The sequence below is a fragment of the Streptomyces sp. NBC_00820 genome, assembly GCF_036347055.1.
Classification (GTDB): Bacteria; Actinomycetota; Actinomycetes; order Streptomycetales; family Streptomycetaceae; genus Streptomyces.
The window spans coordinates 3537844-3990085 of record NZ_CP108882.1; the positions used below are offsets into that span (position 1 = coordinate 3537844).

402 protein-coding genes, 5 tRNA genes, 3 rRNA genes, 7 pseudogenes and 2 riboswitches (2 of these 419 running past the window's edge) are annotated in these 452242 nt (G+C 71.8%); of the genes and pseudogenes, 185 read left to right on the top strand and 232 right to left on the bottom strand.

Going from position 1 to position 452242, the window contains the following annotated elements:
• From OIB37_RS15975 to OIB37_RS16000, 6 genes are all read right to left on the bottom strand, one after another.
• Positions 1 to 405, bottom strand: the beginning of a protein-coding gene (locus tag OIB37_RS15975; protein WP_330458267.1) for a glycoside hydrolase domain-containing protein. The gene continues 423 nt to the left of window position 1, outside the view; 405 of the gene's 828 nt are visible here — the first part of the coding sequence; the start codon lies at positions 403 to 405; its stop codon lies off the left edge, out of view.
• 248 nt (positions 406 to 653) lie between these two features.
• Positions 654 to 2519, bottom strand: a complete 1866-nt coding sequence (locus tag OIB37_RS15980) for an insulinase family protein (protein ID WP_330458268.1) — start codon at positions 2517 to 2519, stop codon at positions 654 to 656.
• A complete protein-coding gene (locus OIB37_RS15985) occupies positions 2516 to 3469 on the bottom strand; it encodes a hypothetical protein (RefSeq protein ID WP_330458269.1) in 954 nt (317 codons plus the stop codon). Before OIB37_RS15985 ends, OIB37_RS15980 begins: the two co-directional genes overlap by 4 nt.
• Before the next feature lie 131 nt (positions 3470 to 3600).
• Complete coding sequence (locus OIB37_RS15990) at positions 3601 to 5094, bottom strand: serine/threonine-protein kinase (RefSeq protein WP_330461864.1); 1494 nt, start codon at positions 5092 to 5094, stop codon at positions 3601 to 3603.
• A 38-nt stretch (positions 5095 to 5132) separates the two neighbouring features.
• The gene (locus OIB37_RS15995) at positions 5133 to 5804 is read right to left on the bottom strand and encodes a hypothetical protein (RefSeq protein WP_330458270.1); all 672 of its coding nucleotides are present in this window, start codon (positions 5802 to 5804) and stop codon (positions 5133 to 5135) included.
• 149 nt (positions 5805 to 5953) lie between these two features.
• Entirely contained in the window at positions 5954 to 8092 is a 2139-nt protein-coding gene (locus tag OIB37_RS16000; RefSeq protein ID WP_330458271.1) for an N-6 DNA methylase, read from the bottom strand.
• A gap of 188 nt (positions 8093 to 8280) precedes the next feature.
• Here OIB37_RS16000 and OIB37_RS16005 point away from each other — a divergent pair, with 188 nt between their 5' ends.
• Together OIB37_RS16005 and OIB37_RS16010 are read left to right on the top strand one after the other, a co-directional pair.
• Complete coding sequence (locus tag OIB37_RS16005; protein WP_330458272.1) at positions 8281 to 8961, top strand: hypothetical protein; 681 nt, start codon at positions 8281 to 8283, stop codon at positions 8959 to 8961.
• Between the two features lie 227 nt (positions 8962 to 9188).
• Positions 9189 to 9902 (top strand): hypothetical protein, encoded by a 714-nt coding sequence (locus OIB37_RS16010; RefSeq protein WP_330458273.1) that lies wholly within the window; start codon positions 9189 to 9191, stop codon positions 9900 to 9902.
• A 150-nt stretch (positions 9903 to 10052) separates the two neighbouring features.
• Here the strand turns inward: OIB37_RS16010 and OIB37_RS16015 are convergent, their stop codons facing one another.
• Together OIB37_RS16015 and mfd are read right to left on the bottom strand one after the other, a co-directional pair.
• The gene (locus tag OIB37_RS16015) at positions 10053 to 10772 is read right to left on the bottom strand and encodes an HNH endonuclease family protein (protein ID WP_330458274.1); all 720 of its coding nucleotides are present in this window, start codon (positions 10770 to 10772) and stop codon (positions 10053 to 10055) included.
• A gap of 242 nt (positions 10773 to 11014) precedes the next feature.
• Positions 11015 to 14548: a transcription-repair coupling factor gene (mfd, locus tag OIB37_RS16020; protein WP_330458275.1), complete on the bottom strand. Its 3534-nt coding sequence runs from the start codon at positions 14546 to 14548 to the stop codon at positions 11015 to 11017.
• A gap of 187 nt (positions 14549 to 14735) precedes the next feature.
• Between mfd and OIB37_RS16025 the strand changes: the two genes are divergently transcribed.
• The gene (locus OIB37_RS16025; RefSeq protein ID WP_330458276.1) at positions 14736 to 14987 is read left to right on the top strand and encodes a type II toxin-antitoxin system Phd/YefM family antitoxin; all 252 of its coding nucleotides are present in this window, start codon (positions 14736 to 14738) and stop codon (positions 14985 to 14987) included.
• Positions 14988 to 14994: 7 nt separating this feature from the next.
• Entirely contained in the window at positions 14995 to 15369 is a 375-nt protein-coding gene (locus tag OIB37_RS16030) for a type II toxin-antitoxin system VapC family toxin (protein WP_330458277.1), read from the top strand.
• Between the two features lie 79 nt (positions 15370 to 15448).
• Here OIB37_RS16030 and OIB37_RS16035 read toward each other — a convergent pair whose 3' ends face one another.
• Together OIB37_RS16035 and OIB37_RS16040 are read right to left on the bottom strand one after the other, a co-directional pair.
• Positions 15449 to 18013: an ABC transporter permease gene (locus tag OIB37_RS16035; protein WP_330458278.1), complete on the bottom strand. Its 2565-nt coding sequence runs from the start codon at positions 18011 to 18013 to the stop codon at positions 15449 to 15451.
• The gene (locus tag OIB37_RS16040; protein WP_330458279.1) at positions 18010 to 18798 is read right to left on the bottom strand and encodes an ABC transporter ATP-binding protein; all 789 of its coding nucleotides are present in this window, start codon (positions 18796 to 18798) and stop codon (positions 18010 to 18012) included. Before OIB37_RS16040 ends, OIB37_RS16035 begins: the two co-directional genes overlap by 4 nt.
• Before the next feature lie 599 nt (positions 18799 to 19397).
• Between OIB37_RS16040 and OIB37_RS16045 the strand changes: the two genes are divergently transcribed.
• Complete coding sequence (locus OIB37_RS16045) at positions 19398 to 19868, top strand: DUF485 domain-containing protein (protein WP_330458280.1); 471 nt, start codon at positions 19398 to 19400, stop codon at positions 19866 to 19868.
• A gap of 146 nt (positions 19869 to 20014) precedes the next feature.
• Positions 20015 to 21595 carry a sodium/solute symporter gene (locus OIB37_RS16050; protein WP_330461865.1) on the top strand — a complete coding sequence of 527 codons (1581 nt, stop codon included), beginning with the start codon at positions 20015 to 20017 and terminating at the stop codon, positions 21593 to 21595.
• 165 nt (positions 21596 to 21760) lie between these two features.
• On the opposite strand, the gene OIB37_RS16055 is transcribed toward OIB37_RS16050, so the two are convergent.
• From OIB37_RS16055 to OIB37_RS16065, 3 genes are all read right to left on the bottom strand, one after another.
• Positions 21761 to 22651, bottom strand: a complete 891-nt coding sequence (locus tag OIB37_RS16055) for a cellulose-binding protein (protein ID WP_330458281.1) — start codon at positions 22649 to 22651, stop codon at positions 21761 to 21763.
• A 575-nt stretch (positions 22652 to 23226) separates the two neighbouring features.
• Positions 23227 to 26310, bottom strand: coding sequence for an SUKH-4 family immunity protein (locus OIB37_RS16060; protein ID WP_330458282.1), 3084 nt, complete (start codon positions 26308 to 26310; stop codon positions 23227 to 23229).
• A 10-nt stretch (positions 26311 to 26320) separates the two neighbouring features.
• Positions 26321 to 27316 (bottom strand): SMI1/KNR4 family protein, encoded by a 996-nt coding sequence (locus OIB37_RS16065; RefSeq protein ID WP_330458283.1) that lies wholly within the window; start codon positions 27314 to 27316, stop codon positions 26321 to 26323.
• A gap of 313 nt (positions 27317 to 27629) precedes the next feature.
• Here OIB37_RS16065 and OIB37_RS16070 point away from each other — a divergent pair, with 313 nt between their 5' ends.
• Both OIB37_RS16070 and OIB37_RS16075 read left to right on the top strand, forming a co-directional pair.
• Positions 27630 to 28145: a YwqJ-related putative deaminase gene (locus OIB37_RS16070; protein ID WP_330458284.1), complete on the top strand. Its 516-nt coding sequence runs from the start codon at positions 27630 to 27632 to the stop codon at positions 28143 to 28145.
• Between the two features lie 113 nt (positions 28146 to 28258).
• Positions 28259 to 28753: an SUKH-3 domain-containing protein gene (locus OIB37_RS16075; protein ID WP_330458285.1), complete on the top strand. Its 495-nt coding sequence runs from the start codon at positions 28259 to 28261 to the stop codon at positions 28751 to 28753.
• 192 nt (positions 28754 to 28945) lie between these two features.
• Here the strand turns inward: OIB37_RS16075 and OIB37_RS16080 are convergent, their stop codons facing one another.
• Positions 28946 to 30262: a sensor histidine kinase gene (locus OIB37_RS16080; RefSeq protein ID WP_330458286.1), complete on the bottom strand. Its 1317-nt coding sequence runs from the start codon at positions 30260 to 30262 to the stop codon at positions 28946 to 28948.
• Positions 30263 to 30428: 166 nt separating this feature from the next.
• Between OIB37_RS16080 and OIB37_RS16085 the strand changes: the two genes are divergently transcribed.
• The 7 genes from OIB37_RS16085 (at position 30429) to OIB37_RS16115 (ending at position 36130) form a co-directional block, all read left to right on the top strand.
• Entirely contained in the window at positions 30429 to 31298 is an 870-nt protein-coding gene (locus OIB37_RS16085) for a hypothetical protein (RefSeq protein ID WP_330458287.1), read from the top strand.
• A gap of 14 nt (positions 31299 to 31312) precedes the next feature.
• Positions 31313 to 31388, top strand: a tRNA-Gln gene (locus OIB37_RS16090).
• A 131-nt stretch (positions 31389 to 31519) separates the two neighbouring features.
• Entirely contained in the window at positions 31520 to 32968 is a 1449-nt protein-coding gene (glmU, locus tag OIB37_RS16095) for a bifunctional UDP-N-acetylglucosamine diphosphorylase/glucosamine-1-phosphate N-acetyltransferase GlmU (protein WP_330458288.1), read from the top strand.
• A 139-nt stretch (positions 32969 to 33107) separates the two neighbouring features.
• Positions 33108 to 34088: a ribose-phosphate diphosphokinase gene (locus tag OIB37_RS16100; protein WP_330458289.1), complete on the top strand. Its 981-nt coding sequence runs from the start codon at positions 33108 to 33110 to the stop codon at positions 34086 to 34088.
• 190 nt (positions 34089 to 34278) lie between these two features.
• Complete coding sequence (locus OIB37_RS16105; protein ID WP_330458290.1) at positions 34279 to 34875, top strand: 50S ribosomal protein L25/general stress protein Ctc; 597 nt, start codon at positions 34279 to 34281, stop codon at positions 34873 to 34875.
• A 93-nt stretch (positions 34876 to 34968) separates the two neighbouring features.
• Positions 34969 to 35571 (top strand): aminoacyl-tRNA hydrolase, encoded by a 603-nt coding sequence (pth, locus tag OIB37_RS16110; RefSeq protein ID WP_330458291.1) that lies wholly within the window; start codon positions 34969 to 34971, stop codon positions 35569 to 35571.
• Positions 35572 to 35623: 52 nt separating this feature from the next.
• On the top strand, positions 35624 to 36130 hold the full coding sequence (locus OIB37_RS16115; RefSeq protein WP_330461866.1) for a hypothetical protein: 507 nt from the start codon (positions 35624 to 35626) through the stop codon (positions 36128 to 36130).
• Positions 36131 to 36358: 228 nt separating this feature from the next.
• Here OIB37_RS16115 and ppc read toward each other — a convergent pair whose 3' ends face one another.
• Positions 36359 to 39091, bottom strand: coding sequence for a phosphoenolpyruvate carboxylase (gene ppc / locus OIB37_RS16120; protein WP_330458292.1), 2733 nt, complete (start codon positions 39089 to 39091; stop codon positions 36359 to 36361).
• A 307-nt stretch (positions 39092 to 39398) separates the two neighbouring features.
• Between ppc and OIB37_RS16125 the strand changes: the two genes are divergently transcribed.
• The 4 genes from OIB37_RS16125 to OIB37_RS16140 are packed head-to-tail and all read left to right on the top strand — an operon-like array spanning position 39399 to position 41625.
• Positions 39399 to 40394, top strand: coding sequence for an acyl-CoA desaturase (locus OIB37_RS16125; RefSeq protein ID WP_330458293.1), 996 nt, complete (start codon positions 39399 to 39401; stop codon positions 40392 to 40394).
• Positions 40391 to 41065 carry a TetR/AcrR family transcriptional regulator gene (locus OIB37_RS16130; protein WP_330458294.1) on the top strand — a complete coding sequence of 225 codons (675 nt, stop codon included), beginning with the start codon at positions 40391 to 40393 and terminating at the stop codon, positions 41063 to 41065. The genes OIB37_RS16125 and OIB37_RS16130 overlap by 4 nt, the downstream gene beginning before the upstream one ends.
• 60 nt (positions 41066 to 41125) lie before the next feature.
• Positions 41126 to 41377, top strand: coding sequence for a type II toxin-antitoxin system Phd/YefM family antitoxin (locus tag OIB37_RS16135; RefSeq protein WP_330458295.1), 252 nt, complete (start codon positions 41126 to 41128; stop codon positions 41375 to 41377).
• Positions 41374 to 41625, top strand: coding sequence for a type II toxin-antitoxin system RelE family toxin (locus tag OIB37_RS16140; protein WP_330458296.1), 252 nt, complete (start codon positions 41374 to 41376; stop codon positions 41623 to 41625). The genes OIB37_RS16135 and OIB37_RS16140 overlap by 4 nt, the downstream gene beginning before the upstream one ends.
• On the opposite strand, the gene OIB37_RS16145 is transcribed toward OIB37_RS16140, so the two are convergent.
• The gene (locus tag OIB37_RS16145) at positions 41600 to 41980 is read right to left on the bottom strand and encodes a VOC family protein (RefSeq protein WP_330458297.1); all 381 of its coding nucleotides are present in this window, start codon (positions 41978 to 41980) and stop codon (positions 41600 to 41602) included. The genes OIB37_RS16140 and OIB37_RS16145 overlap by 26 nt on opposite strands.
• A complete protein-coding gene (locus OIB37_RS16150; protein ID WP_330458298.1) occupies positions 41977 to 42843 on the bottom strand; it encodes a trans-aconitate 2-methyltransferase in 867 nt (288 codons plus the stop codon). Before OIB37_RS16150 ends, OIB37_RS16145 begins: the two co-directional genes overlap by 4 nt.
• 89 nt (positions 42844 to 42932) lie before the next feature.
• On the opposite strand from OIB37_RS16150, the gene OIB37_RS16155 reads away from it, so the two are divergent.
• Positions 42933 to 43430 carry a MarR family winged helix-turn-helix transcriptional regulator gene (locus OIB37_RS16155; protein WP_330458299.1) on the top strand — a complete coding sequence of 166 codons (498 nt, stop codon included), beginning with the start codon at positions 42933 to 42935 and terminating at the stop codon, positions 43428 to 43430.
• Here OIB37_RS16155 and OIB37_RS16160 read toward each other — a convergent pair.
• Positions 43389 to 44156 carry a response regulator transcription factor gene (locus tag OIB37_RS16160; protein WP_330458300.1) on the bottom strand — a complete coding sequence of 256 codons (768 nt, stop codon included), beginning with the start codon at positions 44154 to 44156 and terminating at the stop codon, positions 43389 to 43391. The two genes, OIB37_RS16155 and OIB37_RS16160, sit on opposite strands and share 42 nt — an antisense overlap.
• A gap of 261 nt (positions 44157 to 44417) precedes the next feature.
• Between OIB37_RS16160 and OIB37_RS16165 the strand changes: the two genes are divergently transcribed.
• Positions 44418 to 44873 carry a GNAT family N-acetyltransferase gene (locus tag OIB37_RS16165; RefSeq protein WP_330458301.1) on the top strand — a complete coding sequence of 152 codons (456 nt, stop codon included), beginning with the start codon at positions 44418 to 44420 and terminating at the stop codon, positions 44871 to 44873.
• 7 nt (positions 44874 to 44880) lie between these two features.
• Here OIB37_RS16165 and OIB37_RS16170 read toward each other — a convergent pair whose 3' ends face one another.
• From OIB37_RS16170 to galT, 4 genes are all read right to left on the bottom strand, one after another.
• The gene (locus tag OIB37_RS16170) at positions 44881 to 45378 is read right to left on the bottom strand and encodes a hypothetical protein (RefSeq protein WP_330458302.1); all 498 of its coding nucleotides are present in this window, start codon (positions 45376 to 45378) and stop codon (positions 44881 to 44883) included.
• Positions 45379 to 45631: 253 nt separating this feature from the next.
• Positions 45632 to 46789 (bottom strand): galactokinase, encoded by a 1158-nt coding sequence (gene galK, locus OIB37_RS16175; RefSeq protein WP_330458303.1) that lies wholly within the window; start codon positions 46787 to 46789, stop codon positions 45632 to 45634.
• Entirely contained in the window at positions 46789 to 47751 is a 963-nt protein-coding gene (gene galE, locus OIB37_RS16180; RefSeq protein WP_330458304.1) for a UDP-glucose 4-epimerase GalE, read from the bottom strand. Before galE ends, galK begins: the two co-directional genes overlap by 1 nt.
• Complete coding sequence (gene galT / locus OIB37_RS16185; RefSeq protein ID WP_330458305.1) at positions 47748 to 48806, bottom strand: galactose-1-phosphate uridylyltransferase; 1059 nt, start codon at positions 48804 to 48806, stop codon at positions 47748 to 47750. The genes galE and galT overlap by 4 nt, the downstream gene beginning before the upstream one ends.
• 192 nt (positions 48807 to 48998) lie before the next feature.
• Between galT and OIB37_RS16190 the strand changes: the two genes are divergently transcribed.
• Positions 48999 to 50690, top strand: a complete 1692-nt coding sequence (locus OIB37_RS16190) for a sodium:solute symporter family protein (RefSeq protein WP_330458306.1) — start codon at positions 48999 to 49001, stop codon at positions 50688 to 50690.
• Positions 50691 to 50711: 21 nt separating this feature from the next.
• Positions 50712 to 51044 (top strand): hypothetical protein, encoded by a 333-nt coding sequence (locus OIB37_RS16195; protein WP_330458307.1) that lies wholly within the window; start codon positions 50712 to 50714, stop codon positions 51042 to 51044.
• 64 nt (positions 51045 to 51108) lie between these two features.
• On the opposite strand, the gene OIB37_RS16200 is transcribed toward OIB37_RS16195, so the two are convergent.
• From OIB37_RS16200 to OIB37_RS16215, 4 genes are all read right to left on the bottom strand, one after another.
• A complete protein-coding gene (locus OIB37_RS16200) occupies positions 51109 to 51780 on the bottom strand; it encodes a helix-turn-helix transcriptional regulator (RefSeq protein ID WP_330458308.1) in 672 nt (223 codons plus the stop codon).
• Positions 51781 to 51976: 196 nt separating this feature from the next.
• Positions 51977 to 53710, bottom strand: a complete 1734-nt coding sequence (locus OIB37_RS16205) for an outer membrane protein assembly factor BamB family protein (protein ID WP_330458309.1) — start codon at positions 53708 to 53710, stop codon at positions 51977 to 51979.
• 121 nt (positions 53711 to 53831) lie between these two features.
• Positions 53832 to 55685, bottom strand: coding sequence for an outer membrane protein assembly factor BamB family protein (locus tag OIB37_RS16210; protein WP_330458310.1), 1854 nt, complete (start codon positions 55683 to 55685; stop codon positions 53832 to 53834).
• A gap of 408 nt (positions 55686 to 56093) precedes the next feature.
• On the bottom strand, positions 56094 to 57902 hold the full coding sequence (locus tag OIB37_RS16215; protein ID WP_330458311.1) for an ABC-F family ATP-binding cassette domain-containing protein: 1809 nt from the start codon (positions 57900 to 57902) through the stop codon (positions 56094 to 56096).
• A 158-nt stretch (positions 57903 to 58060) separates the two neighbouring features.
• Between OIB37_RS16215 and OIB37_RS16220 the strand changes: the two genes are divergently transcribed.
• Positions 58061 to 58678 carry a Uma2 family endonuclease gene (locus OIB37_RS16220; protein ID WP_330458312.1) on the top strand — a complete coding sequence of 206 codons (618 nt, stop codon included), beginning with the start codon at positions 58061 to 58063 and terminating at the stop codon, positions 58676 to 58678.
• 11 nt (positions 58679 to 58689) lie between these two features.
• Here the strand turns inward: OIB37_RS16220 and OIB37_RS16225 are convergent, their stop codons facing one another.
• The 6 genes from OIB37_RS16225 to rsmI all read right to left on the bottom strand — a co-directional run bounded on the left by OIB37_RS16225 (position 58690) and on the right by rsmI (position 64846).
• Positions 58690 to 59583 (bottom strand): 4-(cytidine 5'-diphospho)-2-C-methyl-D-erythritol kinase, encoded by an 894-nt coding sequence (locus OIB37_RS16225; protein ID WP_330458313.1) that lies wholly within the window; start codon positions 59581 to 59583, stop codon positions 58690 to 58692.
• Positions 59580 to 60458 carry a 16S rRNA (adenine(1518)-N(6)/adenine(1519)-N(6))-dimethyltransferase RsmA gene (gene rsmA / locus OIB37_RS16230; RefSeq protein ID WP_330458314.1) on the bottom strand — a complete coding sequence of 293 codons (879 nt, stop codon included), beginning with the start codon at positions 60456 to 60458 and terminating at the stop codon, positions 59580 to 59582. The genes OIB37_RS16225 and rsmA overlap by 4 nt, the downstream gene beginning before the upstream one ends.
• Before the next feature lie 245 nt (positions 60459 to 60703).
• The gene (locus OIB37_RS16235) at positions 60704 to 62134 is read right to left on the bottom strand and encodes a ubiquitin-like domain-containing protein (RefSeq protein ID WP_330458315.1); all 1431 of its coding nucleotides are present in this window, start codon (positions 62132 to 62134) and stop codon (positions 60704 to 60706) included.
• Between the two features lie 122 nt (positions 62135 to 62256).
• Positions 62257 to 63189: a TatD family hydrolase gene (locus OIB37_RS16240; protein WP_330458316.1), complete on the bottom strand. Its 933-nt coding sequence runs from the start codon at positions 63187 to 63189 to the stop codon at positions 62257 to 62259.
• 125 nt (positions 63190 to 63314) lie between these two features.
• Positions 63315 to 63704, bottom strand: coding sequence for a hypothetical protein (locus tag OIB37_RS16245; protein ID WP_330458317.1), 390 nt, complete (start codon positions 63702 to 63704; stop codon positions 63315 to 63317).
• Positions 63705 to 63997: 293 nt separating this feature from the next.
• Positions 63998 to 64846, bottom strand: a complete 849-nt coding sequence (gene rsmI, locus OIB37_RS16250; RefSeq protein ID WP_330458318.1) for a 16S rRNA (cytidine(1402)-2'-O)-methyltransferase — start codon at positions 64844 to 64846, stop codon at positions 63998 to 64000.
• A gap of 104 nt (positions 64847 to 64950) precedes the next feature.
• Between rsmI and OIB37_RS16255 the strand changes: the two genes are divergently transcribed.
• Positions 64951 to 66699: a dolichyl-phosphate-mannose--protein mannosyltransferase gene (locus OIB37_RS16255; RefSeq protein WP_330458319.1), complete on the top strand. Its 1749-nt coding sequence runs from the start codon at positions 64951 to 64953 to the stop codon at positions 66697 to 66699.
• A gap of 225 nt (positions 66700 to 66924) precedes the next feature.
• Positions 66925 to 68586, top strand: a complete 1662-nt coding sequence (locus OIB37_RS16260) for a penicillin-binding transpeptidase domain-containing protein (RefSeq protein WP_330458320.1) — start codon at positions 66925 to 66927, stop codon at positions 68584 to 68586.
• 97 nt (positions 68587 to 68683) lie between these two features.
• Here OIB37_RS16260 and OIB37_RS16265 read toward each other — a convergent pair whose 3' ends face one another.
• Entirely contained in the window at positions 68684 to 69034 is a 351-nt protein-coding gene (locus OIB37_RS16265) for an SsgA family sporulation/cell division regulator (protein ID WP_330458321.1), read from the bottom strand.
• A 181-nt stretch (positions 69035 to 69215) separates the two neighbouring features.
• On the opposite strand from OIB37_RS16265, the gene OIB37_RS16270 reads away from it, so the two are divergent.
• The 6 genes from OIB37_RS16270 to OIB37_RS16295 all read left to right on the top strand — a co-directional run bounded on the left by OIB37_RS16270 (position 69216) and on the right by OIB37_RS16295 (position 74262).
• Positions 69216 to 70268, top strand: coding sequence for an energy-coupling factor ABC transporter permease (locus tag OIB37_RS16270; RefSeq protein WP_330461867.1), 1053 nt, complete (start codon positions 69216 to 69218; stop codon positions 70266 to 70268).
• 1 nt (position 70269) lies between these two features.
• Positions 70270 to 71031, top strand: a complete 762-nt coding sequence (gene cbiQ, locus OIB37_RS16275; RefSeq protein WP_330458322.1) for a cobalt ECF transporter T component CbiQ — start codon at positions 70270 to 70272, stop codon at positions 71029 to 71031.
• Positions 71019 to 71783 (top strand): energy-coupling factor ABC transporter ATP-binding protein, encoded by a 765-nt coding sequence (locus tag OIB37_RS16280; protein WP_330458323.1) that lies wholly within the window; start codon positions 71019 to 71021, stop codon positions 71781 to 71783. Before cbiQ ends, OIB37_RS16280 begins: the two co-directional genes overlap by 13 nt.
• Complete coding sequence (locus tag OIB37_RS16285) at positions 71780 to 72256, top strand: MarR family winged helix-turn-helix transcriptional regulator (RefSeq protein ID WP_330458324.1); 477 nt, start codon at positions 71780 to 71782, stop codon at positions 72254 to 72256. The genes OIB37_RS16280 and OIB37_RS16285 overlap by 4 nt, the downstream gene beginning before the upstream one ends.
• Before the next feature lie 278 nt (positions 72257 to 72534).
• Positions 72535 to 72993, top strand: a complete 459-nt coding sequence (locus OIB37_RS16290; RefSeq protein ID WP_330458325.1) for an organic hydroperoxide resistance protein — start codon at positions 72535 to 72537, stop codon at positions 72991 to 72993.
• Between the two features lie 75 nt (positions 72994 to 73068).
• A complete protein-coding gene (locus OIB37_RS16295; protein WP_330458326.1) occupies positions 73069 to 74262 on the top strand; it encodes a serine hydrolase domain-containing protein in 1194 nt (397 codons plus the stop codon).
• A 136-nt stretch (positions 74263 to 74398) separates the two neighbouring features.
• On the opposite strand, the gene OIB37_RS16300 is transcribed toward OIB37_RS16295, so the two are convergent.
• From OIB37_RS16300 to OIB37_RS16325, 6 genes are all read right to left on the bottom strand, one after another.
• Positions 74399 to 74674, bottom strand: coding sequence for a DUF1876 domain-containing protein (locus tag OIB37_RS16300; RefSeq protein ID WP_330458327.1), 276 nt, complete (start codon positions 74672 to 74674; stop codon positions 74399 to 74401).
• Positions 74675 to 74836: 162 nt separating this feature from the next.
• Entirely contained in the window at positions 74837 to 75727 is an 891-nt protein-coding gene (locus tag OIB37_RS16305; protein ID WP_330458328.1) for an NAD(P)-dependent oxidoreductase, read from the bottom strand.
• Positions 75728 to 75779: 52 nt separating this feature from the next.
• Positions 75780 to 76625, bottom strand: a complete 846-nt coding sequence (locus OIB37_RS16310; protein WP_330458329.1) for an EamA family transporter — start codon at positions 76623 to 76625, stop codon at positions 75780 to 75782.
• Positions 76622 to 77173, bottom strand: a complete 552-nt coding sequence (locus OIB37_RS16315) for a YbaK/EbsC family protein (RefSeq protein WP_330458330.1) — start codon at positions 77171 to 77173, stop codon at positions 76622 to 76624. The genes OIB37_RS16310 and OIB37_RS16315 overlap by 4 nt, the downstream gene beginning before the upstream one ends.
• A gap of 123 nt (positions 77174 to 77296) precedes the next feature.
• Positions 77297 to 79507, bottom strand: a complete 2211-nt coding sequence (locus OIB37_RS16320; protein ID WP_330458331.1) for an MMPL family transporter — start codon at positions 79505 to 79507, stop codon at positions 77297 to 77299.
• Between the two features lie 143 nt (positions 79508 to 79650).
• Complete coding sequence (locus OIB37_RS16325; RefSeq protein ID WP_330458332.1) at positions 79651 to 80256, bottom strand: TetR/AcrR family transcriptional regulator; 606 nt, start codon at positions 80254 to 80256, stop codon at positions 79651 to 79653.
• 202 nt (positions 80257 to 80458) lie between these two features.
• Here OIB37_RS16325 and OIB37_RS16330 point away from each other — a divergent pair, with 202 nt between their 5' ends.
• Complete coding sequence (locus OIB37_RS16330) at positions 80459 to 83743, top strand: S41 family peptidase (RefSeq protein ID WP_330458333.1); 3285 nt, start codon at positions 80459 to 80461, stop codon at positions 83741 to 83743.
• A 162-nt stretch (positions 83744 to 83905) separates the two neighbouring features.
• Here the strand turns inward: OIB37_RS16330 and OIB37_RS16335 are convergent, their stop codons facing one another.
• The 4 genes from OIB37_RS16335 to OIB37_RS16350 all read right to left on the bottom strand — a co-directional run bounded on the left by OIB37_RS16335 (position 83906) and on the right by OIB37_RS16350 (position 87838).
• Positions 83906 to 84151 (bottom strand): hypothetical protein, encoded by a 246-nt coding sequence (locus tag OIB37_RS16335; protein WP_330458334.1) that lies wholly within the window; start codon positions 84149 to 84151, stop codon positions 83906 to 83908.
• A 92-nt stretch (positions 84152 to 84243) separates the two neighbouring features.
• A complete protein-coding gene (locus OIB37_RS16340; RefSeq protein WP_330458335.1) occupies positions 84244 to 85128 on the bottom strand; it encodes an SDR family oxidoreductase in 885 nt (294 codons plus the stop codon).
• On the bottom strand, positions 85125 to 86105 hold the full coding sequence (locus OIB37_RS16345; protein ID WP_330458336.1) for an alpha/beta fold hydrolase: 981 nt from the start codon (positions 86103 to 86105) through the stop codon (positions 85125 to 85127). The genes OIB37_RS16340 and OIB37_RS16345 overlap by 4 nt, the downstream gene beginning before the upstream one ends.
• Positions 86102 to 87838: an NAD(P)-binding domain-containing protein gene (locus OIB37_RS16350; RefSeq protein WP_330458337.1), complete on the bottom strand. Its 1737-nt coding sequence runs from the start codon at positions 87836 to 87838 to the stop codon at positions 86102 to 86104. The genes OIB37_RS16345 and OIB37_RS16350 overlap by 4 nt, the downstream gene beginning before the upstream one ends.
• Before the next feature lie 225 nt (positions 87839 to 88063).
• On the opposite strand from OIB37_RS16350, the gene OIB37_RS16355 reads away from it, so the two are divergent.
• Complete coding sequence (locus OIB37_RS16355) at positions 88064 to 88684, top strand: MerR family transcriptional regulator (protein WP_330461868.1); 621 nt, start codon at positions 88064 to 88066, stop codon at positions 88682 to 88684.
• An 86-nt stretch (positions 88685 to 88770) separates the two neighbouring features.
• Here the strand turns inward: OIB37_RS16355 and OIB37_RS16360 are convergent, their stop codons facing one another.
• Complete coding sequence (locus OIB37_RS16360; RefSeq protein WP_330458338.1) at positions 88771 to 89574, bottom strand: exodeoxyribonuclease III; 804 nt, start codon at positions 89572 to 89574, stop codon at positions 88771 to 88773.
• A gap of 69 nt (positions 89575 to 89643) precedes the next feature.
• On the opposite strand from OIB37_RS16360, the gene OIB37_RS16365 reads away from it, so the two are divergent.
• Positions 89644 to 90120 carry a GNAT family N-acetyltransferase gene (locus OIB37_RS16365; protein WP_330458339.1) on the top strand — a complete coding sequence of 159 codons (477 nt, stop codon included), beginning with the start codon at positions 89644 to 89646 and terminating at the stop codon, positions 90118 to 90120.
• Between the two features lie 49 nt (positions 90121 to 90169).
• Here OIB37_RS16365 and OIB37_RS16370 read toward each other — a convergent pair.
• From OIB37_RS16370 to galU, 7 genes are all read right to left on the bottom strand, one after another.
• A tRNA-Ala gene (locus OIB37_RS16370) sits at positions 90170 to 90243 on the bottom strand.
• 121 nt (positions 90244 to 90364) lie between these two features.
• Entirely contained in the window at positions 90365 to 91621 is a 1257-nt protein-coding gene (sepX, locus tag OIB37_RS16375) for a divisome protein SepX/GlpR (RefSeq protein ID WP_330458340.1), read from the bottom strand.
• A gap of 172 nt (positions 91622 to 91793) precedes the next feature.
• Positions 91794 to 92465, bottom strand: coding sequence for a GNAT family N-acetyltransferase (locus OIB37_RS16380; protein WP_330458341.1), 672 nt, complete (start codon positions 92463 to 92465; stop codon positions 91794 to 91796).
• 20 nt (positions 92466 to 92485) lie between these two features.
• Complete coding sequence (locus OIB37_RS16385) at positions 92486 to 93061, bottom strand: MogA/MoaB family molybdenum cofactor biosynthesis protein (RefSeq protein ID WP_330458342.1); 576 nt, start codon at positions 93059 to 93061, stop codon at positions 92486 to 92488.
• Complete coding sequence (gene moaC / locus OIB37_RS16390) at positions 93058 to 93537, bottom strand: cyclic pyranopterin monophosphate synthase MoaC (RefSeq protein WP_330458343.1); 480 nt, start codon at positions 93535 to 93537, stop codon at positions 93058 to 93060. The genes OIB37_RS16385 and moaC overlap by 4 nt, the downstream gene beginning before the upstream one ends.
• 235 nt (positions 93538 to 93772) lie before the next feature.
• Positions 93773 to 95095: a molybdotransferase-like divisome protein Glp gene (glp, locus tag OIB37_RS16395; protein WP_330458344.1), complete on the bottom strand. Its 1323-nt coding sequence runs from the start codon at positions 95093 to 95095 to the stop codon at positions 93773 to 93775.
• A complete protein-coding gene (gene galU, locus OIB37_RS16400; RefSeq protein ID WP_330458345.1) occupies positions 95092 to 96003 on the bottom strand; it encodes a UTP--glucose-1-phosphate uridylyltransferase GalU in 912 nt (303 codons plus the stop codon). Before galU ends, glp begins: the two co-directional genes overlap by 4 nt.
• 112 nt (positions 96004 to 96115) lie before the next feature.
• Between galU and OIB37_RS16405 the strand changes: the two genes are divergently transcribed.
• Entirely contained in the window at positions 96116 to 96718 is a 603-nt protein-coding gene (locus OIB37_RS16405; protein ID WP_330458346.1) for a 5-formyltetrahydrofolate cyclo-ligase, read from the top strand.
• Between the two features lie 73 nt (positions 96719 to 96791).
• Here the strand turns inward: OIB37_RS16405 and OIB37_RS16410 are convergent, their stop codons facing one another.
• Entirely contained in the window at positions 96792 to 99647 is a 2856-nt protein-coding gene (locus OIB37_RS16410; protein ID WP_330458347.1) for a penicillin acylase family protein, read from the bottom strand.
• Between the two features lie 215 nt (positions 99648 to 99862).
• On the opposite strand from OIB37_RS16410, the gene OIB37_RS16415 reads away from it, so the two are divergent.
• The 6 genes from OIB37_RS16415 to mscL all read left to right on the top strand — a co-directional run bounded on the left by OIB37_RS16415 (position 99863) and on the right by mscL (position 106233).
• Positions 99863 to 101428 (top strand): potassium/proton antiporter, encoded by a 1566-nt coding sequence (locus OIB37_RS16415; RefSeq protein WP_330458348.1) that lies wholly within the window; start codon positions 99863 to 99865, stop codon positions 101426 to 101428.
• A 368-nt stretch (positions 101429 to 101796) separates the two neighbouring features.
• Positions 101797 to 103092, top strand: coding sequence for an MFS transporter (locus OIB37_RS16420; RefSeq protein WP_330458349.1), 1296 nt, complete (start codon positions 101797 to 101799; stop codon positions 103090 to 103092).
• A gap of 67 nt (positions 103093 to 103159) precedes the next feature.
• Positions 103160 to 103495, top strand: coding sequence for an FmdB family zinc ribbon protein (locus tag OIB37_RS16425; RefSeq protein WP_330458350.1), 336 nt, complete (start codon positions 103160 to 103162; stop codon positions 103493 to 103495).
• 239 nt (positions 103496 to 103734) lie between these two features.
• On the top strand, positions 103735 to 104568 hold the full coding sequence (locus OIB37_RS16430) for an S-methyl-5'-thioadenosine phosphorylase (RefSeq protein ID WP_330458351.1): 834 nt from the start codon (positions 103735 to 103737) through the stop codon (positions 104566 to 104568).
• Between the two features lie 381 nt (positions 104569 to 104949).
• Positions 104950 to 105606: a hypothetical protein gene (locus OIB37_RS16435; RefSeq protein WP_330458352.1), complete on the top strand. Its 657-nt coding sequence runs from the start codon at positions 104950 to 104952 to the stop codon at positions 105604 to 105606.
• A gap of 138 nt (positions 105607 to 105744) precedes the next feature.
• A complete protein-coding gene (gene mscL / locus OIB37_RS16440) occupies positions 105745 to 106233 on the top strand; it encodes a large conductance mechanosensitive channel protein MscL (protein ID WP_330458353.1) in 489 nt (162 codons plus the stop codon).
• Positions 106234 to 106512: 279 nt separating this feature from the next.
• Here mscL and OIB37_RS16445 read toward each other — a convergent pair whose 3' ends face one another.
• Positions 106513 to 106689, bottom strand: a complete 177-nt coding sequence (locus OIB37_RS16445) for a hypothetical protein (protein WP_330458354.1) — start codon at positions 106687 to 106689, stop codon at positions 106513 to 106515.
• Positions 106690 to 106753: 64 nt separating this feature from the next.
• On the opposite strand from OIB37_RS16445, the gene OIB37_RS16450 reads away from it, so the two are divergent.
• From OIB37_RS16450 to OIB37_RS16465, 4 genes are all read left to right on the top strand, one after another.
• Positions 106754 to 107992: a low temperature requirement protein A gene (locus OIB37_RS16450; RefSeq protein ID WP_330458355.1), complete on the top strand. Its 1239-nt coding sequence runs from the start codon at positions 106754 to 106756 to the stop codon at positions 107990 to 107992.
• 42 nt (positions 107993 to 108034) lie between these two features.
• Complete coding sequence (locus tag OIB37_RS16455; RefSeq protein ID WP_330458356.1) at positions 108035 to 109075, top strand: P1 family peptidase; 1041 nt, start codon at positions 108035 to 108037, stop codon at positions 109073 to 109075.
• Positions 109076 to 109303: 228 nt separating this feature from the next.
• Complete coding sequence (locus tag OIB37_RS16460; RefSeq protein WP_330458357.1) at positions 109304 to 110524, top strand: L,D-transpeptidase; 1221 nt, start codon at positions 109304 to 109306, stop codon at positions 110522 to 110524.
• Positions 110525 to 110681: 157 nt separating this feature from the next.
• Complete coding sequence (locus OIB37_RS16465; RefSeq protein WP_330458358.1) at positions 110682 to 111428, top strand: DUF6227 family protein; 747 nt, start codon at positions 110682 to 110684, stop codon at positions 111426 to 111428.
• 213 nt (positions 111429 to 111641) lie between these two features.
• Here the strand turns inward: OIB37_RS16465 and OIB37_RS16470 are convergent, their stop codons facing one another.
• From OIB37_RS16470 to OIB37_RS16485, 4 genes are all read right to left on the bottom strand, one after another.
• Positions 111642 to 113765 carry a PTS fructose transporter subunit IIABC gene (locus OIB37_RS16470; protein WP_330458359.1) on the bottom strand — a complete coding sequence of 708 codons (2124 nt, stop codon included), beginning with the start codon at positions 113763 to 113765 and terminating at the stop codon, positions 111642 to 111644.
• 289 nt (positions 113766 to 114054) lie between these two features.
• Positions 114055 to 115002 carry a 1-phosphofructokinase gene (pfkB, locus tag OIB37_RS16475; RefSeq protein WP_330458360.1) on the bottom strand — a complete coding sequence of 316 codons (948 nt, stop codon included), beginning with the start codon at positions 115000 to 115002 and terminating at the stop codon, positions 114055 to 114057.
• Complete coding sequence (locus OIB37_RS16480; RefSeq protein WP_330458361.1) at positions 114999 to 115760, bottom strand: DeoR/GlpR family DNA-binding transcription regulator; 762 nt, start codon at positions 115758 to 115760, stop codon at positions 114999 to 115001. The genes pfkB and OIB37_RS16480 overlap by 4 nt, the downstream gene beginning before the upstream one ends.
• Before the next feature lie 316 nt (positions 115761 to 116076).
• Positions 116077 to 117552: an MFS transporter gene (locus tag OIB37_RS16485; RefSeq protein WP_330461869.1), complete on the bottom strand. Its 1476-nt coding sequence runs from the start codon at positions 117550 to 117552 to the stop codon at positions 116077 to 116079.
• Positions 117553 to 117782: 230 nt separating this feature from the next.
• On the opposite strand from OIB37_RS16485, the gene OIB37_RS16490 reads away from it, so the two are divergent.
• The gene (locus OIB37_RS16490; protein WP_330458362.1) at positions 117783 to 118772 is read left to right on the top strand and encodes a helix-turn-helix transcriptional regulator; all 990 of its coding nucleotides are present in this window, start codon (positions 117783 to 117785) and stop codon (positions 118770 to 118772) included.
• A 143-nt stretch (positions 118773 to 118915) separates the two neighbouring features.
• Here OIB37_RS16490 and OIB37_RS16495 read toward each other — a convergent pair whose 3' ends face one another.
• Together OIB37_RS16495 and OIB37_RS16500 are read right to left on the bottom strand one after the other, a co-directional pair.
• Positions 118916 to 119587 (bottom strand): TetR/AcrR family transcriptional regulator, encoded by a 672-nt coding sequence (locus OIB37_RS16495; protein ID WP_330461870.1) that lies wholly within the window; start codon positions 119585 to 119587, stop codon positions 118916 to 118918.
• A gap of 760 nt (positions 119588 to 120347) precedes the next feature.
• Positions 120348 to 121346 (bottom strand): sigma-70 family RNA polymerase sigma factor, encoded by a 999-nt coding sequence (locus tag OIB37_RS16500; RefSeq protein WP_330458363.1) that lies wholly within the window; start codon positions 121344 to 121346, stop codon positions 120348 to 120350.
• 229 nt (positions 121347 to 121575) lie between these two features.
• Between OIB37_RS16500 and OIB37_RS16505 the strand changes: the two genes are divergently transcribed.
• A complete protein-coding gene (locus OIB37_RS16505; RefSeq protein WP_330458364.1) occupies positions 121576 to 122112 on the top strand; it encodes a GNAT family N-acetyltransferase in 537 nt (178 codons plus the stop codon).
• Positions 122113 to 122158: 46 nt separating this feature from the next.
• Here the strand turns inward: OIB37_RS16505 and OIB37_RS16510 are convergent, their stop codons facing one another.
• Positions 122159 to 122980, bottom strand: coding sequence for a dioxygenase family protein (locus OIB37_RS16510; protein WP_443058159.1), 822 nt, complete (start codon positions 122978 to 122980; stop codon positions 122159 to 122161).
• A 126-nt stretch (positions 122981 to 123106) separates the two neighbouring features.
• On the opposite strand from OIB37_RS16510, the gene OIB37_RS16515 reads away from it, so the two are divergent.
• Positions 123107 to 123616: a MarR family winged helix-turn-helix transcriptional regulator gene (locus tag OIB37_RS16515; protein ID WP_330458365.1), complete on the top strand. Its 510-nt coding sequence runs from the start codon at positions 123107 to 123109 to the stop codon at positions 123614 to 123616.
• Between the two features lie 31 nt (positions 123617 to 123647).
• On the opposite strand, the gene OIB37_RS16520 is transcribed toward OIB37_RS16515, so the two are convergent.
• A complete protein-coding gene (locus OIB37_RS16520; RefSeq protein WP_330458366.1) occupies positions 123648 to 125195 on the bottom strand; it encodes an MFS transporter in 1548 nt (515 codons plus the stop codon).
• Between the two features lie 398 nt (positions 125196 to 125593).
• Positions 125594 to 126235, bottom strand: a complete 642-nt coding sequence (locus OIB37_RS16525) for a TetR/AcrR family transcriptional regulator (protein WP_330458367.1) — start codon at positions 126233 to 126235, stop codon at positions 125594 to 125596.
• Positions 126236 to 126643: 408 nt separating this feature from the next.
• Between OIB37_RS16525 and OIB37_RS16530 the strand changes: the two genes are divergently transcribed.
• Both OIB37_RS16530 and OIB37_RS16535 read left to right on the top strand, forming a co-directional pair.
• A complete protein-coding gene (locus OIB37_RS16530) occupies positions 126644 to 127921 on the top strand; it encodes a M6 family metalloprotease domain-containing protein (RefSeq protein ID WP_330458368.1) in 1278 nt (425 codons plus the stop codon).
• Between the two features lie 74 nt (positions 127922 to 127995).
• Positions 127996 to 128068, top strand: a tRNA-Arg gene (locus OIB37_RS16535).
• 7 nt (positions 128069 to 128075) lie between these two features.
• On the opposite strand, the gene OIB37_RS16540 is transcribed toward OIB37_RS16535, so the two are convergent.
• Positions 128076 to 128543, bottom strand: coding sequence for a tyrosine-type recombinase/integrase (locus OIB37_RS16540; protein WP_330458369.1), 468 nt, complete (start codon positions 128541 to 128543; stop codon positions 128076 to 128078).
• Between OIB37_RS16540 and OIB37_RS16545 the strand changes: the two are divergent.
• The 5 genes and pseudogenes from OIB37_RS16545 to OIB37_RS16565 all read left to right on the top strand — a co-directional run.
• Positions 128538 to 129302, top strand: a pseudogene (locus tag OIB37_RS16545) (IS3 family transposase); the annotation flags it as partial. The gene OIB37_RS16540 and the pseudogene OIB37_RS16545 sit on opposite strands and share 6 nt — an antisense overlap.
• A gap of 91 nt (positions 129303 to 129393) precedes the next feature.
• Positions 129394 to 129786: a hypothetical protein gene (locus OIB37_RS16550; RefSeq protein WP_330458370.1), complete on the top strand. Its 393-nt coding sequence runs from the start codon at positions 129394 to 129396 to the stop codon at positions 129784 to 129786.
• Positions 129787 to 129866: 80 nt separating this feature from the next.
• Positions 129867 to 130408 (top strand): annotated as a pseudogene (locus OIB37_RS16555) (helix-turn-helix domain-containing protein); the annotation flags it as partial.
• 346 nt (positions 130409 to 130754) lie between these two features.
• Complete coding sequence (locus OIB37_RS16560) at positions 130755 to 131339, top strand: flavodoxin family protein (RefSeq protein ID WP_330458372.1); 585 nt, start codon at positions 130755 to 130757, stop codon at positions 131337 to 131339.
• 6 nt (positions 131340 to 131345) lie between these two features.
• Positions 131346 to 131733 (top strand): annotated as a pseudogene (locus tag OIB37_RS16565) (transposase); the annotation flags it as partial.
• Positions 131734 to 131781: 48 nt separating this feature from the next.
• On the opposite strand, the pseudogene OIB37_RS16570 reads toward OIB37_RS16565, so the two are convergent.
• Positions 131782 to 132006 (bottom strand): annotated as a pseudogene (locus OIB37_RS16570) (DUF899 family protein); the annotation flags it as partial.
• Between the two features lie 513 nt (positions 132007 to 132519).
• A complete protein-coding gene (locus OIB37_RS16575) occupies positions 132520 to 133065 on the bottom strand; it encodes a hypothetical protein (RefSeq protein ID WP_330458373.1) in 546 nt (181 codons plus the stop codon).
• Between the two features lie 969 nt (positions 133066 to 134034).
• Between OIB37_RS16575 and OIB37_RS16580 the strand changes: the two genes are divergently transcribed.
• The 4 genes from OIB37_RS16580 to OIB37_RS16595 all read left to right on the top strand — a co-directional run bounded on the left by OIB37_RS16580 (position 134035) and on the right by OIB37_RS16595 (position 136817).
• On the top strand, positions 134035 to 134238 hold the full coding sequence (locus OIB37_RS16580; protein ID WP_004986771.1) for a cold-shock protein: 204 nt from the start codon (positions 134035 to 134037) through the stop codon (positions 134236 to 134238).
• A gap of 276 nt (positions 134239 to 134514) precedes the next feature.
• Complete coding sequence (locus OIB37_RS16585) at positions 134515 to 136008, top strand: DEAD/DEAH box helicase (RefSeq protein WP_330458374.1); 1494 nt, start codon at positions 134515 to 134517, stop codon at positions 136006 to 136008.
• Positions 136009 to 136054: 46 nt separating this feature from the next.
• Positions 136055 to 136459, top strand: coding sequence for a CBS domain-containing protein (locus OIB37_RS16590; RefSeq protein ID WP_330458375.1), 405 nt, complete (start codon positions 136055 to 136057; stop codon positions 136457 to 136459).
• 49 nt (positions 136460 to 136508) lie between these two features.
• Complete coding sequence (locus OIB37_RS16595) at positions 136509 to 136817, top strand: SCO5918 family protein (protein WP_330458376.1); 309 nt, start codon at positions 136509 to 136511, stop codon at positions 136815 to 136817.
• Positions 136818 to 137279: 462 nt separating this feature from the next.
• Here OIB37_RS16595 and OIB37_RS16600 read toward each other — a convergent pair whose 3' ends face one another.
• Positions 137280 to 137615 carry a MerR family transcriptional regulator gene (locus OIB37_RS16600; protein ID WP_330458377.1) on the bottom strand — a complete coding sequence of 112 codons (336 nt, stop codon included), beginning with the start codon at positions 137613 to 137615 and terminating at the stop codon, positions 137280 to 137282.
• A gap of 1366 nt (positions 137616 to 138981) precedes the next feature.
• On the opposite strand from OIB37_RS16600, the gene OIB37_RS16605 reads away from it, so the two are divergent.
• The gene (locus tag OIB37_RS16605; RefSeq protein WP_330458378.1) at positions 138982 to 139203 is read left to right on the top strand and encodes a hypothetical protein; all 222 of its coding nucleotides are present in this window, start codon (positions 138982 to 138984) and stop codon (positions 139201 to 139203) included.
• Positions 139204 to 139370: 167 nt separating this feature from the next.
• Here OIB37_RS16605 and OIB37_RS16610 read toward each other — a convergent pair whose 3' ends face one another.
• From OIB37_RS16610 to OIB37_RS16620, 3 genes are all read right to left on the bottom strand, one after another.
• The gene (locus tag OIB37_RS16610; RefSeq protein ID WP_330458379.1) at positions 139371 to 139787 is read right to left on the bottom strand and encodes a YeeE/YedE thiosulfate transporter family protein; all 417 of its coding nucleotides are present in this window, start codon (positions 139785 to 139787) and stop codon (positions 139371 to 139373) included.
• A complete protein-coding gene (locus OIB37_RS16615) occupies positions 139787 to 140455 on the bottom strand; it encodes a YeeE/YedE family protein (protein WP_330458380.1) in 669 nt (222 codons plus the stop codon). Before OIB37_RS16615 ends, OIB37_RS16610 begins: the two co-directional genes overlap by 1 nt.
• A gap of 1468 nt (positions 140456 to 141923) precedes the next feature.
• A complete protein-coding gene (locus OIB37_RS16620; protein WP_330458381.1) occupies positions 141924 to 142487 on the bottom strand; it encodes a DUF3592 domain-containing protein in 564 nt (187 codons plus the stop codon).
• Positions 142488 to 142619: 132 nt separating this feature from the next.
• On the opposite strand from OIB37_RS16620, the gene OIB37_RS16625 reads away from it, so the two are divergent.
• Positions 142620 to 143042 (top strand): hypothetical protein, encoded by a 423-nt coding sequence (locus OIB37_RS16625; RefSeq protein ID WP_330458382.1) that lies wholly within the window; start codon positions 142620 to 142622, stop codon positions 143040 to 143042.
• 144 nt (positions 143043 to 143186) lie between these two features.
• Here the strand turns inward: OIB37_RS16625 and OIB37_RS16630 are convergent, their stop codons facing one another.
• Positions 143187 to 143600, bottom strand: coding sequence for a TraR/DksA family transcriptional regulator (locus OIB37_RS16630; protein ID WP_330458383.1), 414 nt, complete (start codon positions 143598 to 143600; stop codon positions 143187 to 143189).
• 185 nt (positions 143601 to 143785) lie between these two features.
• Here OIB37_RS16630 and OIB37_RS16635 point away from each other — a divergent pair, with 185 nt between their 5' ends.
• Positions 143786 to 144613: a slipin family protein gene (locus OIB37_RS16635; protein WP_330458384.1), complete on the top strand. Its 828-nt coding sequence runs from the start codon at positions 143786 to 143788 to the stop codon at positions 144611 to 144613.
• Here the strand turns inward: OIB37_RS16635 and OIB37_RS16640 are convergent.
• Complete coding sequence (locus OIB37_RS16640) at positions 144558 to 145754, bottom strand: MFS transporter (RefSeq protein ID WP_330458385.1); 1197 nt, start codon at positions 145752 to 145754, stop codon at positions 144558 to 144560. The two genes, OIB37_RS16635 and OIB37_RS16640, sit on opposite strands and share 56 nt — an antisense overlap.
• A gap of 176 nt (positions 145755 to 145930) precedes the next feature.
• On the opposite strand from OIB37_RS16640, the pseudogene OIB37_RS16645 reads away from it, so the two are divergent.
• The 3 genes and pseudogenes from OIB37_RS16645 to OIB37_RS16655 all read left to right on the top strand — a co-directional run bounded on the left by OIB37_RS16645 (position 145931) and on the right by OIB37_RS16655 (position 148755).
• Positions 145931 to 146970 (top strand): annotated as a pseudogene (locus OIB37_RS16645) (ArsR/SmtB family transcription factor).
• Positions 146971 to 147298: 328 nt separating this feature from the next.
• Entirely contained in the window at positions 147299 to 147808 is a 510-nt protein-coding gene (locus OIB37_RS16650) for a glutathione peroxidase (protein ID WP_330458386.1), read from the top strand.
• 74 nt (positions 147809 to 147882) lie between these two features.
• Complete coding sequence (locus tag OIB37_RS16655) at positions 147883 to 148755, top strand: MerR family transcriptional regulator (protein WP_330458387.1); 873 nt, start codon at positions 147883 to 147885, stop codon at positions 148753 to 148755.
• Between the two features lie 171 nt (positions 148756 to 148926).
• On the opposite strand, the gene OIB37_RS16660 is transcribed toward OIB37_RS16655, so the two are convergent.
• From OIB37_RS16660 to OIB37_RS16670, 3 genes are all read right to left on the bottom strand, one after another.
• Positions 148927 to 149118, bottom strand: coding sequence for a DUF397 domain-containing protein (locus tag OIB37_RS16660; protein WP_330458388.1), 192 nt, complete (start codon positions 149116 to 149118; stop codon positions 148927 to 148929).
• Positions 149119 to 149305: 187 nt separating this feature from the next.
• Positions 149306 to 150163, bottom strand: coding sequence for a helix-turn-helix domain-containing protein (locus tag OIB37_RS16665; RefSeq protein WP_330458389.1), 858 nt, complete (start codon positions 150161 to 150163; stop codon positions 149306 to 149308).
• A gap of 301 nt (positions 150164 to 150464) precedes the next feature.
• Entirely contained in the window at positions 150465 to 151241 is a 777-nt protein-coding gene (locus OIB37_RS16670; protein ID WP_330458390.1) for a GOLPH3/VPS74 family protein, read from the bottom strand.
• A gap of 181 nt (positions 151242 to 151422) precedes the next feature.
• Between OIB37_RS16670 and OIB37_RS16675 the strand changes: the two genes are divergently transcribed.
• The 3 genes from OIB37_RS16675 (at position 151423) to OIB37_RS16685 (ending at position 157929) form a co-directional block, all read left to right on the top strand.
• On the top strand, positions 151423 to 153951 hold the full coding sequence (locus tag OIB37_RS16675; RefSeq protein ID WP_443058160.1) for a D-alanyl-D-alanine carboxypeptidase: 2529 nt from the start codon (positions 151423 to 151425) through the stop codon (positions 153949 to 153951).
• Positions 153952 to 154173: 222 nt separating this feature from the next.
• Positions 154174 to 156204 carry an MFS transporter gene (locus OIB37_RS16680; RefSeq protein WP_330458392.1) on the top strand — a complete coding sequence of 677 codons (2031 nt, stop codon included), beginning with the start codon at positions 154174 to 154176 and terminating at the stop codon, positions 156202 to 156204.
• Positions 156205 to 156360: 156 nt separating this feature from the next.
• Positions 156361 to 157929, top strand: coding sequence for a sodium:solute symporter family protein (locus OIB37_RS16685; protein WP_330458393.1), 1569 nt, complete (start codon positions 156361 to 156363; stop codon positions 157927 to 157929).
• A 424-nt stretch (positions 157930 to 158353) separates the two neighbouring features.
• Here OIB37_RS16685 and OIB37_RS16690 read toward each other — a convergent pair whose 3' ends face one another.
• Both OIB37_RS16690 and OIB37_RS16695 read right to left on the bottom strand, forming a co-directional pair.
• Positions 158354 to 159469, bottom strand: coding sequence for an ADP-ribosylglycohydrolase family protein (locus OIB37_RS16690; protein WP_330458394.1), 1116 nt, complete (start codon positions 159467 to 159469; stop codon positions 158354 to 158356).
• 434 nt (positions 159470 to 159903) lie between these two features.
• Positions 159904 to 163200: a tetratricopeptide repeat protein gene (locus OIB37_RS16695; protein WP_330458395.1), complete on the bottom strand. Its 3297-nt coding sequence runs from the start codon at positions 163198 to 163200 to the stop codon at positions 159904 to 159906.
• 107 nt (positions 163201 to 163307) lie between these two features.
• Between OIB37_RS16695 and OIB37_RS16700 the strand changes: the two genes are divergently transcribed.
• Positions 163308 to 163850 (top strand): DUF2165 domain-containing protein, encoded by a 543-nt coding sequence (locus OIB37_RS16700; protein WP_330458396.1) that lies wholly within the window; start codon positions 163308 to 163310, stop codon positions 163848 to 163850.
• 3 nt (positions 163851 to 163853) lie between these two features.
• Here the strand turns inward: OIB37_RS16700 and OIB37_RS16705 are convergent, their stop codons facing one another.
• The 3 genes from OIB37_RS16705 to OIB37_RS16715 form a co-directional block, all read right to left on the bottom strand.
• Positions 163854 to 164432, bottom strand: a complete 579-nt coding sequence (locus OIB37_RS16705; RefSeq protein ID WP_330458397.1) for a hypothetical protein — start codon at positions 164430 to 164432, stop codon at positions 163854 to 163856.
• A gap of 71 nt (positions 164433 to 164503) precedes the next feature.
• Entirely contained in the window at positions 164504 to 167089 is a 2586-nt protein-coding gene (locus OIB37_RS16710; protein ID WP_330458398.1) for a bifunctional FO biosynthesis protein CofGH, read from the bottom strand.
• A gap of 114 nt (positions 167090 to 167203) precedes the next feature.
• Positions 167204 to 168064 carry an LLM class F420-dependent oxidoreductase gene (locus OIB37_RS16715; RefSeq protein ID WP_330458399.1) on the bottom strand — a complete coding sequence of 287 codons (861 nt, stop codon included), beginning with the start codon at positions 168062 to 168064 and terminating at the stop codon, positions 167204 to 167206.
• A gap of 101 nt (positions 168065 to 168165) precedes the next feature.
• Between OIB37_RS16715 and OIB37_RS16720 the strand changes: the two genes are divergently transcribed.
• On the top strand, positions 168166 to 169653 hold the full coding sequence (locus OIB37_RS16720; protein WP_443058161.1) for a CehA/McbA family metallohydrolase: 1488 nt from the start codon (positions 168166 to 168168) through the stop codon (positions 169651 to 169653).
• A gap of 45 nt (positions 169654 to 169698) precedes the next feature.
• On the opposite strand, the gene OIB37_RS16725 is transcribed toward OIB37_RS16720, so the two are convergent.
• Genes OIB37_RS16725 through OIB37_RS16740 form a run of 4 tightly spaced genes read right to left on the bottom strand, consistent with a single transcriptional unit; the run spans position 169699 to position 172636 of the window.
• On the bottom strand, positions 169699 to 170088 hold the full coding sequence (locus tag OIB37_RS16725; RefSeq protein ID WP_330458401.1) for a hypothetical protein: 390 nt from the start codon (positions 170086 to 170088) through the stop codon (positions 169699 to 169701).
• Between the two features lie 26 nt (positions 170089 to 170114).
• Positions 170115 to 170606: a protease inhibitor I42 family protein gene (locus OIB37_RS16730; protein WP_330458402.1), complete on the bottom strand. Its 492-nt coding sequence runs from the start codon at positions 170604 to 170606 to the stop codon at positions 170115 to 170117.
• Positions 170607 to 170618: 12 nt separating this feature from the next.
• The gene (locus tag OIB37_RS16735) at positions 170619 to 172196 is read right to left on the bottom strand and encodes a peptidoglycan-binding protein (protein ID WP_330458403.1); all 1578 of its coding nucleotides are present in this window, start codon (positions 172194 to 172196) and stop codon (positions 170619 to 170621) included.
• Positions 172197 to 172207: 11 nt separating this feature from the next.
• Positions 172208 to 172636, bottom strand: coding sequence for a hypothetical protein (locus OIB37_RS16740; protein ID WP_330458404.1), 429 nt, complete (start codon positions 172634 to 172636; stop codon positions 172208 to 172210).
• 327 nt (positions 172637 to 172963) lie between these two features.
• Here OIB37_RS16740 and OIB37_RS16745 point away from each other — a divergent pair, with 327 nt between their 5' ends.
• Both OIB37_RS16745 and OIB37_RS16750 read left to right on the top strand, forming a co-directional pair.
• Complete coding sequence (locus OIB37_RS16745) at positions 172964 to 175930, top strand: AfsR/SARP family transcriptional regulator (protein WP_330458405.1); 2967 nt, start codon at positions 172964 to 172966, stop codon at positions 175928 to 175930.
• A gap of 263 nt (positions 175931 to 176193) precedes the next feature.
• Positions 176194 to 176418: a hypothetical protein gene (locus OIB37_RS16750; protein ID WP_330458406.1), complete on the top strand. Its 225-nt coding sequence runs from the start codon at positions 176194 to 176196 to the stop codon at positions 176416 to 176418.
• 138 nt (positions 176419 to 176556) lie between these two features.
• Here OIB37_RS16750 and OIB37_RS16755 read toward each other — a convergent pair whose 3' ends face one another.
• The 3 genes from OIB37_RS16755 to OIB37_RS16765 form a co-directional block, all read right to left on the bottom strand.
• On the bottom strand, positions 176557 to 177189 hold the full coding sequence (locus tag OIB37_RS16755; RefSeq protein ID WP_330458407.1) for a hypothetical protein: 633 nt from the start codon (positions 177187 to 177189) through the stop codon (positions 176557 to 176559).
• A 20-nt stretch (positions 177190 to 177209) separates the two neighbouring features.
• The gene (locus OIB37_RS16760) at positions 177210 to 179561 is read right to left on the bottom strand and encodes a serine/threonine-protein kinase (RefSeq protein ID WP_330458408.1); all 2352 of its coding nucleotides are present in this window, start codon (positions 179559 to 179561) and stop codon (positions 177210 to 177212) included.
• Positions 179562 to 179774: 213 nt separating this feature from the next.
• Entirely contained in the window at positions 179775 to 180524 is a 750-nt protein-coding gene (locus OIB37_RS16765) for a VOC family protein (protein WP_330458409.1), read from the bottom strand.
• 158 nt (positions 180525 to 180682) lie between these two features.
• Here OIB37_RS16765 and OIB37_RS16770 point away from each other — a divergent pair, with 158 nt between their 5' ends.
• Together OIB37_RS16770 and OIB37_RS16775 are read left to right on the top strand one after the other, a co-directional pair.
• Positions 180683 to 181318: a TetR family transcriptional regulator gene (locus OIB37_RS16770; protein ID WP_330461872.1), complete on the top strand. Its 636-nt coding sequence runs from the start codon at positions 180683 to 180685 to the stop codon at positions 181316 to 181318.
• Positions 181319 to 181452: 134 nt separating this feature from the next.
• The gene (locus OIB37_RS16775) at positions 181453 to 182121 is read left to right on the top strand and encodes a pyridoxine/pyridoxamine 5'-phosphate oxidase (RefSeq protein ID WP_330458410.1); all 669 of its coding nucleotides are present in this window, start codon (positions 181453 to 181455) and stop codon (positions 182119 to 182121) included.
• Between the two features lie 10 nt (positions 182122 to 182131).
• Here OIB37_RS16775 and OIB37_RS16780 read toward each other — a convergent pair whose 3' ends face one another.
• On the bottom strand, positions 182132 to 183001 hold the full coding sequence (locus tag OIB37_RS16780; RefSeq protein WP_330458411.1) for a GNAT family N-acetyltransferase: 870 nt from the start codon (positions 182999 to 183001) through the stop codon (positions 182132 to 182134).
• Positions 183002 to 183166: 165 nt separating this feature from the next.
• On the opposite strand from OIB37_RS16780, the gene OIB37_RS16785 reads away from it, so the two are divergent.
• Positions 183167 to 184363 carry a flavin-containing monooxygenase gene (locus OIB37_RS16785; protein WP_330458412.1) on the top strand — a complete coding sequence of 399 codons (1197 nt, stop codon included), beginning with the start codon at positions 183167 to 183169 and terminating at the stop codon, positions 184361 to 184363.
• 28 nt (positions 184364 to 184391) lie between these two features.
• Here the strand turns inward: OIB37_RS16785 and OIB37_RS16790 are convergent, their stop codons facing one another.
• A complete protein-coding gene (locus OIB37_RS16790) occupies positions 184392 to 185333 on the bottom strand; it encodes a hypothetical protein (protein WP_330458413.1) in 942 nt (313 codons plus the stop codon).
• A 73-nt stretch (positions 185334 to 185406) separates the two neighbouring features.
• Positions 185407 to 186750 carry an MFS transporter gene (locus OIB37_RS16795; RefSeq protein ID WP_443058162.1) on the bottom strand — a complete coding sequence of 448 codons (1344 nt, stop codon included), beginning with the start codon at positions 186748 to 186750 and terminating at the stop codon, positions 185407 to 185409.
• Between the two features lie 102 nt (positions 186751 to 186852).
• On the opposite strand from OIB37_RS16795, the gene OIB37_RS16800 reads away from it, so the two are divergent.
• Positions 186853 to 187923: a GlxA family transcriptional regulator gene (locus OIB37_RS16800; RefSeq protein WP_330458414.1), complete on the top strand. Its 1071-nt coding sequence runs from the start codon at positions 186853 to 186855 to the stop codon at positions 187921 to 187923.
• A gap of 390 nt (positions 187924 to 188313) precedes the next feature.
• On the opposite strand, the pseudogene OIB37_RS16805 reads toward OIB37_RS16800, so the two are convergent.
• The 3 genes and pseudogenes from OIB37_RS16805 to OIB37_RS16815 form a co-directional block, all read right to left on the bottom strand.
• Positions 188314 to 188571: pseudogene (locus OIB37_RS16805) on the bottom strand (ATP-binding protein); the annotation flags it as partial.
• A 276-nt stretch (positions 188572 to 188847) separates the two neighbouring features.
• Positions 188848 to 189039, bottom strand: a pseudogene (locus OIB37_RS16810) (ATP-binding protein); the annotation flags it as partial.
• Between the two features lie 614 nt (positions 189040 to 189653).
• On the bottom strand, positions 189654 to 190028 hold the full coding sequence (locus OIB37_RS16815; RefSeq protein ID WP_330458415.1) for an STAS domain-containing protein: 375 nt from the start codon (positions 190026 to 190028) through the stop codon (positions 189654 to 189656).
• A 337-nt stretch (positions 190029 to 190365) separates the two neighbouring features.
• Here OIB37_RS16815 and OIB37_RS16820 point away from each other — a divergent pair, with 337 nt between their 5' ends.
• Both OIB37_RS16820 and OIB37_RS16825 read left to right on the top strand, forming a co-directional pair.
• Positions 190366 to 190938: a sigma-70 family RNA polymerase sigma factor gene (locus OIB37_RS16820; RefSeq protein WP_330458416.1), complete on the top strand. Its 573-nt coding sequence runs from the start codon at positions 190366 to 190368 to the stop codon at positions 190936 to 190938.
• Positions 190935 to 192284 (top strand): zf-HC2 domain-containing protein, encoded by a 1350-nt coding sequence (locus tag OIB37_RS16825; protein ID WP_330458417.1) that lies wholly within the window; start codon positions 190935 to 190937, stop codon positions 192282 to 192284. Before OIB37_RS16820 ends, OIB37_RS16825 begins: the two co-directional genes overlap by 4 nt.
• 111 nt (positions 192285 to 192395) lie before the next feature.
• Here the strand turns inward: OIB37_RS16825 and purU are convergent, their stop codons facing one another.
• Together purU and OIB37_RS16835 are read right to left on the bottom strand one after the other, a co-directional pair.
• The gene (gene purU, locus OIB37_RS16830; protein ID WP_330458418.1) at positions 192396 to 193280 is read right to left on the bottom strand and encodes a formyltetrahydrofolate deformylase; all 885 of its coding nucleotides are present in this window, start codon (positions 193278 to 193280) and stop codon (positions 192396 to 192398) included.
• Between the two features lie 147 nt (positions 193281 to 193427).
• Positions 193428 to 193928, bottom strand: coding sequence for an SCO4402 family protein (locus OIB37_RS16835; RefSeq protein ID WP_330458419.1), 501 nt, complete (start codon positions 193926 to 193928; stop codon positions 193428 to 193430).
• 117 nt (positions 193929 to 194045) lie between these two features.
• Between OIB37_RS16835 and OIB37_RS16840 the strand changes: the two genes are divergently transcribed.
• The gene (locus OIB37_RS16840) at positions 194046 to 195371 is read left to right on the top strand and encodes an ABC transporter substrate-binding protein (RefSeq protein WP_330458420.1); all 1326 of its coding nucleotides are present in this window, start codon (positions 194046 to 194048) and stop codon (positions 195369 to 195371) included.
• A gap of 109 nt (positions 195372 to 195480) precedes the next feature.
• On the opposite strand, the gene OIB37_RS16845 is transcribed toward OIB37_RS16840, so the two are convergent.
• From OIB37_RS16845 to OIB37_RS16860, 4 genes are all read right to left on the bottom strand, one after another.
• Positions 195481 to 197028, bottom strand: a complete 1548-nt coding sequence (locus tag OIB37_RS16845; protein WP_330458421.1) for a hypothetical protein — start codon at positions 197026 to 197028, stop codon at positions 195481 to 195483.
• Between the two features lie 208 nt (positions 197029 to 197236).
• On the bottom strand, positions 197237 to 198694 hold the full coding sequence (gene tnpB, locus OIB37_RS16850; RefSeq protein WP_330458422.1) for an IS607 family element RNA-guided endonuclease TnpB: 1458 nt from the start codon (positions 198692 to 198694) through the stop codon (positions 197237 to 197239).
• Positions 198691 to 199275 carry an IS607 family transposase gene (locus tag OIB37_RS16855; protein ID WP_330458423.1) on the bottom strand — a complete coding sequence of 195 codons (585 nt, stop codon included), beginning with the start codon at positions 199273 to 199275 and terminating at the stop codon, positions 198691 to 198693. The genes tnpB and OIB37_RS16855 overlap by 4 nt, the downstream gene beginning before the upstream one ends.
• A 145-nt stretch (positions 199276 to 199420) precedes the next feature.
• On the bottom strand, positions 199421 to 200806 hold the full coding sequence (locus OIB37_RS16860) for a transcriptional regulator (protein ID WP_330458424.1): 1386 nt from the start codon (positions 200804 to 200806) through the stop codon (positions 199421 to 199423).
• A 274-nt stretch (positions 200807 to 201080) separates the two neighbouring features.
• On the opposite strand from OIB37_RS16860, the gene OIB37_RS16865 reads away from it, so the two are divergent.
• The 3 genes from OIB37_RS16865 (at position 201081) to OIB37_RS16875 (ending at position 204334) form a co-directional block, all read left to right on the top strand.
• The gene (locus tag OIB37_RS16865) at positions 201081 to 201734 is read left to right on the top strand and encodes a bifunctional DNA primase/polymerase (RefSeq protein WP_330458425.1); all 654 of its coding nucleotides are present in this window, start codon (positions 201081 to 201083) and stop codon (positions 201732 to 201734) included.
• Positions 201735 to 201902: 168 nt separating this feature from the next.
• On the top strand, positions 201903 to 202679 hold the full coding sequence (locus OIB37_RS16870; protein ID WP_330458426.1) for an ABC transporter ATP-binding protein: 777 nt from the start codon (positions 201903 to 201905) through the stop codon (positions 202677 to 202679).
• Positions 202676 to 204334: a transporter gene (locus OIB37_RS16875; protein ID WP_330458427.1), complete on the top strand. Its 1659-nt coding sequence runs from the start codon at positions 202676 to 202678 to the stop codon at positions 204332 to 204334. The genes OIB37_RS16870 and OIB37_RS16875 overlap by 4 nt, the downstream gene beginning before the upstream one ends.
• A gap of 288 nt (positions 204335 to 204622) precedes the next feature.
• Here OIB37_RS16875 and OIB37_RS16880 read toward each other — a convergent pair whose 3' ends face one another.
• Together OIB37_RS16880 and OIB37_RS16885 are read right to left on the bottom strand one after the other, a co-directional pair.
• On the bottom strand, positions 204623 to 205483 hold the full coding sequence (locus OIB37_RS16880; protein ID WP_330458428.1) for an alpha/beta fold hydrolase: 861 nt from the start codon (positions 205481 to 205483) through the stop codon (positions 204623 to 204625).
• A 375-nt stretch (positions 205484 to 205858) separates the two neighbouring features.
• Positions 205859 to 206551, bottom strand: a complete 693-nt coding sequence (locus OIB37_RS16885) for a metal-dependent transcriptional regulator (protein WP_330458429.1) — start codon at positions 206549 to 206551, stop codon at positions 205859 to 205861.
• 335 nt (positions 206552 to 206886) lie between these two features.
• Between OIB37_RS16885 and OIB37_RS16890 the strand changes: the two genes are divergently transcribed.
• Positions 206887 to 207642, top strand: coding sequence for an SIS domain-containing protein (locus OIB37_RS16890; RefSeq protein ID WP_330458430.1), 756 nt, complete (start codon positions 206887 to 206889; stop codon positions 207640 to 207642).
• A gap of 87 nt (positions 207643 to 207729) precedes the next feature.
• Here OIB37_RS16890 and OIB37_RS16895 read toward each other — a convergent pair whose 3' ends face one another.
• From OIB37_RS16895 to pdxH, 3 genes are all read right to left on the bottom strand, one after another.
• Entirely contained in the window at positions 207730 to 209214 is a 1485-nt protein-coding gene (locus OIB37_RS16895; protein ID WP_330458431.1) for a PAS domain-containing protein, read from the bottom strand.
• A gap of 88 nt (positions 209215 to 209302) precedes the next feature.
• Positions 209303 to 209791: a GNAT family N-acetyltransferase gene (locus tag OIB37_RS16900; RefSeq protein WP_330458432.1), complete on the bottom strand. Its 489-nt coding sequence runs from the start codon at positions 209789 to 209791 to the stop codon at positions 209303 to 209305.
• Between the two features lie 395 nt (positions 209792 to 210186).
• Positions 210187 to 210873 (bottom strand): pyridoxamine 5'-phosphate oxidase, encoded by a 687-nt coding sequence (gene pdxH, locus OIB37_RS16905; protein ID WP_330458433.1) that lies wholly within the window; start codon positions 210871 to 210873, stop codon positions 210187 to 210189.
• 164 nt (positions 210874 to 211037) lie between these two features.
• Between pdxH and OIB37_RS16910 the strand changes: the two genes are divergently transcribed.
• Complete coding sequence (locus OIB37_RS16910; protein WP_330458434.1) at positions 211038 to 212138, top strand: citrate synthase 2; 1101 nt, start codon at positions 211038 to 211040, stop codon at positions 212136 to 212138.
• A 441-nt stretch (positions 212139 to 212579) separates the two neighbouring features.
• Here OIB37_RS16910 and OIB37_RS16920 read toward each other — a convergent pair whose 3' ends face one another.
• The 9 genes from OIB37_RS16920 to OIB37_RS16960 all read right to left on the bottom strand — a co-directional run bounded on the left by OIB37_RS16920 (position 212580) and on the right by OIB37_RS16960 (position 224168).
• On the bottom strand, positions 212580 to 213659 hold the full coding sequence (locus OIB37_RS16920; RefSeq protein ID WP_443058276.1) for an isopenicillin N synthase family dioxygenase: 1080 nt from the start codon (positions 213657 to 213659) through the stop codon (positions 212580 to 212582).
• Between the two features lie 306 nt (positions 213660 to 213965).
• The gene (locus OIB37_RS16925; protein ID WP_330458436.1) at positions 213966 to 214571 is read right to left on the bottom strand and encodes a TetR/AcrR family transcriptional regulator; all 606 of its coding nucleotides are present in this window, start codon (positions 214569 to 214571) and stop codon (positions 213966 to 213968) included.
• Complete coding sequence (locus tag OIB37_RS16930; protein ID WP_330458437.1) at positions 214559 to 215296, bottom strand: enoyl-CoA hydratase family protein; 738 nt, start codon at positions 215294 to 215296, stop codon at positions 214559 to 214561. Before OIB37_RS16930 ends, OIB37_RS16925 begins: the two co-directional genes overlap by 13 nt.
• Before the next feature lie 35 nt (positions 215297 to 215331).
• Positions 215332 to 216900 (bottom strand): 4-coumarate--CoA ligase family protein, encoded by a 1569-nt coding sequence (locus OIB37_RS16935; RefSeq protein WP_330458438.1) that lies wholly within the window; start codon positions 216898 to 216900, stop codon positions 215332 to 215334.
• 39 nt (positions 216901 to 216939) lie between these two features.
• The gene (locus tag OIB37_RS16940; RefSeq protein WP_330458439.1) at positions 216940 to 218100 is read right to left on the bottom strand and encodes an acyl-CoA dehydrogenase family protein; all 1161 of its coding nucleotides are present in this window, start codon (positions 218098 to 218100) and stop codon (positions 216940 to 216942) included.
• A gap of 54 nt (positions 218101 to 218154) precedes the next feature.
• On the bottom strand, positions 218155 to 220008 hold the full coding sequence (locus OIB37_RS16945; protein ID WP_330458440.1) for an acetyl/propionyl/methylcrotonyl-CoA carboxylase subunit alpha: 1854 nt from the start codon (positions 220006 to 220008) through the stop codon (positions 218155 to 218157).
• Positions 220009 to 220013: 5 nt separating this feature from the next.
• A complete protein-coding gene (locus OIB37_RS16950) occupies positions 220014 to 221612 on the bottom strand; it encodes an acyl-CoA carboxylase subunit beta (RefSeq protein ID WP_330458441.1) in 1599 nt (532 codons plus the stop codon).
• Between the two features lie 31 nt (positions 221613 to 221643).
• Positions 221644 to 223377, bottom strand: a complete 1734-nt coding sequence (locus OIB37_RS16955; RefSeq protein ID WP_330458442.1) for an acyclic terpene utilization AtuA family protein — start codon at positions 223375 to 223377, stop codon at positions 221644 to 221646.
• Positions 223374 to 224168, bottom strand: a complete 795-nt coding sequence (locus OIB37_RS16960) for a TIGR03084 family metal-binding protein (protein ID WP_330458443.1) — start codon at positions 224166 to 224168, stop codon at positions 223374 to 223376. Before OIB37_RS16960 ends, OIB37_RS16955 begins: the two co-directional genes overlap by 4 nt.
• Positions 224169 to 224417: 249 nt before the next feature.
• Here OIB37_RS16960 and OIB37_RS16965 point away from each other — a divergent pair, with 249 nt between their 5' ends.
• Positions 224418 to 225161, top strand: coding sequence for a class I SAM-dependent DNA methyltransferase (locus tag OIB37_RS16965; protein ID WP_330458444.1), 744 nt, complete (start codon positions 224418 to 224420; stop codon positions 225159 to 225161).
• A 34-nt stretch (positions 225162 to 225195) separates the two neighbouring features.
• Here OIB37_RS16965 and OIB37_RS16970 read toward each other — a convergent pair whose 3' ends face one another.
• The 7 genes from OIB37_RS16970 to OIB37_RS17000 form a co-directional block, all read right to left on the bottom strand.
• The gene (locus OIB37_RS16970) at positions 225196 to 226188 is read right to left on the bottom strand and encodes an EamA family transporter (RefSeq protein WP_443058277.1); all 993 of its coding nucleotides are present in this window, start codon (positions 226186 to 226188) and stop codon (positions 225196 to 225198) included.
• Between the two features lie 172 nt (positions 226189 to 226360).
• On the bottom strand, positions 226361 to 227233 hold the full coding sequence (locus OIB37_RS16975) for a JmjC domain-containing protein (RefSeq protein WP_330458446.1): 873 nt from the start codon (positions 227231 to 227233) through the stop codon (positions 226361 to 226363).
• 75 nt (positions 227234 to 227308) lie between these two features.
• Complete coding sequence (locus tag OIB37_RS16980; protein WP_330458447.1) at positions 227309 to 228178, bottom strand: JmjC domain-containing protein; 870 nt, start codon at positions 228176 to 228178, stop codon at positions 227309 to 227311.
• Between the two features lie 206 nt (positions 228179 to 228384).
• Positions 228385 to 228579 (bottom strand): hypothetical protein, encoded by a 195-nt coding sequence (locus OIB37_RS16985; RefSeq protein WP_330458448.1) that lies wholly within the window; start codon positions 228577 to 228579, stop codon positions 228385 to 228387.
• Between the two features lie 106 nt (positions 228580 to 228685).
• Positions 228686 to 228880, bottom strand: a complete 195-nt coding sequence (locus OIB37_RS16990; protein ID WP_330458448.1) for a hypothetical protein — start codon at positions 228878 to 228880, stop codon at positions 228686 to 228688.
• Between the two features lie 109 nt (positions 228881 to 228989).
• Positions 228990 to 229481 carry a hypothetical protein gene (locus tag OIB37_RS16995; protein ID WP_330458449.1) on the bottom strand — a complete coding sequence of 164 codons (492 nt, stop codon included), beginning with the start codon at positions 229479 to 229481 and terminating at the stop codon, positions 228990 to 228992.
• 245 nt (positions 229482 to 229726) lie between these two features.
• On the bottom strand, positions 229727 to 230752 hold the full coding sequence (locus OIB37_RS17000) for a helix-turn-helix transcriptional regulator (RefSeq protein WP_330458450.1): 1026 nt from the start codon (positions 230750 to 230752) through the stop codon (positions 229727 to 229729).
• Between the two features lie 182 nt (positions 230753 to 230934).
• Here OIB37_RS17000 and OIB37_RS17005 point away from each other — a divergent pair, with 182 nt between their 5' ends.
• Both OIB37_RS17005 and OIB37_RS17010 read left to right on the top strand, forming a co-directional pair.
• On the top strand, positions 230935 to 231132 hold the full coding sequence (locus OIB37_RS17005) for a hypothetical protein (protein ID WP_330458451.1): 198 nt from the start codon (positions 230935 to 230937) through the stop codon (positions 231130 to 231132).
• A gap of 65 nt (positions 231133 to 231197) precedes the next feature.
• A complete protein-coding gene (locus OIB37_RS17010; protein ID WP_330458452.1) occupies positions 231198 to 231443 on the top strand; it encodes a response regulator transcription factor in 246 nt (81 codons plus the stop codon).
• Between the two features lie 28 nt (positions 231444 to 231471).
• On the opposite strand, the gene OIB37_RS17015 is transcribed toward OIB37_RS17010, so the two are convergent.
• The 3 genes from OIB37_RS17015 to OIB37_RS17025 are packed head-to-tail and all read right to left on the bottom strand — an operon-like array spanning position 231472 to position 236505.
• Positions 231472 to 232593: a lipid II:glycine glycyltransferase FemX gene (locus OIB37_RS17015; RefSeq protein WP_330458453.1), complete on the bottom strand. Its 1122-nt coding sequence runs from the start codon at positions 232591 to 232593 to the stop codon at positions 231472 to 231474.
• Between the two features lie 34 nt (positions 232594 to 232627).
• On the bottom strand, positions 232628 to 233413 hold the full coding sequence (locus OIB37_RS17020; RefSeq protein ID WP_330458454.1) for a metallophosphoesterase family protein: 786 nt from the start codon (positions 233411 to 233413) through the stop codon (positions 232628 to 232630).
• A complete protein-coding gene (locus tag OIB37_RS17025; protein WP_443058163.1) occupies positions 233410 to 236505 on the bottom strand; it encodes an FAD-binding and (Fe-S)-binding domain-containing protein in 3096 nt (1031 codons plus the stop codon). The genes OIB37_RS17020 and OIB37_RS17025 overlap by 4 nt, the downstream gene beginning before the upstream one ends.
• Positions 236506 to 236661: 156 nt before the next feature.
• Between OIB37_RS17025 and serC the strand changes: the two genes are divergently transcribed.
• Positions 236662 to 237780 carry a phosphoserine transaminase gene (serC, locus tag OIB37_RS17030; RefSeq protein WP_330458455.1) on the top strand — a complete coding sequence of 373 codons (1119 nt, stop codon included), beginning with the start codon at positions 236662 to 236664 and terminating at the stop codon, positions 237778 to 237780.
• A 123-nt stretch (positions 237781 to 237903) separates the two neighbouring features.
• Here the strand turns inward: serC and OIB37_RS17035 are convergent, their stop codons facing one another.
• Positions 237904 to 238896 carry a WD40 repeat domain-containing protein gene (locus tag OIB37_RS17035; protein WP_330458456.1) on the bottom strand — a complete coding sequence of 331 codons (993 nt, stop codon included), beginning with the start codon at positions 238894 to 238896 and terminating at the stop codon, positions 237904 to 237906.
• A gap of 97 nt (positions 238897 to 238993) precedes the next feature.
• Between OIB37_RS17035 and OIB37_RS17040 the strand changes: the two genes are divergently transcribed.
• Together OIB37_RS17040 and OIB37_RS17045 are read left to right on the top strand one after the other, a co-directional pair.
• Complete coding sequence (locus tag OIB37_RS17040) at positions 238994 to 239677, top strand: GDSL-type esterase/lipase family protein (RefSeq protein ID WP_330458457.1); 684 nt, start codon at positions 238994 to 238996, stop codon at positions 239675 to 239677.
• Positions 239678 to 239765: 88 nt separating this feature from the next.
• Positions 239766 to 240359 carry a Uma2 family endonuclease gene (locus OIB37_RS17045; protein WP_330458458.1) on the top strand — a complete coding sequence of 198 codons (594 nt, stop codon included), beginning with the start codon at positions 239766 to 239768 and terminating at the stop codon, positions 240357 to 240359.
• 36 nt (positions 240360 to 240395) lie between these two features.
• Here OIB37_RS17045 and OIB37_RS17050 read toward each other — a convergent pair whose 3' ends face one another.
• A complete protein-coding gene (locus tag OIB37_RS17050) occupies positions 240396 to 241508 on the bottom strand; it encodes a hypothetical protein (protein WP_330458459.1) in 1113 nt (370 codons plus the stop codon).
• Positions 241509 to 241615: 107 nt separating this feature from the next.
• Here OIB37_RS17050 and OIB37_RS17055 point away from each other — a divergent pair, with 107 nt between their 5' ends.
• Positions 241616 to 242611 carry an aldo/keto reductase gene (locus OIB37_RS17055; RefSeq protein WP_330458460.1) on the top strand — a complete coding sequence of 332 codons (996 nt, stop codon included), beginning with the start codon at positions 241616 to 241618 and terminating at the stop codon, positions 242609 to 242611.
• Positions 242612 to 242891: 280 nt separating this feature from the next.
• On the opposite strand, the gene thpR is transcribed toward OIB37_RS17055, so the two are convergent.
• Positions 242892 to 243464 (bottom strand): RNA 2',3'-cyclic phosphodiesterase, encoded by a 573-nt coding sequence (thpR, locus tag OIB37_RS17060; protein ID WP_330458461.1) that lies wholly within the window; start codon positions 243462 to 243464, stop codon positions 242892 to 242894.
• Between the two features lie 40 nt (positions 243465 to 243504).
• Here thpR and OIB37_RS17065 point away from each other — a divergent pair, with 40 nt between their 5' ends.
• Positions 243505 to 244020, top strand: a complete 516-nt coding sequence (locus OIB37_RS17065) for a GNAT family N-acetyltransferase (protein WP_330458462.1) — start codon at positions 243505 to 243507, stop codon at positions 244018 to 244020.
• A 153-nt stretch (positions 244021 to 244173) separates the two neighbouring features.
• Here OIB37_RS17065 and OIB37_RS17070 read toward each other — a convergent pair whose 3' ends face one another.
• Both OIB37_RS17070 and OIB37_RS17075 read right to left on the bottom strand, forming a co-directional pair.
• Positions 244174 to 245463, bottom strand: a complete 1290-nt coding sequence (locus OIB37_RS17070; protein WP_443058164.1) for an MFS transporter — start codon at positions 245461 to 245463, stop codon at positions 244174 to 244176.
• Between the two features lie 101 nt (positions 245464 to 245564).
• Complete coding sequence (locus tag OIB37_RS17075; RefSeq protein ID WP_330458463.1) at positions 245565 to 246002, bottom strand: MarR family winged helix-turn-helix transcriptional regulator; 438 nt, start codon at positions 246000 to 246002, stop codon at positions 245565 to 245567.
• A gap of 153 nt (positions 246003 to 246155) precedes the next feature.
• Between OIB37_RS17075 and OIB37_RS17080 the strand changes: the two genes are divergently transcribed.
• Positions 246156 to 246338, top strand: coding sequence for a hypothetical protein (locus tag OIB37_RS17080; protein WP_054235178.1), 183 nt, complete (start codon positions 246156 to 246158; stop codon positions 246336 to 246338).
• Between the two features lie 28 nt (positions 246339 to 246366).
• Here the strand turns inward: OIB37_RS17080 and OIB37_RS17085 are convergent, their stop codons facing one another.
• A complete protein-coding gene (locus OIB37_RS17085; RefSeq protein ID WP_330458464.1) occupies positions 246367 to 247818 on the bottom strand; it encodes an NCS2 family permease in 1452 nt (483 codons plus the stop codon).
• Positions 247819 to 248112: 294 nt separating this feature from the next.
• Here OIB37_RS17085 and OIB37_RS17090 point away from each other — a divergent pair, with 294 nt between their 5' ends.
• The 3 genes from OIB37_RS17090 to OIB37_RS17100 all read left to right on the top strand — a co-directional run bounded on the left by OIB37_RS17090 (position 248113) and on the right by OIB37_RS17100 (position 253356).
• Positions 248113 to 248391: a DUF2530 domain-containing protein gene (locus OIB37_RS17090; RefSeq protein WP_330458465.1), complete on the top strand. Its 279-nt coding sequence runs from the start codon at positions 248113 to 248115 to the stop codon at positions 248389 to 248391.
• Between the two features lie 134 nt (positions 248392 to 248525).
• Positions 248526 to 250847, top strand: a complete 2322-nt coding sequence (locus OIB37_RS17095) for a GH92 family glycosyl hydrolase (RefSeq protein ID WP_330458466.1) — start codon at positions 248526 to 248528, stop codon at positions 250845 to 250847.
• A 112-nt stretch (positions 250848 to 250959) separates the two neighbouring features.
• Positions 250960 to 253356, top strand: coding sequence for an HAD-IC family P-type ATPase (locus OIB37_RS17100; protein ID WP_330458467.1), 2397 nt, complete (start codon positions 250960 to 250962; stop codon positions 253354 to 253356).
• 146 nt (positions 253357 to 253502) lie between these two features.
• On the opposite strand, the gene OIB37_RS17105 is transcribed toward OIB37_RS17100, so the two are convergent.
• The 6 genes from OIB37_RS17105 to OIB37_RS17130 all read right to left on the bottom strand — a co-directional run bounded on the left by OIB37_RS17105 (position 253503) and on the right by OIB37_RS17130 (position 260790).
• The gene (locus OIB37_RS17105) at positions 253503 to 254426 is read right to left on the bottom strand and encodes a hypothetical protein (RefSeq protein ID WP_330458468.1); all 924 of its coding nucleotides are present in this window, start codon (positions 254424 to 254426) and stop codon (positions 253503 to 253505) included.
• 138 nt (positions 254427 to 254564) lie between these two features.
• Positions 254565 to 255344: a DUF5707 domain-containing protein gene (locus tag OIB37_RS17110; protein ID WP_330458469.1), complete on the bottom strand. Its 780-nt coding sequence runs from the start codon at positions 255342 to 255344 to the stop codon at positions 254565 to 254567.
• A 115-nt stretch (positions 255345 to 255459) separates the two neighbouring features.
• Positions 255460 to 258627, bottom strand: coding sequence for a sacsin N-terminal ATP-binding-like domain-containing protein (locus tag OIB37_RS17115; RefSeq protein ID WP_330458470.1), 3168 nt, complete (start codon positions 258625 to 258627; stop codon positions 255460 to 255462).
• Between the two features lie 61 nt (positions 258628 to 258688).
• On the bottom strand, positions 258689 to 258880 hold the full coding sequence (locus OIB37_RS17120) for a DUF397 domain-containing protein (RefSeq protein ID WP_330458471.1): 192 nt from the start codon (positions 258878 to 258880) through the stop codon (positions 258689 to 258691).
• Positions 258877 to 259752, bottom strand: a complete 876-nt coding sequence (locus OIB37_RS17125) for a helix-turn-helix domain-containing protein (RefSeq protein WP_330458472.1) — start codon at positions 259750 to 259752, stop codon at positions 258877 to 258879. Before OIB37_RS17125 ends, OIB37_RS17120 begins: the two co-directional genes overlap by 4 nt.
• A gap of 111 nt (positions 259753 to 259863) precedes the next feature.
• The gene (locus tag OIB37_RS17130) at positions 259864 to 260790 is read right to left on the bottom strand and encodes a DUF3027 domain-containing protein (protein WP_330458473.1); all 927 of its coding nucleotides are present in this window, start codon (positions 260788 to 260790) and stop codon (positions 259864 to 259866) included.
• A 515-nt stretch (positions 260791 to 261305) separates the two neighbouring features.
• Here OIB37_RS17130 and OIB37_RS17135 point away from each other — a divergent pair.
• From OIB37_RS17135 to OIB37_RS17150, 4 genes are all read left to right on the top strand, one after another.
• A complete protein-coding gene (locus tag OIB37_RS17135; protein WP_330458474.1) occupies positions 261306 to 262700 on the top strand; it encodes an MFS transporter in 1395 nt (464 codons plus the stop codon).
• Positions 262701 to 262762: 62 nt separating this feature from the next.
• Entirely contained in the window at positions 262763 to 263242 is a 480-nt protein-coding gene (locus OIB37_RS17140) for a DUF2771 domain-containing protein (protein ID WP_330458475.1), read from the top strand.
• A 17-nt stretch (positions 263243 to 263259) separates the two neighbouring features.
• The gene (locus OIB37_RS17145; protein ID WP_330458476.1) at positions 263260 to 263979 is read left to right on the top strand and encodes a futalosine hydrolase; all 720 of its coding nucleotides are present in this window, start codon (positions 263260 to 263262) and stop codon (positions 263977 to 263979) included.
• Positions 263969 to 264847: a 1,4-dihydroxy-6-naphthoate synthase gene (locus tag OIB37_RS17150; protein WP_330458477.1), complete on the top strand. Its 879-nt coding sequence runs from the start codon at positions 263969 to 263971 to the stop codon at positions 264845 to 264847. Before OIB37_RS17145 ends, OIB37_RS17150 begins: the two co-directional genes overlap by 11 nt.
• 19 nt (positions 264848 to 264866) lie before the next feature.
• Here the strand turns inward: OIB37_RS17150 and OIB37_RS17155 are convergent, their stop codons facing one another.
• Positions 264867 to 265250 (bottom strand): cold-shock protein, encoded by a 384-nt coding sequence (locus tag OIB37_RS17155; protein ID WP_330458478.1) that lies wholly within the window; start codon positions 265248 to 265250, stop codon positions 264867 to 264869.
• A 163-nt stretch (positions 265251 to 265413) separates the two neighbouring features.
• Here OIB37_RS17155 and OIB37_RS17160 point away from each other — a divergent pair, with 163 nt between their 5' ends.
• Positions 265414 to 265665: a hypothetical protein gene (locus tag OIB37_RS17160; protein ID WP_330458479.1), complete on the top strand. Its 252-nt coding sequence runs from the start codon at positions 265414 to 265416 to the stop codon at positions 265663 to 265665.
• Here the strand turns inward: OIB37_RS17160 and OIB37_RS17165 are convergent.
• Complete coding sequence (locus OIB37_RS17165) at positions 265641 to 266258, bottom strand: HAD family hydrolase (protein WP_443058165.1); 618 nt, start codon at positions 266256 to 266258, stop codon at positions 265641 to 265643. The genes OIB37_RS17160 and OIB37_RS17165 overlap by 25 nt on opposite strands.
• Before the next feature lie 547 nt (positions 266259 to 266805).
• The gene (locus OIB37_RS17170; protein ID WP_330458481.1) at positions 266806 to 267867 is read right to left on the bottom strand and encodes a hypothetical protein; all 1062 of its coding nucleotides are present in this window, start codon (positions 267865 to 267867) and stop codon (positions 266806 to 266808) included.
• A gap of 156 nt (positions 267868 to 268023) precedes the next feature.
• Here OIB37_RS17170 and OIB37_RS17175 point away from each other — a divergent pair, with 156 nt between their 5' ends.
• Both OIB37_RS17175 and OIB37_RS17180 read left to right on the top strand, forming a co-directional pair.
• A complete protein-coding gene (locus tag OIB37_RS17175; RefSeq protein WP_330458482.1) occupies positions 268024 to 270648 on the top strand; it encodes a helicase-associated domain-containing protein in 2625 nt (874 codons plus the stop codon).
• Positions 270649 to 270895: 247 nt separating this feature from the next.
• Positions 270896 to 272539 (top strand): DNA repair helicase XPB, encoded by a 1644-nt coding sequence (locus OIB37_RS17180; RefSeq protein WP_330458483.1) that lies wholly within the window; start codon positions 270896 to 270898, stop codon positions 272537 to 272539.
• 77 nt (positions 272540 to 272616) lie between these two features.
• On the opposite strand, the gene OIB37_RS17185 is transcribed toward OIB37_RS17180, so the two are convergent.
• Entirely contained in the window at positions 272617 to 272799 is a 183-nt protein-coding gene (locus tag OIB37_RS17185; RefSeq protein ID WP_330458484.1) for a hypothetical protein, read from the bottom strand.
• A gap of 367 nt (positions 272800 to 273166) precedes the next feature.
• Here OIB37_RS17185 and OIB37_RS17190 point away from each other — a divergent pair, with 367 nt between their 5' ends.
• Together OIB37_RS17190 and OIB37_RS17195 are read left to right on the top strand one after the other, a co-directional pair.
• On the top strand, positions 273167 to 275233 hold the full coding sequence (locus OIB37_RS17190) for a HelD family protein (protein ID WP_330458485.1): 2067 nt from the start codon (positions 273167 to 273169) through the stop codon (positions 275231 to 275233).
• A 132-nt stretch (positions 275234 to 275365) separates the two neighbouring features.
• A complete protein-coding gene (locus OIB37_RS17195; protein WP_330458486.1) occupies positions 275366 to 276046 on the top strand; it encodes a hypothetical protein in 681 nt (226 codons plus the stop codon).
• A 66-nt stretch (positions 276047 to 276112) separates the two neighbouring features.
• Here OIB37_RS17195 and OIB37_RS17200 read toward each other — a convergent pair whose 3' ends face one another.
• On the bottom strand, positions 276113 to 276811 hold the full coding sequence (locus OIB37_RS17200; protein ID WP_330458487.1) for a copper homeostasis protein CutC: 699 nt from the start codon (positions 276809 to 276811) through the stop codon (positions 276113 to 276115).
• Between the two features lie 117 nt (positions 276812 to 276928).
• On the opposite strand from OIB37_RS17200, the gene OIB37_RS17205 reads away from it, so the two are divergent.
• Positions 276929 to 277603 (top strand): HD domain-containing protein, encoded by a 675-nt coding sequence (locus OIB37_RS17205; protein WP_330458488.1) that lies wholly within the window; start codon positions 276929 to 276931, stop codon positions 277601 to 277603.
• 27 nt (positions 277604 to 277630) lie between these two features.
• Positions 277631 to 278734, top strand: coding sequence for a GNAT family N-acetyltransferase (locus tag OIB37_RS17210; RefSeq protein ID WP_330458489.1), 1104 nt, complete (start codon positions 277631 to 277633; stop codon positions 278732 to 278734).
• Here the strand turns inward: OIB37_RS17210 and OIB37_RS17215 are convergent.
• On the bottom strand, positions 278708 to 279055 hold the full coding sequence (locus OIB37_RS17215; protein ID WP_330458490.1) for a DUF4031 domain-containing protein: 348 nt from the start codon (positions 279053 to 279055) through the stop codon (positions 278708 to 278710). The genes OIB37_RS17210 and OIB37_RS17215 overlap by 27 nt on opposite strands.
• Before the next feature lie 7 nt (positions 279056 to 279062).
• Positions 279063 to 279446 (bottom strand): hypothetical protein, encoded by a 384-nt coding sequence (locus OIB37_RS17220; protein ID WP_330458491.1) that lies wholly within the window; start codon positions 279444 to 279446, stop codon positions 279063 to 279065.
• Between the two features lie 55 nt (positions 279447 to 279501).
• Between OIB37_RS17220 and OIB37_RS17225 the strand changes: the two genes are divergently transcribed.
• From OIB37_RS17225 to OIB37_RS17245, 5 genes are all read left to right on the top strand, one after another.
• Positions 279502 to 280407: a MurR/RpiR family transcriptional regulator gene (locus OIB37_RS17225; protein WP_330458492.1), complete on the top strand. Its 906-nt coding sequence runs from the start codon at positions 279502 to 279504 to the stop codon at positions 280405 to 280407.
• A 173-nt stretch (positions 280408 to 280580) separates the two neighbouring features.
• The gene (gene murQ / locus OIB37_RS17230; protein WP_330458493.1) at positions 280581 to 281510 is read left to right on the top strand and encodes an N-acetylmuramic acid 6-phosphate etherase; all 930 of its coding nucleotides are present in this window, start codon (positions 280581 to 280583) and stop codon (positions 281508 to 281510) included.
• A gap of 15 nt (positions 281511 to 281525) precedes the next feature.
• Positions 281526 to 283055: a PTS transporter subunit EIIC gene (locus OIB37_RS17235; protein WP_330458494.1), complete on the top strand. Its 1530-nt coding sequence runs from the start codon at positions 281526 to 281528 to the stop codon at positions 283053 to 283055.
• 30 nt (positions 283056 to 283085) lie between these two features.
• Positions 283086 to 283307: a hypothetical protein gene (locus tag OIB37_RS17240; RefSeq protein ID WP_330458495.1), complete on the top strand. Its 222-nt coding sequence runs from the start codon at positions 283086 to 283088 to the stop codon at positions 283305 to 283307.
• Between the two features lie 104 nt (positions 283308 to 283411).
• Positions 283412 to 283987 carry a hypothetical protein gene (locus OIB37_RS17245; RefSeq protein ID WP_330458496.1) on the top strand — a complete coding sequence of 192 codons (576 nt, stop codon included), beginning with the start codon at positions 283412 to 283414 and terminating at the stop codon, positions 283985 to 283987.
• Between the two features lie 96 nt (positions 283988 to 284083).
• Here OIB37_RS17245 and OIB37_RS17250 read toward each other — a convergent pair whose 3' ends face one another.
• Positions 284084 to 284479 (bottom strand): hypothetical protein, encoded by a 396-nt coding sequence (locus OIB37_RS17250; RefSeq protein ID WP_330458497.1) that lies wholly within the window; start codon positions 284477 to 284479, stop codon positions 284084 to 284086.
• A 313-nt stretch (positions 284480 to 284792) separates the two neighbouring features.
• On the opposite strand from OIB37_RS17250, the gene OIB37_RS17255 reads away from it, so the two are divergent.
• A complete protein-coding gene (locus OIB37_RS17255) occupies positions 284793 to 285674 on the top strand; it encodes a hypothetical protein (RefSeq protein WP_330458498.1) in 882 nt (293 codons plus the stop codon).
• 59 nt (positions 285675 to 285733) lie between these two features.
• Positions 285734 to 286414 carry a Uma2 family endonuclease gene (locus tag OIB37_RS17260; protein ID WP_330458499.1) on the top strand — a complete coding sequence of 227 codons (681 nt, stop codon included), beginning with the start codon at positions 285734 to 285736 and terminating at the stop codon, positions 286412 to 286414.
• Positions 286415 to 286489: 75 nt separating this feature from the next.
• Here OIB37_RS17260 and OIB37_RS17265 read toward each other — a convergent pair whose 3' ends face one another.
• From OIB37_RS17265 to thrC, 5 genes are all read right to left on the bottom strand, one after another.
• The gene (locus tag OIB37_RS17265; protein ID WP_330458500.1) at positions 286490 to 287617 is read right to left on the bottom strand and encodes an NADH:flavin oxidoreductase; all 1128 of its coding nucleotides are present in this window, start codon (positions 287615 to 287617) and stop codon (positions 286490 to 286492) included.
• A gap of 219 nt (positions 287618 to 287836) precedes the next feature.
• Entirely contained in the window at positions 287837 to 289459 is a 1623-nt protein-coding gene (groL, locus tag OIB37_RS17270; protein WP_330458501.1) for a chaperonin GroEL, read from the bottom strand.
• Positions 289460 to 289836: 377 nt separating this feature from the next.
• The gene (locus tag OIB37_RS17275; RefSeq protein ID WP_004986573.1) at positions 289837 to 290040 is read right to left on the bottom strand and encodes a cold-shock protein; all 204 of its coding nucleotides are present in this window, start codon (positions 290038 to 290040) and stop codon (positions 289837 to 289839) included.
• Between the two features lie 439 nt (positions 290041 to 290479).
• Positions 290480 to 290755 (bottom strand): MoaD/ThiS family protein, encoded by a 276-nt coding sequence (locus OIB37_RS17280; RefSeq protein WP_330458502.1) that lies wholly within the window; start codon positions 290753 to 290755, stop codon positions 290480 to 290482.
• The gene (thrC, locus tag OIB37_RS17285; RefSeq protein ID WP_330458503.1) at positions 290752 to 292035 is read right to left on the bottom strand and encodes a threonine synthase; all 1284 of its coding nucleotides are present in this window, start codon (positions 292033 to 292035) and stop codon (positions 290752 to 290754) included. The genes OIB37_RS17280 and thrC overlap by 4 nt, the downstream gene beginning before the upstream one ends.
• Before the next feature lie 17 nt (positions 292036 to 292052).
• A riboswitch (SAM riboswitch) is annotated at positions 292053 to 292197 on the bottom strand.
• Positions 292198 to 292422: 225 nt separating this feature from the next.
• Between thrC and OIB37_RS17290 the strand changes: the two genes are divergently transcribed.
• Both OIB37_RS17290 and OIB37_RS17295 read left to right on the top strand, forming a co-directional pair.
• A complete protein-coding gene (locus OIB37_RS17290) occupies positions 292423 to 293367 on the top strand; it encodes a glucosyl-3-phosphoglycerate synthase (protein ID WP_330458504.1) in 945 nt (314 codons plus the stop codon).
• 136 nt (positions 293368 to 293503) lie between these two features.
• On the top strand, positions 293504 to 294931 hold the full coding sequence (locus tag OIB37_RS17295; protein ID WP_330458505.1) for an alpha,alpha-trehalose-phosphate synthase (UDP-forming): 1428 nt from the start codon (positions 293504 to 293506) through the stop codon (positions 294929 to 294931).
• 30 nt (positions 294932 to 294961) lie between these two features.
• On the opposite strand, the gene otsB is transcribed toward OIB37_RS17295, so the two are convergent.
• Genes otsB through OIB37_RS17310 form a run of 3 tightly spaced genes read right to left on the bottom strand, consistent with a single transcriptional unit; the run spans position 294962 to position 297406 of the window.
• Entirely contained in the window at positions 294962 to 295828 is an 867-nt protein-coding gene (otsB, locus tag OIB37_RS17300) for a trehalose-phosphatase (RefSeq protein ID WP_330458506.1), read from the bottom strand.
• Between the two features lie 55 nt (positions 295829 to 295883).
• Complete coding sequence (locus OIB37_RS17305; RefSeq protein ID WP_330458507.1) at positions 295884 to 296108, bottom strand: DUF3263 domain-containing protein; 225 nt, start codon at positions 296106 to 296108, stop codon at positions 295884 to 295886.
• A 35-nt stretch (positions 296109 to 296143) separates the two neighbouring features.
• Positions 296144 to 297406 carry an ABC transporter substrate-binding protein gene (locus OIB37_RS17310; RefSeq protein ID WP_330458508.1) on the bottom strand — a complete coding sequence of 421 codons (1263 nt, stop codon included), beginning with the start codon at positions 297404 to 297406 and terminating at the stop codon, positions 296144 to 296146.
• A gap of 119 nt (positions 297407 to 297525) precedes the next feature.
• Here OIB37_RS17310 and OIB37_RS17315 point away from each other — a divergent pair, with 119 nt between their 5' ends.
• The 3 genes from OIB37_RS17315 to OIB37_RS17325 all read left to right on the top strand — a co-directional run bounded on the left by OIB37_RS17315 (position 297526) and on the right by OIB37_RS17325 (position 300655).
• A complete protein-coding gene (locus OIB37_RS17315; protein ID WP_330458509.1) occupies positions 297526 to 298467 on the top strand; it encodes an ROK family protein in 942 nt (313 codons plus the stop codon).
• Positions 298467 to 299609 (top strand): N-acetylglucosamine-6-phosphate deacetylase, encoded by a 1143-nt coding sequence (gene nagA, locus OIB37_RS17320; RefSeq protein WP_330458510.1) that lies wholly within the window; start codon positions 298467 to 298469, stop codon positions 299607 to 299609. Before OIB37_RS17315 ends, nagA begins: the two co-directional genes overlap by 1 nt.
• Positions 299610 to 299725: 116 nt before the next feature.
• Entirely contained in the window at positions 299726 to 300655 is a 930-nt protein-coding gene (locus OIB37_RS17325; protein WP_330458511.1) for a 1-phosphofructokinase family hexose kinase, read from the top strand.
• A gap of 94 nt (positions 300656 to 300749) precedes the next feature.
• Here the strand turns inward: OIB37_RS17325 and OIB37_RS17330 are convergent, their stop codons facing one another.
• Both OIB37_RS17330 and cdgB read right to left on the bottom strand, forming a co-directional pair.
• Positions 300750 to 301682 (bottom strand): CBM35 domain-containing protein, encoded by a 933-nt coding sequence (locus OIB37_RS17330; protein ID WP_330458512.1) that lies wholly within the window; start codon positions 301680 to 301682, stop codon positions 300750 to 300752.
• Positions 301683 to 301800: 118 nt separating this feature from the next.
• A complete protein-coding gene (gene cdgB, locus OIB37_RS17335) occupies positions 301801 to 303459 on the bottom strand; it encodes a diguanylate cyclase CdgB (RefSeq protein ID WP_330458513.1) in 1659 nt (552 codons plus the stop codon).
• 391 nt (positions 303460 to 303850) lie between these two features.
• Between cdgB and OIB37_RS17340 the strand changes: the two genes are divergently transcribed.
• Together OIB37_RS17340 and OIB37_RS17345 are read left to right on the top strand one after the other, a co-directional pair.
• Positions 303851 to 304342 carry a flavin reductase family protein gene (locus OIB37_RS17340; protein WP_443058278.1) on the top strand — a complete coding sequence of 164 codons (492 nt, stop codon included), beginning with the start codon at positions 303851 to 303853 and terminating at the stop codon, positions 304340 to 304342.
• 104 nt (positions 304343 to 304446) lie between these two features.
• Entirely contained in the window at positions 304447 to 304905 is a 459-nt protein-coding gene (locus OIB37_RS17345; RefSeq protein ID WP_330458515.1) for a GNAT family N-acetyltransferase, read from the top strand.
• Between the two features lie 20 nt (positions 304906 to 304925).
• On the opposite strand, the gene arfB is transcribed toward OIB37_RS17345, so the two are convergent.
• The gene (gene arfB / locus OIB37_RS17350; protein ID WP_330458516.1) at positions 304926 to 305363 is read right to left on the bottom strand and encodes an alternative ribosome rescue aminoacyl-tRNA hydrolase ArfB; all 438 of its coding nucleotides are present in this window, start codon (positions 305361 to 305363) and stop codon (positions 304926 to 304928) included.
• 163 nt (positions 305364 to 305526) lie between these two features.
• On the opposite strand from arfB, the gene OIB37_RS17355 reads away from it, so the two are divergent.
• Both OIB37_RS17355 and OIB37_RS17360 read left to right on the top strand, forming a co-directional pair.
• On the top strand, positions 305527 to 306102 hold the full coding sequence (locus OIB37_RS17355) for a TerD family protein (RefSeq protein ID WP_330458517.1): 576 nt from the start codon (positions 305527 to 305529) through the stop codon (positions 306100 to 306102).
• Positions 306103 to 306256: 154 nt separating this feature from the next.
• Positions 306257 to 306805, top strand: coding sequence for a GNAT family N-acetyltransferase (locus OIB37_RS17360; RefSeq protein WP_330458518.1), 549 nt, complete (start codon positions 306257 to 306259; stop codon positions 306803 to 306805).
• A gap of 59 nt (positions 306806 to 306864) precedes the next feature.
• Here the strand turns inward: OIB37_RS17360 and OIB37_RS17365 are convergent, their stop codons facing one another.
• Positions 306865 to 308256, bottom strand: coding sequence for a M1 family metallopeptidase (locus OIB37_RS17365; protein ID WP_330458519.1), 1392 nt, complete (start codon positions 308254 to 308256; stop codon positions 306865 to 306867).
• A gap of 55 nt (positions 308257 to 308311) precedes the next feature.
• On the opposite strand from OIB37_RS17365, the gene OIB37_RS17370 reads away from it, so the two are divergent.
• Positions 308312 to 308812 (top strand): hypothetical protein, encoded by a 501-nt coding sequence (locus tag OIB37_RS17370; protein WP_330458520.1) that lies wholly within the window; start codon positions 308312 to 308314, stop codon positions 308810 to 308812.
• An 84-nt stretch (positions 308813 to 308896) separates the two neighbouring features.
• Here OIB37_RS17370 and OIB37_RS17375 read toward each other — a convergent pair whose 3' ends face one another.
• Positions 308897 to 309673 carry a pentapeptide repeat-containing protein gene (locus OIB37_RS17375; protein ID WP_330458521.1) on the bottom strand — a complete coding sequence of 259 codons (777 nt, stop codon included), beginning with the start codon at positions 309671 to 309673 and terminating at the stop codon, positions 308897 to 308899.
• 270 nt (positions 309674 to 309943) lie between these two features.
• Here OIB37_RS17375 and OIB37_RS17380 point away from each other — a divergent pair, with 270 nt between their 5' ends.
• Entirely contained in the window at positions 309944 to 311458 is a 1515-nt protein-coding gene (locus OIB37_RS17380; RefSeq protein ID WP_330458522.1) for an MFS transporter, read from the top strand.
• Between the two features lie 93 nt (positions 311459 to 311551).
• Here OIB37_RS17380 and OIB37_RS17385 read toward each other — a convergent pair whose 3' ends face one another.
• Together OIB37_RS17385 and OIB37_RS17390 are read right to left on the bottom strand one after the other, a co-directional pair.
• Positions 311552 to 312958 carry an NAD(P)/FAD-dependent oxidoreductase gene (locus OIB37_RS17385; RefSeq protein WP_330458523.1) on the bottom strand — a complete coding sequence of 469 codons (1407 nt, stop codon included), beginning with the start codon at positions 312956 to 312958 and terminating at the stop codon, positions 311552 to 311554.
• Between the two features lie 10 nt (positions 312959 to 312968).
• Positions 312969 to 313634, bottom strand: a complete 666-nt coding sequence (locus OIB37_RS17390) for a rhomboid-like protein (RefSeq protein WP_330458524.1) — start codon at positions 313632 to 313634, stop codon at positions 312969 to 312971.
• A gap of 314 nt (positions 313635 to 313948) precedes the next feature.
• Here OIB37_RS17390 and OIB37_RS17395 point away from each other — a divergent pair, with 314 nt between their 5' ends.
• Together OIB37_RS17395 and OIB37_RS17400 are read left to right on the top strand one after the other, a co-directional pair.
• Positions 313949 to 315031 (top strand): right-handed parallel beta-helix repeat-containing protein, encoded by a 1083-nt coding sequence (locus tag OIB37_RS17395; protein ID WP_330458525.1) that lies wholly within the window; start codon positions 313949 to 313951, stop codon positions 315029 to 315031.
• 59 nt (positions 315032 to 315090) lie between these two features.
• Positions 315091 to 316119 carry a methyltransferase gene (locus OIB37_RS17400; RefSeq protein ID WP_330458526.1) on the top strand — a complete coding sequence of 343 codons (1029 nt, stop codon included), beginning with the start codon at positions 315091 to 315093 and terminating at the stop codon, positions 316117 to 316119.
• 84 nt (positions 316120 to 316203) lie between these two features.
• Here OIB37_RS17400 and OIB37_RS17405 read toward each other — a convergent pair whose 3' ends face one another.
• The 7 genes from OIB37_RS17405 to OIB37_RS17435 form a co-directional block, all read right to left on the bottom strand.
• A complete protein-coding gene (locus OIB37_RS17405) occupies positions 316204 to 316527 on the bottom strand; it encodes a TcmI family type II polyketide cyclase (RefSeq protein WP_330458527.1) in 324 nt (107 codons plus the stop codon).
• 31 nt (positions 316528 to 316558) lie between these two features.
• Complete coding sequence (locus OIB37_RS17410) at positions 316559 to 317038, bottom strand: SRPBCC family protein (protein ID WP_330458528.1); 480 nt, start codon at positions 317036 to 317038, stop codon at positions 316559 to 316561.
• A gap of 1 nt (position 317039) precedes the next feature.
• Positions 317040 to 317291 carry an acyl carrier protein gene (locus OIB37_RS17415; protein WP_330458529.1) on the bottom strand — a complete coding sequence of 84 codons (252 nt, stop codon included), beginning with the start codon at positions 317289 to 317291 and terminating at the stop codon, positions 317040 to 317042.
• Positions 317292 to 317314: 23 nt separating this feature from the next.
• Positions 317315 to 318553, bottom strand: coding sequence for a ketosynthase chain-length factor (locus OIB37_RS17420; RefSeq protein ID WP_330458530.1), 1239 nt, complete (start codon positions 318551 to 318553; stop codon positions 317315 to 317317).
• Between the two features lie 7 nt (positions 318554 to 318560).
• Positions 318561 to 319820 (bottom strand): beta-ketoacyl-[acyl-carrier-protein] synthase family protein, encoded by a 1260-nt coding sequence (locus tag OIB37_RS17425; protein ID WP_330458531.1) that lies wholly within the window; start codon positions 319818 to 319820, stop codon positions 318561 to 318563.
• A complete protein-coding gene (locus OIB37_RS17430) occupies positions 319817 to 320290 on the bottom strand; it encodes a cupin domain-containing protein (RefSeq protein ID WP_330458532.1) in 474 nt (157 codons plus the stop codon). Before OIB37_RS17430 ends, OIB37_RS17425 begins: the two co-directional genes overlap by 4 nt.
• Positions 320291 to 320363: 73 nt before the next feature.
• Positions 320364 to 321446: a SchA/CurD-like domain-containing protein gene (locus OIB37_RS17435; protein WP_330458533.1), complete on the bottom strand. Its 1083-nt coding sequence runs from the start codon at positions 321444 to 321446 to the stop codon at positions 320364 to 320366.
• Between the two features lie 198 nt (positions 321447 to 321644).
• On the opposite strand from OIB37_RS17435, the gene OIB37_RS17440 reads away from it, so the two are divergent.
• A complete protein-coding gene (locus OIB37_RS17440) occupies positions 321645 to 323303 on the top strand; it encodes an FAD-dependent oxidoreductase (RefSeq protein ID WP_330458534.1) in 1659 nt (552 codons plus the stop codon).
• A gap of 59 nt (positions 323304 to 323362) precedes the next feature.
• Here the strand turns inward: OIB37_RS17440 and OIB37_RS17445 are convergent.
• A tRNA-Thr gene (locus OIB37_RS17445) sits at positions 323363 to 323436 on the bottom strand.
• Between the two features lie 219 nt (positions 323437 to 323655).
• Between OIB37_RS17445 and OIB37_RS17450 the strand changes: the two genes are divergently transcribed.
• The 3 genes from OIB37_RS17450 (at position 323656) to OIB37_RS17460 (ending at position 326237) form a co-directional block, all read left to right on the top strand.
• Complete coding sequence (locus OIB37_RS17450; RefSeq protein ID WP_330458535.1) at positions 323656 to 324795, top strand: ABC transporter ATP-binding protein; 1140 nt, start codon at positions 323656 to 323658, stop codon at positions 324793 to 324795.
• A gap of 164 nt (positions 324796 to 324959) precedes the next feature.
• Positions 324960 to 325421 (top strand): hypothetical protein, encoded by a 462-nt coding sequence (locus tag OIB37_RS17455; RefSeq protein ID WP_330458536.1) that lies wholly within the window; start codon positions 324960 to 324962, stop codon positions 325419 to 325421.
• A gap of 84 nt (positions 325422 to 325505) precedes the next feature.
• The gene (locus OIB37_RS17460; protein WP_330458537.1) at positions 325506 to 326237 is read left to right on the top strand and encodes a nucleotidyltransferase family protein; all 732 of its coding nucleotides are present in this window, start codon (positions 325506 to 325508) and stop codon (positions 326235 to 326237) included.
• Positions 326238 to 326395: 158 nt separating this feature from the next.
• On the opposite strand, the gene OIB37_RS17465 is transcribed toward OIB37_RS17460, so the two are convergent.
• The 7 genes from OIB37_RS17465 to OIB37_RS17495 form a co-directional block, all read right to left on the bottom strand.
• Positions 326396 to 328093, bottom strand: a complete 1698-nt coding sequence (locus OIB37_RS17465; protein WP_330458538.1) for a DoxX family membrane protein — start codon at positions 328091 to 328093, stop codon at positions 326396 to 326398.
• A gap of 128 nt (positions 328094 to 328221) precedes the next feature.
• The gene (gene rlmB, locus OIB37_RS17470) at positions 328222 to 329163 is read right to left on the bottom strand and encodes a 23S rRNA (guanosine(2251)-2'-O)-methyltransferase RlmB (protein WP_330458539.1); all 942 of its coding nucleotides are present in this window, start codon (positions 329161 to 329163) and stop codon (positions 328222 to 328224) included.
• A gap of 86 nt (positions 329164 to 329249) precedes the next feature.
• Complete coding sequence (gene cysS / locus OIB37_RS17475; protein ID WP_330458540.1) at positions 329250 to 330650, bottom strand: cysteine--tRNA ligase; 1401 nt, start codon at positions 330648 to 330650, stop codon at positions 329250 to 329252.
• A 57-nt stretch (positions 330651 to 330707) separates the two neighbouring features.
• Positions 330708 to 331112 (bottom strand): PPOX class F420-dependent oxidoreductase, encoded by a 405-nt coding sequence (locus tag OIB37_RS17480; protein ID WP_330458541.1) that lies wholly within the window; start codon positions 331110 to 331112, stop codon positions 330708 to 330710.
• A 52-nt stretch (positions 331113 to 331164) separates the two neighbouring features.
• A complete protein-coding gene (ispF, locus tag OIB37_RS17485; RefSeq protein ID WP_330458542.1) occupies positions 331165 to 331707 on the bottom strand; it encodes a 2-C-methyl-D-erythritol 2,4-cyclodiphosphate synthase in 543 nt (180 codons plus the stop codon).
• On the bottom strand, positions 331697 to 332485 hold the full coding sequence (ispD, locus tag OIB37_RS17490) for a 2-C-methyl-D-erythritol 4-phosphate cytidylyltransferase (protein ID WP_330458543.1): 789 nt from the start codon (positions 332483 to 332485) through the stop codon (positions 331697 to 331699). The genes ispF and ispD overlap by 11 nt, the downstream gene beginning before the upstream one ends.
• Positions 332486 to 332871: 386 nt before the next feature.
• Positions 332872 to 333354, bottom strand: coding sequence for a CarD family transcriptional regulator (locus tag OIB37_RS17495; RefSeq protein WP_003953493.1), 483 nt, complete (start codon positions 333352 to 333354; stop codon positions 332872 to 332874).
• A gap of 710 nt (positions 333355 to 334064) precedes the next feature.
• Between OIB37_RS17495 and OIB37_RS17500 the strand changes: the two genes are divergently transcribed.
• Complete coding sequence (locus OIB37_RS17500; RefSeq protein WP_330458544.1) at positions 334065 to 334745, top strand: DUF461 domain-containing protein; 681 nt, start codon at positions 334065 to 334067, stop codon at positions 334743 to 334745.
• Positions 334746 to 334821: 76 nt separating this feature from the next.
• Here OIB37_RS17500 and OIB37_RS17505 read toward each other — a convergent pair whose 3' ends face one another.
• Positions 334822 to 335502: a response regulator transcription factor gene (locus tag OIB37_RS17505; protein WP_046419660.1), complete on the bottom strand. Its 681-nt coding sequence runs from the start codon at positions 335500 to 335502 to the stop codon at positions 334822 to 334824.
• A complete protein-coding gene (locus OIB37_RS17510) occupies positions 335499 to 336746 on the bottom strand; it encodes a sensor histidine kinase (protein WP_330458545.1) in 1248 nt (415 codons plus the stop codon). Before OIB37_RS17510 ends, OIB37_RS17505 begins: the two co-directional genes overlap by 4 nt.
• Positions 336747 to 336979: 233 nt before the next feature.
• Between OIB37_RS17510 and phoU the strand changes: the two genes are divergently transcribed.
• The gene (gene phoU / locus OIB37_RS17515) at positions 336980 to 337669 is read left to right on the top strand and encodes a phosphate signaling complex protein PhoU (RefSeq protein WP_330458546.1); all 690 of its coding nucleotides are present in this window, start codon (positions 336980 to 336982) and stop codon (positions 337667 to 337669) included.
• Positions 337670 to 338009: 340 nt separating this feature from the next.
• On the top strand, positions 338010 to 338165 hold the full coding sequence (locus OIB37_RS17520) for a hypothetical protein (RefSeq protein WP_330458547.1): 156 nt from the start codon (positions 338010 to 338012) through the stop codon (positions 338163 to 338165).
• Positions 338166 to 338248: 83 nt separating this feature from the next.
• Here the strand turns inward: OIB37_RS17520 and OIB37_RS17525 are convergent, their stop codons facing one another.
• From OIB37_RS17525 to OIB37_RS17535, 3 genes are all read right to left on the bottom strand, one after another.
• Entirely contained in the window at positions 338249 to 338821 is a 573-nt protein-coding gene (locus OIB37_RS17525; RefSeq protein ID WP_330458548.1) for a hypothetical protein, read from the bottom strand.
• Positions 338822 to 339195: 374 nt separating this feature from the next.
• On the bottom strand, positions 339196 to 339684 hold the full coding sequence (locus tag OIB37_RS17530) for a DUF4265 domain-containing protein (protein WP_330458549.1): 489 nt from the start codon (positions 339682 to 339684) through the stop codon (positions 339196 to 339198).
• Positions 339685 to 339876: 192 nt separating this feature from the next.
• Complete coding sequence (locus tag OIB37_RS17535) at positions 339877 to 340638, bottom strand: phosphoglyceromutase (protein WP_330458550.1); 762 nt, start codon at positions 340636 to 340638, stop codon at positions 339877 to 339879.
• Between the two features lie 183 nt (positions 340639 to 340821).
• Between OIB37_RS17535 and OIB37_RS17540 the strand changes: the two genes are divergently transcribed.
• Positions 340822 to 342198 carry an MDR family MFS transporter gene (locus tag OIB37_RS17540; protein WP_330458551.1) on the top strand — a complete coding sequence of 459 codons (1377 nt, stop codon included), beginning with the start codon at positions 340822 to 340824 and terminating at the stop codon, positions 342196 to 342198.
• Positions 342199 to 342244: 46 nt separating this feature from the next.
• Here the strand turns inward: OIB37_RS17540 and OIB37_RS17545 are convergent, their stop codons facing one another.
• A complete protein-coding gene (locus tag OIB37_RS17545) occupies positions 342245 to 342670 on the bottom strand; it encodes a DUF2000 domain-containing protein (protein WP_330458552.1) in 426 nt (141 codons plus the stop codon).
• On the opposite strand from OIB37_RS17545, the gene OIB37_RS17550 reads away from it, so the two are divergent.
• A complete protein-coding gene (locus OIB37_RS17550; protein ID WP_443058166.1) occupies positions 342669 to 343544 on the top strand; it encodes an AraC family transcriptional regulator in 876 nt (291 codons plus the stop codon). The two genes, OIB37_RS17545 and OIB37_RS17550, sit on opposite strands and share 2 nt — an antisense overlap.
• Here OIB37_RS17550 and OIB37_RS17555 read toward each other — a convergent pair.
• From OIB37_RS17555 to mshA, 3 genes are read right to left on the bottom strand one after another with little or no spacing between them, the layout of a single operon-like run.
• Complete coding sequence (locus OIB37_RS17555; protein WP_330458554.1) at positions 343537 to 343896, bottom strand: hypothetical protein; 360 nt, start codon at positions 343894 to 343896, stop codon at positions 343537 to 343539. The genes OIB37_RS17550 and OIB37_RS17555 overlap by 8 nt on opposite strands.
• Before the next feature lie 23 nt (positions 343897 to 343919).
• Positions 343920 to 344420: a YbjN domain-containing protein gene (locus OIB37_RS17560; protein ID WP_330458555.1), complete on the bottom strand. Its 501-nt coding sequence runs from the start codon at positions 344418 to 344420 to the stop codon at positions 343920 to 343922.
• The gene (gene mshA, locus OIB37_RS17565) at positions 344413 to 345789 is read right to left on the bottom strand and encodes a D-inositol-3-phosphate glycosyltransferase (protein ID WP_330458556.1); all 1377 of its coding nucleotides are present in this window, start codon (positions 345787 to 345789) and stop codon (positions 344413 to 344415) included. The genes OIB37_RS17560 and mshA overlap by 8 nt, the downstream gene beginning before the upstream one ends.
• Before the next feature lie 251 nt (positions 345790 to 346040).
• Here mshA and OIB37_RS17570 point away from each other — a divergent pair, with 251 nt between their 5' ends.
• From OIB37_RS17570 to OIB37_RS17580, 3 genes are all read left to right on the top strand, one after another.
• Positions 346041 to 346829, top strand: a complete 789-nt coding sequence (locus OIB37_RS17570; RefSeq protein ID WP_443058167.1) for a class I SAM-dependent methyltransferase — start codon at positions 346041 to 346043, stop codon at positions 346827 to 346829.
• A gap of 343 nt (positions 346830 to 347172) precedes the next feature.
• Positions 347173 to 348270 (top strand): C40 family peptidase, encoded by a 1098-nt coding sequence (locus tag OIB37_RS17575; protein WP_330458557.1) that lies wholly within the window; start codon positions 347173 to 347175, stop codon positions 348268 to 348270.
• A gap of 406 nt (positions 348271 to 348676) precedes the next feature.
• Positions 348677 to 349981, top strand: coding sequence for a PP2C family protein-serine/threonine phosphatase (locus OIB37_RS17580; protein WP_330458558.1), 1305 nt, complete (start codon positions 348677 to 348679; stop codon positions 349979 to 349981).
• A 94-nt stretch (positions 349982 to 350075) separates the two neighbouring features.
• Here the strand turns inward: OIB37_RS17580 and OIB37_RS17585 are convergent, their stop codons facing one another.
• The 11 genes from OIB37_RS17585 to OIB37_RS17635 all read right to left on the bottom strand — a co-directional run bounded on the left by OIB37_RS17585 (position 350076) and on the right by OIB37_RS17635 (position 361360).
• The gene (locus OIB37_RS17585; protein ID WP_330461877.1) at positions 350076 to 350432 is read right to left on the bottom strand and encodes a DUF2516 family protein; all 357 of its coding nucleotides are present in this window, start codon (positions 350430 to 350432) and stop codon (positions 350076 to 350078) included.
• A 109-nt stretch (positions 350433 to 350541) separates the two neighbouring features.
• Positions 350542 to 351141: a hypothetical protein gene (locus OIB37_RS17590; protein ID WP_330458559.1), complete on the bottom strand. Its 600-nt coding sequence runs from the start codon at positions 351139 to 351141 to the stop codon at positions 350542 to 350544.
• Positions 351142 to 351226: 85 nt separating this feature from the next.
• Positions 351227 to 351763, bottom strand: a complete 537-nt coding sequence (locus tag OIB37_RS17595) for a helix-turn-helix domain-containing protein (protein WP_330458560.1) — start codon at positions 351761 to 351763, stop codon at positions 351227 to 351229.
• Between the two features lie 178 nt (positions 351764 to 351941).
• Positions 351942 to 352817: a peptidase S1 gene (locus tag OIB37_RS17600; RefSeq protein ID WP_330458561.1), complete on the bottom strand. Its 876-nt coding sequence runs from the start codon at positions 352815 to 352817 to the stop codon at positions 351942 to 351944.
• Positions 352818 to 353206: 389 nt separating this feature from the next.
• Positions 353207 to 353701, bottom strand: coding sequence for an HAD domain-containing protein (locus OIB37_RS17605; protein WP_330458562.1), 495 nt, complete (start codon positions 353699 to 353701; stop codon positions 353207 to 353209).
• A gap of 50 nt (positions 353702 to 353751) precedes the next feature.
• The gene (locus OIB37_RS17610; protein ID WP_330458563.1) at positions 353752 to 356040 is read right to left on the bottom strand and encodes an aminoglycoside phosphotransferase family protein; all 2289 of its coding nucleotides are present in this window, start codon (positions 356038 to 356040) and stop codon (positions 353752 to 353754) included.
• A gap of 434 nt (positions 356041 to 356474) precedes the next feature.
• Positions 356475 to 357221, bottom strand: coding sequence for an HAD family hydrolase (locus tag OIB37_RS17615; protein WP_330458564.1), 747 nt, complete (start codon positions 357219 to 357221; stop codon positions 356475 to 356477).
• The gene (locus OIB37_RS17620; protein ID WP_330458565.1) at positions 357221 to 358099 is read right to left on the bottom strand and encodes a FadR/GntR family transcriptional regulator; all 879 of its coding nucleotides are present in this window, start codon (positions 358097 to 358099) and stop codon (positions 357221 to 357223) included. Before OIB37_RS17620 ends, OIB37_RS17615 begins: the two co-directional genes overlap by 1 nt.
• A gap of 92 nt (positions 358100 to 358191) precedes the next feature.
• Positions 358192 to 359106: a FadR/GntR family transcriptional regulator gene (locus OIB37_RS17625; protein WP_330458566.1), complete on the bottom strand. Its 915-nt coding sequence runs from the start codon at positions 359104 to 359106 to the stop codon at positions 358192 to 358194.
• Between the two features lie 324 nt (positions 359107 to 359430).
• Entirely contained in the window at positions 359431 to 360669 is a 1239-nt protein-coding gene (locus OIB37_RS17630; protein ID WP_330458567.1) for a GNAT family N-acetyltransferase, read from the bottom strand.
• 61 nt (positions 360670 to 360730) lie between these two features.
• Complete coding sequence (locus tag OIB37_RS17635) at positions 360731 to 361360, bottom strand: RsiG family protein (protein ID WP_330458568.1); 630 nt, start codon at positions 361358 to 361360, stop codon at positions 360731 to 360733.
• A 158-nt stretch (positions 361361 to 361518) separates the two neighbouring features.
• On the opposite strand from OIB37_RS17635, the gene dtd reads away from it, so the two are divergent.
• Positions 361519 to 361944 carry a D-aminoacyl-tRNA deacylase gene (gene dtd, locus OIB37_RS17640; protein WP_330458569.1) on the top strand — a complete coding sequence of 142 codons (426 nt, stop codon included), beginning with the start codon at positions 361519 to 361521 and terminating at the stop codon, positions 361942 to 361944.
• 77 nt (positions 361945 to 362021) lie between these two features.
• Here the strand turns inward: dtd and ygfZ are convergent, their stop codons facing one another.
• The 3 genes from ygfZ to OIB37_RS17655 form a co-directional block, all read right to left on the bottom strand.
• On the bottom strand, positions 362022 to 362987 hold the full coding sequence (gene ygfZ / locus OIB37_RS17645) for a CAF17-like 4Fe-4S cluster assembly/insertion protein YgfZ (RefSeq protein ID WP_330458570.1): 966 nt from the start codon (positions 362985 to 362987) through the stop codon (positions 362022 to 362024).
• Positions 362988 to 362997: 10 nt separating this feature from the next.
• Positions 362998 to 363435 (bottom strand): Fur family transcriptional regulator, encoded by a 438-nt coding sequence (locus OIB37_RS17650; RefSeq protein WP_330458571.1) that lies wholly within the window; start codon positions 363433 to 363435, stop codon positions 362998 to 363000.
• Between the two features lie 210 nt (positions 363436 to 363645).
• Complete coding sequence (locus OIB37_RS17655; protein ID WP_330458572.1) at positions 363646 to 364221, bottom strand: FABP family protein; 576 nt, start codon at positions 364219 to 364221, stop codon at positions 363646 to 363648.
• A 258-nt stretch (positions 364222 to 364479) separates the two neighbouring features.
• On the opposite strand from OIB37_RS17655, the gene OIB37_RS17660 reads away from it, so the two are divergent.
• A complete protein-coding gene (locus OIB37_RS17660; protein ID WP_330458573.1) occupies positions 364480 to 364842 on the top strand; it encodes a DsrE family protein in 363 nt (120 codons plus the stop codon).
• Positions 364843 to 364851: 9 nt separating this feature from the next.
• Here the strand turns inward: OIB37_RS17660 and OIB37_RS17665 are convergent, their stop codons facing one another.
• The 8 genes from OIB37_RS17665 to OIB37_RS17695 form a co-directional block, all read right to left on the bottom strand.
• Positions 364852 to 365115 carry a DUF3099 domain-containing protein gene (locus OIB37_RS17665; protein ID WP_330458574.1) on the bottom strand — a complete coding sequence of 88 codons (264 nt, stop codon included), beginning with the start codon at positions 365113 to 365115 and terminating at the stop codon, positions 364852 to 364854.
• A gap of 88 nt (positions 365116 to 365203) precedes the next feature.
• Complete coding sequence (locus tag OIB37_RS17670) at positions 365204 to 365491, bottom strand: DUF1416 domain-containing protein (RefSeq protein WP_266770873.1); 288 nt, start codon at positions 365489 to 365491, stop codon at positions 365204 to 365206.
• Positions 365492 to 365535: 44 nt separating this feature from the next.
• Entirely contained in the window at positions 365536 to 366381 is an 846-nt protein-coding gene (locus OIB37_RS17675; protein ID WP_330458575.1) for a sulfurtransferase, read from the bottom strand.
• Between the two features lie 128 nt (positions 366382 to 366509).
• A complete protein-coding gene (locus OIB37_RS36310) occupies positions 366510 to 366617 on the bottom strand; it encodes an Ms5788A family Cys-rich leader peptide (protein ID WP_356404427.1) in 108 nt (35 codons plus the stop codon).
• A 298-nt stretch (positions 366618 to 366915) separates the two neighbouring features.
• Complete coding sequence (locus OIB37_RS17680) at positions 366916 to 367653, bottom strand: LmeA family phospholipid-binding protein (protein WP_330458576.1); 738 nt, start codon at positions 367651 to 367653, stop codon at positions 366916 to 366918.
• Between the two features lie 267 nt (positions 367654 to 367920).
• Positions 367921 to 369165 (bottom strand): hypothetical protein, encoded by a 1245-nt coding sequence (locus OIB37_RS17685; RefSeq protein WP_330458577.1) that lies wholly within the window; start codon positions 369163 to 369165, stop codon positions 367921 to 367923.
• A gap of 4 nt (positions 369166 to 369169) precedes the next feature.
• Positions 369170 to 369424, bottom strand: a complete 255-nt coding sequence (locus OIB37_RS17690) for a MoaD/ThiS family protein (protein ID WP_330458578.1) — start codon at positions 369422 to 369424, stop codon at positions 369170 to 369172.
• 53 nt (positions 369425 to 369477) lie between these two features.
• Entirely contained in the window at positions 369478 to 370338 is an 861-nt protein-coding gene (locus OIB37_RS17695) for an alpha/beta hydrolase (protein WP_330458579.1), read from the bottom strand.
• 177 nt (positions 370339 to 370515) lie between these two features.
• Here OIB37_RS17695 and OIB37_RS17700 point away from each other — a divergent pair, with 177 nt between their 5' ends.
• The 6 genes from OIB37_RS17700 (at position 370516) to OIB37_RS17725 (ending at position 376207) form a co-directional block, all read left to right on the top strand.
• On the top strand, positions 370516 to 371295 hold the full coding sequence (locus OIB37_RS17700) for a response regulator transcription factor (protein WP_330458580.1): 780 nt from the start codon (positions 370516 to 370518) through the stop codon (positions 371293 to 371295).
• Positions 371296 to 371379: 84 nt separating this feature from the next.
• Positions 371380 to 372405 carry a LacI family DNA-binding transcriptional regulator gene (locus OIB37_RS17705; RefSeq protein ID WP_330458581.1) on the top strand — a complete coding sequence of 342 codons (1026 nt, stop codon included), beginning with the start codon at positions 371380 to 371382 and terminating at the stop codon, positions 372403 to 372405.
• Positions 372406 to 372662: 257 nt separating this feature from the next.
• Positions 372663 to 373610 carry a S1C family serine protease gene (locus OIB37_RS17710; RefSeq protein WP_443058168.1) on the top strand — a complete coding sequence of 316 codons (948 nt, stop codon included), beginning with the start codon at positions 372663 to 372665 and terminating at the stop codon, positions 373608 to 373610.
• Between the two features lie 91 nt (positions 373611 to 373701).
• A complete protein-coding gene (locus OIB37_RS17715) occupies positions 373702 to 373938 on the top strand; it encodes a hypothetical protein (RefSeq protein WP_330458583.1) in 237 nt (78 codons plus the stop codon).
• Positions 373939 to 374030: 92 nt separating this feature from the next.
• Positions 374031 to 374765: a response regulator transcription factor gene (locus OIB37_RS17720; RefSeq protein WP_330458584.1), complete on the top strand. Its 735-nt coding sequence runs from the start codon at positions 374031 to 374033 to the stop codon at positions 374763 to 374765.
• A gap of 50 nt (positions 374766 to 374815) precedes the next feature.
• Positions 374816 to 376207 (top strand): sensor histidine kinase, encoded by a 1392-nt coding sequence (locus tag OIB37_RS17725; protein WP_330461878.1) that lies wholly within the window; start codon positions 374816 to 374818, stop codon positions 376205 to 376207.
• 88 nt (positions 376208 to 376295) lie between these two features.
• Here OIB37_RS17725 and OIB37_RS17730 read toward each other — a convergent pair whose 3' ends face one another.
• Positions 376296 to 377504 (bottom strand): IS110 family transposase, encoded by a 1209-nt coding sequence (locus tag OIB37_RS17730; protein ID WP_330458585.1) that lies wholly within the window; start codon positions 377502 to 377504, stop codon positions 376296 to 376298.
• A 270-nt stretch (positions 377505 to 377774) separates the two neighbouring features.
• Between OIB37_RS17730 and OIB37_RS17735 the strand changes: the two genes are divergently transcribed.
• From OIB37_RS17735 to OIB37_RS17745, 3 genes are all read left to right on the top strand, one after another.
• The gene (locus tag OIB37_RS17735) at positions 377775 to 377918 is read left to right on the top strand and encodes a hypothetical protein (protein WP_330458586.1); all 144 of its coding nucleotides are present in this window, start codon (positions 377775 to 377777) and stop codon (positions 377916 to 377918) included.
• 57 nt (positions 377919 to 377975) lie between these two features.
• A complete protein-coding gene (locus OIB37_RS17740; protein WP_443058169.1) occupies positions 377976 to 378218 on the top strand; it encodes a PH domain-containing protein in 243 nt (80 codons plus the stop codon).
• 94 nt (positions 378219 to 378312) lie between these two features.
• On the top strand, positions 378313 to 379050 hold the full coding sequence (locus OIB37_RS17745) for a PH domain-containing protein (protein ID WP_330458588.1): 738 nt from the start codon (positions 378313 to 378315) through the stop codon (positions 379048 to 379050).
• A gap of 57 nt (positions 379051 to 379107) precedes the next feature.
• On the opposite strand, the gene OIB37_RS17750 is transcribed toward OIB37_RS17745, so the two are convergent.
• Entirely contained in the window at positions 379108 to 380910 is a 1803-nt protein-coding gene (locus tag OIB37_RS17750; protein ID WP_330458589.1) for a bifunctional metallophosphatase/5'-nucleotidase, read from the bottom strand.
• A 168-nt stretch (positions 380911 to 381078) separates the two neighbouring features.
• Here OIB37_RS17750 and mshD point away from each other — a divergent pair, with 168 nt between their 5' ends.
• The 7 genes from mshD (at position 381079) to OIB37_RS17785 (ending at position 390114) form a co-directional block, all read left to right on the top strand.
• Complete coding sequence (gene mshD, locus OIB37_RS17755; protein ID WP_330458590.1) at positions 381079 to 382005, top strand: mycothiol synthase; 927 nt, start codon at positions 381079 to 381081, stop codon at positions 382003 to 382005.
• A 252-nt stretch (positions 382006 to 382257) separates the two neighbouring features.
• A complete protein-coding gene (locus OIB37_RS17760) occupies positions 382258 to 384612 on the top strand; it encodes an RNA degradosome polyphosphate kinase (RefSeq protein ID WP_330458591.1) in 2355 nt (784 codons plus the stop codon).
• Positions 384593 to 385756, top strand: coding sequence for a CHAD domain-containing protein (locus OIB37_RS17765; protein ID WP_443058170.1), 1164 nt, complete (start codon positions 384593 to 384595; stop codon positions 385754 to 385756). Before OIB37_RS17760 ends, OIB37_RS17765 begins: the two co-directional genes overlap by 20 nt.
• Before the next feature lie 19 nt (positions 385757 to 385775).
• Positions 385776 to 386219 (top strand): NUDIX hydrolase, encoded by a 444-nt coding sequence (locus tag OIB37_RS17770; protein ID WP_330458592.1) that lies wholly within the window; start codon positions 385776 to 385778, stop codon positions 386217 to 386219.
• Between the two features lie 264 nt (positions 386220 to 386483).
• On the top strand, positions 386484 to 387104 hold the full coding sequence (locus tag OIB37_RS17775; RefSeq protein WP_330458593.1) for a response regulator transcription factor: 621 nt from the start codon (positions 386484 to 386486) through the stop codon (positions 387102 to 387104).
• Between the two features lie 995 nt (positions 387105 to 388099).
• Positions 388100 to 388783, top strand: coding sequence for a DUF5819 family protein (locus tag OIB37_RS17780; protein ID WP_330458594.1), 684 nt, complete (start codon positions 388100 to 388102; stop codon positions 388781 to 388783).
• Positions 388780 to 390114, top strand: coding sequence for an HTTM domain-containing protein (locus OIB37_RS17785; RefSeq protein WP_330458595.1), 1335 nt, complete (start codon positions 388780 to 388782; stop codon positions 390112 to 390114). Before OIB37_RS17780 ends, OIB37_RS17785 begins: the two co-directional genes overlap by 4 nt.
• A gap of 39 nt (positions 390115 to 390153) precedes the next feature.
• Here the strand turns inward: OIB37_RS17785 and OIB37_RS17790 are convergent, their stop codons facing one another.
• On the bottom strand, positions 390154 to 390327 hold the full coding sequence (locus OIB37_RS17790) for a hypothetical protein (protein WP_330458596.1): 174 nt from the start codon (positions 390325 to 390327) through the stop codon (positions 390154 to 390156).
• A gap of 156 nt (positions 390328 to 390483) precedes the next feature.
• On the opposite strand from OIB37_RS17790, the gene OIB37_RS17795 reads away from it, so the two are divergent.
• The gene (locus OIB37_RS17795) at positions 390484 to 391410 is read left to right on the top strand and encodes a hypothetical protein (protein ID WP_330458597.1); all 927 of its coding nucleotides are present in this window, start codon (positions 390484 to 390486) and stop codon (positions 391408 to 391410) included.
• Positions 391411 to 391520: 110 nt separating this feature from the next.
• The gene (locus OIB37_RS17800; protein WP_330462098.1) at positions 391521 to 391688 is read left to right on the top strand and encodes a hypothetical protein; all 168 of its coding nucleotides are present in this window, start codon (positions 391521 to 391523) and stop codon (positions 391686 to 391688) included.
• A gap of 65 nt (positions 391689 to 391753) precedes the next feature.
• On the opposite strand, the gene OIB37_RS17805 is transcribed toward OIB37_RS17800, so the two are convergent.
• The gene (locus tag OIB37_RS17805) at positions 391754 to 392059 is read right to left on the bottom strand and encodes a metal-sensitive transcriptional regulator (protein WP_330458598.1); all 306 of its coding nucleotides are present in this window, start codon (positions 392057 to 392059) and stop codon (positions 391754 to 391756) included.
• Positions 392060 to 392264: 205 nt separating this feature from the next.
• Between OIB37_RS17805 and OIB37_RS17810 the strand changes: the two genes are divergently transcribed.
• Together OIB37_RS17810 and OIB37_RS17815 are read left to right on the top strand one after the other, a co-directional pair.
• Complete coding sequence (locus OIB37_RS17810; RefSeq protein ID WP_330458599.1) at positions 392265 to 392885, top strand: DUF47 domain-containing protein; 621 nt, start codon at positions 392265 to 392267, stop codon at positions 392883 to 392885.
• Positions 392886 to 392892: 7 nt separating this feature from the next.
• A complete protein-coding gene (locus OIB37_RS17815) occupies positions 392893 to 393891 on the top strand; it encodes an inorganic phosphate transporter (protein WP_330458600.1) in 999 nt (332 codons plus the stop codon).
• Between the two features lie 133 nt (positions 393892 to 394024).
• Here the strand turns inward: OIB37_RS17815 and pstB are convergent, their stop codons facing one another.
• From pstB to pstS, 4 genes are all read right to left on the bottom strand, one after another.
• Positions 394025 to 394801: a phosphate ABC transporter ATP-binding protein PstB gene (pstB, locus tag OIB37_RS17820; protein WP_330458601.1), complete on the bottom strand. Its 777-nt coding sequence runs from the start codon at positions 394799 to 394801 to the stop codon at positions 394025 to 394027.
• 77 nt (positions 394802 to 394878) lie between these two features.
• Entirely contained in the window at positions 394879 to 395931 is a 1053-nt protein-coding gene (gene pstA / locus OIB37_RS17825; protein ID WP_330458602.1) for a phosphate ABC transporter permease PstA, read from the bottom strand.
• Positions 395928 to 396935 (bottom strand): phosphate ABC transporter permease subunit PstC, encoded by a 1008-nt coding sequence (pstC, locus tag OIB37_RS17830; RefSeq protein WP_330458603.1) that lies wholly within the window; start codon positions 396933 to 396935, stop codon positions 395928 to 395930. Before pstC ends, pstA begins: the two co-directional genes overlap by 4 nt.
• Positions 396936 to 397084: 149 nt before the next feature.
• On the bottom strand, positions 397085 to 398206 hold the full coding sequence (pstS, locus tag OIB37_RS17835; RefSeq protein ID WP_330461880.1) for a phosphate ABC transporter substrate-binding protein PstS: 1122 nt from the start codon (positions 398204 to 398206) through the stop codon (positions 397085 to 397087).
• A gap of 317 nt (positions 398207 to 398523) precedes the next feature.
• On the opposite strand from pstS, the gene OIB37_RS17840 reads away from it, so the two are divergent.
• Complete coding sequence (locus tag OIB37_RS17840; protein WP_330458604.1) at positions 398524 to 400119, top strand: FAD-binding oxidoreductase; 1596 nt, start codon at positions 398524 to 398526, stop codon at positions 400117 to 400119.
• Positions 400120 to 400145: 26 nt separating this feature from the next.
• Here the strand turns inward: OIB37_RS17840 and OIB37_RS17845 are convergent, their stop codons facing one another.
• From OIB37_RS17845 to OIB37_RS17860, 4 genes are all read right to left on the bottom strand, one after another.
• The gene (locus tag OIB37_RS17845) at positions 400146 to 400844 is read right to left on the bottom strand and encodes a phosphatase PAP2 family protein (RefSeq protein ID WP_330458605.1); all 699 of its coding nucleotides are present in this window, start codon (positions 400842 to 400844) and stop codon (positions 400146 to 400148) included.
• Positions 400845 to 401077: 233 nt separating this feature from the next.
• Entirely contained in the window at positions 401078 to 402085 is a 1008-nt protein-coding gene (locus tag OIB37_RS17850) for a C40 family peptidase (RefSeq protein ID WP_330458606.1), read from the bottom strand.
• 304 nt (positions 402086 to 402389) lie between these two features.
• Positions 402390 to 403166 carry a trypsin-like serine peptidase gene (locus OIB37_RS17855; protein WP_330458607.1) on the bottom strand — a complete coding sequence of 259 codons (777 nt, stop codon included), beginning with the start codon at positions 403164 to 403166 and terminating at the stop codon, positions 402390 to 402392.
• Positions 403167 to 403271: 105 nt separating this feature from the next.
• Positions 403272 to 403715: an ATP-binding protein gene (locus OIB37_RS17860; RefSeq protein ID WP_330458608.1), complete on the bottom strand. Its 444-nt coding sequence runs from the start codon at positions 403713 to 403715 to the stop codon at positions 403272 to 403274.
• A gap of 177 nt (positions 403716 to 403892) precedes the next feature.
• On the opposite strand from OIB37_RS17860, the gene OIB37_RS17865 reads away from it, so the two are divergent.
• Together OIB37_RS17865 and OIB37_RS17870 are read left to right on the top strand one after the other, a co-directional pair.
• On the top strand, positions 403893 to 404738 hold the full coding sequence (locus OIB37_RS17865; protein WP_330458609.1) for a helix-turn-helix domain-containing protein: 846 nt from the start codon (positions 403893 to 403895) through the stop codon (positions 404736 to 404738).
• A gap of 10 nt (positions 404739 to 404748) precedes the next feature.
• Entirely contained in the window at positions 404749 to 405099 is a 351-nt protein-coding gene (locus OIB37_RS17870; RefSeq protein ID WP_330458610.1) for a DUF397 domain-containing protein, read from the top strand.
• Here the strand turns inward: OIB37_RS17870 and OIB37_RS17875 are convergent.
• The 3 genes from OIB37_RS17875 to OIB37_RS17885 form a co-directional block, all read right to left on the bottom strand.
• Positions 405060 to 405845, bottom strand: a complete 786-nt coding sequence (locus OIB37_RS17875; protein WP_330458611.1) for an MBL fold metallo-hydrolase — start codon at positions 405843 to 405845, stop codon at positions 405060 to 405062. The two genes, OIB37_RS17870 and OIB37_RS17875, sit on opposite strands and share 40 nt — an antisense overlap.
• A gap of 80 nt (positions 405846 to 405925) precedes the next feature.
• Entirely contained in the window at positions 405926 to 406336 is a 411-nt protein-coding gene (locus OIB37_RS17880) for a VOC family protein (RefSeq protein WP_330458612.1), read from the bottom strand.
• Positions 406337 to 406507: 171 nt separating this feature from the next.
• Entirely contained in the window at positions 406508 to 407425 is a 918-nt protein-coding gene (locus tag OIB37_RS17885) for an oxidoreductase (RefSeq protein ID WP_330458613.1), read from the bottom strand.
• An 80-nt stretch (positions 407426 to 407505) separates the two neighbouring features.
• Here OIB37_RS17885 and OIB37_RS17890 point away from each other — a divergent pair, with 80 nt between their 5' ends.
• From OIB37_RS17890 to OIB37_RS17920, 7 genes are all read left to right on the top strand, one after another.
• On the top strand, positions 407506 to 408123 hold the full coding sequence (locus OIB37_RS17890) for a TetR/AcrR family transcriptional regulator (protein WP_330458614.1): 618 nt from the start codon (positions 407506 to 407508) through the stop codon (positions 408121 to 408123).
• A gap of 296 nt (positions 408124 to 408419) precedes the next feature.
• Complete coding sequence (locus OIB37_RS17895; RefSeq protein WP_014673544.1) at positions 408420 to 408728, top strand: hypothetical protein; 309 nt, start codon at positions 408420 to 408422, stop codon at positions 408726 to 408728.
• Between the two features lie 145 nt (positions 408729 to 408873).
• The gene (locus tag OIB37_RS17900; RefSeq protein WP_330458615.1) at positions 408874 to 409701 is read left to right on the top strand and encodes a hypothetical protein; all 828 of its coding nucleotides are present in this window, start codon (positions 408874 to 408876) and stop codon (positions 409699 to 409701) included.
• Complete coding sequence (locus OIB37_RS17905) at positions 409691 to 411031, top strand: hypothetical protein (RefSeq protein ID WP_330458616.1); 1341 nt, start codon at positions 409691 to 409693, stop codon at positions 411029 to 411031. The genes OIB37_RS17900 and OIB37_RS17905 overlap by 11 nt, the downstream gene beginning before the upstream one ends.
• Positions 411028 to 412587 (top strand): SCO6880 family protein, encoded by a 1560-nt coding sequence (locus OIB37_RS17910; RefSeq protein WP_330458617.1) that lies wholly within the window; start codon positions 411028 to 411030, stop codon positions 412585 to 412587. The genes OIB37_RS17905 and OIB37_RS17910 overlap by 4 nt, the downstream gene beginning before the upstream one ends.
• A 9-nt stretch (positions 412588 to 412596) precedes the next feature.
• Positions 412597 to 414012 carry an ATP-binding protein gene (locus tag OIB37_RS17915; protein WP_330458618.1) on the top strand — a complete coding sequence of 472 codons (1416 nt, stop codon included), beginning with the start codon at positions 412597 to 412599 and terminating at the stop codon, positions 414010 to 414012.
• Positions 414013 to 414050: 38 nt separating this feature from the next.
• Complete coding sequence (locus OIB37_RS17920; RefSeq protein ID WP_330458619.1) at positions 414051 to 415523, top strand: type IV secretory system conjugative DNA transfer family protein; 1473 nt, start codon at positions 414051 to 414053, stop codon at positions 415521 to 415523.
• Between the two features lie 60 nt (positions 415524 to 415583).
• Here the strand turns inward: OIB37_RS17920 and OIB37_RS17925 are convergent, their stop codons facing one another.
• On the bottom strand, positions 415584 to 416144 hold the full coding sequence (locus OIB37_RS17925; RefSeq protein ID WP_330458620.1) for a GNAT family N-acetyltransferase: 561 nt from the start codon (positions 416142 to 416144) through the stop codon (positions 415584 to 415586).
• 82 nt (positions 416145 to 416226) lie between these two features.
• Here OIB37_RS17925 and OIB37_RS17930 point away from each other — a divergent pair, with 82 nt between their 5' ends.
• A complete protein-coding gene (locus OIB37_RS17930) occupies positions 416227 to 416775 on the top strand; it encodes a cysteine hydrolase family protein (protein ID WP_330458621.1) in 549 nt (182 codons plus the stop codon).
• Positions 416776 to 416836: 61 nt separating this feature from the next.
• Positions 416837 to 417028, top strand: coding sequence for a hypothetical protein (locus OIB37_RS17935; protein WP_330458622.1), 192 nt, complete (start codon positions 416837 to 416839; stop codon positions 417026 to 417028).
• 100 nt (positions 417029 to 417128) lie between these two features.
• Here the strand turns inward: OIB37_RS17935 and rrf are convergent.
• The 4 genes from rrf to OIB37_RS17955 form a co-directional block, all read right to left on the bottom strand.
• Positions 417129 to 417245, bottom strand: a 5S ribosomal RNA gene (rrf, locus tag OIB37_RS17940).
• A gap of 87 nt (positions 417246 to 417332) precedes the next feature.
• Positions 417333 to 420452 (bottom strand): 23S ribosomal RNA (locus OIB37_RS17945).
• A gap of 313 nt (positions 420453 to 420765) precedes the next feature.
• Positions 420766 to 422291: ribosomal RNA gene (locus tag OIB37_RS17950) — 16S ribosomal RNA — on the bottom strand.
• The 16S, 23S and 5S rRNA genes sit together here, the layout of an rRNA operon.
• A 675-nt stretch (positions 422292 to 422966) precedes the next feature.
• Positions 422967 to 423515 carry a MarR family winged helix-turn-helix transcriptional regulator gene (locus OIB37_RS17955; RefSeq protein WP_330458623.1) on the bottom strand — a complete coding sequence of 183 codons (549 nt, stop codon included), beginning with the start codon at positions 423513 to 423515 and terminating at the stop codon, positions 422967 to 422969.
• A 134-nt stretch (positions 423516 to 423649) separates the two neighbouring features.
• On the opposite strand from OIB37_RS17955, the gene OIB37_RS17960 reads away from it, so the two are divergent.
• Positions 423650 to 424912 carry an MFS transporter gene (locus OIB37_RS17960; protein ID WP_330461881.1) on the top strand — a complete coding sequence of 421 codons (1263 nt, stop codon included), beginning with the start codon at positions 423650 to 423652 and terminating at the stop codon, positions 424910 to 424912.
• Positions 424913 to 425046: 134 nt separating this feature from the next.
• On the opposite strand, the gene OIB37_RS17965 is transcribed toward OIB37_RS17960, so the two are convergent.
• Both OIB37_RS17965 and OIB37_RS17970 read right to left on the bottom strand, forming a co-directional pair.
• Entirely contained in the window at positions 425047 to 426693 is a 1647-nt protein-coding gene (locus OIB37_RS17965) for an ATP-binding SpoIIE family protein phosphatase (RefSeq protein ID WP_330458624.1), read from the bottom strand.
• Positions 426694 to 426823: 130 nt separating this feature from the next.
• On the bottom strand, positions 426824 to 428200 hold the full coding sequence (locus OIB37_RS17970) for an NAD(P)/FAD-dependent oxidoreductase (RefSeq protein ID WP_330458625.1): 1377 nt from the start codon (positions 428198 to 428200) through the stop codon (positions 426824 to 426826).
• 389 nt (positions 428201 to 428589) lie between these two features.
• Between OIB37_RS17970 and OIB37_RS17975 the strand changes: the two genes are divergently transcribed.
• Complete coding sequence (locus OIB37_RS17975; protein WP_330458626.1) at positions 428590 to 429390, top strand: TetR/AcrR family transcriptional regulator; 801 nt, start codon at positions 428590 to 428592, stop codon at positions 429388 to 429390.
• Between the two features lie 432 nt (positions 429391 to 429822).
• Entirely contained in the window at positions 429823 to 431787 is a 1965-nt protein-coding gene (locus OIB37_RS17980) for a sigma-70 family RNA polymerase sigma factor (protein ID WP_330458627.1), read from the top strand.
• Between the two features lie 161 nt (positions 431788 to 431948).
• Here the strand turns inward: OIB37_RS17980 and OIB37_RS17985 are convergent, their stop codons facing one another.
• Positions 431949 to 435365, bottom strand: coding sequence for a BTAD domain-containing putative transcriptional regulator (locus tag OIB37_RS17985; RefSeq protein ID WP_330458628.1), 3417 nt, complete (start codon positions 435363 to 435365; stop codon positions 431949 to 431951).
• A 222-nt stretch (positions 435366 to 435587) separates the two neighbouring features.
• The gene (locus OIB37_RS17990) at positions 435588 to 437681 is read right to left on the bottom strand and encodes an asparagine synthase-related protein (protein WP_330458629.1); all 2094 of its coding nucleotides are present in this window, start codon (positions 437679 to 437681) and stop codon (positions 435588 to 435590) included.
• An 833-nt stretch (positions 437682 to 438514) separates the two neighbouring features.
• On the opposite strand from OIB37_RS17990, the gene OIB37_RS17995 reads away from it, so the two are divergent.
• The 4 genes from OIB37_RS17995 to OIB37_RS18010 all read left to right on the top strand — a co-directional run bounded on the left by OIB37_RS17995 (position 438515) and on the right by OIB37_RS18010 (position 443690).
• Complete coding sequence (locus OIB37_RS17995; protein WP_330458630.1) at positions 438515 to 439936, top strand: MFS transporter; 1422 nt, start codon at positions 438515 to 438517, stop codon at positions 439934 to 439936.
• 186 nt (positions 439937 to 440122) lie between these two features.
• Positions 440123 to 441331 (top strand): L-2-hydroxyglutarate oxidase, encoded by a 1209-nt coding sequence (gene lhgO, locus OIB37_RS18000; RefSeq protein ID WP_330458631.1) that lies wholly within the window; start codon positions 440123 to 440125, stop codon positions 441329 to 441331.
• Between the two features lie 95 nt (positions 441332 to 441426).
• Positions 441427 to 442269: a tRNA (guanosine(46)-N7)-methyltransferase TrmB gene (gene trmB / locus OIB37_RS18005; RefSeq protein ID WP_330458632.1), complete on the top strand. Its 843-nt coding sequence runs from the start codon at positions 441427 to 441429 to the stop codon at positions 442267 to 442269.
• Positions 442270 to 442310: 41 nt separating this feature from the next.
• On the top strand, positions 442311 to 443690 hold the full coding sequence (locus OIB37_RS18010) for a PrsW family intramembrane metalloprotease (RefSeq protein ID WP_330458633.1): 1380 nt from the start codon (positions 442311 to 442313) through the stop codon (positions 443688 to 443690).
• Positions 443691 to 443733: 43 nt separating this feature from the next.
• Here the strand turns inward: OIB37_RS18010 and OIB37_RS18015 are convergent, their stop codons facing one another.
• The 4 genes from OIB37_RS18015 to OIB37_RS18030 form a co-directional block, all read right to left on the bottom strand.
• Positions 443734 to 444681, bottom strand: a complete 948-nt coding sequence (locus tag OIB37_RS18015) for an aldo/keto reductase (RefSeq protein ID WP_330458634.1) — start codon at positions 444679 to 444681, stop codon at positions 443734 to 443736.
• A gap of 161 nt (positions 444682 to 444842) precedes the next feature.
• Positions 444843 to 445889, bottom strand: coding sequence for a M23 family metallopeptidase (locus OIB37_RS18020; RefSeq protein ID WP_330458635.1), 1047 nt, complete (start codon positions 445887 to 445889; stop codon positions 444843 to 444845).
• A 9-nt stretch (positions 445890 to 445898) separates the two neighbouring features.
• Positions 445899 to 446067, bottom strand: a riboswitch (cyclic di-AMP (ydaO/yuaA leader).
• Between the two features lie 313 nt (positions 446068 to 446380).
• Complete coding sequence (locus OIB37_RS18025; protein ID WP_330458636.1) at positions 446381 to 447538, bottom strand: PP2C family protein-serine/threonine phosphatase; 1158 nt, start codon at positions 447536 to 447538, stop codon at positions 446381 to 446383.
• Positions 447539 to 447734: 196 nt separating this feature from the next.
• Positions 447735 to 447808 (bottom strand) — tRNA-Met (locus tag OIB37_RS18030).
• A gap of 210 nt (positions 447809 to 448018) precedes the next feature.
• On the opposite strand from OIB37_RS18030, the gene OIB37_RS18035 reads away from it, so the two are divergent.
• Positions 448019 to 448591, top strand: coding sequence for a PH domain-containing protein (locus OIB37_RS18035; RefSeq protein WP_330458637.1), 573 nt, complete (start codon positions 448019 to 448021; stop codon positions 448589 to 448591).
• A gap of 94 nt (positions 448592 to 448685) precedes the next feature.
• Here the strand turns inward: OIB37_RS18035 and OIB37_RS18040 are convergent, their stop codons facing one another.
• Positions 448686 to 449819 carry a dihydrofolate reductase family protein gene (locus OIB37_RS18040; RefSeq protein WP_330458638.1) on the bottom strand — a complete coding sequence of 378 codons (1134 nt, stop codon included), beginning with the start codon at positions 449817 to 449819 and terminating at the stop codon, positions 448686 to 448688.
• A 64-nt stretch (positions 449820 to 449883) separates the two neighbouring features.
• Here OIB37_RS18040 and OIB37_RS18045 point away from each other — a divergent pair, with 64 nt between their 5' ends.
• The 3 genes from OIB37_RS18045 to OIB37_RS18055 form a co-directional block, all read left to right on the top strand.
• Complete coding sequence (locus OIB37_RS18045) at positions 449884 to 450417, top strand: MarR family winged helix-turn-helix transcriptional regulator (RefSeq protein ID WP_330458639.1); 534 nt, start codon at positions 449884 to 449886, stop codon at positions 450415 to 450417.
• Between the two features lie 255 nt (positions 450418 to 450672).
• Complete coding sequence (locus tag OIB37_RS18050) at positions 450673 to 451320, top strand: GTP cyclohydrolase II (protein WP_330458640.1); 648 nt, start codon at positions 450673 to 450675, stop codon at positions 451318 to 451320.
• 129 nt (positions 451321 to 451449) lie between these two features.
• Positions 451450 to 452242 carry the 5' portion of an acyltransferase family protein gene (locus OIB37_RS18055; protein WP_330458641.1) on the top strand. It continues 443 nt past the right edge of the window, so only the first 793 of its 1236 coding nucleotides appear in the window; its start codon is at positions 451450 to 451452; the stop codon falls past the right edge of the window.

Sequence of the window (452242 nt, forward strand, 5' to 3'; positions counted from 1 at the left end):
GTCCGCGGCGCCGAGGGAGGCCGCGGTGGCGGCGGTCAGCTTCTCCGGGTTGGCTCCGGACTGGCAGGGCGGCTGCGCGCCGACGTAGATCGGGATGAGCTTCCAGCCGAGCGAGCTGACCGACTTCACCCAGGAGGCGGTGAGGTTGGGCTGGCCGCAGCCGCGGTTCTTGCCGCCCACGTAGACGGCGGCGGCACCGTAGAAGCCGGTGTGCCAGGCCTTCATCGCGGACAGGGACGGCGCCGTGCAGGTGTCGAACGCGCGCCCGGTGAAGGTCTTCTGCGCGGGCCATGTGGTGGCGGCCATGGATGCCGTGGCCGCCACACCGGCTCCCGCCACGACGGCCGCGCCTGCCGCCGTCCACGCGATGTATCTGAACTTCTTCGACTGCCGGTGACCGGCCATCCCCACCCCTGTGCAGAAAAGGGGCGGACGCGTCGGCGTCCGCCCGGAACATCCCCGAGGCCTGTGCGGGCGGCCCGGTCCGGCGCGGCGGCACGCTTCGTGAAACGTGCGCGTGCGCGCGGGACTTGGGCCGCCCGAGGCTTGTGCACCGTAACCGATGACACCCCTGGACGGGGACCGGGACGGGTACGGGGACCAGGACGGGTACGGGGACGGGGACGGGTACGGGGACGGGGACGGGAGAACCGTCACCTCCGCCGTGTGGTGCGGCTGATGCGCACGGCGGGCCACACCAGCAGCCCGGTGACGCCCCACAGGAAGAGCGAGAGGACGGCCCACCCGGCCACGCCGAGCTCCGGGTCCTTGGCCTCGAACACCGTGACGGCGAGTGCCGGGAGGCCGAAGAGGACGGCGAGGACGCTCAGCACGACCAGCCCGATGGACTGCATGACCGTCCGCCGCGCGGGAGTGCGGGCGCCGGCGGCCTCCGGGGCCGCCGAGGACACCGGCTTCTTCGGCGGCTGCTGCCGGGGCGGCAGCCACACCAGGGCGTGCGGCGGCACGGCGGCGTCGATGGTGGCCAGCGTGTGCGCGTCGATGTCGTACAGGCCCGGCTCGACCTCGACGATCAGGCCGTCGGTCCCGATGAGCCGCCGCCCGCCGTCGGGCCAGCACAGCATGGCGGCACAGGCGCGGTAGGCAACGGTCGCCGCGTGCTCGGTGCCGTCCGGCTCCTGCGCCGTCACGCTGACGCCGTCGGCGCCGACCACCAGCGCCGCGCCGCGCTCGCGCGCCGAGCGGAACTTGCGCCCGGTCACCACGTACGACGACTCCGTGGGGGCCGCGGCGTATCCGGCCCAGTCGGCGCTGTGCCCGGCCGGCACCTGCATCAGGGCCGTCGCGGCGGCCTCCCGCGCCACCGCGTGCACCTGCTCCGGGGTCACCGTCCGCAGCTCGGCCCGCAGCTCGTCCGGGCTGCTGACCGGGCGTCCGGCGAGGAGGTCCTCCGCGCTCCCGGGCAGCCGCTTCGCGGCCGCGTCGGGCGCGGCCAGGGCGGAGTCGAGGCGGCTGCGCACCGCCTCCAGGTCCGGCTGCCCGATCCGGCCGGCCTGGAGCCCGGCGAGGACGTCGACGAAGCCGCCGAGCACCGCGTCCTGCTTGTCGGGGAGGGCGTCGGCGAACGCCGTCACGACGGCCATGCCGTCGCGGCGGGCGGTGTGGTCGGTGGCCGCCGTGTAGGAGTAGCCGCCCTCCTGGCGCAGGGAGCGGGACAGTTCGCGCTCCAGGACGCCCGCGTACAGCCGGGCGGCCGCGGTGTCGGCGACGACGGCGTCGAGCAGGACACCGCCCTTGCCGTCGGAGAAGCAGGCCGGGGTCTCCGGGAGCGCGGAGGTGACGGCCGGCATGGGGTGGCGTCCGCCGGCGGGCAGTTTCAGCGACAGTCCGGCCGGCATCCGCTCGCCCGCGACCCACAGCACGGCGTTGCCCTGCGTGAACCAGGTCTGCGCCCAGTGCCGCACGTCCTCGGGGCGCAGGTTCCGCACACCCCACTCCGGGTAGCTGACCAGGCCGTACCCCTGGGCGCCGTAGCGCCACAGCGGGAGCTGGGCCGAGCCGCGCCGGGCCTCCTCGGTGCGCAGGATCTCCTTCTCGGTCTCCAGGCGCTCCATGGGCAGGTCGCACAGGGAGGCGCAGACACCCTGGAGGTAGGCGACGACCTCGTGTTCCGCGCCTTCCATGTAGAAGTGCGTGAACGCGGCCTTGGTCTCGCCGTTGAAGTGGTAGTCGGCCAGGCCCTGGCGGTGCAGGGCGAGGTGCTCGACGAGGTGGGTGATCCCGGCCCGGGACAGCGTCTCGTCGGCGACTCCGACGCGGAAGACGAGCCCGGCGCGCATCGGTCCGGGGGCGTACGCGAAGAGGGTGGGTATGCCGTCGACCTGGGTCGAGTGGATGGCAGCCTGGGGGTTCATCTCCGGCCTCTGTTCGGCGGGTTCGACGTTCTGCGGGTGCGGTTCGGGTGGGCGGCCCGGCTCGTAGCGTGCGGGCGCGCGGACGGACTTGTACGGTGCGGGCGCGCGGCCGGGCTCGTGCCGGCCGGGTGCGTCGGCGCTCACCCCTTCGCGAGGGCGGCGTCGCGGTGCTTGACGAACGCCGCGGCGGGGTCGCCCAGGTAGCTCCACGGGTACTTGGAGGCGAAGGGGCCGAGCGCGCGGAAGCAGGCGGCGGCCCGGGCCAGGTCGCCCACGAGGGAGAACATCGCCGCGAAGGCGCTCTGCGCGATGACCCAGCCGTAGTCGCGCCGGAAGTGCGGGTGGAGCACGGACCTCTCGGCGGCCTCGGCGAGTTCGGCGTGCACGTGCGCCTGACGCAGGTAGGCGTCGCGTTCCTGTCCGCGCAGGGCGAGCCGGTGTTCCATGTGGACCTCGGCCACCATCGCGCCGTTCACCGCCCCCTCGGGGGAGTTGAGCAGGCATTCCCGGGCGAACCCGTGGGCCGCTTCCCAGCTCCCGCCCCACTTGGGGCACAGCTGCTGCAACAGCCGTCCCTGTCCGTTGAAGTGGTGCGGGTGATGCGCGGCCAGCCGGTCGTAGCGCCGCCGCGCCTCGTTCTGCCCGAGCTCCAGCCCCTTCGCCGTGGTGAGCCGCTCGGCCCAGGCCGCGTCGGACGACGGGTCGAGCGCGGTGGCCCGGATGAGCCGCTGCTCGGCCTGGCGCAGGTGCGCGTGGAGCCCGGCGAACTGCTCGCGGCTGACGTCCTTCGCGGACGCCGAGGTCCGGATCTCCCAGCCGATGACCACTTCGCGGGCGCCGAGGACGGTGAGCGCGAGCACGTCGTCGGGTGTGGCGGCGAGGATCTCGCGCATCCACCCCTCGATGCCGGGCACCGCGTCCAGCACCCCGACGGCGAAGCTGCGACTGACCTCGCGCGGCAGGCCGTCGACGTACTGACGGATCGACGCCCAGTCACGTGCGGCGGCGGCCTGCCGAAGCCACGCGGCCTCGGGGAAGACGGAGGCGACCTCGAAGTCGGGTGGCGGCAGCGCGGAACCGGAAGCGAACGACATGCGGCGGATACTAGGCCAGACCAGTGACAGCGCCGTTCATCGGGATCTTCCGGAACGATCCCGTACAACCATCGCCGTCCTCCGGGAGTCTTGTGTGCGCCGGAGGTCTGCCCGCAGGGGCGGCGGGTGTGTCAGCCCCGCACCTGTCCCAGCCACTGCAGGGTCCGGCGGATCTCCACCGCCAGCGGGTCACCGGGGCCCTGGACGCGTTCCACGTCCATCAGCAACCGGACGAGCGTGTCGTGGGCGGCCGGGCGGTCGCCGAGGGCGAGCAGCAGGTGGCCGATGCGGCGGCGCAGGTCGAGGGCGAGCTGGGGGTCGCCGGAGACGTACTGGTTCTCGTAGTACGGCAGCAGCGCGCGGTACTCGGCGAGCGCCGCGGTCGGTTCGCCGAGCTGCTCCAGGCACTGGGCGGCCTCGTAGCGGAAGCGCAGGGACTGGGGGTCGGACTGGCCGCCCTCGGTGGCGCGTTCGTCGGCGAGGCGGCGCAGTTCGGGCAGGGCGCGCCGGTACTGGCCGTCGTCCATGAGGGTGGCCGCGTACTGCTTGCGCAGGGTGCGGACGACCGGGGAGTGCTCGCCGTGCTGTTCGGCGGCGGCGGGCAGGATCGCGCCGAGGATGTCCACGGCCTGGGTGATGCGGCCCTCCCCGAGCAGGCGCTTGACCTCGTCGACGGCGGCGGCGACGTCCGGCTTCCCGGCCGCCGGAGGGGTGGGGGCGGCCGGGGCGGGCTGGGGCGCGGGCGTGCGCGCGCGGTCCGGCCACGGGGCGTGCGGGCGCAGGAAGGGGCGAGTGGGGTCCAGCGGCGCTCCGGTGGGCGTGCCGCGCGGGGGCAGGAGCAGCGCCAGGTGCTCGTACACCTCCTGCGCGGAGGCGGGGCGGGCTTGCGGGTCCTTGGCGAGCAGGCGCAGGACCAGCGTCTCCAGCGCCTCGGGCACCTCGGGGCGGATCCGGCGCACCGGCAGCGGGGGTTCGTACAGGTGCCGGTGCAGCACGCCGAGGGCGGTGGAGCCGACGAACGGCACGTCACCGCTGAGCAGTTCGTGTATCAGCACGCCGAGCGCGTACAGGTCGGTGTACGGGCCGACCGCGCCGCCCATCGCCTGCTCGGGCGCCATGTAGGCGGGCGAGCCGATGGGGGAGCCGGTGTGGGTGAGGCGGGTGGTGTCGGTGTCCATGACCGAGGCGACACCCAGGTCGAGGACGGTGACCGTGCCGTCCTGCTTCACCATCACGTTGCGCGGCTTGAGGTCGCGGTGCACGATCGGCACGGCGTGCACCGCGCTCAGCACGGCGCACAGCTGCGCGGCCACCGCGACCGCCCACTGCCACGGGTACGGGTCGTGCTCGGCGAGGTGGTCGGAGAGGTCGGCGCCGTCGACGTACTGCATGACGAGGAACAGCTCCTCGCCCTCACTGCCGGCGTCGTGCACGGTGACCAGGCCGGGGTGGTCGACCTGCGCGGTCACCCGGCACTCACGCACGAAGCGGCGGCGCAGCTCGTCCGCCTCCTGCCCGGCCACCTTGTCCGGGCGCAGCAGCTTCACGGCCACACGCCGGTCGAGCCGCTGGTCGTAGGCCGTCCACACCTGACCCATGCCGCCCTGTCCGATGAGCGTGGACAGTTCGTACCGGCCGGCGACGACACGTCCCTGCGTCACGGTCACCTACCGCCCTCGTGGTCGTCGTGCTTGCGCAGGTAGTCGCTGAGTTCGTCGAGTTCGGCGCGTACCTGGTCGATCCGGGCGGGGGCGGGGCGCTGCGGCGGTGGCGTGTGCGGCATGGGCGGCGGTGTGTGGGGCGTGCTCAGCGGTGTGTGGGGCGTGCTCGGTACCGCCGGCGGCGGAGGCGACGGAAGGAGCGGGGCGACCGGAGCGGCGAAGCCCGCGGGCCCGGCCGGCGCGCTCTGCACGGTCGTCGCGGTGAACGGGGTCACGGGGCCCGGGTAGCCGTACGCCCCGGCACCGTGCTGCGCCCGGTAGGCCCGGCGCCGCATGTGGAAGTGGCTGATCTCCGCCACCAGGTAGTAGACGGACGCGCAGGCCAGGTTGCCCAGCAGCAGAGAGCCGCCCAGGTAACCGCCCGGGGTGTGGAGCTCGTCCTCACCGGGTTCGGAGCCCACCAGCACGAAGCCTGCGATGCCGGCCACCAGCGATATGGCGAACAGGCACCAGTCGAGCGGCTTGCGCGTGACGGCCGCCAGCCGCAGGAGCGTCACCGCGGCCAGGGTCCCGATGGTGCCGACGCTCACCGCCACGAGCAGCACACGCAGGATGACCAGCCACGCGGTGTGCGGCGGCTGCTTCACCGGCTGTGCGTAGCCGTGGCCTTGCATGGCTGCTCCTGATCCCTGAAATGGGCGTACTCGTACGCCCGGTGGTGTCCGGACCGGGCACCACCGGTCGCACGATGGTCGCTCCGAGCATATGGCCCGGCGCGGACAACGGGTCCGGGTTGTACCGAACCGTTGTCCGAGCGTCGTGGTCAGTCCGGCGCGACGGTCCCGTCCGTCAGCCCGTCGTACATCCCGCGCACGAGCTGCTCCCCGAGCCGGCTCGCGTGGCGCAGCGCCCGCTCGAACTCGTCCAGGGCGCGGAACCGGGCGCCGTAGCGCCGCTGTTCGTCCAGCGGCAGCCGGGGCAGTTGCAGGCGGCGCACGTCCAGCCGGGTGGCGGTGGACGCGTAGCTGCTGGCCTGCCGGTTGTTGGCGGTGCCACGCAGGAACCCGGTGAGGAACCAGGGGTCGAGCGCGGCGGGATCGGGGCGCAGGAGCACGAGGTTGCGCCCGAGGGCGGCACCCGCCGTCTCCGCGTCGATCACCCGCGCCACCGAACCGCCGCCGAGCACCGGTACGACGATGTCGCCCGGCTCGGTCAGCACCGCCTCCTCGTCGCTCTCCGGGAGCGTCCCCGAGGGCGCTGTTCCGGCGAGGACGTCGTGGTCGGTCAGGACGGGCACGCGCGCGGGGCCGCCGTTTCCGCCGGTGCGCATCACCAGCGCGCCGCCGCGCGCGAGTTCACCGACGGTGGTGAGCGGCCAGCGCGCGGGCAGCGCCGGGGCGGCGGGGGGCGGGGTGAGGTCGGCGGTCAGACGCAGGGTCGTGCCCAGGCGCTCGCGCACCGCCGTGAGCTGTTCGGCGCCGTCGGCCTCGGCGGCGGGTGGCAGATGGCGGGCGGGGGCCAGGTCCACGTCGTCGTCGAGGAGTTCGATGACCGGCACGGAACGCGCCACCCCCGGCCGCTCGGTCAGCCGGCCGTCCCGGGCGAAGGCGCGCCAGGCGTCCAGGACGGCGTCCCGTACCGCCTGCCAGTCCGGGCCGCCGCGTGCCTCGCCGGCGAACCGCCCGGTGTCCAGGAGCAGCACCTCGGGCGCAACAGGCGTCCGGTCCGGGCGGCGCAGCACCCACAGGTGGAGCGGGATGTTGTACGGCGGTGCCGCCCCGACCGGCAGCGCGACCACCGCGCGCAGTGCGCCGCGGCGCAGCAGGTCGGCGCGGATGCGGCGGCCGGAGCGGCGTGAGGCGGCGGCCGGCGGCATGAGCAGCACGGCGGTGCCGCCGTCGGCCAGCCGGGCGAGCGCGTGCTGCACCCAGGCCAGCTCGGACTCGGTGCGGGCAGGGAAGCCGTACTCCCAGCGGGGGTCGTAGGCGAGTTCGTCGTGGCCCCAGTTGCGTTCGTTGAACGGCGGGTGGCACAGGACGGCGTCGGCGCGCAGCTCCGGGAAGGCGTCGGCGCGCAGGGTGTCGCCGGCGGCGGCGCGCACGGCCGCGCGGGCGTGCAGGGCGAGCCTGAGCGCGGTGAGCGCGGCGAGTTCGGGGGCGCCGTCCTGGGCGTACAGCTCCTGGCCTGGGCGGCTTTCCACGGCGCGCAGCAGGGCGCCGGTGCCGCAGGCCGGGTCCAGGACGCTGCGGGCGGGTCCGGCGAGGTCGGCCATGAGGCGGGCGAGTTCCGCCGGGGTGAGCGTGTACTGGCGGGGGTTGGCGTCCAGGTGCCGGCCCAGCAGGAACTCGAAGGCCTGCCGTGCCCCGGTTTCGGCGGCCAGCTCGGCGGCGCCGCGCAGGAGCGGTGCGGAGGGCAGGAGTTGGGAGCCGGTGGGGGTGTGCACCACGGAACCGGTGCGCGCGGACGGCGGGGCGTTCACGGCGTCGGGCGTCTGGGCGTCGGGTGTACGGGTGCCGGGCGTACGAGCGTCAGGCGCACGGGAGCCAGGCGTCCGGGCGTCGGACACCGTGCCGAAGCGCGGGCCGAGCACCTGCTCCAGCGCGCCGGGGAGCGCCGCGGTCAGGCGCTCGTCGGAGCCCGCGCTGATGTCCAGCCAGACGGTGGGGCGTTCGTGGATGAGCAGCAGGACGCAGCCGACGTGCACCAGGGCGGTGACGGGACCGTCGGGATGGCCGGCGAGCTGCTGCCAGACGCGTTCGCGCAGCGGCACCTCGGCGAGCTTGCCCTGCTTGCGCAGCCAGCCCTCGACCTCGCCGAGGGCGAAGGACGGGCTGGTCTCCGTCCCTCCGACGGGCTTGGGGAAATCGGCGTGCCTGCGGCGCCAGTTGCTCACGGCGGCCCGGCCCACTCCGGCGAGCCGCGCGATACCGGCGGCGGTCACCTCTGTCGCGTTGTCCTGCACCGGCCCCGCTCCCCTCGTCCCGTGTGTGCATCGAGCATACCGACGTACACAGCATCCATGCATTCACGTGCGTGTACAGACCGAGTTACGTGAACCGTGTTGACTCGGTTCACAAGCTCTGCTGTTATTGACCCAGCGAACGAGCGGCCAGCCGAGGGGGCGGTCGCCGCATCGGGAGGGAGCCCGTCATGGGCATGAAGGGCAAGATCGCGCTGGGCGCTGTCGCGGGCTTCGTGGTCATCGGTGTCGTGTCGGCGAACGCCGGCAGCGACGGCAAGGACGGTGGCGGCAAGGACACTTCGGCCACCGCCGACCGCAAGTCCGGCGGCGGCAAGTCCGCGGGGGGCGCCAAGGCCGCCGAGAAGAAGAAGGCCGCCTTCGACGGGGACGGTGAATTCACCGTCGGCTCCGACGTCAAGCCCGGTACCTATCGCACCACCGGCAACACCGACGACATGTGTTACTGGGAGCGCGACAAGGACGCCTCGGGCGAGATGGACTCCACGCTCGCCAACGACAATGTCAGCGGCGCCAGTTACGTGACCATCAAGGCCACCGACAAGCTCTTCAAGTCCACCGGCTGCAAGGACTGGGAAACCGTCGACCCGAAGGCGAAGGGCACGCCCGCCTCGTCCATGGCCGGCAACGGGGGCATGTTCAAGGTCGGCACGGACATCGCGCCGGGCACCTACAAGTCGACCGGGAACGCCGACGACTCCTGCTACTGGGAGCGCACCAAGGACGCCGAGCACGGACTCGACTCGATCATCGCGAACAACAACGTGACCGGGAACGCCGTCGTCACCATCCGCTCCACGGACGCCTACTTCAAGACGACCGGCTGCGGGAACTGGAAGAAGACCGCCTGACCAGGCCTCCGTCCCGCACCACCCGCACGAACCGCACCGCCCCGCACCACCCCGCGTGACCCGCTCCACCCGCACGCGCCGCACCGTCGGCGCGGGACTCCTGGAAACGTCCCGCGCCGCGCCGCTCCCGCCGGCCCCGCCCACCGCCCGAGGCCCCCTCGGACCCGGACGAACCGGCTCTCGCAGCACCACAGTTCATCTTTGATCAACTCCACCGAGGAATTCCCATGCGTCTTTCGTCCCGCCTCGTCCAGGTGTTCGCCGTCGCGGCGCTCCCCCTGGCCCTCGCCGCCTGCTCCACCGGCACGGACGCCACGGCCACGACCACGAAGGCCAAGGCCAAGGACCCCAACGCCGGCCTGCTGACGGGCACCCAGCTGAAGAAGGCCCTGGCGCCGGCGTCGGTCGTCCCGTCCTACCTCGCCCCCGTCGCGGGCGGTTCCCCCGACAGCGGCAGCCAGTTCATGGACCCGTCCGCCCGGAGCACGGGGAAGCCGAAGTGCTCCGACTTCGAGAGCAACGCCTGGCTGAGCGTGAGCGGCTTCAAGGGCGGCGTTTCGTTCGCGCAGGGCGACTACGTGAACAAGGCCCAGACCGAGGAGATCGCCGAGGAGATCGACGCGTTCCAGGGAACGACCGCGAAGTCGGTGATGAAGTACGTACGGGAAGCCGCCGCCGCGTGCCCCACGTTCACGGACACCGACGCCCACGCCGAGGTCAAGCTCGTCGGCCACGCCGCGCCCGGACTCGGTGACGAGGCCTACACCATTCGGCTCACCAGCCCCCGCTTCGAGAACGGTTCCACCCTGGTGGCCGCCCGCGTGGGCAACTCGGTCGTCACGGTGCTGTCCTCGGCCGGCAACGACGACGGTGCCGCCACCGCCGGCACGGTGGTCACCCACATCGTGGACGCGCTGAAGGCCAAGGCCGCCAAGTCCTGATCACCGGGGCCGACGGGTGGACCACCTGTCGGCCCCTTCTTCAGGCCTCCTCCTGGCTTCCTCCCGGCCTTCCCCGGCCTTCCCCGGCCTTCGCCCGGCCTCCTCCTGGCCTCCTCCTGGCCTCCCGCCGGCCTTCTCCTCGCCCGCGGCTCAGCGCGCGTGGAAACGCGCCGGCGCCTCGGTCGGGTTGCCCCCGGACGGCAGCTTCTGGCCCGGGCAGGCGGCGAGGACCTTCTTCATCGCGGCCTTCTCCCCCGAGGTGACCCACAGGCCGTACTTCTTCTTCACGGCGACCTGCGCGGCGACGTAGTCGCAGCGATAGGTCTTGTTCGGCGGCACCCAGGTGGCCGTGTCGCCGTCCCCCTTGCCGCGGTTGGTGCTCGCGTCGACCGCGAGCAGGTTGAGGGGATCGTTGGCCAGCGCTATGCGCTTGCTGGGGTCCCAGTACTTGGCGCCCTTCTGCCAGGCGTCGGACAGGGCCACGACGTGGTCGATGTCGACCAGGCTGCGGCCACGCCGGTAGGTGACGTCCTTGCCGGAGTAGGGGTCCGGATCCAGCAGCCCGTAGGTGACCTTGCAGGTGCCGCCGGTGAACTTCACCGACTTCAGGTCGCGCTTGAGGATGTCGTCGCGGGTGTCGCAGGAGTTGGAGTCGGTGTCGGCCCAGGCGGTGCCGAACCTCGTCCGGGAGTAACCCGTCTTCGGGGCGCGCCCCTTGACGGGCAGCGAGTCGGCGGCGGTCAGAGCGGCTCCCCCGCCCCCCTGCCCGCCGGGCCCGGAGGCCCCCTTGGCGTGATCATCGGCCTTGCAGCCGGCCACGGCCATCAGTACGGCCAGCGCGATGACCGCCCCGCCCCTCAGACGCGCCACGTGCGTCCCCCCTCGCTCACCCTGGTCCGCCCTGGTCCGTCTTGGCCCACCCGCAGATGCGGGGCGGATCGTTCCGCCTTCCACCGTAACGGCCGTACCGCTTCCAGCAGACAGTGCCTAAAGGGGCATACGGGGGCAATCCGTGGGCGCATGGGGGCATGTGGCGCCGTACGGGGGGGGAGCGGAACGGGTGCCCTCGTGCGCCCCGCTCCCCGGTGCCGTACGACCCGCGGTCTACGGCCTCACGACCCCAGGATCGATGCCAGGAACTCCCCGACCCAGCCCAGCAGTTCCCGTCCGACCAGCGGCTTGCCGCCGATCTTGGCCGTCTTCGGGCGCGGGACCAGCACCTGGTGCGCGGCCGGCTTGATGACCGTGCCCGGGTAGAGGCGCTTGAGGCGCAGCTCCTGGGACTCGCGCAACTCCACCGGCGCGAAGCGGATGTTGGTGCCCTGGAGGACGATCTCGCCGACGCCGCACGCGCGCGCGAGCATCCGCAGCCCGGCCACCAGCAGCAGGTTCTCCACCGGCTCGGGCAGCTTGCCGTAGCGGTCGGTGAGCTCCTCGCGGACGGCCTTGACGTCCTCCTCGGAGTTGGCGGAGGCGATGGACCGGTAGGCCTGCAGGCGCAGCCGCTCGCCGGGGGCGTAGTCGTGCGGGACGTGCGCGTCGACGGGCAGCTCGATCTTGACCTCGAGCGGCGCCTCCTCCTCGATCTCACCGGTCTCCAGCTGACGCCGGTAGTCGGCGACGGCCTCGCCGACCATGCGGATGTACAGGTCGAAGCCGACACCCGCGATGTGGCCGGACTGCTCGCCGCCGAGCAGGTTGCCCGCGCCTCGGATCTCCAGGTCCTTCATGGCGACGTACATGCCCGCACCCATCTCGGTGTGCTGGGCGATGGTCGCGAGCCGCTCGTGCGCGGTCTCCGTGAGCGGCTTCTCCGGCGGGTAGAGGAAGTAGGCGTAGCCGCGCTCGCGGCTTCGGCCGACGCGTCCGCGCAGCTGGTGCAGCTGGGAGAGGCCGAAGGTGTCGCCTCGTTCGACGATCAGCGTGTTGGCGTTGGAGATGTCGATGCCGGACTCGACGATCGTCGTCGACACCAGGACGTCGAACTTGTTCTCCCAGAAGTCCACGACGACCTGCTCGAGCGCCTGCTCCGACATCTGGCCGTGGGCGGTGGCGATGCGCGCCTCGGGGACGATCTCGCGCAGCCGGGCGGCCGCGCGGTCGATGGACTCGACGCGGTTGTGGATGTAGAAGACCTGGCCCTCGCGCAGCAGTTCGCGGCGGATGGCCGCGCCGATCTGCTTCTCCTCGTACGGTCCGACGAAGGTCAGGACCGGGTGGCGCTCCTCCGGCGGGGTGGTGATCGTGGACATCTCGCGGATGCCGGTGACCGCCATCTCCAGGGTGCGCGGGATCGGGGTGGCCGACATGGTCAGCACGTCGACGTTGGCGCGGAGCTTCTTCAGCTGCTCCTTGTGCTCCACGCCGAAGCGCTGCTCCTCGTCGACGATGACCAGGCCCAGGTCCTTGAACTTGGTCTCGGAGGAGAACAGGCGGTGGGTGCCGATGACGACGTCCACCGATCCCTCCTTCAGCCCCTCCAGGACGGCCTTCGCCTCGGTGTCGGTCTGGAAGCGGGACAGGGCCCGCACGTTCACCGGGAACTGCGAGTACCGCTCGGAGAACGTGCCGAAGTGCTGCTGCACCAGCAGGGTGGTGGGCACCAGGACGGCGACCTGCTTGCCGTCCTGTACGGCCTTGAAGGCGGCGCGCACCGCGATCTCGGTCTTGCCGTAGCCGACGTCGCCGCAGATCAGGCGGTCCATGGGGACGGACTTCTCCATGTCCTCCTTGACCTCGGCGATGGTGGTGAGCTGGTCGGGGGTCTCCGCGTAGGGGAACGCGTCCTCCAGCTCGCGCTGCCAGGGGGTGTCGGCGCCGAAGGTGTGGCCGGGAGCGGCCATACGGGCGCTGTAGAGCTTGATCAGGTCGGCGGCGATCTCCTTGACGGCCTTCTTCGCGCGCGCCTTGGTCTTCGTCCAGTCCGCGCCGCCGAGGCGGTGCAGGGTGGGGGACTCGCCGCCGACGTACTTGGTGATCTGCTCCAGCTGGTCGGTGGGGATGTACAGGCGGTCGCCGGGCTGGCCGCGCTTGGCGGGGGCGTACTCCACGACCAGGTACTCGCGGGTGGCGCCCTGGACGGTGCGCTGCACCATCTCGATGTAGCGGCCCACGCCGTGCTGTTCGTGGACGATGTAGTCGCCCTGTTCCAGGGTGAGCGGGTCGATGGTCTTGCGGCGGCGGGCCGGCATGCGGGCGCCGTCGCGGCCGGCGGCCTTCTGGCCGGACAGGTCGGTCTCGGTGAGGACGGCGAGCTTGAGGCCGGGGTCGATGAAGCCGTAGTCGATCGAGCCGCAGGAGACGTGCACCAGCGACGGGCTCAGTTCGCCGAGGTCGGCGTCCAGGCGGGCCGCGATGCCCTCGCTGCCGAGGACCTCGGTGGTGCGGGCCGCCGGGCCGTGGCCCTCGGTGACGTAGACGGTGCGCCAGCCCTCGGCGAGCCAGCCCTTGGTGTCGGCGAGGGCTCTGGCGGTGTCGCCCCGGTACATCTCGGTGGCGTGCATGCCGAGCTTCAGCGTGTCGGCGTCGAGCTCCTCGTCGGCGGCGAACGGCGAGACGGACCACCACATCATGTCCAGCTCGCGCGCGCGGTCGCGGACGTCGGCGATGGACCACAGGGAGGCGGCGCCGACGTCGATGGGGGCTTCGCCGCCGCCCGCGGTGGCCGCCCAGGACGCCTGGAGGAACTCCTGCGAGGTGGCCACGAGGTCCGACGCGCGCGTGCGCACCCGCTCGGGGTCGCACACGACGGTCATGGCGCCCTTGGGCAGCACGTCCAGCAGCAGTTCCATGTCGTCCACCAGCACCGGGGCCAGGGACTCCATGCCCTCGACGGCGATGCCCTCGGCGATCCTGCCGAGCAGTTCGCCCAGTTCGGGGTGCTGTTCGGCGAGGACGCGCGCGCGTTCGCGGACGTCGTCGGTGAGCAGCAGTTCGCGGCAGGGCGCCGCCCACAGGCCGTGCTCGGCGACTTCGAGGGAGCGCTGGTCGGCGACCTTGAAGTAGCGGATCTCCTCGACGTCGTCGCCCCAGAACTCGATGCGCAGGGGGTGTTCCTCGGTGGGCGGGAACACGTCCAGGATGCCGCCGCGCACGGCGAACTCGCCGCGCTTCTCCACCAGCTCCACGCGCGCGTAGGCGGCGGCCGCGAGGGCTTCCACGATCTCGTTCAGGTCGGCGGTCTGGCCGGTCCTCAAGGACACCGGTTCCAGGTCGCCGAGGCCCTTGACCTGGGGCTGGAGCACGGAACGGATGGGGGCCACGACCACGGAGACCGGGCCGGTGTCGGGGTCGTCGGGGCGGGGGTGGGCCAGGCGGCGCAGGACGGCGAGGCGGCGGCCGACGGTGTCGCTGCGCGGGCTGAGGCGTTCGTGCGGGAGGGTCTCCCAGGAGGGGTACTCCACGACACCCTCGGAGGGCAGCAGCGAGCGCAGGGCCGCCGCGAGGTCCTCGGCCTCGCGGCCCGTCGCGGTGACCGCGAGGACCGTACGGGCGGAGTCGCGGGCCAGGGCGGCGATCGCCAGGGGGCGGGCCGCCGGGGGTCCGACCAGGTCGACATGCATGCGGTTGCCGTCCGTGGCCGCCGTGATCGCTTCCGCGAGAGCAGCGTCCTCGACGACGGCATCGAGCAGACCGTGCAGGCTCATGTAGGGCTTCCCGTCCGGGGTGGGCAACGCGAACCGCCCGACACGCGTGGCGGGCCGGGGGTTCCAGGGTACGTCGCCGGGGAGCGCGTCACCTGGTGGAGTGAATGCGCTGGCCCGGGCGGGGGACGGCGGCTACCGTGGAGGCGGGCCTAGTCCGGCCCCTGGTCCACTCAGCCGGGAGACCTTCATGGACACGCAGCACACCCAGCGGCGGTACAACGTCCACGAGGCCAAGACCCACTTCTCCCGGATACTGCAACTGGTGGAGACAGGGGAAGAGGTCATCATCAGCAGGGCGGGTGAGCCGGTGGCGAAGGTGGTGCCGCTGCGGGCCAAGGTCAGCCGCACGGACTACGGGGCACTCCGGGGCCAGGTCCACGTCCCGGACGACTTCGACGAACTGCCCGACGACGTCGCAGACGCGTTCGGGATGCGGTGACGGCCCGATGGCCTATCTGCTCGACACCCACGCCGTGCTCTGGTGGATGGACGCGTCGCCGGAGTTGTCCGGCGAGCTCAAGGAACTGCTTCGCACCGAGCCCGAGGTCTACGTCAGTGCGGTGACCCCCTGGGAGATCGCGCTCAAGCAGTCACTGGGCAAGCTGCCAGGCCCTCCGGAACTGGCCGAACGCGCGCGCGACCTGCAGTTCAGACATCTCCCGATCACCGCCGATCACGGTGTGCGCACCGGCCGTCTGCCCTGGCACCACCGCGACCCCTTCGACCGCATCCTCGTGGCCCAGGCCCAGCTCGAAGACCTCACGATCATCACCCGCGACACCTGGATCCCGAAGTACGACGTCCGGGTCCTGCCCGCCTGACACGGCAGAAGAAAGGGCCCGGTGCCGGCGAGTCCCCAAGGCTCTCCGGCACCGCACCCCTCCCCGTGGCGCGCGCCCGCTAATCCGTCGCGATCGCGTTCAGGACGTTCATCCGGCCCGCCCGGAAGGCCGGGATCAGGGCGGCGAAGAGGCCCACGAAGGCCGAGGCGACGAAGACACCGATGATGGTCGGCCAGGGGATCTCCAGGATCTTCAGGCCCTCCAGGGCGAGGAGCTTCTGGGCGGTGGCACCCCAGCCCATGCCGAGGCCGAGACCGAGCAGGGCTCCGAAGAGGGCGATCACCACGGACTCCAGGCGGATCATGCGGCGCAGCTGGCGGCGGGAGAGGCCGATGGCCCGCATGAGGCCGATCTCCCGGGTCCGCTCGACGACCGAGAGCGCCAGAGTGTTCACCACGCCGAGGATCGCCACCACGATCGCGAGGCCGAGCAGGCCGTAGACCATGTTCAGGAGCTGGCCGACCTGGTCCTTGAGCTCCTGCTTGTAGTCGGTCTGGTCGCGCACCTGGTACTGCGGGTACGGCGCCATGGCCTTCTTCAGGGCCGCGTACGCCTGCTCCTCCTGACCCTCCTTGGCCTTGGCGAACATGATCTCGTTCGGCGGGACCTTGCTCGCGGGCACGTACTTCTTCATCGTCGCGATGCTGGTGTAGCGGGCGCCCTGGTCGATGGCGACGTCGTCGTCCGTGATGGCCGCGATCTTGAGCTTGGCCGTGGAGCCGCCGTCGAAGGCGACGCTCAGGGTGTCGCCGACCCGCACGTGGTGCTTCTTGGCGTAGTCCGAGCCGACCGACATGGCGTCCTTGCCGTACGCCGCCGACAGCTCACCGGCGGTCGTCTCGCGCCGCAGGTCCTGGGCGTAGGTCGGGTCGGCCGCGGTGATCTCGTAGGCGTCGACCTTGCCGTCCGGCGAGGTCATCTTCGCCGCGAGGTCCTTGTAGCGGGTGACGTGGTCGAGGCCCGGGGTCTGCTCCATGGCCTTCTCGGCCTGCGGGACGATCCGCTGCTGCCCCTGGACGATGAAGTCCGCGCCGACCGACCTGTCCAGCTCGTCGGTCGCCGAGGCCACCATGGAGGAGCCGACCACGGAGAGGCAGGCGACCAGGGCCAGGCCGATCATCAGGGCCGCGCCGGTGGCGCCGGTGCGGCGCGGGTTGCGCAGCGCGTTGCGCTCGGCGAGCCGGCCGACCGGGCCGAACATCCGCAGCAGGACCGCGCTGATCACCCGGACCACACCGCCGGCCAGCAGCGGGCCGACGATCACGAAGCCGATCAGGGTGAGGACGACGCCCGCGCCGAGTGCCGGCGAACCGTCGCTCGCCTTGTCGGCGCTGCCCGCCAGGTAGAGCGCGAACGCTCCGGCGCCGGTCAGCACCAGGCCGATCAGTGCGCGGACGAGTCCGGCCCGGCCGTCGGCCGGGGTGCCCGCGTCGCGCAGCGCGGCCATCGGGGAGACCTTGCCGGCGCGCCGGGCCGGCAGGTAGGCGGCGAGGACGGTGACGACGACGCCGAGGATCATGCCGATGACCGGGGTGGCCGTCTTGACGGTCAGGTCGCGGGTGGAGAGGTCCATGCCCATGGACGCCATGAGCTTCATCATGCCGACCGCGAGGCCGACGCCCGCGGCGACGCCGAGGACCGAGCCGATGACGCCGAGCAGCAGCGCCTCGACCAGTACTGAGCGGTTGACCTGCTTGCGGGAGGAGCCGATGGCGCGCATCAGGCCGATCTCGCGGGTGCGCTGGGCGACCAGCATCGAGAAGGTGTTGATGATCAGGAAGATGCCGACCAGGAACGCGATCCCGGCGAAGCCGAGCATGGCGTACCTGATGACGTTCATGAACTCGCCGACGCCCTCGCGGTTCTCGTCGGCGTTCTCCTTCCGCGTCTGGATCTTGTAGGACCCGTCGAGCGCGGTGGAGACGTTCCGCTTGAGGCGCGCGTCGGAGACGCCGGGCGCGGCGGTGACGTTGAGCTGCGTGAACCGGTCGGTGGCGCCGAGGAGTTCGCGCTGGGCGGTGGCGGTGTCGAAGTAGACGACGGCGGCACCGGGGTTGGTCACCTTGAAGGTGGCGATGCCGACGATCCTGGCCTTGAAGTCACCCGTGACGGCGATGGTGCGCAGTTCGTCGCCCATCTTCAGGTGGTGCTTGCCGACGGTGTCGGCGTCGACCATCACCTCGGCCGGCCCGCGCGGGGCGTGGCCGGAGGTGATCTCCATGGAACGCAGGTCGTTGTGCGTCCAGTTGCCGGCGATGGTCGGGGCGCCCGTCGTGGAGCCCATGTTCTCGTTGTCGCCGTTCACGACGGTCACGTTCATCGAACTGACCGCGCCTTCGGCGGACTTGACGCCTTCCACCCGCTTGGCCTGTGCGAGGACGGAGTCCGGCACCGACTCGGGCTTGCCGTTCTGCGGGGTGTCGTCGCTCTTCGCCGCCTTCGGCAGCACGGTCACGTCGGACGCGGTGACCGCGAAGAGCTTGTCGAACGTGGTGTTCATCGTGTCGGTGAAAACGAGAGTGCCGCAGACAAATGCCACCGACAGCAGGACCGCGACCGCCGAGAGCGCCATGCGGCCCTTGTGCGCGAAGAAGTTGCGCATCGAGGTCTTCATGACGGTCATGAGGTGCGTCCCCGGGCATCAAAGGCCTTCATGCGGTCGAGGACCTGGTCGGCGGTCGGCCGGAGCATCTCGTCCACGATGCGGCCGTCGGCGAGGTAGAGCACGCGGTCGGCGTAGGAGGCGGCGACGGGGTCGTGGGTGACCATCACGATGGTCTGGCCCAGGTCGTCGACCGAGCGGCGCAGGAAGCCTAGAACCTCCGCGCCCGCGCGGGAGTCGAGGTTTCCGGTCGGCTCGTCACCGAAGATGATCTCCGGGCGGGCGGCGAGCGCGCGGGCGACCGCGACGCGCTGCTGCTGACCGCCGGAGAGCTGGGCGGGCCGGTGCCTGAGCCGGCCGGCGAGCCCGACGGTCTCCACGACCTGGTCCAGCCACGCCTTGTCCGGCTTGCGGCCGGCGATGTCCATGGGCAGCGTGATGTTCTCGATCGCGTTCAGCGTCGGCAGCAGGTTGAACGCCTGGAAGATGAAGCCGATCCGGTCCCGGCGCAGTTGGGTGAGCTTCTTGTCCTTCAGGCCGGTGATCTCGGTCTCGTCCAGGTGGATCCGGCCGCTCGTCACCGTGTCGAGGCCGGCGAGACAGTGCATCAGGGTGGACTTGCCGGACCCCGAGGGGCCCATGATCGCGGTGAACTGGCCGCGGTGGATGTCCACGTCGACATGGTCAAGGGCGACGACACGGGTCTCTCCGGCCCCGTAGGCCTTCACGACCTGCCGCGCCCGCGCGGCAACGGCCGTAGGCCCTCCAGTGCCCCCGTGCCTGGGAATGGTCACAGCCGATGTCACGGTATGTCTCCTATGTCGTATGCCGTATGGCATGTGTCGTACGCCGTACGGCGCGTGGCGTGCGCGGTACGTCGTGTGGCGTGTGTGGCGTGTGCCGTGAGGCGGATCTGCCGAGACGTCCGGCGGCCCGGCGCCCGTTCGTCCGGGTACGTCGACGAGTCTGGCGGGAGAGGGGGGTGCCGCGCGCTGGTGCGAGGCCCCGTCCCTCGGTGGGGTAAACCCCACCACCGCCGGTTCGGTCAGCCGCCCCTCAGCGGCGTAAAGCCAGGTTAAGGACGCCCTCGGGCCCCTCTCGTCCTCCGCGGGGACGAACCCTCCCCGAGCCCTGACACGGAGATACCCCTAGGGGTGCGCCACCACCGGGTGGACCAGGTCTCAGGGTCGCCGACACCCCGAGCGTCCACCCTCACGCCGCGTCAGGGTCAACTCCGCGGCAGACGAGGGTTTCGCCGCAGTAAGCGCGTACCTGCTGTTCACTTCGGCGAAAACGCCGCGCCACACAAAACCCACGAGTAGCGTGCGTGACTCCGCTCTCCACCAACCCCCCCACCTCCCTGCGGTCCACCGCCATGGACCCGAGCCGCGCAAGGAGCACCGGGATGTCCTACGACCCCTACGACCCGCCGCACCCGCAGTCCCCACTGCCCCCGCGGTCTCCCCTGTCTCCGCAGTCCCCACTGTTCCCGCCGTCCCAGGTCACCTACCCCTGGCAGCCACCGCCCCGGCAGCCGCCCCGCGGCATGCCCCAGACGCCCCGCGAACCCCTCGGACGCCACAGCGACCTGCGCGTGCTGCGCCGTGCCTACCGCTGGCAGCGGCGCACCGCCACGCTCACCGCGCTCGGCTACTTCACGCTGTTCCTCGTCCTGTCCGCGTTCGCCCCGCACGTCATGACGGTCACGGTCGCCGACCACATCCCCGCCGGCCTGCTGCTGGCCCTGATCCAACTCCCCGTCACCTGGCTGGCGATCGCCCTGTACGAGCACACCGCGCGCCGCCACGTCGACCCGCTCGCGGACCGCATCCGCAAGGAGGCTGAAGTGAACGCACGGCGAGGAGCGGGCCGATGACCGCTCTCACCACGCTCGCGGCACTCGTCGGCGACACCGTCCCGGGCGCCGTTCCCCCGGGCGCCCCCGGCTCTCCGGGCTCCCCCGACCCGTCCGGCCCCGCCGGTCTCACCGGCTTCAGCGGGTTCAGTGGCTCGGCCCAGGCGATGTCGCTGGTCGCCTTCTCCACCGTCGCCACGCTCACCCTGCTGCTGTGCGTGATGACCGGCCCCGACCGCGACGACCTCGACGAGTTCTACACCGGATACGGCTCCCTGTCCCCGCTGCGCAACGGCCTGGCCATCGCCGGCGACTACATCTCCGCGGCCACCGTCCTCGGCACGGGCGGCGTGGTCGCCCTGTGCGGCTACGACGGGCTCGTCCTCGCCCTCAGCACCACCCTGTCGCTGATGCTGCTGATGTTCCTGCTCGCCGAACCACTGCGCAACGCCGGCCGGTTCACCATGGGCGACGCGCTGGCCCGCCGGCTCCCGGGCCGCGCCGTACGGATCGCGGCCTGCGTGGTGACGATCGCCGCGCTGCTGCCGCTGATGCTGGTCCAGCTCGCCGGCACCGGGCAGCTGATGGCGTTCGTCCTCGGCTTCTCCAACGAGTCGCTGAAGACCGGCTGCGTCGTGGGCCTCGGCGCGCTGATGATCAGTTACGCGGCGATCGGCGGCATGAAGGGCACCGCGCTCATCCAGATCCTGAAGATCGTGATGCTCTTCGGCTCGGGCGGTGTGATCGCCGTTCTGATCCTGCACCGCTTCGACTGGGACCCGGGCGCCCTCTTCACCGCGGCGGCGCAGCACAGCGGGGCCGGACCGGCCTTCCTGCACTCCGGGCTCCAGTTCGGCGGCGGCCGGTACCCCCGCCTGGACATGATCGCCTCGGAGCTGACCGTCGTCCTCGGCGGCGCCTGCCTGCCCCACGTCACCATGCGCATGTACACCGCCTCCAGCGCCCGCCAGGTACGCCGCTCGATGTCCTGGGCGGTGTCGATCGTGGCCCTGTTCGTGCTGGTCATCGCGGTGATCGGGTTCGGTGCCACGGCCCTGCTCGGCCGCCCGGCGGTCGCGGCCGCCGACCCGCAGGGCAACACCGCCTATCTGCTCGGCTCACGCGCGGCCTTCGGCGCCGACGTGTCCACGGCGGAGACCTTCCTGTTCACCCTGGTCACCACGGCGATCTTCCTGACCATGCTCGCGTCGGTCGCCGGCATGATCCTCGCCTGCGCCAACTCCCTGGCCCACGACGTCTTCGCCGCCCGCGTCCGGGAGATGCCGGCCCGTCGTGAGATGGCCCTGGCCCGCCTGTCGGCGCTCGCCGTCGGCGCGCCGACGATCCTGCTGGCCACCCTCGTCCAGCACCACAGCCTGCAGCCCCTGGTGACCTTCTCCTTCTGCGTGGGCGCCTCCGCCCTCGCACCCGCCCTGGTCTACGGCCTCTTCTGGCGCCGCTACACCCGCAGCGGGCTGATGGCCACGCTCCTCGGCGGCTCGCTGACCGTGCTGCTGCTCATGCCGGGCACCAACCTCGTCTCCGGCTCGCCCATCGCGGCCTTCCCGCAGGCCGACTTCAACTGGTTCCCGTTCACCACCACCGGCATCGTCTCCATCCCGGCCGGCTTCCTCTTCGGCTGGCTCGGCACCGTCGCCTCGGGCCGCCGCAAGGCGGAGGAACAGCGGCGCCAGTACGAGGCGGTGGAGGGCTGGATCCTGGCGGGGGCGGTACGCAGGGGGAGGTGAGGACGCGGGAGGGCGCAGACGGCGGGAGGGCGCGGGACGAGACGCGGACGCGACGGCACGCGGCGGCACGCGGGCCATGGCAAGGACGCGACGGCACGCGGGCCATGGCAAGGAAGCGGCAGCACGGGCGGCGGGACGAGGCGAGGAAGTGGCGGGGCGGCCCGCCTACTCCAGCGCCGCCGCTCTCCCCGTCAGCGCCATCAGCCTGTTGCGCACGTCGTCCATCTGCGCCTGGACCTCGTCCCACCTCTCGCCGTGCTCGCGCAGGACGCGTTCCGTCTCCCGTGCGAGGCGCTCCTCGCGCACCCGGGCCTCGGCGATGATCTCGGCGCCTCGTGCGCGCGCCTCCTCCTGGCAGCGGCGCGCGGACTCCCCGGCCTGGCCGAGCCCCCGCTCCGCCTCCGCCAGGGCGGCCTCCGCGCGGCGGACCCGCTCGGCGTGGCGGGCCTCGAACCCGGCCACGCGCGCGGCCTCCTCGCGCCCGGCCGCGGCCCACCGCTCGTCCCGCTCCCCGGAACGCTCGGCGAGCACGCCGGTGGCGCGCCGCCGCGCCTCGCGCAGCCCGGCGAGGGCCTGCCCGCGCCGTTCCCGTACCTCCCGCCGGGCGCCGACGCGCAGGTCGTCCGCCTCGGCGCGCGCGGCAAGCAGCCGCCGCGCGGCGCGCCCTTCCGCCTCCGAGCGGAGGGCGGCGGCGTCCTCCCGCGCGGCCCGCAGCGCGTCGGCGGCGCCCGCCTCGGCGTCCGCGACCCGCTGCCGCGCCGCGCACCGCGCGCGCTCGCGGACCTCTGCCGCCTCTTCCCGCGCGATCTGGAACAGCCGCTGCGCGCGCTCCCCGAGCGTCTCGTACGCCTGCGGCGCGAGCCGCGCCACGACCTCCCGCAACCGCGCCGCCTCCGCCTCCATCTCCTTGGCGAGCACGGTCAGCCGCGCGGCACGCTCCCACGCGGCGTCCCGGTCCAGCGACAGCGCCTCCGTGTACGCGTCGGCCTGGTCGGGGCGGTAGCCGCGCCCCCGGACGGTCACGAAACCGTGCGGCGTCATCGATGCGCTGCTCACCCAGGGCACCCCTCTCCGGTGGACATACACGACAGGATGATTTCGCGCATATCCTGATGGATCAGGCGTAAGGGTTCATAACGCGACACTCCGCGCGTACGTCACGGGCGGACCGGCCGGGGCGGCGGGGAACGCGACCGCCCAACGCCCGGATCGCGCCCGGTCGGCGCACCGCCGTACGGCCTCCCAGGTCCGGCGACGGGCGCGGCGACACCCCGGACCCGCCCGCGCGGCACCCGCGCGGATTCCCCCGCTCCGCCGCGCCCATCCGGGTGAGGGGCAGGGCGAGGCACCGCTCGCGGTCTCCGTCCCCGACCTGGACCAGCAGAAGGGCCTGTACGTCCGCATCGACGACGTCGACCCGGCGGAGAGCGAACCGGCCGACTTCCACTGCTCCTCCACGACGACACCGCACACGGCGATCACCGAGGAACTGTGCGGGTGGCTGATGGACCGGCTGCCCGGCCGAGCCACCGGGAGCCACCGCACGAACACCGCGCCCAGCCTCCGTACGGGGAGGCTGGGCGCGGTGCGTGCTTGCTGGTACGGCCGGTGCGGCCGGGCAGGACGTCAGATCAGAGCAGGCCGTCCCACATCTGCTCCAGCAGCACCGACCACCAGCTGTCCGGCGACCCGAGCGCCGCCGGGTCCAGCGAAGCCAGCTGCGCCTGGAAGTCGACCGTCCAGCGGCCCGCCTGCTCCTGGTTCAGACCGAACCGCAGCCGCCACATCCGGCCCAGCAGCGCCAGACAGCGCGCGAACTCCGGCAGACCGGTGTTCACGAACTGCGGCGGCACCGGAGCGCCGCCCGGCCCCGCCTCCACCGGCACCGCGACGATGTTCGCCGTCCCGTACTGCACACAGATCGCCTTGCCGAAGTCCGTACCCATCACGAGGTACGACCCCGCATCCGAGGCCGGCAGCACCCCGCGCTCGGCCGCCAGCTCCGCCAGCGTCGGCACCGGACGGCCCGGCTGCGCCTGCGCCCAGAAGAACGGGCCCAGATCCACCGGCAGTCCGGCCACCACCAGCGTGTGCGCCACGACCGGCGGCACGCCCTGCCGGGACACCGCCTGCTGCTCGAACCGGAACACCCCCGGCCCGAACACCGCCGCCAGCTCCTGCGCGATACCCTCCGGCGCAACCGGCGGCGCGGCCTGCACCGGCGTCAGCGGCGCCCGCACCGGCGCCGGCCGCGCGGGACCGTCCGCCACCTGGTGCAGCTCGCCCTGGTGCGCCAGCAACTGCTGCATGCCCTGCTGCCGGCTCGCGTGATCCGTGCCGTACGGCGCGATGCTCGCGATCCGCGCCTGCGGCCACTGCTCCCGGATCATCCGCGCGCAGTACGCGCCCGGCAGCTCACACGACTCCAACTCCGTGTGCAGCTCCAGCACCTGATCCGGCGGCACGTTCATGCCCCGCAGCTCGTGGAAGATCTGCCACTCCGGGTGCGGCGTACCCGGCGCCGAACGCCGGATCAGCTGCTGCTCCGAACCGTCCTGCGCGCGGTAGCGCAGCACGGCCTGATACCCCGGCCCGACCGTCGGCTGCCCCGGCTGCGGAAACCCGTACGCCGCGGGCTGCCCCGGCATGGACGCCCCGGGCGGCGGCATCGCGCCCGGGGGCGGCATCGCCCCGGGCGGCGGCATCGCCCCGGGGGGCATGGGCTGCGGAGCACCGGGCGGCATCCCAGGAGCACCGAGCGCGCCGGGGACGGGGGGCGGAGGAGGCATCCCCGGACCACCCACGGGAGGCGGAAGAGGTACGCCGGGTCCGCCCGCGGGGGGCGGAGGGGGCATCCCCGGACCACCCATGGGGGGCGGGGGAGGCATGCCCGGACCACCCGCAGGGGGCGGGGGCGGAGGGGGTACGCCCGGTCCGCCCGCAGGAGGCGGAAGTGGCACACCCGGACCACCCACGGGAGGCGCCGACAGCACCGTCTCCGCATGGTGCACGGCACCGTGCGGGCCGCCCGGGCCAGCGGGCACGCCAGGCGCACCCGGGAAGCCGGGAGCCTGCGGGCCCCGCGGGGCACCCGGAGGCTGGGGTGCGCCGGGAACGGGCGGCATGCCAGGAGCACCCGGGGCGCCTGGTGCACCGGGAGGCTGAGGCGCGCCGGGGACCGGCGGCATGCCGGGAGCTCCCGGCGCCTGCCCCGCGCCGGCACCCTCCGGGCCGGCGGCGGGCGCCATCAGCTGGGTCGGCACGTAACCACCCGCAGGCGCACCCGGCGTACCCGGCGTACCCGGGGCTCCGGGCGGAGGCGGCACGCTCCCCGGACGCGCGCCGGGGGCGCCGGGCGCGCCCGGCGGATGAGGCGCCGCGCCCAGACCGGCGCGCCCCTTGCGCGGCGGCGGCGCGGCCTTGCTCGTCGCGGCATCGGCGATGTCCCCGGCGTTCGGCGGCAGCGGCCGCCCCTGCGCGGCCGGACCGCCGACAGACGGCTGCGGCGCGCTCGGCGTGCCACCCGGAGCCTGCGGATAGCCGTAACCCGGAGCCCCTTGAGGACCACTCGGGACGCCCGGCGGGTAGCCGTACGTCGGAGCGCCCGGGGGCGGCGGAGGCGTGCTGCCCTGCGAAGCACCGGGAACACCGGGAACACCGGGCGCGGCAGGGTAGGCGGGCGCACCCGGCGTCTGCGGGTAAGCCTGATCCGGTCCAGCCGGCGGAGGCGGCGGCGTGCTGCCCTGCGGCGCACCCGGAACACCCGGCATACCCGGAGCGGCGAAAGCCGCCGTCCCGGCCTGGGCGCCCGGCATACCGGCGGCGTCGACGGCCGGTGCGACCGCCGTGGACGGCAGTTGACTGCCCCCCGACATCAGCGCCGTCTTCGCGTCCGGTACGGCCACCGGCGGCCTGCCGGCGCCCTCGTCCGCGTCGCTCAGCGGCGGAGCGAACACCGTCGCGGGAAGCGGCACCGAACGGTCGTCGCCCGCATCGGCGTTCGTGTCCGTACCGGCCCACGGAGTGGCCCCCACGGGCACCTCGGGCGCGCCGGACGCACTCGCGCCCGCCGCCGGCCACGACGTACCGCCCGCGGCCCCGACCGCCGCACCCGCACCGTCAGTTCCCGCAGGAGCGGAAGGCGCCGCAGGCCCGGGCACAGAAGGCCCGGAAGGCCCCGCAGGCCCCGTGCTTCCCGGTCCCCCGCCTCGCGTCTCGGCAAGCCCGCCGCCGCCGAAGGAACCCCCGCCGCCGACACCGGAATCCACACCGGCACCGGCACCGACCGGCCCCGCCCCCGGAGTTGCGGCGGCGCCGCCCTCTCCCCGCCGGTCCGGAAGCCCCAGCTTGTCCGCCGCCTCCTGCAACCACTCCGGCGGACTCAGCAGGAACGACGTCTGGTTCAGATCCACCCGGGCCGCAGCCGGCGCCGGCATCGCGTCCTCGACCTCGTCACGGCGGCCGTACGTCTCCTCGTACCGGCGGATCACCTCACCCACCGGCAACGCCGGCCACAACGTGGCCTCCCCGCTGTCCCGGGCGATCACCAGCCGCTGGCCACCCGCGTCCGCACGCGGCCCCTCGGCACGGTCCTCGCCCCACACCACGAAGCCCAGCTCGAACTCCCGCACCCGTACCTCACGGTGCTGGTACGCCGGGACGTCCCCGTTGATCCACTCCTCGGCGCGCTCCTGCGCCTGCGCAAACGTCACCATCGCCCGAACCTCACTCCCCCACCGACGCCGAGGACACCGGAACGGCACGCGCGAACCCGCCGTCCACCATCAGGTTCGCCACCGTCTCCAACTCCGGCGGATCACCGGCCAGCCGCGACAGGAACGCGTCGAAGTCATCACCGCACGGCAGCAGCAACCGCTCCACGCGCTCGGCGGGCGACCACGACGGATCCACGTCCCGCACATCGTCGTACGCGCAGAACCACACCGAACCGGCCCGCTCGCCCCGCACCTTCACCGCGAGCAGACCACCCTGCACGAACCCGACGCCCAGATAGTCCTTCGTCAGATGGTCACGCAGACACTTGTTCACATAGACGAGGTCATTGACCGCCGCCTCGTCCCGCACCGTGAAGAACGGCTGGTCCAGCAACAGCCCCAGCTCGGCGTCCAGCGCCGCACCCACCGGCGCGCACCCGCCCGCCGCCTTCAGGAACGAACGATAGGCACCCGGCAACCGGTAGCCGAGGTCCTCCTCGACACCCTGCACCTGCGACTCCGTCACCGCCACACCCGACTTCGGCAGCCCGAAGTGCGCCGGACGCGTCTCGTTCAACGGCCGCGTCCCACGCTTGGCGTGGTCCACCGCGGTCGTCGCCACTCCACCGTGATGCCGCAGCAACGCCTTCACATCGACCGGAACCAACTCCAGCCGCCGCGAACCCACCACGTGATGCCACGTCCAGCCGTGCGGCGTCGACACCGCCGGCACCGTGTCCCACAGCTCATGCCCCGTCGCAGCGAGCGCCGCGTTCGCCGACACGTAGTCCGTCAGCCGCAACTCGTCGACACCGAAACCCTCCGGCGGCTCGGCGATCTCCACCGCCGCACGCGCGTACGGCGCGAAATCGGGGTAACCGCGCTCGTCCACCCGTACCCCTCGCGGGTGACGTGCCGCCCGCACCGGATCCGGGAAGTGCACGACCTGCCCGGCATAGGCCGCGTTCGGCGGCGCGGCTTGCTGCCCGAGCCGACCTGTCGTCATGGCGGTTGCCCCCTGCGGCACTCTGTACGAGCCGACGCCGCACCCTGTACGGCACGCCACGACCCGTATCCGACTGTCTCTCCAACGTCACCGACGCGTTGACCGCGCCCGTCGCGGTGCCGACAGCCTATGCGGTACACGCACACCGGTCACCGGCCGCCGACGGCCCACCCCGCCACTTCCGTGACCAGCCGTCACCCCACCGTCACCCCCAGCCCCGCCCCCGCGTGTCGCACCGCCCCAGCTACCGCACCAGCCACGGCATTTGGCACTCTGTGTCCTTCGGGGGATGCCCGGGGAGGAAAGAACGATCATGAACACGATGCAGACCGGAGGGACCGACGTGCGCGCCGGCGACCCTCGCATCGGCTGGAGCGGCACCGAAACACCGTCCGCCCCCACCCTTCTGTACCGCCGCGACGGCATCCTGCCCACCGTCGCCGCCGCGCTCTCCGTCCGCGGCGCCACCCTCACCGGCACCGCCGCCCGCGGCGACCAGCCCCCACCTCTGCACCCCCTCGTGCAGGACTTCCTCGACACCCTCACCAGCGGCCAGCGCGACCGCTTCACCGGACGGTGCGCCGAGACCATCCTCATCTCCCGGCACATCGCCGCCGCCGACGCCACCCGCAGCAAACGCGCCGCCCGCAAACCGATGACCAACGGCGAGGCACGCCGGGTCCTCAAGCAGGCCAAACTCACCACCCGCCGCATACGCGAGGACGGCGACCCGCTCCACGGCCGCTTCGCCACCCCCTGCCGCGCCTGCACCGCCCTCAGCGCCCACTTCGGCATCTACATCGTCAGCCCGCCGACAACCGGCGCCTGACACCCCACCCGGCACCAGTCCGGCACCCGTCCGGCACCCACCCCCGCACCGGACGGACACCCGGCCCGGCGCACCCCCGGAACCACCCCGCAAGCACGACGATCGAAGGGCCGATGCACCCCGACCGCACCGCGACCACCCGCTTCGCCACCCCCGTCGACGCCACCCTGCGCGCCGCCGGCTGGCAACCCGGACGCTGGGACATAAAGCAGGCCGAGATCTGGGCCGACGCACTGCGCGAACACACCTCACCCGCGGGCCACCGGCACACCGTCTTCCCCGCCGCCGTCGAGGCCTGGGCCGAATTCGGCGGCCTGCGCGTCAACCCGCACGGCAGCGGCCGACAGATCGCCGCCGCCACCCTCCACCTCGACCCCCTGCACGGCCTCCACCTCGCCCGCACCCTCGGCGACCTCGGCCGCGCCCTCGCCACCGAGGTCAGCCCCCTCGGCGAGGAGACCGACACCGGCACCCTCCTCGCCATCGACGCCGAAGGCCGCGTCTACGCCCTCGACCACACCGGCGACTGGTACCTCGGCCCCGACATCGACCACGCCCTGGCCGCCCTCATCACCGGCCTGCAACCCACCCGCCTCACCGGGGGCTGACGACAACCGGCCCGACCCACCACGCACCTCACCCGAACAGCCCAACCACGCGAAGCAACCCGGGCAGCCCAACCACTCAGGCAACCAGGGCAGCCCAACCCACCCGAGCCACCCACGCAGCCCGAGCACCTGAGCAGCCCAAGCCACCCGAGCAGCTCGACCCGCCCAAGCCACCCGAGCCACCCAAGCCACCTACACCGCCGGAATCACCGCCGACACCCGAAAGCCCCCCGCATCCGTCGGCCCCGACACGAACACCCCACCCAGCGCCAGCACCCGCTCCCGCATCCCCAGCAGACCGTTGCCCCCCGACGGCAGCCCCGCCGCCGACGCGGACCCCGGCTCCGGCGGCGACTCGTTCTCCACCTGCATCGCGATCTCCGCCCGCCGATGCGCCAGCCGCACATACGTCTTCGCACCCGCCGCGTGCTTGTGGACGTTCGTCAACGCCTCCTGCACCACCCGGTACGCCGTCTGCTCGACCACCGCCGCGTACGACCGCGTCACCCCCTCGACCGACAGGTCCACCACCATCCCCGCCGCCGCGGACTGGCCGATCAACTCCTCCAGCTCCGACAGACACGGCCCGTCACCCGACGCCCCCGCCTCGGAGACCGCCCGCGACGCCGCCTCGGCCGCCGCCACCCCCACCGCGGCCAGCGGCCCCGGCCCCGCGGGCCGGCCCACACCGCCCTCCGCCCGCAGCACCCCGAGCATCTGCCGCAACTCGGTCAGCGCCTGCCGCCCCATGTCCCCCACCAGCGCCGCGTTCCGCACCGCCTTCTCCGGGTCCTTCCGAGCCACCGCCTGCAACGCCGCCGCGTGCACCACCATCAGACTCACCCGATGCGCGACCACGTCGTGCATCTCCCGCGCGATCCGCGTCCGCTCCTCGCCCCGCGCCCACTCGGCCCGCTCCTCCGCCCGCTCCGCGAGCAGCTGAAGCTCCCGCTCCAGACTGTCCGCCCGCTCCCGCAGGCTCTCCATCAGCCGGCGCCGGGCACCCACGTACAACCCCAGCAGCAACGGCGGAGCCGTCAGCCCCAACGACGTCGCGATCGAAGCGAACGGGACGAACCAGTCCCCCAGGGTCAGATCACCCCGCGCCATGTCCTGCCGCACCCGCACGAACGTCACGATCATCGTGCCCAGGAACGACATCCCCGCCAACGCCACGATGATCCGCCGCGGCACCTCCGCCGCCGCCAGCGTGTACAGGCCCACGATGCCCATCAGGAAACCCATCTGGGCCGGCGTGATCGCGATCGCGACCAGCACCACGGCGATCGGCCACTTCCGCCGCACCAACAGCACCGAACCGGCGATCAGCCCGAACACGATCCCCAGCGACAACGGCACACCCGCGTCCCGGGCGAACGGAATCCCCTCCGCGCCGCACTCCACGGCCGACACCAGCGCGAGACTCCCGTCGAGCACCGCACTGCGCCACCTCGCCCACCACCACGGGCCGGTCAGGGCCCGGGCATGCTCTTCCCCCGTCGTGGTCATGCCTCCAGCCTACGGGCGCAGACGGGGGCTTTTCCGGTGACTTTCGCCTACCCGCTCCCACCACACACCGCCGCGGGAAGGCCTCGAAACCCGCGGATATCCCTCGAACTGCTGAACCATCCCCGTTCGATGCCGGAACAGGTCATTCCGGTCGGACGGTATGCCCATGGCACATCCAGCAGGCACGAACGGCAGGTACGGGGACTTCGAGGGATTGCGGGAGCGAGCGATCGCACTGCGACGCGAGGGCCGCAGCCTCCGGCAGATCCGGGACGAGCTCAAGGTCTTCAACAACGACATCCTCAACCAGCTGGTGAAAGGGGAGCCACCACCGGAATGGACGAAGCGTCCGAACGCGAAGGACGACCTGCGGGAGAAGGCCCGGGAGCTGCGGCTTCAGGGCCGGACGTACGACCAGATCCAGGTGGCGCTCGGGTGCTCGAAAAGCTCGATCTCGCTGTGGGTACGGGATCTGCCGAAGCCGGAGCGTCGCGATCCCGCGGAACAGGCGAAGCTCGCCGCGCAGAAGCGATGGGAGCACGAGCTGGCCGTGCGAGAGGAACGACGGCAGTGCACCAAGGCGTCTGCGGCCCGGGAGATCGGCCACGCGTCCGACCGTGACCTCTTCATCGCCGGCGTCGCGCTGTACTGGTCCGAGGGGACGAAGGACAAGCCCCACGCCCGACGTGAGCGAGTGGTCTTCGTGAACAGCGACGCCACAATGATCCGCTTGTTCCTCGCATGGCTGGAGCTGCTCGGCGTCGAGCGTGAGCGCATCTGCTACCGGGTGATGATCCACGAGTCGGCCGACGTCACGGCAGCAGAGCACTACTGGGCGGACGTGGTCCGGTCGGACCTCAGCTCGTTCGGCAAGACGACCTTGAAGCATCACAACCCGAAGACCGTGCGCAAGAACACGGGAGATGGCTACCGCGGTTGTCTCGTGGTCACGGTGCGCCAGAGCGCCGAGCTGTACCAGCGCATCGAGGGTTGGTGGAGCGGGATAGTTGCTGGCACAGCAGCCCGTCTCCGGTAAGGTCTGAAGCGCTGTCCCCCGTGGTGTAACTGGCAGCACACTAGATTTTGGATCTAGTAGGACAAGGTTCGAATCCTTGCGGGGGAGCCACAGCACACAAGACCCAGGTTCGGGCCCTGACCGGTGACTGCACCGTCAGGGCCCGCACTCGTATCCCCCCACCCCCACCCCGGTATCCTGCGGCTGTCACCCCCACCCATCCAGAGCCGAAGGGCAACCCCGTGAGCGCCATTCGCCCGGCAGCCGTCGTCGTTCTCGCAGCGGGTGAGGGCACCCGTATGAAGTCGGCCACACCGAAGGTCCTGCACGAGATCTGCGGCCGCTCCCTGGTCGGTCATGTACTGGCGTCCGCCCGCGAGTTGGACCCCGCGAATCTGGTCGTCGTCGTGGGTCACGCCCGCGAGCAGGTGACCGAGCACCTGGCCGGGATCGACCGCGAGGTCCGTACCGCCGTGCAGGAGAAGCAGAAGGGCACCGGACACGCCGTACGGATGGCTCTGGAGGAGCTGGGCGGGGCGGTGGACGGGACGGTGGTCGTCGTCTGCGGCGACACGCCCCTGCTCACCGGTGAGACCCTCGCGCGGCTCGCCGCCACGCACCACTCCGACGGCAACGCGGTGACCGTGCTGACCGCCGAGGTGCCGGACGCGACCGGTTACGGCCGGATCGTCCGGGACGAGGCGTCCGGCGCCGTGACGGCGATCGTGGAGCACAAGGACGCCACGGAGGCCCAGCGGGCGGTCCGGGAGATCAACAGTGGTGTGTTCGCGTTCGACGGGCAGTTGCTGGCGGACGCGCTCAAGAAGGTGCGGACGAACAACAGCCAGGGCGAGGAGTATCTGACCGACGTGCTCGGGATCCTGCGGGAGGCCGGGCACCGGGTGGGTGCTTCGGTGGCCGTGGACCACCGGGAGATCGCCGGTATCAACAACCGTGTGCAGCTCGCCGAGGCGCGTCGCACGCTGAACGACCGGCTGCTGACCCGCGCGATGCTGGACGGTGTGACGGTCGTCGACCCGGCGAGCACGTGGGTGGACGTCACCGTGACCTTCGAGCAGGACGTGGTGGTGCATCCGGGGACGCAGCTGTCGGGGTCGACCCAGCTGGGCCGGGGTGCCGAGGTGGGGCCCAACAGTCGGCTGCACGACACCCGGGTGGGTGCGGGGGCCCGGGTGGACAACACCGTGGCGGAGGGCTCGCGGATCGGCGCGGAGGCGTCGGTGGGGCCGTTCGCGTATCTGCGTCCGGGTACGCGGCTCGGTGTGAAGGCGAAGATCGGTACGTACGTGGAGACGAAGAACGCGTCGATCGGTGAGGGGACGAAGGTTCCGCATCTGTCGTACGTCGGTGACGCGACGATCGGTGATCACACGAACATCGGTGCGGCGAGCGTGTTCGTGAATTACGACGGTGAGAGCAAGCATCACACCACCGTCGGGTCGCATTGCAAGACGGGTTCGGACAACATGTTTGTGGCGCCTGTCACGGTCGGGGACGGTGCGTACACCGCCGCCGGGTCCGTGATCACCAAGGATGTGCCGCCCGGTTCGCTGGCCGTGGCCCGTGGTCAGCAGCGGAATATCGAGGGCTGGGTGGCTCGTAAGCGTCCTGGGAGTGCTGCCGCGCAGGCGGCTGAGGCGGCTTCACGCCAGGGCTCGGGCGAGGACTGACCGGAAACAGGTGCGCCAAATACGGCGTACCGTGATAAGTGCACACCCGCACCCCTACCAGCCGATTCGGCCTCTCATACCCAGCCGAGAGGCCGCCGAGCGGCCGGCTGGCTGAGACACCCTCTGAGGAGACAGTGCTGTGACCGGGATCAAGACGACCGGCGAGAAGAAGATGATGTTCTTCTCCGGGCGCGCCCACCCCGAGCTTGCCGAGGAGGTCGCCCACCAGCTGGGTGTCGGGGTCGTCCCGACGAAGGCCTTCGACTTCGCCAATGGTGAGATCTACGTCCGCTACCAGGAGTCGGCTCGTGGTGCGGACTGCTTCCTGATCCAGAGCCACACGGCTCCGATCAACAAGTGGATCATGGAGCAGCTGATCATGATCGACGCGCTGAAGCGCGCGTCGGCCCGCTCCATCACGGTGATCGTGCCGTTCTACGGTTACGCGCGGCAGGACAAGAAGCACCGTGGTCGTGAACCGATCTCGGCGCGTCTGATCGCGGACCTGATGAAGACCGCGGGTGCGAACCGGATTCTGACGGTGGACCTGCACACGGACCAGATCCAGGGCTTCTTCGACGGTCCGGTGGACCATCTGTTCGCGCTGCCGCTGCTGGCGGACTACGTGGGCGACAAGGTCGACCGGAACAAGCTGACGGTCGTGTCCCCGGACGCCGGCCGGGTGCGGGTCGCGGACCGCTGGTGCGACCGGCTCGGTGCGCCGCTGGCGATCGTGCACAAGCGTCGTGACAAGGACGTGGCGAACCAGGTGACCGTCCACGAGGTCGTGGGTGAGGTCGAGGGCCGGGTGTGCGTGCTGGTCGACGACATGATCGACACGGGTGGCACGATCTGTGCCGCGGCGGACGCGCTGTTCGCGCACGGTGCGGAGGACGTCATCGTGACGGCGACGCACGGTGTGCTGTCGGGTCCGGCGGTGGACCGGCTGAAGAACTCGCGGGTGAGTGAGTTCGTGTTCACGAACACGCTGCCGACGCCGGGTGAGCTGGCGGCGGATCTGGACAAGATCAAGGTGCTGTCGATCGCTCCGACGATCGCGAACGCTGTGCGTGAGGTGTTCGAGGACGGTTCGGTGACGAGCCTGTTCGACGAGCAGTAGGCCGCCGTGGCCTGCTGAAAGATCCTTTTGGGTGTGGCCTCCCTTCCCGAGTAGACTGCTCAAGTTGCTCGGCGAGGGAGGCCGCAGTCGTTTTCGCGACTGTGGCGGTCCGTTATCGACGCGCTCTTCGTAGCAGGCCGTTCGTGGCCGGGTGACCAGTCCGTACCTAGTTCTACGAGGAGTGATCCATATGTCCGAGGTGAAGATCGCCGCCGAGACTCGCAGCGAGTTCGGCAAGGGTGCCGCCCGTCGTACCCGTCGTGACGGCAAGGTTCCCGGTGTGCTGTACGGCCACGGTTCCGAGCCGCTGCACCTGACCCTGCCGGGTCACGAGCTGCACCTGGCGCTGCGTACGCCGAACGTCCTGATCTCGCTGGACATCGACGGCAAGACCAACGAGCTGGCGATCCCGAAGGCCGTGCAGCGTGACCCGCTGAAGGGCTCCCTGGAGCACGTCGACCTGCTGCTGGTCAAGCGTGGCGAGAAGGTCATGGTCGAGATCCCGGTGCACACCGAGGGTGAGCTGGCCCCGGGTGGCAACCTGCTCGAGCACGTGCTGAACGCGCTGCCGGTCGAGGCCGAGGCCACGCACATCCCCGAGTCCGTCACGGTCTCCATCGAGGGCCTGGAGGCCGGTGCCTCCGTCCACGCCAAGGACATCACCCTGCCGTCCGGCGTCTCGCTGGCCGTCGAGGGCGACGCTGTCGTCCTGCAGGTCCTGCAGGCGCAGGCCGAGGAGGCCGCCGCTGGCGAGGCCGCCGCGGGCGACGAGGTCGCCGAGGCCTGAGCCTCGTAGTCATCATCGGGTCAGCCGCTGTTCCCTTCGGGGGGCAGCGGCTGGCGTGTATCACGGACCGCCCGTCGGGCGTATCAAGGAGAGATGAACGTGACCACTCCCGCCAACGCTCCCTGGCTCGTCGTCGGGCTGGGTAATCCCGGGCCGGAGTACGCGATGAACCGTCACAACGTCGGGTTCATGGTGGTGGATCTGCTCGCGGAGCGGATGGGCGGCAAGTTCAAGCGGGCGGGCAAGGCGCAGGCGCAGGTGCTGGAGGGGCGGATCGGTCCTGTCGGTCCGGCGAATCGCCGGGTGATCCTGGCGAAGCCCATGTCGTTCATGAACCTGTCCGGGGGGCCGGTGAACGCGCTGCGGGACTTCTACAAGGTGCCGGTGGCGAACATCGTGGCGGTCCATGACGAGCTGGACATCGATCACGGGGCGTTGCGGCTGAAGCTGGGTGGCGGGGACAACGGGCACAACGGTCTGAAGTCGATGACGAAGGCGATGGGTGCGGACTATCACCGGGTGCGGTTCGGGATCGGGCGGCCGCCGGGGCGTATGCAGGTGGCGGATTTCGTGCTGAAGGACTTCGCTTCGGCGGAGCGCAAGGAGCTGGACTATTTCGTGGACCGTGCGGCGGACGCGGTGGAGTGTCTGGTGGTGGAGGGTCTGGAGCGGGCGCAGGGGACGTACAACTCCTGACTTGCCCTGCCTTGCGGTGGGCCGGAGTTGACCGGTCGTGCGGGTATGGCCAATGATCCCGGCCATGCCTGCCTCAGCCGCCTCCACTCGCCAGGCGTCCGTGTCCGCGTTGCGGTTCGGGCGGGTCGTGACGATGGGCGCGATCACCTTGTTGATCCTGTTCGCGGGGGTGTGGGGGTCCTGGGGGACCGCGCAGCACGTGATGCTGAGCAAGGGGCGTGAGACGGGCACGGTCGAGGTGACGCGGTGTGCCGGGGAGCGGTGCTCGGGTCCGTTCAGGCCGGCGGCGGCGGGTGCTCCGGCGCATGCGCGGGTGGTGCTGGCGCGGTCGGTGGCGGTGCGTGCGGGCCGGTCGTACGAGGTGGTTCTGAAGCCCGGTACGGCGCAGGCGTTGCGTTCGGGGACGGCGGGGGTGCTGTACGCCTGGGTGCCGCTGGGGGGTGCGTTGCTGCTGGCGGCGGTGGTGGCCTCGGGTGGGCTGCGGCTCTCGCGGGTGGCGTGGGTGCTGGGTGGTTCGGGGGCGGTGTTGCTGACGGCGGCGTTCGTGGCCGTGCAGTGAGTGGCCGCGTGTGAACCGTGAAGTGACCGTACGCATGTGAACCGTGAAGTGACCGTACGCATGTGAACCGTGAAGTGACCGTACGCATGTGAACCGTGAAGTGACCGGACGCACGTGACCCGTGGAGTGACCGGACGCATGTGAACCGTGCGGTGCCGTGATGTACGTGAAGGTGCCCCCGGGGTCTGTGACTCCGGGGGCACCTTCGTGTGTGCGTGGGGCGGGGTGTCAGCCGGTGTTGCGCAGGCCTGCCGCGACGCCGTTGACGGTGAGGAGCAGGGCGCGGGCGAGGAGGGGGTCGGGGTCGGCGCCGGTGGCGGCCTCGTCGCGCTGGCGCTTGAGGAGGGCGACCTGGAGGTAGGAGATGGGGTCCAGGTAGGCGTCGCGGACGGTGAGGGTCTGCTGGAGGTCGGGGGTCGCGTCGAGGAGGGTGTCCTCACCGGTGATGCGGAGCACCTCGCGGACGGTCAGCTCGTGTTCGGCCCTGATGGTGTCGAAGACGTGCTTGAGGTCGTCGGGGACCAGGGTGTCGACGTAGTGCTGGGCGATCCTGAGGTCGGTCTTGGCGAGGGTCATCTCGACGTTGGAGATGAAGTTGCGGAAGAAGTGCCACTGCTCGTGCATCTCGTCGAGGACGGTGTCGAGGCCGGCTTCGCGCAGGGCCTTGAGGCCGGAGCCGACGCCGAACCAGCCGGGGACGATCTGCCGGGACTGGGTCCAGCCGAACACCCACGGGATGGCGCGCAGGCCGTCGAGTCCGGCGCCGGAGTCGGGCCTCCTCGACGGGCGCGAGCCGAGGTGGAGGTCGGCGAGCTGGTCGACGGGGGTGGAGGCGAAGAAGTACGCCGGGAGGTCGGGGTCCTCGACGAGGTGGCGGTAGGCGCGGTGGGCGGCGTCGGAGACGACGTCCATGGCGGCGTCCCAGCGGGCGAGGGCTTCGCCGGACTGGCGGGGGGCGGTGTGCAGGGCGGAGGCCTGGAGGGTGGCGGCGACCGTCAGTTCCAGGTTCTCCCGGGCCAGCGAGGGGATGAGGTACTTGTCGGAGATGACCTCGCCCTGTTCGGTGACCTTGATCTCGCCTTCGAGGGTGCCCCAGGGCTGGGCGAGGATCGCGTCGTGGGAGGGGCCGCCACCGCGGCCGACGGTGCCGCCGCGGCCGTGGAAGAGGCGCAGGCGGACGCCGTAGCGGTGGGCGACGTCGCGCAGCCGGCGCTGGGCGCGGTGGATCTCCCACTGGCTGGTGGTGATGCCGCCGAACTTGGAGGAGTCGGAGTAGCCGAGCATGACCTCCTGGACGTCGCCGCGCAGCGCGACCAGGCGCCGGTAGGACGGGTCGGAGAGCATGTCCTCGAGGATGGTGTCGGCGGCCTTGAGCTCGTCGGTGGTCTCCAGGAGGGGGACGATGCCGATCCGGGCCCAGCCGGCGTGCAGGTCGATGAGGCCGGCCTCGCGGGCGAGGACGGTTGCGGCGAAGACGTCGTCGGCGCCCTGGCACATGGAGATGATGTAGGACTCGACGACTTCGGGGCCGAAGGTCTTCAGGGCGCGCTTGACGGTCTGGAAGACGCCGAGGGTCTTCTCTCCGGCGGCGTCGACGGGGGCCGGGCTGGGGGCCAGCGGCCTCCTGGACCTGAGTTCCTTGGCGAGGAGCTTGGCCCGGTAGTCGCGGGGCATGTCGGCGTAGCACCAGGATTCCTCGCCGAGCCGGTCGAAGAGCTGGCCGAGGGCGTGGTGGTGGGCGTCGGCGTGCTCGCGGACGTCCATGGTGGCGAGCTGGAGGCCGAAGGCGGCGAGGGTGCGGATGGTGCGGGCCAGGCGGCCGTCGGCGAGGAGGGCGCCGCGGTGTTCGCGCAGGGAGGTCTGGATGATCCGCAGGTCGCTCAGGAGCTCGCTGGTGCCGAGGTAGTCGCGGCCGGCTTCGTGGGGGGTGCCGGTGGCGAGGCGCTGCTTGGTGTTCTCGAGCTTCTGCCGGATGCAGGTGGCCTTGAGGCGGTAGGGCTCTTCGGCGTTGAGGCGCTTGTAGCGGGGGCTGATCTCGGGCAGGCGTTCGAGGTCGGCCTGGAGGGACTCCAGGAGTTCCTCGGTGGCGCCGGTGTAGCGGATGGAGTTGGAGAGCAGGCCGCGCAGCTCGTCGATCATCTCCAGGGCGTCGTTGATGCCGTGTTCGTGCTGGAGGATGAGGACGTCCCAGGTGACCTGGGGGGTGACGTTGGGGTTGCCGTCGCGGTCGCCGCCGATCCAGGTGCCGAAGGTCAGGGGGCGGGTCTCGTCGGGGAGCCTGACGCCGACGCGCTCCAGTTCGGCGGTGAGGTCCTCAAGGACGTCGCCGACGGCGTGGGCGTGCAGCTCGTCGAGGTAGTAGATGGCGTTGCGGGCCTCGTCGGCGGGCTCGGGGCGTACGACGCGCAGCTCGTCGGTCTGCCAGACGAGGTCGATGTTCTCGGCGAGGCGGATGTCGTGGCGGCGCCGGTCGGAGGGCAGGACGGGGGTGTCCAGGAGCTCGGCGATGCGCCGGAGCTTGTTGAGGACGGACCGGCGTGCGGCCTCGGTGGGGTGTGCGGTGAACACGGGGCGGACGTTGAGGTGCTCGACGGCCTGCTGGAGGTGCTCTGGGTCGGCGTCCTTGAGGCGGTCGGCGGTGCGGGCGAGCAGGCCGCCCTCGGCGGCGCGGCGGGCGCGCAGCTCGCGGCCGCGGTGTACCTGTTCGGTGACGTTGGCGAGGTGGAAGTAGGTGGAGAAGGCGCGGACCAGCTTCGCGGCGGTCTCCAGCTCGGTGCCGCGCAGCAGCTCGGCGGCCGCCTCTCCGTCCTCGCGGGTGAGGTGGCGGACCGTCTCGACGAGTTCGAGGAGTTCGGGGCCTTCCTGCCGTACGAGCGTCTCGCCCAGGAGGTCGCCCAGGCGCCGGATGTCGGCGCGCAGCTCGCTGCTGGTCGTGGTGGTCTGGTCGTCGGCACTGCTCACAGGTGCGGCTCCTTGCGGTGTTGAAGCTCGTCTGGGAGGGAACCCGGTCATCCCATCCACCACGCGGCGAATGCCGCATAAGGGCCGGAACGTCCGGGAAGGATTGAGAGCGGACCGCGCTGTCCGACCGTTTCCAAGGATAGGTGTCCGTGCGGGCGCGCAGTCGCCTGGGCCCTTGCCGCCGGGCGACACGCTGCCATACTTACGACGCCGTAAGTTACGGAGTCGTAGGTAATACCGTTTCGACTCCCGCCGGGTCCCGGCGGCCTGGCATCTGCCTCGACCCTCGACCCCACAGGGGACGCGCATGACCTCAAGTTCCGATGTGATCGACGAAGCACAGGGCACCGGAGCCTCCGCCACGCTGGGCGGCGAGCAGAAGCGTTCGATCGAGCAGATCGCGCTGCTGGTGTTCATCGTCGTGCCGTTCGTGGCCCTGGTCGCGGCCGTGCCGCTGGCGTGGGGCTGGGGGGTGAGCTGGCTCGACATCGGGCTGCTGGTGTTCTTCTACTACCTCGGCTGTCATGGCATCACGATCGGTTTCCACCGGTACTTCACCCATGGTGCGTTCAAGGCCAGGCGGCCGCTGCGGATCGCGCTGGCGATCATGGGGTCGATGGCGGTCGAGGGTCCGCTGGTGCGCTGGGTGGCCGATCACCGCAGGCATCACAAGTTCTCCGACGCCGAGGGCGACCCGCATTCGCCGTGGCGGTTCGGGGAGACGCTTCCGGCGCTGATGAAGGGCCTGTGGTGGGCGCACATCGCCTGGATGTTCGACGAGGAGCAGACTCCGCAGGAGAAGTTCGCGCCGGACCTGGTCAAGGACCCGGCGATGCGGGCGATCTCCCGCCAGTTCGTGCTGTGGACGGTGCTGTCGCTGGCGCTGCCGGCCGTGATCGGCGGGCTGGTGACGATGTCCTGGTGGGGCGCGTTCACCGGGTTCTTCTGGGGTTCGCTCGTTCGGGTGGCTCTGCTGCATCACGTGACGTGGTCGATCAATTCGATCTGTCACGCGGTGGGCAAGCGGCCGTTCAAGTCGCGTGACCGTTCGGGCAACGTGTGGTGGCTGGCGGTGCTGTCGTGCGGGGAGTCCTGGCACAACCTGCACCACGCCGACCCGACGTCCGCGCGGCACGGTGTGGAGCGCGGGCAGATCGATTCCTCCGCGCGGATCATCCGCTGGTTCGAGCTGTGCGGCTGGGCGTACGACGTGCGCTGGCCGTCACGCTCGCGTATCGATTCGCGGCGCAACACCGGGGAAGACGACTCCCGGCGCGGGAAGAAGACCGCCGAGGCGGCATGATTGACGCCGTGGCGACCGACTCCAGCACCCCCAGCAACGACAAGCAGCGGCGGACTCGCCGGACCCGTATGACCGGCGCCGAGCGCCGTCAGCAGTTGCTGGAGATCGGTCGCACCCTCTTCGCGGCGAAGGGCTTCGAGGGCACGTCGGTGGAGGAGATCGCGGCGAAGGCCGGGGTGTCCAAACCGGTGGTGTACGAGCACTTCGGCGGCAAGGAGGGGCTGTACGCGGTGGTGGTGGACCGCGAGATGCGGCGGCTGCTGGAGATGGTGACCGGCTCGCTGACCGCCGGCCACCCGCGTGAGCTGTGCGAGCAGGCGGCCTTCGCCCTGCTGGACTACATCGAGGAGTACACGGACGGGTTCCGGATCCTGGTCCGCGACTCCCCCATCCCCCAGTCCACGGGTTCCTTCGCCTCGCTGATCTCCGACATCGCCACCCAGGTGGAGGACATCCTGGGCCGCGAGTTCAAGTCCCGCGGCTTCGACTCGAAGCTGGCTCCCCTGTACGCGCAGGCCCTGGTCGGCATGGTCGCGCTGACCGGCCAGTGGTGGCTGGACGTGCGCCGCCCGAAGAAGGCGGAGGTCGCGGCGCACCTGGTGAACCTGGCCTGGCACGGCCTGGACGGACTGGAGCAGAAGCCGCGGCTGATAGGGCACAGGAAGAGCTGACGCCACTCCAGGGAGTGACATCAATAGACCGCAAGATGCACCTTGTGGAACCATGACTGCATGACTGAGATCGCGATCAGCGCAGCCCGTTCCCAGCTCGGTGACCTGGTCCGCCGTGCGGCCCACGGCCGCGAGACCATCGCGCTCACCGATCACGGGCACGTGGCGGCGCTTCTCGTTTCCCCACAGGTGATAGAGGACTACGAAGACGCCCTGGCGCTGGCGGAGTACGAGCTGCGCAAGGAGCGCGGGACCTTGGGCCCGGGCATCCCCCACGAAGAGGTCGGCAGGATGCTGGGACTGCGTAAGTGACCTACGAGATCATCTGGGAGCCGCGCGCCACCAACGCGGCCGCGCGGTTCCTCCACGACGATCCGGCCGGACTGGCCGCGGTCTACGAGGCCGTTGACGCCTTGGCCACCCACCCTCGTCCACCCTCGTCCATTCCTTACGGCTCGCAGGATGTACGCCGCCTGCACGTGGGCGACTACCGCGTCCTCTACCTCATCAATGAAGACGTCATCCGCATCCTCGTCACTCACCTCGGCCGGACGGCGTGACCGGCTCCAGGAACTCCAGGCGGTTGCCCACCGGGTCGTGGGCGAAGAAGCGCAGGTGGCCGGGGAGGTCGTCGTCCCAGGTCACGTTGACCCCGTGGGCGGTGAGGCGGGCCGCGAAGGCCTCGATGCCGGTCACGCGCAGCCCGGGATGGGCTTTCTTCGCCGGGCTGAAGTTCCTCTCGATCCCCAGGTGGAGCTGGACCGGGCCCGTCTGGAACCAGCAGCCCCCGCGCGCGGCGAGCGCCGGCGGCTTGGGTATCTCGGTCATACCGAGGGCGCCGGCGTAGAAGGCACGCAGGTCGTCCTCGGACCCGGCGGGGGTCGCGAGCTGGACGTGGTCGATCGCGCTGATCACGCGTGACCCTCCTTCACGGCGACGGCGAAGAGCCGGCGGAAGGCCATGACCGTGCCGTACGGCGCACTCGGGTAGGCCCCCCGCAGCAGGTTCCGGTACTCGGTGACGAAGGCGTCGCGGGCCTCGGGGTCGTCGGCGAGCGCGGTGAGGACGGGGCGCAGGCCGGTGCCCTTGACCCAGTCCAGGACGGGGTCCTCGCCCTGGAGGACGTGCAGGTACGTCGTCCGCCACACGTCGGTGGCGCAGCCGAGGCGGGCGAGGCGGTCCAGGTAGGCGGCGGGGCCGTGGACGGAGTCGGTGGCGCGCAGGACGTGGGCGAGGCGGGGCTTCCAGCGGGGAGTGGCGGCCAGTTCGCGCATCAGGGTGTGCAGCGGGGCGTCGATGTTGTCCGGGACCTGGAAGGCGAAGGCGCCGCCGGGTTCGAGGGCGGCGATCCAGTCGGCGAAGCGGTCGGCGTGGCCGGGCACCCACTGGAGGGTGGCGTTGGAGACGATCAGGTCGTGCGGCTGCGCGGGGGTCCAGGTGCGGACGTCGGCGTGGGCGAAGTCGAGGAGGCCTCCTCCCCCAAGTTCTCGGCTTCGCTCGAACAGGGAGGTACCCCCAGCCGTGGGGCCCTCGTGACCGGCGCGGGCCCTGTCGAGCATGTCGGGGGAGTTGTCGTAGCCGGTGATGTGCGCGGTGGGCAGGCGTTCGGCGAGCAGGGCGGTGACGTTGCCGGGGCCGCAGCCGAGGTCGGCGACGCGGGGCCGGTGGCCTGGGCGGTCGGGGAGCGGGGGGACGCGGGCGAGGAGGTCGGCGAAGGGGCGGGCGCGGTGGCCGGCGTGGCGCAGGTACTGGGCCGGGTCCCAGGTGGGATTCGTCATGGGGCACACCTTCCCCATCCAAATATCTCGATGTCAAGACACTTGAAGTCAAGAGACTTCACGTCGACACAACCACTACACTGATCTCCATGGAGGACGAGGTCGATCGGCTGGTCGCAGCATGGCGCCGGGAGCGCCCGGACCTCGACGTGGAGCCGCTCGAGGTACTCAGCCGGGTGAGCAGGCTGGCCCGGCACCTGGACCGCGCACGTCGGCTCGCTTTCTCCGAGCACCACCTCGAACCCTGGGAGTTCGACGTGCTGACCGCGCTCAGGCGCGCGGGAACGCCGTACCAGCTCTCCCCCGGGCAACTGCTGACGCAGACCCTGGTCACCTCGGGCACGATGACCAACCGGATCGACCGGCTCGCCAAGAAGGGCCTGGTGGAACGGCTGCCCGACCCCAGCGACCGGCGGGGCGTGCTGGTCCGGCTGACCGACACCGGCCGGGACCGCGCGGACCTGGCGCTGGCGGGCCTGCTGGAGCAGGAGCGGGCGATCCTCGCCGAGCTGTCCGGCGGACAGCGTGCCGAGCTGGCCGGTCTGCTACGCCAGCTGACCGCCCCGTTCGACAACATCCCCGGTTAGGTCGGCCGGCCCCACCCCGGCCCGTCTCGCCAGGGCGACGGCGGCGAGCGTCGAGTGGACGCCCAGCTTGCCGAGGACGTTCTGCATGTGGGTGCGCACGGTGTGCGGGGACAGGAACAGCCGCTCGGCGACCGCCTTTCTGCCCAGGCCCGCGACCATGCAGCGCAGCACCTCCCGCTCCCGCGGGGTCAGCGACTGCACCAGCCGCTCGCTCTCGGTGCGGTGCTTGCGTGTCGCCGTCAGCTCCTTGAGGACGCCGGTGAGCAGGGCGGCCGGCAGATGGGTCTCGTCGCGCAGCACGCCTCGTATCACCGTCAGCAGCCGCGACAGCGAGCAGTCCTTGGCGACCCAGCCGGAGGCGCCGGCCTGGAGCGCGAGGGCCGCGCGCCGGGGGTCGTCCTTCTCGGCGAGCACGACGGTCCGCACGGCGGGGTGCGCCGCCCGCACCCCCGCGACCAGCGAGATCCCGTCGACCAGGCCGTCCTCGTCGGCGTCCCGCACGGACACCGCGGGGCGGACGCCGGACAGGCCGCCGCCGAGGTCGGTGTCGACGAGGAGGACGTCGTAACGGCGGCCCTCACCGGCCCCCCGCTCCAGACAGCGCAGCGCGGCCGGGCCGCTGCCCGCGGCGGACACGTCGACGTCGGGCTCGGCGGCCAGGGCGGCGGCCAGCGACTCGGCGAAGATGCGGTGGTCGTCGACGACCAGGACTCGGATGCGAACCACGAAACCCCCTTCCCCAGGCTCCGCGTGGAGCAGGGGACTACCAAGGTCCGGAGAGAACTACGGCCCACGCGGGTACGACACCATGGTGAACGCCGACCGCACGGCCGCCGCCGTTGCGGAGACTGCTACCCCCACCGCAGGCGCCGTACCCGCCTGTCTCGCCCCCTGATCAGCACCGGCCCCCACCGGTGCTGCTCATCAGAGTACGGATGGGATGCCCCGGCGGAAGCCGATTTACAGAACTGGCCGTCCGTCGCGTTTATGGTGTGCCGCATGTTTCGTATCGAGGCGGAAGTCGACAAAGACCGACGTGATCTGCTCCGCGCCCGGCTCCTGGAAACCAACACGGCGGCATCCCCGGTCCTCGCCGCCCTGCGCGGAACCCCCGCCGAGCGCCAAGCGCCCCTGCACGTCTGGGCCCTGGACGACTCCGGCGCCCTGGCGGGCGGACTGGTCGGCCACACCTGGGCGGGCTGGCTGCACGTCACCTACCTCTGGGTCGACGCCCCCCACCGCGGCACCGGCCTCGGCTCCCGCCTCCTCGCCGAGGCGGAACACCTCGCCCGCACCGACCACGCCTGCACGGCGGCCCGCCTGGAGACCTGGGACTTCCAGGCCCCGGACTTCTACAAGAAGCAGGGCTACGACGTGGTGTGCGTGATCCCCGACTACCCCCCGGGCCTGACGGAGTTCACACTCACGAAGCGACTGGCCTGACGGCCGGTCACTCCGCCTGCGAAGGCGGGGCGAACGGGGGCCGGGGCGGCGCGAACGGGGGCGGGGGCGGGGCGAACGGAGGCGGAGGCGGGGCGGACGCCGGCGGGTGGGACGGCCGAGGCGGGATCCGCGTCCCGGGCGGCCCCACCGGTGGCGGCGGCTGGGGCTCCATCGAGCGCCGGGGCCGGGGCGCCGGCGGCCGGAAGTCGAGTGGCGGAGCCGGGGCCGGAGGCGGAGGAGGAGGCAGCGGCGGCTCGTCCTCCACCAGCACCGGACCCCCCGCCAGCAGTCTCTCGACGGTCCGCTCGGCCCGGCGCCGGGCCCGGGGATCGTCGTCGCGCCGGAACACGAGCAGGTACACCCCCCGCCTGACCCGGTGGCCCGACAGCAGCTCGTACCCCAGCACATGACCGATCGCCTCGGCCCGCGCCCTCACCGAACCGCGCAGCCGTATCTCCACCATCCCCCGCCCGTCGAAACGGGACCGCATCTCGTCGTCCTTCATCAGCGGCCCTCGTAGCGCGGCAGTTCCTCCGGCTGTTCCCACTCCTGCCATGCCATGTGTGGTCTCCCCCGTGTCATCCGTGCACCCGTGTCCCCCGTCGCACGGCGGACACCGCGGCAACAGCCTTGCACATCGGTGTTCTTTGCCAAGTGGCTGATGCGCCATATCGGTTCGGGGGCCGGGGCGGACGGGGCCGGCCTCGCCGTCCGGGGTTCGGGGGCGAGGCCGGTGGGGAACGGGGGGTGGGGCGGGGTCAGTTCAGGTGGTGGGCGCCTGCGGACGGGACCGCTTCGAAGACTCGGGGGGTCGTGAAGGCGGCCGCGGCGAAGGCCTCCTCGATCGCCTTGGTGACCGTGTCGACCTCGGTCGCCTCCGTCAGGACGATCGCCGAGCCGCCGAAGCCGCCGCCGGTCATGCGGGCGCCGAGGGCGCCAAAGGCCAGCGCGGTGTCGACGACCAAGTCCAGTTCGGGGCACGAGATGCGGAAGTCGTCGCGCAGGGAGGCGTGGCCCTCGGAGAGGACCGGGCCGATGGCGCGGGTGTCGCCGGCGTGCAGGAGGGACACCACGCGCTCCACGCGGTGGTTCTCGGTGACGATGTGGCGGACCAGGCGGACGACCTCCTCGTCGCCGAGCCGGGCCAGGGCCTCGTCCAGGTCGGCGTGGGCGATGTCGCGCAGGGCGTCGACGCCGAGCAGGGCGGCGCCCTTCTCGCAGCCGGCCCGGCGCTTGCCGTACTCGCCGCCGCTGTGGGCGTGCTTGACCTGGGTGTCGACGACCAGCAGGCGCAGGCCCTCGGCGGCGAGGTCGAAGGGGATCTGCCGCTGGGACAGGTCGCGGGTGTCGAGGAACAGGGCGTGCCCGGACTCGCAGCAGGCCGAGGCGGTCTGGTCCATGATGCCGGTCGGCGCGCCGACGTAGACGTTCTCGGCTCGCTGGCACAGGCGGGCCAGTTGCCAGCGCTGGAGGCCGAGTTCGTAGAGGTCGTTCAGCGCGAGTGCGACGACGACCTCCAGGGCCGCCGAGGAGGACAGGCCGGCGCCGGTCGGGACCGTGGAGGACAGGTGGATGTCCGCGCCGGTGACCGGGTGGCCCGCCTCGCGCAGGGCCCAGACGACGCCCGCGGGGTACGCCGTCCACTGCGGGTCGCCGCCCGGGGCGAGCGCGTCCAGGGAGAGTTCCGCGACGCCGCCCTCGACGTCGGCGGAGTGCAGGCGCAGGACGCCGTCGGTGCGGCGGGAGACCGCCGCCGTGACCTGGTGCGGCAGTGCGAACGGCATGACGAAGCCGTCGTTGTAGTCGGTGTGTTCGCCGATCAGGTTGACCCGGCCCGGCGCCGCCCACACCCCCTCCGGTGCCGCTCCGTACAACTCGGCGAAGCGGCCTCGGACCTGCGCCTGCTGTGCCCCCACTACTGCTCCCTTGCGATGCTCTGCGCGAATTCCCACGCGTCCGCGACGATCCCGGCGAGGTCCGCGCGGGACGGGTTCCAGCCCAGTGTCTCGCGGGCGGTGTCCGCCGAGGCGACCAGGACCGCCGGGTCGCCGCCGCGGCGCGGGGCGGTGACTTCGGGGACGGGGTGACCGGTGACCTCGCGGACGGTCTCGACGACCTCGCGGACGGAGAAGCCGTTGCCGTTGCCGAGGTTGCAGATGAGGTGCTCGCCGGGGCGTGCGGCGGTCAGGGCCAGCAGGTGGGCCTCGGCGAGGTCGGCGACGTGGATGTAGTCGCGTACGCAGGTGCCGTCGGGGGTGGGGTAGTCGTCGCCGTAGACGGAGATCGCGTCGCGGCGGCCCTGGGCGACCTGGAGGACGAGCGGGATGAGGTGCGACTCGGGGTCGTGGCGTTCGCCGTACGCGCCGTACGCGCCCGCCACGTTGAAGTAGCGCAGGGAGACCGCGGCAAGGCCGTGGGCGCCCGCCTCGCTGGTGATCATGTGGTCGACGGCGAGCTTGGTCGCGCCGTAGGGGTTGGTGGGCCGCGTGGGGGCGCTCTCCACGATCGGGACCCGCTCGGGCTCGCCGTAGGTGGCGGCCGTGGAGGAGAACACCAGTCGGCGCACGCCCGCCTCGCGCATCGCGGTGATCAGGGCCAGGCTGCCGGCGACGTTGTTCTCCCAGTACTTCTCCGGCTTCACCACCGACTCGCCGACCTGCGAGGACGCGGCGAAGTGCAGCACGCCGTCGTAGGAGGCGTCGAGCCACTTGGCGGCGTCGCGGATGTCGCCCTCGATGAACGCGGCGCCGTCGGGCACGCTCGCGCGAAAGCCGGTGGAGAGGTTGTCGAGGACGGTGACCTCGTGGCCGGCCTCCAGCAGATGCTGGGCCACGACACTGCCGACGTAACCCGCGCCACCCGTCACCAGGTACTTCATGAACTCGCTACCTCTCGCAGTCGCTGGGCCGCGCGCTCCGGCGGCACGTCGTTGATGAACACGTTCATGCCGGACTCGGAGCCCGCGAGGAACTTCAGCTTGCCGGACGTACGGCGGATCGTGAACAGCTCCAGGTGGAGGGCGAATTCGTCCCGTACGACCCCCTCGGGCCAGGTCGCGCCGAACGGGGCCTGGTGCCAGGCGGCGATGTACGGCGTCACGGACTCCCTCTCGCCGAAGATCCGGTCGAAGCGCCTCAAGAGTTCCAGATAGACCTGGGGGAATTCTGTGCGTGCGTCCTCGTCGAGCGCGAGCAGATCGGGCACGCGGCGCCTGGGGTACAGGTGGACCTCGTACGGCCAGTGTGCGGCGTACGGGACGAAGGCGACCCAGTGTTCACCCTCAAGGACGACCCGTTCCGAGGCGAGTTCGCGTTCCAGGACGGCGTCGAAGAGGTTCTCGCCGCCGGTCTCGGCCTTGTGCGCGGCGAGCGAGCGGAGCATCAGCGCGGTGCGGGGGGTGATGAAGGGGTAGGCGTAGATCTGGCCGTGCGGGTGGCCGAGGGTCACGCCGATCTCCTCGCCCCGGTTCTCGAAACAGAACACCTGTTCCACGGAGGGGAGTTGGGACAGTTCCGCCGTGCGGTCCGTCCAGGCGTCCAGCACCAGCCGTGCGCGGTCCTCGGTGAGGTCGGCGAAGGAGGCGTCGTGGTCGGGGGTGAAGCAGACGACCTCGCAGCGGCCGGAGTCGCCGGCCAGTGAGGGGAAGCGGTTCTCGAAGACGACGACGTCGTAGGAGGAGTCGGGGATCTCGCTGAGGCGCTCGCCCCGGGTCGGGCAGAGCGGGCACTGGTCGGCGGGCGGGTGGTAGGTGCGGCCCTGGCGGTGGGAGGCGACGGCGACCGCGTCGCCGAGCAGCACGTCGTGGCGGATCTCGGACGTGGTGGCCGTGGGCTCCAGCGGGCGGTGGTCGGCCGCGTCGCGCACGGTGTCGTCGCGCAGGTCGTAGTAGATCAGCTCACGACCGTCGGCCAGCCGGGTCGAGGTCTTCTTCACAGCAACTCGCCTTCCATCTGTGCCGAGGGTCGCTCCACCCGATCGACCAACACAATCAAACATAACAGACCACAACTCGACAACGCGGGGACGATCACAATCAAACAAAGAACATCAACAGAACTGTTCAAAATCTGAATGCGGCGGCGTAGGTTCCGCTCTGGATCAGTTCGCGCAACGAAGCGAGTTCTCATGCAAACCCGCCCATACGGCCCCACCTATCTGGCGGCGGAGCTACGGCTCCCCACCAACTGGCTGGACTACACGATCCTGGCGATCTACTTCGTCGTCGTCCTCGGCATCGGCTTCGCGGCCCGCCGCTCGGTCAAGACCAGCCTCGACTTCTTCCTCTCCGGCCGCTCCCTGCCCGCCTGGATCACCGGCCTCGCCTTCATCTCGGCCAACCTGGCCGCCACCGAGATCCTCGGCATGGCGGCGAACAGCGCCCAGTACGGCGCCTACACCGTGCACTGGTACTGGATCGGCGCCATCCCCGCCATGGTCTTCCTGGGCCTGGTGATGATGCCCTTCTACTACGGAAGCAAGGTCCGCTCGGTACCCGAGTTCCTGCTGCTGCGCTTCGACAAAGCCGCTCACCTGCTCAGTTCGATCCTGTTCGCCTTCGCCGCCATCCTGATCGCGGGCGTCAACCTCTACGCCCTCGCGATCGTGGTCGAGGCCCTGCTGGGCTGGCCGCAGTGGGTGGCCATCGTGGTCGCCGGCGCCTTCGTGCTGGGGTACATCACCCTCGGCGGCCTGTCCTCGGCGATCTACAACGAGGTGCTCCAGTTCTTCGTGATCCTGGCCGCCCTCATCCCGATCACCGTCCTCGGCCTGAAGAAGGCCGGCGGCTGGGGCGGGCTGACCCACAAGCTCGACGCGGCGCACGGCCACAACTTCACCACGGCCTGGGGCGGCACCGGCATCGGCCACGCCAACCCGCTCGGCGCCAACTGGCTGACCATCGTGCTCGGCCTCGGCTTCGTGCTGTCCTTCGGCTACTGGACGACCAACTTCGCCGAGGTGCAGCGCGCGCTGTCCGCGAAGAACCTCTCCGCCTCCCGGCGCACCCCGCTGATCGCCGCCTACCCGAAGATCTTCATCGTCTTCCTGGTGATGATCCCGGGCCTGGTCGCCGCAGCCCTGGTCCCGAAGATCGGCACCCCCGGCTCCGGCCTCCAGTACAACGACGCCATCCCCTACCTGATGCAGGAGCTGCTGCCCAACGGCGTGCTCGGCATCGCGGTCACCGGTCTGCTCGCCGCGTTCATGGCCGGCATGGCGGCCAACGTGTCGTCGTTCAACACGGTGTTCACCACCGACATCTGGGCCCGCTACGTCAAGCCCGGCCAGGAGGACGCCTATTACGTCCGCTTCGGCCGCTGGATCACCGTGATCGGCGTGGCCGCCTCGGTCGGCACGGCGTTCCTGGCGTCCTCGTTCTCGAACATCATGAGCTACCTCCAGACGCTGTTCTCCTTCTTCAACGTGCCGATGTTCGTCGTCTTCATCGTCGGCATGTTCTGGAAGCGGGCCTCGGCCAAGTCCGGCTTCTGGGGTCTGCTCGCCGGCACCGCGACCGCGATGGTCAACTACTTCGTCTTCTACAAGAAGGGCATCATCTCGATCCCCACCGACCAGGGCGCCAACTTCGTCTCCGCGATCGCGGGGTTCGTCGCCGGTGCGGTCGTGATGGTCGCGGTGTCGCTGTTCACCAAGCCGAAGCCGGCAGAAGACCTCCAGGGTCTCGTCTACGGCACCCGGTCCCCCGGCATGTCCGAGCCGCCCGCCGCGGGCGACGACGCGTGGTACCGCAAGCCGGCCCTGCTGGGCTGGGGTGCCGTGATCATCGCCGCCGCCTGCTACATCCCGTTCTCGTTCTGACCGCGGGAGGATGAGGAAACCATGACCGAGCACCACGACTACTCCGAGCGGGACGTCCAGCGGGAGGTCACCGAGCTGGAGGGCAAGTCCGCGACGGCCGCCCGCATCTTCGACCTGCGCCGCATCATCGGCGGCCTGTTCGTGCTCTACGGCGTCATCGTCACGATCGCCGGGATCACCGACTCCCAGTCCGCCATCGACAAGGCGCAGGGCGTCAACATCAACCTGTGGACCGGGATCGGGATGCTGCTCCTCGGCGTCTTCTTCCTGGCGTGGCTGAAGCTGCGGCCCACTCCCCCGCCGCCGCCCGCCGCGGACGCCGAGGACGCCGAGGAGGGGGCGAAAGCACCGTAAAGGGGGCGCGGCACGTGACGGTGTTGCCGGGCGCTCCCGCCCGGCCGGCCAGGCACCGGGGGCGCTACGACTCCGCGGCCGCCCGGTCCAGCAGTCCCGTCCGTGCCGCCAGCGCCGCCGCCTCCAGGCGGGAGCCGACCCCCAGCTTCATCAGCACCCGCTGCACATGGGTGCGGGCGGTGCTGGGGGCGATGCCCATGCCGGCGGCGATGAGCCGGGTGTCCTCGCCGTCGGCGACCCGGACGAGGACCTCGACCTCGCGCGGCGTGAGCATCTCCAGCAGGCGCCGGCCCTCGTCGTCGGGCTGGGCGGCGGGGTTGAGCAGCTCGCCGAAGGCGCCCTGCAGGAGCTGCGGGGCGACCGCCGCCTCACCGGCCCTGGCCTTCATGATGGCCCGCTCGACGCCCTCGATGCGCTCGTCGTGCCGAACGTAGCCCGACGCGCCGGCCGCGAAGGCCGCCGCGATGCCGCGCGGTGAGGGCACCGGGCCCAGCACCAGCACCGCGACCTGGGGCCGCTCCCGCTTGATCCGCACCACCGGGTCGAACGCGCCCGGCTCGGCCGGAGCCGCCGTGCCCAGCAGGCACACCTCCGGTGCCCGCGTGATCACCAGCTCGGCCGCACCCGCGGCCGGCGCCGCCGCGGCGAGCACCCGGTGCCCGCGCAGTTTCAGCGCCGACGCCAACGCCTCCGCCAGCAAGCGGTGGTCGTCGACGACCATGAGCCGCACTCCCATAGAGCAACCCCCCAGTACCCCCACGGATGCCCCACTATGGACGCCCACCGGTCCCATGGACAGAGGGCCCCCCGGCGCCTCGTCCGTCATGACCCCGGAAGTTACACGCTTTGTTCGACGTCGCGCTGCCTCTATGCAGGAGAAGTGCCCCGGATCGATGAAATCCGGGGCACTTCTCCTTGATTGGGGCGTGCGGTCAGCCGCTCGTGCCGTAGGCGAGCGCCAGGTACTCCCTGCCGGAGGTGACCTTGTGCGCGTACACCGCCGACATGTACAGCCGGCCGTCGCCGTACAGGATCTCCGCGGAGTCGGGGAGCATGCCGGTCTCCGCCTCCCGCACGTTCTGCGCGGCCGGGTTCTCCAGCAGGGTGGTGGCCTTGAAGGAGGAGCCGTCGATGCTGACGACGCGGCCGCCCTTGTCGTACGGCGGGCGCTCGTAAGCCAGCAGGTTGCCGCCGTCCATGCGCAGCGGGTGGAGCGTGTAGCCCTTGCCGGACGCGGCGCGCTGACCGGTCTGCTTCCCGGTGGCCAGGTCGAAGGCGATGACCTCGTTGCTCTCCTCGAACGAGCCGCTGTCGTCGCGCTCCTGGGTCGGCACGTACAGCTTGCCCTCGCCGGCGACGACCCCCTTGCAGTCCTCGACGCGGGTGATGCCGTCGCACTGTCCGGCGTAGGTGTCGCGGGGTGCGGGGATGCGGGCGAGCAGCTTGCCCGTCCTGTCGTCGATGGAGAAGTAGTCGGAGATGCCGCTGCCGTCGCCCGCGCTGTCGCCGACGTCGGCGGCCACCACCAGGGGGTCGGTGGAGACGATGCTCGCGTACTCGATGCCCGGGTCCATCTTGTACTCGGAGACGACCCGGCCCGAGGTGGAGTCGATGGTCTGGATGTGCAGCGTGGGGTTGTCGAAGCTGCCGCACTTGCGCACCGCGACCAGCTTGGCGCCGCCACCGTAGCCGACGTCGTCGCAGTCGTCGCCGGGCTTGGGCTGCCAGAGCACCTTGCCGGAGCCGAGGTCGAACGCGGCGCCGCCGCCGAGGCCGCCGGCGGCCACGGTGTTCCGGCCGACCGTCACGTTCGAGAAGTTGACCGGGACGTCACCGGTGCGGACCGTCCGCGTCCACAGCTTGGTGCCCTTGGTGAGGTCGACGCCCGCGATCTGGCTGCATCCGGCGCCGGACTTGCCGGAGGGCTGGTAGAGGATCGCGGTCCTGCCGTCCTCGGTGGCGGTCCTGGCGGCCGCGCACACCGGGCCGGGCAGCTCGAGCGTCCACAGCGTGCTGCCCTTGGCGGGGTCGTAGCCGACGATCTGCGCGATCCCGGTCTTGGCGTACACCGTGCCGGTCAGCCAGGAGCCGACGGTGACGACGCTGTCCTTCGGCTGGGGCAGCGGGACCTGGAAGAGGACGTCGGCGGCCGGGTCGGACGGCACCTTCTCCTTGCCGCCCGAGGTGCCCCCGGAGCCGTTCCCGCCGCCGGTGCCCCCGTCGGCGCCCGCGGTGTCGTGCGTCTTGCCGTCGTCGCCGGAGGAGTGGGAGTACCAGATGCCGCCGCCGACGATCAGCGCGATCGCGGCGACCGCCGCGACGATGATGACGAGGGCGGCGCGGTTCTTCCCGCCGCCGGGCGGTACGGCCATCGGCTGCGTGGGCATGCCGGGTCCGCCCGGGTAACCGTGCCCGGGCTGCGGGCCGTACGGCGACACGGGCGGGACCGGCTGGGCGTACGGGTTCTGCTGCGCGCCGGGGTGGTGACCGGGCTGCGGCGCCGGTGCCCCCGGGTAGCCGTAGCCGGGCTGCGGCGCCGGTGCACCGGGGTAGCCGTAGCCGGGCTGGGGCTGGGGTGGCCGGGGTGCGGCCGGGGGTTGCTGCGGGGGGCCGAAACCGCCCGGCTGCGGGGGCTGGTGGGGTGGGGGCGGAGGCGGCTGGGTCATGGCTGAGGTACCTCGGTGAAGCGCTCGGGGCCGGGCGGCGCGGGAACGGCGAGAGAGGGAAACGGCAAGGGAGAGGGAGGGGAAGAGCCGACAGGGGCAGGCGAGGGCGGCGGACCGGGGCTCACTTGCCGAAGGCCATCATCAGCTTCTCCTGGGACTCGTCGTTGCCGGACAGCCGGGAGGAGGAGATGAAGAAGCGTCCGCCGGCCCACTCGACGTCCCCGTCGAAGAAGCCGTCCTCGATCTCCGCCGTGCCCGCCGGGTTCCGCAGCAGCGTGGCCGGCCGGTGCGAGCCGCCGGAAACCGGGACGGAGACGATCCGGCCGCCGCTGTCGTACGACGGCTGCACGTACGCGATGAGCTTGCCGCCCTCGGTCTTCAGCGGGGACATCGGCTCGGCCACCGGGGACTTGACCCGCCACTCCTCCTTGCCGGTGGCGAGGCTGATCGCGACGATCTCGTTGGCGCCGGTCCTGATGTCGGTGGGCAGGTAGAGCCTGCCGGAGTCGACGGCGACGCCCTGGCAGCCCTGGAGGTCGCGTTCGAGGATCGCCCAGCCGCAGCGCGGGGCGAACTTCTCGTCGACCTTGACCTCCGAGCGGAACGTGCCGTCCTTGGCGAAGGTCGTGATGTTCCAGGCCTTCTTGCTCTGGTTGGTCAGGTACACCACGAGCGGGTCGAGGGAGTAGGTCCGCGCGACCTTCCAGCCCTTCTTGACCTTCCGGGTCCACTTGACCTTGCCGGTGGAGGGGGTGAGTTCCTGGATCTCGTCGTGCTCGTCGTCGCCGCCGGCGCCGCAGGAGGCCACCTGGATCAGCCGGCCGCCGTCGCCCGCGAACGCCACCGGGAAGCAGGCGGCGCCGTACTTCTTCTTGTCGTAGAGCTTGTGGCCGCTGCCGATGTCGTAGGCCGTGCCGGACTGCGAGCGGCCGACCATCAGGGTCGTACCGCTGACGGACAGTTCCACGTTGAGGGCGCTGTCGAACAGCGCGCCGTCGGCGACCTCGGCGCTCCAGCCCTTCTTGCCGGTGTCCAGGTCGATCTGCTGGAGCTGGTTGCACTTGGCGCGGTCACTGACGCCGCTCATGTAGGCCACGACGACCTTGCCGTCCGCCGACTGCCGCGGGGTGACCGCGCAGATCTTCTGCGGGAAGGAGACGGGGTCCCAGGCGGGAGCGCCGTCGCCGACGCGGTAGCCGAAGACCTGCTTGTACGCGGCCTTCACCGCCGTGTCGCCGGTGATCCACAGGCCGGGTGCGTCGGCGCCGGAACCGGGGGCGTCGGGTGCGCTCTTGTACCAGAGCACCTTCGCCTCGCCGGGCGCGCGGCCCTCGTTGAGGTTCTCCGGGTCGGCGCCGCCGTCGCCCCTGCCGTCACCGGGGTTCACGGGAGCGTCGGAGGCGGACGGCTTGGCGTCGTCGCTCCGCTGCGCGACCGGCTTCCGCGTGCCGCCGTCGCCGTCGCCGGTGACCGCGTAGACGGTGCCGCCGATGACGAGCAGCGCGGCCACCGCGGCGCCGATGATCAGCGCTTTCTTCCGCTTGGGCGCCGTCGCCGGCTGCCCGCCGCCGTAGCCGGGCGCGCCCGGGTAGGGCGGCTGCTGCGGGTAGCCGTAGCCGGGCTGCGGGGCGTAGGGGCCGGACTGCGGGTAGCCGTAGCCGGGCTGCGGGGCGTACGGGCCCGGCTGAGGGGGGACGCCGTACGGTCCGGGGGTGTTGGGCGTGCCGTAGGGGCCGGGCTGGGCGTAGGGGCCGGGCGGCTGGGGGTGGCCGTAGCCGGGCTGCTGAGGGTGGCCGTAGCCGGGCTGGGGCGGCTGCGGAGGTGCCTGCGGTGGTGTCTGCGGCGGTACCTGTGGCGGTACTTGCGGCGGTACTTGCGGCGGTGTCTGCGAGGCACCGGATCCACCGTCGTACGGCGGCTGGTCCTGTGGTGCTCCGAAGCCGTCCTGCGGCGGCCGGCCGGGCGGCTGAGTCATCAGCGCCATCCCCCTCGTTCACTGATTTTTAGCCACACCCTGAGGTTCGTGACGGACCCAAGGTCGCTCAGACAGTTCTCAGTCGGCTCTTTCTATCACCCGCCACCGACGGTGCACGGGGGTGCGCGGGCCGCTGTTCCCAAGGGACGACCGGCCCGTGATGCCGCCGTTACCCGCCTTCACGCCCCCTTCACGCAGCGCGCGCACGAGCCTCTCGCGCGGCCGGATCACGCGGTACGCGCCGGTGGCCGGGAACGAGTCGAGGGGCGTACGCCTTCGCTGCGCACGCCCCTCTCGTCTGCCGTCACGCGTCCCCCGTCACACGTGCCCGTCGTACGTCCCCCGTCACGCGCCCACGTCCCCCCGTGACGCGCGGCCCGTTACGCGTTCCCCGTTACGCGTTCCCCGTCACGCGTCCTCCGCCAGCTCCAGCCAGCGCAGCTCCAGTTCCTCGCGCTCGTTGTCCAGGTCCCGCAGCTGGGCGTCCAGTTCGGCGACCTTGCCGAAGTCGGTGGCGTTGTCGGCGATCTGGGCGTGCAGCTTGGACTCCTTCTCGGAGAGCTTGTCCAACTGGCGCTCGATCTTCTGGAGTTCCTTCTTGGCGGCGCGCTGGTCGGCGGCGCTCACCGCCGGAGCCGCCGTCTTCGGCGCCGCGGCGGCGCCCGAGGCGGCGACCGCCTCCTCCAGGCGCTGACGGCGCTCCAGGTACTCCTCGATGCCCCGCGGCAGCATGCGCAGGGCGCGGTCGCCGAGGAGGGCGAAGACGCGGTCGGTGGTGCGCTCGACGAAGAACCGGTCGTGGGAGATGACGATCATCGATCCGGGCCAGCCGTCGAGGACGTCCTCCAGCTGGGTCAGGGTCTCGATGTCGAGGTCGTTGGTGGGCTCGTCGAGGAAAAGAACGTTGGGCTCGTCCATGAGCAGGCGCAGCAGCTGCAGGCGGCGGCGCTCACCGCCGGACAGGTCACCGACCGGCGTCCACTGCTTCTCCTTGTTGAAGCCGAACGTCTCGCACAGCTGGCCGGCGGTCATCTCGCGGCCCTTGCCGAGGTCGACGCGCTCACGGACCTGCGCCACGGCCTCCAGGACCCGCAGGTTCGGGTCGAGTTCGGCGACCTCCTGGGACAGGTAGGCGAGCTTGACGGTCTTGCCGACGGCGATGCGTCCACCGGCCGGCTGCGTCTCACCCTCGCTCCGGGCCGCCTCCGCCATCGCCCGCAGCAGGGAGGTCTTGCCGGCGCCGTTGACGCCGACCAGGCCGATGCGGTCGCCGGGGCCGAGCTGCCAGGTGACGTGCTTGAGCAGCTCCTTGGGGCCGGCGTGCACGCTGACGTTCTCGAGGTCGAAGACGGTCTTGCCGAGCCGGGAGGAGGCGAACTTCATCAGCTCGCTGCTGTCCCGGGGCGGCGGCACGTCCTTGATCAGCTCGTTGGCGGCCTCGACCCGGAAGCGCGGCTTGGAGGTACGGGCCGGGGCGCCGCGCCGCAGCCAGGCCAGCTCCTTGCGGACCAGGTTCTGCCGCTTGGTCTCCTCGGTGGCGGCGATGCGCTCGCGCTCGGCACGGGCGAAGACGTAGTCGGAGTAGCCGCCCTCGTACTCGTAGACCGCGCCGCGCTGCACGTCCCACATGCGGGTGCTGACCTGGTCCAGGAACCACCGGTCGTGGGTCACGCAGACGAGCGCCGAGCGACGGTTGCGCAGGTGCTCGGCGAGCCAGGCGATGCCCTCGACGTCGAGGTGGTTGGTGGGCTCGTCGAGGACGATCAGCTCCTGCTCCTCGATGAGCAGCTTGGCGAGCGCGATGCGGCGCCGCTCGCCACCGGAGAGGGGGCCGATGACGGTGTCGAGCCCCTTGGGGAAGCCCGGCAGGTCCAGTCCGCCGAACAGTCCGGTCAGCACGTCCCTGACCTTGGCGTTGCCGGCCCACTCGTGGTCGGCCATGTCGCCGATGACCTCGTGGCGGACGGTGGCCTCGGGGTCGAGCGAGTCGTGCTGCGTGAGCACGCCGAGCCGCAGCCCGCCGAGGTGGGTGACCCGCCCGGTGTCGGCCTCCTCCAGCTTGGCGAGCATCCGGATGAGGGTGGTCTTGCCGTCGCCGTTGCGCCCGACGACGCCGATCCGGTCCCCTTCCGACACACCGAGCGAGACGCCGTCCAGCAGGGCACGGGTGCCGTACACCTTGCTGACGTTCTCGACATTGACCAGATTGACGGCCATTTCACTCCTGTGCAGGGGGGTCGGTCAGCCTTCAAGCGTAGGGCCTGCGGCCGGCTGGGCGGGGCGGGCGGGGGTGGTCACTCATTGTGGTGACGTGATCCACGATCCACGGTTACGGTGGGAAGGCAGGCCACAGGATCCTGTCCATGGGAGGAACCATGACTGCCGAGCCGATCTCCGAGGCCGCGGAGCCCGCCTCCGAGCCGACCTCGCCTTGGCCGGTGCCTCCGGCGGACGGTTGGAGCGTGGACGACCTGTTCACCCTGCCCGACCTCCCGCCGCACACCGAGTTGATCGACGGAAGTCTGGTCTTCGTGAGCCCGCAGCGCCGTTTCCATGCCAACGTCATCGATCTGCTGGTCAACGGCCTGCGCCAGATCCTGCCAACCGAGTTCAGGGTTAGCCGCGAGATGACGGTCGTCCTCGACAAGCGCAACGGTCCCGAGCCGGACGTCAGTGTGATCAGGGCGGACGCGATCACCGGGCCCGCCCAGACGAGTTTCGAGGCCAAGGACGTGGTCCTGGCCATCGAGGTCGTCTCACCTGACTCGGAGTCCCGCGACCGCACGACCAAGCCACGGAAGTACGCGGCGGCCGGAATCGAGAACTTCTGGCGCGTCGAGGAGGACGGACACTCCGGCAGGCCCGTCGTCCACGTCTACGAACTCGACCCGGTCACCAGGACCTATGTGCACGCGGGTATGCATCGCGACGCGATCGACGTCACCAAGCCCTACCCGATCGACATCGACCTGACCGCCATCGACGCCTTCTGAGCCCGCGTGCCTCAGCACACCGTGGCCCCCGCCGCAGGTCCCGGCGCCGTACGCACCGACCGGCATGTACCGGAGGTCCGCAGGGCCGCGGCCACCTTCTCCGCCGACTCGGCATCGCGGGTGAGGAACGCCGTCGTCGGACCCGACCCCGAGACCAGCGCGGCGAGCGCACCGGCCTCGCGTCCGGCCGCCAGCGTGTCCGCCAGCTCCGGGAACAGGGACAGCGCGGCGGGCTGGAGGTCGTTCGAGACAGTGGCCGCCAGCGCCTCCGGGTCGCCCTTGGCCAGGGCGTCGAGCAGCGGCTGGGACGCCACCGGCTCCGGGATCTCCCGCCCTTCCGCCAGCCGGTCGAACTCGCGGAAGACCGCCGGGGTGGACAGGCCGCGCTCGGCCATCGCGAAGACCCAGTGGAAGGTGCCGCCGACTTCCAGGGGCGTCAGCTTCTCGCCGCGTCCGGTACCGAGGGCGGCGCCGCCGACCAGGCTGAACGGCACGTCGCTGCCCAGCTCGGCGCAGATGTCGAGGAGTTCGGCGCGGGAGGCACCGGTGCCCCACAGCGCGTCGCAGGCCACCAGGGCGCCCGCGCCGTCCGCGCTGCCGCCCGCCATGCCGCCGGCGACCGGGATGTCCTTGGCGATGTGGATGTGCACGTTCGGCTCGATGCCGCGCCGCCCGGCGAGGGCGATCGCGGCACGCGCGGCGAGGTTGGTGCGGTCCAGGGGGACCTGGGCGGCGTCCGGGCCCTCGCAGGTGACGCGCAGCTCGTCGGCGGGGGTCACCGTGACCTCGTCGTACAGGCCGACGGCGAGGAAGACGTTGGCCAGGTCGTGGAAGCCGTCGGGGCGGGCGGCGCCCACCGCGAGCTGGACGTTGACCTTGGCCGGGACTCGCACGGTGACGCTCACTTGCCGCTCTCCCCCTGCTGCTTGTGCTCGGCGATCCGCGCGAACTCCTCGACGGTCAGGGCCTCCCCGCGCGCCTGCGGCGAGATGCCCGCGGCGACCAGGGCGGCCTCGGCGGCGGGCGCGGACCCGGCCCAGCCGGCCAGCGCCGCGCGCAAGGTCTTGCGGCGCTGCGCGAAGGCGGCGTCCACGACCGCGAAGACCTCCTTCTTGGAGGCCGTCGTGTCGACCGGCTCGGTGCGCCGGACCAGGGAGACCAGGCCGCTGTCGACGTTCGGCGCGGGCCAGAAGACGTTGCGCCCGATGGCACCGGCCCGCTTCACGTGGGCGTACCAGTTGGCCTTCACGGACGGCACGCCGTACACCTTGTTGCCGGGCGCGGCGGCGAGGCGGTCGGCGACCTCGGACTGCACCATCACCAGCGTCCGCTCGATGCTCGGGAAGGTGGCGAGCATGTGCAGCAGGACGGGGACGGCGACGTTGTAGGGCAGGTTCGCGACCAGGGCCGTCGGGGGCGGCCCGGGCAGCTCGGTGACGTGCATCGCGTCGGAGTGGACCAGCGCGAAGCGGTCGGCGCGCTCCGGCATGCGGGCGGCGACGGTCGGGGGAAGCGCGGAGGCCAGCACGTCGTCGATCTCGACGGCGACGACCCGGTCGGCGGCCTCCAGCAGCCCGAGCGTCAGGGAGCCGAGCCCCGGGCCGACCTCGACGACCACGTCGTCGGGGCGGACGTCGGCGGTACGGACGATGCGCCGGACCGTGTTGGCGTCGATCACGAAGTTCTGGCCGCGCTGCTTGGTGGGACGAACACCGAGCGCTGCCGCCAGCTCACGGATGTCGGCGGGACCGAGGAGGGCGTCGGGGGTGGGGCTGCTCACGGGACAAGGGTACGGGGGCGAATCCGCCGGGGCTGCCAGGTGGCCGGTGCGGTAGCCGGACGAGGTGGGGAGCACGGCCCGGTTCTGCCGCGAAGTCGCCGTCCACGACCCGGCCGACGACACCGCGACTTCCCCAGGGGCGCGGGGAACTGCGCGACCAGCCACGACGGGTCCGCACCCCAACCCCCGCCCCCGACCACCCCGCCCACCACACGCCAGAGCGCACCCCCGCTTCCCCAGGGTCACTACGAGTGCAGCCGTGCCCCGCAGTGCGGCCACGGAGTGTCGCCGCGGTGGACGTACAGCTTCTTCGCCCGGAAGGTCTGCTCCTCCGCCGGGGCGTCCTGTGGGCGGCCGTTGCCGCCGAGGCTGTGCCAGGTGCGAGTGTCGAACTGGTAGAGGCCGCCGTAGGTGCCCGAGGGGTCGACGGCGCCGGGGCGGCTGCCGGACTCGCAGGCGGCCAGCGCGTGCCAGTTGAGGCCGTCCGCCCCGCTCACGGAGGCCGGGCGGGGCTTGGTGCCGATCTTCACCAGCTGCCGGCGTGGCTCGCGCACCACCTCGGAGCCCTCCTGGCGCGGTCTCTCCCGGACGCCGTTCACGGTGCGCACGAGGTAGGTGATCCGCCGCAGTCCGGGCCGGCCGGGCCGTTCGACGACCTCGGTGCCCTTGAAGAGCGTGGGGTCGTTCGTGCGCTCGACGCCGAACGGGATCGGCTCCTCGTGGACCTCCCGGCTGCCGGTCACCCGCAGCACGGTCACGGTCTGCCCGTCGCGCGGGAAGCCGGCGCCCGGAACGGAGGTGGTGTCCTGGCCGCGCAGGGTGACCCCGGCCTCCTCGACGACCTCGCGGACGGTGGCCGCGTTGGTGCGGACGGTCCGGGTGCGGCCGTCCGCCATGATCGTGACGGCCCGCTCGGTGCGCACGTCGAGCGCGAGGCCGGCGCGTCCGATGCCCTGGGAGCGGGAGGCCGACAGATACGCGCCCTCGGCGCGCACCCCCAGTTCCCGGAGCGCCCCGTCCACGGTGTCCGCCGTCGTCCACACCTCGCGCCGCTCGCCGTCCAGGGTGAGCCGGACGGGGCGGCCGTAGCGCACCGCGACCTCGTCGCCGCTGGCGAGCGCCTCGCCGGGGGCGGGCGCGACCATGTCGTGGGCGCCCACGCGTACGCCCTCCTCGGCGAGCAGTTCGCTCACGTCGTCGGCGAAGGTGTGCAGGGTGCGCGGCCGGCCGTCGACGCTCAGCTCGATCGCCTTGTCCTTGGCCACGAAGGCGGTGGTGCCGCCGGCGAGGAACGCGACGACCAGCGCCTGCGGCAGCAGCCGGCGCACCGCGGACTCCGGGCGCTCGACACAGCGCCCCTTGCGGCGGCGCGTGCCACGGCCGCCCTTTCGCACGGCTCCCGCAGGCTCCGCGGCCACGCCGGGCGCCCACGCCTCGAAGTCGGGAACCGTCGCCGCGGGGCCACAGGCCGCCGCGTCGAAGTCGAGGGCCGGCATCTCGGGTGCGCTCGCCGCCTGCCTCGGCAGCGGCAGTACCGGCTCGGTGACGAAGTACGCCTCGGCCTCGTAGGCGGGCCGGTAGGTGTCCTCGCACATCCCGTACGGCAGCGTCTCCGCGGTGTGTACGGAGGCGTCGTGGCCGTAGGGGTCGTACGTCTCGTACGGCGACTTGCTCACGCCGACACGCTCCAGGGGGCCAGAGGGGTCCGGATCGGGCCCCCAGAACCTAGCGGAGCGGGCGTCACTCTCCAAAGCGACGCGACTACGCACAGTCGCGCCTCGAACTGGCGCTCCGGTGCTCAGTAACCGAAGGCGCGGGCCGTGTTCGCGCCCAGGGCCGTCGCCAGCGCGTCCTCGTCGATGCCGCGCACGGCGGCCATCGCGCGCACGGTGACCGGGACCAGATAGGGGGCGTTCGGCCGTCCGCGGTAAGGCGCCGGGGTCAGGAAGGGCGCGTCGGTCTCGACGAGGACCAGCTCCAGCGGGGCCACGGCCAGCGCGTCCCGCAGGTTCTGGGCGTTCTTGAAGGTGACGTTCCCGGCGAAGGACATGTAGTAGCCCTCGCGCGCGCAGACCTCGGCCATCTCGGCGTCGCCGGAGTAGCAGTGGAAGACGGTGCGCTCGGGGGCACCCTCCTCCCGCAGCACGCGCAGGACGTCGTCGTGGGCGTCGCGGTCGTGGATGACCAGGGCCTTGCCGTGCCGCTTGGCGATCTCGATGTGGGCGCGGAAGGACGCCTCCTGCGCCTCCTTGCCCTCGGGGCCGGTGCGGAAGTGGTCCAGGCCGGTCTCGCCGACGCCCTTGACCTGCGGCAGCGCGGCGAGCCGGTCGATCTCGGCCAGGGCCTCGTCCAGCGCGGCCTGCCCGCCCGGCCCCCGCGCGCCCTGCCGGGACCAGCCGTCGGGGTCGCCGTGCACGATGCGCGGGGCCTCGTTGGGGTGCAGGGCCACGGCGGCGTGCACGTTCTCGAACGCGGCGGCCGTCTCGGCGGCCCACCGTGAGCCGTTGATGTCGCAGCCGACCTGCACGACGGTCGTCACGCCGACCGACGCCGCCTTCGCGAGGCCCTCCTCGACCGTGCCCGACTGCATGTCGAGGTGGGTGTGCGAGTCGGCGACGGGCACCCGCAGGGGCGCCGGGAGCGGCGGAGCGGCGTGCTTGTCGCGCTTGTCGTCCTTGGCGGCGTGGCCGGCATGGGCGGCGTGACCGGCGGGACCGGCGTTCGAAGGCATGACCCGATCCTACGAAAGGGCCATGCCTGATCGATTCCGCCGGACCCGCCCCTGACCTCGGGCCCCGGGCCTCGGCCCCCGGACGACACCGGACCTCGGGCCTCGGCCCCGCCCTGGCCCCCGGGTCAGCTCGCCCGGCGCTGGAACGGATGCAGGAGATCGGACAGATGCCAGTGGTGCTCTTCCCGGGCCCCGGTGACCTCGACGGCCGCCGCCGGCGTGGCGCGGTGGGCCCGTACGGCCGCGCCGCGCACCGACGAGACCTGCCCCGCGCGCATGATTCGCACGACGTGGCCGTCGCAGTTCTGGCACGCCGGCCGGCTCAGCGGGGACGGCACGACCCGGCCGTCGGCCACGTACCTGATGAACTCCTGGCCCTTGGCATCGGTGTGGTGCTCTATCGCGTACGACTGCTCCCAGCCGTGCCCGCATCGCATGCAGGCGAACGCGTACGACTCGTGGACGGTGGCGGTGCCCGTGCCGCTGAGGCCGGTCTGCCCTGCGATCTCGCTCATTCCAGCTCCTCTTGTCCGCTGGACAAGCACCCCGGTGCCGGGATTCCCCCGGAATCCCTAGGGGTGAGGGACGGTTCGTCCCTGGACCCAGTGGACGCCTTCACGAGCGCGAACGCAGCCCTCCTGTCGACTGTTGGACCCGTCTTGGGCGATCCTTGCCAGAACCCCCCTGAGCAGCGGACAAGCCCTTTGCTTTCCGCGCCCCGCCTTTGCCCGTGCATGGGGCGCACACGTGACCGTCGGCGGAGCGCGCAGCCGCTCCCGGGCGGCGCGCAGGCCACCCGGGACGCCGCCTACCGATCAGTCCGCTTGGCGGCGACCACCGCGTCGAACACGACCCTCTTGGGCAGCCCGGCCTCCACCGCGACGGCGGCGATGGCCTCCTTGCGCCGCTCGCCTGCCTCCTCGCGCACCCGCACCCGGCGCACCAGCTCCTCGGCGTCGAGTTCCTCGGGCCCGGTCTCGGGCGCGCCCTCGACGACGACGGTGATCTCGCCGCGCACGCCCTCGGCCGCCCAGGCGGCCAGCTCGCCGAGCGGCCCCCGCTTGATCTCCTCGTACGTCTTGGTCAGCTCACGGCACACGGCGGCGCGGCGGTCCGCGCCGAAGGCCTCGGCCATGGCGGCGAGGGTGTCGTCGAGCCGGTGCGGGGCCTCGAAGTAGACGAGGGTCCGCCGCTCGGCGGCGACCTCGCGCAGCCGGGACAGCCGTTCCCCCGCCTTGCGGGGCAGGAAGCCCTCGAAGCAGAAGCGGTCGACGGGCAGCCCGGACAGGGCGAGCGCGGTCAGCACGGCGGACGGTCCGGGGACCGCGGTGACCTTGATGTCCTTCTCGACGGCCGCCGCGACCAACCGGTAGCCGGGGTCGGAGACCGAGGGCATGCCGGCGTCCGTGACGAGCAGCACACGGGCGCCGCCGAGCAGCTCCTCGACCAGTTCGGGGGTGCGCGCGGACTCGTTGCCCTCGAAGTAGGACACCACGCGGCCCCTGGGCGTCACGCCGAGGGCCTGGGTCAGCCGGCGCAGCCGCCGGGTGTCCTCGGCGGCCACGAGGTCGGCGCCCGCGAGCTCTTCGGCGAGCCGGGGCGGCGCGTCAGCGACGTCGCCGATGGGTGTTCCTGCCAGGACAAGGGTTCCAGTCACGCCCCCATCCTCCCAGGGCCGCCGGGAGGGGGGAAAACGACCGTATCCCGACCGGTACCTCACATGCGCGGGACTCACACAGAACGGTTCCCTACGATGGCGCGGTGACCAGTACCGCGTCCTCCATGGACCTCCGGCAGGGCCAGGCACCGCACGACCAGCGTCCGGCCTGGCAGCAGCGGCTGCGCCGCTTCGGCCACACGCCCCCGCCGGGCGGCCCGGCGAGCGACGTCCGCGATCTGCTGGTGCCGCCGTACGCCGAGCCAGGCCCGCGGCTGTGGCAGGTGCTGGGCGTGCCGCCGGTCCTGGCCGACCGGATCACGCGCTGGTCGGGCTGGGGCGGACCGCTGCTGGTGACGCTGATGGCGGGCCTGCTGCGGTTCTGGAACCTGGGCAGTCCGCACGCGGTGATATTCGACGAGACGTACTACGCCAAGGACGCCTGGGCGCTCGTCCACCGCGGTTACGAGGTCAACTGGGACAAGAACGCCAACGACCTGGTCCTGCAGACGCACGGCCATCTGCACATCCCCGCGGACGCGGCGTATGTCGTGCACCCGCCGGTCGGCAAGTACGTGATCGGGCTCGGCGAGCTGCTCTTCGGGTTCGACCCGTTCGGCTGGCGGTTCATGACCGCGCTGCTGGGCACGCTCAGCGTGCTGCTGGTGTGCCGGATCGGGCGCCGGCTCTTCCGTTCGACGTTCCTGGGCTGTCTGGCGGGCGCGCTGATGGCGGTGGACGGCCTGCACTTCGTGATGAGCCGGACCTCGCTGCTCGACGGCGTGCTGATGTTCTTCGTGGTCGCCGCGTTCGGCTGCCTGGTCGTCGACCGGGACCGTTGCCGGGAGCGGCTGGCGGCCGCGCTGCCGGTCGGCCCGGACGGCAGGGCCCGTCCGGACGGGGACGTCGGCGACACCTTCCGCTTCGGGTGGCGCCCCTGGCGCTGGGCGGCCGGGCTGATGCTGGGCCTGGCCTTCGGCACGAAGTGGAACGGCCTGTACATCCTGGCCGCGTTCTGCGTGATGGCGCTGCTGTGGGACGTCGGCACGCGCAAGGTGGCCGGCGCCTGGCATCCGTACGTGGCGGCGCTCAAGTACGACACGGGCCTCACGTTCCTCGCGACGGTCCCGGTGGCCTTCGCCGTGTACCTGGCGTCCTGGACCGGCTGGATCCTCTCCCCGGCCGACGGCAGCGGCGGCTACTTCCGCAACTGGGCCGCGACCGACGGCAGGGGCGGCAGCTGGACCTTCCTGCCGGACTGGCTGCGCAGCCTGTGGCACTACGAGCACGAGGTCTACAACTTCCACGTCCACCTCTCGACGCCGCACACCTACCAGTCCAACCCGTGGAGCTGGCTCGTGCTGGGCCGCCCGGTGTCGTACTTCTACGAGTCCCCCATGCCCGGCACCGACGGCTGTCCGGACGACGCCGGCGAGAAGTGCGCCCGCGAGGTGCTGGCCCTCGGCACGCCGGTGCTGTGGTGGCTCGCCTGCTTCGCGATCCTGTACGTCCTGTGGCGCTGGGCCTTCCGCCGCGACTGGCGGGCCGGTGCCATCGCCTGCGCGATCGCGGCCGGCTATCTGCCGTGGTTCCAGTACCAGGAGCGGACGATCTTCCTGTTCTACGCGGACGTCTTCCTGCCCTTCCTCTGCCTGGCGGTCGCGATGCTGATCGGCGCGGTCATCGGCCCCCGGGGCTCCTCCGACACCCGCCGCGTGGTCGGCGCCTCGGCGGCCGGCGTCCTGGTCCTGCTGATCGCCTGGAACTTCATCTACTTCTGGCCCCTGTACACGGGCACGGCCATCCCGATCGACCAGTGGCGGTCGCGGATGTGGCTGGACACCTGGGTCTGAGTCGCGGTTCCGGGTTCACCGTTTCCGGGCTTACCGTTTCCGGGCCGCCTCTGGGTGGCCAAGTGGCCCGGACCTCGGGGAAGTTCGGCTGCCCCGATTGTCGCAAGCCTGCTACGGAGTGCCGGGTGGGATCACTCGTGAGGGTGAGGACTCTAGGCTGGTTGCCGTCGTTGGGGAGTGTGAGGGCTACGGGGACCCTGGGGAAGGTACGGAGGAACTGAGGCTGTGGGCAAGAGAAGGCGTGTCGCCGAGCAACGGAAGGCAAAGGCGAGACCCGCCGTACTGGGCGGGGTGATCGCGGTGGTCGTGGGCGGGGTCGGCTTCGGCGCCTACGCGCTGTACGGCGGGGCGGCGGCGGACGCGCAGGCGACCACCCGCAAGGCGGTCAAGACGGGCCCGCTGACAGCGGCGGAGGTCCGGACTGCCTCCACCCGGTTCCTGACGGCCTGGCAGCAGGGCCGGGCCGACCAGGCGTCGGCCGCGACCGACAACCCGTCCGCGGCGGCCGAGCAGCTCGGTGCCGCGCTCAAGGACGCCCACCTGAAGGACGTCACCCTCACCGCGGGCACCGCGACCGGCGCCAAGGTGCCGTTCTCCGTCAAGGCGACGGTGGCGTACCAGGACCTGAACAAGCCGCTGGCGTACGAGAACTCGCTCACCGTCGTGCGGCGCAAGACCGACGGCGCCCCGGTGGTCGGCTGGCAGGCCGCCGTGATCCAGCCCGACCTGAAGGACGGCGACATCCTCGTCGCCGGCGAGTCCGGCACCCCGCCCGTCAAGGCCCTGGACCGTGAGGGCGGCGAGCTGACGGCCGCCAAGTACCCGTCGCTGGGCTCGGTGCTGGACGGGCTGCGCGAGAAGTACGGCAAGACGGCGGGCGGCAAGGCGGGCATCGAGCTGCGCGTGGTGCGCAGCAAGGCGTCGGTGAAGGCCGGGCTGTCCGACAAGACCGTTCTGGAGCTGAGCGAGGGCACCCCGGGCACCGTGCGGACCACGCTGAGCCCGACGATGCAGGCGGCGGCCGAGGAGCAGGTCGGCAAGAGGCCGCGGGCCTCGGTGGTCGCCCTGCGGTCCTCCACGGGGGAGATCCTCGCGGTCGCCAACAGCGCGCACGGCTTCAACGTCGGCTTCCAGGGTTCGCTGGCGCCCGGCTCCACGATGAAGATCGTGACGTCGACGATGCTGTTCGAGAAGAAGCTCGTCACCCCGGACGCGTCGCACCCGTGCCCCAAGACGTACAAGCTCGCCGGGTGGACGTTCCACAACGACGCCGACTCGGAGATCAAGAAGGGCTCGTTCAAGCTGAGCTTCGGGGCCTCCTGCAACAACGCCTTCATCAACTTCGCGCCGAAGCTGTCGAACAGTGACCTGACGAAGGAGGCCCAGCAGGTCTACGGCCTCGGCATGGACAACTGGTCCATCGGTGTCCCCTCCTTCGACGGCTCCGTCCCGGTGCAGAGCGGCGCGCAGATGGGCGCCGCGCTGATCGGCCAGGGCGGCGTGCGCATGAACCCGCTGAACATGGCGTCGGTGTCGGCGACGGTACGGTCGGGCATCTTCCACCAGCCCTTCCTGGTCGCCCCCTCGGTGGACCACCGCACGCTGGCGAAGGCCCAGCGCACCATGTCGAAGAAGACGCAGGCCCAGCTGAAGGAGGTCATGCAGTTCACGGCGGCGTACGGCACGGCCGCCAAGGCGATGGCGGGCCTGGGTCCGGACTACGGCGCCAAGACGGGCTCGGCGGAGGTCGACGGGCAGAAGAAGCCGAACGGCTGGTTCACCGCCTACAAGGGCGACCTCGTCGCGGCGGGCGTGTGCGAGGCGGGCGGCCACGGCGGCGACACGGCCGGCCCGATCGTCGCGGCACTGCTGAAGCGCGGCGGCTGAGCAGCCCCGTACGGGTTCAGCCCGGCACACCTTCGGCCTCATACGGGTTCAGCCCCGTACACCTTCCGCCCCGTACGGGTTCAGCCCCCGTACGGGTTCAGCTCCGTACGGGTTCGGCCGTGTAGGTCCGGCGCAGGAATCTGACCAGCGTCTTCAGGTCGAACTGCACCACCTCCGCGCCCTGCGCGGAGTGGAACTCGACGACGGTCTGCACGCGCCCGCACGGCCACACCCGTACGTCACCGCTCTCGGCGGGCGTCCGCAGTCCCCGCTCCAGCAGTTCGCGCGGGACGGTCCACTCCTGGGGGCCGGGCAGTGCGATCCGGACCGACGAGGGGTCGGTGTCGGGGTCGTAACGCAGCACCACGGGCACGGCCGCGGGGTCCTGCTGGCCCTGGTCCGCGACCGTGACGATATGGGCGCGCGCGTACTGCTCGACTACAGACATCGGGACGCCCTCTCACGCTCGGTGACCTTTACGGAAGTAGTGCGTCTCACTCCCCCTCCAATGTCGCATATTTTCCGGTTTGTGCATGTATGAGCATTTCGCACCCTTTCCTGCGTCCGGCATCGAAGGGAGACTCCCTCTCTCTTGCAAACTGTTCGCAAGAAGGCTCTAAAATCGCATGGTGCATGTACCTGACGGATTCATCGACGCCCCCACCTCCGCGGTCACGGGAGTGGTCGCGGCCGGCGCCCTCGCGGTGAGCCTGCGCGGCGCCCGCCGCGAACTCGACGAACGGACCGCCCCGCTGGCCGGGCTGGTGGCGGCGTTCATCTTCGCCGTACAGATGCTCAACTTCCCCGTCGCGGCCGGAACAAGCGGCCACCTACTGGGCGGCGCGCTCGCCGCGATACTCGTCGGGCCCTACACGGGCGTGCTGTGCGTGTCGGTCGTGCTGCTGATGCAGGGCGTGCTGTTCGCCGACGGCGGGCTGACCGCGCTCGGCGTGAACATCACCGACATGGCACTCACCACGACGGTCGTCTCGTACGCCCTCTTCCGCCTGCTGCTCGCCGTACTGCCCCGCAAGCGGCGCTCGGTGACCGTCGCGGCCTTCGTCGCCGCGCTGCTGTCCGTCCCGGCCGCCGCCGTCGTGTTCACGCTGATCTACGCGATCGGCGGCACCACCGACGTCGCGATCGGCAAGGTGGCGACCGCGATGATCGGCGTCCACGTCCTGATCGGCATCGGCGAGGCGGTGATCACCGCGCTCACGGTGAGCGCCGTCATCGCGGTACGTCCGGACCTGGTGCACGGCGCGCGCGGACTGGGACAGCGGCTGAAGCTGCGGGTGGACGGCGAGCTGGTCGACGCCCCGGCGGCCGCGGCGCCCGTGGCGGCGCGCACGTCCCGGCGCACCCTGTGGATCACCGGCCTGCTCGCCTCCCTGGTGCTCGCCGGGTTCGTCAGTTTCTACGCCTCCGCCAGCCCCGACGGTCTGGAGAAGGTCGCGCACGACAAGGGCATCGACAAGAAGGCCGCCAAGCACGCCTCCGAGGACTCCCCGCTCGCCGGCTACGGCGTCCGGGACGTCTCCGACACCCGGCTGTCCGGCGGGCTCGCGGGCGTGATCGGCGTCGGCGTCACGATCGTGGCGGGCAGCGCGGTGTTCTGGGCGGTGCGCAGGCGCCGCGACACCGACACCTCCCCCGCCTCGACCGCCGGAACGGGCGCCTGACATGGGCGCCGGACACGCCCACCGCCTCTACCGGCACGCGCACTCCCCCGTGCACGCCCTGCCGCCGCACACCAAGCTGGCCGCGGCCTTCGCCTTCGTCGTGGTCGTGGTGTCGACCCCGCGCGAGGCGATGTGGGCGTTCGCCGCGTACGCCGTGCTGCTCGCGTGCGTCGCCCACCGGGCACGGGTGCCGGCCGCCTTCCTGCTCAAGCGGCTGCTGATCGAGGTGCCGTTCGTCGCGTTCGCGGTGCTCATGCCGTTCGTGGCGGAGGGCGAGCGCGTGCACGTCCTCGGCCTCTCGCTCAGCGTGAACGGGCTGTGGGGCGCCTGGAACGTGCTCGCCAAGGGCACCCTCGGCGTCGCCGCCTCCGTGCTGCTGGCCGCCACCACCGAGCTGCGCGAACTGCTGCTCGGGCTCCAGCGGCTGAAACTGCCACCGCTGCTCGTGCAGATCGCCTCCTTCATGATCCGCTACGGCGACGTCATCACCGACGAGATGCGCCGGATGCGGATCGCGCGGGAGTCGCGCGGCTTCGAGGCGCGCGGCGTGCGGCACTGGGGTGTCCTCGCCAAGTCCGCCGGCGCGCTGTTCATCCGCTCCTACGAGCGCGGGGAGCGCGTGCACCTGGCCATGGTGAGCCGGGGGTACGCCGGTTCGATGCCGGTCATCGACGAGGCGACCGCCTCCCGCGCCCAGTGGCGTCACGCCCTCACGCTCCCCCTCACCGCCTTCGTCGTCTGCCTGCTGGGATGGATCCTGTGACCGCACCCGCCTCTCTGGAGGTCTCCGGCCTCGCCTTCGCCTACCCCGACGGCCACCAGGCCCTGTTCGGCGTGGACTTCTCGGTCGCGCGCGGCGAACGGGTCGCGCTGCTCGGCCCGAACGGCGCCGGCAAGACCACCCTCGTCCTGCACCTGAACGGCATCCTCGGCGGCGGCACCGGCACGGTGACCGTGGCCGGACTGCCGGTCGGCAAGCGGCACATGGCCGAGATCCGCCAGAAGGTCGGCATCGTCTTCCAGGACCCGGACGACCAGCTGTTCATGCCGACCGTCCGCGAGGACGTGGCCTTCGGCCCGGCGGCCGCCGGGATCAAGGGGGCCGCGCTGGAGGAGCGGGTGCGCACCGCCCTGGAGCGGGTCGGCATGGCGGACTTCGCCGGCCGGCCCCCGCATCACCTGTCCTTCGGGCAGCGCCGCCGGGTCGCCGTCGCCACCGTGCTCGCGATGGAGCCCGAGATCCTCGTCCTGGACGAGCCGTCCTCCAACCTCGACCCGGCCTCGCGGCGCGAACTCGCCGAGATCCTGCGCTCCCTGGACGTCACGGTCCTCATGGTCACGCACGACCTGCCGTACGCCCTGGAGCTGTGCCCGCGCTCGCTGATCCTCAGCGACGGCGTGATCGCGGCGGACGGCCCGACCGGCGAGCTGCTCTCCGACGACGCCCTCATGCGGGCGAACCGCCTGGAGCTGCCCTTCGGCTTCTCGCCGAAGTCCGTGACAATGGGCGCGTGACGCGTCAAGACGAACGGGACGAGAACGAGGCCGCCGGGTCGCCGCTGCTGGACGACCAGCTGTGCTTCGCGCTGTACGCCGCCCAGCGCGCCGTGACCGCCGCCTACCGCCCGCTCCTCGACGACCTGGGGCTCACCTACCCGCAGTACCTCGTGCTGCTGGTCCTCTGGGAGCGCGGCGAGATCGGCGTGAAGGAGCTGGCGGGCGCCCTGCGCCTGGACTACGGGACCGTCTCGCCGCTGCTGAAGCGGCTGGAGGCGGCGGGCCTGGTCCGCCGGGAGCGCGCGGCGGCCGACGAGCGCTCGGTGCTCGTCACCTGCACCGGGCGCGGCGAGCAGCTCCAGGAGCGCGCGGCACGGCTGCCGGACGCCCTGCTCGCGGCGACGGGGCTCGACACGCGGGAGGTCGCGCGGCTGCGCGAGGACCTGTGGCGGCTCACCGAGCGTGTCGACGCGGCGGCGAACGGCCGCTGATCCCGGGCGGTCCCGCAATCGGCGCCGCCCCGGACCGGCCCGGACCGACCTGGGCCGACCTGGGCCGACCCCGCACTGACCTGCGGCAACTCCCTCAGGGCGCCTCCGCCCGTCCACGATCTCCTTCCGGCCCTCTTCCGGTCCGCTTCCGGTCGCTTTCGATTCGCCCTCGCCGCGGGGTTACCCACGGTTGCCACCCCTGCCGACAACCGCACCCTGACGAGCCATTACCTTGTGCACGATGTACTTGTGCACCACCTGATCTGGGGAGGCAGGCCATGACCGACGGCACCGCATCGGACACCGGTGTCGACACCCGTCCGACGAAGATCATGTACGTCGCCGAGGCCACCGCCCACGGCGGCCGGGACGGGTACGTCACCAGCCAGGACGGCCGGATCGGACTGAAGGTCACGATGCCGCCGGAGCTGGGCGGCGCCGGCGACGGCACCAACCCGGAACAGCTGTTCGCGGCCGGTTACAGCTCCTGTTTCCACAACGCGCTGATCCTCGTCGGCAACCGCGCGGGCTACGACCTGACCGGCTCCACGGTCGCCGCGAAGGTGGGCATCGGCCCGAACCGGCAGCACGGCTACGGCCTGGCGGTCGCCCTCAGCGTCTCCCTGCCGGTCCTGGACCAGGAGGTCGCGGCGCGACTGGTGGACGCGGCACACCAGGTGTGCCCGTACTCGAACGCCACCCGGGGCAACATCGACGTAACGATCGTCCTCGGCTAGCTGCACGAAGGAATCCCAGGCTTTGGGTGGGTGTTGGGCCCGCTGTCGAAGGCGAGCCGAGGGAAGTGAGCGAACGTGAAGGTCGTCGAGGGCGTCGATGGCGTCGTGAACGGCGTGGTGGCCGAGGGCTTCGAGCCGGTCGGGGAGGCCTTCGCGGCGAACTTCGCGCTGCTCGGCGAACGGGGCGCTGCCGTCACCGTGTACCGGGGCGGCCGCAAGGTCGTCGACCTCCGGGGCGGGACCAAGGACGTGGACGGCACCGCGCCCTGGGAGCCCGGCACCGCGCAGATAGTCCGCTCGGCGACCAAGGGCGTCGCCGCCACCGCGCTCCTGCTGCTGCACCAGCGCGGCGAACTGGACCTGGACGCCCCGGTGGCCGCCTACTGGCCCGAGTACAAGGCGGCCGGCAAGGAGCACACCCTCGTACGGCACCTGCTCGCGCACCGCGCCGGCGTGCCGGTGCTGGACCGGCCGCTGACTCCCGCGCAGGCGGCCGACCCGGACCTCGGCGCGGCGGCCGTCGCGGACCAGGCACCGGCCTGGGAGCCGGGCACGGACCACGGCTACCACGCGCAGACCTACAGCTGGCTGACCGGCGAGCTGATCCGGCGGATCACCGGGCGCCCGGCCGGCGAGTGGATCGCCGCCGAGATCGCCGCGCCCACCGGTGCCGGGCTGTGGCTCGGGCTGCCGGAGGCGGAGCAGGCGCGCGTGGGCCGCGTCGGCCCGGTGGAGCCGCCCGAGACGGCCGGCGCCCTGAAGACCCGGCCCAAGCGCGCGGTCGCCGAGGCCTACGCCGACCCCGGGTCACTGACCCGCCGCGCCTTCGCCGCGATCACCCCGCTCCCGGACGAGAACGCGCCCGCCTACCGCGCCGCCGCGCTGCCCGCCTCCAACGGCATCGCCACCGCCGACGGCCTGGCCCGCGTCTACGCCTCGCTGATCGGCGAAGTGGAGGCCGGCACCCGCCTGTTCACGCCGGAGACCATGGAACTGGCGCGCGGGGAGCAGTCCGCCGGACCCGACCGGGTCCTCGTGGTGGGCACCCGGTTCGGCCTCGGCTACATGCTGCACGGGGCCGCCTCCCCGCTGCTGTCCGCCGGCTCCTTCGGACACCCGGGCCGGGGCGGCGCCCTCGCGTTCGCCGACCCGGAGACGGGCATCGCCTTCGGCTATGTCACCAACGGTTTCCGCAAGAGCGTGACGGCGGACCCGAGGGCGCAGGCCCTGGTACGGGCGGTCCGCACGTCGCTCACGACGCTCGGGTAAGGGGCTACGCCCGCAGACGCGGCCCCTCTGACGACCTTCTGACGCGGGCCTTCAGACTCAGACCTTCTGACCTGGGCCTTCTGGGTCTGGGCCTTCGGGTCTGGGCCTTCGGGTCTGGGCCTTCTGACCCTGGCCTTCAGACGTGGATCGGATGCGAGATCCGTCCGGAGTCCTCGTCTATCTCCTCGTGCGCCTTGGCCAGCAGCCGCATGGCCAGTTCGTTGAGGGCGCGGGCACCCGCTATCTCCTCGCCGACCCGCGGCTGGTTCGCGTCCACGGTGTGCCGGCTGGCATGCCCGTGGGTGCGGACCTCGTTGCCGTCGGGCAACCGCAGCAGGGCGACCGCCCGCGTGTGCAGATCGTCTTCCTGGAACTCCATCTCGACGTGCCATCCCACAGGGGCGTGTGTCATGTCGACCACCTCCGGAAAAACCACCGAACCCCGGTGATTCCAGGGTGCTCCCCGGGGCGCGGAACGTCACATCGGCGACTCGCGCCCGCACCGCACCGGACGCCGTCCGCTCCCCGGATCAGTCCCCGATCAGTCCCCGATCAGCCCCCGATCAGTCCTCGATCAGTCCCCGGACTTCTCGTCGAAGCTGGCGAAGTAGGCGGCGACCATGTCCTCGTCGGCGTGTCCCTGGGCCGCGGCCCGGGCGAGGCGTTCGGCGGTCGCGGCGGCCACGTCCAGCCGTACGCCGTTGCGCTCGCCCGCCTCGACGATCAGCCGCGCGTCCTTCTCGGCGGTGGCCACGGCGAAGGAGGCCGGGCTCAGCTTGCCGTCGAGCACCAGCGCGGACTTGGCCCGCAGGTACCCCATGTCCAGCGGGCCGCCCTCGATGAGGTCGAAGAAGTCCCGCGGGTCGACGCCGAGCGCCTGGGAGAGGGCCAGCACCTCGCCGGTCGCCGCGGTGGCCGCGAGCACCCAGCTGTTGGCCACCAGCTTCAGCCGGCTCGCGCTGCCCGCGGCCCCGTCCGCTCCGGTCCACACGGTCCTGGCGCCGACCGCGTCGAAGACGGGCGTGACCGTCTCGCGGCCCTCCTCGGGCCCTGCTGCCAGTACGGTCAGCTGACCGGCCTCGGCGGGCTGACGGGTGCCGAGGACGGGGGCGTCGTAGAACACCAGCCCGTACTCGCGGGCGAAGGCGGCCAGGTCGCCGACCAGCTCGGTCCCGGCGGTGGTGCACTGCGCCCACACCAGGCCCGCGCGCAGCGCGGGGGCGGCCTCGCGCATGGCCTGGAGGACGCTGTCGCCGTCGTACAGCATGGTCAGGACGACGTCGGCGCCCTCGACGGCCTCGGCGGGCGTGCCGGTCACCCGGATCCCGTCCGCGGCCAGCGGCTCGGCCTTCGCACGGGTGCGGTTCCAGGCCCTGACGCCGAGCCCGGCCCGGGCCAGGTTGCGGGCCATGGCGGCCCCCATGATGCCGGTGCCAAGGACGGCGACGGTCGGCTTGTCGGTCATGAACTGCTCCTTGTCGAGCGGTGCGGAAGCGCTGTGATCACCTGTCATCTTCCTACCCGGCGTGCAGCATCAGCCCGATCCCGACGACCAGCAGGCCCGCCGCCGCGATACGGGGTGCCCCGAACCGCTCCTTGAAGAAGAGCGCGCCGATGGCCGCGCCGACGATGATCGAGGACTCGCGCAGGGCGGCGACGGGGGCGAGTGCGGCGCGGGTCTGGGCCCACAGGACGAGGGCGTAGGCGGCGACGGAGAGCGCCGCGCCGAGCAGGCCGAGGCCGGCGTACGGGCGCAGCAGGCGGACGGTTTCGCCGCGCAGGCGCACGTACATGTACGCGGGGATGAAGGCGCCCTGGAGAGCCATCAGCCAGGCGATGTAGCCGAGCGGGGTGTGGGCGGTGCGTACGCCCATGCCGTCGATCACCGTGTACACGGCGATCGTCAGCCCGGTCGCGAGGGCGGCGCCGATCGCGGCCCAGTTCGGCCGGTGCCCGCGCAGTCCCCACAGTCCGACGCCGCCGAGCCCGAGGCAGGACACGGCGATCCCGGCCAGCGCCCAGCCGCCGGGCACCTCGTGTGCGAACAGGGCCGCCAGGACGGTCACCACCAGCGGTGCGCTGCCGCGCGCGAGCGGGTAGGCCTGCCCGAAGTCGCCCAGCCGGAACGAGGTCATCAGCAGCGCGTAGTAGGCGACGTGGACGCAGGCGGAGGTGAGCAGGAACGGCCAGGCGGGGCCCGCCGGGAACGCCGTGAACGGCGTCAGCGCCAGCCCGATCAGCAGCCCGCCGCCGGAGATCAGCGTGAAGCCGACGAGTTTGTCGGTGATGCGGTGGGCGATCGCGTTCCAGCCGGCGTGCGTGAAGGCCGCGAGCAGTACGGCGGCCGTGACCAGCGGGGTCACTCGGCGGACTCGCGCACGTCGACCAGGGTGGCGCCCGCGTGGGCGACCAGTTCCTTCGGCCCGACCGGGAAGACGGTGTACGGCGTCCCGGCCGCCGCCCACACCAGGTCGTGCGCGAGCAGTGAGCGGTCGGCGAGGACGCGGGTGCGTGTGCGGTGCCCGAAGGGCGGTACGCCGCCGATGGCGTACCCGGTGGTCTCGCGTACGACGGCGGCGTCGGCCCGGGTGACCTTCCGCGCCCCGAGCTCCTCCCGCACCCGCTCCACGTCCACCCGCGAGGCACCGTCCATCAGCACCAGCACCGGAACTCCCTCCCCAGGCTCTCGGTCTCGATCGAGCAGGGGGGACCCCCAGGCGACGAAGATCAACGACTTGCAGATCTGGCTCAGTTCGCACCCGATCGCGGTGGCGGCCTCGGCCGCGGTGCGCGTCGCCTCGGGGAACCGGCGGGTACGGGCGAGCAGTTCGTCGAGCCCGAGGGCGCGCAGCGCCTCGGCGAATCGGGGGTGGGCTCCGGACTCTTCGGCGTCAGTGGCGGCTGTCGTCATGCGAGGCACGCTAGCGGTCACCGCGGGGGGCGGGCGAGCAGAAAAGAGCCGGTGAGGGCGCCCCGTCCCCACGGAGCCCTCACCGGCGGTCTGTTGACGAGCGGTCGTCGGACGACCGGTACGTCAGGCGCGTACGAGCTGCTTCACCTCATCGGGGTCGGACTCGGCGCGCAGACCCTCGCCCTCGACGTCGACGTTGGGCAGGACGCGGTCCAGCCACCTCGGCAGCCACCAGGCCCGCTTGCCGAGCAGTGCGAGCACCGCCGGGACGATGGCCATGCGGACGACGAACGCGTCGAAGAAGACGGCGATGGCGAGGCCGAAGCCGATCATCTTGATCATCGCCTCGCTGGAGCCGATGAAGCCGGAGAAGACGGCGATCATGATGACGGCGGCGGCGGTGACCACGCGTGCGCTGTACTTGAAGCCGGTCACGACGGCCTGCCTCGGCTTCTCGCCGTGGACGTAGGCCTCCCGCATGCGGGTCACGAGGAACACCTCGTAGTCCATGGCGAGTCCGAAGACCACGCCGACCATGAAGATCGGCATCATCGACATGACCGGGCCGGTCTCCTCGACGTTCATCAGGCCGGACAGCCAGCCCCACTGGAAGACCGCGACCACGGCGCCGAGGGCCGCCAGCACGCTGAGCAGGAAGCCGAGGGCCGCCTTCAGCGGGACGAGGACGGAGCGGAAGACCACGATCAGCAGGAGGAAGGCGAGGCCGACCACCAGGGCGAGGTAGGGCAGCAGGGCGTCGTTCAGCTTCTGCGAGACGTCGATGTTCATCGCCGTCGCACCGGTGACCAGCACCTTCGCGTCGGTCGCGGAGGTGATGCCGGCGCCCTTGCCGCGGATGGCGTGCACCAGGTCCTCGGTGGTGGCCGAGGACGGCTTGGAGTTCGGCACGACGGTGATCGTCGCGGTGTCGCCGGCCTTGTTGGGCATCGCCGGGGTGACCGTGACGACGTCCGTCAGGCCCTTGATCTCGTCGCCGACCTTGGTGAAGGCCGCCTTCGGGTCGTGGCTGTCCTTGGCGTCGACGACGACCATCAGCGGGCCGTTGAAGCCCGGGCCGAAGCCCTCGGAGAGCAGGTCGTAGGCGCGGCGCTGGGTGGTGGAGACCGGCTGGGAGCCGTCGTCGGGCAGGCCCAGCTGGAGGGAGGCGGCCGGCACCGCGGCGGCGCCGAGGCCGACCACGCCGAGCAGCAGGACGGCGACCGGGCGCCGTACGACGAAGCTCGCCCAGCGGGTACCCATGTTCGGGCGGGACCGCTTCTGCTCGCTCTTCGCGCGCCCGCCGCCGAGCAGCCTGCTCTTCTCGCCGGCCGGCTTGATCCTGCGGCCGGCGTAGCCGAGGAGCGCAGGGATCAGGGTGAGGGCGATGAGGACGGCGATGACGACGGTGCCCGCGGCGGCCACGCCCATCTTGGTCAGCATCGGGATGTTGACCACGGACAGGCCGACCAGGGCGATGACGACGGTCAGGCCCGCGAAGACCACCGCCGAGCCGGCCGTGCCGACGGCCCGTCCGGCGGCCTCCTCGCGCTCGCGGCCCTCGGCGAGTTCGGCGCGGTAGCGGGAGACGATGAACAGGGCGTAGTCGATGCCGACGGCGAGGCCGATCATCGTCGCCAGGGTGGAGGTGGTGGAGCCCAGGTCGAGGGGGTTGGCCAGCGCGGCGATCGTGGAGACGCCGATGCCGACGCCGATGATCGCGGTCAGCAGCGGGAGTCCGGCGGCCAGCAGCGAACCGAAGGTGATCACGAGGACGACGGCGGCGATCGCAATGCCGATGACCTCGCTGGAGCCGGTCTCGGGGGCGGCGCTCAGTGCGTCACCGCCGACCTCGACGGTCAGCCCGCCGTGCCGGGCGTCCTGCGCGGCCGCCTTCAGCGCGTCCCGGGAGGAGTCCTTCAGCTCCATGCCGGAGACCTTGTACTTCACCGACGCGTAGGCGATCCGGCCGTCCTTGCTGACGGCGTGCCCGGCGTAGGGGTCGGCGACGGAGGCGACCTCGGAGCCGTTGCCCAGCTCCTTGACGGTCTTCTCGACGGTCGCCTTGTTGCCGGCGTCCGTCATCTTCTCGCCGCTCGGCGCCTTGAAGACGACGCGTGCGGTCGCGCCGTCGGCGCTCATCCCGGGGAAGCGCTGTTCCAGCAGGTCGAAGGCCTTCTGCGCCTCGGTGCCGGGGATCGAGAAGGACGAGTTGCCAGGGGCCGGCGCGGAGGCCGCGCCCACTCCGGCGAGGGTCAGCAGCGCCACCCATATGAGGGCGGCGAAGTGCCGTCGCCGGAAGGCGAGCCGGCCGATTCTGTAGAGGAACGTGGCCACGAGGGCGTCTCCCGGTCAGGTCGTGGGGTTCATCAGGGCAGGAGCGATCAGCCCGACGACGTTGGGGACACCACCCATGCCCGCGGAGGCGATGGGGGAGGTGACGTCAGAGAGTGGGCTTGCTGGGGAGCGTGATCAGGCGATCACGAGGGGACGACGGCGACACCGAGGGCGGGGAGGACCACGGCGTCGATGTACGAGCGCAGGAACGCCTGCGTCGGAGGCCGGCCGTCGATGAGCGCGCGCGTGGCGAACGCGCCGATCATCATGTGCACCACGAACCGCAGCGCCGGATTGTCCGGGTCGACCTCACCTCGGTCGACGGCTCGCTGCAGCACACGGCGGAGTTCCACCGTCTCGGGTTCGACCAGCTGTTCCCGGAAGGCCTCGAGGAGGTCCGGGTTGGTGTGCGTGGCCATGGCCAGCCCCCGCATCAGGGCCTGGTTCTGTTCCATGGCGCAGTCGTCCTCGCGGGTGGCGAGGGCGTGGAAGTCGCCTCGCAGCGACCCGGTGTCGACGTCGGCGATGCTGCCCGGCTTGGTGTGCCGGATCGCCTTGGCGACCAGTTCGGCCTTGCCGCCCCACTGGCGGTAGAGGGTGGCCTTGCTGGACCGGGTGCGCGCGGCCACGGCGTCCATGGTGAGGGCGTCGTAGCCGACTTCCCGGAGCAGGTCGAGCACGGCCTCGTACAACTCGGCCTCACGCTCGGGGGTGATCCGACTGCGACGCGCGGCGGCGACCTCAGCCATCTCCCTCACCCCTTTCCCGCTCCGAACGACACTGCTTCGTACGTGACTTCGTACCCGATGAATGTATCGCACCCCCCTACGAAACGAAACAGTTTCGTACGTGTCCTGGGTCACGGGTGTCGGCTCCGCATAAGCGCCCGCACACCCCACGGAAACGGCCGCACGAGTTGCTGGGCCCCCTCGCCCGGAAAAGCATGGAAAGGTGAGCTATCTGCGCCTGCCCCACCTCAGCGGTGACATGCTGACCTTCGTGGCCGAGGACGACCTCTGGCTGGCACCCCTCGACGCCCCCGGCCGCCCCTGGCGGCTCACCGCGGACCGCACCAAGGCCGGCACGCCCCGTTTCTCGCCCGACGGCCGCCACATCGCCTACACGACCTGGCGCAGCCTCGTGCCCGAGATCCATCTCGTCGGCGTCGACGGCGGCCCCACCCGGCAGCTGACGTACTGGGGCAGCGCCGACACCCAGGTGTGCGGCTGGACCCCGCCGGACGCCGACGGCCGCAGCGACATCCTGGCCGTCTCCTCCCACGGACAACCGTTCTCCTACTTCTCCTGGGCCTACAAGGTCCCCACCGACGGCGACCCGGGCGGACGCCTGCCCTGGGGACCGGTCGCCGACCTCCAGGTCGCCGACCTCGACGGCGAGCACAAGACCCTGCTGCTCACCGGCACCCCGCCGCACGAACCGGCCGCCTGGAAGCGGTACCGGGGCGGCGCCATGGGCCGGCTCTGGCTGCACGGACAGCGGCTGCTGCCGGACATCGACGGCCAGCTGTGCGCCCCCATGTTCGTCGCCGGCCGCATCGCCTTCCTCTCCGACCACGAGGGCGTCGGCAACCTCTACTCCTGCGCCTACGACGGCACCGACCTGCGCCGCCACACCGACCACGACGCCTTCTACGCCCGCAACGCCTCCACCGACGGCGACCGGGTGGTCTACCAGTGCGCGGGCGACCTGTGGATGGTGGACGACTTCTCCCCGAACGGAGTGCCGCGCAAGCTCGACATCAAGCTCGGCGGCCCCAGCCCGGGACGCCGCCCCTACCAGGTGCCGGCCGCGCAGAACGTGGACGGCCTCTCCGTGGACGAGACCGGCCGCGCCAGCGCCGTCGTCATCCGCGGCAGCCTGTACTGGCTCACCCACCGCGACGGCCCCGCCCGTACGATCGCCGACACGCCCGGAGTGCGGGTCCGGCTCCCGGAGATGCTGGGCTCCACCGGACAGGTCGCCTACGTCACCGACGCCGAGGGCGACGACGCCGTCGAGATCGCCCAGCTCCCCCGTGCCAGCGGCGACCGCACGACGCGCCTGCTGGCCCAGGGCGAACTGGGCCACGTCCTGGAGACCGTCTCCGACCCGCAGGGCGAACGGCTCGCCGTCGCCTCCAACGACGGACGGCTGCTGCTGATCGACGTGACCGAGGGAGCGGAGGGGGAAGAGCCCACCGACGGGTCGGCAGAGGCCGCCGGCACGGTCACCGAGCTGATCCACTCCACCAACGGCCCCGTGCGCGACCTCGCCTTCTCCCCGGACGGCGCCTGGCTCACCTGGTCCCACCCGGGCATCGGCCGCTCACTGCGGCAGATCAAGCTGGCCCGCATCAAGGACCGGCTCATCGTGGACGTCACCAACGGCCGCTTCGAGGACGAGAACCCCGTCTTCACCCGCGACGGCCGCTACCTCGCCTTCCTGTCCTGGCGCGGCTTCGACCCGGTGTACGACGTGCACACCGGCGACCTGTCCTTCCCGCTCGGCTGCCGCCCGTACCTCGTCCCGCTCTCCTCCGCGACCCCCTCCCCCTTCGCCCTCAACCCCGAGGGGCGGCCCGCCGCCGGCGGACTCGACCCGCTGGAGGACGAGGAACCCGGCGACGGCACCGTGACCGTCGAGGTCGAGGGCCTGGAGAGCAGGGTCACGCCGTTCCCGGTCATCGCCTCCAAGTACTCGGCGCTGCAGCCGGTCGCGGGCGGCGGCCTGGTCTGGCTGCGCTGGCCGATCTCCGGCGCGCTCGGCGAGACCTTCGCCAACCCCGCCGACACCACGGGCCGGCCCACGCTGGAGCACTTCAACATCACCAAGGCGAAGAAGTCCGAACTGGTCAGCCACCTGGACTGGTTCGGGGTGAGCGGTGACGGGAGCCGGCTGGTGGTGGTCGACGAGGGCGAACTGCGCGCGGTGCCGTCGACCGAGCCCGGCGACAGCGACTCCACCGTGTGGATCGACCTGCGCCGCATCCTGCACGAGGTCGACCCGCCCGCCGAATGGCGCCAGGCCTACGCCGAGGCCGGACGCCTCACCCGCGACTACTTCTGGGACCCCGGCATGTGCGGCATCGACTGGGACGCGGTGCTCGAGCAGTACCGGCCGCTGGTCGAACGGGTCAGCTCCCCGGACGAGTTCGCCGACCTGCTGCGCGAGGTCCTCGGCGAACTGGGCACCTCGCACGCCTACGTCACCGCCGCCCGCCGCAACGAGGGCCCGCCCCACTACCAGCGCTGGCAGGGCCTGCTCGGCGCCGACTTCGTGCGCCGCGACGGCCAGTGGGTGGTCCGGCGCATCCTCCCCGGCGAGTCCTCCGACTCCAAGGCACGCTCCCCGCTGGCCGGCGCGGGCGTCCGCGAGGGCGCAGCCCTGACCCACGTGAACGGCACCCCCGTCGACCCGGTGACCGGCCCCTATCCGCTGCTCGCCGGCGCGGGCGGGACGACCGTGGAGCTGACGTTCATCCCGCCGGGCGGCGGTCCGGGACGCGCGCGCCGGGTCGCCGTCGTCCCGCTCATCGACGAACGGCCGCTGCGCTACCAGCACTGGGTGGCCAAACGCCGCCAGGTCACGCGGGAGTTGAGCGGCGGCAAGTGCGGCTACCTGCACATCCCCGACATGGGCGGCTCCGGCTGGGCCCAGTTCAACCGCGACCTGCGCATGGAGGTGTCCCGGCCCGCGCTGATCGTGGACGTGCGCGGCAACGCCGGCGGGCACATCAGTGAACTCGTCATCGAGAAGCTGACCCGCACGATCATGGGCTGGGACCTGACCCGGGACGCGCAACCGGTGTCGTACGCCTCCAACGCCCCCCGGGGTTCGGTCGTGGCCCTCGCGGACGAGGCGACCTCCTCCGACGGCGACATGATCACCGCCGCCTTCAAACAGCTGGGCATCGGTCCGGTGGTCGGGCAGCGCACCTGGGGCGGCGTGGTCGGCATGACCGGCCGGCACCGGCTCGGCGACGGCACGGTCATCACGGTGCCCATGAACGCCGCCTGGTTCGACGCCTACGGCTGGTCCGTCGAGAACCACGGCGTCACCCCCGACCTGGAGGCCCTGCGCACCCCCCTGGACTGGGCCGAGGGCCGCTACGCCCAGCTCGACGACGCGGTGCGGCTCGCGCTGGACCTGCTGGAGACCAACCCCGCGGCGATCCCGCCGGACTACAGCGACGTACCGGACCGCTCGCGCCCGAAGCTGCCACCGAGGTCCACCTGACGGTTCGGCCTGACGGTTCGCCCCGCGCACGCGCGCGGGGCGTGCTTTCAGGTCACGCACGACAGGCCACGCACGACAGGCCACGCACGACGGGCCACGCACGAACATGGGGTGCCCCACGAGAGGGCACCCCACGTCATCGGCCGGAGCCGGGCGCGGCGACTAGACCTCTTGGTCCCGGTCGAAGCGGTCTTCCACGTGCGTCTCCGTGTCCTTGATGTCACGGGTGTTCTGGTGGCCGCGCTCGGCCTGCTTGCCGCGCTGCGCCTGGCCCGTCTGCGGCCGGCCCGGCTGCTGACCCGTCTGCGGCTGGCCCGGCTGCATGCCACGCTGCGGCGTGCCGTGCGACTGACCGGCCTTCTGCTTGGACTGGCCCTGCTGCTGGGTCGACTTGTCCTTGATACCCATGTGGGTTCACTCCCCTTGAGGGTGAGGTGGGGGTTGGCCCCTGAGTGGGGCCTCGACCAGACTCACACGGGTGAACACGCTGCGCATGTCGATCAGTTACGGTGCGTAGCGCTCGCGGCCTCGTCCGCCTCCCCACCTGCGCCGACGAGCCGCGAGCTCATCCCCTGCAGCCGGGGCGCGAACCGCCGCATCTCACGCTGCCCGACGGCGCCGATGATCCCCGGCAGGTACCCGCGCACCCCCTGCATCCCCCGCAGCCACCACTGCCCGTACACATGCGCCGAGCGCCGCTCGATCCCGTCGACGATCCGGTCCACCGCGGGACCCAGCGGGTACGTCTTGTTCGACGGCCACGGCAGCCGCTGCCGCAGCTCCCGCATGACGTCGTCCTGGTCGGCGCCCCGCACCATGTCGGTGTCGGTCCACGACAGGTACGCGACGCCGACGCGCACGCCCTGGTAGCCGACCTCGGCGCGCAGGCTGTGCGCGTACGCCTCCACGCCCGACTTGGAGGCGCAGTACGCCGACATCATCGGCGCCGGGGTCATCGCGGCGAGCGAGGCGATCTGCAGCAGATAGCCGCGGCTCTCGATCAGCACCGGCAGGAACGCGCGGGCCGTCACCGCCGAACCGATCAGGTTCACCTCGATCACCCGCCGCCAGGCCTGCGGATCGGAGTCCACGAACGGACCGCCGGTGGCCACACCGGCGTTGGCGACCACGATGTCGACCTTCCCGAAACGCTCCTTCACCTCCCCCGCCACCCGGCTCATCGCCTCGTGGTCGGTGACGTCGGCGTACCAGTAGGCGCTCTCACTGTGCAGCCGCCCGGAGACCTCCTTCAGCGCCTCCTCCTCCAGACCGACCAGCGCCACCTTGGCGCCGCGGGCGGAGAGCTTGCGGGCGAGCAACTCGCCGACGCCGCGCGCCGCTCCGGTGACGACGGCGACCTGTCCTTCGAGGCTGACCCTGCTCATGCGCCCTCCTTGGCCTGCACGGGGGTGGAACGGGACCCGGACATACCGGGGGTGGCGGGGGTCCCTGGGGTGCTCCCCGTGACGTACGTGATGACGAGTTCCCGGATCTTCCCGGTCACCGGCCCGGGCGCCTCGACCGGGGACATGTGGCCGATGCCGGGCAGCTCGGTGAGTCCGACGCAGTGCGGCAGCGCCGCGACCAGCGCACGGGCGTGCACGGACGGCGTGAGCCGGTCGGCCGCGCCGTGCAGTACCGCGGTGGGCACGCGCAACTCCCGTACGCCGTGGTCGAGATCGAGCGCGGCCAGCACCCCGCCCCACGCGTGCCGTACGGCGCGCGGGCAGGCGTGCACGATCCGCGCGCACGCCTCCACCATGTGCGGGGCGGAACGGGCGCCCATGGTCGCGTACTTGAGGACGCGTTTCGCGACCGGCGTGACCGGCCCGAGGGGAGCGCGCGAACCGATGACGCGCCCGGTGATCCAGGTGCGCACGCGCCCGGCACCCAGCGGCACCACCCGCGCCTCCGCGACCAGCCGCGAACTGCCGGTGCTGCACAGCAGGACGGCCGCGGCGTGTTCGGCGAACCGGGGGCGCGAGGCCGCGGCCATGACGGTCATGCCGCCCATCGAGTGGCCGACGACCACGGCCTTCTCACCCGGCGCGAGCGTCCCGGCGAGCACCGCCTCCAGGTCGTCCGCCAGCGCGGTGGTGCTGCACGCGGAGCTCGCGGGACTGCTCCCGTGCCCCCTCTGGTCGTACGCGATCACCCGGTGGTCGGTGGCCAGCTCCCGGATCTGCGCCGCCCAGAAGGCGGTCGAGCAGGTCCAGCCGTGCGAGAGCACGACGGCGGGCGCACCCTCGGGCCCGTGCACCTCGACGTGCAGCCGCGCGCCGTCGGCGGAGGCTATGCGCAGGGTGCGGGCGGGGGCCGGCGGGGCGTAGGGACCGCCGGCGACGGAGGCGACGCGGCTCATACGGCGGCCTCGCTGTTCCCGGTCCCGGCCGTCTCGCTCCCGGCCTTCACCGTGCCCTTCTTCCCCACGTCCTTCTTCACCGCGTCCTTCTTCCCCACGTCCTTCTTCACCGCGTCCTTCTTCACCACGTCCCTCTCCTCCGCCTTCCCCTCGGTCTTCGTCCCGGTCTCCGCGCCGGTCTCCGCGCCGGTCTCCGCGCCGGCCTTCGTCCCGGCCTTCGTCACGGTCTTCCGGAGGACCTGGTACTCCGCGAGGTCCACCCGCCGGGTCGCGCGGCGGAACTCCGTGGTCGTACCGGGCCAGATGGTGGTGTTGCGACCGCTCGCGTCGAGATACCAGCTGGTGCAGCCGCCGGTGTTCCACACGGTCCGCTTCATGCGCTCCTGGACCCTGTCGTTCCAGGCCTCGACGGCGGCGGGCCGGGCGTCGAGCGCGGTACGGCCTCCCCCAGTGCCTTGACGGCCTGGGGGGACCCCCAGGCCGTCGAGGACGGCGAGCTGGCGCAGATAGTCGGCCATGTAGTTCAGCGCCGACTCGATCATGAGGATCATGGAGGAGTTCCCGAGGCCGGTGTTGGGCCCGATGATCGTCATCCAGTTCGGGAACCCCGCGGCCGAGGCGCCGCGCAGCGCCCGCATGCCGCCCTTCCACGCCTCGGCGAGGGTGATGCCCTCCGCGCCGACCACGCGCTCGGCGATGGGCATGTCCGTGACGTGGAAGCCCGTGCCGAAGATGATCGCGTCGACCTCGGTCTCGGTGCCGTCGGCGGCGACGACGGTCGACCCGCGGATCTCGCTGAGCCCGGCGGCGACGACGTCCACGTTGGACCGCGCCAGCGCCGGGTAGTACGTGCTGGACAGCAGGATGCGCTTGCAGCCGATGCGGTAGTCGGGGGTGAGCTTGGCGCGCAGGGCCGGGTCCTTGACGGCGCGGGCCATGTTGCGCCGGGCGAGCCGCTCGATCAGGCCGAGTTCGTCGGGGTGCTTGGTGAACGCCTGCACCTGGAGTTCCCGGATGCCCCACAGCACGCCACGCCTGAGCTGGGTGGTGAGGGGCAGCGCGCGGTGCAGCCGGCGCTCGATGCCGCTGACCTCGCGGTCCATGCGTGGCATCACCCAGGGCGGGGTGCGCTGGAAGAGGGTGAGCCGGCCGACCCGGGGCTGGATGGCGGGCACGATCTGGATGGCGGAGGCGCCGGTGCCGACCATGGCGACGCGCTTGCCGCTCAGGTCGTAGTCGTGGTCCCAGCGGGCGGAGTGGAACACCTTGCCGGGGAAGGACTCCAGTCCCGGGATCTCGGGGATCTTCGGATCGGACAGCGGCCCGGTCGCGGAGACGACGACGTCGGCGGAGAGCGGACCCCGGGCGGTCTCGATGTTCCAGCGCATCCGCTCGGCGTCCCAGCTCATCAGCTTCACCTCGGCACCGAAGCGGATGTGCGGGCGCAGCCCGAAGACGTCCGTGACGTGCTCCAGGTAGGCGCGGATGTGCTCCTGCCCGGAGAAGGTGCGCGGCCAGTCGGGGTTGGGCGCGAAGGAGAAGGAGTACAGGTGCGAGGGCACGTCGCACGCACACCCGGGGTAGCTGTTGTCCCGCCAGGTGCCGCCCACACTGTCGGCCCGTTCCAGGACGACGAAGTCGGTGATCCCTTCGCGGCGCAGCCGCACGGCGGCTCCCAGCCCGCCGAAGCCGGACCCGATCACCGCCACCCGTACATGCTCGTGCTCGGCCATCCCGGAGCCTCCACGCGTCGCCTCGGACTGCGCCAGTGAACACTGGCGCAATGGGACTGTAGAGCAGGCCCGTACTGAGCGGTAGGGGCCGGGAGGAGGACGTTCGCATCAGCGGCTGCCGCCGCGGCTACCGGCGGTACGCCTTAGGCTGCGGGCGTGGCAGACGACGGCGAACACATCGCAGGACAGGGCACCGGACGGCCCGGCGGACCGCGCGAGTACCGCATGGAGGAGCTGGCCCGCCTCGCCGGCATCACCGTGCGCACCCTGCGCTTCTACCGCGAGCGCAAGCTGATCCCGCCGCCCCGCCGCGAGGGCCGCATCGCCTGGTACGACGACCACCACCTGGCCCGCCTGCGCACGATCTCGGCGCTCCTGGAGCGCGGCCACACCCTGAACGGCATCGCGGAGCTGGCCGAGGCCCTCGACCACGGCCGGGACGTCGCCGACCTGCTCGGTGTCGCCACCCCCACCGAGGAGGAGCCGGTCCGCCTCACCCCCGAAGCACTCGCCGCCCGCTTCGAGGGCCAGGTCACCCCCGACAACCTCGCCGCGGCGATGGATCTCGGCTACCTCGGCACCGACGGCGACGAGATCGTCCACATAAGCCGCCGCCTCCTGGACGTCTCCTCCGCCCTGGTCCGCGAGGGCATACCCCTCGCGGAGGTCCTGGCGGCCGGCGCACGCGTCCGCGAACACGCCGACGCCCTGGCCGAACTCTTCGCCACCCTGGTCCTCCGCCACGGCCCCGAGGAAGACCTCCAGCGCCTGCGCCCGCTCGCCAGGAGCGTGGTGGAGGCGGAACTCTCCCTGGCACTGGACCGACGCCTGACCAAGCGGGACTGAGCGGGACCTGGCGGGACCGAGCGGGACCGAGAGGGGCCGAGCGGGGCCGAGCAGGACCGAGAGGGGCCGAGCCGCCGGCCGCAGCCCTACAGGTCGTACACCGCGGTCACCGGCGCGTGGTCCGACCACCGCTCGGTGTGTGTGGCCGCTCGCTCGACGAAGGCCTTGACCGCCTTCCCGGCGAGCCGGGGCGTGGCCATTTCGTAGTCGATCCGCCAACCTGAATCGTTGTCGAAAGCCCGCCCCCGGTACGACCACCAGGTGTACGGGCCCTCGGTGTCCGGATGCAGGGAGCGGACGACGTCGACGTAGCCGCCGTCCCCGTCGGTGAGGACGCGGGTGAGCCAGTCGCGTTCCTCGGGGAGGAAGCCGGAGTTCTTGGTGTTGCCGCGCCAGTTCTTGAGGTCGGCCTGCTGGTGGGCGATGTTCCAGTCGCCGCAGACGAGCACCTCGCGGCCGTCGGCGGCGGCGCGGGCGCGCAGGTCCTTGAGGTGGGTGAGGAAGACGTCCATGAAGCGCGTCTTCTCGTCCTGCCGCTCGGTGCCGACCTCGCCGGAGGGCAGGTAGAGGGAGGCGACGGTGACGCCGGGCAGGTCGGCCTCGACGTAGCGTCCGCTGCCGTCGAACTCGTCCGAGCCGAAGCCGACGCGCACGCGGTCGGGTTCGCGGCGGGTGTAGAGGGAGACGCCGGCGCGGCCCTTGGCGGCGGCCGGGGCGTGCACGACGTGCCAGCCGTCGGGCTGCCGCACCTCCTCGGGCAGCTGGTGCGGTTCGGCGCGTACCTCTTGCAGGCACACGACGTCCGCGGAGGTCTGGGCGAGCCACTCCACGAAGCCCTTTTTGGCGGCGGCCCGCAGCCCGTTCACGTTCACCGAGGTCACAGTCAGCACCAGGGCACGATACCGGCACACTGGTGCGAGTCCGTGTCCCGCAGTGCGCAGAGAAGTGCGATGGCCAGCATGAACATACGCCGCGTCCGTTTCGATCACCCCGACGCCGTCAAGCTCAACGACGAGGTCCAGGCCGAGTACCACGTACGGTACGGCGACGGCGGCGACGCGACCGCCCTGGACGCGACGGACTTCGACCCGCCCCGGGGCGTGTACCTGATCGCCTACGACGAGCACGGCCACCCGGTCGCCACGGGCGGCTGGCGCGGCCAGGACGGCAACGGCGAGGGCAACGAGGACGGCGACGCCGAGCTGAAGCGCATGTTCGTGGTCGACCGGATGCGTGGCCGGGGGCTGGCGCGCCGCGTTCTCGCGGCGCTGGAGGAGGACGCCCGCGCGGCGGGCCGCCTGCGCATGGTCCTGGAGACCGGCACCAAGCAGCCGGAGGCCATCGCGCTGTACACGTCGAGCGGCTACGAGCCCTGCACCAAGTTCGGCTACTACCGCCACCACGAGGAGAGCCGCTGCTACGCGAAGCAGCTGTGAACGTGCTGAAGCCCCAGTCGACTTTCGCCGACTGGGGCTTCATGCTGCGTGGACCTGAGGGGATTCGAACCCCTGACCCCCTCGATGCGAACGAGGTGCGCTACCGGACTGCGCCACAGGCCCTTGCAACGAGTGGAACTCTAGCATCCCGATCCGGGTGCTCGGAAATCCGCTCCCGGACTGGTCAGAGGCGCCGCTTCCCGTCCTGTGACCGTAGTCACCGCGGTCACCGCGGTCACCACCGTCACGCGTTGGCGGCCCGTGGGCGGCCGCCGTCCTCGTACTGGTCGAACAGGGGCGTGCGGCCGCGCTCGCGCGCGCGGCGGGCGGAGGCGGCGCGGCGGGCGTCGCTGCGGCCGTCCGCCGGCCTGTCCTCGGAGTCGGCCGCCTCCTCCGCGTGCTCCTCCGGCGCGTACCCCGCCTCCTGCTCCGGCGCGACCGTGCTGGAGCGCGCCGAGCTCCAGGTGTCGGGTGCCCCCAGGTCCACGTCGGAGGTGGCCCGGGGGGCGACGGGAGCGGTCACGTAGGTCGGCAGGGGTACCGGCACCGGGTCCCAGCTGTCGCCGTGGCCGGGGCGCCGCTGCCGCTCGCGCTGCTGGTCGACCCATTCGGCGTGGTCGGTCTGCTCGACGAGGGCGCGCCGGTCGGCGGCGAGCGCGGCGGACAGGGCGGGGTCGGTCTCGGGTCCCGGTCCCTCGTCCGGTTCACCGGCGCCGAGGTCCGCGGCCACGGCACGGCGGCGCGGCTGGCGCGCGCGCTCCCGCAGGCGCTGGGCCGCGGCCTCGGCGTGCCGGCGGTCCATCTGGTAGGCGAAGCGGCGGCGCTCCTGGATGCGCAGGTAGGCGATGTACGCGCTGAGCATGACGGCGGGTGCGGCAGGCGCCCAGAGGAAGGTGAGTCCTCCGACGGCGGCGACGACCGCACCGAACGTGAAGGCGAGGAAGAGCATCACGGTGGTGCGCCGGCGGCGCGCGAGGACCTTCGAGCGCTGGGCGCGCGCTGCTGCCGCCTGCGACGAGGGGGGCGTACGGCGCACGTCCGGTACCCGCTTCTGCGCGGGTGCGGGCGCCGGCACCGATGCCGAGCCGGACGTGTGCACGGGTGCTCCGGTGTGGTGGTGTTCGGACGTCGACGGGGACTCGGGGGCCGGCAAGGCGCTCTGGTCACGTGCCGGTTCGGTCCGCCCGGGAGCCTCCGGCTCGGCCTCCGCGCGCGCCTGACGGTGCGTCGGAGGCATGGCGAAGGCCCGGACGTCCACCGCGTCGGTGGCGGCGTCCGGGTCGCCGGCGTCCGGCTCCCCCTCCTGGGCGGAGCGCGCCCGCAGGTCCTTGGCGTACCGGCGCTCCATCCCCGCCCGTCCGGAAAGCAGCCGGATGGCGGTGCTGAAGCGTTCCGTCGGACGGGCCTCATTCAGCTCGTCCTGCCTACGGAGCCACATAGGCACCAAGTAGGCGGCCCAGGCCCCGACAATGACTGCGTAGATGAGGCCGCTGCTGCTCACGCCTCACACCGTAGAGGGGTTTGCGTGAGGCCATCCGCCAATTGGGCCGGTGTGTCGCACGATCTGGCTGATATTTCGAGCTTTTTTTGCGACCGGTGCGATCAACCGACCGCCGAAGTAGCGAAATGAATGCCCCGAGGCGGTCATCGGCCGATCAAATTCGAACACTTATTCAATTTCGGGGCTGTGCGGCATTCCCCGGGGTGTCCGGGGTGCTCCGCGGCCCCTGGGTGGCGCCCTCGGAGCGGGCCGTCCGCTCCGCGCGGGCCCGCCGCCAGCGCGAGAGCAGCCCGTCGGGGACTTCCTCGGCCGTGAGCGCGTAGACGAGGTGGTCGCGCCAGGCTCCGTCGATGTGCAGATAACGCGGCCGCAGTCCCTCCTCGCGGAATCCGAGTTTCTCCACCACCCGGCGGCTGGGCCGGTTCTCCGGGCGAATGCAGACCTCGACGCGGTGCAGCCCGACGGTGCGGAAACAGTGGTCCACCACGAGCGCGACGGCCGTAGGCATCACCCCGCGTCCGGCCACGCTCTCGTCCACCCAGTAGCCGACGTGCCCCGAGCACATCGACCCCCAGGTGATCCCGGCGACCGTCAACTGCCCGACGAGCCGCCCCTGGTACTCGATGACGAAGGGCAGCATCCGGCCCGAGCCGGCCTCGGAACGCAGGTGCCGGACCATCTGCCGGTAGGTCGGCCGGTGGGTGATCGGCCCGCTGGGCGTGGGCGGCGGGATGGTCGCCTCCCAGGGGCGCAGCCAGTCCCGGTTGCGCCGGTTCACCTCGCGCCAGGCCCGCTGGTCGCGCAGTTTTATCGGCCGGAGGACGACGTCGCCGTCCGTCAGCACGACGGGCCAGGAAGGGCTGTTCAGCTCGCACCCCCGGCGCGTCCGGGGTGCTCCCCGCCGGCCGGGGCGGAGCCCACCGCCGGAAGCGGGTGGTCGCCGCCGCGGATCTGGTCGACGGCGTGGACCAGCAGCGGTTCCAGGACGGCCAGGCCGTCCTTCACGCCGCCGCCGGACCCGGGCAGGTTGACGATCAGCGTGCCCGCCGCCACTCCGGCGAGGCCCCGCGACAGCGCGGCGGTCGGCACCTTCTCCCGGCCGAACGCCCGGATCGCCTCCGCGATGCCCGGCACCTCGTAGTCGATGACCCGGCGGGTCGCCTCGGGCGTGCGGTCGGTGGGCGAGATGCCGGTGCCTCCGGTGGTGACCACGACGTCGTACCCGGCCTCCACGGCCGCCCTCAGGGCCGCCTCCACCGGATCCCCGTCGGGCACCACCTGTGGGCCGTCCACGGCGAACCCGAAGCCTTCCAGGCCCCGTGCGACCGCGGGGCCGCCCCGGTCCTCGTAGACGCCCGCGGAGGCGCGGTTGGAGGCGGTGACGACCAGGGCGCTGTAGCGCGCCGTCAGGGCACCGCCGAGGGTCGGGCCGCCGCTCACGCCCGGCTCCAGTGGCCGGACTTGCCGCCCGTCTTCTCCTCCACCCGTACGTCCGTGATGACCGCTCCCTTGTCGACCGCCTTCACCATGTCGATCACGGTCAGCGCGGCGACGGACACCGCCGTCAGCGCCTCCATCTCGACACCCGTACGGTCCGCCGTCCTCACGGTGGCGTAGATCTCCACGGCGTCGTCCGCGACCGACAGGTCCAGTGTCACACCCGACACCGACAGCGGATGGCACAGCGGGATGAGGTCCGGGGTGCGCTTGGCACCCATGATCCCCGCGATCCGCGCGGTCGCCAGGGCGTCACCCTTGGGGACACCCTCGCCGCGCAGCAGCTCGATCACCCGGGGCGAGACGAGAACCCGGCCACTGGCACGGGCGGTACGCGCGGTCACGTCCTTCCCGGAAACGTCGACCATCCGGGCCGCGCCCGCCTCGTCGATGTGCGTCAGTCGGTCCTGCGTACTCATGCTGTGCGGCGCTCCCGGTCATGGCCCGCCGTCAGGGGATGCACGGGCCTGCTGTGCGCGACACGGTACCGCCAAGTCGGCACGGACACCGGATCAGGACCTCCGCGGCGCCTGTCCCGGGCCGCCCGCGAAGCCTGTCCCGAGCAGCCGGCGGGACGCCCGCGCGGCGCCCTGGGAGCCGTCCGAAGGCCCTCCCGCGCGGGGCGGGCCGGGTGCTCGCGCGGGAGGCGGCCGGTCAGCCCAGCAGGACGACCTCGACCTCGGAGCCGGGCTCGGCGGACTCCACGTCCTCGGGGAGGACGATCAGCGCGTCGGCGTGCGCCAGCGCGGCGATCAGGTGGGAGCCGGCGCCGCCCACGGTGCTCACCTCGCCGTCGGCGTACACCCCGCGCAGGAACTGCCGGCGGCCCTTGGGCGAGCGCAGCGCCTCGTCCGTCCGCAGGGTGGCCCGGACGCGGGGCCGGTGGACGTCCTCCAGGCCCATCAGGGTGCGGATCGCGGGGCGGACGAACAGCTCGAAGGAGACGTACGACGACACGGGGTTGCCGGGCAGGGCCAGCAGCGGGGTGTGGTCGGGGCCGATCGAGCCGAAGCCCTGGGGCTTGCCGGGCTGCATGGCGAGCTTGCGGAAGTCGACACCGCCGCCGGCCTCGTCCTCGTCGCCGACGTGCGACAGCGCCTCCTTGACGACGTCGTACGCCCCGACGCTGACTCCGCCCGTGGTCACCATCAGGTCGGCGCGGACGAGCTGGTCCTCGATGGTGGAGCGCAGGGTGTCGGCGTCGTCGGCGACGGCGCCCACGCGGTAGGCGATGGCGCCCGCGTCCCGGGCGGCCGCGGTGAGGGCGAAGCTGTTGGAGTCGTAGATCTGTCCGGGGCCCAGCGCCTCGCCGGGCTGGACGAGTTCGCTGCCGGTGGACATGACGACCACGCGCGGGCGGGGGCGCACGCGCACCGTGCCGTAGCCGATCGCGGACAACAGCCCGATCTGCGGCGGCCCGAGGACCGTGCCGGCGGCCAGGGCGCGGTCACCGGCCCGCACGTCGCCGCCCTTGTCGCGGACGTGCGCGCGTGCCTCGACGGACCGGTACACGCGCACCTGCCCCTCGGCGCCCTCGGGTGCCAGGCTGCGCGCCCGCATACCGCTCGCGGGTCCCTCGCCGAGCCCGCCGTCGGTCCACTCGACGGGGACGACGGCCTCGGCGCCGGGCGGGAGCGGGGCGCCGGTCATGATGCGCGCGGCCTGGCCGGGGCCGACCCGCACCAGGTCGGCCGCGCCCGCCGCAACGTCCCCGACGACCTCCAGGACCGCGGGGAACTCCTCACCGGCGCCCTCGACGTCCGCGACCCGCACCGCGTACCCGTCCATGGAGCTGTTGTCGAACGGGGGCAGGGTCACCGGCACCATGACGTCGTCGACCAGGACGCAGCCCTGGGCTTCGAGGAGCCGCAGCTCGATGGGTTCGAGCGGACGGACGGTGCTGAGGATGTCGTCCAGGTGCTCGTCCACCGACCACAGGTGGTCCGGTCCGGCGGGGCGGGGCGCGGCGCTGCTCAACGTTCCTGCATCTCCTCGGCTACGTACGTGCGAAGCCAGGTCCGGAAGTCCGGTCCCAGGTCTTCACGTTCGCATGCCAGTCTGACAATGGCACGCAGGTAGTCGCCGCGGTCGCCGGTGTCATAACGGCGGCCCTGGAAGACGACGCCGTGCACCGGGCCGCCGACCTTCTCGTCCTCGGCCAGCTGCTGGAGGGCGTCGGTGAGCTGGATCTCGCCGCCGCGGCCGGGCTCGGTCTGGCGGAGTATGTCGAAGATGTGCGGGTCGAGCACGTAGCGCCCGATGATCGCGTAGCTCGACGGGGCGTCCGCCGGCTCCGGCTTCTCGACCAGGCCGGTGATCTTGACGACGTCGCCGTCGGAGGTGGCCTCGACCGCCGCGCAGCCGTAGAGGTGGATCTGCTCGGGGGCGACCTCCATGAGGGCGATCACGCTGCCGCCGTGCTGCTCCTGGATCTCGATCATCCGCTTGAGCAGGGGGTCGCGGGGGTCGATCAGGTCGTCACCGAGGAGGACGGCGAAGGGCTCGCGGCCGACGTGCGGGGCGGCGCACAGCACGGCGTGGCCGAGGCCCTTGGGGTCGCCCTGGCGCACGTAGTGCATCGTGGCCAGGTCGCTGGACTCCTGCACCTTCGCGAGCCGTTCGGCGTCGCCCTTCTTCTGCAGGGCGGACTCGAGCTCGTAGTTGCGGTCGAAGTGGTCCTCAAGGGGACGCTTGTTGCGTCCGGTGATCATGAGGACGTCGTCGAGCCCCGCCGACACGGCCTCCTCGACCACGTACTGGATCGCAGGCTTGTCCACGACCGGCAGCATCTCCTTGGGAGTGGCCTTGGTGGCCGGCAGGAACCGGGTCCCGAGGCCTGCTGCGGGAATGACAGCCTTGCTGATCCTGGGGTGCGACTGAGTCATGCCCGCAACCTTATCCGGTGCCTATGCGCGGAATCGGTGGCTCCGGTTGGCTGGCTCTCATATGACCGCATTATGAAAGGTGTAAGAGAGACCCGTGGAACGCGAAGGACGCATGACCGAGTCTGACAAGCGCGTATGGCGACGGGAGTTCCTCGCGGTGAGGAACGGGTTGACGGAGGATGTCGTCCGGGAAACGGGCGCCTCTCTGGCCGAACAGGCCCTCGGGCTGCCCGAACTGGCCGGTGCGCGCACGGTGGCGGCGTACGTCTCCGTCGGGACCGAGCCCGGCACCCTCGCGCTGCTGGAAGCGCTGCGCGCGCGGGGCGTGCGCGTGCTGCTGCCCGCGCTGTTGCCCGACAACGACCTGGACTGGGGCGAGTACACCGGCCCCGACTCCCTCGTCCGGGTCCGGCACGGCGGGAAGATGGCGCTGTTCGAGCCTTCCGGTGTCCGCCTCGGACCCGGCGCCGTGACCTCCGCGGACGTCGTGCTGCTGCCCGGACTCGCGGTGGACGCGCACGGCATGCGGCTGGGCCGCGGCGGCGGGTCGTACGACCGTGTGCTCGCGCGGCTGGAACGGGCGGACGCCCGCCCCGCGCTGGTGGTGCTCCTGTACGACGCGGAGGTCGTCCCCCGCGTCCCCGCGGAGGCGCACGACCGGCCGGTGCACGCCGTGGTGACGCCGTCGGGCGTGCGGCGCTTCGGCGGCGCCTGACCTGGCCCCGGTACGCGAAACGGCCCTCCACGCACGCGTGGAGGGCCGTTTCGGTCGAACCGCCGTCAGTGGCTCACGGCTTGAGGACGAGGGTGTCGGTCGTGCTCTTGCCGACCGCCTTGTCCGAGAACGACCAGGGCAGCAGTTCGCCCTTGGTCCACTTGCCGGTCTGGTCGGTGTAGTGGGCGCTGAAGGCGTGGCCCGAGGCACCGGTCAGGTTGATCCACTTGGACTTGTCGAGGTCGGCGAGGTTGACCACCATCCGCATGGACGGCACCCAGACCACGTTGTAGCCGCCGGCGGCGTTCCAGCCGGTGGCGTCGACGGTGGCCTCGCCGCCGCCGAGCTTCCAGGGACCGCGGTTGAGGACGTACTGCAGGGCCTCGGGGCCGCCGGTGCCGAGCGTCTGGTTCTTCAGGAACAGCCGGTGCAGCCGGCCCCAGCTCCAGGTGTCGATGTCCTTGCCGAGCTTGGCGGTCAGCTCCCAGCGGGCGTCGATCATGGCCCGGGCGAACAGCTGGTCCCGGTTCTCCGCCGCCGGGCGGGTGCCGGAGCGGGAGGTCTTCCACCAGTCGCTGTCCGGCTTGTCCATCAGCGTCCGTACGACCTCGAACCAGCGGTCGCCGCCGTCCGGCTGCGCCTGGTCGGCGTCGCGCGTGCCGCACTCGCGCACCTTGGTGTCGTCGTCCACCGGACCGGTGTTGTCGGCCTTGTCGACCCACAGGCACTGGCCCTTGACGCGCAGCTCCTTGGGGAGCTTGTTGCCGAAGGCGAGCTTGAGGACGTTGCGCCAGACGGCGTTGAAGTACGCGGCCGCCGCGGAGTCGGCGTCCTGGGTGTAGTCCCAGCCCTCCAGCAGCTTCTGGGCCTCGCGGACGTGCTTGTCCTTGAGGTTGATCTTCAGCAGCGAGGGCACCAGGAGCTTGGCGATCTCGCTGCTGTTGTCCAGCTGCATCTGGCGCATGTCGTCGGTGGAGATCTTGCCGCCGTCCTTGATCTTGGACTCGATCAGGTCGGTGATGCGCTGGCTGCGGGTGCCGTAGCCCCAGTCGGTGGTCAGCGTGTACGGGTACGTGCCCTTGCCGACCACGGCCTGGTTGGCGGTGACGATGTAGCCGCGCTCGGGGTCGAACTCGTACGGCAGCTCGTTCTGCTTGATGAAGCCGGTCCAGCGGTACTTGGAGTCCCAGCCCGGGGCCGGGATGGAGCCGTCGTCCGTGGCGGAGCGCGTGGGGATCTTGCCCGGCAGCGTGTACCCGATGTGCTTGGAGTCGGCGAAGATCAGGTTCTGCGAGGGGACGTCGAACAGGGCCGCCGCCGAGCGGAAGCCGCTCCAGTCGGACGCCTTGTCGAGGGCGAAGATCGCGTCCATGGAGGTGCCCGGGTCGAGCGCCGTCCACCGCAGGGCGACGCCGTAGCCGTCGCCGCGGTCGGGCGCGGCGGTGTTGACCGTGGCCGCCTTGCCGACCTGGACGAGCTCGTCGTCACGGTCGGACAGCAGCGGCATCCCGTCGGCGGTCTGGCGCACGACGATCTTCTTGGACGGGCCGCCGGCGACCTTGATGGTCTCCTCGCGGGTCCTGAAGGGCCGGACCTTGCCGTCGTACAGGTAGCCGTCGCCGGTGAGCTTCTCCAGGTACAGGTCGGTGACGTCGACCCCGGAGTTCGTCAGGCCCCAGGCGATGTCGGCGTTGTGGCCGATGACCACACCGGGCATGCCGGCGAACGTGTAGCCGGTGACGTCGTACTGGCACGTGGCCGAGACGGTGCGGCAGTGCAGGCCCATCTGGTACCAGACGGACGGCAGCGCCGGTCCGAGGTGCGGGTCGTTGGCCAGCAGGGGCTGGCCGGTGATCGTGTGCGACCCGGCGACGACCCAGGAGTTGGAACCTATGCCCTGGCCGTTCACTCCGACGGCGGCGGGAATGTCGTCGAGGACCTTGTACAGGCCCGTCAGCTGGCCCGTGAGGCCGGAACCGGAGGTCGAGGAACCGGTGGAGCCCGTCGTGCCCGTCGACCCCTGAGGGGTGCCCGTGGCGCCGCCCTGGGTTCCGGTCGTGCCCGTCGTGCCGGTGGTGCCCGTCGTGCCGGTCGTACCGGTGGTGCCGGTCGTCGTGCTCTGGCCGCCGCCCGTGGCGCCGCTCTGCCGGAAGCTCTTGCTCAGCTCGTCGTACTGGCCCTCCTGCACGATCGGCTTGTTCCGGCCGTACGGGTACGCCGGGTACAGGTCCCGGATCTGCTGCGGGCCGAGGCGGCTCGTCATCAGGGCGCGGTCGACCTCGTCCTGCATGTTGCCGCGCAGGTCCCAGGCCATCGCCTTCAGCCAGGAGACGGAGTCGACCGGGGTCCACTGCGCGGGCTTGTAGTCGCCGGTGAGCCCCAGGGCCGCGTACTCCAGGGAGATGTCCTTGCCGTCCTTGCCCTGGAGGTAGGCGTTGACCCCCTTGGCGTAGGCCTGGAGGTACTTCTTCGTGGCGGCCGACAGCTTGGTGTCGTACTCCTGCCGGGCGACCCGGTCCCAGCCGAGGGTACGCAGGAAGGCGTCGTTCTTGACCTGGCCCTTGCCGAACATCTCCGACAGGCGGCCGGAGGTCAGATGGCGGCGTACGTCCATCTCGTAGAACCGGTCCTGCGCCTGGACGTAGCCCTGCGCCATGAACAGGTCCTCGTCGGACGAGGCGTAGACCTGCGGGATGCCGTAACCGTCCCGCTTCACGTCGACGGGCCCGGACAGGCCGTGGAGCGTGATCGATCCCTTGGTCTGCGGGAAGGACGCACGGACGGTGCTGATCGACCAGTAGGACCCGCCGGCGATGCCGCCGATGACGGCCAGGACCAGGACGATCACGACGAGTCGAGCTTTGCGTCCCTTCTTCCTGCCGGGCGTGCCGGGCTTGTCACCGGTTGCGGCGGTGGTATTGGGAGGCATCGCTGTCCTTGCTGTCCTAACGCGAGCGGCAGGTCGGGCTGTGACTTTGAATGAGCGCTGGAGCAACCATAGGGGCACGGCCCCGAGCCACTTGAAGCGGAGTCGGAATCCAGCACGCACGGGCGTTCGATCTTGCCTCGAAGAGCGTCAAGAAAGCGTCAAGAGTTAGGTAAGGTAACGAAGTACTTGGCTGCGGTGCGCCGCAGCCTCGGGTCTTGTGTACGTGTGCCCCCCGCCCTCCGCGCGCGGGCCAAGGAAGGGAACCGCCGCTGACTGTCCACCACCTCAACCAGGTCCTGCTCGCCTGCTCCCTCGTCCTCCTGGTCGCCGTGGCGGCCGTGCGGATCTCCTCGCGCAGCGGGCTCCCCAGCCTGCTCGTGTACCTGGGGATCGGCATCGTCATGGGCCAGGACGGCCTCGGGCACGTCCGCTTCGACAACGCCGAGATGACCCAGGTCATCGGGTACGCGGCCCTGGTCGTGATCCTCGCCGAGGGCGGTCTGGGCACGAAGTGGAAAGAGGTGCGGCCCGTCATCGCGCCGGCCTCCGTGCTGGCACTGGTGGGGGTCGCGGTGAGCGTCGGGGTCACGGCGGCCGGCGCGCACTACCTGGTCGGGCTGGAGTGGCGGCAGGCGCTCATCATCGGCGCGGTGGTCTCCTCGACGGACGCGGCGGCCGTCTTCTCGGTGCTGCGGAGAATCCCCCTCCCCGCGCGCGTGACGGGCATGCTCGAAGCCGAGTCCGGCTTCAACGACGCCCCGGTGGTCATCCTGGTCGTCGCCTTCAGCATGGCCGGCCCGGTCGAGCACTGGTACGTCCTGCTCGGCGAGATCGCGCTGGAGCTGGCCATCGGCGCCGCCATCGGCCTCGCGGTGGGCTGGCTCGGCTCCTGGGCGCTCAAGCGCGTCGCGCTGCCGGCCTCCGGCCTCTACCCGATCGCCGTACTGGCCATCGCCGTCACGGCGTACGCCGCCGGCGCGCTGGCGCACGGCAGCGGCTTCCTGGCCGTCTACCTGGCCTCGATGATGCTCGGCAACGCCAAGCTCCCGCACTGGCCCGCCACCCGCGGCTTCGCCGAGGGACTCGGCTGGATCGCCCAGATCGGCATGTTCGTCCTGCTCGGCCTGCTCGTCACGCCGCACGAACTGGGCGACGACATCGTGCCCGCCCTGATCATCGGGCTGGCCCTGACCATGGTCGCGCGCCCGCTGAGCGTGGTGGTCAGCCTGACGCCGTTCCGGGTGCCGTGGGCGGAACAGGCACTGATGTCGTGGGCCGGACTGCGCGGCGCCGTGCCCATCATCCTGGCGACCATCCCCATGGTGAACGGCGTCGCGGGCAGCCAGCGCATCTTCAACATCGTCTTCGTACTGGTCGTCGTCTACACCCTGGTCCAGGGCCCGACGCTGCCCTGGCTGGCGCGCACGCTGCGCCTCGGCGAGGACGGCGAGGCCGCCGACCTCGGCATCGAGTCGGCGCCCCTGGAGCATCTGCGCGGCCACCTGCTGTCGCTCTCGATCCCCGAGGACTCACGGATGCACGGTGTGGAGGTCAGCGAGCTGCGGCTGCCGCCCGGGGCCGCCGTCACCCTCGTGGTGCGCGGCGACGAATCGTTCGTCCCGCTGCCCACGACGATGCTGCGGCACGGGGACGAACTGCTCGTGGTCGCCACGGACCCGGTCCGCGACGCGGCGGAACGGCGCCTGCGCGCGGTCGCCCACGGCGGCAAGCTGGCCGGCTGGCTGGGCACGGACAGCGACCACGGCCGGCACAAGCACTGACGGCCGGGAGCACCGGCGCGGACGGGTCGGGTGCGCTGGGTACGGCAGGGCCGGGAGCACCGGGTACGGCAGGGCCGGGAGCACCGGCACCGACGGGCCGGCGGCCGCCCCTGAGGTGCTCGTCTTCACAGGGGCACACGACCACGCCCCCTGTACGATCAGTGCACCAGATCGAACCAACTCTGTCTGACGCAGAGCTGGCGCGACCGTATGGCGGCCGGAACGTCCTTGTCAGTGGCACCGGTATCTACCGCAGATCCGCGCAAGAGGACAGCTCTCGGCGACCCCGACACCGGCTTTTGGCGCCCCCTGAGGCGATCGAGCCGCGAAAAAGGGGCGCGCTACCAGGCGGAAGAAAGGCACGGGCCGTGGCATCCACGGTCACCACCGAGCCGGCCGAGAACACGCCGGCGCCGCCCCGCCCCGGATACGGACAGCTGCTGCGCACCCGTGGCGCCTGGACGTTCCTGCTCCCCGGCTTCGCGGCGCGCCAGCCGTTCGCGATGCTCACGATCTCCATCGTGCTGCTCGTGCAGCACACCACCGGCTCGTACGGCGCCGCCGGCGCCGCCGCGGCCGCCACCGGGGCGTCCATGGCGCTGTTCGCGCCCTACAGCGGCCGCCTGGCCGACCGCCACGGCCAGCGCGCCGTCCTGGTCCCCGGCGTCCTCGTGCACGCGCTGTCGGGCCTGACCCTGACCGCGCTCGCGCTGGCGCACGCCCCTCTGTGGGCGCTGTTCGCCGCGGCCGTACCGACCGGCGCCTCGGTGCCGCAGGTCGGCCCGATGGTCCGCGCCCGCTGGGGCGTGCGGCTCCAGGGCTCGCCGCTGATGTCCACCGCGGCGGCGTTCGAGTCCGTCACGGACGAGCTGACCTTCGTCGTCGGCCCGCTGCTGGCGACCGCCCTGTGCACCGCCGTCACCCCGTCCGCGGGCCTCGTCACCGAGGCCGCGCTGACCCTCGTCGGCGGCCTGCTGTTCGCCGCGCGCAAGAGCACGCAGCCGGCGGTGACCGGCGAAAGCGGGCACGCGCGCGTGGAGCACGCGTCCGCCCTGCGTATCCCGGGCGTGCGCGTGCTGGTCGTGACCTTCCTGGGCATCGGGTCGGTCTTCGGCGGCATGCAGGTCTCGCTGGCGGCGTTCACCGAGTCGATCGGCGAGCCCGGTATGAACGGCGTTCTTTACGGCGTCTTCGCCGCGGGCAACATGCTCTCCGGCATCGTGTGCGGCGCGATCGCCTGGAAGGCCGTCCCGCAGCGGCGCCTCCTCGTGGGCTACGCCGCGCTCGCGCTGACCGCCTCCGCGCTGTGGACGGCGCACTCGGCGCTGCCGCTGGCCGCGCTCGGCCTGCTCGTCGGCATGTGCATCGCGCCCGCGCTGATCACCGGCTACACACTGGTCGAGACCCTGGTCCCGGCCGGGGCCCGCACCGAGGCGTTCACCTGGCTGACCGGCGCGGTCGCGCTCGGCCAGGCGGCCGCCGTCACCGTCGCCGGACAGCTGGAGGACCGGCTGTGGGGCGGGGCCGGATTCCTGGTCCCGATGGCCGGGACCGTGCTCGCGCTGGCGACCCTGCTGGCGCTGCGTTCCCGGCTGGCCGCACCACCCCGGAACCGGACCGTCGCGCGTGGCGTCGGTCACCGCGCGCCGGTCGCGGTGGACTGATCCCCGGGAATACGTCAGTATGGACCGTCGTTAGCACTCATTGAGTGAGAGTGCCAGGAGGAAGACAGTGCCGACCTACCAGTACCAGTGCAAGGACTGCGGCGAGGGCCTTGAGGCGGTGCAGAAGTTCACCGACGACGCCCTCACCGAATGCCCCAGCTGCGGTGGCCCCCTGAAGAAGGTGTTCTCCGCCGTCGGCATTGTCTTCAAGGGCTCCGGCTTCTACCGCAACGATTCACGCGGTGCCTCGTCGAGCAGCAGCCCGGCGTCGAAGTCGAGCAGCAGCTCGGCATCGTCCGACTCGAAGTCGGCGTCGGCGTCATCGGGTTCTTCGACGTCCTCGGGCTCTTCGACGTCGTCGTCCACGACTTCGTCGTCGGGCTCCGCCAGCTCCGCCGCCTGAGATCTCGTTTCTCGCTTCCAGGACCCTGCCGTCATGCGACGGCGGGGTCCTCGGCGTTCCTGGAGCTCCTCGGCGTTCCTGGAGCTCCTCGGCGTTACTCGAAGCTCCTCGCGTTCCTGAAGCGTCCTCGGCGTTCCTGAAGCCCCTGGAGTCCCCGGCGTTCTTGGCATTTCCGGCGTTCCAGGCGTTCCCCGGAATCCGGCTCCCCCGGGTTTTGGCGGCCAGCTAGTGTGCTCGTCATGGCGAACGCAGAGATCGGCGTAATCGGCGGTTCGGGTTTCTACTCGTTCCTCGATGACGTGACCGAGGTCCAGGTGGACACCCCCTACGGCGCACCCAGCGACTCCCTCTTCCTCGGCGAGATCGCCGGCCGGCGGGTGGCCTTCCTGCCCCGGCACGGCCGCGGTCACCACCTGCCGCCGCACCGCATCAACTACCGGGCCAACCTGTGGGCCCTGCGCTCGGTCGGCGTCCGCCAGGTCCTCGGCCCGTGCGCGGTCGGCGGCCTGCGCCCCGAGTACGGCCCCGGCACCCTGCTCGTACCGGACCAGTTCGCGGACCGTACGAAGTCCCGGGCGCAGACGTACTTCGACGGGCTGCCGCTGCCCGACGGCACGGTGCCCAACGTGGTGCACGTGTCCATGGCCGACCCCTACTGCCCCGCCGGGCGGGCCGCCGCGCTGAAGGCGGCACGCGGACAGGACTGGGAGCCGGTGGACGGAGGCACGCTGGTCGTGGTCGAGGGGCCGCGCTTCTCGACCCGCGCCGAATCCCTGTGGCACCAGGCGCAGGGCTGGTCCGTGGTGGGTATGACCGGCCACCCCGAGGCGGCGCTCGCCCGCGAGCTGGAGCTCTGCTACACCTCCCTGACCCTGGTCACCGACCTCGACGCCGGCGCCGAGACCGGCGAGGGCGTCTCGCACGACGAGGTGCTCCAGGTGTTCGCGTCCAACGTGGACCGACTGCGCGGGGTCCTGTTCGACGCGGTGGCCGCGCTCCCGGAGGCGACGGACCGGGACTGCCTGTGCGTGAACGCGCTCGGCGGAATGGATCCGGGCTTCGAACTGCCGTGAGGTGCGGCCGGCTGGGGGCCGGCCTGAGGTGGTGAAACGTGCGGGCGTGAGGGGTGTGGACGTCAGGCGTGTGGGCGTCAGGCGTGTGGGCGTGAGCTGAGGCTCCGGCAGCGGGCGGAATTCCCCGTTCGGGTGGGCGAGTTGTCCACAACCGGGCCGTGGTCCACCGGCTCCGGCGGACTTCGGCGCGAGGCGTCATCGTGGGATCGCAAGCCCGTTCCCTCGTCGCAGGCGGTGATCCCGGTGCCCTTGTCCCCGTCGTCCCCCACGCCTCCCCCCTCCCGTCCTTCCCCTGCCTTCCCCACGTCGCCCCCTCCCCCTGGCCCGCCGCCGCTACGGCTCCCGGATCCGCTGGGTACCGACGCTCCCGCGACCTACGAGGTGCCCCAGTTCGCGCCCGTGCTCGTACGGGGCGGGCGGTATCGCCTGCGCCGGCTGTCACGACACCGCGGGCGGGCCCTCGCGGCCGGCCTCGCCGTCACCGCGGCCGCGCTCGTGGCGGCGGGTCCGGGCACGGGGACCGAGCCGCACCGCGCCGAGCGGCCCCGCCGGCACCCTGTCGCGGACCCCGTGCGCAGGCCCCCCGCGGGCCGGCGCGAACCGGCGGACGTGGTGCGGGCTCCGGTGCGGATCGCCGACGCCGGCACCGTACGGCTGCTGCGCCCCGGCGACCGGGTCGATGTGATCGCCGCCGAGGACCCGTCCACCGGGGGCGGCACCCGGGTGCTGGCCCGTGGAGCACGGGTGACGAGGCTGCCGGAGTTCCAGGGCGGAACAGCAGGAACAGTCGGAACGGCAGGACCAGGTGGGACAGCCGGACCAGGTGGACCAGGTGGACCAGGTGGACCGGGCGGACCGGGCGGACCGGGTGGTGGAGCGGACGGACCGGCCCGGGGGCCGACGGGCGGCGTCACCGACGGACTGTCCGACGGCGTTTCCGTGAACGGGGCGCTGGTCGTCCTGTCGGTGCCGCGTGCCACCGCGGCGCGGCTGGTCGGGGCGAGCGCCATGACCCGGCTGGCGGTGACACTGTGGTGAGCCCCGTCGGTCATTTTCTCGAAGGAGTTCCGTCAAGTCCCTCGATCGAGCGACGGGATTGGACACAATGGCCTCACCGTGCCGTAGGTTGCGGAGCGCTTTGTTCCACACCCTGTGCATGCGAGGAGAGTCCCCGAGGTGAGCGCGAAGAAGGAACCGGGTGTCCTGGACGGCTTCAAAGCCTTCCTGATGCGCGGCAACGTCGTCGATCTGGCAGTAGCGGTGGTCATCGGCGCCGCCTTCACCAATATCGTCAACGCGGTGGTGAAGGGGATCATCAACCCGATCGTCGGAGCGATCGGCACCCAGAACCTCGACCACTACAGCTCGTGCCTGAGCTCGTCGTGCGAGGGCAACGACGGCATCCGGCTGATGTGGGGCTCCGTCCTCGGCGCCACGCTCCAGTTCGTGATCACCGCGGCGGTCGTCTACTTCCTGATGGTCCTGCCCATGGCCAAGTACCTGGCCCGGGCCGCGGCCCGCAAGAAGGAGAAGGACGGCACGCCCGAGGTCGTCGAGACGCCCGAGGTGACCGAGGTCGACGTACTCAAGGAGATCCGCGACGCGCTGGTCTCGCAGCGCGGTCCCGGCCCGAACGAGCGGTACCCGAGCCACGGGGGCCGTTAGGGTCTTTCTTCCGGATCAGGCCGGCTCCGGTCTGCGGTGCCTTCTGGCCGACCCGAGCGGGGTCTGGTGCGTGCAGCTGCAAGGCGGAGGAGGGAGTCGACGCGGAGCGTCGGCAACAGACGACAACGCCGCTGGGGGTACCCCCTGCTCGCAGAGCTTGGGGGAGTGCGCACCAGACCCCGCGACCCCGGCAAGATCCGGAAGAGAGGCCCTAGAGGCACTCCCGGAGGGCCTGGCTCGGCCTGAGCGGAGCCGGGCCCCTCGGCGGAGCGAAGCCGGTCAGATGTGGTGGGGCGGCTTCTCGTCGAGGAAGCGCTTGAGGTCGGCGGCGCTGTCGGCATCCGCCCGCTCGCCCCACCCCCGGTCGGTGTCGTCCGAGGACTGCTGGTTCAGTGGGTCGTCGAAGATCAGCGCGGCCTTGGGGTCGCGCGGCTCGGGTGCGGGGGCGGTACTCATGCCTCCAGGGTACGGCCCGGCCCGCGGCAGGATTTTGTCCCGGATTTCTGCTGTCCTGGGACGCATGACGTCGAGTTCCACTCCACCGCCCGCCGCACCGGGTGCGCCGTACTCCCAGGGGCCTGTACGCCGGCTCACCGCACGCGGGCGTGACGAGGCACACCGCGTCTCCTCCCCGCTGGAGCTCTTCTTCGACCTGTGTTTCGTCGTCGCCATCGCGCAGGCGGGCGTGCAGCTCGTACAGGCCGTGGCCCACGGGCACCCGGGCGAGGGCATCCTCAACTACGCGATGGTCTTCTTCGCCATCTGGTGGGCGTGGATGAACTTCACCTGGTTCGCCTCGGCGTACGACAACGACGACGTGCTCTACCGGATCGTCACCCTCGTCCAGATCGCCGGCGTCCTGGTGCTGGCCGCCGGTGTCTCCCGGGCGTTCGACCGGCACGACTTCCTGCTCGTCTGGCTCGGCTACGTCATCATGCGGGTGGCGATGGCCTCCCAGTGGCTGAGAGCGGCGAGGTCGGCCACGGGCCCCGAGAGAACCATGGACCTGCGGTACGCCTGCGGTGTCCTGCTGTGTCAGGTCGGCTGGGTGGGGCTGGTGGTGCTGCCCGGGCCGGCGCGGCCCTGGGTGTTCGTGGTGATGGTGGTCGCGGAACTGTGCGTGCCGCTGTACGCGGAGCTGAACCACTCGACGTCCTGGCACCCGCACCACATCGCCGAGCGGTACGGCCTGTTCACGATCATCGTGCTCGGCGAGACGATCGCCGCGGCCACGGTCGCCGTGAAGTCGGGGGGCGACGAACACGACGCGCTGGGCCAGCTGTTGCCGATCGCGGCGGGCGGTCTGCTGATCGTCTTCTCCGCGTGGTGGATCTACTTCGTGGTGCCGATCCACGGTCATCTGCGCGCCGGCGGGAACCCGTTCCTGTGGGGCTACGGCCACTACTTCATCTTCGCGTCCGCGGCCGCGATCGGCGCCGGACTGGAGGTGGCCGTGGAGCAGGCGGTCGGCACGGCCCACATCTCCACGCAGGCCGCCTCGGCGTCCGTGACCCTGCCGACGGCGTTGTACCTGCTGACGGTCTGGCTCCTGCACGCGCGGCACTTCAAGGTCGGCACCGGGCAGCAGCTGGTGCTTCCGGTCACGACGCTGCTGGTGCTCTGCTGCACCTTCCTCGGCAGCTGGGCAGTGCTCGCGGCGGGGCTCGTGTCGGCGGCCGCGGTGGCCACCGGGGTGGTGCTGACGGCGGGCCCGTCCGCCCGCCGGCGGCGCCACGGCACCGCGGCTCCGACCCCCTGACCCTCCTCCTGAGGCGACCCGAAGTGGGCCAGACTGGCCCGCATGACAGTTGACGCGCTGACGGACGTCGCGGGGCTCCGGGTGGGACACGCCGCGCGCGGCGAGGCGGGCTGGCTCACCGGGACCACGGTGGTGCTCGCCCCCGAGGGCGGCGCGGTCGCCGCGGTGGACGTGCGCGGGGGCGGCCCCGGCACCAAGGAGACCGACGCCCTGGACCCGCGCAACCTGGTGCGCAAGGTCGACGCGGTCGTGCTCACCGGAGGCAGCGCGTACGGGCTCGACACGACGACGGGGGTGATGGCCTGGCTGGAGGAACAGGGGCGCGGGGTACGGGTCGGGGCGGATCCGGCGCAGGTGGTGCCGGTGGTACCCGCGGCGTGCGTCTTCGACCTGGGACGCGGCGGCGACTTCCGCGCCCGCCCGGACGCTGCGATGGGCCGGGCCGCGATCGAGGCGGCCGCGGCGACCGAGCCGGGGGCGCCGGTGGCCGAGGGGTGCGTGGGCGCCGGCACGGGCGCCGTGGCGGGCCGGATCAAGGGCGGGGTGGGGTCCGCGAGCACCGTGCTCGACTCCGGGATCACGGTCGCCGCGCTGGTGGTGGTGAACGCGGCGGGGTCCGTGCTGGCTCCGGAAACGGGCGTCCTGTACGGGGAGTTGTTCCAGGGCCGCGTGACCTGTCCGGAGGAGGGTGTGCACGAGGCCGCGCGGCGGCGTCTGGCCGAGACCACGGCGACGCACGCGCCCCCGCCGCTCAACACCACGCTCGCCGTGGTCGCGACCGACGCGGACCTCTCCAAGGCACAGGCGCAGAAGGTGGCGGGCACGGCGCACGACGGCATCGCGCGCGCCGTGCGGCCGGTTCATCTGCTGGACGACGGCGACACGGTCTTCGCGCTGGCCACCGGCGCGCGCCCGCTGGACGCCCAGGACCCGTTGGCGCTCAACGAGATCCTCGCGGCCGGTGCGGACCTGGTGACGCGCGCGATCGTGCGGGCCGTACGCGCGGCGCAGGGGGTGGACGGACCCGGCGGAGTGTGGCCGTCCTACGAGGAGTTGTACGGCGGCCGGCCCGAAGCGCACTGACACGCCGGAAGCGTGGTGACACGGCCCGAAGCGTGCTGACGCGGCCGGAGGCGGCCTGACGCGAACGGATATGTCGCGGCGTCAGGGAGTCCCGGCTGAGTGTGTTTTGTCGCGGTTCTGTCACGCGACGGCCGCCGCGGGGAACGGAGGGAACCTTTCCCGCGGCCTGATCCTCTTTCTCCACGCACTGGAACGGATCACGCACATCACACGAACCTGGAGCAGCCCGTGACAACGCCGGACATTGCAGCGCGGCGCGTACTGGGGGCCTGTGCCGCCCTGGTGGTCGGCGCCCTCACCCTCACGGGGTGCGGTGGCAACGCCAACGCCACCAACGGTGGCGGCGAGAACGGAAAGAACTCTTCCCGGACGTCGACGGCGAAGATAGCGATCTCGGCCAAGGACGGTTCGACCGGCGCGTCCATCAACGCGACCGGGGTGAAGGTCAGCGGGGGGCGGCTGACCGAGGTGAGGATGACCGCGGCGGGGTCGGGTCGGAGCGTGGCGGGCGCGATGTCGGCGGACGGCGGCAGCTGGAAGCCCAAGCAGCGGCTGGAGCGTGGGACGAAGTACGAGATAGAGGCGACCGCGAAGGACGCGGGCGGACGCACGGCCGCGGCCAACGCCATCTTCACGACGGTCACCACCTCCAACAGCTTCATCGGCACCTACACGCCGGACGACGGCACGACGGTGGGCGTGGGCATGCCGGTGTCGTTCACCTTCGACAAGTCCATCACCGACAAGAAGGCCGTGCAGTCGCACATCGCGGTCAGCTCCAGCAGCGGCCAGCAGGTCGTGGGGCACTGGTTCGGCGACCAGCGCCTGGACTTCCGCCCGGACGACTACTGGAAGGCCGGCTCCAAGGTCACGATGCGCATCGACCTGGACGGCGTCCAGGGCGCGAACGGCGTCTACGGCGTACAGAAGAGGACAGTGTCCTTCACCGTCGGGCGCTCGCAGGTCTCCACGGTGGACGCCCGCACGCAGACCATGACGGTGACACGGGACGGCAGGACCCTCAGGACGGTGCCGATCTCCGCGGGCAGCCCGCAGCACACCACGTACAACGGGAAGATGGTGATCTCCGAGAAGTTCACGCAGACCCGCATGGACGGCTCGACGGTCGGGTTCGGCGGGGAGTACGACATCTCGGACGTGCCGCACGCGATGCGCCTGACGGCGTCCGGCACCTTCGTCCACGGCAACTACTGGTACAACAAGGGCAACCCGCCCTTCGGCCGTGAGGGCACCAGTCACGGCTGCGTCGGGCTCGCGGACGTGCAGGGCGCGGGGGGCGCCACGACGGCCAAGTGGTTCTTCGACAACTCGCTCGTCGGAGACGTGGTGGTCGTGCGGAACTCCCCGGACTCCACGGTGGCACCGGACAACGGACTCAACGGCTGGAACATGGCGTGGAGCGCCTGGACCGCGGGAAGCGCGGTCTGAGCGGCGGGTTCTGACGGAATGCGGGGCCGTGCGGGAACTTCCCGCGCGGCCCGCGCGTTTTCCCGGCGTACGTTTTCTCGGATCCCGGACATGATGTCCGACCGAGGGGCTACGGTATGCACCCACTAGGTGACATGCAGCAACGCCGGGAGAAGCCTTGAGCGTTCCGTACGAGACGGCAGCGTACGAATCAGCCGAGTCGCCGGAGTCTCCGGAGGAGCACCTCGCGCGACTCCTCGGCCGTGCCCTGAACTCCTTCGAGCTGCCCGACGAGGTCATACGCAGACTCGACTGCGCGCTGGCGCACGACAGTTCGCTGCACTCCGCGCACCACAGCGCCGGGTTACACCGCGAGACGTACCGGCACACCTGGCTGCTCGCCGACGGCGACGCGGTGACCCTGTGGGAGCTGGTCCACAACACCGCGCCGGACGGTGAGGCCCAGCACGAGGTGTACACCGACGAGGAGGAGCTGCAGGCCTCCACGGCCCGGCTGGCACTGCCGGCGGACACACCCGACTTCGAACTGCCCATGCTGACGCACCTGTCGGCCATCCCCGAGCCCCGGCACGTGTACGCCCCCGACGACTCGGCGGACCACGCGCGCCGGCTGCTGCGCCGCGCGGAGAACGCGGACCGGCCGGACGCGGAGACTGCGGCCCTGCTCGCGACGGCGGCCGCGCACCAGATCACCCAGGCGTTCGGCCGCCCCGGCCGGACCGGCCGCGCGGGCCTGAGCTTCGCCCTGTACGAGCACGCGTTCCTGCTGCCGGACGGCCGGGAGATCTCCCTGTGGGAGGTCGAGCACACGGCGACGCCCGACGGACGGCACATGTGCGAGGTGTACCCGTCGGAGGACAGGGCCCGGGAGGCCATGGAGCGGCGGGCGGCGCGGCAGAGCTAGCGCGTCCCGCGGTCCGGCCTCAGTTCCGGGCCCGACCCCAGTTCCGGGCCCGGAACAAGCCCGTACCCCTGCCCCTGCCCCTGCCCCTGCCCCGGAACAAGCAAGGGATCCGTCCGGGTTCCGAGCGGGCTCATCGGGTGCCCTGTCACGCACCGCGGTCCGGGGCGTCGGCCCCGGACCGCGACGGGTACGGCTACGGCTACGGCCTGACAGTCAGGCGGCGACCGGCTGCTGGGGCTCGTGGGCGGCCGCGGTCCGGCTCGCACCGCGGTTGGCGTCCACGGCGTCCGGGGCCTGCTTGCGCGTCCCCTTGAGCAGGACCACGAGCGCGGTGGTCACGCACACGCCGGCCAGGACGGCGAGCAGGTAGAGGAACGGGTTGCCGATCAGCGGGACCACGAAGACGCCGCCGTGCGGGGCGCGCAGGGTGGCGCCGAAGGACATCGACAGCGCGCCGGTGACGGCGCCGCCCACCATGGACGAGGGGATGACCCGCAGCGGGTCGGCCGCCGCGAACGGGATCGCGCCCTCGGTGATGAAGGAGGCGCCCAGCACCCAGGCGGCCTTGCCGTTCTCGCGCTCGGTCCGGGTGAACAACCGGCCGCGCACTGTGGTGGCCAGGGCCATCGCCAGCGGCGGGACCATACCGGCCGCCATCACCGCGGCCATGATCTTCATCGCGGAGCCGGTCGGGTCGGCGACCGCGATACCGGCCGTGGCGAAGGTGTAGGCCACCTTGTTGACCGGGCCGCCCAGGTCGAAGCACATCATCAGGCCGAGCAGGGCGCCCAGCAGGACGGCGTTGGTGCCGCTGAGGCCGCCCAGCCAGTCGGTCATGGCCTTCTGCGCGGAGGCGATGGGCTTGCCGATCACCACGAACATCAGGAACCCGACGATCGCGGAGGAGATCAGCGGGATCACCACCACGGGCATGATGCCGCGTAGGGCGCCGGGAATCCGCACCCGCTGCACCGACAACACCACGGCACCGGCGATCAGACCGGCCACCAGGCCGCCGAGGAAGCCCGCGTTGATCGTGGACGCGATCATGCCGCCCACGAAACCGGGGACCAGGCCGGGCCGGTCCGCCATGCCGTAGGCGATGTAGCCGGCCAGCACGGGGACGAGGAAGCCGAAGGCCACGCCGCCGATCTGGAACAGCAGGGCGCCCCAGCTGTCGCTCTGGGTCCACACGAAGTGCTGGAGCACCGAGGGCGCCGCCTTGACCTCGTATCCGCTGATCGCGAAGCCCAGGGCGATCAGCAGGCCGCCCGCGGCGACGAACGGGACCATGTAACTCACGCCCGACATCAGCCATTTGCGGAACTTGGTGCCGTAGCCCTCGGTGGAGTCCCCCGCGCGCTCGACCGGCGTGCCACCGGACTCGGACGCGGACGCGGACGCGGACGCAGAAGCGGACACGGACGCGGGTGCGCTCGTCTCGCCGCGCTCTGCCTTCTGCCGGACCTCCGCCACCAGTTCGGCGGGGCGGTTGACGCCCGCCTTCACACCGACGTCGACGGTCGGCTTGCCGGCGAAGCGGTCCTTGTCGCGTACGGGAAGGTCGTGCGCGAAGATCACGCCGTCCGCCGCCGCGATCACCGCCGGGGCGAGCCGGGTGAAGCCCGCCGAGCCCTGTGTCTCCACGACGACCTCGACACCCGCCTCGCGGCCGGCGTTCTGCAGGGACTCGGCCGCCATGTACGTGTGCGCGATGCCGGTCGGGCAGGAGGTGACGGCGACGATCCGGAAAGGCCGCGCCTCCCCGGCCGCGGCGCCCTCGGGCCCCGCAGTCACCCGCGCCGTACTGCCCGCCGCGGCGCCGGCGGAGGCCGCCGCCGGCGTCGCGGCGGTGTCTTCGGGGGCGCTCGCGGGCTGCTCGGGAGCCGAAGGCGCCTCCTCTCCCCGGATCAGTGCCGCCGCCGTCTCCGGGTCGGCCAGGGAGCGCAGTGCCGTCGTGAACTCCGGGTTCATCAGTCGGCGGGCCAGGGCGGAGAGGATCGTGAGGTGGGCGTCGTCGGCGCCGGCCGGGGCGGCGATGAGGAAGATCAGGTCGGCCGGACCGTCCGGCGCGCCGAAGTCGATACCGGCGGCGCTGCGGCCGAAGGCGAGGGTCGGCTCGGTGACATGGGCGCTGCGGCAGTGCGGGATGCCGATGCCTCCGTCGAGGCCGGTCGGCATCTGGGCCTCGCGGGCGGCGACATCGGCGAGGAAGCCCTCCAGGTCGGTGACCCGGCCGAGGGCCGCCATGCGTACGGCGAGCGCGCGCGCCGCTGCTTCCTTGGTGCCGGCGGACAGGTCGAGGTCGACCAGGTCCGCAGTGATCAGGTCGGTCATCGCGGGCTCCAATGCACGCGTATCGCCCGGGGAGCGGAGTGGGCGGTGACGGGGACGGGGGTGGCGCTGTGGGGGTGAGCGGGCGGTGCGGGGCGCGGCGTGGGCGAGGGGAACTCCCGCCGCGTCCGGTCCTGTTCCCGAGCGGTCGTACGGGGCAGGGCTGCAGCAGTCGTACGGGGGCGGCTCGGATCGGCCGTACGGGACGAGGCCGGAGCAGTCGTACGCGGGCGGCCCGGAGTCGTCGTACCGGACGAAGCCGGAGCTGTCGTACGGGAGTGGGGCGGGCCGTTCATGACACCGGCTCCGTGAGGGCGCGGGTGGACGGCACGTCGGACGTGACGGTCACCGCGGCCGGGTCCAGGTCGGCCGGGCCCGGCATCACGCTGCCGGGCAGCCGGACGGCGGCGGCGCCGTGGGCCACGGCGGAGGCGAGGGCGTCGGGGCCGCCGCCGCCCGCGACGAGGAAGCCGGCGAGGGAGGAGTCGCCGGCGCCGACGTTGCTGCGGACGGTGTCCACGCGCGCGGTACCGAACCAGGCCCCCGCGTCGTCCACGAGCAACTGCCCGTCGGCGCCCAGGCTCGCGAGCACGGCGCGCGCGCCCATCGCGCGCAGTTCCTCGGCCGCCTTCACCGCGTCGCCCACGGTCGCCAGGGGGCGCCCCACGGCCTCCGCCAGTTCCTCGGCGTTCGGCTTCACCACGTCGGGCCGGGCGCTCAGCGCCTCCAGGAGCGCGCGCCCGGAGGTGTCCAGCGCGATACGCGCGCCCACGGCGTGCGCCTGCCTGACGACGTCGGCGTACCAGGAGGGTGCGAGTCCGCGCGGCAGGCTCCCGCAGCACGCGATCCAGTCGGCGGCGCGCGACCGCTCGCGGACGGTGTCCAGCAGGAGTTCCTGCTCGGCCGGTGACAGCTCCGGGCCGGGCGCGTTGATCTTCGTCAGGATGCCGTCGGCCTCCGCGAGGGCGATGTTGGAGCGGGTGGCTCCGGCGACCGGGACCGCTGCGACCTCGATCCCCTGCGCGTCGAGCAGATCGGCGACGAGCGCTCCCGGCGCACCGCCCAGGGGCAGCACGGCGACCGTACGGCGTCCGGCGGCGGCGACCGCGCGCGAGACGTTCACGCCCTTGCCGCCGGGGTCCATCCGCTCGCCGGAGGCACGGATGACCTCGCCCCGCTCCAGGGCGGGGACCTCGTAGGTGCGGTCGAGGGACGGGTTGGGGGTGACGGTGAGGATCACGCGCGTACCACTTCCGTGCCGCCGCGCTCGATGTCGGCGGCGTCCTCGGGGCTCAGCCCGCTGTCGGTGATCAGCAGGTCCACGTCACCGAGGGTGCCGAAGCGGGCGAAGTGCTCCTGGCCGTGCTTGGCGGAGTCGGCGAGGAGGACCACGCGGCGGGCGGCGGCGACGGCCGCTCGCTTGACCGCGGCCTCGGCGAGGTCGGGCGTGGTCAGACCGTGCCCGGCGGAGAAGCCGTTGGCGGCGACGAACGCGACGTCGGCGCGGATCTCGCCGTACGCGCGCAGCGCCCAGGCGTCCACGGCGGCGCGCGTACGGTGCCGTACCCGCCCCCCGATCAGGTGGAGCTGGATGCCCGGGTGGTCGGCGAGGCGGGCGGCGATGGGCAGGCTGTGCGTCACGACGGTGAGCGAGCTCTCCAGCGGGATCGCGGCGGCGACCCGTGCCACCGTCGTACCGGCGTCGAGGATCACCGTGCCCTCGGTGGGCAGTTCGGCGAGGGCGGCCTTGGCGATGCGGTCCTTCTCGTCCGCGGCGGTGGACTCGCGTTCGGCGAGGTCCGGCTCGAAGTCGAGGCGGCCGGCCGGAATCGCACCGCCGTGCACGCGGCGGACGAGGCCGGCGCGGTCGAGGGCCTTGAGGTCGCGGCGGATCGTCTCCGCCGTCACCTGGAACGTCTCGGCGAGCGAGAGGACGTCCACCCGGCCGGCGTCCCGGGCGAGCCGGAGGATCTCCTGCTGCCGCTCCGGTGCGTACATGTCCGCTCGCCTCCGAGTCATGCCCGAACGTGTGGGTTACGGCGGAGGCTACGCCCTGACCTCCGGGAAGTAAACAGGTTCGGACGTCATCCGGGCACATATGGACTTCCGTCGTGCCGGTCGCACACGTCGTACCCACCGTGCCGGTCGCACCCGTCACGCCCGTCACGCCCGTCACGCCCGTCACGCCTGGGACGCCTGGGACTGGCGCCGCGTCCGGGCAGCCCGAGGGCCCGGACACCTTCCGGTGCCGGGCCCTTTCGTGGCGGACGGCTGAGAGCCGACGGCAGGTCGACGGCAGAGAGCCGACGGCAGGTCAGTGGACGAGTTCGCCCGCACCCTCCGTCGCCGGAGCCGCCTCGTCCGCCGCGTCCTCCGCATCCGCCGCGCCCTCCGCATCCTCCGCGCCCTCGACGTGCTGCGCCGGGCGCTTGGGCAGCGCGAACATCAGCAGGAAGATCACGCCCATGACGGCGGCCACCCACCACAGCGCGTGCTGGAAGGCGTGCGCGAAGGCCGGGCCGACCTGCGTCCGGGCCAGCCGGTCGTCGATCACCCCGAAGAAGACGACCGACACCAGGCCGAGGCCGAGCGCGTTGCCCATCTGCTGCACGGTGTTGATCAGGCCGGACGCGGATCCGGCGTGCTCGCGCGGCACTTCGGAGAGGACCGCGTCGGTGAGCGGGGCGACGATCAGGCCCATGCCGGCGCCCATCACGACCAGCGGCAGGGTCATCTGCCAGGAGGCGATGGCGAGGCCGTAACGGTGGGCCTCCCCGATGTAGATCAGCACGCCCGCCCCCATCACCAGCGCGCCGGCCTGGAGGACCTTGCGCCCGAACCGCGGGACCAGCTTCTGCACGGACAGGCCGGCGGCCGTGGACACGGCGAGCGAGAACGGCACGCCGGTCAGTCCGGCCCGCAGCGGGCGCCAGCCGAGGCCGATCTGCATGTACAGCGTCCAGACCAGGAAGAAGATGCCGAGCGCGACACCGAAGACGGTCTGTACGGCGATGCCGGCGGCGAAGCTCTTCACCCGGAACAGGGACAGCTCGATCAGCGGGGAGCCGTCGCGGTCCGCCTTGCGGCGCTCGTACGCCACCAGCACCGCGAAGACGACGAACGCGCCCGCCATCGAGACGTACCCCCACAGCGGCCAGCCCAGCTCGCGGCCGCGGGTGAGCGGGTACAGCAGCATGAGCAGGCCCAGCGTGACCAGGGCGACGCCGACGAGGTCCAGCTTCAGCGCCTTCGGGGCGCGGGACTCGGTGATGTAGCGGCGGCCGAGGAAGAGGGCGACGAGGCCGACGGGCAGGTTGATCAGGAAGATCGGCCGCCACTCCAGGCCGAACAGGTTCCACTCCGTCAGCAGCGCGCCGAGCAGCGGTCCGGAGACCGCGCCGAGGCCGACGATCGCGCCGAACAGGCCGAACACCTTGCCGCGTTCATGGGCCGGGAAGGTGGCGTGCACGATCGACAGGACCTGCGGGACCATCATCGCCGCCATGGCGCCCTGCAGGATGCGGGAGGCGACCAGCATCTCGGGGTTCGCGGCGAAACCGCAGAGGGCGGAGGCGACGGTGAAGCCGGCGATACCCAGGAGGAACAGACGCTTGCGGCCGTGGATGTCGCCGAGCCGGCCGCCGGTGATCAGGCCCGCGGCGAAGGCGAGGGCGTAGCCGGCGGTTATCCACTGGATCTGGCTGAAGGAGGCGCCCGCGTCGTGCTCGATGGAGGGGATCGCGATGTTGACGATCGTGACGTCGACGAGGTCCATGAAGGCCGCGGTCATCACGATCGCGAGCGCGAACCAACGGCGGCGGTCGCCCTGCGCCTCGGCTTGAGCCGGTGCCTGAGCCTGGCCCTGTGCCGGGACCTGCGCCTGCACCTCGGCCCGGTCCTGGGCCTGCGCCCGGGCCTGCGCCGGCTGGGCGCCGGAGGTCTGTTCCGTGGATGTCATGTCCGCAAGCTAAGACCTCATTAGGTCAGATCGTGTCCTAGATGTACGCCATGCTGAGAGGCATGACGACGGACACCCCGGGTCGCATCCTCCAGCTCCTCTCCCTCCTGCAGACCCCGCGCGAATGGCCCGGCGGCGAGCTGGCCGAGCGGCTCGGGGTGTCCCGGCGCACGGTGCGGCGGGACGTCGACCGGCTGCGTGAGCTGGGCTATCCCGTGCAGGCCACGAAGGGCTCCGACGGCGGGTACCGGCTGGTCGCGGGCAAGGCGATGCCCCCGCTGGTGCTCGACGACGAGGAGGCCGTGGCGATCGCGGTCGGCCTGCGCGCCGGGGCCGGGCACGCGGTGGCGGGCGTCGACGAGGCGTCCGTACGGGCGCTGGCGAAGCTGGAACAGGTGCTGCCTGCGCGACTGCGGCACCGGGTGTCCACCCTCCAGGCCGCGACGACCCCGCTGGCCGGCGGGGACGGGGCGAGCATCGCGCCCGAGACCCTGACCGTCATGGCGTCGACGGTCGCGGGCCGGGAGCGGCTGCGGTTCGCCTACCGCGCCAAGGACGGCAGCGAGTCACGCCGGCTCACCGAGCCGTACCGGCTGGTGTCCACGGGGCGGCGCTGGTACCTCGTCGCGTACGACCTCGACCGCGAGGACTGGCGCACCTTCCGGGTGGACCGGGTGAGCGAACCCGCCGCCACCGGGGCGCGGTTCACTCCGCGGGAGTTGCCGGAGGGGAGCGCCGCGGAGTACCTGCGCCGCTCGATCCGGGGGCAGCAGGAGACGTACGCGTTCACCGTGCGCTTCGCCGCACCGCCGGAGGCCGTCGCCTCGCGGATTCCGGGGTGGGTCGGGACACCCGAGGCGGACGGGGCGGGCGGGTGCGTCCTGCGAGGGGAGAGCGGGGACCCGGTGGAGTGGCTGGCGGTGCGGCTGGCGATGGTGGGGTGCGAGTTCGCGGTCCTGGCACCGGATGAACTGGGCGCGTGCGTACGGGACTTGGGTGCGCGGATGAGCAGGGCCGGGGCGGCGGGGGCGGAGGTCGCGCCACCCGGGTAGGCGCCACCCGTCTCGGCGTGGCGGCGACGGCGGCCCGCACCGAAAGGACCGGCCGAGCCGGGCCGACCGACCCGACCCTCAACTCAGCCGTCAGCCCAGTCGGCCCTGTCGGCCCTGCCAATCCAGTCGGCCCAGTCGGCCGCTCAGGCCGATCCGCCCCACCCGAAGTCCCCCAGCGCCGTGAGGTTGCGCAGTGCCAGGGCGGCCGGGCCGCCGGGGCCGGTGTGCGGGGAGGTGGTGGCGGCCCATGCCTCGACCGCCACGCGGACGGCCGCGCAGGCGACCGCCGCGGCGAACCGGAGGTGCGGGGTGACGGTGGCGTCGGCGGGGAGGAGGGCGTGCGCATCGGCGTCGGCCGTGCCGGTCTCGGCAACGTTGTCCACGGAGGCGGCCGAAGCCGACGCCCCTCTCGCCGAAGCCAGGCGCACGGCCAGAACCGGGGCCAGTTCCTCCTCCGCCGCCTGGCACACCTCGGCCCACACCTTGCGGAGCGCCGGGCTCGTGTCGGCGAGGTGGATCAAGGTGCGGGCCCACTCCCAGGACGAGGCGGAGAGGCCGGAGCCGGGGGCGAGGGTCTGGTCGACCGCGTGGCGGAGCGCCTCGGGGATGGTCAGGGAGGCCGGGGCGTGGTGGACCGCCGCCGTCCAGAGCTGGGCGCCGGCCGCGTAGAGGGGGGCCACCGCCTCTTCCTTGGAGGCGAAGTACCGGTAGAACGTGCGCGGGGCGATGCCCGCCGCCTGGGCGATGTCCTCGGCCCGGGTGTTCCGCAGTCCGTGGCGCACGAAGAGCGTGGCCGCCGCCTGGGCGATCTCCATGCGGGTCTCGGCCTTGCGGCGTTCGGTGAGGGACGCCGACGGGGAGGCCGGAAAAAGCTGCCGGTGGATGGCGGTGCCGGTAAATCCGGCAGGACCGCCAGTACCAGTGGCACCGCCAGTACCAGTGGTACCGCCAGTGCCAATGACGCCGGTGATGCGGGAAGTACCGGTGATGCGGGGAGTGCCAGTGGTGCGGGAGGTGCCGGTGGTGCCGGTGGTGCGGGGGGTGCTCACGTTGGCAGGCTATGCCGATGTGGCAGAATCTGCCATCCGGCGGGCCACCCCGGGGTTCAGGTACGGGGTGGCCCGCCATTCCAGCATGTCCGTGGATGTTCCGGACGCCCGGGGTGCGCTTTCCCGAACTCGCCCACCCCCCGATCCCGGCCAGTCCCAGGCCCAAGCACAACCCCGACCCCGACCTCGGCCCCGAACCCGACCCCCGACAGGGACCGGAACTCGCCCGCCCCCACACACAAGAAAAACCGGGCCCCGGCGCCTGGGGGGGGGTAGGCGCCGGGGCCCGGCTGGGAAGGTCCCGGCGCCGGGGGGGATTGCGTCGGGACGTGGTTCAACTGGCGTGGGGGACATGGCTCAAGTGGCGCGGTGAGGGAGTGCGGCCCCCGGGCTTCGTTCCCTGGGTGCGATCCTCGGGTTCAATTCCCGGGCCCGGAAGGGTTGTTCCCTCGGACCCCGGGGTTGAAGCGACGGTACCGCGCCATGTTTGCGCCGTCTTTCGCCACCGGGCGTACGCCCCGTGATGTCACGCCGCCGCGTCGAAGCCGGTGTCGCGGGCCAGCTTCTTCAGTTCGAGCAGCGCGTGCTTCTCGATCTGCCGGATGCGTTCACGGGTCAGACCGTGCTCCTTGCCCACCTCCGTGAGGGTGCGCTCGCGGCCGTCGTCGATGCCGTACCGCATCTTGATGATGGAGGCCGTGCGCTCGTCCAGGCGGCCGATCAGGTCGTCCAGCTCCTCGCTGCGCAGCAGGCTGAGGACGGACTGCTCGGGAGAGACCGCGGAGGTGTCCTCCAGCAGGTCACCGAACTGCGTCTCACCCTGGTCGTCCACCGGCATGTTCAGCGAGACCGGGTCGCGGGACCAGTCGAGCACGTCGGTCACGCGCTCCGGCGTCGAGCCCAGCTCGGCGGCGATCTCCGCGGGCTCCGCCTCGCGCCCGTGCTCGCGGTTGAACTCGCGCTGCACGCGGCGGATGCGGCCCAGCTCCTCCACCAGGTGGACGGGGAGCCGGATGGTGCGGGACTGGTCGGCGATGGAGCGGGTGATGGCCTGGCGGATCCACCAGGTGGCGTACGTCGAGAACTTGAAGCCCTTGCGGTAGTCGAACTTCTCGACCGCGCGCACCAGACCGGCGTTGCCCTCCTGGATCAGGTCGAGGAGGGGCAGGCCCGCTCGCGGGTAGCGCCGCGCGACCGCCACGACCAGGCGGAGGTTGGAACGGATGAAGACGTCCTTGGCCCGCTCGGCGTCGACGATCAGCGCCTCCAGCTCGTCACGGGTCGCCCCGACCCTCGTCTCCTCGTGCCCGTCGAGGAGCTGCCGTGCGAACACACCCGCTTCGATGATCTGGGACAGCTCGACCTCCTTGGCGGCGTCGAGCAGCGGCGTGCGCGCGATCTCGTCGAGGTACATGCCGACCAGATCACGGTCCGCGATCTCGCCGCCGTGTGCGCGAACACTGCTTGCCGAGTCGGCCGTCTCGCCAGTGGCGGACTTACGACGGGCGACGGCACGGGTTGCCATGCGTGCTCCCTTGCGTTGGGGTCCCCCCTGCTCGGCCGAAGCCGAGAGCTCGGGGGAGGGCTGGCGGGTGGTCCTGGCGAACGCTCAGCACTCCGGGACTTCCTCTGGGACTCTCCTCGAGTGCCCTGCATCTGTGGGAAACAACGACTGGAATCCGGACAGAATTCCCAACCCGTCCCCCTATTTTTCTGATCATGCAGTACCCTGTTTCGCCACACAGGGAGGCGTGATGTCGACCGGGCGTACAGAGGTGCAGGTCAGGCCGGGAGTCGAGGCGGATCTCGATGCCCTCACGGCCCTCTACAACCACTACGTACGTGAGACGGCCATCACGTTCGACACGGCGGTCTTCACTCCGCGGGAGCGCCGTCCCTGGCTGCTCTCCCACCCGGAAGACGGCCCGCACCGCCTGATGGTTGCCACGGACACGGACTCTCAGGAGATTCTGGGGTACGCCACATCCAGCCCCTACCGGCCGAAGCCCGCCTACGCCACCTCCGTGGAGACGTCGGTGTACGTCGCCCCGGACTCCCTCAGAGGGGGCACCGCCGGCCGGCGCGGCATCGGCGGCCTCCTCTACGCCGCCCTCTTCAAGGCCCTGGCCGAGGAGGACGTACACCGCGCCTACGCCGGGATCGCGCAGCCGAACGAGGCCTCCGAGCGGCTGCACGCCCGCTTCGGCTTCCGGCACGTCGGCACGTACCGCGAGGTGGGCCGCAAGTTCGGCCACTACTGGGACGTGGCCTGGTACGAGAAGGACCTGTAGCCCCCGGCTCCCCCAGCTCCCCACCCGGCTCCCGGGCGAAGCCGGGTCAGCCGAACTGCGCCGACCTCTTCGCCAGCCCCATCCAGAACCCGTCGATCACCGACTTCTGCGTGTCGAGCTCGCCGCCCGCCTCCGCCGCGCCCATGGTGACGAAGAGCGGTGCGAAGTGCTCGGTGCGCGGATGGGCGTAGCGGCCGGCCGGGGCCTTGTTCAGGAAGTCCAGCAGGGCGTCCCAGTCCCGGGCCTCCAGGGCCCGCCTGCCCCAGTCGTCGAACTCGGAGGACCAGCTCGGCACGCCGCCCGCGTGGCGCAGGGCGGCCAGGTTGTGGGTGAAGAATCCGGAGCCGACGATCAGTACGCCCTCGTCGCGCAGCGGAGCGAGCCTGCGGCCGATGTCCATCAGGCGGACCGGGTCGAGGGTGGGCATGGAGATCTGCAGGACGGAGATGTCGGCGTCCGGGAACATCTCGACCAGGGGGACGTACGCGCCGTGGTCGAGCCCGCGGTCGGGGATGTCCTGGACGGGGGTGCCGGGGGCGCGCAGCAGCTTGCGGACGGACTCGGCGAGCTCCGGTGCGCCGGGGGCGTCGTATCGCACCTGGTAGTAGTGCTCGGGGAAGCCCCAGAAGTCGTAGACCAGTGGGACGGTGGTGACGGCGCCGAGGGCGAGCGGGGCCTCCTCCCAGTGGGCGGAGACGACGAGGATCGCCCTGGGCCGGGGCAGGGCCGCGGACCAGGCGGCGAGCTGGCCGGGCCAGACGGGATCGTCGGCGAGCGGCGGGGCGCCGTGGCTGAGGTAGAGGGCGGGCATGCGCTCACGCCCGGTGGCGGACGGCTGCGGTACGGCGTCGACGGCTGCGTCGGACATGGCGGCGGCTCCCTGCGGTCTCGGTCCACGTGGCGTTCGGCAGATGCTTTAACTCTCAAGCATTACGCGAAGAGCGTACGCCCGACTTGTTCAAGTTTCAAGGAGGTGGCTCGTACAGTGGGACCCATGAACTCGGCAACGGACTCCGCCGGCCGGCACCGCTGGCTCACCGACGAGGAACAGCGCGTCTGGCGCGCCTATCTGCACGCCACCACGCTGCTGGAGGACCACCTCGACCGCCAGCTCCAGCGCGACGCGGGGATGCCGCACATCTACTACGGCCTCCTCGTCACCCTCGCCGAGGCGCCCCGCCGCAGGCTGCGGATGACCGAGCTGGCGATGAAGGCGAAGATCACCCGCTCCCGGCTGTCGCACGCGATCGCGCGGCTGGAGCGCAACGGCTGGGTCCGCCGCGAGGACTGCCCCTCGGACAAGCGCGGCCAGTTCGCGGTGCTCACCGAGGAGGGGACCGAGGTGCTGCGCGAGACCGCCCCGGGCCATGTGACCGCCGTACGGCAGGCGCTGTTCGAGCGGCTGACCCCCGGACAGCAGAAGGCCCTCGGCGAGATCATGGAGATCGTCGCCGAGGGCCTTCAGCCCGACGAAGCGGGTGCGGACCTGCCCTGGCTCCGCTGAGTCACCGTCCGTCACGGCGCCTCGCGCTCGCTCAGTGAGCGACCACCGGCACCGGCACCTCGTCCTCCACACCGTCACCGCTGCCGGAGGCCACCGGAGTGGAGCCCGGACGGCCGGCGTTGACGAAGGTGAAGGCGATCAGCGAGGCGGCCGCCAGGATGGCGACGGCGAGCCAGATCGCCGCGGTGTAGCCGTGCACCATGCCGTCCAGCGTGACCAGCTGCGCCTGCGGCTTGGAGACCGCGGTGGCGATGTGGTCCTTGATGTACGACGCCTGCGCGGAGGCGGCGATGGTGTTCAGCAGGGCGGTGCCGATCGCGCCGCCCACCTGCTGCGAGGTGTTGACCATCGCGGAGGCGACACCGGCGTCCCGGGGCTCGACGCCCTGGGTGGCCAGGGACATGGCCGGCATGAACGCCGTACCCATGCCGAGGCCGAGCAGCACCATCGCGGGCAGCAGCAGGGCGGCGTACGAGGAGCCGACCTCCAGCTGGGTCAGCAGCAGCATGCCGACGCCGGCGACGAAGAAGCCGGGGCCCATCAGGTAGCGGGCCCGCACGCGGGTCATCAGGCGGGCGCCGATCTGGGTGGAGCCGGTGATCATGCCGGCCACCATCGGCAGGAACGCGAAGCCGGTCTTGACCGGCGAGTAGCCCTTCACGACCTGGAGGTAGTAGGTCAGGAAGAGGAACAGGCCGAACATGCCGATGATCGCGAGGCCGAGGGAGAGGTAGATGCCGCCGCGGTTGCGGTCGGTGATCACGCGCAGCGGCAGCAGCGGGGCCTTGACCTTGGACTCGACCACCACGAAGGTCGACAGCAGCACCACGGACGCGACGAACATCGAGATGGTGACGGCGTCGCTCCAGCCGTCGGACTCGGCGCGGGTGAAGCCGTACACCAGGGCGACCAGGCCGAGGGTGGACAGGATCACGCCGGGGATGTCGAGCGGGGAGCGGTTGCGGCCGCCCTCGGGCTCACGGATGACCAGGTAGGCGCCGACACCGGCGATGATGGCGAACGGGATGTTCACGAAGAACGTCCAGCGCCAGTCCAGGTACTCGGTGAGGAAGCCGCCGAGGATCAGGCCGACGGCGCCGCCGCCGCCGGCGATCGCGCCGTAGATGCCGAACGCCTTGGCGCGCTCCTTGGCGTCCGTGAACATCACGGCGAGCAGCGAGAGCGCGGCCGGGGCGAGCAGGGCACCGAAGGCACCCTGCAGCGCGCGGGCGCCGAACATCATGGCGCCGGAGGTGGCGACGCCGCCGAGCGCGGAGGCGGCGGCGAAACCGGCCAGGCCGAGGACGAAGGCGCGCTTGCGGCCCCACAGGTCGGCGATGCGGCCGCCGAAGAGCAGCAGACCGCCGAAGGCGAGGGCGTAGGCGGTGACGACCCACTGCCGGTTGCCGTCGGATATGCCGAGGTCCGTCTGCGCGGACGGCAGGGCGATGTTCACGATGGTGGCGTCGAGGACGACCATCAGCTGGGCGAGCGCGATGAAGGCGAGCGCCTTCCAGCGGTTGGCGTCGCCACCGCTCGGCGCGGCGACTCCGGGATCCTTGCTGGCTGATCGAGACATGGAGGTACCCACTTCGGGACTTCGTTGCGGAAAAGGTGTAAGGAGACGCGCGCGGGCGTGCGGGCTCGCGCGTGCCGTGCGTGCCGGTACGGACCCGCGCGTGCGCACGCGCGGGTCCGCGCGGGCGCGCGAAGGAGGAACGGCCGTCCCCGTCGACGGCCGGAAGCTGAGGGCTTGCTGGGCAGGAGGACCGGGATCCGGCCCCCGAATCACCGTCCCGGCAGACCTGGTCGGTCCAGCGGGCCCGATCGGTCGGATCGGTCGGATCGGTCAGCCCGGGTTGGTCGGTCAGCCCGGATTGGTCGTGGCGGTCCGGTCGGTCATGCCGGTCCGGCCCGGTCGGTCATGTCGGTCGTGGCGGTCCGGTCGTCGTGGCGATCCGGTCGGTCATCGGTCGGTCAGGACTGGCGCAGATCCTCCATGGTCACGGCCGTGCCCGGCAGAACGGTGCGGGCCGGAGCCCGCAGACCGTCCAGGAACAACTGCAGATGGCGGTGCACGAAGCGGTCGGCGCTGAAGCACGCCGCACCGGCCGGGGGCCGGCTCAGCTGGGCCACGGCGACCAGCAGGTCGCCGGTCCCGACGTCCGGCCGGAGCTGCCCGGCCGTCCTGGCGCGGTCCATGACCTCCCCGATCAGCTGCTCGACCCGTTGTCCCGCCGCTTCCAGGTCGGGGTGATGCTGATCGAAGGTGCTGGAGATCATCGGACACAGTGCGCTGATGCGTTCGTCCGCCGCGGTGTGCACGAAGTGCTCGAGGGCGGCGAACGCGTCACCGGTCTCCGCGAGCGCTCCCGCGGCCGCCTCGGCCGTACGGCCCATCACGGAACAGACGACCTCGCGGACGAGGGCGTCGCGGTCCGGGAAGTTCCGGTACAGCGTGGCGTTGCCGACACCGGCCCGGCGGGCGATCTCGTCGAGCGGCACGTCAGGGCCGTACTCGACGAACATCTCCCGGGCGGCGGTGACGATCCGCTCCCGGTTGCGCAGCGCGTCGGCACGGGGCCGGTGCGCCTTGCGAGCGGGGACTGCGGTCTGCACGGCGTACTCCAAGTCGGACGAATGCGGATCACCACGCGTCCCCGGGGATCACTGAGGACCTCTGGGGATCACTGGCACTGGGCTTGCTGGGCGCCTGCGGTGATCCGGGGAGGAGTTCCCCGTTTCGCGCGGACACAGGTCTAAACGGGGAGAGGATCCCCGCTTATTTCCCTCTCCCGAACCCAATCCATGTGACCTGCGCCACATGCTCCGTCCGCCCGGCGCGACGCACTTCACCCACCTCGCACCACTCGACGCGATTCACCCTACTAGACGTGATTCACACCGGGGTGCGTCGAAATAGCACGATCGGTCTCTCCCAGCGCGCGCCCTCCGCCGCGGCGACACAGGGTGAGCGCAAGGGTGCAGTCGGAGACCGGAGGCTGCCGTGGAGCGAGAGGTGCGTTCATGCAGCCTCAGTCACCCCGACGCCGCATACGCCCGCGCCGCGTGGCCACCCTCGCCTCGGTGATCGCGCTGACCTTCGCGGTCAGCACCTCGGCGGGGACCGGACATCTGGCGGCGCCCACCACCGCCGGGCCCGTCGGCCCGGCCCGCTCCTCCGCCCTCGTGCCCTGCCTGATCCGCGGCGGCGCCGACGTGCAGATGACGGAGGGCCTTCCGACACCGACCGGCTACTCCCACTCCACCGGCACCGTCCGCGCCCTGACGCTGATGGTCGACTTCTCCGACGCGCCCGGACAGGGCAGCGCCCTCGACCGCTTCCACGAGTTCTTCCCGCAGACCCAGGAATGGTTCCGCACGGCGTCGTACGGCCACCTCGACTACCGCCCCGAGACCCCCATCACCACCTGGCTGCGGATGCCCAAGTCCTTCAGGGACTACGGCATAGAGCGCGGCGCCCCCTTCGATCCCGGCTACCGGGACCTGGTCCAGGACATCGTGGCCGCCGCCGATCCCGACGTGGACTTCCGCTCGTACGACCTGCTGAACGTGCTGGTCACCCCGAACGCCGGCCCCTCCGCCCTGGACACCGTGCTCTCCGTGACCTTCGCCGGCAACGGCGAGGCCCCGGTCGCCGACGGGGTCCCCATCTCCAACGCGTCCTTCGTCTACTCCCGCCAGGACGACGGCTCCGGCACCTACACGCACACCGGGTACCGGGTGCTGCCGCACGAGAACGGCCACACCTTCGGCCTGCCCGACCTCTACACCCAGGACGGCGGGGGCACGGTCGGGCACTGGGACATCATGAGCGAGGACTGGGGCGCCAACAACGACCTGCTCGGCTGGCACAAGTGGAAACTGGGCTGGCTGGACGCCACCCAGGTCGGCTGCGTGTCGGCCAAGGGCAGCGCGGAGTACACGCTGACACCGCTCTCCAAGGCGGGCGGCGGCAAGCTGGTCATCATCCCCGTCGACGCACGCTCCTCCTACGCGCTCGAACTGCGCGCACAGGGCGGCAACGACGAGGCGATCTGCAAGCCGGGCATCCTCATCTACAGGGTCGACGCCACCGTGGACACCGGACGCGGCCCCATCACCGTCTTCGACGCCCACCGCGACAGCGGCGGCTGCACCCGCAGCCCCAACGTCCAGGCCGAACTCTCCGACGCCCCCTTCGCCCCCGGCGAGACCTTCAAGGACCCCCGCCACGGCATCACCGTCCACGTGGCGAGCGCCGACCTGGACGGCGAGTACAAGGTGCGCGTCACCCGCAGCTGACGCCCCACGCCCCCACCATTACCTCCTCACGCTGCGACCTCCTGATCCGGTACCCTGTCCACCGAGTGCAGCACGCCTTCGTAGCTCAGGGGATAGAGCACCGCTCTCCTAAAGCGGGTGTCGCAGGTTCGAATCCTGCCGGGGGCACAACACGTTAAGCCGCTGACCTGGGGTTTCTCCCCCAGGGAGGCACCCTATTCGGCCTCGGACTCCCCGTCCGGGGCCGTTTGCGTGAGCGGTGCGTGAGCGGTGCGTGAGCGGACGGGGCGCCAGACCCCGATATCTCTCCGGATGGATCAGCACCATCCAGCACGCGCTGTGCGCGCGGCACGAGCCGGGCCGCGGCCTCGGCGATCGCCAGATCCGCCTCGGGAAGCAGGCTCGTGTAGGTGTCGGCCGTGATGGTGATCGAGGAGTGGCCGAGCATCTCCTGGATGTCCTTCAGACCGGCCCCGGCCGCGTGGGCCAGCGTTGCCGCGCCGTGGCGGAGGTCGTGGAGCCGGACGGGCGGGAGACCGATCTCCTCGTACAGCTCGATGAAGCGCCGTGTGACGTTGGCGGGGTGGAGCATCTCGCCGTTCTCCCTGGTGAAGGCGCGGCCGGTCTCCACCCAGGCGCGCATGAGGACCGGCTCCTGGCCGAACGGATCCGCGAGGTCCACGGCGAGTCCGGCGGCGCCTACGGCTCTCCGCGGGTGACCGCTGAACTCCGCGCGAAGGGCCTGCGAGTCAACGAGAAGCGGATCGCCCGGGTGATGCGGACGTTCTCCATCACCGGCATCCGCCTGCGCAGACGCGTCCGCACCACTGATCCGGACCCGGCCGCCAGGTTGGTTCCGGACCTGTTCCAGCGGGACTTCACCGCGGTCGAACCCGGCCTGAAATACATGGGCGACATCACGTATCTCCCTCTCGCGGGCGGTGAGTTCCTCTACCTCGCGACAGTGCTGGACTGCTTCAGCCGCAAGGTCGTCGGCTGGTCCATCGCCGACCACATGCGCACGGATCTGGTAGCCGACGCTCTGAGGATGACGGCGGCGACCCGCGGCGGCCTGGACGGGGCGGTGTTCCACTCCGACCACGGAGCCCAATACGGCTCCAGGGCCTTCGCCGACCTCTGCATCCAGCTCGGGGTCACCCGGTCGATGGGCGCGGTCGGCACCAGCGCGGACAACGCGGCTTGCGAGAGCTTCCACGCGTCCCTCAAGCGAGAGACCCTCCAGGGCGCCCACGACTACGGCGACCCCGCCACCTGCAGAAACAGGGTCTTCGCCTGGCTGACCCGCTACAACACCCGCCGCCGGCACTCCGCCAACGGCCACCTCAGCCCCAACGAATACGAACGCCGACACCACACCGCTAAGCTCACGCTCGCCGCGTGATTAACGAAGCGTGTCCACCATCACGGGGGAAGGCCCCTGCATCTCTGTAGGCGAGTGCGGCATGATCGCCGTCATGTCTTGAGGGGGACTGATGAGTGCCTACATAGCCGCGGCCGTCTTCTTCGGCCTGCTGGGTTTGATCCCGGCCAGGAAGGCGCATGCCATCCGTCACGTCATAGCCCATGGCGAGCGCGCACGTGGCGTGTGCGACTACGTCACCTGGGACGACGGCGACGCGAGCGCCTGGTGTTCGTTCGTCACTCCGGACGGCAAGAGCAGACGGGTTGCGGTTCAGGGCTATGGTTCTCCACGATTCGAGGCTGGCGACGTGGTGGAGATCGCCTACTGGAAGGGCAGGCCGCGTACCGCGGTGGTGGTACAGGACGAGGAGAACTACCGGCGCACCCACCTCGTCGCTGCGATCGTCTGCTCCGTACTGGCCAGCGTTTTCGCGCTGGCCGCGGTCCTGGCTGCAGCGCTCTAGGAACTACGGCAGCGCGACAAGATGCCCACAGTTCTCCGAGATGATTTGCGCTCTCCTGTCTCACCTAAGTGTGAGACGTCATCCGCACCTCGGCGGGCACGGGATCCGCCATCGACCTCTGCTCCACCTGGTCCGCCAGGACCGCGGCTCCGCGGTCGCCAACGAAGTGGCCCGGCGCATGGTCGTTCCGCCGCACCGCGAGGGCGGACCGGCCCAGTACGCGCGGCCACCCCTCCGGGTGCGCAGGACGAACGACACCCTCACGCCCGTCCTGGAGCAGGCCCGCAGCCGGCTGCACGAGCAGTTGACGGTGCCGCAGCTCGCCCGCGAGGCGGGGCTGAGCGAGCGCACCTTCGCCCGCCGGTTCCGCGAGACGCTCGGCACGACGCCCCTGCAGTGGATCCTGCAGGAACGGGTCCGGCTGGCTCAGGAGTTGCTGGAGGAGACCGACGAGCCGGTGGAGAGTGTCGCGCAGCGCACCGGCTTCGGGAGCGCCGCCAATCTGCGGCACCACTTCGGCCGACTCACCGGGGTCTCTCCCCAGACGTACCGCCACGTCTTCCGTCATCGCACGGGACAGCGGCGGAACGGGGTGGCGGCGTCCGGTCCGCGCGCCGAATGAGCGGGGGAAGACTTGTTCGGCCTCGAACCTCTCGTCCCGGGCCGTTCCGGCTCGTCATTGCAGGTCGGCCGCGACAGCCGGATGTCCTGCTCGGCCAGTTCGGGTTCGCAGCCCTGGCCGACGTGGTTCTTGTCTCCGATCAGCGTGTGGCCGGACCCGGAGGCGACAAGTTCCGATTCGGCGGCGAGGAGGTCCAGCGGGGTCTCGCGTTCGTCAGCCTTGCCTGAGAGGCGTGACCGCGCTCCGCTGCCGGAATATCGGCCGATGGAGGTCGGTTGGAGACGGCGAACTCAACCGCGTTCTGGAGTACGGAAGTTGACACCCCGGACTGATTTTGGAGGGCTCCATGGCCCGTTCGTTCCTCTTTCTCCTCGGCAGCGCCCGCGCGGATGGCAACACCGAACTGCTGGCCCGCGCCGCAGCGGAGCAACTGCCGGGCGATACCGAGCAGCGGTGGCTGGACCTGGCGGAGCTCCGTCTGCCCGACTATGACGACGCGCGCCATTCAGTGGACTCATGGCCGCAGGCGGAAGGCGACGAGGCACTGTTGTGGGAGGCAACGACGGCTGCCACCGACATCGTGATCGCCTCGCCGCTGTACTGGTACTCCGTGTCGTCCTACGCCAAGCGTTACCTCGACTACTGGTCGAGGTGGCTGGCCACCCCTGACCCCGGCTTCAAGGCGAAGATGGCCGGGCGCACCCTGTGGGGCGTGACGGCCATGGCACACCGCGAGGAAGTCGTCGCCGAGCCCTTGATCCTCACCTTGCACCACACCGCGGCATTCATGGGCATGCGATTCGGCGGCGTACTCCTCGGCAATGGCTCCCGGCCCGGCCAGGTGCTCACCGACGAACGGGCGGCCTCCCGTGCCAAGACGTTCTTCGCCCAGGAAGCGCCCCTCGCCCGGCTCCCCTTCGAGGAGGAGTGACAAGGCACCGGAACGCGCGGGTTCCCGCCCTACGATCCGCGGCTGATGGTGCGCCTGCTGGTCTACGGCACACCACTGGGGTCCGCTCCTCCCGTGCGATCGAGCGCAAGTTGTGGACGATGTCGCTTTCCGGTTCCTGGCTGCCGACCAGGGCCCGGACTACCGGTCGATCGCCCGGTTCCGCCTCCATCTGGACGCCGTCGCGGAACTGTTCTCCCAGTGCCTGCACCTGGCCCGGAGGCTGGGCATGGTCAAGATGGGCCGCGTCGCCGTGGACGGCACGAAGTTGAAGGCCAACACCTCCAAGTACAAGGCGATGAGCTACGGACGGCTGACAGCGGAAGAAGAGCACGTCGAGGCCGAGATCACCGAGCTGGAAGCCAAGGCCACAGCCTTCACACTGGTCCGCGGCGGGGCGGCCGTCGTGCCACATGTGATAGGACACGAACAGCTGGGTGAGGCCCTCGAAGACGTCGACCAGGGGGACGGCTCCGTCGCCTCCGACGAGCGGAGTCGACGGGTCCACCTCGGTCATGGGCAGCCGTCGCCGTACGGCGGCGATCGCGTCGCCCTCCCGGGTGTGCGCCTTCTCCCGGCCTCGCAGAGCGTCGATTGCGGCCAGCCACTCCGTGCGGGAGGCGACCGGCGGCGTGTTCATTGCAGTCATGTCCGTACCGACCCGGCAACCCGCAAGAACTCATCGTTCGACTGTTCAAGACCGCCGAACAGAATGCGGACGCCTTCTCACTCCTACGCATATTGGGAGGCGCGCCGTTGTCGGCGGCAGATCGGCGGATGCCCCCCTGGTGCCCTGCGGAGAGCCCACACTCACATCCCTCTGTGCGTGCGCGATGCGTGAGCGGACTGTTCCGCACGAGGCGTCATGAGCCGGATCGCGTACGGAGCCGCGCGGCGCTGACCAGGCGAGACAGCACCACGCGGCAGCATCGGACATTCCCCGGCAAGGATTCGATCCCACTCCTGAAGCGGGTGTCGCAGGTTCGAATCCTGCCGGGGGCACAACGCATTAAGTCGCTGACCTGGGGTTTCTCCCCCAGGGAGACACCCTATTCGGCCTCGGACTCCCCGTCCGGGGCCGTTTGCGTGAGCGGTGCGTGAGCGGACGGGGCGCCAGCCCCCGAGATTTGGAAAGAGTGCTGGTCGCCGACCACAGATGTGTCTAGACGTGGCGAGGATCCGGGCTGAGGATGGCTGGATCCTCGGATCGCAGCCGGAACTTTGCATGGACTCCCAGGCTGTTGCGTGCGGCGATGTAGAAATCGTCACGCTTCCCCTGGAACTCCCGGAACGCCCTCATCCAATCGTCTGGCGTACCTGGACGCATGTCCCGAACGAACTGTTCCAGTACCCAGGCATGCCGCTGCAAAGACCTGGCTGCCGAGATGGTCTCCGCTTCTCCCACGAGGAGCACGGCCTCGAACGCGTAGCCACGCTCAAGCTCAGCTTCGGCCAGCAGCTCCAGGCCGGCCTCCCTGGCGAGTGGCTGCGGCAGGTCGAAGAGTCCCTTACCTGCAGCCAGACGGCCCGCCAGCGAGGTGAACCTCTTGATCGCGTCGGCATACCGGAGATAGCACTCCAGGCGGCGTTCGTCCCACCGTGTGGAAAGTTGGCGCCGCCACCGAGATCTCTCCGTCAAGGCTCCGCCGACGTAGGACGCAACCGCGCCGACGAGCACACCGATCAAGGTGAATAGCTGTCCCGACATGCCCCCGCCGATCGTGTATCTGCCAGGAGGGACCATACGGCCGGAGACTCTGATGCGTAAGGGCCTCGGGAGGCTGGTACGAGAGCTGAAGGGTCTCTCAGCGGAGCCGGGATCAACAGCCGGATGCCACTGCACCTTCAGAGCCCTCGTACAGTTGCTGTACAGCAGCGAAGTACAGCAATCCCAGCAACTGGCAGCGCCCAAGACTGCCTCTCATCGGCCTCCCGGCAGCCCTTATGACCTTCAACGTCCGATCTCTTGCGCGGACAATCGCGAGGGCCGTCAGGGACGGTGCACGGTGGTCAACAGGGGGTGCACCTGGACCGGTGGAACTGCCCCCTCGGCGCCTTGCGGACGCAGCTTGTCGAACTCCCGAGCCGCTAGCCGGTGCTCAGCGGCCTCTACAGGGCCGCGTAGACGGCCGAGGGCCTCGACCGCTGATGGGGGCGGGGCCTTTGTCGCCCCCAAAGGGTCTGCGGTGCTCACCGCTTCGCCCTTCCCAGCCGGCCTCAGCCGACTCTCCCGCCCTCGTCCCCACGGCTACATGGAGCCCTCATGGGAACGGAAGGCCAAGCAGAGACAGGGGAGGATCAGACGAGGCCGGAAGCCCCCACCCCGCTGATCGGTCCGGTCTTCGCCCTGGCGGCCGGAGCCGGGGATTTACGGACCCGCAGGGTCTGGACAACATTATATCTGCAATCGCGGGGTAAGAATTTTACGAAACGTGCGGACAGTTTCTTTGCAGTAATGAACAGAGTGGAATTATTCAACGCACACGGACCGCAACAGCGTGCTACTGTCGACCCCAGTTGCAGTCGTGGTTCCCGAATTCCAAGTTCCTCTCAGTCGACTTCTGCGTCACTGGAAGTGCTTTTTGGCACCGGTCTTTTTCCGGGCGGGGTGATCATCGCGGCGACACGGCATCCGTACAGTGCGAATGCCGACTCACTGCCCCGAAGGAGACAAGACATGGCTACTGGCACCGTGAAGTGGTTCAACGCGGAAAAGGGATTCGGCTTCATCGAGCAGGACGGTGGCGGCGCTGACGTGTTCGCCCACTACTCGAACATCGCCGCCCAGGGCTTCCGCGAGCTGCTCGAAGGCCAGAAGGTGAGCTTCGACATCGCGCAGGGGCAGAAGGGTCCGACGGCCGAGAACATCGTTCCCGCCTGACGCCGACGCGCACTTTGCAGCTGGGGCCCGCATCCTTCGGGGTGCGGGCCCCAGCTGCACGTACTTCCCGCAGCGGTTTCTCCTGCGGGACGACTGCGAGGGATCCGCAGGCTTAAGCACACGGATTCCCTTTCGAGGATGCCCACACATCTCCTCTCGACCGTATCGCAGCGCACGATTTACTTTCGCGTTCCATTCGGCCCATTCTTGCAATTCTCCACGCCGCTCCCTGCTGCGGGAATTCCTTGATATGTGCCGCATCGAGGAAGGTTCCGCATGAACCGCACACGCACGAACGACCGCTTCGCCCGCACTCGGAACGGCAGCGCCGCCCCCGGGAAGAATGGCAACCGGTTCGGCTCATCGCCCCCGAGCCGCTCCGGCGGACCGATCCGTTCCAACGGTCACAGCCGCCGCCCCGCCGCCCTCCAGGGTGAGTTCGCCCTCCCGGAGACGATCACCCCGGCGCTGCCCGCCGCGGCGAGCTTCGTCGATCTCGACATGCCCGCGGAGCTGCTGGCCGCGCTCGGCTCGCAGGGCGTGACCGTACCGTTCCCGATCCAGGCCGCGACGCTGCCGAACTCCCTCGCCGGCCGCGACGTCCTCGGCCGGGGGCGCACCGGTTCCGGCAAGACCCTCGCCTTCGGGCTGGCCCTGCTGGCCCGTACGGCTGGGCAGCGCGCCGAAGCCCGGCAGCCGCTGGGGCTGATCCTCGTACCGACGCGTGAGCTGGCACAGCAGGTCACCGACGCGCTCACGCCGTACGCCCGCTCGGTGAAGCTGCGCCTGGCCACGGTCGTGGGAGGGATGCCGATCGGCAGGCAGGCCAGCGCGCTGCGCGGCGGCGTCGAGGTCGTCGTCGCCACCCCCGGACGCCTCAAGGACCTCATCGAACGCGGCGACTGCCGGCTGGACCAGGTCTCCGTCACCGTCCTCGACGAAGCGGACCAGATGGCCGACATGGGCTTCATGCCGCAGGTCACCGCCCTGCTCGACCAGGTCCGCCCTCAAGGCCAGCGCATGCTGTTCTCCGCCACTCTCGACCGTAACGTCGATCTGCTCGTGCGCCGCTACCTGAGCGACCCCGTCGTGCACTCCGTCGATGCGTCGGCCGGTGCGGTCACGACGATGGAGCACCACGTACTCCACGTCCACGGCGCCGACAAACACGCGGCCATCACGGAGATCGCCGCACGCGACGGCCGCGTGATCATGTTCCTGGACACCAAGCACGCCGTCGACCGCCTCACCGAGCACCTCCTGAACAGCGGGGTACGGGCCGCCGCCCTGCACGGGGGCAAGTCGCAGCCGCAGCGCACCCGTACGCTGACGCAGTTCAAGAACGGGCACGTCAGCGTGCTGGTGGCGACCAACGTCGCTGCGCGCGGCATCCACGTCGACAGTCTCGACCTCGTCGTCAACGTCGACCCTCCGACCGACCACAAGGACTACCTCCACCGCGGCGGCCGCACGGCCCGCGCCGGCGAGTCCGGCAGCGTCGTCACCCTGGTCACCCCGAGCCAGCGTCGCGCCATGACCCGCCTCATGGCAACGGCCGGCATCGTCCCGCAGACCACCCAGGTCCGCGCCGGCGCGGAGGCCCTGCACCGCATCACCGGCGCCCAAGCCCCTTCCGGCATCCCGGTCGTCATCACCGCACCCGTGGTCGAACGCCCCAAGCGCAGCGCCGTCTCACGCGGCCGACGCCGCCCGGCTTCGGCGACCCGGCGCGCGCCCGCACGGCGGTCCGTCTCCGACGCGGCAGCCTAGAACCGTCCTGATCAGGAAGCTGACCCATCTCTGCAGGAGGCACCTCTTGACGCTGGTCCAGACGCACCCCCGCGCAATGAGCACCGACGCCGCGCACAGGACGGTTGCCGATGCCATGGACGCGGCCGGGCCTCAGGTCCCGGACGACATGACCGTCGAGGTGGCACTGTCCGTCATGGCCGCCGCCCGCACAGGTCATCTCCTCGTTTGTGACGAGGACGGCCAGTGCACCAACCTGGTCACCCGGGCCCGGCTCACCACCCTGCGGGACAGTTCCGGATACACGGACCGGGTCCGCCTGCGCGACATCACCGACGCCGGCGGGCCCTTCGCCTCGCCGCTGACCACGGTGGCCGAAGCCGAGCACGCGATGCGACACCGGCGGCTCGGGGCCCTGCCTGTGGTCGACGAACACGGCACCGCTCTCGGGGTCCTCGCGCTCTCCCGCTGAACCGCCTCACCACGGCCGGCCCCTCCCCTCCTTCTCCTTGTGAGGCACCATGCGTTGTGTCATCGCCCGCTTTCCGTTCGAGCTCACCAAGGGTGGAGTGCTGGAATCGATGAAGGACGTCAAGCCCGAGCCGGTCACTGGCGACTCCGTGATCGTCGGGCGCCGCCACTACCCCGCCAAGCAGGTCGGCCAGGTCATCACCCGCCAGGACCGCCGCGATTTCAGCGGCGGCGAAGTCCTCAGGGCCATGACCCAGCTCGGCTTCACCTGCCGCACCGTCCCCAAGGTCGCGGCCGCGAGGATCGTCGACCCGCTCCAGCGGGCTTCCGCGGCGCTTGGCGCCCCCATGCCCATCTGACCGACGGGACAGGCGCGAGCCGGCACCAGGACAACAGTGAGGGCCCGAGCCGGCTTGTTTCCCCGACCTCGTCAGCCGGTCGAGCAGGTTGGCGTGATCTCTTACAGCCGGGGCATCGGCTCTGCGGTGCAGCCTGCGAACAGACTTGATGGCGTAAGCGCCCCGATGAGGCCCTTACGCACAAGCGAACACGTCACGGAGCGCTGGGCGGCAAATGTGTGGGGGCTACCTGCTGCCCACCGAGCCGGGGCGGCCGACAGCACATCGTGGCACCCAATGCCTTCGTCGTCGTACTGACCCCGGAGATCCACCGGTGGGACTCGATTGCCGGTCCGAATGTCGACACAGCAGCCCGGCCACTCGTCTCCTCGGGCTGCCGTCCCAGGCCGGACCGCGACGCCCGGCCTGATCGGCTGCCGGCTACGAGCCTGGTGGGGCTACCGTCCGATGTGAGAGCGCAGGTCAGGCGCCCGCCTCGGGGGACCCGACATCACCGCGTCGCAGTTCGTCGTTGATGCGCCGGGCCTCTTCGAGTTGGTCTTCCAGAATGATGATGCGGCAAGCCGCCTCGATGGAGGTGCCCTGGTCAACCATCTCGCGGGCACGGGCGGCGATACGCAGCTGATAGCGGGAGTAGCGCCGGTGTCCGCCCTCGGAGCGCAGTGGCGTGATCAGCCGGGCTTCACCGAGGGCCCGCAGGAAGGCGGGCGCGGTACCGAGCATCTCTGCTGCTCGTCCCATGGTGTAAGCGGGGTAGTCGTCGTCGTCGATTCGGTCGAGCGGTGTGTCTGCGGTCATCTGCACCTCTGCTTGGGGAACGCGCCGAGGGGCCTTGGTGCCGTACGGCACCAAGGCCCCGAGGGATTTGTAACACCATCGGCCGGCTACTGCGATGCCGGCCTTCTGTTTCCGCACCAACCCCCAACGGGGGGCGGAGAGTGCGGGGGTCGCGAATGCGTGACCGTGGGACCACCTTCCGTTCCGGGGTCTGCGGTACCCGGGCGGACCGTTCTCGCCCAGGCGGTCCTGATGGCGTCCGCCTCCTTCTCTCTTCCTTCTGATGAACCTCTTGATACTGCGGATCCTGCGTACTGCTGGCAGCCCTCATGAGGCCACCGGCCCGGCGGTCAGCGACGGGGCCCCAAAGCCCAATCCGGCCCCACCACTCCACCGCCGTGCCACAACCTCTGTTTTGCATACGGGCAGTTCATGCCTGCCACGCCTCACTGACTTCCTGGCTACAGCAAGCACGCTACCCCCGTCACGGATGCATGTCTACATCAGCCACAACAGATTTCAGTCCATACGAGTGAAAGGTTCTGCATCAGTACCCATCTGCCGCAGCCGCTCGACTTCGGCCGGCGGCCACCGCAGTGACGTCACCCAGTTGATCCTGGCACTCAGAGCCGTGTGGTCGTGGCGGCTGCCGCCGTCGACCAGGCGCCGCGCTGACGTGGCGTGGCCGACCGCGGTTCCGACCGACGAGTGTCACCGTCTCGCACAAGGCCGACGGTCGCCCTCGGACAGGACCCGCCAGAACGGATTCAGCGCACATGAGGCCGGGAAACCCCGTGGACACGTGAGAACCACGGAGTGATGTGCTCCCGGGCCAGGCACCCTGAGGCCGCAGTTTCCGCAGGACACAGCCCGGCCCAGGGGAAACTCCTAAAGCGGGTGTCGCAGGTTCGAATCCTGCCGGGGGCACGCGACCAAGGTCCAGTTCAGGGGGATGATCCCCTCGAACCGGCCCTTTGCCGTGATCACGGCCGCGCCGCACCCGTGCCAGAAACGCCACTCGGTGCCACATCCCCACCCTCCTTCCGGATCATCGAGCCGAGCCGATCGGCGACCTCACGGTCACGGCCGTTGACCATGTGCTGGTGGATCAGCGCGGCGCGGGTCGCGCTGTGCCCCATCCCGGACTTCGGCACCTCGGCCGAACGGAGCGACGCCCGCTCCCGGAAGCGCAGTGATGAAGGCAGTCACGGCTCGGCCGACCTCGCCACAGGCCGAACCATTACCTGGTTGACGTGCTGCCTTGCCTCGTGAGGAGATCACTCGCACATTCGAATCCTGGAGGGGGTAATACGTGATGCACTGGTACTCCGCAGCGCAACTGTCGCCACCTGAGACGTACTTCCAGACAGCGGCTTTCTGTCTTGTCGTGGCAGTGACGCTCATCGCGGTCGGCCGTCATCAGCGCCGAACAGGGCGCGGCATCATCAACCCCGACAGGCCTGTGCGTGTAGCCGATGCCCTGCTCCCCGACGCGCCGCCCCGCAAGAGCAAGCGGGTGACGGGCCGCATCTACCTCTTCTTCGGCTGGTTCCTGGTCCTGGGCGTGGTCATCAACCTGTTCAACGGCATCAGGGCAGCGCGCGGTTAACCGCGAATCAGGCCACGAACGTGAACCACGCTCATGCCAAGCGGGTGTCGCAGGTTCGAAGCCTGCCGGGGCGCAAGGGGAAGGGCTGCTCACCCCTCGGCGTCGAGGGGTGAGCAGCCCTTGGACAGCGGAGCCGGCTGACGCACGGCGTCGGGGGCGCCCCGTGGTCACAGGCCGCAGGAGCCGCGGTCGAGGTGGAAGTACCGGGCGTTGGCCCAGCGGCACAGCCGGATTCCGACGGCGACGCCGGCGATGGTGACCAGGGCGGGCAGGTAGCCGCCGGCGACCTGGATGATCGGGATCGCCGGACACCCGCCCGAGATCGCCCAGCCCGTACCGAACAACACCGCGCCGGGGATCACGCCCGCGTGGATGCGCCCCGGGGTACGGCGGACCCGCAGCAGGGCGAACGCGCACACGATGATCGCGACGGCGCCGGCGAAGGACAGGAACATGCGCAGGTCCTGGAAGGTGAACATGCGGTTCAGCTCGGCGTAGTCGCCGAAGCCGATGTTGGAGACGGTGTAGCCGAGGGCCAGTCCGGTGATGATGTTGGCCAGCAGAATCGCGCCCCGGGTACGCATCAGATCACCTTCCACAAGAGGAACGACACCGCGACGGCGGTGCCGAAGAACACGGCGGTCGCGACGATGCTGACCGGGCGCAGACGGCCGCAGCCGTTGAGCCCGTGGCCCGAGCTGCACCCGCCGGCCAGTCGGGTGCCGAAGCCGACCAGCACGCCTCCCACGAACAACAGGGCGACCATGGCGATCGGATTGGCGGTGACCAGGTTCCGGAAACCCGGGCCCATGTCGAAGCGGAGCTTGAACCGCCCGGAAGTGACCGCGGCGATCAGTCCGCCGAGGAAGACCGACACCAGCAGGGCGGCCTGGGTGACCAGCGGGGCCGGGCGCAGGCTCGTGACCGAGGGGCTCTCACCCGCCGCCGGTTCGGCGTCCGGTTCGACGTCCGGTTCGAGCGGCCGCGACTCCCCGTAGGAAACCGGCGGCACGGTGGACGCGCCGGTAATCGTGCCGAAGTGTTCCGCGGTGGCCGCGGCGAGCGCCTCGGCGAGGGCCTGGTCGTCGGCGAACTCGTCGTCCATCTGCTCGAGATCGCGTTCGCTGCGCCAGTGCAGCACGCGATCCCACGCGGATGACACCCCGAAAGACCGATCGGTGGTGAGGGTGTAGTTGATGGTGACCAGAGCGAGCCCTATAGCGCCCGCCCACCAGGGCCAGTAGGCGCTCATGCGGGCCCTCTCATCCAGTCGGCGAGTCGAGCCCACAGGCCGCGCTTCGGGGCGGGCGCTTGCCGCGTGCGCCGAGCGTGGTGGTCCGAGGGCTGAGGTATCCGCACGGGTGGTGGCGGCTGGTGATGCCAGACCGGCGCCGGCGGGGGTACGGCCCCGTACTGGGCCATGATCTCCGGTGTCGCGGCTCCATACCCCGACGGCTCAGGTGACGGGGCCGGTGCCGGCTGGGGCCGGGACCCGGTCGCCGGTGTCCGCGGGTCGGGCTGCCGCGGCGGTGCCTGTCGGCGCACCTGCCCCGGGTTGGCCGCGCCGGACCCGTTCGCGTCGGCCTCGACTTCGAGGTGCCGCGCGCGGGCTCCGTTGGGCAGCAGGCTGATCGGCACGCGCTCGCCGGTGAGGGACATCTGGTAGCGCGCACAGTCGTGCCACTGCTCGTCACTGTCGCAGTAGTGGTCGCGCCAGCCTTGCAAGCTTGCTCTGAGCAGGGGGAAAAGGGGACATCCCACGGCGTGCGAGCAACTCATGTTGCTCCCTCCTGACCGGCGCACAGCGCCCGTTCAGGGAGGGCGGTTGCCGTTCTCGGTTCTTGATCCTTGCTGCGCCCGGTCGGCGATCAATGCGTCCAGAAATGCAGGCGCAGCGCCGTATTGTGAAAGTCCGTCAGCGCGGTCAGGCGAGATGGAACCACTGTTTCGCCACCCCGAGCAACTTCAGGGAGTTATTCAGCCGAACCAATTGGCATCACCTGGTGAGCTGCGTCACGCGGCGGTTGAGGCCGCCTCTCTCATATCCGGATATTCGCGGCCGACGAGGGGGTCACTCGGATCGTTGTCCGACCTCACGGTCGCGTCCTCCACTGATACACGTCAGCCATTCATGGAGAGGGCGTGCATATTGGAGTTGATTGTAGTGAAGTTGCGAATATTGCAAACTGTGAATGAAGAAACCGACGGAGGGGAATCATGTGTCAGCGCGCTGTCTGCCGGACGTGCCGGAAGGCGACCTATGAGGGATGCGGGAAGCACGTGGAGCAAGTGCTCGCGGACGTGCCGGCTCCCCGGCGGTGCACGTGCGAGTCGGCGGAGCGCGGGCGTGCACGCGCGGCGGAGGCTACGACTCCATCAGGACCGGGACCGGCCCGACCGGACGGATCACCGCGACGCGCACGTGCTCCTCGGCACCACCCAGGGAGTTCACCGGGCCGGTCGGGCGACGGCTGGTGGACCCGACTCGTCGAATGGGTGAAAAGCCCGGCATGAACACACACCCCCGATCGAGGTTGCGATCCCACTCCTGAAGCGGGAGCCACAGGTTCGAATCCTGTAGGGGGGCGAGAAGCGGGAATGCCCCGGGCCGATCGTGGTCCGGGGCATTCTCTGTGTCCGCTACTGGCGTCGGCGCGCGTGAAACTCCATGGCCGGGGCGGCGCAGCGGCCGTGCGCCGACCGCCTCGTCGGCTAGGCGGCTATGCGGCCAGAAGTGACTTACGGGGGCGCCGGCGGCGCCTCAGCACGACGATCGTCATGGGGATCGCCGTTGCCAGGAGGCCGAAGCCGCCGAAGATCACCGGTGCCAGCCACAAGTCGCCGAAGCTGTTGATCCGGGCGTCGCCGGGGGCATCGGCGCGGTAGAGGACCTCGACGTCGTCGCCTTCGTCGTAGGACGGCGGGTTGGCGCCCGAGGAGCTCTCGAAGGTCCTGGACGGGCCGTTCGCCGGCGTGAACTCGACGACCGGGTACGCCATCGGCGAGTTGCGCTTCCTGTGGCGGGAGGACCCGCTGTAGCTGTCGTGGTCGGTCCGCCACTCGACCGATACGACCGTTCCCCGGGCGCGGTCCGCGCCTGTCAGGAACGATATCGACTGCCATGTCAGGGCACAGCCGATGGTCAGGAACAACAGCCCGAAGGCCGTGACTCCGAGCGTGATCCACCAAGGGGCTCCCCGCCCGCGCAACCGAAACCGCACCGCATCCCTCTCGCTCGCCCGAACGAGCAGGACGTTATCCCAACCGCGGCGGATGCCGATCACCTGCTCCGTTGCGAATGCATCGGGGCATGTGCCGGGCGGTGTCGGGCGAGGGCCTCGCGGGAGCTGTTCCGGCAGGGTTCGGGGGCTTCGCGGTGGGGAGGGAGACTTCGGCGGACGGGTCGGGGAGGGGCTGTGGCGGACGTCGCTTTCGGTGTCTTCGTCGCGCTGGTCGTGGTCGGCGGGTGCCTGGTGCTCGCCCGGGCCGCGTGGCTGCACTGGACCGGTTCGGAGCGGGCGCCCGACCTGTCGACGAGCTGGACGTCGGCGAGTCCGTCGGTCGCCAGGGGCCACGAGCGGGGTGTCGTCGCCCTCGCGGCGTGGCTGCTGGGGCTGACGGTCGGCATCGTGGTCGCGGCCGCCGGTGCCGAAGTGGCGGGCGGGGTGGTGCTGTTGGGGTCGTTCCCGCTGCTGGTGTGCCATGCCACGATCGCGTGGTTCAACCGGCCGAGGTTCCTGGTGCCGCCCCACCGGCGCGGGGAGACGGGCTCGGTGGTCGAGTGGTGGCGTCTGCGGCGGGGCGTACGGCGTCCGGGGAGGGGTGGGGGCCAGTGGTGAGCCCCAGGCCGAAGAAGGCCGCCCAGGCGGAACAAGAGGGCCCTGAGGGAGAAGGGGGGCCCGGGGAAGAGAGCCCTGGCGAGAAGGGGGCCTCGGGGAGGTAGGGGCCGACGGGGGACGGGGTCAGCGGCGGCGAGGGACGGGTCAGCGGCGACGGGGGGCCGCGGCACAGTGGACGCACATGGTGGTCGCCGGGCGGATCTCCAGGCGTTCGGCCGGGATCTGGATGCCGCAGACCTCGCAGCGGCCGTAGTCGCCCTGTTCCAGCCGTTCCAGGGCCTGGTCGGACTTCTCCAGGTCGTCGCGCGCTCGCGCCAGGAGGGCCGCGACGTGCTGGCGCTCGAAGGCGGTGGTCTGGCCCTCCGGGTCGTGCTCGTCGTCGACGGCCACCAGGGCGTTCGCCTCGATGATCGTCTTGAAGTCGCGGTCGAGGGCCTCGATCTGGGCCTGCGTGGCGGCACGCCGCGCCGCCAGCCGCTCCCGGACCGCATCACGCTCGGCGACCGCACGCTCGGCCGGCACGAAACCGAAACCGGCATTACTGGATGAATCTTCCATTCAGGTAAAAACGACGCCGTACCCGTATGTATTCCTCGGCTCTCCGGCACCCGGCACTCCCCCACCTCCCCCGTCCCGGTTTCTTTACGGTTCCCTGACGCGCCCGGCGGATCCGGTGCCCCCCACCCTGGTGTCCTCACCCATGTCCGGAACCGGATGGATCTCGCGTCGGAGAATGGAGTGCCATGGAAGGCACCGTCGTCGCAGTGGTGTTCGCGATCGTGTTTCTGCTGCTCGTGCTGAAGAGCGGGACGCGGGTCGTCAACCAGGTGGAGCGCGGGGTCGTGTTCCGGCGGGGGAAGGCCCTGCCGACCCACCGGCAGCCCGGGATCACCTTCCTCATCCCGTTCGCCGACCGGATGCGCAAGGTGAACGTGCAGATCGTGACGATGCCCGTGCCGACCCAGGAGGGCATCACCAAGGACAACGTGTCGGTGAAGGTCGACGCCGTCGTGTACTTCCGCGTGATCGACCCGCTGCGCGCCGCCATCGAGGTGCAGGACTACGTCTTCGCCGTCGGGCAGGTCGCCCAGTCCTCTTTGCGGTCCATCATCGGCAAGAGCGACCTGGACGACCTGCTCAGCGACCGTGAGCGGCTGCACGAGGGACTGGCCCTGATGATCGACAGCCCGGCCACGGGGTGGGGCGTCCACATCGACCGGGTCGAGATCAAGGACGTCCAGCTGCCCGAGTCGCTGAAGCGGTCCATGTCGCGCCAGGCCGAGGCCGAGCGGGAGCGGCGGGCCCGGGTGATCACCGCCGACGGTGAGTTCCAGGCCGCTCAGCAGCTCGCCAACGCCTCGCGGATCATGTCCGACACGCCGGAGGCCATGCAGCTCCGGCTCCTCCAGACGGTCGTCGAGGTCGCCGCCGAGAAGAACTCCACGCTCGTCATGCCGTTCCCCGTCGAGCTGCTGCGCTACTTCGACAAGGCCGCCCAGCAGATCGGCTCCGACCTCAACGCAAGGAAGGTTCCGGCGCAGCAGCCGCAGGAGAACGCCGAGCAGCCGTAGCCAGCGCCAGGGTCACGGCCACGGAGCCGGCCGCCATCACCGTCATCGCGGCGGCCGGCGAGGTGAGCTGGGCCACCGAGCCGGCCAGCGCCGCGCCCACACCCTGCATCGTCAGCATGCCCGCCGAGTGCAACCCCAGGGCGTGGCCCGCGAGTTCGTCGGGGGTCAGGCTCATCAGCCGCTCCTGCTGCACCAGGCTCGCCCCGAAACCGACCGAGGCCACGGTCACGCAGACCACCGCCACGGGCAGCGCCGGGCGCGCGACGAACAGCAGGTACGGCGCCGCGAGGAGCAGCAGCAGCGGGGTCGCCAGGCGGGCCCGCACGGCGGGTGGGAGCAGCCGGCACACGGTCACGTCCCCGGCGAGCATGCCCAGCGCCGCGCAGGCGAACAGGGTGCCGGCCGCGTCGGGGGCGTACGACACGTACAGCGACTCGCCGCCGACCACCAGGCCGTTGGGCAGCCACAGACCCAGGTAGGTCAGCCGGCGCGAACGCTCCGACCACAACAGGGCGTTGGTGCGCCAGGTCGCCGCCGGGGAGGGACGGCCCGCGGCGCGGGGCGGGCGCCGGGTGAGGCCGAGTCGCAGGACCAGCGCGGCCGTCAGGTACAGCGCCGCCGACAGCAGCAGACACGCTCGCGGGGAGAGGGCGGCGAGCAGGGCGCCGCCGGTGGCGAAGCCGGTGATCTGCGCAAGCCCGTTCATCATGTTGAACAGTGAACGCCCGGGCAGATAGCCGTCCTTGGTGAGGATCTCGTTCAGCAGCCCCCAGCGGACCCCGCCCCCGAGCGAGGCGACCAGACCCAGCAGCAGTACGACGCCCAGGAGGGCCCCCGTCGGCAGGCCGGGCAGCGCCTGGAGCGCCGTACCGGCCGCGAAGGCCAGTCCGATCGCCGACAGGGCCGTACGCGGGGGAAGCCGGTCGGCGCCGGAGAGCAGGAATGTCGCGCCCAGCACCTGGGCCAGGCTCGGGCCGAACATGCTCACCGCCGCCAGCAGCGGGGAGCCGGTCGCCCGGTACACGAGCGTGCCGAGGGCGAGTGCGCCGAGCGTCTGCGCGGCGGACTGCGCGGCCCCGCCGAGGAACAGCGGGGTGAACTCCGGTGTGCGGAACAGGGATCGGTAACTGGGTCTGGGCATACCGGGAGTCTCCGGCCGGCTCCCGCGGACTCGTTATTGTTTCGCCGCCACGCGAAAGGTCGTGGTGGGGCGGATGCCGGCGGCGAGGCGGAGGCCGCTGGAAGGGCGGAGGCCGGCGGCGAGGCGGACGTCGGCGGCAGGGCGGAACGGCCGTACGGCTGAGGGGAATCGACTTCATGGGGTGGTGGCAGCTCAACGCGGACACGCTGGCCCGGAGCCGGTTCGTCATCTCGCCGCTCGCCGAGACCTTCGCGAGCCTGAAGCTGCTGCACGCGGGCGCCGGTACGCATCCCGGTGAGCAGGTGTGGCTGCGGGACCATCTGCCCGGATACCGGGCGCTGCTCGCGGGCGACCCGGTGACGGCACGGCTGGTGCGGGCGGGGCTGGGCCGGGAGTGGATCGCCGACTTCCTGACGCCCGCGCCCCGGGGCGGCGAGGACTTCGCCGTCGAGGTCGCCCGGATACGGGCGGTCCGCCCCGCGGCGGCCCGGGCGCAGCTGCGGGTCTCCCTCGCCGGGCCGCTCCCCGCCGTGCTGGACCGGGAGGACCTGCCCGAGCGGGCGGCCGTCCTGCTGGAGTGGGTGTGGGAGACGACCGTACGGCCGTACTGGGAGCGGCGCCGGCGGGTGCTGGAGGCCGACGTGATGGCGCGGACCGCTCAGGTGAGCCGGGCGGCTGGGCCGGTGTGCTGGACTCGCTGCGGCCGGGCGGGACACGCTGGCTCGGGGGTGACCGGTTCCAGGTGAACCTGCACGAGTATCCGCCCCGCGAGATCTCGGGTGCCGAGCTGTTGTTCGCGCCGGTGACCGCACAGCGGCACGGCTGGGTGTCCTGGGAGGAGCGGGAGCGGTACGCCGTCGTCTACCCCTGCGCCGGAGTCCTGGCCGGCCACGGCGACCGCCCCGTGCCCGCGAGCCTGGGCGCGCTGCTCGGCGAGTCCCGCGCCGGGGTGCTCGTGCTGCTCGACTCCCCGCTGAGCACCACCCAGCTGACGGCCCTGACCGGGCAGGGCCTGGGGTCGGTGGGCCGGCACCTGAAGGTGCTGCGGGACGCGGGCCTGGTGACGCGGTGGAGGGACGGCCGGTCGGTGCTGTACGCGCGGACGGCGGCGGGCGAGGTGCTGGTGGAGGCCGCGACGGGAGGCAGGGCGGAGGAGCACCGCCCGGACGGGGCGACGCGCGCGGCCGGGGCGGCACGGGCGGACGACGGCAGCTGAGGCGGCGGCCGCGGGCCGGACCCAGCAGCAGCGCCGGCACCGGGGGACGCCGCCCGAACGGCCCTCTACGGGCAGCCGAGGGCTGGCGAGGGCATCCGAGGGCCGGCGAGCACCGACCGCAGGGCCAGAGAGCGCCAGGGCGGCAGCGACAGCGACAGACAGCGGCAGCAACAGCCAGAAAGGCGCCGACCGCAGGGCCGGAGCCGGGACGGCGGCCGTCGATGCCCGCCGGTCGCGGGGCCAGGGCCTGGGCCTGCGCCTGCGCCTGGGCCGGGGGCTGGGCCGGGGGCGGCGCGGGGATGGGCGTGGCCGGAGTTAGCATCCGCTCATGACGACTACCGACCACAACAACGGCTCCGTGCTGGACGTCGAGATCGGGGCCCTCCAAGGAGGCTCCGCCGAACTGGCGCAGTACGCGGGCAAGACCGTACTGATCGTGAACGTGGCTTCCAAGTGCGGGCTGACCCCGCAGTACTCGGGGCTGGAGCGGCTGCAGGAGCGGTTCGCCGGGCAGGGGTTCACCGTGCTCGGGGTGCCCTGCAACCAGTTCCTCGGGCAGGAGCCCGGCACCGCCGAGGAGATCGCCGAGTTCTGCTCGGCGACGTACGGCGTGACCTTCCCGCTGACCGAGAAGGCCGAGGTGAACGGCGAGGGCCGGCACCCGCTCTACGAGCGTCTGGTGGGCTTCGCCGACGGCGAGGGGCACACCGGTGACATCCGCTGGAACTTCGAGAAGTTCCTGATCGGCCCCGACGGGCAGGTCGTGGCGCGCTTCTCCCCGCAGACCGAGCCGGAGTCCGCCGAGATCGTGGCGGCCGTCGAGGGCCTGCTCGGCTGACCGGAGTGGCCCGTTTGACCTTGCCCCAGGGGCAGGGGTGAGCGTCCCTGTCACCGGGCGGAAAGAGCCGCCCGGTGACGGAGGATGACATCGTGGACGAGGAGCTGCTCACCATCGGCGCGTTCGCCGCGCGCTCCCGGCTGTCGGCCAAGGCGCTGCGGCTGTACGACCGGCTCGGCCTGCTGGCCCCGGCGTACGTCGACGCGGTCAGCGGCTACCGCTACTACCGCGCGGGCCAGGTGGAGCGCGCCCGTCTGGTCGCGCTGCTGCGGCAGCTGGACATGCCGCTGGCCCGGATCGCCGAGGTGGTCGGGGCCGAGGGCGACGAAGCGGCCGAGCGGCTCAGCGCCTACTGGGCGGACGTCGAGGCCCGGGTGGCCGGGCAGCGGACCCTCGCCGCGTACCTCCGTGGACGGCTGTCGGGGAGGAGCTTCGAGATGTACGAGGATTTCGCGGTCGAGACGGTGGACGTGCCGGCGCGGGTGGTGATCACCGAGTCGCGGCACACGCTGGCGGACGAGCTGCCGGCCTGGATCGGCGCGTCGCTGGGCCGGCTGGAGGCGGCGGCCCGCGCGTGCGGGGGTGTCACCGGGGCGCCGTTCGTCGTCTACCACGCCGAGGTGTCCATGGAGAGCGACGGACCCGCCGAGTCCTGCGTGCCGGTGGCCGACGAGGCGGCTGCCCGGGCGTGGGTGGCGGAGCACGGCGGGCCGTGGGCCACGCGGGTGCGGCTGGAGCCTGCGGCCCGGCTGGCGTACACCAGGATCACCAAGGCGCGGGTGGCGCATCCGCAGATCCTCGCCGCCTTCGAGGCGGTGGAGCAGTGGGTGGCGCGGGAGGGGCTGGAGGCCGCAGGGCCCTGCCGGGAGGTGTACTTCGCGGACTGGGGCGCGGCCGGGGCCGAGGACCCGGTGTGTGACGTGGCGTTCCCGGTACGTCACCCCTGACGTACCTCGCCCCGTTCCCCGCGGGGCTCCCCGGCGGCTTTGCGCCGGGTGAGCCCCGCGGGGACGAGCCGAGCCCCCTCGGCAAGGACGGCGACTGGTCGAGAGGGCTCCGCGGGTGGTGCTTGTGCAGTTTTCGTCGAGCGTTTACGGCGCAAGGTCGGGGAGGTCCCCCTAGGCCTTGACCGAGGCCACGAAGGCGTTCCACGCCTCGGCGGGGAACGCCAGCGTCGGGCCCTCGACGTCCTTGGAGTCGCGTACGGCGAGTGCCGTGACGATGGGCGACTTGACCTCGACGCAGGCGCCGTTGCCCGCGGAATAGGAGGACTTCATCCACGTCTCCGAAGCGCCCTGAATCAGTGCCATGTCCACTCCTGTTGCGAGTTGCGGTAGTGCGGTTCACGCCAACCGTGTCGGCTGATTGGCGTGATCGACGCTACCGCTCAACTGCCCCTCGCGGAGTAGCCGTTCACTCAAGCGGATGGCATATTCCGGAGGTTCCTTCCGCCTGAGCCGACCGCCCTGTACGATCCGGCGCTTTCCGTCCCTCGGCTCAGTCGGCGTACTTCTTGGCGACCTCGGCGATCAGGTGCCGGGACTGCTCCACGTTCAGCGACTGCGCCCGCAGGTGCTCGTACATCACGGCGTACTTCTGCACGTCAGGCGCCTTCTCCAGGTACAGGTCGCTGGTGACGCCCTCCAGGTAGACCACGCTGGAGTCGGCCGCGTCGGCGAACTCCAGGATGGCGTACTGGCCGTTGAGCCCCGGATGGGCGCCCACCTCGAAGGGGAGCACCTGCACGGTGACGTGCGGCAGCTGGGACATCTCGACCAGGTGCTCCAGCTGCTCCCGCATCACCAGTTTGCTGCCCACCTCCCGGCGCAGCGCGGCCTCGTCCAGCACCACCCAGAGCCGGAGCGGCCCGGCATCGGCGGTGATACGTTCCTGTCGCCGCATACGGACCTGCACGCGCTTCTCGATCTCGGCCGTCGAGGTCTCCGGCAACGCGCCCTGCACCAGGGCCTCCGCGTAGGCGCGGGTCTGCAACAGACCGGTCACCAGCTGGGGTTCGTACACGCGCAGCGACTCCGCGTCGGTCTCCAGGCCGATGTACACGCTGTACGGGATGTCGCCGAACGTGTGCCACCAGCCCTGCTGACGCGAGTCGCGGGCCATCTCCATCAGCGAGTCGACGATCCGCTGGTCCTCGACCTCGTACACCCCGCACAGGTCGCGCACATCGCGCTGGCTGATGCTTCTGCGGCCGTTCTCCAGCCGGCTGATCTTCGACTGGGACACGAGCAGCCGCTCCGCGACCTCTTCGGCCGTCATGCCCTTGAGCTCACGGAGCCTGCGCAGCTCCTGACCCAGCCGGCGCCTCCTGACGGTGGGATTGACATTGGACGCCACGGGACGTGCACCTCCGGCTGCCTGCCTGTTTCTGACACTTTGCGTATCTGCTGCTGAGCAGACTGCCACCAAGGCACTTCGTACCGCTGGGAAACGGTGGATATGCGGCGCGTACGCGCCAGTTAGGGCACATATCGCACACACGCGAAAGCGGTCGAGCGGGGCGGCGGGACCCCGAAGGTCCCACCGCCCCGCTCGAACCAGCGTCTCCCGTACCGGCTTTGGACTCCGGACCGGTGCAGGGCACCGGCCTGATCCCGGGCACCGGTCGTCCGGGCCCTGGGCTCCGCCGGCCCGCGGTTCAGTGCGCCACGGCACGCTCCATGGGGCTGTGGTGCTGCTGCATCGGCACCACGTGCGCGGGCTCCGCCGCGGCCGCCCTGACTCCGGGCACGCCGGGTCCGCCGGGCCCACCGGGCCTGCCGGGTGCCGCCGGCCCGCGCCGAGGCTGTGCGCCAACGCCGTTCTGCACGTCCATGACGGCGTGTGCGACCAGGCCGCCCATCGGGTCGTGCCGGATCAGATCCCGCAGCCGGGACCGGGACGAACGCCCCTCGTTCCCCGGATACAGGTGCTTGCCGAGACCGACTGCGTGGGCCAGCGCGGCGAGCGCCGCGGTCCGCGGGTCCGGCGGTACGCCGGTGCGGATCGCGGAGTCCAGCCGGGATCGGATCTCCCGGCTGATGGCGGTGTCCGTCGCCTGGTACCGCGTCGTCGGCAGCACCCCGCACATCTGGCCGGCCACGGCGGCGACCATGCCGCAGCGTTCCAGATGCGAGAGATAGGTCTGACGCAGTCCTAGTCGTGGCCCGCCGATCCAATGGACGGCCCGTACCGGAGCGCCGCGCCTTCGCAGCAACTCCAACGCGCAGTCCAGAGTCGGATCTCCTGTCGGCCGTGGCACCACCACGGCGATACGATCCCCGTCTGGGGCTATCCGTCCGGCCAGCGCCAGCTCCACTAGCTGTGCACCGGCCAGACCGAGGTCGAGCGACTGCGGCTGTGCAGTGGTACCCGTGGCCGGGTCCAGTGCCAGCAGCAGAAGCTCCTCCGGAATTGTTCTGCGGCTCCTGCCCATCCATGCCTCCCCGCGTGGATGAATGACAGGGTGACGCCTCTCACATTCATCTGTCGAGGGTGCGTGACCACTTCGTGAGGGAACCGGCAGGTATGTCGTTCTCGTCTACCGCAGGGGCCAGGCTCTCACACAGGACACTGGTACATGGTTCGGACAGGGCGCGCGAGTGCGCGTGCGGCGCATGGAGGAGGCATCGGTGGCGGGCGAGTCCCCCGACAGGTCGAAGCAGCACGAGTCGTCGGCGGAACGGAAGTCGGGGAGCGGGGGTTCGGTTCCCGAGGCTCGCGATCCGCGGCCGTCGGTCTCCCGCGAAAAGGATTCCTCAGGTGTCGCGGCTGACACGGCGACGAAGGTCCTGACGATCCGGGACACCAAGTCCGGCGACAACGACGCCGACCTTCGCGAGGCAGTCTCGTCCTGGGTCCGCTCGGCGAAGACGCCCAACTCCGAGGCGGACGCGGCCAAGTCGGACGCCGAGGAGCCGAACGGCCCCGGGACCGGGGACGAGACCCCGGACGCCGCGGCCGAGGACGCGAAGACCACGGACGAGGCCGCGCCGGCGACGCCCGACAAGGAGCCCGAGGCCGAGGACTCCGCGGAGGCCACGTCCGAGGACGAACCGGAGCCCGCGGAAGCCGCCGAGGCCGCCGAGACCGCCGAGACCGCTTCGGAGCAGGACGAGCCGCGGGACACCGCCGAGGCCGGGAACGGCTCCGCAGCGGCCCCCGAGGCCGGGCAGCGGGCGAAGACCGCCGGCGGTGACGCCCCGGAGCAGGTGGACGAGGCCGAGCCCGACGCCGACACCGAGGAGACCGACGCCGAGGCCGCCGAGCCCGAGGCCAAGGCCGAGCCCAAGTCCGAGCCCAAGGCCGAGCCCAAGGCCGGAGCCGAACCCAAGGCCGGAGCCGAACCCAAGGCAGAACCCAAGCCCGAGGCGCGGACCATAGGCGACGGCAAGGACGCGGATACCGCCGACGACGCACCGGCGGCCGCCGACGGCGAGGACACCCCGCAGGGGTCACCCGCACCCGACGGCGAGCCCCGCGCGGATGATGCGGGCCCGGACACGGACGCCGAAGGCGAAGCGACCACCGAAGGCGAAGCCGAGGCGGCCGCGGAAGAGACCGCGGACGCGCCCCCCGTCGATCACCCCACCACCGTCTTCAAGGCCGTACGCCCCAAGAAGCCGGAAGTCGACCAGCCGACGACCATGCTCAAGCTCGGGGCGAAGCCCAAGTCCCCCGAGCCCGCCAAGGCGGACACGAAGACGGACGCGGACGCGGACACCCCCACGCCCGATCCCGAGCGCACCAGCAGGTTCGTCGCGCTGAAGCCCGACCTCAGGCCGGCGCCCCCCGCCAGGCCCGCGGACGCGACCCGTCCCGTCCCCCAGGTCGGCCCCGAGCGCACCACGCAGCAACCGCTGCCCCCCAGGCCCCCGCTGGACCTGCTGGCGGAGCTGACGAACACGCCGCCGCCCCCGGAGACGCCGGTCCGCACCGCGGTCCGGCGGGTCAAGATCTGGACCCCGCTGGTCCTGCTCCTGGCGGTCGTCTTCGCGGTCGTACAGAACTTCCGGCCGCTCCCCCAGCCCACCCTCTCGCTCACCGCGAAGGACAGCTACACCTTCGACGGCGCGAAGGCGGACATCCCGTGGCCGGCCTCGGGCCAGGCCGCTCTCGACGTCCAGGGCATCGGCACCTTCGGGTCCTCCGGCGAGCAGAAGCCCGTGCCGACGGCGAGCGTCGCGAAGGTCATGACGGCGTACGTCATCCTGCGCGAGCATCCCCTCAAGAGCGGTGAGGCCGGACCGAAGATCAGGATCGACAAGCAGGCCGAGCAGCAGTCGGACGCGGGCCAGGAGTCGACCGTCCGCGTCACCGAGGGCGACCACATCTCCGAGCGCGAGGCGCTGGAGGCGATCCTCCTGCCGTCCGCGAACAACGTGGCCCGTCTCCTCGCCCGCTGGGACTCGGGCTCGGAGAAGGCGTTCGTGACGAAGATGAACGCCGCCGCCAAGAAGCTCGGCATGAGCAACACCACGTACACCGACCCCTCGGGGCTCACGGACTCGACGGTCAGCACCGCCGTGGACCAGGTGAAGCTGGCCAAGGCCGCGATGGAGATGCCCGCCTTCCGCGAGGTCTCGGCGATGATGTCGTACGACGACTACAAGGGCGTCAACCACTCGAACTACAACCGCCTGGTCGGTCACAACAACGTCGTCGGCATCAAGACCGGCACCACCACCTCCGCCCTCGGCAACCTCGTCTTCGCGGCGAAGCAGGAGGTGGGCGGCGAGACGCGCCTGGTCATCGGTGCCGCGATGCGCCAGCCCGCCGGCGGCTTCGACAACACGATCATCAGCGGTGTCCTGGACGCGGGCGACAAGCTGATCCGGGCCGCCCAGGGCGCGCTGAAGTCGGCGACGATCCTGAAGAAGGGCGATGTCGTCGGGTACGTCGACGACGGTCTCGGCGGCCGCACCCCGGTCGTGGCCACGCAGGACGTCACGGCGGCCGGCTGGTCCGGCCTGAAGGTGAGGCTCTCCTTCGCCTCCACCCCCGTACCGCACACCGCCAAGGCCGGCACCAAGGTCGGAACGCTCACCGTGGGTGACGGTTCGGCCGGTGCGGTGAAGGTTCCGGTGGCCCTGCGGGACGATCTGGCCGAGCCCGGCTTCTCGGCCCGGCTGACCCGTCTGGGCTGACCCGTCCGGGCCGATCGCACCGCCGTCGGCCACCACCGCTCCGCCCGCGCACCCCGTCGCGGAGCCCCCACCCGGGGGCTCCGTGGCGGGGTGCGTGCTAGCGTCACGAATCGGGGCAGGTCGCCGGTCACGGGACGGGCCGCGAGCTGAACGAGAAGCGGCCGGGAACAGCGTGGGACACGGTCGAGAACAGAAGACGGGACACACGGGGAGTGCCTTCAGGTGGCCACAGCCGAGCCGACGCGCGCCGACGACGCCGACCCCGATCGGGGGCCCGGCCCGCGAATACACCCATCCGCGACGGACACGGACGGTAATCGCGCACCGCGCGAGAACCGCACGGACCGCCGGAGCGCCACGCGTACCCACGCGACCGCCGTCACCCCGGCCCCGGCCCCGGCCCCGGCCTCCGCGGACGGGGACAGCGACGCGGACGCGGACAGGGACGCGGACGGGGACGGGGACGGCCGTACCGGCGCGCACGACCATGGCACATACACCGGCGTGCCCCTCTGGCTCGTCCGCGCCCGCCTCGCCGCCGAACCCCTTCGGCAGACGTTCCTGAAGTACCCCGTGCTGTCCGTCACCGCCCTCGCGGCCGTGCTGCACGTCATCTGGTTCTTCACGTTCGCGAACAGTGGCGGCGACCTCGCGGCGCAGGACGCCTGGGCGGAGTTCGTCGGGCGGCACCCGGACTCGGCGTACAACCTCGCCTGGTACGGGGGCATGCACCCGGTGTCGTACAGCGTGGTGTCGCCGTATCTGATGTCGGTGCTCGGCGTCCGTACGACGATGATGATCGCCGGGACCGTCTCGGCGGGCCTGCTGACGCTGATCCTGGTCCGCGGGCGGACGGTGCGGAACCCGCTGGGGGCCACGCTCGCCGGGGTCTTCGCGCTGCTGTGCAACGCGGTGTCCGGGCGGGTGACGTTCGGGCTCGGCACGATGTTCGCGCTCGGCTCGGTCGCGGCCGTCTTCTGCTGGCCGTACCGGTGGCGGTTCAAACGCTGGGCGAAGGCTCTGACCGCCGCCCCGCTCGCGGCGCTCGCCACCATGTCCTCGCCGGTCGCCGGGCTCTTCGTGGGACTGGTCGCGGTCGCACTGTTCCTGCAGAAGCGGCGGCCGGGCGCGTGGGCGCTCGGTCTCGCGCCCGCGGCCGTCGTGGCCGTCTCGGCGTGGCTGTTCCCGTTCTCCGGCACGCAGCCGATGACGTTCGGCTCGGTGATCATGCCCCTGCTGTACGGGCTGCTGTGCGTGTTCCTCGTGCCGAAGCAGTGGGTCACCGTCCGGCTGACGGCGGGCGTCTACAGCCTGTCCGTGGTCCTGGTGTGGCTGATCAGCTCGCAGATCGGCTCGAACATCTCGCGGCTGCCGATGCTGTTCGCGGGCGTCGCGCTGGTCGCCGCGCTGCCGTTCACGGTGCCGCGCTCGCGCAAGTGGTACGCGACCGTGCTGGCCTGTCTGGGCTTCACGGGCTGGATCGGCTTCAAGTCGGTCGACGACATCATCCACACGACCCCGACACCGTCCTGGGCCCTTGAACTGGCCCCGCTGGTCCACGAGCTGCAGCGGGCCGGCGCGCAGAAGGGCCGGGTCGAGGTGGTCCCGCCCCGCTCGCACCGCGAGGCCTCCGCGCTCGCGCCGTACGTCAACCTGGCGCGCGGCTGGAACCGGCAGGCCGACATGGAGCGCAACCCGCTCTTCTACGACGACACGCTCAACTCGGCGAACTACCACGCGTGGCTCCAGCGGTGGGCCGTGCACTTCGTGGTGCTGCCGAAGGACGACCCGGACGGGGACGGCGGTGAGCGCGAGCGGGCACTGGTGCGGCGCGGGATGCCGTATCTGACGCAGGTCTGGGGCGACGCCAACTGGCAGCTGTTCCGGGTGACCGACCCCGCGCCGCTGGCCGAGCCGAACGCGGTCGTGGACCGGGCCGAGCAGGGCGAGATGACGCTGGAGGTGCGCGAGGCCGGGCGGGTGGTGATCAGGATTCCGTACTCGCCGTGGCTGAGCATCGTGGACGAGCAGGGCAGGAGCCTGGAGCCGCCGCAGGAGACGCCGGCGTCCAAGCGCCGGGCCGAGGACGCGCCGAAGACGTACGACAACGTCAACGGGTGTCTGACGGAGACGCCGGAGGACGCGCAGGGGGACAGGTGGACCGTGCTGCTGGCGCCGAAGGCGGGGACCTACCGGCTGGCGGCGCCGTACCAGCTGCCGCGGGGCACGCCGTGCCCCGAAGGGCTGGGCTAGCCTCGGCCACACCCCGATTGCGTTCATGTCCGTGAACTGAGGTCATCAAAGCGAACATCTTTACTTCCTCTTGACCTTCCCCTTCCTTGCCGCGTGTCCATGTTCGAAACCAGAGTTCACATTCCTGACCCTGGTGCGAACGCTGGAAGGGGAGACATGAACGGTCTCGACTGGGCCGTACTCATCGGCTACTTCGGTGTGATGGTCGCGATCGGCGTCTGGTCGCACAAGCGCGTGGACAACGTCAGCGACTTCTTCACGGCCGGCGGCAAGATGCCCTGGTGGCTCTCCGGCATCTCGCACCACATGTCGGGCTACAGCGCGGTGATGTTCACCGGGTACGCGGGCATCGCGTACACCTACGGCGTCACCTCGTTCGTCACCTGGTCCTTCCCGATCGCCCTCGGCATCGCCATCGGCTCCAGACTCTTCGCGCCGCGCGTCAACCGGCTGCGGTCGCGGCTCCACGTGGCCTCTCCGCTGGAGTACCTGAGGAACCGGTACAACCTCCCCACCCAGCAGGCGCTGGCCTGGTCGGGGATGCTGCTGAAGATCGTGGACGTGGCGGCCAAGTGGGCGGCGATCGCGACACTGCTGTCGGTGTTCACGGGTGTCTCGCTGAACCAGGGCATCCTCATCACGGGCGCGATCACCGCCGTCTACTGCACGATCGGCGGCCTGTGGGCGGACGCGCTGACCGAACTCGGCCAGTTCGTGATCCAGTTGCTGGCCGGTGTCTCGATGTTCGTCGCGGTCGTGCTGAAGCTGAGCGACAAGAACATCGGGTTCCTCGGGGCCTGGGACGAGCCGGCGCTGCACGGGCACGGCAAGCCTCTGGTCGGGCCCTACGGAACGGTCTTCCTCCTCGCGTTCCTCTTCATCAAGCTCTTCGAGTACAACGGCGGCATGCTCAACCAGGCCCAGCGCTACATGGCGACGGGCAGTGCGCGCGAGGCCGAGCGCTCGGCGCGCCTGTCCGCGCTCCTCTGGCTGGTCTGGCCGGTGGTCCTCTTCTTCCCCATGTGGATGTCCCCGCTCCTGGTGCACGCGCAGAAGCCGGACGGCTCGGACTCCTACGGGCTGATGACGGAACAGCTGCTGCCGCACGGGCTGCTGGGGCTGGTGATCGTCGGCTTCTTCTCCCACACGATGGCCATGTGCTCGTCGGACGCGAACGCGATCGCGGCGGTCTTCACGCGTGATGTGGCGCCCGTGGTGTCGCGGCGGGCGCGGGCGTGGGGCGAGCGGTCGGGGCTGCTGGCGGCCCGGGTCACGACGGTCGTCTTCCTTGCGCTCTCCATGGCGGTGGCCACGCAGGTCAGCTCCCCCACGTTCAAGGACATCATCACGGTGGTCATCAAGTGGGTGGCCGGTCTCATGGGGCCGATCGCCATCCCGATGATGCTGGGGCTGCTGCGGCCGTTCCGCCGCTCCGGTCCGACGGCCGCGCTCACCAGCTGGGCGGCGGGGCTGCTGGCCTTCTGGCTGGTCAACTACCCCATCAACTGGCAGGTCGACGGGGGAGTTCCGCTGCAGTACCAGGTCTCCGTGCCGCTGGCGGTCTCGCTGGTGCTGTACGTGCTGATCGGGTACGTGAAGCCCGAGGACACGCCGGAGCGGGTGGCTGTGATCGAGCGGATCAACACGGATGGGGACGGGGTCGCTGCGGTGCCGGCGCCTTCGGGGGCGGGGGACGAGGTTCGGGGGGCGCAGGCGCGGGAGTAGTGGGCGGGGAGCGCCGTTGGGGTGCGGTGGTGTGGTGGGTGCGGGTCCGTGGGGGCTTGTCGCGCAGTTCCCCGCGCCCCTGAGGGGGTTGTCGGGGGCCTCGGCCTCGGGGGGGCAGGGAGCCTGACTGGGGGGTGGCTTTCCCCTGCGGGTCCGTGGGGGCTGGGCGCGCAGTTCCTCGCGCCCCTGAGGGGGTTGGCGGGGGCGTTGGCTTCGGGAGGCGGGGGGAGCCTGACGGAGGTGGCTTTCCCCCTGCGGGTCCGTGGGGGCTTGTCGCGCAGTTCCCCGCGCCCCTGAGGGGGTTGTCGGGGGCGTTGGCTTCGGGGGGCGGGGGGCCTGGCGGGGGTGGTTTTGCCCCCTGCGGGTTCGTGGGGGCTGGGCGCGCAGTTCCTCGCGCCCCTGAGGGGGTTGCCGGGGGGTGGGGTCAGGCTCTGGGGTAGCGGGTGAGCCAGGCTGGGGAGGAGCCGGCGGGGCCGTGCAGGGCGGGGCCCTGGGTCATTTCCATGGCGAAGTCGTCCGCGAGTTCCAGGAGGGTGGGGCGGCCCTCCAGTTCGGTCAGCCAGGCCGGGGGGAGGGCCGTCTCGCCGTGCAGGGCGCCCAGGAGGCCGCCGGTGAGGGCGCCCGCCGCCGCGCTGGGGCCGCTCTGGTTGATGGACAGGCACAGGCCGTGGCGTACGTCCTCGCCGACCAGGGCGCAGTAGACGGAGGCGGCGAGGAGGCCGTCGGCCGTGCCGTCCCCGGCGAGTTCCTCGACGCGTGTCGGGGTGGGCATGCCCTGGCGTACGGCGCCGAGGGCGTGCTGGAGGGCGCCGGCGACGGGCTGGTACCCGGGGCGGCCGGCGAGGAGGACGAGGGCGCGCTGGACGGCGCCGTCCAGGCTCTCGCCGCGCGCCAGCCCGTGGACGATGACGGCGTACGCGCCCGCCGCGAGGCAGGAGATGGGGTGGCCGTGGGTCTGGGCCGCGCACTCGATGGCCAGTTGGAGGACGAGTTGGGGCTCCCAGCCGACGAGTAGGCCGAAGGGGGCCGAGCGGGCCACCGCCTCCGGGCCGAGTTCGCCGGGGTTCTTCGGCTTCTCCAGGGTGCCCATGGTGTCGTCGCCGAAGCCGATGAGCAGCGAGCGGGTGGGATCGCGGCGGGCGTACAGCCACTCCTCGCGCGCCAGCCAGCCGTCTTCCTTGCGGCGCTCGTCCGGTCCCCAGTCCCGCTGGGTGGCGGCCCACCGCCGGTACGCCCGGTGCACGTCGGTCGGCGGGTGCCAGGCGCCGGTGTCGCGGCGCACCTGTGCGCGGATGAGGCCGTCCACCGTGAAGAGGGTGAGCTGGGTGTGGTGGGTGACCGTGCCGCGCCGCCCGTGCCCGTAGGCGAGGTCCAGCAGGCCCTCCCCGCCGCAGGACGCCCTGATCTCGTCCAGGGCGAGCGCGTCCACCGGCCCGCCCAGCGCGTCCCCGAGGGCGACGCCGAGCAGGGTGCCGCGCACCCGGCTGCGGAAGTCCTGCTGTTCGACACGGCCCCAGACGGCACCGGTTGTCGCACTCACCCAGACCTCCTCGCGGCACCGTCCGTACGTACGTACGACGGGGAGCACTTTGACGTGCTCCCCGGCCTAAAGTCCAGGGATTCCGGCCTGGGTCGTCCGACCCAGAGTCTCGGTAATCGACCAAGGACGGTCGGTTCACGGGGGCAAATCGACCCCACCAGGTCATTCCCGCCCAGCTATGAGCGCAATGCCCGGTCGAGATTCCGCCCGGGAGCGGAACCGCGAGGGGCGACAGCGGCCGGGCAGGGGGCCGGCGGTACGTCGCAACATTGCAGACGCAGAAGCAGGCACAGTCGCAGACACCGTCGCGACGGTGACGATGGCGGTGACTGCGTACGGCGCACCGTCCCCGCACGTCACAGCCCCGGCCGCCGCGTCGAGGTCGCCGTGGCCGGCACCGGCGCCACCCGGACGGAAGTCCCGGGCTTCGCCGCTCACTCCGCGTAGCGTGCCTGGACGGCGTCCCGGGTCGCCGCCACCGTCGCCAAGCGGGGTGCGATGCGGGCTCGGTCCGCTCCGGGGGCGGTCATGAGCTCGACGAGCGCGTCGGCCAGCAGGGCCAGGCCGTCCCAGGGCGGCTCCGCGGCCAGCAACTCGGCGAGTGCCGCGTCGGCGACGCTCCACTCACCCACGGCACAGCCCACGAGGCACTGGACGAACGGGGCGTGGAGGTCGGCCTGATCCAGCAGCCGTGGCGCCTCCCGCCACAGTGGTTCCGCCGTGCTCGCGCCGTGCGCCCCGGTGACGGCCAGGGCGAGACAGACGGCACCGGCGAGGGGGTCCCGTACGCGCATCCGCTCGGCTTCCCGTCCGGCCGCCGCCCACTGCCGGGTGTGCCGGTAGGCCTCCGCGCGCTGTTCCTCCAGGACTTCCCCCGGGAGCCCCGAGCGGTCGGCCTCCGCCAGCCGTGCGTGTGCTTCCGGCCATCGGCCGCACCGCATCAGCAGATCCACGGCCTGACCGCGGGCCCAGTCCACGCTCACCTCCAGGGCGACGCACCGGTCCAGGTCGGCCAGGGCCCGCTCCGTGCGGCCGGTCTCCAGGGCGGCCGGCGCGCGCTGGGTCAGCGCCCAGCCGTACTCGGGGTCCAGGGTCAACGCGCGGTCCAGGTGCCGGAAGGCGTTCGGGTAGTCCCTCAGTCCGAGGTGGACGGCGCCCAGGACGGCCAGCGTCCAGGCGTCGTCGGGATCCAGTTCCCGCGCACGCCGGAGGAAGGGCAGCGCCTCCTGGTACCGGCCGGCGCGCCGGTGGGCGTCGCCCAGCTCGGTGTGGATCCAGTCGAGGTCCGGATCCGCCTCGACGGCCAGCCGCAGATCGGCGAACATCCCTTCCTCGTCGCCCAGTTCCCGCTTGCACTGCGCCCGGTGCCCCAGCGCCCAGGAGTAGCCGGGGACGAGCGCGATCGCGCGGTCGAGGTCCGCCAACGCCTCTTCGTGGCGGCCCAGTTCACGGCAGGCCACACCACGGCTCGCCAGGGCCGAGGCGTATTCGGGTTGCAGCTCGACGGCCCGGCTCAGCTCGGTGACCGCTTCCTCGTACCGGCTTGCCAGCCGGTAGGCGTCGCCTCGCTCGGACGCCACCCAGGCCGACGACCCCGCGAGGGAGACAGCCAGGTCGAGATCCGCGAACGACTCGTCCAACTCCCCGCGGGCGCGCCGCAGTCGCGCTCTGCGGACCAGTGCCCATGTGTAGGTGCCGTCCAGGGCGAGAGCCCGGTCGAAGTCGGCCAGCGCTTCGTCCAGTCGTCCGAGCGCGTGCCGGCAGACCGCGCGGCACGCGAGCGCGTAGGAGTCCGCCGGGTCCAGGGCTACGGCACGGTCGAACTCCGTGCCGGCTTCCTCGAACCGTCCGGCCATGCGATAGGTCTCCGCGCGCTCGCCGAGGATCTCCGCGTCGTCGGGGCACAGCGCGTCCGCCCGGTCGAGGTCGGCCAGCGCGGACGGGAAGTCGGTCAGCGACTGGTGAGTGGCGCCGCGGCCGTAGTACAGAAAGGCGAGGTCGGTGTCCGGCAGGGCCGCGCGCTCGCTGAGCGCCACCGCCCGGTCGTATTCGGCCAGTGCCCGCCGGTACTCGCCTCCCCTGCGCAGCTGCCTCCCCTTGAGGCCGTGCGCCAGCGCTCGCCCGGAGGTGTCGAGCCCGGGGCGGGACAGGAGCAGGTCCACGGCGCTGATCATCCCCTGCTGGTCGTCCGCGAGTGCGTCCCGGAGCCGTCGGCCCCAGTCGCGCAGCTCCGCGTCGTCCGCCGCGCCGCCCGCCTCCTCCAGCATGCGGGCCCAGCGACGGCCGTCCGCCTGCTCCCAGCGGCAGGCCTCGATCACGGTCTTCAGCGCCCCGGCCAGTTCCGTGCGCGGCCGGGCGCACAGGAGGTGGTACGCCTGCTCCAGGCGCAGTTCGCGCCACCGCTTCTGCTGCCACACCTCCACCGGGGGGATGCCGTCGGCGGCCTCCCCGCACCAGCGGCCGTAGATCGCCGCGAGCCCTTCGTGGCGTTCCCGCCACCCCTGGGGAGAGCGTCGGCGCAGCAACCGCAGCATCGTCTCGCGCACCAGGTCGTGGTAGCGCGGCCGGTCGCCCCGGTCGTCCACGAAGGAGAGTCCCCGCAGCCAGGTGAAGAGGCCCTCCGACTCCTCCTCCGTGCTGTCCACGGCCGCGCGGAACACGTCCATGTCCAGCCCCCGGGGCAGGGCGCAGGCGAGTGCCACCGCTCGGCGTACCGGATCCCGCTCCCACTTCAGGAAGCGTTCGACCGCCGTCGCGCTGGGGTCGCCGATGCCGTCGAGGTCGGCGGGGCGCTGTTCGGCCAGCGTCGACACCAGCAGGGGCAGTCCTCCGGTCAGCCGCAGGACCTCCGCCACGACCGGCTCGGCCACCACGCCACGGTCGGCGAGCAGCCCTCGCGCCTCCGCCTCCGTGAACGGCCCGAGCGGCACCTCCGTCATGAAGTCCGCGAAGCCGCCCCAGCGGGCTGTGTCGAAGGGGTGCTGTCCGGCGGTGACCATGACCACGTTGGACGGCAGGGCGCCGTACTGGTCGGTGGTCATGAGGTCGTGCAGCCAGCTGTCGAGAACCGGCCCGGTCCGCTCGTACGTGTCGAAGAACAGGATGATCCACGGCACGCCGGCCGCCACGTCCGCCAGCTCGTCCAGCAGCTTGGGGGTCAGCGCCCGTTCGGGGGACAGCACCAGCTGGACGTCGTCCTGGTTGCTGAACCGCGCGCTCAGTCCGCGGCGCAGCCGGTCGGCGTACTGGCTGAGCTGGGCCGGGTCGACCGCGCCCACGAACGGTCCGGCGCCGGGGATCAGCCCCAGGCCCGCCAGTCCGGCCCGGACGGCGGTGGTGGTCACCGGCGACGGGGCGTCCGGTGCGGACTCGAGTCCCGCGGCCACGGCTTCGGCCTCGTGCCGGCGCTCCCGGTACGACGCCAGCGCGCGATCGAGTTTCCTGAACTCGTGTCCCTGCCGGGCGCATTCGCGGCTGATCACCGCCAGCGCCTCCGGCACGCTGCCCGCGCCCTCGTCCACGTAGGCCGTCAGCGCGCCCCGGTCCCGCGCGGTCTGCTCCAGCTCCCGGACCAGGAACGTCTTGCCGACGCCCGCGTTGCCGTGGATGTGGAAGAGGAAGCGGTGGCGTTCGTCCTCGGGCGGAAGGTCCAGGTTCTCCCGGAACGCGGCCCGTTCGTCGCTCCGGCCGACGAACCCGGCCCGTCTGCGCCGTCCGATCAGTTCCTGCATCGACGGCCGTCCCTGTGTCATCAGCCTGCCCTTCCCCCGACGCCGGCGCTCTCATTCTGGCGCAATGCACACGCGAGAACTCGGCTTCCCGCAGGGAGAATTGATCCATGACCACCACCCCCACCGACATCACCAGCCCCGCCGGGACCACGCGCCGCACCGGCCTGTCCCTGGCCTCGGGAGTGCTCACGGGCATCCTCGCCCTCTACATCGCCCTGGTCGCGCTCGGGAACATCACCGACTACGGCACGAACCAGCAGTTCGTCCGGCATGTGCTGGCGATGGACACGACGTTCGGGGACGACGACCTGATGGGCCGGGCCATCACCGGCACCGGGCTCCAGGACGCCGCCTACGACGCGATCATCGTGTGGGAGTCGGTGGCGGCCGTCGTCCTCGTCTGGGGCACCCTGCTGTGGATGCGCCGCCGGCACGAGCGGGCCCGGCGCGTGTCCACCTACGGCCTGCTGATGCTCCTGCTGCTGTTCGGTGCCGGATTCATCGCCATAGGCGGCGAGTGGTTCGCCATGTGGCAGTCGAAGACCTGGAACGGGCTGGACGCGGCGACCCGGGTGTTCCTGCTCGCCGGAGTGGCCCTGATCGTCAACCAGTTGCCGGGCGGCGGGCAGCCGCCGCGGGGCAACGACTGACCGCTACGCGACGACCGCCACCGGGGTCTTCACGTCACCGAAGGCCCACAGCGCGGCGCCGTCCGCCTTGTGGAGGCGGATGCCGCCGGTCTGCACGCCGTTCGTGGGCGGCGGCGAAGAGCCGTCGATGGCGTTGGAGAAGGCGACGTTCGCGCCGTTCGACGCCAGGGTGAAGTACAGAAGGTGCTCGACCGCGACGCCGTCGGAGCCGGTACCGGCCGGTGTGCGCAGGGTGATGGAGTACCGGCCCGGCTGCGGGCCCACCGCGCCCGGCCACACGGTGAAGGTGCGGGTGGCCTTGCCGGTCGCGTCGACCATCCACACCCGCTTCTCACCGAGCGAGTAGACGATCCGCCGGCCCGTGCCGGACTGCTCGGGCAGTGCCGGTGCGGCCGGCGGCGCGGGGGCGGCCGACGTGTGTGTGCGAGGCGACGCGGTGGACGAGACCGCGGGCCGCGGTGTGACCACCGCGGCCGCGGGATGCGCCCCGTGGTTCGCCTGTATCGCGAGGGCTATGACGGCGGCGGTGGCCCCCACCGTCAGGCCGGAGACCCAGGCCCACGAGGGCAGTCGGGCAGCCACGGGTACGCATCTCCTCCGCTATGAGTCCCCCGTCTCAGCGTCGGGGTCGGATCATCGTACTCAGTCCCCGCTCAGTCCAGGACAGGGAGCAGGTCAGGGAGGTGCCCGTCAGAGGCGGCCGCCGCCCGCCGGCGCTCCTCGGGCACCTCGCCGTACAGCGTGGTGCGGGGTTTCGCGGGCCGTCCGGCCGCCTGCGCCACCGCCTCCAGGTCCCGGACCGACTTGTACGAGCCGTACGACGAGCCCGCCATCCGCGAGATCGTCTCCTCCATCAGCGTGCCGCCGAGGTCGTTCGCGCCGGAGCGGAGCATCTCCGCCGCGCCCTCGGCGCCCAGCTTCACCCAGCTCGTCTGGATGTTGGGGATGTGGGGGTGCAGGAGGAGGCGGGCCATCGCCGTCACCGCGCGGTTGTCCCGCATGGTCGGGCCCGGGCGGGCGATGCCGGCCAGGTAGACGGGGGCGTTGGTGTGGATGAAGGGCAGCGTCACGAACTCGGTGAAGCCGCCCGTGCGCTGCTGGATGCCGGCCAGGGTGCGCAGGTGGCCGAGCCAGTGGCGGGGCTGGTCGACGTGGCCGTACATCATCGTGGAGGACGACCGGACACCCAGCTCGTGGGCCGTGGTGATGACCTCGATCCAGGTGGCCGCGGGCAGCTTGCCCTTGGTCAGCACCCAGCGGACCTCGTCGTCCAGGATCTCGGCGGCCGTGCCGGGGACGGAGTCCAGACCGGCCTCCTTGGCGGCGGTGAGCCACTCGCGGATCGACATCCCGGTCCTGGTCGCGCCGTTCACGACCTCCATCGGGGAGAAGGCGTGGACGTGCATCCCCGGGACGCGCTCCTTCACCGCCTTGGCGATGTCGAAGTACGCCGTGCCCGGCAGGTCGGGGTGGATGCCGCCCTGCATGCACACCTCCACCGCGCCCACGTCCCATGCCTGCTGGGCGCGGTCGGCGACCTGGGACAGGGAGAGGGTGTAGGCGTCCGCGTCGGTGCGGCGCTGGGCGAAGGCGCAGAAGCGGCAGCCGGTGTAGCAGACGTTGGTGAAGTTGATGTTGCGGGTGACGATGTAGGTGACGTCGTCGCCGACCACCGACTTGCGGACGTCGTCGGCCACTTGGCACAGCGCGTCCAGCGCCGGGCCGTCCGCGTGCAGCAGGGCGAGGGCCTCGGCGTCGGTGAGCCGGGTCGGGTCGTCGGCGGCGGTGCGCAGCGCCTGGCGTACGTCCGTGTCGATCCGCTCGGGGACCATGCCGGGTGCCGCCGCCTCGCGCAGGGCCGTCCAGTCGCCGTACACCTCGTCGAAGTCGTCGCGCCGGTCGGTCGTACGGCCCTCGGTGTCGATCGAGGCGTGCAGGTCGGTGCGGCCGGAGGCGGTGAAGACCTCCTCGGGCTCCTGCCACGGCCGGCCCTCGACGACCGCGTCCGCGCGCGCGAGTCCGGTCTCCGGGTCGGCGAGCGCGGCGACGTGCGGGCGCAGGCGCGGGTCCAGCCAGGGCTCGCCGCGGCGGACGAACTCCGGGTAGACGCAGAGGCGTTCGCGCAGTTCGAAGCCGGCCGCGCGGGAGCGCTCGGTGAGGTCCTCGATCTGCGGCCAGGGGCGTTCGGGGTTGACGTGGTCGATGGTGAGCGGGGAGACGCCGCCCCAGTCGTCGATGCCGGCGCCGATGAGCCGCTCGTACTCGCCCTCGACGAGGTTCGGCGGGGCCTGGAGGCAGGCGCTCGGGCCCATGATGTGCCGGGCGAGGGCGACGGTGGCGACCAGCTCGTCCAGTTCGGCGTCCGGCATGCCGCGCATCGCCGTGTCCGGCTTGGCGCGGAAGTTCTGGATGATCAGTTCCTGGACGCCGTGGTAGGCGCGGGCGACCTTGCGCAGCGCGAAGAGGGACTCGGCGCGCTCCTCGTAGGTCTCGCCGATGCCGATCAGCAGGCCGGAGGTGAAGGGGACGGAGGACCGGCCGGCGTCCTCCAACACCCGCAGCCGTACGGCCGGTTCCTTGTCCGGGGAGCCGTGGTGGGGGCCGCCGGGCTCGGACCAGAGGCGGGTCGCGGTGGTCTCCAGCATCATGCCCATGGAGGGCGCGACGGGCTTCAGGCGCTGGAAGTCCGTCCAGCTCATCACGCCCGGGTTGAGGTGGGGCAGCAGGCCCGTCTCCTCCAGGATGCGGATGGAGATCGCGCGGACGTAGGCGATGGTGTCGTCGTAGCCGTGCGCGTCCAGCCACTCGCGCGCCTCCGGCCAGCGGTCCTCGGGCTTGTCGCCGAGGGTGATGAGGGCTTCCTTGCAGCCGAGGGCGGCACCCTTGCGGGCGATGTCCAGCACCTCGTCCGGGGACATGAACATCCCGTGTCCGGCGCGGCGCAGCTTGCCGGGGACGGTGACGAACGTGCAGTAGTGGCACTTGTCCCGGCACAGCCGGGTGAGGGGGATGAAGACGCTCTTCGAGTAGGTGATGACGCCGGGCCTGCCGGCCGCGTCCAGCCCCGCGTCCCGCACCCGGGCAGCGGACGCGGTGAGGTCGGTCAGGGCCTCCCCGCGGGCCTGGAGCAGCACCGCGGCCTCGGCGGCGTCGAGCGCGACGCCGTCCCGCGCACGTTTGAGGGCGCGACGCATGGAGTTCTCGGTGGGGCCGGTTCCGGAGGTCGCGGAAGTCGTCATCCCTCGAGGATACGGGCGGGTTGATCAGCGCCGGAGGGACGGAGGGACGGTTGCGGCGGCCCTGACCGGCCCCCCTCCGCGCCCTCCGGCGCCGTGCCCTCGCCCGCGGGGGCCCTACGGGGTGTCGCCGGCCACGAGGGGACCGTACGCGTCCAGTACGCGCAGGACGTCCGCCTCGCCCGCCGGGGGAAGCTGGACGACGACCTCCTCGATGCCCAGTTCGGCGAGGCGGTCGAGCTTGCCGGGGGTGGGACGGACGGCGTACGGGACGACCTGGAGGGCGGCCGGGTCGCGGCCCGCGTCGGCCCACACGGCCCGCAGGACGGGCAGCGACTCGGCCAGGCCGTGGCCGCCGATCGGCAGCCAGCCGTCGGCGTACTCCGCGATGTGCGCGAACAGCTTGGGCCCGGCGGCACCGCCGATCAGGGTGCGGGGGCCGACGACCGGACCGCGCGGCTTCTGCGCCGGCTTGGGGTACGCGTGGCTGGCCCGCACGCTGCCGTACGGCCCCTCGTGGCCGGTGGGTTCCTCCGCCCACAGCGCCCGCATGAGGGCCATGCGGTCGCGGATCAGCTCCCGGCGGGTGCGCCACTCGACGCCGTGGTCGGCGGCCTCCTCCACGTTCCAGCCGTAGCCGACGCCGAGGGTGAAGCGGCCGCCGGAGAGGAAGTCGAGGGTGGCGATCTGCTTGGCGAGGCCGATCGGGTCGTGCTGGGCGACCAGCGTGATGCCGGTGCCGACGCCCAGCCGCTCGGTGACGGCCGCGGCCTGGGCGAGCGCGACGAAGGGGTCGAGGGTACGGCAGTACTCGCGCGGCAGCTCGCCGCCGGCCGGGTACGGGCTGGTCCGCTCGACGGGGATGTGGGTGTGCTCGGGCACGTAGAGCCCGGCGAAGCCGCGCTGCTCGAGTTCGCGGGCGAGCGGCGCGGGGGCGATGGTCTCGTCGGTCAGGAAGATGGTGACTGCGATACGCATGGGTCATCTGTACCCAGGGGGAGGACCCTCGTCCATACCAGCCGGTCGGCATGGCATGCGGGGGCGGGGCCGGGCGCGGACGGGGACGGGGGCGGGGGCGTATGGAGGCGGCACCGCGGGCGTACGGAGGCGGCGGGCCGCGGGCCGGAAACCGCCCCGCCGCTTCGGGACCGGCATACGTTGGAGAGGTGACCACCCTGCGCGGCGCCCTGCCCCCGGGCTCCCCGGACTACGTGTACGTGCCGGTCGACGTCCCTCCCGGCACCGCCGAACTGCACGTCTCCTACACCTACGACCGGCCCTCCGTGCCCGCCGGCACCCGCGGCAACGCGCTCGACATCGGCCTCTTCGACGAGCGGGGCACGGAGCTGGGCGGGCGCGGCTTCCGGGGCTGGTCGGGCGGGGCGCGTACGGAGTTCTTCGTCCGCGCGGACGAGGCGACCCCCGGTTATCTTCCCGGCCCGCTCAACCCCGGCACCTGGCACATCGCGCTCGGCCCGTACGCGGTGGCGCCCCAGGGGCTGTCGTACGAGCTGACGGTGACGCTCACGCCCGGGGCGCCCGGAAGGACCCCGCGGCCGGTGTATCCACCGCCTCGCGCCGCCGGCCGGGGGCGGGCCTGGTACCGCGGGGACTGCCACCTGCACTCCGTGCACTCGGACGGCCGCCGCACCCCGGCACGGATCGCGGAGCTGGCCCGCGCGGCCGGGCTGGACTTCGTCAACAGCTCCGACCACAACACCACGGCCTCGCACGCCCATTGGGCCGACGTTGCCGGCGACGACCTCCTGGTGCTGCTGGGCGAGGAGGTCACCACGAGGAACGGTCACGTGCTGGCCCTCGGCACGGACCCGGGCACCTTCGTGGACTGGCGCCACCGGGCCCGGGACGGCCACTGGGGACACTTCGCGCGCGTGATCCGGCAGGCCGGCGGACTGGTCGTACCCGCGCACCCGTACGCCGCCTGTATCGGGTGCGCCTGGAAGTACGGGTTCGCGGAGGCGGACGCCGTCGAGGTGTGGAACGGGCCGTGGACCCCCGACGACGAGGTGGCCCTGGCCGCGTGGGACGCCCGGCTCTGCCTGGGCGGCGGCGACCGGGGTGCCTGGCTCCCCGCGATGGGCAACAGCGACGCCCACCGCGCCCCCGACGCGATCGGCCTGCCCCAGACGGTCGTCCTCGCCGACGACCTCACCCGCGAGGCGGTCCAGGAGGGCCTGCGCGCGGGCCGCTCGTACGTGGCGGAGTCCCGGCACATCCAGCTCGCCCTCACCGCGACCGCGGAGCACGGCGCTCGGGCGGGCATCGGCGAACGGCTGGCGGTCCTCGACGCCGACGCCCCGGTGACCGTCCGTCTGGAGGTCTCCGGCGCCCCGCGCCGCACGGTCCGCCTCGTCACCGACCAAGGCGTGTTGTTCACCGGCCGCCCTCTGCCGGTGTCGGGCGCGGGCACGGTGCAGTGGCGTACCACCGCGGCCCACGCGGCTTACGTACGCGCCGAACTGCGGCACGAGGCGGCGCTGGGACCGGTGCCGGGGGCGATGTCCGCGTTCACCAACCCCGTCTTCCTCGGGCCCGCCCGGCCGTGACAGCGGCCCGGCCGGAGGAGGAAGAGGAGGAGGAGGCGGCGATGCTTACGCCGCACCGTCCCGGGTGGCCCGGCGCAGGGCGATGATCTCCGCGACCGCCTCCAGCCAGCGGACGGCCCGGGTCTCCGCCTCCGGTGTGGTCGCGGTCTGCGCGGCGTCGCCCAGCCAGTCCCGCAGCACCTCCGCCGCCTGCGGGGACGGCAGAGGCTCGGGCAGCCGCGCGGCGTACGCCAGGCCGCCCGCCCGTACGACCTCCGCCACGAAGGCCACCGACCGCGGCACCACGCTCAGCCGGTCGAGGGTCACGGCCGCCGCGACGGCGCCGTCGCCGAACAGGGCGGCGCGGAAGGCGTCCTGCGTCAGGCCGTAGCGCAGCAGAACGCCGACGTCGGTGGCGGCGAGGACCTCGTCGTCGGTGCGGGGTGCGAAGGACATGGTGAACGCTTCCGGTCGTCGGAGGGTCAGCGGACCGTGATCGTGTAGACGAAGAACGCGGGCCTGTCGCCCGGCGTGCCCGTCGCGGTCGGGTACGGGCTCGCCGAGGCCGTACCGGAGACGGACGCGCTCGGGTACGGGGCGGCCGACTCGGTGCCGCTGTGGCAGCGGCCCATGGGGCAGTGCAGGAGCTTCACCGTGGCCTTGCCGGATCTGAGCGCCGTGAAGTCGAAGAACTGGGTGCCGTCGCCGCCTCCGATGAGATCGCCGCCGCCCTCCTCCTCTTCCCGCTTGCCCCGGTACTTCAGTACGGCCTTGTCCGGCCGGGGCTCGGCCAGATACCAGTTCTGCCCGAGCGCCGGGTTCGCCGGCACCTTCAGAGTGAACTCGTCTCCGGCGTCCACGGCGATCGCGCGCTTGCCGACTCCGTACTCGTCGGCTCCGCCCGCGCCGCCGCAGCCGGTCAGGAAGAGGACTCCGGCGGCCGCGGCGGCCAGGGAGGTCGGTACGGTGCGCATGTTCACGGTCGCTCAGTCCTGCCCGATGTAGACGCGTTTGACGTTGCCCTTGTGCGCGGCCGAGTAGCGGTCGTCCGCGGCCGCGCTGAGGTCTCCCTTGACGAAGTCCTCCTCGCTCACCCAGGTGGTGACGCCCCAGGGGTTGTAGATCTGGAGCCGGTCCCCCTCCTGGCCGATGATCATCATGCTGTGGCCGTGCCAGTCGCCGTTCTCGTCGTACCGCTCGATGTTGATGGGGACGGGCTTGCCCTCGGCGACGGACTTCTCGATGTCGGGCAGGACGTCGCGCCGGTCGTCCGCACTCCCCATCTCCTGGGCCTGGTAGCCGGCGCCGGTGTGCGGGCCCAGCTCCTTGCCGGAGATCTCCACCTGCCCGTCCGCGTCCATGCCGGCGGGCTTGCGGTCCCACAGCCAGCCCGAGTTGGAGCCGTCGCCCTCGTCGTGCATGCGGAGCTGTTCGTCGGTCAGGCGCTCGCGGAAGTGTTCCGGGTCGTCGTCGGTACCGTCGGGTCCGCCGGTCAACTCCAGGGCGTACACGGGATCGACGATGGCGCGCGCGGTGACGGTTGAGGAGGGCACACAGGTCTCGCCGTCCTGGTCCCACAGCTTTCCGTTGAAGTCCTGGTCCTCCTGGCCCGTCGCCGACGGGCCGTTACCCGTCGTCACCGGCGCGAGGTGCTCCCGCAGCCACACCTCGTCCTTGCCATGGATCTTGCCGCCGAACGTCTCGACCTCGTCGACGGAGTAGCCGGCGGCGAGGGCCTTCATCAGGTACGCCTTCTCCTGCGGCGTCGACGCGCCGGTCAGGAGCAGTTCCATCCGGGCCCGGTCGGCGGGCGGGAGCTTCTCCATGGCGCGGCCCGAGCGTTCGAGGTCGTTGGCGGTGAGGATCTCGTTCAGCTCGCGGTCGCCGCCCACGTTGCCGGTGTCGGCCAGCATCAGCCGGTCGACCGCCGACAGCTCGTCGGTGCGCATCTTGCCTGCGCGGGCCTCGGCGGCCCACTTGTCGAGGTCGCGGGCCGCCGCGCGGGCGGCGTCGTCGGCGGTCACGGCGGCCTTGTGCAGCAGGGCGACACCCGCGGAGGCGACCGAGCGGGCCTTCATCCGGGTGCTCTCCTCGTCGTCGTCCTCGTGCCAGTCGTCGAAGAAGCCGTCCCTGCCGCCGAGCGTCCGGCGGGCCTCGTGCAGCTTGGCCCGTCCCTCGACGTCCTGGGTCTGCGCGTCCTTCACCGAGTCGGCGAGTTCGAGCAGGGCCTTGCCCCCGCCCTCGAACGCCTCCGACATCTGCGTCGCGTCCCGGCCGGCCGCCGACACCGCCTCGGAGGCGAGGACGCTCGTGTCACCGACCCATACCTCCGGCAGGCCCTTGCGGGCCACCTTGTCGACGCGTTCCCGCACCCGGACGGCGTCGTCGGCCTGACCGCGGTAGCGCTTGCCCAAAGCTTCCAGGGTCGCCGGATCGCCCACCGGGGCGCGGACGCCGAGCGCGTCCTCGATGGCGTCGATCAGGTCGTTCTTGCTGCCGGCCGAGGAGATGCGCCCGCTCAGCTCGGCCAGCCGCTTGCGGCGGTCGGTCGTGGACTCCGTCATCGCGCGCCCTCTCAGTAGTCGGCCAGCGCCGACGGGCGGGGGGCGTGGGCGGGCATGGTGGTGGCCCCGCCCTCGGCGGCGGGAACGGGCGTACCGGCGCGGGTGGGCATCGTGGTGAGGGCGCCGCCACCGGCGGGAACGGCGTGGGCCCGGGTGCCGACGGCACCGTCGCTGTCGCCGTACGCCTTCTTGGACAGCCTTGTCTTGTCCGCCAGTTCGTGCAGGGCCGACTCCAGGGTGCCGGCCTCGGCCTCCCAGGCGGCGGCGAACGCATTGAACGCGGCGGCCGAGTCGGGCCCGCCCAGCGCGTCGTCCGGATAGCAGAGCCCGGGTCGGACCGCCTGGCGTATCTTGCCCGTGTCGTTGCCCGCGCCGTCCAGTTCGTTCGCCTGGCCCGCTACGCCCGACTTGACCGTGTAGCCATCGGTATGGCCGCCCATCGCGCTCCCCCCAATACCCTCGTCACGACCGCGGGAGGCTAACACGCGTCATTCGCAGATCAGTTCGGAACGGCACATGCCCTCACAAGGCCGTCACAGCATCCGCGCGGCGGTACGGGAGTGGCCCGCGGGAGGGTCCGTACGGGGTGCCCGGGGCGGCCCGGCGGCCGATGCCGGGGTGATGGGGGGCCGCCGATGACGGCGGGCGTGTGGGGATGTCGTGGAACCGGGGGCACGGTGCTGTGATCGGCATCTCCCACGGCTGACGCAACCGGCGTGAACAAGGCAAACTGGCGGAGTTGTTCGGATGCCTAGGGGGACTTACGCATGGACGGTGGGCCGCGAGTACCTGAGCAGCGGCGCTCCGGCCCCGCCGTCGGCGCCGAGCCGGCCGGAGTGCGCTTCGGCGTGCTCGGTCCGGTGCGGGCCTGGCACGGGGAGGAGCCGCTCCACACCGGTTCGCCGCAGCAACGCGCCCTGCTGGCAGCTCTGCTGCTGCGCGAGGGCCGTACGGCGACCGCGGCGGAGCTGATCGACGCGCTCTGGGGCACCGAACCGCCGTCGCAGGCGCTGGCGGCGCTGCGGACGTACGCCTCCCGGCTGCGCAAGGTGCTGGGACCCGGGGTCCTGGTCAGCGAGTCGGGCGGCTACGCGGTGCGCGGGCTGGGCGACGGGGCCCTCGACCTCGTGGCGGCACAGGAGTTGGCGGCGCGGGCGGAGAAGGCGCGGGGCGCCGGTGACCCGTGCCGGGCGCGCGAGATCCTGAACCGGGCGCTGGCCCTGTGGGACGGCGAGACGCTGGCCGGGGTTCCGGGGCCGTACGCCGACGCCCAGCGGGTGCGCCTGGAGGAGTGGCGCCTCCAACTCCTGGACTCCCGGCTCGACATGGACCTGGAGCAGGGCTGCCACGCGGAGGCCGTCTCGGAGCTGACCGCGCTGACGGCGGCCCACCCCCTGCGCGAGCGGCTGCGCGAGCTGCTGATGCTGGCGCTGTACCGCAGCGGCCGGCAGGCGGAGGCACTGGCCGTGTACGCGGACACCCGGCGTCTGCTGGCGGAGGAGCTGGGCGTGGACCCGCGACCGGGCCTCAGAGAGCTCCAGCAGCGCATCCTGCGGGCCGACCCTGCCCTGGCGGAGCCGCCGGCGCCTGCCGCGCGGCCTTCCGCCGCCCAGGTGCGCCCGGCCCAACTCCCGGCATCGGTGCCCGACTTCACCGGGCGCATGTCCGTCGTCTCCGAACTGAGCGGCGTCCTCGCGTCGCCGTCGGACACGGAGGGCCGGGTGATGGCCGTGTCGGCGCTCGCCGGGATCGGCGGCGTCGGCAAGACGACCCTCGCGGTCCACGTCGCCCACCGGGCCCGCCCCACCTTCCCCGACGGCCAGCTCTACGTCGACCTCCAGGGCGCCGGTCCCCGCCCCGCCGAGCCCGAGACGGTCCTCGGCTCCTTCCTGCGCGCCCTCGGCACCGCCGACTCCGCCGTCCCCGACTCCCTGGAGGAGCGCGCGGCCCTCTACCGCTCGGTCCTCGACGGCCGCCGGGTCCTGGTCCTGCTGGACAACGCCAGGGACGCGGCGCAGGTACGCCCCCTGCTGCCGGGCACCGAGGGCTGCGCCGCCCTGGTCACCTCGCGGGTCCGCATGGTCGGCCTGGCCGGCGCGCACCTGGTGGACCTGGACGTGATGTCCCCCGAGGAGGCCCTCGCCCTGTTCACGAGGATCGTCGGCGAGGAGCGGGTGGCAGCCGAACGCAAGGCCGCCCTGGACGTGGTCGCCGCCTGCGGCTTCCTCCCCCTGGCGATCCGTATCGCCGCCTCCCGCCTGGCCGCGCGCCGCACCTGGACGGTCGCGGTGCTCGCCGCGAAGCTGGCGGACGAACGCCGCCGCCTCGACGAACTCCAGGCCGGCGACCTCGCCGTCGAGGCCACCTTCGAACTCGGCTACGGCCAGCTGGAGCCCGCCCAGGCCCGCGCCTTCCGGCTGCTGGGCCTGGCCGACGGCCCGGACCTGTCCCTGGCGGCGGCAGCGGCGGTCCTGGACCTCCCGGCGGAGGAGACGGAAGACCTGCTGGAGTCCCTGGTCGACACCTCGCTCCTGGAGTCCGCGGCCCCCGGACGCTACCGCTTCCACGACCTCGTACGGCTCTACGCCCGCGCCTGCGCGGAGCGGGACGAACAGCCGCCGAGCGAACGGGAGGGCGCCCTGTCCCGGTTGCTGGACTTCTATCTGGCCACCGCGGCAGGGGTGTACGCGATCGAGCGGCCCGGGGACCGGCTGGTGGACCACCTGGAGCCGACCGGCGTGCCCGGGCTGGTCTTCCCCGACCGCCGCGCCGCCCAGGACTGGCTCTACTGCGAGGCGGTCCCCCTTCTGGCCTGCGTACGGCAGTCGTCGACCGGGGCGACGCTGCGCCGTGCCGTCGATCTGCTGTGGGCGGCGGTCGACCTCGCCGAGTCGGGCGCGAACTTCAAGGAGTACGAGGCGGCGGCCGCGGCCCTGCGCGACGCCGCCCGCGCCGCCTCCGACGGCCGGGCCCAGGGCCGGGCCATTCTGCTCCTGGCCAACGCCCGCCACTGGTCCGGTCAGTTCGCGCAGGCCGACGAGGAGGCACGGCAGGCGCTCGCCCTGTCGGAGACGGCCGCCGACCCCCTGCCGTGCTGCTGGGCGGCGAACATCCTCGGCGCCTTCTCCTTCTACCAGAGCCGCTACGCCGAGGCCGAGGAGTACCTGGAGCGGGCTATCAGGGACTTCCGCGCCTGCGGCGACCTCCCCGGCACGGCGGCTGCGCTGTGCAACCTCTCGCGTCTGCACCTGCAGACCGAACGGGCCGACAGCGCGGTGCACCTGGCCCGGCAGGGCTCCGAGATGTACGAGGAACTCGGCCACTCCCTCAAGGCCGCCAACGGCCATTACGCCCTGGGGCTCGCTCTGGGCAAGAGCGGGCGGCTGGACGACGCCGCGGCCCATCTCGGTCAGGCCCTGTCCGTCTTCCGGGCCAGCCGGCAGCGCCTGTGGGAAGGGATGACCCTCTTCCGGCTCGCCGAGGTGGACCTGCTCGCCCAACGCCCCGCGCAGGCCGCCGTCCACGCCGAGACGGCCCTGACGCCGCTCAGGGAGATCGGCGGCGAGTGGCGCCGCGGCAATGTGCTCACCGTGCTCGGCAAGGCCTTGAACGGAATCGGTCACACCGGCCGGGCCCAGGTCTGCTGGCGCGAGGCGCTGGAGATCTACGAGCGGCTGGACTCGCCGGAAGCGGCCGAGGTACGAACGCTCCTGCAGCCGGCCGCCACGGTCTGACCCGCACCCCGCGGCCCGTGCCCGGACCCGTTCCCTGGCCCGTTCCCTGACCTGCGCCCCGACCGGGCGTTCATCGAACGTTTATCGCCCACCGACATCCTCTTGGTTGTCGGGCCGTCACGACGGGGGCGGGCGGACCGGCGGCGAGGACGCCCCGCTCGCGATCTAGAGTGGGCGGCTCCAACGGCCCATCCGGTCACCCTCGGGGGAGTGACCGGGTGGGCCCGCCACAGCTGCAATGTGATTTCCGAGGGGAGCACCTGATGGGCGACACCACCAAGGACGAGCCGATCGTCAAGCCGGACAACACCCACATCACCGACGCCGAGGCCGGCTCGACGGTGAAGCCGCTCAACACCCACATCACCGATGCCGAGGCCGGCACGACGGTGGAGCCGCTCAACACCCACATCACCGACGTCGCGAACGCGGCCACCGGTGGCACGGCCACGCCGGACAACACCCACATCACGTCCGACCCGAGCTAGACCTTTCCCGGACGGGGGATCGGCCGCGGCGGCGCGGAGGGGGAGCCGCCGCGGCCGAGGCGTTTCCAGAGTCCTGAACAGGCCCCGAGCCGAGTCCGGGGCCTGTTCAGGTCGATCGAGCGGGCCGGCTCACGGCCGCTACGGAGTCACCTCCGCCTCCGGCTCCGCCTCGCAGTGGTCGACCGAGGTCAGGACGTGTGCGCCCACGGCCACCCGGACCCTCGCCTTCCCCTTCGCCGGTACGGACACCGTCGGCGAGGAGTCCGTGAGGAGTTCGATGCCCGCGGCGTCGTAGAAGGTGACCTGGGCCCGGAAGTCCGCCTCGCGGTCGTTCGGGTTGGTCACCTCGACCGTCGCGTACGGCCTCTGCTCGGCCGCGCAGCTGATCAGCTTCGCCGTCCCGTCCTGAAGCGCGCCGCGTCCGCCACTGCTCGAAGCCGTGGGCGTCGACCGGTACGTGGGGCGGTGGGTGCGGTATCCGCCACCACCGCTGCCGCTGCCGCTACTTGCGTAGGTGCCGTCCGAGCCGTCGTCCGAGCCGTCGTACGAGTCGTCGTCCGAGTCGCCGTACGACGAGCCACCGCTGTACCCGCCGCCACCCGACGACGAATAAGAAGAAGACGAACCGTCGTGGTCCTGGTGCGAGCTGCTGCACCCTCCCCCGCCGCCGCCCCCGTGCCTGCTGTGGCCGCCGCGGGAGAAGCCCGTCAGTGCGAGAACGACCAGTGCCAGTACCGCCGTGAACCTGAGTCCGCGCCCCCGTGAATTCATACGTTCAGCCTAGGGGCTCCTCAGGTCGTGCGGGCTGTTCCCGTTCCCTTCTCCGCGTCCAGCGCGTACACGCACCGGTCCTTGCTGCACGCGTACACCACGCCGTCCTTGACGACCGGGGACCCGGTGATCTCGCCGCCGGTGGCGAGCTTCCAGCGCAGCCTGCCGTCGTCGGCCTTCAGCGTGTACAGCAGATGGTCGGTGGAGCCGAAGTGGATACGGCCCTCGGCGACCGAGGGGGCGCCCACGACGTCGCCGCCCGCCTGGAAGCGCCACTTGGGCGTACCGGTGACCGCGTCGAGGGTGTAGAGACCCTTGCCGCTGCCGACGTGGACGTGCCCGGCCGCGACCAGGACCGGTTCGATGGAGGCGCGGGACTCGGTGGCGATGCGCCAGCGGTCGCGGCCGTCGGCGGCGTCGAGGGCGTAGACCGTGCCGAGGTAGTCGGCCAGGTAGACGCCGCCACCGGTGACGGCCGGACCGGGTGCGTAGGTGGGCGGGCAGAGGAAGACCGCGGGAGCCTCGAAGTGCCAGCGGACCATGCCGCTCGCCACGTCGATGGCGAGGACGCGGGAGCCGGCGCAGACGTAGACGTGGCCGTCGGGGGCGGGCGTGATGCGGACGGGGACACCGCCGCAGGAGGCCGCGTCGCCGATGGGGTACGACCAGCGTTCCTCGCCGGTGCGGGCCTCCAGGGCGCGCAGCCGGGCGTCCTGCCAGACGTAGACGGTGCCGTCGTGGACGGCGGGGCCGGCCTCGGGGGACTCGAAGTCGGTCTGGCAGCCGCTGATCTCCCACAGCTTCTGCCCGGCCGCCGCCTCCCAGGCCTGGACGCCGCCGCCGCGGGTGCCGGTGACGACGGTGCCGTGGTCGGCCTTCAGGGAGTACACCCAGGCGTCGGTGGACAGCCGCCACAGGTCGGTGCCCTCGCGGGCGTCCAGGGCGAACAGCGTGGGGCCGTCGGAGGCGAGGATACGGCCGTCCGCCACCGCCATGGACCAGGCCACGTCGCGCGTCTTGAAGCGGCGCCGGCCGGTGGCCACGTCCAGGGCGTGCACCTCGAAGGAGGTGACGTAGACCAGGTCGCCGGCGACCGCGGGGGTGCCCCAGACGTCGTTGGACATGCGGAAGCGCCACGGGCGCCAGCCGGCGGCCTCCGGCGGCACGGCCGGGACGGGGGGTACGGCAGGGCCTACGGCAGGATCCGTGCCGTTGACGCCGGGGCGCGGGCGGGACCAGCCGGCGACCAGACCGGCCTCCGGCGGGGGCGCCTTGACGGCGGCGGCGCGGGCGTCGGCGACGCGCGGCCCCGGGCCGATGGGCACCTGGGCGCCGGCCAGCCGGACCGGGCCGGTGTCGGGCGCGCCGACGGGCGCGGGGGCCGGGACGACGGGGTCGTACGACGGCGGCGGCGGTACGGCCGCCCGGCCGGCGCTGCGGGGACCGGGCGTGGTGGGGGCGGGCTTGGCGGGCGGACGGCCGCCGCGGCGGGCCTCGATGAGGGCGACGGCCTTCTCGGGCAGCCAGGCGGAGGCCGTGCCGCTGTCGTCGGAGCCGGAGCCGAACAGGTGCGGGGCGAGCTGGGCCTGGAGGTCGGCCGGGGACGGGCGGCCGGGGGCCTCCATCTGCATGCAGGCCTCGATGAGCGGGCGCAGCTCGTCCGGCAGGCCGGTGACGTCCGGGCCCTCGCGCAGCAGCATGAACACCGTCTCGACCGGGTTGGCGCCGTGGAAGGGCGGGTGGCCGGTGGCGGCGAAGACCAGGGTGGAGCCGAGCGAGAAGACGTCGCTGGCGCCGGTGACGCTGCGGGAGTCCTTGGCCTGTTCGGGTGACATGTAGGCCGGCGTGCCGACGGCGACGTTCGTCATCGTCAGACGGGTGTTCGAAACGCCGGAGGCGATGCCGAAGTCGATGACCCGCGGGCCGTCCTCGACCACGAGCACGTTGGAGGGCTTCAGGTCGCGGTGGACCAGGCCGGCGCCGTGGATGGACTGCAGGGCCTCGGCCACGCCCGCCGCGAGCCAGCGCACGGCCTGGGCCGGAAGCGGCCCGCACTCGTTCACTATCTCCTCGAGGGAGGGCGCGGGGACGTAGGCGGTGGCCAGCCACGGCACGGCGGCACGCGGGTCGGCGTCGACCACGGCCGCCGTGTAGAAGCCGGAGACCGCGCGGGCCGCCTCCACCTCACGGGTGAAGCGGACCCGGAAGAGCTGATCCTCGGCCAGCTCGGTGCGGACGGTCTTGATCGCGACGCGCCGGCCGGACGCCGAACGCGCGAGATAGACCAGCCCCATGCCGCCGGCCCCCAGCCGGCCCAGCACCTCGAACGGCCCGATCCGCCGCGGATCGTGCTGCGTCAGCTGATCCACCACTTGCCTGCCACCTCCCCGTACGAGCCGCGCCACCCACATATGTACGCGACCGAAGTGCAGCGTCTCACCACCGCACCGCCATGGCGGCACGCACCCCGATTCTTCCTGGCCGGGCGGCCGGTTGCGAACCCGGCGGCGAATCGGGATGTCTCGTGCCTCATACGGTCATTTCACCGCCTCGGCCGACACGTACCGCCGAAGCGGTGACGCGCATCACCGCTCCAGCAGTGCGAACGACGCTCCCTGATTGTCGGTGACGACGGCCACGCGTCCGTACGACGCCTCGAAGGGCGTCGCCTGGAGGCGCCCGCCGAGCCGCTGGACGGCCCCGAGGGCACCGTCCAGGTCCGCGACCCGGAAGTGGGCGAGGAAGTGCGGGGGCATCTCTGCCGGGAAGACGTCGGTGACCTCGGCGCGGCCGAAGTCGGGGTCGGCTCCGGGGCCGAACAGGGCGTCGTGGAAGAGGGTGCCGTAGAAGGCGTTCGCGCCGGCGGTGTCGCGGGCGTACAGCTCGGCCCAGACGAACGTGTCCGCCGCGTGCCGCAGCCCGAAACCCGGGTGGCTGCCCGGCTGCCACAGGCCGAACACCGCCCCCTCGGGGTCGGCGGCGAGCGCCGTGGTGCCCAGGTCCTCCACCGGGAACGGGGGCGTGACCAGTTGTCCGCCGGCCGCGACGATCCGCCGGCTCAGGGCCTCGGCGTCCGGGGTCGCGAAGTACACCGTCCAGACGGTGGGCATACGGCCGTCCGACTTGGGCGCGAGGGCGGCGACGGGGGCGCCGTCCAGCAGGGCCCACACGGAGCCGTCGCCCGCCTCCTCGAAGGTCCACCCGAAGAGCTCACCGTAGAAACGCTTGCCCGCCTCGACGTCGGAGAGCTGGGCGTCCACCCAGCACGGGACGCCCTCGCCGTACTCCGGCGACTGCGGCGACTGGGCTGACTCCGATGCCCTGTTTTCGGCCATGTCGTCAAAGTAACCGGGTCGCGCGCACCCCGCAGAGCGGGCCGCCTCACCCCCGCGGACCGGGCCACATCACCCTCAGTGCACGCTCGCACCCCATTTGCAGTCGGCCGAATCGCGCTCAGATCACCCGTCGGTAAGCTGACGGCATGACAGGACAAGTGCGTACCGTCGACGGCCGCGTGGCCGGTCGACGTGGGCAGGCGACCCGGCAGAAGCTGCTCGACTGCCTCAGCGAGATGCTCAGCTCCTCCCCTTACCGGGACGTCAAGGTCATCGATGTCGCCCGGAAGGCGGGCACTTCGCCCGCGACCTTCTACCAGTACTTCCCGGACGTCGAGGGTGCCGTCCTGGAGATCGCCGAGGAAATGGCCGCCGAGGGCGCCGGATTGACCGAACTGGTCGAGGGGCGCAGCTGGACGGGCAAGGCGGGATGGCAGACCGCACAGGAACTCGTGGACGGCTTCCTCGAGTTCTGGCGGAAGAACGACGCGCTCCTGCGCGTGGTCGACCTCGGTGCCGCCGAAGGGGATAAACGGTTCTACAAGATCCGTATGAAGATCCTGAACTCGGTGAACACCTCCCTCACGGAGTCCATCAAGGAACTGCAGTCCAAGGGGCGGATCGACAAGGACGTGAACCCGGCGGCGATCGCCGGTTCGCTGGTCGCCATGCTCGCCGCGGTCGCCGCGCACCAGAAGGGCTTCACCTCCTGGGGCGTCAAGCAGGCCGAACTCAGGCCGAACCTGGCGCTGTTGATGTACCTGGGCGTGACGGGCAAGAAGCCGGCCAAGTAACACGCATCCCTCTCCCGCTTCCGAGTCCTGTCTGGCAGGCGGTGGCCCACCCGGGTGGGCCACCGCCTGTCTCCGTCTGCAGGACGCACGGCCCGCCGCCTCGCCGCAGGGGAACACGGGGGAATACTCGGCCCATGGCACAACAGGATCTCCACGACATGCTGCGGTCCCTGCGGGTGTGGGCGCCCGGGGTGACCGAGCTGCGGCCCTTCGACCCGGAAAAGGCGCCCCCGACCCCGCTGCCGCTGTTCACGAGCTGGTTCGCGGAGGCCGTCGGGGCGGGCCAGCCGGAGCCGCACACGATGTCGCTGGCGACGGCGGACGAGGAGGGGCGCCCCGACGTGCGCGTCGTGATGCTGCACGGCGCCGACGCGGACGGCTGGTCCTTCGCCACCCATGCCACGAGCCGCAAGGGCCGCGACCTGAGCGCCCGCCCGTACGCCGCCCTCGCCTTCTACTGGCCGGTCCTGGGCCGCCAGGTGCGGGTGCGCGGCCCGGTGACCTCCGCTCCGGCCGAGGAGAGCCAGGCCGACCTGCACGCACGCTCGACAGGCGCCCTAGCGGCGGCGCTCACCGGCCGGCAGAGCGCGGAGCTGTCCTCGCTGGAGGAAATGCGCCGGGCGTCGGAGGCCGCCTGGGAGCGGGCCCGGCAGAGCCCGGCCGAGCCGTCCGAGACCTGGACGCTGTACCGGCTGCGCCCGCAGACGGTGGAGTTCTTCCAGGGGGACCCCGAGCGCCGGCACGTACGGCTGGAGTACCGGCGCTCGGAGTTCGGCTGGAGCAAGGGGCTGCTGTGGCCGTGACGGCCACGGTTCAGCGGCCTCGGTCCGCGAACTCCCACACCGCGAAGTCCGCCACACCCCGGTAACCGATGCGCTGGTAGAGGCCGTTGCTCGTCGGGTTCGCGAGGTCGGTGAACAGGAGCACCTCCGCCCCGGCCGCCCGGGCGACCCGGCTCACCTCGGCGGTCACGGCGCCCGCGTAGCCGCGCCCTCTCAGGTGCGCCGGGGTGTAGACCGGGGCCACCCGGACCTGGCCGGCCGTCTCCTGGGTCGCCCCGGCCATGGCGACGGGTGCGCCCGCGGGGGTCTCCCACAGGGTGAGGCCGCCGTAGGAGAGACGGGCGTCGACCCACGCCCCCGGGTCCTGGGTGGCATGCTGCCCGGTCGCGTCCGCGAACTCGCCGTACCAGCGCGCCAGCAGGTCCCGGTCCGCCGCCCCGGCGACGCGCGCCCGGCCCTCGGGCAGCGGCTGCGGCACCGTCAACCCGTCCAGCCGGTACAGCCGTTGCCGATGGCGGATCTCGGCCGCCGCTCCGGTGCGCCGCTGCCAGGCTCCGGCGAAGGCGGCCGTCGCCGCGTGTTCGCCGCAGACGCCGGTCAGCACGTGCCCGAGGTCCGCCAGCCGGGCCGCGAGCGCGTCGGCCGCGTCCTCGTCGAGCGGGGTGAGGTGCAGCGGGTGGGGCGGGGTGCGCAGGAGCGTCGCCCGGATGCTCCCGTCCGGGCCCCTCAGCATCCCGAAGAAGGGGGTCTCCTCGCCGAACACCCGTGGCCCGCGCCTGCGCAGCGCGTCCGCGACCGTCAGCTGCAGGGTGTGCGGGGCGGGCCGCGACCTCAGGAAGGCGCCCGCCTCGGCCAGGAACTCGTCGAGATCTTCCGTCAGTTGCCAGGCACCCGGATGCATGCCGCCATCATGCGCGCGACCGCCCCGGTCCGGTCGACACCTTTTCGTCCGGACCTTCACCCGTGGCCGACGTGACCCCCAACTCCCCCACAGCCGTGATCAATTCGCAACCGAACCCGGTCTTGACCGAGACCCATCAACCGGGTGCGTGATTACGCTCGCGCTATGGCCGACTCCCGTCCCTCCTCCACGCCCTCCGCGCATCTGTCCGCGACCCCCGCCGACCGCCCCGTCTACGTCATCGGCGCCGGCCCCGGCGGACTGGCCGCCGCGTACGCGCTGCGGGCTCGGGGCATCCGGGCGGTGGTCCTGGAGAAGTCGGACCGCGTCGGCGCCTCCTGGCGGCGCCACTACGACCGGCTCCACCTGCACACCACCCGTCGGCTGTCGGCGCTGCCCGGCCTCGCGATGCCCCGTAGGTTCGGCCGCTGGGTGTCCCGCGACAACGTGGTGCGCTACCTGGAGAAGTACGCCGAACACCACAAGCTGGAGATCGTCACCGGCGTGGAGGTGTTCCGCGTAGAGCGGGCGGCGGGCGAGGGGTCCGGCGACGGCTGGCTGCTGCACGCCTCCGGCGGGCGCGAGCTGACCGGCAGCGCGGTGGTCGTCGCGACCGGCTTCAACCACACCCCGCGCCTGCCCGAGTGGCCGGGCCGGGACGGGTACGCCGGGGAGTTGCTGCACGCCGGCCAGTACCGCAACGCCAAGCCCTACGCGGACCGGGACGTGCTCGTCGTCGGGGTCGGCAACACCGGCGCCGAGATCGCCGTGGACCTGCTGGAGGGCGGCGCCGCGCGGGTACGGCTGGCCGTGCGCACCGCCCCGCACATCGTGCGCCGCTCGACCGCCGGCTGGGCCGCCCAGTACACGGGCATCACCGTACGAAGACTGCCGGTGCGGCTCGTCGACCGGCTCGCCCGGCCGATGGCGAGGGTCAGCACCCCGGACCTGTCCGCCCACGGGCTGCCGCGCCCGGAGACCGGCCTCTACAGCAGGGTCAGACAGGGTGCCATCCCCGTCCAGGACGTCGGCCTCATCGACGCCGTACAGGCCGGGAAGGTGGAGATCGTGGCCGCCGTCGAGGGGTTCGAGGACGACAAGGTGCTCCTCGCCGACGGCAGCCGGATCACACCGGACACCGTGATCGCGGCGACCGGGTACACCCGGGCTCTGGAGGAGCTGGTCGGGCATCTCGGGGTGCTGGACGAGCGGGGCCGGCCCGTGGTGCACGGCGCGCGCACGCCCGCCGACGCCCCCGGCCTGTACTTCACCGGGTTCACCAACCCCATCAGCGGCATGTTCCGGGAACTGGCGCTCGACGCGGAGAAGATCGCACGGGCTGTCGCCAGGCGACTCGCGTAGCCGTACGGACAGTCGCGGGCGCGGCAGGTCAGGCGCCCCGTTCGAGGATCACCAGGGGACCCGAGTCCGGGTCGCCGAAGAGGACGAACAGTTCGGGTGCGTCCTCGCTGCCGGTGACCGACCAGTGGGTGTCCTCGCCGCAGTCGCCGGCGAGCTTGAACAGAACGCCGTCGCGCCCGGTGTCGTCCGCGTCGTCGTCGGGTTTCCAGGTCCCGGTCCCCGCGCACCTGACGTAGTCGTGCTCGAAGAATTCGTCGTCGAAGGGGTCGTCGTCGGACGGGGGCTCGGTGGGCAGCCTGACGGCCTCGGCGTGTCCGCCGGGATCGAGCCGCAGCAGCGCCCCGCCCGGCCCGTGCCAGGCCCCGGCCAGCTGGGCGGGGGTCAGCTTCGGGGGCTCGTACTCCCTGATCAGGCCTGTCTCGGTGGCGAGGACACCGCCGCCGAATGCCAGGACGAAGAGGACGACCACGCCGATCGACGCGCGCCCCCACAGCCCCGGGAACTGCCAGCGGCGCCGGCGCGCGTACCCGGTCCAGAGGGTGGGCAGGACGCCGAGGGCCGCCAGGACGGAGGCCGTCGTGGTGAACGGCCACCGCAGGAGCAGGGCGGTCAGGCCGCCCCAGAAGACGGCCGGGACGACCGGGGCGGGCAGGCTCCAGGCCCACACCGGACCACCCAGGCGCCGCCCGGCGGTCCGGGCGAGCACCACCGAGGGCAGCGTCAGCGTGAACGCCGTCAGCATGCCCAGCGCCGGCAGCACCAGCGGCGCGAACAGCAGGACGCAGAACGCGCCGATGACACCCCCCACGCCCGCCCCGTAGTCGTCCTCGGTGACGCTGGTGGCCACCCACCACAGCAGCCCGGCCGCCGGCAGCTGCGCGGCCCCGAGGGACCCCGCCGCGTGCAGGTCGTCGCCGGTCCAGGTCAGACCCGCGCGCCGAAGTGTTTCCCGAGTCTTGCCCCACCCCATGCGGTCAGCGTACGCAGGGCCGGTACGCCGGTCCCGGCGCCCCCTGGGCCGTATCCGCGAAGTCCCGCCGGGCTCAGAGCGCCACGGGCAGCGGAGCCCCGCGCGGTGTCCGCCGGATCACCAGCGCCATCAGGGCCGCCGCCGCGCACAGGGCGCCGGAGGCGTACCAGACCATGTCGTAGGTGCCGAAGACGTCGCGGGCCACACCGCCGAGGTAGGCGACGAGGGCCGCGCCTATCTGGTGGGAGGCGAGGACCCAGCCGAAGACGATGGCGCTGTCCTCGCCGTACTGCTCCCGGCACAGCGCGAGGGTCGGCGGGACGGTGGCCACCCAGTCGAGGCCGTAGAAGACGATGAAGAACAGCATCGGCGGGTGGATCGACGGGCCGAGCAGCATCGGCAGGAAGAGCAGTGAGACGCCGCGCAGGGCGTAGTAGACGGCGAGCAGGCGGCGCGGCTCGAAGCGGTCGGTGAACCAGCCGGAGGCGATCGTGCCGACGACGTCGAACACGCCGATGACCGCGAGCAGCGAGGCGGCCGCCGTGACGGGCAGACCGTGGTCGTGGGCGGCGGGCACGAAGTGGGTCTGGATCAGGCCGTTGGTGGAGGCCCCGCAGATCGCGAAGGTGCCGGCCAGCAGCCAGAAGGGGCCCGTGCGCACCGCGGAGCCGAGCACGCTCAGCGTGCGGCGGGCGGCTCCGGTGACCGGCGGCGGCTTGGGCACGAACTCCCGCGCGCCGTAAGGCGTCAGGCCCACGTCGGCCGGGTGGTCGCGCAGCAGGAGCCACACGAAGGGGACGACGGCGAGGGCGGCCAGGGCGACCGTGACGGCGGCCGGGCGCCAGCCGTGGTTCTCGATCATCCAGGACAGCAGCGGCAGGAAGATGAGCTGGCCGGAGGCGGAGGCCGCGGTCAGGATGCCGCTGACCAGGCCGCGCCGCTCGGTGAACCAGCGGTTGGTGACCGTCGCGGCGAACGCGAGCGCCATGGCCCCGGCGCCCAGACCGACCACCACGCCCCAGCACAGCATGAGTTGCCAGGGTGCCGTCATCCACACGGTCAGGCCGGAGCCGAGCGCTATCGCGGTCAGCGCGACGGCGACGACGCGGCGGATGCCGAAACGGTCCATCAGCGCGGCCGCGAAGGGGGCGGTGATCCCGTACAGGGCGAGGTTGACGGAGACGGCCGCGCCGATCGTGCCGCGCGACCAGCCGAAGTCCTGGTGCAGCGGGTCGATCAGCAGGCCGGGCAGGGAACGGAAGGCCGCCGCGCCGATGATCGTGACGAAGGTGACCGCGGCGACGAACCACGCACGGTGCACCCGGCGGCGCCGGTCGGCCGGGGTCCGTACGGGGCCGGGGGTGGGACCGGGGGGAGGGCCGGGGGTGGGGGTGGTGGCGTCGGTTGTCTGAGTCACGTCATCCAGGATCGGGTCCCGGTTCGCCCGCTTCGAGTGGCCCGGAAGACAGCATTCGCTAGGATCGGGCCACACGTCAGCGCCGGTGAGGAGTGCCGATCCGTGAGCGTCCGCGAGGAGTTCCGCCCGCACCGCGTCGTCGTCCTGGCCCTGGACGGCCTGCTCCCCTTCGAACTGGGCATACCCCACCGGATCTTCGGCCGCCCCAGGGACACCGAGGGCCGGCTGCTGTACGAGGTGGTGACCTGCTCGGTCCGCCCGCCGGGGCCCGTCGAGACCGACGCCGACTTCACCCTGCACATCCCGCACGGCCCGGAGGCCCTGGCCACGGCCGACACGGTGATCGTCCCGGCGTCGTACGAACTCGGCCCGGTCTACGAGGAGGGCAGGCTCACCGGCGAGCTGTCCGACGCCCTCGCCCGCATCCGCCCCGGCACCCGTCTCGCCTCCATCTGCACCGGCGTGTACGTCCTCGCCGCCGCCGGCCTCCTCGAAGGACGCCCGGCGACCACGCACTGGGCGGACGCCGAGCGTTTCCAGCGGATGTTCCCGAAGGTCAGGGTGGACGCGGACGTGCTGTTCATCGACGACGGCGACGTGCTGACCTCGGCCGGGGTGGCCGCCGGGATCGACCTGTGCCTGCACATGGTGCGCCGCGACCACGGCACGGCGGTCGCCAACGACACCGCCCGCCGCACGGTCGTCCCGCCGCACCGCGACGGCGGCCAGGCCCAGTACATCCGACGCCCGGTTCCCGACCCGCAGTTGACCACGACCACCGCCGCCCGCGCGTGGGCGCTCGGCCGGCTGCACGAGCCCATCCAACTGCGGGACATGGCCGAACAGGAGGCCATGTCGGTGCGCACCTTCACCCGCCGCTTCCGCGAGGAGACCGGCGTCAGCCCGGGCCAGTGGCTCACCGGACAACGCGTCGAACACGCCCGGCACCTGCTGGAGTCCACCGACCTGTCCGTCGACCAGGTGGCCCGTGACTCCGGCTTCGGCACGGCCCAGTCGATGCGCCAGCACCTGCAACAGGCGCTGGGGGTGACACCGACGGCGTACCGGCGGACGTTCCGGTCGGCAGCCGACAGGGCGGGCGGGGCAGGCGGGTCGGGCAGGACCGACGGGGCGGGCGTACGGTACGACAGCGGAGCGCGGGACAGCGACTGAGGGCGACGGCTCTGCGGGAGTCCCGGGGTTCGGGGGTTCGGGGGTTCTTGTGTCCGGGCCTCCGGCTGTCCACAGCCTGTGGAGAGGTGTGACCCGTGCGGCAGCGCCCGGATCCGGTCCCATCGCCGAAGCCGGCGCCGACTCCGGCCGTGTGACTGCCGGTTGGCGGCGCACCCCCCTGCGTCCGCCTGACGCCGCCAACCGGTGCGACCCACACTCGACGAGGACCACCGTCCCCCGAGTCCTCGCCGTCCCCTCGCGGCGAATCGCCGCACACCAGCGTGTTCAACCACGCACACGACGTCAACACCGGTGCGGCGGTTCATGACGAACGGCCTCGTCACACCGACCGCGCACGGGTGCACCCCCGGCGCATCACGGCGCCAGGGTCTACACCGTTTCGAAGGCGAGGTCCTCGTACGCGGCCAGTCCGCCCCCGTACGCCGCCTCCGCGCCCTCCTCGGTCCGTGAACACCGGTCCAGTTCGCACCAGATGCTCTTGCCGGCCCCTTCGGGGCTCCAGCCCCAGCGGTCGGCGAGGCAGTCGACGAGGGCGAGACCCCGGCCGCCGGTGGCGTCACCGCCGGCACAGCGCGGGACGGGTGCGCGGGAGCTGGTGTCGGCCACTTCGAGACGCACGGTGGCCGGCACGGCCGCGTGCGCGTCCGGTGCGACCGGCACTCCAGGGGCTCTCGACGTGCCTGGCGTGCTTGGCGTGCCCGAGGCGCTCGCCGTACCTGACGTGCCCGAGGCGCTCGGCGCTCCCGGTGCCCCGCGCATGCCCCGCGTGCCCGAGGGGGCCGCTTCCGCGGCGGGTCCGGTCGCCTCCGCGCCCGTGGGGGCCGGTGCCGCGGTGTCCGACTCGGCCTCTCCACCCGGCAGTCCGTCCGGGAGTCCGCCCGGCAGTCCGCCCGGCAGTCCGCTCGGCAGCGAGAGCCGGAGCACGGCCGGGCGACCGGTGTGCACCACCGCGTTGGTCACCAGCTCGGAGACGAGCAGGATCAGGGTCTCGGCGAGCGGCTCGTCGGCCGCTATGCCGAGTCCGGCGAGCCGCGAGCGGGCCCACTTCCTCGCCCGCCCCACCTCCGTGGGGTCGGGCCGGATCTCCAGCTGCACTTGAAGCACCTGCACCGCTCACACCATCCGAACCGGCGGACACATGACCCCACGCCACCTGGACACCGCGGCGCGAACCGCGACGAGCAGCGCGACCAGGGCCACGATCGTAGCCATTTTCTGCATGGCCAGAACAACGGCCAGAGCAAGGGTCACGGAACGTGATTCCCTTGCGAGACAGCATGGTTGACGTACAGTCACCCCAACAAGCGCTTCGGGCATATTCCAGCGCGAAGGAGTACGCGTGCGGCATACTGTGCGACGCGCCTGCCGGGGAGTCGAACGAGCGGGGCCAGAGGCCCTCGCCGCCCCAGGAACAGCGGCGCGCACCGCGTGACACGGGGACGCCCCAAGGGCACCACCGGCACGGCTCGTGCTCGCAGCCACTCGCATCCCACACAAGGTACCGGAGGGGGCAGCCGACTCCGGGCCGTGACGAGTCACGCGATGGACACAACCCGGTATCAACGCTCCGTAATTCCGGTTACGCCACGATCCGCGACATCGTGGGCCATGGATCCGCCGTTTCCGCGCCGCCGTCCGGGCCGGGCCGCACCGTTTCCGCGCCGTCCGGGCTGGGCCGCACCATTTCCGCGCCGCCGTCCGGGCCGGGCTCAGGCGGAAAGCGAGTCCGCCTCGTCGGCGACGGCCGCGTCCACGTCGGGGCGCACGTCGAACAGGCGACGGACGCCGAGCGCGCCGAGGACCCTGTTGACGTGCGAGCCGTCGTCCGCGCCCCGGTCGGGCAGGATCAGCCGCAGCCGGCCCTGGCAGGAGCGGATCAGCCGGCGGGCGGCGATGAGGACGCCGACCCCGCTGGAGTCGCAGAAGAAGACCTCGGAGAGGTCGAGGACCAGTTGGTGGTGCCCTTCGGCGACGGCGTCGTGCACGCGCTGGCGCAGCACCGGTGAGGTCACCAGGTCCAGTTCGCCCGCCACACGGAGCACAGCCCACTCGCCCCGTTCGGCGCCGGTCACTTCGAATGCCACGGCCCTGCCCTCCGCTCGCCGGATCTCCCGGAACCGCCCGGAAACGGAATCAGTTCCTACGATTGTTGTCTTCTCCGCGCGGCTGCCCAGCGGCCGTTCCCTGAAACCCTGAACAGCAAACCGTCGGCGATCGGCAAGGGACTTGTTTCAGTCACTGTCAATCCGGTTCGATCAGAGTCGGACACTCTTTGTGTGAAGGTTGCGTGAAGAGGGCACTACCACCTGCGGCGCTTCCCGGGGCGCACATTGACACAAAGGGGCGTGCGCTGTCAGACGTGCCGACTACATTCGAGAGGACGACACGGACACGCTGGACGTGGGCGAGGGGAGGGACCGCATGGTGACGATGGACGTATCGCCCCGCTGGGACCGCAAGATGCAGCAGCGGCTCGCGCGCGGAGAGGCGGCCGCCCTCGGCGAGCTCTACGACCGCTTCGCCTCGCTCGTGCACAGCCTCGCCCACCGCGTCCTCGGCGAGGAGAAGGCCGCCGACGGCATCACCCGCGAGGTCTTCGCGCACCTCTGGGAGCACCCCGAGACCTACGACCCCAAAGAGGGGCCGCTGCGCAACTGGATCGCCTCGGTGACCCGCCGGCTGGCCGTGCAGCGGCTGCGCGACAACGAGACCGCCGCGCTCACCCGGGGCGAGAGCGGCTCCCCGGAGGAGCTGGAGAGCAAGGTGCGCCACGCCGCCGTGGCCGCTCGCGCCGACTACATCGTCCACTCGATGCCCGCCCCGCTGCGCGCCGCCCTGGAGCTGGCCTACGTCCAGCGCCGCGACTACCGCCAGACCGCCGCCGACCTCGGCGTCACCGAGGACGAGGCCCGCCGCAGGCTGCGCCTCGGCCTGCAGCTGCTCTCCACCGCCCACGACGCCGGCACCCCGCCGGGATACGGAGGTGCGGCATGAGCGGCGCGGGACCGTTCGGAGCGCACGACGGACGCGACGGACGTGATGAGCGCGACGGACGTGACAGGCGCGACGGGCACGAGCCGGGGGACGGCCGTCCGGCCGCCGGTGGCTCCGCCGACGGCGGACCCGCCGCGCCCCCGCGCATCCCGCCGCCCCGCGCCTCCGTCGAGGACGGCGGACGGCCGCTGCCCGACCTCACCGACCAAGGGGACCCCGCACCCGTGCCGCTCGACCTGTCGCACGACGTCCTGAAGTCGCTCCTCGGTGCCTGGGCCCTGGCCGCCTGCTCGGTGGCGGAGGCGGCTGCCGTCGAGGAGCACCTCGGTGGCTGCGGGGCCTGCGCGGACGAGGCGCGGCGGCTGCGCGAGGCGGTCGGCCTGCTGCACCGGCCCGAGCCCCTCGATCTCGACCCGGGGCTCCGCACCCGCGTCCTGGAGAGCTGCCTGGACCGCCGTCCGCCGCGCATCCCGGTGCCCGACTGGGCGGCGCCGTACGACGCGGAGGCGGCGCGGCTGGACGCGCTGCTCCAGGACTTCGGGGACTCCGAGTGGCACGCGCCCGTGCGGCTGCGGTGGTTCGAGGCCGACGCGCCGGCGAGCCGTCGTACGACCGTGGCCGGGGTGATCGCTCACCTGATGTCCGTGGACGGGCTGGTCGCCGTGGCGCTCGGGCTGGGCGACCCGCTGGCCGAGGTCGTCCCGGCGGCCGAGCCGGGGCCGGCCGGACGGACCGAGGCGTTCTGGCGGGCCTCGCACTTTCCGCCGACCCGTTCGGTACGGGCGCCCTGGCGCGAGCAGAGCCATCACCTCGTCCGCACGGTGTCCTTCACGGGCGGCAGCGCGGGCGGGTTCGGGGTGTCATACGGCGACTTCGAGCTGCCGCTGCACGACGCGCTGCTGGACCGCGCCTTCGAGTGCTGGGTGCACGCCGAGGACATCGCGGAGGCGGTCGACTACCCGTACGGCCCGCCCGCGCCACGGCACTTGAACAAGATGATCGACCTGGCGGCCCGTATGCTCCCCGTCGCCCTCGCCGCGCGGCGCCGGGCCGGTCTGTCCGCGCCCGGACAGACCCCGCACCTGGTCCCGGCCGGCTCCCCCGGCCGCAGTCTGCGCCTGGAGATCGAGGGCACTGCGGGCGGCCAGTGGTTCATCCCCCTGGACTCCCCGGCCGCGGTGGGCTCCGCCACCCACGAGGTGGCCCACGTGGCCCTGGACGGCGTCGAGTTCTGCCGCCTCGCCGCGGGCCACGTGTCCCCCGAGGAGGCGGCGGCCGGCCAGGACGGCGACCGGGAGGCGATCAGGGACGTGCTGTACGCGGCGGCGGGACTGAGCCGTATGTGAGCCGGCGACCGCGCGGGGGCGGCTGCGCGGGCCGCGACGGGGAGGCGACGTGCGCTCCCCCGCGTGCTCCCCCGCGCGCCGGCGGCCGAGGACCGGGGGCGGGAACCCTGACTAGGCGAACACCACCGTCCGCCGCCCGTTCAGCAGGATCCTGCGCTCCGCGTGCCACTTCACGGCCCGCGCCAGCGCCTGGCACTCCACGTCGCGGCCGACGGCGACCAGCTGGTCCGGGGTGGCCTCGTGGCCGACCCGCTCGATCTCCTGCTCGATGATCGGCCCCTCGTCGAGGTCGGCGGTGACGTAGTGAGCGGTGGCACCGATCAGCTTCACGCCCCGCGCGTGCGCCTGGTGGTAGGGCTTCGCGCCCTTGAAGCTCGGCAGGAACGAGTGGTGGATGTTGATGATCCGGCCGCTGAGCTGCTTGCACAGGTCGTCCGAGAGGACCTGCATGTACCGGGCGAGGACCACCAGCTCGACGTCCTCCTCGCGCACGATCTCCAGCAGCCGCGCCTCCGCCTGCGCCTTGGTCTCCTTCGTCACCGGGATGTGGTGGAAGGGGACGCCGTACGAGCCCACCAGCTCCGCGAAGTCGGTGTGGTTGGAGACCACGGCCGCGATCTCGACCGGCAGCACGCCGGTCCGCGCCCGGAACAGCAGGTCGTTCAGGCAGTGCCCGAACTTGCTGACCATCAGCACGATCCGCATCTTCTCGTCGGCCCGGTTGATCTGCCAGTCCATCTGGAAGGAGTCACCGATCGCCGCGAAACTCGCCCGCAGCTTCTCCGCCGTCGACGGCGCCTCGGCCGAGAAGTGGACGCGCATGAAGAACAGACCCGTGTCGTGGTCACCGAACTGCTGGCTGTCCTCGATGTTGCAGCCGGTCATGAACAGGTAGCTCGACACGGCGTGCACGATGCCCTTCTTGTCCGGGCAGGAGAGGGTGAGGACGTACTGGTCCGAGGGCGCGACGGCGGCGCTGCTGGGCTGCTCGTTCATGCACCACAGAGTCTCACGCCGGTCCGTCCGGGCGGGGCGGCGTCCGCCAGACGGACCATGCCGCGGTCGGGCGGACCACGGCCGTGGTCAGGCAGGCCGGGGATCGGCCGTGCGGACCGGGGCGCGGTCAGGCAGGCCGGGGCTCGGTCAGGCGGACCGGGTCACGATCCGCAGCACGTCGAGGCTGCGCGGCGGCACCTCCGGGTCGTCCCCGTCGCTGGTCGCGAGCCGCAGATGGGCGTCCCGGGCCGCGCGTACCGCCTCCGGCCAGGCGTGGTGTTCGAGGTAGGCGGCGACCGGCGCGTCGGGACCGACCTGGTGCATGATCCGCAGCACCCGCAGCACGGCGGTGTCGACGAGCGCCGCCTCCTGCGAGTCCCGGAAGATCGTGCCGACGTATTTCTCCGCGGACCAGTTGTCCAGCCAGGTGTCCTCCACCAGCCGGTACACGGCGTCGGTCACATCGCCGTACCCGTCCACGCCGACCAGCCAGACGTCCCGCTGGAACGCCAGGTCGGAGAGCATGTGCAGCGCGGAGCGCACATTGCAGCGCCAGCGCCACCACGGCATGTCGTTGAGTGGCATGCCGCCCATGGTGGAGGAGCGACGGCCGCGACGGGAAGAGTTCTCCGAACCTTGCACGGTCATCGATCGTACGTTCTTCGTCCCGCGTGCCTCACAGGCCCCCGTAATTCACCCGCGTGTCACCTTTCGTTGCCCACGGGTCACTCCCGGGTTAGCGGTGTGAGGGAATCGTGCGTGTGCATGACCGGCAGGCCTCGCAAGCGCAGCACCTTCCTCCCGTCCCTCCTGCGGCCCGTCCGCGCCGCCGCCCTCTCCGCGGGCGCGCTGGCCGTGTGCGCCTCGCTCACCGCCGGGTGCGGAGTCGTCCCCGGCGTCGTGGGTGAATCGGCGGACGGCCCGATCAAGGTGATGACCTGGGCACCCCAGAACACGGACGCCACGAACAAGCCCGGCATGCCCGCCATGGCCGTGGCCTATGCCAAGTGGATCAACTCGCGCGGTGGTTTCGGCGGCCGCGAGCTCGAGGTCCTCACCTGCAACGAGCACAACGACAGCGTGGGCGCGGCGCGGTGCGCCCGACGCGCGGCGGCCGAGGGCGTGGTCGCGGTCGTCGGCTCCTACAGCCAGTTCGGCGACTCCTTCCTCGCCCCGCTGGAAGGCTCCGGCATCCCCTACATAGGCGGCTACGGGGTCACCAACGACGAGTTCACCGGCCCGATGTCGTACCCCGTCAACGGCGGTCAGCCCGCGCTGCTGGCCGGCCTCGGCGAGGCCCTCGCGGGCACGTGCGGCCCCGTCGCCCTGGTCCGCCCCGACAGCATCGCGGGCGACGCGCTGCCCGGGCTGATCGATTCGGGCCTGAAGGCGGGCGGCCACCCGGCGGCGGGCGACCAGCTCGCGGCGGAGAACGCCACCGAGTACGGCGGCCGGTCCGAGCGGGCGCTGCGGTTCGCGACCACGAACCCCGCGCGCAAGGGGTGCGTGGTGCCCGCCCTCGGCGACCGCACGGACACCTTCATGGACTCGTTCCGCCGGACCCGCGACGGTTTCCCCAAGGTGCGGACCGCCACCGTGCTCGGCAGCGTCGACCAGACGGTCATCAACGCGACGGGCGGCGCCTCCGGGCCGTACGAGGGGTCGTACATCACCGGCTGGTACCCGGTGGCGTCCGACCCGCGCTGGGGGCCGATGAAGAAGGTGATCAGCGAGGAGGCCTTCGGCGACAACCGCATCGACCCCGCGGACGCCGGGGTGCAGACCACCTGGATCGCCTACACCGTCCTGAAGGCCGCCCTGGACAGGATCGGCGACGGCGACGTGAGCGCCGACACCGTCCGGCACACCCTCGACCACGGCCTCGAGGTGTCCACCGGCGGCCTCACCCCGATCCTGCACTGGCCCGACGAGACCGCGCTCGGCGCGGTCGGCTTCCCGCGCCTCGTCAACGCCGCCGTGACGCTCCAGGTGGTGCGTGACGGCGAACTCGTCGCGGCGAAGGGGTACCGGGGCGGCGCCGACGGGGTCAGCGACATGACGAAGACCCTGCTGACCGCGGACATCGACTGACCGCACCCCCGGCCCCACCCCCGGGCGGGGGGCGGGGCCGGGGCGGGGGCGGGGGCTGCCCCCGTCGTGGCCGCTACCGGAATCCTCGCCCTTCAGGGCGAGGAGCATGTCAAAGCTGGGTCGGCTGGCGCTGGGTGAGTCCGTACTTCTGGGCGATGGCGTTCCACAGGCCGGCCGCCTTGGCCTTCTGGGCGCTGGCCGTGACGCTCGCCTGGTCACCCGCCTGTGTCTGGCCGGTACCGCGGGCGTGGCCGTGCGGGCAGCCCTTCTTGCCGTTGCCCGCCTGGTCGGCCCAGGCCGCGTAGTGGTTGTCGGCGGAGGCCGAGGCCTGCCAGGCCCTGGTGAGGGAGGCGGACAGTTCGGCGTTGCCCGGCAGCTGGTCGACGGACAGCTGGCCGAGCCGGGTGACCAGGTCGGTGCGCTGCTTGGCGGCGGAGCGCAGGTCGGCGGCAGCCTGGGCGAGGTTGTCGCACTGCCTGATGTTCCCCACCGCCCGGATCACCGAGGCACGGCTGCCGCCGCTGTCGGCGAGCAGCCGGTCCAGGTCGGCCGCCTGCTGCTTGGCGGGGTCGGCGCCGGCCGGCGCGGCGGAGGACTGCTGCGGGGTGGGCGGGGCGGACGAGGCGGCGGCCGGCTTGCCGTCGCTGCCCTTGTCGTCGCTCCCGCCGCTGAACAGGGCGCCGGCGCCGACGCCTATGACGACGATGCCGACACCGACGGCGGCTATCAGCGGCAGCCGCGAGCCGGTACGGCCGCTGCCGCGCCGCCCGCCGACCTCGTCGTCCATCGACATGGGGTACGACGACTGCTGCGGCAGCACCGGGGCCGGGTAGGCGTCCTGCACGCGCGGCATCTGCTGGGTGGCCCCGGCCGGACCGCCCGCCGGGGCACCGCGGAAGAGGTTGTCGAACTCGGCGGGCGGCTGGCGGTCCCCGCCCTGGTCGGTGACCGGCGGGATGTACTGCGTGGCCTGCGCGTCCGGGTGCCCGCCCGGGGCGGGCGGCTGCTGCGCGTGCCCCTGGTACGGGTTCTGGGCCCCGTACCCCTCGGGCGGCAGCGCGCCCGACGCCACCGGCGGGATGTACTGCGTGGCCCCCTCGTCGGCGCCGGCCGCCGGCACCGGCGGCAGGTACTGGGTCGCGCCCTCGGGCGCGCCGCCCTGGGCGGCCACCGGCGGGATGTACTGCGTCGCACCGTCGGCCGCGGGCAGCGGGGCGCCCGTCGCCGGGTACGCGGGCGGCAGCGGCGCGCCGTGGGAGGCGTACTGCTGCTGGTACGGGTCGGAGGCGCCGTACGCGGGCTGCCCGCCGCCCTGGCCGTACGCCGGGTTCTGGGCGTGGGAGTCGTAGGCCTGGGCGCCGTACGACGGGGCCGGGGCGCCCTCCGGGGGCAGCGGGCCGGGGCCGTCGGCGGCCGGGGACTGCTGCTGGGGGTGCCACTGCTGGGCGTCGGCCTGGGGCCAGCCCTGGCTCTGCTGGGGCGCCTGGTCACCACCAGGGCCCCACGAGCCGCCCCACGCCTGACCGCCGGCGGGGGCGGCGGGCGCGGGCGTGCCTGTCATGCCCGGCAGCAGCGGTGCGCCTCCGTCGGAGGGCAGCACGATGCCTTCGTGCGCGGGCTGCGCCGAGGGCTCATCGCCCTGTCCACTCTGCGTCACCAGGACTCCTACGATTGGGGGACCTTCGGAATCGTCGGCTCACGCTACCGGGTCCCCCGAGCCGGGTGCCACGCAGCTCAGGGCGCGATCTTCTTCCCTGTGACAGCAGTAACAAAACCACCCCGCGATGCGCTGTTCATGGAACCGTTGCCGAGACCATGGTCAGGTCTCAGCATTCCGGGCATTTCGGCCCGGAAGGTCCGCCTCATCACCAGAGCGTGAGGGGCTCGGCTTGAGTACGGTCTCTCGTTTCCGTCTGCCGCTGATGCGGCAGGGTTGCGCCACCTGCCCGCCCCGCCTCCGCCTTGCGGCGGGGGCGGGTGGCGCGGGTCTTGTGGTCGGCTCCACGAGGCTTCGACACCGCCGGGGCGGTGTCCTGGTCTCCGGCCACTCCGGTACCAGTCACGCAGGCTGCCGCGAGGGCGGCGAGGTTGAGCGCGGCGTTGTCGTCCCGGTCGATGACCAGACCGCAGGCGTCGCATTCGTACGTCCGGACGTGCAGCGGCAGTTTGGCTTTCACCACGCCGCACCCGGAACAGGTCTTCGAGGACGGGTACCAGCGGTTGGCGACCACGAGGCGGGTGGCGTGGCGCTGGCGGGTCTTGTAGTCGAGCCGGCGGCGGATCTCGCCGAATCCGGCGTCGGCGATTCTGCGGGCCAGACGCCGATTGCGGAGCATGCCGGCGACGTTGAGGTCTTCGACCACGACGGTGCCGTACTCGGCGGTCACCGCGGTGGTGAGCTTGTGCAGGGCGTCTTCGCGGAGGTTCGCCACGCGGTGGTGGACCTTGTTCCGCTGGGCGTTGGCCTTCTCCCACCGCTTCGACGGCTGCTGTCCGGTGTGCCGGTCGGGGCCCTGGCGTCGGGACGCGACGCGGGAGGCGCGGCGCAGCTGCTTGCGCGCCCGGTCGTAGTGGCCGGGATTGGGCGCGGTGCGGATCTCGCCAGTGCTGTCGGCCATGACCGCGAGGGTCTTCACCCCGAGGTCGATGCCGACCGCGACATCCGGCCGCGTGACGCGGACCAGGTCGCGCTTCACCTCCGCCTGGAAGGACACGAACCAGCATCCGCGTTCGTGCCGCACCGTCGCGGACAGGATCCGGGCCGCCTGGGCCTGGACGCGGTCGAGGAGCTTCACCGTGGGTTCATGCGTGCGGATCGCGCCCAGGCGGGGCAGCGTGACGTGCCGGCCGTCGGCGTCCACGCGGATCGTGCCGGTGGTGAACCGGCAGGACAGACGTCCCTTCCGCTTCGACTTGAACCGCGGCATACCCATCGCACGGCCACGGCGCTTCCCCTGCTTCGACTTGGCGTAGTTGTCGAACGAGGCGGCGGCGTTCGCGAGACCGGTGGAGTACGCCTCCTTCGAGTTCTCCTCCCACCAGGCCGCGAACCTCGGGTCGGTGTGCTTGCCCTCGTTGAACGCCTTCCGCAGAGCGGGCAGCGACCACGGCCGCCATTGCGTCAGCTGCTCCTCGGCGACGCCGTAGGACTCCTCCGCGCGGCGCTGCCACCACGACGCCTCGACCCAGCCGACAGCCCAGTTGTACGCGGCACGCGCCGCGCCGCAGTGCGAACGCAGCGCGTGCTCCTGGGAGGCGTTCGGGTCCAGAGCGAACCGGAACGCCTGCACCACAAAACCGGGCTGCGCCTGGAACTTCTTCACTCGGCTGCCTCGCCGGTCGCCACGGCCACCGCGCGGGCGGCGCGGTCCTTCGCCGCCCGCCGCCCATACAGGCGGGCGCACATCGACGTGAGCACCTCGGTAATGTCCCGCACCAGGTCGTCAGCGGTCTCGGTGGGGTCGAGGACGACCAGGCGCCGCCCGGACGCCGACAGGACGGCTTCGAGATGCTCGACGCCGAACCGGGCCAGCCGGTCACGATGCTCGACCACGATCACCGCCGTCTGCGGGTCGGACAGCAGGCGGTGCAGCTTGCGGCGCCGTCCGTTCAGCCCCGAGCCGACCTCGGCGACGACCTCGGCGACGGGCAGGCCGAGCCCGTTCGCGCCGGCCACGACCCGGGCGGCCTGCCGCTCAAGGTCGGCCTTCTGCTCAGCGGACGACACGCGGCAGTACGCCACCACTCGCCCCGAGGTCGCAGACACGGCCGGAGCGGGCTCAGCGACCAGCCACGTTCCGGACGGCGCCTGGCGGACCGGAACAGGCATCTTCCCGTCCTTCACCCATCGCCAGGCGGTCTGGTAGCTCACGCCCTGCTGCCGCGCCCACTCCGAAAGCTTCACAACGCCAAGATATTCGAGATGCACGACTAGAGGTGACTATGAATGACTAGAAAATCTGTAGCAGCTTTCACCCCCTCGTGCCCCGGGTCCCGTTTCCCCTCCGTTCACGCGATCGCGGGGCCGGTGTTCAGCCCGCCGCCGGCGTTCAGGCGGCCTGCTGGAGGTCGAGGCGGGCTCCGAACTCCCGGACCACCGCCTCGTCCCGGAACGGCTCCAGTCGCTGCTGGAGGTCCTCCAGATACTCGGCGCCCCGGTTGGAGCGGAGCGTCTCCAGCAGCTCCACCGCCTTCAGGCCGGTGCTGCACGCCCGCTCGATCTCGCGCTGCTGCACATGGGCCGAGGCGAGCAGCACATAGCCGATGGCGCGGCGCCGGGCACGGGACTCGGGGTGCCCGGCCAGCGACTGCTCGGCGTACCGGGCCGCCGCCTCGGGCTGGCCCAGGTCGCGGTGGCAGTGCGCCAGCTCGTCGGCGAGATAGGCCTCGTCGAAGTGGGAGATCCACACCGGGTCGTCCCCCGAGGCCGCGTCCGCCTGCTCCATCGCCGAGATCGCCCGCCCGGAGGCCGCGTGCGCGGAGCGGGTGTCGCCGAGCAGCGCGTGCCCGCGGGCCTCGGCCGCGTGGAACATCGCCTCCGCGCGCGGCGTGACCCGCCCCCGCGCCCCTTCCTGCGCGGCCCGCGCCAGCTGGGCGATCTCGCGGGGGTTGCCGAGCTGGGCGGCCAGGTGGCTCATGGAGGCGGCCAGCACATAGCCGCCGTAGCCGCGGTCGCCGGCCGCCTGCGCCAGCCGCAGGGACTGGATGTAGTAGCGCTGGGCGAGTCCGGGCTGCCCGGTGTCGACCGCCATGTACCCGGCCAGTTCGGTCAGCCGGGCGACCGTGGCGAACAGCTCGCGCCCGACCGCCTCCCGGTACGACCCCGCGAGCAGTCCGGAGACGACGCTGTTGAGGTAGTGCACGACGACCGGCCGCACATGCCCGCTGCCGTAGGTGTGGTCGAGGTCCACCAGCGCCTGCGTCATGGACCGCACGGCCGCCACGTCGGACAGGCCCACGCGCGGGCCGGCCTGCCGGGCCACCTGGGCGTCCGGCATGGAGATCAGCCAGTCCCGGCTTGGCTCGACCAGCGCCGAGGCGGCGACGGAGGAGCCGGACAGGAAGTCCCGCCGGCCCACGTCGCTGCGCCACAGCTCGCAGACCTGCTCGATGGCGCCCAGCACGGTCGGCGAGAACTGCAGGCCGACCCCCGAGGCGAGGTTCTTGCCGTTGGCCATGCCGATCTCGTCGATGGTGACCGTACGGCCGAGCTTGCGGCCGAGCGCCTCCGCGATGATCGCCGGTGCCCGGCCGCGCGGCTGCTGGCCGCGCAGCCAGCGGGCCACGGACGTCTTGTCGTAGCGCAGGTCGAGACCGTGCTCGGCGCCGCACATGTTGACCCGCCGGGCCAGCCCGGCGTTCGAGCATCCCGCTTCCTGGATGAGTGCCTGCAGCCGTTCGTTGGGCTGCCTCGCCACGAGAGGCCTTGCGGCCATGAGCTACCCCCTGCGAACCCCTGGAGCGTAAAGACCCTTCGGGAAAAATCCGGTCATGAAGATCGATGCCCAGTTGACATACCGTCAATGCGCGACATGTGCGGTTTGCCGGGGTAAAGACGACTGGCGTGCCCTTCTTGGCTACCCACCGCACGCCCCTCATCCCCCCGCGCGCCCCCGGACGTGCATCCATGCGCCCCGACTGCCGAGCCGATGCCCCTGTCTCGCGCGCGCCACGGCCGTAACCCCGGGTGGGTGCGGAAGTTGAGTGGGCGTGGAAGAGACGATCGCCGGCACCGAAGCCGCCCAGATTCCGCAGCAGCGCGGGGAATCGCTGCTGGAGACCGCCGTACGGTACGCCGAGGAGCGGCACTGGGACGTGTTCCCGGGCTCCTGGCTGGAAGCCGTCGACGGGGCGCCGCGCTGCTCGTGCGGCGACGCCTCCTGCCCCGCGCCCGGCGCGCATCCCACCCGTCCCGACTGGGCGACGCAGGCGACCGGCAGCGCGACCGTCGCACGCCGCGTGTGGCACAAGCAGCCGGCCGCGTCGATCCTGCTGCCGACGGGGCGTACGTTCGACGCGTTGTCGGTGCCGGAGAGTGCCGGTTTTCTTGCGCTGGCCCGGATGGAGCGGATGGAACTGACGCTCGGACCGGTGACGTTGACGCCGGACCGGCGCATGCAGTTCTTCGTGCTGCCGGGGGGCTCGCCGAAGATTCCGGAGCTGGTGCGGAGGCTGGGGTGGACGCCGGCGTCGCTCGACCTCGTGCCGCTGGGCGAGGGAAGTTACGTGGCCGCTCCGCCGACCCGGTTCGGCTCCCGGGGCGCGGTGCAGTGGGCCTGCCGGCCCACCCCGGCGAACCGGTGGCTGCCGGACGCCGAGGAGTTGATCTCTCCGCTCGCCTACGCGTGCGGCCGGGACAGGTGACGCGCGCCGGTCGGGGCACGTGACGGGGGTGGCCGCAAGCGCGTGACGCGGCGGGGTCGGGACGCGTGCCGTGCGCGGCCGGGGCACGTGACGATGCGGGGTCTTCACACCTCTGAAAGCGGGTTCCCCGCGCCCCTGAGGACATCGCCGCCGTCGTACTGTTTCCCCATGACCGAGGCTGCGGTGCGTGTGCGAGGGCTCTGGAAACGGTTCGGGCAACAGGTCGCCGTCGGGGGGATCGATCTCGATCTGCCCGCGGGAAGGTTCATCGGGCTGGTCGGGCCCAACGGGGCGGGTAAGACCACCACGTTGTCCATGGTGACCGGGCTGCTGCGGCCCGACCACGGGACCGTCGAGGTCGTCGGACACGACGTGTGGCGGGACCCGGTGGCCGTCAAGGCCCGGATCGGGGTACTGCCCGAGGGACTGCGGCTGTTCGAGCGGCTGTCGGGGCGGGAACTGCTCGGCTACTCGGGACGCCTGCGGGGGCTGCCCGGCGCCGAGGTCGACAAGCGCGCCGCCCAGTTGCTGGACGTACTCGATCTCGCCGGTGCCCAGCACAAGCTCGTCGTCGACTACTCGACCGGCATGCGCAAGAAGATCGGACTCGCGGCCGCTCTCCTCCACAATCCCGAAGTCCTCTTCCTCGACGAGCCGTTCGAGGGCGTCGACCCGGTGTCCGCGCAGACCATCCGCGGGGTGCTGGAGCGGTACACCGCTTCCGGCGCCACCGTCGTGTTCTCCTCGCACGTCATGGAGCTGGTCGAGTCGCTGTGCGACTGGGTGGCCGTGATGGCGGCGGGGCGCATCCGCGCGGCGGGCCCGCTGGCCGAGGTGCGCGGAACGCACCCCACCCTCCAGGGATCGTTCCTCGAACTCGTGGGCGCCGGCGGCCGGGACGCCGCCTCCGACCTGGACTGGCTGGGCGGCGGAGCGACCCGATGACACACCCGTCCACCGCTCCGGACCCGACCTCCACCACGACGCCGGCGGCCGCGCCACGCCTGTCCGCCGCTCCGGGGCCGACCTCCACCGTCGTACGTCTGAAGCTGTCGCTGCTGCGGAACGGGCTGCGGCAGTCGGCGGGCCGCCGGGCCGCGTTCATCGCCTCGGCCGTCCTCGCCCTGCTGTTCGCGCTGGCGCAGCTGCTGGGTCTGCTGGCGCTGCGCGGGCACGCGCACGTCGAGGCCGTCGCCGTGCCCGGTGCGGCCGTGCTGGCGCTCGGCTGGGCGGTCATGCCGCTGTTCTTCCCGGGCGGCGACGAGACCCTGGACCCGGCCCGCCTGGTGATGCTGCCCCTGCGGCCCCGCCCGCTCGCCCGCGCCCTGCTGGCCGCCTCCCTGGTCGGGATCGGCCCCCTGTTCACGGTGCTGGTCCTGGCCGGGTGCACCCTTGCGGTGGCGCACGGGGCGGCGGGGTACGTCCTCACGCCCGTCGCCGTCGCCCTCGCGCTGCTGGTCTGCGTGGCCCTGGCCCGGGCCGTCGCCGCGGCCAACGTACGCCTGCTGAGCAGCCGCAAGGGCCGCGATCTGGCCGTGCTGAGCGGGCTGGTCGTCGCCATCGGCACGCAGCTGGTCAACTTCGCCCTGCAGCGGCTGGGTTCGGCCGGGCTGGGGCGGCTCCAGCCGGCCGCGGACGTGCTGTCCTGGGTGCCGCCGTCCTCGGCGGTGAGCGCGGTGCGTTCGGCGAGCGAGGGGGCGTACGGCACGGCCGCGGCTCAACTCGCGCTCTCGCTGGCCGCCCTGACGCTGCTGATCGCCACGTGGGCGCGCAGTCTGACCCGGCTGATGACCTCGCCCGACGGCTCCACGCTGCAGAACGCCGGCACCGACGCCCGGGACCGCTCCCCGTCCGGACTCGGCCGCCTGCTGCCGGGCGGCCGTACGGGCACGGTCATGGAACGCACCCTGCGCTACATATGGCGTGACCCGAAGACCAAGGCCGCCTGGGTGACCTCGCTGGCCATCGGGCTGATCGTGCCGGTGTTCAACGCGGTGCAGGGGACCGGGTCGGTCTACTTCGCGTGCTTCGCCGCCGGCATGCTCGGCATCCAGATGTACAACCAGTTCGGCCAGGACACCTCCGCCTTCTGGATGGTGGCCCTGACCATCTCCTCGCCCCGGGACGCCTACGCGGAACTGCGCGGCCGGGCCCTGGCCCTGCTGGTGGTCACCCTGCCGTACGCCACGCTGGTGACCGTGGTGACCACCGCCGTGCTGGGCGACTGGGCGCGCCTGCCGGAGGTCCTGGGCCTCTCGCTCGCCATCCTGGGCTCCATGCTGGCCACCGGCGCCTGGGCCTCGGCCCGCTTCCCGTACTCCATCCCCCAGGAAGGCCACAAGAACGTGGCCCCCGGCCAGTCCGGCCTGGCCTTCCTCTCCATCTTCGGCGGCATGGCCGCGGCGGCCCTGCTGTGCTCCCCGGTCATCGTCCTCACGATCGCTCTGCACCTCGCCACGGACGGCCCCGCCTGGACCTGGCTCCTCCTCCCGACGGGCGCGGCGTACGGCACGACGATCACCTGGGCAGGCCTCCACCTGGCAGCCCCGAGAGCAGCGGCCCGCCTCCCGGAAATCCTGTCAGCAGTGAGCAAGGGCTGAGCCCGCCAAACGGCACCGCCCAAACACGAGCCCCTGAACCAAGGCCCCCGAAACAGCCGACGGCACCAACCAAACACAGGGCACCCTTCAAAGGGGCGCGGGGAACTGCGCGACAAGCCACCACGCACCCGCACCCGCCGAACCACGAGAGCCACCCCGAACAGCCAAGAGCGCCAATCACACACAGGGCACCCTTCAAAGGGGCGCGGGGAACTGCGCGACAAACCACGACGCACCCGCACCCGCCGAACCACAAGAACCACGCAGACGAGAAGGCGAACGGCGCACTCACCCACCCAGCACGGACTCCAGAAACGGCTCAACAGCCACCCGCCAAGCCCCCGGCAGGTCATAGTGCAGAAGATGCCCCGCCTCAGCCACCTCCGCATACGCCCCACGAGGCAGCACCCGCACCATCTCCTGCGCCTCCGCCCGCCCCAGCTCACCGTCGAGGCCCCGCACGACAAGGGCGGGGCACCGCACCTGCGCCAGCTCCTCCCAGTGCGCGTCGTACACCCAGCTCTCCCGCGTCCGCAGCATCTGCTCGGGCTCGAAGACCGGCCGCCAGCCGTCGGCACCCTCGTGCATGACCTCGGCGTAGAACTCGCCCCGGGCGGGACTCGGACGCTCCACCCACGGATCGTCCTCGCCGAACCACTTGCGGACGTCGGCGAGGGTGGCGAAGGGAACGGGCCAGGAGCGGAACCAGTCGGCCCACTCCCGCTGTGAGGCCGCGCCCAGCGCGGAAGCCCGCATGTCGCAGATGACCAGGCCACGCACCAGGTCGGGGCGCTTCGCGGCGAGCTGCCAGGCCGTCAGGGCGCCCATGGCGTGGCCGACGAGGACGGCGGGGGCGAGACCGAGCTGTTCGAGGGCGGCCTCGGCGTCCTCGACGTAGGCCTCGCGGGTGTAGGCGGCCTCCGGGAGCTTGTCGCTCCGGCCGTGGCCGCGCTGGTCGAGCGCGAGGGCGCGGTGCCGCTCGGCGAGCCAGCGGGCGGTGGACGCCCAGTGGGAGGCGCGTCCCATCAGTCCGTGGAGCAGCAGCACGCCCGGGGTGCCGGACTCCGCCTCCGTCTTGGGAGGGTCCGCGAACTCCCAGGCGGCAAGGCGCACCCCGCCCGTTCCCGTCACGTCGATACGCCGTGCCATCGGCCTGGCACCCCCCAGCTCCGCCTGCCTCGTACCGGTGTACTACCTGGGCTCGCCGCTGTCGCCGTCCTCGGCGTCGCCGTCACCGCCGGCGCTGCCGGGGGCGTCGTCCTCGCCGTCGTGCCGGTCCCCCGTCCTGCCGGCGCAGACTATCGAATGCTCATTCGAAAATTCCGTCTCCGCGGACAACACCCCTCATTCGAGTGACACCCCGTGAGGAATGATCGCCGCCTCGGAGGGGATCTTTCTGGCGGGAGGCGGACCGCTCGGGGAAAAACGGTCCGAAGGGGATGACCCTGAGAGCTCGGGGCTCCGGGTCAGCACCAGGGGAGGACAGGCCCCCGGCACCGCAAGGCGCCGGGGGCCTTCCCCTGCTCAGCGCTTGGCGACGAACACGTGCGAGGCGACGTCCGCCTGCAGCTCGGCCGCCTCGCCGCCGCTGCCCACCAGCACGCCGCCGGCCGACTCGGTCACGCTCACCACCGAGCCGGGCTGCACGCCCGCCCGCCGCAGCGTGTACATCAGCTGGGCGTCCGTCTGGATCGGCTCGCCGATGCGGCGGACGACGACCGTCTTGCCGTCGGTGCCCGCGTCCAGGTCGGCCAGCGACACCATGCTGTCGTCCAGGAACGGGTCCGCCCCGTCCTTCTCGCCCAGCTCCTCCAGACCCGGGATCGGGTTGCCGTACGGCGACTCGGTCGGGTGGCGCAGCAGCTCGAGAACCCTGCGCTCCACCGCCTCGCTCATCACGTGCTCCCAGCGGCACGCCTCCGCGTGCACCTGCTCCCACTCCAGGCCGATCACGTCGACCAGCAGGCATTCGGCCAGGCGGTGCTTGCGCATCACCCGCGTGGCCAGCCTGCGGCCCTCCTCGGTCAGTTCCAGATGCCGGTCGCTGGCGACGGACACCAGGCCGTCGCGCTCCATGCGCGCCACCGTCTGGCTCACCGTCGGCCCGCTCTGGTCGAGCCGCTCCGCGATGCGGGCCCGCATGGGGACAACGCCTTCCTCTTCGAGTTCGAGGATGGTGCGGAGATACATCTCCGTGGTGTCGATCAGTCCGGACATACGTGCCCCTCGATTACCTCTGCCGGCAGCCCGGCAGGCGTGCGCTGGCCCTGGCATCAATTCTGCCGTACCCCACTGACAAGCGGGCGTTACCCGGGAAACAGGGGCGGCGGCGGTCTTGACGCGCGGGCCGTGTGTGGTCATAGGCACCCTGGAGACACGCGGTACCGACGGGCCGCCCGACGGGCCGCCCAACGGCCGTGCGGCGGCCGTGCGGCCGTTGGGCGGCCCTCGAGGGCCCGGCGCCGCGTCCGCCCGCCCGTCGGCCTTATTGACACCGCAGTGGTCCAGACCGCACGGTGATCCGCGACACCGACGCCGCGAAGGGGCACCGCATGAGCGACGCCACGCCTGCCGAGCTGTTCTTCGACGCCGCCATCGGCCTGCTGCGGCGGGCTCGTGAGGAGGAGGCCGACGCGATCACCGCGGCCGGCACCCTGCTCGCCGACACCGTCGCGGCCGGCGGACGGCTGTTCGCCTTCGGCGCCGGGCACTCCTCGCTGCCCGCTCAGGACGTCGTCTACCGCGCGGGCGGCCTCGCCCTGATGAACCTGCTCGCCGTCCCCGGAGTCGTCGGCGTCAACGTCGTCCCGGCCACCCTCGGCTCCGCCCTGGAACGCGTCGACGGGCTCGCGACCGCCGTCCTGCGCACGTCGCCCCTGCGCGCCGGTGACGCCCTGGTCGTCATCTCCCTGTCCGGCCGCAACGCGCTGCCCGTGGAGATGGCGCAGGGTGCCCGCGCCCTCGGCGTCAGGGTCATCGGCGTCACCTCGGTCGCCTACGCCACGGAGACCGGCTCCCTGCACGCCTCGGGCACCTTCCTCAAGGACCACTGCGACGTCGTACTGGACTCGAAGATCGCGGTCGGTGACGCCGAACTGACCCTGGACACCGTCCCGGCGCCCTTCGCGCCCGCCTCCACGGTCGTCACCGCCGCCCTGATGCAGGCCGTCATGGCCACCACGGCCGCCACCCTGGCCGCCCGCGGCATCGAGCCCCCGCTGCTGCGCTCCGGCAACGTCGACGGCGGCCACGACTGGAACGGGCGGGTCATGGAGGAGTACGGCGACCGGATCTTCCACCAGCACTGAACCGCGCCCGGCGGGAACGGGACGCGCGCGCGGGACACGCACGGGACGCGCCCCCGGCCGCACGCCCCGGGCCACCACGCCTACGGCCTACTCCCCCGGCTTCCCCCCTGCCTTCTCCCCTGCCTTCTCTCCCGGCTTCTCCACCGGCCGCTCCCGCACCGCCCCCGCCAGGTCCAGGGACGCCGCGATGCGTACGGCCACGTCCTCCGCGTAGGCCGCGTCGGCGCGCTCGAAGCGGCTGCGGCCGGGCCCGCGCAGGAAGGTGACCACACCCAGCGTCCGGCCCCGGCTGCGCAGCACCGCGCACAGGGCGTGCACCGCGTCGGGCGGCCACTGGCGGGCCGGCGCCCACTCCCGTGCCCGCTCGGCCGGGAGGGAGTCGGCGGTGGCGCGCACGGTGCCGGTCCGCTCGACGCACTGCAGCGCCGGATGGCCCGTGCCGTAGCGCAGGGGCAGCCCGGCGGCACCGGTGAGCGCGCTGGGGCCGGGCGCGCCCGCCGGGGTGGCGGCAAGCCGCACCAGCCGTACCGGGGCCGTGTCGTCGCCCTCCGCGCGCGGAGGGTCGGCCAGGCGGTCGAGGACGGCGTGGTCGGCGAAGCCGGCGAGGGCGAAGTCGAGGTGGACGACGGCCGCTTCCAGCGGGTCCTCGCACTCGGCGGCGGCGCGGGCCGCGCGGTGCAGCTGGTTGGTGCGGAAGCGCAGCAGGGACGCCTCCTGCTCGCCCTGCTTGGCCTCGGTGACGTCCTGGAAGAGCCAGCCGACGCCGAGCGGCACGGGCTCCTCGGCGAGCGGCGAGGCCAGCCGCAGGAAGCCACTGCGCCAGCAGCGCCGCTGTTCGCCCTCCGGTGTGCGCACGGTCACCCACATCTCGGCGGGCGCGGGCGGCGCCCCCTCGGCCAGCACGTGGGTGAGCGCGCTCTCCAGCTCCTCCACGCCCTGCGCGAGCAGTTCGCCGAGCGGCCGGCCGAGCGCGGAGGTACGGCCGCTGCCCAGGGCCCGCGCGGCGTAGGCGTTGACGACGGCGGGCCGCAGATCGGCGTCCACGAGCACGACGCCCCAGGCCGCGTCCTCGAACAGGGCCTCGCTCAGCGCGATCGACCGTTCCAGGTCGATCTGCGCGTGCACCTCGCTGAAGGCGCAGTACAGCCCCGCCGGTTCCCCGTCGGGGCCCCGTACGGCGGCGGACTGGGTCCGCACGAGGACACGGCCGCCGTCCTTGGTGACGAGCGCGAACTCGTGCACCTGACGGCCGGTCGCGTGCATGGCCGCCATCAGCCGCGCCTGGACCTCCTCGGCGTCCGCGCTGCGCACCGCCCAGCCGGCGAAGCCGCGCCGCCCGACCGCCTCGGCCGCGCTCCAGCCCAGGATGCGTTCCGCCTCGCGGTTCCAGTGCGTCACCACACCGCCGGCGTCGAACGCGCACAGCGCCGCGTCCATGCCGTCCAGCAGGGCGGCGAGCAGGTCGGAACCGCCGGACTCCTCGGGGCCGTCGGAGCGCTGCGGGCGGCCGCGCCCGGGCTCTTCCTCCGGCCCCCGCTCATCGGTGGTCCCACTGCGCCGGGAAGCACTCACCTGGACCCCCTGGAGGCTGCGTCGGCGCACGTCGTGCGCTCGGTTCGCTCACTGGCCTTCATTCAACTCGAACGTGACGCAGCCCACATCAAGTTCCCGCAAGATTGAAGGAATCATTCTCCGGCCCTCCGGGAACCGGGCTCAGCCGCAGGTCGACCCATTCCTCCACCTCTCCGTCCAGCGTGTACCGGTCCACCTCCACGAAACCGTGGCGGCCGGCGAACCGCAGCCCGTCCTCGTTCGCGGCGAGCACACACGTCTCGACCGTCTCCGCCCCCTGCGCACGCGCGTGGGCCATTCCGTTCTCGTAGAGCGCCTTACCGAACCCGCGCCCGCGAAACCCGGGCAGCACCCTCGCGATCACGGTCGCGGCGGCGTCCTCCCCCGCCGGCGGCCGGACGGTGGAACACCCGACCAGGTCCTCTCCGAGATACGCGTTCTCCAGCCGGTAGCGGCCCGCACGCTCCCGCGCGTCCTCGGCGGACATGGCGGCCGGCGGAACGATCACGTTGTGCACGTACCGCCACTGCTCCAGCATGGCCTCCCCGGCCACCGGCAAGATCCGAAGCTCAGTCATGCCCGGCAAGTTAGGCCGGTGCGGGGCGGACCGTCCACCGGGTTCGGCGACCGGATTCGGCGGCCGGATTCGGCGAGCGGGTTCGGCGACCGGGTCGGCGCGCTCGGGCGGCGGAAAAACGGTTGAACCCGTGCCGGGGGCTTCCTAGGGTGGGGAACACCGAAGAGAGGAGGTGGTTCGGAGCATGTACGCATCCCGGACGTCGGAGGTGGCTGCGGGCTAGCGGCCTGCCACCACACCTGTGCGGTGCCGGACCAGCGTGTGTGAGACGCACGCAGCCGGCCCAATCCGAGCAGTCACCCGACCCGCGAGTTCGCCGGTACGTCCGGCCGGCTCCCCCGTCGTACGACGGAGGACCCGAACTCGCGGGTCGTCTGCGTTCCCCGGCGGGCGCTTCAGGGGCTGAGGCGTTCGGCGTGCCAGGAGCCGTCCGGGCGGGCCGTGTAGCGCAGTCGGTCGTGCAGGCGGTTCTCGCGGCCCTGCCAGAACTCGACCGCCTCGGGGGCGACGCGGTAGCCGCCCCAGTGCGGCGGGACCGGGACCTCCTCGCCCTCGGGGTAGCGGGCGGCGAGCCCGGCGTAGGCCTCCTCCAGCTCCTCGCGGGAGCCGATCACCGAGGACTGGGCGCTGGCCCAGGCGCCGAGCCGGGAGCCGTGCGGGCGGCTGCGGAAGTAGGCGGCCGTCTCGTCGCGGCCGGTACGGCGGGCGACGCCGGAGACGATGACCTGACGGGCGATCGGATGCCAGGGGAAGAGCAGGGAGACGTAGGGGTTGACGGACAGTTCGGCCGCCTTGCGGGAGTCGTAGTTGGTGTAGAAGACGAACCCGTCGGTGTCGAACCCCTTCATCAGGACCGTGCGGGAGCTGGGGCGGCCGGCCGCGTCGGCGGTGGAGACGACCATCGCGTTGGGCTCGTAGAGCGTGCCGTGCAGGGCCGCGCGGGCGGCGTCCTCGAACCAGCCCGCGAACTGGTCCATCGGGTGCGTGGCGAGGCCCTTCTCGTCGAGTCCCGCGGCCCGGTACTGCTTGCGCATGGCGGCGGGGTCGATGGCCGGGTCGAGGATGGGATCGCGATCGGTCACGCGGTCATCCTGCCGTATCGAACGACCGTGGCACTCAGTGTCGCGGGGGCTCCCCAAGGGTGGCACCCGGGGCTATCGTGCTGATCCCCCCGCGGTTTTGGGTGACCACCGGGCGATCGGGGCATCACCGGGGTGACCGCCGCCGACACATGAGGAGCCGCCTGATGTCCGACTTCGTACCCGGACTCGAGGGAGTCGTCGCGTTCGAGACGGAGATCGCCGAGCCGGACAAGGAGGGCGGCGCCCTGCGCTACCGGGGCGTCGACATCGAGGACCTGGTCGGTCACGTCTCGTTCGGCAACGTGTGGGGGCTGCTCGTCGACGGCGCCTTCAACCCCGGTCTGCCGCCCGCCGAGCCGTTCCCGATCCCCGTCCACTCCGGTGACATCCGCGTGGACGTGCAGTCGGCGCTCGCCATGCTGGCCCCCGTGTGGGGGCTGAAGCCGCTGCTGGACATCGACGCCGAACAGGCCCGCGACGACCTCGCCCGCGCCGCCGTCATGGCGCTGTCCTACGTCGCCCAGTCCGCGCGCGGACAGGGGCTGCCGATGGTGCCGCAGCAGGAGATCGACAAGGCGCAGTCGGTCGTCGAGCGGTTCATGATCCGGTGGCGGGGCGAGCCCGACCCGAAGCACGTCGCCGCCGTCGACGCCTACTGGACCTCCGCCGCCGAGCACGGCATGAACGCGTCCACGTTCACCGCGCGGGTCATCGCCTCCACCGGGGCGGACGTCGCCGCCGCGCTGTCCGGCGCGGTCGGCGCGATGTCCGGGCCGCTGCACGGCGGCGCTCCCTCCCGGGTGCTCGGGATGATCGAGGAGATCGAGCGCACCGGGGACGCGCAGGCCTACGTCAGGAAGGCGCTGGACCGCGGGGAGCGGCTGATGGGGTTCGGGCACCGGGTGTACCGGGCCGAGGACCCGCGCGCGAGGGTGCTCCGCCGCACCGCCCGCGAACTGGGCGCCCCGCGCTTCGAGATCGCGGAGGCGCTGGAGAAGGCGGCGCTGGAGGAGCTGCACAACCGGCGCCCGGACCGGGTGCTGGCCACCAACGTGGAGTTCTGGGCCGCGATCATGCTGGACTTCGCGGAGGTGCCGGCGCACATGTTCACCTCCATGTTCACGTGCGCCCGGACCGCCGGCTGGTCCGCGCACATCCTGGAGCAGAAGCGGACGGGGCGGCTGGTGCGGCCCTCCGCGACGTACGTGGGTCCGGGGACGCGCAGCCCGCGGGAGATCGAGGGGTACGCCGAGATCTCCGACTGAGCGGAGCCGTACGCCGGGGTCGCCGGCCGAGCGGAGCCGTACGCCGTCGTCGGCCGAGCGGAGCCGTACGCCGGGGTCGCCGGCCGAGCGGAGCCGTACGCCGGGGTCGCCGGACCACGCCGACCTGCTCGTCGTCGAGCGGGTGCTGCCCGACGACGGCTCGGCCTCGCTGGCCACCGCCTGGGACCTGCACATGATGTGCAACGTCGGTGGCCGCGAACGGCGGGCCGGCCACTACGCCCGGCTGTTCCCGACGCGGGACTCGGCCTGGTGGGCCGCTCGCCGCTGCCCCCGGACGGCAGCGTGCTGCACGCCCGCAAGCACAGCTGACCGCCGGACCGGCCGGACCGGTCACGTCGGCCGGACCGGTCACGTCGGTCAGGCCAGGCGCGTCGGTCAGGCCGGGCGCGTCGGTCGCATCCGTCAGGCCGGGCGCATCCGTCAGGCCGGCGTCAGCAGGTCCGCGTGGTGGCGCTCCGCCACCAGCGGGTGCGCCCTCAGCTTGCCCTTCAGTTCGTTGTAGCCGTACTCGGCGAAGAGCGGGTTGGCCGGGTCGGTGGTGATGCCGGGCGCGGTGGAGGCGTGCGGGAAGGGCAGCGGGGCGACCTTGGCGTCCAGGCGGGGGTTGTAGAAGAAGGGGACGGAGAACCGTTCGGTGGCTCCGGCCGGGCTCACGACGCGGTGGCTGGTCGCCACCAGGTAGCCGTTGGTCGCGACCTCCAGCAGCTCGCCGAGGTTGACCACGAAGGCGCCCTCCATGGGCGGCACGTCGTGGAACAGGCCGTCCTCGCGCAGGACTTGGAGGCCGCCGACGGTGTCCTGCAGGAGCAGGGTGAGGAAGCCGTAGTCCTTGTGGACGCCGACGCCCTGGCTGGTGCCGTCGCCCGCGCTGCCGGGGTAGCGGACGAGCTTGAGGTGCGGGTAGGCGCGGTCGCCGAAGAGCTGGTCGTAGAAACCTGCGGGCGCGCCGATCGCGGTGAGCAGCTCGCGCAGGAGGCGCTGGGCGACGGCGCTGAGCTTGTCGATCCAGGCGAGGGCGGCGGCGCGCAGCTCGGGGAGGGCGGCGGGCCACTGGTTGGGGCCCTCCAGCCACCAGTACGGCGGCTCGCCCCGGCCGGGGGCGCGGGCGGGGCGCTCGGCACCTATGTCGAGCTGGTCGCGCCAGTCGCGGGCACCGGCGGTGCGCTCGTCGCCGGTGCGCGTGTAGCCGCGGAAATGGGGGGAGTTGACGTTGTCGAGGGCGAGGCGGTCGGCCTCGGGCAGCTCGAAGAAGGCCCGCATCGCGGTGACCAGGGCGTCCGTCTCCTGCTGGGTCACCCCGTGCCCCACGAGCTGGAAGAAGCCGACGTCGTGGGCGGCGCTGTGCAGCTGGGCGTGGAGCAGGGCACGGGCCTGGGGACCACGGTCGGCGGCCGACAGGTCGATGATCGGGAGCTGGTCGTACGACGGGGCCGGCTCGGTGTGCGACGAGGTCGGCTCTGTGTGCGACGAGGTCCGCTCGGTGTGCGACGGGGTCGTCATGGAGTTCGTCATGGGTGCGTCCGCAGGGTGTACGGGGCACGGGCAGCCGCGCAGGGTGGGGCGGCCCCCGGGTGCCGGAAGACAGGGAAGACGAAAGGGGGGGGCTGGGGTCAGAGGTGACGCAGACAGCCCATGCTCGTGACGCGCACGTAATCCACGTGTCGGCGGCGAACGAGCATCGGAAGCATGCGGAAAGGGTACTGCGGCTCACCGGAAACGCGTGTGGCCCGGTTCACACTCGTACCGGAGAGACTCGTGCGCACCCGCTCGCCCCGGTACCGCGTCCGGGCACCCGCTCGCCGCTGCTCAGCCCAGCGCCTCGTCCAGCAGGGCCGCCCACTGGGCCACCACGCGTTCGCGGCGGGCGGTGTCGTCGGTGAGGAGGGTGGCGAGGCCCAGGCCGCGGCCCATGTCGAGGAAGCCCTGGACGGTCTCGCGGGCGCCGGGGCGGGACTCGTCGGCGCCGAGGAGTTCGACGGCGATGCGGTGGGTCTCGCGGCCGACCCGGGACTCCAGCTCGGTGACGCGGCCGCGCAGTTGCTCCTCGTTGGACGCCGCCACCCACAGCTGGAGGGCCGCGCGGAAGAGGGGTCCGGTGAAGAGGCCGGTCAGGGCGGCGACGACGGCCCGGCGGTCGCCCGCGCCCTGCGGGAACAGGTCCCTGAGCGCGCTGGAGCGTTCCTCGGCGACGTACTCGACGGCGGCGGTGAAGAGGTCCTCGCGGGTGGGGAAGTGGTGCTGCGCGGCCCCGCGGGAGACGCCGGCGCGTTCGGCGACGACGGACACCGTCGAGCCCGCCCAGCCGTGTTCGGCGAGGCAGGCCACGGCGGCTTCCAGCAGCCGCTGCCGGGTGGCCCGGCTGCGGTCCTGCTTGGGCACGCGGTCGCGTTCCGCCGTGCTCACACCACCCATGCCGCGTCCCGTCGCTCCAGGAAGGCCGTCATCCCCTCCCGGGCATGCGGAGTGGAGAACAGCCGGGCCGAGAGCGCGGCCAGGTCCGCCGCGTCCCGGTCGAATGTCTCCAGCACCCTAGCCGTGAGCAGCCGCTTCGTCTCGGCCAGGGCTTCGGGGGCGGAGCGGCGCAGCCCGTCCAGGACGGGGGCGAGCGCCTCGTCGACGTCCTCGCCGGTGACGGTGAGCAGGCCGAGGTGCACGGCCTCGGCGGGGCCGAAGCGCTCACCGGTGAGGTAGTACCGGGCCAGGGCGCGCGGGTCGGTGCGCGGGAGCAGCGGCAGGGAGATCACCGCGGGGGCGACTCCGATGCGGACCTCGGTGAAGGCGAAGGTGGCCGCGGCGGAGGCGGCGGCGACGTCACAGGCGGCGAGGAGGCCGAGGCCGCCGGCGCGGACGTGTCCGGTGACCCGGGCGACGACGGGCTTGGGCAGCTCGACGATCTGCCGCAGCAGGTCCACCAGGACCTCCGGCCGGGGCGGGTCGCGCAGGTCGGCGCCGGCGCAGAAGGTGGTGCCGGTGTGGGTGAGGACGACGGCGCGGACACCGGGGTCCTTCGCGCAGTCGGCCAGTGCCTCGGCGAGGCCGGCGACGAGGGAGGCCGAGAGGGCGTTGCGGGTGTCGGCGGAGTCGAGGCTGAGGGTCTCGACGGCACGCGTGCGCGTGCGTCCGATCGGGGGGGTCACGGGTGCTCCCGGGGCCGGGTGGCGGCTCGGCGCGGTCATGCCTGCTCCCTGAGCTGCCGGCGCAGGATCTTGCCGGAGGCCGCGCGGGGGACGGTGTCGGTGAAGGTGATCCGGCGGACGCGTTTGTAGGGGGCGACGCGCTCGGCGACGTAGAGCATGATCTCGTTCTCGCTCAGGCCGGCGGCGGCCGGCTGGCGGACGACGAAGGCGTGCGGGACCTCGTTGCCGTCCTCGTTGTAGGAGCCGACCACGGCGGCGTCGGCGATGCCGGGGTGGGTGAGCAGCAGGGCCTCCAGTTCGGCGGGGGCCACCTGGAACCCCTTGTACTTGATCAGCTCCTTGACCCGGTCGACGACGTACAGCCAGCCGTCGGCGTCGGCATGGCCGACGTCGCCGGTGTGCAGCCAGCCGTCGGCGTCGATCATCGCGGCGGTGGCGTCGGGGCGGCCGAGGTAGCCCTTCATGACCTGCGGGCCCCGGATCAGGATCTCGCCCGGTTCGCCGCATCCGAGGTCCTTGCCGGGGTCGTCCAGGGCGACGATCCGCATCTCGGTGCCGGCGATGAGCCTGCCGACCGTGCCGGCGGGTGCCTCGCCCAGGGCGTCGAGCGGTACGACGTGGGTGCCGGGCGAGAGTTCCGTCATGCCGTAGGCCTGGCCGATCGGGGGCAGGCCGAGCCGCTCGGCGCAGGCGGCGGCGAGGGCGGCGTCCAGGGGTGCGGCGGCGCTGATGACGTGCTTGAGGGACGAGAGGTCGTAGCGGGCGACCGCGGGGTGCTTGGCGAGGGCGAGGACGATCGGCGGGGCGACGTACAGGTCGGTGATGCGGTGGGTCTCGATGGCCGCGAGGAAGGTCTCCAGGTCGAAGCGGGGCAGGACGACCACCGTGGCGCCCTGCCGCAGGGGCGCGTTCATCAGGGCGGTGAGGCCGTAGATGTGGAAGAGCGGCAGAACGGCCAGGACGCGGACGCCGGGTCCGGAGGGGACGCAGGGTTCGAGCTGGGCGAGGTTGGTGGCGATCTGCCGGTGGGTGAGCATCACGCCCTTGGGGGTGCCGGTGGTTCCGGAGGAGTACGGCAGCGCGGCCGTGTCCTCGGCCGGGTCGATGTCCACCTGGGGTTCGGGCGCGGTGGAGGCGAGCAGGTCGGGCAGGGAGCGGTGTCCGGGGGCGCCGTCGCACACGATGATCTCCCGTACTCCGCCCGCGAGTTCGGACGCCCGGCGGGCCGAGTCCAGCAGCGGGGAGACGGTGACGATCCAGCGGGCGCCGCTGTCGCGGAGCTGCCCCGCGAACTCCTCCGGCGTGGCGAGCGGGTGCGCGGTGGTGACGCAGGCGCCCGCGCGCGTGGCCGCGTAGAACACGGTCGGGAAGGCTATCGAGTTGGGGCTGTGCAGGGCGAGTACGTCGCCCTTGCGCAGTCCGGCCTCGGCGAGCGCTGCGGCCAGCCGCCGGTGGAACCGGTCCAGTTGCCTGTACGTGAGGGTGGTGCCGTCCGTGCCGTCGATGAGGGCGGGCAGGTCGCCGAACCCGGCGGCGCGGCCCAGCACGACCTCATGGATGGGGAGTTCTATGGGCGGAACGTCTGCGTACGCACTGCGGAACACGGTTCCTCCAAGCGGCCGCGCCGGCCTGACGGCGACGGACTAGTACGACTTGGGCAGGCCCAGGGTCTGGTGGGAGACGTAGTTGAGAATCATCTCCCGGCTCACCGGGGCGATACGAGCCACGCGCGCGCCCGTTATCAGCGAGGCGAGCCCGAACTCGCGGGTGAGGCCGTTGCCGCCGAGGGTGTGCACGGCCTGGTCGACCGCCTTCACGCAGGCCTCTCCGGCCGCGTACTTGGCCATGTTGGCGGCCTCGCCCGCGCCGGCGTCGTCCCCGGCGTCGTACAGGTGGGCCGCCTTCTGCATCATCAGCCGGGCCAGCTCCAGGTCGATGTGCGCCTGGGCGAGGGGGTGCGCGATGGCCTGGTGGGCGCCGATGGGGGTCCGCCAGACGGTGCGTTCGCGGGCGTACTCGACCGCTTTGGCGAGGGCGTAGCGACCCATGCCGATCGCGAACGCGGCCGTCATGATCCGCTCGGGGTTGAGCCCGGCGAACAACTGCAGCAGACCCGCGTCTTCGTCGCCGACGAGCGCCTCGGCGGGCAGCCGTACGTCGTCCAGGACCAGCTCGAACTGCTTCTCGGCGGCGGTGATCTCCATGTCGATGGGGTTGCGGGAGAAGCCCTCCGCGTCGCGCGGGACGATGAACAGGCACGGCTTGAGGGTGCCGGTGCGGGCGTCCTCGGTGCGGCCGACGATGAGGGTGGCGTCCGCCTGGTCCACGCCGGAGACGAACACCTTGCGGCCGCTCAGCAGCCAGTCGGCGCCGTCCCTGCGGGCGGTGGTGGTGATGCGGTGGGAGTTGGATCCGGCGTCGGGCTCGGTGATGCCGAAGGCCATGGTGCGGGTTCCGTCGGCGAGGCCGGGCAGCCAGGTGCGCTTCTGCTCGTCGGTGCCGAAGCGGGCGATGACCGTGCCGACGATGGCCGGGGAGACGATCATCATGAGGAGGGGTGCGCCGGTGGCTCCCAACTCCTCCAGCACTATGGAGAGTTCCGCGATTCCGCCACCCCCGCCGCCGTACTCCTCCGGAAGGTTGACGCCGAGGTAGCCGAGCTTGCCGGCCTCGGACCAGAGTTCGGTGAGGGGTCGCCCCTCGGCGATGGTGCGGGTGACGTAATCACGGCCGTAGCGTTTGCCGAGGGCGCTCACCGCAGCGCGGAGGGCCTTGTGTTCTTCGGATTCGATGAGGGTGGTCATGCGATTCCTCCGGGTGCGGGTTATGGGTGGCTGGTCGCGCAGTTCCCCGCGCCCCTAAGGTTGGTTGCTCTCGACCACCGCCAAGAGCGTCCCCACCTCCACTTGCTGTCCAGGGGCCACCGGGAGAGCTGTCAGCATGCCGTCGGCCGGGGCGGTGATCCGGTGCTGCATCTTCATCGCCTCCAGCCAGATCAGGGGCTGGCCCGCCCGGACCTCGGCGCCCTCGGTCAGGCCGTCGGCTATGCGGACGACCGTGCCGGGCATCGGGGCCAGGAGGGAGCCGGGGGCGAGTTGGGCGGTGGGGTCGGGGAAGCGGGGCAGGGCGGTGAGGGTGGTGGCGTTGACGTGGACGCGGTCGCCGTGGCGGGTGACCTCGAACCTCCGCTGTACGCCGTCCACTTCGAGTACGACGAGATCGGCGCCGGCGCGCACCACCCGCACCCCGTCGGCCGCGAGGCCCTCCCTGGTGTGCCGGTAGTGGACCTCGTGCTCCTCCCCCGCCATCTCGTAGCGCTTGGTCTGCGGCTGGGACGGCACGTTGCGCCAGCCGCCGAAGCGCGAGCGGCCGTGGGCGTCGGCCAGGGCCGCGGCGAGGGGGGCGTAGGGGTCGGGGGCTGCTTCCGTGAGTACGGCGAGGTGGCGGTCGTAGAAGCCGGTGTCCATGCGGGCGGCCGTGAACTCCTCGTGCCGCAGGGAGCGGACGAGCAGATCGCGGTTGGTGAGCGGGCCGTGCAGCGCGGCCCGCTCCAGCGCGCCCGCGAGCCTGCGGACCGCCTCCGCGCGCGTGGGAGCGTGGGCGACGACCTTGGCGAGCATGGCGTCGTAGTGGACGCCGACGGTGTCGCCGTCGGCGTAGCCGGTGTCGAGACGGACGCCGTCGGGAACGGCGAGGCGGTGCAGGGCGCCGGCCTGCGGGGCCCAGCTGTTGGCCGGGTCCTCGGCGTACAGGCGGGCCTCGACGGCGTGGCCGTGCGCCCGGGGAGGCTCCGCGGGGAGGGCGTGGCCCTCGGCGACGCGGATCTGCTCGGCGACCAGGTCGACGCCGAACACGGCTTCGGTGACGGGGTGTTCGACCTGGAGGCGGGTGTTCATCTCCAGGAAGTGCGGAGTGCCGTCGGCGACCAGGAACTCGACCGTCCCGGCACCGGTGTAGGACACCGCACGGGCGGCCCGTACCGCCAACTCCAGCAGCTTCTCCGTGAGTTCCGGGGACAGTCCCGGCGCCGGGGCCTCCTCGACCACCTTCTGGTGGCGGCGCTGGAGGGAACAGTCGCGAGTGCCGAGGGTACGGACGGTGCCGTGGGTGTCGGCGAGGATCTGCACCTCGACGTGACGGCCCCGCTCGATGTACGGCTCGACGAAGACCTCGCCGTCGCCGAAGGCGCTCGCGGCCTCGGCGCGCGCGCCCTCCAGGGCGTCCGGCAGTTCTTCCAGGCGGCGCACGATCCGCATCCCGCGCCCGCCGCCGCCCGCGGCCGCCTTCACCAGCACCGGCAGGTCGGCCTCGGTGACCTCGTCCTCGCGAAGGGGGGCGAGGCCCATCAGTTCCTTGGCGCGGGTCTTGGACGCCATCGCCTCGATCGCCTCCGGCGGCGGCCCGATCCAGACCAGACCGGCGTCGAGGACGGCGCGGGCGAACTCGGCGTTCTCGGAGAGGAAGCCGTACCCGGGGTGGACGGCGTCCGCGCCGGCGTCCTGGGCCGCCTTCACGATCAGGTCGCCGCGCAGGTACGTCTCGGCCGGGGTCGACCCGGGCAGCCGTACGGCCGTGTCGGCCAGGCGGGTGTGGAGCGCGCCCTCGTCCGCGTCCGCGTGCACGGCGACCGTGCGGATGCCCAGCTCTGCACAGGTGCGGAAGATCCGGCAGGCGATCTCGCCCCGGTTGGCGACCAGCAGAGTCGAAATCATGAGTCTCACATCCGGAAGACGCCGAAGCCGCCACGGGCGCCCTCGTAGGGGGCGGTGTGGAGGGCGGACAGGCACAGGCCGAGGACGGTGCGGGTGTCGCGGGGGTCGATGACGCCGTCGTCGTACAGCCGCCCGGACAGGAACATCGGCAGCGACTCGGACTCGATCTGCTGCTCCACCATCGCGCGCAGGGCGGCGTCCGCGTCCTCGTCGTACGGCAGCCCCTTCGCCGCCGCCGACTGCCGGGCCACGATGGAGAGCACGCCCGCGAGCTGCTGCGGGCCCATGACGGCCGACTTGGCGCTGGGCCAGGCGAACAGGAAGCGGGGGTCGTAGGCGCGGCCGCACATGCCGTAGTGGCCGGCGCCGTAGGAGGCGCCCATGAGGACGGAGAGGTGGGGGACCTTCGAGTTGGAGACGGCGTTGATCATCATCGCGCCGTGCTTGATGATCCCGCCCTGCTCGTACTCCTTGCCGACCATGTAGCCGGTGGTGTTGTGCAGGAAGAGCAGCGGGATGTCGCGCTGGTTGGCGAGCTGGATGAACTGGGCGGCCTTCTGCGACTCGGCGCTGAACAGCACGCCCTGGGCGTTGGCGATGATGCCGACCGGGTAGCCGTGCAGGGCGGCCCAGCCGGTGACCAGGCTCGTGCCGTACAGCGGCTTGAACTCGTCGAAGTCGGAGCCGTCGACGAGCCGGGCGACGATCTCGCGCGGGTCGAAGGGGGTCTTCAGGTCGCCGGGGACGATGCCGAGGAGTTCCTCCGGGTCGTACTTGGGCGGCTCGGCCGGGCCCGGATCGCCGTACGCCTTGCGGTGGTTGATGCGGGCGACGACGCGCCGCGCCTGCCGCAACGCGTCCCGCTCGTCCACGGCGAGGTAGTCGGCGAGGCCCGACACGCGCGCGTGCATCTCGGCGCCGCCCAGCGACTCGTCGTCGCTCTCCTCCCCGGTCGCCATCCTCACCAGCGGCGGGCCGCCGAGGAACACCTTCGCCCGCTCCTTGACCATGATCACGTGGTCGGACATGCCGGGGACGTACGCGCCGCCGGCGGTGGAGTTGCCGAAGACGACGGCGACGGTCGGGATGCCGGCGGCCGAGAGCCGGGTGAGGTCGCGGAAGATCGCCCCGCCGGGGATGAAGATCTCCTTCTGCGAGGGCAGGTCGGCGCCGCCGGACTCGACCAGGCTGATGACGGGCAGCCGATTGGCGAGCGCGATGTCGTTGGCGCGCAGGGACTTCTTCAGCGTCCAGGGGTTGCTGGCGCCGCCGCGCACGGTCGGGTCGTTGGCGGTGATCAGGCACTCCACGCCCTCGACCACGCCGATCCCGGTGACCACGGAGGCACCGACCGGATAGTCACTGCCATAGGCGGCCAGCGGGGACAGCTCCAGGAAGGGGGTGTCGGGGTCGAGCAGCAGCTCGATCCGCTCGCGGGCGAGGAGTTTGCCGCGTCCGCGGTGCCGGGCCACGTACTTCTCACCGCCGCCCGCGAGGGCCTTGGCGTGCTCGGTCTCCAGGTCGGCGAGCTTGGCGAGCAGGGTCTCGCGGTTGGCCTGGTAGTCGGCGCTCGCGGTGTCCAGGGCGGAGGGAAGAACCGTCACAGCAGAGCCTCCGGGATGAGCTTCGGGGCGGTCACAGCAGGGCCGCCGGGATGTCCAGGTGGCGGGAGCGGAGCCATTCGCCGAGGGCCTTGGCCTGCGGGTCGAAGCGGTGCTGGGCCGCCACGCCCGCGCCGAGGATGCCCTCCACCACGAAGTTCAGGGCGCGGAGGTTCGGCAGTACGTGGCGGGTGACGGGCAGGTCCCGGGCCTCGGGGATCAGCTCCCGGAACCTCTCGGTGGTCAGCTCGTGGGCGAGCCACCGCCAGGCCTCGTCGGAGCGCACCCACACGCCGACGTTGGCGTTGCCGCCCTTGTCCCCGCTGCGGGCTCCGGCGAGCAGGCCGAGGGGGGCACGGCGGGTGGGGCCGGGCGGGAGCGGGGTGGGGAGCTCGGCCGGGAGCGTGGCTCGGATCTCGGCTGAGATCTCAGCTGGGAGCGGGGCCGGGGGTAGGTCGTCGGGTACGGCTGTCCCGTGGGCCGGTGCCACAGGTACCCGGCGGCCGTCATGGAGGACGGCCACATGGTCGACGGCGCCATGGGGGATGTACACATCCTCGAAGACCCCATAGGGCGCGCCCTTTCCCGGTGGCGCGAGCACATGGAACCCGGGATAGCTCGCCAGGGCCAGCTCGATCGCCGCGCCGCTCAGCGCCCGCCCGACGGCCTGCTGGTCGGGGTCCCGTACGACGAGCCGCAGCAGGGCGCTCGCGGTCTCCTCGGTGCCGGCGTCGGGGCGGTCGGTACGGATCAGGTCCCAGCGGACCTCGGCGGGCGGGGACTTCGCGAGGGCGTCCTCCATCTGCGCCCGCACCAGGCCCGCCTTGCCCTCGACGTCGAGTCCGGTGAGGACGAAGGTGACCTCGTTGCGGAACCCGCCGAGCCGGTTGAGTCCGGCCTTGAGGGTGGGCGGGGGCGCCTCCCCGCGCACCCCCTCGATCCTGACCCGGTCGGGGCCGTCCTGGCTGAGCCGTACGGTGTCCAGCCGGGCGGTGACGTCGGGTCCGAGGTAGCGGGCGCCGCCGGTCTCGTAGAGCAGCTGGGCGGTGACCGTGCCGACGTCGACGAAGCCGCCGGTGCCGGGGTGTTTGGTGAGGACGCTGCTGCCGTCGGCGTGGATCTCGGCGAGCGGGAAGCCGGGACGGCGGACGTCGCCTTCCTGGAAGAACGCGTAGTTGCCACCGGTCGCCTGGGTGCCGCACTCCAGCACGTGTCCGGCGACGACGGCACCGGCGAGACGGTCGTACTCCTGCGGCCCCCAGCCGAAGTGGGCGGCGGCGGGGCCGGTGACTAGGGCCGCGTCGGTGACGCGGCCGGTGATCACGATGTCGGCGCCGGCCCGCAGGCATTCGGCGATGCCGAAGCCGCCGAGGTAGGCGTGGGCGGCGAGGGCGCCCGGGTGTGCGGCGCAGATGTCGTCGCCCTCGACGTGCGCGACCCGCACGGGTATCCCGAGCCGGTCGGCCAACTGCCTTACGGCAGCGGCGAGTCCGGCCGGGTTGAGACCGCCCGCGTTGGTGACGATCCGCACCCCGCGTTCGTGGGCGAGGCCGAGGGTGTCCTCCAGCTGGCGCGGGAAGGTGCGGGCGTATCCGGCGGCCGGGTCCTTCAGGCGGTCGCGGCCGAGGATGAGCATGGTGAGTTCGGCGAGGTAGTCGCCGGTGAGGACGTCGACCTCGCCGCCGGTGAGCATCTCGCGCAGGGCGTCGGCGCGGTCGCCGTAGAAGCCGGAGAAGTTGCCGACGCGCAGGGGTCCGGCGGCCGTCACCGCCCGCCCCCCTTCGGCTCGCGCCCGCTGCCGGGCGGGCCCGCGAAGGCCTGGGCGATGTCGAGCCAGCGGTCGGCGTCCGGGCCCACGGCGGTCAGGCCGAGGTCGGCACGGTGGGCGCGCTGGGTGACCAGGAGGCAGAAGTCGAGGGCGGGGCCGGTGACGCGCTGCGGGGCGTCGGACGGGCCGTGGGCCCACACCTCGCCCGACGGCGCGGTCAGTTCGACGCGGAACTCCTCACCCGGAGGCGTGAGCCCGTGCACCCCGTAGGCGAAGTCGCGGGTGCGCACCCCGAGTCGGACCACATGCCGAAGCCGGTCGGCAGGTGCCCGCACCACACCCAGAGCCTCGGCGACGTCGATTCCATGGGCCCAGGTCTCCATGAGGCGAGCGGTGGCCATGGAGGCGGCGGACATGGGCGGGCCGTACCAGGGGAAACGGGCCCCGGCCGGTGCGTCGCGCAGGGCCCGGTCGAGCGCGGCACGCCCCTCGCGCCACGCGGACAGCAACTCGGCGGGCGCCAGTCGCGCCCCCTCCTCGGCCCCCTCGTCCACGAACGAGCCGGGCGCCGCGAGCGCCTTCTCCACCAGCACCCGGAAGCCGTCGGTATCGGTGACGGACAACACCGCCGAACGGTCGGTCCAGGCGAGGTGCGCGATCTGATGAGCGACACTCCAGCCGGGCGCGGCCGTGGGAAGCGCCCACTGCTCCGCACTCAACTCGGCCACCAGAAGGTCGAGTTCATCACTCTCGGCACGCAGGTCGTCGATGACGGGCGTCGGGTCTGCCATGTCGGGAGCATGGCAGCGGACCCAAAAACAATCAAGCGTGCTTGCATGAATATGGCCGAGAACGCACGCGGTCACTGTCTGGGCGGCATGACTTCGTGCTCCTCTGTTGGCTGCTGGCTGCCGGCTGCCGGCTGCCGGCTGCCGGCTGCCGGCTGCTCGTAATGCAGTGCGTCTGGTCGCCATCGTCCTCGTCGTGGCGGGCAGTGAAATCGCGTGCACCGGGTGTCGCTGCCGCAGTACCGTCGGCCGGTGGCCGATGAAGACGGGTATTTCGGGGAAGCGGTGGCGGCGGGGTACGACGCGTCGTCGGCGGAGATGTTCGAGGCGGGCGTCGTGGGGCCGGCGGTCGATCTGCTGGCCGAACTGGCCGGGGGCGGGCGGGCGCTGGAGCTGGGGGTCGGGACCGGGCGGATCGCGTTGCCGCTGGCGCGGCGTGGGATCGAGGTGCACGGGATCGACATGTCCCGGGCGATGGTGGAGCGGCTGCGGGCCAAGCCGGGCGGGGACGCGGTCGGGGTGACGATCGGGGACTTCGCGACGACGAGGGTCGACGGCTCCTTCTCGGTCGCCTACCTGGTGTTCAACACGATCATGAACCTGACCTCGCAGGACACCCAGGTGGAGTGCTTCCGCAACGCCGCGGACCATCTGGAACCCGGCGGCTGCTTCGTCGTCGAGGTCGTCGTGCCGGATCTGCGCCGGCTGCCGCCCGGGCAGGACGCGGTGCCGTTCCGGGTGGAGGACGGGCGGCTCGGGTTCGATCTGTACGACGTGGCGACGCAGGCGATGAGTTCGCACCATGTGCGGGTGCCCGAGGACGGCCGCGCCACGTATCTGACCGTGCCGTTCCGGTACGTGTGGCCCGCCGAGCTGGACCTGATGGCCCGGCTGGCGGGGCTGCGGCCGCGCGAGCGGTGGGACGGCTGGAGCCGGGAGCCGTTCACGAGCGAGAGCCGGCAGCACGTGTCCGTGTGGGAGAAGCCCGCCGCCTGAGCCTCGCGGCGGGCGGTCGGGCCCAGGGGTGCGGTCAGGCCTCGGGGACGGCCTGCGCCGGCGCCTTGCCCCTGCCCACCTGGGTGCGCACCGCGCCGATGCTCGCCGCGATGACCAGGGTGATCGCGGCGGCCTCCGTCGGGGACAGGGCCTGGCCGAGGATCAGGAAGCCCGCGGTGGCCGCGATGGCCGGTTCCAGGCTCATGAGGACGGCGAAGGTGGACGCGGGCAGGCGGCGCAGGGCGAGGAGTTCGAGGGTGTAGGGCAGTACCGAGGAGAGCAGGGCCACCGCCGAGCCGAGAGCGGCGGTGGTGGGGTTCAGCAGGCGGGTGCCGGACTCGGCGATGCCCAGGGGGAGGAAGAGGAGGGCCGCCACCGCCATGGCGATGGCCAGGCCGTCCGCCTGGGGGAACCGGCGCCCCGTACGGGCGCTGAAAACGATGTACGCCGCCCACATGGAGCCCGCCCCCAGGGCGAAAGCGGCACCTATGGGGTCGAGATCGCTGAAGCCTCCGCCGCCCAGCAGGAAGACGCCCCCGAGGGCCAGCCCGGCCCACAGCGCGTTGATCGCGCGGCGCGAGGCGAGGACGGAGAGGGTCAGCGGGCCCAGGACTTCGAGGGTGACCGCGGGGCCGAGCGCGATGCGGGCGACCGCCTCGTAGAACAGGCCGTTCATCGCGCCCATGGTGACGCCGAAGGCGAGGACCGTGCCCCAGTCGGTGCGCGAGTAGCCGCGCAGGCGCGGGCGGCAGACCACGAGGAGGACCACGGCAGCCGCCACGAGCCGCAGGGTCACCACACCCAGCGCGCCGGCCCGCGGCATCAGCGTCACCGCGAGCGCCCCGCCGAACTGCACCGAGATCCCGCCGGCCAGCACCAGCCCGACGGGCCCCAGCGTGCTCCGACGGCTCGACGCGCCGCTCGCCGCGGACGCCCCCGGAGCCGCACCGGGCGAGGCCGGGGTGGAGGCCGGGGACGAGGCCGCGGAGGAGGCCGGGGACGAGGGGGCGGTGCTGGGGAGGTTCACGAGGCCTTCCAGGGTCGACTCAGGCTGCATTCATCACACTGCACCTTTCAGTCCAGAGTAATGGACTCCACCTGGAGTGGGAAGCCGTGCCGGACAAGGCGTCCACGCTCTGGACACCGCCCTGCCAGCCGCCCGGTCAGGCGCCCGGTCAGGCGCCCGCTCAGGCGCCCGCTCAGGCGTCCTGGCGTATCGCCGCCCGGGTGTACTCGATCAGGTCGGCCGGCGTCAGCATCTCCAGCATGGCGCGGGCGCCGGTGAGCAGGTCGCCGGCGGCCGCGTGCAGCGCCTCGTCGTCGAGGGGGCGCCCCGGCAGCTCCGTACCCTCGGTCAGCAGTGCCTGGGCGAGGGCGTAGAGGTTGGCCGTGGCCACTTCCCGGATGGTGAGCGAGAGATGGGCCGAGGGCTCGCCGCCGACGGAGCGCGCGCTGTGCGCGAAGCCGCGGGGGATGTACAGGACCTCGCCGGGATGCAGGACCGTGTCGAGCAGGGGCTCACCGACGTCGCCGTCCTCGCGGTCGGGCACCCAGTTGCCGTCCGCGGGGCCGCCGTGCACCCGCCAGCGCTTGGCGCCGCTGATCTGGATGGCGAGCACGTCGGCGTCGTCCCGGTGGACGGGGCGTCCCTGGGTACCGGGCGGCGTGAGGAAGAAGAACGCCTCGACCTGACGGCCCAGCCGGCCGCCCAGGCCGCGGGCGAGGGCACGCACGCCCTGGTGCCACTGGTCGACGTAGCGCAGCAGAACGGTGGCCTGCTCCTCGCGGATCAGGGCGCGCACGTCCCGTCCGTCGGCGTAATCCCCCTGCACCTCACCGAGCACCACACGCGGCCGGCAGAAACGGCTGCTGGGCAGGTGGGCGTCCTTCTGGACCAGGCCGATGTACGGGACCTTCAGCAGGCCGTGGTCCAGCAGGTGCTCGACGTCGGCGACGGACAGCACCTCCACCGGCGGATCGTCGGGGCGCAGCACGGCGGGCCGGTTGCGCCACAGGTCCTTGAGGAACGCGTCTTCGTCCGCCACGCAGCGGCGCAGCCAGTTGTCGGTCATGGTGGGTCGCTCTCCGCCCGGTGCGGGCTGGTTCGGGCCGGGACGGCGAGGTGTCCGGCCGGGAGGATGACGAGGTCAGGCCGCGGGGCGGCTGCTGAAGGCGCTGCGCCGGGCGGCGGCCACCAGCTCGGCGGGGGTCGTGGCGGCGAGCCGGGCGCCCAGGTGCCCCAGCAGGTCGGCGGCGGTGCGGGTCAGGTCGGCCTCGTCGAGAGGCCGGGCGGGCAGCTCCAGGCCCTCGGCGAGCACCGAGGCCAGCTGGGCGCGCAGATGGCCGGCGCCGGCCTCGCGCAGCGTGACGGTCAGGTGCAGGGACGGCCCTTCGTCGGTGGCCCAGGCGGTGTGGGCGTACCCGTTGGGCACGTACAGGAGCTCGCCCGCGCGGACCACGGTGTCCAGCAGGACGGGGCCGGGATCCTCCTCGCGCACGGGCTGCCAGGAGGCGTCGGTGGGGCCGGCGTACACCTGCCAGTGTTTGGCGCCGGCCAGCTGCAGGACGAGGATGTCGCCGTCGTCGCGGTGGACGGGTCCGCGCCGCTGGGGCTGGGAGTAGAACATGAAGACCTCGGTGAGGCGTTCCAGCCTCTCGCCCAGACCGTCGGCCAGCTCGCGGACCTTGGGGTACCAGTGGTTGAGGTAGCGCAGTTGGAGTGTGGCGTTCTCGTCGCGGATCAGGTCCCGCACTCGCTGCGGGTCCAGGCAGCCGTGCAGCGGGCGGCCCGCGACGATCCGGGGCGGGCAGTAGCGGTCCTCCGGTACGGCGCCGGCGGCGGTGAACAGTCCGGCGTACGGGGTGCGCAGGTGTCCGGCGTCGATCAGCTCGCCCAGGTCGTCCGGGGTCAGGACCTCCGTGGGCGGATTGTCGGGCCGCAGCAGCACGGGCCCCTGGCGCCACTGGGTGCGCAGAAAGTGGTCGGGGTCCGGGATGCACCGTTCGAGCCAGTCCATGATCCGTCAACTCGCTTGTCTCGTAGGGGTGGTGTCACGCACGGCCGCGGACTCGGCGCGACCGGAGGGCGTTGCGGTCAGAGGGGGCGCACCGCGGTCGAGATGGGCGCGCCGTGGTCGAGGGGCGCCGCGGTCAGGGGGCGCGCTGTGGTCGAGGGGCGGGGCCGCCGGCCGGTCCGGCCGGCGGCCCCGGGTGCCCGGGTGGATCAGATGACGTCGGGGTAGCAGTCGCCGCAGCCGTCGGGGGTGACCGTCCCGGAGGTCGCGGTGGTGGCGGCGTGCGGAGCGGCCTGCGCCGCGGCGGCCGGGCCGAAGACCGCCCCGCCGATGGCCGCGGCCACCGCGACGGACAGACCCGCACGACGAACGGCGGCGGCAAGCTTGGTGGTCTCGATGTCCATGGTTCAACCTCGTTCTTCTGATGGTGAGTTACGGAAGGGCAGGGTGGATCTGCCGGTCATCCGGGACAGCCGGACGGCCGACCGGGCACACGGATGGGGAATCGGGTCAGATGACGTCGGGGTAGCAGTCGCCGCAGCCGTCGGGGGTGACCGTCCCGGAGGTCGCGGTGGTGGCGGCGTGCGGAGCGGCCTGCGCCGCGGCGGCCGGGCCGAAGACCGCCCCGCCGATGGCCGCGGCCACCGCGACGGACAGACCCGCACGACGAACGGCGGCGGCAAGCTTGGTGGTCTCGATGTCCATGGTTCAACCTCGTTCTTCTGATGGTGAGTTACGGAAGGGCAGGGTGGATCGGCCGGACACCCGGGATCGCCGGACGGCGGATCGGGCACCGGAGTTTCGGGGGGTGCGCTCAGCGCGGCCGGCGACGCACCGGGATGTCGGAGTCGCCGGGTGAGAGGTGCAGGACCACGGGCCGTACGGCGGGCCGCCGGTCCAGGGTGTAGCTCCACTGGCGGGGCAGCAGCAGACACTGCCCGCCGCGCAGCCGCATGGCCGTCGACCGGTAGCCGGGGTTGGACGGCTGGGCGAGCAGGACATCGCTCGCGGCCCGGCGCTGGAGCAGCAGTACGTCGTGACCGGCCGGCCGCGGCTGGCCGCCCTGTCCACGCTCGCGTCCGGGGGCAGAGGACGTGATGCGCACCGTTCGGTCGAGCAGCGGGCGCAGCGCGTGGGCCAGGGCGGTCGCCACCTCCTGGGGTGCCGGGTCACTGCCGACGGGAGGTTCGTAGTCCGTCCACAGCAGCGCCGGCCCGCGGCCGAGATGAGCGCGGATGAAGCCGGCCAGTTCACGCATCTGGTCGCCGGGCCCGCTCGGTTCGCCGGGTACCTGTTCCCACTGCATGGCCGTCACCTCCGCTCTCGTCCCGCTCTGCGCCGGATCTCCCGTTCGCTTGGTACCAATCCTGCGGCGGCGGGCCGGTGACGGAAAGTCACGAAAGGCGGGTACCGGGGCCGCGGTCACGGACGCGCGTGACACGCGGACCCGGGTACGGGAGCGAGGCGCCCGGGTGGGGGAGAGCAAGGCGCCCGGGGGAACCGAGGCGGCCGGGTGGAGGGAGCGAGGCGGTCGAGCGGGGGGCGTGGGACTCAGTCGTCCAGCAGTCCGGCCCGCATCGCGGCGGCTCCGGCCTGGAAGCGGCTCTCGGCGCCGAGCTGTTCCATGATGTCGGCGATGTGGCGGCGCGCCGTGCGCAGGGACAGGCCCACCCGGCGGGCGATCGCCTCGTCCTTCAGGCCGGCCGCCAGCAGACGGATGATGGTGCGGTCGATCTCCTGGGCGACCAGCTCCAGACCCTCCTCCGCGGCCGAGATGAACGGCTGCGCCAGCGCCCAGGTCTGCTCGAAGACCTCGCACAGATAGGCCACCAGGGCTTCCTGCCGTACCACCACCGCGCCCCAGGACCCGTCGCTGAGCGGGACGAAGGCCGTCTCGCGGTCGAAGACGATGAGGCGGCCGAACAGCTGGTGAGCGGTGCGGTACTCGGCGCCCAGCTCGGACGCCGCCTCCACGTAGGCCTGACTGGGGCCGTTGAAACGCGCCGTGTGGTGGTAGAGGGTGCGCATCCGCACTCCCCGGGAGAGCAGCGCGTGGTCGCGGCGCAGCGCCTCCTGCATGGCCTCGGGAACTCGGGAGCCGCCCGGCTGGCTGGCCAGCACCTCGCTGGTGCACTCGGCGGACGCGCGTTCCAGCGCGGCGCGCACCTCGGGCAGGTGGGTGATGACCTCCACTCCCTGCCCGGGCGCCTGACCGCGGGCGGCGTCGAGATAGTGGGGCAGGAAGGCGGCCATTCGGGCCCGGCTCCGCGCCATCTCCTCCTGGAAGTGGGCTATCCGGGCCTCGATCGGGGCGCAGGCGGCGTTGGCGGCGGCCTGCGGCTCCCGCGCGTGCATCCGGGTCGGGTCCTGCGTGTCGGGGTGGATGAGGTGCCAGCCGGCCAGCCTGGCCAGGGCCTCCTCGGCGGCCCGCGGGTCGAGCCCGAGCCGGTCGAGGTGGGCGGCGAGGGCGTCGGGGTCCATCCGGCCGTGCTCCACCACCCAGGCATAGGCCGCGGCGTCGACAGGGTCGGGAACGGCATCCGCCGCCTGACCCGGAACGTCGAACGAGATGCCCACTTTGTCCCCCAGTCATCTTGCTGCCAGCGAAGTTGGTGAGGTGGGCACGGCATGGAATTCCGCCTCCCCCTGTCGACATGCTAGGTGCACGCCGCCGGCGCGATACGGATCACTTCCGGGTCCGGCTCCAGCGGCTGGACACCACCCGTATCCGTGCTGGTCTTCGTCCTGGAGGACGTCACATGAAGCGCTCGCTCGCCCTCGCCGCCCTGCTCGCCGCCCTGCTGGGTGGCACGGCCTCCGTCCTGTCCGCCGCCGGGCAGGACGGCCGGGTCGGCCGGACGAGCACCGCGGCCGGAGAGGACGGCCAGGTGAGCGTGTACGGGGACACCGCCTGGGGCGGGAGCTGCGACCTCCCGCTCTGCAAGCCCCTGTCGTGAGAACCGCCCGCGACCGCCACCACCTCGTCGTACGCCCGCAGGCCCTACGCCAAGGAGATGCACCGATGTCCCACGCCATCGTCGACGCCCCCGCCGAAACGGTGTTCAGCCCCCGGGAGCTGCAGATCCTGGAACTGCTCGTCCAGGGTGCCGGCTACGCGGCCATCGCCCGCCGGCTCCAGCTGAGCCGGCACACCGTGGACACCTACATGCGGCGCATCCGGGCCAAGACCGGGGCGACCAACCAGGTCCAGCTGGCGGTGCTCGCCTGCCAGGTCCACGGGGTGTCCGCGGCCGCCCCGTCCCGGTGAGGCCGCGGGGCCCGTGGGCACACCGGGCTCAGCGGCGGGACATGTAGACGTCGAACGCCTTGGACAGCAGGCGGTTCAACGGGAAGTCCCACTCGCCGAGGTACTCCACCGCCTCTCCGCCCGCGCCCACCTTGAAGCGGAGCAGCCCGAGCAGGTGGTCGGAGTCCTCCAGAGTGTCGGTGATACCCCGGAAGTCGTAGACGTGGGCGCCGAGTTCGTGGGCGTCGGCCATCATCCGCCACTGCATGGCGTTGTTGGGCTGGACCTCGCGTCTGCGGCTGGTGGAGGCGCCGTAGGAGTACCAGACGTGGCCGCCGACGATCAGCATGGTCGCCGCGGCCAGGACCTCCCCCTCGTGACGGGCGAGGTACAGGCGCATCCGGTCCGGGTGCTCGGCGGCCAGCGCCGTCCACATGCGCTGGAAGTACGGCAGCGGGCGGGGGATGAACCGGTCGCGCTCGGCGGTCTCGGTGTAGAGGCCGTAGAAGACCGGCAGGTCGTCGTAGCCTCCGCGCTCGATGGTGACGCCCGCCTTCTCGGCCTTCTTGATGTTGCGCCGCCACTGCTGGTTGAGGCCGCGGTGCACGTCCTCCAGCGAGCGCCCGGCGAACGGGACCTGGCTCACGTACCGGGGCTGTCCGGCCGCGAAGCCCTCCTCGCCGCCGGGCTCGGTCTGCCGCCAGCCCATGCCGCGCAGCCGCTCGGCGAGTTCCTTCGCGCGCGGCTCGTGCGACGTCGCCTCGGCGTCCCGCAGCCTGCGCGCCTCCGGAGCGGCGATCGCCGTCTTGACCGCCTCGGGACTCCACCGCCGTACGACCACGGGCGGCCCCATCTTCACCGAGAACGCACCCCGGCTCCCGAGGTGGGCGAGCAGCGGGTCGAGCCAGCGCTCCAGGTCGGGCGCGTGCCAGTCGATGACCGGGCCCTCCGGCAGATAGGCCAGGTACCGCTTCACCTTGGGCAGCGGCCGCAGCAGGACGAGTCCCGCCCCGACGAGCCGGCCGTCCGCCTCGAACCACCCCAGGCTCTCCGACCGCCAGTCGGGCTTCACGTCCCCCCACGACGGCAGCTGCATATGACTGACGGACGGCAGACCGGCCACGAAGGCCAGGTGCTCGGCGCGGGTGATGGGCCGCAGGGTCAGGGTCATGCGCGTACTCCTTCGAGGTCGCTTCCTCGTCACCCTAGGGAGTTCTCCTCCCGTCTCTCGGCCCCCATGCCGCCAGTACCTCCGTGTCCGTCGCCCGGGCGTGCAGGAAGTAGTCGGCCCACTCCGCGATGTCCGGGTAGGCGCACCCTGCGGTGAGGCGCGCGAGCGCCGCCGGGATGTCGTACGGCGTCACGCGCAGGTCGGCACCGGGGCCGAGGAGGCACCAGTGGGCGCCGGGGCGGCCGTAGGGCATGCCGACACTGCCCGGGTTGACCACCAGCCGGCCCTGCGCCAGACGCGCGTACGGCATGTGGGTGTGGCCGCAGACGACGGTGCCGACACCGGGGGCCACCCCGGCGAGGACCTCGGCCCAGCGGGCCGGGCGGGAGTCGACCAGGACCACCTCCTCGTCGTCGCGCGGGGTGGCATGGCAGAACAGCACCTCGCCCAGGCCGCGGACACGCAGGGTGCGGGTCCTGGGCAGGGCGGCGAGAAGGTCCACCTGGTCCGCGCGCAGCGCCCGCGCGGCGAACGGACCGATGGGGTCCGGGATCTCCGCGCGCTCCCCGCGCCGGTACTCCACCAGCTCCCGGTCCGCGTTCCCGCCGATCCACACGACCCGCTCGCCGAGCCCGGTCAGCAGGTCCAGCACCTCCGCGGGCTGCGGGCCCGCCGCGATGTCGCCGGTGAGGACGATCCGGTCGGCGGCGGCCACCCCGGGCTCCGCCAGTACCGCCTCCAGGGCCGGCAGCACCCCGTGGATGTCGGAGAGGACGGCCAGACTTCCGTATTCCTCGCCGGCCTCGTGGTCCTCGCTCACTTCACCACCCCTGTCTCCCCTGTCTCCCCTGTCTCCCCTGTCTCTCCTGTCTCCCCTGTCTCTCCCGGCTCCCCTGTCTCTCCCGGCTCCCCTGTCTCTCCCGGCTCCCCCGGCTCCCTGGGCTCCCCCAGCTCCGTCTCCGCTCTCTCCCCCGACGCCTCCCCCAACGCCTCCGCCAGTACCTCCGCCAGATGCCGCCCGCGCACCCCGGCCAGTTGCTCCAGCTGGGTGCGGCAGGAGAAGCCGTCCGCCAGGACCACCGTCTCCGGGGACGCGGCCCTCACGGAGGGCAGCAGTTGTTCCTCCGCGCAGGCCCTGGACACCTCGAAGTGTCCTTTCTCGAAACCGAAGTTGCCCGCGAGGCCGCAGCAGCCGCCGCTCAGTTCGCCGGTCAGGCCGGCGGACTCGCGGAGCCCGCGGTCGGCGCTGTCGCCGAGGACCGCGTGCTGATGGCAGTGGGTCTGCCCGGCCACCGGACGGTTCACGGCCGGCGGTGTCCACTGGGGCGCGAGCTGTTCCAGGGCCTCCGCGAAGGTGAGGACCGCCGCGGCGAGCCGGGCCGCGCGCGGATCGCCGGGAAGCAGCTCGGGCAGGTCGGAGCGGAGAGCCGCCGCACAGCTCGGCTCCAGGACGACGACCGGGACCTGGGCCGCCAGCACCGGTTCCATCAGGTCGAGCGTGCGGCGCAGGACCGCGCGGGCCTGGTCGAGCCGCCCGGTGGAGATGTAGGTCAGGCCGCAGCAGACCTGGTCCCGGCGGGCCTTGAGCAGCGCGGTCGCCGCTCTCGACCTGCCGTCCCCGACCGGGCCTCCGCGTGGCCGCAGCGTCGGCGGGAGGGCCACCCGCAGCCCGGCCGCCTCCAGCACGCGGACGGCGGCGCGGCCGACGGACGGCGACAGGTGCTCGGTGAAGGTGTCCGGCCACAGCACGACGAGGTCCCCGGTGGCGCCGCCCTCCCGCGGCCCCCGTCGTCCTCTCGCGCGCCACCACCGGCTGAAGGTCTCCCCGGCGATCCTCGGGATCTCCCGCTCGGCCGCGATCCCGCCCAGCCGCTTGCCCAGCGCCGCCAACGGCCGCATCGAAGCGAGGGCGTTGAGCAGCGGAGCCGTGCGTGTGCGGGAGACCCGGCGCAGCCACACGGGCAGCGAGCCCATGCTGTAGTGGGCGGCCGGGCGGAGGCGGCCCGCGTAGTGGTGGTGGAGGAACTCCGCCTTGTAGGTGGCCATGTCGACGCCGACCGGGCAGTCCGAGCGGCAGCCCTTGCAGGACAGGCAGAGGTCCAGCGCGTCGCGTACCTCGGGGGAGCGCCAGCCGTCGGTGACGAGTTCACCCGCGAGCATCTCGTGCAGCAGGCGGGCACGGCCGCGGGTGGAGTGCTGCTCCTCGCCGGTCGCCCGGAAGGAGGGGCACATGACGGCGGGCCCGGCGACGGACGTCGTACGGCACTTGGCGACGCCGACGCAGCGGCGGACGGCCGCGCGGAAGTCGCCGCCGTCGGCCGGGTAACCGAAGGCCACGTCCACCGGGCGGCGGGGCAGGACCGCGAAGCGCAGGTTCGTGTCCAGCGGTGCCGGGCGGACCAGCATGCCGGGGTTGAGCAGGTCGTCGGGGTCCCAGAGCGCCTTGACCCGTTCGAAGAGGGCGACCGTCTCCTCGCCGTACATGCGCGGCAGCAGTTCCGCGCGGGCCTGCCCGTCGCCGTGCTCCCCGGAGAGCGAGCCGCCGTGGGCGACGACCAGGTCGGCCAGCTCGCCGGAGAAGCGGCGGAAGCGGCGGATGCCCTCCTCGGTGAGCAGGTCGAAGTCGATGCGGACGTGGATGCAGCCGTCCCCGAAGTGGCCGTACGGTGTGCCGCGCAGGCCGTGGGCGGCGAGCAGGGCGCGGAAGTCCCGCAGGTAGGCGCCGAGTCGGGCGGGCGGCACCGCGCAGTCCTCCCAGCCGGGCCAGGCCTCCGAGCCGTTCGGCATGCGGGTGGCCGTACCGCTCGCGTCCTCGCGGACCTGCCACAGGGCCCGCCGGCCGGCCGGGTCCGTCACCACGACCGCGTCCAGCACGTCGGCCGCGCGGACGACCGCCTCCGCACGCGCGCGTGCCTCCGCGGACGACTCCCCGCCGGTCTCCACGAACAGCCAGGCTCCGCCCCTGGGCAGTCCCGCCGGTGTGCGCACCAGGTCCGCCGCCATGCCCTCCACCGTCAGCGGCCGCAGCGGCAGCAGCCCCGCGGCGGCCTCGGCGGCGGCGCTCTCGTCGGCGTACCCCAGCACGGCCAGCGCACGCGCACGGGGGTCTTCCACCAGGCCGACGACCGCTTCCGTGAGCAGGCCGAGGGTGCCCTCCGAGCCGCAGAAGGAGCGGGCGACGTCGGCTCCCCGCTCGGGGAGCAGGGCGTCCAGCGCGTACCCGGAGATGCGGCGGGGCAGGTCGGGGAAGCCCGTGCGCAGCCGCGTCAGTTCGCCCTCGACCAGCCCGCGCAGTCCGTCCGGCGCGCCGGACCAGTCGCGGCCCGGTCGCAGTCGCTGCCCGCGCGCGGTGAGCACGGACAGCTCGCGCACACTGTCCGCGGTGGTCCCCCAGGCGACCGAGTGGGCGCCGCAGGAGTTGTTGCCGATCATCCCGCCGAGCGTGCAGCGGCTGTGCGTGGCCGGATCGGGCCCGAAGCGCAGGCCGTGCGGGGCGGCCGCGTCCTGCAGCCGGTCGAGGACCAGACCGGGCTGGACCACGGCCGTGCGGGTGCCCGGGTCCAGCTCCAGCAGGCGGTTCATGTGCCGCGTGAAATCCAGTACCACCCCCGTGCCGGTCGCCTGTCCGGCGATCGACGTACCGCCGCCGCGCGCCACCACCGGCACCCCGCGCGCCCGGCACACCTCCAGCACCGCCGCGACGTCGTCGGCGTCCCTCGGGGCCACCACCCCCACCGGGACCCGCCGGTAGTTGGACGCGTCCATCGTCACGAGTGCCCGGGCGGTGACATCGAAGCCGACGTCGCCCCGGACGGCCGCCCGCAACTCCGCTTCCAGCGCCGCACGAGCCACAGGCCCCGGACGGTCTTCCGGCCCCCTGCGAGCCGCTTCGAACCCCGAGTGATCCGTCATGCGTCCAGCATGCATCCGATCACGCACCGTCACCCGGAGTTGTCCACAGGTCCACCGGATTCGTCGTACGACCTGACAAGTCCAGGCCTCGGCGATCTCGTCTCATCCGACGGACACGGCTTCGTCCGGTTTCGCACACCCGATACGCTCCGACTCGTGGCCGACATCGAGATCCCCGCTGACATCAAGCCCGCCGACGGACGCTTCGGCGCGGGCCCCTCCAAGGTGCGCACCGAGGCACTTCAGGCGCTCGCCGCCACCGGAAGTTCCCTGCTCGGCACCTCCCACCGGCAGGCCCCGGTCAAGAACCTGGTGGGCCAGGTCCGCGAAGGCATCAGCTCCCTGTTCTCCCTCCCCGACGGCTACGAGGTGATCCTCGGCAACGGCGGCTCCACCGCGTTCTGGGACGTCGCCACGGCCGGCCTGATCGAGAACAGGTCCCAGCACCTCAACTTCGGCGAGTTCTCCTCCAAGTTCGCCAAGGCCGCGAAGCTCGCGCCCTGGCTGGCGGAGCCCAGCGTCGTCGCCTCCGACCCCGGCACCCACCCCGAGGCGCGCGCCGAGGCGGGCGTCGACGTCTACGCCCTCACCCACAACGAGACCTCCACCGGTGTCGCCATGCCGATCCGGCGCGTGGCCGGTGCCGACGAGGGCGCGCTGGTGCTCGTGGACGCCACCTCCGGCGCGGGCGGCCTCCCGGTCGACATCGCCGAGACCGACGTCTACTACTTCGCTCCGCAGAAGTCCTTCGCCTCCGACGGCGGCCTGTGGATCGGCGTCTTCTCCCCGGCCGCGATCGAGCGCGCCGAGCGCGTCCACGCGTCCGGCCGGCACATCCCGGAGTTCTTCTCGCTCCCCACGGCGATCGACAACTCCCGCAAGAACCAGACGTACAACACCCCTGCCCTCGCCACCCTCTTCCTGCTGAACCAGCAGCTGGAGTGGATCAACGGCCAGGGCGGTCTGGACTTCGCGACGGGCCGCACCAAGGACTCCTCCGGCCGCCTGTACACCTGGGCCGAGGAGTCCAAGTACGCGACGCCGTTCGTCACCGACCCGGCCAAGCGCTCGCAGGTCATCGGCACGATCGACTTCGCCGACGAGATCGACGCGGCCGCCGTCGCCAAGGTGCTGCGCGCCAACGGCATCGTCGACACCGAGCCGTACCGCAAGCTCGGCCGCAACCAGCTGCGCGTCGCGATGTTCCCGGCGATCGACCCGGCGGACGTCGAGGCGCTGACGAAGTGCGTCGACTACGTGATCGAGAAGCTCTGACCTCTCACTGACGGACACGAGGGCGCCCGTGCCACACCGGGCGCCCTCTCCTCGTCAAAGGGCTTACAGCGTGGGGCACTCAGCCCTTGTGCCGCCGCGACTCAGCCTCTACGCCGCCACAACTCAAGCCTTGCGCCGCCGCATCCGCCGCAGCCCGAACAGGACCGCGGCCCCGACGGCGACGACGACGGCACCTGTCCTGAGATTCCCGCCGCTGCCCAAGCCGTCACCGCCACCGGACGCCGAACCGCCCGCAGCAGACGGCGACTTGGACGCGGAGGCGGCGCCTTCCGGCGCGTCCTGCGCCTGCACCGCGCTGTTCGCTCCCTCGCTGCCGAACATCAGCCTGGTCCCGTCGGCGGTGTAGGAGACGGACTCCCCCTGCCCCTGCAGAGGCACGTCCAGTCGCCCCTTCCGCTTGATCTCGCCGCCGTTCCAGTCGTAGGAGATGCCGCCGAAGTAGCCGCGTACGGCGAGCTGTCGGCCGTTCGGCGAGAGGGCGGCGTCGGTGGCCCAGAGGTCGACGGTGGCGACGGGACGGAAGATGTTCGCACCGGAGGGGGAGAGACGAGCGGGACCCTCGAACAGGTGCCCGCCGTCCTCGTTCTTGTCGATGATGTACACGCGCCCGGTCTTCGGGTCGACGACCATCGACTCGGCGTTGCGCGGGCCGTCGGAGTACTTGACGACGTACTGCGTGGCCGTGACCGTCAGGTCCTCGAGCACCTTCGGCTCGGGCAGCCGGTAGATCCACACGTACGGCCACTTGCCGCCGAGGTTGTCGCCGATGTCGCCGACGTAGATCTGGTTGTCCGGCCCGATGGAGATGGCCTCGACGTCGCGCGGGGAGCCGATGCCGCGCAGGGTCACGGTGGCGACGGTCTTCCCCGTCCGGCTGTCGACGGCGTAGATGTAGGGCCCGTCGTCACTGTCGTTGTGGGTCCAGTAGACGCCGGGATGCAGGTGGGAGGCGGCCAGGCCGCTGGACTCGGTGATCCTGGGGTCCTTGATGGTGAATCCCTGGTCACCGGCACGGCCGCCGTCGGCGGCGGAGGCGGGCAGCGCGCAGGCCCCCGCGAGCAGGACCCCGGCGAGCAGGGCGAACGGTCGGCGCATGCCCCAAGCGTGCCATCCCCGCCGGGGGCGCGTGCGCGTGGTGGGCTTCACAGCCCCGCGTACCCCACCCGTAGCGGCGATCGTCCATCATGAGCGGATGCTCAGGTTCATGCCCGTCGGTGACTCCATGACGATCGGAAGCGCGGGTGAACACACCTGGCGCTACCGGATGTGGCAGCACCTGCGCGCGACATACGACGGCCCGTTCCGGATCGTCGGCCCGCGCGAGACGCTGTACGACAAGGCGACGGAAACCCCGACGTCCTACGAGTACGCCGACCCCGCCTTCCCCTTGGCGCACCTGGCCGGCTGGGGCGAGGGCTGGCTGCACATGGCACCGCTGATCGGCGACGCGGTACGGGAGCACCGGGCCGACGTCCTGCTGGTCTCCCTCGGCCTGATCGACCTGGGCTTCTACACCAACGCCGAGCAGACGGCGGAGAACGTACGCGCCTTCATCGCCGCCGCCCGCGCGGCCGGACCGCGTGTCCGGGTGGTCCTGCTGCCGGTGATCCCGAACAGCCGGGCCGAGGAGGACGAGTCCTTCGCCGAGCAGGTGTCCCTCTTCAACGTCCTGCTCGCCAAGGCGGCGGCCGACCTGGACGAGCCCCGCTCGCCGATCCTGCTGGCCTCGCCGCCCGAGTCGTACGACATCCACCACGACACCTACGACGGCACACACCCCAACGCGAGCGGGGAGCACCGGATCGCGAGGGCGTTCGCGGACGCGATGTACGAGGCGTGGGGCATCGGACAGCCGTACGAGGCCGAACCGAACTGACCGGATTCCGGCGTCTCCCGGTCACGGTTCGTATCGTTGAACCACGCGGCCGCACCTGTCCATGGAGCGGCCGGGGAGGAGCGCCACGATGACCGTCCTCGAAGACAGGATCGCGATGGCCGACGCCGACGCCAACACCGAGCGTTTGGACGAGTGGTTCAAGCGCCTCGAGCGGATGCCCGTCCCCGAAGGATTCAGGGTCGAGATCGTCGGGGGCTACGTCTACATGACGCCGCAGCGGGAAACGCACTGGGGAATCATCCGCCGCATCACCCGGGCGCTGGAGGACCGGTTCGGGATGGACGTCAAAGTGTTCTCGGACGTCCGGATCGACTTCCCTGGCTACCAGAACGGCTTCTGCCCGGACATCGCCATGCTCAAGGACTCGGCGAAGAAGGACGACAAGGGCCACTGGCGTCACCAGGACGTCGAGTTCGTCGCCGAGGTCGTCTCCAAGGGCACCGCACCCAACGACTACGGCCCGAAGAAGACCGCCTACGCCGTCGCCGAAGTCCCGGTCTACGTCGTCGCCGACCCCTACCAGGGACGGTGCTTCGTCTACACCGACCCCAAGGAAGGCGACTACGAGAACCGGACGCCGGTGGACTTCGGCACCGACATCGACCTGACCGGCACGGTGGTCGACCTCGTCCTCAAGACCGACGCCTTCCCCCGGGACTGACCCAGGCCGGCTCCCCGGTACTGGAAGAGACACCCCCTAGTTCAGCGCCCACACCAGCAGCGCGTCGCCCGACTCGGTCGGCGTGCACCAGTGGCCGTCGCCCAGGGCGACGGCGGCCTGGGTGCCGACCGGGACCGGGTAGTCGACCCGCACGGGCGTACCCGCGGCGCCGCCCGAGGTGTCGACGACCCAGTGCCGGCCCTCGCCCCACTCCTCGTCGCTCTCGACGGTCGAGCAGATCAGGGTCGTCTCGTCGAGGAAGCCGCCCGCCCAGTCCCAGAACGCCCCCGCCTCGTCGTTGTCGGGCTCGGCTTCGGGATGCAGGGGGACGACAGCGTGGGCGTCCCACTCCAGGCCGTCCAGGACCAGGCCGCGGCCGTCGCTCACGGCCAGTGCGTCCTGGTCGTGGGTCACGGTCATCAGCCGCTCGCCCGACGGGCTCACACTCATCAGGGCGAGGTCACCGTCCACGTACTCGACGGCCAGCGCCTGCCCGTCCCAGCGGCCGCCGCGCAGCGGGGAGCCGTCCTGGCCCTCGCCGATGGTCAGCCACATCCGGGCCGGGTCGGCGGGATGCGGCAGATGGAAGCTGCCCTCCGCCGCGGACCGGGCGTCGGCCCGGGCCAGCACCCGGCCGTCACCGGCGTCCAGCAGCAGCCACTCGTCGTGCGCCTGCGGGCTCAGCTCGCCCGTGGGCAGCGGGCCGCGCACATGCGCCCAGACGAACTTCCCGTCGGCCGAGAACCCGGCCGATCCGCGCTTGGGGTGGCGGTGGTCGTCACGGTCGGCGTACTCGTCGTAGGACGTGTGCATCTCCCGGCAGGCGCCGTACCAGCAGCCGTGCCGGACCTCCCAGCGCGTCGCGCCCGACGGCTCCACCGCGCGCACCGCGTGGACCCCTGCGAACACGGCCAGACCCGCGTCCGGCGCCACCGCCCACTCCCCGCGCCGACGGGGCCAGGGCGCGGGTACCCGCACGCGCTCGCCCGCCGGAGTGAAGTCGTCGTCCAGCGGCTGGACCACGAGCACGTCGTCGCCACGCTGGACGAGCAGCCGGCGCCCCGGCAGGCCGCACAGCTCCGGGACGTCCCCCTTCCCCGGCGGCAGGGGAGCGGGAACGGTGGCACAGAGCCGGGCACGAACGGACACGCGGGTCTCCCTGAGGTTCTGGAACTGTCCGCACCCTACGGTCCGCCTCCGACAACTCCCCCGACACGCTTGCCTTGAGCGCACTCCAAGACGTTGGCTGAGTACTCATGAAGTACACGCAGCTAGGACGCACCGGACTCAAGGTCAGCCGCCTCGTTCTCGGCACCATGAACTTCGGCCCGCAGACGGACGAGGCCGACAGTCACGCGATCATGGACGCGGCGCTGGACGCGGGCATCAACTTCTTCGACACCGCCAACGTGTACGGGTGGGGTGAGAACAAGGGCCGCACCGAGAAGATCATCGGGAACTGGTTCGCCAAGGGCGGCGACCGGCGCGAGAAGACCGTGCTGGCCACCAAGATGTACGCCAACATGGGCGCCGACAACGACAACGTCTGGCCCAACTTCGACAAACTCTCCGCGCTGAACATCCGGCGGGCCGTGGACGCCAGCCTGAAGCGGCTGCAGACCGACTACATCGACGTCTACCAGTTCCACCACATCGACCGGAACACCCCCTTCGACGAGATCTGGCAGGCCGTCGACGTCCTCGTCACGCAGGGCAAGATCCTGTACGCCGGCTCCTCCAACTTCCCCGGCTACAAGATCGCCCAGGCGAACGAGACCGCCGCCCGGCGCGGCAACACCATCGGCCTCGTCAGCGAGCAGTGCCTGTACAACCTGGCCGAGCGCCGCGCCGAGATGGAGGTCGTCCCGGCCGCGCGGGACTACGGCCTCGGGGTCATCCCCTGGTCGCCGCTGCACGGCGGCGTGCTCGGCGGGGTGATCAAGAAGGAGGTACAGGGCGGGCGCCGGGCCTCCGGACGGGCCGCCGACTTCCTGGCCGACGCGGCGAAGCGCGCGCGGATCCAGTCGTACGAGGAGCTGCTGGACAAGCACGGTCTGGAGCCCGGCGAGGTGGCCCTGGCGTGGCTGCTGACCCGGCCCGGCGTGACCGGCCCGATCGTCGGCCCGCGCACCGCCGCGCAGCTGGAGTCCGCCCTGCGGGCCGTGGAGCTGGAGCTGAGCGAGGAGCTGCTCGGCGCCCTGGACGAGATCTTCCCGGGACCGGGTCCGTCCCCGGAGGCCTTCGCCTGGTAGTCACGGGCGCGGACGCCACTGGTGGTCACGGGCGGACGACGCCGGCGATCACGGGCGCGGACGACGCCGCTGGTCACGGGCGCGGACGACGCACCGAAAGGGGCGCGGGGAACCGCGCGGGCAGCCGCCCCGGCACGCAGCCGGGCGGCCGCGCGCGGTTCCCCGGGCCCTGCCGACCGAGCCCTACCTGAGGGCCGCCGCCACTGCGACGACCACCAGCATGAGCACAAGCGCACCGGCCATGATCCGGTTCCGGGTTTTCGGGTCCACGTAAAGGAGCCTAACCGGCCGCGCCCAGTGCCCAGTGGGCGACCGCCTCGTAGCGGGGCTGCTCGCCGGGCACACCGGACCGGGGCAGGTTGCTGCGGACCAGGGCCAGGTCGCCGACCGTCCAGGTGCGGGTGGTGAACTCGGCGAGGCCGGTGACGTAGGGGTGCACGTCCACCGCGTCCCGGCTGCGGGCCAGCGTCAGGTGGGCCTTGTAGCGCCGGTGCTCCTCCATCGGCAGGCCCGCCTTGCGGGCCGCCGCCTCGGTGCGGCCGGCCAGCAGGCGCAGGGTCTCCAGGTCGCCGGAGGCGCCCGCCCAGAGGGCCCGGCCGTGCCCGAACTGGCCGCCTCCCGCGACGGCGAGCGTGAAGGGGTCCGTACGGGCGGCCGCGCGGGACAGGCGGTCGGACAGGCCGGGGACGAGGTCGTCGGCCACCTCGCCGTAGAAGGCGAGGGTGAAGTGCCAGCCGGGACGGCCGGTCCAGCGCAGCCGGTCCGCGCCGGGCAGCCGCTTCAACCGGGCCACCTCGGCGGCGAGTTCACCCGCGACGGTGTCCGGCGGCAGGACAGCGGCGAAGAGTCTCATGTGCTCACCCTCGCAGACGGGGGCCCGGCATGATGGGGCCATGTCGATCACCATTCGAGAAGGCGGCAGCGAGGACGTACCCCTGATCCTCGGCATGCTCGACAGCTCCGTGGCGTGGCTGGTCTCACAGGGCCGCACCCGTCAGTGGGGGACCGAACCCTGGTCGAAGAACCCGCGCGCGGTGGCGATGGTCGAGCGGTACGCCGCCGAAGGCACCGTGTACATAGCCGAGGTGGACGGCGCTCCGGCCGCCACACTCACCCTCACCGACGCGCCCGGCGCCTATCTGGAGCCCGCGGACGAGCCCGAGCGGTACATCCACCTGCTCGCCTCGGACCGCCGCTTCAAGGGCCACGGGGCCGGTGCCGCGCTCCTCGCCCACGCGGCCGGGGAGACCCGCCGGGCCGGGATCTCCCTGCTGCGCGTGGACTGCTACGCGGGCGACGACCGCAGACTGGTCGCCTTCTACGAGGGCAACGGCTTCATCCCGACCGAGCCCTTCACCTTCGGCGAGGACGCCTGGCCGGGACAGGTACTGGCCAGACGGGTGCTGTAGCGGCCCGGCGGGGTTCGTAGCAGTCCGGAGGGTGCTGTAGCGGGCCGGAGGGTGCTGTAGCGGGCCGCCGGGCCCGGGCGCCGCGTCCGGATCGGGCCGGCCCGGGCCCGTCGGCGTTGTCCGACGGACCCGGCAGGCCCAGACCCCGGACCGTCACGCCACCGCGGCCAGCGGCTCCTGCTCCGGCTCGGGCGCCCGCTCGCGCGGGACGAACCGCACCCGGGGGTGCCCGTGGTGCCAGCCCACCGACAGCCGCAGGTCGCCGACGCGGGCCAGGATCAGGCCGATGACGCCGGCCGCGACGGCCGAGATGATGCCGCCGAAGGCGAAGCCGACCCGGGGGCCGTAGGTGTCGGTGATCCAGCCGACGACCGGCGCGCCGAGCGGCGTACCGCCCATGAAGACCATCAGGAACAGGGACATCACCCGGCCGCGCATGGCCGGGTCGGTGGCCATCTGCACGGCGGTGTTCGCGGTGACGTTGACCGTGAGGCCGAAGACGCCGATGGGCACCATGAGGAGCGCGAACAGCCAGTACGACGGTGCCACCGAGGCCACGGTCTCCAGCACGCCGAAGGCGAGCGCGGCGGCGATCAGCACCCGGAGCCGGGCCGTGCCGCGCCGTGCGGCGAGCAGCGCGCCGCCGAGGGAGCCGACGGCCATCAGGGTGTTGAAGAGGCTGTAGGCGCCGGCGCCGGCGTGGAAGACGCCGTCCGCGTAGGCCGACAGCCACACTGGGAAGTTGAAGCCGAAGGTGCCGATGAACCCGACGAGCACGATCGGCCAGACCAGCTCGGGGCGCCCGGCGACGTGCCGCAGGCCCTCGCGCAGCTGGCCCTTGCCGCGTGGCGCGCGCTCGACGGCGTGCAGCTCGCGGGCGCGCATCAGCAGCAGGCCGCCGATGGGCGCGACGAAGGACACGCCGTTGAACAGGAACGCCCAGCCGGTGCCCACGCCGGTGATCATGAGGCCGGCGACGGCGGGGCCTACGAGGCGGGCGGACTGGAAGTTCGCGGAGTTCAGGCTGACCGCGTTCTGCAGCTGGTCGGGGCCGACCATCTCGGAGACGAAGGACTGCCGGGCCGGGTTGTCCAGGACCGTGGCGAGACCGACCGCGAAGGCGGCGACGTAGACGTGCCAGACCTGGACGTGTCCGGAGAGGGTCAGGGCGGCGAGCGCGAGGCCGGTGAGGGCCATGGCCGACTGGGTGACCAGCAGCGTGGGGCGCTTGGGCAGCCGGTCGACGAGGACGCCGCCGTAGAGGCCGAACAGCAGCATCGGCAGGAACTGCAGGGCCGTCGTGATGCCGACGGCCGCGGAGGATCCGGTGAGGCTGAGGACGAGCCAGTCCTGGGCGATGCGCTGCATCCAGGTGCCCGTGTTGGAGACGACCTGGCCGATGAAGAAGAGGCGGTAGTTCCGGACCTTCAGCGAGCCGAACATCGAGGTTCTGCGGTGGACGGGTGGGGTCGTAGTGATCGGTGCGGGGGCGGAAGGTATTCCGGATCCCGAACTCAAAAGGGTCGCCTCCTCGTGGCGGTGCCTTACAGATGCGCCAGCTTCTCCAGCACGGGGGCGGCGGCACGGAGTTTCGCCCACTCGTCGTCGTCGAGGCCCTCGACCAGGCCGGCCAGGAACGCGTTGCGCTTGCGGCGGCTCTCCTGGAGCATCGCCTCGGCCTGCTCGGTCCTGGTGACGACCTTCTGGCGCCGGTCCTCGGGGTGCGGCTCGAGCCGGACCAGTCCCTTGGCCTCGAGCAGCGCGACGATGCGGGTCATCGACGGCGGCTGGACGTGCTCCTTGCGCGCCAGTTCGCCCGGCGTGGCACTCCCGCAGTTGGAGAGGGTGCCGAGCACCGACATCTCCGTGGGGCTCAGCGACTCGTCGACCCGCTGGTGCTTGAGCCGACGGGACAGCCGCATCACGGCGGAGCGGAGGGAGTTCACGGCGGCAACATCGTCGCCATGGGTGAGGTCCGACATGTCTTTAGCGTAACTCATTACTCTGACTAAAGACCAACCGGAGGCACCCGGATGCCCGTGACGCGCACCACTGAACCTTTTGGTCACCCGTACGAGTGAGACGGTTCCGGAAAGCGACCCGCAGGGTGGCCGGATGTGGCGACCCTCGTACGCATGGGGACCAGTGTGCTCAGCCTGCGGATAGACGGGGAGCTGCTCGATAGGCTCCGGCACCACGCGGCGAAAAGAGGAATGAGCGTGCAGGACTATGTGGTCCGCACGCTCATTCGTGACGACTTCGACGAGCGGTTCCAGACCGCCGTCGAGGAGACGGAGAAGTTCTACGGGGTCACGTGACCCCGCGCCTTACGGCTCTCCGGGCCGGTCAGGTCAGGCCGAGGGCCGGCATCAGGTAGTAGAAGCCGAAGACCGCCGCGACGACGTACATCGCCACCGGGATCTCCCGCCCGCGGCCGGCCACGAGGCGCATCGCCACGAAGGTGAGGAAGCCCATGCCGATGCCGTTCGTGATCGAGTACGTGAACGGCATCATCACCATCGTGACGAAGGCCGGGATGGCGATGGTGAAGTCCGACCAGTCGATCTCCTTGACCGAACCGGCCAGGATCAGGAAGCCGACCGCGATCAGCGCGGGGGTGGCGGCCTGGGACGGGACCATGGTGGCGACCGGCGTGAGGAACAGCGCGACGGCGAACAGGAGGCCGGTGACGACGTTCGCGAGGCCCGTACGGGCACCCTCGCCGACGCCCGCCGTGGACTCCACGAAGCAGGTGTTCGCCGAGGAGGAGCTGACACCGCCGGCCGCGACGGCGATGCCGTCGACAAGGAGGACCTTGTTGATGCCGGGCATCTGTCCCTGGGCGTCGGTCAGCTTCGCCTCGTCGCTGACGCCCATGATCGTGCCCATGGCGTCGAAGAACGTGGACAGCAGGACGGTGAAGACGAACAGGATGCCGGTCAGGACGCCGACCTTGCCGAAGCCGCCGAACAGGCTGACCTTGCCGATCAGGCCGAAGTCCGGGGTGGCGACCGGGTTGCCGGGCCACTTCGGGGTGGTCAGGCCCCAGGAGGGCACCTTGGCGACCGCGTTGATGATCACCGCGAGGACGGTCATCGACACGATGGAGATCAGGATCGCGCCGGAGACCTTGCGCACGATCAGCGCCAGCGTCAGCAGGACGCCGAGGACGAAGACCAGGACCGGCCAGCCGTTGAGGTGACCGTCGCTGCCGAGCTGGAGCGGGACCGTGGTGTGGGCGGCGTCCGGGATGCGGGTGATGAAGCCGGAGTCCACCAGGCCGATCAGCATGATGAACAGGCCGATGCCGATGGCGATGGCCTTGCGCAGGCCGTAGGGCACGGCGTTCATCACGCGCTCACGCAGGCCGGTCGCCACCAGCAGCATCACGACGATGCCGGCGAGGACCACCATGCCCATCGCGTCCGGCCAGGACATGCGCGGCGCGAGCTGGAGGGCGACGACCGTGTTCACGCCGAGGCCCGCGGCCAGGGCGATCGGGACGTTGCCGATCACGCCCATGAGCAGGGTCGTGAAGGCCGCGGTGATCGCGGTGGCCGTGACCAGCTGCCCGTAGTCGAGGTGGTGCCCGTACATGTCATGGGCACTACTGAGGATGATCGGGTTCAACACGATGATGTACGCCATCGCGAAGAACGTCGCGAAGCCACCTCGGACCTCCCGGGCGACAGTGCTGCCGCGCTCGGTGATCCTGAAGTAGCGGTCCAGGGCGCCGAACGACGGCGTACCGCCCGGCTGTTCGGGGGCGGGGACCTTGGCGGGTGCCGAGGTGGACATGCGTGACCTCATCGCCGGCAGGGTTCCCCCGAGCCCGGTCGGCGTCTCTCTTGGAGTTTCATACGAGCGGAAGTGGACACAGACAAACGGTTTCAGTATGAACGTATGAAGGCCAGATCGCTATCTCCGCGCGTAGATTTCTGCGCGAAACCGGTTCCCATCACCCTCCCGGCCCACCTCCGCGCCACCTCGTGGCCCATCTCCTGGCCCACACCCGCCCCAGCCCCTTGGCCGCCCCCGCCCCGCCTCCGTCCGCTTCCCATGCCGCCGCGACGGCCTCGTAAGCTGTCCCCCATGACGAAGTGGACCCCCAAGCACGAAGCGCCGGAGCCCCTGGAGGGCCCCGTGGTCGCCACCATCACCGGCGGCACGATCGTGTGGTTCGTCCTCTTCCTGGTCCAGCTGCCCTTCTACGGCTGGTTCGCCGACCACGACCGCCTGTGGTGGGTGTGGACCTGTCTGGCCGGGGGCGGGCTTGGCCTGATCGGCATCTGGTACGTCCGCAAGCGGGACGCCGCGATCAAGCGGGCGGCGGCCCAGGGGGAGCAGGGCGAGCCCGTCCGGGCGGAGTGACCCGACCCCCGGGGGGCTGACCGGCCCGTGCCGGACCCCTGGACGGGCGGCGGATTCCGTGTTGTCATGCCCTCTGCTGGCCCCATGACAACGTTGTTCTGGATCACCGGAACCGCCCGACCACAGAGGTCTATATGACATGGACACGCCATGCTGCCCTGTGTCTGGCCGGAACGCTGGCGGCGACCGCGCTGCTCGCCGCCCCCGCCACCGCACAGGCCGGCCCGCCCACCGCCACGCACCTGACCGATCTCGTCAACCCGTTCGTCGGCACCCAGAACGAGGGCAACACCTACCCCGGCGCCGCCGTGCCCTTCGGCATGGTGCAGCTCTCCCCCGACACCGGCCACAGCACCGGCTACGACTACGCCCAGGACCACATCCGCGGCTTCTCGCTGGTCCACCTCTCCGGCGTGGGCTGTGGCCTCGGCGGCGACCTGCCGGTGCTCCCGACCACCGGGGACGTCACCACCACCGACTACGCGCGCTACGCCGCCGGCTTCCGTCACGACGACGAGAGCGCGAGCCCCGGCTACTACCGCGTCGGCCTGGACACCGGCATCGAGGCCGAGCTGACCGCGACCGCCCGCACCGGCGTGCAGCGCTACACCTTCCCGGCCACCGGCAAGGCCAACGTCCTGCTGAACGCAGGCCAGTCGCTGCACACCAAGGTCGCCACGAAGGTCGAGATCCTCGACGACCACACCGTGCGCACCGCCCTGACCGGCCGCGGCTTCTGCCAGGACACCGAGCCGTACACCCTCTACACCGTCACCCGCTTCGACCGCCCCTTCACCGCGTACGGCACCTGGAACGGCTCCACCGTCAGCGACGGCGCGAAGTCGGGCTCCGACGGGGCCTACGTCCGCTTCGACACGACGAAGGACCGCACCGTCGAGGCGACCACCGCCCTGAGCTACGTCGACGCGCGCGGCGCGGCCGGCAACCTGCGCGCCGAGGGCGGACGGTCGTTCGACGCGGTGCGCCGCGCGGCCGGGCGGGCCTGGGAGGACCGGCTGGACGACGTCCGGGTGCGCGGCGGCGGCGACGGCCTGCGCCGCACCTTCTACTCCTCGCTGTACCGGTCGTTCCTCGCGCCCAACGTCGGCAGCGACGCCGACGGCCGCTACACCGGCTGGGACCAGCGGATCCACCGCGCCAAGGGCTTCACCTACTACCAGAACTGGTCCCTGTGGGACACCTACCGCACCCAGTCCCAGCTGCTGTCGCTGCTCGCCCCGCGCGAGGCACGGGACATGGCGATCTCCGTCATCAGGATCGACGAGGAGAGCGGCTGGCTGCCCAAGTGGGGCTACGGCACGGTCGAGACGAACATCATGACCGGCGACCCGGTCACCCCGTTCCTGACCAACGCCTACCAACAGGGCCTGCTGGGGGGCTACGAGGAGCGGGCGTACCGGGCCCTGCGGAAGAACGCCGACGGGGTGCCGTCCGCGGACTCCCCGGCCGTGGGCCGCGAGGCGAACCGGGAGTACCTCGCCGGCGGCTTCGCGCCCTACGTCAAGGGCCGCCCGCACGCGAAGCCCGGTGACTCGGACTACGACCACGGGGCGTCCGCCACGCTGGAGTACGCGCTCTCCGACGCGATGCTCGCCCGGATGGCCCAGGACCTCGGGCACCGCGCCGACGCGGTCCGTTACGCCGCCCGCGCGCAGAACTACCGCCGCGTCTTCGACCCCTCGACCGGCTTCTTCCGCGCCCGCGACGCCTCCGGCGCCTTCACCGGACCGGCCGACCCGGCGCAGAGCGAGGGCTTCCACGAGGGCACGTCCTGGCAGTACCAGTGGCTGGTCCCGCAGGACATCCCCGGCATGGTGGACCTGATCGGCGGCCAGGGAGCCGCGAACGCACGCCTCGACTCCTTCTTCGCCTACGACCGGCTGATCGCGGACCCGGCGAAGACCGCGCGCGAGGTGTGGGTCAACGGGCCGTACGACTACTACAACGCCGACAAGTACAACCCGCAGAACGAACCCGACCTGATCGCCCCCTACACCTATCTCTCCACCGGGCAGCCGTGGAAGACGACGGACGTCGTGCACGCCGCGCTGACCCTGTTCACCGACGCCCCGACCGGGATGACCGGCAACGACGACCTCGGCACCATGTCCGCCTGGATGGTGCTGTCCTCGATCGGCGTGTTCCCGGTACAGCCCGGCTACGCCACCTGGGGCCTGTCCACCCCGGTCTTCGACCGGGTCGACCTGACCCTGGACCGCCGCTACTCCCCGCACGGCCGGCTGACCATCACCGCGCCCGGCACCTCCGGCACCGACCGCTACATCCAGGCGGCCCGCGTCGACGGGACGCCGTACGGGCGGACGTACCTGACCACCAGTGCGCTGCGCGCGCACCGCTCGCTGGCCTTCACCGTGGGCCCGCGGCCCACGGACTGGGGCACGTCACCGCAGGCGGCACCGCCCGCGCTGCGCTGACGAGAAGCGCTCAGGGGCGCCCCCGACGCGCACTCGGGGGCGCCCCTCGTCCTGCCCCGGTTTCCCGCCACTCGGCAGGTGAAGCCGCCCGTCCCCACGTACCGTCGAATGCATGACCCATATCGACGCGGGGTCCGAACTGGACCCCGTGCACCCGGTCGCGCTGCCAGGGGGGACCGCCCCGGGGCTGAGCAGCGCGCAGGTCGCCGAGCGCGTCGCACGAGGGCAGGTCAACGACGTGCCGGTGCGCAGCAGCCGCTCGCTGGGCGAGATCGTCCGCGCCAACGTGTTCACCCGGTTCAACGCGATCATCGGCGTGCTGTGGCTGGTCATGCTGTTCGTCGCACCGATCCAGGACAGCCTCTTCGGCTTCGTCATCCTCGCCAACACCGGCATCGGCATCGTGCAGGAGTGGCGCGCCAAGCAGACCCTGGACTCGCTCGCCGTCATCGGGGAGGCCCGTCCCACCGTCCGCCGGGACGGCAGATCGACCGAGGTCGCCACGGACCGGATCGTCCTGGACGACCTGGTGGAGATCGGCCCCGGCGACAAGATCGTCGTCGACGGGGTGTGCGCCGAGGCGGACGGGCTGGAGATCGACGAGTCCCTGCTCACCGGCGAGGCCGACCCGGTCGTCAAACGCCCCGGCGACCCGGTGATGTCCGGCAGTTTCGTGGTCGCGGGCGGCGGCGCGTTCAAGGTGACCAAGGTGGGCCGCGAGGCGTACGCCGCCCAGCTCGCCGAGGAGGCCTCCCGCTTCACCCTGGTCCACTCCGAGCTGCGCTCCGGCATCTCCACGATTCTCAAGTACGTGACCTGGATGATGGTCCCGGCCGCCGTCGGCCTGGTCGTCACACAGCTGGTGGTGAAGAACAACGACCTGAAGGACGCCGTCGCCCGCACGGTCGGCGGGATCATCCCGATGGTCCCCGAGGGACTGGTGCTGCTCACCTCCGTCGCCTTCGCCATCGGCGTCATCCGGCTGGGCCGCAAACAGTGCCTGGTGCAGGAGCTGCCCGCCATCGAGGGCCTCGCCCGCGTCGACACCGTCTGCCTGGACAAGACCGGCACGCTCACCGAGGGCGGCATGGACGTCACCGGCCTCAGGACGCTGGACGGGGCCGACGAGGGGTACGTCCGCAGGGTGCTCGGCGCCCTCGGCGAGTCCGACCCGCGCCCCAACGCCTCCCTCCAGGCGATCATCGACGCCTACCCCGACAGCGACGACTGGCGCTGTGTGGAGTCGCTGCCGTTCTCCTCCGCCCGCAAGTACAGCGGCGCCACCTTCAGCGAGGGCGACGGCGAGACCAGCAGCTGGCTGCTCGGCGCCCCCGACGTCCTGCTCGCCCCCGACGACCCCGCCCTGGCCGAGACCGGGCGCCTGAACGAACAGGGCCTCAGGGTCCTGCTGCTGGCCCGCGCCACCCGGGATCTGGAGGCCCCCGAGCCGGCCCGGGGCGCCCGCCCCACCGCCCTGGTCGTCCTCGAACAGCGGCTGCGCCCCGACGCCGCCGACACCCTGCGCTACTTCGCCGACCAGGACGTCCAGGCCAAGGTCATCTCCGGCGACAACGCGGTGTCGGTCGGCGCGGTCGCGGCCAAACTGGGCCTGAAGGGTGCCGCGGTGGACGCGCGGCGGCTGCCCGATAACCGGCCGGAGATGGCCCGGGCGCTGGAGGAGGCGACCGTGTTCGGGCGGGTCACCCCGCAGCAGAAGCGGGACATGGTCGGCGCGCTGCAGTCCGACGGGCGCACGGTGGCGATGACCGGCGACGGCGTGAACGACGTCCTGGCCCTGAAGGACGCCGACATCGGCGTCTCGATGGGCTCGGGTTCGGAGGCGACCCGGGCGGTGGCGCAGATCGTGCTGCTGAACAACAGCTTCGCCACGCTGCCCTCGGTCGTCGGCGAGGGTCGCCGGGTCATCGGCAACATCACACGGGTGGCGACGCTGTTCCTGGTGAAGACCGTCTACTCGGTGCTGCTGGCCGTGCTGGTGGTGTGCTGGCAGGTGGAGTACCCGTTCCTGCCCCGGCACCTGACCCTGCTGTCCACGCTCACCATCGGCATACCGGCCTTCTTCCTGGCCCTCGCCCCCAACAAGGAGCGCGCCCGGCCCCACTTCGTGCGGCGGGTCATGCGGTACGCGATACCCGGCGGTGTGCTGGCCGGTGCGGCGACGTTCGCGACGTATCTGCTCGCCCGGCACCACTACACGGGCCCGGGGGCGCTGGACGCCGAGACCAGCGCGGCCACCCTGACGCTGTTCCTGATCTCCATGTGGGTCCTGGTGATCATCGCCCGGCCCTACACCTGGTGGCGAGTGGTCCTGGTGGCCGCGATGGGGGTGGCGTTCCTGTGCGTCCTCGTCGTACCGGCCCTGCAGCGCTTCTTCGCGCTGAAGCTGGTGGGCGTCACGATGCCGTGGACGGCGGTGGGACTGGCGGTGGTGGCGGCGGCCGCCCTGGAACTCCTGTGGAGATGGGTCGGCCGCCGCTTCCCGGTGTGAGACGCCGTGCGGCGTCACCGCCGTCGACACGCGAGGAAAAACGGGACCGGTCCCGGAAGCCGGCTGCTTCCGGGACCGGTCCACGGGTGCTGCGGGTACTGCGGGTACTGCGGGTACTGCGGGTACTGCGGGTGATTCAGAACCGCTTACTTCACGTCGACGAAGTCACCCGCAGCGGCGATCGCCGGGGTGGTCGTGGTGCCCGCGAAGTTGTAGCGGAAGTAGCCGTCGACCGAGGCCTTGACCGTGGTCTTCAGGTTGCCCCTGGAGTCCGTCTTGACGGTCTTGACGAGGGTGTACTTCTTGGAGTTCTTCTTGCGGAACTCCAGCTGCACCGACTGGCCGGTGTAGCCGTGGTACTTGTTGTCGTCCCAGTTGGCGCGGGTCAGGGCACCGGTGACCGTGATGGTCGCGCCCTTCTTCACCGGCTCCGGGGCGGCGTTGACCGTCAGGCGCGAGACGCGCTGGACGAGGGTGGTGCCGAGGGAACCCTGCTCGGCGAGACCGACCTTGGTGATGTCACCGTTGTCGGTGTCCAGCTGACCGTTGTACGCGATGGCGATCGCGGCGCCCTTCCAGGTGCCGGCGTCCGAGCTGGCCAGCTCGCCGTCGCCCGGGTAGGCGTCGATCTTGCCCGTGCAGGTCTCGGCCGTGGCCGAGACCACCTTGCAGGTGGCCGGCTCGTCACCGATCAGCCAGTTGTCCTGGTCGGTGAAGGAGCCGCGGTAGATGTACGGGCCGCTGAGGAAGTCGTCGGCCGTGACGTCGACGTCCGCGCCGTGGTTCAGCGTGTACGTGACCGTCGTGGAGACGTGGTTGGTGGTGCCGATCTTGACCGCCTTGGCGATCTTGAAGTTCGAGAAGGTGACATCCAGCTGGTACGGCTGCGGCTCGGCGGCCGCGGAGCTGCTGAACGCGCTCTTGCCGGCCGCGTGGTGAGCGGCCTCGAGCACCTTGGCGACGTCGGCCTTGTAGGAGGAGCCCGAGTCCGCGGCCAGAGCCGACGGAGCCACGAAGGCGGAGAGAGCCATGGCGCCGGTGACGGCGGCCACAGTGGCACGAATGCGCATGCGTTCCCCTGTTGTGAAACATGGTGGACACGAGGCCCAAGTGATCGTCGAGTCCGTTGACTCGGGTGATCAGACCCGTGCTGATACTGAATGGTTGTACGAACGGTTCCGCGATTTTCCGGCCGAGTCGCGCCGGACCTACTTCACCTCGACGAGGTCACCCGCGGCGTTGACCGCCGGGGTGGTCGAGGTGCCCGCGAAGACGAAGCGGTAGTAGCCGCTGCCCGTGGCCGTGGTCGTCGTCTTCAGGTTGCCCTTGGAGTCCGTCTTGACGGTCTTCAGCGTGGTGTAGCTGTTGGAGTTCTTCTTGCGGAACTGGAGCTTCACCGACTGGGCTCCGTAGCCGGAGTACTTGGCGGCGTCCCAGTTGGCGCGGGTCAGCGCGCCCGTGACGGTGAGGGTCTTGCCCTTCTTGACCGGCTCCGGCGCGGCGTTGGCCGTCAGCTTGGACAGGCGCTGGACCTGGAAGGTCTTGGCGTTGTCCCGCTGGACGAAGTTGCCGTCCTTGCCCTGGCCGATCGCCCAGACCTTCCAGGAGCCGGCCACGGCGTTGATGAGGCTCTCACGCGTCTGGACCGTGTACGTGGCCGTGCAGTTGGCCGTGGTGGCAGAGGCCTTGGTGCACTTCGACCGGCCGTCGGAGGTGTTCGCGACGGCACCGCTGTCGGAGTGCTCGATGTCCGTGCCGTGGTACAGGATCGCCTGGGCCAGGCTGACGCCGGAGTTGTCCGTCACCGTGAAGGAGACACTGAAGGTCTTGCTGCCGGTGGCGCCGACGACGACGGCCTTGCCGCCGTTGACGACGACGTTGGAGATCTTCGTGTCCCCGTGGACCTCGTCCGCGTGGGCGGTCGTGGCGGCGAAGGCCGTCAGGGCCAGCGCACCGGTGACGGCGGCTCCGACAACTCGCATGTGCATGTGTTCCCCTACGTGCAAAGTGACCAGGGAGTCATCCGACTCCAACTGCTCAGACAGTCGACGCAGGGGAACAGTTGCACGGAAGGTGAGGATTCCGTGAACGAGTTTTCGAGGGTCAGTCGAACCAGCGGTCCCGGGCCAGTTCCTCCGTGCGTGACGGGTCCTCCAGCAGGGCGGCCACCTCGAAGCGGCGCGGCCACTGTCCGGCCGCCCAGGCCAGGCCGGCGGCGACGCCTTCCAGGGTGGCCGCGTGCAGGACACCGTCGTCGGTCAGCCGCCAGTCGATCCCGGTGCCGTCCACCACCAGTTCCTCGTGTTCGACGTAGGTACCGAGGGTGCGCGGGCCGAGGAGCACCCGGACCGGCTCCGGCACGTCGTGCTCGGCGCCCTCCGAGGTGACCTCCCCGGTGACGGACTCGCTCAGCCGGCGCACCTGGAACAGTTCGGCCAGCTCGGCGGCCCGGGACGGGCGGACGGGCAGCAGCGGGACACCGGAGGTGAACGGCAGCAGGTCGGGCGAGTCGACGACCACGGCGTCGGCGGCGTCCACCACCGCGGCGCTTCCGTCCAGCACGGCCCGCACGTCCTCCGGCAGGGTCACCTGCTCCGGGTCCAGCTCGGCCAGCGCGCCGTAAAGGCCGTGCAGCTGGGGCGCGGAGACGGTCCGGTCCGGGTCGGCGAGGCGGTCCAGCAGCTCGGCCGCGCCACCGGGCTCGTCCAGCAGAGCGGCCACCGAGGTCCGCACGCCGAGCGCGCGCAGCACCTGCTCGTCCTCGAAACCGGTGGCGTCGGCCTCGTCGTACAGGCCGCGCAGCAGCGGGTCGCCGCCGGCCGCGAGCAGGCCCGCCGGGCGGCGGCCGTCGAGGACCGGGTGCCCGCGCAACCACCAGGCGGTGTACGGCCGTACGACCTCGTGGGTGCCGTCGGGCAGCAGGACGCGCACCGGCTGGGTGAGGGCGTCGCGCAGCGGCGGCTGAGCGAGCAGGGCGAGGGCCTCGGGCCAGTGGTCGTCGTCCACCAGGTCCAGGTCGCGCACGGCGACCAGCTCGGTGGCCACCGGGGGCACGGGGCTGTCCGGGAAGCGGTCGAGGATGTCCTCGCACCACACGTCCACCGCGTCGAGCAGTCCGGCGTCGTCCGGTTCGGCGAAGTCACCTTCCCGGGGCTCCAGTTCGTCCGGGTCGAGGACGACGTCGGTGGCGCGGACGAGCGCGAAGTTCGCGAGCACCCCGCAGGCGGTCAGCGGCTGCTCACCCCACCTGTCCACCAACTCCGCTTCCACGGAGGCCAGTTCCCCCTCGCGGATCACCCGGGCGAAGTCGCTTCCAGGGAAGACCAGTTCACCGGCCGGGGCGAGTTCGCCGTCCTCGTCGTGGAGCGCGAGCGCGCCGAGCCAGGGCTCGTCGCCCGGCTCCAGGCCCGCGTCGCGGACGAGCGCGAGGACGGTGTCGGCCAGTTCCTCGGCGTCCGGAGCGTCCTCCTCCCACATCGCCCCGCCCTCGTCGTCGAGCGAGGCGGCCACGGCGGCCCGCACCTGCGGGGTGGTCAGCACCGCGCGCGGGCTCGCGGGCAGCGCGCCCAGCTTCTCCAGCAGCGGGTGCACGGCGTCCTCGTGGGCGACCTTGAGCCCCAGCCGGGCCAGGACGTCGAGGTCGAGGGCGGCGGCGTCCGCGGCGGGCAGCAGCACCTGGCGGGGCCCGATGGTGGTCCGGCCTCCCCCGGCGAGCGGCACCGGCAGCCCCGAGAGGCGGTCGGGGTCGACCCCGGCGAGGCTGTCGTACAGCCGCCACCACCACTCCGGGTCCTTCTCCAGACCGGCGAGCCGGTCGATGGCGTCGGCGAGCGGGATCCGGGCGACCCCGAGGGTGCGCAGCTCGGAGCGGCGTTCGAGCCCGGCGGGGAGCAGGGTGGGCAGCACCTCGGCGAGCACGCGCACGGTGTCGGCGCCCGCGCCCTCCACCACTTCGGCGTCGCGCGGCCGCAGCGCCTCCGGCAGCCCGTCGTCGCCCTCGTCGCCCTCGGTGCCTTCGCCGCTCTTGGCGCCCTTGGCGTCGAGGGCAGGCGGCAGGAACGCGGTCCTGGGCAGCCGTTCGAGGATGGCCTGGCGCAGCGCGCCGTCCAGCTCGCTCTTGCCGAGCGGTCCGGGCACGAGGTCCACGGCGCCCTCGGTCACCGGGCGCCAGTCGGCGAGCAGTTCGGCGTAGGCGTCCGCCGCGCGCAGCACCAGGAAGTCGGTCAGCGGACCGGGGGCCGCGTGCCGCCGGGAGGTGTCCAGCGGGAAGGACGCGATGAGCAGGGCGGGCACGCCGAGGGGCTCGTCGCTGGGGGTGGGGGCGTGCACGACGGGGCTGGTACGGGGGCGGACCGGCCGCCCGTCCTCGTCGGCCGGTACGGCCCAGGTCACCGACCAGTGCGGGCGCAGCCGTTCCTCCACCGGGCGGTCGGCGAGCAGCTCCGGGGTGAGCGGTCCGTGCGCGGCGACGGTACGCCAGCGGGTCGTCCCGTCGCGCGAGTCCTCGACCACGGTGACGGCGCCCTCGGTACGGCGGCGCAGGATGCGCGGGGCGCCGTCGCCGACCTCCACGATCACTTCCTCCAGCCCCGGCAGGGCGAGGAGCAGCGCGTCGTCGACGGCTTCCAGGAGACGCTCGGCGAGGTCGGCCGCGGCCGCGTCCCGCAGCGGCAGGATGACGGCGGTGTCGTACGGCTCCGGGGCCGAGCCCTCGGCAGCGAAGGGCAGCCGCAGCAGCGGGACGTGTCCGTCGCGGCGCCGGACCTCGTCACCGAGGCCGGGGCTGTGCCGGGCGATGTCGGCGGCCAGCTCGCGCGCCTCGGCGAGGGACCAGCGCACGCCCCCGTGCCGGCCGACGAGCGCGGGCTCGTCCGTGACGGAGAGGACGGCCGCGAAGCCGACGCCGAACCGGCCCACCGTGGCGTGCTCGTCGTACCGCTCGCGCTTGGCGGAGGCGCGGAGCGTGGACAGCGACTCGACACCGGCCGCGTCCAGCGGGGCGCCCGTGTTCGCGGCCACCAGGACGCCGTCGCGGAGGGTGAGCCGCAGCCGCCCCGGCGTCTTCGCGCGCGCGGCGGCGTCGGCGGCGTTCTGCGCCAGCTCCACCACGAGCCGGTCCCGGTAGCCACCGAGGACCAGGTCCTCCTCCGCGTTGGCGTCCTCACGGAACCGGGCGGGGCTGGTGGCCCAGGCGTCGAGGACGCCGCGCCGCAGTCGGGCGGTGCCGAAGGGGTCGGCGCCCTCGGCCGCCGGCCGCACGTACTTGCTCACGTTCACTCTCCTCATCGGCTGAGGACGAAGGTACCGCCCCGTGAGCGTGCGGCCGCGCGGGTCAGCGCTGGGCGGCGTACGAGACGAAGACGGCCCAGGTCTCCGGCGTGACGGCGAGTCGGGGGCCCTGTAGGTGCTTGGAGTCCCGGATGTGGATGGTGGCGGGGGTGGGGGCGATCTCTATGCAGGAGTCGCCTTCACTGCTGCTGCTGTAGCTGCTCTTGAACCACGCCAGATCGGAAGTGCGGATCACGTTGCCCCCAGCAGTTGCTCGATGAAGGACGCCGACTCACGGGGTGTCAGCGCCTGAGCGCGGATGATGCCATACCGCAGTTCCAGGATACGGAGATGCCTCGGCTCGTCGACCGGACGGCCGCCTGCCACCACCGGCGACCGCCCCACCGCCGAGCCGTCGGCGAACTTCAGCACCTCGATTCCCCCGGCCACTCCGGCGTGCTCATCGCGGTCCATCGGCATCACCTGGAGCTCCACGTTCCGCAACCCCGCCGTCTCCAGCAGGCTTTCGAGTTGCCGGCGCAGCACCGGCCGTCCCCCGAGCGGACGTCGTAACGTCCACTCCTCCAGGACGAAGCTGATCTCGGGAGCGGGGTCCCGCTCGAAGACCGCCTTGCGCGCCGCTCGCGCGGCGACGAACCGCTCGACCTCGTCGCTGCTGTAGGCGGGCCGCCGCATCCGCAGCAACGCCCGCGCGTACTCCGGCGTCTGCAACAACCCATGGATGTTCAAGGGGTCGTACAGCTGAAGCTCGACCGCCGTCGCCTCCAGCTTGGCCAGATCCCGCACCTTCTTCGGGTACCGGACCTTGGCCACGTCCTCCTTCATCGCGGCGAGCAGCCCGCCCGCCGCCAGCACCTCGTCCGCGTTGTCCAGGTACTCGGGACGAGGAATCCGCTTCCCGGCCTCGATCTTGTAGACCATGTCCTCGCCGTAGCCGACGGACCTGCCGAAGTCGGCGGCGCGGATGCCCAGCGCCTCACGCCTCAGTCTCAGTTGCCGTCCGACGGTCGCGACCACGGCCACGCCCCAGTCGTCGCTCGGATCGACCTCCCAGCCCGGCTCGTCCTCCTCGGTCCTGAGCCGGACCGTTCCCGATTCCACCGACATGTGCCCCTCCGCGTCGTACGACCGTCCTGCGGAGGCCCTACCCGGGCGCACCGCCGGACAGCCCGGACACGACCGGACAAAATCCGGACAGTCGGCGGAGTCCGCGGAGTCCTACGAGTGACCCAGCTCGGCGGTCTCCGCGTCGCCCGCCTCCGGCACCGAGCCGGAGTCGCGGGCGGGGCGCAGCGGGAAGGGGTCGACACGGGTCTCGTCGACGACCGGCTCGGCCGGCTGCGGCGGCTTCGGCATGACCGCGGCCTCCGAGTGGGCACCGCAGCCGTAGGCCAGGGAGACCACGCGGCCGTCGGCCGGGGAGAACTCGTTGGCGCAGACGCCGAAGGCCTGGCCGAGGGAGCCGCCGATGGGGTTGAGGAAGCCACAGGTGGCGCAGGTGGCGGGGGCGGCCTGGGCCATCGGGGTCTTGGAGCCGAACGCCTCTTCCCAGCGGTCCGCCGCCACGTGCAGGCCGTAGCGGGACAGGACGCGGGCGCGCCGCATGCCCAGTTCCGCGGCCACCGCCGCGATCGAGCCGCGGGTGGGCGTCGTCTGCTGGGCGGCGGGCGCGCCGGGCGTGACGTCGGCGTCCTCCGCCTCCGCCAGGTCGGCCATCTCCTCGGACAGCACGGAGTTCGGCGGCGGCTCCTCCTCGCCCGTGAAGCCGGGCTCCAGGCGCAGGTCCTCCTGGTCGGTGGGGAGCAGGTCGCCGGGGCCGAGGTCGCCCGGGCGCAGACGCTCGCTCCACGGGACCCACTCGGGGGCGAGGAGCGCGTCGGGGCCGGGGAGCAGCACGACCTCGTCGAGCGTCACCACCTTGGCGCGGGACGCGCGGGCCACGGTCGCCGCCCAGCGCCAGCCGCGGTAACCCATTTCCTTGCACTCGAAGAAGTGCGTGACAACACGGTCGCCGTCCGCCAGCACGCCGACGTGCTCGCCGACCACGCCGGGCGCGGCGGCCTCCTCGGCTGCGGCGCGGGCGAGGTCGACGGCCTCGGCGCACAGGCGGTCGGGGGTGCGGCTTCGCGTTGTCGCTGCGCTCACAGGTATCGCTTCTCTCCTACGCCGTCTACGAGTGCGGATGCTCCGGCGGTGAAGCGGTTCCGCGGACGGAGCGGACCTGTGGGCCGCATCGACGTCCGCGTCCGAATCGCGCTCGGGCGCACCTCTGCCATCCATTCTGCGTTATGGCTGAGATACGCACGCTACCCCGTCGCCGGTGGTGGGGGACAGTCCGCCGCTGCGCGGCGAAGTTTCCCACCCGACCACCCGCCCGCGCCGGCCGCGGAACAGCCCCCCGGACGGGCCCCCGGACGGGCCCCTGGACGGCCCGGTCCGCGGGGCGGTCACCGGGGCCGACGCGGCGGCGTCGCGGGCCCGGCGCGGGCCATTCCCGGCCGGCCGCGGAGAGGGGCTGAGGCGGAGTGAGAAGAAGGTGAGAAGGAGGTGGGGCGGGGGACGGGGCGGGGGCGGGACGGGGAATGAGCAACGGGGTGAGCCGGGGGCATTCGGTTCGGTCGGGATCGAAATCGGGGTATTGGGGAGGCTCTCAGGGCACTATGAAGCACGTGACAGCCGCGGACAGGGCGAGCGGTGGCGGTTCGGGCCGGGTCGGCGGTGCCGTCCGCACGGTGGGACGTGCCCTGCACTTTCCGGTGACCGGAACGGCACGGGGGATCCGGAAGGCGACGCACGCGCACGGAGCGGGCGAGTCGGGCCTGGGCAAGCTGATCGAGCTGCACGCGGTGAACGGCGCCGGCGACGTCATGATCACCGTCGCGCTGGCCTCCACCGTCTTCTTCTCGGTGCCCACGGACGAGGCCCGGGGACGGGTCGCGCTGTATCTCGCCATCACCATGGCGCCCTTCACGGTCCTCGCCCCCGTCATCGGCCCCCTCCTCGACCGGCTGCCGCACGGCCGGCGTGCCGCGATGGCCGGATCGATGCTGGCCCGCGCCCTGCTCGCGCTGGTCATCTCGGGTGCCGTGGCGAGCGGGAGCCTGGAGCTGTATCCGGCCGCACTCGGGGTGCTGGTGGCCTCCAAGGCGTACGGGGTGGTCAGAAGCGCGGTCGTGCCCCGGCTGCTGCCCCCTGCCTTCTCGCTGGTGAAGGCCAACTCCCGCGTCACGCTCGCCGGTCTGCTGGCCACGGGCGTGGCCGCGCCGGTCGCGGCGGGGCTGCACGCCGTCGGCGACCCCTGGCCGCTGTACGGCGCCTTCGTGATCTTCACCGCGGGGATGCTCCTGTCCTTCTCCCTGCCGCCCAAGGTGGACTCCGCCAAGGGCGAGGACCGCGCACTGCTCGCGGCCGACGAGCAGTTCCCTCGCGGCGAGCGGCCGAAGCCGGGCAGGCGTCCGGGACTGCGGACGGTCGGCCCGGCCGTGACCCACGCCCTGGGCGCCAACGCGGCCCTGCGCTGCCTGTCCGGGTTCCTGATCTTCTTCCTCGCGTTCCTGCTGCGCGAGCACCCGCTGACCGGGGAGAGCGCGGCGGTCTCGCTGGGGATAGTGGGCGTGGCGGCGGGCGCGGGCAACGCGCTCGGTACGGCGGTGGGGGCGTGGCTGAAGTCGAAGGCCCCCGAGATCATCATCGTGACCGTGGTCGCGGTGGCCCTCGGTACCGCGATCGTGGCCGCCCTGTTCTTCGGGGCCCTTCTCGTGGCCTGCCTCGCCGCGGTGGCCGGGTTCGCGCAGGCGCTGGCCAAGCTGTCCCTGGACGCGCTGATCCAGCGGGACGTGCCGGAGGCGGTGCGCACCTCGGCGTTCGCGCGCTCCGAGACACTGCTCCAGATGGCCTGGGTGTTCGGCGGCGCGGTCGGCATCGTGATGCCCCTCAACGGCACCCTGGGCCTCACGGTGGCCGCCGCGTTCGTGGCTGTGGGCTGGGTGAGCACACTGCGCGGCCTGCTGGCCGCAGCGCGGCACGGCGGCCGCCCGCGCGCGCGAGTGGCGTAACGAACCGGGCACGTCGTACCCCACGTGGGCAGGGGCTTCCGGGTGCCCGATAGCCTTCGGCCATGACCACGCTGCAATCCGCCTCGCGACGCCGCCGCGCCGTCGCCGTCGCCGGTGCCGTTTCCGCCGGGCTGCTCGTCCTGTCGGCCTGTGACAAGCCGACGCCCGTCGCCACGGTCACCGTCGGCGACAGCTCGGTCAGCTCCGAGGCCATCTGCTACAACGACGGCAACGGACTCAACGCCGACTCGCTGAAGGAATGCGCCAAGAAGGCCGGCGACGTCAAGTCCATCAAGCTGGGCCAGGACGAGACGGTCCGCATCGGCGTCGACCCGAAGATCGCGGACGACGGCTGGATCATCCTGGTCAACGGCCGCCAGTTCAGCGACCTCAGCAAGCAGACGTTCCGCACGATGCCGAGCGGCGCGTTCTTCAGCGAGCAGTACGGCACCCAGGGCAACACCAACACCATCACGATCCAGATGGGCGACAAGGCCCCGGCCAAGGGCCTGTGGTCGTTCAAGGTCAAGAAGGACTTCTGACCACGTCCGCCGACCGCGTGAACGCCCGCCCGCGCATCCTCGTCGCCACCGCCGTCCCGGCCGAACGGGACGCGGTGGCACGGGCGTTCCCGGGCGCGGCCGAGGAGGTACGGCTGCCGGGTGCCCTCGTGCACCGCACGGCCGCCGGGTACGACCTGCTGGCCGCCGGTGTGGGGCCCGCCCTCGCGGCCGCCTCCACCGCCACCGTGCTCACCTGGGCCGCCCTCGCCGGCGCCCCGTACGGCCTGGTCGTGTCGGCGGGCATCGGCGGCGGCTTCGCGCCCGAGGCACCGGTCGGCTCGCTCGTCGTCGCCGACGCGGTCACCGTGGCCGATCTTGGCGCCGAGACCGCCGACGGCTTCCTGCCGGTCACCGAACTCGGCTTCGGGACCGTCACCCACCGCCCGCCGGCATCACTCGTACGGGCGGCCGTCGCGGCCACCGGCGCCCTGTGCGGGACCGTCCTCACCGTCTCCACCGTGACCGGCACCGCCGCCCGCGCCGCCGGGCTGCGCACCCGCCATCCGCACGCCGTGGCCGAGGGCATGGAGGGGTTCGGGGTCGCCGAGGCGGCCGCCGCGCACGGGGTTCCCGTGCTGGAGATCCGCGCGGTGTCCAACCCGGTGGGCCCGCGCGACCGCGACGCATGGCGCATCGGCGAGGCCCTCACCGCTCTCACCGAGGGCTTCGGGAAGCTCGCGCCCGCACTGGAGAGTTGGAACACGCATGACAGTTGAGCCCCTGCAGATCGCGTACTCGCCCTGCCCCAACGACACGTTCGTCTTCGACGCCCTCGCGCACGGCCGGGTGCCCGGCGCGCCCGCGCTGGACGTCACCTTCGCCGACATCGACATCACCAACGGCATGGCCGAGCGCGGCGAGTCCGACGTACTGAAGGTGTCGTACGCCGTCCTGCCGTACGTCCTCGACGAGTACGCGCTGCTGCCGTGCGGCGGCGCGCTGGGCCGGGGCTGCGGGCCGCTGGTGCTGACGCGGGCGGCCGGGACCGGGGACACCTCCCACGCTCTCGGCAGCGCGGACCTGGCGGGCCGCACGGTCGCGGTGCCGAGCGAGACGTCGACCGCCTACCTGCTGTTCCGGCTGTGGGCCGCGGACACGGTGCCCGGCGGGGTCGGCGAGATCGTCGTCATGCCGTTCCACGAGATCATGCCGGCCGTGCGCGACGGCAAGGTGGACGCGGGACTCGTCATCCACGAGGCGCGCTTCACGTACCAGAACTACGGGCTTCACAAGCTCGCCGACATGGGCGAGCACTGGGAGCGCACGACCGGGCTGCCGATCCCGCTGGGCGCGATCATCGCCAAGCGGTCACTGGGCGCCGAGACCCTGGAGCGGCTCGCGGACGCCATCCGCGCGTCCGTGCGGAGCGCCTGGGACGACCCGGAGGCCTCCCGGCCGTACGTCATGGCGCACGCCCAGGAGATGGACCCGGCCGTCGCCGACCAGCACATCGGGCTGTACGTCAACGAGTTCACCGCCGGGCTCGGCGAGGACGGTTACGCGGCGGTCCGCGGGCTGCTCACGCGCGCTGCGGCCGAGGGACTCGTCCCGCCCCTCGGCCCGGACGCGCTCGCCTTCCCCTGAACCGGGGGGGGGACGGGGATCAGACGTCGAGCTGGTCGGCGACCGCGCGCAGCAGGCCGGCGATCTTCTTGCCTGCGGCCTTCTCCGGGTAGCGGCCCCGCTCCAGCTGGGGCGTGATGTTCTCGAGGACGGTCGTCAGGTCCTGCACGATGGAGGCCAGCTCGTCCGGCTTCTTGCGCTGGGCCGCCGCGACCGACGGGGTCGGGTCGAGCACGATCACCGAGAGCGCCTGGTCACCGCGCTGACCGGCGACGACGCCGAACTCCACGCGCTGTCCCGGCTTGAGAGCATCGACTCCGGCGGGGAGAACCGAGGAATGGACGAAGACGTCACCGCCGTCGTCACGGGAGAGGAAGCCGAAGCCCTTCTCGCTGTTGAACCACTTGACCTTGCCGGTAGGCACGTCTGTCCTCGTCCTCGTACTCGTCGGAAAACTACTTCGGAAACGGCTCTTGCTAGCACTGAGCGGGTCGATCGTGACCCGCCGCTACCAAGGCTAATGGTCTACGGGCGGGTGACAAGACGTCCCCCGGTTGTTCTCTCGGGCAGGGAACTACCCTGGTCCGGTGCGTGACAAAACCCAAACGAATTCCGCCGCGCCCGGTGACCGACTGATCCGCGCCGGTGTCATCGTGTTCTTCATCGGGGTCGTGGCCACCCTCGTCACGGTGGTTCCGCTGTTCCTCGGCGCGAAACCGTTTCCGACGTACATGTACGGCCTGAGCATGTTCATGGCCGTCGGATTCCTCGTCGCCGGCGCGGGTGTGCTGCGTTCCGTCGCCGCCGGCCGGCGTCAGGCGCGCGCCGCCATGCGGTAGCCGTCGAGCCACGCCGGGAACGCGGACAGGTCGTCGAGCACGACGTCCGCCCCGGCGGCCCGCAACTCCTCGCCGTCGCACGGTCCGGTCGCCACGGCGACCGACAGCGCGCCCGCGGTGCGGGCCCCGCGCACATCGCCGACGTGGTCGCCGACATACACGTCGGCGTCGTACTCGCGCAGCGCCGCCGCCTTCTGCTCGGCCCACAGGTCGCCCACGACCACGTCCGGCTCGATGCCGAGGTGGGACAGGTGCAGCTTGGCGTTCGGCTCGTACTTCGCCGTGACCACCATCGTCCGGCCGCCGGCCGCGCGCACCGCGGCGATCGCCTCCGGCGCGCCCTGCATGGCGAGGGTCGCGGCTATGGCGTACGAGGGGTACATCGCCCGGTACAGGTCCGCCATCGCGGGGACCTCCTCGGGCGGGAACCAGTTGGCCAGCTCCTCCGTCAGCGGCGGGCCCAGCCGTGTCACCGCCAGGTCGGCGTCGATGTGCGTCCCCGTTCGCTCCGACAGCGCGAGGTAGCAGGCGCGGATCCCTGGCCGGGAGTCGATGAGGGTCATGTCCAGGTCGAAGCCGACGGTGAGAGTCATGGTGCTCATTGTGCGGGGTGCCTGCGGCGCTTTGGGGGTGTGGGGTTGGGGGGAGGGGGCTGGGGGGCGTGGGGGGTGGTGGGTGCGGTGGGGTTTTGGGTGCGGGTGGGTGGGGGCTGGGCGCGCAGTTCCTCGCGCCCCTGAGGGGGGTGCGGGGGGCGTTCTTCGGGGGTGCGGGGGGTTGGGGTTCGGCGGGGGCCGTGGGGTTTTGGGTGCGGGTGGGTGGGGGGCTGGGCGCGCAGTTCCTCGCGCCCCTGAGGGGGGTGCGGGGGGCGTTCTTCGGGGGTGCGGGGGGTTTGGGCTCGGCGGGGGCCGTGGGGTTTTGGGTGCGGGTGGGTGGGGGGCTGGGCGCGCAGTTCCTCGCGCCCCTGAGGGGGTTGCGGGGGGCGTTCTTCGGGGGTGCGGGGAGTTTGGGCTCGGCGGGGGCCGTGGGGTTTTGGGTGCGGGTGGGTGGGGGCTGGGCGCGCAGTTCCTCGCGCCCCTGAGGGGGGTGCGGGGAGTTGGGGCTCGGCTAGGGGTGGGTTGTCCGGGTGTTCGTCGGGGGTGGTCAGCGGGGTTTTTGGGAGCGCCAGAGGAGGAAGAGGGCTGAGGCCACGGCTGCGCCTCTTACTGTCCAGGGCCAGGTCTGGGCGAGGGCTTCGTTCATGTGGTCCTGGGGGATGGGGGCGCCCCAGCGGCCGTTGGTCCGGCCCCAGAGCCAGACGACGGCGGACCCGAGCGCCAGTCCCGGCAGGACCAGGACGGCCCACTTGGTCTCCGCGGGGCTCAGGCGCCGGGAGCCGTAGGCGATCAGATAGCCGAGGAGCAGGGCGAACCAGTTGCCGAGCACGGCGCCCACGACCAGCGCGGCCGCGGCCAGCAGGAGGAGGGGGTTGGTCCAGCCCGCCGCGGGGCGTGGGAGGAGGCGGCGGGGGAGGCGGGAAGCCTTCTGCTCTCCCGGCGCGGGCTCCCGTTCCTTCGGGGACTCCCCCTCCGCGAGCTCGTCCTTCGCGGACTCCTTCTTGCCGGACTCCTTCTCGCCAGGCTCCTTCTTGTCGTCCGATTCGGGACGCTTGAGCATGTCGGGGATCTCTACGCCGCCGACGAAACCCGGCACGGAGTCGGTGGCCGCCGGCCCGAACGGGCTGCCCTCCACCCGCCACCAGTCGGGCTCCGACAGGCTGTTCCCGAGTTCGTGCGCCGCGGCGAGGTGGGGCGGGGAAGGCGGCGCGTCGGCGGGGACCGCCGGCTCGGCGGAGCGCGGCCGCGGTACGGCTCTGCGCAGGCCCTTGCGGCGCTCCCCGGCCCGCGGTGCCTCCGGCTCCCGTTCACCGAAGGCGGGCTGGAGGGGCACGGCGGGGGACGACGGCTGCCCGGGCCGCGCACCGCCGATGGTTCCGGTGGCACCGCCCGCGGCGTCGACCACCGCGTCCGGGGTGCCGAGACTGTCGAGGATGCGGCGGACGGCGGCGGGACTGTCCACCGTCACCTTGGCCCGGTGCCGGTCGATCTCGTTGCGCAGCTCCGACACGAGCCGCATCCGCGCGGCCGACGGCAACTGCCGCTGGTGCGCGATGTCTCCGACGCGGCTCAGATATTCGTAGACGACCTGGTCGCTTTCGATCCCCAACGGAAATACCCCTCCGGGGCGACGGCGGCACTGCCCCGTGAGGAAGGTAGCGCAGACCCGGGTCGAACGGGCCGTCCCGCGTGGGGCGAGGCCTTTCGGGCCGAAGGGGCTTCCAGGACGCAGCTCTTGCCGACCGCACCCGCTAACGTGAGTCAGATGAGCACCGAGGAGAAGCCGGCGGCACCCCGGTCCCTGGCGGAGGCACTCCGCGCCCGGGACGACGCCTCGCTGGCCGCGCTCCTGCGCAGCCGACCCGACCTCATCACCCCCGTCCCCACCGACCTGACCCAGCTCGCCACCCGCGCCGGGACCCGTGCGTCGGTCCTGCGCGCGCTGGAGCGCCTGGACCGGTTCGCGCTGCAGACGGCGGAGGCGCTGGCCGTGGCCCCGGACCCGGCGTCGTACGACACCGTGCTCGGTCTGATCGCCGGGGACGCCGAGGACGCGACCGTGACCGCCGCGCTGCCCCGGGCCGTCGCCACCCTGCGCGAGCAGGCCCTGGTGTGGGGCGAGGACGACCGGCTGCGACTCGTGCGCACCGCGCGGGAACTCCTCGCTCCTTCCCCCCAGCACCCGTCCCCGACCGGTCTCGGACCGAGCGTGCGGGAGGCCACCGCGGGCATGTCACCGGGGCGGATACAGGAGATCGTCGGGACCGCCGGACTGCCCTCGACGCACGACTCGGTGTCGGCGGTGACCACGCTGACCGACCTGTTCACCGACCGCAAGGCGATGGCGGCGCTGCTCGAAGAGGCCCCGAAGGCATCCCTGGAGGTGCTGTCGAGGCTGGTGTGGGGCCCGCCGTACGGGCAGGTCACGGCGGAACCGGCGGCCCACCTGCGCTGGCTGCTCGACCGCGGCCTGCTGCTGCCGACCACGCCCGGCACGGTCGTGCTGCCCCGCGAGGTCGCCCTGCACCTGCGCGCGGGCCGCGCGCACCGCGCGCCCGAACCGCTGCCGCCCACCGTCGAACCGGCCGCCACCCACAATCCGCAGGTGGTGGACGCGACGGCCGCCGGGCAGGCGTACACCGCGCTGGCCACCGTCGAGGAGCTGCTCAAGGACTGGTACGAGGGCGGCCCCGCCGTACTGCGGGCCGGCGGGCTCAGCGTGCGCGACCTGAAACGGACCGCCGTCGCCCTCGACGTGTCCGAGCCGGTCGCCGCCTTCTGGGTCGAGCTGGCCTACGCGGCCGGCCTGCTCGCCGCCGACGGCGAGGCCGACGAGCGGTACGCGGCCACCCCCGCCTACGACGCGTGGCTGGAACGCCCCCCGGCCGATCGCTGGACCGGGCTCGCCGAGGCCTGGCTGGTGGCCACCCGGACCCCGGGCCTGGTCGGCGGCCGGGACGCGAAGGAGCGTGCGCTCTCCGCGCTGGGCCAGGGACTCGACCGGTCGGCCGCACCCGAGGTACGGCACCGGGTGCTCACCCTGCTGGCCGGGCTCCCGGCGGGCGCCGCGCCCGCCACCGAGTCGGTGCTGGCCCGGCTGCGCTGGGAACGCCCGCTGCGCGGACCCCAGCAGGACGGCGAGGACCTGCGCTCCCGGCTCGCCCGCTGGACCTTGTCGGAGGCGGAGCTGCTGGGCGTCACCGGACGGGGCGCGCTGTCCGCGCACGGCCGCGCGCTGCTGGGCACGCCTCCGGCCGAACCGGGCGCTCCGGTCTCACCGGCCGAACCCGCCGCGCCCGCCGTCACCGGTCACCCCTCGGCCCCCTCCGGCCCCGGCGACAAGCTCCCCTTCCACCACCACCACCACCGCCCCGCCGCCCCCGCGGAGCCCCTCTCCCCCGCCGGGCTGCCCGGCTCCCCCACGCACCCGGCCGCGCCGGAGCAGGTGGCCGCCCGCATCGCCGCCGCGGCCCGGCTCCTCGCCCCGCTGCTGCCCGAGCCGCTGGACCACGTGCTGCTCCAGGCCGACCTGACCGCGGTGGCGCCCGGACCGCTGGAACGCCCGCTCGCCGACGTGCTCGGAGTGCTCGCGGACGTCGAGTCCAAGGGCGGCGCGACCGTGTACCGCTTCACCCCGGCCTCCGTCCGCCGCGCCCTGGACGCCGGCCGGACCGCCGCCGACCTGCACGCCTTCCTCACCGCGCACTCCCGCACCCCGGTCCCGCAGCCGCTGGCCTATCTGATCGACGACGTGGCCCGTAAGCACGGCCACCTGCGGGTGGGCGCGGCCTCGGCGTACGTGCGCTGCGACGACGACTCCCTGCTGAACGAGATCCTCGCCGACAAGCGGGCCGGCTCCCTGCGCCTGCGCCGCCTGGCCCCGACGGTCCTGGCCGCCCAGTGCGACCCGGCCGGCCTGCTGGAGGGCCTGCGCGCGATGGGGTACGCGCCGGCCGCGGAGTCCGCCGAAGGCGACGTCCTGATCACCCGCGCCGACGCCCACCGCACCCCGCCGCGCACCGCGCCCGAGCCGGTGCCGGACGGTCCGCCGCCGCCCGACGCCACGCTGCTCGCGGCGGCGGTCCGCGCGATCCGGGCCGGTGACCTGGCCGCCACCACCCCGCGCAAGAGCACCGGCGCCCCGCTGGCCGGCGGCGAACTGCCCCGCACCAGCTCCGCCGACACCCTGGCCACCATGCAGGCGGCCGTCCTGACCGGCGACTCCGTGTGGATCGGCTACGTCAACGCCGAGGGCGCCGCCAGCCAGCGCGTCGTCGCCCCGACCCGCGTCGAGGGCGGCTTCGTCACGGCGTACGACCACACGGCCGAAGAGGTGCGGACCTACCCGCTGCACCGGATCACGGGCGTCGCCGAACTGGCGGACGAGTAGGACGGGCCCGGCCAGGGGCCCAGCCAGGCCCGCAGCCCGGTCCCGAAGTCGGGTCCCGAAGTCCGGTCCCGGCGTCCGGTCAGGTGCCCGGTCAGTGGCGGGCCCGGCCAGGCCCGAGGCCGCTCCACGGACACGCATGACCATGCATGACCCCTGTCGGCGGGACATGGTCGGCTGCCGCGTCCCTCCACGATCATCCGCCGGTAGGGCACACTGGAGGTTTGGCCGTGCGGAAGGGAAGAGCCAGGTGAACGGACCGCTGATCGTCCAGTCGGACAAAACCCTGCTGCTGGAGGTCGACCACGAGCAGGCCGACGACTGCCGCCGGGTCATCGCCCCCTTCGCCGAGCTGGAGCGGGCGCCCGAGCACATCCACACCTACCGGGTCACCCCGCTCGGCCTGTGGAACGCGCGGGCGGCCGGGCACGACGCCGAGCAGGTCGTCGACGCGCTGGTGCAGTACAGCCGGTACCCGGTGCCGCACGCGCTGCTGGTGGACATCGCCGACACCATGGACCGCTACGGCCGCCTGACCCTCTCCAAGCATCCCGCGCACGGACTCGTGCTCACCACCACCGACCGGCCGGTGCTGGAGGAGGTGCTGAAGTCCAAGCGGATCGCCCCGCTCGTCGGCGCCCGCATCGACCCCGACAGCGTCATCGTGCACCCCTCCGAGCGCGGTCAGATCAAACAGACCCTGCTGAAGCTGGGCTGGCCGGCGGAGGACCTCGCCGGGTACGTGGACGGCGAGGCGCACCCCATCGAGCTGCTGGAGGACGGGTGGGCCCTGCGCCCGTACCAGAAGCAGGCGGTGGAGAACTTCTGGCACGGCGGCAGCGGCGTGGTCGTCCTGCCCTGCGGCGCGGGCAAGACGCTGGTCGGCGCCGGGGCGATGGCGGAGGCCAAGTCGACCACCCTGATCCTCGTCACCAACACCGTCTCCGCGCGGCAGTGGAAGCACGAGCTGGTGAAGCGGACCTCTCTCACCGAGGACGAGATCGGCGAGTACAGCGGCACGAAGAAGGAGATCCGCCCGGTCACCATCGCCACCTACCAGGTGCTGACGACCAGGCGTAAGGGCGTCTACCCGCACCTGGAGCTCTTCGACTCACGTGACTGGGGTCTGATCCTCTACGACGAGGTGCACCTCCTTCCCGCTCCTGTCTTCAAGTTCACCGCCGACCTCCAGGCGCGCCGCCGCCTCGGCCTGACCGCGACCCTCGTGCGCGAGGACGGCCGCGAGTCGGACGTGTTCTCCCTCATCGGGCCCAAGCGGTTCGACGCGCCCTGGAAGGAGATCGAGGCGCAGGGCTACATCGCGCCCGCCGACTGCGTCGAGGTCCGCGTCAACCTCACCGAGTCCGAGCGGCTCGCCTACGCCACCGCCGAGACCGAGGAGAAGTACCGCTTCTGTGCCACCACCGCCACCAAGCGGAAGGTCACCGAGGCGATCGTCCGGCGGTTCGCCGGGCAGCAGATCCTGGTCATCGGCCAGTACATCGACCAGCTCGACGAACTGGGCGAGCACCTGAACGCCCCCGTGATCAAGGGCGAGACGTCCAACGCCCAGCGCGAGAAGCTCTTCGACGCCTTCCGCGAGGGCGAGATCAGCGTGCTGGTCGTCTCCAAGGTCGCCAACTTCTCCATCGACCTGCCCGAGGCCACGGTCGCCATCCAGGTGTCCGGCACCTTCGGCTCCCGCCAGGAGGAGGCCCAGCGTCTCGGCCGCGTGCTGCGCCCCAAGGCCGACGGCCACCAGGCCCACTTCTACTCGGTCGTCGCCCGCGACACCGTCGACCAGGACTTCGCCGCGCACCGCCAGCGCTTCCTGGCCGAGCAGGGGTACGCCTACCGGATCGTCGACGCGGACGAGATCCTCGCCGAGGGCTGAGGTCGAGGTCTGGCGGCCGGCGGACCTGAAGGCTGAAGACTGCGGGCTGCGGGATGCGGGATGCGGGACAGGGCCCGCTACCTGCGGCGTATGCCCGCTTCCTCGCCGTACTCGCCGAGGATCACGACGCTGAAGGCGGCCTCCAGGTACACCTTGATCGCACGCAGGGCGTTGCCGAGGAAGTGGTGGTGGGGGCCGTCCACGGCCGTGGCACCGGACGGTGGCCGGACAGGGACCGGAGAGATGAATGCTGCGCTCATGTCTCCATGGTGGAACTTCGGGCATAAAACCGGCATCGGTCCCCGGGTGGAACTCCCCCCTACACCCGGAGCCCGCCGGCCCCTAAGGGGCACGAGCCCGCACCCCCGAGGACGGAACGCCGGGGGCCGGCCCGGGAGCAGCACGGGGGCAGCACGGGGGCAGCACCGGGGCAGCACCGGGGCAGCGTGAGGGCAGCACCGGGGGCAGCCCGGGGGCGGAAAATCCATTGGCATCCGGCGCCCCGCACCACCTACAATCTCCGCTCTTGCCAGCCTCCCCCACGGAGTGCCGCCGTCCGGCCGGAAACCGGACGGCATTCGTCGTAGCCGCGTACCGCACGTATCAGGCCCACTCGGAGGCACCCCCTTGTCCACGCCCGCCCACGAGCCGCTCGCCCATCCCCTCGGCAGGGAGCGCTCCCACCTCGCCGCGTCCCGCTCCGCCCTGCGCGCCATGCGCGAGGACGTCGAGGCACTGGACATCAACGACGTCGCCGCCAACTGGGTCAACGCCCAGGTGCTCGCCCGCCAGATCGACGAACGCATCAAGGCCCTGGCCGACCTCAGCGACACCCCGCTGTTCTTCGGCCGGCTCGACTACCTGCACGCCCCCGGTGCCGCGCGGGCCGAGGGCGCGGAAGGGGAGCGCTTCTACATCGGGCGGCGGCACGTGCACGACGCCGGCGGCGACCCCATGGTCATCGACTGGCGTGCCCCGGTGTCGCAGCCGTTCTACCGGGCCTCCAAGAAGGACCCGATGGACGTCGGGCTGCGCCGTCGCTTCGGCTACACCGGCGGTGACCTGACCGCGTACGAGGACGAGCACCTGTCGGACCCCGCCGAGGAGGCCGCCACCAGCAAGCTGCTCCAGCAGGAGATCGAGCGGCCCCGCGTGGGCCCCATGCGTGACATCGTGGCGACCATCCAGCCCGAGCAGGACGAGATCGTCCGCTCCGGACTATCCGGCACGGTCTGCGTGCAGGGGGGACCCGGCACCGGTAAGACGGCCGTCGGCCTGCACCGCGTCGCCTACCTGCTGTACGCCCACCGCGAGCGGCTCGCCCGCACCGGCACGCTCGTCATCGGACCGAACAAGTCCTTCCTCCACTACATCGAACAGGTCCTCCCGGCGCTGGGCGAGCTGACCGTGCGGCAGGCGACCGTGGACGACCTGGTCGCGCACGTGGAGGTGCGCGGTACGGACGACGCGGCCGCCGCGGTCGTCAAGGGCGACGCCCGGTTGGCCCAGGTGCTGCGCCGGGCCCTGTACTCCCACGTCACGATGCCCACCGAGCCGGTCGTCGTCGTGCGCGGGTCGCGGCGCTGGCGGGTGCCGGCGTATGAACTCGAGTCCCTTGTGCGGGAGTTGCTGGAGCGGGACATCCGCTACGGCGCCGCCCGCGAGGCCCTGCCGCAGCGGATCGCGCACGCGGTGCTGGTCCAGATGGAACGGTCGGGGGAGGCGCCGGACGACCGGGTGCAGGACGCGGTCGCGCGCAACAGCGCGGTGAAGGCAGCGGTGAAGGGGGTCTGGCCGGCCGTGGACCCGGCGAAGCTGGTGCTGCGCCTGCTGACCGACGGCGAGTTCCTCGCGGAGCACGCCGAGGGAATCCTGGACGAGGGCGAGCAGAAGACGATCCTGTGGGCCAAGCCGGTGCGCAGCGTGAAGTCGGCCAAGTGGTCGGCTGCGGACGCCGTGCTGATCGACGAGGCCACCGACCTGATCCAGCGCACGCACTCGCTCGGCCATGTCGTCCTGGACGAGGCGCAGGACCTCTCCCCCATGCAGTACCGGGCCGTCGGCCGCCGCTGCACCACAGGCAGCGCGACCGTCCTCGGCGACCTCGCCCAGGGCACCACCCCCTGGGCCACCCGCAGTTGGGACGAGGCGCTGGACCACTTGGGCAAACGCGAGGGCGTCATCGAGGAGTTGACGGCCGGTTTCCGCGTCCCCACCGACGTGATCACGTACGCCTCCCGCCTCCTGCCCCACATCGCCCCCGGCCTCACCCCGGTCGCCTCCGTCCGTGAGAACCCCGGCTTCTTCGAGGTCCGCACGATCACCGATGCCTCCGAAGTGATCTGCGCCTGCGAGGAGTTGCTGCGCAACGAGGGCTCGACGGGCCTGATCGCGGCCGACGCCCGCGTCCCCGAACTCGCCGAGGCCCTGACGGCGGCCGGCATCCCGTACCTCGCCCCCGGTGAGGAGACCACCCGCGAGACCCGGCTGACGCTGGTCCCGGCCTCCCTCGCCAAGGGCCTGGAGTACGACTACGTGGTCCTGGACGAGCCCCGGGCGGTGGTCGACGGCGAACCCGACGAACGCACCGGTCTGCGACGCCTGTACGTGTCCCTGACCCGAGCGGTGTCGGGCCTGATCGTCACGCACACGGCACCGCTGCCCGCGCAACTCGCGGAGTCCGTCGCGTCGTAGGCGCCGTGGTCCCGCGGTCCGGTGACCCCGCGATCCCGTGGCCCGGTGGCCCCGGGACCGGTCGGCGTCGGGTGGGTGACAGGTGAGTAGGGTGCTGTGCCGTTCCCTCATGTCTTCCCGGAAGGGCTTCCGTTGAGCGCACCGCCACCCCCCGCCTCCCCCGCACCGTTCCCGAACGGGCCGTACCAGCAGGCGCCGGGGCCATACGCGCAGGCGCCAGGGCCGTACCAGCAGACACCGGGCCCGTACGCGCAGGCACCGGCGCCGGGCCCGTACCAACAACCGCCCGCTCCCGGACCGTACGCGCAGCCGCCCGCTCCCGGCCCGTACGCGCAAGCGCCTGCCCCCGGCCCGTACCCGCAGGCGCCCGCACCCGGCTGGCCGCAGCAGCAACAGCAGTACGGCGGCGGGGTGCCGGCGGGCGCGTGCGAGGCGTGCGGGGCGGGGCCGGCCGCGCCGGTGAAGCTCCGCGGCCATCAGGGCTTCCTGGTGATCATGCGGTTCCTGAGGCGTCAGGGGGTGTTCTGCCGCACCTGCGCGCTGTCCCTGTTCCGCAAGATGCAGGCGGACACGATGCTCCAGGGCTGGTGGGGACCGATGTCCGCGCTCATCACCCCGATCACCCTGCTGATCAACCTCGGTGCCCTGTCCGGCATCCGGCGCATCCCCGAGCCGGTCGCACCCGGCTGGCGGCCGCCGCTGGACCCCGGGCGCCCGATCTTCAAGCGGGCGGCCGGCCTGGTGGGCCTCGTCCCGCTGACCGGGTTCGGGCTGATTTTCCTGCTCGTGGTCGTCGGCATGCTGGCCGGCTAGCGCCGAACCTAGGCCGCCGAGCCGGAAATCGAGCCGACAGCACTGAACTGGCGGCACCGCCAGCCGCTAGGCGTCCTCGCCGTCCAGCAGCTCGCGCCAGCGCGCGACCGCCTCCACCGAGACCGGCCCGTCCCACCCCTTCGGGCGGGCCGCTCCGCCGATGTGGAACGCCTCGATCCCGCAGGCCCTCAGCCGCGGTACGTGGTCGAGGCGGAGTCCGCCACCGACGAGGATCTGCTGTTCGTACCCGGGCCCGCCGTCGTGCGCGGCCTCGGCGGCGAGCGTCGCCAGACCCTCGTCCACGCCCTCGGCCGCCCCGGCGGTCAGGAAGGTGTCGAGGCCCGGCAGACCGGCGAGCCGCCTGCGCAGGGTGTCGCGGTCGGCGGCCCGGTCGATCGCCCGGTGGAAGGTCCAGGGGCAGCCGTCGAGCGCGCCGACGACCCGTTCCACGGCGGCCAGGTCGACACCCCCGTCCGCGTCGAGGAACCCGAGCACGAACTGGTCCGCGCCCGCGCTCCGCAGTTCCCCCGCCACCCGCACGAGCCGGTCCACGTCCCCGGCCGCGAACCCGTCCGCCAGCCGCAGCATCACGCGCAGGTCGATGCCGACGGCTGCCCGGACACCGGCGACCGTGTCCGGTGACGGGGTGAGCCCGTCGGCCGCCATCTCGGTGACCAGTTCCAGGCGGTCCGCGCCTGCGGCCTGGGCGGCTACGGCGTCCTCGACATCGAGGGCGATCACCTCCAGGACTGCACGCTTGCTCATGGCACCCCATTCGTCGACGAGTACAGGCCCATAGGTCTAGTCCAATCCGGGCCCAAGACTACGCCGTCACCCCACCGGTCCGGGGCATCCTCCGCGCACGAACGCGAGAATGGACGCATGGCCGACCTCGACGCCCTGCGCCTCCGTTTCGCCGACGCCCTGGAAGGCGCCCGCGCCCCCGGCGGCGGCTCCGCCCCCGACCCCGACCCCTCCCCCGGTCCCGACCCCACCCCCTACGCCGAGAACCTGCTCGCCCGCTGGCAGGAGCCGCAGCGGAGGTACCACACGCTCGCCCACCTCACGGCGGTCCTCGACCGGATCGACACGCTGGAGGAGTACGCGGCCGACCCGGACGTCGTACGGCTGGCCGCGTGGTTCCACGACGCCGTCTACCTGCCCGACCGGTCCGAGAACGAGGAGCGGTCCGCGGCGCTCGCCGAGCGGGCCCTCACCGAGGCCGGGGTGCCGGAGGCGAAGGTCGCGGAGGTGGCCCGGCTGGTGCGGCTCACCGTCACCCACGACCCCGCCGACGACGACCGCGACGGCCAGGTGCTGTGCGACGCCGACCTCGCGATCCTCGCCGCGCCCCCGTCGGCGTACGCCGCCTACACCGCCGAGGTCCGCGCGGAGTACCACTTCGTGCCGGGCGACGCGTTCCGCGAAGGACGTGCGGGAATCCTGCGCCAACTCCTCGCCCTGCCCCGCCTGTTCCGCACCCCGTACGGCCAGGAGCACTGGGAGCCGACCGCCCGCTACAACCTGGGCGCCGAGCTGGAAATGCTGTCGACCTGAGAGGTCCGGCGGCCTAGGGTGCGCCCCATGCGACCGATAAACGGGGACCACGTGACCGAGGCCGTGGCGGGCTGCACGGCTGCACTGCGCACCGCGCTGGACCGCGACTGGCGGGCCGTCAGGGCGGAGCGGCTGGACTGGGACTGCCACACCACCGCGTTCCACATCGCCGAAGACCTCATCTCGTACGCCGCCAACCTGGCCGGAGGCGCCCAGGACGCCTACGTACCGTTCGAAATCGCCCTCGACGAAGGCACCGACAACGCCGGCCTGCTGCACGTCATCGAGACGACCGGCGCACTGCTGGCCGCCGCCGTGCGCACCGCCCCGCCGGGAGCCCGCGCCTTCCACCCGTACCCGTTCCGCAGCGCCGACCGCGAGGGCTTCGCCGCGATGGGCGTCGCCGAGATCCTGCTGCACACCCATGACATCGCGCAGGGCCTCGGCATCTCCTACGAGCCGTCCGAGGAACTCGCCGAGTCCGTCCTGACCTGCCTCTTCCCGCACGTCCAGCCCGGCCCCGCGCCCTGGCCGACGCTGCTGTGGGCGACCGGCCGCGGCGAACTGCCCGGCCGCGCCCCGGTCACCGAGTGGCGCTGGCGCAACAACCTCGTCATCCCCGCCGAGCGCGTGACCCTCACCGGCCTGCGCCCCGCCGCCGCCCGCGATCTGCGCCTGGGCGGCGACGGCGGCCTCGACTGGATCGACGGCGGCCCGTTCGAGGGCACCCGCGAGGCCGCCGGCTTCCTGGTCAAGGCGTACGAAGGGGGCGTGCACCGGCCCGAGTTCGGGGTCTTCGCCCTCGTGCGGCACGAGGACGGCCGCGCCGTGGGCGGCATCGGCTTCCACGGCGCACCCGACGAGGAGGGCCGGGTGGAGATCGGCTACGACCTCACCGAGGGCGCCCGCGGCCAGGGCTACGCCACCGAGGCCGTACGCGCCCTGACGGCGTGGGCGCTGGCCCAGGACGACGTGGACACGGTGATCGCCACCGTCGAGTCCGACAACCTTCCCTCGCAGCGGGTGCTGTCCCGGGCGGACTTCACCCGGGCCACCGTGGAGGAGGAGCGGACGGCCCGGAATGGACAGGGGATGGAGGGCGGGCTACTGCTCTTCGTCCGGCGGGCGTGAGGACGTCGCCTCCACCTGGCGGCGCTCTTCGTCCGGCGGGCGTGAAGACGCCGCCTCCACCTGGCGGCCCTTCGGCCGCCGCAGCCCCGAAGCCGTCAGCAGACGCACCACCTCGCGGCTCCTGACCTCCACCGCGCCGGCGGCCACCGCGTCGGCGTACCGGTGGGAGGGAAGGTCGTAGTGGTCGCGTTCGAAGGCCCGCCGGGGTACGCCCAACGCCTCGGCGAAAAGGTGCAGTTCGTCGTAGGAGACGTCGCTCACCAGGTGCGACCACATGCGCCCGTGGCCGGGCCAGGCGGGCGGGTCGACGTACACCGTCACGAGTGGCTCACGAGGGCTTCGCCTCGCCCGAGGCCTGCCCCAGCGCGCCCACCGCGGCCACCCGTACGCCCGCCTTGTGGCACACCCACTGCGGATCGGGGCCCAGTTCCGGCTCCACGTCCAGCGCGTGCGGGTCGCCCGAGCCGCACACCGGGCACAGCGGCCAGCGGCCCTTCCGCTCCAGCAGCGCGTCCTGTACGTCCTGGGCGACCAGCCCGGCCACGTAGTCGACCCCGTCGGGCCACTGCTCCACCCACCAGCGCCGCTGGGAGAGGGACTCCTCCACCAGCGAGACCACGTCCGCTTCCGCGACGTCTCCGGCGACCAGGTCGGCGAGCACCAGGGCACGGGCCGAGTGCAACGCCTGTTCAAGGGGGCTGAGGGGGTCCATGCGTCCATTGTGCGCACTCTTGACCCCGGCACCGAAACGAAAATATCTTTCATGTGTGCCCCAGGACGTGAAGGAAATTTTCGGCAGCCCGGGCGGCTCACTCGCCGCCAAGGTGCGCACGCTCGCCCCGTCCATGACCCGGTCCATGCAGCGCGTCGCCGAGGCCGTCGCGAACGACCCCGCCGGCTGCGCCGCCCTCACCGTCACCGGCGTCGCCGAGCTCACCGGCACCAGCGAGGCGACGGTCGTCCGCACCGCCCGCCTGCTCGGCTACCCCGGCTACCGCGACCTGCGTCTCGCCCTCGCCGGGCTGGCCGCGCAGCAGCAGTCCGGGCGGGCCCCCTCGATCACGACCGACATCGCGGTGGACGACTCCATCGCCGACGTCGTCACCAAGCTCGCCTACGAGGAACAGCAGACCCTCGCCGACACCGCCGCCGGGCTCGACACCGTCCAGCTCGGCGCGGCCGTCACCGCGCTCGCGGCCGCCCGCCGCACCGACGTGTACGGCATCGGGGCGTCCGGCCTGGTCGCCCAGGACCTCACGCAGAAGCTGCTGCGGATAGGGCTCATAGCCCACGCCCACAGCGATCCGCACCTCGCGGTGACCAACGCGGTGCAGCTGCGCGCCGGTGACGTGGCCATCGCGATCACGCACTCCGGATCCACGGGCGATGTCATCGAACCGCTGCGGGTCGCCTTCGAGCGCGGGGCGACCACCGTCGCGATCACCGGTCGGCCCGATTCGCCGGTGACGCAGTACGCCGATCACGTGCTGACCACGTCGACGTCGCGGGAGACCGAGCTGCGGCCCGCCGCGATGTCCTCCCGGACGAGTCAGCTGCTGGTGGTGGACTGCCTGTTCGTGGGGGTCGCGCAGCGGACGTACGAGAGTGCGGCGCCGGCGCTGGCCGCGTCGTACGAGGCGTTGGCCCACCGGCACCGGAGTACTTCGCGATAGACCGTAGGACTGACTGTGTTGTGGGGACCTGCGGGTCCGACGCGGGTCCGACGCGGCTTGTCGCGCCCCGCGACGGAGCGGCGGACCCGCGGAGCCGCGGAGCCGCTCGTCGAGCAGAGCCCCGCGCCCCTTCGGGGAACCGCAGGACCCCCCACTGGAAGGAGCCGTTCCTGATGACTTCCCATCCCCGTGGCCTTCAGGCCGAGCTTGCCTCGCTCACCACCGAGGCCTTCCGGCCGGAACTGGCCGAGATCGACCGCCTGCCGACCCTCGGCATCGCCCGCCTCATGAACGGTGAGGACGCGGGAGTGGCCGCCGCCGTGGGCACGCGGCTGCCGCAGATCGCCGCAGCCATCGACGCCATCGCCCCGCGGATGACCCGGGGCGGGCGGCTGCTCTACGCGGGAGCCGGCACGGCGGGCCGGCTCGGTGTGCTGGACGCCTCCGAGTGCCCGCCCACCTTCAACAGCCCGCCCGGACAGGTCGTCGGCCTGATCGCGGGCGGCCCCGCCGCCATGGTCACCTCCGTCGAGGGCGCCGAGGACTCCGCGGAAATGGCCCGCGCGGACCTGGACGCACTGGACCTCACCCCGGACGACACGGTCGTCGGCATCTCCGCGTCCGGCCGCACCCCGTACGCCATCGGCGCCGTCGAACACGCCCGCGCCCTGGGCGCGCTGACCGTCGGGCTGTCCTGCAACGAGCACAGCGCGCTCGCGGCCGCCGCCGAGCACGGCATCGAGGTGGTCGTCGGCCCGGAGCTGCTCACCGGCTCCACCCGGCTGAAGGCGGGCACGGCGCAGAAGCTGGTCCTGAACATGCTGTCGACGATCACGATGATCCGGCTCGGCAAGACGTACGGGAACCTGATGGTCGACGTCCGCGCCTCCAACGAGAAGCTCCGGGCCCGCTCCCGGCGCATCGTCTCCCTCGCCACCGGGGCGTCCGACGCGGAGACCGAGCGGGCGCTCACCGAGTCGGGCGGCGAGGTGAAGAACGCGATCCTGGTCATCCTCGCCGGGGTCGACGGCCCGACGGCCGCCCGCCTTCTGGAGGAGTCCGGCGGCCATCTGCGCGCCGCGCTGGCGGTCGCGGGCACCTGACCGCACGCTCGGGGTGTGCGCCACGACCCCGCCCTCACCGCAGCCACCCTCCTCGCCCTCACCGGCGGCCCCGCCAACATCACCTCCGTCACCCACTGCATGACCCGCCTCCGCCTGGGCGTCGCCGATCCGGCGACCGTGGACGGGGCGGGGCTGCGGGCGCTGCCCGCGGTGCTGGGGGTGGTGGAGGACGGGGCCACCTGGCAGCTCGTGCTCGGACCGGGGATCGTCGACCAGGTCACGGCGGAGTTCGAGGAGGCGGTACGACGGGGACGACGGGCGGGACCGGAGGCCCCCGAGTCCGGGACAGGAACAGCGGCGGGGGCGGGGACGGTGGCGGGAACAGGGGCGACCGATTCGACACCCGACCCCACCCCCGCCGACAGCGCACCCCCGCGCATCCCCACCCCCACTGCCACCGAACTCGCCGTGCGGGGCGAGCGGTTGCGGTTGGGGCGGCGGGAGCGCAACGCCACGCCGTTCAAGACCGCCCTGCGCCGCGTCGCCGCCGTCTTCGTCCCGCTGATCCCCGCCCTGATCGGCTGCGGAATCCTCGCCGGGATCAACGGACTCCTGGTGAACGCGGGCTGGCTGCCGGGACTGACCCCGGCCCTCGCCGCCATCGCGTCCGGGTTCATGGCGCTGATCGCGGTGTTCGTGGGCTACAACGCGGCGAAGGAGTTCGGGGGCACCCCGGTGCTGGGCGGAGCGGTGGCGGCCGTGGTCGTGTACCCGGGCGTGGCGAAGGTGGCGGCGTTCGGGGTGCAGCTGGCCCCCGGGCAGGGCGGTGTCCTCGGGGCGCTCGCGGCCGCGCTGCTGGCGACCAGGGTGGAGAAGTGGTGCCGTGGCCGGCTGCCGGGCGCGCTGGACGTGCTGCTCACCCCGACCGTGACCGTCCTCGTCTCGGGCCTGGTCACGCTGTACGGCCTGATGTACGCGGCCGGTGCCGTGGCCTCGGCGATCGGCACGTCGGCCAACTGGCTGCTGTCGACCACGGGCGCCTTCGCCGGGCTGATCCTCGGCGGCCTCTTCCTCCCCCTCGTCATGCTGGGCCTGCACCAGACCCTGATCCCCATCCACACCACCCTGATCGAGCAGCAGGGCTACACCGTGCTGCTCCCCCTGCTGGCCATGGCGGGCGCCGGCCAGGTCGGCGGCGCCCTCGCGGTGTACGTCCGCCTGCGCCACGACACCGGCCTGCGTACGACGATCCGCTCGGCGCTCCCCGCGGGACTGCTCGGCGTGGGCGAGCCCCTGATCTACGGCGTCTCGCTGCCGCTCGGGCGCCCGTTCGTGACCGCGTGCGTGGGCGGGGCGGCGGGCGGCGCGTTCGTCGGGTTCTTCGCGATGCTCGGGGACAAGGTGGGGGCGACGGCGATCGGTCCGTCCGGGTGGGCGCTCTTCCCGCTGCTGACGGGGAACCGGGGCCCGGGGACGGCGATCGCCGTCTACGGGGGCGGGCTGCTCACCGGGTACGCGGTGGGTTTCGCGGCGACGTACCTCTTCGGCTTCGCGCGCCGGCCCGATGTCGCCAAGGCCGCGTGACGGACGGTCCCGGCCGGTCGTTGCCCGGGCATGATGAAGAAGCTGTTCGCCACCGCCGCCCTCACCGCCTCCGCTGCCGCCGCCCTGGCCTCCCCCGCGCACGCCGACGACCACTGGACCGCCACCGGCACCGCGAAGTGCGCGAGCGACCTCGCGGTGTTCCCGGCGCTGAAGGCCGTCTCCCCCCTCCCGCTGCAGCCCCCCGCGGCCCCGGCATGCGGCGGGGGAAGCCTCCTCCAGCACAAGGGCTGACCCGTACGGGCGCTGCGGGCCGTACGACGGCGCGGGTGGGAAAAACAGACCCGGCCGGAGGCCGGGTGCCCCACACCCTCCCCCGCACCGCTACCGTCGAACCCATGAACCACGCCCAGCTCACCGCCCTCGGTCGCGCCCTCCGGCTGCTCGGAGAGCACGGGGAGGCGCTGACCACCGACACGCCGGACGCACGCCTGCACGAGGTCAAGGCCGATCTGCGGCGGGCCCTGGACCTGGTGGAGGACAGCGTCGCGGGCGGCGCTCCCACGACCCGGTGCCCCGAACACCCGTACGGGCCCGTCGACAAGAGCGCCCAGGATCTGTGCCTGCTCTGCGAGACCCGGCGGCGGACCGCCCGGCGGTCGGAGTTCCACGGCGGGAGCGGGCGGGGCGGACCGGAGACACCCGCGACCTCCCCTTCCCGGTACGGGGTGCGGGAAGACCGGCCGCAGCCCCAGCAGCGCTGGCTGCCGGAGGCGTGGAACGGCCGCGAGTGGCAGCTGTGCGGGACCCCGCGCCGCGACCGGCACGAGGCCGAGGCCTACCTGGCCGCCCAGCGGCGCGGCTCCCGGGCCGCCATGGCGTACCGGCTCGTGCACGAGTTCACCGACTACGAGGTGCTGCGCATCTGGGGCACCCCGGTCAAGGTCGACATCGAGCCGCTGGGAAACCTGTAGAGCCGCCGAGGCCCGACACCCGGGCGCCGCGACGCGAGGTCAGCACACGCCGCCACCCCGCCGGCCTGCCGCACGCCGGTCGGCGACCCGGCGAGGTCAGCACACCCCGCCACCCCGCCGGCCTGCCGCACGCCGGTCGGCGACCCGTACGCGAAGGCGCCCCGCCGTGGCATAGACGAGCACGGCGACCGTCGCCGCGAACCCCGTGGCCAGCGTGTCCGCGACATTTCCGTCCAGGCCCGGCCGCAGCTCGGCGGCGAGTCCGAGCATGGTGACGGCTCCCGCGAGGGCCGCGGCGATGACAGCCGTCCAGTCACGGTGCCGCACCGCCAGCCACTGACCGAGCCCCACCCAGAGAAGGGCGGCGACCGGAAGGCCCGGCTCATCGAGCGCGGCGATCACGACGTACCCCACAAAGCTGACCAGCCAGCAGCCCGCAACCGCGAGCCCGGCCTCCTTCCACGAGACGCCTCGTCCCGCTGAACCGCGCACCCTCACGCCCTTTCCCCAAGGCCCCTCGGCCCGAAGCTCGCGTTCCGGGCCGAGGCGTGGACGGTCTTCGTCGAGAAGCCCGGCCGGGCTGCCCCGCAGCCGTCCCGAAGCTCAAGAGTCGGGCTCCGAGCCGTCTTTGTTCGGATTGGGTGGCGGGTCTCAACCCACCCACCCTCCCCGCGAGTTGACTTGAAGCGACCGGCTTGCCACGGAGGGTGACGAGGGGCTAGCGTCCCGACCAACGAAACGCCCCCGCTCGGTGCGCCAACACCTGCGGGGGCTACCTACGAGATCGAAGGAAGAATTCGGTCCCATGGCTGATGCTCAGCTTAGTGCCGCCGCCCCGTCCACGCACGCCTTCCCGCACCCAATGGCCAACCCCGGCTACGGAAAGCGCGCCGCACCCGATCAACTCCCCCGTGCCGCGAACGACTTCGCGCACCTTCCGCCCCGCGAAGCGGCGATCGCCGCATACGTCGACCGCCTCCCCAACGGTGCCGACATCTCCGTGAAGACGCTGGCCAAGCACCTCCCGTACGGCCAGTGCGCCCTGCGTACGGCGCTCAACAACCTCCAGCGGACAGGCCACTTGCGGCGGGGCCGCGAACATCTGACCGACTCGGGGAGCCAGCGGTGGATCACCCGATCGTGGTGGTCCAGGACAGCACGCGACGACGACTGGTGGGCCACGTTCGTGCGGGGCGACGTGCCGAAGGAGCATGAGCCACCGCCCGCCGGGAAGCCCCCCACCCGCGCCCGCGCCTACGTCCTCCTCGCGGCCCTCGGTCGCACGGCCCCGGTGCTGTCCCTGTCGGCGGCGGCCTGTGCGGAACTCGCCCCGCTGGTGGCCGAGTGGTTCAGCAGGGGCGCCACCGAGGCGGACGTACTACGCGCCCTGACCGCCGGCCTGCCGGTCCCCGTCCACAGCCCGGTCGCCCTTGTCGCCCGCAGGCTGCGCGACAAGATCCCCCCGGAACCCCTGCCCGTCCCCCGCCCGCCCCTACGCGTCCTGGAGTGCGCGAAGTGCGGGATCCCGGGCCGCCCGGAGAGCCTGCCGGGCGGTGTGTGCGGACGGTGCCGGGGCGAGACCGTCCCGCCTGCCCCCACCATCCTGCTGCGGCCCTCCGCAGTCCACGCCCACGCGGCCGCGACCCGCGCCGCCATGGCCGACCGAGGAGAGAGGCCACGCGTATGACCGCTCCGACCGTCCGAAAGCAGTCGGCCAGGGCACGATGGGAGGAAGGAGGCAATGCCATGACCCGTGACACCGCCGAACGCCCCCAGATGTCCGTCGAGGACTTCGAGGAACTTGTCCGCAGGGCTCCGAGGGAGCTGCGGAACCGACTGGAGTTCCTCGGCGGACGGCTGTGCGTGCGCCACGGCCCGCTCGACGTCGAGGAGTTCGAGGAGCTGGCCGCGGCAGCCCCCGAAACCGTGCGGCTTGAGTACGTCAACGGAAAAGTCGAGGTCAAGGCAGTGCCGGACGGCAACCACCGCTCCATTTTCATGTGGCTGCTGCGCCAGTGCATGCAGCATCGCCCTGACCTGGACCTGGTGCCGGAGTCCGGTGTCAGGGCCGAGGCCTACCGCAAGGGCCGCGCCCGTACGGACGGGACCCTCGTGCCGGTTGACCACTTCATCGGCGACGGCGAGTGGTCAGAGCCCGACGGCGCCCTCATGGCGGTGGAGATCACCTCCCACGACCGCGACACCGACCAGCGCGACCGCGTCGACAAGCCCATCGGCTACGCGGAGGCGGAAATCCCCGTCTACCTGCTCATCGACCGGGACCACAACACGCTCACGGTGTACAGCGAACCGAAGGCCGGCCGGTACCTGCAGGCGCCGTCCTACCCGTGGGGAGCGACCGTCGAACTCCCCGCCCCTGTGAACATCACCCTCGACACGGAGGGGCTCAAGATCTACGCCGAGTGACGCCCCGGCCGGCGACACGTGTGGGCGGCACCCCGACAACACCGGGATGCCGCCCACGTACCCGCGAAAGCCGGGTCAGCTCAGCGACTGCAGCGCGGCGGCGTCGTACGGCTTCAGCTCGTCGAAGCGGTCGGCGAGGACCTTGGCGGCCCACTCCGGGTCCTGGAGCAGCGCGCGGCCGACGGCGACCATGTCGTACTGCTCGTCCTCCAGGCCGTCCAGGAGGTCGTCGATGCCCTTGACCGGGGAGCCCTCACCGGTGAACGCCTTGACGAAGTCGCCGTCGAGGCCGACCGAGCCGACGGTGATGACCGGCTTGCCGGTGATCTTCTTGGTCCAGCCGGCGAGGTTGAGGTCGGAGCCCTCGAACTCGGGCAGCCAGTAGCGGCGGGTGGAGGCGTGGAAGGCGTCGACGCCGGCGGCGGCCAGCGGCGCGAGGATGGCCTCCAGCTCCTCGGGGGTCTCGGCGAGACGCGCGGTGTAGTCCTGCTGCTTCCACTGCGAGAAGCGGAAGAGGACCGGGAAGTCGGGGGAGACGGCCGCGCGGACCGCGGCGACGATCTCCGCCGCGAACTTGGTGCGGGCCACCGGGTCGCCGCCGTAGGCGTCGGTGCGCTGGTTGGTGCCCTCCCACAGGAACTGGTCGACGAGGTAGCCGTGGGCGCCGTGGATCTCGACGCCGTCCATGCCGATGCGCTCGGCGGCGGCCGCGGCCTCGGCGAACGCGTCGATGACGTCGTCCAGGTCGTCCTGCGTCATGGCCTTGCCCTTGGCCTCGGCACCCGCCTTGTGGATGCCCGACGGGCCCATGGCGGGGGCGTCGGCGAACGGCGGCTCGCCCTGCCTGCGGACCATGCCGATGTGCCACAGCTGCGGCATGATCGTGCCGCCCGCCGCGTGCACGGCCTCGACGACCTTCGCCCAGCCTGCCAGCTGCTCCTCGCCGTGGAAGCGGGGCACGCGGTCGCTCTGGCCGGCCGAGTCGTGGCCCACGTAGGTGCCCTCGGTGATGATCAGGCCGACACCCGCGGCGGCGCGGCGCGCGTAGTACGACACCACGTCCTCACCGGGGACGCCCTCGGGGGAGAACATCCGGGTCATCGGGGCCATGACGATCCGGTTGGGAACGGTCAGGCCGTTGAGCACGATCGGACGGGACAGGATCTGGGCCGCGCGGGAGGCGGCGGGCGTCGTGACGGTCACGCGGGGGGCTCCTCGTGAGTGACGGTTTCGACCAGCCGGCGGAAACCAGCTGGTATGTGCACGCGCATTGGTGCACTTCCTTAAGCAACCGAGAGTACGACGCCCCGCATTCCGTTCCCTCGCGGGCCCCCGTGTGACCCCGGACACGCCCGAGGGCGGCACCTCCTGCCGGAACAGGGGGTGCCGCCCTCGGTAAGGACGTTGATCGACCGGGGTCGATCAGAAGTCCATGTCACCGCCCGGCATGCCGCCGCCGGCCGGCGCGGCGGCCTTCTCCGGCTTGTCGGCGATGACGGCCTCGGTGGTGAGGAACAGCGCGGCGATGGAGGCGGCGTTCTGCAGCGCGGAACGGGTCACCTTCGCCGGGTCGATGATGCCCTCGGCGACCAGGTCGACGTACTCGCCGGTCGCGGCGTTCAGGCCGTGGCCCGGGGTCAGGTTGCGCACCTTCTCCACCACGACACCGCCCTCGAGGCCGGCGTTGACGGCGATCTGCTTCAGCGGGGCCTCGAGCGCGAGCTTCACGGCGTTGGCGCCGGTCGCCTCGTCACCCTCGACGTCCAGCTTCTCGAAGACCGGGAAGGTCTGCAGCAGGGCCACGCCACCACCGGCGACGATGCCCTCCTCGACCGCGGCCTTGGCGTTGCGGACGGCGTCCTCGATGCGGTGCTTGCGCTCCTTGAGCTCCACCTCGGTGGCGGCACCGGCCTTGATGACCGCGACACCGCCGGCGAGCTTCGCCAGGCGCTCCTGCAGCTTCTCGCGGTCGTAGTCCGAGTCGCTGTTCTCGATCTCGGCGCGGATCTGGTTGACCCGGCCCTGCACCTGCTCCGAGGAGCCGGCGCCGTCGACGATCGTGGTCTCGTCCTTGGTGACGACGACCTTGCGGGCGCGGCCCAGGAGGTCCAGGGACGCGTTCTCCAGCTTGAGGCCGACCTCCTCGGAGATGACCTCGCCGCCCGTGAGGATGGCGATGTCGCCGAGCATGGCCTTGCGGCGGTCGCCGAAGCCCGGGGCCTTGACGGCGACGGACTTGAAGGTGCCGCGGATCTTGTTCACGACCAGGGTCGACAGGGCCTCGCCCTCGACGTCCTCGGCGATGATCAGCAGCGGCTTGCCCGACTGCATGACCTTCTCCAGCAGCGGGAGCAGGTCCTTGACCGAGGAGATCTTGGAGTTGGCGATGAGGATGTAGGGGTCCTCGAGCACCGCCTCCATGCGCTCCATGTCGGTCGCGAAGTAGGCGGAGATGTAGCCCTTGTCGAAGCGCATGCCCTCGGTGAGCTCGAGCTCAAGACCGAAGGTGTTGCTCTCCTCGACGGTGATGACGCCTTCCTTGCCGACCTTGTCCATCGCCTCGGCGATGAGCTCGCCGATCTGGGTGTCGGCGGCGGAGATGGACGCGGTGGAGGCGATCTGCTCCTTGGTCTCGACGTCCTTCGCCTGCTCCAGCAGGGCGGCGGAGACGGCCTCGACGGCCTTCTCGATACCGCGCTTCAGGGCCATCGGGTTGGCACCGGCGGCGACGTTGCGCAGGCCTTCCTTGACCAGGGCCTGGGCGAGAACGGTCGCGGTGGTCGTACCGTCACCGGCGACGTCGTCCGTCTTCTTGGCGACTTCCTTGACCAGCTCGGCGCCGATCTTCTCGTACGGGTCCTCGAGCTCGATCTCCTTGGCGATGGAGACACCATCGTTGGTGATCGTGGGGGCGCCCCACTTCTTCTCGAGGACGACGTTGCGGCCCTTGGGGCCGAGCGTCACCTTGACGGCGTCCGCGAGCTGGTTCATGCCGCGCTCGAGGCCGCGCCGCGCCTCCTCGTCGAACGCGATGATCTTGGCCATGTGAAGTGGTCCCTCCAGGACTGGGGGTGATTCCTTCGGACCGCGCCCGCGCCCGCGACGGACGGCTCGCCGGCCTTGTGGTTCCTTGCCCCACCCGGCCTGCGGGCCTCACCGACCCGGTCCTTCGTTGTCACTCTCACCTTCAGAGTGCTAACGCAATGATTAGCACTCGGCATGCCCGAGTGCAAGGCTGCGCCCGCGAAGCGGGCTCGAATAGGGGTGGTGGTCGGGCGACGGGCGGGCGCAAGCGCCTCGGGGGATGCAGCGAGAGCGTCAGCCGCGCGCGAACAGGCGCCGGGCGAGGCGGTCCGGCGGCCGCCGGACACGACGAAGGGCCCGCACCCTGTGCCGGTGCGGGCCCTTCGCTGCGAAAACGTTCAGGCGGTGACGCGAACCATGTCGGCCTGCGGGCCCTTCTGGCCCTGCGAGATCTCGAACTCGACCCGCTGGCCCTCTTCCAGGGTGCGGTAACCGTCCATCTGAATGGCGCTGTAATGGACGAAGACGTCCGCGCCACCGTCGACCGCGATGAAGCCGTAGCCCTTCTCCGCGTTGAACCACTTGACGGTGCCCTGAGCCATGCCTAACTCCCCTATTACTGGCCCTTGCACAGATCCACCCTTCGCGGACCCGGGTCAGACCTCGCCCCCCATCGGTCGGGGGCGTGCGCCGGAACGCGTCGACCGCGGCCGAATGTATCTGCCCAACTGCCCTCTGCAACAGGTCAATCGGACGAGAATTCCAGAAGAGCGCGGTCCGGAATGTGGCGAGAATTCGCCTGAATTCAGGGCAAGTCGGGCCCTGCAAAAACCACAAATGCCGCAAACAACCCGGGCATTTTGGCTACTTCTTATCGGGCGCGCGGCATGAATCCAGTGCTCCCGACCAGTGGCCCAGGAGCGCGTTCCCCAACTCTACCGTGCTCAATCACGCAGAATGGCCCCCTCCGCTTCTCTCACGGAGGGGGCCATTCGATGAACAGTCGGTAACCGCGATTACCGAAGGTAATACCGGGCCCTGTCAGCCGCCCGCGACGGCCGGAATGATGGAGACGCCGGCACCGTCCGGGGTGACCGTCTCCAGGCCCCGCTCGAAACGCACGTCGTCGTCATTGACGTACACGTTGACGAAACGGCGCAGCTTGCCCTGGTCGTCCAGTACCCGGGCGGCGATCCCCGTGTGGTGCTTCTCCAGGTTCTCGATGACCTCGGCCAGCGTCGCCCCTTCGGCGGCGACCTCGGCCTGACCACCGGTATAGGTACGCAGGATGGTCGGAATGCGAACGGTCACGCTCATACGAGGCCAGCCTCTCGGAAGGATTCCAGGGTCGGGCGGATGACGGCGGTCGGACCGGTGCCGGCCACCGCGTCGAGGGTCTTGAGGCCGTCGCCGGTGTTGAGGACGACCGTGGTGAGCGTCGGGTCCAGGGCGCCGCTCTCGATGAGCTTCTTCGTGACGCCGACCGTCACCCCGCCCGCCGTCTCGGCGAACACGCCCTCCGTGCGGGCCAGCAGCCGGATGGCGGCCACGATCTCCTCGTCGGTCACGTCCTCCACCGCACCGCCGGTGCGGCGCGCGATGTCGAGGACGTACGGCCCGTCGGCCGGGTTGCCGATGGCGAGGGACCTGGCGATGGTGTCCGGCTTCTGCGGCCGTACGACGTCGTGGCCCGCCTTGTACGCGGCCGACACCGGCGAGCAGCCCTCGGCCTGTGCGCCGAAGATCCGGTACGGCCGGTCCTCGACCAGCCCGAGCGCGACCAGCTCCCGCAGCCCCTTGTCGATCTTCGTGAGCTGGGATCCGGAGGCGATCGGAACCACGATCTGGTCGGGCAGCCGCCAGCCGAGCTGCTCGCAGATCTCGTACGCCAGGGTCTTGGAGCCCTCCGCGTAGTACGGCCGCAGGTTGACGTTGACGAAGCCCCAGCCCTCGCCGACCGGGTCGCCGATCAGCTCGGAGCAGAAGCGGTTCACGTCGTCGTAGTTGCCCTCGATGCCGACCAGCTCACCGCCGTAGACGGCGGCCATGACGATCTTTGCCTGCTCCAGGTCGTGCGGGATGAACACGCAGGAGCGCAGGCCCGCGCGGGCCGCGGCGGCGCCGACCGCGCCGGCCAGGTTGCCGGTGGAGGAGCAGGACAGGGTGGTGAAGCCGAAGGCGCGGGCGGCCTCCAGGGCCTGGGCGACGACGCGGTCCTTGAAGGAGTGCGTCGGGTTCCCGGAGTCGTCCTTCACGTACAGCCCGCCGGTGACACCCAGCTCGCGGGCGAGGTTGCGGGCCTCGACGAGCCGGGTCCAGCCGGGGTTGAGGTTGGGCTTGGCGGCCACGTCGGCGGGGACGGGCAGCAGGGGCGCGTAGCGCCAGATGCTCGCGGGGCCGGACTCGATCCGCGCGCGCAGTTCCTCGGTGTCGTACGCCGAGAAGTCGTAGGCGATCTCGAGGGGGCCGAAGCACTCCTCGCAGGCGAACACCGGGCCGAGCGGTACTTGGTGGCCGCACTCGCGACAGCTCAGGGCGGCGGCGGGGCCGAGGTCGACGGTGGGAGTGCTCTGGGGGGCGACGGTCTGCACAGCCATGGAGGCGAGGCCCTTTCTCCTCATCTTCCTCACGACGCATCTCGCCGTGAGACGGATTTGGCACCTTCCCTAGCCGGGAGCCTCGCGGATGAGAACGAGTGACCGACTGGAGGGTTGCCGGGGCTTCATCGGGCCGTATCCCTCTGCCCCTCTGGATGAGCGGTATGTAGTTGTGTGAACGCTCTTGACCCCCGACATGCGATGGTCATCGGCGTTGCTCAAGACTGTAACCGAAGGCCAGGACAGTGGAGAGAGTCGTCCGAACCGCGAGACGGGTCACACGGTTTCCGCGTGTGACCACCGCCCCTCAGCACCACCCCCGAGCGCCACACCTGAGCACGACACCTGATCACGTCCCCCGATCACGACAGTGAGGAGCCACCGACCGTGCTGGAAGAAGTCGAGCGCTGGCTGGCCACCCGCTCCTGGTCCGTGGCCGACCGCCCCCTGCACCGTGTCCTGGCCGCCAAACAGCGCACCGGCCAGTCCGTCTCCGTCGTCCTTCCCGCACTCAACGAGGAGGAGACGGTCGGCGAGATCGTCAGGGTCATCCGTCACGACCTCGTGGAGCAGGCCCCGCTGATCGACGAGATCGTCGTCGTCGACTCCGGCTCCACCGACCGCACCTCCGAGGTCGCGGCCGCCGCCGGAGCGCGGGTCGTGCACCGCGACGACATACTCCCGCGCCTGCCCGCCGTACCCGGCAAGGGCGAGGTGCTGTGGCGCTCCCTGCTGGTCACCGGCGGGGACATCGTCTGTTTCGTCGACGCCGACCTCAGGGAGTTCTCCGCGGACTTCGTCCTCGGCATCGTGGGCCCACTGCTCACCGACCCTGACGTCGACCTGGTCAAGGCGATGTACGACCGTCCGCTCGCCGGTGCGAGCGGGCAGGGCGGCCGGGTCACCGAGCTGATGGCCCGCCCGCTGCTGAACATGCACTGGCCGCAGCTGGCCGGCTTCGTGCAGCCGCTGGGCGGCGAGTACGCGGCGCGCCGCTCGCTGCTGGAGCAGCTGCCGTTCCCGGTGGGCTACGGCGTGGAGCTGGGCATGCTGGTCGACGCCCTGCACCTGGTGGGCCTGGACGCGCTGGCCCAGGTCGACGTCGGCGTGCGCAAGCACCGGCACCAGGACGGGCAGGCGCTGGGCCGGATGGCCGCCGCGATCTACCGCACCGCGCAGCTCCGCCTCGCGCGCGGCCACCTCGTGCGGCCCGCCCTCACCCAGTTCGAGCGGGGCGAGGACGGGTTCGAGCCGCGCACCTACTCGGTCGACACCGAGGAGCGGCCGCCGATGGCGGAGATCGCGGAGTACGCCGCGCGCCGGGTCGCGTGAGCCGTGGCACGCACGGTGGTGTGAACGGCCGGGTCGCGTGAGCCGTCGGCCGGGCGCCGGAGTGCGGCCGTATACAAGCCCCTTTCGGGGCGGACCGTACGTTTGAGCGTTTACGGGCCGGGCTAGGTTCAGGACCATGGCTTCCACGCAGGGTGCTGAGGTGCTGGTCGCGTCCAACCGCGGCCCGGTTTCGTACGAGGTGGACCCCGACAGCGCCGACGGCGCGCTGCTGGCCAGGAGAGGCGGCGGCGGACTGGTCTCGGGACTGTCCGCCATCGGACCGGACACGGACGCGGTGTGGGTGTGCGCCGCGCTGGGCGACGGCGACCGGGAGGCCGTACGGCGTGCGCGGGGCGGACTGCTGCCGGCCGAGGACACCGGCGGGCAGCGGGTGCGGATGCTCGGCATCGACGCCGACGTGTACGCCGACGCCTACAACGGCATCGCCAACTCGACGCTCTGGTTCGTCCACCACATGCTGTACCAGACCCCGCTGGAGCCGGTCTTCGACGCGGAGTTCCGGCGGCAGTGGGAGTCGTACCGGGCCTACAACCGCGCCTTCGCCGAGGCGCTCGCCGAGGAGGCGGCCGAGGGCGCGGCGGTGCTGATCCAGGACTACCACCTGGCGCTCGCCCCCCGGATGCTCCGGCAGCTGAGGCCCGACCTGCGCATCGGGCACTTCTCGCACACCCCGTGGGCGCCGCCGGACTACTTCCGGCTGCTGCCCGACGACCTCGCGGCCGAACTGCTGACCGGCATCCTCGGCGCCGACCGGGCGGCGTTCCTGACCCGGCGTTGGGCGGACGCGTTCACCGAGTGCTGTCACGAGGTGCTCGGACCCGGCATTCCGTCCGGGACCCGGATCGGGGTGCACGGGCTCGGCGCGGACGCGGACTTCCTGCGTGAACGCGCGCACCGGGCGGACGTGGCGGAACGGATGGCCGCGCTGCGCGAGGAGGTCGGCGAGGGACGCCGGACGATCGTCCGGGTGGACCGCACCGAGCTGTCGAAGAACATCGTGCGGGGGCTGCTGGCCTACCGGCAGCTGCTCCGGGACCGTCCCGAGTGGCGCGAGCGGGTGGTGCACGTCGCCTTCGCGTATCCCTCGCGGCAGGACCTCGCGGTGTACCGCGACTACACCGACGAGGTGCGCCGGGTCGCCCAGGAGATCAACGCCGAGTACGGAACGCCGGGTTGGACGCCCGTCGTGCTGCACGTCAAGGACGACTTCGCCCGCTCGCTGGCCGCCTACCGGCTCGCGGACGTCGCCCTGGTCAATCCGATCCGGGACGGCATGAACCTCGTCGCCAAGGAGGTGCCGGTCGTCTCCGACGAGGGGTGCGCGCTGGTGCTGTCGCGGGAGGCGGGGGCGTACGAGGAGCTGGGCGACGACGCGATCGTGGTGAACCCCTACGACATCACGGGTACGGCCGAGGCGCTGCACGAAGCGCTGAGCCTGCCGGCGGCGGAGCGGGCCGAGCGGTCGAAGAGGCTGGCCGCCGCCGGTACGGCGCTGCCTCCGGCGCAGTGGTTCCTGGACCAGCTGGGGGCGCTGGACCGGTGACGGCCCGGCGCCCGTGACCGCCCGGGCGGCTCACTCCATGTGCGCCGCCAGGGCCCGCAGCAGTCCCACGACACCGCCCGGCCCGTCGACCACGAGGTCCGCCCGTTCGGCCAGTTCCGTCACCTCGGAGCTGCCGCTGCACACGAGGAGGCCGGGGATTCCCTCGGAGCGGAGTTCGTCCACCGCGGCGTAGGCGGGGAGGTCACCGAGGTCGTCGCCGGCGTAGAGGACGGACTCGGCGCCGGTGGCGCGGACGTGGTCGAGCAGGGCGACGCCCTTGTCCGTGCCGGGCGGGCGCAGTTCGAGGACCAGGCGGCCGGGCTCGACGATCAGACCGTGCCGGGCGGCGAGGCCGGCGAGGGGTTCGCGCAGGGCCTCGAAGGCGGCCTGCGGGTCCCGCGCGCGGCGGGTGTGCACGGCGAGGGCACGGCCCTTCTCCTCGATCCAGGTGCCGCGCCAGGCGCCGACGCTGTCCAGGAAGCCGGGCAGTTCGGCGCGGGCGGAGGCCACGCCGGGATGCGGCGCGGGGGCGGTGACCGTGGCGGTCACCGCGTCCCAGCGCTCGGCGCCGTAGTGGCCGAGGACGACGAGGTGCTCCAGGCCGGGGACGCCCGCGAAGCCGCCGTTCCGGACCGCGACCCCGGGCGGCCGGCCGGTGATCACGGCGACGGAGGCCACCTTCGGGGCGAGGGCGGCGAGCGCGGACACCGCGTCGGGGTGGGCGCGGGCCTGGTCGGGGTCGGCGACGATCGGGGCCAGTGTGCCGTCGAAGTCCAGACCGATCGCGGCGGTGCCCGGCTTGGCGAGCAGTGCCTGAAGTCCGTCCCGGCCGGCCTGGGTCACGGGGACGGGAAGTGGATCCATCGGGTTGGTCGAGTCCGTCGTATGGATGCCCATGGGGCGACACTATCCGCGGAACGAGGCCCGCACGCCTTGCTTACCGGCGGTTTTCTCAGCGTTCCGAGCGGCGGGACGCGCGGATGCGGCGCAGGCGGTTGACGGTCACCGGATCGTGTTCCAGGGCCCGCTTGTCGTCCAGCAGCGCGTTGAGCAGCTGGTAGTAGCGCACCGGGGCCAGACCCAGTTCCTCGCGAATCGCCCGTTCCTTCGCGCCGGGGCCGGGAAAGCCCCGGCGCTCCAGCGCGAGGATGGCCTTCTCCCGGCTGCCCAGTTCCATGGTGCCCACCGTAACGCCGGGCACCGACAGCCGGCTCAGTTGATCGCGCTGCTGTCCGCCGCGGTCGCCTGGGCCTGGAGGCGGGTCAGGACGCCGGCGGGGCTGCCCCCGGGGAGGAAGGCCTGGCCCATGCTCTCCTTCACGGCCGTGCTGATCTCGGCCCAGGAGGTCTTGCCCGCGGGGTAGAGCTGGGAGCCGGGCAGCTGGTCGAGGAAGGGCCGCAGGGCCTTGTCCCGGGCCGCGCCGGACGCGTCCATGGCGCCGGACGCGGAGCTGGTGACCGGCAGCTGGCCGAACTCGCGGGAGAAGTCGAGGACGTTCTTCTCCTGGTACACGAAGTCGAGGAAGGAGCCGATCTGCTCGGCGTGCCCGTTCTGCCTGAAGGCCGTCATCCAGTCGGTGACGCCCATCGAGGCCCTGGCCCGGCCGGTGCGGCCCGGCAGCGGCACCATGCCGAACTTCACGCCCTTCGCCTCGGCCTGCTGGATCAGCATGGGGTGCCCGTCGAGCATGCCGACCTGGCCGTCGGCGAAGGCGGCGAAGGCAGTGGCGCGGTTGAGCTTGCCGGGGGCGACCGGACCGGTCAGGCCCTTGCCGACCAGGTCGTCCTTGAGCCAGGTGAAGGTGCGCGTGTTCTCGGCGGAGTCGAGCGTGTAGGTGCCGATGTCGTCGGTGTAGCCGCTGCCGCCGGCGAGCATCCACTGCATGGCCTCGGCCTGCGCCTCCTCGGGGCCCAACGGCAGCGCGAACGGGTACTTCACGCCCTGGGCCTTGAGCGCGCGGGCGTCGGCCGCCAGCTCGTCCCAGTCGGTGGGCGGGGTGATGCCGGCCTCGGTGAACAGGGTCTTGTTGTAGAAGAGCACGCGCGTCGAGGCGGCGAAGGGCATGCCGTACTGCTCGTGGTTCCACTGACCCGCCTCGGCGAGCTGGGAGGAGAAGTCGCCCTGGGTGGTGATGGAGAGCAGGTCGGAGGCCGGGTAGAGCTTGCCCGCGGCCGCGTAGTCGGCGTAGGAGCCCATCTGCGCCATGTCGGGGGCGTGGCCGGCGTCGACCATGTCCTTGACCTTGCGGTCGACGTCCTTCCAGGAGTAGACGCTGACCTGGACCTTCACTCCGGGGTGCTTGGCCTCGTAGCTCCTGACCAGGGCGTCCCAGTACTTCTGGGTGCTGTTGGCCGCGGAGTCGCCGTATTCGGCGGCGACCAGCTTGAGGGTGACGTCGGAGGAGCCCGTGCTCCCGCAGCCGCCGAGGACCGCCGCCATGCCCAGTGCGGACACCACCGCGATCGTTCCTGCCATACCCCGACGCACCGTCAAATCCCCAGTTCTGCTGTCCGACTGTCCGCATTCCGGACTCATAAGGTCTACACCAGGCGAGTGGACTAGACCTCTCGCGGGTAGGGGGTCACACTGGGCCCGTGAGACATGTCGTCGCCCTGGACGTGGGCGGTACCGGGATGAAGGCCGCCCTGGTCGGCGAGGACGGCGCGCTGCTGCACCGCGCCCGCCGGCCCACCGGCCGCGAGCACGGCCCCGAGGCGGTGGTCGGGAACATCCTCGGCTTCGCCGCCGAGCTGCGCGCGTACGGCGTCGAGCACTACGGCGAACCGGCCGCCGCGGCCGGCCTCGCGGTCCCCGGCATCATCGACGAGGAGCAGGGCGTCGCCGTCTTCGCGGCCAACCTCGGCTGGCGGGATGTCCCCCTGCGCGCCCTGGTCGCCGAGCGGCTCGGCATGCCCGCCGCGCTCGGCCACGACGTGCGCACCGGCGGCCTCGCCGAGGGCCGGCTCGGCGCGGGCCGGGGCGCCGACCGGTTCCTGTTCGTGGCCCTGGGCACCGGGATCGCCGGCGCCATCGGCCTGGACGGACGGGTCGAGGCGGGCGCGCACGGCTTCGCGGGCGAGATCGGGCACGTCGTCGTACGGCCCGGCGGCCTCGCCTGCCCCTGCGGACAGCGCGGCTGTCTGGAGCGGTACGCCTCCGCGTCCGCCGTCGGCTCGGCGTGGGCGGCGGTCCGCGAGGACCCGGGAGCGGACGCGGCCGGCTGCGCCGAGGCCGTCGCGTCCGGCGACCCGGACGCCGTCCGGGTGTGGCAGGAGGCGGTGGACGCGCTCGCCGACGGCCTGGTCACCGCGCTCACCCTGCTGGATCCGCGCACGCTCATCATCGGCGGCGGCCTGGCCGAGGCGGGGGACGTGCTGTTCCGGCCGCTGCGGGACGCCGTCCGCCGCCGGGTCACCTTCCAGAAGACGCCCGCCCTCGTCCCCGCCGCCCTCGGCGACACCGCGGGCTGCCTGGGTGCCGGGCTGCTCGCCCGTGATCTCCTCGACTCCACCGACCCCTCGGAGGTAACCGCCTGATGGCTCTCAGCTTGGTTCTCGCAGGTGCCCGGGTGGTGCTGCCCACCGGGGTGGTGGACGACGGACGCCTGGCCGTGGAGGGCACCCGGATCGCGCACACGGCCCCCGAGGGCGCCGAGGTCGTCGACGTACGGGGGCACTGGCTCGTCCCCGGCTTCGTCGACCTCCACAACCACGGCGGCGGCGGCGCCTCCTTCTCGGGCACGGCGGACGACGCGCTGACGGCCGTGCGCGCCCACCGCCGGCACGGCACCACCACCCTCGTCGCCTCCACCGTCACCGACGAGATGGACGTACTGGTGCGCCAGGCGGGGCTGTTGAGCGAGCTGGCCGAACAGGGGGAGATCGCCGGCATCCACTTCGAGGGGCCGTTCATCTCGCCGTGCCGCAAGGGCGCGCACTCCGAGGCGCTGCTGCGCCACCCGGAGCCGGCCGAGGTCCGCAAACTGATCGACGCGGCGCGCGGCCGGGCCCGGATGGTCACCCTCGCCACCGAACTGCCGGGCGGCATCGACTCCGTACGGCTGCTCGCGGAGGCCGGGGTGATCGCGGCGGTCGGGCACACGGACGCCACCTACGAGCAGACGGCCGAGGCGATCGACGCGGGCGCCACGGTCGCCACCCACCTCTTCAACGCCATGCCCGCCCTCGGCCACCGCTCCCCCGGCCCGGTCGCGGCCCTGCTGGAGGACGAGCGGGTCACGGTGGAGCTGATCAACGACGGCACCCATCTGCACCCGGCCGCACTGGAGTTGGCGTTCCGTCACGCGGGTGCCTCCCGGGTGGCCTTCATCACCGACGCGATGGACGCGGCGGGCGCCGGTGACGGCCGCTATCTGCTCGGCCCGCTGGAGGTCGAGGTCAGCGACGGCGTGGCCCGCCTGGTGGAGGGCGGCTCGATCGCCGGCTCCACGCTGACCCAGGACCGGGCTTTCAAGCGGGCGGTGACGATCGACCGGCTCCCGGTGCGGGACGTGGTCACGGCCCTGTCCGCCAACCCCGCCCGGCTGCTCGGCCTGTACGACCGCGTGGGCTCGCTGGAGCCGGGCAAGGACGCGGACCTGGTCCTGCTGGACGAGGACTTCGGCCTCAAGGGCGTGATGCGCCGGGGTGAATGGGTACTCACGCCCCAACTGCCCTGATCTGCACCCCCCTTCACCGCACGGCGGTCGGTCCGCGCACTGGGCCGACCGCTCTGTCTTTGGCATGATCGGGCCCTCGGAAACCGAAGGCACGCCATGCGAGGGAGGCAGGACCGGTGATCCTCACGGTCACGCTGAACACCGCTCTCGACATCACCTATCGCGTACGGTCCCTGCGGCCGCAGACCTCGCACCGCGTCTCGGACGTCGTCGAGCGGCCCGGCGGCAAGGGTGTGAACGTGGCCCGCGTGCTGGCGGCCCTCGGGCACGACGTCACGATCACCGGGTTCGCGGGCGGTGCCACCGGCGAGACGCTGCGCGAACAGCTCGCGCGGACACCGCGGTTGACCGACGCCCTGGTCCCGGTGGCCGGACCCACCCGGCGCACGATCGCCGTCGTGGACGCGCTCTCCGGCGACGCCACACAGCTGAACGAGCCGGGTCCGCAGGTCCGGCCGGACGAGTGGGCCGCGTTCCAGGACACCTACGGCGAACTCCTGTGCTCCGCCTCGACGGTGGCCCTCTGCGGCAGCCTGCCGCCGGGGGTGCCGGTGGGCGCGTACGCCAGTCTCATACGGACGGCGCGGGCCGCCGGCGTCCCGGTCCTGCTGGACACCAGCGGCGAGCCGCTGCGCCGCGGGGTCGCGGCCCGCCCCGACATCGTCAAGCCGAACGCCGCCGAGCTGGCCGAACTCACCGGTTCCCACGAGCCGTCGCGCGCGACCCAGGACGCCCGCCGGCGCGGTGCCCACGCGGTCGTCGCCTCCCTCGGTCCGGACGGCCTGCTGGCCGTGACTCCCGAGGGCCGCTGGCGTGCCACGCCGCCGTCCCGCGTCCCCGGCAACCCGACCGGAGCGGGCGACTCGGTGGTCGCGGGCCTGCTGTCGGGCCTCGTCGAACACCTGCCATGGCCCGCACGACTGGCCCGCGCGGCCGCGCTGTCGGCGGCGACGGTACAGGCGCCCGTGGCGGGCGAGTTCGACCGCGTGGCCTACGAGACGCTGCTGCGACAGATCTCGGTGACGGGGAAAGACGTCGCGGCATGAACCGCCCCCCAGCTTGTCCGACCGCGGGACGGCCGAGGGGCGTCACGGCAGTGGTGCTGCCGTGACGCCCCTCGGTCGTCGGTCACAAGTCGCGCTATCGCCAGCCCTTTTCCAACCACAGCGTGTCCAGATCGGCGTCGCACTGATTGCCCTGCGCGCAGGAGATGCTGATGGTGTTGGACCCCTGCTTCAGCTGGATGTTCGACCAGGTGTGAGTCCAGCCGTGCTCCCGGTCGCCCTCGGCGGCACGGGCGAAGTTCGACATGTTCAGCGGGCGGCCCAGCGACGTGCCGTTCACGGTGAGGGTCATGTTCGCGTCCTTGCCCGGGACGCCGTAGCCGACGTTGAGCGTGTACTTGCCGCCCTTGGGAAGGTCGTTGACGGTCCACGTGACCGATGCGCCGACCGCGTTCAGGCCGCCCACGTAGGTGCCGCCCGCCGCCTCGGCTCCCTTGACGTCCGAAGCCGTGGCCGCGCCGCCCGACAGCTGGACGGACTTGTCCGCGGCGTCGATCTTGGGCAGCTCGCCCGGTGCCGCCGTGGCACTGCTCGACGTGGTCGGGGCGGTGCTCTGCGACTGGGTCGGCGTCGTGCCGGCCTCGTTGCCCGACTTGTCGTCGTCCGAGTTGCCGTTGATCATCGCGATGCTGATGCCGATGACGACCGCGGCGACCACCGCGATCGCGCCGATCAGCAGACCCTTGGTGTTCGGTCCGCGCCGCCCGCCGGCGGGCGGCGCCGAGCGCCGGCCCCCCGGGGCACCGCCGTGGTTGTCGGGGGTCTGGTAGGCGGCGGTGTTCGCCTGGCCGTAGGCGCCCTGCTGCTGCGGGGCGGCCGGCTGCTGGCCGTACGACGGCTGCTGCTGGCCGTACTGGCGCTCACCGACCGTGCGCACCCGGCTGACCTGGTTCGGGTAGCCGTAGCCACCGGACGGCGGCTGGGCCCCCCTGGCCTGTCCGTCGGCGTAGAGGTAGCCGAACGGGTCGTCGTCCTCGGGCGTGCTCGCGCCGTTGTCGCCGGACGTCATCCCTTGGTACTCCTCAGCAGGTGCGGGCGGATGCGGGTACGCGTTGGAATGGCGAGCCTACCCCCATCGAGTGACCCGAACGGGTGACTCAGGCCGCTTCAACTCCCTGACCTGCACATCATCCGGCACGCCGATGCTGTTTGGGACGAGATCGTTTCTCTACGTACATCCGTTCGTCAGCGGACTTCAACACTTCGTCCGCCGTCATCCCGCAGTGCGCCCATCCGATGCCGAAGCTGGCGCCGACCCGGACGGCCCGGCCCTCGGCGCGGATGGGCTGGATGATCTCGTTGCGCAGGCGCACGGCGAGGTCCTGGGCGTCGGCCTTGCCGAGGCCGTCGGCGAGGATCACGAACTCGTCGCCACCGAGCCGGGCCACGGTGTCACCGTCGCGCACACCCCGGCTGAGCCGGTGGGCCACCTCGATGAGGACCGCGTCACCGGCGTTGTGACCGAACCGGTCGTTGATCGACTTGAAGCCGTCCAGGTCGCAGAAGAGGACCGCCAGACCCTTGGTGCCGTCGTCGCGGCCGTCCTCGGGGGCGACGGTGTGGACGTGGTGGTCGTAGGCGCCAGGCGCCTCGACACCGGGCGCGAAGTCGAAGCCGTGTCCCGCGGGGGCGTCGAAGGCGGGGTGGCCGTAGGCCGCGTCCAGGGAGTCCAGGTCGCCGGGCTGGGCCGTGCGGCGGCACAGCCGGGCCGACAGGCGCGAGCGCAGCTCGGCGGAGTTCGGCAGGCCGGTCAGGGAGTCGTGGGAGGCGCGGTGGGCGAGCTGGAGCTCGCGGCGCTTGCGCTCCTCTATGTCCTCGACGTGGGTGAGCAGGAAGCGGGGCCCGTCGGCGGCGTCGGCGACGACGGAGTTGCGCAGCGACACCCAGACGTAGCTGCCGTCGCGGCGGCCCAGGCGCAGCTCGGCACGGCCGCCCTCGGCGGAGGTGCGCAGCAGGGTGCCGACGTCCTCGGGGTGGACGAGGTCGGAGAAGGAGTAGCGGCGCATCGCGGAGGCGGGGCGGCCCAGCAGCCGGCACAGGGCGTCGTTGGTGCGCAGGATGCGGCCGTGCTGGTCGCCGCCCATCTCGGCGATGGCCATGCCGGAGGGGGCGTACTCGAAGGCCTGCCGGAAGCTTTCCTCACTGGCGCGCAGGGCCTGCTGGTCCCGCTCCAGGCGGACCAGGGCGCGCTGCATGTTCGCACGTAGACGCGCGTTGCTGATCGCGATGGCGGCCTGGAAGGCGTACATCTGGAGGGCCTCACGGCCCCAGGCGCCGGGGCGGCGGCCGTTGCGCGGGCGGTCGACGGATATGACCCCGAGCAGCTCGCCGGAGGAACCGCCGCCCTGCACACCGGGTGTGAACATCGGCGCGAAGAGCCGGTCGGAGGGGTGCCACTCGTCCTCGAAGCGGGGAGCGGGACCGTCGGTGAACCACTGCGGGACGTCGTCGTCGTCGAGGACCCAGCCCTCGGTGTGGGGGATGAACACCAGGTCGCCCCACTCCTCGCCCATGGCGAGGCGCCGGTCCCAGGAGTCGCGGGAGCCCACCCGGCCGGTGATCAGGGCCTCGGCGGCGGAGTTCCCGGAGAACGCGGCGACGACGAGGTCGCCGTCGGGCCGGACGAGGTTGACGCAGGCCATCTCGTAGCCGAGGGCGTTCACGGCGCCGTCGGAGACCGTCTGCAGCGTGTCCGCCAGGCTGCGTGCCGTGTTCATGTCGGCCATGACCTGGTGCAGCTGCCTGAGGGACGCAAGACGGACATACGGTTCCGACTCGGTCTCCATGTTTGCCCTCCCCCCGAGTCCTCGCAGCGAATCAAGGGTCCTCTTCGGCCTCTTCGCCACTGAATCACAGCGCGCTGCCCACTCGGTACACAGGGTCAACAATTACTGTCTCTTGTGACTCAAGTCACAGCGGAACGTGAACAATTGAGTGGAGTTTCCGCGCTTTACCTGTGCGTTTCCCGAACGCAAGGTTTGCGACCGTGTGCACATGATGCGCGAATCGTCCACACCACTGGTCCGCAGGTCCTAGGACCCGGTTCGGGCGGAGGCCCGATGCGGTGCGTGCGCTGCGGAGATTAGCGTTTCCGGCGTGCTGAACTCTCCCTCCCCCGCCACCACCCTTGCTTCCGGGCATGCTGAGGGGGTGAGCAACGACGAGTTCCGGGCCGCCATGTCCCGGCTGGCCGCGGGCGTCGTCCTGGTGACCGCGCAGGAACCGCCGCTGGACCCCGACGACCCGAACGCACCGGACGGGGAGGACGTCGGCATGACGGCCACCGCCTTCCTGTCGGTCTCCCTGGACCCGCCGCTGGTGATGGTGAGCCTGCGCGAGGGCTCCCGGATGGACGACCTGCTCGACGAGCAGCCGCTGTGGGCGGTCTCGGTCCTCACCGAGAACCAGCGGCACATCGCGGGCCGCTTCGCGATGAAGGGCCGCATCAGCGACCGCCTGCTGTTCGAGGACATCGCCAGCGTCCGCGGCGAGGTCAGCGGCGCCCCCCTGATCGGCGGCGCGCTGGCCACCCTGGAGTGCCGCACCGAACAGCGCGTGCCGGCCGGCGACCACACCCTCGTCATCGGCCGCGTCCTGACCGCCCATGTCCCGAGCGCGGAGGGCGGCCCCCTGCTGTACTTCCGGGGGCGGTACCGGCAGTTGGGGTGAGGAACCGGAGGCGGGACACGAGCCCGGGGAGCGGGGCCGAGACCCGGGCCGGGGGCGGGCGGAATTCCGTGGCCCGGCCGGAGCTCCCGCCCTAAGGTGCGCGGATGACACCCCGCCTGGCCGAACTCACGCCTCTCAACTTCGAAGCCGCACTCGCCGTCCGCGTCCGCCCCAGCCAGGAGCACGCGGTCGAACCGGTCGCGCACTCCCTCGCCGAGGCCTACGTCCACCCGGCAGGCGTCGCCTGGCCCCGCCTGATCGTGGACGGCGACCGCCCGGTCGGCTTCCTGATGGCGTTCCTCGACATCGACTGGCGCGGCGACGGCACCCTGACCCGCTCCGGCCTGTGGCGGCTGAACATCGACGCGGCCGAGCAGGGCAAGGGCTACGGCAGCTTCGCCGTCCGCTCGGTAGCGGAGGAACTACGCCGCCGGGGCACCGAGGAGCTGTACGTCACCTGGCACCCGGGCCCGGACGGCCCCGAGGAGTTCTACCTCCGTCTGGGCTTTCGGGTGACCGGCGAGACGAGCGGCGGCCAGACGGTCGGCGTACTCACGCTGTGAGGCCGCCGGGAAAGAGCCGGCTAGCCCCAGTCCCGCGCGGAGCGTCCCCGCTTCGTGTCCGAGCGCTGCTTCTTCTCGCGCAGCCGGCGCTCGTTGATGCCGCGTGGGATGCGGGTGGGACGGCGGGCCTTGGGCGGGGGTGCGGTGGCCTCGGCGAGGAGGGCGGCCAGGCGTACGGCGGCGGCCTCGCGGTTGCGCCACTGGGAGCGGTGCTCGGAGGAGCGTACGACCACGGCCCCGTCCACCAGGCGGCCTTCCAGCCGCTGCAGCGCCCGCTCCTTCCACACCGGCGGCAGCGCCTCGGTGCGGGCCAGGTCGAAGCGCAGCTCCACCTGGGAGTCGCTGGTGTTCACATGCTGCCCGCCGGGCCCGGAGGACCTGGAGAAACGCCATGACAGCTCGGCCTCGGGCAGCGAGACCGAACCACGGATGAAATAGGGGCCGGACATGTGTCCCATGTTCCCGGTCCGACCTGCCCCGCGTCACCCCGTTTACCCGGCGAGCCCACCGCCGGGTAAAAAAGGTAAAGGGGCCCGGAACCTCCGGGACCCCTCTCGACGTTCTTCCCCGTGACGGTAGCTTCGTCGGCACAGACACCCAAAAGGGAAGGGACTCCCAATCATGGCTGTAAGCCTGTCCAAGGGCGGCAACGTCTCGCTCACCAAGGAGGCTCCGGGCCTGACCGCCGTGACCGTGGGCCTCGGCTGGGACGTCCGCACCACCACCGGCACGGACTTCGACCTGGACGCCTCCGCGATCGCGGTGAACACCCAGGGCAAGGTCTACTCCGACGCCCACTTCGTCTTCTTCAACAACAAGCAGACGCCGGACAACACCATCGTCCACACCGGTGACAACCGCACCGGCGAGGGCGCCGGCGACGACGAGGCCATCAACGTCAACCTGGCCACGCTCCCGGCCGACGTCGACAAGGTCGTCTTCCCGGTCTCCATCTACGACGCCGAGAACCGCGGCCAGAACTTCGGCCAGATCCGCAACGCCTACATCCGCATCATCAACCAGGCCGGCGGCGCCGAGATCGCCCGCTACGACCTCTCCGAGGACGCGGCCACCGAGACGGCCATGATCTTCGGCGAGCTGTACCGCAACGGCGCCGAGTGGAAGTTCCGCGCGGTCGGCCAGGGCTACGCCTCGGGCCTGGTGGGCATCGCCCAGGACTTCGGCGTCAACGTCTGACACCCGCGCACCCCGCAGGGGCCCCGGCCGCCGGCGCGGCCGGAGCCCCGCCGGTGCCGGGACGCGGACCGGGGCGCGGACCAGGTCGCGGGCGCGGGCGCAGGGCGCCGTAAAACCCTCGGGCCCCGCGCGCGGCCCGCGTTACCGTGCCCACGTGATCCTTCGACCCCTGTCCCCCGGCGGTGACATCCCGGCCCCGCTGCTCGCCGAACTGACCGCCCTGTACGCCTCCCAGCACGAGTTCCACACCCTCAGCGGCGACTTCCCCGACCCCGGGGACATCCGCCCCGAGCAGGTGGCGGCCGCGCTGGCCGGCGAACTGGCGCACCCGGACGCGCAGGTGCTGCTCGCCCGCGCCGAGGGGCGTCTGGTCGCGATCGCGATCACACTGGCCCACCACCCCGACCCGGATGACCCCGACCCGTGGATCGGGCTGCTGATGGTCGACGCGGCCGAGCGGAAGAAGGGCTACGGCCGCCGGATCGCCACCCTGGTCGAGGAGCGCTTCCGGGCCGACGGCCGCGACGCCGTGCGGCTCGCCGTCCTCGACGGCAACACCAAGGGGCTGGCCTTCTGGACCGCCCTCGGCTACCGGGTCGTCGCCCACCGCCCCGACCGCGCCCTCGGCCGCCCCTGCGCCGTCCTGCGCAAGGCGCTGCGCGCCACGGAAGGGGCGGACCGTACCGACGCCGTGGCCCCCTAGGGACAAGAGGCATGTGCGCCTCTTCCCGTGGGAAGCGGGCCGGGCAGGGACGGGCCCGCTCAGGGACGGGCCGGCTTGCCCTCTCCGTACAGCCAGTCCTTCCAGATCTCCGAGAAGTCCTCGCCCGGGGCCTTCTTCTCGACGTACGCGGTGAAGTCGGCGGTGCTCGCGGTGCCGTAGCGGTAGGTGGCGGCCCAGCCCCGGAGGATGGCGAAGAAGGTGTCGTCACCGACCTTCTGGCGGATCTTCTGCAGGACCATCGCACCGCGCCCGTAGACGGGGCTGTCGGAGATGACCGCGGCACCGGCCGGCTTCGCGGGCGGGAAGTCCCAGAGGGCGTCGTCGTGACCGCGGTAGAGATCGGTGAAGGACTGCTGGGCGCTGCGGCCGCCGTGATCCTCGGTGTACAGCCACTCCGCGTAGGTGGCGAAGCCCTCGTTGAGCCACATGCCCTGCCAGTCGGCGGGAGTGACCGAGTCGCCGTACCACTGGTGGGCGAGTTCGTGCACGAGGGTCGAGGTGTCGGGGGCGCCGGGGAAAACGGGGCGGGACTGGGTCTCCAGGGCGTAGCCGACGTCGCCGGGCCGCTCGACGATCGCCCCGGCGGAGGAGAAGGGATACGGCCCGAACCGGCTCTCCTCCCACGCGAGGACACCGGGGATCTTCGCCAGGGCCGGCCTGCTCGCCGCGGCCTGCGTGGGGTCGACGGCGGTGAGGACGGGCAGGCCGTGCGGGCCGGTGGTGCGGGCGATGTCGAAGTGGCCGATGGCGACGGTGGCGAGGTAGCTCGCCATGGGCTGGGCCATGTGCCAGGAGTAGGCGGTACGGCCGCCCGAGGTGCGCTGCCCGGTCGGCTCGCCGTTGGAGACGGCCCGAAGGCCCTGCGGGACGGTGACCGTGATGTCGTACGTCGCCTTGTCCGAGGGGTGGTGGTTGCCGGGGAACCAGGCCATGGAGCCGACCGGCTCGCCGAGGCCGAGCGCGCCGTCGGCGGTGAACAGCCAGCCCTCCTTGGAGCCGTCGGGGTCGGTGACGGTCTGCGGGGTCCCGGAGTAGCGGACGGTGGTGCGGAACGTCTCGCCGTCGCGGAGGTCGTCGTGCGGGCGGACGGTGAGTTCCTGGCCGGTGCGGTTCCAGCGGGCGCCCTTGCCCCCGACGGTGACCTTCTCGACGCGCAGACCGGCGAGGTCGAGGTCGAAGGCGGTCAGGTCGTGGGCGGCGCGGGCGGTGACGACCGCCGTGGCGGTGAGGTGCCGGGTGGCCGGGGTGTAGTCCAGGGTGAGGGCGTAGTGGGTGACGTCGTAGCCGCCGTTGCCCGCCTTCGGGAAGTACGGGTCGCGCAGGCCGGAGCCGCCCGGGGTGCCACGGACGCCGCCGTCGCACGCGGTGCCGGTGAGGGCGAGCGCGCACAGCGCCGCGACGGCCGGGAGAAGGCGCGCGGATGTGGCCATACAGCGATCTTAGGGGCGATGGGGCGGACGTCCCCCGGCGTGACACCATCTGTCCGTGCTCGACATCGGCTACGCCCTCGCCAACCGCTTCCCGGACCCGCCGCAGACGGACTACCGCCGTGCGGACGCCCGCGCGCTGCGGCACGACCTGTTCTGCGGGGACGTCTATCTCGCCGACACCGAGAAGGACCGGGAACTGTCCACAGCCTGGGGATGGGTGCCGGTGCTGGACTTCGCCTGGGCGCTGTGCGACATCGTGGAGCAGCTGGACAAGGACCCCATGGGCTCCCGCGCCGCGCGGCCGCAGCGGGCGGAGCTGGACTTCACCGAGTCCACCGACCGGATGCTCTTCGAGCGCCGCTTCGGCTGGGTGGACATCGCCTCCGACTGGCTCCCCGCCGAGGAGGCCCCGCTGAGCTTCTCCCACGCCGCGCTCCGGCGCGAGGCGCGCGACTTCCTCCACGACCTGATCGCCGACCTGACCGATCTGCACGAGGAGCTGGCGGAGAACCCGGTGATCTGGGATCTGCAGGCCCGCTTCCCCCGCGTGCCGTGAGGTGAGGTGACGTGAGACGAGGGGCGGGCGGTCACCGCACCCCCTCACGCGGGTACCCCACCCCTCACGCGGGCACCCCGCCCCTCACCCCTCCACCCTGATCCCCAGCTCCGCCGCCAGCACCGGTGCCAGATCCAGCAGCTGCCCCGTGCTGATCACCGCCCCGGCCAGCCGGTCCAGTCCGCGCGTGATCTCCAGGGGAGCGGCCCCGCGCAGGTCGACGTCCTTCAGGGCGGCCCCGCCGAAGTCGGCCTCCTTCAGGGCGCAGTCCACGAACTCGACCCGTTCCAGGCGGGCGCCTGCGAAGTCGGGTTCGACCAGGACACAGGATTCGAAGACGACGTCCTTCAGACGCGCCTCGCGGAAGTTGAGGAAGTCGAGTTTGCCGCCGCGTACGACGACGCGTTCCAGGACGGCGCCGTGGAGCTGGGTGCCGCCCAGGCGGGCGTCGACCACCTCGACGTCGCGGAACGTGGACTCGGCCAGATACGTGCCCACGCCGCGCGGGGCGGTCAGGACCGAGTCCAGGAACCGGGCCCGGCCCAGTGCCGTCTCGTCCAGCGCGCAGCCCGTCAGCGCGCAGTCCATGAAGCGGGCCCCCGCACCGTCCTGACCGGCCAGGTCCGCCTCCCGGAACTCCAGCCCGTCGTAGTCGCCGTCCGGCGCCAGCTCCCCGTACGCCCAGGGCTCCAGGGCCGGCAGCCGCACCTCCGGCCGCCGCGCGCCCTTCACGCCCGCCCGCCGCGCGCCTCCGCGCACCGCCACCCCCGCGCGCACCCCACCACTCGCACCACTCGCACCACTCGTACCGCCCATGCCCGCCCCACTCGTACCGCTCGTGCCCGTCGCTCGCCTCGCCATGGCCCCATGCTGCACCCCGCCACCGACAAACCGTCCGGCCCGCGAAAACCGCGCCCCCGCCGCCGCCCCGCCGCCCCCACCGCCCCTCCGCCCGGATGTCACATTCCGGCCCGCCCGGACGTCGGTCCCTGCGACAGCACGGTCGTCGCTCGGACACTCGCCGCCGGGGCGCGGCACGATCGGAAAGGTGGTGCCGGAGCCATGAAGGACAAGCCCGGAAACCCTCTTCACCCGGATGCGGCACATCCCGATCCATGGTCTTCTGGCCAGATGGACGACGGCCGAACGAGTGATCCTCCACAGCCGTACGCGGGAACCGAGCCCGCCGATCCCCGGCGCTGGTGGGCCCTGGTCGTCATCGCGCTCGCCCAGCTGATGGTGGTCCTGGACGCGACGATAGTGAACATCGCGCTCCCCTCGGCACAGCACGCGCTGCACATGTCGGACGGCAACCGGCAGTGGGTGATCACCGCCTACACCCTCGCCTTCGGCGGCCTCCTGCTGCTGGGCGGCCGGATCGCCGACCTGGTCGGACGCAAACGCACCTTCGTCGTCGGACTGATCGGCTTCGCGCTCGCCTCCGCCCTGGGCGGCGGAGCCACCAGCTCCGCCATGCTCTTCGGCGCACGCGCCCTGCAGGGCGCCTTCGCCGCCGTCCTCGCGCCCTCCGCGCTGTCCCTGCTGACGACGGCCTTCACCGACCCCCGGGAACGCGGCAAGGCCTTCGGCGTCTACGGCGCCCTGGCCGGCAGCGGCTCGGCGATCGGGTTCATCGTCGGCGGGCTGCTCACCGAGTACCTGAACTGGCGCTGGTGCCTGTACGTCAACGTGCCCATCGCGATCGTCGCGGTCCTCGGCGCCTTCGCCCTGTTGCGCGACCGCCCCGGCGCCCGCGGCGCCCGCCTCGACGTGCCCGGCGCGCTGCTCGGCTGCGGCGGGCTGGTGACCATCGTCTACGGCTTCAGCGAGGCCGAGCCGCGCGGCTGGACCGACCCCCTGGTCCTCGCCCTCCTCGCGGCCGGCGTGCTGCTGCTCGCCACGTTCGTGTGGTGGCAGAACCGGGCGCCGAGTCCGCTGCTGCCGCTGCACATCGTCAGGGACCGCGACCGCGCGGGCTGCTTCCTGACGATGATGCTCGCGGTGATCGGCATGTTCGGGCTGTTCCTCTTCATGACCTACTACCTCCAGGTCATCCTCGGCTACTCGCCGGTCAGGGCGGGCCTGGCCTTCCTGCCGCTGACCGCCGCGATCATCACCGGCTCCACGCAGATATCCGCCCGCCTGCTCAGCCGTGTGGCGCCCCGGCTGCTCATGGTGCCCGGCATGCTCCTGGCCGTCGCCGGGCTGCTGCTGCTCACCCGGATGCGGGTCGGCTCCTCCTACACCACGGAGATCCTGCCCTCCCTGCTGCTCCTGGGGCTCGGCATGGGTCTGACCTTCATGCCGATCTTCGCCACCGCCACCGCGGGCGTGGCTCCTCGGGACGCCGGGGTCACCTCGGCGACCGTCAACACCGCCCAGCAGGTCGGCGGCTCCATCGGCACGGCCCTGCTCAACACCATCGCCACCACCAGCAGCGCGGCCTACATCGCCGCGCATCTGCACCGGCCCTCCGACAGGGCCGCCGTCCTCCCCGTGGGCGTGGTGCACGGCTACACGGTGGCCATCTGGTGGGCGGCCGGCGTCATGCTCGCGGCGGCCCTGGCCGCGGGGCTGATGATCACGGCCAAGGCGCCGGGGCGCAGCACACCGGCCAGGACACCGGTGCCGGAGTCGGTCGGCTGAGCCCGCTGCCGGAGTCGGTCAACTGAGCCGGCCCCGCGCCGGGCGGGTGCGCCGCGGGGGTGCCGGGAGGGACAGGGGCGGTGGACCGGTGCCTCAGTGCCGCCCCGCCACCCGGTCCGCCACGCGCGCCAGCCGTGAGGACCGCGTGGCGGGGTTGCGGCGTTCGCGCTGGTCGGCCGCGCGGTAGGTGGCGTACATGCCCTGCACGCCGAGCCAGCGGAAGGGTTCCGGTTCCCACTTGCGGACCTTGTGGTTCACCCAGGGCAGGTCGGTCAGGCCGGTGCGGCCGGCCTGGCCCGAGTCCTGCTGGACGAGGTCGCGCAGGGTGCGGGCGGCCAGGTTGGCGGTGGCCACGCCCGAGCCGACGTAGCCGCCCGCCCAGCCGAGTCCGGTGGCCCGGTCGAGGGTGACCGTGGCGCACCAGTCGCGGGGCACGCCGAGGACGCCGGACCAGGCGTGCGCGATCCGGACACCGGCCAGGGAGGGGAAGAAGCGGACCAGGATCTCCCTGAGCGCCGCGATCGTCTCCTCCTGCGTGCGGCCGTCGTTGTCGGTGCGCGAGCCGAAGCGGTACGGCACCCCGCGTCCGCCCAGCGCGATCCGGCCGTCGGCGGTGCGCTGGGCGTACATGTAGGCGTGCGCCATGTCGCCGAGGGTCTCCCGGCCGTCCCAGCCGATCGCCGCCCACTGCCCGTCGGTCAGCGGCTCGGTGGCGATCATGGAGGAGTTCATGGGCAGCCAGGTGCGCTTCTGGCCCTTCAGGGACGCGGTGAAGCCCTCGGTGCAGCGCAGGACGTAGGACGCGCGGACCGTGCCGTAGGGCGTGACGGCGTGCCGGGGGCGTATCTCCGTCACCGGTGTCGACTCGTGCACGGTGACCCCGAGCGCCTCCACGGCCGCCGCGAGGCCCTTCACCAGCTTCCCCGGGTGCAGCCGCGCCCCGTGCGGGGTCCAGGTCGAGCCGACGGCGTCCGCGACCCTGATCCGTTCGGCGGTCTCCCGGGCGCCGTACAGCTCGCGGTCCTTCTCGCCGTACGACAGCTCGTGCGCGTGGAAGGCCCTGAGCCGGGCCAGCTGGGCGGGTGTGGTCGCCACTTCGAGGACGCCGCCCGGGTGCAGGTCCGCGTCGATGCCCTCCGCCCCGGCGACCGCGATCACCTCGGCGACGGTGTCGTTCATCGCCTTCTGGAGCCGTACGGCCGCCTCGTGGCCGTGCAGCTTCGCGTACCGGTCGCGGCCGGCGACGCCGTTGTACAGCCAGCCGCCGTTGCGGCCGGAGGCGCCGTAGCCGCAGAACTTCTGCTCCAGGACGGTGATCCGCAGGAAGGGGGCGGCCTTCTTCAGGTAGTAGGCGGTCCACAGTCCCGTGTAGCCGCCGCCGACGATCACCACGTCGGCCGACGCGTCCCCGGTCAGCGGCTCCCGCACCGCGGGGAGGCCGTCGTGGGCGTACCAGAAGGAGATGCCGCCGTTGACGGCACCGCTCGCCGAGCTGCTCATGCGCGGGACGTTAACCCCTGAGAGCGGCCAGTGTCTCCTTCGGATTCCATGCTTTTCCGCAGCCCCTGACCAGCGGGAAGCACGCCAGTCCGGTCAATACGGACACCGCGTGGCCGAAGTCGGTGAAGGTGCGGCCGGTGGCGAGCGGTATCGCGTACACGGCGGCCAGGACGGCCAGGTACGGGTACCGCCAGGGCCTCGCGATCCGGTAGGTGAGCACCCCCATCACGCCCGCCATCGCGTAACTCACGCCGATGTCCAGGGTGTTGACCGCCGAGTGCGGGGCGTGGCCGTCACGGACGGCCTTCAGCAGGGCCAGTTCGCTGATCAGCGTGGCGAACACGTGTGCGGACGCGCACACCGCGAGCCAGCGCGCGGTGCCGAGCCAGCGCTCGGCCTGGGCGTGGAAGACGCCGTACAGCACGGCGTACGGCAGCCAGTGCCCGCCGTCGATCCACATCGCGCTGGTGATCAGCACCCGTACCGGGTTCCGCGACAGCTCGTGGATGTTGGTGGACCGCTGCCGCAGGAAGTCCTGCTCGAAGTCCGGCGACATGTGGTGCAGGGCGACGGTGGTGAAGAACAGGACCGTCAGCCAGACGTAGGTGCCCGGCGCGCTGCGGACGTAGCCCGCGGCCGCCCGGAGCCCACGCCGAAACCCGCTGACCCGGTCCACATTCGTCAGTATGGTCGGCAAGGTGATCGGGCTGCCTGGCGAGCCTGTTGCTTCTCAGGAGAAATTCAGCGGGGTCGCGGGACGCGCCTTCACCACTGTCCTGCCCCGCCGCGCTGCGGAGTTCCCGCGTCTTCGGCGGTGTCACCGCCGCCCCGCCCGTCCGGCCGACCGCCGCGCCCGCCCCGGCCCGGGATGCGCCGACCGGGTGACATCGCAGACCCGCCGCCGCTTCGAGGCGCCGACCGCGGGACCTGACACGCCGCCGGACGGCCTATCCGGGCAACCCCGGATCAATCGGTCATACCGTAAGCGATATGAAGAGATGTCACCTCGCATATCTCGCGTGCGTCGCCGCCCTCGCCGGCGCGGGGCTCGGCACGACACCCGCGGCGGCCGCCCACCACCAGCTGCTGGTGGTCCACCCCGGCCAGTCCATCCAGAAGGCGGTGAACGCCGCACACGCCGGGGACACCGTCCTCGTCCTCGCCGGCACCTACCACGAGAGCGTCACGATCGGCACTCCCCAGGTGACCCTGCGCGGCGTCGGCGTCCGGACGGTCATCATGCCCGCCGCGGCCAAGGCCACCAAGGCCGGCGCCAAGGCCGCCATGAGCTGCGCCGGGAGCGGCAACGGCATCTGTGTCATCGGCACCAGGACCAAGGACGTCAAGGACGTCACCGTCGCCGACCTGACCACGACCGGCTTCACCCGCGCCGGCGTGTTCGGCATGGCCACGGACACCATGACCGTGCGTCACGTGTCCGCCGTCGGCAACGGCGTGTGGGGCATCGCCCAGGAGCGGTCCGTGCGCGGCGTCATCAGGGACAACCACGCCCACGGCAACGGCGACGCCGGCGTGTTCCTCGCCAACACCATCACGGAGGAGGCCGGCGCCTACGACGCCGGGAACACGCTGGTCTCCCACAACCGGCTGGACGACAACCGCATCGGCGTCACCGTCCGGCGGCTGCGCAACATCACCGTCGAGCAGAACGGCATCAGCGGCAACTGCGCCGGTGTCTTCGTCGTCGGCGACGAGAACAACCCGAAGGCCGGCGCCCTGAGCGTGACCGGCAACCGTGTCGTACGGAACAACAAGTTCTGCGCCAAGACGGACCGGCTGCCCGCGATCCAGGGCTCCGGCATCGTCCTCACCGGCGCCGAGAAGACCCGCGTGAGCGGCAACCTGGTCAACGGCAACGCCGGCGACTCCCCGCTGTCGGGCGGCATCGTCCTCTTCAAGAGCTTCGTCGGTGCCACCAGCGACAAGAACAGCATCGAGGACAACACGCTGGCGGACAACGCGCCGGCGGACCTCGTGAACACGGACCCGGGCAAGGGCAACACCTTCCAGCGCAACTCCTGCCGGGCGTCCAAGCCCGCGGGCCTGTGCTGACCGCCCGACCGCTGCCCCTGAAGGACCGACGAAGGCCGAAGAACGAGAAAGGGCGGCAGATGACGACCGCTGAGACAGCCCCACCGCCCCCGATGCGGCTCCGCGAGCTGGTGTTCGGGGCGGCCTGCGCCGCCGCCGTCCGGGCCGCCGCCCGGCTCGGCGTCGCCGACGCGCTGGAGAACACCCCCATGGCCGTCGAGGACCTCGCGGCCGCCGTGAAGACCGAGCCCAAGCCGCTGCGCCGGCTGCTGCGGGCCCTGTCCTGCTACGGCGTCTTCACCGAGCGCCCCGACGGCACCTTCGCGCACACCGAGATGTCCCGGCTGCTGCGCGAGGACGATCCGGGCAGCCTGCGCGCCATCGCCCTGTGGTGCACCGAGCCGTGGACCTGGGACGCCTGGCCCCGGCTCGACGAGGCCGTCCGCACCGGGAAGAACGTCGTGGAGGACCTCTACGGCAAGGAGTTCTTCACCTACCTCAACGAGGACGCCCCCGAGTCCGCGGACGTCTTCAACCGCGCCATGACCCGCTCCAGCGAGCAGTCGGCACGCGAGGTAGCGGCCCTCCTCGACCTCACCGGCGCCAAGTCGGTCGCCGACGTCGGCGGCGGCCAGGGACACGTCGTGGCCTGCCTGCTGGACAAGTACCCGGCGATGCACGGCAGCCTCCTCGACCTGCCCCGCGTCGTGGAGAACGCCCTGCCCCGGCTCCGCCCCGGCGGCGACCTAGCCGACCGCGCCCGGATCGTGCCCGGCGACGTCCGCGCCGCGATCCCGGTCAAGGCCGACGTCTACGTCATCAAGAACATCCTCGAATGGGACGACGAGTCCACCGCCCGCACCCTCGGGGGCGTCGCCGAGGCCGGCGGCCCCGGCACCCGGGTCATCGTCATCGAGAACCTCGTCGACGACACCCCCTCCATGCGCTTCAGCACCGCCATGGACCTGCTGCTCCTGCTCAACGTCGGCGGCGCCAAGCACACCACCGACAGCATGCGCGGCCGGCTGAGCGCGGCGGGCCTCGTCGTGGACGACATCAGCCCCGTCAACCCCTACCTGCACGCCTTCGACTGCCACGTCCCCGGGTGACCTCCACCCGCACAGAGCACCGGCCGCCGGGCCCGCGACGCTGCGGGCCCGGCGGCCGGTGGCCGTCCGGGGGTGCCGTACGGCTCAGTCGCGCTCCCACAGGTAGAAGCGCTGTGCCATCGCGTCCTTGGGGGACCTCCACGTCTCAGGGTCGTACGCGCTGACGTACGCCGACAGACGGTCGCTGATCCCCCGGAACTCGGGGTGGTCGTTCACCTTGGCGATGGCCGGGCCCGGCTCGCCGTCCGCCTCGACGAGGTGCATGTACACATCGCCGAACTGGAAGAGACTGCGGCGGCGCACCCCGATCAGGTGCGGCAGCTCGCCCCGGTCCGACTCCGCGAAGATCTTCGCGATGTCCTGGGCCGAACCCGGTGCCATCCGGGCCACGATCAGTGCCTGATGCATGGACTTCGTCCTCTCCTGCCGCAGGCCGGCGTCAGCCGGCCGGCGCCGGCGCGGGCCGGTGACCGGCGGCGGCCTTCTCGATCTTCTTGCGGATGAGGTCCAGCTGGACCTTGGAGTTCTTGTTGATGTTGTCGGTCATCCAGTCGTCGTCGACCGGAGCCTCCGGCTTCATCGCGAAGTCCTGCGTCCACACCATCCGCGTCCCGGCGGGCACCTCCTCGTACGCCCAGTGGATGTCCATGTGGGCGAACGGACCCGTCTCCACCCGACGGGCCCGGACGGTGCGGGCGACGGGGTCGGGCTCACGCTCCGACACCCAGCTCCAGACGGTGCCGTTGTCGTCCGGGTGCATGGTGAGACGGAACGTCGTCTTACGGCCCTCCCGCTTCAGGACCTCCACCGACGCGTACTCACTGAAGAGCTGCGGCCAGTTCTCCAGGTCGTTGGTCATGTCCCAGACCAGCTCCAGCGGAGCGGCGATCGTGATCTCGTTCTGGGTGTGTCCTGCCATCTCAGGCTCCTGCCATCAGAGTGCTGTTGACGAGGTCGAGGAACTGCCGGGGCGTCCTGCAGCGCTCGGCGTCCGGCGGCATCGGCGTACCGTGCCGGTTCTCCAGCTCGCCCACGATGCCGAGCAGCCCGAGCGAGTCGACACCCAGCGCGTCGAACGCGCTCTCGGGCATCTCCAGCACCTCGGGGGAAACGGTGATGCCGGCGGCCTTCTTCATCAGACCGGCCAGCTCTTCCACGGTGATCTGGGTCATGCGCTTTCTCCTTTCCTTTTCGCCTACAGAGCGCCGTGCCGCAGCACCAGCGCCGAGTTCGACCCCATCAGGCCCCGGCTGAGGACCAGCGCCGTGCGCAGCTCGGCGACCCGGGCACGCCCGGTCACGAGGTCGAAGTCGTGGCAGACGTCGAACACGTTCGGCGTCGGCGGGATCAGGCCGTGCTCCATCGCGAGCACCGCCGCGGCGCAGTCCAGTACGGGCGCCGCGCAGTAGCCCCGCCCGGTCCCCGTCTTCGGCGCCGTCACCGGCACCCGGGAACCGTGCGCGCCCAGCGCGTCCACCAGCGCCAGCACCTCCGCCCGGTCCGCCTCCGGCACCCCGAGGGCGTCGGCGAAGACCACGTCGACCTCCTCCGGAGCACACCCGGCCTCGTCGAGCGCTCCCCGGATGGCCTGGGCCAGGCCCTCCCGGGACTCCGCCCAGCGGGACGCCCCCGTGAAGGTCGCCGCGTGCCCGGCGACGACCGCCCGGACCTCGGCCCCGCGCTCCCGCGCCACCCGCTCCGCCTCCACCACGAGCATCGCGCCGCCCTCGGCCGGCACGAACCCGCAGGCCGCGTCGGTGAACGGGCGGTACGCGCGGGACGGATCGGGCTCCTGGCTCAGCTCCTCGTAACCGAGCTGGCAGACCATCGAGTACGGCGCCAGTGGCGCCTCGGTGGAACCCGCCACGATCGCGTTCGTACCCCGCCGCACCGCACGCGCCGCGTGCGCCACCGCGTCCAGACCGCCCGCCTCGTCCGAGGCGACCACCGAACACGGGCCCTTGAGCCCACGGCGGATCGAGATCTGACCGGTGCTCGCGGCGTAGAACCAGGCGATCGACTGGTACGGCCCGACGAACCGGCTGCCCTTGCCCCACAACCGCTGGAGCTCCCGCTGGCCGAACTCGCCACCACCGGAACCGGCGGCCGTGACCACCCCGATGGAGAACGGGTCCTGATCCGTGTCGGCCTGCCCCAGCCGGGCGTTCTCCAGCGCCAGATCCGCCGCGGCCATCGCGAAGTGCGTGAACCGGTCGGTCTGCACCAGGAACCGCTCCTCGACCGCCGCCGGGTCGAACGCGCGGACCTCACCGGCCACCTTCAGCGGAAGATGCTCGCAACCCTCCCGGGAGACCCGGTCGAGCACGCTCAGCCCCTCCTGCGTGGCCTTCCAGAAGCTGTCCGTACTGGTGCCGTTGGGCGCGATCACACCGATACCGGTGACGGCCGCGCGCCGTTCATGCGGTGCACTCATCGAGTCCTCACTCCCTCGGCCGGGTCAGGATCACCGCGGACTGGAAACCCCCGAACCCGCTGCCCACCGACAACACGCCGGACAGCTTCCGCTCACGTGCCGTCCGCGGCACGTAGTCCAGGTCGCACTCGGGATCGGGAACCTCGTAGTTCGCGGTCGGCGGTATCGCCTGCTTGGCCATCGCCAGCACGCACGCCACCACCTCGATCGCCCCGATCGCCCCCAGCGAATGCCCCACCATCGACTTGATGGAGCTCATCGGGGTGTCGTACGCGTGGCTCCCCAGCGCCCGCTTCACCGCCGCCGTCTCATGGCGGTCGTTCTGCCGGGTGCCCGAGCCGTGCGCGTTCACGTAGTCGATCGCCGTCGGGTCCAGCCGGGCCTGGTCCAGCGCCGTCTCGATCGCCCGCGCCATCTCCAGGCCCTCACTGGTCAGACCCGTCATGTGGTACGCGTTGCCGAACGTGGCGTAACCGCTCAGCTCGCAGTACACATGAGCACCACGGGCCCGCGCGTGCTCCAGCTCCTCCAGCACCAGCACTGCGCCGCCCTCACCCATGACGAACCCGTCACGGTTGTTGTCGAAGGGCCGCGAGGCGTGCGCCGGATCGTCGTTGTTCGGGGACGTCGCCTTGATCGCGTCGAAGCACGCCATCGTGATCGGCGAGATCGGCGAGTCGGAGGCACCCGCCAGGCATATGTCCGCCCGGCCCTCCTGCACCGTGTGGAAGGCGTACCCCACCGCGTCCAGACCCGACGTGCAGCCCGTCGACACCGTCTGCACCGGACCGCGCGCACCGAACCGCTCCGCCACCGACGACGCCACCGTGCTGGGCGAGAACGCCCGGTGCAGCTGCGGCTGCGCCTGCCCGTGATCCACGTCCCAGCGCTCACCACCATGGCTGACCAGCACGTAGTCGTGCTCCAGCCGGGTGGTGCCGCCGACCGCGGTGCCCACCGACACCGCGATCCGCCACGGATTCTCCTCGGCCAGATCCAGCCCCGAGTCCAGCACCGCCTCGTCGCCGGCGACCAGGGCGAACTGGATGTACCGGTCCGCCCGTTCCACCTGCTCCGCGTTGAGCCCGTACGCCGCCGGATCGAAATCACACTCGGCCGCGATCCTCGACCGCAGACCGGACGGGTCGAAGAAGGTGATGCCCCGCGTCGCCGTACGACCGCCCGAAAGCAGGTCCCAGAACGCCGGGACGCCGATGCCGCCCGGGGCGACGATGCCTATGCCGGTGACCGCCACCCGCCGGCTCATGACGGCACCTGGTCCCCGGCGGCCGACGCGCAGCACGCACCCGCCTGCCCCGGCTCGGTCATCACGGCCGCCGCCCCGATGACCTCCGTCTCCTCGGTGTCCACGTGACCCAGCTGCGGACGCGGAGCCAGCGGACCGAGGTGGAAGACGATCCGCGCCTCCTCGTCACCGACATTGCGGAACCGGTGCCGCATGTGCGCCGGGATCATCAGACCCTGCTCCGGCCGCAGCTCCTGAGGCTCACCGTCCAGGTCGACCTCCAGCCGGCCGGAGACGACGTACACGAACTCCTCGGAGTAGGGGTGGTAGTGCTCACCGATACGGTCACCGGGCTGGATGAGGGCCACACCCATGAAACCGCTGGTGGCACCCACCGTCGCCGGCGTCAGCATGGCGCGCAGATCGCCGCCACGCCGCGTGTTCGGCTCGGTCTCGCTGAGGTTCACGATCTTCGGACGGGGCTTGACCACAACTTCCTCCGTTGGTTGTGCCACCGCCGGCTCTGCCGCGCCGGCGCTTGCGGGAAGGGACGGACCCACCGGCTCAGGCCTCCGGCGAACGGCGGTCGGTGACGAGATCCATCCGGGCGGCCGCACCCGCGAGCAGCTTCTTCGCCTCGGCCGCAGCACGCGCGTCCCGCGGCAGCGCCTCGACGTCCTTGCCGCGCACGTCGACCAGCCGCACCACCACGTCGTCCCGCTGGAACACCGTGCTGCGCAGCACCTCGCTCGACGGGTCCTCCGACGCCGCCTGGTCGCAGCTCGCCAGCAGCTCCGCCAGCCGCATCCCCTGGTCCTGGCGCGCCGGGTAGAACAGCGCCAGCCGCGTCTCCTCCGGCCGCTCCGACGCGCTCACGTGATGCACCGCCGGCAGCGCCGCCCGGGTGAAGAACATCCGGGCCGACTCCTGGTCGTCCAGATCCCGGTCCTGCTCCAGATACGGGTTGATCGCCTCCTCCACCGCCCGCACCTCGGGCTGCTGCGCCACGTGCCGCAGCGCGGCCAGCAGGTCACCACGCACCTCGATGGCCCGCACCACCCGGTTGCCCTGCATGAACAGCGACGTACGGCACAGCCGCGTCGTCTCGTCCACCTGGGCCTCGGGCGAGTCGTAGTCCGCGAGGAGCTTCGCGACCTTCTCCTCGCTGCCCGGCTTCACCGTGAACGTCAGCGCGTGCCGGATCACACCGTCACCGATCCGCGGGTGCGTCTGCAGCCGGCGGTTGCCGGACTTCTCGGCGGCCGACGCGCCACCCGTCTCGCGGACGATGTGGAAGCGCAGCGAACGGGTGTCACGCACGCAGCTGTGCAGCGGCTCCACCATCCGCACGTGCTCCTCACTGTTCACCCACGTGAGGAACGGCGGAGCACTCTCCCACTCACTCGTGATGAGCCACTGGGACGGGTTCTCGATCGACTGGCACAGCTGGTCGCTCACGTGCCCCGGCACCGACGCGACCTGCGCGCACAGCTGCTCGTACGCCTCCAGGAACTGCTGCTGCGCGCCGTCGTAGACATCGACCAGAAGAACGACCCGCAGCGGCGAGCCGTCGAACACGGACTGCGAGACACGCTTCGACACCTCACGGGTCAGCGTTTCTGAAAGTCGTTCAGACGTGGTGGTCATCCTGCACATCTCCTTCGGGGGGCAGATCCGACGCCCGCCGCGGGGAAAGCGACGGCAGCGTGCCTTGATCCTGTGCCGGACCCCAGACGCCCGCGACTCGTATGAACCACGTGGGTGATTGGGCACGCGGAGCAGGCACCACCGGGCATGAGAAGTCACAGGCGCTCCATACACGCACCCCTGCCACTGGAGGCTTCGATGCATCAGAAAGCCGACCACCGAGTTCCCGTCCTCATCGTGGGCGGCTCACTGGTGGGCCTGTCCACGTCCGTGTTCCTGGGCCGTCTCGGCGTGCGGCACATGCTCGTCGAACGGCACTCCGGGACCTCGCACCACCCCCGCGGACGCGGCAACAACGTCCGGACCATGGAGCTCTTCCGCGTCGCCGACCTCGAACCCGACATCAAGGCAGCCGCGTCGCTCCTCGCCGACAACCACGGCATCCTCCAGACGCCCACCCTTGTGGGTGACGCCGGGGAATGGCTCTTCAAGCACATCGACCCGGGCGGCGGCCTCGCCGGACTCAGCCCCACCAACTGGTGCCTGTGCAGCCAGAACGACCTCGAACCCGTCCTCGTCGACCACGCCCGCGAACTCGGCGGCGACCTGCGCTACTTCCACCAGATGGAGTCCTTCGAGCAGGACGCCGACGGAGTGACGGCAATCGTCCGCGACCGCAGGACCGAGGAGACCCTCACCGTCCGCGCCGACTACCTCGTCGCCGCCGACGGCCCCCGCAGCCCCGTCCGAAGCGCCCTCGGCATCACCCGGAGCGGACCCGGCGAACTCTTCGCCAACGTCAGCGTCACCTTCCGCTCCGCCGCCCTCGCCGACGTCGTCGGCGACCGCCGCTTCATCTGCTGCTACCTCACCCACCCCGACGCCGACGGCGCCCTCCTGCCCGTCGACAACAAGGAGCACTGGGTCTTCCACGCCCCCTGGCACCCCGAGCGCGGCGAATCCCTCGAGGAGTTCACCGAGGAACGTCTCCAGCGGCACATCCGCGCCGCCGTCGGCGTCGACGACCTCGACGTCAGAATCACCGGCATGGCCTCCTGGCGCGCCGCCGAACGGGTCGCCGACCACTACGGCACCGGACGCGTCTTCCTCGCCGGCGACTCCGCCCACGAGATGTCCCCCACCGGCGCCTTCGGCTCCAACACCGGTATCCAGGACGCCCACAACCTCGCCTGGAAAATCGCCGCCGTCCTGGACGGCTGGGCCGGCCCCGGCCTCCTGTCCACCTACGACACCGAACGCCGCCCCGTCGCCCTCGCCACCAGCGCCCGCGCCTCCGCTCGCTCCGTCGAACACAGCCACCCCGGCTTCGCCCCGGCCCCCGGTGTGGGGGGCGCCAAGCGCGGCGGCATCCTCAACGTCGTCCTCGGCTACCACTACCCCCACGGCGCCGCCCTCGGCACCGACCCCGACCACCCGGTCGTCCCCGACACCCTCACCCGCGGCGGCGCCCCCGGCACCCGGGCCCCCCACCTCTGGCTCCGCCGCGCCGGCAAGCGCCTGTCCACCCTCGACCTGTACGAACGCTCCCTCGTCCTGCTCACCGACTCCCCCGACGACGCCGGCTGGCACGAGGCGGCCCGCCGCGTCGCCGCCACGGACGGCATCCCCCTGGACGCCTACCGCATCGGCCCGAGCGCCGACGCCGACCTGACGTACGACACGGAGGGCACGGAAAACTCCCCAGCCCCGGACTGGGCCGAACTGCACGGCACGACCGCCGACGGCGCGGTCCTGATCCGCCCGGACGGCTTCGTGGCCTGGCGCGCGACGGAAGCGGTGCCGGACCCGGAAGGCACCCTCCGACAGGTCCTGAAGGAGCTGCTCAGCACCGGCTGACCTGCGAAGACGACGAAGGCCACCCGCACTGGGAAGTGCGGGTGGCCTTCGGTGTTCGGAGCCCCCTGTCGGATTCGAACCGACGACCTACGCATTACAAGTGCGTTGCTCTGGCCAACTGAGCTAAGGAGGCACCCACGGGCGCCGCAGCGCTCGTGCCTGTGAAGTGTACCCACGTGCCGGTGTGGACCCGTCGGGAATTCCACCGCAGATCGCGGCCTCCCAGGTACTGACAGACCGAGTGGCCCCCAGGTACCGTCCTGACCCAGTCCACCCGTGTGGACTACACCAACCACCTTCCTACAACGGATCGTCCGGCACGTTCCTGCCGGTAGAAGGGGGCCCGTTCGTTATGGCCACTGTCACGTTCGACAAGGCGACCCGGATCTACCCGGGTTCCACCAAGCCCGCCGTCGACGGTCTCGACATCGCGATCGAGGACGGCGAGTTCCTCGTCCTGGTCGGACCGTCGGGATGCGGCAAGTCCACCTCGCTGCGGATGCTCGCGGGGCTCGAGGACGTCAACGGGGGCGCCATCCGGATCGGTGACCGCGATGTCACCCATCTGCCGCCCAAGGACCGGGACATCGCCATGGTGTTCCAGAACTACGCGCTGTACCCGCACATGTCGGTCGCCGACAACATGGGCTTCGCGCTGAAGATCGCCGGTGTCAGCAAGGCGGTGATCCGGCAGAAGGTCGAGGAGGCCGCGAAGATCCTCGACCTCACCGAGTACCTGGACCGCAAGCCGAAGGCGCTCTCCGGCGGTCAGCGTCAGCGTGTCGCCATGGGCCGCGCGATCGTGCGCGAGCCGCAGGTGTTCCTCATGGACGAGCCGCTGTCCAACCTGGACGCCAAGCTGCGCGTGTCGACGCGTACGCAGATCGCCTCGCTGCAGCGCCGCCTGGGCATCACCACCGTGTACGTCACCCACGACCAGGTCGAGGCCATGACCATGGGCGACCGGGTGGCCGTGCTCAAGGACGGCCTGCTCCAGCAGGTCGACTCGCCGCGCAACATGTACGACAAGCCCGCGAACCTCTTCGTCGCCGGCTTCATCGGCTCCCCGGCCATGAACCTGGTCGAGGTGCCGATCACCGATGGCGGTGTGAAGTTCGGCAACAGCGTGGTGCCGGTGGGCCGGGACGCGCTGAGCGCCGCCGCCGACCGGGGGGACACCACGGTGACCGTGGGCGTGCGCCCCGAGCACTTCGACGTGGTCGAGCTGGGCGGCGGCGCGGCCGCCAAGTCGCTGACGAAGGACAGCGCGGAGGAGCCGGCCGGTCTGGCCGTCTCCGTGAACGTCGTCGAGGAGCTGGGCGCCGACGGCTACGTGTACGGCAGCGCCGAGGTCGGTGGCGAGCTCAAGGACCTGGTCGTCCGCGTGAACGGCCGCCAGGTGCCGGAGAAGGGCGCCACCCTGCACGTCGTACCGCGACCGGGCGAGATCCACGTGTTCGCGACGTCCACGGGCGAGCGGCTCTCCGACTGACGGAGCGTTCCCACCCGGGCCGACGAGAAGGGGCCCCGCGGCCAGCCGCCGCGGGGCCCCTTCGGCTCTCCGGTCAACCCCTTACCCAGAAAGAGACGCCGCCTCATCCCCCATTAGGGTGACTAAATGTCGCCAAATCATTACCGGGCGCTACTCTCACACGCGTGACGCACTCCCACACCCCTCAGACGCGACGCAGCCACCGGAGCGGCCCCGCCCGCCGGATCGGCCGCTCTCTCGCCCTCGTCCTGCCCGTCGTCCTGGTGCTCTCCGGAACCCTCGCGGTCACCCGGGTCAACTGGACGGGGAGCCCCGCCGGCTCGGTGCTCACCGCCTCGGACGTCTCCTCGGCGGAGGTCCCGTCCCGGACGGCCTCCCACGCCCCGCAGGACGTGCTCCGCGACCATCTGATGGCGGAGCTGCAGGACAGGAACCCGGCGGTGGTCCTGACCCACCTCCAGCAGGCCGTGAACGGGCGTCCCTCGCTCGCCCGGCACTGCACGTCCATCGCCCGGGCCCTGGGCCGGGCCGCGGTACGCATCTACGGCGCCTCGCGCGCGCAGTCGTACGCCCGCCCGGTCTGTGACACGTCCTTCGCCACCGGGGTGCTGGCCGCGCGCGGCTGACCGGGGTGAGGAGCCGGCAACGGCTCCTCGAGGGAGCCTGTCGTGGCCGGAACGCCGGCCGGGGCGCCACGTACAGTTCGGGGCATGACCCATCCGAGCGCCGCGTTGCGCCCCACTCAAGCCGTGATCCTTGCCGGTGGCCAGGGCTCACGGCTGCGTCCGTACACCGACGACCGGCCCAAGCCGATGGTCGAGATCCCGGGCACGGGAACTCCCATCATCGGTCACCAGCTGACGTGGCTCGCCGAAGAGGGCGTGACGGACGTGGTGATCTCCTGCGGCCACCTCGCCGAGGTCCTGCAGAAGTGGCTGGACTCGGCCGACCTGCCGGTGTCCGTGACCACCGTCGTGGAGACGGAGCCCCTCGGCCGTGGCGGTGGCCTCAAGTACGCCGCCGCGCACCTTCGCCGTCCGGACCGGCCCTGGTACGCCACCAACGGCGACATCTGGACCCGCTTCTCCCTGCGGGACATGGCCGACTTCCACACCGAGCGGGACGCCGTCGCGACGCTGGCGCTGGCCCGGCCGCGTCTTCCGTGGGGTGCGGTGCAGACCGACGGGTTCGGGCACATCACGGACTTCATCGAGGCGCCGCCGTCGCCGTTCGAGATCAACGCGGGTGTGTACGTGTTCTCGCCCGGGTTCACTTCGCTGCTTCCCGAGCGGGGCGACCACGAGCGGACGACGTTCCCGCGGCTGGCCCGGGAGCACAAGCTGGCCGGGTTCCCCATTCCTCAGGGTGCCTACTGGCGTGCCATCGACACGGCCAAGGACCTGACGGAGGCGGCCAGGGAGCTGGCTTCCCTGGGGCGGTAGCCGGACACGCGCGACGGGCGCGGCCGGTCGCACTGTTCCCCCGCCGCCCTGAGCGGGTCGGCCGTTCCAGGCACGGCGCCTGAGCGGGTCGGCCGTTCCCAGCACGGCAGAGGGCCCCGTACCTTCCCTGGTACGGGGCCCTCTCGCGTCCGGGTCGCTCAGCCCAGCAGGCCGCCCACCAGGCCCGGTTGGCCCGTGGAGGAGCTGCTGCCGCCGGTGCCGGTGCTGCTGCCGCCGGTGGACGTGGCGCCGCCGGTGGAGGTGCCGCCGGTGCTGGTCGGGCCCGCCGTGGTGCTGGGGGCACCGGGGGCGGGGGCGGACTGGCGGGGCGGGGCCTGGCCGGTGCTGCCCTGGGTCTGGCTGGGGGGCGTGGTGGTGGTGCCGCCGGCGCTGTGCGCGGCGCCCGGGGTCGTGGCCGTCCCCGTGGGACTCGTACCGGCGGTGGCGCCTCCGGTGGGCGAGTCGGGGGCGGACGGGGTCCGCTGGTGCCGCCGGCCCGGTTCCTGCGGGAGCGGGGAGCCGGGGAGGTTGTTGCGGGGGGCCTCGCCGGGGCCGGGGACGACCACCCGGCTGGAGTCGCGTACGGCGCCGCCGAGGAGGGAGCCGACGAGGAGGGTGAGGCCGACGGTGACGGCGGTGATGAGGGCGCCCCGGCGCAGGACGTAGCGGCGCAGGTCCCAGATGTCGGCGCGGGGGCCGAGGGTGCGCCAGGCGCTGCCCGCGAGGCGGCCGTCGACGGAGTAGACGGGGGCGCCGGCGATGACCAGCGGGGACCAGGCGGCGAGGTAGATGATGTCGGGCGCGTCGTAGGCCGGGACGGTCTTCCAGCTGACGGTGACGATCAGGGCCGCGGAGAGCAGGGCGCCGAGGACGGCGGCGACGCGCTGCCAGCAGCCGAGGACGGTCAGGACGCCGACGACGACCTGGAGGAAGGCGATGACCAGGCCAGAACCGATGGGGTGGTGGAGGGCGAACTGGCGCAGGGGCTCGGCGACTTCCCAGGGGTGCAGGGTGTTGAGCCACTTGACCATGGAGCCGCGCTTGCCGCCGTCGAAGTAGACGGGGTCGCAGAGTTTGCCCATGCCGGCGTAGATGGAGATGAAGCCGAGGAAGATGCGCAGGGGCAGCAGGACGACGCCGAGGTTGAGACGGCGCCCGGGGTAGTAGGCGTGCCGGGCCGGGTCGTCACTGCCTCGCCGGGCGGACCGTGTGCCACGGGCCCGGGCGGGTTCCTCGTAGTGGTCGAACTCGTCGTCGCCGTACGGCGGTTCGTCGTAGGCACTGCCGACCGTGCGCATGTGGGGCAGGAGGCGGGTGCCTCCGTCGGGGCCGGTGCGCTGGTGGCCTACGACGGGGGTCTCGACGGTCTGGTCGAGCTGGTCGTAGGTGTCGTCGTAGCCGGGGCCGCCGTATCCGGTGCCGGGGTGGCCGGTGTCCGCGTAGGTGGTGCCGACGCGCGGGATGACCTGGGTGGCACCGGCCTCGGTGGCGGGTTCGTCGGCGTGGCGGACACTGCCCCGCACCGCCTGGAGCAGCCGGTGCGCGCCGGTGTCGTCGGGGTCGGACTTGCCGCTCCAGACGACGGGCCGGCGGCGTCCGGCGGCTGCTCCGGCCCGGCCCGCGGTGCCGACGACCGGCGTGCGGGGGGTGTCCTGGGTGGCGCTCAGATGCCGGGCGATCCGCGGGGATGAGGTGCGCGTGCCCGTCGTGCCCAGCTGTACGCGGAAGCTGGCGTGATTGACGATGACCTGCGCCGGATCGCTCGGCACCTTCACCATGCTCAGCGCGGGAGCGTCGTCGAATCCCGACGAGCGGTCCCCCGTGGGTGTGCGGGGTGTTCTGGTGTCCACACTCATCTAACCGAGTGACATGGTGTTTGGACACTGTCTCGGGCCGCCGGATGTGTCCGGACCGCGTCAAAGCGGTCCGGACGGCCGGGCGAACACCGTGGTTACCCCGTACGGGTGAGGTTACGTACGGGTGTTCAGGAGCGTCGGCGCGCCGCCTCGTACAGCACGATGCCCGCCGCCACACCGGCGTTGAGCGACTCGGTGCCACCCGGCATCGGGATGCGGACCCGGTAGTCGCAGGTCTCACCGACGAGGCGGGACAGGCCCTTGCCCTCGCTGCCGATGACGATGACCACGGGGCCGCCGAGGGCCGGAAGGTCGCCGATCTCGACGTCGCCGTCGGCGGCCAGGCCGACGATCGCGATGCCGGCCTTCTTGTACGCCTCCAGGGCGCGGGTCAGGTTGGTGGCGCGGGCGACCGGGGTGCGGGCGGCCGCACCGGCGGAGGTCTTCCACGCGCCGGCGCTCATGCCGGCCGCGCGCCGCTCGGGCACGACGACGCCGTGACCGCCGAAGGCGGAGACGGAGCGGACGACGGCGCCGAGGTTGCGCGGGTCGGTGATGCCGTCGAGGGCGACGATCAGCGGGTCCTCGCCGTCGTCGTACGCGGCGGCGGGGAGGTCCTCGGAGTGCGCGTACTCGTACGGCGGGACCTGGAGGACCAGGCCCTGGTGGTTGAGCCCGTTGGTCATGCGGTCGAGCTCGGGGCGCGGGGCCTCCATGAGGTTGATGCCGCCGCGCTCGGCGACGAGCTGCAGCGCCTCGCGCACCCGCTCGTCGTTGTCGATGAACTGCTGGACGTACAGCGTGGAGGCGGGCACGCCCTCGCGCAGTGCCTCGACGACGGAGTTGCGGCCGACGACCAGCTCGGACGTCGACTTGCCGGCCCGGCCGCGCGGCGTGGGCCGGCGCTGCGCCTGCTTGGCCTTGGAGACGGCGATGCGGTTCTTCTTGTGTCCCTTGCGCATCTCGGCGGGCGGGGTCGGACCCTTGCCCTCCAGGCCGCGGCGTCGCTGGCCGCCGCTTCCGACCTGCGCACCCTTCTTACCGGACATGCGGCGGTTGTTCGCGGCCATGAGATACCCGTCCCTCTGAGCGTTTGTTCGTATGTATGCAGTGTGCCGCCCGGAGAGCCGGGCGGCACAGTCGATCTTGATGCGGGCTAGCGCCGGCCCAGGCTCCAGCGCGGGCCCTGGGGGCTGTCCTCGATGACCAGCCCGGCCTGTGCGAGCTGGTCGCGGACGGCGTCGGCGGTGGCCCAGTCCTTGCGGGCGCGGGCGGACTCGCGCTGGTCGAGGACGAAGCGTACGAGGTTGTCGACCACGCCGTGCAGGTCGTCGCCGCCACCGGTCTCCTCGGCCCAGTGGGGGTCGAGCGGGTCCAGGCCGAGGACGCCGAGCATGGCGCGCACCTCGGCGAGGCGGGCGACGGCGGCTTCCTTGTCGTCGGCGGCGAGCGCGCTGTTGCCCTGGCGGACGGTGGTGTGCACGATGGCGAGCGCCCCCGGTACGCCCAGGTCGTCGTCCATGGCCTCGGCGAAGGCGGGCGGGACCTCGGCGGCCGGCTCGACGACGCGGCCGGCCATCTCCGTCACGCGCTGGACGAAGCCCTCGATCCGCGTGAACGCGGCGTCGGCCTCGTGCAGCGCCTCCTCGCTGTACTCGATCATCGAGCGGTAGTGCGGGGTGCCGAGGTAGTAGCGCAGGACGATCGGGCGCCACTGCTTGACCATCTCGGAGACCAGGACGCTGTTGCCGAGCGACTTGGACATCTTGTCGCCGGCCATGGTGACCCAGGCGTTGTGCACCCAGTACCGGGCGAACTCGTCGCCGTAGGCCTTGGCCTGGGCGATCTCGTTCTCGTGGTGCGGGAAGATCAGGTCGAGGCCGCCGCCGTGGATGTCGAAGACGGGGCCGAGGTACTTGTGCGCCATGGCCGAGCACTCCAGGTGCCAGCCGGGGCGGCCCGGTCCCCAGGGGGTGGGCCAGCTCGGCTCGCCGGGCTTGGCCGCCTTCCACATGGCGAAGTCACGCGGGTCCCGCTTGCCGGTCTCGCCGTCGCCGGACGGCTGGAGCAGGTTGTCCAGCTCCTGCCGGGACAGCTCCAGGTAGCCGGGGAAGGACCGCACGTCGAAGTAGACGTTGCCGTCGGACGCGTAGGCGTGGCCGCGCTCGATGAGGCCCTGCATCATCTCGATCATCTCGGTGATGTGGCCGGTGGCGCGGGGCTCGTAGGTGGGCGGGAGGCAGCCGAGGGCGGCGTAGCCGTCGTTGAAGGCGCGCTCGTTCTCGTAGCCGATCGACCACCAGGGGCGGCCCTGCTCGGCCGCCTTGGTGATGATCTTGTCGTCGATGTCGGTGACGTTCCTGATGAAGGTCACGTCGTAGCCGCGGTACTCGAACCAGCGGCGCATGATGTCGAAGTTCAGGCCCGAACGAATGTGCCCGATGTGCGGGGCCGCCTGCACGGTGGCACCACACAGGTAGATCGAGACACAGCCCGGCTTGGCCGGGGTGAAGTCGCGAATCTGCCGGGCGCTGGTGTCGTACAGGCGAATAGTCACGACACCAGGGTAGTGGGCGCCGGGGAGTGCCTCACGCCCCTTCCCGGAGAAGGGCTCTCACAGCATCCCGACCACCTTGCGCGGCGTGATCCGCACGACCACCCGCTCGGCGTCGTGCACCGACGCCGGGTTGAACTCGGCGTACTTCTTGCCGGTGTACTTCAGCGAGAGCTCGTCGATCAGCTCCTGGCCGCCGTCGGTGGTCAGCTCGGCGGCGCCGCGGATCTCGGCGTACTCGTAGGGCATCTCGGGGTTGAGGACGACGACCGTGACCCGGGGGTCGGCGTCCAGGTTCTTCTTCTTGCGGCGGTCGACCGTCGTGGAGAAGAGGATCTGGTCGCCGTCCCGTTTCACCCACACCGGGGACATCTGCGGGCTGCCGTCGGGCTGGACGGTGCCGACGACGATGAAGACCGGGCCGTCGAGCAGGGACTTGACCCGGTCGGACAGGGCGGCGGACATGGGGTACCTCCTCAGGCGTCAGCGCTGACTCTGCGGGTACCCTCGCACGCCCTCAGCCCACCCGCACCACGAGCGCCGTCGCCACGGCCATGAGCCCCTCGTCGCGGCCCGGGAAGCCGAGCCCGTCCGTGGTCGCGCCGGACACCGACACCGGGGCGCCGGCCGCCTCGGAGAGGATCTTCTGCGCCTCGTCACGGCGCTTGCCGATCTTGGGACGGGGTCCGACGACCTGTACGGCGACGTTGCCGACGGCGAATCCGGCCGCGCGGACGATGCGGGCCGCCTCCGTCAGCAGCGTGACGCCGGAGGCGCCGGACCACTCGGGGCGCCCGGTGCCGAAGTGCTGCCCGAGGTCACCGAGGCCGGCCGCCGAGAAGAGCGCGTTGCAGGCGGCGTGGGCGACGACGTCGGCGTCGGAGTGCCCCGCCAGGCCGGGGCCCTCGCCCTCCCACTTCAGGCCGGCGCACCACAGCTCGCGGCCCTCCTCGAAGGCGTGGATGTCGGTGCCGATGCCGACCCGGGGAAGGACGGGGAGGGCAGGGACGGAGGGGACCGCGGGGACGGAGGGGACGGCGGGCGGCTGCTCAGAAGCCATCGTTGAGCCTCCTGCGGGTCAGGACCGCCTCGGCGAGGACGAGGTCGAGGGGGCGGGTGACCTTGAAGGCCTCCTCGTGACCGGGGACGGTGACGACCCTCAGGCCCAGCTGTTCGACCATGCTCGCGTCGTCGGTGACGTTCTCGGTGACGGTGGCGTGCGCGCGGACCAGGGTGTCGCGGTCGAAGCCCTGGGGGGTCTGCACGGCGCGCAGCCGGGCCCGCTCGGGCGTGGCCAGGACCGGCTCGGGCGTGCCCGGGACGGCCGCGGGCTCGACCTCCTTGACGGTGTCGGCGAGCGGGAGCGCGGGCACCACGGCCGGGGCGCCGTCGCGTACGGCCTCGATGACGGCGTCGACGGTGTCGACCGGAACGAGCGGGCGGGCCGCGTCGTGGACGAGGACGACGTCGTACTCGGGCGGCAGCGCGTCGAGGCCGAGCCGGACCGACTCCTGGCGGCTGTCCCCGCCGGGGACGACCAGGAAGTCGGTCCTCCCCCAGCTACCGCCGGGGGTATCCCCAGGCAAGGCGTGCGCGTCGAGCAGGGACTTGACCTCGGCGGCGCCGTCGGGCGGGGCGACGACGATCACCAGGGAGACGTGGCGGGAGGCGGCCAGGGCGCGGACCGCGTGGATCAGCATGGGCGTGCCACTCAGGGTGCGCAACGCCTTGGGAGCGCCCGGACCGAGGCGTACGCCCCGGCCGGCGGCCGGGATGACTGCTGCGACACGGCTTTCCGTACGGGCCTCGGCGGGTGAAGGACGCGAATCGTCAGACATCGGTTCCTGTCAGGTTTGTGTGCTCGGCCTGGGTGGGTATGGCCTGGAGGAGTGCCGGGCGCGACGCCTTGACCGGACCCTTTCCGTGACCCTGGTCGAGCCATCCGCCCGGGCCCGGCACCTCAGTATCGGGGGGCTTCCTCCGACATGTTCGGCAGGCGTGGCGGCGGTCGTCACGGCGCGCCGGAGCCGGCGGGTCGCGACCTGGGACCGCTGCCGGGGTGTACCGGAGGGGATGCCCGAAGGGGTGCGCCCGAGGGGTGCGGGGGCCGGTGGGTACGAACATGCCGCAGCGCCCGGCGACAGGATCAGTGTCATCGGGCACCGCGGCATTGCACTGTGCTCGGCGTGCTCCACAGCAAGCAGGGGATGCTGCCTGCGAGGCGTCAGGAGGCGAGAACCTCGTCGAGCAGGGCCTCGGCCTTGTCCTCGTTCGTGTTCTCCGCGAGAGCGAGTTCGCTCACCAGAATCTGGCGAGCCTTGGCGAGCATGCGCTTCTCACCGGCGGAGAGTCCGCGCTCACGCTCACGACGCCACAGGTCACGGACGACTTCCGCGACCTTGATGACATCGCCGGAGGCGAGCTTCTCCAGGTTTGCCTTATAGCGACGCGACCAGTTCGTGGGCTCCTCGGCATACGGCGCGCGCAGCACCTCGAAGACCCGGTCCAGCCCGTCCTGACCGACCACATCACGCACGCCGACGAACTCCGCATTGTCCGCTGGCACACGTACCGTCAGGTCGCCCTGGGCGACCTTCAGCACCAAGTAGGTCTTGTCCACGCCTTTGATCTGGCGAGTTTCGATAGCCTCGATCAGCGCGGCCCCGTGATGGGGATAGACCACGGTGTCGCCAACCTTGAACGTCATGTGACAGGTACCCCTTCCGTGGCTATCAAGGGTAACACGGATACGGCGTCTTCTGAATGGCGTTTTCGCAGGTCAGGGCATATCTCGGGGCTTGACAACAGCGACACGGACGTGCTGCGAGCGGCCTGCGGAAGCGGGAATTCGCAGGTCGGAGCGGCTCTACGGGCAGGGAGAAACGCGTACGTTACACACTTCGGAGACCGCTTCCAAGTGGCCGAACGTCCAGATTTGTCCACTTCCAAGTGTACGACTTCCGCTACTCCGTTCGGTGCCCGGAGCCGGGTGCGGGGCGAATCCGGAATTGATCACAGGGCCCCGGATCAGGAGTGGTTGATGCGACGGATGATGCCCCTGATGATCCTGTGACTGATCAATATCCGAGGTGGCCATGCATTTCCCGCACGGAAAATCTGCACCGGGTGTTACACGGCGTGTTACGTGGCGTGTAACGCGGAGCGTTACGGGGACGCGGTCGGCGGTTCGGCGGTACCGGAAGCGCGTTATGCGAATGGCGGACAAGTGCTCCGGCAAGGTGACTCACGGGTCACTTGTGGAAGGTGGTGTACCCCCGCCCGGTGGGACGCGCGACGCCAGGGGGAGGGTCGGGTGCGGCGACGCGGGCGCGGCTCGGTAGCCTAAGCCCGCTGACAGACACTTAGGGCGGCTTTATCAAAGGGAGCCGCCCGTGCGTTCAAGGAGTAGCCGCCGCCGTGAGCAGCAGCCTTCGACGCGGCGCCCTCGCCGCGTCCGCCATCGCCTTCTCGATCGCGTCGCTCGCCGCCTGTGGCGCCGGCAACAACGCCCAGACCCTGGAGATCAGGCCGGACAACGCGGCGACCAGCGTCGGAACCATCAAGATCCAGAACGCCCTGGTCATCACCCAGCCCGACCTGAAGTCCACGGGTCCGGCGGCGATCTCCGCGACGCTCTTCAACAGCGGCCCGCACGCCCAGACCCTCCAGGCGGTCACCGTCGCGGGCGCCGGCGAGAAGGCCGAGCTGAAGCCCGCCAAGGGCAAGAGCCTGACCGTCCCGGCGCACGGCTCCCTGGTCATCGGCGGCAAGGACAACGCCTCCGCGATGCTCGCCAGCGGCCGCACCGCGGTCAAGGACGGCAACGCCCAGAAGATCACCTTCACCCTCAGCGAGACCGGCCAGGTGAGCCTCGCCGCCTTCGTGGTGCCGGCCACCAGCTACTTCAGCGAGTGGGGCCCGAGCGAGATCCCGTCCGCCCCGGCCACCACGGCCGCCGCGGCGACCTCCGCTGCCGCGGGCGCCACCGCCACCACCAGCGGCAAGCCGGCCGCGGACGGCAAGGCCAGCAGCTCCGCGTCGGCCCCCGCCGGCGGCACCCCGAGCGACTCGGCCTCGCAGTCGGCCGCCGGTCACTGAGCGGTCGTACGACGCCACGAAGGGCGGCACCCCCTCGCCGGGGATGCCGCCCTTCGTCGTACGGGGCCTCAGCGGCCTACGGCTCGAACTTGTAACCCAGACCGCGCACCGTCACCAGGTAGCGCGGCGCCCCCGGGTCCGGCTCGATCTTCGCCCGCAGGCGCTTGACGTGGACGTCGAGGGTCTTGGTGTCACCGACGTAGTCGGCGCCCCAGACACGGTCGATGAGCTGCATACGGGTCAGGACGCGGCCCGCGTTGCGCAGGAGCATCTCCAGGAGGTCGAACTCCTTCAGCGGCAGGTCGACCTTCGCACCGGCGACCGTGACCACGTGACGGTCGACGTCCATACGGACCGGGCCCGCCTCCAGGGCGGCCGGGGTGACCTCCTCCGGCTCGCCGCGGCGGCGCAGGACGGCCCGGATGCGGGCGACCAGCTCGCGCGAGGAGAACGGCTTGGTGACGTAGTCGTCGGCTCCTATCTCGAGGCCCACGACCTTGTCGATCTCGCTGTCCTTGGCCGTCACCATGATCACGGGGACGTTGGAGCGGCCGCGCAGCTGACGGCACACCTCCGTGCCGGGCAGCCCCGGCAGCATCAGGTCGAGGAGAACGAGGTCGGCGCCGTTGCGCTCGAACTCGTCGAGGCCGTCGGGGCCGGTCGCCGCCACGGCGACCTCGAAGCCCTCCTTGCGGAGCATGTACGACAGGGCGTCGGAGAAGGACTCCTCGTCCTCGACGACGAGCACTCGGGTCACGGAAGGACCTCCGGGGAGGGGAGCGGTTCGTACGGGGATGGTTCGGCGCCGGCCTCGTCGTCGAGGTCCGGGTGCTGCTGTGCGCGGTCGCGGGCCCTGCCCGCCTCCGGCAGTCTGAGGGTGAAGGTGGAGCCCTGGCCTTCGGCGCTCCAGACCGTGACCTCCCCGCCGTGCGAGGCGGCCACGTGCTTCACGATGGCGAGACCCAGACCGGTGCCCCCGGTGGCCCGCGAGCGGGCCGGGTCGACGCGGTAGAAGCGCTCGAAGACGCGCTCCTTGTCCTTCTCGGAGATGCCGATGCCCTGGTCCGTGACGGCGAGTTCGATCAGGTCACCGCCCGGCGCGGCCACCCGTCGGGCGGCTATGCCGACGCGGGTGCGGGCCGGGGAGTAGTTGACGGCGTTCTCGACGAGGTTGCCGAGGGCCGCCGCGAGCTGGCCGCGGTTGCCCCAGACGTGCAGGTCGGCGGTGCCGCCCGCGGCCATCGTGATCTGCTTCGTCCCGGCCTGGTGCCGGCAGCGGTCCACTGCCTCGGCGACCAGCTCGTCCACCCGGACGGGCTCGGCGTCCTCCAGCGGGTCGTCGTTCTGCACCCGGGAGAGGTCGATCAGCTCCTGGACCAGGTTGGTCAGCCGGGTCGCCTCGATCTGCATCCGGCCGGCGAAGCGCTCGACCGCCTCGGGATCGTCGGAAGCGTCCATGACAGCCTCGGAGAGCAGCGAGAGCGCGCCGACGGGTGTCTTCAGCTCATGACTCACGTTCGCCACGAAGTCACGGCGTACGGCCTCGATCCGGCGGGCCTCGGTGAGGTCCTCGACCAGCAGCAGGACCAGGCGGGAGCCGAGCGGGGCCACACGCGCGGAGACGGCCAGCGCCTCGCCGCGCCCGGTACCGCGCCGGGGCAGGTCCAGCTCGACCTGGCGTATCTCGCCGTCCCGCCGGGTGTCCCGGGCCATCTGGAGCATCGGCTCGACGGAGAGCTTGCCGCCGCGGACCAGCCCGAGGGCGTAGGCGGCGGAGCTGGCCTTCACGACGGCGTCCGCCTCGTCGAGGACCACGGCCGAGGAGCGGAGCACCGAGAGCACGGTGTCCACGCCGGGCGGGAGTACGGCATCGGTGTGCAGAGAGGTCCTGGTGGGCCGCTTCTGGTCGCGTTCGCTCCAGCGGAACGCCAGCATGGCGATGACGCCGGTCAGCACCCCGGCGATCGCTGCAGCTGCGGCGACCGCCGCGTTCACGTCCATGTCTCCAGGTTAGGCATGCCGTACGACATGGCCACACCCACGGCGGTACGAGCTCGAACACTCGTCGCCCAGAGTTCACCTGGAGGCCAGTGGTGGTTCATTCGGGATGGCCGAAACGGACGCGTACGAGGCAGAACGTGGCAGCGTGGGGTTCGCACCGCTGGTCACACCAGGGGGCGTGTGCGGTCACGGCCCCCGGAACCCCGAAGCAGACGTACGAGTAGGGAGCCCTGATGCGGGACGCGTACCACGAGGAACTGGACTCGATCGGCGACGGTCTGGTGGAGATGGCCCGGCTGGTCGGGTCGGCGATCGGGCGGGCCACGACCGCCATCCTCGACGCCGACCTCAAGCTGGCCGAGAGCGTGATCGAGTCCGACCAGAAGGTCGACGAGCTCCAGCACGACCTGGAGGCGCGCGCGATAGCGCTGCTGGCCCGGCAGCAGCCGGTCGCGACGGACCTGCGCATCGTCGTCACGTCGCTGCGGATGTCCGCCGACCTGGAGCGCTCCGGCGACCTGGCCCAGCACGTGGCGAAGCTGACCCGGCTGCGCTTCCCCGCGCGCGCGGTCCCGCAGGACCTGCACGCCACCATCCTGGAGATGGGCCAGCTCGCGCAGCGCCTGATGGCCAAGGCCGCCGAGGTCATCATCACCAAGGACGTCGACCTCGCCATGCAGCTGGAGCAGGACGACGACGAGATGGACCTCCTGCACCGCCACCTCTTCCAGCACCTGATCGACGAGCGCTGGAAGCACGGCATCGAGACGGCCGTCGACGTCACGCTGCTCGGCCGCTACTACGAGCGCTACGCCGACCACGCGGTCGCCGTCGCCAAGCGCGTCGTCTACCTGGTCACCGGCGAGCACGCGGACGAACTCCAGGCGGACATCCAGCCGGTGACGGGGGTCGAGGGAGCCTGAGGATGCCTGAGGAGGCTTCGGGGGACTTGAGGGACTTGAGGGAGCCCGGGCCGGCGTGAGTCCGGGCGGGCCTGAGTCCGGGCGGGCGTGAGGGAGTCCGGGCGGGCGGCGCCTGACCCGGCGGCCCCGGCCGGGGCGCTGCCGGACCGGTGTCCGAGCCCCCGCGCGGGCGCCCCCTGGGCCGTCGCGCGCCGGCCGAGGGGGCTCGAAAGCCCGCGACCAGAGTGTGCGGGCGCCTCCGTGCGCCGTTGATGCGCCCGGATAAGTGGGCATGAAATGAGCGAGGGCACCACGCCCGGCGTCGATGCCCCGTGTCGAGGCCCAGTGTCGAGGAGGACCCATGGCCGAATCCCCCAGCACCACGCCCGACCCCACCCAGGACCGCGAGACCGACCAGCCCGCGAACATCAGAAGCCTGCCGCTGGCCGCCGCGTGCGGCTGCGGTTCGGGCTGCGGGTGCGGGTGCCAGTCGGGCGCTCCCTGCCAGTGCGGCTGACGGCGAACGACGAACGACCCGCGAGGGGCCCCGGACGACTCCGGGGCCCCTCGTCGTGGTGAAGGCGGACGAGACGGTGCGGGCTACGCCGGCTTGCCCGGGGTGCCGTTCTGCGGCCAGTACTCGAAGCCGTTGCCGTCGTACCAGTCGAGCCTGGTCTTGCCGCAGACGCCGCTGTGGAAGTCGAGGAAGTCCGGGTAGACGGCCTTGACCGACTTCTTGGCGAAGGTCACGGAGATCTCGGTGGTGACGGTGCCCCGCGCGGGAATCGTGCCCAGGGACACGGACGCCGAATTCCACAGCGGCAGCGAGCCGTTGGTCTTCTCGTTCCAGTGCAGGCTCATCTTGTGCCAGTGGCCCTTGCCGACGCGCCATTGCACGGCGGGGGCCGGCCCGCGGTTCTTCATGAGATCGCCTATGGCGAAGACGTACGTGGCCTTGGACAGCGCCACGCCCTCGGTGTTGTGCACACGCAGGCGCGCGTGGAGCGGCACGCCGGAACGCCGCGCCGTGGGTACCGCGGACCCGGCTGCGTCGGACACCGTCACCGCCCCGTCCCGGCACTTGTACGCCCCGGCCGGCGCGGCGGCCCTCGGCTGGGCGGCCTCGGCCACGACGGTGTTGGCCAGAGCGCCGACGACGGCGACGACCGTCACCCCCAGGACCGCTCTACGGCGAACGCCGATCTTCAATGTGTCCCCCTCATCTCTCATCCCCGAACTCTCATCTCCCCGATGAGAGACCGGCATCGTAGCGACGGCGATCTACGACGATTGCCTGCCTTCTCCCAAAGCCCGGCCAAGGAAAGGTCATGGCGGACGGTAAAAGCCCCCCGCCGCGAAGAACCCGCGGGCGGGGGCTTGAGAGGCGGTGCCTACTTCTTCTTGCCTTGGGTCTTGTCGGGGTCTCGGTGACCTGCGTTTCCCCTGCTCTGGGGCAGTGGGCACGTGAGCCCGCTGGTCGTCGTTGGCCATCATCGAGCGACCTCGGACGGCCCAGGGACGGCCCAGCGTGGATCACAGGAGCAGCATCAACTGACGGACGCGGCTCGCCACTGCGCAGTGATGCAGCCCTCTTCCATGTCCCACCACTCTTTGGCTACACCGTGGTTGAGGAGCTTTTGCACCTTGGCGAGATCGGCGGTGGGCGGGACGTCCAGGGCAACCATGCCGAACCGCTCTATGCCCTCGCCGTCGACTCCGAGTTCCTGAAACGCGTTGATCACGCTCTGCCGTGCGGCACCCGACCCGCCGTCACGGAACACGATGAGGCGGATGGTGCAGTTCTCCGAGCGGCGAACCACGTCGCCGGCCCATCGCACGCCTTCCTCGTCGGGCTCGGTTACCAGGATGTCCCCGCAAGCGATGCCACGGGCGAACCACGGGATGTTGTCGAGCCGTACGGTGCCGTCCCCCTGATCGACGGCCCACAGGCTCTCCACCGAGGCTGGGGGCCAGTTGTCTTCGACCTCAAGCCGGAAGTGCACCTTCACGTACGGGACGCCGTCGGAAATCGTCATGCCGCCAAGGATGCCCAGCCCGGCAACGCCGGCCGCGGGCGGGTGCACAGGCGTATCGGCGCAGAGCGGAAGACGGGGTCGCCTGCGCCTCGACCGGCGACAGCCAGCAAGCCATGACGGCGACGGCCCAGGCCCACGAGAAAGCCCCCTACCGGCGGAGAACCCGCAGGCAGGGGGCTTGATCAGCAGGGCTTACTTCTTCTTGCCCTGGTTCTTGACCGCTTCGATGGCGGCCGCGGCCGCGTCGGGGTCGAGGTACTTGCCGCCGGGGGTCAGCGGCTTGAAGTCGGCGTCGAGCTCGTAGTAGAGCGGGATGCCGGTGGGGATGTTGAGGCCGGCGATGTCCTCGTCGGAGATGCCGTCCAGGTGCTTGACCAGGGCGCGCAGGCTGTTGCCGTGGGCGGCGACGAGGACCGTGCGGCCGTCGAGGAGGTCCGGGACGATGTTGTCGTACCAGTAGGGCAGCATGCGGCCCACGACGTCCTTGAGGCACTCCGTCTGCGGGCGCAGCTCCGGCGGGAGCGAGGCGTAGCGGGCGTCGTCGAACTGGGAGTACTCGGCGTCGCGCGGGAGCGGGGGCGGCGGGGTGTCGTAGGAGCGGCGCCAGAGCATGAACTGCTCCTCGCCGTACTGGGCCAGCGTCTCCGCCTTGTCCTTGCCCTGGAGGGCGCCGTAGTGGCGCTCGTTCAGGCGCCAGCTGCGGTTGACCGGGATCCAGTGGCGGTCCGCGGCCTCCAGCGACAGCTGGGCCGTGCGGATCGCGCGCTTCTGGAGCGACGTGTGGACCACGTCGGGCAGCAGGCCGGCGTCCTTGAGCAGCTCACCGCCGCGGACCGCCTCCTTCTCGCCCTTCTCGTTGAGGTTGACGTCCACCCAGCCGGTGAACAGGTTCTTCGCGTTCCACTCGCTCTCGCCGTGGCGGAGGAGGATCAGCTTGTACGGTGCGTCGGCCATGACTGAGAGCGTAATCGACGCTTTCGGCCCGCTGTCCGGGGCGCCCGGCGGACGGACGTTTGACGCCATCTGTTAATCCGGTGGCCCCGGACGGACCTGGACGAGTAAGTTGCGCATGCCGCTTGAGACACTTACCGCGCGCCGTGTGACGACGGTGCCGTGCACCCGTGGGGGGTCCCGTCCATGCCCGTCGAGTCCGTTGCGTCCGTCGCGCCCGTCGAACGCTTTCGCAGAGCCGCCCGGGACAGCGTCTCGGGACTGCCCCGCGCGTTCTGGTGGCTGTGGGCCAGCACCCTCGTCAACCGGCTCGGCGCCTTCGTCGCCACCTTCATGGCGCTGTACCTGACCATGGACCGCGGCTACAGCGCGTCGTACGCCGGTCTCGTCGCCTCCCTGCACGGGCTCGGCGGGGTCGTCTCCGCGCTGGGTTCCGGGGTCATGGCGGACCGGCTCGGGCGGCGGCCGACCATGCTCATCGCGCAGACCTCCACCGCCGGGGCCGTCGCGCTGCTCGGCTTCATGCACGACCCCGTCGCCATCGCCGCCGTCGCCTTCCTGGTCGGCCTGGCCTCCAACGCCTCGCGGCCCGCCGTGCAGGCGATGATGGCCGACATCGTCCGGCCCGAGGACCGGGTGCGGGCGTTCTCGCTGAACTACTGGGCGATCAACCTCGGCTTCGCCGTCTCCTCCATGGGCGCCGGGTTCATCGCGGAGTTCAGCTATCTCGCCGGGTTCCTCATCGAGGCCGGGATGACGCTGGTCTGCGCGATCGTCGTCTTCCTCAAGCTGCCCGAGTCGCGGCCCGCCCCGGCGGCCAAGGACGCGGACGGCGCGAGCGTCGGGCTCGGGACCGTGCTGCGCGACGGGCGGTACATGGCCGTCGTCGGACTGTCCTTCCTCGTCGCCCTCGTCTTCCAGCAGGGCTCGGTCGGACTGCCGGTGGCCATGGGCCGCGCCGGGTTCTCGGCCGCCGACTACGGCCTGGCCATCGGCGTCAACGGTGTTCTGATCGTCGCCCTGCAGATCCCGGTCACCCGCTTCATCGAGCACCGCGACCCGCGCAGGCTGCTGGTCATCTCCTCGGTTCTCGCGGGCTACGGCTTCGGGCTCACCGCCTTCGCCGGGTCGGTCGGCGTCTTCGCCCTCACCGTGTGCGTGTGGACCCTCGCCGAGATCGTCAACGCGCCGACCCAGACCGGGCTCGTCGTACGGCTGTCGCCGGTGCACGGCCGCGGGCGCTACCAGGGCATGTACAGCCTGTCCTGGTCGGCCGCCGCCCTCGTCGCCCCCCTCATGTCCGGCGCCGTCATCGACCACCTCGGGGCGGCGTGGCTGTGGGGGATGTGCGCGGCCGTGGGGACGGCGGCGGGGCTCGGCTACGCGGTGCTCATGCGGGGGCTGCCGCAGGAGGGGCCGGCGAGGAGCGGGGGCGCGGAGAGCGGCCCGGCGTCGGAGGCCGAATCCGGGGCCGGTTCCGGGGCCAGTTCCGGGGCCGAGGCCGGTTCCGGGACCAGGACCGGGGCCGAGGCCGGTTCCGGGGCCGAGGTGCTGGCGGGCTGAGGTGCTGGCGGGCTGAGGGCGCTTCACAGGCTTCCCTCCCGCTTCCTCACGGGTGCATCCGCGCCCCCTTGAGCACCTTGTCCACCCCGTTGCGCGGTCCGTACACCGCCAGCCCCACGACGTCGAGGTCCGCCGTCGGCACGGCCCGCACCGCCGCGCGGTTGTCGCGGTCGTTGCCCGTGGCGAAGAGGTCGGCGGTGAAGACCGCGCGGGGCAGCTCGCGGGACAGGGCCCGGCCGTGGGCCGCCTTCAGGGTCTCCTTCGTGCCCTCGAAGACCAGCACCGGCTGGCGGAACATCGGCAGGTAGGGGACGCCGTCCGCGTCCTCGTACGGCTCGCCGACCACCTCGGGCACCTGGCTGCCCAGGCCGCTGACCAGGAAGGCGGTGACGTTCAGGCGCTGCCAGGGTTCGAGGTCCTCGCGGAGCAGGACGACGATCTTCGTGTCGAAACGCGGGGGCTGTTCGTTCATGCACCGAGACTGCCGACCACCGGCCGCCACGGTCTTGTACGTTCTTTGCGTGGCCGCCGAACAGCCCGAAGTGTCCGCCTGGCGCCCGCGCGTCCCGGGTGTCGTGGAGGTCTTCCACGCCCACTTCACCGAGTACGCCTACCCGATGCACGTCCACGACGCCTGGACGCTGCTGATCGTCGACGACGGCGCCGTACGGTACGACCTGGACCGGCACGAGCACGGCACCCCGCACGACACCGTCTCCCTGCTGCCGCCGCACGTGCCGCACAACGGCTCCCCCGCCACCGAGCACGGTTTCCGCAAGCGCGTCGTCTATCTCGACGCCACCCGCCTCAGCCACGACCTCATCGGGCGTGCCGTCGACGGCCCCGATCTGCGCGACCCCGTACTGCGGCTGCGCGTCGGGCAGTTGCACCGTGTGCTCGCGCTCCCGGGCGAGGAACTGGAAGCCGAGAGCAGGCTGACGCTCGTCGGGGAGCGACTGCGCGGGCACCTCCGGGGCCGGGTGGGCGGCGGGGAGGGCCGGCGCGATCCCGGCCTCGCGCACTCCCTGCGCGAACTCCTCGACGACCGTGTCTCCGAGGGGCTCACGCTGGACGAGGCCGCGCGGCTGCTGAACGCCCATCCCGCCCATCTGGTACGGGCGTTCAGCACCGCCTACGGCATCGCCCCGCACCAGTACCTGACGTCACGCCGGATCGGCCGGGCGCGCCGGCTGCTGCTGGACGGGCTGGCTCCCGGCGAGGTGGCGGCGGTGGCCGGGTTCTACGACCAGGCGCATCTCACGCGGCACTTCAAGAAGCTGGTGGGCGTGACGCCGGGGCGTTACCGGGGGGCCGGCCCGCGGGGAGAGCGGCGCCGCGTCACTTGACGTCGACGTAGTCGCCGGCGGCGGTCGCGCCGCCCGTCGTGGAGGTCTCGCCGAAGGTCCAGCGCAAGTAGCCGTCGGCGGCGGCGGTGACCGTGGTCTTCAGGGAGCCCGCGGAGTCGGCGCTCACGGTCTTGACGGTCGAGCAGGTGCTCGTACCCGCCTTGCGGAACTGGAGCTTGGCCGCCTTGCCGCCGAAGCCGGTGTACGTGTGCCGCACCCAGTCGGCGCGGGTGATCCTGCCGGTCACGGCGAGCCTCTTGCCCTTGACGACGGGCTCCGGCGAGGCGTTGACCGTCACCTTCGCCGCGCGCTTGACCTGCGCGGTGCCGAGTCCGGGCCACCAGCGGCCCACTGCCAGGGGAGAACGCGGGCCGGTCAGTCCGCCGGACGCTGGATCAGGTGGCTGAAGGCGTCGAGGTTGCGGGTGGACTCGCCGCGGGAGACCCGCCACGCGTACTCCTTGCGGATCGCGGAGGCGAAGCCCAGCTCCAGGAGGGTGTTGAAGGCGCCGTCGGCGGCCTCCAGGACCTGGCCGAGGAGGCGGTCGATCTCCTCGGCGGTGACGGCGGCCAGGGGCAGGCGCGCGGTGACGTAGATGTCGCCGAGGCTGTCGACGGCGTAACTGATGCCGTACAGCTTGAGGTTGCGCTCCAGCAGCCAGCGGTGGACGGCGGCCTCGTTCTCGTCGGGGTGGCGGACGACGAAGGCGTTGAGGGAGAGGGTGTGGCGGCCCACGAGGAGCGAGACGGTCGTGGAGAGCTTGTGGGTGCCGGGGAGCTTGACGACGTACGTGCCGGGCCGCGGGCTCTCCCACTCCAGTTCGGCGTCCTTCAGCGCGTCCTCGACGACCTGCGCGGTCTTCTCGACATCACCCATGCTGGGAGCGTACGCGACGGCGGTGGGCCTGGGTCGCGGCGGTGTAGACGTCGGCGGTGGCGGCCGCCGAGGCGTCCCAGCCGAAGGCCCGCGCGTGCGCGGCGGCGGCCGCGCCCATGGTCGTCGCGAGGGACGGGTCGTCGGCGAAGCGGCGCAGCACGCGCGCGTAGTCGGCGGGGTCGTGGCCCTGGACGAGGAAGCCGGTGACGCCGTCGCGCACGGCCACCGGGAGACCGCCGACCGAGGCGGCGAGCACCGGCGTGCCGGCCGCCTGGGCCTCTATGGCGACCAGGCCGAAGGACTCGCTGTAGGAGGGCATGACCAGTACGGACGCGGCACGGAACCAGTCGGCGAGCTGCTCCTGCCCGACCGGCGGCCGGAACCGTACGACGTCGGCGATGCCGAGCCGCGCGGCGAGCTTCTGCAGCCCTTCCGGCTTGGCCAGACCGCTGCCGCTGGGTCCGCCGACGACCGGTACGACGATCCGGGAGCGCAGTTCCGGGCGCTCGTCCAGCAGAACGGCGACCGCCCGCAGCAGGAGGTCGGGCGCCTTGAGGGGCTGTATGCGGCCGGCGAAGAGCGGGATCAGGGCGTCCTGGGGCAGGCCGAGGCGGGCCCGGGCTGCGGCCCGGGCGTCCGCGGACGTGGCCGCCACGAGCGAGCCCGAGCCCTGGGGGACGGGGCGGAAGCGGTCGAGGTTCACGCCGGGATGGACCACCGCGACCCGGGAGCGGTCGGCCGTGTAGTGCCGGACCAGCTCGTCGGCCTCCTCGGCGGTGTTGGCGATGAGCCGGTCGGCCGCGGCGACGATCTGGGTCTCGCCGATGACGCGGGCGGCGGGCTCGGGGGTGTCGCCGTCGGCCAGGCTGGCGTTCTTGACCTTGGCCATGGTGTGCATGGCGTGCACCAGGGGCACGCCCCAGCGCTGAGCGGCGAGCCAGCCGACGTGGCCGGAGAGCCAGTAGTGCGAGTGGACGAGGTCGTAGTAGCCGGGGCGGTGGCCGGCCCAGGCCTGCATCACGCCGTGCGTGAAGGCGCACAGCTGGGCGGGCAGGTCCTCCTTGGCCAGGCCCTCGTAGGGGCCGGCGTCGACGTGCCGGACGAGGACACCGGGGGCGAGCGGGACCGTGGGCGGCAGGTCGCCTGCCGTGGCCCGGGTGAAGATCTCGACCTCGATGTTGATCGCGGCCAGCCGCTGGGCCAGCTCCACGATGTAGACGTTCATGCCGCCCGCGTCGCCGGTGCCGGGCTGGTGGAGCGGTGAGGTGTGCACGGAGAGCATGGCGACCCGGCGGGGCCGGCGGAGCAGTCGCAGCCGTGCGGGGGCCGCGGGGGAGCGACGCCCGAGCCTGCTGACGTACTGGCTCACGTGGCGTCCTCCTTGCTGCGGGCATGCCTGCCGGAGGGTCGTCCGTGCCCTCCAAGGGGGTGCAACAGCGGATGGGGGCCCTGCCATTTCCCGATCAAGCGGCTTTACCGAATCATGACCGTTTCTCGCTCAACCGTTCGATCCGGTCGCGCGTGGGGGCGCCCCCGCTCCCGCTTACCCTCGAAGGCATGGCAGCCCGCGCGACGTCCCTCCCCCACTCTCGGCTCCGCAAGGCCGGGGGGACCCCCGTAGTGGGAACGGTGACGCGCGGGACCACCAACCCCAACCGGCTCCGCCGCATGGACCGCTGGATCGCCGCCACGCACGGCGCCGAACTGCGGCGCGCGGCCGACCCGGTGGCCGTGGACCTCGGGTACGGCGCCGCACCCTGGACCGCCGTCGAACTGCTCGCCCGGCTGCGCACGGTGGCCCCTCACGCGCGCGTGGTCGGCGTGGAGATCGAACCGGAACGGGTCGCCGCGGCCCGGCCGTACGAGCGCGAGGGGCTGACCTTCCGGCACGGCGGCTTCGAGGTCCCCGTCCCCGGACGCCCGGCGCTCATCCGGGCCGCCAACGTGCTGCGCCAGTACGACGAGGAGCAGGTCGCCGCCGTGTGGGAGCGGCTGTGCGCGCGGCTCACCCCGGCCGGCGGCGGCTCACGCGGCGGGCTGTTGGTCGAGGGGACGTGCGACGAGATCGGGCGGCGGCACGTGTGGGTGGCGCTCGGCCCGGAGGGTCCGCGCACGGTGACCTTCGCGACCCGGCTGGGCTCGCTGGAACGGCCGTCCGACCTGGCCGAACGGCTGCCGAAGGCGCTCATCCACCGCAATGTGCCCGGCGAGGCGGTGCACGCCTTCCTGCGCGACTTCGACCGCGCCTGGGCGGCCGCCGCGCCCTACGCCTCCTACGGCGCCCGCCAGCGCTGGATCCGCGCGGTCCGCGACCTGCGGGCCGACTGGCCGGTGACGGACGGGCCGTCCCGCTGGCGGCAGGGCGAAGTCACGGTGACGTGGGAGGCGTTGGCGCCGGGCACCCGCTGAGCCCGCCGGCCCGCCCAGTCCGCCCAGTCCGCCCAGTCCGCCCAGTCCGCCCAGTCCGCCCAGTCCGCCCAGTCCGCCCAGTCCGCCCAGTCCGCCCAGTCCGCCCAGTCCGCCCAGTCCGCCCAGTCCGGGAACGATCTCCGTGCGTCGTTCGTCACATCGGCGGGAGATCGTCGTATCCGCAGGGGCGAGGGGGAATTGCGTGAGGGGAGGGGCCATTCGGCGCCGACATCCGACACGTAAATCCGACTTGTCGCAACCTCTGTCGTTTTGTGCCCGTTCGTGACACGATCCCCCGGACGCCCGTACGTTACTGACGGTAAATCAACCTGGGGGCACAGCAATGGGAATGGGCAAGCGCGGCCTGCTCGCCGCCGCCGTGACCGTGGTCTGCGCGATCACCGTGCTGGCGGCACCCGGTACGGCGTTCGCCTCCATGGTTCGCACACCGGACCCCACGCCGAGCACGAGCGCGACCTCGAACGCTCTGCCGGCTCCCCCGCCCAGCAGGGACCTCGAACAGGTCCGCGAGAAGCTCGACGGGCTCTACCACGACGCGGCCGTGGCCACCGACGCCTACAACGCGGCCGAGGAGCAGACGAAGGCTCAGTCCGCGCAGATCGCCGAGCTGACGAAGCGGATCGCCGAGGGCCGGCAGAAGCTGAAGACGCTGAAGGACCAGGCCGGCGCGTCCGCGCGGGCCCAGTACCGCAACGGCGGGATGCCGCCCACGGCCCAGTTCCTGCTCAGCGGCGACCCGCAGCAGGTCGTCGACGGCGCCGGCACGGTGCTGAACGGCCAGCGGGCCACCAGCAAGCTGATCACCGAAATGAGCCGCACCCAGCGCCAGTTGCGGCAGTACGCCGACGAGGCGTCCGCGCAGTGGCAGAAGCTGGAGGCCAACCGCAAGGCCAAGGCCGCCGCCAAGAAGGAGATCAAGCAGCGGATCGCCGGCGCCGAGAAGCTCCAGTCCCAGCTGGAGAAGAAGGAGCGGGAGCGGCTCGCACGCCTGGAACGGCAGGCCGCCCAGCGGGCGCAGACCGCCTGGCTGGGCAGCGGCGTCCTCAAGGAGGTCAGCGGCAAGGCTTCCGCACAGGACAGGAAGGCGGTCGCGTTCGCCACCGCCCAGCTCGGCAAGCCCTACATCTGGGGCGCCGAGGGTCCCGACTCCTTCGACTGCTCCGGGCTGACCTCCCAGGCGTGGGCGAAGGCCGGCCACCCCATCCCGCGCACCTCGCAGGAGCAGTGGAAACAGCTCCCGCACGTCCCCGTCGAGGACATGCGCCCCGGCGACCTCATCATCTACTTCGCCGACGCGACCCACGTCGCGATGTACATCGGCGACGGCAGGATCATCCACGCGCCGCGCCCCGGGCGGACGGTGACGGTCGCGGGCGCGGGCACGATGCCGATCCTGGGCGTCGTACGACCGGACGCGTGACCCATGACGCACCGCACGGCCCGCACGCGTGACCCACGACGCGCCCTACGGCCCACACACGTGACCCGCGACGCACCACACGGTCCGCACGCGTGACCCGCGTCACGTGACGGCCCCCACCCCGGGCGCCCCTTTCCGGGGTGCGGGGCGCCCGCGCGGCCCCGTGTGACCCACCGCACGGCCAACCCCCGTCCGCCCGGGGGCCGTACGTGAGCTTCGTCATCCCCGTTCCCGCGCCGTCCTGTCCAACTGCGTTACGGATCGCGGCATATGACAGTGGCCTGGGCCGGAGCGACGCGGCTCACACCATTCCATCGGAGCGGCCTGTACCGCTATGGTCCCCGTCGGTGGGTCGAGGTCCCTCGAGCCCGCCGTGCCCTCGGGGGGAGGGAAGGAACCCAGGACCATGCCCGTACCCATACCGCGGCAGAGAGCGATCCCGGCCGTGGAAAGTGGTCAGGCGCAGGACGCCACCGCTGTCGGCGGCTCCCTCAAGGAAGAGGTTCAGCGAACCGCCACGGCCCACGGCTCCACCAGCGCCACGCTCACCCTGCTGCTGATCGAGGACGACCCGGCGGGCGCGATCGTGCCCGACCTGCTGGACTCCGCAGGCAAGCCCATCCGCGTCCGCACCGCCCGCAACCTCACCGAGGCCGAGCGGCTGCTCACCGACGACGTGCACTGCATCCTGCTCGACCTCGCGCTCCCGGCCCCCGGCCGCGCCGACGGCGACGACGCCGACGAGCTGGCCGTACTGCGGCACGTGCTCGCGCTCGCGCCCCGGCACGCGGTGCTCGCCCTGACCGCCTCCACAGACGCCGAGCGCGGCGCCGAGGCCGTGCGCGTGGGCGCCCAGGACTACCTGTTCCGCGACGAGCTGGACGGCCGCCTGCTCAGCCGCGCCATCCGCTACGCGGTCGAGCGCAAGCGGTCCGACACCGCCGAGCGGCGCCTGGCCGAGGGCCGGCTGCGCGCGCAGGAGAACCGGCGCCTGGAGCGCGGCCTGCTGCCCACACCCCTGCTCGAAGGCTCCTCGCTGCGCTTCGCGGCCCGCTACCGCCCCGGCCGCTCGCGCGCCCTGCTCGGCGGTGACTTCTACGACGCCGTCCGCACCCCGGACGGCACCGTGCACGCGATGATCGGCGACGTCTGCGGCCACGGCCCGGACGAGGCCGCGCTCGGCGTGGAGCTGCGTATCGCCTGGCGGGCGCTGACGCTGGCCGGGCTGAGCGGCGACGCGCTGCTGGGCACGCTCCAGGAGGTGCTGGAGCACGAGCGCTCGGACGAGGAGATCTTCGCGACGCTGTGCACGGTGGACATCGCCCCGGACGGCCGCAGCGCCGGCCTGTGCCTGGCCGGCCACCCTTCCCCGCTGCTCGCCGCCCCCGGCCGGGCCCCGTACCTGCTGCCGTACGACGACAACGGCCCCGCCCTCGGCATGCTGCCCGGCGCCCGCTGGCCGCGGACGCAGGTGGAGCTGGGGACCGAGTGGAGCCTGATGCTCTACACCGACGGCCTGATCGAGGGCCGGGTCGGCACGGACGGGGAACGGCTCGGCCAGGACGGCATGCTGGACATGATCAGCCGCCAGCTGGCCGGGGGCCTGCGCGGCGAGGAGCTGCTGCGCACCGCCGTGAGCGAGGTCCGCGACCTCAACGGCGGCGAGCTGACGGACGACGTGGCGGTGGTCCTGCTGGACAGCACGCCGTAGAGCCGGACGCCGTCACCGGCCGCGTAGGGCCGGGGCAGCGTCACCGGCCGCGTAGGGCCGGGGCAGCGTCACCGGCCGACGTGACCGGACGACGTCACCGGCCGCCGTTGTAGGGGCCGTACGGGCCGTCGCTGCTGCTTCCGCCGCGGCGGCGGCCCCAGCCGCCACGACCGCCGCCGCCGGAGACCTGCCTGAGCGCGGGGCGTACGTCCACGATGTAGACGATGCTCGCGACGAGGCCGGCGATCGGCAGGATGGACAGGATCGAGAACAGCAGGCTGACCACGAGGGCGATGCCCAGGATGATCAGCCAGAAGACCTTGTTCTGCTTGTCGGCCGCGCGGAAGGCGTCCTCGCGCCGGAACACGGCGTCGAAGAGGCCGAACGCGGCCAGGGCCACGAGGACGATCTTCAAGATCCCCATGAACCCGTCGAAGCCCAGCATCAGCATGCCGTCCACCGCCTGTCGTCTCCCGGCCCGTACGCCGTCACCGTACCCGCAGAACGGGCCGGACACCCCAAGGGTGCCCGGCCCGTCCACGCCCGGTCGGCCCCGGTCGTCACTTGGCCGGCGGGGTCGTCTTCTTCGCGGGGGCGGTCCGGCGGGCGGCCGGGGACTTCTTCGCCGCGGGCTTCTTCGCCGCGGCGCTCTCCTCGTCCCGGGCCTCGGCCGGCTTCGACTCCTCCTGGCCCGCGACGGGCCCGGGGTTGCCCTCGACGGCGATGGCCAGGTCCTCGATCTCCTCGGCGGCCTCGCCGCGCCAGGTCCGCACCGTCTGCTCGCCGTGCTCGGCGACCTTCTCGTAGGCCTCACGGGCCTTGACGGCGTACTCGGCGGCGACGCCGACACCGCGCAGGGCGAGGTCCTGGGCGTTCTCACCGAGCTTCTTCAGGTCGACGTCGAGGGTGCCGATGAACTCGTTGAGCTTGGTCTGGAGGTTCTCCTGCGCCTCCTTGGCGCGGGCGGTGGCCCGCTCCTGCACGGCCTTCGGGTCGGTGCCGCGCACCTTCTCGATGCGGGCGGGGGCCTCGGCGCGCAGCTGCTCGACCAGGGCGGGCACCTTCCTGGCCTGCTGGAGGGCGAGGTCGGCGGTACCGGCGGCGAAGTAGAACGGGGTCGGGTCGCTGAAGGTCTTGCGCAGGTCGTCGCTGATGGCCATGGTGGTGGTCCTCCCGGATTCGCGTTCGGCTGAGGGTTGTTGTGTCCGCGGTGCGCGGCCGTGGGCTGACTTGTGGAGGTCCCGCCTATCCGGCCGCCCGCCGCGGACCGGCATCACTGCCGCCGGCCTGCCCGTCACCGCGTACGGCGGTGCCGCTCGGGCCGGAGGTGTCGTTCGGTACGCCGGTGTCACCGGGCCGGTCCTGCGTGTCCCCCTCCGCGTCCCCCGCCTCGCCGGCCGCCTTCTCCGCCTCGCCGACCCCGAATCCGTTCTCCTTGCGGAACGACTCGTAGATCTGGAGCAGCGCCTGCTTCTGCCGCTCGTGGAGCGAGGGATCGGCGAGGATGACGGCACGCGTCGCGCCCTCCCTGAGGCGCTCCTCCCCGTCCCGCTCGGCGTCGAGGATGCCGGCGCGGACGTAGAGCGTCTCGGCGGAGATGCGCAGCGCCTTGGCGACCTGCTGGAGCACCTCCGCGCTGGGCTTGCGCAGCCCGCGCTCGATCTGGCTCAGGTACGGATTGGACACCCCGGCGGCGTCGGCGAGCTGCCGCAGCGACAGTTGGGCGTTGCGCCGCTGCTCGCGCAGGTACTCACCGAGATTGCCGACGTTGAGCGATGCCATGTCTCCACCTTGCCCCACCCTTGCTAACAATTGCAAGCACCTGCTTGCAAAAGTGTGCCGTACGGCGGGGGGCTTCACCCGGGCAGACCGCTCCCGGAGCCGGCCACCCCCTGATCGGCGGGGTGCCGGCCCCTCCCCGAGGAAGTGCCGGCACCCGTAGAGCGGGAGTGGCCACGCGTCAGGAGAGGGCGATCTCGGTGACGTGGTCGGACTCGCGGGTCCACTGGGTGTTGTTCACGGCGCCCTGCTTGGCGAACGCGACGCCGGTGTCCTCGAGGTAGGCGACGCGGGTGCCGGAGAGGGCGAACTGGATGGCGTGGGTGGACTGCTGGTGCCACAGGGCGCTGAGCGCGCCCTGCTTGACGTGAAGGACGCCGTCGTCCTTCAGCACACCGATGCGGCTGCCCGAGAGCTCCAGCTGCAAAACATGGTCGGCCTGCCACCTCCACCCGGCGTCGAGGGCGCCTTCCTTGACGTAGGCGTTGCCGTCGCCCTTCAGGACGCCGATGCGGTTGCCGCTCAGGTCGATGTCGACGGCCTCGCCGGTCTGGAGCTGCCACGGGGCGTCGAGGGCGCCTTCCTTGGCGTACGCGACACCGTTGCCCTTGACGATGCCGATCCGGTTCCTGTAGAGCTCCAGCGTCTTGACGTTGATCGCCTCGCCCTTCCACGGGGCGCTCAGGGGGCCCACCTTGACGTAGGCGGTACCGGTGCCCTTGACGATCCCGACCCGGTCGGCGGAGAGGGCGATCTGCTTGACGTGGTCGGCCTGCCACTTCCACTGGGCGTCCAGGCCGCCGTCCTTCACATAGGCGTTGCCGTCGGCCCTCAGCACGCCGATGCGCCGCCCCGACAGCACGATCTGCTTGATGTCGTCGGCCTCGGTCGTCCACAGCGCGTTGAGGGGGCCCGCCTTGGCGTAGGCGGTACCGGTGCCCTTGACGATGCCGATCCGGTCGCCGCCGTCGCCGGAGACCGTGGAGGGAACCGCGGCGACACCCGTCGCCGCCGTCCCGGCCACCGCGGCACCCGCCGCCACAACGGCGAGGAGCATCAAAACCCTTTTTTTCACTCTTCTTCTCCCGTACGCAGAAGGTGCGCCGCATGCCCTTTCCGTGCTCTGCCGCCGGCGTGCGGGCAGGGCGCCCCGGAGACTGACGACGCCAGTCGACCTCGTTCCGCCCCTCCCGCGTGTCTCCTGCGGCGCGTCCCGGTGCGGATCACCGCGATGGCCGATGCCGCACCGCCATCAGGGGGACCCGGGCGGACGGCCCGGATGTCACAGACGGACGGGCCGTCTCGTCACAGGTGGCGAGAGGCGGTTCGGGCATCGGGAGGGTGACGGTGCCGCGCGAGGTCTTCGGTTTCGGCTTCCCGCAGATCGCGTCGGCCGGGCACCGTCCGACGCGGGCACCGTCCCGTGCGGGCTCCCGCCGCGCCGCCTCACCTGCCGTCGTACGACGCCAGCCACTCGCGCAACACCGTGAAGTCCGCCTCCGCCAGGCCGTAGCGGTGGTCGACGCGGTGCAGCAGGGCCGGTTCCTCGTGGTGGACGGCGACCCAGGCGCGGTCGGCCTCGGTGATCTCGTCGTCGATCCAGATGAAGGGGCACCCCGCAGCCCAGGCCACCAGCGGGCGGGTCTTCCAGTGCAGCAGGCCCGGCGGCTCCTCCTCGTCCGGCCACTCCACGACCGGCAGCGGGGGCAGCCCCAGCCAGGGAGCCAGGCAGTCGTTGGCGTCCTCCATCCACGTGGTGGCCCACACCAGTTCGCACCCCAGCGCCTCGAGCCGGCGCCCCAGCGCCGGGTCGACGCGGTGCAGCAGCGGAGGGGCGGCACAGTTCCGCACCACGGCGACACCGTGGTCGTACGCCTGATACGCGCGGTCCGCCCCGAAGGGGATGAGCGGGCCGTCGACGTCGAGGAAGAGCAGCCTCACCTCACAGGATCCGTCATCGCGGCCGTCCGGGAGGCCGGGAGAACGGGAGCCTACGCGGCACCGCCCGAACGGATCAGGGAGGCCAGCGCCCGCGCCAGATACGGGTTCGCCCGGCGCGGCGCCGAGAGGCCGAGCGAGCCTGTGGCGGCGGCGAGGGTCATGGCGTACGAGTCCAGCGCCCGGCGCACGTTGGGGGCGTCCAGGCTCGCCCCGGTGACCAGCCGGTCGAGGTCGACGTACGCCGACCTGACGATCTCGATCCACCGGTACACGCGCCAGTCCTGCCGCCAGTTCCGCGTGTACCGCTCGGCCAGCCGGCCCTCCCAGCGGCGGAACATGCGGTCCCGGATCTCCGGCCGGGTCGGGGTGAGGTGCATGTGCCGGACCAGGTCGTGGAGGGGATCGCCGACCAGGGCCATCTCCCAGTCGATCAGGGTCAGCGCCCGGACGTCGTCGCGGCGCACCAGGTTCCAGGGGTTGAGGTCGCCGTGCAGCAGGGCCTCGGTGCGGGCGGTGACCCGGTGCCGGGCGAGGATCTCGCGCAGCCGGGGGGCGTCGGGCAGACCGAGGAAGCGGGCCATTCGCCGGGATTCCCCGGGCAGGCCGTCGACCAGCGCCACCAGTTGCTCGCTGAGCCAGCCGTAGAACTCGGGCCGGTCCGTGAGCGGGTCGACCCGGAAGCAGTCGACCCGGGTGAGCGCGGCCAGCTGGTCGACGAGGCCGTCCGCCTCGTGCGGGCGCAGGCCGTCGACCGGGTGGCCGGGCCTGCGGCCGGGGTCGTCCGGCCCCTCGTAGGTGTGGACGGCGAAGTCGTCCCCGGAGTACGTACGGATGCCGGACAGGCCCCGCGCGCGGCTGTGCCCGAGAGCCAGGACCCGGGGTGCGGCCACCGCCGCGCCGGACAGCTCGATCTCCGTGAGCACGGCGTGCTCGCTGAGGAAGCTGCGCTCGCGCCGGGTGACGTCCGCGGCCTTGCGGCGGATCATCACGGGGAAGGGGACGCCGGGCACCCGCAGCACGGAGTTGAGGTGCGCCGTGCCCTTGAACACCCGGTCGGCCGGGGCCGCGCCCTCCAGGAGCAGGGCGTCCCCGACGGCCGTGTGCGGGAAGTCGGGGTGTTCCGGGACGCGCGGGTCCGGCTTCCAGTCGATCGCCCGCGCGGCCGGCCCGCCCCGTCCCGCGCTGCCGTGCCGGGCGCCGTCGCCGCGCCAGACGGGGGCGCCGGGGCGCGCGGAGGCCCAGCGGTACAGGATCCGCTCGATCTCCCGCTCCCTCGGCACATGCGGCAGCCGCAGCGGTTCCGCGCCCGCCTCCAGGGCGCCGCGCACCCGGGCCGTCGCCGCCCGCAGGCTCTTCTGGTCGAAGGACTCCTCCAGGCTCGTCGCGGCCCGCATCACGTCGGGGTACACCGACTGGGCCCGCTCGAAGGCGACGTAGTGCCGCAGATCCCTGGCCACGCCGTTGACTGCCGCGGGACGCACCTCGCGCATGGCGCACGCCCACGCCTCCACGACCGTGTCCCGCTGACGGGCGGGGTAGCGCATGCGGACCAGGTGGGTGGCGAGGTCGTGCAGCGGGTCGCCGTAGCCGGCCAGCTCCCAGTCGACGCGGACCAGCGGCGGATCACCGGCGGTCGACATGATCAGGTTGCCGCGGTGCAGGTCGGTGTGGAGCAGGACGTAGGGCCGCCGGGACATCGCGGGCACCCGTTCGGCCAGCCGGACCAGGGCGTCCTCGGGGACACCGAGCGCGGCGAACAGGCCGCCGAAGCAGGACCGGTTGGGCTGCCGGATCCGCGTGTCGGCCAGGCCGGCCAGAACCCGGAGGAAGCCCTGGCTGTCGGTGTGGTTCCGGGGCCACGGCGCCGGCAGGGGCGGCAGGGCCGCGCCGCGCACCTGGGCGTTCTGCGCGAACAGGCCCGCCAGTTCCCGGATCAGCGGCTCGTCCACGGGCTCGCCGTCACCGCAGACGCCGGCGAACGGAACTCCTTCCACATGGCTGTGGATGGCGAAGTCGTCCCCCTCCACCAGGCACTCGGGCACATGTGGCAGGACGCCCTTGAGGGACCGCAGGATCTCGGCCTCGTTCGGCCAGGTCCGGATCACCACGGGCAGCACGTCCCGCCGGCGCACCCGCACGGTCACGGCGGTACCCGGCTCCCGGCCGATGAGCCGTGCCACCGGCTCGGTCAGCGGCATGACGTGGTTGTGGTGGTGGAAGCCCCCGATCGCCTCGCCCTGCCGGACGGCCAGGTCCGCGAACGCGCGGTAGACGGCGTGCGGCCGGGCGCTGCCGGCGCGCCCCCCGAAAGTGCCGTGGGGGACGGATGGTGCGCCCACTGGCCGCTCCGGGGCTCGATCGCGCGGCGAACGCGCGGTTGGGGACGGTGGGAGGGAAGTGATGCCCGGGCGGTGGACGACATCAGGGGGAGCCGGCCCCGGCGGATGGCAGGTCGTACGTCATGTGCCGGTCGGCCGGGACGGCTCGTTCGTCCACCTTGCGCGCGGATCGGGTACGGATCGCGCGCGGATCCGGGCGGTGGCCCGAGGGGGGTACGGCTCCGGGCGGTGGCCCGGTCGATGGCGCGGATGCTATCGCACGGGGATGCCCCTCGAACGTAGGCGACGCCCGAGCCGCCCCGTCACACCCTCCCCCCGTCACGACACCCGGGAGACCCTCCCCGGTCACGGCCCCCGGCAGGGCCGCCCTCCCCCGTCACGACCTCCGGGAGGCCCTCCCCTCTCACGACCCCGGCATGCCCCCGCCTCGCGGGTCACCGGCCGCGCAGGGTCCGCAGCAACGGCTCCAGTGACCCGACGACCTCGGCGGCTCCGGCCGCGAGCAGCAGCTTGGCCTTCCCTTCGTTGCGCGCGTAGCCGAGGAAGGGCACGCCGGCCCGGCGGGCGGCCGCGAAGTCCGACGGGGTGTCACCGATCATCAGGGCGGCCTCGGGTGCGGCCCCCATGGCCTGCAGCGCCCGGTTGAGGCAGTGCGGGTCCGGCTTGAGCCGGTGCAGGTCCTGGGTGCGGCCGTAGATGTGGGGCGCGAAGCAGCCGGTCAGGTCCCGGTGGTCCAGGTAGGCGCGCACCACCCGGGGCGAGTTGTTCGTCGTGATGGCGAGCCGGGCGCCCACCGCCCGCCAGGTGCGGATCAGGGGGTCGGCCCAGGCGGTGGGCATCGCGGAGGCCGCCGCCAGCAGCTCCTCCTGGGTGAGACGTTCCTCGAGTTCGGCCACCAGATCGCTGCCCTGATGGCGGCGGTCGACCGCGCGCAGCACGACCTGCGGGTCGAGGGTCTCCCGCTCCTCCTCGGTGAGCAGGCCGTGCAGGCCCCGCCCCTCCAGCCAGTCCACCAGCCGGGCCGCCACCCGTTCCGCCGAGTGCCCGGCGAACAGACGGCAGATCGGCCCGTCGAAGTCCCAGAGGACCACCCGGGTGCCCCTGATCACTTCCCGGAGTCGCTCGCTCTCGTCCGCGCTGTCGGCGGCGGCCGGTCCGCTCTTCGTCGTCTCAGAAGTCACTAGGAGAGTGTCAGGTCCGTGGAGATGGTTTCCCAGAGGGCGTCGAACCACTTCTGGGACTGCTCCACGAACGCGGAGTCCCGCCGTCCGGCTCTCGTCTCGAAGGAGAAGAGGAGGGACTCGGAGCCCAGGGTGTCGTACATCTCCAGCGTGCCGCTGTCCGTCGGCTCCTCGCGGCGCGTGACCATGTAGTACGCGTAGAGCGCCTCCACGCCGTTGAGCAGGTACAGCTTGACCGGCGGGGTGAAGGGCAGGGCGCGGAAGGTGACGTGCACGTCGATGTCGTGGGTGGCGCGCAGGGCCTGGAGGTTGTACTGCAGGACCTGGCCCTGGGCGTTGCGCATCGCCAGCCAGCGCCGGCGCACCTGGTCGTCGTCCTCGGGGCGGGCGTCGACAGACACGGGGAAGGCGAGGTTGATGTCCCGGGAGGGCAGCAGCAGCCGTACGTCGATCCGCTCGGGGCGGATGCGGCCCTCGTGGATCAGGCGCAGCGGCTCGCCGAGGGCGGGGATCAGGCTCTGCGCGGTCAGGCACACCGCGTCGATGCCGACCCGCGGCGCGGAGAACGCCTCCGTCAGCCGGGGAGCGAGGGCCACCATGGTCGGCTGGGGTTCGTCCGACACCGGAGCGGGCTCGGCTATGCGCGGCGGGCTGCCCTTGCTGACGTGGCTGAGCAGGCCGTCGTCCTGAAGTGACCGCAGGGCCTGGCGTACGGCGCCGCGCTCGACGCCGAACTGGCCGGCCAGCTCGGCCTGGGTGGGCAGGCGTTCGCCCGGCTTGAGGTCCCCGGATCGGATCCGCTCCCGCAGGGTGTCGGCGATCTCCCGCGACGTGAGCCTTCTGCCGTTCACTGCCACGCTCTCCTGGGTCACAACCAAGACGCTACAACCCCGGTCCAGCACAGGTGAGTTGTTCCAAGTTGTTGGCAAGTCGGGCCTACTCGGCCGAGTTGGCAGACCAGCGGGCCGGTCTACGGCGTCAGCAGCAGCTCCGAGCTGATCGTCTCCCACAGCGCGTCGAACCACAGGCGCGACTGCTCCACGAACGCGGTGTCGCGCGGGCCCGCGCCCCGGTCGAAGGCGAACAGCATCGAGCGCGTGCCGTCGGAGTCGTACAGCGTCAGATGCTCGTGCTCGATCTCCCGCTCGCGCCGGGTCAGCGTGTAGTACGCGAACAGCGCCTCGGCCCCGTTGAGCAGGTACAGCTTGACCGGCGGGGTGAAGGGCAGGGCGCGGAAGGAGACCCGCACGTCGATGCCGTGCGTGGTGCGCAGTGCCTGCAGGTTGTTGCGCAGCACCTGCCCCTGGGCGTTGCGCTGGGCCAGCCAGCGGCGGTGCAGCAGACCTCCGTCGGAGGCGTCGACCGGGGCCGGGAAGGCGAGGTCGATGTCCCGGCTGGGCAGCAGCAGCCGTACGTCGATCTTGGCCGGTTTCAGCTGTCCCGTGTGGATCTGGCGGAGCGGCTCGCCGATCGCCAGGGTGAGCGAGACCGAGGTCAGGCAGAGGGCGTCGATCTCGACGTGGGGTGCGGCGAAGGCGGCGGCGACCCGCGGCGCGAGGCCCGCCGTGGTCGGCTGCGGCGGCGCGGCGGGGCCGGCCGCGAACCGGGTGAGGCCCGGCCGGGGCGCCACGGTGGCGGGGCTGCCCCTGGACACGTCGGCGAGCAGGTGCTCCGACTGCAGAACGCGCAGCGCCTGACGTACGGCGCCGCGCTCGACGCCGAACTCGTCGGCCAGCTCGGCCTGGGTGGGCAGGCGCTGGCCCGGCCGCAGCACGCCGGAGGTGATCCGGGTGCGCAGGGCGTCGGCCACCTCACGGTGTGACGTGCGTGACCGCTGTGAGCTCTTCCGCCCACTGGCGGAGGTGTGTTCCGGGTCCACACTCAAACGGTACAACTTCCCGCCATCTTGGGGCAGTTCATGGAAAGGTGGTTATTAGCCGCTTCCAAGCGGAGATAACCAAAGAGAAGTTGGTAGCCAACTTGCACAACATGGTCGAGCTTCCCAGCGGTTGGCCGATCGGGCTCCCTTCCGGAGGGGAGCCGGGAGCCCGGGCAGGGGACGGCCGCCGGCAGCGCACAGCCACAACTGAACAGCCCGCACAGCCACAACCGAACATCGTCAGAGCACAGCCACAACTGAACACGGCAGAACAACCGAACAGCACGCTACGGATGCACAGTTCAGCGAAGACGGGAGAACAGGGGGCGGTCAGAAGACGTCGGGGCACCACGGTCGCCCGGACGTACGGAGCAGGGCGTCGGTCCTACGGGCGGCGCCCTCGCGCCCTTCCCGGACCCGGCCGAGTGCGACGCCGCGCACCAGGGACCCGTCCCCGAGCCAGACCTCGGCCAACTGGCCCACCGGCAGCGTGAGATCGGCTTCCGCACCGCCCGCCGGCGTACAGGACGCGCCCTCGGAGGACACCTCGAGACGGTACCGGCCCCCGGCGAGCCCGGCCTCGTCCACGACCTCCAGCACCACCGAACCCGCACCCTCGTACGTCCGCGCCTCCAGGGCCCGTGCGACGTCCAGGATCCGCACCCACAGCCAGTCGGCCTGCTCGGTGACGCGGGCCGCGCGCAGGTCGGGCAGGAAGAACGGCAGCAGGTCGTCGGGGCGGCGCCTGCCGCTCCTGACCTTCGTGATCCAGTCGATCGAGCACAAAAACCGCCACAGCGCGTCCTCCGCCGCCGGGACGGCGGCGAGCAGCCACTTGACGTTCGCGGTGTCACAGGGCTGCTTGCCCTGCCAGTCACTGTCCACCTCGTACGACACCAGGCCCTCGGCCTCGCCCGAGGCGGAGCGGTAGAGGGCGTAGAACGGCTCGGCCCACTTGTCGTGGAAGCGCACGGTGCCGGTCTCCGTCTGCCACCACAGCTCGTCGCGGCCGACCATGCCGGGCTGGGCGCGCCGGACCCGCTCGTGCAGCTCAGGGCCGATCTTGCGGACATCCGCGGCGTCCACGAGGTCGATCCGGGCCCCGTCCGACGGGCCGGACCAGCGCGGGTCGAGGCCGGCGCGGGGGACCTCGACGGTCCACTCGGTCGTCCAGGTCGCCGGACCGAAGCCGTAGCGGCCGTAGATCGGGTACTCGGCGGCGATCAGCGTGGCGACGACGTCACCGCGCTCCTTCGCCGCCGCCAGGTCCCGGCCCATCATGCGGGTCAGCAGGCCGCGGCGGCGGTGGGTGGGCGAGACGGTGACGTTGGAGACGGCGTCCGCGGGCAGGGGCGCGCCGCCCACCGCGGTGAGCTCCTGGGCGAAGGAGCGGAAGGTCGCCACGCAGCGGCCGCCGTCGAAGGCGCCGAGCAGCCGACCGGGCACGAACTGCCTTCGTCTGGCTTCGAGTTGCGCGGCCGCCAGCACCGGATTCTGCAGGAATCCGGTCTGCAGCGCACGCTGCCAGTCCGCGAACTCGTCCTCTGTGACAGCGCGCACGTCGGTCATGGGGCCACGGTAGAGGGGCGCCCGCCGCCTGTCGCGCACTTTTCCCCGGCCCCCGTGCCCCTCAGATCAGCAGATCGTCCACCTGCGCCTCGCCCACCCGGTACCGCCGGGTGATCTCCCCGCTGCAGTCGTCGGCGGTGCGCTGCAGGCGCTGCCTGCGCCCGGAGATCTCCTGCTCGTAGCGGACCAGACGCCCCATGGCGTCGGTGAGTTCGAGGTCGGTGCGCGCCTGCAGGTCCGACAGCTCGACCTCGGCGAGCATCTCCGCGGCCAGCCGCCCGTACTCCTCGTTGTGCGGGGTGCCCAGCGTGACGTGGCGGGCCGAGGAGCGGTGCCGGGCGGGGCCGTCGGTCAGGATCTCCGGGAGCCGCGCCACCACGGAGGCGTCCGCGGGTGCCGGCGCCGGCACGGCCGCCCGCCCGCGCCGGGCCAGTTCCGCGCGCAGGATGTCGATCCGCCCCTGCAGCAGCCGCCGCACATAGCTGAGATCCGCCTCGTCGCGCTGCGCGTCCCGGCGCAGGGCGCGCAGTTCGGGCAGGCTCAGCGGGGCCAGATCGGGCGGCCGGGAACACCCCCCGCCCGACGGGCTCGGGGCAGGTTCCACGGGCGACGCCGGACCGGAAGGACCCTCGACGCGCTGTGCGGGCGGCCGGTACGTTTCCAGCCGCCCGCTGGTACTCGGTGTGCTCATCTGCTCTTGACCGTCCCCTCGACCGGCATGTGGGAAGCATCGTGCCACCCCAAGTGGCCGCTATGTGACCGAGTGCCCCCGAACGGCCCAGATGGGGGCTTAAGGATCATTAATGGGCCCGCCACGAGAACACGCGGGCCGCCCGGCATGATGGGTCCATGCGAGCTGTGGTGCAGAGGGTCGACGGCGCGAGCGTCGTCGTGGACGGCGAGACGGTCGGCGCGATCGAGGGCGAAGGTCTGTGCGTCCTGGTCGGGGTGACCCATGAGGACACCAAGGAGAAGGCGGCCCAACTGGCCCGCAAACTCTGGTCGGTACGGATGCTGCACGACGAGAGGTCGTGCAGCGATCTCGACGCGCCCCTGCTCGTCATCAGCCAGTTCACCCTGTACGGCGACGCCCGCAAGGGGCGCCGTCCGACCTGGAACGCGGCCGCGCCCGGCGATGTCGCCGAGCCGCTGGTGGACGAGGTGGTCGCCCAGCTGCGCGCGCTGGGCGCGACGGTGGCGACGGGCCGGTTCGGCGCGCGGATGCGGGTGTCCCTGACGAACGACGGCCCGTTCACGGTACTGCTGGAGATCTAGGCCCTGTCCGGCCGGAGAACCGGCCGGGACCCCACGGCGCCCCCGCCCCGCAGAGCTGCCGCCCCGCAGAGCTGCGGCTACGGCTCGACCACGACCTCCTGCGCGGCGGCCGTGTCTCCGGCCAGGAGCCTCGCGGAGACCGGTACGTTCCGCTTCACCAGGGCGAGGGCGATGGGGCCCAGCTCGTGGTGGCGTACGGACGTCGTCACGAAGCCGATCTTGCGGCCCTCGGGGCCGTCGTCGGCGAGCCGGATCTCGGTGCCGCGCTCCGGCAGGTGGACGTCGCTGCCGTCCAGGTGCAGGAAGACCAGCCGGCGCGGCGGCTTGCCGAGGTTCTGCACGCGGGCGACCGTCTCCTGGCCGCGGTAGCAGCCCTTCTGGAGGTGCACGGCGCTGCCGATCCAGCCCAGCTCGTGCGGGATGGTGCGGTGGTCGGTCTCGAAGCCGAGGCGCGGCTGGTGGTGCTCGACGCGCAGCGCCTCGTGGGCCAGCAGACCGGCCGCCGGACCGTGCGTGGCGGCGAAGCCCTCCAGGTCCGCGCGCGGCAGGAACAGATCACGGCCGTACGCCGTCTCGCGTACGACGACGCCCTCGGGGACCTCGGCGATCGAGCCGGCCGGCAGGTGCACCACGGCGAAGTCGTCCGTGCGGTCGGTGACCTCGACGCGGTAGAAGAACTTCATCGACTCCAGGTACGCGAGCAGCGCCTCACGGGTGCCGGGCTCCACGTGGGCCCAGACGGTCGTGCCGTCGTCGACCAGGTACAGGGCGTGCTCGATGTGTCCGTTCGCGGAGAGGATCAGCGCCTCGGTCGCCTCGCCGACGGGCAGTTCGCTGACGTGCTGGGTGAGCAGCAGGTGCAGCCAGCTCAGCCGGTCCGCTCCGGTGACGGCGAGGACGCCGCGGTGGGAGAGGTCGACGAATCCGGTGCCGGCGGCGAGGGCGCGCTGCTCGCGGAACAGATCGCCGTAGTGGGCGGCGACGCCTTCGTCCACGCCCTCGGCGGGGACGGCGCCGGGCAGGGACAGCAGGGGGCTCTTCATACGCGCAAGCCTACGACGTGGTAGTTGAACTCTTCAGGGAGCAGTCCTGACAGCGGCCGAAGATCGCGAAATGCTTCATGTCGGTGTCGAACCCGAACTGCCCGCGCAGCTTGGCCGTGAAGTCGGCGGCGACGGCGACGTCCGCCTCGATGACGTTCTCGCAGTCGCGGCACACCAGGTGCAGATGGTGATGGCGGTCGGCGAGGTGGTAGGTGGGCGCGCCGTGCCCGAGGTGGGCATGGCTGACCAGGCCCAGCTCCTCCAGCAGCTCCAGCGTCCGGTAGACGGTGGAGATGTTGACCCCCGACGCGGTCCTGCGTACTTCACCGAGGATGTCGTCGGGGGTCGCGTGCTCCAGGGCGTCCACGGCTTCGAGCACGAGTTGCCGCTGCGGCGTCAGCCGGTAGCCGCGCTGCCTGAGGTCGCTCTTCCAGTCGGTGCTCACCACACTGGAAGTCTAGGGGGTGTCGTTCGGATCAGGTCGGATCAGGCCGCGGCGTCCGGTGCGGTGCCTCGCAAGGCGGAGGATCTGCCGCGTACCGGACGTACTCGGCTGATCCGACAACGCGGCGAGGTGCCGTGCCGGGCGTCGCGGACCCGAACTGATCCAAACGACACCCCCTAGAGCCACCGGGCGCCGGGCTCCCTGGGCACAGGCCTACTTGAAGAAGGCGATGCCGTCGTCGGGCATGTCGTCCGGGAGGGCCTTGGCCCAGCGCTCGACGTCCTCCGGGGTGACGACCTTCTTCAGCTGGGCCGACATGTAGGGGCGCAGCTCGACCTCGGGGGTCTGCTTCTCGCCGACCCACATCAGGTCGCTCTTGACGTAGCCGTACAGGCGCTTGCCGCCGGTGTAGGGCGGGGCCTCGGGGGTGCGCGCCACCGCGTCCGTGACCAGGTCGATCTGCGGCTTCTTGTCGGCCATCTCGCCGTACCAGATCTCGACCACGCCGTCGTCGCGGGTCATCGTGACCGTCACCTTGCGGTCGGAGTCGATCCGCCAGAAGCCGGCTTCCGACTCCAGCGGGCGCACCTTGTTGCCGTCCTTGTCCAGGACCCAGGTCTGGGAGTCGTACTGGAGGAAGTCACGGCCGTCGTGGCTGAAGGAGACTTCCTGGCCGAAGTTGCACTTCTCCGAGCCGGGGAAGTCGTGGACGCCCGCGCCCGCCCAGTTGCCCAGCAGAAAGGCGAGGGGGACGAGGTCCTTGTGCAGGTCTGAAGGGATCTCGATCATGAGCGGCCGTTCCTGGTCGGTTCTTGGGGAGAGCTCAGCGCTGGCCCTGGTACAGCTTCTTCACGGTCAGTCCCGCGAAGGCGAGGACGCCGACGCAGACCAGGACCAGCAGGGTTTCGAAGAAGATCTCCACGGGTGCTCCTTGAGCGGAAGTGGGCGTACGACAGAGCCGGGCCCCAGCTTACGCGGCCCGGGCCCGGCTCTCCTGGCGAGGTAGGTCTCAGTCGATCAGCGGCTCGACGGCCGTACGATGCGGCCATGGCGAAGAAGCTCGTGATCAAGGTGACGGCCGGGGCGGACGCCCCCGAGCGCTGCTCCCAGGCCTTCACGGTGGCGGCGGTGGCCGTCGCCAGCGGGGTCGAGGTGTCGCTGTGGCTGACCGGGGAGTCGTCGTGGTTCGCGCTGCCGGGGCGGGCCGCGGAGTTCGAACTGCCGCACGCCGCGCCGCTGCCGGACCTGATCGACTCGGTCCTCGCGGCCGGCAGCGTCACCCTGTGCACGCAGTGCGCCGCCCGGCGCGAGATCACCGAGAAGGACGTCCTTAAGGGCGTACGGATCGCGGGCGCGCAGCTCTTCGTCCAGGAGGCCATGGCGGACGGGACGCAGGCGCTCGTCTACTGAGCCGTACGGCTACTTCCGCGGGCGCTTCTTGCCGTCCAGCTCGTCCCACCACTCGTCGGACTTCGGATCGCCGGAGGGAGCGTCCCACCAGCGGTCGTCGGGGCCGCGGCGGTTGGCCACCATCGCGGCCGCGGGCGGGATGAGCATCGCCACCACGCACAGCGCGACCGCCGCCGGGACCGACCACAGGCGCACGACGGCCCAGGCCAGGACGAAGAGCACGACGCACGTGCCCATCATGGCGAAGTACCAGCGGCGCCGCCGGGCGTACATGTCTCCAGAGTAGGTCCGCGCACGCCGAAGGGCCGCACCCCAGGCGTCCAACCCGGGGGGTGCGGCCCTTGTAGCGGTACCGAGTCCCTCAGACCGCGATCGCGACCTCCGCGAGACCGCCCGTCTGTGCGACGACCGTGCGGTCGGCGGTGGCGCCGGGGACGAGGGCGCGGACGGTCCAGGTGCCCTCGGCCGCGTAGAAGCGGAACTGGCCCGTGGCGGAGGTGGGGACCTCCGCGGTGAACTCGCCGGTCGAGTCCAGCAGCCGGACGTAGCCCGTCACCGGCTCGCCGTCACGGGTCACCTGCCCCTGGATGGTGGTCTCTCCGGGCTTGATCGTCGAGGCGTCGGGGCCGCCGGCCTTCGCTCCACACATGGCTTTCTCCGTAAGGGGTCTGACCAGAAGGTCGGTCGGATGGACTACTTGCCGGCGCCGAGCTCGATCGGCACGCCGACCAGGGAGCCGTACTCGGTCCAGGAGCCGTCGTAGTTCTTGACGTTCTCCACGCCCAGCAGCTCGTGCAGCACGAACCAGGTCAGGGCCGAGCGCTCACCGATACGGCAGTAGGCGATCGTGTCCTTGGCGAGGTCCACGTTCTCCTCGGCGTACAGCTCCTTCAGTTCGTCGTCCGACTTGAAGGTGCCGTCGTCGTTGGCGTTCTTCGACCACGGGATGTTGCGGGCGCTCGGGACGTGGCCCGGCCGCTGCGACTGCTCCTGCGGGAGGTGGGCCGGGGCGAGCAGCTTGCCGCTGAACTCGTCGGGCGAGCGGACGTCGACCAGGTTGTGCGAGTCGATCGCGGCGACCACCTCGTCGCGGAACGCGCGGATGGACGCGTTCTGCGGCTTGGCCTTGTAGTCGGTCGCCGCGCGCTCGGGCACCTCGGTGCCGTCGACCAGCTCGCGGGCGTCCAGCTCCCACTTCTTGCGGCCGCCGTCGAGGAGCTTGACGTTGTCGTGGCCGTACAGCTTGAAGTACCAGTAGGCGTACGACGCGAACCAGTTGTTGTTGCCGCCGTAGAGGATCACCAGGGTGTCGTTGGCGATGCCCTTCTTCGACAGGAGCTTCTCGAAGCCCTCCTGGTCGACGAAGTCACGGCGGACCGGGTCCTGGAGGTCCTTGGTCCAGTCGATGCGGATCGCGTTCTTGATGTGGTTCTTCTCGTAGGCGGACGTGTCCTCGTCCACCTCGACGATGGCGATACTCGGGTCGTCCAGGCGGCCCTGCAGCCAGTCGGCGTCGACCAGGACGTCGCTGCGGCTCATGCGCTTTCTCCTCCGGGGCAGTTACGGCGGGGCGTGCGAGTCAGAGGGTGCGCGCCCGGGATGCGGGCAACGCACGGGTGCCCTTCCAGCAGGGCGGCACAGAGATGCGGAAATGCGTGGACTTCCGCTCAGAAGGGGCGACAGAGCATGGCGGCGACGCGGCACAGGTCGACTGCCCGCCGCTTCGTGAGATCCGCCTGTCCCCGCGACCGGAGGACACCTGTCGAGCACTGCATGGGGTCGATCGTAGGGACGGACGGACGGCCGTGTCACCGGTGTGTCGCATGATGAGACGCGATCGTCCACATCGCGGAAACATCGCGGGAAAAGGAAAGCGCCCGGGGCCCTGTGCGGGGCCTCCGGGCGCTCGCCTCGGTCGGCATATCTGCGGTGCGGACGCCGGCGTCTCGCCTGCCGGACGCCGACGGACACCAGGCTGACGCCGGTGGACCGCCTATCGGTGCTTACGGGTACCTATGGGCGCTGTCAGGTGCCGGCGGGAGCCGCCGGGCCGCTCGCGCGACGCCGGTAGTCCTACCCGGCCAGCCGGACGTCCGAACCCGCCACGCCGATCTCCAGGCCGCCCTGGGTCGCCGTCACCTCGTCGATCTTGATGCCGCCGGGCAGCTGGTCGACGACCTGCTGGAAGTCGGTGATGCGGCGGACGCGACTCTCGGCCACGTCGGCGCCGCCGAGCGCGGGAAGGCTGTCCGCGTGCACCTGGACCTTGCCGTCGCGGACGGTGACCGAGCTGAGGACCTGCACCGTCTGCTTCACGTCGAGCGCCGGGACGGACACCTGGAGCGCGACCTTGATCTTGTCGTTGCCGCCGTAGGTGAGGCCGACGACGCGGGCCGAGACGCCGGGGCCCATCGAGGCCGGCTCGGACTGGGTGGTCTTCAGCAGCTGGTCGTACGCGATCGTCGCGGTGCCGGTGGCGGAGGCGGCGGTGGCGGAGCTGTAGTCGCCGGAGAACGCGACGCCCTTCATGTCGGCCTTCAGGTCGTCGATGCGGACCGTCTTGCCCGAGGTGCCGGCGGCCGCCTCGTAGTTCTTGATGCCGACCTCGACGTCGTCCAGGGAGCCGCCGGCGACCTGGGTGAGGAACGGGAAGCCCTTGATGCTGACGTCGGGGGTCGAGGCGAGGTTCTGCCGCGCCTTCAGCTTGTCCGCGACCTGGCCCTCCGCGAGGTTCACGGCGAGCCGGTCCGCGACCACGAAGAGGCCGCCCAGGATCACGACGAGGATCAGAAGTATTCGCAGGGCGCGCATGTGGGGTTCCCCCGGGTCGGCGGTGGTGGCTGGAGAGCGCCAACGGTAACCCTGCGAGGCACGGCCGAGGGGAAATTGTGGATCACTTGTGACAGGGGTGGGGCGGACGGCGACCGGCCACGGACGAGCCGTGGCCGGAGACCGTACATGCCGGGGCGCGGCCCCGGTCGGGAGGCGGGACCTAGGGGGTGTCTTCCGGATCTTGCCGGGGTCGCGTCGGCCAGAAGGCGCCGCAGACCGGAGCCGGCCTGATCCGGAAGAAAGGCCCTAGCCCAGGGCGCGTCCCAGTACCCAGACCACCGGGGCCGCGGCCGCCAGGGGGAGGGCAACGCCCGCGGTGAAGTGGACGAAGCGGGAGGGGTAGTCGTAGCTGGCGACGCGGTGGCCGATGAGGGCGCAGACCGCGGCGGCCGCTCCGAGGGCGGCGCCCTTCGCTCCGAGGTCTGTCATGCCGCCGACCGCGATCCCCGCGCCCGCCGCGGCGAGGAGGGAGACCACGACGGAGACCGGCGTCGGCAGGGGGAGCGCGCGGGCCAGGACGGCCACGGCGACCGCCGCCGCGCCCACGGACACCGCGTCGGCGCCGGCGCCGAGGTAGCCGGTCGCGAGGACCGTGAGCGCCGAGGAGGTGACCGTGGCCATCAGGCCGTACATCCGCTCGTCGGGCGAGGCGTGCGAGCGCAGCTGGAGCACCAGGGACAGCAGGACCCAGACGCCCAGGGGGCCGAGGATCGCGGCCGGCGCGTGGTCGCGGCCGGCGATCAGCACCGCCGCGTCCGCGGTGATGCCGCCCAGGAAGGCCAGCGCGATGCCCTGCCGGGCGGGCCACATGCCGTTCAGCCGGAACCAGCCCGCGGCCGTCACGGCCTGGAGCAGCACCAGCGGCACGACCAGGGCGTAGGAGCCGATGGGCGCCGTCACGGCGAGCAGCAGGCCCAGCACGGCGGTGAGCGCCGCCGGCTGCATGCCGGGCTCGATGATCGGGGACCGGCCCTCCAGCCGCGCCCGCTGGGCGTCGGTGATCCGGGCGTTGCCGGCGAGCGTGGCCTGCCCGTAGCCGGAGCCGGAGCCGTCCTCGCCGCCGGGGACCGGCTCGTACACCGGCGCGGAGACCTGCTGAGACGCCGGCTCGGACAGCGGCGACGCGTACGGCTGCGGCTGCTGGGCCTGCGCGGCGTGGGGCGTGCCGGGCGCCGGCGGCTGGGCCTGTCCCGGGTACGGCGTGCCCGGCGCCGGCTGCTGCGGGTAGGGGTCGTGCGCCGGCAGGTACGCCGTCTCCCCGGCCGGTACGGCCGCGGGCGCCTGGGTCTCCCAGGTGTGGCCCTGCCACTGCTGGGCGGGCTGCTGGTCGTACCCGGACGGGGCGCTCGGCCCGGCGTACGGGTTCGCGCCCGCCCCGGGCTGCCCGGGCCACGCCTGCTGCGCCTGCTGCCGCGGATCCTGCTGCTGGTTCTGCTGCTGATAGGAGTCGTAGCCCTCGTAAGGGCCGCCCTCGTACGGCTGGTTACTCAACGCCTCACCCTCCTGCGAACGGCGGGAGCACCTCGACCGTGCCGCCCTCGGCCAGCCGTACCGTCTCATGCGCGCGGGTCCCGACGGGATCACCGTCGATGAGGAAGGCGCATCGCTGCAGCACGCGGGTGAGCTCGCCGGGGTGGCGCTCCCGTACGGCGGACAGCGCCTCGGCGAGCGTGTCCGCGTCGTACGGTTCGTCGGCGACCCCGGCCGCGGCCTTGGCGGCGGCCCAGTAGCGCACCGTGACCTTGGGCATCTGGTTCCTCGATCGACTGCAGGAAAGGAAAAGAGAAGGACGACGCTCTCAGGCTAGTCCGTCCGGGACAGGGCCCAGTCCCCGATCCGGGCCAGCAGCTCCTCGTCCGCGGCGTTCTCGGCGTGGCCCATGCCCGGCTCCAGCCAGAGTTCGCCGTGCTCACCGGCCGCTTCGGCGAGCATCCGGGGGTGGTCGAGCGGGAAGTAGGGGTCGCTGTCGCCGTGCACGACGAGCAGCGGGGTGGGCGCGATGCGCGGCACCGCCTCGACCGGGGAGAGCGGCACCGGGTCCCAGTCGCGGTGGTGGATGCGGGTGCGGAATCCGTAGCGGCCGACCAGGCGCCCGGCGGGGCGGGTGACCATCCAGTGCAGACGGCGCATGGGGGCGGTGCCCCGGTAGTACCAGCGGGCCGGGCCGCTCACCGAGACGACCGCGTCGACCGTGCCGGGGTGCAGGGCCGCGTGCCGCAGCACCACGGAGCCGCCCATGGAGAAGCCGACGGTCACCACGCGCGCGTGCCCGAAGCCGCGCGCCCACCGCACCGCGGCCGCCAGGTCCAGCACCTCCCGGTCGCCGACCGTGGAGCGGCCGCCGGAGACGCCGTGCCCGCGGAAGGAGAAGGTGACCACCGCGCCGTAACGGGCCAGCACTCCCGCCACCCTTCGTACGTGCGGGCGGTCCACGTCCCCGGTGAAGCCGTGGGCGATCACGAACACCACGTCGCGGGAGGCCGCGTCCAGGGCGTCGGAGGCATCGGATGCCGTTTTGTATACGGTCGCGCCCGGGTCGTATACGGAATCGACCGGAATTCCGTCGGCCGTGTGCAGAAACGTCCGGATAGAGGCCCGTCCGCCCGTCTCGGAATTCGGACGAACGGTGGAACGCGCCACATGACCTGCCGGACGATTGCTCATGTGGGCTATTCTGCTGGGCAGAGGACTCGGGCAGCGAAGCCCCCGGGTCCTTTTGTGCTTTCGGAAGCGTTGTATACGACGCGGGAGACCGCAGGCGTGTTGTGTACGGGGCCGCCGGGAACGCAGAGCAGTTCCGCACCGCACACGTCCTCGCAGGACCGAGGAGGAACCAGACATATGAGTTCTCTGCTGCTCCTGACCAACGCCCTCCAGCCGTCGGCGGAGGTGCTCCCCGCGCTCGGCCTGCTGCTGCACAACGTGCGGGTCGCCCCCGCCGAGGGTCCCGCCCTGGTCGACACGCCGGGCGCCGACGTCATCCTCATCGACGGCCGCCGCGACCTGCCGCAGGTCCGCAGCCTGTGCCAGCTACTGCGCTCCACCGGCCCCGGCTGTCCGCTGCTCCTCGTCGTCACCGAGGGCGGCCTCGCCGCCGTCACCGCCGACTGGGGCATCGACGACGTCCTGCTCGACACGGCGGGTCCGGCCGAGGTGGAGGCCCGGATCCGGCTCGCCCTGGGGCGCCGGCAGCTCGTCAACGACGACTCCCCCATGGAGATCCGCAACGGCGACCTCTCCGTGGACGAGGCGACCTACTCCGCCAAGCTCAAGGGCCGGGTCCTGGACCTGACCTTCAAGGAGTTCGAGCTGCTGAAGTACCTCGCCCAGCACCCCGGCCGCGTCTTCACCCGCGCCCAGCTGCTGCAGGAGGTGTGGGGCTACGACTACTTCGGCGGCACCCGGACCGTGGACGTGCACGTACGGCGGCTGCGCGCCAAGCTCGGCCCGGAGCACGAATCGCTGATCGGAACCGTCCGCAACGTCGGTTATCGATTCGTGACCCCCGAGAAGCCGGACCGGAGCGCGGAGGGCGCGAAGGCCAAGGCGAGCCGGGCAAAGGCGGAAGATGCGGACGCATCCGCCGTCCGGGACGGCGCCGAGGTCGCGGCGGACGCCTGAGCCCGCCCGCGCGCGGCGGCGTCCCCGCAGATCCGCGCCCGATTCGCCCTGCCCGGAGCGGGTCCATCCGCGTAGACTCCGCGCGTGGCCAAGGTGACTCGGGATGACGTGGCACGGCTGGCTGGAACCTCCACAGCCGTCGTCAGTTATGTCATCAACAACGGACCCCGGCCGGTCGCCCCGGCCACGCGCGAGCGTGTACTCGCCGCGATCAAGGAGCTGGGGTACCGCCCGGACCGGGTCGCCCAGGCGATGGCCTCCCGGCGCACCGACCTCATAGGCCTCATCATCCCCGACGCCCGCCAGCCCTTCTTCGGGGAGATGGCGCACGCGGTCGAACAGGCCGCGTCCGAGCGCGGAAAGATGGTGCTGGTCGGCAACACCGACTACATCGCCGAGCGCGAGGTCCACTATCTGCGCGCGTTCCTCGGCATGCGGGTCTCCGGCCTCATCCTGGTCTCGCACGCGCTGAACGACCAGGCCGCCGCCGAGATCGACGCCTGGGACGCCCGCGTGGTGCTGCTGCACGAGCGCCCGGAGGCCATCGACGACGTCGCCGTGGTCACCGACGACCTCGGCGGCGCCCAGCTCGCCGTGCGCCACCTGCTGGAGCACGGCAACGAGTACGTGGCCTGCGTGGGCGGTACGGCCATGACGCCGGCCATCGGGGACCCGGTCTCCGACCACGTCGAGGGCTGGCGGCGGGCCATGGCCGAGGCGGGCCTGTCCACCGAGGGGCGCCTGTTCGAGGCACCGTACAACCGCTACGACGCCTACCTCGTGGCCCTGGAACTGCTGGCCGGGCCGGACAGGCCGCCGGCCATCTTCTGCTCCACCGACGACCAGGCGATCGGCGTGCTGCGGGCCGCGCGCGAGCTGCGCATCGACGTGCCGGGCGAGCTGGCGGTGGCCGGGTTCGACGACATCAAGGAGGCGGGGCTCGCCGACCCGCCGCTGACCACGGTCGCCTCGGACCGGCCGGCGATGGCCCGCTCGGCGGTCGACCTCGTCCTGGACGACGGGCTGCGTGTGGTCGGGTCCCGGCGCGAGCGGCTGAAGACGTTCCCGTCCCGGCTGGTCGTCCGCAAGAGCTGCGGCTGCGGAGCCTGAGGGACGCGGCGCGGGCCGCCGGGAGCGTGCGACCGGGCCGCCGGGAGCGCGTCGGCCCCCACCGGCCCCACCGACCGGTCCCACCGGCCTCACCGCCCTCACCGCCCTCACCGGCGCCCGAAAGGCGTCCTGACCAGCGGATCAAGGGCGTTTCGGGCAAAACCTGAGAAGCGTCTTTATATCGGGCGAACAAGGTTCTGCCGGGCTTCTCAGCGTGCACTCAGGAAGCTCTCATGGTCACGGGAAAAGCTTTCTACATGACCGCACCCGTGAACCCCGCGCACCCCGAGTGGCCGCCCCCGCCGCCGTACGGCCCCGCGGCTGCCACGGACAAGCGCCCCCGGCGCCCGATCGCCCTCCTCACCGCGGTCGCCATCGTGGCGGCGGCGGTCGGCGGCGGCACCGCCTACGCCTTCGAGGAGCTGGCCGGCAAGGACACGACCACGGTCGGCGCCGGCACCCACCTGGTGCTGCCCTCCGGCCGCAAGGGCGACGTGGCGGCGATCGCGGCCGCGGTCAGCCCGAGCGTGGTCGAGGTGACCGCCGCCCTCGGCAACGGCACCTCCACCGGCTCCGGCGTGATCGTCACCGGCAACGGCGAGATCGTCACCAACAACCACGTCGTCTCCGGCGCGGACGCGGTCAAGGTCCGCACCAGCGACGGCCGGAGCTACACCGCCGACGTCCTCGGCACCGACAGCTCCAAGGACCTGGCGCTGATCAGACTCAAGGGCGCCTCCGGCCTGAAGGCCGCCTCGCTCGGCGACTCCTCGGGCGTCCAGGTCGGCGACTCGGTCGTCGCCATCGGCTCCCCCGAGGGGCTGACCGGCACCGTGACCAGCGGCATCGTCTCCGCGCTCAACCGGGACGTGACCGTCTCCACGGACGAGAACCAGCAGCAGGAACCGGGTGGCGACGGAGGGTGGCCGTTCCAGTTCGGCGGCCACCAGTTCAACGGCGACACCGGCTCCTCCACGACGACGTACAAGGCGATCCAGACCGACGCCTCACTCAACCCCGGCAACTCCGGCGGCGCGCTGATCGACGCGGCCGGCAACGTCATCGGCATCAACTCCGCGATGTACTCGTCGAGTTCGCAGGCGTCCTCGTCCTCGGGCGCGGGCAGCATCGGCCTCGGCTTCGCGATCCCCGCCGACACCGTCAAGTCCGACCTGGCCAAGCTCCGGGCGGGCTCCACCGGCTAACGGGCAAGCACCGCACGGCACAGAGCAGCACCACCAGGCACAGCGCAGCACCGAGCACCACAGCGCAGCACAGAGCAGCAGGGAGAACGCCATGATCAAGAAGGTCGCTCACCAGCACTCCGTCATCCGTCCGGCGGGCATCGTCCTGGCCCTGGAGGTGGCGCACGAGCTGCACTCCCCCGCCTCCTCCCCGCGCCTTCCGGAGCTGCCGGCCCCGGCGGCCCCCCACCTGATGGGCCTGCGCACCTCCGCCGACCGGCCGCACCGCCGCAAGGTGCCGCTGAACCGCCTCACCGCCCTGAACCGGCTCGCCACGATCGGGGTCTGACCCCGGCCGCACACCTCCAGCGGCACCGAAACGTGCGACGCTGAGAGACGCCCCGTCCACGACCCACCGCACCCCCGAGGAAATCGCGAGCGATGAGCCCCGCCGAAGGCGACCGTGACCCCCAGCGCATCCTGATCGTCGACGACGAGCCGGCTGTACGCGAGGCCCTCCAGCGCAGCCTCGCCTTCGAGGGGTACGACACCCAGGTCGCCGTCGACGGCGCGGACGCCCTGCAGAAGGCCACCGCCTACCGGCCCGACCTCCTCGTCCTGGACATCCAGATGCCCCGCATGGACGGCCTGACCGCGGCCCGCCGCATCCGCGGGACCGGCGACACCACGCCGATACTGATGCTGACGGCCCGCGACACGGTCGGCGACCGGGTGACGGGGCTGGACGCCGGCGCCGACGACTACCTCGTCAAGCCCTTCGAGCTGGACGAGCTCTTCGCCCGGATCCGCGCCCTGCTGCGCCGCAGCTCCTACGCCGGGACCCTGTCGGCCGAGGGCGAGGAGGACGAGGCACTGACCTTCGGCGACCTGCGCATGGACCTCGCCACCCGGGAGGTCACCCGGGGCGGCCGGCCGGTGGAACTGACCCGCACGGAGTTCACCCTCCTGGAGATGTTCATGGCCCACCCCCGCCAGGTGCTCACCCGCGAGCAGATCCTGAAGGCCGTGTGGGGCTTCGACTTCGAGCCGTCGTCCAACTCCCTGGACGTCTACGTCATGTACCTGCGCCGCAAGACGGAGGCCGGCGGCGAGAGCCGCCTGGTGCACACGGTCCGGGGCGTCGGGTACGTGCTGCGCCAGGGCGGCGCCGAGTGAGGGGGCCGGCGCGCCGCTACCGGGCGCTCCCCCTGCGGGCCCGGCTGGCGATGCTGGTCGCGGCGGCGGTCGCCTTCGCGGTGGCCGCGGTGTCGGTCACCTGCTGGTTCATCGTGCAGGAGAAGTCGTACGGCGAGATCAACGACCGCCTGGCGTCCATGGGCCGGCCCCTGGACAGCGACAAGGTCACCACGCTGCTGCTCACCTGCCCGCAGATCCCGGACACCACCGACGACCGGCCGACCTACTACTACCTCCAGGTCGTCACGGCGGCCGGCCGGGCCTGCGTGATGCCGTACGCGCAGGGCGTGGTGAAGGTGACGGACCTCGACCGGGCCGCGGCCCAGAACCCCACGCTGCGCACGCGCACCTTCCACAACAGCACCGACAGCCAGGGCAACGACGTCCGGGTGATGACCGTGGCCGTCCCGGTGGGGGGCGGACCCGACATCCAGCCGTACCCCCAGGTGGCCGTCATGGTGGCCGTCTCCCTGAAGGACACCCAGCGGACGCTGAGCGACCTCGCCCTCATCCTCCTGCTCGTCTCCGGCGTCGGAGTGGTCGGCGCGGGCGCCACCGGTCTCGCCGTGGCCCGCGCGGGCCTGCGGCCCGTCGACAAGCTGACCGAGGCGGTGGAGCACATCGCCCGCACCGAGGACCTGGCCATCCGCATCCCCGTGGAGAACGACAGCGACGACGAGGTGGCCCGCCTGTCCCGCTCCTTCAACTCCATGACCACCGCCCTGGCCGGCTCCCGCGACCTCCAGCAGCAGCTGATCGCGGACGCCGGCCACGAACTGCGCACGCCCCTCACCTCGCTGCGCACGAACATCGAACTCCTCACCCGCAGCGAGGAGACCGGCCGCCCGCTGCCGCCGGAGGACCGCAAGGCGCTGCTCGCCTCGGTGACGGCGCAGATGACGGAGCTGGCGTCGCTCATCGGCGCCCTCCAGGAACTGTCCCGTTCGGAGGGGCAGCGCGGTGAACGCGTGCAGGTGGTGTCCTTCCAGGACACCGTCGAGGCCGCGCTGCGCCGGGCCCGGCTACGCGGTCCGGAGCTGACGATCACGGCCGACCTGGAGCCCTGGTTCGTGCGCGCGGAGCCCACCGCGCTGGAGCGCGCGATCGTCAACATCCTCGACAACGCGGTCAAGTTCAGCCCGGAGGGCGGCACGATAGAGGTGCGGCTGGCCGACGGGGTCCTGGCCGTCCGCGATCACGGCCCCGGCATCCCCGCCGACGAACTCCCGCACGTCTTCGACCGCTTCTGGCGCTCCCCCAGCGCCCGCGCCCTGCCCGGATCGGGCCTCGGCCTGTCCATCGTGGCCCGCACGATCCAGCAGGCGGGCGGCCGGGTCACCCTGTCCCCCGCCCACGGCGGCGGCACGGTGGCCACTGTACGGCTGCCGGGAGCACCGACGGCTCCACCGGAAGCCGGCTAGGCCCGAGCCGCGGCACCTGCTCTACGATCTGCTCGCACTGGCGTCTGTGAGGGGGGTGCCTCTATGTCCTTCGTCAAGCCCGGGCTGGTCATGCGATGGCTGTTTCGGGGACGCGTGGTTCGTAGAAGGTGCCGTCGCGGAGCATGGCGAACAGGACGCTGATGCGGTGTCGGGCGAGACGGAGGAGGGCCTGGGTGTGGGTCTTGCCTCGGGCTCGGCAGCGGTCGTAGTAGGTGCGGGAGGCGGGGTCGTGGAGGGCGGCGAACGCGGAGAGGAACATGGCGCGTTTGAGCTGCCGGTTTCCGCCTCTGGGGGCGTGCTCGCCGTGGATCGAGGTTCCGGACTGCTTGGTCGTGGGTGCAAGTCCTGCGTAGGAGGCGAGGTGGGCGGCGCTCGGGAACGAGCTGCCGTCGCCGACGGTGGTCAGGAGGACTGCGGCGGTCCTGACGCCGATGCCGGGCATCGAGGTCAGGACCTCGGCAAGAGGGTGGGCCTCCAGCAGGGCGGCGATCTGGGCTTCGAGGGCTCGGCGTTGTTCGTGGACGGCGGCCAGCGATCTGGCCAGCGAGGGCACGATCACGTCGAGGGTGCCGGTGCCGGGGACGACGACGGTTTGTTCGTCGAGGGCGTCGAAGACGTCGTCGACGAGCCGCTGGGCCATGCGCGGTGCTCTGGGGCGGATGACCTCGATGAGCTTGCGCCGGCCGGCTTTCCGCAGAGCCTGCGGGGATCCGTAGCGTTCGAGGAGCCAGGTGACGGCCGTGTGGTCCAGGCGTGGGCCAAGGACGCGTTCCAGGCTGGGGTGGAACTGGGTGAGCAGGCCGCGGATGCGGTTGGACGTGCGGGTCGCTTCGGCGGCGAGGTCCTGGTCGAACCCGACGAGCATGGTGAGTTCGGCGGTGGTCTCGTCGGTCAGTTCCAAAGAGCGCAGGGTGTGGGGCATGGCGCGGGCTGCGTCCGCGATGACGGCCGCGTCCTTGGCGTCGGTTTTGGCCTCGCCGGGATAGAGGTCTGCGATCCGCCGCATCGCGAGTCCGGGCAGGTAGGCGACCTGGCAGCCTGTCTCGCGGGCGACGGTCAGGGGCAGGGCGCCGATGGATGCGGGCTGGTCCACGATCACCAGCACGGTGCCGAACTTGTCCCGGAGCTTGTCGAAGACGGCCCGCAGCTTCGGTTCGCTGTTGGGCAGCGGCTTGTCGAGGACCTTCTTGCCGGCCGGGGTCAGGCCGTGGCCGTGATGCGTGCTCTTGCCGACGTCCAGGCCGAGGAAGACGCCCACCTGGTCGATATCGATCACCGTGCCCCCACATGGTTCGATCCGATGCCGGCCTTGGCGGTGGGTCCGTTCGCGCGCATCCACGTTATGCAGACCTGCCGCCCGCAGGATGCCGGGCATTGCGCCCGGCCGGGCGGTGGTCGGGCCTCTGATCAGCGTCTCCGACGGCACCCCTCGGACCCGGTGACACCACCCCCCAGGTCATCCGTTCGACAGGGGGCAACAGTCATGCCGGGCCCGGAGGCCAGCGGCCCTCTTGCAGGACCGCGAAAAAGATAACGGGGCGGGGGCATGAACGGGGCTTCACTGACCGGCGGGACCGAGCGCGCGTACCAGGTGCGGCGCAAGTGGCTCAACCGGGCGACCGGCGGCCTGCTGTGGATCGTGATCGTGGTCTGCGCGTACGCGGAGGTGCAGGGCGTCAAGCCGCTCTGACTTTAGGGCGTCCTGGGCGCGCTCCAGGTCGCGGCGAGCGGCTGGGGGCTGCTCTTCGTGCTGCGGGCCGGCACGTTCGTACGGGCCGACGGGATCACGGTGAGCGGTGCTCTGAAGGCACGGACCTGGGGCTGGCAGAACATCCACGACCTGCGGATCGAGGCCGTCCGAAACACCCGGTCGTCCGGCCCCCGCAACATCGCCTGCCTGTACGACGCCGACGGCCGCCGGACCGAACTGCCGTGCGTCAACGACCGCCTCCTGCCGGATCTGGCCACCGAGGTGGAGTCCCTGCGCTGACATAAGGCATGCCCCTGATAGGGGCGCTCGGGGGCGCCCCTATCCTCTCCCCAGTCGCGCACGTGTTCGTGCGCCCCGGGTGGGGAGAACAGCGGTGGACAAGGACGGCACGCCGTCGGTCGGCGGCGGCATCGAGTGGGAGTACCGCAAGTACCGGAAGACACCCCTGGGGAAGATCCTGGGGCCGCTCGCCTTCCCGGTCATCGCTGCCTCCCGGGCCATGACACACGACAGCGTGCTCCGGTGGGCCTGGTTCCTCTTCGTCGTCTTCTTCGCGCTGGCCCTCGCACGGACGGCGCTCTTCATGTGGCGCGGGCGCACGCTGGTCGGGCCGCACGGCATCACGGCCCGGCGGGCACTGACCGAACGCACCCATGCCTGGCCCGCCATCTACGACATCCGCGCCGAGCCCATCCCGAACGCCTCGCGTTACGCCCGCCGCTGGCTCACCTACCTGTACGACACCGAAGGCCGGCGCTTCCTCCTGCCGCACCTGGACGACTGGCAGCTGGACAACCCGCCGGCAGAGGCCGCGGGCCTGCTGGCGGCCGGTGCCCAGTACCGCGGCACGGCGTGGGCGCGCCGGCCGGAGGTCGAGGCGCTGATCCAGCGGCGGGCCGCGCACCGCAGGGCCTGGCGCTGGGCGGTCGTGGCGACGCTCATCGTCTTCGGGTGCATGTCCGTACTGTCGATCGGGCTGCTCATGACCACGGACGGCTCGCCCGTGGTCCTACTGACGCTGCTGATTCCGCTGGGCGCCTTCGCCCTGTTCTCCGCCCTCTTCCACGCGTGCTGGAAGCTCTTGGTCCCCCGCGACCGGCAAAACGCGTGACACACGTCGGGGGCGGCCGGTCCGGCCGCCCCCGACGTCACTTCCGGCGCACCGCGCCTACTGCACGACCGTGATCCGGTCCGCCGCCGGCGGCGCGAGCGGGCTGGTCGCGGACGAGTGGGCCGTCAGGTACGTGCCCAGTGCGGCCAGGTCGTCCTCGCCCACCAGGTCGTTCGTGCCCTGGGCCAGCGTCGGGAAGCCGTCGCCGCCGCCTGCCAGGAAGCTGTTGGTAGCGACGCGGTAGGTGGCGGCCGGGTCGACCGGGTGGCCGTCGAGGCGGACGGAGTCGGTGACCACGCGGTCCGCGCCGGACCGGGTGAGGTCCAGGGTGTAGGTCAGGCCGGCCGACGGCTGGAGGATCTTCGGAGCGGCCGCGTTGGCCCCGCTCACCTGCTCCTTGAGGACCTGCACCAGCTGGGCGCCGGTGAAGTCCTGGAGGTTGACGGTGTTGGCGAAGGGCTGGACGGTGAAGCCCTCGGCGTAGGTGACGACCCCGTCGCCCTCGGCGCCCTTCGCCCGGTAGGTCAGGCCGGACCGCACCCCGCCCGGGTTCATCAGGGCCAGACTCGTCCTCGGGTCCAGCTCCTTGCCGTGGGCGAGCTGCGCGTCGGCGATCAGGTCGCCCATCGGGGACTCGTCACCGGTGTTGTCGATGTCCGCGGAGATGTAGCCGATGGGGCGGTTGCCGATCGGGGCCGCCAGGGCGTTCCAGCGGGAGATCAGGTCGGTCATGTCCGCGGCTTTGGGCACGTCCCGGGTCACCACGTGGTTGGCGGACCGCACCGCCGTACGGGCGATGTCGCCGGTACGGCGGTCGTAGGTGAGCGTCGTGTCCGTGTACAGGCGGCCGAAGGAGGCCGCCGAGGTGACCATGCGGGGCCGGCCCGCGGGGTCGGGGACCGTGCAGACGTACGCGGCGTGGGTGTGGCCGGTGACCAGGGCGTCGACCGCCGGCGTGACGTTCTTCGCGATGTCCACGATCGGGCCGGAGATGCCGGCGCCGGCACCAGGGGAGTCGCAGTCGTAGTTGTAGGCGCCGGAGGCCGGGAAGCCGCCCTCGTGGATGAGCGCCACGATCGACCGCACGCCCTGGCGCTGGAGCACCTTGGCGTACTTGTTGATCGTCTCGACCTCGTCCTTGAAGGCGACGCCCTTGACCCCGTCCGCCGAGACGATGTCCGGCGTGCCCTCCAGGGTGACGCCGATGAAGCCGATCCTGACGTCCTTCTTCTTCCAGACCCAGTACGGCTTGAGGATCGGCTTGCCGGTCTTCTCGTCCTGCACGTTGGCCGCGAGGTAGGGGAAGCCGGCGCCCTTGAACCGCTTGCCGGTGTAGCAGCCGTCGGTGGGGTGGCAGCCGCCGTTCTGCAGGCGGGCCAGCTCCCGGGCGCCCTCGTCGAACTCGTGGTTGCCGACGGTGGTGACGTCCAGCTTCAGCTTGCCGAGCGCCTCGATCGTGGGCTCGTCGTGGAAGAGGCCCGACAGCAGCGGGGAGGCGCCGACCATGTCGCCGCCGGCCGCCGTCACCGAGTACGGGTGGCCCGCGCGGGCCTGGCGCAGGTGGGTGGCCAGGTACTCGGCGCCGCCCGCGTCGACGGTCCGCGTCGTGCCGTCCGGCTGCAGCTCGGTGATCCGGCCGGACGAGCCGGACGGGGACTCCAGATTGCCGTGCAGGTCGTTGAAGGACAGGAGCTGGACGTCCTGGTAGCGGCCCGGCCGGTGGCCGTGTCCGCCGCCGTCGTGCGCGTCGGCCGGGAGCGCTGCGGTCAGCGCGGCCGCCGTGGCCAGACCCTCCGCGGCGGCGAGCAGGCCGTGGGTACGGCGTCCGGTGCGGTGGCGCGAAGCGGGTGCGGGCGGCATGCGTCCCCTGGGTGTCCGCTGTGTCGATGGTTCCGTCGCGGCGCAGCCTACGGTCAACGCGCGTAGGGCCACAGGGGGTTCACCGTCACGTGCCGGTTTTGCCCCGCCGGTCCCTTCACCCGCTGCGGTGCGGGCGCTTCGCCCCGGCCTCCCCGTACCCTCGTACGCATGAGCAGCGACGACACCCTACGGCCCTTCCCCTCCCGTTCCATCGGAACGCACTCCGAACTCGCCCCGGACCAGGCCGAGGAGGTACTCGGACTGCTCGCCGATGCCGCCCGGGTCGACGGACAGCAGCCGGTGTCCGAGCAGGGGCGGCTGCAGCTGCGCGGGGGAACCCGCGCGGGCGTCTCCCATCTGCTGCTGCACGTCGGCGACGAACTCGTCGGATACGCGCAGCTCGAGGACACCGACCCGGTGGAGGCGCCGGCCGCCGAACTCGTCGTCCACCCGGCACACCGGGGGCGCGGCCACGGGCGGGCGCTGGGCTCGGCGCTGCTCGCCGCCTCCGGCAAGCGGCTGCGGGTCTGGGCGCACGGCGGCCACCCGGCCGCCCGGCACCTCGCCCAGGTGCTGGGACTGACCCTGTTCCGCGAACTGCGCCAGATGCGGCGGTCGTTGGACGACCTGGAGCTGCCCGAGCCGGTGCTGCCGGAGGGGGTGACGGTGCGCACCTTCGTCCCCGGCAAGGACGACACGGCGTGGCTCGCGGTCAACGCGGCCGCCTTCGCCCACCACCCCGAACAGGGCTCGCTGACCCAGCGCGACCTGGACGACCGCAAGGCCGAGCCGTGGTTCGACCCGGCGGGCTTCTTCCTCGCCGAGCGGGGCGGGGAGCTGATCGGCTTCCACTGGACCAAGGAGCACGCCGAGGAGGGACTCGGCGAGGTCTACGTGCTCGGCGTGCGCCCCGGCCACCAGGGCGGCGGCCTCGGCAAGGCCCTGACCGCGATCGGCCTGCGCCACCTGGCCGGGCAGCGCCTGCCGACCGCGATGCTCTACGTCGACGCGGACAACAAGGCGGCGGTGTCGGTCTACGAACGGCTGGGCTTCACCACGCACGAGACCGACCTGATGTACCGCAGCGAGACGTGAGGCTGACCGGCGGCTGACCTGCGGCTGATCAGTGGCTGATCGGCGACCGACCGGTGGCTGACCGGGGTCCCGTGGGTGCCCTCCGTCGGGGAGCGCCGTACGGGACCGCCGTTTCCGGGCGCGCCGAGGACGGGTTTCCCCGGTCCGCCGCGGGCTCCTCTGCGGCCCGTGATCCCCGTGGGTCGCCCCGCGCTATCCCGTACGTCATGTCTTCGTAACCGTCGATTCAGACGAACTTGCGACGCTCAGCCAATGAAGCCCGCCGTGCCAGAGCCTTCGCCGCCCCCCGAGGGGCCCGCGGGGAACGGGGCCCTGACGCTCCCGCCCGCACGTTCCGACGCGCCCGTGACGCCCCTGGCGCGGAAGAATGGGTTCATGAGTCAGCGAGAAGCCCAGGCAGAGGTCCAGCACGTCCAGCCCCCCGTGGGCTCCATAGCGGCCCACCGCCCGCACACGGTGGCGGCGGCCGTCTCCGATCTGGAACCCGACCTCGACGCGGACCTGGACTCCTACGAGGAGTCCGAGGGTGAGGACGCCTCGCTGCCGCAGGGGCGTTTCCTGGACCGGGAGCGCAGCTGGCTCGCCTTCAACGAGCGCGTCCTGGAGCTGGCCGAGGACCCGAACACCCCCCTGCTGGAGCGCGCCAACTTCCTGGCGATCTTCGCCAGCAACCTGGACGAGTTCTTCATGGTCCGGGTGGCCGGCCTGAAGCGCCGCATCGCCACCGGTGTCGCCACCCGCTCCGCCTCCGGGCTCCAGCCCCGCGAGGTGCTGGAGATGATCTGGGCCCGCTCCCGCGAGCTCATGGCCCGGCACGCCGCCTGCTTCCAGGAGGACGTCGCCCCCGCCCTCGCGGACGAAAACATCAGCATCCTGCGCTGGAACGAGCTGACCGAGAAGGAACAGGCGCGCCTGTTCACGCTCTTCCGGCACCAGATCTTCCCGGTGCTCACCCCGCTCGCCGTGGACCCCGCGCACCCCTTCCCGTACATCTCCGGCCTCTCGCTGAACCTGGCCGTCGTCGTGCGCAACCCGGTCAGCGGCCACAAGCACTTCGCCCGCGTCAAGGTGCCCCCGCTGCTGTCCCGCTTCCTGGAGGCCACGCCCGGCCGGTACGTCCCGCTGGAGGACGTCATCGGAGCGCACCTGGAGGAGCTGTTCCCGGGCATGGAGGTGCTGGAGCACCACGCCTTCCGGCTCACCCGCAACGAGGACCTCGAAGTCGAGGAGGACGACGCCGAGAACCTGCTCCAGGCCCTGGAGAAGGAGCTCATGCGGCGCCGCTTCGGGCCGCCGGTGCGCCTGGAGGTCGAGGAGGACATCGACCGCGAGGTGCTGGACCTCCTCGTGCGCGAGCTGAAGATCTCCGAGGCCGAGGTCTACCCGCTGCCCGGCCCCCTGGACCTCACCGGACTCTTCCGCATCCACGGCCTGGACCGGCCCGAGCTGAAGTACCCGAAGTTCGTCGCGGGCACCCACCGCGACCTGGCCGAGGTCGAGTCGGCGTCCGCGCCGGACATCTTCGCCGCCCTGCGCCAGCGGGACGTCCTGCTGCACCACCCCTACGACTCCTTCTCCACCTCCGTCCAGGCCTTCCTGGAGCAGGCGGCGCAGGACCCGGACGTCCTCGCGATCAAGCAGACCCTGTACCGCACCTCCGGCGACTCCCCGATCGTCGACGCGCTCATCGACGCCGCCGAGTCGGGCAAGCAGGTCCTGGTCCTGGTCGAGATCAAGGCCCGCTTCGACGAGCACGCCAACATCAAGTGGGCGCGCAAGCTGGAGGAGGCCGGCTGCCACGTCGTGTACGGCCTGGTCGGTCTGAAGACCCACTGCAAGCTGTCCCTGGTGGTGCGCCAGGAGGGCGAGACCCTGCGCCGCTACAGCCACGTCGGCACCGGCAACTACCACCCGAAGACGGCCCGCCTGTACGAGGACCTCGGCCTGCTGACGGCCGACCCGCAGGTCGGCGCCGACCTCTCGGACCTCTTCAACCGGCTGTCCGGCTACTCCCGCCGCGAGACCTACCGCCGCCTGTTGACGGCTCCCAAGTCCCTGCGGGACGGCCTGATCTCCCGCATCGACAAGGAGGTCCAGCACCACCGCGCGGGCCGCCCCGCCTTCATCCGCATCAAGGTCAACTCGATGGTCGACGAGGCGATCATCGACGCGCTGTACCGGGCGTCCGAGGCGGGCGTGCCCGTGGACGTCTGGGTGCGCGGCATCTGCGCCGTCCGGCCGGGCGTCGCGGGTCTGTCGGAGAACATCCGGGTGCGCTCGATACTCGGGCGCTTCCTCGAGCACTCCCGGGTCTTCGCCTTCGGCAACGGCGGCGAGCCCGAGGTGTGGATCGGCAGCGCCGACATGATGCACCGCAACCTCGACCGCCGGATCGAGGCCCTGGTCCGGGTCACCGACCCCGGCCACCGCGCGACCCTGAACCGCCTGCTCGACACCGGCATGTCCGACAGCACCGCCTCCTGGCACCTCGGCCCCGACGGCGAGTGGACCCGGCACGCGACCGACGCGGACGGACAGCCGCTGCGCAACATCCAGGAGATGCAAATAGACGCCCGGAGGCGCCGGCGTGGCACAGCGAAACCCTGACCCGGCTCACTCCCCGGCCCAGGGCTCGACCCGGCTCCCGGCCTCCCCCCGGCTTCCGGCCCCGCTCGGGCCGGGGGACTCCCCCGAGCCGGGAAACCCCCTCACCGGGGAAGCCCTCGCGGTCTACCTGCGCGCCCAGGCCACGGAGTTCCTCCGCGCCCTGCGCCTGCACCGGGAGACCGGCGGCGCCGGGGCCGCCGGCGCGGAGGAGTCCGTCGACGCGGCGCGGGCCCTGCGCCGCTCGGCCCGCCGCATCAGCGCCGGCCTGCACACCTTCCGCGCGCTGCTGGACGGCGACTGGTCCGACGCGATGCGTCCCGAGCTGGCCTGGGTCTCGGGCACGCTGGGCCTGGAGCACGCCTACGAGGCCCGGCTGGAGCGGCTGCTGCTCGCGCTGCACCGGCTGTCGGGCACCACGGCGCCGCCCGCCCGGGCCGTCACCGCGGGCGCGCCCCTGACGGCCGCGCTCGCCCCGGCTCCGGGCGCGGGCGGCGTCGGCCCGGCGGCCGTGCCGGAGCGCGGTCCCCTCACCGTGGGCGCGGCCAAGGCGGGCGCCCTGCTGGACCGCCGGCTCACCCTCGCCCGCACCCGGGCCCACTCCACGGCGCTGCAGGTGCTCGGCTCCTCCCGCTTCCACGCGGTCGCCGACAGGGTCGCCGTACTCGCCAGCGAGGTGCCGCTGGCCCCCGCCGCCCCGGCCGCGGACCCGCGTCCGCCGGCCGCGGCGGCGGCGGAGCGCCTCACGAACGCCATCGCCGCGCTGCCGCTGGTCACGGCGGGCCATCCGTACAACGCGGAGGCGCTGGTCCACGGCCTGTCCCCGGACCCGTCCCCGCATCCGCAGGACGGCCCCTGGCACCAGGTCCGCCTGCTGCTGCGCCTGCACCGGTACGCCCAGGAGGTGCTGGCCGGCGGCGGTGCGCCCGTCGACGTCCGCCTGCCGGCGGCCGGCCGCGCCCTGGACCGGCACCGGGACGCCTCGGAGGCGGCGTCGGCCGCGGCCCAGGCCGCCCGTACGCCCCGCATCGCACCGGCGACGGCGTACGCGCTCGGCGTGCTCCACGCCGATCAGCGGCACGAGGTGGAGGCGTCCCGGTTCGCCTTCCAGCAGGCCTGGCAGCCGCGGACGGTCACCGCGCTCTGAACCGACCCGAGGAGGCGGCGTGAACGACACCACGGTCCAGGCGGCGGGCTGTGTCCTGTGGCGCCGCTCCTCCGCCGGGGACGTCGAACTGGCCCTGGTCTTCAGGCCCAGGTGGTCCGACTGGTCCTGGCCCAAGGGCAAGCTCAAGAAGGGCGAGACGGCCCGCGCGGCCGCCGTGCGCGAAGTGGGGGAGGAGACCGGCCACGCCTGCCGGCTCGGAGCGGACCTGCCGACTCTGCGCTACGACGACCACGCCGGCCGGAAGAAGGAAGTCAGGTACTGGGCAGCGGAGTCGGCCGACGGGGACTTCACCCCGAACGACGAAGTCAGCGAGCTGGTCTGGGTGTCACCGGACGAGGCCCGCGAACGCCTGACCTATGTACGGGACAGGGAGCTGATCGCTCCGGCGCTCGCGGCCATCGACATCGACCCTGGCAAGTTCCCCATGGACGGCGACAGTTGACGCCGACGACGGGTGTGATCCGATCGACCCTCACTTCCCGGCATCGCGTCGAGCGGGCGGCCGGCGGCCGGATCGCGGAACGCGCTGCCTGACGGGGGCGGGCCGCACTGCCCGACGTGGCGGGACGCGCCCGATGCCCCTGGACGCGATCTCGACATGCCGAAGTCCGCCGAAGGGGTGATGCTGGAGATCACCCGGTTCGGCCGCTGGTTGGGTGTGTGAAAGTCCCCCACCGGCGGCGGCCATGTCCTCCATGGAATCTCGATGAGCCAGTACCTGACGCGCATAGCGGTCATCTGTGACTGCCCGCTTCTTCAGCGTGGCCTCTCGCAGGTGATCGAAGCCGCCCCGGACCTGGAAAAAGTGAATTCCATCAGGCGTACCGACGGGCTGCGATACGAAGTGGGAAACGCGGATGTCGTCGTACTCAGTCTGCGCATTTCCCTCCAAGAAAGATGCGATCTCGTCACCCGCCTGCACCGGCAGGGCAATGCGGTCGTCGTCCTCTCTTCCTGTGCGGCCCAGACCGATCTGATCTCGGCCATCGAATCCGGAGTCCGCGGATATCTGAGCCTTCAGACCGAGGAATCCGAGTTGTTGACGGCATTCCGCACGGTGGCCTCCGGCCGAAGTTACTTCTCCACCAACACCGACAGACAGAGTCCCCACACAATCAAAATCACCGAACGGGAGCGACAGGTGCTGGAGCTCGTCGCAAGCGGGGCCACGGACCGGCAGATAGCCTCGAAACTCAATATCAGCGAGCACACGGTCCACTCCCATCTGGACAGACTACGCCGCAAGACCGGCTCACGCCGCAGGGCGGATCTCACCCGCCTGGCATTGCGACAGGACATGGCCGACGACTTCTCGAAAAAGGGGTAGTCCTGCCCACACACTTCAACCGTTCCACCCCTTGATCTCCCGAACTCCTCACCTCAGCATTAATTAGGTCGAATGCGGGGCACTGGTTGATCCAGCGCCTCACTTGACGAGCACAAGGTGAGGTGACATGAAAAAGAGAACATCGCTGAGCATCGGTGTCGCCGCGGCTTCCTGTCTGGTGGCGGGAGTGTGCGGCTTCTCGGTGTCCGAGGCAAATGCCACGTCACAGAGCCCGCGTGCCACAAGTGCGACGTTCGCGAACTCTGGACTGCAGAAAAACACCGACCGGCCGCACAGAGACATCGTGTGCTACAAGCGGCACCACTCGTCCAAAAAGATCGTCTGCTACAAGCGAGTGACGAGGCAAGGGTCGGTCGTGTACGTCGTGGTGCCCACGCCCGCGACGCCCCCGGTGATAATCATCGGGCCGCCTCCGCCGCCGCCGAGGCCGGCCCCGGCGCCCCCCGCACCAGCGGCTCCGGCCCCGGCGGGCAACCCCGCACCAGCGGGCAACCCGGCCCCGGCAGGCAACCCCGCACCCGCAGGCAACCCGGCCCCGGCAGGCAACCCCGCACCCGCAGGCAACCCGGCCCCGGCAGGCAACCCCGCACCCGCAGGCAACCCGGCCCCGGCAGGCAACCCCGCACCCGCAGGCAACCCGGCCCCGGCAGGCAACCCCGCACCCGCAGGCAACCCGGCCCCGGCAGGCAACCCGGCCCCGGCAGGCAACCCCGCACCCGCAGGCAACCCCGCACCGGCAGCTCCTGCTCCGGCGGCTCCTGCCCCAGCGGCTCCGGCCCCCGCCCCGGCAGCTCCGGCTCCGGCTCCGGCTCCGGCCCCCGCCCCAGCTCCCGCACCCGCACCCGCCCCGGCCCCGGCCGCCGGCAGTGCCGGAGGCTGACGAGACGAGGAAATGACATCGCCTTGCCATGCCGGAAGGCGAGGGAGCGCAGTCAGGGCCTGCGCCACACGGCGCGGGCCCGGGAAGGGGTGCGATGGCAGTGGTCAACGGCCGACCGAAGGGCCGGGGCGGGCCCGGTCTCTCTCCGGTGTCGAAGGCGATCGTCCTCTCTCCGGTGTCGAAGGCGATCGTCGCGCTCACGGTCCTGGGCGTCCTCGTGGGAGCCACCGTGCACCTGGGCATGATCTTCTTCGTCGCCACCCCCTCGAACATCGTCTCCCAGAAGCACGCCGCGACCCTCAGCGCCTATCTCGCACCGGAGTTCGACAAGCAGAACTGGAGGCTCTTCGCACCCGAGCCGCCGCTGACCAACGTTCACATCCACGCGCGGACGAGCGTGCGCATGCCCGACGGATCGTCCTCGGTGACCGGCTGGACAGACCTGTCCGCGAAGGACGACGCGCAGATCGTGCACAACCCGCTGCCCAGCCACGCGCGGCAGAACGAACTCGGGCTCGCGTGGTTCTTCTTCGTCAACTCGCATGACGCCCAGGGGCGTCCGATCGGCCTGTACGGCGATCTCTCGCAGCAGTACCTGCTGCGCATCGCCGCCCACCGCATCGGACCGTGCGTCAACGGGGGCACCGTCGAACTCGTCCAGGTGCGCATGGTGAACACACCCGTGGCCGAGCCCAAGTGGAGCGGCCGGCAGGCCAACACGACCACGGGCTACCAGGTCGAACCGTGGTGGACCGCCGGTGCGGAGGACTTCAGATGACCGGCCGGCCGGTCGCCGGGCGGGCCGCCGAGCCTCCCGGACACGCCGGCGACGCACCCGTGCCATGCCCGTTCGCCGGGCTGTGGGGCCGTGCCGAGGCCGCGGTCCGCCGAGGGCTGACGCGTATCACCGACAGCCCTGTCGCGCCGTACCAGTCGGCCGCCGTGCGGATCGCGTTGTCGTTCACCTGGCTCGCCTACCTTCTGCGCGAGTGGGGCCACAGAGACGAGCTGTACGGGCCCGGCAGCCCGTTCAGCTGGAACATGGCACGTCAACTGGTAACCGCCAACCACGCTTTCACCGCACTCGTGTGGTCCGACAGCAGACTGTGGTTCGAGACCGTCTACGTGGTGGCGATCGCCGCGTCCGTGATGCTGCTCGTCGGCTGGCGGACCCGTACCGCCTCGCTGCTGTTCATGCTCGGCGTGCTGACACTGCAGAACCGCAACATGGTCGTGGGCAACGGCGGAGACATCGTCATCCACCTCCTGGCGACCTACATGGTGTTCGTCCGCTGCGGCCAGGTCTGGTCCCTGGACGCGCGCCGGGCGAGGCTGGTCCGACAGCGCGACCGGCGTGGTGACAAAGCCGCCGGTGATGCCGGTGACGTCACCGGGATCGTCATGTGGTTCCTCCTCGTCGCCGTCCTCGCGGCCGTGACCGCGCTGGGCAGGCTCGGCGTGGGCTGGGGACTGATCCTCTGGGGCTTCGCGGCGGGCCAGGGGCTGTGGTGGCTGGTGCGGCGCCGTGCTCCCGGCGAGCCTCGCACCGTGCTCACGATGATGGGCAACGTGGTGCACGCGGGTGCGCTGCTGGTGATCGTCGGCCAGGTGTGCCTGATCTACGTGATCTCCGGCCTGTACAAGATCCAGGGACCCCACTGGGGGGACGGGACGGGGATGTACTACGTGTTCCACGTGACGGCCTACACCCCGTGGCCCGAACTGTCCCACGCGCTCGGGAGCAACTGGCTCGTCGTCATGCTGATCACGTACGGCACGGTGATCATCGAGGTCGCCTTCCCCTTCACCCTCCTCAACAGGCGCGCCAAGAACGTGACGCTCGCCCTGCTGGTCGGCATGCACATCGGGATCGCGGTCCTTCTCGGTCTGCCCTTCTTCGCGCTCGCCATGATCGCCGCCGACGCGGTCTTCGTCCCGACCGCGTTCCTGCGGTGGATGGGCGACCGTGTGGTGCGCCTCGTCCCGCGGCGGCGTGCCGTCGCTCCCGCTCCCCCGCGTGAGGCCGCCGCGGAGGTCGCCTACAGGAAAGCCGACCAGGATCACGAGACGTCGGCACCTGCGGCACCGCCCCTCGGAGATCACCAGTAGGGACGGTCTCCACAGCGGGACCGGGCGTCCCGGGGGACGTCACAGCTCCGTCGTGTGGCCGTCCGCGTCCGCTCTGGCCTGGCTGCGGGCCCGGCGGGCCGGACCGCGCCAGCCGCAACTGCACCGGGCCACGCAGAAGCGGCCCTGCTCGGTCGTCGTCGTGAGGTGTTCGTGCCCCTGCCGGGCTCGCTGCGGCCCGTCCTGCTGCGTCACACCGCCCACGGTACCGACCGCGCGGCAGCCGCGGGTGCACAGCCTTTCCCTCTGTCCCCCGTCCCCGCGTGGCGCGCGTGACGGCACTCCCTACCCGTCGTTAACCGAAGCGACGGGGGGCCGTGACGGACGGACCGGCTGGGGGTTAGGCAGGCCATGGATGGGCGGCAGCACACGCGGGCGGGCAGGACGGCCGCCGCGGTGGGGATCATGGGTCTCACGGTGGGACTCGCGGTGGGCAGTACGGGGTGTTCCGGCAGCGGAGCCGCCGCGGAGGGCGTGAACGGCAACGGGTCCGATCCGGTGGTCATCCTGCGCCGGGCGGCCGACACGCTCCTGGGGGCGGGCAGTTCCAAGGCCGGCACCTCCATGGAGATGGCGACCGGCGGCACCCGGGTCACCATCCGCGGCAAGGGCGTCTACGACTACCGGCGCCGGCTCGGCCGGCTGACCGTCGTACTGCCGGAGGACCCGACGGGTGTCTCCGAGCACCGGCCCATCACCGAGCTCCTCGCCCCCGGCGCCCTGTTCATGAAGAACCGGGGAGCGGGGGTGCCCGCCGACAAGTGGGTGCGGGTGGAGACCGCGAGCGTGTCCGACGGCAACCTCGTCACCGGCGGCGCGACCGATCCGTACGCCGCCGCGGAGATCCTGCGCGGGACGCGTACGGCGGCGTACCTGGGCCGCAGCGAGGTCGGCGGAGTCCGGGTGCGGCACTACCGGGGGACGGCCGACCTCGCCCGCGCGGCGCGCGGCGCCTCCGCGGACAACCGCGCACCGCTGGCGGCGGCGGCGAAAGGGTTCGCCACGGCCGAGGTCCCGTTCGACGCCTACCTCGACGACCAGGGCCGCATCCGCAAGCTCCGGCAGCGCTTCAGCTTCGTCAACAGCCGGCAGGCGGCCGCCGTCGCGGTCGCCTCGACCACACTGCTGTACGACTTCGGCACCCCCGTCGACGTACGGCTGCCGAGCCCGGGGGACATCTACGCGGGCCGGATCGCCGAGAACGAGGGCGAGGGCGGGAGCGTCGCGGAGGGCGGGAGCGCGGAGGCGGGAAGCGGCGAGATCGAGCCGCCGCACTAGTCCGCGACGCCACCCCCGAAGTAGCCCGTCCGTGCCATGCGCGGTGTGTGGACCGCTCCCTACTCTAGGAAGCCGACGACGCCGGTGAGGGCAGAGAAGAGGTGACGCGCGTGGCTCCGCTCGGCGGTACGGCGGTTCAGGACAACGTGGCCCTCGACGAGATCGAGCTGTGCGGAGACCTGATCATCGCCGCGTCGGCCGCCGAGGAGCGGCTCAGCCTGGAGAGCATCGACGAGGTGCTGCGGGTCACGGAGGCGCGCGCCGCCGCCAGGGCGTAGGGCCGAGCACGGCGGCCCGAGCACGGCGGCCGGGGTCCGGGCGACCGGCGATCACCGGCCGGGGTTCAGGTGCGCAGCAGCCGGCCGATGGCCTTCGTCGCCTCGTCCACCTTCGCGTCGATCTCGTCGCCGCCCTTGAGGGCCGCGTCGGCGACGCAGTGCCGCAGGTGCTCCTCCAGCAGCTGGAGCGCGAAGGACTGCAGGGCCTTGGTCGACGCCGACACCTGGGTGAGTATGTCGATGCAGTACGTGTCCTCGTCGACCATCCGCTGCAGGCCGCGGATCTGGCCCTCGATCCGGCGCAGCCGCTTGAGGTGCTCGTCCTTCTGATCGTGGTAGCCGTGCGTGGCGCCGGCCTCGGTCGTCGTCATCGCGGGCCTCCCTCTCGGAAACGAGCGGCGGATATATACCCCTGGTGGGTATATCGTAGCGAACTTTGCTGGGTATGGGGCCCTTGGTCCGCCCCCGTGCCGACCACTGTGCCTGATGGGCGACACTGGGGATGGCCCCTTAGCCGTGGCCGAATGATGCACTTAGCATCAGGCTGACCTGACCCATGCACCCCGAGGACCCCTTGTGCGCTTTCGTCTGACCCCCAGGGAGACGAGCTTCTACGACATGTTCGCCGCGTCAGCGGACAACATCGTCACGGGCTCGAAGCTCCTGATGGAACTGCTCGGGGCGGACTCCTCCGCCCGGGCCGAGATCGCAGAGCGTATGCGGGCCGCGGAACACGCAGGTGACGACGCCACGCACGCGATCTTCCACCAGCTGAACTCCTCGTTCATCACGCCGTTCGACCGCGAGGACATCTACAACCTGGCCTCGTCCCTCGACGACATCATGGACTTCATGGAGGAGGCCGTCGACCTGGTCGTCCTCTACAACGTCGAGGAGCTGCCGAAGGGCGTCGAGCAGCAGATCGAGGTGCTGGCCCGTGCGGCCGAGCTGACGGCGGAGGCGATGCCGAACCTCCGGACCATGTCCAACCTCACCGAGTACTGGATCGAGGTGAACCGTCTGGAGAACCAGGCGGACCAGATCCACCGCAAGCTGCTCGCCCAGCTCTTCAACGGCAAGTACGACGCGATCGAGGTGCTCAAGCTCAAGCAGATCGTGGACGTCCTGGAAGAGGCGGCGGACGCGTTCGAGCACGTGGCGAACACGGTGGAGACCATCGCCGTCAAGGAGTCCTGAGGCGTCGATGGACACCTTCGCTCTGATCGTGACCGTCGCGGTCGCGCTCTTCTTCACGTATACGAACGGCTTCCACGACTCCGCGAACGCGATCGCGACCTCGGTGTCGACCCGGGCCCTCACGCCGCGCGCCGCGCTGGCGATGGCGGCCGTGATGAACCTCGCGGGCGCCTTCCTCGGCAACGGGGTCGCCAAGACCGTCAGCGAGGGACTGATCGAGACCCCGGTGGGTTCGAAGGGGATGGCCATCCTCTTCGCCGCCCTGGCCGGCGCGATCGCCTGGAACCTGGTCACCTGGTACTTCGGCCTGCCCTCGTCGTCCTCGCACGCCCTCTTCGGCGGCCTGGTGGGCGCGGCGCTGGCGGGCGGTACGGCGGTGATCTGGAGCGGCGTCATCGAGAAGATCATCCTTCCGATGTTCCTGTCGCCGATCGTCGGCCTGGTCGTCGGCTATCTGGTCATGACGGCGATCCTGTGGATCTTCCGCAAGGCCAACCCGCACAAGGCCAAGCGGGGCTTCCGGATCGCGCAGACGGTGTCCGCGGCGGGCATGGCCCTCGGTCACGGTCTGCAGGACGCCCAGAAGACCATGGGTGTCGTGATGATGGCCCTGGTGATCTCCGGCAACGAGACGTACAAGGACCCGATCCCGGTCTGGGTGAAGATCGTCTGTGCGCTGATGCTGTCGCTCGGCACCTACGCGGGCGGCTGGCGCATCATGCGCACGCTCGGCCGCAAGATCATCGAGCTCGACCCGCCGCAGGGGTTCGCGGCGGAGGCGACCGGTGCGTCGATCATGTTCACCACGGCCTACCTCTTCAAGGCGCCGATCTCCACGACCCACGTCATCACCTCGGCGATCATGGGCGTCGGCGCGACGAAGCGTGTGAACGCGGTCCGCTGGGGCGTCGCCAAGAACATCGTCCTCGGCTGGTTCATCACCATGCCGGCCGCGGCCCTGGTCGCGGCACTGGCCTTCGCGCTGATCAACGTGACGGTGCTGTAGCCCCGCTCGAACCCGGCCGACCAGGCAGGGCGAAACAGCACAGGGCCCGCCCCCGGGAGCCGGGGGCGGGCCCTTTCTGCGTCCTCGCGGTGGCACCGCCATGCAGCACCGCGAGGGGTATCGGGGCCGCGGCCTAGCCGAAGCGGCCCGAGATGTAGTCCTCGGTCGCCTGGACCGACGGGTTGGAGAAGATCCGCTCCGTGTCGTCGATCTCGATCAGCCGGCCCGGCTGACCGACCGCCGCGAGGTTGAAGAACGCCGTGCGGTCCGAGACGCGCGCCGCCTGCTGCATGTTGTGCGTCACGATGACGATCGTGAACCGCTCCTTCAGCTCACCGATCAGGTCCTCGATCGCGAGCGTGGAGATCGGGTCCAGCGCGGAACAGGGCTCGTCCATGAGCAGCACCTTCGGCTCCACCGCGATGGCCCGCGCGATGCACAGGCGCTGCTGCTGGCCGCCGGACAGGCCGGAGCCGGGCTTGTTCAGCCGGTCCTTGACCTCGTTCCAGAGGTTCGCGCCCTTGAGCGAGCGCTCGACGATGTCGCCCAGCTCGCTCTTCTTGTGGCCGCCGTTCAGACGCAGCCCCGCCGCCACGTTGTCGAAGATCGACATCGTGGGGAAGGGGTTCGGGCGCTGGAAGACCATGCCGACCTCGCGCCGCACCGACACCGGGTCGACGCCGGTGCCGTACAGGTCCTCGTCGTCCAGCAGCACCTTGCCCTCGACGCGGCCGCCGGGGGTGACCTCGTGCATGCGGTTCAGGGTCCGCAGGAACGTCGACTTGCCGCATCCGGAGGGGCCGATGAACGCCGTCACCGAGCGCGGCTCGACGGTCATCGAGATGTCTTCGATCGCCTTGTGGGAGCCGTAGTAGGCAGTGAGTCCGCTTACGTCGATTCGCTTGGCCATGTCTGCTTCACTTCCAGGAATTCAGGTCGCTGTGGGGCCGCGTCAGCGACCGGCCACGCGGCGGTAGCCGCACATTGTCAGCGGGGGGCCTTCCAGCGGGCGATGCCGCGGGCCACCAGGTTGAGGATCATCACGAAGGCGATCAGCGTGAGGGAGGCCGCCCACGCGCGGTCGTACGCCGCGTTGGCACCCGCGCTCTGCGCGTACTGCTGGTAGATGTACAGCGGCAGCGACGCCTGCGCCCCCTCGAAGGGGTTGTTGTTGATGAACGGGTTGCCGAACACCAGCAGCAGCACCGGCGCGGTCTCGCCCGCGATACGGGCGATGGAGAGCATGACGCCGGTCGTGATGCCGCCGATCGAGGTCGGCAGGACCACCTTCAGGATGGTCCGCCACTTCGGCACGCCGAGCGCCAGGGAGGCCTCGCGCAGCTCGTTCGGGACGAGCTTGAGCATCTCCTCGGTGGAGCGCACGACGACCGGCATCATCAGGATGGCCAGGGCCAGCGAACCCGCGAAGCCGAACGGCTGCGCCTTGAAGATCAGCATCAGGCTGAGGATGAACAGGCCCGCGACGATCGAGGGGATGCCGGTCATCACGTCGACGAAGAACGTGACGGCCTTGGCGAGCGTGCCGCGCCCGTACTCCACCAGGTAGATCGCGGTGAGGATGCCGATCGGCGCGCCGATCAGCGTGGCGAGGCCGACCTGCTCCAGGCTGCCGATGATGGCGGCGTAGATGCCGCCGCCCGGCTCGGAGTCGGCGACGACCCCCATGGAGTGGGTGAGGAAGTAGACGTCGAGGACCTTCACGCCGCGCGCGACGGTCACCCAGATCAGGGAGACCAGCGGGACGAGGGCGATCAGGAAGGCGACCCAGACGAAGGAGGTGGCGACCCGGTCCTTGGCCTGCCGGCGGCCCTCCACGCGGGCGGCGATGCCGTAGGTGCCGAGGACGAACAGGAGCGCGGCGATCAGGCCCCACTGGATGCTGCTGTGCAGGCCGGCGGCGGCGCTGATGCCGATGCCCAGCGCGACCGATCCGGCCGCGATGGCCCAGGGGGTCCACTTCGGCAGGCTCGCGGCCCGCAGCGTGCTGGGGCGCTTTTCGGTGACGGCTGCGGTGCTCATGCGTTGGCCCCCGAGTACTCCTTGCGGCGGGCGATGATCGCGCGGGCCGCGCCGTTGACCAGCAGGGTGATGACGAACAGGACCAGGCCGGAGGCGATCAGCGCGTCGCGGCCCTGCTCGGTGGCCTCACCGAACTTGCCTGCGATGTTCTGGGCGAAGGTGCCGCCGCCAGGGTTCAGCAGGCTGGCCTGGATGTCGTAGCTCGGGGAGAGCACGGTGGCGACGGCCATCGTCTCGCCGAGGGCACGGCCGAGGCCGAGCATGGACGCGGAGATGACGCCGGAGCGGCCGAAGGGCAGCACCGACATGCGCACGACCTCCCAGCGGGTGGCGCCGAGGGCGAGCGCGGCCTCCTCGTGCATCCGCGGGACCTGGCGGAAGACCTCGCGGCTCACGTTGGTGATGACCGGCAGGATCATGATCGCCAGCAGGATGCCGACGGTGAGCATGGCGCGGGGGGCGCCGCCGTCCCAGGAGAAGACGCCGGTCCAGCCGAGGTAGTCGTTCAGCCAGCCGTACAGGCCCTGCATGTGCGGGACGAGGATCAGGGCGCCCCACAGGCCGTACACGATGGACGGCACGGCGGCGAGCAGGTCGATCACGTAGGAGATCGGACCGCTCAGCCTGCGCGGGGCGTAGTGCGTGAGGAACAGCGCGATCGCCACCGCGACCGGGACCGCGAGCGCCATGGCGACGACCGAGGAGACGACCGTGCCGAAGGCGAGGACCGCGATGCCGAAGCTCGGCGGCGTGAGGTTGGTGTTCCACTCGAAGGTGGTCAGGAAGTTGCCGTGGTCCTGGCTGATCGCGAGGGACGCGCGGTAGGTCAGGAAGACCGCGATCGCGGCCATGACCACCAGCAGCAGGATGCCCGAGCCACGGGACAGGCCGAGGAAGACGCGGTCACCGGGGCGGGAGCCCCCGCGGCCGGCGCGCTTGTGGCCGGCCTCGCGCTGCTGGGCCGTGGGGGGAGATGTGTCGGGTTTCTGTGTCGATATGTCCATCGGAGTTCTCCGGTCTGCGGAGCCGCGGGGTGGGCGGCTCGGCGGAGCCGCTCCCCTTTCGGGGGTGTGGCTCCTGGCGGCGGTGCACCGGACGGTGCGGCCCGGTCCTCGGATCAAGCCGTGGGACCGGGCCGCACACTCGGATCAGGTCAGCTCAGGCCCGCGATGGTGGTGCGGACCTTGGCGATGATCTCGGCGGGGATGGGCGCGTAGTCGTTCTCGGAGAGAACCTTCTGGCCGTCCTCGCTCGCGATGTAGTTCAGGAAGGCCTTCGTGGCGGGCAGGGTCTCCGCCTTGTTGCCCTTGTCGCAGACGATCTCGTACGTGACCAGGGTGATCGGGTAGGCACCCTCGGCCTTGGTCTTGTAGTCGAGCTTCAGCGACAGGTCCTTGCCGGTGCCGACGACCTGGGCGGCCGCGATGTCGGCGGTGGCGGACTCGACCGACGGCTTGACCGGGGTCTTGGCGCCGGTCGCGATCGAGACGGTGCTCACGTCCTTGGCGTAGGACAGCTCGAAGTAGCCGATGGCACCGGCGTTCTGCTTGACGCCCTGGGCCACACCCGCGGAACCGGAGGCCGCCTGGCCGCCCTTGGCCTGCCAGGCCTTGCCGCCGGAGTACTTCCAGTTGTCCGGGGTGGTGGCCATCAGGTACTTGGTGAAGTTGTCCGTGGTGCCGGAGTCCTCGGAGCGGTGGAACGCCTGGATCTTCAGGTCGGGCAGCTTCGCCGTGGGGTTCAGCTTCTTGATCGCGGCGTCGTTCCACTTGCTGATCTTGCTGTCGAAGATCTTGGCGAGCGTCGGCGCGTCCAGGACCAGGTTGTCGACACCCGGGACGTTGTAGCCGAGGGCGATCGGGCCGCCGACCATCGGCAGGTCGATGCCCTGGCCGCCGGAGCAGACCTTCTTGGAGGCGGTGACCTCTTCGGGCTTCAGCGCGGAGTCCGAACCGGCGAACGCGATCTGACCCTGGTTGAAGGAGGTGACACCGGCACCGGAACCGGCACCCTTGTAGTTGATCTGCACACCACAGGTCTGGGAGAAGTTCTTCACCCAGGCGTCGATCGCGTTCTTCTGCGCGGAGGAGCCATCGGCGAGCAGCTGGCCCTTGGCGTTGTCGCACTTGACCGAGCCGGCGGCGGCGGAGGACGAGCCGCCCGTGGCCGTCTTGCCGGTGTCGTCGGAGCCGCACGCCGTCAGCGCCAGGGCGCCGGAGACGGCGACGGCACCGAGGCAGAGGGCGCGCAGCCGGTTCTTGCGCTGAAGCATCACTTTCGGGAGTTCCTTCCAGGAGCCGCCGCAGGCGGCGGCGTGCGAGGTCGTCGGGGTGCGTGAGTGCATCTATGGCCGCACCCCGCACCGTGTAAGGCCGAAATTAGGCAGAACAGGTGAAGCGGCCGATGGCCCGAAGTGAACGAGGGGTGAACCCCTGCCGTCGGCCTGGTTAGGTCACGGAACGCTCACGGGGAGGGAACGCGGCGCTCACGGGGATCCGCCCCGACGGGTGTGCGAAGCCCGTGACCCTGTCCGTGGAACCCCTGTGCGCAAGGCGTCGTCTCGTTCCAGGAGGGCGACGAAAGGCGACGGACATGGAACGGCGTACGTTCATCTCGGGCGGGGCGGCCGCTGCGGCCACCGCCGCCCTGGCCGCGTGCGGTTCGGGCTCGTCCGCGGGACCGGCGGCCACGCGCTCGTCCTCCGGTACGACGGCCTCCGGTACGACGGCCTCCGGCGCGGCGGGCTCCCGTACGGCGATGACGACCGCCGGTCAGGCCGCCCCCGCCAACTGGGCGGCCCTCGCCCGCGACCTGGACGGCACCCTGGTCCGCCCCGGCGAGGCGTCCTGGACGGCGGCCCACCAGCTGTACAACACCCGCTTCGACGGCCTGAAGCCCGCCGCGGTCGCCTACGCCGCCCACGCCGATGACATCCGTACGGCCCTCTCGTACGCCCACGCCCACCAGATCAAGGTGGCGATACGCAACGGCGGCCACTCCTACGCGGGTTACTCCTCCGGTGACGGCCGGCTCGTGCTGGACGTGTCCAGGCTGAACCGGATCCGGGTCAGCGGAGGAACGGCCGTGGTCGGCGCCGGCTCCAAGCTCATCGACGTCTACCGGGGGCTGGCCGCCAAGGGCGTGACCATACCCGCCGGTTCCTGCCCCACCGTCGGCGTCTCCGGCCTGGTCCTCGGCGGCGGCCACGGCGTCGCCTCCCGCGCCTACGGCCTGACCTGCGACAGCCTCACCCAGGCCACCCTGATCACGGCCGACGGCACCCAGGTCACCGCGGACGCGACCACCCACTCCGACCTCTTCTGGGCCCTGCGCGGCGCGGGGAACGGCAACTTCGGCGTCGTCACCGAGCTGCACTTCAAGACCCACCCGGCGCCGCAGGCGGTGACCGCCTATCTGACGTGGCCCTGGTCGAAGGCGGCCGCGGTGGTCAAGGCCTGGCAGGAGTGGGGCCCTTCCCAGCCCGACGAGATCTGGTCGTCGCTGCACCTGTCGAACACCCCGGGCGGCACCCCCGCCGTCTCCGTGTCCTGCTTCTCCCTCGGCACCTACGGCGAACTCCAGAACGCCGTGGACCGCCTGGCGCACGCGGCGGGCGCGAACGCCAGGTCCGTGTCCCTGCGGCGGCGGGGCTACGAGGAGGCGATGGAGATCTACGCCGGCTGCTCGTCCTTCGCCACCGACGCCCAGTGCCATCTGCCCGGCTCCACCCCCGGCCGCTCCCCGAAGGGCGCCCTGGGCCGCGAGACCTACGCCGCCCGCTCCGACTTCTTCGACCGGTCGCTGTCGTCGGCCGGCGTCCAGACCCTGCTGAAGCAGATCGGCTCCGTCCGCGGCGGCGCGGGCAGTATCGCGCTCACCGCGCTGGGCGGCGCGGTCAACCGCGTCTCCCCGACCGCGACGGCCTTCGTCCACCGCCGTTCCCGGATGCTGGCGCAGTACATCGCGTCCTGGGGCGCGGGGGCCTCCGGCACGACGGCGCAGGCCTGGCTGACCTCGGCGCACCACGCGATGGGGCCGTACGCCTCCGGCGCCGCCTACCAGAACTACACGGACTCGACGCTGGGCGACTGGCGCAAGGCCTACTACGGCGACGCGGCGGCCCGGCTCGGCCAGGTGAAGAAGCGGTACGACCCCTCGCGCTTCTTCACCTACGCCCAGGGGCTGTAGGCCCGGTCAGGGGCGTGACCCGGCGGTCATGCCGCCAGGTCGCGCTCCTCGGTCTCCAGGGGCGTGCGGGCGCCGGGCACCAGCGCGTCCCGCCGCGTCCCGGACCCGCGGCGCACGATCCAGCCGGCCCGGGGCGAGCGCTCCACCGCCTTGAGCAGCGGGGTGAGCAGGGCCATGGCCAGGGGCGACAGCAGCAGGGCGACCGCCGTACCGAGGGCGAAGCCGCCCACGACGTCGGTCGGGTAGTGCACGCCCATGTACACGCGGCAGAAGCCCTCCAGCAGGGCGAGCGCGATACCGGCGAGGCCGAAGCGGCGGTTGGTGACGAACAGGGCGACGCCCATCGCCATGGTGAGCGTCGCGTGGTCGCTGACGAAGGAGAAGTCGGTCTTGCCGGAGACGAGGACGTCCAGGCCCTGGTGGTCGACGAAGGGCCGGGGGCGCTCGACGAAACCGCGTATCGGCACGTTCACCAGGACGGCGATGCCTGCCGCGAGGGGCGCCCAGACGAGACCGGCCACCGAGGCGGCGGCGTCCTGGCCGCCCCGCCGGCGCACCGTCCACCAGCACCACAGCACCAGCAGGACCATGGCGAGCAGCAGTCCGTACTCGCCGACGAACTCCATGATCCGGTCGATCCAGTGCGGCGCGGCCTTGGCCAGGCCGTTGATGTCGTAGAGCAGGTCGACGTCGGGGTTCGATCCGGATTCGGCGAGTACAGCCATGGTGCTGCGGCCCCTTCGTCGTTGTTCCGGACGCACCTCTTGTGCGTCGCGCCAGACCACCCCCGTGGTGTGTAGATCCGCTTCCGCTGCACTGCCGCAGTGACGTCCGCTCGGCTACGTCAACAGGAACGCACGGGCCCCACCCATACGTTCCACTCTCCACCGAATGATCACGCAGACGTTACCGAAGAGAGATTCATCGTCGCAGCTCAGGAGGCGATTTCGGACTGGGTTCACACGTTCGTGGGGAGCGCTTTCGCGCCATCCTCGGTGACCCGCGTCGCCCCGAAGTACTCCGAGGTGTCGATCGGGTCGAACCGGATCACGGCACCGGTGCGCGGCGCGTCGATCATGTACCCGCCGCCCACGTAGATCCCGACGTGGTGGATGGCCCGCGAGTCGGTGAGGTCGTGGGAGAAGAAGACCAGGTCACCGGGGAGCAGTTGGTCCCGCGAGGGGTGCGGTCCCGCGTTGTACTGGTCGTTCGCCACACGCGGCAGGCCGATCCCCACACTCGCGTACGACGCCTTGGTCAGCCCCGAGCAGTCGAAGCGGCCGCCCTGGTCGGCGGTTCCGTTGCCGCCCCACAGGTAGGGCGTCCCGAGCTTCTTCTGGGCGAATCCGATGGCCCCGGCGGCCTGCCGGGTGGGATCGATCCGGCTGACCGGGGCGGCGAAGCTCTCCTCCAGGGAGCGGATGCGCTTCACGTAGTTCCGCGTCTCGCTGATCGCCGGCACCCCGCCGGCCTTTATCACCCGGTAGGCGCCCGCGTTGTAGGCGGCGAGCATGTTGTCGCCGTTGTTCCCGGGGACGTCCTTGACGTACTTCGCCAGCTCGCAGTCGTACGACGCGGCCGACGGGATCGCGTCGGCCGGGTCCCAGATGTCGCGCTTGCCGTCGCCGTTGCCGTCGATGCCGTGCGTCGCCCAGGTGCCCGGGATGAACTGCGCGATACCGCGCGCGTCGGCCGGGCTGACGATCGTCGGGTTCCAGCCGCTCTCCTGGTACAGCTGTGCCGCGAGCAGCGCCGGGTTCAGCGCCGGGCACAGGTTCCCCCACCGCTGCACGAGCGACTGGTAGGCGGCCGGTACGGCTCCCTTGGCCAGCCCCCGCGCCCCCGAGGTGACCCCGTTCACGAGGTTCCCGGCGACCAGGTACACCCCGACGACGAGCACCATGACAAAGGCCAGCCCGGCCCCCGCGAGGGCCCCACCGACGATCCACGCCTTACGCACCGTCAACCGCCCCTCGTCCCCGCGCAGTCCACCGGATCAGCAGTGTATGAGCCCATCGCCGACGGCACGAGAACCTTGGACACGCCTCACTGTGAAGTTGTCATGCGGCGGATCCGAGCGGCACCGGACACGGGGAAGGGTGCGGGTGCGGGTGCGGGTGCGGGTGCGGGTGCGGGTGCGGGTGCGGGTGCGGGTGCGGGTGGGTGCGGGTGCGGGTGGGTGCGGGTGCGGGTGGGTGCGGGTGGGTGCGGGTGGGTGCGGATGCGGGGAGACGACGCCCCGCCCGCTCGTCCGCCGTCAGGAGGCGATGTCAGGGGGCGATGGCGTTGCCGTACAGCCGGGCCGCCTCGCGCCCCAGCACCACGCTGTACGAGACGTCCGCCGTCGAGCCGCCCTGTTCGTGGCCGCCCAGGACTCCGACCACCTGGCCGTCCCCGTTGATCCACGGGCTCCCGCTGGTGCCGCCGGTGAACTTCGGGCAGCCGATGCGCTGTTGGGTCCTGCTGTGCGGGGTCGGTTTGTTGGTGCAGCTGATGGGGGTCTCGCGGGAGTCGGGGTAGCCGGTGACCGTGACGGCGGTGGCGCCGGTGGCCACGCCGGTGGTGAAGCGGTTGCCGCCCACCGCGTCCTCGACCTCCCTGCCGCGCAGCGCGTCGACATGCGCGAAGGCGAGGTCGCTGTCCTCGTCCTGCCCCCTGGCCCACCCGTCGGGCAGGACGCGCCGCCCGACCTTCCACACCCCGTACGGCGCCTTCCCGTCCCGGTAGCCCGGCACGAACACCAGCTCGCCGTCGACACCGGTCACGCAGTGCGCGGCGGTGACGATGAGGTCGCGCCCGGGGCTGTGCACGACCGAGGCGGTGCAGAAGTGGCCGCCGGTCAGCGAGCCCGCGCGGTTCGCGCCGAACAGCGCCCCCACCCGCACGCTGTGCGTGGTCACGGCGGCCGCGGCGGTGACACCGAGAGGCCCTGGACCGGCGTCGGCGGCCGCCACCGAAGCGGAGGTCAGGGCCAGCATCACCACTGCGCCCAGCAACGCCGGACGCGAGGTGACCGAGGTGCGGAAGATGCGTGAGGTGCGCTTCATCAGACCTCACTTTTCCCCATGGAGGTGAGAAACCCGCCCCGACTTCTCTGAGATTTCGCTGTGAAACCTCTCCTGCCCACATCGGGCGGACCGATCCGCGTTCGCTCACGGCACGTCGTCGCTCCGGCAGTCGGCCCACAGCAGCTTTCCGCCGTTGGACGCGCCCGGCTCCCGCAGCACGGACGCCCCCCAGGAATCGGCACACGCCCGTACGAGGTGCAGCCCGCGCCCGTCTTCCGCCAGGTCCGGCGGTAAGGACTGGGGCCCCGGGTCCGCGGTGAAGCCGGGCGGGACCCGGGGGTCGGTGTCCCAGACGGCGATCCGCAGCCGGCCCGGCTCCCGCCCGAGGAGGTGCAGGGCGTAGGGGCCGGCGGTGTGCAGATGCGCGTTGGTGAGGAGTTCGGCGGCCAGGAGTTCCGCGGTGGGCGTGAGGGCGGCGAGGCCGTGCGCCGCGAGCACCGTGCGGAGGGTCGCGCGGGCGATCCCCGGTGCGCGTGGATCGTGCGGGAGTTGGAGGGTGTAGGTCCAGGGTGGGGCTACGGTGGGCATCGAAGTCTCCGATCAGCTCAGGGAGTTGCCCAGTGGCATGCCGCCCCGTCGGGCAGTGCGCTTCTGGGAGGAGGGCGCCTGAGTCATAAGGTAGCGACGAACGTAAAAGGTCTTAGACGATTCCCGATAAAGCACTGATTTGCCACCCATGCGGGTGACGAGGAAGGCGGGACACCCGTGCGAAGCAACCCGACGGGGCGCCAACTGCGTCTGGGTGCTGAACTGCGGAAACTCAGGGAACGTGCCGGTCTGACCTCGACTCAGGCAAGTCAACTGCTCGGTGTCCAGCAGAACCAGATCAGCAACGTCGAGGCAGGCCGCGCCGGAGTCAGCCCCGACCGCGTACGCACCCTCGCGTGCAACTACGACTGCGGAGACGAGGCCCTCGTCGAGGCCCTGAGCAGCATGGTGTCCGAGCGGACGCGCGGCTGGTGGGAGGAGTACCGCCAACTCCTGCCCGCCGCCCTACTGGATCTGGCCGAGCTGGAGCACCACGCCAGACGTCTGCGCACCTCCGTGACCGTGCACATCCCGGGGCTCTTCCAGACCACCGAATACGCCCGCGAGATCTTCCGCCAAGCCGTACCGGCTCTGCCCCCACCCGACATCGAACACCGGGTCTCCTTCCGGGTGAAGCGGCAGGCCATCCTGTTCCGGGACTCCCCGGCGCCCCAGCAGGTGATCATCCACGAGGCCGCTCTGCGCATGCGGTTCGGCGGCTCCGACGTCACCCGCAACCAGCTCAGGTACCTGCTGGAGATGAGCGATCGCGAGCGCGTCACGATCCAGGTCGTCCCGTTCGCCACGGGCACCTTCGCCGGATCGGGCCAGTCCGTCTACTACGTCGAGGGTCCCGTACCTCAGCTCGACACCGTGAACCTCGACCAGTCGCACGGACCGGTGTTCCTCGAAGCGGAGTCCCAGCTGGACAAGTACCGCGTCACCCTGGACCGCCTGGAAGCCGCCGCTCTCTCCCCCGAGGAGTCACAGGGCTTCATCCACGACATCCTCAAGGACCTGTGAAGGAGCCTCGATGCCCCCGCTCGCCTGGCAGAAGTCGTCGTACTGCCCGGAAGGCAACTCCTGCGTCCACATAGCCGCCACCCCCGGCAAGATCCACCTCACCGAGTCCGCCGACCCCAGCGGAGCCGTCCTGAGCCTCAGCCCCGCCTCCTTCCGCGCTCTGCTCACCACGCTGAAGACGGAGCCCGCACCCACCCACGAGGGCGACGACACCCCCGTCCGCCTCCGCTCGGCGGACACGACCGTCACCACCGACCGCCGCAGGTGGCACGCCTTCGTACTCGGGGTGCGGGACGGCGAGTTCGACCACTTCACCCGGGCTCAGCCCTGTGCGCCGTCCTCCAGCACGAAGCGCAGGTAGCGATCCGCGGAGCGGCGGACCGCCGCCGACCCGTCGGCGGTGACCACGCGCCCCCAGAACGCCCCGTAGATGCGCTCGAAGGCGAAGGGCTCGACCAGCTCCAGCGCGCGGCGGATGGTGCTCGGCCGCTCCGGGATGAAGTTGGGGATGCTGTACATGAAGCTGACCCAGCGGCGGTCCATCACCACCATGAAGATGTCCCCGCTGAACAGCGCCCCGCGCCCCTCCGGGTCGTCGGCCCAGTGCAGCACGGTGCCGCCGGCGAAGTGCGTGCCCGCGTTGATCAGCGTCATGCCGGGGGCGATCTGGTGGGTGTCGCCCGTCCAGTACTCGATCAGCGGGTCGGGGCGCCCGACCCACTGGCGGTCGGCTTCGTGGACGTACACCGGGGCGTCGAAGGCGCGGCCCCACTCGGTCATCACGCCGTAGAAGTGCGGATGGCTGACGGCGATCGCGCTGATCCCGCCCAACTGCTCGATCTCGGCAGTGAGATCGTCGTCCAGGTACCCCACGCAGTCCCACAGCACGTTGCCGGACGGGGAGCGCAGCAGCAGAGCGCGCTGGCCGACGGCCACGGACGGCTCCGCGCCGACCCCGGTCACACCGGGCCCCTCCTCCTCGACCCGGCCGCGACGGCCACCGGCACGCAGCTCGGCCAGCGAGGTCCACCGCTGGCCCTGCCAGCCGACGTACTGCCGTTCGTCCAGGCAGACCGGGCAGTCGTCGCGCGCCGCCCCGTACTGCACACCGCAGGTACAGCAGATCGGAAGCGTCGCACCCGCGCCCGACGCGATCCCTCTCGAAGACACCATCGGAGCCCGTCCCCCTACGAGTTGGACCAGGTGCGCGTGGACAGCACCAGGAGATAGCCGTCGGGGTCCTGGACGGTCACGCCCCAGGTGTCCCAGTAGGGGTTGTGGGCGGACACCCGCTTCCCGCCGTGCTCTTCGAGCCGCTCCACCAGGGAGTCGGGCACCGGCTCGCCGAGGTAGACCACCAGCAGGTCCTCCGCGGTCGGCCGGGGTTCCACGGGTGCGGCGGGGTCGTGGACGAGTTCCAGGTGCCAGGCGGCCCCGGGCAGGCCGGCCATGAGAAGTGACGCGTCGCCGGAAGCACCGTCCGCCTCGTGTCTGTACAGGACGTCGAGGCCGAAGCCCGAGATCCAGAAGCGCTCCGCCGCTCCCAGATCACGTGACGGACGAGCGATACGTACATGGGCCGTGGCGTCAGCCGGCATTGTGCTGCCCCCTAATGGCGTGGGTCGATCGCGTGCCGATGAATGACACAGACCCTAGGGAGGAAGCGTTCGTACGCCCATCAGGCGCTGGTCCCGTGTGCCCCTAGGGCGCTGGTCCCGAGGCCCCTCGGGCGCTGGTCCTAGGTCCGCCTCACGGCCCGTGCGGGGTGCTCACTCTCCGGCGAGCCCCCATGCCACCCCCGTCATCTCCTCCGACAGCGTCCACAGCCGCTTCGCCGCCTCCGGGTCGCTCGCCGTCCTGCTGCGGCCGACGAGGGTCGGGGCGCCGCGCATCTCGCCGAGTCCGTCGGGGCCGACGTAGGCCGCGCCGGGGAGGTCCTGGGTGGCGGCGTAGAGGGTGGGGAGGGCGCCGGCCGTGTCCCCCTGGGCGAAGACCTTGTCGCTGACGGCCATGACGGCCCGCGCGAGGGGGTTCGCGACGTGGCTCGTGAGGTTGGTGGCCGCGTAGCCGGGGTGGGCCGCGAGGGCGCGGACCGGCGAACCGGCCTCGCTCAGGCGGCGCTGGAGCTCCAGGGTGAACAGGAGGTTGGCGAGCTTGGACTGGGCGTAGGCGCGGGTCGGGGAGTAACGGCCGCGCAGGTTCACGTTCTCGAAGTCGATCCTGCCGTCACCGCCGCGGTGCATGGCGGAGGCCACCGTCACCACCCGCTCCGTGATGTACGGCAGCAGGAGGTTGGTGAGGGCGAAGTGCCCGAGGTGGTTCGTGCCGAACTGCATCTCGAAGCCCTGCGCGGTGCGCAGTTCCGGCAGCATCATCACGCCCGCGTTGTTGACCAGCAGATCCAGCGGACGGTCCCAGGCGGCGCCGAACTCACGCACCGAGTCCAGGTCCGCCAGGTCCAGGCGGCGCACCTCCGTGCTGCCCCCGGCCCGCGCCGCCGCCGCGCCGCCGCGCTCGAGGTCCCGTACGGCGAAGACCACATGCGCCCCGGCCCGGGCCAGCGCCTCGGCGGCCACGAAGCCGATGCCGCTGTTGGCGCCGGTGACCACGGCCGTACGGCCGGTCAGGTCGGGGAGGTGGGTCGCGTTCCACTTGTGCGTGCCGCGCGCTGCGGTCGTCTCAGCCATGAACTCAATGTAGGCATCGCCAACAATGATGTCAACGACAACAAAGCTGACGTCGACAACATCGGGATACGATGGCCCGCATGTCGCGCATGTCCAGCAGCCGCCCGTACCACCACGGAGACCTGCGCACCGCCCTGCTCAAGAGCGCCGAGCGCACCCTGCGCGAGAAGGGGGCCGGCGCGCTCTCCCTGCGCGAACTGGCCCGCGACACCGGGGTGAGCCACGCGGCCCCCGGCCGGCACTTCAAGGACAAGCAGGCCCTGCTCGACGCCCTGGCCCTGGACGGCTACGAGCGCCTCGACCAGACCCTGACCGCCGCCACCGCGGACGCCTCCGCACTCCCGGAGCCGTCCTTCGAACAGCACATGGCGGCACTCGCGCGCGCCTACCTCGGCTTCGCCGTCGAGAACCCGGAACTGCTGGAGCTGATGTTCGCGCGCAAGCACGACCCGGACAGCTCCGACCGGCTCGCGGCGGCGGTCGACCGGTCCCTCGGCTCCCTCACCCGCACGTTCGCCGAGGCGCAGGAGCGCGGCGAGATCGTTCAGGGCGACCCCGAGCGCCTCACCCTCGTCGCGGCGGCGAGCCTGCACGGCCTCGCCGCCCTCATCGCCAGCTGCGCCCTGGACGCGGACGAGGCCCTGGCCGGTCTGGACGAGCATGTCCACCTGCTCCTGAACGGCCTCAAGCCCCGCTGAGCGACAGCCCTCCCGTGAGAACATCGTCTCGACGCCTCACCCGACCGGCCGTCAGAAACCCCGCCCGGCCGTAGAAGGGGTCAACGACGCAACCACGCACCAGGTTCCGCACCTGCGTCGTTGCCCGGCGTGACCTGCCGTGATACACAGAGTGACCGTACGAAGGATTCGTACGAAACCCGCCAGTCAATGACGTCAAGTCGACATACGACAGCGACGTTGTCGGCGAGAATGAGGCCTGACCTCTGCACACCGCAGGGGCCTCTCGGAACTACCCACCAGGGGCGGTGACTTACATGCTCTTTGCGGCCGACAAGGGAGACATCAACACCATCATCGGCGGGATCGCTCCGGACTGGGGCCCCTTCGGCAGCCTGGGCAACGAGGCCAAGGTGATGATCGAGGTGGTGATGGCCGTGGCCATCCTGCTGTGCCTCGGCATCGCGGTCTGGGGCGCGGCCAAACAGCGTATCGGCGCGACAGCGCTGCGGGACACCTTCAGCGCGGAGCAGGGCAAGGGCCTCATCATCGCGGGCCTGACCGGGGTGTTCATCATCGGCTCCCTCGGCACGCTGTTCACCATCGTCTACGGCATGGCCGTCTGACGCCTCTTCACCTCCTCCCCTCCCGTTCCGTCGTGCCCACCGGCTGAGGTTGCGTTTCCCTGATGTCGAGTCACCACACCGCGCCCGCGCGGGAACCAGCACGGCTACCGTCGTATGTCTACGAGGTCGAGGGGGCGTACGCGGAATGAGTCTCGGAGACGACCAGGGCTACACCGACACCGGGCACACCCGGACGCGGCTGCCCGAGGGCGACCCCTACGGCGGCGCGCCCCGCCGCGGCGGCCGTTCCTCCTCACGGAGCCTGATCACCGTCGTCGGCGTGGTCGTCCTCCTGCTCGCGGCCATCGCCTTCGCCAACCGTGGCGACAGCTCGCCGGACGGCTCCGCGGGAGGCTCCGCGGACAAAGGGGACCACCCGAAGACCTCGTCGACCGCGGCGAGCGGGGCACGTCCCGTGGAGAAGAAGACCGGCGGCATCCCCTCGGGCTTCGCGCACACCGAGCAGGGGGCGCAGAGCGCTGCCGCTAACTATGCGAGCGTGCTGGGTTCTGACGGCATGTTCAATACAGCCAGACGACACGAGATCATTCAGACCATCTCCGACCCCAGCACCGCGAGCCGGCTTCAGGCCGGTTTCGACGCCGACTACTCAGCGGCGTTCCTGAAGAAGGTCGGCCTCAACAACGATGGCAGCGCGCCCGCGGGCAGTACGTTCGTGAACCGCACCATGCCAGTCGGCACCAAGGTCACATCCTTCAGCGCCGACACGGCGACCGTCGAAGTTTGGTGCACAGGCCTCTTCGGCATCGCCGGCGACAGTTCGACGAATCCGGTCACCAGCAGTTGGTTCACCGTGACCACGAGGCTCAGCTGGAACAACGGCGACTGGAAGATCCTCGAATCCAGCCAGAAGACCGGTCCCACCCCTGTCACAGGTGACAACCCTGTGTCCGGAGCCGACGAGATCGGCAAGGCGGTCCAGGAGTTCGGAGGCTTCACCTATGCCCGGTAGCCAGCACCGCGCCCTCAAGATCGCCGGCTTCGCGGCCGCCGTACAGACAGCGGTCGTCCTGTTCGCCACAAACGCTGTCGCGGCTCCCAAGCCGAACCCGTCCCAGAGCAACAACGCATGCTCTCTCATCGCCGGGCCCGCCAAGAAGTACTGCGAGCAACGCAACGGCAGCTCCTCCCACAAAGGTCTCCCCAACACCCCCACCGACCCCCTCACCGCCACCCTCGACCCCCTCTCCGCCCTGGCCAAGGGCTGCGCCGACGCCGCTTCCTGGACCGTCGACGTGCTCAGCAAGGCCGTGAAGCAGACGGCGCAGGTCGACTTCACCAACCAGAAGTTCCTGCAGCAGTACGCCATCGTCTTCGCCGCGTCGACGATCCTGACCCTCCTGCTGTGGCTGCTCGCGGTCGCCAAGCGCGCGGTGCGCGGGGTGCCCTTCACCACCGCCATCTCCGAGGCCGTCGGATTCCTCTGGCTGACCGTGCTGGCGTCCGCCTTCACCCCGCTGATCCTCTACACCGTCGTGTCCGCCGCGGACGGGGTCACAGAGGTGATCGCGAAGGGCACGGGCGATCAGACCGACACGTTCTTCGGGGCGTTCTCCGGGGCCCTGAAGAAGGGCACGGACATCGGCGGCGGCCCGATCATGCTGATCCTGGTGTCCCTGGTGTCGATCCTCGCCGCCGGCGTCCTCTACCTGGAACTGTTCCTCCGCGCGGTCCTGCTGTACGTCGGCGCGCTCCTCGGTGTCGTCGTCTACGCGGGCCTGGTCGACAAGAACCTGTGGGGCCACGTCCGCCGCTGGGCCGGGATCATGATCGCGGTCATCCTGGTCAAACCGGTGATCGTGATCGTGCTGGGGCTGGCCGGCGCCCTGGCCACCGACACCGGGCCGGACTCGCTCGCGGCGATCGTCTCGGGCCTGGCCATCATCCTGCTCGCCATCTTCGCCAGCGGAATGATCTACCGCTTCGTCCCCGGCTTCGGCGACGAGATCGCCAACAGCCGCAGCAACCGCATCATGCAGGGCGCCGAGAGCAAGGCTGCGGCCGTCTTCAGCTCCCCGGCCACCCTCGTCGCCCAGGGCATCAAGACCCACAGCACCCGCGCCGACAACAACGGCGGCGGAGGCGGAGCACAGGGCAACAGCGGCCCGCGCCCCGCCAACCCGGCCTCCGGCGGCGTCGCCGCTCACAGCAGCCGTACCCCCCAGGGCGGTGGCGGAGCAGTCCCCTCCGCCACGCCCGCGCCGCGCGCGCCCAGCCCGGCCAACACCCCGCACGCCAGTAACGCCCGCAACAGCAACCGCTCGGGAGGTGAAGGGCGTTGACGACCGAGTCCCACCTGTCCCATCCGGTCACGCCCCGCCGTACGTATCTCATCGGCCGCGCCCGGCCGAACGCGATCGTCGGGAAGAACCGTGAGTCCGGCGAGATCGCGCTGATCGTCGTCGGCGCGTTCCTCGGCATGATGAGCGGGCTCCTCGTCCCCACCCTCTCCCTCAGGATCCTGCTGCTCACGGGCTTCCCCATGCTCGCGCTGGCCGCGGTGTACGTGCCGTACAAGCGCCGCACGTTCTACAAGTGGTTCGAGATCAACCGCTCGTACAAGCGCACGGTCAAGCGCAATGCCACCTACCGCTCCACCGCCGTGGACGCCGGCACGCGGCTGGACGGCCGGGAGGTCGAGATCGGGCCGCCGCCGGGGATCGGCCGGCTCACCTGGCTCGCCGCGCCCTTCGGGCCGGACGAGATCGCCGTACTGCTGCACGCCGACCGCAAGACGGTCACGGCCGCGATCGAGATCGAGGGCCCGGGCGTCGGCCTGCGCGACTCCGAGGACCAGGAGGCCCTCGTCGACCGCTTCGGCACGCTGCTCAAGCACGTGGCCAACGGCGACGGCTTCGTCACCCGCATCCAGATGCTCGCCCGCACCCTCCCCGCCGACCCGGACGCGCACGCCAAGGACGTCGTCATGCGCGGCGACGGCCGCTCCCCGGAGTGGCTCCAGCGGTCCTACGACCAGCTCCAGTCGATGGTGTCCACCAGCAGCGAGCAGCACCGCGCCTACCTGGTCGCCTGCATGCACTTCAACCGCGAACTGTCCGCCGAGGCCCACGCCATGGCGCGTGCCGCGCGGCCGCAGTCCGGACGCAAGCTGGACCGGGACGCGGGCCTCGCCGTCGTCATGGCCCGCGAGCTGACCGACATCTGCTCGCGGCTCCAGGAAGCCGACATCCGGGTACGCCAGCCGCTCGGTCAGGGGCGGCTCGCCTCCCTCGTCCACTCCATGTACGACCCCGACCACCCGATCGACCACATCCAGGCGATGACGAAGCGGAACGCCTGGCCGGCCGAGCTGGACGCCATGGAGCCCACCTACCTCCAGGCCAAGACCCGCGAGTCGTCCACCCGCGCCCCCTGGTGCCACGCCACCGCCTGGGTGAAGGAGTGGCCGATGACGCCCGTCGGCGTCAACTTCCTCGCCCCGCTCCTCGTCCACACCCCGGACGTCATCCGCACGGTCGCCGTGACGATGGACCTCGAACCCACCGAGGTCGCCATCGAGCGCATGCTCACCGAGAAGACGAACGACGAGGCCGACGCCTCCCGCGCCGCCAAGATGAACCGCACGGTCGACCCGCGGGACGTGGCCGCCCACTCCCGCCTCGACCAGCGCGGCGAGGACCTCGCCAGCGGCGCCGCCGGCGTCAACCTGGTCGGCTACATCACCGTCTCGTCCCGCTCCCCGGAGGCCCTGAACCGCGACAAGCGCACGATAAGGGCCTCCGCCGGAAAGTCGTACCTGAAGCTGGAATGGTGCGACAGAGAGCACCACCGCGCGTTCGTGAACACCCTCCCGTTCGCCACCGGCATCCGAAGGTAGGGGCTCCACATGCGGGATCCGCTGTCCGTCCTCACCGAAGCCTTCACGTCCTTCCTGTTCGGCAAGGTCGAGACGACCCGGCTGCCGGTGCGCACCTCCACGGGCCAGGCCCAGGCGGTCTACCTGCCCACCGCCGCGCCCGGCCTCGGCGACTCCGGCGTCATCATCGGCCGCGAGGTGTACTCCGGGAAGGGCTACATCTACGACCCCTTCCAGCTGTACGGCCAGCAGCTCCCGGCACCGCACTGGCTGGTCCTCGGCGAGTCCGGCAACGGCAAGTCCGCGCTGGAGAAGACGTACGTCCTGCGCCAGCTGCGCTTCAAGGACCGCCAGGTCGTCGTCCTGGACGCCCAGGGCGAGGACGGGGTGGGCGAGTGGAACCTGATCGCCGAGGAGCTGGGGATAACCCCCATCCGACTCGACCCGACCGCGGCCCTGAACCACGGCATCCGCCTCAACCCCCTCGACCCCGCGATCACCACGACGGGCCAGCTCGCGCTGCTCCGCACGATCATCGAGGTCGCGCTGGGCCACGGCCTGGACGAGCGCTCCGGCTTCGCCCTCAAGGTCGCGCACTCCTACGTCAACGAGACGGTCGTCGACCGCCAGCCCGTCCTCACCGACATCGTCGAGCAGCTGCGGCACCCCGAGCCGGAGTCCGCCGAGGCGATGAACGTCGCCATAGACGACGTGCGGGCCTGGGGACTCGATGTCGCGCTGGTCCTCGACCGGCTGGTCGACGGTGACCTGCGCGGCATGTTCGACGGCCCGACGACGGTCGGCATCGACCTCGACGCGCCGCTCATCGTCTTCGACCTGTCCCACATCGACCGCAACTCCATCGCCATGCCGATCCTCATGGCGATCGTCGGCGTGTGGCTGGAGCACACCTGGATCCGCCCCGACCGCAAGAAGCGCATCTTCCTGGTGGAGGAGGCGTGGCACATCATCAACAGCCCGTTCGTGGCGCAGCTGTTCCAGCGGCTGCTGAAGTTCGGGCGACGGCTGGGTCTGTCGTTCGTAGCGGTCGTCCACCACCTGTCGGACGTCGTGGACGGGGCGGCGGCCAAGGAGGCGGCGGCGATCCTGAAGATGGCGTCGACGCGGACCATCTACGCCCAGAAGGCCGACGAGGCGCGGGCGACGGGCCGTGTGCTGGGCCTGCCCCGGTGGGCCGTCGAGATCATCCCCTCGCTCACCCCCGGCATCGCCGTCTGGGACGTCAACGGCAACGTCCAGGTCGTGAAGCACCTGATCACGGAGACGGAACGCCCCCTGGTCTTCACGGACCGCGCGATGACCGAGTCCTCCAGCGACCACATGGCCGCCGACGACATCCTGCGCGCCGCCGAACTGGAGGCCGAGCAGCGGGCGGCTGCCTACATGGAGCAGCACCTCGGCGACTCCGAATCGACCGTGGCGTAGGGGAGAGGCAGAGAAAGCGGGAGAGGGAGAGGGGCACCGTGAGACCGGACGATCACGACCGCGGGGGCAGCCGGCGGGAGGGGCAGGGCGGCATCCCGGACGGCCTGCTGATCGGCATACTCGCCTTCCTCCTCGGCATGACCCTGCTGGTGTGGACGGCCACGGGGCTGGCCGCCCTCTTCTCCAAGGGCGCCTGGCCCGACGCCGTCACCTTCGTCCGCACCCCGCCGGCCATGCGTCATCTCATCGGCCGGCCGCACGACATCACCGGCGCCTGGCCGGACACCCCACCGGCCCAGCTGTCCGGCTGGGGGCTGTTCTGGGGGCTGTTCATCGGCCAGCTGATGATCCTGCTCGTCGTGACCGTGTTCACGATGGGCACGGTGGCACGGTGGCGGGCGGGTCGGGCGGGGCGGTCACAAAGGGCCGCGCGTGCGCCGGAGCGGAGCGCCGAAGAGCCACCGCCCACCACCGCGCCGGAACCCCGTCACGAGGTGCCTGTGCCGCGTGCGGAGGCCGAGCCCCAGAAGCCGTTGGAGCACCTCCCGAGCACCGGTGAACGGGTGGGCGTCCTGGCGGCCCCGGGCGAAGGCCCGGTGCGTTACGACACCCCCGCGGCCCGCCACGCCACCGCGGCCCAGGCCATTCAGGACGCTCCCGGCCCCACCCTGGTCGTCACCTCGAACCCGGCCCTGTGGGCGGAAACGAAGGACGCCCGCGCCAAACTGGGCCCCACCCTCCTGTACGACCCCACCCACCTCTGCGACACCCCGGCCCGCCTGCACTGGTCCCCCACGGCCGGCTGCGAGGACAAGGCCACGGCCCTGGCCAGAGCGACAGCCCTGCTCAGCCCCGTCCGGCCCACCGCCAAGCTCGACCAGGCAGTCACCGACACGGCCACAACGCTCCTGCGCAGCTACCTCCACGCCGCCGCCCTGGAGTCCCGCACCATCCGCCACGTCCACCGCTGGGCCCAGGGCACCCAGATCCAGGACGCCGTACGCACGCTCCGTACCCACCCCCAGGCCGCCCCCGGCGCCGCGGGCGAACTCGAGGCCGCTCTCACCGCGCACCCCGAGCGCCGGGACATGGCCCAGGAGTTGACCGGCCGGGCCCTGTCCGCCCTCTTCACGGTCAACATCCGCGAGGCCTGCACCCCGAACCGAACTGATGCACTCGCCTTGGATTCCTTCGTCCACGAAGGGGGCACGCTTTATGTGGTCGGTGAATCCATCGAGGACCCCAGGACCAACCCGGGCGCGATGCCCCTGTTGACGGCCCTCGTCTCGAACGTGGTCGAGCACGGCCGGCGCATGGCCGAACGGTCATCCTCCGGTCGGCTCGACCCACCAATGACCCTGGTCCTGGACGACGTCGCGGCCGTGGCGCCGCTCCCCCAGCTGCCCGGCCTGCTCACCACCGGAGCCCGCCAGGGCCTGCCGACCCTGGCCCTGCTCCGCTCCCGCGAACAGGCCCGCTCCCGCTGGCCGCACGAGGAACTGCCGGCGTAACGACGGCTGGTACGGGGGTGGTTAGGTCACCGCTCCACCGCCCGTGCGGCGGTGGTCCGGTCACCGCTTCAGGACGAACTCCCGCTCGTTCTCCACCCCGTCCGCCGCGAACGACACGGTCAGCCCGCTCGGCACGAACCCGGCCTTGCGGTACGCCGCCTGCGCCCGTGCGTTGTCCATGTGGACGAACAGCCGTACCCGCTCGGCGTCCTGCTGCCACGCCCACTCCACACCGGCGTCGAACAGGGCCTCGATCAGCCCCTTCCCGCGGTGCTCGGGCCGCACGAACACGCCGACCGCATGCGCCTGCCGCAGCTCGACGGGCCGCCCGCTCCAGTCCTGCGAACCGGCCTCCTCCATGAGGATCGTGACCGTGCCGGCCCAGGTGCCGTCCGGGGCCTCGGCGATGAACTGCTGTGCGCTGGTGGACCCTTCACCGGAGCCGACGGCCCGCTCCTGGTAGAAGGAGTCGGGCCGGTCCACGGCGACCTCGTAGGTCTCCAGGAAGGCGATGGGGGCGGCCGGGTCCCGCAGCGCGTCCAGGCGCAACTGCCGTACGGTGGCCCACTCTTCGGGGCGTATGGCGCGGACGACGTAGTCGTCACCGGTCGGGGTGCTCATGGCGTCACCGTAGTCGCGCCCGCCCCGGCGCTCACCCGAAATACGGGAACCCCGGTTGTCAGTCATGTCCTACTGTGAGCGCATGACCACACTTGCCGACCGGCCCCGCACCGCGCTGCTCGTCATCGATGTCCAGAACGGCGTGGTGGAAGGCACCCACAACCGTGACGAAGTCATCGCCAACATCAACACCCTGCTCGACAAGGCGCGTTCGGAGGACGTACCGGTGATCTGGGTGCAGCACAACGACGACGACCTGGAGCGGGACAGCGAGAGCTGGGCGTACGTACCGGAGCTGACCCTCCACGACACCGAACCGCTCGTCCACAAGAACTACCGGGACTCCTTCGAGGACACCGACCTGGAGTCCGTCCTGGCCGAGCACGGGGTGGGCCGGCTGATCGTCGCGGGCGCCCAGACCGACTTCTGTGTCCGCTCGACCCTCCACGGCGCGCTCGCCCGCGGCTACGACGCGACGCTGGTCGCCGACGCCCACACCACCCAGGACCTGACCAAGTACGGCGCTCCCACCCCCGAGCAGGTGATCGCCCACACCAACCTCTACTGGCGCGGGCAGAGCGCCCCCGGCCGCCGAGCCGGCACCGTGAAGACGGCCGCCGTGACCTTCTGAGACACCCGTGTCCTAGACTCCGGCCGTGGACAACAGCTTCCGATGCAGCCAGTGTGGAACCGTGGGTCTGGAACCCGGCTTCGTCAACGACACCGGGCAGGGCTCCCGCGGTTTCACACGCTGGATCCAAGGTGCTCTCGAACGCGGCCCCTTCGGGGGCGCCAAGCTCATGGGGAGACCGGCTTGGCGGATAGACGCCTTCCGCTGCCCCAACTGCGCACACCTCGAACTCTTCGCCGGCCAACGTGCGTGAAAGGCCGAAGAACCCGGGTCCCGGGACCCGGGTAAAGCATTCCGGTCCTGGAACGCAGAAAACCCCCGCATCTTTCGATGCGGGGGTTTTCTCAAAAATTGTTCGGCGGCGTCCTACTCTCCCACAGGGTCCCCCCTGCAGTACCATCGGCGCTATGAGGCTTAGCTTCCGGGTTCGGAATGTAACCGGGCGTTTCCCTCATGCTATGACCACCGAAACACTATGAAACTGTTGAACTGCCGCACCGCCTTTTACAGCGGGGCTGTTCGTGGTTTCAGAACCAACACAGTGAACGCGAGCAACTGAGGACAAGCCCTCGGCCTATTAGTACCAGTCACCTCCACCCGTTACCGGGCTTCCAGATCTGGCCTATCAACCCAGTCGTCTACTGGGAGCCTTACCCTCTCAAGGAGGTGGGAATACTCATCTCGAAGCAGGCTTCCCGCTTAGATGCTTTCAGCGGTTATCCCTCCCGAACGTAGCCAACCAGCCATGCCCTTGGCAGGACAACTGGCACACCAGAGGTTCGTCCGTCCCGGTCCTCTCGTACTAGGGACAGCCCTTCTCAATATTCCTACGCGCACAGCGGATAGGGACCGAACTGTCTCACGACGTTCTAAACCCAGCTCGCGTACCGCTTTAATGGGCGAACAGCCCAACCCTTGGGACCGACTCCAGCCCCAGGATGCGACGAGCCGACATCGAGGTGCCAAACCATCCCGTCGATATGGACTCTTGGGGAAGATCAGCCTGTTATCCCCGGGGTACCTTTTATCCGTTGAGCGACGGCGCTTCCACAAGCCACCGCCGGATCACTAGTCCCGACTTTCGTCCCTGCTCGACCCGTCGGTCTCACAGTCAAGCTCCCTTGTGCACTTACACTCAACACCTGATTACCAACCAGGCTGAGGGAACCTTTGGGCGCCTCCGTTACTCTTTAGGAGGCAACCGCCCCAGTTAAACTACCCATCAGACACTGTCCCTGATCCGGATCACGGACCTAGGTTAGACATCCAGCACGACCAGACTGGTATTTCAACGACGACTCCACACACACTGGCGTGCATGCTTCAAAGTCTCCCAGCTATCCTACACAAGCCGAACCGAACACCAATATCAAACTGTAGTAAAGGTCCCGGGGTCTTTCCGTCCTGCTGCGCGAAACGAGCATCTTTACTCGTAGTGCAATTTCACCGGGCCTATGGTTGAGACAGTCGAGAAGTCGTTACGCCATTCGTGCAGGTCGGAACTTACCCGACAAGGAATTTCGCTACCTTAGGATGGTTATAGTTACCACCGCCGTTTACTGGCGCTTAAGTTCTCAGCTTCGCACGCCCGAAAGCGCACTAACCGGTCCCCTTAACGTTCCAGCACCGGGCAGGCGTCAGTCCGTATACATCGCCTTACGGCTTCGCACGGACCTGTGTTTTTAGTAAACAGTCGCTTCTCGCTGGTCTCTGCGGCCACCCCCAGCTCATGGAGTAAATCCAATCACCGGTGATGGCCCCCCTTCTCCCGAAGTTACGGGGGCATTTTGCCGAGTTCCTTAACCATAGTTCACCCGAACGCCTCGGTATTCTCTACCTGACTACCTGAGTCGGTTTAGGGTACGGGCCGCCATGAAACTCGCTAGAGGCTTTTCTCGACAGCATAGGATCATCCACTTCGCCACAATCGGCTCGGCATCAGGTCTCAGACTATGTGTGCGACGGATTTACCTATCGCACGTCCTACACCCTTACCCCGGGACTACCATCGCCCGGGATGGACTACCTTCCTGCGTCACCCCATCACTCACCTACTGCAGATCTGGTTCAGCGGCTCCACCACTTTCCTTTCCCCGAAGGGTCCGGAACGGCTTCACGGCCTTAGCATCGTCTGGTTCGATGTTTGACGCTTCACAGCGGGTACCGGAATATCAACCGGTTATCCATCGACTACGCCTGTCGGCCTCGCCTTAGGTCCCGACTTACCCTGGGCAGATCAGCTTGACCCAGGAACCCTTAGTCAATCGGCGCAAACGTTTCTCACGTTTGTATCGCTACTCATGCCTGCATTCTCACTCGTGAACCGTCCACAACTCGCTTCCGCGGCTGCTTCACCCGGCACACGACGCTCCCCTACCCATCACAGCACCCGTTGGGGCTATACGCTGCAATGACACGACTTCGGCGGTACGCTTGAGCCCCGCTACATTGTCGGCGCGGAATCACTAGACCAGTGAGCTATTACGCACTCTTTCAAGGGTGGCTGCTTCTAAGCCAACCTCCTGGTTGTCTCTGCGACTCCACATCCTTTCCCACTTAGCGTACGCTTAGGGGCCTTAGTCGATGCTCTGGGCTGTTTCCCTCTCGACCATGGAGCTTATCCCCCACAGTCTCACTGCCGTGCTCTCACTTACCGGCATTCGGAGTTTGGCTAAGGTCAGTAACCCGGTAGGGCCCATCGCCTATCCAGTGCTCTACCTCCGGCAAGAAACACACGACGCTGCACCTAAATGCATTTCGGGGAGAACCAGCTATCACGGAGTTTGATTGGCCTTTCACCCCTAACCACAGGTCATCCCCCAGGTTTTCAACCCTGGTGGGTTCGGTCCTCCACGAAGTCTTACCTCCGCTTCAACCTGCCCATGGCTAGATCACTCCGCTTCGGGTCTTGAGCGTGCTACTGAATCGCCCTATTCGGACTCGCTTTCGCTACGGCTTCCCCACACGGGTTAACCTCGCAACACACCGCAAACTCGCAGGCTCATTCTTCAAAAGGCACGCAGTCACGAGATGCAGCAAGCTGCATCCGACGCTCCCACGGCTTGTAGGCACACGGTTTCAGGTACTATTTCACTCCGCTCCCGCGGTACTTTTCACCATTCCCTCACGGTACTATCCGCTATCGGTCACCAGGGAATATTTAGGCTTAGCGGGTGGTCCCGCCAGATTCACACGGGATTTCTCGGGCCCCGTGCTACTTGGGTGTCTCTCAAACGAGCCGCTAATGTTTCGACTACGGGGGTCTTACCCTCTACGCCGGACCTTTCGCATGTCCTTCGTCTACATCAACGGTTTCTGACTCGTCCTACGGCCGGCAGACCGTAGAAGAGAGATCCCACAACCCCGCATGCGCAACCCCTGCCGGGTATCACACGCATACGGTTTGGCCTCATCCGGTTTCGCTCGCCACTACTCCCGGAATCACGGTTGTTTTCTCTTCCTGAGGGTACTGAGATGTTTCACTTCCCCTCGTTCCCTCCACACTGCCTATGTGTTCAGCAGTGGGTGACAGCCCATGACGACTGCCGGGTTTCCCCATTCGGAAACCCCCGGATCAAAGCCTGGTTGACGGCTCCCCGGGGACTATCGTGGCCTCCCACGTCCTTCATCGGTTCCTGGTGCCAAGGCATCCACCGTGCGCCCTTAAAAACTTGGCCACAGATGCTCGCGTTCACTGTGCAGTTCTCAAACAACGACCAGCCACCCATCACCCCACCAAGAAACTCGGTGAGTGCACTGGGGCCGGCACTGAAGGCAGCCTTTCGGCCGTACCTTCAGATACCCAACAGCGTGCCCGACCAGACTCCCGTCCGGAGATCATGCGTTCCACGCTCCTAAGAGCAGTACTAGCAGCCTCCGACCCGAGGTACCGGCCGAATAATCAACGTTCCACCCATGAGCAACCAGCATCGAACATTCGCCGATGTACTGGCCTCTGACCAACCGAAGCTGGTAAGAAATGCTCCTTAGAAAGGAGGTGATCCAGCCGCACCTTCCGGTACGGCTACCTTGTTACGACTTCGTCCCAATCGCCAGTCCCACCTTCGACAGCTCCCTCCCACAAGGGGTTGGGCCACCGGCTTCGGGTGTTACCGACTTTCGTGACGTGACGGGCGGTGTGTACAAGGCCCGGGAACGTATTCACCGCAGCAATGCTGATCTGCGATTACTAGCAACTCCGACTTCATGGGGTCGAGTTGCAGACCCCAATCCGAACTGAGACAGGCTTTTTGAGATTCGCTCCACCTCACGGTTTCGCAGCTCATTGTACCTGCCATTGTAGCACGTGTGCAGCCCAAGACATAAGGGGCATGATGACTTGACGTCGTCCCCACCTTCCTCCGAGTTGACCCCGGCAGTCTCCTGTGAGTCCCCATCACCCCGAAGGGCATGCTGGCAACACAGAACAAGGGTTGCGCTCGTTGCGGGACTTAACCCAACATCTCACGACACGAGCTGACGACAGCCATGCACCACCTGTATACCGACCACAAGGGGGGCACCATCTCTGATGCTTTCCGGTATATGTCAAGCCTTGGTAAGGTTCTTCGCGTTGCGTCGAATTAAGCCACATGCTCCGCTGCTTGTGCGGGCCCCCGTCAATTCCTTTGAGTTTTAGCCTTGCGGCCGTACTCCCCAGGCGGGGAACTTAATGCGTTAGCTGCGGCACCGACGACGTGGAATGTCGCCAACACCTAGTTCCCACCGTTTACGGCGTGGACTACCAGGGTATCTAATCCTGTTCGCTCCCCACGCTTTCGCTCCTCAGCGTCAGTAATGGCCCAGAGATCCGCCTTCGCCACCGGTGTTCCTCCTGATATCTGCGCATTTCACCGCTACACCAGGAATTCCGATCTCCCCTACCACACTCTAGCTAGCCCGTATCGACTGCAGACTCGGGGTTAAGCCCCGAGCTTTCACAATCGACGTGACAAGCCGCCTACGAGCTCTTTACGCCCAATAATTCCGGACAACGCTTGCGCCCTACGTATTACCGCGGCTGCTGGCACGTAGTTAGCCGGCGCTTCTTCTGCAGGTACCGTCACTTTCGCTTCTTCCCTGCTGAAAGAGGTTTACAACCCGAAGGCCGTCATCCCTCACGCGGCGTCGCTGCATCAGGCTTTCGCCCATTGTGCAATATTCCCCACTGCTGCCTCCCGTAGGAGTCTGGGCCGTGTCTCAGTCCCAGTGTGGCCGGTCGCCCTCTCAGGCCGGCTACCCGTCGTCGCCTTGGTGAGCCATTACCTCACCAACAAGCTGATAGGCCGCGGGCTCATCCTTCACCGCCGGAGCTTTTAACCACAGACCATGAGATCCGTAGTGTTATCCGGTATTAGACCCCGTTTCCAGGGCTTGTCCCAGAGTGAAGGGCAGATTGCCCACGTGTTACTCACCCGTTCGCCACTAATCCCCACCGAAGTGGTTCATCGTTCGACTTGCATGTGTTAAGCACGCCGCCAGCGTTCGTCCTGAGCCAGGATCAAACTCTCCGTGAATGTTTTCCCGTAATCGGGATGAACACCACGAGAGCGGAACAGTCAGGCGGAATAGGCCCGACCGTTCACAGCGTCCTCGCTGTGTTTGTTTCAAAGGAACCTCGTCCCGATCGTGATGACCGGAGACGGGGTATCAACTAATCTGGCGTTGATTTTTGGCACGCTGTTGAGTTCTCAAGGAACGGACGCTTCCTTTGTACTCACCCTCTCGGGCTTTCCTCCGGGCGCTTCCCTTCGGTCTTGCGTTTCCGACTCTATCAGATCGTTTTCCGATCCGATTTCCTCGGTGCTTTCCAGGCTCTCGCTCTCGCGTTTCCCTTTCCGGCGGTTCCGACTCTATCAGATCCTTTCGGCGTCTGATTCCCAGTCAGCGGGAGTTGCCTTCCCGGCCCGTGGGCCGTTCCGACGTCTCAAACTCTAGCGGATCTTTCCGGCGACTCCCAATCGGGACGCCGAATCCCTATTCGAATTGAATTCGAGCAAGCCGAAATCAACCCGGAGGGGTGATCGTGCTGGTGGTTGAGGTGCCGCTCGAGGCGGCGGGATGGTGCCGAGGAACCGTTACGGCTCCGTGGCAACTCGAAGAACTCTACGGATCTGACAGGGGGGTGTCAAGCATCCCTGTCAAGATCTTTTCTGGGGCCCGCGTCGGGTCCGGTCAGGCCGCGGACCGCGTCAGTCCAGGTCGGTGAGCCGGCCGCCGGCGTCGGGCTGTGCGTGCTCCACGCGGCGCAGGAGCCGGGTGAGGACCTCGCCGAGCGCCGCGCGCTCCGCCGGAGTGAGGTCCTGGAGCAGGTCCTCCTCGAACACGGTCGCGAGGCGCATCGCCTCCAGCCACTTCTCGCGGCCCTCGGGAGTCAGCTCGACGATGACCCGGACGCGGTTGGACTCGTCGCGCTCACGGGTGACCAGTCCCTCGGAGACCATGCGGTCGATCCGGTGGGTCATGGCGGCCGGCGTGAGGCCGAGCCGTTTGGCCAGGTCGCCGGGGCCCATGCGATAGGGGGCTCCGGAGAGCACCAGCGCCTTGAGGACCTCCCACTCGGCGTTGCTGATGCCGAGGGCGGCGGTCTGCCGGCCGTAGGCGACGTTCATCCGGCGGTTCAGCCGGGACAGCGCCGACACGATCTTCTCGACCTGGGGATCGAGGTCTCGGAACTCGCGCTGGTAGGCGGCGATCTGTTCTTCGAGTGTCGGCTCGGTGACGCCGGGTGTGTCGGCCATGGCCGCAGTATGGCACGGAGCCTCTTTGCTTTGAAGTCCTTCGCTATGTAGTCTTTAGGTCTGAATTTTAGCTTCGAAGTCTTCACTCCTAACTAGTGAGAGAGGTGAACGTGACCAGGGCGAAGGGCGCAGCCATGCGCCGGATCCACGCGGGTAACGCACTCAGTTCGTTCGGGCTCGGCTTCACGGTCCCCTACCTGTACGTCTACGTGGCGCAGGTGCGGGACCTGGGGTCCATGACGGCGGGACTCGTGCTCGCCGTCTTCGCCGCGGCCGCGCTGATCGTGCTGCCGTTCGCCGGCCGGGCGATCGTGCGGCGCGGCCCGCTGCCGGTCCTGCTCGCCGCCCTGGTCACCGCCTCGCTGGGCGCCCTGAGCCTGGGCCTCGCCGGGAGCGCGGGGACCGTACTGCTGTCGGCGGGCGCACTGGGGGCCGGTCAGGCCGTGATGCAGCCGGCGCTGGCGACGATGATCGTCGACTGTTCGACGACGGAGACGCGGTCGCGGGCGTTCGCCATGCAGTTCTTCCTGCAGAACCTGGGACTCGGTGTCGGCGGACTCATCGGCGGCCACCTCGTCGACACGTCCCGGGTGTCCTCCTTCACCCTGCTCTTCATGATCCAGGCGGCGGTGTTCCTGCTGCTGATCGTGATGATGGCGACGGTGCGGATGCCCGCGGCGCCGCGGTTCACGGACACCCCGACGGGGTCGTCGAAGGGCGGCTGGAAGCAGCTGCTGGGGAACCGGGCCATGGTGCAGCTGTGTGTCCTGGGCTTCGTGCTCTTCTTCGCCTGTTACGGACAGTTCGAGTCGGGCCTGAGCGCGTACGGCATCGAGGCGGCGGGAATCTCCGCCTCCACGCTCGGTACCGCGCTGGCCGCGAACACGCTGATGATCGTCGTCGCGCAGTTCGCCGTACTGAAGTTCGTGGAGCGCAGGCGCCGCACCCGCGTGATCGCCGCTGTCGGGCTCATCTGGACCGTCGCATGGTTCGCGGCCGGGTTCGCCGGGCTCGGACACGGCAGCCAGGAGATGGCCACGGCCGCGTTCGTGTCGACGTACGCGCTGTTCGGGCTGGGCGAGGCGATGCTGTCGCCGACGGTCGCGCCGCTGGTCGCGGACCTCGCGCCCGAGGGGGTGGCCGGGCAGTACAACTCGGCGTTCGCACTGGTCAAGCAGTTGGCCATGGCTGTCGGACCGGCGATCGGCGGGCCCCTGGGGGCGTCGCTGCACGCGCCGTACATCCTGACCTTCCTGCTGTTCTCGCTGGCGATCAGTGTGCTGGCGCTGCGGCTGGGACGGCGGCTCACCGTCGCGCAGGATCAGCCGTGGGCTGTCGCGCAGAGCCGAGTGGTGGCCCGGGGCGGCGTCGCGGAGCCGGTTGCGGCGGAGGCCTGAAGCCTCGTCGAGGGAGCGGGCTACCGCGCGGCCGGTCCCCGCTCACCCGCGGCTGACGAGCGACCCGGCGCCCCCGGGCCGTGTCCCCTTCAGTTCTTCAGCCCTTCAGCAGCACGAACCTTTGGCGGCACGAGTCAGCCCTTCGGCAGTACGAACTCGCACCACACCGCCTTGCCGCCGCCCGGTGTCCTTCTCGCTCCCCAGCTGGTGGCGATGGTCGCCACGATCGCGATCCCCCGCCCCGACTCGTCGGCGGGATCGGCCCGGCGCCGGCGCGGCAGGTGGTCGTCGCCGTCCGTGACCTCGATGATCAGGCGGCGATCGGTGCGGCGGAGCCGGAGCCGCATGGGCGGGGTGCCGTGCTGGAGGGAGTTGGCGACCAGTTCGCTGGTGGCCAGGACGCCGAGGTCGTGCAGTTCGGCGGGGAAACGCCAGCTGGTCAGGACGCCGGAGGCGAACGCGCGAGCGCGCGGAGCCGCTTCCACACCGCCGAGGAGTTCCAGCGCCGCGTTGCGGAACAGTTCGGCCTCGGGACCCGTACGGGCGGGGTGCTGGAGGACGAGGACGGCCACGTCGTCGTCGTGGTCGGCGGTGACGCCGGCCGAGCGGACCAGACGGTCACAGACGACCTGCGGGCTGCCGGTGGCACCGGCCAGGGCCCGCTCCAGGGAGGCGATTCCCTCGTCCAGGTCCTCGTCGCGCCGCTCGACCAGGCCGTCCGTGTAGAGGACGGCCGTGGAACCGGGGCTCAGCCCGATCGAGCCGGACGTGTGGATCCAGCCGCCGGTGCCCAGCGGCGGGCCGGTCGGTTCGTCGGTGCGCGTCACGATGCCGTTCTCGTCGCGGACGAGGATCGGCAGATGGCCCGCGGTGGCGTACACCAGGCGGGCCTCGTTGGGGTCGTGGACGGCGTACACGCAGGTGGCGATCTGGTTGGCGTCGATCTCGGTGGCGAGGCCGTCGAGGAGCTGGAGCACCTCGTGGGGCGGGAGGTCGAGGCGGGCGTAGGCGCGCACGGCGGTGCGCAGCTGGCCCATGACGGCGGCGGCGCGGACGCCTCGGCCCATGACGTCGCCGATGACGAGGGCCGTACGGCCGCCGCCGAGGGTGATGACGTCGTACCAGTCGCCGCCGACGGCCGCCTCGGTGCCGCCGGGCTGGTAGGTCGCGGCGATGCGCAGGTCGTCGGGCTGTTCCAGTTCCTGCGGAAGCAGGGAGCGCTGGAGGGTGACGGCCGTCTCGCGCTGGCGGCGCTCGCTGGCGCGCAGGCGTTCGGCGGCCTCCGCGTGGTCGGTGACGTCGGTGGCGAAGACGAGCACGCCCCCGTCGCGGTCGCCGTCCTCGGCCACCGGGGTGCAGGTGAAGGTGTAGGAGCGGCCGTCGACGGCCTTGCGGGACTTCAGGGTGCGGGGCTTGCCGCTGCGCAGCACCTGGTCGAGGAGGGGGAGGAGCCCGAGTTCGGCGAGTTCGGGCAGGCCCTCGCGGGCGGGCGCGTCCGGGAGCCGTACGCCGAAGGCCGCCGTGTAGGCGTCGTTGACGTAGGCGATGCGGTGGTCGGGGCCGTGGACGAGGGCGACGAGGGCCGGGACGCGGTCGAGGACGTCGCGCGCGGGCAGTTCGTCGACGGCGGGCACGGAGGGTGTTCCGTCGGCCTGCCGTTCGGCGCGGGCCGCGGGCACGGAGCCTTCCCCCCGCCGGTCCGGGGAGGCCGCCTGCTCGGTCCGCGCTGCCGCGCGGCGCTGCGTTCCGGGGAGCCGGGCGCTCCAGCGGGTGAAGTTCACAGTGGGGAAAGCCTCGTGGGTGCTGAGGGCGGGCGGGTGCCCGTCCGAGGACGTGGGGCAGTCTGGCAGGTGGCCGTCCGCGGCGACATCCGTCAGACGCCGGGGCGGGCCGTGGAGTTCCTCGGTCCGGTCAGGACGACCCCTTCGGGTTGTCCGAGGGGCTGTGAGGAGGTTTTCCACCGGCCGCGAGTTCGAACTCCGCTCGGGGGTGTTCGAGTGAACCGAGCGAGACGATCTCCCGTTTGAAGAGCCCCGCGAGGGTCCACTCGGCGAGGACGCGGGCCTTTCGGTTGAAGGTGGGCACCCTGCTGAGGTGGTAGAGGCGGTGCATGAACCAGGCAGGGTAGCCCGTAAGCCTGCGTCCGTAGACCTGGGCCACGCCCTTGTGCAGGCCGAGTGAGGCGACGGCGCCGGCGTACCGGTGCGCGTACGTCTCCAGGGGTTCGCCGCGCAGCGCGTGGACGATGTTGTCGCCGAGGACTCTGGCCTGGCGTACCGCGTGCTGGGCGTTGGGCGCGGTCGTGGTGCCGGGTTCGGGGGCGGTGACGTCGGGGACGGCGGCCGCGTCACCCGCGCCCCACGCGTGCTCGACGCCGTCGACGCTCAGCTCGGCGGTGCACCTCAGCCGGCCGCGTCCGGTGAGCGGCAGGTCGGTGGCGGCGAGCAGCGGGTGGGCTTTGACGCCGGCCGTCCACACGACCGTACGGGTCGGGAAGCGCTGGCCGTCGCTGAGGACGGCGACGCGGTCGGCGCAGGAGTCCAGGCGGGTGCCGAGCAGGACCTGGATGTTGCGGCGGCGCAGCTGGGTGACGGTGTAGCGGCCCAGTTCCGCGCCGACCTCGGGGAGGATGCGGTCGGCGGCCTCCACGAGGATCCATTTCATGTCCTCGGGGCGGACGTTGTGGTAGTAGCGCGCGGCGTAGCGGGCCATGTCCTCCAGTTCGGCGAGCGCCTCGACCCCGGCGTAGCCGCCGCCGACGAAGACGAAGGTGAGGGCGGCGTCGCGGACGGCGGGGTCGCGGGTGGAGGAGGCGATGTCCATCTGCTCGATGACGTGGTTGCGCAGGCCGATGGCCTCCTGGACGGTCTTGAAGCCGATGCCGTGCTCGGCGAGGCCGGGGACGGGGAGCGTGCGGGAGACCGAGCCGGGGGCCAGGACGAGTTCGTCGTAGCCGAGGAGTTCGGCCGTGCTGCCCTCCTCGGCGGTGGCGAGGGTGGTGACGGCGGCGGTGCGTACCGCGTGGTCGATGGAGGTGACCTCCCCGATGAGGACGCGGCACCGGTGCAGCACGCGGCGCAGCGGTACGACGACATGCCCGGGGGAGAGCGAACCGGCGGCCGCTTCGGGCAGGAACGGCTGGTACGTCATGTAGGGGTCGGGGGTGACGACGACGATCTCGACGTCGCCCCGCCTCAGCTCCGGCCCCAGCTTCCGCTGGAGGCGCAGGGCCGTGTACATCCCGACGTAGCCGCCGCCGACAACCAGAATGCGCGCACGTTCCTTCACCGTCCCATGACGCACCCGTCGCTGTTGTTTGTCCACAGCCTCGGCAATTTGTGTGACCGGCGGGCGGGTGTGCGTGGAGGCGGAGCCGGGGCCGACGGTGGTCAGGTCGGGTGGAATGCGGGCAGGTCAGCCGGGGCGGGCGGGTACGGGCGAAGGGGTGGGATCCGGACATAAATGGCCCGTACTCCGATCGGGGGGCGCACTGTGCGGAACCTGCCCCTTCTGAATTGAGTCCCGCTCAACTATGTTCGTGTGTCGACGGGGTGTAGGGAATGTGGTCGAACCGGTCCGCGACGGGCGGTCCCGGTCGTGGCCCGGCGCCACTTCCGCGCACTCCTGATTCAGTGACGGGGAGTCTCCGGGGGGAGACGTCATTTCCGGGGGAACACATGCATGTTCAGGACACTCACTGGTCATCGGCAGCGGCCGTCGCACACGGTGGCGCGGCGGTGAGCGCGGCGGTCGGTGGCGGACGCCCGGACGGGGCGCGTACGACGCCGCTGCGCGTGGACGCACAGCGGAATCTGGAGCACGTGCTGCGCGCGGCGCGTGAGGTGTTCGGCGAGCTGGGGTACGGCGCGCCGATGGAGGACGTGGCCCGGCGGGCGCGCGTCGGGGTCGGCACCGTGTACCGGCGCTTCCCGAGCAAGGACGTGCTGGTGCGGCGGATCGCCGAGGAGGAGACGGCGCGGCTGACCGAGCAGGCGCGGACCGCGCTCGGGCAGGAGGACGAGCCGTGGTCGGCGCTGTCCCGGTTCCTGCGGACGTCCGTAGCGTCGGGCGCGGGGCGGCTGCTGCCGCCCCAGGTGCTGCGGGTGGGGGTCGCGGAGGAAGGTTCCTCCGGTTCCGCCGGGCCTGCCGGTACGGCCGAGGAGGCGCGGGTGCCTCAGCAGCGGTCGCAGGCGCAGGCCGGGGTGGGCCCCGGTGAACTCCGCCTGGTGGCCGAGGAACGGTCGGTTCTGATCGGGGTCGCCGACGACCCCGGGGTGGCCGCGCTGCTCGACGTGGTGGGACAGCTGGTGGAACGGGCGCGGGCCGCGGGCCAGTTGCGGACCGACGTGTCCGTGGCCGACGTGCTGCTCGTGATCGCCACGGCGGCTCCCTCCCTGCCGGACGCGGCACAGCAGGCCGCGGCGTCCGCGCGGCTGCTGGACATTCTGCTGGAGGGGCTCCGGTCCCGGGGGGCGTAACGGGTCGGTGCGGTTTCGGTCGTGGCTTCGGCTTCGGCTTCGGTCGTGGACCGGCTTCGGCTTCGGTCGCGGATCGGATTCGGCTTCGGTCGTGGCTCCGCGTTCGCCTTCGCCTTCGCCGCGGTTCGTTCTGCTCGCCGCGCCGTCGGCACCCCGCGCGCCTTCGAAGGGGCGGCCGTCACCGGCCGTTGCGGGCGGTGCCGACGGTGGCCGCGGCAGGGGTCGAGGTCGCTCGTTCGGGGGTTTTCCGGAGGGGCGGGGTGGGTGTTGCGGGAGTTCTGGGCAGGTCTTGTTCGGGCGGTGTTCGGGGGCGGTGGGGCTTGGTATGCCCGGATGAGTGACGGGGCCTGAGAGGGGGACATGGGCGAAGTGCGATGTGGCACCCTGAGCCGGTAACGGATTGGGCTGGGCCGGTGTCGGGGGCTTTCCGCAATGGGTGTTGACGGGTGGGACGGGGCACGCGGTGATGGCGACGCGGAGACCGGGGGACTGACTTCGCCGCAGGTACCCAGCCAGGGAGGCCGGGGAACCGGCGGTACCGGCGGTGCTGTCGGCGGCGCCGGTGGTGGTGACCGGGGCGAGGCCGCGCTGCCGACGCAGCGTGAGGGCAGTGTGCTGCCGCCGCCCCGGGAGATGCCGTCTGCCGACGGCGAGTTGATCGAACGGATGCGGGGCGGCGACGACTCCGCCTACGAGGAGCTGTACCGGCGGCACGCGGACGCGGTGCGCCGGTACGCCCGCACCTGCTGCCGTGACGGACACACCGCCGACGACCTCACCGCCGAGGTGTTCGCCCGCATGCTCCAGGCGGTGCGCGGCGGTTCGGGACCCGAGCACGCCGTACGCGCCTATCTCCTGACCTCCGTGCGGCGCGTCGCCGCGCACTGGACCAAGTCGGCCCGGCGTGAGCAACTCGTCGACGACTTCGCCGTGTTCGCCCAGGCGGCCTCGCGCGCGTCCGAGGTGTCCGACGACACCGCGTCCACGGGCTCCTTCGGAGCGGGGCTCGACCTCGGCGCCGATGTGCGTGCCATGCACGAGGCCGAGCAGACCATGGCCATGCAGGCCTTCCGTTCGCTGCCCGAGCGCTGGCAGGCCGTGCTGTGGCACACCGAGGTGGAGGACGAGTCGCCCAGTGACGTGGCTGTTCTCTTCGGGCTCGACGCCAACGGCACCCGCGTACTGGCCAGTCGCGCCCGGGAGGGGCTGAAGCAGGCCTATCTCCAGGCGCACGTCAGCGCGACCCTCGCCGACGACGAGGAGTGCGCCCGCTACGCCGACCAGCTCGGCAGCTACGCGCGCCGCAAACTGCGCATCCGCGCCGAACGCGGTCTGCGCAAGCACCTGGAGGAGTGCGCCAAGTGCCGGCTGGCCGCGGCGCAGATCGAAGAGGTCGCGAGCAGCATCCCCGCCGTCGTCCCGGTCGCGGTCATCGGCTGGTTCGGCGCCGCCGGGTACGCCAAGGCGCTCGGTCTCGTCGCCGGTGGCGCCGGAGTGGGCGCCGCGGGTGCGGCGGCCGCGGCGACGGGCTCTTCCGGGGGCGCGGGCGGTGGCGCGGCCGCCTCGGAGGGGCTCGGTGCCCCGGTGAAGGCCGGTATCGCCGCGGGTGTGGTGGCGGTGGCCGCCGCCGCGGTGGCCCTGGCCCTGGTGAACGACGGCCATCCGGTCAAGGAGGTGGCCAGGCCGTCGCCGCCCGCGCCGGTGGTCCGGCAGACGTCGCCCCCGCCCCCGCCGCCCGTGAGGAAGCCCGCGCCCGTGCCGGTGGTGGCGGCCCCCGCACCTGCCGCGAAGCCGGCCCCCGCACCGCCGTCCCGATCCACGCCCGCGCCCACTCCGAAGCCGGCCCCCACACCGCCTCCCGCGCCGAAACCCGCTCCGAAGCCTGCGCCGAAGCCCGCTCCGAAACCCAGGCCGAAGCCGACGCCGCCGCCCGAGCCCACTCCCCCGCCGGCTCCGGCTCCCACCGTCTACGAGGTGAGCGAGCTGGACTACGACGTCAGCGGCGACGGCACCCGGCCCGAGGTGCGGCTGGGCGCGAGCAGCTGGGTGTGGCAGCGTCGGCAGATGTCGATCGACGGCACGACGTACGCGCCCGGTGTCACGGTCCACGGCCAGTCCTCCGTCACCATCGACCTCAACCGTCAGTGCACCGCCTACGACGCCGTGGTCGGCGTGGACGACCTCACGCTCGGTCTCGGCAAGGTGTCCTTCTCCGTCTACGCCGACGGGGTGCGGCTGTGGCGGTCCGGCGTCATCGGGGGCGGGGACGCGGCCGTGCCCGTGCATGTGGATCTGACCGGGCGCAAGACCGTACAGCTCGTCGTGGAGCCGCACAGCGACCTGATCGACGAGGCGGCACTGGCCGACTGGGCCGAGTCACGGTTCACCTGCCGCTAGGGGGGTGTCGTTTGGATCAGGTCGGTTCAGGCCGCGGCGTCCGGTGCGGTGCCTCGCAAGGCGGAGGATCTGCCGCGTACCGGACGTACTCGGCTGACCCGACAACGCGGCGACGTGCCGTGCCGGGCGTCGCGGACCCGAGCTGATCCAAACGACACCCCCTAGGCGGCCGCCTCCTCCAGCAGGCGCAGGACGTCGTCCGCGGTGGAGGTGGCGCCCAGGGCCCGCTCGGCGGCGTAGGCCTGCGGGGACAGGGCCGTGCGCGCACGGGCGTCCGCCTCCGCGGCGCAGGTGCGCTCCGGCTCCGGTCGGGGGTTCCCGGCGCGCCAGTGGTCGGAGGCCGCGATCAGCCGGACCGCGCCGCGCAGCTCACCGAGCCGGGCCAGCAGGCCGGCGGCGATGTCCACCAGGCCGGCGGTGATGGATTCGGCGCAGCGCCGTGCCACCGCCTCGCGCAGGGCCTCGGCCACCATCGGCAGGGCGACCGCGGGACCGGCCTCGCCGGCCGTGATCAGGGCCTCGACGATGCTCAGGGCGGCCGCGAACTGCGGGGGCGGGGTGCCGCCCGCAGACGCCGCGAGCGTCTCCTCGTACAGCTCGCGCGCGCGGGCGAGGTCCCCGTCCTGCTGGGCGATGTACGCACGCATCAGCAGGACGAACGCGCGGGCCTCCTGCACCCCGTACCGGTCGGCGGCCGCGCTCGCCTCGTCCAGGGCCGCCAGGGCCCGGGTGCGGTCACCGGAGCGGTGGGCGAGCTCGGCGAGCCGGGCCAGCAGGAACGGCGACTCGGCGTACGCGCCCACCTCGTAGGCCAGCCGCAGCGCCTCGTCGTACTCCGCGCGGGCCTCTTCGTACCTGCCGCGCGCCATGTCCGCCTCGCCCGCCGCGCTGCACACCTGGGCCCGCATCCAGCGGTCGCCGACCCGTCGGCTGAGCGTCCTCAGCTCGGCCAGGTCCTCGTCGACGCCCACCAGGTTGCCGGGTGAGTCGACGACCACGTGGGTGCGGTACATCAGGGAGACACCGACCTCCCAGTCACCGCCGTGCACGCGGCAGTTGGCGACCGCCGCGCTCAGGTCGGGACGCAGGTCGGCCGGGTCGCCCAGGTAGTAGGCGGTCAGCGGCCAGACGATGCCGGGCAGGCGGGCGGCCCGGGGACCGCCGTCCTCGTAGGCGGCGCGCACGCGCGCGAGGTAGCGCAGGGCGCGCTCGTCGCCCGCGAGGTTCTCCGTGCCCGACTCCGCGGTCAGGAACAGGTCGAGCATCCGCAGGTCCATGCGGAGTTCCGCGAGCGGATGGTCCGCCTCGCCGTCGGGGCGGGCCAGGAAGGCGCCCACCGGATCGGCCCCCTCCACCAGTGCCGCCAGGTCGCCCTTCGACGCGTCCTCGGCGACGGCGTCCAGGGCGACGCCCAGGCGCAGTACCAGCCGCACCCAGCGCACGGCCTCCTGCCGGTAATTGCGCAGCCACCAGAACCAGCCGATCGCCAGGACGACCGCGCCCGCCTCCGCCTCGTCGCCCGCGCGCACCGCCCGGTCGAGGGCCGCGCGGATGTTGTCCAGCTCGCTCTCCAGGTGGGCTATCCAGGGAATCTGGGCGGCGGACCTGAGCCGCGGCTCGGCGCGCTCCACCAGGGCACGCGCCCACGCGCGGTGGCGGCGCTCGGCGTCCGCGCGCAGAGCGGGAACCTCGGCCGCGCGCTCGGTGGCGTACTCGTGGATGGTCTCCAGCATGCGGTACCGCATGCCGCGGGAGCCGTCCCGGCCGTACCGGACCTCCTGGCCGTACCCGTCGCCCCGCCCTTCCCGGGCTTCTCGGGCTTCCCAGCCTTCTCGCGCTTCCGGGGCTTCCGGGGCTTCCGGGCCCGCCAGGGTCATGGGGCCTTCCGGGGTCGCGACGACGAGGGACTTGTCCACGAGTGCCCCGATCAGGTCCGCCGCCGGGCCGGTGCACACGGCCTCGGCCGCCGCGAGATCCCAGCCGCCGGCGAAGACCGACACCTCGCGCAGGACGGTCCGCTCCCGCTCGTCCAGCAGGTCCCAGGACCAGTCGACGACCGCGCGCAGGGTCTGCTGGCGGGGCAGGACCGTGCGGCTTCCGGAGGTGAGCAGGCGGAAACGGTCGTCCAGGCGGTCGGCTATCTGCCGTGGGGTCAGCAGCCGGAGCCGGGCCGCGGCCAGCTCGATGGCGAGCGGCAGCCCGTCCAGGCGGCGGCAGATCTCCGCCACGGCCTCGACGTCGCGGAGCACCACGTCGGCGTCGGGACGGACGGCCCGCGCGCGCTCGGCGAAGAGGCGGTGCGCCTGCTCGGGGACGAGGGGTTCGACCGGGCGCACCGACTCACCGGGGACGCCCAGGGGCTCACGGCTCGTGGCGAGGATCGTGAGCCCGGGGCAGTGGGTGAGGAGGGTCTCGGCGAGGGCGGCGACCGCGCCGATGACGTGCTCGCAGTTGTCAAGGATCAGGAGCTCGTCGCGCGGGGCGCAGTGCTCGATCAGCAGGGCCGTGGGGTCGGCCTGCGAGGTCGCCAGTTCGTTGGTCAGCAGCACGGTCTCGCGCAGACCGAGCGCGCTGACCACCGCGCCGGGCACCGCCTCCGGCCGGTCGAGCGGGGCCAGCTCGACCAGCCAGGCCTGGGACAGGCCTGCCGCGGCCTCCTCGGCCAGGCGGGTCTTCCCGGAGCCACCCGGTCCGGTGAGGGTGACCAGACGGCTTCTGTGCAAGTCGGAACGAACGGCTTCGAGTTCGGGTTCCCGGCCCACGAAGGAGGTCAGACGGGGGCGGAGGTTGCCGGTCCGCTCCGGGGGCCGGCCGGGGTGCGGCGGCGCGGGCGACACGGGTGGGACGAGTGGGAGGGGGTTCTCCCGCTTGAGCAACGACGCGTGCAGGGCCTGGAGTTCCGGGCCGGGATCGGTGCCGAGGGTGTCGGCGAGGGTGCGGCGCGCCGACTCGTACGCGGCGAGGGCGTCCGCGGGGCGGCGCGTGTCGCGCAGGGCGCGGATGAGGAGGGCGTGCAGGGGCTCGTCGTAGGGGTGGACGGTGGTCAGTTCCGTCAGTTCCGGTACGACGTCCCGGGCGCGGCCGAGGTCGAGCGCCGCGGCGGCGCGGGCGCGGGTGGCCTCCAGCCGCAGGGCTTCCGGGCGGGTGGCGGCGGTGCGGTCGGGGAGGTCGGCGAGGGCGGGTCCGTGCCACAGGGCGAGGGCGTCGGTCAGCGCGGGCACGGCGGTGGCCGGCTCGCCCCGGTCGAGGGCGGCGGTGCCCTCGCGCACCAGCCGCTCGAAGACGAACAGGTCGACGTCGTCCTCGGTCGCTTCGAGCCGGTAGCCGCCCGGGGCCGAGGCGACGGTGTCCCTGCCGAGGGTGCGGCGCAGCCGGCCGACGAGGGCCTGGAGCGCGGCCGGGGCGTCCTCGGGCGGGGAGTCCGCCCAGACCTCGCCGATCAGGGTCTCGGGGGTGGCGGTGCGGCCGGGGTGGAGGGCGAGTGCGGTGAGGAGGGCGCGCAGGCGCGGGCCGCCGATGGGGACAGGGGTGCCCTGACCGTCTGTCGCTCGGGTCACTCCCAGGATTCTGTACCGCACCGGTTCATTGTCGCCGGGGGCACGGTCCCGGGGCACGGCGTTTTGGGCGGGGGCGCCCCGTGTCGGTGGCAGGACGGCCGCTGTACGGCGCACCGCACCCTCGGCGAATGCGGACCGGACCCTCGGCGAATCACGCTGAATGACGCTGTACTGCGGGCCCTCGACGAATCACGCTGAATGGCGCGGCACTGCGGGACCCCTCGGCGAATGACGCTGCCGCGCCTACCCCCGGCGGGTGGCGACGCCCGCGCCCAGGGCGCCCCGCTGGGGCGTGATGCCCGCCGGGACGGCACGCGCGCGGGCGGGTGTTCCCGTCCAGCAGGTGCCTCGGCGGGACAGGAGGCGGTGGAGCCAGAGTTCGAGGGAGACGAGGTCGGCGAGGCCGTCCAGGGGGAGGGGCTCGCCCCCGGCCGCCGCGCGGACGGCCTTGCGGACCACGCGGGCCTCCACCAGGCCCGCGTCGGCGAGGAGGGGGGTGGCGAAGAGGTCCACGAGGGAGTCGGCGGCCACCCGCAGGCCGGTGCGCGCGGCGGCCGCGGAGGAGGCGTGGGAGGGGACGCCCCAGCCGGGCGGCAGGTCGGTGACGCCGGCGCCCTCCAGGACCGTGCGCAGGACGGCGGAGCGGGCGCCGGGCTTGACGCGCAGGGCCTCGGGGAGGGCACGGCAGGCGCGGACGACCTGGTTGTCGAGGAAGGGCGCGTGCAGACGCTGGGAGCGGACCTCGGCGGCCTGTTCGAGCACGCGCAGGTCGGCGGCGTACCGGGCGAGGACCGCACGCGCGCGGAACTCGCCGGGGCGCAGGCCGGCGCCCGCGGCGGAGCGGTCCGCCTCCCCCTGGAGCAGAACCGATACTTCAGCCAGTGCCTCCCCCGTCAGCCAGCGGGCCGCCGGCCCGGGTCTCGCCCAGGTCAGCGCGGCCAGGGAAGCGCCGACCGCGCCACCGGGCTCCTCGAAGCGGCGGCGCATCAGCCGCTCGGCGAGCTGTTCCAGGCCCTCGCGGTAGGGGGTGCGGGCCAGGCGGCGGGCCGCGCCGTACACGCGCGCGGGGACCATCACCGAGCCGTCGGCCCGGGTGAGGGCGGCGACCGGGCGGACCAGGTGGCGCCGTTGCCGGTCCATCAGGAGGTCGGCGAGGCGGGCGGGGTGGGCGTCCAGGACCTGGCGGGCACCGTGGCCGGTGAAGTGGTCGGCGCTGCCGGCGGCGAGCCGGGCGCGGTGGCGGGCGGCCGTGACCAGTGAGGGCCCCGGCTCGTCGGTGAGGGGGCCGTCGAGGTCGGCGTAGGGCAGCGTCTCCTCGCCGCCGGTGACCACCACGTGGTGCAGGCGCGGGTTGGCCGCGAGGGCTCCGGCGCGTTCCAGCTCGGCCTCGCGGCCGCCGACGGCGAGGTCGTTGAAGGTGACGGCGAGCAGCCGCTCGCCCGCGCCCGTGCCGTGGCCGAGGAGCGTGCCCGGCCGGCCGGGCAGTCCGGCGGCGAGCAGCGCCAGCGTGCCGGAGGCCGGCCCGCCGGACAGGTCGGCGCCGATGCCCGGCACCGGCATCCCCCGCGCGGCCCGCCGTTCGGCCGGACCCATGCCGGGCACCGGGCCGGGGTCGAGGTCGGGCACGTGCCGGGGCGCCGACAGCCGCGCGCGTACGGCGTCCACCAGGGCGTCCCGTACGGCGTCCACGGCGCGGTCGGGGTCGGCCGGGGGCGCGGCCACCGCGAGGGAGGCGACCGGCTCGTACCCGGCGACCTCGCGCGCCCCGGCGCGCAGAACCAGCGCATGCCCCGGGGGAATGCGCCGTACCCCTTCGTACGGGGTGGTGTCGCGCAGCGCGGACGGCGTCTCGGGGGCGGCGAGCAGGGCCGCGAGGTGGCCGAAGTCCAGGTTGGCCTCGATGAGGTCGGCCAGCGGCAGGGCGGCCGTGGCGTAGGCCGTACCGCCGGCCCAGGGGGTGTGGAACACCGGGCGGGCGCCGGCGAGGTCACCGCAGACGGTGATGCGGCGGCCCACCTGGACGACGGCCGTATAGCTGCCCGGCCAGGTCGTCAGATGCCGGAGCGCGCCCCCGCGCGCGGTGAACAGGCTGCGGCGCAGCTCGTCGTCGGAGGCGCCGCAGATGCCGAGGACGGCGATGCGGTTCTGCGCGTCGGCGTGGACCACGCGCACCTCGTCCGGCCGCCAGTCGCCGACCGCCCACAGCGGATCCGGGTCGCCCCACAGGAGTTGGGAGCCGACCGGGTGCAGGGTCTCCCCGTCGTGTCCGGTGGCCCCCGCGGAACCGATCCGGGCGGCGCCCGCGGCGGTGCTGCTCCACCCCACCAACCACCGCATCGACGCCCCCACAGACTGTGGACAACCAGTGCACCGCACGAACCGGACCCATGCTGCCATGAAGAACGCGCCGTGGAGGGGCGGCGGCACCGCCTTCGATCGAGGGAAAACCCGGCGGCGGGGTGGAAAGCGGGCGCCGCGGAAGCCGTCGGGCGGCGGAGGGGAGGCCGAGGCGGGGCGGGCGCGGGGCGTATTCCTGAACTCCGGTACGGCGCAGGGCGGGTGGAGAGGCGGCGCGTCGCGGCCGGGAAGGGGACGGCGTGGGGCGGAATGCGGGCGGCATGGGGACGGCATGGGGATGCGACATGAATGCGCCCCCGAACACTCCCCCCGAACGCCCTTCGCGCCCTCAACTTCCGTGGTGGGAGGGGTAATCACCCGCGAAGGGCGAGGGTTGTTTTCGGCCAAATCGCCGAAGGGGAAAGAGGTTTGAGCACGCTCCGTACAGGCCTGCGGAGCGCGAGGTGGTGCGGCGGCGCGCACAGTCCGGGAGGCGGGCATCGCCTCCCGGACCGGTCCGCCACCCGCGGGGATGTAGGTGGCGGTGTCCCCCAGCCCACTGGATCCAGTACAGCGGGCCGACCCACGCACAGCCATGGAACCGCTCCCCCGATGGCCGGAGAAGAGCGCACGAACGGGCGCACGGCCACACGCGCGGGGGCACACCACGACCGGCCGTGCACGGTGCGTACAGGGCCGTACTCCCGTACGGACCACAATCCCGCCAACCGGAACAATGCCTCTTAACGCTTGGGATCCGGCGAACTACGCTGTGTTTACGAATGCCGCGTGGTTATGCCAGAGCGGCGGCCGTCTGTGTCGAGGGGTGGCGCATGTCCAGGGAGCAACGCGGGCCGAACGAGAAACTCGGCGCCGTTCTCGCCCTCGCGGGAATCAGCAACGCAGGACTCGCACGACGCGTCAACGACCTGGGCGCGCAGCGCGGGTTGACGCTTCGCTACGACAAGACGTCGGTGGCGCGCTGGGTGTCGAAGGGCATGGTGCCGCAGGGTGCGGCGCCGCACCTCATCGCCGCCGCCATCGGCCAGAAGCTCGGCCGGCCGGTGCCGCTGCACGAGATCGGCCTGGCGGACGCGGACCCGGCACCCGAAGTCGGCCTCGCCTTCCCCAGGGACGTGGGACAGGCGGTGCGGTCGGCGACCGAGCTGTACCGGCTCGACCTCGCCGGGCGCCGCGCCGGCTCCGGCGGCATCTGGCAGTCCCTCGCGGGGTCGTTCGCGGTGAGCGCGTACGCGACGCCCGCCTCACGGTGGCTGATAACCCCCGCCGACAGTTCGGTCGCGCGGGAGGCACACTCCACCGAGGGCACCGGCGCACCGGCCAAAGTCGGCCACAGCGATGTACAGAAGCTGCGGGAGGCCGCCGAGGACGCCAGGCGGTGGGACTCCAAGTACGGGGGTGGCGACTGGCGTTCGTCGATGGTGCCGGAGTGCCTGCGGGTGGAGGCGGCACCGCTGCTGCTCGGCGCCTACTCGGACGAGGTCGGCCGCGCCCTGTTCGGGGCGAGTTCCGAACTGACCCGGCTCGCCGGCTGGATGGCCTTCGACACCGGGCAGCAGGAGGCGGCGCAGCGGTACTACATCCAGGCGCTGCGGCTCGCCCGCGCGGCGGCCGACGTCCCGCTGGGCGGCTACGTACTGGCCTCCATGTCGCTGCAGGCGACGTACCGCGGGTTCGGTGACGAGGGCGTGGATCTCGCGCAGGCCGCCCTGGAGCGCAACCGGGGGCTGGCGACCGCGCGCACGATGAGCTTCTTCCGGCTGGTCGAGGCGCGGGCCCACGCGCGCGCGGGGGACGCGCAGGCGGCGGGCGCGGCACTGAAGGCGGCGGAGAGCTGGCTGGAGCGGTCCAGGGAAGGTGACAACGATCCCTCTTGGCTTGGTTTTTATGGATATGACCGCTTCGCCGCCGACGCGGCGGAGTGCTACCGCGACCTGAAGGCACCCCGGCAGGTGCGGAGGTTCACCGAGCAGGCCCTGTCGAAGCCGACGGAGGAGTTCGTGCGGTCGCACGGGCTGCGGCTGGTGGTGTCCGCCGTCGCCGAACTGGAGTCGGGGAATCTGGACGCCGCCTGTGAGCAGGGGGTGCGTGCCGTGGAGGTGGCCGGGCGGATCTCGTCGGCCCGGACCACCGAGTACGTGAAGGATCTTCTGCACCGGCTGGAGCCGTACGGCGACGAGCCGCGGGTGGTGGAGCTGCGGGAGCGGGCCCGGCCCCTCCTGGCACCGGCGTAACGGTCCGGCGGACGTCCCGCACGTCCGCCCGAGCGGTGTCGGTGCCGCGCGTCCACCCGACCGGTGTCTGTGCCGCGCGTCCGCACGGCCTCGCCCCGCCCCCACCCCTTCGAGTGCTCCGCCCGCCCTGGTTTGAAGGCGTTGTCAGTGGCGCAGTGCACTATCGGGAGTGGGAGGTGGTGCACGGTGCGGGACGGTGCGTACGACTGCGATGTGCTGGTGATCGGCGGCGGGATCGTCGGGCTGTCGACGGCGTACGCGATCACTCGTGCCGCGCCCGGTACGCGGGTGACCGTGCTGGAGAAGGAGCCGGGGCCGGCCCGGCATCAGACCGGGCGGAACAGCGGGGTCGTCCACAGCGGGATCTACTACCGGCCGGGCTCGCTCAAGGCGCGGTACGCGGTGCGGGGCGCCGCCGAGATGATCAAGTTCTGCGCCGAGTACGGCATCGCGCACGCCGTCACCGGCAAGCTGATCGTCGCCACCGGGCGGGACGAGCTGCCGCGGCTGCACGCGCTCGTGCAGCGGGGCCGGGAGAACGGCATTCCCGTGCGGGAGCTGGGCGCCGGGCAGATCGCCGAGTACGAACCGGAGGTGCGGGGACTGGCCGCGATACACGTCGGTACGACCGGCGTGTGCGACTTCGTGGGCGTCGCCCGCCAGCTGGCGCGGGCCTCCGGGGCGGAGATCCGCTACGGCGCGCGGGTCGTCCGGGTGGACCGGCGCCCCGAGCGGGGCGTGGCCGTACTGACCGAGGCCGGGGACGTCGTACGCGGGCGCGTGCTGGTGAACTGCGCCGGGCTGTACTGCGACGAGGTGGCGCGGCTGACCGGGGACGAGCCCGGGGTGCGGATCGTGCCGTTCCGCGGGGAGTACTACGAGCTGGCGCGGCCGGAGCTGGTGCGGGGGCTGGTGTATCCGGTGCCGGATCCGGCGTTCCCGTTCCTCGGGGTGCATCTGACGCGCGGGATCGACGGAAGCGTGCACGTCGGGCCGAACGCGGTGCCGGCGCTGGCCCGGGAGGGGTACGGGTGGGGGGTCGTACGCCCCCGGGAGCTGGCCGGGACCGTGGCGTGGCCGGGGTCGTGGGCGATCGCCCGGCGGCACTGGCGCTACGGGGCGGGGGAGCTGCGGCGCTCGGTGTCCAAGGGGGCGTTCGTGGAGGCGGTGCGCCGGCTGCTGCCCGGGGTGCGGGAGGGCGATCTGGTGCGGGCCCCTGCCGGAGTGCGGGCGCAGGCGGTGCTGCGGGACGGGTCGCTGGTGGACGACTTCCTGATCCGGGAGGGGGAGCGGGCGGTGCACGTGCTGAACGCGCCGTCCCCGGCGGCCACGGCTTCCCTGCCCGTCGGGCGGGAGGTGGGACGCAGGGCGCTGGCTCTGCTCGGGGCGCTGTAGGGCCGTACCGGGGGCTCCGCCCCTCGAACCTCCGGTTCCGCACCCGTCCCACCCGTCCCGGTAGGCGGAGGAGGCCCCGTAAAATCGGATCCACTGTGTCTGACTCCTTGAATCTCCCCGAAGCCGCCCGGTCCGCCTCCGACGAGGCGGCGAGTCCGCATGCTCCCGGCCTGTCCGCGCGGCACATGCGGGACAAGGGGGAGCCCCGGTTTCCCGAGGGGCCCCAGGCGGATCCGGCCGGGTCGCACTTCGAGCGGCGTATCCGGAGCTTCCAGCCGCGGCGGAGCCGGGTGACGACGGGGCAGGCCGAGGCGTTGCAGCGGCTGTGGCCCAAGTGGGGGCTGGACATCGACGGGCAGCGGACGATCGAGCCCGGGGAGCTGTTCGGGAACGGCAATCCCGTCGTGCTGGAGATCGGGTTCGGGATGGGCGAGGCCACCGCGCAGATGGCGGCCGGCGACCCGGACACCAACATCCTCGCCGTCGACGTGCACACCCCGGGGCAGGGGAACCTGCTCAACCTCGCCGACCGCAACGCCCTGTCCAACATCCGGGTGGCCAACGGCGACGCGATCATCCTGCTGCGGGAGATGCTCACGCCCGACGCGCTCGACGGGCTGCGCGTGTACTTCCCGGACCCCTGGCCCAAGAAGCGGCACCACAAGCGGCGGCTGATCCAGCCCGAGTTCCTGACGCTCGCCGCGACCCGGCTGAAGCCGGGGGCGATCGTGCACTGCGCGACCGACTGGGAGCCGTACGCCGAGCAGATGCTCGAGGTGCTCACCGCGCACCCGGACTTCGAGAACACCCAGGCGGACGGCGGCTTCGCGCCGCGTCCCGCGTTCCGGCCGCTGACCCGTTTCGAGGGCCAGGGACTGGACAAGGGGCACAAGGTGAACGATCTGCTCTTTCGTCGCCTGTCCCACCAGGACGGATAACCCCGCGAGCCGCTCGTCCCCGCACCGTTAGGGTCGGTGCCGTGGCCATCAGTCCCCCGTACCCGACCTACTCCCCCGGCCCCACGAGCGGAGCGCATCCGCACTGGTGGCAGCGCCGGTGGGTGCGCTACGGGGCGCTGATCACGCTGCTCGCGCTGTCCGGGCTCGTCATCCTCGCGCTGGTGCGCCGGCAGACCGGCACCGAGGGCTTCCTGGTCGGGCTCGGGCTGGCCGTCCTGCCCGTGCCGTGGCTCATAGCCGCCTTCCGGTGGCTGGACCGGGTCGAGCCGGGTCCCTGGCGGAACCTGGTCTTCGCGTTCGCCTGGGGGGCCTGCGCGGCGGCGCTGATCGCCATCGTCGCCAACAGTTTCGCGACGGAGTGGATCGCCACGGCCACGGCCGACCCGACCGGCGCGCACACCCTCGGCGCGACCGTCGTGGCGCCGATCGTGGAGGAGTCCGCGAAGGCCGCGGCGGTCCTGCTGGTCTTCCTCTTCCGCAGACGCGACTTCACCGGGCTCGTCGACGGCGTGGTGATAGCCGGGCTCACCGCCACCGGGTTCGCGTTCACCGAGAACATCCTCTACCTGGGCACGGCCTTCGGGACCGACCAGCTCGCCGGCGGCCGCGGCATCCCCGCCGTCACCGCCGCCACCTTCTTCGTGCGCGTCGTGATGTCGCCGTTCGCGCACCCCCTGTTCACCGTGCTCACCGGCATCGGCTTCGGCTTCGCCGCGTCGCTCCCGGCGGAACGGCGGCGCGTGCGGCGCGTCCTGCTTCCCCTGGGCGGGCTGCTGCTCGCGATGAGCATGCACGCCTTCTGGAACGGTTCCTCGGCCTTCGGCCGGTTCGGCTTCTTCGCCGTGTACGCCGCCTTCATGGTGCCCGCCTTCGGGCTGCTGACCTGGCTGGCGGTGTGGACCCGGCAACGGGAGCTGCGGACCGTACGGGAGGAGCTGCCCGCGTATGTGTACGCCGGGTGGCTGGGGCCCGCCGAACCGTTCGTCCTCGGGTCGATGCGGGCCCGGCGGATGGCCCGGGACCACGCCCGGCGCCACCTCGGGGGACGGCCGGCGGCGCGGGCGGTGGCGCAGTACGAGGCGTACGCGACCTCCCTCGCCTTCCTGCGGCACCGGGCGCGGCTGGGGCGGGGCGGGGCGGACTTCCTCGTACGCGAGCGGGAGCTGCTGGAGGCGCTGTGGGAGCGCCGGGAGGCGGCCCGGCCGGCCCTGGAGTACGCGGCACGGATGACCGCCCCGCGGACGGCCGCACCGCTCTGGCCGGCGTACGGGGCGCCGGTGCCTTACGGGTACGGGTACGGGTACGGATACCAGCAGGGCCAGGGGTACGGGTACGGGCCCAGCCGTGGCTACGGCGGTCCGGCGGCGCCTTCTCCCGCGTACAACCCGTATCGGTCGTGACCGTCCGGGCCGCGGGAGTCAGGCACCGCCAAGAACGCCTGGATCAGGCCGACGCCTCCGTCAGCTTCGCCACTTCCGCGTCGGTCAGGTGCAGGTCGGCCATGGCGAGGAGGGCCGGGAGCTGGTCGACCGTGCGGGCCGAGGCGATGGGGGCCGTGACCGTGGGCTGGGCGGCGAGCCAGGCGAGGGCGACCGTGGCGACGGGGGCCTCGTGGGCCGCGGCGACCTCGTCCAGTGCCGTGAGGACCTTCTGGCCCCGCGCGGAGTCGAGGTGCTTGGCGACCGAGCCGGCGCGTGCGCTGTCGACCGCCGTACCGGGGCGGTACTTGCCGGTGAGGAAGCCGGAGGCGAGGGCGAAGTACGGGGCGGCGGACAGGCCCTCACGGGCGGCGAGGTCCTGCAGCGGGCCCTCGTAGGTGTCGCGGGAGACCAGGTTGTAGTGGGGCTGGAGGGCGACGTAGCGGGCGAGGCCCTCGCGGTCGGAGAAGTCGAGCGAGGCCTGGAGGCGCTCGGGGGTGATGTTGGAGGCGGCGATGTGCCGGACCTTGCCGGCCCTCACCAGCTCGTCGAGGGCGCCGATGATCTCCTCGACCGGGACTTCGGGCTTGTCGAAGTGGGTGTAGTAGAGGTCGATGTAGTCGGTGTCCAGGCGGCGCAGGGAGGCGTCGGCGGCGGCCTTGATGTTGGCCGCGGACAGGCCCTGGTAGTCGGGGTGCTGGCTGACCTTGGTGGCGATGACGACCTGGTCGCGGTTGCCGCGGGACTTCACCCACTCACCGATGATCGTCTCCGACTCACCGCCCTTGTTGCCCTCGACCCACGCCGAGTAGGAGTCGGCGGTGTCGACGAAGTTGCCGCCCGCCGCGGCGTAGGCGTCGAGGACGGCGAAGGAGGTCTCCTCGTCGGCGGTCCAGCCGAAGACGTTGCCGCCGAGGGCGAGCGGGAAGACCTCGAGGTCGGAGGAACCGAGTTTGCGCAGAGAAGCAGTCATGTTTCTTCCCAACGGTCACTCCTGTACCGCCCATTCCGGATTCCCGCGAAGAGTGTGTGAAGCGGGAGGTACGCGAAACGGGCGGTGCGTGAAACAGGCGGTGCGCGAAACAGGCGGTGCGCGAAACGGGTCGTGCGTGAAACAGGCGGCCGGCGGCCGGGTCAGGGGTTCAGGCCGTTGCCCCGCAGCCACGCCATCGGGTCGATGCCGGTGGGCTGGCCGCCGGGGTGGACCTCCAGGTGGAGGTGCGGGCCGGTGACGTTGCCGGTGGCGCCGACGCGGCCGATGACCTCGCCGGTGCTGACCTTCTGGCCGACGGAGACGTTGAGCGAGGACTGGTGGCAGAACCACAGCTCGGTGCCGTCGTCGAGGGTGAGGATCGTGCGGTAGCCGTAGGCGCCGGCCCAGCCGGCCTGCGTGATGGTGCCGCTGTGGATGGCCTTGACGAGCGTGCCGGTGGGCGCGGCGAAGTCGAGGCCCGTGTGGTAGCCGGAGGACCACATCGAACCGGCCTCGCCGAAGGTCGAGGTGATCGTGTACGACGGCACCGGCAGGGCGTACTGCTTGGCCAGCGCCGCCAGGCGCACGGCCTCGGCCTTCTTCTTCGCGTCGGCCTCGGCGTCCGCCTTGGAGTCGGCGGCCTTTGTTGCGGCCTCCTTCTCCGCCTTGGCGGCAGCGTCGACGCTCTGCTTCTCGGCGGCGGCGACGGCGGCCGCGGTGGCCCTGACGTCGGCCTTGCTCTGCTGCTGCTCGGCCTGGGCCATGATCCGGCTGCGCAGGACCTCGCCCGCGTCGGTGTCCTGGCCGCTCTCAGCGGAGGTCACGCCGACGTTGCTCAGCGAGGCCGTGTCGGCCTGGTGCCCCGCGTCGGAGGAACCGCCGTCGAGCAGGGAGCCGACGGACGACACGGAGGACAGGTCGGGCATCGACAGGGAGACCGGCGGCTTGCCGGTGTTGGCGCTGGCCATGCCGCCCGCGCCGACGGCGGCGATGACGCCGACACCGAGGACGGTGGAGCTGCGGGCGAGTCCGCCCCCGCGCTGCTTGGCGACACGGTGCCGGCCGCGTACCGGACGGAGGGACTCCTCGGTGGGATTCCACTCCTCCCAGGGGCCCTCATCGGTGCGGTGACCGCCGTAGACGAACGCCTCGGGGTCACGCTGAGCCGGTATGAACGGGGCTTCCGGGGCAGGGGGGTTGGACGCCACGCGGGCGCGCTCCTTTCCTTCCTCCGCCTACCGGGTTAGCTGACGGGTTCGGAGCAGGAAGGTCTCCTACGCGCGTATACCGACGCCCGGACTGAGAACAGTCCACGACGGTGTTCGCGTGATTCACCCCAAAGTGGTGGTTCCCCGGTTCCCTCACGGGATTCGGCGCGTGCGCACGGAGCCGTCTCGGTTGACGGCTGGGACGACCGCGCTGCGTTATCGAACGTTAATAGACCCGCGTGTCAGATTCCAAGCCGTCCGGCTTGATCATTAACGCCTCCTCGGATGGACTTACACGTCATGACCGGTTGAAAAGGGGCGAGTTGACCGGCATTCAGGGGTCAACCGGATTTTGATGGTGACTCAGATGTGATGCGGACGGCTCCCACGCGCTCACCCTGCGTGATATCCGCGATCTCGGCGGTATCCGTGACCTCCGCCGCTCCCGTGACCGCGGACGACAGGTCAGGGCCGCCGTCGTACGGCGACGGTCAGGGCCGCCGTCGTACGGCGAGCAGCGCCATGTCGTCCGTCATGCCGCCGCCGGCGTACCGCCGCACCTCCGCGGCGAGCCGGACGATCAGGGTGGCCGGGTCGGGGAACCCGCGTCCGACGAGCCGGCGCGCGGGGTCGTAGAACCGGCCGCGCTCGTCCCGGGCCTCGGACAGGCCGTCGGTGTAGAACAGCAGGGTGGCGCCGCTCGGGAAGCGGGTCTCGGTCGCACGGTCGGGCCACAGGCCGAGGTCGCTCATGCCGAGCGGCAGCGCGGGCTCGGCAGCCGCGAGGGTGCGCAGGGTGCCGTCGGCGTAGAGCATCAGCGGCGGGGGGTGGCCGCGGTTGAGAATCCGGGCGGTCTTCTCGTCGTGCGGGAGTTCGGCGAGGACGGCGGTGGTGAAGTCCTCGAACGCGGCGATCCGCTCCCGCCGGATGTCCTCGCGCGCCAGGGCCCGCTCCAGTCGGCCCGCCACCGCCTCCAGCGTCGCCTCCCGCTCGGCGGCCTCCCGGAACGCCCCGATCAGGACGGCGACGGCGGCGACCGCGCCCATGCCCTTGCCGCGCACGTCCCCGACGAGCAGCCGTACGCCGTGCGGGCTGTCCTGCACCGCGTACAGGTCGCCGCCGATGTACGCGTCCTCCTGCGCCGCCTCGTACCTGGCCGCGATGTCGAAGCCGCCGATCCGCGGGGCGGGTTCGGGCAGGACGGCTAGCTGGGCGGCTTCGGCGATCTCCCGGGCGGAGGCGAGCCGCCGGTCGCCGAGGCGTACGACCCGGTTGATGACCAGGGCCAGTACCGCGACCGTCGCGACGGTGACGATCTCGGTGACCGTGCCGACGCCCGGGTGCGCGCCGAAGTGGGCCTGCGCCGCGACGGTGGCGGCCAGCGCGGCGAGGCCGGTGAGCACGGTGGTGCGCAGCGAGGCCAGGGGCGCGGCGATCAGCGGGGCGGCCGTGAAGAACGGGGCGGCGGTGAAGGCGCGCGGCGTGAAGAGGGCGTACAGGACGCCGCCGACGATGAGGAGCGCGGGCAGGGTGCGGATGAGGCCGCGCGAGGTCGGACGGTGGACGCGGCCGGACAGCGCGGGCGACAGGCGTGCGTGGTGACCGCCCGGCCTGGCGTGCGGGTCTTCCTCCACCTCACCAGGGCGCACCACTCGTCTCCCGTGTCTTCGACGTGTGTCCAGCGTGGCGGGGGCGGGAGGGGCGGGCGACCGCTGTGAGCCGAGCGGATGAGCGGGCGTGACGCGCGCCACTCCGCGGGGGGCCTTGCGCCAGTCACCGCCGCGGACGCCGGGAAATCACTCAGGGCCGGAATCCGATGATCTGGATTCCGGCCCTGAGTTTCAGTAGCGGGGACAGGATTTGAACCTGCGACCTCTGGGTTATGAGCCCAGCGAGCTACCGAGCTGCTCCACCCCGCGTCGTTGTGTCTCAAGCATACGACATGTTCAGGGTGCGATGCACATCGGTTCCGTGTGACGCCCGCCGCTGCCTTTTCCGCCGACGCGGCCGGCCGGCCTGCGGCAGCCTCTGGAAGCCGTTGCCGCCCGGCGTGATCATGCAACAGGTTCGTCCCAGACCGGCCGCCGCGGATGTCCGGGCCGGGGCCCGAAGGCGTAGCGTCCGCGCTCGTGAACGAACTGATCTTCCGGACGAGAGACCGGTACCGCGTGTCCTGGCGGCTGCTCGCGCCGCTGGGCATCGTCCTCGCGATCCAAGGGTTCCGTGCCCTCCGCGGCCTCAGCACCGTGGCCTTCTCCTGTCTGACCGGCGCGATCGTCGTGCTCTGGGCCGTCGGCTTCTTCAGCACGATCCGCAGCCGGACGACGGTCGGAGCCGACGGGATAACCATCTATTGGGGCATCGGGCGCGCCCGCCGGCACCCCTGGCACGAGATCCGCTGGATCGACGTGCGCGAGACCAAGAGCAATTACGGGCCCATACGCACCGCCCGGATCACCCTCGCGGACGGGCGGCGCCGCTCGCTGCCCGGACTCACCCACAGCAACCTGCACCCTTCCCCCGACTTCGCCGTGGACTTCCAGCGGGTCGTCAACTGGTGGGAGTTGAGCACGGACCGGTCCGAACGGGTCCAGCCGCCGAAGCGGCCGCGGGACCGGATGTCGCCCCAGGTGGCCGGGGTCCTCATCGGGCTCGTCGCGACGGCCGTCGTCGCACTCGTCGTCTTCGTGCGGCACGCCTAGGGGCCGTCCGCCGTTCCCGCGGCACGGGCCGCCGACCCGTGCCGCGGGGCTGTGTACGTGGCTGTGTACGTGACCTGCCGCTCCCGCCCGCCGCTCAGCGCGTCAGGTGCGCGTTCGGCGCCTTCGCCAGGGCCTCGTGCTCGGGCAGCAGGACGACGGCCGTGCCCGCGTCCGCGAGCACGCCGGCGCCGTCGGCCGCCGTCACGAAGGTGTCGGGCTCCCGCCAGGCCGTGACCACCCGGCGCACCCCGGCCCGCAGGATCAGCTCGGCGCACGGTGCCGGGCGGGAGGCGCGCCGCGCGCAGGGCTCCAGGCTGCTGTAGACGGTGGCTCCGGGCAGGCGCGGGTCGGCCGGGTCGAGCTTGGCCAGCGCCGCCTCCTCCGCGTGGACGACCGGGTCGCCGCCCTCGCGCGAGTGGCCGCGCGCCAGCTCGGTGCCGTCGGCGGCGACCACCACCGCGCCGACGCTGAAGGCCGTCTCCGACGGCGGGCACAGGGCGGCCAGCTCGCAGGCGGTGCGCAGCCAGTGGTGGTCGGCGGCGGTGGGCAGGGGGCCGGTGCCGGGCGCGGTGGGCTCGTACCGCATGAGGACGACGTCCTCGATCCGCCGGCTCTCGGTCAGGCGCAGGCGCCCCGCCTGGTACGCCCCCGGGCCGAACAGGCGCGGGGCCGCCGGGTCGCCGACGAACAGCGGGGCCAGGACCAGCTGGACCTCGTCGGCGAGGCCCTGCTGGAGGAGCTGGGTGTGGACGGTGCCGCCACCCTCGACCATCAGGCGCCGTACGCCCCGCACGTCGTGCAGGTGCTCCAGCAGCGCGCGCCAGTCGAGGGCGGGGCCGAGGGAGACCACGTCGGCGGTCCGGCCGAGGGCGCGGGAGGCCCGCTCGGCGCCCGGGTCCGTGGTGTACACGAGCTTCTCGCCGCCGGTGTGCCAGAAGTTGGCGGCGGGGTCGAGGTCGCCGGTGGCGGTGACGGTGACCTTCAGCGGGTACTCCGGCTTACCCTCGGCCTCGCGGGCCGCACGGCGCTCGGGCGCGTTGACGAGGAGCCTGGGGTTGTCGGCGCGGATGGTGCCGGCGCCGATCAGGATGGCGTCGACCGAGGCCCGCACCTCGTCCACCCGGTCGAAGTCGGCGGGGCTGGACAGCAGGAGCCGTTCGGGGCCGGTGTCGTCCAGGTAGCCGTCGAGGGAGACGGCGGCGGACAGCAGGACGTACGGATACGGCATCGACACGCTCTCCCTGACGAAGGCTGATCTTGGTTCAACTTTGAAACAAACTTACACTGGCGGTATGACGACCCGCTGGCTCACTCCCGAGGAGCAGCGCGCCTGGCGCGCGTACCTCACCGCCGCCCGGCTTCTGGACGACACGATCGACCGGAACCTCCAGCGGGAGGCCGGCATGCCGCACCTGTTCTACTCCGTGCTCGCCTACCTCTCCGAGGCGCCCGACCGGCGCCTGCGGATGACCGACCTCGCCGAGAAGCTGAAGATCACACGCAGCAGGCTGACGTACGCGGTGACCAGGCTGGAGCGGGACGGGCTGGTGCGCAGGGAGGACTGCAGCCAGGACAGGCGCAGCAGTCTCGCGGTGCTGACCGGCGAGGGGATGGCCGTGCTGGAGCGTACGGCACCCGGGCACGTGGAGACGGTGCGCGAGACCCTCTTCGACCGGCTGACCCCGGAACAGGTGGGGCAGCTGGAGGAGATCTTCACGCAGGTCACGCGAGGGCTGCAGGGCGAGGACGCGGGCGGCGCGCCGGAGGAGATGCCGTGGCGGCGCCGCTCGGCGCCCTGTTCGGGGACGACGGACACGCCCTCGTAGCACCGGCGGCCCGCGCAGGCCCCGAACCTGTTTGCTTCAACTTTTAATCATGCGGTAGGGTCCCGGACCACACATCTGCTTCAAATCTGAAGCAGATGCGATCCCGGAGACCCGCTCACCCGCAGACCCCGCAGGCGCGCAGGCCCGCGAACCCGCAGACCCCGCAGACCCCGCAGACCCCGCAGACCCGCAGGCCCGCAGGCCCGCGAACCCGCAGCCCATGCGGAACCGACCCGACCGACCCCGGAGACCCGCATGCCCGACACTCCCGCCGTCGCCACGCCGCGCGCCCGCGTCCGGGTACCGCTGCACTTCCCCGACGGCTACGGCGTCGACGCCGAGCTCGTCACCTTCCACGGCCTCGCCGACGGCCAGGAGCACCTCGCCGTCGTCCTCGGCGACCCGGGCCCCGTGCCTCTGGTGCGCCTGCACTCCGAATGCCTGACCGGTGACGTGTTCGGCTCGGCCCGCTGCGACTGCGGACCGCAGCTGCGCGAGGCGGTCGAGCGGATCGCGGAGCGTGGCGGCGTGCTGCTCTACCTCCGCCAGGAAGGCCGCGGCATCGGCCTCTACAACAAGCTCGACGCCTACGCCCTCCAGGACCAGGGCCTCGACACCTACGCGGCGAACACCGCCCTCGGCCTCCCGGAGGACGCCCGCGACTACACGGCCGCCGCGCAGATGCTGGCCGCCCTCGGCGTCACCGAGCTGGACCTGCTGTCCAACAACCCCGACAAGGCAGGGCAGTTGCGCTCCCTCGGCGTGACCGTACGCGACCGGGTGCCGACCGGCGTCTTCACCACGGCCCACAATGTGCGCTACCTCCGCGCGAAGGTCCTCCAGACCCAGCACACCCTGCCGCTCGGGGAGTTGGGCGATCTGACGGGACTCAGCGCCGGGTGACCCTGCGGGCGCCGGGAGGTGCCGCCCGGGGGCGGTGCGGCCGCCCGTTGAACCTCCTGGCCGCGTGCGACGTATCAGTCACCGTGGGTGGCGCTCCGCCGTCCCGGGACGCGGCCAGGGGGACTTTCGTTGACATCGAGCCCGCCCCTGCGCGGCGATCCGGACACACTCGCTCCGGCGCGGCACGAGGAGGGGGAGCGTGACACGGACAGCCGCGGGCACGTCCGGGGACTCGACGGACTCCGCGGCCTGGCGGCCCTGTACGTCGTGCTGTTCCACTGCCGGCTGCTGACCTTCCCGGGGTTTCCCCACGACTCGGGTCCCGCCTGGCTGGGCTGGCTGATGTACGGGCGCCTCGCGGTCGTCTTCTTCCTGGTGCTGTCCGGCTTCTCCCTGGCCATCCCCGCGGCGCGCGCCGGCTGGCACCTAGGAGGCATCGGCCGCTTCCTGCGCCGACGGGCCTGGCGCATCCTGCCTCCGTACTGGGCCGCGCTCGCGCTGAGCCTGGTGGTCGCCCGGTTCGTGGTGCCGGCCTCCCACTTCGGACCGCCGAACGGCAGGACGCTCCTGGTGTACGGCCTCGTCGTCCAGGACGTGTTCACCGCACCGACGCCGAACGGCGCCTTCTGGTCCATCGGAGTCGAGGCGGAGCTGTATCTCGTCTTCCCCCTGCTCCTGCTGGTCCGGCGACGCCTGGGGGCACTGATCCTGCTCGCGGCGGTGACGCTCCCGGTGATCGCCCACGGCCTGCTGGCGGTGGACGCCGACCCGGTCGAGGGCGTGAACCGGCTGACCCCGCACCTGGCCCCGGTGTTCGCCGCCGGCATGGCCGGCGCGGGCGTCCTCGCCGCGAGGGACAGGATCCGCCGTCTGCCGTGGCACTGGCTCGCCGCGGCGGCCGCCGCGCCCCCCGCGCTCTTCG

What these genes read in the sequence shown, in the direction of transcription:
- OIB37_RS16125 (WP_330458293.1), top strand. Translation starts at nt 39,399, where the DNA reads ATGACCTCAAGTTCCGATGTGATCGACGAAGCACAGGGCACCGGAGCC.
- OIB37_RS16675 (WP_443058160.1), top strand. Translation starts at nt 151,423, where the DNA reads ATGGAGGAGGCATCGGTGGCGGGCGAGTCCCCCGACAGGTCGAAGCAG.
- OIB37_RS16515 (WP_330458365.1), top strand. Translation starts at nt 123,107, where the DNA reads ATGAACTCGGCAACGGACTCCGCCGGCCGGCACCGCTGGCTCACCGAC.
- OIB37_RS17420 (WP_330458530.1), bottom strand. Translation starts at nt 318,553, where the DNA reads ATGAGTGCACCGCATGAACGGCGCGCGGCCGTCACCGGTATCGGTGTG.
- OIB37_RS16860 (WP_330458424.1), bottom strand. Translation starts at nt 200,806, where the DNA reads ATGGCCGCAAGGCCTCTCGTGGCGAGGCAGCCCAACGAACGGCTGCAG.
- OIB37_RS17425 (WP_330458531.1), bottom strand. Translation starts at nt 319,820, where the DNA reads ATGAGCCGGCGGGTGGCGGTCACCGGCATAGGCATCGTCGCCCCGGGC.
- OIB37_RS17275 (WP_004986573.1), bottom strand. Translation starts at nt 290,040, where the DNA reads ATGGCTCAGGGCACCGTCAAGTGGTTCAACGCGGAGAAGGGCTACGGC.
- cdgB (WP_330458513.1), bottom strand. Translation starts at nt 303,459, where the DNA reads ATGGAGACCGAGTCGGAACCGTATGTCCGTCTTGCGTCCCTCAGGCAG.
- OIB37_RS16165 (WP_330458301.1), top strand. Translation starts at nt 44,418, where the DNA reads ATGGTGTGCCGCATGTTTCGTATCGAGGCGGAAGTCGACAAAGACCGA.
- OIB37_RS17200 (WP_330458487.1), bottom strand. Translation starts at nt 276,811, where the DNA reads ATGAGCAAGCGTGCAGTCCTGGAGGTGATCGCCCTCGATGTCGAGGAC.
- OIB37_RS16735 (WP_330458403.1), bottom strand. Translation starts at nt 172,196, where the DNA reads ATGACGGAGTCCACGACCGACCGCCGCAAGCGGCTGGCCGAGCTGAGC.
- OIB37_RS16780 (WP_330458411.1), bottom strand. Translation starts at nt 183,001, where the DNA reads ATGCATCCGGGTGCCTGGCAACTGACGGAAGATCTCGACGAGTTCCTG.
- OIB37_RS17990 (WP_330458629.1), bottom strand. Translation starts at nt 437,681, where the DNA reads ATGCGGTGGTTGGTGGGGTGGAGCAGCACCGCCGCGGGCGCCGCCCGG.
- OIB37_RS16595 (WP_330458376.1), top strand. Translation starts at nt 136,509, where the DNA reads ATGCGTTGTGTCATCGCCCGCTTTCCGTTCGAGCTCACCAAGGGTGGA.
- OIB37_RS16150 (WP_330458298.1), bottom strand. Translation starts at nt 42,843, where the DNA reads ATGACGAATCCCACCTGGGACCCGGCCCAGTACCTGCGCCACGCCGGC.
- OIB37_RS15985 (WP_330458269.1), bottom strand. Translation starts at nt 3,469, where the DNA reads ATGTCGTTCGCTTCCGGTTCCGCGCTGCCGCCACCCGACTTCGAGGTC.
- OIB37_RS17750 (WP_330458589.1), bottom strand. Translation starts at nt 380,910, where the DNA reads ATGCCGCCCGCACCCGCTTCGCGCCACCGCACCGGACGCCGTACCCAC.
- OIB37_RS17045 (WP_330458458.1), top strand. Translation starts at nt 239,766, where the DNA reads ATGACCGTCCTCGAAGACAGGATCGCGATGGCCGACGCCGACGCCAAC.
- OIB37_RS17700 (WP_330458580.1), top strand. Translation starts at nt 370,516, where the DNA reads ATGAGTTCTCTGCTGCTCCTGACCAACGCCCTCCAGCCGTCGGCGGAG.
- OIB37_RS16355 (WP_330461868.1), top strand. Translation starts at nt 88,064, where the DNA reads ATGGAGGAGCTGGCCCGCCTCGCCGGCATCACCGTGCGCACCCTGCGC.
- OIB37_RS17405 (WP_330458527.1), bottom strand. Translation starts at nt 316,527, where the DNA reads ATGCATCAGGCACTGATCGTGGCCCGGATGGCACCGGGTTCGGCCCAG.
- OIB37_RS17165 (WP_443058165.1), bottom strand. Translation starts at nt 266,258, where the DNA reads ATGACTCTCACCGTCGGCTTCGACCTGGACATGACCCTCATCGACTCC.
- mshD (WP_330458590.1), top strand. Translation starts at nt 381,079, where the DNA reads ATGAGCAGCGACGACACCCTACGGCCCTTCCCCTCCCGTTCCATCGGA.
- OIB37_RS17365 (WP_330458519.1), bottom strand. Translation starts at nt 308,256, where the DNA reads ATGGCCACATCCGCGCGCCTTCTCCCGGCCGTCGCGGCGCTGTGCGCG.
- galE (WP_330458304.1), bottom strand. Translation starts at nt 47,751, where the DNA reads ATGAAGTACCTGGTGACGGGTGGCGCGGGTTACGTCGGCAGTGTCGTG.
- OIB37_RS17110 (WP_330458469.1), bottom strand. Translation starts at nt 255,344, where the DNA reads ATGCACATGCGAGTTGTCGGAGCCGCCGTCACCGGTGCGCTGGCCCTG.
- OIB37_RS17520 (WP_330458547.1), top strand. Translation starts at nt 338,010, where the DNA reads ATGGCCGAATCCCCCAGCACCACGCCCGACCCCACCCAGGACCGCGAG.
- OIB37_RS16350 (WP_330458337.1), bottom strand. Translation starts at nt 87,838, where the DNA reads ATGGCCGAGCACGAGCATGTACGGGTGGCGGTGATCGGGTCCGGCTTC.
- OIB37_RS17915 (WP_330458618.1), top strand. Translation starts at nt 412,597, where the DNA reads ATGCGGGATCCGCTGTCCGTCCTCACCGAAGCCTTCACGTCCTTCCTG.
- OIB37_RS17880 (WP_330458612.1), bottom strand. Translation starts at nt 406,336, where the DNA reads ATGCCGGCTGACGCCACGGCCCATGTACGTATCGCTCGTCCGTCACGT.
- OIB37_RS17220 (WP_330458491.1), bottom strand. Translation starts at nt 279,446, where the DNA reads ATGGACCCCCTCAGCCCCCTTGAACAGGCGTTGCACTCGGCCCGTGCC.
- OIB37_RS16035 (WP_330458278.1), bottom strand. Translation starts at nt 18,013, where the DNA reads ATGACCGTCATGAAGACCTCGATGCGCAACTTCTTCGCGCACAAGGGC.
- OIB37_RS17590 (WP_330458559.1), bottom strand. Translation starts at nt 351,141, where the DNA reads ATGGCCATCAGCGACGACCTGCGCAAGACCTTCAGCGACCCGACCCCG.
- OIB37_RS17680 (WP_330458576.1), bottom strand. Translation starts at nt 367,653, where the DNA reads ATGCGCGCCCTGCGAATACTTCTGATCCTCGTCGTGATCCTGGGCGGC.
- phoU (WP_330458546.1), top strand. Translation starts at nt 336,980, where the DNA reads ATGCGGGACGCGTACCACGAGGAACTGGACTCGATCGGCGACGGTCTG.
- OIB37_RS16985 (WP_330458448.1), bottom strand. Translation starts at nt 228,579, where the DNA reads ATGGACATCGAGACCACCAAGCTTGCCGCCGCCGTTCGTCGTGCGGGT.
- galU (WP_330458345.1), bottom strand. Translation starts at nt 96,003, where the DNA reads ATGACTCAGTCGCACCCCAGGATCAGCAAGGCTGTCATTCCCGCAGCA.
- OIB37_RS17715 (WP_330458583.1), top strand. Translation starts at nt 373,702, where the DNA reads ATGATCAAGAAGGTCGCTCACCAGCACTCCGTCATCCGTCCGGCGGGC.
- OIB37_RS17575 (WP_330458557.1), top strand. Translation starts at nt 347,173, where the DNA reads ATGGGAATGGGCAAGCGCGGCCTGCTCGCCGCCGCCGTGACCGTGGTC.
- OIB37_RS17375 (WP_330458521.1), bottom strand. Translation starts at nt 309,673, where the DNA reads ATGGCGAGGCGAGCGACGGGCACGAGCGGTACGAGTGGGGCGGGCATG.
- OIB37_RS16290 (WP_330458325.1), top strand. Translation starts at nt 72,535, where the DNA reads ATGACCGACGGCACCGCATCGGACACCGGTGTCGACACCCGTCCGACG.
- OIB37_RS16115 (WP_330461866.1), top strand. Translation starts at nt 35,624, where the DNA reads ATGATCCCGGCCATGCCTGCCTCAGCCGCCTCCACTCGCCAGGCGTCC.
- OIB37_RS16480 (WP_330458361.1), bottom strand. Translation starts at nt 115,760, where the DNA reads ATGTACGCACCGGAGCGGCAGCAGGAGATCCTCCGGCTCGCCCGGGAC.
- OIB37_RS16615 (WP_330458380.1), bottom strand. Translation starts at nt 140,455, where the DNA reads ATGAGCGCCTACTGGCCCTGGTGGGCGGGCGCTATAGGGCTCGCTCTG.
- OIB37_RS17725 (WP_330461878.1), top strand. Translation starts at nt 374,816, where the DNA reads ATGCTGGTCGCGGCGGCGGTCGCCTTCGCGGTGGCCGCGGTGTCGGTC.
- OIB37_RS17530 (WP_330458549.1), bottom strand. Translation starts at nt 339,684, where the DNA reads ATGACGATTTCCGACGGCGTCCCGTACGTGAAGGTGCACTTCCGGCTT.
- OIB37_RS16280 (WP_330458323.1), top strand. Translation starts at nt 71,019, where the DNA reads ATGGATCCTGTGACCGCACCCGCCTCTCTGGAGGTCTCCGGCCTCGCC.
- OIB37_RS17435 (WP_330458533.1), bottom strand. Translation starts at nt 321,446, where the DNA reads ATGACCACCACGTCTGAACGACTTTCAGAAACGCTGACCCGTGAGGTG.
- rlmB (WP_330458539.1), bottom strand. Translation starts at nt 329,163, where the DNA reads ATGGCCGCGAACAACCGCCGCATGTCCGGTAAGAAGGGTGCGCAGGTC.
- OIB37_RS16405 (WP_330458346.1), top strand. Translation starts at nt 96,116, where the DNA reads ATGACCGAGTCTGACAAGCGCGTATGGCGACGGGAGTTCCTCGCGGTG.
- OIB37_RS16325 (WP_330458332.1), bottom strand. Translation starts at nt 80,256, where the DNA reads ATGGCTGAGGTCGCCGCCGCGCGTCGCAGTCGGATCACCCCCGAGCGT.
- OIB37_RS17065 (WP_330458462.1), top strand. Translation starts at nt 243,505, where the DNA reads ATGTCGATCACCATTCGAGAAGGCGGCAGCGAGGACGTACCCCTGATC.
- OIB37_RS17135 (WP_330458474.1), top strand. Translation starts at nt 261,306, where the DNA reads ATGAAGCACGTGACAGCCGCGGACAGGGCGAGCGGTGGCGGTTCGGGC.
- OIB37_RS16005 (WP_330458272.1), top strand. Translation starts at nt 8,281, where the DNA reads ATGGGCATGAAGGGCAAGATCGCGCTGGGCGCTGTCGCGGGCTTCGTG.
- OIB37_RS16550 (WP_330458370.1), top strand. Translation starts at nt 129,394, where the DNA reads ATGAGTGCCTACATAGCCGCGGCCGTCTTCTTCGGCCTGCTGGGTTTG.
- OIB37_RS16650 (WP_330458386.1), top strand. Translation starts at nt 147,299, where the DNA reads ATGACGACTACCGACCACAACAACGGCTCCGTGCTGGACGTCGAGATC.
- OIB37_RS16045 (WP_330458280.1), top strand. Translation starts at nt 19,398, where the DNA reads ATGTCCTACGACCCCTACGACCCGCCGCACCCGCAGTCCCCACTGCCC.
- OIB37_RS17460 (WP_330458537.1), top strand. Translation starts at nt 325,506, where the DNA reads ATGACCCATCCGAGCGCCGCGTTGCGCCCCACTCAAGCCGTGATCCTT.
- OIB37_RS17310 (WP_330458508.1), bottom strand. Translation starts at nt 297,406, where the DNA reads ATGGCAGGAACGATCGCGGTGGTGTCCGCACTGGGCATGGCGGCGGTC.
- OIB37_RS16530 (WP_330458368.1), top strand. Translation starts at nt 126,644, where the DNA reads ATGCAGCCTCAGTCACCCCGACGCCGCATACGCCCGCGCCGCGTGGCC.
- OIB37_RS16720 (WP_443058161.1), top strand. Translation starts at nt 168,166, where the DNA reads ATGGAGGCGGCACCGCGGGCGTACGGAGGCGGCGGGCCGCGGGCCGGA.
- OIB37_RS17355 (WP_330458517.1), top strand. Translation starts at nt 305,527, where the DNA reads ATGGCTGTAAGCCTGTCCAAGGGCGGCAACGTCTCGCTCACCAAGGAG.
- OIB37_RS17090 (WP_330458465.1), top strand. Translation starts at nt 248,113, where the DNA reads ATGACGAAGTGGACCCCCAAGCACGAAGCGCCGGAGCCCCTGGAGGGC.
- murQ (WP_330458493.1), top strand. Translation starts at nt 280,581, where the DNA reads ATGACTTCCCATCCCCGTGGCCTTCAGGCCGAGCTTGCCTCGCTCACC.
- OIB37_RS16610 (WP_330458379.1), bottom strand. Translation starts at nt 139,787, where the DNA reads ATGCGTACCCGGGGCGCGATTCTGCTGGCCAACATCATCACCGGACTG.
- OIB37_RS17345 (WP_330458515.1), top strand. Translation starts at nt 304,447, where the DNA reads ATGACACCCCGCCTGGCCGAACTCACGCCTCTCAACTTCGAAGCCGCA.
- OIB37_RS17095 (WP_330458466.1), top strand. Translation starts at nt 248,526, where the DNA reads ATGACATGGACACGCCATGCTGCCCTGTGTCTGGCCGGAACGCTGGCG.
- OIB37_RS17240 (WP_330458495.1), top strand. Translation starts at nt 283,086, where the DNA reads ATGATGAAGAAGCTGTTCGCCACCGCCGCCCTCACCGCCTCCGCTGCC.
- OIB37_RS16700 (WP_330458396.1), top strand. Translation starts at nt 163,308, where the DNA reads ATGACCACCACCCCCACCGACATCACCAGCCCCGCCGGGACCACGCGC.
- OIB37_RS17855 (WP_330458607.1), bottom strand. Translation starts at nt 403,166, where the DNA reads ATGAAGCGCACCTCACGCATCTTCCGCACCTCGGTCACCTCGCGTCCG.
- OIB37_RS16080 (WP_330458286.1), bottom strand. Translation starts at nt 30,262, where the DNA reads ATGACCACGACGGGGGAAGAGCATGCCCGGGCCCTGACCGGCCCGTGG.
- OIB37_RS17540 (WP_330458551.1), top strand. Translation starts at nt 340,822, where the DNA reads ATGCCCGTCGAGTCCGTTGCGTCCGTCGCGCCCGTCGAACGCTTTCGC.
- OIB37_RS17150 (WP_330458477.1), top strand. Translation starts at nt 263,969, where the DNA reads ATGACAGTTGAGCCCCTGCAGATCGCGTACTCGCCCTGCCCCAACGAC.
- OIB37_RS16170 (WP_330458302.1), bottom strand. Translation starts at nt 45,378, where the DNA reads ATGAAGGACGACGAGATGCGGTCCCGTTTCGACGGGCGGGGGATGGTG.
- OIB37_RS17930 (WP_330458621.1), top strand. Translation starts at nt 416,227, where the DNA reads ATGACCACACTTGCCGACCGGCCCCGCACCGCGCTGCTCGTCATCGAT.
- ispD (WP_330458543.1), bottom strand. Translation starts at nt 332,485, where the DNA reads ATGTCTGACGATTCGCGTCCTTCACCCGCCGAGGCCCGTACGGAAAGC.
- OIB37_RS16220 (WP_330458312.1), top strand. Translation starts at nt 58,061, where the DNA reads ATGACTGCCGAGCCGATCTCCGAGGCCGCGGAGCCCGCCTCCGAGCCG.
- OIB37_RS16470 (WP_330458359.1), bottom strand. Translation starts at nt 113,765, where the DNA reads ATGACCGACCTGATCACTGCGGACCTGGTCGACCTCGACCTGTCCGCC.
- OIB37_RS16105 (WP_330458290.1), top strand. Translation starts at nt 34,279, where the DNA reads ATGTCCGAGGTGAAGATCGCCGCCGAGACTCGCAGCGAGTTCGGCAAG.
- OIB37_RS15995 (WP_330458270.1), bottom strand. Translation starts at nt 5,804, where the DNA reads ATGCAAGGCCACGGCTACGCACAGCCGGTGAAGCAGCCGCCGCACACC.
- OIB37_RS16445 (WP_330458354.1), bottom strand. Translation starts at nt 106,689, where the DNA reads ATGAGTACCGCCCCCGCACCCGAGCCGCGCGACCCCAAGGCCGCGCTG.
- OIB37_RS16315 (WP_330458330.1), bottom strand. Translation starts at nt 77,173, where the DNA reads ATGACGACAGCCGCCACTGACGCCGAAGAGTCCGGAGCCCACCCCCGA.
- OIB37_RS16945 (WP_330458440.1), bottom strand. Translation starts at nt 220,008, where the DNA reads ATGATTTCGACTCTGCTGGTCGCCAACCGGGGCGAGATCGCCTGCCGG.
- OIB37_RS16730 (WP_330458402.1), bottom strand. Translation starts at nt 170,606, where the DNA reads ATGCGCACCGTACCGACCTCCCTGGCCGCCGCGGCCGCCGGAGTCCTC.
- OIB37_RS17535 (WP_330458550.1), bottom strand. Translation starts at nt 340,638, where the DNA reads ATGGCCGACGCACCGTACAAGCTGATCCTCCTCCGCCACGGCGAGAGC.
- OIB37_RS17550 (WP_443058166.1), top strand. Translation starts at nt 342,669, where the DNA reads ATGCACCGAGACTGCCGACCACCGGCCGCCACGGTCTTGTACGTTCTT.
- groL (WP_330458501.1), bottom strand. Translation starts at nt 289,459, where the DNA reads ATGGCCAAGATCATCGCGTTCGACGAGGAGGCGCGGCGCGGCCTCGAG.
- OIB37_RS16430 (WP_330458351.1), top strand. Translation starts at nt 103,735, where the DNA reads ATGGCGAACGCAGAGATCGGCGTAATCGGCGGTTCGGGTTTCTACTCG.
- pstB (WP_330458601.1), bottom strand. Translation starts at nt 394,801, where the DNA reads ATGGCCAAGCGAATCGACGTAAGCGGACTCACTGCCTACTACGGCTCC.
- OIB37_RS16710 (WP_330458398.1), bottom strand. Translation starts at nt 167,089, where the DNA reads ATGACGACTTCCGCGACCTCCGGAACCGGCCCCACCGAGAACTCCATG.
- otsB (WP_330458506.1), bottom strand. Translation starts at nt 295,828, where the DNA reads ATGGGCATCCATACGACGGACTCGACCAACCCGATGGATCCACTTCCC.
- OIB37_RS16575 (WP_330458373.1), bottom strand. Translation starts at nt 133,065, where the DNA reads ATGTCGGGACAGCTATTCACCTTGATCGGTGTGCTCGTCGGCGCGGTT.
- OIB37_RS17870 (WP_330458610.1), top strand. Translation starts at nt 404,749, where the DNA reads ATGCCCCCGCTCGCCTGGCAGAAGTCGTCGTACTGCCCGGAAGGCAAC.
- OIB37_RS16875 (WP_330458427.1), top strand. Translation starts at nt 202,676, where the DNA reads ATGACACACCCGTCCACCGCTCCGGACCCGACCTCCACCACGACGCCG.
- OIB37_RS16030 (WP_330458277.1), top strand. Translation starts at nt 14,995, where the DNA reads ATGGCCTATCTGCTCGACACCCACGCCGTGCTCTGGTGGATGGACGCG.
- OIB37_RS17795 (WP_330458597.1), top strand. Translation starts at nt 390,484, where the DNA reads ATGGATGGGCGGCAGCACACGCGGGCGGGCAGGACGGCCGCCGCGGTG.
- OIB37_RS16130 (WP_330458294.1), top strand. Translation starts at nt 40,391, where the DNA reads ATGATTGACGCCGTGGCGACCGACTCCAGCACCCCCAGCAACGACAAG.
- OIB37_RS17710 (WP_443058168.1), top strand. Translation starts at nt 372,663, where the DNA reads ATGACCGCACCCGTGAACCCCGCGCACCCCGAGTGGCCGCCCCCGCCG.
- OIB37_RS17440 (WP_330458534.1), top strand. Translation starts at nt 321,645, where the DNA reads ATGCATCAGAAAGCCGACCACCGAGTTCCCGTCCTCATCGTGGGCGGC.
- OIB37_RS16215 (WP_330458311.1), bottom strand. Translation starts at nt 57,902, where the DNA reads ATGGCCGTCAATCTGGTCAATGTCGAGAACGTCAGCAAGGTGTACGGC.
- OIB37_RS16630 (WP_330458383.1), bottom strand. Translation starts at nt 143,600, where the DNA reads ATGGAAGATTCATCCAGTAATGCCGGTTTCGGTTTCGTGCCGGCCGAG.
- OIB37_RS16340 (WP_330458335.1), bottom strand. Translation starts at nt 85,128, where the DNA reads ATGAGCAGGGTCAGCCTCGAAGGACAGGTCGCCGTCGTCACCGGAGCG.
- OIB37_RS17400 (WP_330458526.1), top strand. Translation starts at nt 315,091, where the DNA reads ATGACGACCGCTGAGACAGCCCCACCGCCCCCGATGCGGCTCCGCGAG.
- OIB37_RS17560 (WP_330458555.1), bottom strand. Translation starts at nt 344,420, where the DNA reads ATGGGTGATGTCGAGAAGACCGCGCAGGTCGTCGAGGACGCGCTGAAG.
- OIB37_RS16210 (WP_330458310.1), bottom strand. Translation starts at nt 55,685, where the DNA reads ATGACTCAGCCGCCCGGCCGGCCGCCGCAGGACGGCTTCGGAGCACCA.
- OIB37_RS17140 (WP_330458475.1), top strand. Translation starts at nt 262,763, where the DNA reads ATGACCACGCTGCAATCCGCCTCGCGACGCCGCCGCGCCGTCGCCGTC.
- OIB37_RS18045 (WP_330458639.1), top strand. Translation starts at nt 449,884, where the DNA reads ATGACGACCCGCTGGCTCACTCCCGAGGAGCAGCGCGCCTGGCGCGCG.
- OIB37_RS17510 (WP_330458545.1), bottom strand. Translation starts at nt 336,746, where the DNA reads ATGGACGTGAACGCGGCGGTCGCCGCAGCTGCAGCGATCGCCGGGGTG.
- OIB37_RS16505 (WP_330458364.1), top strand. Translation starts at nt 121,576, where the DNA reads ATGTCGACCGGGCGTACAGAGGTGCAGGTCAGGCCGGGAGTCGAGGCG.
- OIB37_RS17595 (WP_330458560.1), bottom strand. Translation starts at nt 351,763, where the DNA reads ATGGCATCGCTCAACGTCGGCAATCTCGGTGAGTACCTGCGCGAGCAG.
- ygfZ (WP_330458570.1), bottom strand. Translation starts at nt 362,987, where the DNA reads ATGAAGAGCCCCCTGCTGTCCCTGCCCGGCGCCGTCCCCGCCGAGGGC.
- OIB37_RS17010 (WP_330458452.1), top strand. Translation starts at nt 231,198, where the DNA reads ATGTCCCACGCCATCGTCGACGCCCCCGCCGAAACGGTGTTCAGCCCC.
- OIB37_RS17840 (WP_330458604.1), top strand. Translation starts at nt 398,524, where the DNA reads ATGGAACGGCGTACGTTCATCTCGGGCGGGGCGGCCGCTGCGGCCACC.
- OIB37_RS16365 (WP_330458339.1), top strand. Translation starts at nt 89,644, where the DNA reads ATGAACATACGCCGCGTCCGTTTCGATCACCCCGACGCCGTCAAGCTC.
- OIB37_RS17260 (WP_330458499.1), top strand. Translation starts at nt 285,734, where the DNA reads ATGACCCGTGACACCGCCGAACGCCCCCAGATGTCCGTCGAGGACTTC.
- OIB37_RS17665 (WP_330458574.1), bottom strand. Translation starts at nt 365,115, where the DNA reads ATGTACGCCCGGCGGCGCCGCTGGTACTTCGCCATGATGGGCACGTGC.
- OIB37_RS17735 (WP_330458586.1), top strand. Translation starts at nt 377,775, where the DNA reads ATGAACGGGGCTTCACTGACCGGCGGGACCGAGCGCGCGTACCAGGTG.
- OIB37_RS17805 (WP_330458598.1), bottom strand. Translation starts at nt 392,059, where the DNA reads ATGACGACGACCGAGGCCGGCGCCACGCACGGCTACCACGATCAGAAG.
- OIB37_RS17785 (WP_330458595.1), top strand. Translation starts at nt 388,780, where the DNA reads ATGACCGGCCGGCCGGTCGCCGGGCGGGCCGCCGAGCCTCCCGGACAC.
- arfB (WP_330458516.1), bottom strand. Translation starts at nt 305,363, where the DNA reads ATGGGACACATGTCCGGCCCCTATTTCATCCGTGGTTCGGTCTCGCTG.
- OIB37_RS16560 (WP_330458372.1), top strand. Translation starts at nt 130,755, where the DNA reads ATGGCCCGTTCGTTCCTCTTTCTCCTCGGCAGCGCCCGCGCGGATGGC.
- OIB37_RS16840 (WP_330458420.1), top strand. Translation starts at nt 194,046, where the DNA reads ATGACCGGCAGGCCTCGCAAGCGCAGCACCTTCCTCCCGTCCCTCCTG.
- OIB37_RS17340 (WP_443058278.1), top strand. Translation starts at nt 303,851, where the DNA reads ATGTCCCGGCTGGCCGCGGGCGTCGTCCTGGTGACCGCGCAGGAACCG.
- OIB37_RS18050 (WP_330458640.1), top strand. Translation starts at nt 450,673, where the DNA reads ATGCCCGACACTCCCGCCGTCGCCACGCCGCGCGCCCGCGTCCGGGTA.
- OIB37_RS16335 (WP_330458334.1), bottom strand. Translation starts at nt 84,151, where the DNA reads ATGGGTATCAAGGACAAGTCGACCCAGCAGCAGGGCCAGTCCAAGCAG.
- OIB37_RS36310 (WP_356404427.1), bottom strand. Translation starts at nt 366,617, where the DNA reads ATGCAGTGCTCGACAGGTGTCCTCCGGTCGCGGGGACAGGCGGATCTC.
- OIB37_RS16920 (WP_443058276.1), bottom strand. Translation starts at nt 213,659, where the DNA reads ATGACGACCCCGTCGCACACCGAGCGGACCTCGTCGCACACAGAGCCG.
- OIB37_RS17385 (WP_330458523.1), bottom strand. Translation starts at nt 312,958, where the DNA reads ATGAGCAGCTCGGCGAGCGGTGCCGTCAACGGCGGCATCTCCTTCTGG.
- nagA (WP_330458510.1), top strand. Translation starts at nt 298,467, where the DNA reads ATGGCTCTCAGCTTGGTTCTCGCAGGTGCCCGGGTGGTGCTGCCCACC.
- OIB37_RS17205 (WP_330458488.1), top strand. Translation starts at nt 276,929, where the DNA reads ATGGCCGACCTCGACGCCCTGCGCCTCCGTTTCGCCGACGCCCTGGAA.
- OIB37_RS16455 (WP_330458356.1), top strand. Translation starts at nt 108,035, where the DNA reads ATGACAGTTGACGCGCTGACGGACGTCGCGGGGCTCCGGGTGGGACAC.
- OIB37_RS16960 (WP_330458443.1), bottom strand. Translation starts at nt 224,168, where the DNA reads ATGGCAGACCCGACGCCCGTCATCGACGACCTGCGTGCCGAGAGTGAT.
- OIB37_RS16585 (WP_330458374.1), top strand. Translation starts at nt 134,515, where the DNA reads ATGAACCGCACACGCACGAACGACCGCTTCGCCCGCACTCGGAACGGC.
- OIB37_RS16740 (WP_330458404.1), bottom strand. Translation starts at nt 172,636, where the DNA reads ATGGGCGGCCATACCGATGGCTACACGGTCAAGTCGGGCGTAGCGGGC.
- OIB37_RS16755 (WP_330458407.1), bottom strand. Translation starts at nt 177,189, where the DNA reads ATGAATTCACGGGGGCGCGGACTCAGGTTCACGGCGGTACTGGCACTG.
- OIB37_RS17695 (WP_330458579.1), bottom strand. Translation starts at nt 370,338, where the DNA reads ATGAGCAATCGTCCGGCAGGTCATGTGGCGCGTTCCACCGTTCGTCCG.
- OIB37_RS17675 (WP_330458575.1), bottom strand. Translation starts at nt 366,381, where the DNA reads ATGAGCCGCAGCGACGTCCTGGTCGACGCCGACTGGCTGCAGGGCCGC.
- OIB37_RS16890 (WP_330458430.1), top strand. Translation starts at nt 206,887, where the DNA reads ATGAGCGACGCCACGCCTGCCGAGCTGTTCTTCGACGCCGCCATCGGC.
- OIB37_RS17175 (WP_330458482.1), top strand. Translation starts at nt 268,024, where the DNA reads ATGAGCACCGAGGAGAAGCCGGCGGCACCCCGGTCCCTGGCGGAGGCA.
- OIB37_RS17025 (WP_443058163.1), bottom strand. Translation starts at nt 236,505, where the DNA reads ATGACGGATCACTCGGGGTTCGAAGCGGCTCGCAGGGGGCCGGAAGAC.
- OIB37_RS16240 (WP_330458316.1), bottom strand. Translation starts at nt 63,189, where the DNA reads ATGCCTTCGAACGCCGGTCCCGCCGGTCACGCCGCCCATGCCGGCCAC.
- OIB37_RS17255 (WP_330458498.1), top strand. Translation starts at nt 284,793, where the DNA reads ATGGCTGATGCTCAGCTTAGTGCCGCCGCCCCGTCCACGCACGCCTTC.
- OIB37_RS17085 (WP_330458464.1), bottom strand. Translation starts at nt 247,818, where the DNA reads ATGTCCACCTCGGCACCCGCCAAGGTCCCCGCCCCCGAACAGCCGGGC.
- OIB37_RS16725 (WP_330458401.1), bottom strand. Translation starts at nt 170,088, where the DNA reads ATGTCCTTCGCACCCCGCACCGACGACGAGGTCCTCGCCGCCACCGAC.
- OIB37_RS16880 (WP_330458428.1), bottom strand. Translation starts at nt 205,483, where the DNA reads ATGGCACGGCGTATCGACGTGACGGGAACGGGCGGGGTGCGCCTTGCC.
- OIB37_RS16745 (WP_330458405.1), top strand. Translation starts at nt 172,964, where the DNA reads ATGGACGGTGGGCCGCGAGTACCTGAGCAGCGGCGCTCCGGCCCCGCC.
- OIB37_RS16205 (WP_330458309.1), bottom strand. Translation starts at nt 53,710, where the DNA reads ATGACCCAGCCGCCTCCGCCCCCACCCCACCAGCCCCCGCAGCCGGGC.
- OIB37_RS16075 (WP_330458285.1), top strand. Translation starts at nt 28,259, where the DNA reads ATGCACCCCGACCGCACCGCGACCACCCGCTTCGCCACCCCCGTCGAC.
- dtd (WP_330458569.1), top strand. Translation starts at nt 361,519, where the DNA reads ATGCGAGCTGTGGTGCAGAGGGTCGACGGCGCGAGCGTCGTCGTGGAC.
- OIB37_RS17995 (WP_330458630.1), top strand. Translation starts at nt 438,515, where the DNA reads ATGTCCAGGGAGCAACGCGGGCCGAACGAGAAACTCGGCGCCGTTCTC.
- OIB37_RS17630 (WP_330458567.1), bottom strand. Translation starts at nt 360,669, where the DNA reads ATGACCGACGTGCGCGCTGTCACAGAGGACGAGTTCGCGGACTGGCAG.
- OIB37_RS16065 (WP_330458283.1), bottom strand. Translation starts at nt 27,316, where the DNA reads ATGACGACAGGTCGGCTCGGGCAGCAAGCCGCGCCGCCGAACGCGGCC.
- OIB37_RS16695 (WP_330458395.1), bottom strand. Translation starts at nt 163,200, where the DNA reads ATGCAGGAACTGATCGGACGGCGCAGACGGGCCGGGTTCGTCGGCCGG.
- OIB37_RS17495 (WP_003953493.1), bottom strand. Translation starts at nt 333,354, where the DNA reads ATGACGTTCAAGGTTGGCGACACCGTGGTCTATCCCCATCACGGGGCC.
- OIB37_RS16940 (WP_330458439.1), bottom strand. Translation starts at nt 218,100, where the DNA reads ATGACCACCCTCATCGAATCCGAAGAACACAAGGCCCTCCGCGCTGCG.
- OIB37_RS16925 (WP_330458436.1), bottom strand. Translation starts at nt 214,571, where the DNA reads ATGGGTGGTGTGAGCACGGCGGAACGCGACCGCGTGCCCAAGCAGGAC.
- OIB37_RS17295 (WP_330458505.1), top strand. Translation starts at nt 293,504, where the DNA reads ATGGCTTCCACGCAGGGTGCTGAGGTGCTGGTCGCGTCCAACCGCGGC.
- OIB37_RS17330 (WP_330458512.1), bottom strand. Translation starts at nt 301,682, where the DNA reads ATGACGTCCGGCGACAACGGCGCGAGCACGCCCGAGGACGACGACCCG.
- OIB37_RS17580 (WP_330458558.1), top strand. Translation starts at nt 348,677, where the DNA reads ATGCCCGTACCCATACCGCGGCAGAGAGCGATCCCGGCCGTGGAAAGT.
- OIB37_RS17055 (WP_330458460.1), top strand. Translation starts at nt 241,616, where the DNA reads ATGAAGTACACGCAGCTAGGACGCACCGGACTCAAGGTCAGCCGCCTC.
- OIB37_RS17690 (WP_330458578.1), bottom strand. Translation starts at nt 369,424, where the DNA reads ATGCCCAAGGTCACGGTGCGCTACTGGGCCGCCGCCAAGGCCGCGGCC.
- OIB37_RS16190 (WP_330458306.1), top strand. Translation starts at nt 48,999, where the DNA reads ATGCAAACCCGCCCATACGGCCCCACCTATCTGGCGGCGGAGCTACGG.
- OIB37_RS16010 (WP_330458273.1), top strand. Translation starts at nt 9,189, where the DNA reads ATGCGTCTTTCGTCCCGCCTCGTCCAGGTGTTCGCCGTCGCGGCGCTC.
- thpR (WP_330458461.1), bottom strand. Translation starts at nt 243,464, where the DNA reads ATGAGACTCTTCGCCGCTGTCCTGCCGCCGGACACCGTCGCGGGTGAA.
- OIB37_RS16600 (WP_330458377.1), bottom strand. Translation starts at nt 137,615, where the DNA reads ATGACCGCAGACACACCGCTCGACCGAATCGACGACGACGACTACCCC.
- OIB37_RS17380 (WP_330458522.1), top strand. Translation starts at nt 309,944, where the DNA reads ATGGACGACGGCCGAACGAGTGATCCTCCACAGCCGTACGCGGGAACC.
- OIB37_RS17975 (WP_330458626.1), top strand. Translation starts at nt 428,590, where the DNA reads ATGCATGTTCAGGACACTCACTGGTCATCGGCAGCGGCCGTCGCACAC.
- OIB37_RS16640 (WP_330458385.1), bottom strand. Translation starts at nt 145,754, where the DNA reads ATGCCCAGACCCAGTTACCGATCCCTGTTCCGCACACCGGAGTTCACC.
- OIB37_RS17635 (WP_330458568.1), bottom strand. Translation starts at nt 361,360, where the DNA reads ATGAGCACACCGAGTACCAGCGGGCGGCTGGAAACGTACCGGCCGCCC.
- OIB37_RS17280 (WP_330458502.1), bottom strand. Translation starts at nt 290,755, where the DNA reads ATGAGCGTGACCGTTCGCATTCCGACCATCCTGCGTACCTATACCGGT.
- OIB37_RS16540 (WP_330458369.1), bottom strand. Translation starts at nt 128,543, where the DNA reads ATGCGCGCCTGGGTGGAGACCGGCCGCGCCTTCACCAGGGAGAACGGC.
- OIB37_RS17070 (WP_443058164.1), bottom strand. Translation starts at nt 245,463, where the DNA reads ATGTTCGGCTCGCTGAAGGTCCGGAACTACCGCCTCTTCTTCATCGGC.
- OIB37_RS16820 (WP_330458416.1), top strand. Translation starts at nt 190,366, where the DNA reads ATGGTGACGATGGACGTATCGCCCCGCTGGGACCGCAAGATGCAGCAG.
- OIB37_RS16305 (WP_330458328.1), bottom strand. Translation starts at nt 75,727, where the DNA reads ATGACCGACAAGCCGACCGTCGCCGTCCTTGGCACCGGCATCATGGGG.
- OIB37_RS17905 (WP_330458616.1), top strand. Translation starts at nt 409,691, where the DNA reads ATGCCCGGTAGCCAGCACCGCGCCCTCAAGATCGCCGGCTTCGCGGCC.
- OIB37_RS16060 (WP_330458282.1), bottom strand. Translation starts at nt 26,310, where the DNA reads ATGGTGACGTTTGCGCAGGCGCAGGAGCGCGCCGAGGAGTGGATCAAC.
- moaC (WP_330458343.1), bottom strand. Translation starts at nt 93,537, where the DNA reads ATGAGTACGCAGGACCGACTGACGCACATCGACGAGGCGGGCGCGGCC.
- OIB37_RS17845 (WP_330458605.1), bottom strand. Translation starts at nt 400,844, where the DNA reads ATGGCTGTACTCGCCGAATCCGGATCGAACCCCGACGTCGACCTGCTC.
- OIB37_RS16870 (WP_330458426.1), top strand. Translation starts at nt 201,903, where the DNA reads ATGACCGAGGCTGCGGTGCGTGTGCGAGGGCTCTGGAAACGGTTCGGG.
- OIB37_RS17305 (WP_330458507.1), bottom strand. Translation starts at nt 296,108, where the DNA reads ATGGAACTGGGCAGCCGGGAGAAGGCCATCCTCGCGCTGGAGCGCCGG.
- pstA (WP_330458602.1), bottom strand. Translation starts at nt 395,931, where the DNA reads ATGAGCACCGCAGCCGTCACCGAAAAGCGCCCCAGCACGCTGCGGGCC.
- OIB37_RS18015 (WP_330458634.1), bottom strand. Translation starts at nt 444,681, where the DNA reads ATGACTGCTTCTCTGCGCAAACTCGGTTCCTCCGACCTCGAGGTCTTC.
- OIB37_RS16635 (WP_330458384.1), top strand. Translation starts at nt 143,786, where the DNA reads ATGGAAGGCACCGTCGTCGCAGTGGTGTTCGCGATCGTGTTTCTGCTG.
- OIB37_RS16765 (WP_330458409.1), bottom strand. Translation starts at nt 180,524, where the DNA reads ATGGCCGAAAACAGGGCATCGGAGTCAGCCCAGTCGCCGCAGTCGCCG.
- OIB37_RS16155 (WP_330458299.1), top strand. Translation starts at nt 42,933, where the DNA reads ATGGAGGACGAGGTCGATCGGCTGGTCGCAGCATGGCGCCGGGAGCGC.
- ispF (WP_330458542.1), bottom strand. Translation starts at nt 331,707, where the DNA reads ATGGCTTCTGAGCAGCCGCCCGCCGTCCCCTCCGTCCCCGCGGTCCCC.
- OIB37_RS16990 (WP_330458448.1), bottom strand. Translation starts at nt 228,880, where the DNA reads ATGGACATCGAGACCACCAAGCTTGCCGCCGCCGTTCGTCGTGCGGGT.
- OIB37_RS17660 (WP_330458573.1), top strand. Translation starts at nt 364,480, where the DNA reads ATGGCGAAGAAGCTCGTGATCAAGGTGACGGCCGGGGCGGACGCCCCC.
- OIB37_RS16025 (WP_330458276.1), top strand. Translation starts at nt 14,736, where the DNA reads ATGGACACGCAGCACACCCAGCGGCGGTACAACGTCCACGAGGCCAAG.
- OIB37_RS18040 (WP_330458638.1), bottom strand. Translation starts at nt 449,819, where the DNA reads ATGCCGTATCCGTACGTCCTGCTGTCCGCCGCCGTCTCCCTCGACGGC.
- OIB37_RS17075 (WP_330458463.1), bottom strand. Translation starts at nt 246,002, where the DNA reads ATGTCGGACCTCACCCATGGCGACGATGTTGCCGCCGTGAACTCCCTC.
- OIB37_RS17980 (WP_330458627.1), top strand. Translation starts at nt 429,823, where the DNA reads ATGGGTGTTGACGGGTGGGACGGGGCACGCGGTGATGGCGACGCGGAG.
- OIB37_RS17015 (WP_330458453.1), bottom strand. Translation starts at nt 232,593, where the DNA reads ATGACCCTGACCCTGCGGCCCATCACCCGCGCCGAGCACCTGGCCTTC.
- OIB37_RS17655 (WP_330458572.1), bottom strand. Translation starts at nt 364,221, where the DNA reads ATGATCGAGATCCCTTCAGACCTGCACAAGGACCTCGTCCCCCTCGCC.
- OIB37_RS17080 (WP_054235178.1), top strand. Translation starts at nt 246,156, where the DNA reads ATGGGGACCAGTGTGCTCAGCCTGCGGATAGACGGGGAGCTGCTCGAT.
- OIB37_RS16520 (WP_330458366.1), bottom strand. Translation starts at nt 125,195, where the DNA reads ATGTCTCGATCAGCCAGCAAGGATCCCGGAGTCGCCGCGCCGAGCGGT.
- OIB37_RS16910 (WP_330458434.1), top strand. Translation starts at nt 211,038, where the DNA reads ATGTCCGACTTCGTACCCGGACTCGAGGGAGTCGTCGCGTTCGAGACG.
- OIB37_RS17670 (WP_266770873.1), bottom strand. Translation starts at nt 365,491, where the DNA reads ATGTGTGGAGCGAAGGCCGGCGGCCCCGACGCCTCGACGATCAAGCCC.
- OIB37_RS16300 (WP_330458327.1), bottom strand. Translation starts at nt 74,674, where the DNA reads ATGACACACGCCCCTGTGGGATGGCACGTCGAGATGGAGTTCCAGGAA.
- OIB37_RS17780 (WP_330458594.1), top strand. Translation starts at nt 388,100, where the DNA reads ATGGCAGTGGTCAACGGCCGACCGAAGGGCCGGGGCGGGCCCGGTCTC.
- OIB37_RS16050 (WP_330461865.1), top strand. Translation starts at nt 20,015, where the DNA reads ATGTCGCTGGTCGCCTTCTCCACCGTCGCCACGCTCACCCTGCTGCTG.
- pstC (WP_330458603.1), bottom strand. Translation starts at nt 396,935, where the DNA reads ATGGACATATCGACACAGAAACCCGACACATCTCCCCCCACGGCCCAG.
- OIB37_RS17040 (WP_330458457.1), top strand. Translation starts at nt 238,994, where the DNA reads ATGCTCAGGTTCATGCCCGTCGGTGACTCCATGACGATCGGAAGCGCG.
- OIB37_RS16135 (WP_330458295.1), top strand. Translation starts at nt 41,126, where the DNA reads ATGACTGAGATCGCGATCAGCGCAGCCCGTTCCCAGCTCGGTGACCTG.
- OIB37_RS17925 (WP_330458620.1), bottom strand. Translation starts at nt 416,144, where the DNA reads ATGAGCACCCCGACCGGTGACGACTACGTCGTCCGCGCCATACGCCCC.
- OIB37_RS16775 (WP_330458410.1), top strand. Translation starts at nt 181,453, where the DNA reads ATGGCACAACAGGATCTCCACGACATGCTGCGGTCCCTGCGGGTGTGG.
- cbiQ (WP_330458322.1), top strand. Translation starts at nt 70,270, where the DNA reads ATGGGCGCCGGACACGCCCACCGCCTCTACCGGCACGCGCACTCCCCC.
- OIB37_RS16085 (WP_330458287.1), top strand. Translation starts at nt 30,429, where the DNA reads ATGGCACATCCAGCAGGCACGAACGGCAGGTACGGGGACTTCGAGGGA.
- OIB37_RS17395 (WP_330458525.1), top strand. Translation starts at nt 313,949, where the DNA reads ATGAAGAGATGTCACCTCGCATATCTCGCGTGCGTCGCCGCCCTCGCC.
- OIB37_RS17720 (WP_330458584.1), top strand. Translation starts at nt 374,031, where the DNA reads ATGAGCCCCGCCGAAGGCGACCGTGACCCCCAGCGCATCCTGATCGTC.
- OIB37_RS17450 (WP_330458535.1), top strand. Translation starts at nt 323,656, where the DNA reads ATGGCCACTGTCACGTTCGACAAGGCGACCCGGATCTACCCGGGTTCC.
- OIB37_RS17210 (WP_330458489.1), top strand. Translation starts at nt 277,631, where the DNA reads ATGCGACCGATAAACGGGGACCACGTGACCGAGGCCGTGGCGGGCTGC.
- OIB37_RS17760 (WP_330458591.1), top strand. Translation starts at nt 382,258, where the DNA reads ATGAAGCCCGCCGTGCCAGAGCCTTCGCCGCCCCCCGAGGGGCCCGCG.
- OIB37_RS17125 (WP_330458472.1), bottom strand. Translation starts at nt 259,752, where the DNA reads ATGTCGGTGGAATCGGGAACGGTCCGGCTCAGGACCGAGGAGGACGAG.
- OIB37_RS16245 (WP_330458317.1), bottom strand. Translation starts at nt 63,704, where the DNA reads ATGAGCGAGATCGCAGGGCAGACCGGCCTCAGCGGCACGGGCACCGCC.
- OIB37_RS16495 (WP_330461870.1), bottom strand. Translation starts at nt 119,587, where the DNA reads ATGGAGATCGCCCAGGCGGCGGCCACGCTCTTCGTGCGCCACGGACTG.
- OIB37_RS16660 (WP_330458388.1), bottom strand. Translation starts at nt 149,118, where the DNA reads ATGGCACTGATTCAGGGCGCTTCGGAGACGTGGATGAAGTCCTCCTAT.
- OIB37_RS16500 (WP_330458363.1), bottom strand. Translation starts at nt 121,346, where the DNA reads ATGGCAACCCGTGCCGTCGCCCGTCGTAAGTCCGCCACTGGCGAGACG.
- OIB37_RS16195 (WP_330458307.1), top strand. Translation starts at nt 50,712, where the DNA reads ATGACCGAGCACCACGACTACTCCGAGCGGGACGTCCAGCGGGAGGTC.
- OIB37_RS17415 (WP_330458529.1), bottom strand. Translation starts at nt 317,291, where the DNA reads ATGACCCAGATCACCGTGGAAGAGCTGGCCGGTCTGATGAAGAAGGCC.
- OIB37_RS16715 (WP_330458399.1), bottom strand. Translation starts at nt 168,064, where the DNA reads ATGCGTATCGCAGTCACCATCTTCCTGACCGACGAGACCATCGCCCCC.
- OIB37_RS17860 (WP_330458608.1), bottom strand. Translation starts at nt 403,715, where the DNA reads ATGCCCACCGTAGCCCCACCCTGGACCTACACCCTCCAACTCCCGCAC.
- OIB37_RS17775 (WP_330458593.1), top strand. Translation starts at nt 386,484, where the DNA reads ATGAGCCAGTACCTGACGCGCATAGCGGTCATCTGTGACTGCCCGCTT.
- OIB37_RS16510 (WP_443058159.1), bottom strand. Translation starts at nt 122,980, where the DNA reads ATGTCCGACGCAGCCGTCGACGCCGTACCGCAGCCGTCCGCCACCGGG.
- OIB37_RS16980 (WP_330458447.1), bottom strand. Translation starts at nt 228,178, where the DNA reads ATGGACTGGCTCGAACGGTGCATCCCGGACCCCGACCACTTTCTGCGC.
- OIB37_RS16410 (WP_330458347.1), bottom strand. Translation starts at nt 99,647, where the DNA reads ATGCCTCCCAATACCACCGCCGCAACCGGTGACAAGCCCGGCACGCCC.
- OIB37_RS17600 (WP_330458561.1), bottom strand. Translation starts at nt 352,817, where the DNA reads ATGCTCCTCGCCGTTGTGGCGGCGGGTGCCGCGGTGGCCGGGACGGCG.
- OIB37_RS16825 (WP_330458417.1), top strand. Translation starts at nt 190,935, where the DNA reads ATGAGCGGCGCGGGACCGTTCGGAGCGCACGACGGACGCGACGGACGT.
- OIB37_RS16995 (WP_330458449.1), bottom strand. Translation starts at nt 229,481, where the DNA reads ATGCAGTGGGAACAGGTACCCGGCGAACCGAGCGGGCCCGGCGACCAG.
- OIB37_RS17815 (WP_330458600.1), top strand. Translation starts at nt 392,893, where the DNA reads ATGGACACCTTCGCTCTGATCGTGACCGTCGCGGTCGCGCTCTTCTTC.
- OIB37_RS17105 (WP_330458468.1), bottom strand. Translation starts at nt 254,426, where the DNA reads ATGCGCATTCGTGCCACTGTGGCCGCCGTCACCGGCGCCATGGCTCTC.
- OIB37_RS16200 (WP_330458308.1), bottom strand. Translation starts at nt 51,780, where the DNA reads ATGGGAGTGCGGCTCATGGTCGTCGACGACCACCGCTTGCTGGCGGAG.
- pth (WP_330458291.1), top strand. Translation starts at nt 34,969, where the DNA reads ATGAACGTGACCACTCCCGCCAACGCTCCCTGGCTCGTCGTCGGGCTG.
- OIB37_RS16975 (WP_330458446.1), bottom strand. Translation starts at nt 227,233, where the DNA reads ATGACCGACAACTGGCTGCGCCGCTGCGTGGCGGACGAAGACGCGTTC.
- OIB37_RS17100 (WP_330458467.1), top strand. Translation starts at nt 250,960, where the DNA reads ATGACCCATATCGACGCGGGGTCCGAACTGGACCCCGTGCACCCGGTC.
- OIB37_RS16790 (WP_330458413.1), bottom strand. Translation starts at nt 185,333, where the DNA reads ATGGGGTGGGGCAAGACTCGGGAAACACTTCGGCGCGCGGGTCTGACC.
- OIB37_RS16785 (WP_330458412.1), top strand. Translation starts at nt 183,167, where the DNA reads ATGGCCGACTCCCGTCCCTCCTCCACGCCCTCCGCGCATCTGTCCGCG.
- OIB37_RS16900 (WP_330458432.1), bottom strand. Translation starts at nt 209,791, where the DNA reads ATGACTGAGCTTCGGATCTTGCCGGTGGCCGGGGAGGCCATGCTGGAG.
- OIB37_RS16835 (WP_330458419.1), bottom strand. Translation starts at nt 193,928, where the DNA reads ATGACCGTGCAAGGTTCGGAGAACTCTTCCCGTCGCGGCCGTCGCTCC.
- OIB37_RS17005 (WP_330458451.1), top strand. Translation starts at nt 230,935, where the DNA reads ATGAAGCGCTCGCTCGCCCTCGCCGCCCTGCTCGCCGCCCTGCTGGGT.
- OIB37_RS17035 (WP_330458456.1), bottom strand. Translation starts at nt 238,896, where the DNA reads ATGCGCCGACCGTTCGCCCTGCTCGCCGGGGTCCTGCTCGCGGGGGCC.
- OIB37_RS17185 (WP_330458484.1), bottom strand. Translation starts at nt 272,799, where the DNA reads ATGAGCGCAGCATTCATCTCTCCGGTCCCTGTCCGGCCACCGTCCGGT.
- OIB37_RS17955 (WP_330458623.1), bottom strand. Translation starts at nt 423,515, where the DNA reads ATGGCCGACACACCCGGCGTCACCGAGCCGACACTCGAAGAACAGATC.
- OIB37_RS16885 (WP_330458429.1), bottom strand. Translation starts at nt 206,551, where the DNA reads ATGTCCGGACTGATCGACACCACGGAGATGTATCTCCGCACCATCCTC.
- OIB37_RS17890 (WP_330458614.1), top strand. Translation starts at nt 407,506, where the DNA reads ATGTCGCGCATGTCCAGCAGCCGCCCGTACCACCACGGAGACCTGCGC.
- OIB37_RS16265 (WP_330458321.1), bottom strand. Translation starts at nt 69,034, where the DNA reads ATGTCTGTAGTCGAGCAGTACGCGCGCGCCCATATCGTCACGGTCGCG.
- OIB37_RS16345 (WP_330458336.1), bottom strand. Translation starts at nt 86,105, where the DNA reads ATGAGCCGCGTCGCCTCCGTCGCCGGCGGTCCCTACGCCCCGCCGGCC.
- OIB37_RS16670 (WP_330458390.1), bottom strand. Translation starts at nt 151,241, where the DNA reads ATGGGCAGGAGCCGCAGAACAATTCCGGAGGAGCTTCTGCTGCTGGCA.
- OIB37_RS16485 (WP_330461869.1), bottom strand. Translation starts at nt 117,552, where the DNA reads ATGACCGCGGCCTTCATGGACCTCGTCGACGTCACGATCGTCAACATC.
- OIB37_RS16450 (WP_330458355.1), top strand. Translation starts at nt 106,754, where the DNA reads ATGACGTCGAGTTCCACTCCACCGCCCGCCGCACCGGGTGCGCCGTAC.
- OIB37_RS16490 (WP_330458362.1), top strand. Translation starts at nt 117,783, where the DNA reads ATGACGACGGACACCCCGGGTCGCATCCTCCAGCTCCTCTCCCTCCTG.
- OIB37_RS16070 (WP_330458284.1), top strand. Translation starts at nt 27,630, where the DNA reads ATGAACACGATGCAGACCGGAGGGACCGACGTGCGCGCCGGCGACCCT.
- OIB37_RS16750 (WP_330458406.1), top strand. Translation starts at nt 176,194, where the DNA reads ATGGGCGACACCACCAAGGACGAGCCGATCGTCAAGCCGGACAACACC.
- thrC (WP_330458503.1), bottom strand. Translation starts at nt 292,035, where the DNA reads ATGGCTGTGCAGACCGTCGCCCCCCAGAGCACTCCCACCGTCGACCTC.
- OIB37_RS16685 (WP_330458393.1), top strand. Translation starts at nt 156,361, where the DNA reads ATGAACGGTCTCGACTGGGCCGTACTCATCGGCTACTTCGGTGTGATG.
- OIB37_RS17545 (WP_330458552.1), bottom strand. Translation starts at nt 342,670, where the DNA reads ATGAACGAACAGCCCCCGCGTTTCGACACGAAGATCGTCGTCCTGCTC.
- purU (WP_330458418.1), bottom strand. Translation starts at nt 193,280, where the DNA reads ATGAACGAGCAGCCCAGCAGCGCCGCCGTCGCGCCCTCGGACCAGTAC.
- OIB37_RS17895 (WP_014673544.1), top strand. Translation starts at nt 408,420, where the DNA reads ATGCTCTTTGCGGCCGACAAGGGAGACATCAACACCATCATCGGCGGG.
- OIB37_RS17410 (WP_330458528.1), bottom strand. Translation starts at nt 317,038, where the DNA reads ATGGCAGGACACACCCAGAACGAGATCACGATCGCCGCTCCGCTGGAG.
- OIB37_RS17900 (WP_330458615.1), top strand. Translation starts at nt 408,874, where the DNA reads ATGAGTCTCGGAGACGACCAGGGCTACACCGACACCGGGCACACCCGG.
- OIB37_RS17465 (WP_330458538.1), bottom strand. Translation starts at nt 328,093, where the DNA reads ATGAGTGTGGACACCAGAACACCCCGCACACCCACGGGGGACCGCTCG.
- OIB37_RS17585 (WP_330461877.1), bottom strand. Translation starts at nt 350,432, where the DNA reads ATGCTGATGCTGGGCTTCGACGGGTTCATGGGGATCTTGAAGATCGTC.
- OIB37_RS16580 (WP_004986771.1), top strand. Translation starts at nt 134,035, where the DNA reads ATGGCTACTGGCACCGTGAAGTGGTTCAACGCGGAAAAGGGATTCGGC.
- OIB37_RS17960 (WP_330461881.1), top strand. Translation starts at nt 423,650, where the DNA reads ATGCGCCGGATCCACGCGGGTAACGCACTCAGTTCGTTCGGGCTCGGC.
- OIB37_RS17245 (WP_330458496.1), top strand. Translation starts at nt 283,412, where the DNA reads ATGAACCACGCCCAGCTCACCGCCCTCGGTCGCGCCCTCCGGCTGCTC.
- mfd (WP_330458275.1), bottom strand. Translation starts at nt 14,548, where the DNA reads ATGAGCCTGCACGGTCTGCTCGATGCCGTCGTCGAGGACGCTGCTCTC.
- OIB37_RS17885 (WP_330458613.1), bottom strand. Translation starts at nt 407,425, where the DNA reads ATGGCTGAGACGACCGCAGCGCGCGGCACGCACAAGTGGAACGCGACC.
- OIB37_RS17480 (WP_330458541.1), bottom strand. Translation starts at nt 331,112, where the DNA reads ATGTCCGCCGCCCTGTCCGACCGGGTCAAGTCCCTGCTCGACGGCCCG.